This window comes from Pseudomonas sp. NFX71, assembly GCF_048079215.1.
In the GTDB taxonomy this organism is placed as follows: Bacteria; Pseudomonadota; Gammaproteobacteria; order Pseudomonadales; family Pseudomonadaceae; genus Aquipseudomonas; species Aquipseudomonas fluorescens_B.
In genome coordinates, this window is record NZ_CP182230.1 from 4,467,548 (window position 1) to 4,925,343 (window position 457,796).

The following is a 457,796-nucleotide window of genomic DNA, read 5'->3' on the forward strand; positions in this document are numbered from 1 at the left end:
CAAGACATCTGGTTGCTGGAAAAACTCGCCCACTTCGACCGCGAACTGATCCCCGAGCGACGCATGCACGCCAAGGGGGCGGGCGCCTACGGCACGTTCACCGTCACCCATGACATCAGCCGCTACACCAAGGCCAGTATTTTCAGCGCCGTGGGCAAGGAAACGCCGCTGTTCGTGCGCTTCTCCTCGGTAGCCGGCGAGCGTGGCGCGGCGGATGCCGAGCGCGACATCCGTGGTTTCGCGGTGAAGTTCTATACCGACGAAGGCAACTGGGACATTGTCGGCAACAACACGCCGGTATTTTTCTTCCGCGACCCGCTGCGTTTCTCCGACCTCAACCACGTGGTCAAGCGCGACCCGCGCACCGGCCTGCGTAACGCCACCAGCAACTGGGATTTCTGGACCCTGCTGCCCGAGGCGCTGCACCAGGTGACCATCGTGATGAGCGATCGCGGGATTCCTACCAGCTTCCGTCACATGCACGGCTTCGGCAGTCACACCTTCAGCCTGATCGACCGCGACAACAAACGCGTTTGGGTGAAGTTTCATTTTGTCTGCCAGCAGGGTATCGAAAACCTCTCGGACGCCGAGGCAGAAGCCGTGGTCGGCAAGGATCGCGAAAGCAATCTGCGGGACTTGTACGAAGTCATCGAGCAGGGCAACTTTCCGCGCTGGAAACTGTGCATTCAGGTGATGGAAGAACAGCAGGCGATCAACTACCGGCACAACCCGTTCGACCTGACCAAGGTCTGGCCGCACGGCGAGTTTCCGCTGATTGAAGTGGGCATCATGGAGCTCAATCGCAACGCCGAAAACCACTTCGCCGAGATCGAGCAAGCGGCGTTCTCGCCCGCCAACGTGGTGCCGGGCGTGAGCTTCTCGCCGGACCGCATGCTCCAGGCGCGGCTGTTTTCCTACGGCGATGCCCAGCGTTATCGTCTGGGCGTGAACTTCAACCACATTCCGGTTAACGCCCCGCGTTGCCCGGCCCACAGTTACCATCGCGACGGCGCCATGCGCACGGACGGCAACCTGGGTGGCACCGCCAGCTATTTCCCGAACAGCGTCGGCGAGTGGCAGGATTCGCCGGAACTGGCCGAGCCACCGCTGCCCCTGGAAGGTTTTGCGCAACACTATGATCATCGGCTGGAGGAGGATCATTACGAGCAGCCGGGCAATCTGTTTCGTTTGCTGGACCCGGTGCGTAAACAGTTGCTGTTCGACAACACCGCGCGGGCCATGAACGGCGTGCCGCAGGCGATTCGTCAGCGCCATATCGACAATTGCACCAAGGCTGATCCGGCGTACGGGTTTGGCGTGGCCGAGGCGTTGGAACGGTTGGTGCCGTTGGTTTAATAAAGCAGGATCGCAGGCTTTAGCAGCGGCTACAGGGTTATGCACATACCTGCAGCCGCTGGCGAAGTCTGCGATCTTTTGCTGTCGAGCCCGCGCACAGCGCGGCAACGCCACGCAAACGGATTGATACCTTCGCTGCGGGTGAAGATGTGGCAGAAGTGTGCCTGGTCACAGAAGCCGCATTCGAGGCTGATCTGGGTCAGGCTGAGGTCGGTGCTCTGAATCAGTTGCTTGGCGCGGGCAATGCGCTGCTGGCGAATCCAGTCCTGGGGCGAGAGGCCGGTGCTGCACTTGAACGCGCGGGAGAAATGGCTGCGCGAGAGCGCGCAGGCGCGGGCCAGTTCGGTCACTTCTATGGTTTCCCCCAGACGTTCAAGGATCAGTTGCTTGGCCAGGCTTTCGCGCCACGGGGTCAGGCCGCCCGTGTTCTTCCTTGGCGTTTCAGTGACGGTCGCGCGAGCGACGTTTTGCTGAGAATGAGCCATGACAAATGTCCGTGTCGGTTGAGCGTCATTCTTGGGCGCGAGCGCTCTGGCAGGCGAGTTAAACGTTGTTAATTTCGTCTGTGCGCCGTTAAGGACAACCGTGCCAACTCAGCACATTGCTGCAATTTTCAGGACTCGGGGACCGTGCATGATTGATGTCATGTGGCGGACCCGGGCAGGGCCGCTTTTGCGATTCGATCAAGGGTGAAGGCATGAAACATTCTCTGATTTGCGCGTTGGGCCTCGCGATGGCGCTGGCGTCCGGCGTTTCCTCGGCTCAGGCACCGGCGCAGGTGGGTTCGCAAGTGCCCGGCTACTTCCGATTGGCCGTAGGCGATTTTGAGGTGACCGCACTGTTTGATGGTTACAACGACCTGTCGCCCAAGCTGCTCAAGGGCTTGACCCAAAGCCAGATTCGCGCGCTGCTGGCTCGTCGCTCGATTGAAACGCCGGGCGTGCAGACCGCGTTCAACGCCTTTCTGATCAACACCGGCAAGCAATTGATCCTGGTGGATACCGGCGCCGGTCAATGCATCGGTGCGACGGCGGGCATGCTCTCGGACAACATGAAAGCCGCCGGCTATGAGCCTTCGCAGGTCGACACGATCCTGTTGACTCACCTGCACCTGGACCATGTCTGCGGACTGGTCGACGGCCAGCAGAAGCCGGTGTTTGCCAACGCCACGGTCTACGCCGCGAAGGCAGAAGCCGATTACTGGCTCGATCCCCAGGCCCTCGCCAAGGCCCCCGAGGGTGCCAAACCGTATTTCAAAATCGCCCAGGATTCCACGGCACCGTACGTCGCGGCAGGTCGCTTTAAAACGTTCGATGCCGGTCAGTCGCCTGTGCCGGGCGTCGAAGCCACGCTGGAAGCCGGACACACACCGGGCAGTACCACGTACCGTTTTACTTCCCAGGGGCAGAGCATCCTGTTTATGGGCGATCTGGTGCATAACCTTGCGGTGCAGTTCTCGCACCCGGAAGTCTCGATCGGATTTGACGTCAACAGTCAGCAGGCGATCAAAAGCCGCGCCAAAGTTTTCAGCGATGCCGCTGCGAGCAAGACCTGGGTGACGGCGGCGCACTTGCCGTTCCCGGGTATCGGTCACATCGCGGCAGAGGGCAAGCACTTCCAGTGGGTGCCGGTCGAATACGGCCCCTACAAACGAGCGGCGAAAGTCCCGCTGATCGAGTAAAGTCCGATGCCCTCCCAAGGAAACCGTGCCTATGAACCGTAACGATCTGCGTCGCGTCGACATGAACCTGTTGGTGATTTTCGAGGCGTTGATGTTCGAAAAGAACCTGACTCGCGTCGCCGAAAAACTGTTCATGGGGCAACCGGCGGTGAGTGCCGCGTTGGGACGGCTGCGGGATTTGTTCGACGATCCGTTGTTGCTGCGCAACGGTCGCGGTATGGAGCCGACCGGGCGGGCGCTGGCCATTCTCAAGGAGTTGCAGCCGGCGATGGATGTCATTTCCGGAGCGGTCAGCCGGGCGAAGGAATTCGATCCGACGACAAGTTGCGATGTGTTTCGCATTGGTCTGTCGGACGATGCCGAGTTTGGCTTGTTTCCGCCGTTGTTGCGGCAACTGCAGGAAGAGGCACCGGGGATCGTCGTTGTGGTGCGTCGCGCCAACTATCTGCTGATGCCGGCGTTGCTGGCCTCGGGGGAGATTTCTGTGGGGGTGAGTTACACCACGGATTTGCCGGCGAATGCCAAGTGCAAGAAGTTGCGGGACATTCCGTGCAAGGTGCTGCGCGGTGATAAACGGCCGGGAACGCTGTCGCTTGACGAGTACTGCGAACGGCCTCATGCGATGGTGTCGTTCTCGGGTGATTTGAGCGGCAATATCGATCTGGATCTGGCCAAGATCGGGCGGAGTCGGCGGGTGGTGTTGGGGGTGCCGCAGTTCAGTGGGTTGCGGGCGTTGCTGGCCGGGACCGAGATGGTTGCCACTGTGCCGGATTATGCGGCGTGTGCGTTGGTTGAAGGGTGTGGCTTGCGTGCCGAGGATCCGCCGTTTCCGATTGAGGCGGCGCAGTTGTCGATGGCCTGGAGCGGGGTGCATGACAATGATCCGGCGGAGCGGTGGTTGCGGTCTCGGATCAGTGAGTTCATGTCCAGGCCTTTGCCGATTGCGGGTTGAACGTGGCGGCCTTTGGGCCGACCAGGTTCTGGCTGATTGAGTACATATCCATTTCTGCGGTAACGGCGGCTGGCGGTTTCGCCCTTACGGCGACTCACTTTTTTTTCAAACGCCAAAAAAAAGTAAGCAAAAAAAGGCTCGCCCCGAGCGTCCGGCCCCTCGCTGAGGCTCGGCGTTCCTTCGCTCCGGTATTCATCCGGGGACACTGCCCTCCGGTCTGCTTCGCGACGACCTACATGCAGCGTGTTCGACTGCGTCGAACGGCGCTGCGCGCCACTCCCCGGATGAACACCTCCACTCAGCCTCCCGAAGGGGCGGGTGGATCAAGATCAAGAGCGCAAGGCGAGCTAACGCTCGGCCTCGTGGTTTGGTGGGTGGGGGGCGCTGATCCATTGCGTGGGATGGCGGCCTGACAGCCGACCCGATTTCCGCTGATGCCCCCGATCCCTGTGGGAGCTGGCCTGCCGGCGATGGCGGCCTGACAGCCGGCCTGTTCTTGTGGATGTACCGGAATCCCTTTGGGAGCTGGCCTGCCAGCGATGGCGGTATGCCAGTCAATATCACGCTCAATGACCCATCGCATTCGCGGGGGGATGAGCGACGGCATCCAAAAAGAGCACGTACATTCAATTTTCTCCGCCCCCACACCGGCACTATCAAACGAGTTCCCGGCGCATTGACGCCGTTGGTTTTTCATTTGTGCAGGTAACCCATGAACGTTTCGCAATGGGATGAACGGGTCCAGGACGTCGGGCTGTTTTTTTTGCGGGTCAGCGGTGGTCTGTTTTTGCTGTGGGTGCATGGTCTGCCGAAGCTGCTTAACTACAGCGCTCAGCTGCAAGTCATCGAAGACCCTTTTCACCTGGGCGCGAATGTCACGCTGATGATGGCGATTTTTGCCGAGGTGTTGTGTCCGCTGCTGATCATCTTCGGGGTGTTGGTGCGTCTGGCGTGCCTGCCGATTCTGTGTGTGTTGTGGGTCGCGTTGCTGGTTGTGCACCCGCAATGGAGCCTCGATGAAGGGCAGTTCGGCTGGCTGCTGTTGATTCTGTTCACCAGCATTCTTATCGCCGGGCCGGGACGGCTGGCGCTCAATGTCCGATTTGCCGGAGCTTTGCGTTATGCCTGAATCCAATCGTTTCGAAGAAGTCGTGACCCTGGTCATCAAGCATCGGGTCAAGGCCGGTTTTGAAGTGCCCTATGAAGCCTGGTTGCGCAACATCGTCAGCATTGCCGGGCAGCAGGAAGGGCACTTGGGCGTGGATGTGATTCGCGGCAAAAACGCCGGCCTCGACCTGTACACCTGCGTGCTGCGCTTTTGTTCTACCGAAGCGATGCAGCACTGGCTTGATTCGCCGCAACGGCTGCAACTGGTCAACGAAGCCACGCCGATGCTGGCGGACGGCGACCAGACCGAGGTCAACCCGGTCAATGAGTTCTGGTTCGCGCCCCAGGCTGAAACCGGTTCGCCGCCGCCGCGCTGGAAGCAGGCGGTGGTGACGTTGTTGGTGATTCTGCCGCACACCTTGCTGGTGCCGCTGATCTGGGGTCCGCTGCTGCGGCTCAACGCATTTTTGTCCAATTACGTGGTCGCCACGTTCCTGATCACGCTGACCATCGTCGTCTCGGTGGTGTACCTGTTCATGCCGATGGCGACGCGGTTGTTCGCGCCTTGGCTGTCCTCTTCCACTCAGCCCAAGGAAACGCGATGAACGCCGATCTGATTCTATTCAATGGCCAATTTCATACCGTTGACCGTCAAAACCCGCTCGCCAGTGCCGTGGCCATCAGCGACGGTCGCTTCGTCGCGGTCGGTACCGACGCCGAAGCCATGGCCCTGCGCGGCTCCGGCACCCAGGTCATCGACCTCAAGGGTCGCTGCGTTATCCCTGGCCTCAACGACTCGCACTTACACCTTATTCGTGGCGGCTTGAACTACAACCTCGAACTGCGTTGGGAAGGTGTGCCGTCAGTGGTCGATGCCTTGCGCATGCTCAAGGATCAGGCTGACCGCACGCCGACGCCACAATGGGTACGGGTGGTCGGTGGCTGGAACGAATTCCAGTTCGCCGAAAAGCGCATGCCGACCCTGGAAGAACTCAACCAGGCCGCGCCGGATACGCCGGTGTTCGTGCTGCATCTGTATGACCGTGCCTTGCTCAACCGCGCTGCCTTGCGCGTGGCCGGTTACACCCGTAACACGCCGAACCCGCCGGGTGGCGAGATCGTGCGCGACAGCAACGGCGAGCCGACCGGCATGCTGGTCGCGCGACCGAACGCGATGATTTTGTACTCGACCCTGGCCAAAGGGCCGAAGCTGCCGCTGGAATATCAGGTCAACTCGACCCGGCAATTCATGCGCGAACTCAACCGTCTCGGCCTGACCAGCGCCATCGACGCCGGCGGTGGTTTCCAGAATTATCCGGACGATTACCAGGTGATCGAGCAGTTGGCGAAGGACCAGCAACTGACCATCCGCATTGCCTACAACCTGTTCACCCAGAAACCCAAGGAAGAACTGGCCGACTTCAAGAACTGGACCAGCAGCGTCACCCTGCACCAGGGAGACGATTACCTGCGGCACAACGGCGCCGGGGAAATGCTGGTGTTCTCCGCGGCGGATTTCGAGGACTTCCTCGAGCCGCGTCCGGACTTGCCGCAAACCATGGAAGACGAGCTGGAGCCAGTGGTGCGCCACTTGGTGGAGCAGCGCTGGCCGTTCCGTTTGCACGCTACGTACAACGAATCCATCAGCCGCATGCTCGACGTGTTCGAGAAGGTCAACCGCGACATTCCGTTCAACGGCTTGCCATGGTTTTTCGATCACGCCGAAACCATCACTCCACAGAATATCGAGCGGGTGAGGGCGTTGGGCGGCGGCATTGCGATTCAGGATCGCATGGCGTTCCAGGGCGAATATTTTGTCGAGCGTTACGGCGCCAAGGCGGCCGAAGCGACGCCGCCGATCAAGCGCATGCTGGCCGAAGGTGTACCGGTCGGCGCCGGCACCGACGCGACGCGAGTGTCCAGTTACAACCCCTGGACCTCGTTGTACTGGATGGTCAGCGGTCGAACCGTCGGTGGCCTGGAGCTGCACGCCGAGGGACTGTCCCGTCAAACCGCGCTGGAACTGTTCACCCACGGCAGCGCCTGGTTCTCTTCCGAGCAGGGCAAGAAAGGCATGATCAAGGTCGGCCAACTGGCTGACGTCGCGGCCCTGAGCGCAGATTTTTTCAGTGTCGACGAAGAAGCGATCAAGTGGATCGAATCGGTGTTGACCGTGGTCGGCGGCAAGGTGGTGTACGCCGCCGGTGATTTCGAAAAACTCGGCCCGGCCAGTGTGCCGGTGCTGCCGGACTGGTCGCCGGTGGTGAAGGTGCCGGGTCATTGGCGCCCGACGTCGCCGATGCAGGCGCAGGTTCACCATTGCAGCGGGCCGTGCGGCGTGCATGCCCACAGCCATGAAAAGGCGCGTTTGTCGAATGCGCCGGTCAGCGATTTCGCGGGTTTCTGGGGCGCCTTTGGCTGCTCGTGCTTTGCGTTCTGACGATCACAAGAAAGCGCCGATGCAGCGGTGTCGGCGCCTGATGTAACACCCATCCATCGAGGAGCTTCACATGAGCAACGTTCCGTACAAACGCCTGAACAAAGACGATGCGGTTGTCCTGTTGGTCGACCATCAGACCGGTCTGATCTCGCTGGTTCAGGACTTCTCGCCGAACGAATTCAAGAACAACGTGTTGGCCCTGGGTGACGTGGCCAAGTTCTTCAAACTGCCGACCATCCTCACCACCAGCTTCGAAAACGGCCCGAACGGCCCGATGGTTCCGGAATTGAAAGAGCAGTTCCCGGACGCACCGTACATCCCGCGTCCAGGCCAGATCAACGCCTGGGACAACGAAGACTTCGTCAAGGCCGTCAAAGCCACTGGCCGCAAGCAACTGATCATCGCCGGTGTGGTGACTGACGTTTGCGTGACCTTCCCGACGCTGTCGGCGCTGGCCGAAGGGTTTGAAGTGTTCGTGGTGACCGACGCTTCGGGCACCTTCAACGAAACCGTGCAACAGGCCGCCTGGGCGCGCATGGCGGCGGCCGGTGCTCAACTGGTCAACTGGTTCTCGGTGGCGTGCGAGCTGCAGGGCGACTGGCGCAACGACATGGAAGGCCTGGCGAACCTGCTGTCGCCGCGCATTCCAAACTACCGCAATCTGATGAACAGCTATTCGGTGCTCACCTCGAAGTAAGCCGACCGGCCATGAAAAATACCCGCCAATGTGCGGGTATTTTTTTGTCTCAATGAGCCCCTTCTGTGGCGAGGGAGCTTGCTCCCGCTTGAGTGCGAAGCACTCATAAAACAGGGGGCGCTTCGCAGCCCGGCGGGAGCAAGCTCCCTCGCCACAAAAAGGCCCCTCGATACAGTCAGGCTTGTTGGCGTTTCTGCAGCCAGCTCAGGAATCCGCCTTTCTTGATTTGCACCGGTTTGGCCAGCAACGCCAACCGGCTGTTTTGCTGCCTTACCGCCTGTAACTTGTTCAACGCCCGACCCACTTCAACCCGTTGTTCCATGCAGCTACGGGTCAGGGATTTGTCGATCCGGTAAATGATGCACGAGGTCAGCGTGGTGAACGTCGCCTGTGACGGCGTATCGGTAAGGATGCTCTGTTCGCCCATCACTTCGCTCGGCCCCATGCGACCGGCTTCGGTTTGCCCTGTACCGTCGGGAACGGTGGCGCTGACCACACCCGTGGCAATGACCATCAGACTGTCCGGCACTTCACCCAACGCCAGCACCACCTGACCGGCCGCGTACTGCTGCGCAACCATCGACTGCGCCATCTGATCGCGTTCCTCTTCACTCAAGGAACGGAAAACTTTCACCTCATCCAGCAACGCCCGTGCGCGGGTTGTCGGTTCGATCACGCCGTCGAGCTGACGGGAAATGCCCGCCGCTTCGAGGTGCCGATGGGCCAGGTCGAACAGTTGATTACGCACTTCGCTTTTCTTGCCAAGCTCGGCGATGAAGCCGCTGGCCACGTATTCGGACATGGTTTCGCCAGCCTCTTTCAGCACCGCTTTCGGTGCCGGGTTGAGTAACAACTGGCTGCTGCCCTGAAGCGTACGATCCAGTGCATCCAGGACCCGACGCGGGCGAATGTGGTTGGGCACCTGAATGCTGATCGACACACCATGCATGTTGTTCGGCCGGCTCAGGTTGACGATTTTCGCCTTGGCCGCCACCGAGTTCGGCACCACCGCCGTACTGCCGGCGCTGGTCAGCATGTGGGTAGCGCGCCAGTCGATGTCGAGCACTTTGCCCTCGACGCCGTCGATCATGATCCAGTCATCCACCTGATACGGCTTGGTGGTGTTGAGCACGATCCCGGAAAACACGTCGCTCAAGGTGCTTTGCAAGGCCAGGCCGACGACGATTGCCACCACCCCGGACGTTGCCAGCAAACCTTTCACAGGCAGTTCCAACACGTAGCCGGCCGCCGCGACGATGGCGATCAGAAACACCAGTGCGCCGATGACGTCCTGCAGCAAGCGACCGCTGTGACCGATGCGGCGCATCAGCACCAGGCCGATGACTTCGGTGAGCACCCGGGCGGCGTACAACCACCAGAGAATCCCCAGTGCCGTGGCACCCAGTTGCACCACGCGGTCATCTGCAAACAGCGGCGCCTGCAAGGGGCTGACGCCGGCATTGATGATGAGCGCGCTGAACATCACGAACAGGGCAAGGCGCACACCGACCCGTGTGACGCGATGCTTGAACGGCGCGAGGTGCCAGAGCACGGCGTCGATGACCAGCAGCAGGACGCTCCAGGAGAGCAGATGACCGAGAAGTAAGGACATGGGACAACTCCGGCGGGAATGAGGGTGTTGATCGCAGGCAAACTAATTGTGGCGAGGGAGCTTGCTCCCGCTGGGCGGCGAAGCGGCCCCAAAATCTTCGCAACAATGCAAGTTTTGTGAGTGCTGCGCACTCAAGCGGGAGCAAGCTCCCTCGCCACAAAAGCAGCTTCGCCACACATTTTTGTGTGGCGAAGGCTGTGGACTCAGTTCAGATGCGTCTTGAGTTCCAATGCTGCCTGACGCACCGCCGCTTTCACTTCCGGAATCTGGCTCAGCGGATTGAGCAAACCGAAGTCGTGAATCATCCCGTTGTAGCGCACCGCCGTGACCGGTACCCCGGCTGCGTCGAGGTGGCGGGCATAGGCTTCGCCTTCGTCACGCAACACGTCGAATTCGGCGGTCTGCACCAACGCTGCCGGCAAGCCTTTGAGCTGTTCGGCATTGGCCTGCAACGGTGAGGCATGGATCTGCGCACGCTCGGCCTGGTCGGTGATGTAGTTGTCCCAGAACCAGTTCATCATGCCTTTGGTCAGGAAGTGGCCCTCGGCAAATTGCTGGTACGAGCCGGTATCGAACTGTGCGTTGGTCACCGGCCACATCAACAGCTGGAAGCGCAGTGCCGGGGCTTTCTGTTCCTTGGCCATCAACGCCACGACCGCCGCCATGTTGCCGCCGACACTGTTGCCGGCTACGGCGAGGCGCTTGCCATCGACGCCGATGTCCTTGCCATGTTCAGCCACCCAGCGGGTCGCGGCGTAGGCCTGGTTGATCGCGGTCGGGTAGTGCGCTTCCGGTGACGGCGTGTAATCGACATACACCGCAACGGCGCCGGAGCCGACCACCAGGTCGTGGATCAGACGCTGGTGAGTCGGGTAATCGCCCAACACCCAACCGCCACCGTGGAAGAACATGAACACCGGCAACTCACCTTTGACCTTGGCCGGCCGTACGATTTTCAGGTTGATGGTTTGACCATCGACCTTGATCGCACGATCGCTGACGTCCACACCCGACAGATCAACCTTCACCGAGTTTTGCGCACCGGTGAGCACCGCACGGGCGTCTTTCGGACTCAGTTGCTCGAGCGGCTTGCCACCACCGGCAGCGAGGGCTTCGAGGAAGGCTTGGGTGTTGTGTTCGACGCCGGGGCTGCCAGCGGCAAAAGCGTTGCCGACGGAGAGGGCGAGGAGGGACGCGGTCAGGGCTTTTTTGACGAGGTTCATGAGGAAATCCTTTTTAATTGATTAGAGGTTGGTCACCTAAGGTTCGGGTTGCTGCTGCGCCGGGATCCAGGCCTCAGCAACACCGTGGACACAGATTAATGGGATGCCGAAAAGGGAAAAAGCAGCTATAAAGCGTTTAACTGTCAACCAGAGTGTGACAATGAACCCGTTCGAAGATATGCGTATTTTTTGCCAGGTCATGGACTCCGGCAGCTTCACCGCTGCGGCCGATCAGTTGGGACTGTCCAAACAGTTCGTCAGCCGGCGTTTGATGCAACTGGAAGAGCGCCTCGGCGTAAGGCTGCTTAACCGTTCCACACGACGGCTGGACGTCACGCCGCTGGGCCAGAGTTACTACGAGTCCGCGTTGCGCCTGCTCGGCGAAGTCGAACAGGTCGAGCAGGGCATCGCCGGCCAGACCACTGAACCGCGCGGCACCATTCGCGTGAGTGCGCCGTTGTCGTTTGCGCTGGCGCATCTGGGCTGCCTGCTACCGTTGTTCTTGCAGCGCTATCGCGATGTCACGGTGGAAGTGGACTTGAGCGATCGCCCGGTGGATTTGCTCGGCGAGGGTTACGACCTGGCGTTGCGCATCGGCACCCTCGAAGACTCGACGCTGATCGCCCGACGCATCGCGTCCATCCAGCGGGTGTATTGCGCCAGCCCGGCTTACCTGGCCGAGCGTGGTACGCCGCTCAAACCTGAAGACTTGCACGCGCATGACTGCCTGCCGTACGGCCACGGGCGTCAGGTGCAATGGCGTTTTGAAGGGCAGGGCAAGCCGCTGGCGGTCAATGTCACCGGGCGGATGCGCGTCAATAACGGGGAGTTGCTCAAGGATGCGGCCATTGCCGGGATGGGGGTTACTTACCTGCCGACGTTTATTGTCGGGGCGGCATTGAAGGATGGACGGCTGGTGCCGGTGCTGGATGAGTTTCGCCCGGAGCCGCTGACGTTGTCGGCGGTGTATCCGCAGCATCGCCAGAGTTCGCGACCGGTGCAGGCGTTGGTCGAGTTTTTGCGTGAGCGGCTGGATCAGACCGAGGGTGGATTGTAGAGGGAGGGTTCGCACACTCCCTGTGGGAGCCGGGCATGCCCGGCTCCCACAGGGATTTGTGGTGAACCTTTTCTCAATGGCGGTCAGGACCTTTTGTCATCCCCCGGCTCGCCACCGACATGCACACCATGGTCATCGCCGATCTCGCCAGCACGATGAACTCCATGGTCATCACCAATTTCACCGGAGCGGTGAACGCCGTGGTCATCGCCAATTTCGCCGGCATGATGAACGCCACGGTTATGGCCAATTTCACCCGCGTGATGAACGCCGTGATCGTCTCCCGGCTCGGCATGGGTGCCATTGCGGCCGGATGAGGCCGTATTGCCAGAGTGTCCCGAACCATGATCACTGCCGCTGTGACCGTTGCCGCTGTTGCCGCTGTTGCCGCCGCTGCCGCTTCCACCATGGCCGCCGCTGTTGCCGCCGCCCCCGCTTCCGCCGTGGCCACCGCCAGAGCCGCCGTGGCCACCGCCACCGCTGCCGCCACCACCGCCACCACCACCACTGCCGCCGCCACCTCCACTCCCGCCGTCCTTGGCCTGTGCGCTCGATACTCCGGACAGGCTGTCCGGAATCAATACGGTCGACGCCGACAAAATTGCGCCAATCGCTACCGCCAGTAAAAGCTTGTTGATGTGCATGTCGTTCTCCGTCTTCTTATTCAGATTGGAGCGTTGATGAACAATGCAACGTGCTGCTCGATTCAGTGGGTGAACACCGCAACGTCCAGATTTATTCAGTTGCACCGTCGACGAGCGATGAGCGGTACAACCCGGTCCTGCCCCCGGGGCTAGTGAATGCTTGAGGCCAGCTCGAAAATCGGGATGTACATCAGGATCACGATGACCCCGATCAGCAGACCGATGAAGGTCATGAGCAAGGGTTCAAACAACCGCACGAACCATTCGATCCAGCGGCTGATTTCTTCGTCGTAGAAATCGGCGCTGCGCTCCATCATCTGCCCGAGGTTGCCGGACTGCTCGCCGGCGCGCAGCAAGCGCAGGGATACCGGAGTGACAAGGTGATTGAGCTCCAGCGCGGCGGACAGCGATTGGCCTTCGCGCACCCGTTCGCAGGCCTGGTCGAGGCGCACGCGGGAGGCGACGGTGAGCAGGCCGCGGACCATGCCCATGGCCGTGACAAGGGGGATGCCGCCCTGCAGCAGAATCCCCAGCGAGCGGTAGAAGCGCGCCAGTTCGTACATGAAGATGCGTTGATGGACCGCCGGGAGTTTTTCGATCACCCGGTCCACACCCCGGCGAAAGGCCGGTTGGCGCTGGAGGAAGGCGAGGGCGACGACGATTGCCGCCAATGTGCCGAAGAATTCGCCCTGATGAGCATGCAGGAACATTCCGCTGCTCATCAGCACTTGCGACAGCCACGGCAGGTTGTTGCCCAGCCCTTCGAACACCAGGCTGAAGCGCGGCACCACATAGCCCATCAGAAACAACACCACGCCACCGCCCACCACCAGCAACAGCATGGGGTAGATCGACGCGCTGACGATCTTCTGTCGAACCTCGTCCATGCGCTGGCGATAGCTGACGTAACGGCCCAGGGCATCGCCCACGGCGCCGGTCTTCTCGCTGGACTGCACCAGCGCAACATAGAGAGGAGGGAACACTGCCGACAACTGAGCCAACGCCTGGGAAAACGATTTGCCCTCGTACAGCAGGCGCACCAGTTCGCTCAAGGTCTTGCGGGCCTGTGGCGCGGTTTCTTTTTCCGCGAGACTTTCCAGCGCATCGATCAACGGCAGGCCCGCATTGAGCAACGTGGTCAGTTCCTGGCTGAACAACACCAGGTTGAAGGTCTCGCGCTTGTGCAATCGCAACGCGCGCCAATGGCGCTCGGCGTGCAGGCTGACCACTCGCAGCCCCTGGTCCTCGACCATGCGCCGGGCTTCGCTGTCGCCTTGGGCCTCGATGGTCATCGCGACCACGCCAGCCTTGCCGACCGCCTTGAGATGAAAGCGCATGGTCGCCTCCCGTCATTGCCAACTGGTGACTTCGGCGTTTTCGCCTTCACCGCCGGGCTGGCCGTCCTTGCCCATGGACAGCAAATCGTATTCGCCGTTTTCGCCGGGGTAGCGATAGGTGTAGTTACGGCCCCAAGGATCCTGCGGCAATTTTTTCTGCAGGTACGGGCCGGTCCAACGGGTCTCGTCGCTGGGCGCGGTGACCAGCGCCTGCAACCCCTGTTCGGTCGATGGGTAATGACCGACCTCCAGACGGTACAAATCCAGCGCTTTGCCCAGGCCTTCGATTTGCGCCTTGGCCACCTTCACTTCGGAGCGACCCAACTGGGCGAAATACTTCGGCGCGACGATGCCGGCCAATAACCCGAGCACCACCAGCACCACCAACAGTTCGAGCAGGGTGAACCCGCGCTGGGCTCGCGGTGAACAGTGAAGCGGGGCACAACACAGACGCTGATTCATGATGACCTCACACAGTCGGCAGAAGGGTCGCCATACCGCTCATGCAATTGCCATGCTCACCATCGGACTACCTTCTGCAACCCCTGAATTACCGGCCTTCGCGCATTCGGCACAGTGCTTGCGTACGGCTGGTTCACTACCGGCCATTGGGGCATTAGCCCCATTTTTCGGGGCCGGTCAGGGGAGACAAAAAATGAAAACACTCACCACTGGACTGCTCGGCTGTGTGCTGCTGGCAGGTACAGCTCAGGCTGATGTGTTCGTTTCCGTGGACAGCAAGGGCAGCTACGTTTTGTCCAATGTCCACCGTCCCGGTCGTACCTATGAACGGGTGATTCACGAGCCTGAATCGTCACTGGTCAGCTTCGATCAACAGCCGCAGATGATTGCCCGGCAACCCTATGCCGAGCTGGTGTCGGCAGCCGCCACGGCCAATGAATTGCCGGCGGCGCTGTTGCATGCAGTGATCCAGGCCGAGTCCGCCTACGACGCCCGTGCGCGGTCGGCCAAAGGGGCGGGAGGGCTGATGCAATTGATGCCCGAGACCGCCCGGGAGATGGGCGTGACCAACGTCTACGACCCCAAGGCCAACATCCAGGGCGGGGCCAAATACCTCAAGCGCCTGATGACCCTGTTCGACAACGACATCGCCCTCGCCGTGGCGGCCTACAACGCCGGCCCGCAAGCGGTGCTGAGCCGTGGCGGGGTGATTCCGCCGTTCGCCGAAACCCAGCGTTATGTGCCGAGCGTGCTGCGCCAATATCGCCGCTTGCAGGGCCTGGCCGTGGATGCGCCGCTGTGATTGGCGAACGTGGGGAACCTTGCCCCAACACTGGGGCATGGTGGCCCCGGCGGGAAAGTGGGGAATGGGTGGGGAATATCCCCCGAGTTATCAAGTCGTTTATGTAACCTGATGAAAAACAACAACAATATTTATGGCATGCGGATTGCTCAAGGGGATTTGTCGAGAATTATTCCCTGTGAGCACCCACAGCGAGGCCCGCGATCATGACCGGCATGCACCACGCTCCGTCCTTGTTAAAAATGCTGCTGTTGATGGCGTCTATGCTGGGCGTCGAGATGGCCGAAGCCGCCTTGCGCTGCGAGCGCAATCTGGTGGCGAATGTCGTGGCGCTGGATCAGCCGCTGATGTTCAACCGCCTCGGCGCACAGAACGCCAACGGCATGATGTTCGCCCTGCGTCGAGACGTGGTCGATGACCATGACATGTCCCTGGCCCACGGCGGTGCGGCCGTACCGGGCAAAGTCTCGCTGCGGCCCGACAAGCGTCCGCGCCCTTTGGTGCTGCGGGTGGCTGCCGGTGATTGCCTGACCATCAATCTGCAGAACCTGCTTGCCTACCAGGCCAATCCCGGCAGCCACGACAACGGGGAGGAGGGCGAGATTGAGGGAGAGGTGAACATCGGCGCTGCAGAGAACTTCAAAGTCGATGAGCAGGTCACCGACCGCCACGTCGGCTTCCAGGTCAACGGGATGCAGGCAGTCAACAGCATCGATGACATCGCGTCCTTTACCGGACGCAATGCCAACACCTTGATCCCGCCGGGTGCAACCCGCTCCTACACCTTGTACGCCGAGCGCGAAGGTGCCTTCGCCGCCAGCAGCCGCGGTGCAACGTTCGGTGGCGAGGGCGATGCGGGCAACGTCGCCAACGGCCTGTTCGGCCAAGTGGTGGTGGTGCCCAAGGGCGGCCGCACCTATCGCAATACCGTGACCGAAGAGGAAATGCGCCTGGCCAGCAGCGGTCGCACCCCGGCCGGTCAACCCATTGTCGATTACCAGGCTCGCTACCCGCAGCGCGAACCGTGGATTCGTGAAGGCAAGGCCGGCACGCCGATCATCAGCATGGTCGACGGCAATGAAATCATCTCCAGCGAAAGCGATGCGATCGTGATGGGCAGCAACGCCGACGGCAGCTTCCCGCCGTCGACCTATCCGCTGGAAGCCATTGGCAAGCGCAACCCGGCGCTGCCCAACCGGCTGGAACCGTTCCGCGATTTCGCTTCGCAGTTCCAGGATGAGACCGCTGCGACCCAGGCATTCCCCGCCTATTGGGCAGACCCGGTCATGGCTCACGTGCTGGAGCCGACCCGCGACTCGTTCATGATCAACTACGGCTCCGGCGGCATGGGCGCCGAGGTGGTCGCCAACCGACTGGGCGTCGGGCCGATGCACGACTGCCTGTCCTGTGCCTATGAAGAATTTTTCCTCAGTTCCCACACCGTCGGCGACGTAGCGATGCTGGTGGACGTACCGGCCAACGCCGGTCTGGAAGGCATTCTCCCCGGTCAAGTGCCGAGCGCCGATCAGGTCGGGGTCAAGGCGACCATGGCGCTGTATCCGTCCGAGCCGTCCAACGTCAACCACAGCTACATCGGCGACTTCGTCAAATTCCGCAACACCCACAACGGTCACGAGCAGCACATCTTCCACCTGCACGGTCATCAGTGGCTGTTCAACCCCAACGATGACAACTCCGACTATGTGGATGCCCAAGGCATCGGTCCGGGGGCCGGCTACACCTATGAAATCGCCAACGGCGGTTCGGGCAACCGCAACCGTGTTGCGGGCGATGCGATCTATCACTGCCACTTCTACCCGCACTTCGCCCAGGGCATGTGGAGCATGTGGCGAGTGCACGACGTGTTTGAAGAGGGCACCAAACTGGAAGTTTCCCAGCAAGGCGCCGACGGTTTTCACAGCGAACCTTACGCACTGCGCAGCGGCAAACCGGCCGCTGGTGCCCGGGCTTTGCCCGATGGCGAGATCGTTGCCGGGACACCGATTCCAGCGGTCGTGCCGTTGCCGGGCAAAGCCATGGCGCCGATGCCGGGCAAAGTCGCGGTGGTGCCTAAAATCGGCGAGACCCTCGTCGCCGGCAATGACGACGATGATGAAGACGACGGTGAACACCATGGCGGCAACGGTGGCCCGCAAGCCATCGGTTCCCTGGCACTGGTGGATCGCAGCGAGGCCAACCGCAATGCCGACGGCAGCCTGAAAAACCCGGGTTATCCATTCTGGATCGGTGGCATGGAAAGCTCGGTCGGCCAACGTCCGCCGACCCCACCGCTGGACATGCTCGACGCCACCAAGGCGCAGGCCTTGAAGACCAGTGGCAATGCCTTGTGGGCGAATCTCGACCCGGCTCAGTCCGGTGGTTGGGATGGCGGTCTGGGGCGTCACTCCCTCGACGGGTTCTCTGCCGGTGGCGTGGCGCACACCGTGACCACATCCCTGGATTTCTCCAAGGAGGTGACCCGCGCCAAACCGATTTACATGCCGGAAGAGGGCACCGAAGTCGAACAGGCTGCCATGGCCTTCCACGCCAAAAAAGACCACCCGAGCTTTGCCCTACTGCCCGGCAACCAAATCGTTGCGCGCAACTTCCGCACCAACGGCGCCTTGCCGATGGCGGGTGCGCCTTACTACGAACCGTGCATGGACGACCGGCAAAAACGCCTGACCAGCAGCGCCGGCACTGGCGAGTTCAATAGCGGCGAGCGAATCGACGGCATGTCCTACACCGGTGCCTCGACCTTCACCGCCGACCGCCCACGCGTCTACAAAGCGGCAAACATCCAGTTCGACGCGGTCTACAACAAGGTCGGCTACCACTTCCCGCAGGCGCGCATCCTGGCGCTGTGGGAAGACGCCTGGCCGGTGATCACCAAGCAGCGTCCGCCAGAACCGCTGGTGATGCGCATGAACACCTTCGACTGCGTCCAGTACCAGCAAACCAACCTGGTGCCGGCCATCTATGAGATGGATGACTATCAGGTGCGCACGCCGACCGACGTGATCGGCCAGCACATTCACCTGCCGAAGTGGGACCTGACGGCCGCCGACGGCTCGGCCAACGGCTGGAACTACGAAGACGGCGTGCTTTCCCCCGGTGCTGTGCAGGAGCGTATCCACGCCATTCGCGAGTTCAACCAATGCACGGGCAGCGACCCGCGTGAGGGCACACCTGCCTGTCCGAAGGCTAAAAACCACCCATACTTCGGTCAGTTCGGCCGGGCTGACTGGGTCGGTGCGCGCACGGCGATGCAGCGCTGGTTTGTCGATCCGGTGGTGAACGCCAAAGGGGTCGACCGTGGGCTGGGGACCATCTTCACCCACGACCACCTCGGCCCATCGACTCACCAACAGATTGGACTGTACGCCACCGTGCTGGCTGAACCGGCCGGTTCCACCTGGTTCCACGCCGAAACCGGCGAGCCGTTGTACAGCGGCGCGCGGCAGGATGGCGGGCCGACGTCGTGGCAAGCGGTGGTGTCCACCGGCGACCTGGACGGCGATGGCAAGAACGACAGTTTCCGCGAGTTCTTCCTCGAATACAGCGACTTCCAGCACGCCTATGAAGCCGGTGTGTACGTCGGCGCCGGCCCGAATGGCGTGCCGAACCCGCAAGCGTTCCCGGCCACCGCGGACAGTTTCCGCTACGCGATCAACCCGCCGGTGCGCAAGGAAGCCGAGACGCTGCTTGAGCAGGTGGTCGAAGCCCGTGGGGGCTTGATGCCAGGCTGTCCAAGCCGGCCTTGCCCACAAGCCATCTCGGTCGATGACCCGGGCATGTTTGTGGTCAATTACCGCAACGAACCACTGGCCCTGCGAGTGTATGACCCGAACAAGGTCGGCCCGGACGGCAAGCGCGGCATGCAGGCGGACGGCCTCGGTGGCGACCTGGCGTATGCCATGCAAAGCCGCACCGACCGTGCGATCCCGGCGATGAACCTGGCACCGGACCTGATTACCGCTGCCACCGGCCCGACCGGCGGCACCACTCAGTTCCCGCCGCACATCAACCGTGGCGGCGCCGAACCGGGCGATCCGTTTACCCCAATGCTGCGCACCTACACCGGTGACAACGTGCGGCTGCGGGTGCATGCCGGTGGCCACGAAGAAGAGCACAACGTGACCCTGCACGGCGTGAAGTGGCTGCAAAGCGGCTCGGGATTTGGCAACAGCTCCAACTCCGGCTGGCGCTCGTCGCAGATGATCGGGATCTCCGAGCAGATGGGCTTCATCGCGCCCGTCTCGATGCTCTCCAGTTCGGCGGCGACCACAGGTGATTACCTGTACTCGATGGACGCTTCTCTGGAAGGCTATTGGAGCGGGATCTGGGGCGTGATGCGCAACTACACGGCCCAGCGCAGCGATCTGTTCGCGCTGCCGAACAACCCGAAACCGGCCGGGATGCGCAACACAGTGGCGTTCGAAGGTTCCTGCCCACGGTACAGCGCCAACCCCAACGGCATCGGTACACGGCCAACTGTGCAACGCAAGTATGAAGTGGTCGCGGCACTGGCGAACGATATTCTCGGCAACCCGCTGGGCCTGACCATCGGCGATCCGGCCGGGCTCGCTCAACACGTCGGTGGGGCGTTGAACCCGGCAGGCGGCACCCTGGTGTTCAACTCACGCCCAGTGAGCATTCCTCAGGTGACAGTGAACGACCCCGAAGACGGAACGACCTTCACCATCGGCGGGCAAAACGGGCCGTTGCATGACCCGACGGCAATCCTCTATGTGCGCAAGGGCGACCTTGACCCGATCACCGGAAAGCTCAACCCCGGTGTGCCTGTCGAACCGCTGGTGCTGCGCGCGACGGCAGGGGACTGCATCAACATCACCCTGGAAAACCGTCTGCCCCTGGTCATGCCAGACCTGACCCAGACGGCGTCGGTGATGGGCATGGTCAAGCGAGACCGCAACAATGGCGAAGGCTCTACCACCTTCAGCAACAACCTGATGCGGCCGTCCAGCCATGTCGGTCTGCACGCGCAGCTGTTGGCGTACGACATCACCAAGTCCGACGGCACCAACGTCGGCACCAACCCGATCCAGACCGTGCCACCACGCGTCGGCACCGTTGGTGCGTACCCGACGCGTACCTATCAGTACTACGCCGGGCACCTGGAACGTGAAGGCAAGCCGATCACGCAGCTGGGTCGCAGTGTCGACAACATCAACGCTACGGCAGTGGAATTTGGCGGGTTGAATTTCACTCCGGCAGATGTGATCAAGCAGCCGCAAAAAGGCCTGGGAGGTGCAATGAGCGTCCTGCCGGTCGGCGCCACCTGGGTTGAGGATGCGCGCAAGGTGAACGCGACCGTCACTGCGCCCGCACAGACTACCTACCGCGACTTTGCGATGGTCTGGCAGAAGGCATTGAATATGCGCTGGGCCAATGGGCGTCCGGTGGAAGGCATTGCCTCGGAGGCCGGGGTACCGACCGATCCGCAGGACAATTCCAGCATGGCCATCAACTACAAGACCGAGCCGATGTGGTTCCGCTTCGGCCTGCCACCGGATGCGCCGTTCGGTCACGCCGACGGCCATGGTTATGGTGACGTGCCCAACGCCCACATGGCCTACAGCAATGCGCTGGTGGGGGGCGATCCGCAGACACCGGTGCTGTATGTGAAACCGGGGCAACCGTTCCGCACGCACATCCTGATGCCTACCGGTGGCAGCCGCGGCACGACCTTCCAGCTCGACGGGCACGTCTGGTCGGTCAACCCGTTCCAGTCGGAGAAGAGCGACACCGGGGGTTACCCGATGAGTTCGCCGGGCGTGGGTTCGGTGCGGTTCGGCTACAACCCGATGTCGATGTACATCGGCGCCCACGAAAGCATCCTGCCAGCGGCGCACTTCAGCTTCATGCACCCGAGCGCCGGGGGCAGCAACGCGATACCGGGCGATTACCTGTTCCGCGATTACGCCGCCTACGGCAACACCGCCGGGTTGTGGGGATTGCTGCGAGTGACCAACGAACCCGAACCGGCACCGACGCCGTAGTTGCGAGACATAGTGTGGCAAGGGAGCAAGCTCCCTCGCCACAGGACCGGTGTGACGCGTAACTGAGGGGAGATGCGTTATGAATAGAACAATCAAGGTCGCCAGCGGTGTGTTGATTGTCGCAATAGCGCTGGTCTGGCTCGGCGTCTGGCGCACGACACCGCAGACCCTGCTCACCGAAGTGGCGCTGCCGGACACCTGGAGTGGCCAGACGCTGCAGCGCGATGGTGTGTCGGTCGCGCTGGAAGTACGGCCATTGGCCGAGGACGGCGTGTTGCGCGAAGGCGAATTTGCCGACGTACGCTTCCGGGTCAGTGACAGTGCGTCGGGTCAACCGCTGTCGGGCGTCAATCCCGGTGCCTGGCTGGACCCGGAAACCGTCGCCGCCGATCAGGCCCAGGGCCGGGAGCAGAGCTGCAAATCCCGGGTCGGGGTCTTCCTCAAATCCAGCATCGGCGCGCGGCCGCTGCTCGACCTCAACAGTTATTTCCTTTTGGTGATGAACCGCGACGCCAGCGTTTCGGTGGTCGATCCTTCGGTTTCGGTGGGTGGCATCACCAGCACCATGGCGCGCATCGACCTCAAGCAACCGCCAATGGATTGGGTCACCACCCGAGACAACAAACGTGTGTTCATCTCCATGCCCACTGCCGGCGAAGTGGCGGTGATCGACAGCGAGCAATTCAAGTTGATCGACTCGGTCACCGCCGGCAGCCACCCGGTGCGCGTGGCATTGCAACCGGACGAGCGCCTGCTGTGGGTCGGCAATAACGCATCGAAGGCTGAGGAGTCCGGGGTCACGGTGATCGACCCCCAGAGCCTGAAGGCCCTGAAGCACCTGGCCACTGGTAGCGGGCACCACGAAATTGCCTTCAGCACGGACAGCCGTTTCGCCTTCGTCAGCAACCGTGACGACGGAACGCTGAGCATCATCGACATCGCCAGCCTGACAATCAGCAAAAAACTTCAAACCGGCTCCAACCCGCTGTCGGTGGTCTATTCGCCGCTGTCCCAGGCGGTGTATGTCGCTGACGGCAAGGACGGCACCGTCACCGTCGTAGATGGCGCCAGCCTTGATGTGCGCCGGGTGATCAAAACCAGGCAGGGCCTGGGCCCGATGGGTTTCAGCGCAGACGGTCGTTTTGGCATCGTGCTCAACACGCTGGAGAACCAGGCTGCCGTGATCGACGCCGGCACCGACGCGCTGATCCATGAGCTGGACGTATCCGCCGAACCCTACCAGGTGGTGTTCACCAAGGCCTACGCCTACGTGCGCGGCCTGGCCTCGGCCAAAGTCACCATGATCAACCTGTCGTCGCTGGGCGAGGGCCGCGTGCCGATCAGCCAAGGCTTCGAAGCCGGGCCGCAGGCGCCACGACTGGCCGGCGATTTGCCCCTGGCTTCGAGTCTCGCGGTGTCGCGTGATGACAACGCAGTGTTCGTGGTCAATCCGGTGGACAACACCACTTATTTCTACGCCGAAGGCATGAACGCGCCGATGTCCGGTTACCCCAATCGCGGGCAGGTGGCGCGGGCGGCCCTGGTCATCGACCGCAGCCTGCGCGAAGTCGAGCCGGGGCTGTACAGCGCGCGTATCAGGCTGCCAGACGCAGGCCGGTTCGATGTGGCGTTTCTGCTGAATCAGCCAAACATCATCCACTGCTTCACCGCACTGGTAGAGCCGGATACACGCCTTGCCAAGCTCCCCGGCGCACCGACAGTCGAATTCATGCTCGACACGTCCACCGCTGTCCTCGACCGTCCTTACACCGTGCGCTTCCGCATCGTTCAAGGCCAGCAGAAGGCACAGCGCAGTGGCCTGAAGGATGTTCAGGTGCGCTACTTCCGCGCCCCAACTTCGCGCGCCCGGGCAGTCGCCGCCCTTGAGATCGGCAACGGGGTCTATGAAGCGCCAGTGAACCTCGACCAGCAGGGCGCCTGGTACCTGCATGTGCGCGCCGCATCCCTGGGCGCGAGTTTCGACAACAAGACTTTTGCCAGCGTTCGGGTCCTGCCCGGCGATGCCCACTGAAGAGGAAATCGACATGAACCGATTCGCACACCGTGGACTGCTGACGTTCTGCCTGTTGGCCGCCGGTATCGGGCAAGCCCTGGCACACTCGGCGGATGAACACGCCGGTCACGACATGCCGGCCAAAGACGCCAGCTCGGAAAGTGCCCAGGTCAAATTCGCCGACGTGGCGCTGGTGGACCAGAACGGTCAGCCGGTGCGTCTGGAAAAAGACCTGGTGGACAACAAAATCGTGGTCATGAGTTTCATCTACACCAGCTGCACCACGGTGTGCCCGGTGGTGTCGTCGATCATGGGCAAAGTGCAGAAACAGCTGGGTGCGCGGGTGGGCGCCGAGGTGCAACTGGTGTCGATCAGCATCGACCCGCAGCGCGATGACGCCAAGCGTCTGAACGACTACGCCCGCGCCTTCCAGAACGGTCCGGGCTGGAGCTGGCTGACCGGCAGTTCGCAATCGATCAACGCCACCCTCAAGGGCCTCGGCAACTTCAGCGGTGACTTCAAAAACCATCAACCGCTGATCCTCGTCGGCGACGGCAATAGCCGCCACTGGACGCGCTATTACGGCTTCACCGACCCGGTCGTGCTGACCCGTGAAGTGGAAAAACTCAGCGGCCAGCGCAACGCGCACGCCAAGCACACCGCCATCGCCATGGAGCATCAGCCATGAGAACCCTCGACTGGGTCACCCTGATGGTGTGCTTCTGGATTTTCAGCGCGATGGCGTTCGCCCACGAAGGCCACGAAGAACCTGCGCCTGCGGTGGCTGCCGCACAACCTGCAAGCGGTACGCGGGATGCGAAAACCTGGTTCACCGACACACCGTTGCAGGACCAGAACGGCGAAACCCTGCGTTTCTACAGCGATGCCTTGCAAAACCGCGTCGTGCTGCTGAACGTGATTTTCACCCGTTGCGATGATGCCTGCCCGCTGATCACCCGCAAGCTCAAGGAAGTGCGTGAGTTGCTGGGCGACAAGGCGGACGGCATCACCTTTATCTCCCTTACCAGTGATCCGCTGCGGGACACCCCGGCGGTACTCAAGGCTTACACCTTGAAACAGGGCGTCGATGGGCCCCACTGGCTTTTTCTCACCGGTGACAAGGCGCAAATGGACCTGGTGCTCGGACGCATCGGTCAGATCGTGCCGACCCCCGAGCAACATTCCACCCAACTGATCGTGGGTGACGTGGCCAACAAGCGCTGGAGCAAAATTCGTCCCGATGCCCCGGCCGCCGCCATTGCCCAGCGCTTGCAGTTGCTGACAATGCCTGTGGCCGGCCGCTGAGCCTGCGCCATGAAAACAGCCCTTATCCTTGGCTTGCTGCTGATCGGTGGCGTGCATTTCGCTGCCGGCGCGTTGCCCTTGAACCCCAACGAAAGTGCCGGGAAGCGGCTGTATCGCGAGGGCGTGTCCAACAGCGGTGAGCCGATCATGGCGCGGGTCGGGGCGGCGGGCATGATGCTGCCGGCCACCAGCCTGCCGTGCGCCAATTGTCACGGCACCGATGGCCTGGGCCGTCCCGAAGGCGGGGTGCGACCGCCTGACCTGAGCTGGTCGCGGCTGACCAGCACCTACGGCCAGCAGCAGATCAATGGGCGCAATTATCCGGCGTACACCGAAGGCACGTTGGCGCGGGCGATCCAGGAAGGGCGCGATCCCGGCAACAATCGTCTCGACCCGGCGATGCCACGGTTCGTGCTGTCGATGAATGATCAGCGCAACCTTACGGCCTACCTCAAACGCCTGGCCGATGAGCGCGATCCTGGCCTGACGCCGGACAGCCTGCATCTGGGCACGCTGTTGCCCAGCCAGGGAGCGTTGGCCGAGGAGGGTGCGACGGTGGCGGCGGTGCTCAACGGCAGCGTGGCGCGAATCAACCAGGCCGGCGGGATTCATGGCCGGCAGTTGCGCCTGACCATCCTCGATCCGGGCCCGGACCGTGCCAGTGCCGAGCAGGCGCTGGACCGGCTGATCGAGCAGGAACAAGTGTTCGCCCTGATCGCGCCACTGGTGCCGGCACTCGACACGCAATTGGTCACACGCCTGGAACGGGCCGGCATTCCGCTGATCGGCCCGCTTTCCCTGCAAGGCACGGCCCAGAGCAGTCGGCAAATTTTCGAACCACTGCCGGGCTTGCGTGAACAACTGATCGCCCTGGCCGATTACGCCACCGGCAGCTTGCGTGTGCTTCAGGGACCGACGCTCATCACCTATCCGGATGAGCCCGGCCAGCGACTGGCGGCGCAGAACCTCAGCCGGTATCTGCAAGATCGCGCCTGGCAAAAAGTCAGTCTGCAAGCCTACGAGCCGATGCAAGACGAACTGCCGCTGGGCTCGCGCTCGGTGTTTTACCTGGGCAGCGGCGGTGGTTTCAGCCGCCTTGCCGAACGCTTGCAGACAGCAGGGCAGGTGCCTTACCTGTTTGCCACGTCGAATCAGGTGGCCGGCGACCTGTTGCAGGTGCCCAGCGGTTTTTCCCGCCGGGTGTTCCTGTCCTATCCGTTCGTGCCCAGTGACTGGACGCTGGCCGGGCGCCTGGCCCTGACCCAGGTGCGTGAGCAGCAGGGGCTCGGCGGCCAGCATGCGGTGCTGCAAGTCGGCGCGTTCAGCTCGATGCTGTTGCTCAGCGAAGGCATGAAACAGGCCGGGCGTGACGCCAGCCGCGAAAAGCTGATCAATGCGCTGGAAGGCCTGCATGACTTCGATACCGGGCTGACCCCGCTGATCAGCTTCGGCCCGGGCCGACGCCTGGGGTTGAGCGGCGCGCATATCGTCACCGTGGACCTGCCCGACCAGCGCTTCTACCTGGTTGCCCCTTACAAACCGATTGCCGCGACACCCTGACCGGAGGCCTCGATCATGAAGCTCAAGACTCTGCTGATCCTGATATCGATGTGGGTGCCCGTGGCATTCGCCAGCAACGGCCCGGCTGCCGCGCGGGTCAATGGCGAGGAAATTTCCGAGTTCCGCCTCGAGCGTTATTTCGCCGAGTATCTGGAGGATCAGGGCCGGGCGCTGGGCAGCATTCGCAATCCCAAGGCTTACAAGCAATTGCGCCAGAAGGCGCTGGACGCGTTGATCGACCGTGAAGTGCTGTGGCAGGAAGCGCTCAAGCGCGGGGTGGTGATCAGCGACGCCACGGTGCAACGCCAGGTTGAACAGACCCGGCAAGCCATCGGCGGTGCCGAAAAATTTGCTCGTCGCCTGGAAGACGCCGGTTTCGACGAAGCCGGTTTTGCCGAATACACCCGCCGTGAGCTCGCGGCGCAGCAGGTGTTTGCCGAGCTGACCCAAGTGAGCGGGCCGGACGAAAAGCAGGTCCGCGCGTTTTACGAAGAACACCGTGCCGAAATGACTCGGCCCGAAGAAGTGCAGGCGCGGCACATCCTGATCAAAGTGCCTCAGGGCGCCGATACCACCACAGTCGAAGCGGCGCGGCTACGCTTAGTGGAGATGCAAGTGAAAATCAGCCAGGGCGCCGACTTTGCCGACGTGGCACGGATCGGGTCCGAGGATGCTTCCGCAAGCCAAGGCGGAAACCTGGGCTATTTTCCTCGTGGGCGTATGCTGCCTGAGTTCGAAGCGGCAGCTTTTGCCCTGGCGTCCGGCGGGGTCAGCGAGCCTGTTCGCACACCGCTGGGCTGGCACTTGATTAGTGTGCAGAACCACTTGGAGGCGGCCGATGTCTCAGAGCAACAGGGACTTGACTGGGTTCGGGCCTACCTTGTCCGGCAGCAACAGGCCCGTGTTCGTCTTGAGGTTCTGGCACAGCTTAGATCGCGCCATCGAATCGAACGGATTGACGATGATTGAAGGTTCCCCCCCAATAATGGGGAAAAGCTTCAACGCACATTCGTACGCTTCCCCGCCTTTGGGGGACGGGGTGTCTGAGCGAAAAGGCTTTTCCATGGAAATCAACTACATGCAGCGGTAATACAACCGCCACTCAGCCTGGCATGAAGTGTGCGTTAGCCTCAGTAAGGCGCGCACTCTGCCAGGTTCGGAAATCGGACCTGCGGTTCAAGGAGTCCACCTTGTTGAACAAAGTACTGGTTGTCGAAGACGAACAGCTGCTTGCACAAAACCTCAAGGATTACCTTCAGGCGCAAGCGCTGGACGTCCGGATTGCACATGACGGTGCGACGGGAATCGGCGAAGCCGAACAGTTTGCACCCGATGTGATGGTGTTCGATTACCGCTTGCCCGATATGGAAGGCTTTGAGGTGCTCGATGCCGTCCGCCAGAACAGGAACTGTCATTTTGTGCTGATTACCGGGCACCCAACCGCTGAAGTCTGTGAGCGGGCCCGGCAACTGGGAGTCAGCCATATCCTGTTCAAACCGTTTCCATTGGCGGAACTGGCCCGTGCAGTCTGTGACCTTCTGGGAATGGAGCGCGAACCCAAAGCCGGCGTGAGCACATGCGAAGGTTTTGTCGAACGACGCCAGAGCAGGACCGAGAGTTTCCCGCTGCAGTTGTACGACGGCAGTTGGGTGCTGGCGGATCGTCGACGAAGTTCATCGACCTCCATGGCACCGGACGACGAACAATTGCTCACCGGGGAGTAGTGGCGCGACTAGCCGTTCCGGTAACCGCCGTAATTGCTCGCCGCGTCGACAGGGCTCAAAGCCCCCGGCGTTGGAGAGCAAGTCATGGACCGTCTATCCCTTGCCGTCGAACCGGCGCAGTTGGAATGTGTACCGTCTCGCTTTTCCAGTGAGCAACTCTCCCAGGCACGATCACTGGCCGCCAGTTCCGGCGAGCGGATGCTCGAAGCCCTCGGGACGCTGTGCGAACTGGCTCCCATGCCCTTCATCCAGTGTCTCGGCGCCACCTTGCATTACCCGGTGCTCGACACCGACAGCCTGTTCAAGGCCACCCCGGTGTTCGACCGGGTCACCCTGGCCCAATGCCTCAAGCGCGAATTCATCCTGCTGCGTCACGACGAGGCGGTCATTGGCGTGTTTGCCGACCCTTTCGATACTTCGCGCCTGGCCTGGATCGATGACTGCCTGCACGGCGCGCCGCTGTACCTGGTGCATGCCGACGACCTGAAGGCCTATCTGGCGCGCCACGAAGAAAGCTTCCATGCGGTGGAGTCGCTCAACGCTCAGGCTGAAGCCAACATCGAAATCGATACCCTGCAAAGCCTGTCCCTGACCAGCATCAGCGAAGACGCCAGCGTCGTCGTCAAACTGGTCAACTCGACCCTGTACGACGCGCTGAAAATGCATGCCAGCGACATTCATCTGGGCACCACCGGCAGCGGTCTGGTGATCAAGTACCGCATCGACGGCGTGCTCAACAACATCAGCAAGATCCAGGGCAGCGAGTTTGCCGAACAAGTGATTTCCCGGGTCAAGGTCATGGCCGAACTGGACATCGGCGAGAAACGCGTGCCCCAGGACGGTCGCTTCAAGATCGGCATCAGTGGTCGGCAGATCGACTTCCGGGTGTCGATCATGCCGAGCATCTTCGGTGAAGACGCGGTGCTGCGGGTGCTCGACAAACAAGACCTGGCGGACAAGGTCTGCGGCGTGCAGTTGCAAGCGCTGGGCTTTGAAGACGAGACCCTGCGCCAACTGCGTCGGCTGGCCGCCGAACCCTACGGCATGGTGCTGGTGACCGGTCCCACCGGCAGCGGCAAAACCACCACGCTCTACGCGATGATCACCGAGATCAACCACGGCGTGGACAAGATCATCACCATTGAAGACCCGGTGGAATATCAATTGCCGGGCGTGTTGCAAATTCCGGTCAACGAGAAGAAAGGCCTGACCTTCGCCCGGGGGCTGCGCTCGATCCTGCGCCACGATCCGGACAAGATCATGGTCGGTGAAATCCGCGACCCCGACACCGCCCAGATCGCCGTGCAATCGGCGCTCACCGGGCACCTGGTGTTCACCACCATCCACGCCAACAACGTGTTCGACGTGATCGGCCGGTTCACCCAGATGGAAATCGACCCTTACAGCCTCGTCTCCGCGCTCAATGCCGTGCTGGCCCAGCGTTTGATCCGCCTGGTCTGCACCACGTGCAGCGCGCCGAGTCACCCGACCGACGACGAACTGCGCGCCTCGGGGCTCGATCCGCATAACGTCGATCAGTACCGCTTCGTTCACGGCAAGGGTTGCGGCCATTGCCGGGGCACCGGCTACCGCGGGCGCACGGCGATTGCCGAGCTGCTGCACCTGGACGACGAGCTACGGCAGATGATCGTCGAGCGCCAACCGATTTCGAAAATCAAGGCCCATGCGTGCAAACGTGGCTTGCGCCTGCTGCGCGAGTCGGCGCTGGAACTGGTTGCAGATGGGCGGACCACGCTCGAGGAGATCAATCGTGTCACTTTTGTCTCGTGATCGTTTTGTCGCCGTGCTCGGCGCCAGTGGTGTCGGCCTCGGCCAGCGCCGTGGCAGGGAAACCCTGTGGCTGGGCAGCGTCGGTTTTATCGACGAAGGCTTCCATGCCTGGGCCGTGGCGCTGGATACCCTTGACCACTTGCTGGCCGACCACACACGTTCCGGTGCCGAGTTGAGCGTGGTGATTTCCGGGCACTTCAGCCGCTTCTGCCTGGTGCCCTGGAGCGAACAGATCAGCAGCCCCGACGAATTACGCGGCTTTGCCCAGCTGTGCCTTGAAGACCTTTACGGTGCACCGGCTCAGCCCTGGAGCCTGGTGCTTTCGGCAGAACCGGCGGGGTATGACCGGATCGCCAGCGCGCTGCCGCAAGACTTGCTCACGCGCCTACGCACACTGGTCAGCGCCCGTGGCCTGCGCTTGCGTTCGGTGCAGCCGTACCTGATGGCGGCGTTCAATCACTTCGATAGAAGCTTCGATGCCGGCGACTTCCTGTTCGTGGTCGCCGAACCGGTGCGCAGCGTGTTGCTGCTGGCCCGGGAAGGCCGCTGGGCCTCGGTACGTTCGGTGGGCAGCAGCGACAGCGACGCCGCACTGACCGCGCTGATCGGCCGCGAAAGCCAGTTGCAGGCTTCCACCAGTGAGCGGCCGCTGAACGTCTACCTGCATGCCCCTGCGCGCATCGACGTGCAGCCCGATGTACCCGAGGTACATTTGCGTACCCTTGAAGAAGGCCGGACACCCGTACGCGATTGTCTGTACGTCATGTCCCGGGCGGTGGCCTGAGATGCGCGCCCTGAACCTCGACTTTCAGCCGCGCCGCCGCTCGGGACCCCTGGGCTGGAGCCTGTTGGCCGTGGGCATGGTGCTGGTGCTGGGTTGCATCCTGGTTCAGCAGCACCTCAGTGACGAAACCGCGCAACAACAGGGCCATCTGCAAACCGCCCAGCGCGTCCTCACCGGCGACAACGGCACCAAGGTCAGCCTGACGCCGGCAGAAACCCGCGAGCAGGCGCAAAACCTCGCCGAGATGCGCAAGGTCTCGCAGCAACTGCGTCGGCCTTGGGAGAGTCTGTTTGCCCTGCTCGAAGCCATGCCTCGCGACAACATCGCCTTGCTGACCCTGACACCCGATGCCCGCAAGGGTCAGCTCAGGATCAGCGCCGAGGCGAAAGACCTCGACGCCATGCTCGACTTCCACCGCAACCTCGAAGCCAGCGACGAGCTGTCCGATGTGTCGCTGCTCAGCCACGAAATCGTGGCCAACGTGCCGGAGCATCCGGTGCAATTCAACTTGTCGGCTACCTGGGAGATTGGCGATGCGAATCCCTAGATTGATCGTCCACGAATACCTGCAAGGCCTGGGCATTCCCGGTCTGGCGGGGCTGGCAATGCTGGCGCTGGCGTTGGTCTATGGTCTGGCGGGTCTGGTGCCGGACTGGCAGTCGCTGCAACAGCTCAGCCAGCAGACCCGCGACGCCGGCGAGTACCTGGCCAGGGTGGAAGACGGTAGCGTCGCCGCCCCGGTGGTGCCGCAACGTCAGCTCGACGACTTCCGCAGCAAGCTGCCTTCGCAACCTCAGGCTACCGTCGCCATCGACAAGATCTACGCGCTGGCGGCCCAGGAACACATCACCCTGGCGCGCGGTGAATATGCCTTGGGCATCGACCCTAAAACCCATCTGGCCCGCTATCAGATTCTGCTGCCGGTGCGCGGCAGCTACCCGCAACTGCGGCGCTTCCTGCATGCCTTGCTCGGCCAGTTGCCGGCGGTGGTGGTGGAGGACGTGGAGTTCCAGCGCAAGAAAATCGCCGACACCGACCTGACCGGGCGGATCCGCATGACCCTTTACCTGTCGAGGTCATGATGAATATCAAGCGCGTAGTGGGCTGGATGGGGTTCTTCGGTGTTGCGGCGGCGCTGGCCTGGTTGCCGGATTACTTGATGCCGGTCGACGAGGGCGATGCGGCCGTTGCCACCTTGCCGACCGCGAGCAAAAACAAAACCCGGGGTGCGCTGCCTGCCGCGCCGGCCACTGCCAAGCCGGCAGTGGTGAAGGACTTGAGCCCGGCCGGCGACTTGTTCGCCGCCCGCAGCTGGAAGGCGGCGCCGACCCTCGCCAGCGTCATCGAACAACCCATCAACGTGACCCCGGTGGTGCAGGTCCCCAGCGTACCGCCGATGCCTTTCCAGTTTGTCGGGAGGCTGGATGACCGTTCTGACCTGCAAGTGTTTTTGCAGAACGGCGAAAAAATATACGTCGTGCGCAAAGGGGATGTAATCGACGAAACCTGGCGGATCGAGGGCATTTCCGATGTGGAACTGAGCTTCATCTACCTGCCTTTGCATGTGTCCCAGACCTTGTCTGTGGGGAGCGCGCCATGAACAGATGCCGTTTGCTGATGAGCCTTGCCTGCCTCTGCGCAGGGCTGGCCGCGTGCAGTTCCGCGCGGATCGCCAACAAGGAAGCGTCCGAGCTGATCGAGCAAGGACAATACGAAGCCGGCCTGGCGCGTATCGAAGAAGGGCTGCGGGAAAATCCTCGTGATACTGAACTGCATCTGGCCCTGAATACCGCCCACGCCAAGGCAATTACCGCGCTGTTGACCGAGGCCGATACGGATCGTGCGCATCGGGACTTTTCCGCCGCACGCGTCAACTACAGCCGGGTGTTGACCATCGAGCCGAACAACCGTCGTGCCCAGGACGCCATGCGCCAACTCGATTACATGCGCAGCCTGGATGAAAAACTCGAGCTGGCCCGTGGCGACCTGCGTCGCGGCGACATCTACGGGGCCGACCGCCAGGTCAAACAGATTCTCGAACTGGACCCTAAAAACGACGGCGCACTTGAACTGCAAAGCAACATTCGCCTGGTCCAGAGCCGCAACGTGATTCCGTATCCACAGCTGCGCACACGCCTGGAACGGCCCGTGACCCTGGAGTTTCGCGACGCCAACCTGAAGACCATTTTCGAAGTGCTGTCCCAGGTCGCCGGCCTGAATTTCATCTTCGACAAAGACCTGCGCCCGGACATGAAAGCCACGATCTTCGTGCGTGACGTGCGCATCGAAGACGCCGTGGAACTGCTGCTGCAACAGAACCAGCTGCACCAGAAAGTGGTGAACGAAAACACCTTGCTGATCTACCCGGACTCGCCGCAAAAGCTCAAGGATTACCAGGAGCTGGTGATGCGCACGTTCTACCTGACCAGCATCGATGCCAACACCGCACTGAACATGATCAAGACCATGCTCAAGACCCGCGATGTGTTTGTCGACGAGCGCCTCAACACCCTGACCATGCGCGACACCGAAGACGCCATCCGCATGGCGGAAAAGCTCCTGCAATCGCAAGACCAGTCCAACCCTGAGGTGGTGCTGGAAGTGGAGGTGATGGAAGTTGCCACCCAGCGGATTCTCGACCTCGGCCTGCAATGGCCGAACACCTTTGGCGTGGTCAACAGCGACGGTTCGCCGGTGTCGCTGCTCAACCAATTGAAAGGTATCGACTCGAGCCGGATCACCATCAATCCATCGCCCCAGCTCAAGATCAACGCCCAGGACAACGACATCAACACCCTGGCCAGCCCGGTGATTCGTGTCAGTAACCGCGAGCAGGCGCGTATCCACATCGGTCAGCGTGTGCCGATCATCAGTGCCACGTCGGTGCCGTCGACCCAAGGCCCGGTGATCACCGAAAGCGTCACTTACCTGGACGTCGGTCTGAAGCTGGAAGTGCAACCGACCGTGCACCTGAACAACGAAGTGGCGATCAAGATCGCCCTGGAAGTCAGTAACGCAACGCCGCTGGAACCGACCCGGCAGGGCACGATCCCGGTTCAGGTCGATACCCGCAACGCCCAGACCACCCTGCGTCTGCATGACGGCGAAACCCAGATCCTCGCCGGCCTGATGCGCAATGACCATGGCGCCACTGGCAACAAGATTCCGGGTCTTGGCGACATCCCGGGCCTGGGCCGGTTGTTCGGCAGTAACAAGGACAACGTCAGCAAGTCGGAACTGGTGTTGTCGATCACGCCTCGCATCGTGCGCAACCTGCCGTACCAGAGCCCGTCGGACATGGAGTTCCCGACCGGCACCGAAACCAGCATGCACATTCAGGCACCGGATCGCCGGATGGAATCATCGAACCAGCCGGAGTCCATCGATCGGCCGGTGGCTGCCACCAATGTGCAAGTCAGCGTCGGGAAGCCTTGATCATGAGCGCCTCGCAACGTGGTTTTACCTTGATCGAAGTCGTGGTGACGCTGGCCCTGATCGGCTTGCTGGCCGGTATGGCCGCACCGCTGACCGAGACCGTGGTGCGCCGGGGCAAAGAGCAGGAATTGCGCACGGCGCTGTACCAGATCCGCGATGCCATCGACGCCTACAAGCGTGCATTCGATGCCGGTTACATCGAGAAGTCGCTGAACAGCAGCGGCTATCCGCCGAACCTCAAAGTGCTGGTGGACGGCGTGCGCGACGTGCGCAGCGCCAAGGGAGCCAAGTTCTATTTCTTGCGCCGCGTACCCCATGACCCGCTGGCCCCGGTCAAGCGCGACGACGAAGGCGGCTGGGGCCTGCGCGCCTATGACAGCACGGCTCAAAACCCGCGAGAAGGCGAAGACGTCTTCGACATTTTTTCGAAAGCGCGCGGCAAGGGTCTCAACGGCATCGCGTACCGGGAGTGGTGAGCATATGCGTCGGGAAAAGGGTTTTACCCTGCTGGAACTGATGGTGGTCATGGCAATCATCGCGACCTTGATGACCATCGCCATGCCACGCTATTTCAACAGCCTCGAAGCCTCGAAAGAGACCACGCTGCGCCAGAGCCTGTCGGCGATGCGTGAAGCGCTGGATCACTACTACGGCGACACCGGGCGTTATCCCGACTCTATCGAACAACTGGTGGAACAACGTTACCTGCGCAACCCGCCGATGGACCCGATAGCCGAGCGCAAGGACCTCTGGGTCATGGTCGCGCCGCCGGAAGGCGTTCCGGGCGGGGTCGCCGATATCAAAAGCGGTGCCACAGGGAGGGCGCGTGATGGCAGCCTTTTTTCCGAGTGGTAAAAATCTGTGGCGAGGGAGCTTGCTCCCGCCGGGCTGTGCAGCAGCCCCACTTTTAGGGCCGCTGCGCAGCCCGGCGGGAGCAAGCTCCCTCGCCACAAATCCGCTGTCACGCTTAAGTGAGAAGCGGCGGACCAGCGAGGGCGGCTTCACCTACCTGGGCGTGCTGTTCCTGATCATGCTGATGGGTATGGGCCTGGCCAGTGCCGGTGAGTTGTGGTCGACCGCTTCGCGCCGTGATCGTGAGCGCCAGTTGCTCTGGGTCGGTACGCAATACGCCCAGGCATTGCGCAGCTACTACCGCAGTTCTCCAGGCCTGGCCCAATACCCAAAAGCGCTGGAAGACCTGTTGCAGGACGAGCGTTTTCCCAGCCCCAAACACCATCTCCGGCAGCTGTATCCGGACCCGATTGGCGGTGGCGAATGGGTCCTGATGCGCGGTTTCGACGGGCGCATCACCGGCCTCAACAGCGCCTCCACGGACAAGCCGCTGAAGCAGGCGGATTTTCCCACGCAGTGGTCGGACTTCACCGGCATGGCCAGTTACAAGGATTGGCAGTTCGTGGCCGAGAAGGCCTTCCTCGATGGCACATCGGGACCTGCCAAGGGCCAGTCGAAATTGCCTCAGGCGCTGCAGCCATGAACAGATTCTGCGTGGCCATGATCCTGATGCTGACGTCCGCTGCCGCCCCGGCCGGCGAGGAGGACGAAATGATGGGGTTCATCGTCGATGACACGATCTCGCACATCGGCCACGACTTCTACTACTCATTCAGTGAACGCCTGCGCGCCACCAGCCCGATGGATTTCAACCTGGTGGTGCGCGAACGACCTTCGGCGCGCTGGGGCGCCCTGGTCACCGTGGAGTATCAGCAGCGTTTGGTTTATCGGCGTTTTCTGCCGCCCAATACCGTGGAACTCAAGGACGAGGCCTATGCCGCCGCCGACTGGGTTCGCGGGCAGATCGTCCAGCGCAAGCTGGAAGCCATGTTGCAGGACACAACGGACCTTGAGAGGGACGAATTATGAAAACAACAATCTTCTCGCAGCGCCCCCTGTTTTCAAGGGCAGGTATCTGGTTGATCGGGCTCGGCAGTTGCGGCCTGGTCCAGGCCACCGAGCTGGTCTACACGCCCATCAATCCATCGTTTGGCGGCAACCCGTTGAACGGGACCTGGCTACTCAACAATGCCCAGGCCCAGAACGATTACGACGATCCTGATTTGAAAAAGCGCACCGCTGCGGCCGGGACGTCGGCGCTGGAGCGGTTCACCAGTCAGTTGCAATCACGGCTGCTCGGTCAGTTGCTGGACAACATCTCCGCGGGCAACACCGGGAGCCTGACCACCGACGCTTTTATCGTCAACGTGGTCGACGACTCCGGGCAATTGACCATCGTCGTGACCGACCGAGCGACCGGTGAAGTCTCCGAAATTCAGGTAAGCGGCCTGGCCCCTTGACGGGATTCGGGTTGATGGGGAGTGAAGGACATGAAAAAAATAATGGTGCTAGGGCTGATGTTGGCGGCGTTACAAGGGTGCAGTCTGCGCGACCCCGTCGGGGCGGAGCAGGACACCGAAACCCCGACGCTGACCCCGAGGGCTTCGACCTATTACGACTTGATCAACATGCCGCGACCCAAGGGCCGGTTGATGGCGGTGGTGTACGGTTTTCGCGACCAGACCGGTCAGTACAAACCGACGCCGGCCAGTTCGTTTTCCACCAGCGTCACCCAGGGCGCGGCAAGCATGCTGATGGATGCGTTGCAGGCCAGCGGCTGGTTTGTGGTGCTGGAGCGTGAGGGGCTGCAGAACCTGCTGACCGAGCGCAAGATCATCCGCGCCTCGCAGAAAAAACCGAACACACCGGTGAATATCCAGGGTGAACTGCCGCCGCTGCAAGCGGCGAACATGATGCTCGAGGGCGGGATCATTGCCTACGACACCAATGTGAAAAGCGGCGGGGAAGGGGCGCGTTACCTGGGGATCGATATTTCCCGGGAGTATCGGGTGGATCAGGTCACGGTGAACCTGCGGGCGGTGGATGTGCGCAGCGGGCAGGTGTTGGCCAATGTGATGACCAGCAAGACCATCTACTCCGTGGGCCGTAGTGCCGGGGTGTTCAAGTTTATCGAGTTCAAGAAGTTGCTCGAAGCTGAGGTCGGGTACACCACCAACGAACCGGCGCAGTTGTGTGTGTTGTCGGCGATCGAGGCGGCGGTGGGGCATCTGTTGGCTCAGGGGATCGAGCGGCATTTGTGGCAGGTGGCGGGGGATAATTCGCCGCAGAGCAGTGAGACGCTTGATCGATACCTGACCCAGAACAAGCTGCCTGAAGAAGAGTGAACCGAGGCGGCCTTCGGGCCGACCAGGCTCTTTCAGGTGTACCCGTTCGACTGATTTCACAGATCCACCACAATCCCTGCGGGCTAGCCTGCTAGCGATGGACGCCCGGACACCGCGTTCATTCAGACAGCACGCGTTATCGTTGACGTCCATCGCTAGCAGGCTAGCTCCCACAGGGAAATGCGTACTATCAAAGAGCAAGACCGGCCGGTTGGCCGCCTTGCGTTGCTGTGGCGGTAGCCGCCCCCGGCCATGGATGGCCGATGGCGGCGGGCCCACGGAGCAGGACCGGAAGGAGGGCATGCCGAGCCTAGGCGAGGCACCGGACGAAAGGGGCAAAAGCGCTTGGTTACTTGGCGCTTTTCCAAGTGACTCGCCGTAAGGGCGAAACCAATAGCCGCCGTTACCGCAAAAACGGATATGTACACCTGAAAAAAACGGTCGGCTGTCAGGCCGCCTTCGCTGGCAAGCCAAGCTCCTAAAGGGACCGTTCAACCTTGCAAACCCCAGACAAAAAAACCGCGACCCTCACCCAGGGCCGCGGTTTTTTATACCTCCACAATTACTGCTGCAACACCGTCGCCCGGTTATCCGTCCCCAACTGCTGAACAGTCGCCATCTGCGCCACACCGCTCTGATCAACATTGGCAATGTTCCCGGTGCCGCCCTGGGTCACATACGCCACGTTCATCGTGTCAGCCTGTTTCAGAGTGATCTGGTTATCGCTGCCCCACTGGGTGGTGTAGGCCTGGTTGCCGGTGCCGGACTGGTCGAATTCAGTGCGGTTGGCCGTGCCGGTGCTGGTGCCGGAGGCGAGGTTGGTGGTGCCGCGTTGATCGGCGATGAGGATGTTGTCGCTGCCGTTCTGGTCGAAGTACAGCTCGTTGTAACTGTCGGCCTGGCTGACCGTGGTTTTGTTCCCGGTGCCGGTCTGGTTGGTGGTCATGATGTGGCCGACGCCGTCCTGGGTGAAGTTGGCGATGTTGGCGTTGCCGGTCTGGTTGATGGTTGCGCGCTGATTGCTGCCGAACTGGCCACCTTTTTGCGGGCCTTTCCAGTTGCTGGCGTAGACCTTGTTGTCGTTGCCTACCGAGGTGGCGGTGAGTGAATGACCTTCGCCGGTCTGGTAGGTGAAGTGCGTGTTGCCCGTGCCTGTCTGGTACAGCGCGATGGTCGAGCCGGTGGATTCGAACTGATCGGCATAGATCGCGTTGAGGTCGCCGACCTGAAAGACCTGGGCGGTGTTGTTTTCGCCGAAGCTCTGGTCGACCACGGTTTCGTTGGTCAGGCCGATCTGGTCGACGGTGGTTTCGCTGCCGACTTGTCCGTCCTGCCAGACTTCAGCGCCGTTGCCTTCGCCGAGCTGGTTGATGGTCAGGTTGCCGCCGTCGCCGTTGCGCTGGTCGCCGTAGGCGTAGTTGCTGGTGCCGGTCTGGTTGAGGTTGATCTGACCGCCCATGTGGTTGATCTGTTCGGCGGTGGCGTAGTTGGTGGCGCCGTACTGCATGATCACCGCAGTGTTGGCGATGCCGAGCTGGATCTGTTCGATGTTGGCTTCGTTGCTGTCACCGAACTGGAAGGTTTGACCTGTCGTACCTTCCTGGCTGTCCTGATAGACGAACGAGAAGTTGCCGGTGCCTTGCTGTTGCTGCAGCACTTCACCGCCACCCACACCAATCGACTGGCTGGCATGGCTGGTGTTGAAGCTGCCGGTCTGTTGCTGGTTGATGGTGCTGTTGTTTTCGAACAACTGCTCGGCGTAACCGGCGTTGTACTCACCGACCTGGTTCTGGTCGATGGTACTGGTGGCCGAGTCCTGTACGGCGGCCGCGTCGTTACCCTGGCCGAGTTGCTGCTGGGTGGCGGTGCTGAAGGGGGCCAGGGTCTGTTTCACATCGGCGACGTTGGCGGTGCCGACCTGGTCCTGGGTGGAAACACTGTCGTCGGCCATCGCCTGGGCACTGACAATGACCAGGATGGCGGCGGTGAGGGGCGTCAGTTTGAACATGATGAAACCTCCAGGTGGTGCAGTGCTTTAGCGGTATTGTTTGACCGAAACGCTCATGCCGTTTCCGGACTGGCTCACGGCGCTGGAAAGCCCCGTGCCGGCCTGGTCGATGCTGGCGTCGTTGTTGTTGCCGTTCTGGGAAATCTGCGCGCGGTTCTGGCTGCCGGCCTGGGTGATCGAGGCGGAGTTGCCGGAGCCTTGCTGGGTGATCATCGCCATCAGGTCGCTGCCTTGTTGCAGGATGTACGCTTCCTGATTGCTCCCCGACTGGACGATGGTGCCGAGCAACGACTGGCCGTTCTGTTGCAGCAACGCCACGTTGGCCTGGCCGGTCTGGTCGATCAGCGCGTGCTGGCCAATCGGCGGTGGCAACTCGCCGAGGTCGGTGCCGGGGCCCAGGTCGTCGTTCTCCATCAGATCGTCGGCGCGCACGCTCGCGCTGCTGCAGAGCAGAAGCAGGCAGAGCAGGGCGGCGGTCGACGTTTTCATGAGGCTGTCCTTCAGCAAGAGGCCTGCCCCATCGGCCACATGACCGATGGGGCGAGGACTCAGTTCGAGATCACCGACACCGAACGCACGGTGCCTTGGGACGAGGTGATGGTGGCAGTCGGGTTCGCCGACGGGATCACCGTGGTGGTGTTGTTCACCGTCAACCGCCAGCGACCGGTCACCGGCACCGTGGTGGTGCCCAGGGTTTGCAGCCCGGTTGGGGTGCTGACCCGGACGGTGATGGTGTTGCCGGTGATCACCGACGAGGTGCCCGCAAAGTCCCAGGTGAAGCGGTTGTTGGAGCGTGCCGACACCGTTGCCGTGGTCACCGTGAAGGCTTCTGCCGGTGGCCGTGGCGAGACTTGCACCGTGACTGTGGCCGGTGTCACCGACAGGGCGCCGAAGTTGTCCCGGGCGATGTAGGTGAAGGTGGTGGTGAACGCCGTGGTCACGGTGGCCGGTGGTGTGTAGGTGATCACCGTGCCGTTGCTGCTGACGGTGCCGCGACCGGCCGCTGGTTGCGTGAAGCTGGCTATCGCGAGCGGCACGTTGCCTTCCGGGTCGGTGTCGTTGAGCAACACGTTGATCGGCACCGCCACTCCCAGGGTTGCGATGCTGTCGGCGACGGCCACCGGAGGCTGGTTAGGCGCCACGGTGATGGTCACGGTTGCCGGGGCGGTCGAGGCCAGGCCTTTGATGTCTTGCGCCTTGTAGGTGAAGGTCGTGGTCAACGGTGCATTGACCACCGCTGGTGGCGTGTAGACCACGGCGGTCGTGCCGCTCAATGCCACGGTGCCCTGGCCGGCGGCGGGTTGGGTCAGCGCGGTGATGCTCAACGGTGTATTGCCGTCCGGATCACTGTCGTTGGCCAGCAGGTTGAGGGTGATCGGCACACCGAAACTGGTGCTGCCGGTGTCGGCGACGGCCAGCGGCGACTGGTTTTCACCACTGTTCGGTGCCGTCCCTACCACCACGACCGGCTCGGTGTCACTGCCGCCGGCGGCGGACTTGATGGTGACACTGGCCGGAGGCTGCGTCAGATCGGCAACGGTCAGCCGTTGCAGGATGCCGGTCTTGCTTAGACGTCCGTAACCCTGGGCGACCATGTCCGGCACCAGCACTTCGTCAGACGAGGTGGCCTCGATGAGCAGGCTGTGGTTGCTCCAGTTGTAGCGAGCGGTCTGGATTTTCACCACATCGGTGACTTTGCTCGACACTGCGGTTGGTCGGCTGGTGCCACTCGGGTCGGTAGCGGTGACCACCACCACCGAAGGAACGGTGGTCCCCGTCAGGCGATGAGCGAAGAACTCACCGGTGTTGTCGCCGAGCATGTTGACCAGGCATGGTGTCTGCGGTGGTCCTGGAACCAGGGCCACGGTTTCGCGGAAGCACAGGCTCGAACTGTTGGAAGATTTGCCGAAGACTTCCACCCGGGTACTGCTCGTTCCCGGACCTGTCGACGTGCGGCGGTAAGTGGCGCGGCCGATTTCCACAGGGGTTTGTGCGCGGCTGTCGAGGACTTTGCCGGACACGGTGAAGAGGTTGGTCTGGATGGTACCGGCCGGCCCCTGGACACGCAGGAAGTTGTTGTTGAACGGACTGCCGGTGACCGCTTCGGTGAGGTTCGGATCGCCAACATAAGTTTCGACGGACCCGGTGTCCGGATTCACTTCGGTATACGGACCGTTGACGCTGCGCAGGAAAGGTCCGACCTCCCCGTTGAGCGCACCCGAGAAGTTGCCCGGTGCGCCGATGCCGATGTCGCGGGTGATGTTGATCGCCCGACGGCCCGGGGTGGTGACGTTGACCGTTTCCACTCCGTACGGGTGGGTGATGGTGTAAGTCCCCGCGACAGGTATGTTCACCCGCAGACGAATCCGCGCGAAGCTGGCCTGATCGCCATCGACCGGGTTTTCCGCAGCGAATGCCGCTTCGATCCCGGCCACGTAGGCATCCACGCCATAACCTCCGACATCGTTGATGCTGGTCTCGGCGAGGAACCAGAACGCTTCCGGTGGCCAGTTATCCGGAAACACCATGGGCTGGGTGTCGTCGAAGATCCCAGGTTCCGGGTTCAGGATGCACATGTAGGCGGGCGCGCCAGGAGCGCCGGGTGACCGCGAGCTGGTCGCCCGTGACTGGCACAGTTCCAGCGACAGCAAATTGCTGTCCTGATACCACATGGGGAATTTCCCCGTGGCAAAGGTGTAGGGGCCGGTATCGACGGCATTGAGTTGCGCGAACGCACTGCCGGACAGCGAGAGCGTCAGCCCGAGCGCGTTGAGCGCGAAGCGTGGCCACTTGTTCATGATGCCTCCTGATGCGGATCTGGGCATGAGAGCGTTCATTGCACGATGACCACTTCTTCGGTATCGCTGCCGCCATTGGATGACGTCACCCGAACCTTGGCCGGTGGAATCGGCGAGATGCCGGTCGACAGGGTTTTTTCTGCGCCATTGCCACTGAGGGCACCAATGGCGACACCCGTGCCGGAGGTGACGGTGAGTACCGGCGGCGACGTTTCATCGCTGGTCGAAGCCACTACCGTGATTTGCCCGTTGCTCAGGCTGTACTCGGCCCGTGAAATCACGACCAGGTCGGTCAGCGGCATGGTCAAGGACGTCGGCGTGCTGGTGGGAATGGCCAGGTGGTTGTCGGCCGTCACCAGCAAATTGCTCGGTAATGTCGGGTTGGTGGCTGACTGGGCATACCAGTGGCCGGTGGTGTTGGCTTCGGTCAGGTTCAGCACCGGGCTGTTGCTGTCCAGGGTCACGGTGGCCGGTGGTGGCGGGGCCAGGACGAAGACATCCTGTTGGGCCTCCGGGGCGCTGCTGCCGGCCTTGCGTGAGTAGGTGCTGCGCTCGGCTATGATCGGGGTGGGCCGAACCACCGTCGAAAGCTTGCCGGAGATAGCCATGACCGTTGTGCGCAAGTCCAGGCCGTTAGGTCCTTCAATGCGGATGTAGTTGGTGTTGAAAGGGCTGCCGGTAAACGCTTCCTCCAGGTTTGGATCACCGACGAATTGGTCGGCGGAACCAGTGACCGGGTTGGTCTCGGTGTAGGGGCCGTTGACGCTACGCAGGAAAGGGCCGATGTCACTTTTGAGCGCGCCGTCGTAGGTTTTCGGCGAGCCGATACCGATGTCCCGGGTCATGTTGATCGCGCGACGTCCGGGGGTATCGACATTGAAGACATCGACGCCGTAGGGGTGGGTGATCACATAGGTGCCAGCGGTGGGCACGTCCACCCGAATACGGATACGGCCAAAACTGACCTGGTCGCCTTCAACCGGATCTCCAGCGGCGAAGGCCGCTTCGACGGCGCTGACGTAGGTCAGGTCAATGCCCCGTGCCGCGTCGACAATGGATCCGTCACCGGTGAACCAGAACGCTTCATCGGGAAAGTTGGTCGGGAAAACGATCGGCTGAGTGTCGTCGAAAATACCGGGATTCGGATTCAAGAGGCACATGTAGGACGGCGCACCGGGCGCGCTTGGAACCCTGGAGCTGACAGCCTTGGACAGGCATAAGTCAAAGGTTCGACCGTGGGAGTCCTGATACCAGGAAGCGAAATTGCCGTTGGCGGGAACGTAGGGGCCCGGATCGACAGCAAACAGCGCTGCCTGGGCCACGCCTTGGGCCAGAGCGGACACAACCAGGGCGATCGCGGTTTTGGACAGTAAAGGGTGCATGAGTATTCCCTCTATCAGAGACCTGCCCGTGGGGATGGGTCAGTTGAGGGTGCTTCGGCAACTTCCATACCAATCGCGGGAAACCGCCGCCAGAGGCCCGGAATCAGGGCTTTTCAGGCATAGGCAGCGGCGGCTTGCCATCCGGTCATACGGGCCACTGTCCCCAGCATTGGGGGTAGATGGGGAGAGCGGGCAGGTTGGGGGCGGCGGGGACCCAAGGTCGGGCAAACAGCCATGAGTGGGCTATAACCAATGGGGGGAATCGCCAGGAAGTACGCCCATGAACATGCCGACGCAAATGCTCCAGTCCGAGGAGGGCAGTCGCCTGAGCTCGCGCAAGCAGCCGTTCAATCTGCTGCGCTGGTTTTCACTGATCAGCATGGGGGTGATCGGCACGGTGGCGGTGTCGCTGGGCGTGGTGTCCACGCGGTTCGTGATTACCGAGAGTGTGCAGCGTGATGCGCTGCTGACATCGCAGTTCATTCAGGCGATTGCCTCGGCCGAGGTGCGCCACGTCTCGATTCCCAATGTGCGAACCATGGGCGAGCTGCTGGACCCCCGCCAGGACCGCAACTTTCCCGACGTCGACCCGCTGGCCCGCGCCAATGCCCGGGGCGAATTTCTCGACCATATCGAGCATCTGCCAGACGTGATTCTGGCCAACGTCTATGCGCCTGACCGTATGGTGATCTGGTCGACAAACCCGGCCTTGATGGGCACGACCATCCATGCCGACGAGGACCTGGACAAGGCCTTCGAGTTCAGGAGGCCGGTGTCGGCCAGTTATCACGAAGTGGACAAGGCGCGCATGGAGCAGAAGTTCGTCAAGCAACCGGAATACATCTTTATCGAAAACTACATCCCGCTGTTCGATGCCGATGGAACAAATGTCACCGCGATGGTGGAGATCTACAAGGAACCGAACGATTTGATCGACCGCATGGAGCGCGGCCTGGTGCTGATCTGGCTGGCCACCGCGCTGGGCGGCGGGCTGATTTATCTGGGGCTGTACTGGATCGTGCGGCGGGCGGCAATTCTGCTGGAGGTGCAGCAAAAACAATTGATCACCAACGAAACCTTCGTCGCACTGGGCGAGATGTCGTCGGCGGTGGCCCACAGCTTGCGCAACCCGTTGGCGACCATTCGCTCCAGTGCCGAACTGGCGCTGGAGTTCGACAGCGGCCCGGCACACAAAAACATCACCGACATCATTGGCCAGGTGGATCGCATGTCGAAATGGGTCAGGGAGCTGCTGCAATCCCTGCGTCCACTGCATGACGAGCCCGAACCGGTGAATCTGGTGGCGGCGTTGCAGGACAGCCTCATGGCTTTCGAACAGCAGATTGCCAAGGCCGGGGTCCACGTGGTGTTCGAGCCGAAGGAAACGCCCATGGTCCTGAGCCAGCAGGTGCAGTTGTCGCAGATCCTCAACAGTTTGCTGGCCAATGCGCTGGAAGCCATGGACAAGGGAGGCACGCTGACCATCGCCCTTGAGTCGACTGATTTCCGAGGCGTCAGCGTAGTGGTGAGCGACACCGGTAAGGGCATGAATGAGGAACAACGCAGCATGGCCTTCCGGCCGTTTTTCACCACCAAGCAAGGCGGGCTCGGTGTCGGGCTGGTCCTGGTCAAGCGCATCATGGAGCGTTGCGGTGGTGCCGTGAGCCTGGACAGTCGTGAGGGCGAGGGGACGAGGGTGCGTCTGTCATTCAAGCGGGTTCCCTGAAACGGGGATGAGCTTTCCCCGTTAGCGGGTGTCAATCCCCAGCCCGTTTTCGGTCGTGGCGCATTGATGTTTATAAGTCGTTGTTTTATCGGGATTATATTTTTCGTATAAAACTGTTACAAATTTGGCGAGCTCCTTGCAAAACCCTCATCACCCCCTTCACGACTTCGAGGCGGCTGGTGATGGACAGTAAAGCGCGGCACCCTTTCAAGTGGTTCGGCCTCCTGACGCCCCTGAGCGTCCTGCTGACAATGACGCTGGGCACAGCGACGCTGCGTGCCAGTCCGATCGATGACGAGCGACAGCCTGAACCGTCCGACCCTTCGGCTTACTACGACGAACCGGCAGACAAACCAGCCGCCCTGAACGCCATCCTGACCATGCCCGAGGCTAACGAAGACTCCTTCGATTTGCCTGATGGCGTCAAAGGCAGCCGCGACACCCCGCGCACGGAAAACATCCTGCCGCCGGCGGTGCAGACCAGTTTCAATTACCCCACCAATGGCAAACCCAGCCCGCTGTTCGGCGCCCAGCCGTTCACCCAGCAACTGTTGCTGTTCGAAGAGTTCGGCCCGGAAAAACTCGACCCCACGACGCCGGCGGCGCTGCTGCCATTTCCACCGGCAGCCATTGGTCCGGCGCCTCAGCAAGACCCCAACAATGCAGCCCGCAGCGCACCACAGAGCGCGGCCCTTGACGCGTTTTTGCGTCAACCGGGGCTGACGCCGTTCCCGAGCCAGTTTTCCAACGTGGTCGACCGCAACCCGTGGCAGGCGCAGATCGAGTACTTCCTCAACCGCCACATCGGCTCTTCGGCGGAAGGTCGTCCACCAGGAAAGGGCTGGTCGCATCAGCGCTGGAACGAGTTCTACCCGCAACTGGCCTACAAGACCGTGCAGACCGGCGCACGAGCCAATGGCGGCTTGCGTGACGCCCGTCAGATGCACGGCTATGCCCTGGGCGAGTTCGGCCCCGGTGGTCTCTATCACAACGTCGCCGGAGTGCCGGCAACCGATGGCACCGCCAAGGGGGTGGATACGCGTTTCCACCCGAACATGCCGGTGCAAAACCACAACTCGGTGTGGACCTTCGACGGCACCTTGCCGCCCAAATTGCTGATGGTGCGTTACGGTCAACCGGTGCTGATGCGTCACTACAACGGTTTGCCGATCGACCCGTCGGCCAACATGGGGTTTGGTCTGCATACCATCAGCACCCACGAACACAATGGTCACGCGCCGGCGGAAAGCGACGGCTATGCCAACGCATTTTTCTTTCCGGGGCAGTATTACGATTATCGCTGGCCGATCCAGCTGGCCGGTTACGACAGCATCAACACGGACGCGCACGATCCGCGCGCGGCGTTCCCGTGCGCGCCGGGCGAAACCCTGTGGACCAACGACCTCAGCCCCAGCCGCAAGACCTGCGATCACGGCACGATCAAGATCCGCGGCGACTGGCGTGAAACCATGAGCACCCACTGGTTTCACGACCACATGCTCGATTTCACCGCGCAGAATGTCTACAAGGGAAACGCGGCGATGATGAACTACTACAGCGCCCTGGACCGCGGCAACGAATCGGTGAACGACGGCGTCAACCTGCGCTTCCCCAGCGGCAGCTCCTTGCCGTGGGGCAACCGCGACTACGACGTCAATCTGGTGGTGGCCGACAAAGCCTGGGATCCAGCCGGTCAGCTGTGGTTCAACCCGTTCAACACCGACGGTTTCCTCGGTGACCAGGTGCTGGTCAACTGGCAATGGAAACCCACCCTGGATGTGCGTGCCCGCAGCTATCGGTTCCGCATCCTCAATGGCTCGGTGTCGCGGTATTTCAAACTGGCGCTGGTGCGCGAGATCAAGGGCAGCAGCGGCGAATTCCAGGGCCCCAAAGGTTCCGGGGTGTCGTATGCCCGCGTGCCGTTCCACATGATTGCCAACGACGGCAACATCATGGAACACAGCGTGCCGTTCGATGGGAGCATGGACCTCGATGCCGACGGCGATAAACAGAATCACAATGCGATCCTGCCGACCCAAGGCATCGCCGAGCGCTTCGACATCATCGTCAACTTCGCGAAAAACGGCATCAAGCCCGGAGACAAGTTGTTCTTCGTCAACCTGCTGGTGCATGACGATGGCAAAGGCCCGAAAGAACCGGTGTCGCTGTCCGATGTGCTGTCGGAGAAATACCTGGCCGTGATCAAGCAAAGCAGCAAGGGGCCGCAGTGGGACAAAGGTGACCCGGCGGTGGGCAAACTGTTGCAACTCAACGTCAAGGCCTACACCGGTCAGGACCTGGCCATGGACCCGGCAGCGTACGAGCCGGCCAAACCCGGCAAGGCCGAAGGGCTGGTGATGATCCCGTTGAAGATTCATCGCGATAACGCTGCCGACAAGCAGCTGCTGGCCAACGCCCGTCACCGCACCTTCACCTTCGGCCGTTCCGACGGCACGGATGAAGCACCGTGGACCGTCAAGACGGATGGCGGCTTCGGTTTCCACATGGATCCGCGCCGATTGAACGCCTCGACCAAACTGGCCAGCGGCCCGACCGATGCCGGCATCACCGCCTTCGGTACGCTCGAAGTGTGGAACATCAAGGCCGGCGGCAAGGGCTGGAGCCACCCGGTGCACGTGCACTTCGAGGAGGGGATCATCCTCAGCCGCGGCGGCAAGGCGCCACCGGAATGGGAAAAGTGGGCGCGCAAGGATGTTTACCGCATCGGCTCGGAAAACGATGGCCTGGACAGCGTCGAGATGGCGATCAACTTCCGCGAATTTGCCGGGACCTACATGGAGCACTGTCACAACACGCAGCATGAGGACAACTCCATGCTGTTGCGCTGGGACATCGAGAAACCCGGGCAATTCCAGTTGATGCCGACCCCGTTGCCCAGCTGGGATGGTGTGCGCTATGTGAACTCGGCCGCGCTGCCAACCTTCCGCAATGGCGATGGCTTCGGCCCGCAAGTGACGGTGAAAAAATGAACCGGGCAGGCGCCGACAGACCACTGCCGACGCCGCGCTCCCGCGCTTTGGGCATGCACCTGATTTTGATGCTGGTGACCTGTCTGCTGGCGACTCGGGTGCTGGTCGCCCATGAAGGTGCTCTGGCGCCGCAGGAGTCGGCAACCCCCTGGGGCGGCGACTATTTCCCCAACACCCTGCTGACCGACCAGGACGGTCGGCAGGTGCATTTTTTCGATGACCTGATCAAGGGCAAAGTCGTAGTGATCAACTTCATCTTCACCTCGTGCAGCGACTCCTGTCCGCTGGAAACCGCGCGCCTGCGTCAGGTGCAAAAGTTGCTGGGGGACCGGGTCGGTCAGGACATCTTTTTCTACTCGATCAGCATCGATCCGTTGAGCGATACCCCCGAAGTGCTCAAGGCCTACTCGCAACGCTTCAAGGTCGGGCCGGGCTGGCAGTTTCTCACCGGGGAATTCGACGCCGTCACCGACTTGCGCAAGAAACTCGGGCTGTTCATTGACGGCGTCGATAACGGCCGCAACAAGGACCACAACCTGAGTCTGATGGTCGGCAACCAGGGCACGGGCCGCTGGATGAAAGCCTCTCCCTTCGAGAACCCATGGATCCTCGCCGATCAATTGGCCAACACCTTGCAGAACTGGAAGCAGGCCAGCGCTGAAGAGAGCTATGCCAACGCACCCGAGATCCGTGCGCCGAGCAACGGCGAAGAGTTGTTTCGCACCCGTTGTGCGTCGTGCCACAGCCTCGGGCCGCAAGACGGGCAAGGCATCGGTATGCGCAGCATCGGCCCGGACCTGATCGGCGTGACCCGTCTGCGCGATCCGGCGTGGCTCAGTCGCTGGATCCGCGAACCGGACCGCATGCTCGCCGAGCAGGACCCGATCGCGACGAAACTGTTTGAACGTTTTGACCGGATCCCGATGCCGAACCTGCGCCTGGATGAGAACGCGGCGCAGTCCATCATGGGGTTTTTGCAGGAAGAAACCGATCGTCAACAACCGTTGCAGGCAGCGCAGGTGCAATAGCGGCTACTTACTATCATTCGGGCGCCGGTCTCGATCATTGCCACCTACACTGATTCGAAACGTCACTGAAAAGGCTTCAGCATCAAGGATCCAGCCATGCAGATACTGGAAGAGCAAAAAGTACCTGCGCCGTCGAGTACGCCGGCGGCACAAGGCATGGGCTGGCGCGGCCAGTTCAACCTGCTGCGCTGGTTTTCCCTGGGCAGTTTTTTCATCATCGCCGCCGTGGCGCTGGGCTTGGGCTACATTTCCACGCGTTTTGTGGTCGAGGAGAGCATCGAGCGTGACTCGATGCTGACCGCGCAATTCATTCAGGCGATCGGCGATGCTGAAATTCGTCACGCGGGCATCACCCTGACAAGAACCATGGGTGAAATGCTTGATCCTCGCCAGGACAATAACTATCCCGACGTCGATCCTGGATCCCGTGCAGCGGCCCGCATCGAGTTTCTCGATCATGTCGAACATCTGCCGGATTCCCTGTTGGCGGTGGTGTACGCCCTGGATCGCACCGTGGTCTGGTCGACCAACCCGCAAATGATCGGCATGCGTGTCGAAGGTGACGAGGAACTGGACGAGTCCTTCGAAATGAAGGAGCCGGTATCCACCAGTTATCACCAGATCGACGACGAGCGACCCGAGCAGATGCTGCTGCGCGAGCCCAAGTATCTGTTCATCGAGAACTACATCCCGATGTTCAACGCCGACAAGAGCAAAGTGATTGCGATGGTCGAGATCTACAAGGAGCCGGCGGACCTGGTGGACCGTATCCAGCGTGGCTTCAAGGCCATCTGGCTGGCGACCGGGCTCGGCGGCGCGGCCATCTTCCTCGGGCTGTTCTGGATCGTGCGGCGCGCGGCCACGCTGCTGGAAAGCCAACAGAAACAACTGGTCGCCAACGAAACGTTTGTGGCCCTGGGGGAAATGTCTTCGGCCGTGGCCCACAGCTTGCGCAATCCGCTGGCGAACATCCGCTCCAGTGCCGAACTGGCGCAGGAAATCGCCAGCCAGAGCGCGCAGAAAAATATCGGCGACATCATCAATCAGGTCGATCGCATGTCGCGCTGGGTTCGCGAGCTGCTGGTGTCGTTGCGACCGATGAATGACGAGTACGAAAGGGTGGACCTGATGCTGGCCATCGACGACACCCTGAGTGCCTTCGAAGCGCTGATCAACCGCTCTCATGTCGAAGTTCGTTTCACTCCCAATGCCTGCCCGCCGGTCGTCAGCCAACAAGTGCTGTTGACGCAAATTCTCAACAGCTTGTTCGCCAACGCGCTGGAAGCCATGCCTAAGGGCGGACTGCTGGGCATCGAGATTGAATCGACGTCGCCCGGTCACGTGCGCATGACCCTGAGCGATACCGGCAAGGGCATGACCAAACAGCAGCAGCAAATGGTCTTCAAGCCGTTTTTCACCACAAAGCAAGGCGGGTTGGGCGTCGGCCTGGCGTTGGTGAAACGAATAATGGAACGCTACGAGGGCTCGGTCGAACTGACCAGTCAGGAGCAGGAAGGAACCCGCGTTAGTCTCAACTTTAAAGTGGCAACGGGAGGGGAATATGGAGCACAGCATTCTGCTGGTCGAGGATGACGAACTCCTCGCCGAGAACATCCAGACCTACCTGGAGCGCAAGGACTTCGAGGTGACGGTCTGCCACTCGGCTGAAGCGGCGCTGGAGCAACTGCGCACGGTCGCCCCGGACGTGGTGCTGACCGACAACTCGCTGCCGGGCATGAGCGGTCACGAGCTGATCCAGAAGCTGCGCATCAGCGCGCCGGACCTGAAAGTGATCATGATGACCGGCTACGGCAATGTCGAAGACGCCGTGGTGGCGATGAAAGAGGGCGCGTTCCATTACGTCACCAAACCGGTGGCGCTGCCGGAGCTCAGGCTGTTGCTGGACAAGGCCATGGCCACCGACCGGATGGAACGCACGCTGTCGTTCTATCAGGAACGTGAAGCGCAGAAGTCGGGGGTGCAGGCCTTGATCGGCGAATCGGCTCCCATGCTCTATCTCAAAGGCACCATTGCGCAACTGCTCGACGCCGAGCGCCGGATGGCCAACACCGATCTGCCGCCCGTGCTGGTAGAAGGCGAGACCGGCACCGGCAAGGAACTGGTGGCCCGCGCGCTGCATTTTGACGGTCCGCGTGCCAAGGGGCCGTTCATTGAATTCAACTGCGCATCGATTCCTTCCAACCTGGTGGAGTCGGAATTGTTCGGCCACGAAAAGGGCGCGTTCACCGATGCCAAGGACCGTCGCGTCGGCCTGGTGGAAGCGGCCGATGGCGGCACGCTGTTTCTTGATGAAGTGGGTGAAATGGACCTGCTGCTGCAAGCCAAACTGCTGAAGCTTCTGGAGGACCGGACCATTCGCCGGGTCGGTTCGGTGAAGGAGCGCAAGGTCGATTTGCGGGTGATCAGCGCCACCAACTGCAACCTTGAGCAAATGGTCCAGCAGGGCAAGTTCCGCCGTGACCTGTTCTTCCGCCTGCGCATCATCTCGATCAAGGTGCCGCGCCTGTTCGCCCGTGGCGAAGACATCCTGCTGCTGGCCCGGCACTTCCTGGGGATCCACGGCAAGCGCTATGGCAAACCGAACCTACATTTCAGCGATCAGGCCGAAGAGTTGCTGCTCGGCTACACCTGGCCGGGCAACGTGCGCGAGTTGCGCAACATGCTCGAACAAACCGTGCTGCTGGCCCAGACCGACACCATCGCCCCTCACCAGTTGAATGTCTGCCTGAGCCTGATGGACGAACCGCTGGCGATGCCGGAGGCACCACACCACAGCGAGCCACGACCGGCCTACAACGGCAACGAATCGATGAACCTGCCGGAAGTGGAACGCGACATGGTGCGCAAGATGCTAGACAAGACCGACTGGAACGTCACCAAGTCCGCTCGGCTGCTGGGCCTGAGCCGCGACATGCTGCGCTACCGGATCGAAAAACTCGGCCTCGCGCGCCCGGACAAGCGTCAGTGGTAAACGGGCGTCGCCTGGCCCTGGCGGCTGAGACAGGCCAGCAGGCAGGTGGGATCGATGACTTCTTCGTTCACGTAGACGCCGCGTTCGGCGTCGTAGGAGCGGATGAACACCCGTACGGTGGCGTCCGCGACCGTCGGCAACCGTGAGTCGGAGAACTCATGCTGGCTGGCGATCGGGATGAAATCCGGAGGGGGTGTCGGGATGTACGAGCGCGGTGGCACGGTGCTCAGGGTCGGCGGAACGGGGTGGGCGAACGGTTGGTTTTCCCCGTAATAGTTGAACTCGCTGCTGTACGCGGACGTGGGTGTCAGGCTGTCTTGCGCGTGAGCACCGGTGGCGGCGGTCAGGCAGAGGGCGAATATCAGCGGCAGATCGGTGTGTTTCATGGCTGCACCTGCGAAATCGGTTTTCCCGCAATTTCCCCAAGGTCATTAACTATAGCTGCCAGACGTGGGCGATGCCTGGCTTACAACATTCCAACAAACGCCACATGGGTTTTTCAAAAACACTGATCTAGACTCGGGTCGGTCTGATAACCCCCGAGTTCTGGAGTGTGCAATGGAAATGCCGACAAAAGAAAACGCCATCGCCAGCAACCGCGATGCCTGGAATGACTCCGCCCGACACCACAAAAACGCTCCTGAATGGCAGTCCCTGTTGAAGGCCGTCACTCAACGGGATTTTTCCTGCATCGACGACACCTTGCGCGGTGTGCTGGAACAGGTCGGCGTCGACGGCAAGGATGTGGTGCAACTGGGCTGCAACAACGGCCGCGAAAGTCTTTCCCTGTTTGCGTTGGGTGCCCGCAGTGTCGTGGGTGTTGACCAGTCCGAGGCCTTTCTCGATCAGGCGCGGGAGCTGGCGTCCCGCTCGCCGCACGCACCTGAATTCATCGAGGCTGACATCCATCATCTGCCAAGCGAACTGCATGACCGGTTCGATGTGGCGCTGATTACCATCGGCGTCTTGAACTGGATGCCGGACATCGGCGAATTCTTCCGCCATGTCGCCCGCACCCTCAAGCCCGGTGGCGCGCTGGTGATCTACGAAACCCATCCGTTCCTGGAGATGTTCGACCCTGAAGCCGCCGACCCGTATGGCTTGGCCAGTTCATACTTTCGCAGCGAGCCGTTTGTGCAAGACCAGCCGATCGTCTACGAAGGCAAGGTCGAGCAGCAGGCGGCGACGTCCTACTGGTTTGTCCACACGCTGGGCGCGATCTTCACCGGTGCTATCGAGGCGGGGTTGCAGATCAGCCATTTCAAGGAATATCCGCATTCCAATCGTGAGGAGCTTTATGACCGCTATCAGAAGCGCACGGCGCAATTGCCGTTGTGTTTTTCGTGGGTGGGGGTGAAGTACTGAGGTCAAATCAAAAACACCGCAGTACCTGTGGGAGCGTGGCTTGCCCGCGAATAGGCCGGCCCATTCACTGCAGCTGTAAAGGTCTCCTCCACCGCGCTCAATCCAACCTGATCGCGCTCCCTAGAGCGTGTCGTTGGCGGAAAAGGACCGAAAACCGCAACGGACAAAACCCGCCCCGGCCCGCTATCCTTTGCCCCACGCTCCTCAATCAGGTTCAACCATGCTTCAGGTCCAAGGCGTCTTCAAAAGCTACGCCACTCCGCAAGGTCCGCTGCCGGTGTTGCAAGGTGTCGACCTGACGCTCAAAGCCGGCAGCAGCCTGGCGTTGATGGGCGAGTCGGGCAGCGGCAAGAGCACCTTGCTGCACCTGATCGCCGGGCTGGACAAGGTCGATCGCGGCAGCATCCGCAGTGGCGTGCATCAGCTGGATCAGATGAATGAAGGGCAGCTGGCGAACTGGCGGCGGACCGAAATCGGTCTGGTGTTCCAGCAGTTCAACCTGATCGGCAGTTTGCGCGTGGAGGACAATCTGGCGTTTCAGGCGCGGCTGGCCGGGCGGCACGACCCGCGTTGGCAGGCGCATCTGGTGCAGCGTCTGGGGTTGGGGGATTTGCTGCGGCGTTATCCGGAGCAGTTGTCCGGCGGTCAACAGCAGCGGGTCGCACTGGGGCGGGCGCTGGCCTCGCAACCCAAACTGCTGCTGGCCGACGAGCCCACCGGCAGCCTCGATGAAGCCACCAGCGATGAAGTGTTGAAGTTGTTGCTGGAGCTGCTCGACGACAGTCCCACGACGTTGTTGATGGTCACTCACAGCCCGAGAGTGGCGGCGCGACTGGCGCAGAAAGTGGTGTTGCACCGTGGTCGCCTGGCTGGCGCGGACGAGCGCTGAAGTGCGGGTTTTTCGCGAAACGATGCGCGCGCTGCTCAGCCATTGGCGACAGCACCCGGTGCAGTTTTTCAGTGTGCTGACCGGGCTTTGGCTGGCCACTAGCCTGTTGACCGGCGTGCAGGCGCTGAACAGTCAGGCGCGGGAAAGTTATGCGCGGGCCAGTCAATTGATCGGCGGCGAACCCCAGGCCAGCCTCAGTGCCCCGAGTGGTGGGACGTTTCCACAGGCATTGTTTATCGAGCTGCGCCGTGCGGGCTGGCCGGTGTCGCCGGTGTTGCAAGGACGAGTCACGCTCAAGGGCCATGAAGATCAACGCTTGCAGTTGATGGGCATCGAGCCGGTGTCGTTGCCGGCCGGTTCGGCGGTGGCCGGGCGGGCGATGGAGATCGAGCAAATTGTCAGGTTCTTCAGCCCGCCGGGCAGTACCTGGATATCGCCGCAGACGTTGCAGGCGTTGGGGCTGCGCGAAGGTGAGCGTCCTTCCAGTTTGAACGGTGTGGCGTTGCCGCCACTGCAAATGCAAGCCGACATGGCCCCCGGTCTGTTGCTGGTGGACATTGGTTTCGCCCAGCAGATTCTGGGGCTGCCGGATCAACTGTCGCGGCTGCTGTTGCCCAAGGATTTCACCGCGACTTCGCCTGATCAATTCAAAGGCCAGCTCCAACTAAAAACCAGCGGCGAAGAGAACAACCTCTCGCGCCTGACCGAAAGCTTTCACCTGAACCTCGATGCCTTGGGTTTTCTCTCCTTTGTCGTTGGCCTGTTCATTGTTCACGCCGCGATCGGGCTGGCACTGGAGCAACGTCGGGGCCTGCTGCGAACCCTGCGCGCCTGTGGGGTCAGTGCTCGAATGCTGATCGTTTGCCTTGCCGTTGAGCTGGGTGGTCTGGCGCTGGTCGGCGGCATCGCAGGCGTCGCCAGCGGCTACCTGCTGGCCAGTGTGTTGCTGCCAGACGTCGCCGCCAGTCTGCGCGGGTTGTACGGCGCTGAAGTGGCGGGGCAGTTGAGCCTCAGCCCTGGGTGGTGGCTCAGCGGGGTTGGCCTGAGCCTGCTGGGTGCGATGCTGGCCGGTGCCAACAGCCTGTTGCGGGCGGCACGTTTGCCGTTGCTGGCCCTGGCCGATCCGCAGGCCTGGCATCAGGCCCATGCGCGCTGGTTGCGGCGTCAGGGCTGGGTGGCAGCGATTGCGGGCGTGATCGCACTGCTGGCGTTGATCGTTGGCGACAGCCTGGCCAGTGGATTCCTGCTGATGGCCGTGCTGCTGATCGGCGCGGCGCTGGCGCTGCCGGTGGTGCTCGATACGGTGCTGAACCTGGTGCTGCAGCGCAGCCGCTCGGTGCTCGGTCAATGGTTTCTCGCCGATTGCCGTCAGCAATTGCCGGCCCTGAGCCTGGCCTTGATGGCGCTGTTGTTGGCGCTGGCGGCGAACATTGGCGCCGGCAGCATGACCGCCGGTTTTCGCCAGACCTTCAGCGACTGGCTCGAACAACGGCTGACCGCCGAGCTGTACGTGAACCCGCAAAATCCGGCCCAGGCCAGAGAATTGCAGAGCTGGCTCAAACAGCAACCCTCACTCAGCGCGGTGCTGCCCAACTGGCAGGTGTCGATCCAGTTGCAGGGCTGGCCGGCGGACGTTTTTGGCGTGATCGACCACCCGACGTATCGCCAGCACTGGCCGTTGCTGGAAGCCTTGGGCGACAATCCATGGGACCGATTGGCCAAGGACGACGCGTTGATGCTCAGCGAGCAACTGGCCCGGCGCCTGAAGGTGCATCTCGGCGACCACCTCACGCTGCCCACGCCGAACGGCCCGTGGTCGCCGCGAATCGTCGGGATCTACGCCGATTACGGCAATCCCAAGGGCCACCTCCTGGTCAACGTCGACCACCTGCTGCGCGGCTGGCCGCAACTGACGCCGAACCGCTTCAACCTGCGCATCGAGCCGCCGCTGATCCCGGCCTTTCTGAAGACATTGCAAACACGTTTCGCCCTGGACGACAGCCGCATCGTCGATCAGGCCCGGCTCAAAGGCTGGTCCACCCAAGTGTTCGAGCGCACCTTCGCCGCTACCGCCGCGCTGAACAGCCTGACCCTTGGTGTCGCGGGCGTGGCGCTGTTCATCAGCCTGCTGACCCAGAGCCAGAGCCGACTCGGGCAACTTGCGCCACTGTGGGCGTTGGGCGTTACCCGCCGACAGTTGATGCTGCTCAACCTCGGACAAACCTGGTTGCTGGCGGTGCTGACGCTGGTGCTGGCGTTGCCGCTGGGCATCGCGCTGGCGTGGTGCCTGGACACGGTGATCAACGTTCAGGCGTTCGGCTGGCGCCTGCCGTTGCGGGTGTTTCCGCTGCAACTGGCGCAGTTGATGGGGTTGGCGGTGCTGGCGACCTTGCTGGCGTCGGCGTGGCCGCTGTACTCGCTGTATCGCTCGCAACCGGCGGACCTGCTGAGGACGTTTGCTCATGAGGATTAAGCTCGGCTTGCTGGTGCTGGCACTTTTTTTGAGTGGTTGCGATGACTCGACGCCGGTCGAAAAAGGCTTCGCTGGCCTCGGTGGTGAAGCGGCCGCGTTTACCCCGGTCGTGCCTGGTCGGGTGTTCAGCTTTCCGGCGGATCACGGACCTCACGATGGTTTTCGCATCGAGTGGTGGTACATCACCGCCAATCTCAAGGACGATCAAGGTCACGAGTTTGGTGTGCAATGGACGCTGTTTCGCAGTGCCTTGAAAGCCACACCCGAAGTGGCAGGTTGGGCTAACCAGACGATCTGGCTGGGCCATGCGGCCGTGACCTCGGCGACGGTGCATCATGCGGCTGAACGCTATGCCCGTGGCGGCGTCGGCCAGGCCGGGGTGAGCGTGCAGCCGTTCAATGCGTGGATCGACGATTGGCGTTTCAGCAGTCAGGGCGCCGATACGCTGGCGGATCTTCAACTCAGCGCCCGTGACAAGCTTTTCAGCTACCAACTGCGGCTCACGTCCACGCGTCCGCCGGTGCTGCAAGGGGACAAGGGCTTCAGCCAGAAGTCCGAACAGGGCCAGGCGTCTTACTATTACAGTCAGCCTTTTTTTCAGGCCAGCGGTACGCTGGAGATCGACGGCAAGACCTATCAGGTCAGCGGCCCGGCGTGGCTTGATCGCGAGTGGAGCAGCCAGCCGCTGACCGCGAACCAGAGCGGTTGGGACTGGTTCTCCCTGCATTTGGACAGCGGCGAACAAGTCATGCTGTACCGCATGCGGCAGAAGAACGGCGAGCCATATCTCACCGGCACCTGGATCGACGCCCAGGGCCAGACTCAGTTGCTGCACGCCACCGACATCCGCCTCACCCCGCAAGACACCGCCACCGTCGCCGGGCGCTCAATGCCCGTGCGCTGGTCGATCACCATCCCCGCCAGACACCTCGACATCACCATTGACGCGCTCAACCCCAATGCCTGGATGGATTTGCGCATTCCGTACTGGGAAGGCCCCGTACGCCTCAGCGGCAGTCACGGAGGGCAGGGCTATCTGGAAATGACCGGCTATTAAGTCGGAACTCTCAGCAGCGCGTCGGCCTCCTAATTCATGAATGCCCGCGTTCCCAGGAGCCCGTGATGAGCGACGACCTCAAACCACCCGACCTTGCAGCATGGCAGCGCCTGTTTGAAGACAAGGCCTACTGGCAGCAATCCCCCGACGCCCATTACGCCGAGCTGCTGCGTGTGGCCGACGATTTGCTGGGGCAGGGCGCCATCGACCTCGACCAGTGGCAAGCCCTGAAGGCCAAGGCCGATCAATCCCACAAAGACTCGCCTGCCGTGAACGTCGCCCACGAGGTCGACGACCCCGACGCCTGAGGAGAACCAACGTGAACCGCCAATCGCCTGACACCTCGGAACACCCCGACGAACCGCGTCCACCCGGAGAAGTCGAGCGCGACAACGACGCCCTGCGACCCACCGATCCCACTCGCCGCAAGGACAGCGGCAAAGGCACCGAAAGCGGCGAATCCACCGCGCAAGAAACGGCGGATAATCGCTGAACAGCGTCTATGCTCAGTGGCACGGACGGCGCTGAGCTTTGGTTCAGAGTCGTCCGCTGCCATTCATTACAGGGAACGTAAGAATCTGGGCAACCTGAAGGTCGGGGATCAGGTCAAGATCGAAGTCACCCGCTCGGTGGCGGCCTATCTCGATACCGATGTCGACAAAGGACTGCCTGGCTCCATCGAGCACACCGGCGAAATCCGCGCGACAAAAGACAATCCAAACCCGGGCGGTGAAGCGTTCCGTCAGGTCCAGGTGCAGCTGAAAATCACTGCCATCGACCTGAAGAAAAACCAGGTGACTTTCGAGAATCCGGCGGGCCAGTCGAAAACCGTCAACGTCGAGAATCCTGAAGTGCAGAAAAAACTGAAGGACTTGAAAGTAGGGCAAAGCGTTGTCGTGACTTACACCGATGTATTGAAAGTGACCACCCAACACGAAAGTTGAGTATTGACTCTATAGTATCGATTGTTCCTGTATAACTTTTTTGTACAAGAATATTCGGTTTTATGGCCTAACCAGTGAGTTTTGTGGGTGTATGTAAGTCATATTTGGAATGACATTTAATCGTTGTTCGATAAATTTCATGTTATATGCGCGGACATATTCAAAGAGTTCTACTAAAATACTTTCCGTTCGCCCAGTGGCAGGGCTCTTTACCGGTGCATGGATTGCCAAGGCCATTACACTGGGCGAACACCTTCTTCAGGTGTGCTGATCCGTTGGCAGAAAAGACTGTTCCGTCAACTGGCCTGGCGCTTCTCCCGCAAGCACTGCGCCGGCCCGAAAGACTCGTTTGAGCGTTTGCCGTTCCGCTACCTCAAACACACCTCCAGGCTGATCCGCAAACTTGGTAACTCCGACCTTGCGCCGCGTCGTCATTGGTTGTTGGAGGCGAGGGTATAAAAAACGCACGATCAATGAGATCGTCCGATTTTTTTTTGGGGTTTTATTCGGGGTTTATCCTGGTTTCGAAATACGCACTAAAGCCCTTACCTTGGGTGAAGGCTTGTTCAATCCTGGCGCTTTGTATATTCAACTCAGCACTTGGCTTCACCCATTGCTCGGGTGGCAAGGGCCTGGACCAGTCTGAAACCGAGTCAGGCAGGCTTTTCATGCTGAAGCCATGATCCCACTCGGCAACCCAGTACGGGAATCGCCACCAAGTGATTGCATGCGAAAAATACCACCAGCCAACACCTGGCACCGAGCGCTCGTTGTGCCGGTACTCCTCGTGCATATCGGCCCGTTCTTGATCGAAAGTATGGCGACCCTCGTAAGGCGCCTTGCCGGGGCAGTATTGCGGCCCCTTTTCCATATAGATGCGGATCGCTTCCCACGTACCCAACCCATGGATAGGTGTCGCCACACCTCGATTCACAAAGTGGACTTTATCGGCCTTAGGGTCGTCGAAGGCCATGCCGAAGGTGTAAGTGCTCATCGTGCCTACGCCGGTTGAGCCCGTGCTGACGGAGAGCCAGGAGACCAGTTCTTCCCATGGCTGGATGACGGGTTCGTCGGAGTTGTGGGGGAAGAAACAGACTTCGCGGCGTTGGCGGTTGAAGCGGATGGGGCGGGTGCGGGATTTGGTGAGTGTGGAGCTGATCACAACATACAGTCCTAAAACTGCTGCTCCTGCTGCTCCCCAAGCACCGATGACAACGCCAGTGGAAAAAAACTCTATGAAAATGTAGATAAATGTTCGGCCGTAGGGATCTCCAATACTCATCAAACCGGCGATGGAAGGTCCTACTATCAAACTAACAATCAGCAAGAGCATTCCACTCGCGATCATAACCCTGGCTTGAAAAGCCTTATTGAAGTTGCTACTACCCACATCGAGATAAGTATCGTTGACCTCAAGAAAGCTTCCATCCAAGTCCATTGGCGTCTGCCCGGTAGGAATGGGTAAGGGTGAAAAGAACACTGCCTCGCCAGTGGCAAACCGTCGGGACTCACCAGCGACAGGACGCTGATTGTTCTGGTCCCGCCAATCACCGGGCTGTTTGATCTCTGCGCTCATAATGCCGAACTACCTGCGGACTCTTTTGCATCGGTTTTACTTAAGTTTGCGTTGAAGTACGTCATGAAATCCTGTCCTTGAGCAAAGGCTTTTTCGATCTTCGCGCTTTGTTCTTTCAAAGCTTGGCTTGGCTTCGCCCACTGCTCAGGCGGAAGAGGTTTAGACCAGTCTGCAATGGATTCCGGTAGAGACTTCATACTGAAACGATGGTCCCATTCCGCAACCCAGTACGGAAAACGCCACCAGGTGATCAGGTGCGTCAGGTACCACCAACCAACTCCTAAAGCGGAGCGTTCGTTGTGCTGGTATTCCTCGTGCATGTCTTGTCGTTCTTTATCGAAGGTGTCGCGACTCTCGTAGGGTGCTTTGCCAGGGCAGAACTCAGGTCCTTTTTCCATGTAGACACGTATGGCTTCCCATTTGCCTAGTCCATGAACAGGCGTCATGACCTCCTGTGTAAGAAAGTGCACCGTATTGGCCTTGGGATTATCTATGGCCATACCAAAGGTGAAGCTACTGATTACGCCTACTCCGGTGAATCCGGTGCTGACTGAGATCCACGCAACCGTGTCTTCCCAAGGCTGGATCACGGGCTCGTCGGAGCCGTTCGGGAAGTAACAGACCTCTCGGCGTTGACGGTTAAATCGGATGGGGCGGGTGCGGGCTTTGCTTCTTGTGGTGCTGATAATCGCGTACAGGCCAATCAGCGCCGCTCCCCCTCCACACCAGAGCGCTAGTGATAGTCCGAACTCAAAAAAATCGTTGAAGTAAAACCAAAAGCTTCTGCCAAATGGATTTATGAATGCTGCGAAGCCCATCAAGGTTGGGAGAATAAATAGACAAACGATAACTACGACTGTCGGGAGTGACACCGCTAATCGTGCTTGGAAAGACTTGGTGAGATTACTGCTGCTCAAGTCCAGATAGGTGTCGTTGACTTCAACAAAACTACCGCCGAGATCCATTGGGATTTGCCCGGTAGGAACTGGTAGAGGAGAGAGGAACAATGCTTCGCCAGTGGGAAAACGACGAGTTTCCCCTGTGACAGGGCGCTGCTGTCGAATATCGAACTCGTCGTACTGCGGAGAAGTAGGTGTCATTCAGGATTACCATAAGGTGGGTTCGGCCTAGGGCGCGCCCACGGCAGCCTCTTTATCCGTTTCGGCAAATTTTACCTTGAAGTAATCCAACAGGTTCTGCCCTTTGGAGAAAATACCCCCCAACTATCAAAATGGTCACTCCCAACGCCTTAAAGGCTAGATGGGGGGCTTGCCTGACTCCTCGGCCAATCGCTGCAGCGTCACCAAGAATGACCGCAGCTCGTGCTACCCGAACAGCTCTGAATGTCTGAACATAAATGGCCAGATTCGCCCCCCATGCTGCGCTCAAACCTGCGCTGATTCCATGCCAAAACCCGATTGGCCAGACCGCGCCTGCAAGCCACGCTTGACGCATCTGCGTTGCGTCACCCAAGCGCAGCCAAAATTCTCGCCAGCCTGGCAAATACCGAGATATTGAAAGGGCTTTGTGCGGGACTTTGTTGTGCGGGCAGGGGATGTTAATGTTCGGCATTTGTCGCATTTTATAAGGATATTTCCAGTGCTACGTCAGCTCGTACTTGCCCTGCCAGCCATGATGTTTTTAGTCGGTTGCGAGGCGGAGTCCGGCCCTTTGCCTACCAGCAAGAGTCTTGCACCAGAGAAAGTTTCCACCATCGCGGCCACCATTGCGAAGAAGTACCCTGATCTTTCCAGCGAACTGCGCGGCAAGGTGCTCAACACCGTCGTGCAGTCCATCGACAATATGGTGTTTGTCGAGGGTGGACAGTTTGATATGGGGGACTTTGGCTGGATTTGTGAGTACGACGAAAAGGATGTGTGTACCTGGCCTTGTGGGCAAGATCCTGAGCAGATGTGTAACATTAGTCCTGATGGTGATGATGATTTCGTACACCCGGTAAAGCTGAGTGGTTACTACTTATCGAAACTTCAGACTACGCTTGAGCAGTTTGATCTGTTTTTTGTCGCGAACGGAAAGCCTTTGTTTGACACTAAATATCGAAATAGAGAAGATCTAAAAGACACACTTTATAATCCAACGCTACCTGCTCCCACTCAAAGCTGGCAGGAGGCCAAAGATTACTGCCAGTGGATTGGAAAACTAAGTGGTTACCCCGTGGACCTTCCCACTGAGGCCCAGTGGGAGTATGCAGCCCGCAGTCGAGGCGATCATGTGCTGTTTCCGACCGATACTGGGAGTCTAAGTTATGGGAAAAATTTTCCAATGGTGTCTGAAACAGCCACTTTTTCTGTAAAACGTTTCACACCCAACCCTTTGGGCCTCTACGATATGTCAGGCAATGCTACTGATTGGGTCAACGATTGGTATGGCAAAGATTATTATCAGCACTCTCCATTAGAAAACCCAAAAGGACCAGACACCGGTACTAAAAGAATAAAAAGGGGATCAAATTATTCTGAGGCGCCTTTGTTTGCCGCCCCTATAGTCCGCCGTTGGGCTGAAGAACCAATTCAAGATGGTCACTATCAAGGTAACAGTTTTCGATGCGCCATTCAGTCGGATCAGCCGCTTTAGAGCAACGAAACCATGGGGGCGCCTATTGGCGTCCTGTAGTGGTCTAATGAAACCGGACACCCATTTAGGCGAGAATGCTCGCCAGATCGAGGTGTCAGATGACTAAACAACGCCGCTCCTTTACTCCTGAATTCAAGCGCGAGGCTGCCGACCTTGTGCTCAAACAAAACTACAGCTACATCGAAGCCAGCCGTTCGCTCGGCATTGGTGAGTCGGCATTGCGCCGCTGGGTTGACCAGATTCAGAAAGAACATAAAGGCGTCACCCCGCAGAGCAAGGCACTGACTCCGGAACAGCAAAAAATTCAGGAGCTGGAAGCCCGGATTGCTCGGCTTGAGCGAGAGAAATCAATACTAAAAAACCGCCTCCCCGGCGCTCCGCGGCCCATTGGATTAGAAACACTGCGTTCTACACTGATCCTACTGGACAGTGGTCGCTGGCTTTTTGGAGGCTTAGACCCCGTCAAAAAACTTGACCCAGGGGAAGCTGCGGACCCGTTAGTGGTGGCACGTTCCGTGACCCCGTTTAGGAAGGTGATTTGATCCGAGTCCCCGTTCAGTTCAACTTGACTGGAGGTGCTCATGAAAAAGCATGATCTGAAGCAGCGTGGGTTACCGGTTATTCATGATTACGCAGCCGGCATTGATATTGGCTCACGCTTTCATGTGGTGGCCGTTCCTGCAGACCTGGCCAAAGAATCCGTTCAAACTTTCCAGGCCTTCACTGCCGATCTCGAGCGCATGGCCAACTGGCTGGTAAGTCTTGGGATAACGACGGTCGCCATGGAATCAACAGGCGTTTACTGGATTCCGGTTTACGAAATACTGGAAGCGCACGGCCTTCAGGTCGTACTCGCCAATGCGCGTGATGCCCGTGCGGTGCCAGGACGCAAAACCGATGTGAATGATGCACAGTGGATTCAACGACTTCATGCATGCGGGCTGCTTCGAGCCAGCTTTCACCCAGATCGTGAGATTTCGGCTTTGCGCAGCTATTTGCGGCTGCGGGAGCGTCATCTCGATTATGCCGCGGCGCATATTCAGCACATGCAAAAAGCTCTCACGCACATGAACCTGCAATTGCATCACGTCGTGGCCGATATCACCGGCTTGTCGGGGATGCGGATAATCCGCGCCATCGTCGCAGGCGAGCGCAGCCCCTCCTCGTTAGCGGCGCTGAGTGACAAGCGCTGCAAGGCGGGCGTTGATGTGATTGAGGCATCGCTGGTCGGCAACTACCAGCCCGAGCACATTTTCGCTTTGACGCAGGCGCTGTCCATGTATGACGCTTATCAAGCGCAGCTACTGGTTTGCGACCAGCAGATTGCACAAACGCTGATTAAGCTCTCGCAGGAAAAGACACTGCCCGCTGAGCCGCTACCAAAACCACGGCATAACACTCGGCAACCCAACGCGCTGAATTTCGATGTACGTACCTTGCTCTATCAACTGGTCGGTGTTGATCTGACCCAGATCCACGGCATCGGCCCCTACCTGGCTCTTCGGCTGGTCGCCGAGTGCGGCACGGATCTGAGTCGATGGCGGACTTGCCACCATTTCACTTCCTGGCTCACTCTTGCGCCCGGCTGTCGCATCAGTGGCGGCAAAGTACTTTCGGCCCATACCCGCAAGACCAAAAATCGAGTGACCGCCCATCTGCGCTTAGCCGCTGTGACCGTCGGCAGAACGAACACGGCATTGGGTGCGTTTTATCGGCGTCTTGCGGCTCGAATCGGCAAAGCCAAGGCCGTCACAGCTACAGCCCGAAAGATCGCGATCCTGTTCTATAACGCCATGCGTTTCGGCATGAATTATCAAGACCCAGGAGCCGATCACTATGAGCAAAAATATCGCGAGCGAGTCGTCAAAGGCCTACACCGACGCGCGGCTGAGTTTGGTTTTACACTGCAACCAGTGGAGAGTGTTTCTTAGGAATGTTCGGAGTGTTCGTCGGTAATTAACAGTTCCATAGGGAGTTGATCTGTGGACTCATCAAAACTGAGAGTTGTGGTTGGTGAAGACCCATATTTTGCCTTCGCCTGTCTTACTATATCATCCAGCGTCATTTTGAATTCCCGTTAACAGCAGGGAGCGCATGAGATGCTATCTCGATAGCATAAGCAACCAACCTGCCATTCTGTACACTTGGACATCCAAAACCCATGAAAAGACAGGGGCGGCGAAAGTTCTTGGTTTTCTTCTACTTCTCAATATCAATCAATCTAGTAGTGGGACCATCTGACTGCAAACGCTCCAGCACGACCGTGGGCCACCGATTACGAGACTTACGTTTTGCAATGTTATAGGTGAAATCCTGAATCCAATGGGTAGGATAGAACATTATGTGTCCTAGAAGCATGAGCGCGTCCATACCACTGAGATAGTTTTTCCCATTTGTTGCAGTTTTTTTGTCCGCGATGGTTTTTCGCCAATGAGCAAGAAAGCTTGATGGTTTCGTGTTTAGGTTTAGTTGGCTTTTCACAAAATTATCTGATTCGCTGTAATTGCCTCGCTCGTCAAACCATGGTCCATTGTTCATATAGGCGCGTATGTATTCCCAAAATCCTTTTTGCATATCCAGGGTTTTACCTATAGGTGATCCGAGGCTAATCATTAATGAATTACCAGGGTCGCGAAAACGATTAAGCATTATTTCTAAAGATGTGTTTCCAATGCCGCCAGTATAGGGTCCGACAATTTGAAACTCGCATGCCATCGCTTGAATTCCATCCCATGGAGAATGAAACAGTTCGCCTTCTTTTTCAAAGTAGACTTCACGAGTGCGGCGATTGAATAGAACGGGTAGAGGAAGAGGTCGACAAATTTCAAATAAGAAAGGAATTACAAACATAGGAGTCGCAATGGCGAGAGACAAAGCTGCCAGCGCCCATTCACCTTCCATCGTCATCCATATTGACAGAAGCAGGCCAAGCGGAGATGCGATGCCTGCAAGCATGCCTGTCATAGCACCCCGTTCAGCATCGCCGATCATTTTCAATGTGAGATAATTTTCGGTGTGCTCATCGGTAATGAATAGCTCTAAAGGAGCCTTGCCTGTTGGCTGATCTGCACTAAGAACTGTCCGGACAGTTGCATGGTCGAGTCCACCGGACTGTTTGATATCTACGTTCATAATACCGAACTATCTGTTGACTCTTTTGCCTCGGTTTTGCTGAGGTTGGCTTTGAAGTACGTCATGAAATCTTGCCCCTGAGCAAAGGCCTTTTCGATCTTGGCGCTTTGCTCTTTCAAAGCTTGGCTTGGCTTGGCCCACTGGTCAGTCGGTAAAGATTTTGACCACTCTGCAATGGATTCAGGTAGAGATTTCATGCTGAAACGATGGTCCCATTCCGCAACCCAGTACGGAAAACGCCACCAGGTGATCAGGTGTGTCAGGTACCACCAACCAACTCCTAAAGCGGAGCGTTCGTTGTGCTGGTATTCCTCGTGCATGTCTTGTCGTTTTTTATCGAAGGTGTGGCGACCCTCGTAGGGTGCTTTGCCAGGGCAAAACTCCGGACCTTTTTCCATGTAAACACGTATGGCTTCCCACTTACCCAAGCCATGAGCAGGAGTCATTACCCCTTGTCTAACAAAGTGCACTACGTCCGTTTTGGAGTCGTCGAACGCCATACCAAAGGTATAGGCGCTTGTCACTCCCACTCCAGTAACACCTGTACTGATTGAGAGCCAAGATACTGTCTCTTCCCATGGTTGAATGACGGGGACGTCGGAACCTTCGGGGAAGAAACAGATTTCACGCCGTTGGCGGTTGAATCGAATAGGGCGGGTGCGGGACTTCGCTCTGGTAGTGCTCAAGATAACGTAAGTACCCAGGAGCGCCGCTATTCCTCCCCCCCAAATACTAAAGGTCACACCGAAATGGAACATGCCTGCCGTTCTGTCCCAAAAGGACTCGGAAAATGGATTTCCCCAAGTAGTAGATCCTGCAAGCAAAGGCAGAACAATCAGGCATGAGAAAATGAACATCATACCGAGCCCTATCATTGCCCTAGCTTGGAAAGCCTTGCCGAAATTACTACTGCCTACGTCAAGGAATGTGTCATTCACCTCAACAAAGCTTCCGCCCAAGTCCATAGGCGCGTTGCCCGTTGGTACCGGAAGCGGAGAGAGGAATAATGCTTCACCTGTGGCAAAGCGACGAGTGTCACCCGCCATGGGTCGGTGATTTCTGAGGTCAAGTTCGACCTGCTGTTCAGGTTTTGATGGCATGCAAAACTCAATCGAAAAGTTGGATAACTACATAGCGTCGCTTAATTTTTATGTCCTTTTCTCAATATTAGTCAATTACGTAGTTGGCCCATCTGACTGCAAACGCTCAAGTACGATTTTCGGCCAGCGATTACGGGGCCTACGTTTGGCAATGTTGTAGGTAAAGTCTTGAATACGGCTTGAAGGATAAAAGAATAAGTTTGCTGAAAGCATTAAGAAATCGATACCGCTAAGGTAGTTTTTTCCTGTGGAGGCGGATTTTTTTTCTGCAATAGTCTGACGTGTGTGTTTTAGAAATTCAGATTGCTTTAAATTTGCTTCTAGCTGGCTTTTAACGAACTCGTCAGACTCGCTGTGAGCACCGGTTTTGTCAAACCAAGGCCCGTTATTCATGTAGGATCGGATGTATTCCCAAAATCCTTTTTGCATGTTCAGTGTTTTTCCTGTGGGGCTGCCAAGACTGACCATGAGCATGCTCTGAGGATTGTCAAATTGCTGGACGACCACTTCAAGAGATGCATTGTTTATTCCTGCTGTAAAAGGTCCGACCATCTGAAATTCGCAAGCAACTGCTTGGGCTACATTCCAAGGTGAGTGAAAAAGTTCGCCGTTATTGTCGAAATAAATCTCTTTAGTGCGCCGATTAAATAATACCGGTAGAGGGAGCGGGCGGAGAATTTCCCAGAAAAATGGAATCAGAAGCATTGGCAGACCAACTAAAAGGCCGTTTACTCCACCTTCAATTTTTCCTATAGAAAAAAACCAAATAGCCATGAGCAGGCAAGGAACAGCTCCTAGGGCCATCAGCCCAGTGATCAGACCACGATCAGTATCTGCGCTGGTTTTTAGTGATAAATAGTTTTCTGTATGTTCATCCGTAATAAAGAGTTCCATCGGAGCTTGCCCGGTGGACTCATTTGCCGTCAGAACCACACTGGACGCTTCGCCATATTTGGTACGCGCTTCTTGAATGATATCTTTCAAAGCCATGCTATATCCTTAATTTCGATGGAGGGTAGGGTCATCCCCTCCATCGGTGAGTAGGACAGTTTGCCGCTAATGCTATTCAATGCTCTACCTTCTCGATCCGTATGGTAGACGCGTCTGTACGTTGCGACACCGGCTTCTGTTTTTACACGTGTACCTTCGTGTCGGTCGAAGCTATTTCCGGTCCATTTGACTTTTTCACGCTTTCCTCCATAGCCGAAAATCCCTCCCCAAACCTCTTCCCCTTCGAAGATTATAGAGCTGGCCGATGCTTGTGACGGTCAGCCTGACTTAGGCGATCGGCAGACGCCAGTCATCGGAACCCGAAGTACCGGATACTTCGTGGGTCCAGGTGATTTTGCGGTAGGTGAACTGTACTTCTTCCAAGTGGGTGAAGTGCGAGTTCGACGGATCCTGGCAGTTGTGCATTTTGTTGTTGATGGCGACGATGATGGCGTCTTCCAGTTTTGTAAAAGCTCAGACTTGATCTAACGGTTATCGGGCCACCTGATTTTTGGCAATCATATAGCTCAGCTATTTGATGATTCTTCTGTCTTGCTTTCGTTTAGGTTTGCCTTGAAGTACGTCATAAAATCCTGCCCTTGAGCAAAGGCTTTTTCGATTTTCGAGCTTTGCTCTTTAAGCGCTGGGCTTGGCTTGGCCCATTGTTCAGACGGAAGAGGTTTGGACCACTCAGCAATGGAATCAGGTAGAGACTTCATACTGAAACGATGGTCCCACTCCGCCACCCAGTATGGAAAGCGCCACCAAGTGATCATGTGTGTCAGGTACCACCAACCAACTCCTAATGCGGAACGTTCGTTGTGCTGGTATTCCTCGTGCATGTCTTGTCGTTCTTTATCGAAGGTGTGGCGACCCTCGTACGGTGCTTTGCCAGGGCAAAACTCCGGTCCTTTTTCCATATAGACACGTATGGCTTCCCATTTGCCTAGTCCATGAACAGGAGTCATGACCTCCTGTGTGAGAAAGTGCACTGTATCGGCCTTGGGATTATCTAGGGCCATGCCAAAGGTGTAGCTACTGATTACGCCTACTCCAGTGAATCCGGTGCTGACTGAGATCCACGCAACCGTGTCTTCCCAAGGCTGGATCACGGCTTCGTCGGAGCCATTCGGGAAGAAACAGACCTCTCGGCGTTGACGGTTAAATCGGATGGGTCTGGCGCGGGCTTTGTTCCTTGTGGTGCTGATAATCGCGTACAGGCCAATCAGCGCTGCTCCCCCTCCACACCAGAGCGCTAGTGATATTCCGAACTCAAAAAAATCGTTGAAGTAAAACCAGAAGCTTCTGCCGAATGGGTTTATGAATGCTGCGAAGCCCATCAATGTTGGGAGAACAAATAGACAAACGATAACTACGACTGTTGGGAGTGACACAGCTAATCGTGCTTGGAAAGACTTGGTGAGATTGCTGCTACCCAAGTCCAGATAGGTGTCGTTGACTTCAACAAAACTTCCGCCGAGATCCATTGGGATTTCCCCGGTCGGAACTGGCAGCGGTGAGAAAAATAATGCTTCACCTGTGGCAAAACGACGAGTTTCACCCGCCGTGGGGCGGTGATTTTTGAGGTCAAGTTCGACTTGCTGTTCAGGTTTGGATGGCATGCAATTCAACCGAAAAAATGTAGGCGGTTTAGGCAACTACAGGGAGTCGCTAGTTACTAGCAACCAAGGGGCATTCGTGGTACGCGTCCTTAACACAGATACTGATTGAAGCAGCTTGCCATTCTGCGCGTTTAGGGTCGTGGTTTCGAATCGCTTCTCTCGGAAAGATTTATCACCGGCTACGGGGTGGTAGCGTAAAACGACGGCAAGGCCATGCTGGGCGTTAGCTTCGTGTTGGAATATTTCCAAGCCGAGCTTAAGAGGTTCGCCCGGAGCACCTAGCAGATTGAGTTGATACAGCAATGGTTCGCTCCACGCTTCCCAGTCATTGCGCTGTTGGTTAGTTAGCCAGTAAGCACTGAGGCCGAGACTGACATCTTCTAGATCATTGGCTGTCATCCCCGGCACGCTCAAGACGGCCATTGGCTTGCTGTTTACTTGTTGTAGGGCTATCTGCGGAGCGGCAGTAATATTTGCTAACATCAAACGCTCCTCCGCAAGACTTCGGTTTTCGCTCTGCTTGCCCCAAGGACCTTTAAGCAGCCATTTATCCAGTTCGGTCTTATTATTACGGTTGTATAGCCATTCACCACCTAATTGGAGGCCTGTCAGGACTAGGCCAATCAGGTTGGCACGTGCGGCGACGCTGAGCAACTTACCACCAGCCGTAACCCACGCAAGAGCGCGCGCCTGGCTTACATTCGTCATAGCTTCAAAAGTGTATTGAACTGTTCGTGCGGTTGCCCAGCCATTGACAACTAGTTGGCCGGAGTCTCCAGCCAGCGTCATGCTAGCCCCAGCTAGCTTGGCGCCATCGCCTGACCGTAAAGCTTCGGTCCACCTTGCGGCAGACCCTTTTTCACCGTACAAACCGGTGCCTGCGGCAATAGCGCCAAAAAGGTATGAAAACGGCCCCAATACGCCTGTAATTTTGCCTAACTTGGAGGCTAATCCGATTTTAGCTGCGGCACTCGCATAGTTTTCAATTGCGACAGAAAGGCCAGTAATGGCAATTCCTTGGGCCGCGGCAATTGCCCCCCCAAACATTGAAAAAAGAGCATTTGCTACAGTCAACTTATCGGAGAAATCCGCCTCTTTTTTTCTAGCAAATTCACCATAAACAGTCGCAAAGCTGATGATTTGCAGAGCCGCTGCAGCTGAAGAAAACAAATCCCCTCCAGCTGATGCGAAAACCGCCTTGCTTATTCCCTTGGAAGGACGCTTGAGCCGATAGTCATCGGCCATCCGCTCAAACTCAAGCACCTGAGCATTGTTAAGCCCTTTAATCTTGAAGGCAGCCTTGCCCGGTCCGTCACCAACAGGACTCATGGCCTGAGCTATCCGTCCTTCAAGGGGAGCGACAGTCTGTTGAATGGCTTTGCGGCGAGATACCAAGGTTTTGTAACCGCCTTTTGGTGACCTTCCTTTACGTTCATCAGCCAGGGTTTGCCGAATCTGATTTTTCAGCGAGGTCATTTGCTGGCGCAGATCTGTCAGTTTGGCTATATCAGCTTTGAACGTGGCAATTTGATTCGCAGAGGCAAACTCCAACGTAATACCTCCCTTACCGAAGGCTCGCAGAACATCTATCCAGGCCGAGCCAGGAATTCGGCGCAATACTTTTGCTGGATCTAGCGGCTGGCCACTGCGTAGCGCTTGCATTGCCTCATCCAGCGCTCCTGCCAGGCGCAATTGCTTTGCCGGCTCATACGCCGTGTCGCGCAACTGACCGAGCACAATGCCGTTTTCACTCAATTGCATTGCTGCTGCGAGATTCTGCGTGAGCAAATTGCCAAATTTTCCGCTGAGTGCCTGCGCACCCTGATAGTCGTCCTTGGCCATATAGGTATCGCGCAGGGACTTGATGAACGATGTGACCTTTGCGTGCATGTCCTTCTGATCAGTCAAGCTCAATGTGAAGAAGGTTGGTACGGTAAAACCCGGCTGTTTCTCGATCAGATCGGCAAGCTTTTCAGTCGCTTTGTCTGTCCGGCAAATGTCTCTCATACAGGCATATTCAGTAGCGAGAGTTGTGTCGAGTTGATCGCCAAATTTGGGATCGAAATACCAGGCTGAGCGTTGGAAGCGTTCTTCACTGATCAGATTTGCGCGATCGTCACTGATCAGGTCCAGCCGTTTGTTCCAACGACTGAGTTGGGCGCGTTGCTGTTTCAGAAAGGCTTCCATAGCGGGCCGATCAATCAGATCGTTGATGCCCTGTTGTCCCATTTTCGCGCCGTCGAGCGCGTCATCAGCATTGTCTTCGATAGTCTCGATCAGGTCTTCGTACTTGGAATGCAAAGGCCCAAGACTCGTACGCATCCGCGACTTTGAAGCTGCAATAGCCCCACGATGCGTACCAGCGCCTGAATACTGGGTTTGATTTTTAACGTTGACGTAGTCGACGATGGATTGCCGTTGCTCTTCGCTTGTTTCGTCCTTGAGTTTGGCAAAACGTGGGTCGCCTTGGGCGGCATTCAGAATGGTTTCGCCGGTTACGGTGTACAACGATTCGATATAACAGCCAAACACATACTTTTTTTGATTGGCTTCAGCGTCACTCCAGTCACTGATCCAGCCAGTGACCAAATCCTGATGCTCGGCAAGATCGCGCAGCACGCCCAAGTCATCCTGCACGACCAGGTACAGATGGTCATGCTCGTTTTCCGACTTAACTTGCTTTTTGAGCGCACCCAACTGGGTTTTCTTGAAGTGAGGTGTTTGTTCCCAGAGATAGTCTTTGCTTTCCTCAGGCTTGGCACCCGTTATCGCCGGCTCTTTACTCGGCTGCTCCGCAACCTCCGCAATCCACTTTTGCGCCTGACTCGGGGTCAGCAGATTAGCCGCACCTTTCTCCGGATCGGCCCTGGTCAGGTCCACTGCCTGCATGAAGTATTCACGCTCGGACTTGTGCTTGATGACCTGCGCGCATTTGGCGGCGGTCCATTGCACTTCGGAGTAGTTGACGTAGAGCTTGCTCAAACGCGGGAAGACCAGCACGGCTTCGCCCACGTTGCTTTCGCGTTTGTTGGCGGTGATTTCGCCTTTTTCCCACAGCAGTTGGGTCACGATGCCGTTCTGGATTCGGTATTCGTGCATGACGGCTTGAGGTTTCTTGTCGACGATGACGTAGAGCCAGCCGTCGCGAATCAAGCGAATGCCCAGTGGGCGTGAAGCGGTTTTGTACGGCATCGCCAGTGCGCTGGATGGGTCGAGTCGTTCGACTAGACCGTAACGCAGAGGGATGAGCTGGATCTTGGCCTTCATCAGGGGGCAGCCGCCCATGGCGCACTTGCCGTCGTCCTTGCTTTTTGCAACGTTGTTCGGGCTTTTGCCGGCCGATGTTGGCGTGGTCATCCTTGGCTCCTGTGCAGGGTTTCAGCCCGTTCCTGGGCAATATCAGCGACCCGTTCGAGTCGCTGAGCGGACGTTTGTTCCGACGGGGTCTTGAGTATTGCATCCAGGTCCGGATGCTCCTCCAGCGCTCGCTCGCCGAGGAACCCGTGAATGTTGGCGTAAAGAGTGATGTCGAGTTCGGTGTTGAAGCCGCGGTCGTACGAGGTCGATGCCAATGCGTGCAGGTGTTCCCAGCGCTGCAACGGCGTCAATTGTGCCTGATAGGACGGAAAGTATTCGTGCATGTGTTGGTCGAGGCGCACGACGATGCTGCGGAAATTCACTTCGTCCAGTTGGCTGAGTTGCTCGTCGCTCAAGCGGTAGCGTTTGCTGTAGTTGGCTTCGGAGGCTTTGCCCGGTCGCTGGTTGATGTGCCAGCAGCCCAGCGCCGCGTCGGCGGTGACGATCTGTGAGCACGGGCCGAACAGGGTAGGGTCCTTGATGCTCTCGGCGTGGCTGAGCAACGCGTGGGCTACGGCAGGGTCGGCGACGCGCAGCAGGACCTCTTCACCCTGAGGGTGCATGACGCTGGTCAGCCAGCGGAAATGCTCGACCATTTGCGCCCAGGGTTGATCGCTGAACACCAGGTAGCCCCACTCTTGGCGGGGTTCAGCCAGAAACTTCGCGAGGATGGGATTGTTCTGGGTGTTTATCCGGACAAGGCACGGTGAGAGATCGCCCAACTCGGCCCACTGAGTGCCGAGGTAGAGTGGCTCGAACACCGGATCGTCCGACCATTGATAAAGGTGCTGGGGCAGTTTTTCGACGCTGACGCCATCCAGCAGCAAACCGACGGTGCCATTCCACGGCAGGCCTTGAGGTAATCCGATCTCCAGCGGCCAGTCGGACTTAAGCATTTTGCGCCTCCAGTTTGGCCTTCTCGCAGATTGCGCAGATCGGCTTCTTCTGCATCAACGCTTGTCGCTGTGCCGGTACCAACAATTGCCCAGCCTTATCCGCATCCGCCTGCTTCAACACCCCCGGCAACAACGGCGCCGCTCCCGTTCCGCTGCCCGGCCCTCCACCGGAGTTCATGTTGATCACCGGCCCGCTCAGGGTCACGCCGCCCGCATCGATCTTGATGAAGCTGCCGCCACCAATGAGTGTCAATTCGCTCCCGGCTTCAAGCACCACTTTCATGCCGCTGCTCAGGTGGATTTCCTGGCCCGCATCGATGAATTGCCCGGTGCCGATCTTGATGTGCTGGTTCACGCCCACTGTCAGGTGGTCGTTGGCGCGGGCTTCGACTTTGCGGTCTTCATAAACGGTGTGGTGTTCTTCAGCCTTGAATTCGCTGTAGCTGTTTTTCTCGACGGTGTCGTGGCGTTCGTTGCCGACGCGGATTTTCTGGTCGTGTTCGACGTTTTCGTCCCAGTCGCGCTGGGCGTGGAGGAAGATCTGTTCCTGGCCTTTCTTGTCTTCGATGCGCAGTTCGTTGAAGCCTGCGCCGCCCGGTGAGCTGAGGGTTTTGAAGGTGGTGCGGGTCTTGTTCGCCGGCAGGGCGTACGGGACGACGTTTTCCTTGTGGTACAGGCAGCCGCTGATCAGCGGCTGGTCGGGGTCGCCTTCAAGGAAAGTGACGAGCACTTCCATGCCGATCCGTGGGATGGCGATGCCACCGTAGTGTGCGCCGGCCCAGGCAGAGGAGACGCGCAGCCAGCAGCTGGTCTTGTCGTCGGCCTGACCTTCGCGGTCCCAGTGGAATTGCACTTTGACGCGGCCGTACTGGTCGCAGTGGATCTCTTCACCTTTGGGGCCGGTGACCACCGCACTCTGGCTGCCGAGGATGCGCGGTTTTTTCTGCGTCAGCGGTGGGCGATTCGGCACGTCCCACGGCGTGGCCTGGAAGCGGTTGCGATAACCCTGGTGGAAATCGTCTTTCAGGTTGGTGGTGCTGCTGGTGACCGACTCTTCCAGCACTTGCGGCTGTTTGCCTTCGTGCAGGACTTCGGTCAGCAGCCACAGGTCGTTCCATTTGGCTTTCGGGTGTTGGGTCAGGGCCAGGAAGTGGCCGCTGACCAGCAACGGCTGATCGCTTTTGCCTTCGGCCAGCTGGAAGTCGCTGCGGTGGCGTTCGAGGGCGCGTTTGGCCAGGTGCTTGCCGCGTTCGCGGTCGATGAAACGACCGGGATAGTCGTAGTCTTCGAGATCGGGCAGGGCGTCGCCGCGGTTTTCGCTTTCGAGGGTGATGCGCGGTTTTTCGAAGTCGTAGTCGCGGCGGGTGATGCGGCTGGTGCGGGTTTCCAGGCGCAGGTCGAAGCGTTTGATCACCGGGTCGTTGGCGACCATGCCGGAGTCTTGCTGATAGGCCACCGGCGCGAGTTTCGGGAACACCGTCTGGTCATCGCCGAACACCAGTTTGTGGGCCGTGGCGCTGTGCTGGAAGTGGTAGTGGATACCTTCTTCCTCGCACAGGCGCTGGATGAACTGCAGGTCCGATTCATCGTACTGAACGCAGTAGATGCGTTCAGGATAAATCGCCCCGACCTTGAATGCGTAGGCATTGCTCTGGATGCCATGTTCTTCGAGGACCTGGCCGATGATTTTCGGCACCGTGAGGTTCTGGAAGATGCGCTGGTTGATGCGATGCGCCAGGTAGGACAGTTGCGGGCGCAGGGTCACCGCGTAGCGGGTCAGGCGCTTGCCGGAATCCCCCTGGGCGGCGCGATAGATCTGGCCATGAATGCCGCTGCCGTCGGGCGAGAGCTGCAAAAAGGCCGGTTTGTGCAGCAGGGTCTCGAGGTCCAGGGACGGCTTTTCGCTGACCAGTTCCACCTCAAACACAAACGGCTGGCTGATGGCTTCCCGACCTTGCAGGGACAGGACCTGGAAGTCGTTGGAAAGACCTTCGATGGTCAGGGCAAAGTGAGTCTGATTGGCCGGCGCGAACATCCCTTGTTCCTCGTGTGCACTGCGGCGTTCGTCGACCGCAAGGCGGATCAACGCACGCGAAATTCTGGAGGGGCGTAAACAACATCGACCAGCAGAGCTGGCCGATGTTTGCAACGATCAGCCGTAATTAAACGACTGGAGCACGCCAGTCATCGGAACCCGAAGTACCGGATACTTCGTGGGTCCAGGTGATTTTGCGATAGGTGAACTGCACTTCTTCCAGGTGGGTGAAGTGCGAGTTGCCTGGATCCTGGCAGTTGTGCATTTTGTTGTTGATGGCGACGATGATGGCGTCTTCCAGTTTGGTGGTGTAGTAGTGCTCTTGAGTACCTTGAGCCGAAGTACGGAACCACTGGATAACGATTTCGCTCATGCGCTCGCCGGAGGTCAGAGCCGCCTGCAGCAGTGGCGAGGCCTTGTCGTAGACCTTGGTGATCACGACTGGCTTGTGTACGCGCTGACCGGTCGGCTGGCCGGATTGCGGGTCGCGCGGGATGATCACGTCGTGGCTGAAAGCCTGAACCATGACCTGGTCTTCGTGACCTTCCTGGTAGGTGTTGCCAACCGAGTCGGCGGTGAATGCGCCGGCAGTGATCAGGCCTTGTTTTTCGCCAGTGACGGACATGTACGCTGGTGTTGCCATGGATGCTCTCCTTGCTGAATAAGTGAGGTGCCCGGGAGGCGATATCGCCCGGTGGGTGCATGACTGTTATCAAGGTCCGTGCCATAAACGACTAAAGTTATATAAATCAGTGTGTTATGTATGTTATTGGCCACTGAAAAAGCTTGCCGGGCAACGTTCACCCCTGAATGTGCGCAAGAACTTGCGCAGCACTGCGCAACTTCTTGCGCACTGGGCCGGAAGGCCTGAAAAGTCGGGCGCTCAGCCCTTAAGTAACGTGTCTCGCCGTATCGATTGCGCAACTTCTTGCGCATCAAGGCGGTTGGCCATCACGCAGAGAGCCTCTGTGAAAAGTGCAACGAACGACGCAGTCTGATGGTCAAACCCAGCGCCGAGGTGACTGAACATTTTCCGAATTCAAGGAGCGCGACATGAAAATCCTGATGGTTCTGACATCCCACGATCAATTGGGTGACACGGGTAAGAAAACCGGCTTCTGGCTGGAGGAGTTCGCCGCACCGTATTTCGCTTTCAAGGATGCTGGCGCTCAGCTGACGCTGGTGTCGCCCAAGGGCGGGCAGCCCCCGTTGGACCCTAAGAGCGACGAGCCGGACGCGCAAACCGCGGCGACCGATCGCTTCCGCAAAGACTCCGCGGCCCAGTCGGCATTGGCATCGACCGCGCTGCTGAGCAGTGTGAGGGCTGACGATTACGATGCGGTTTTCTATCCGGGCGGCCATGGCCCGTTGTGGGATCTGGCCGAAGACAATAACTCGATCGCGTTGATCGAGGCGCTGTACAAGGCAGGCAAACCGGTGGCGGCGGTCTGTCACGCGCCGGGCGTGTTGCGTCACGTCAAGGGTGCGGATGGTCAGCCGCTGGTCAAGGGCAAGCGGGTGACGGGTTTCACCAACTCCGAGGAGGAGGCGGTGCAACTGACGAACGTTGTGCCGTTTCTGGTGGAGGACATGCTCAAGGAGAAGGGCGGGATTTATTCCAAGGGCGATGACTGGGCGAGTTATGTGGTGACCGATGGTCTGCTGCTGACGGGTCAGAATCCGGCGTCGTCCGAGGCCACGGCGGAAGCGTTGTTGGCGAAGTTGAAATAGGATCAAAAGATCGCAGCCTGCGGCAGTTCCTACAGGAATCCACATTCCTCTGTAGGAGCTGCCGCGGGCTGCGATCTTTTTTGCATTGTTAATGACTCAATTGTTCAACGCTGCAAAACACGCTTCGATCGAACGCCGCTGCGTCTCGGCATACAACCCCAACTCATCGATGGTCGATCGCCCAAGGGCCTTCTCGAACGCTTGCCGATTCGAGTGCTCGCCATAGTGGGCCTGCGCCGCATCCCCCAGGTTTGACTGAAAAATCCCCGCTGCGCTGACGGGCAGGAAATCTTCGTAAACCAGTGGTTCAACCCGCAAATAACCGCCGCTGAGCAAATCTTCCAGCGACGAAGACTTAAGCGCTTCCGCCCCTTGGCCTTTTTCCGTAACGAAATAGCGAAAATACGCCAGTTCCTGCTGACGCATTCCCTCAATGGTGTCAGGAAATTCGCTGAAGTGCTGCGTCATCAGCGCGTTGTAGCGTGCGGCGTTGGCTTCGTTGGGGAAGTCCTTGAGTTCGTCACGGGCAGCGTTGAGCAAACGGTCATAAAGCGCCCGACCTTTGGGCGTGAGCGCGGCACCGCGCTGCTCGATCTCGCCGAACCGGGCACTGTGGCTGCCGTGACTTTCGGCTTGATCGGTGAAGGCAACGGGTTCGTCCAGCGCCTTGAAACTGGTCTGGCGCAGCAGGATCGGACACTGACGGCGGGGCGGGCCTTCGATCACCGCTTTGGGGGTGATGCCGTGGGCGGGCATTTGCGCCTGCACAATGTCGATGTCCAGGGTGCGCGGCGTCAGGTGGTTGATATGCGGGCCCTTGAACGCCACGACATCGGCGATCAGGCGATGCTGGGCGCTGAGTTTCCGGTATTGCTCGGCGGTGACCGTGGCGCTGTGGTGCCAACGGAAGGTTTCCAGCGCCTGCAGAACGAACTCCTGCGCCTCTTGTTCGGTGAGGCCTCCCTCGGACTCGGCGCGTTCGATGAGGGTCAGCGCAGCGGGCGTGAAGATCGAGCGCTTATCCAGCACCGATTGGGCAAAGGCACGCAGTTCCGGGTCTTCGATCAACTCCAGACGCAGCAGCGAGGTAAACACCCGAAACGGGCTGACCTGCAACGCGGCCTCATGCACCGCGCGGAACGCCGTGGAGTGCACCGGTACGCCGGCCGGGGTCAAGTCGTAGTAGCCAACGGGCTGCATGCCCATCACCGCGAACAGTCGGGCGAGAGTCGCCAGTTCAGCGGCCGTGCCGACGCGAATGGCGCCATGGCGCTCCAGGTCCAGGCGCTGGATTTCGCCCGTGCTGTTCAACTGCCGGGCGATCTGCGGTTCGCTGTCCAGCACATGGCGGTTGGTCTGTTCCACCAGTTCCATCAACGCGCCGTACAGCGGCACTTCTTCGCGGTACATGTCGGACATCGCTTTGGAGAAGCGTTGGCGGATCAGGTCAGGGCTGACAAAGCTTGGGTGGCTCATGAAAAAATTCCAGGCGCGGTGACGTGAAGGATGGGGGAAAAGATCGCAGCCTTCAGCGGCGCCGACAAACGAAGAATCTTACGGACTTCATTCTGCAAAGGACTGCTATAGCCAGCCTGGCAGGTGTTACACGTGGAGTTGAGTGCGCTGGGATGCCAAAAACTCACGATACAGCCGCGCCGTACCCGCCGGTGCCTCGACCATCGGCATATGGCCGACACCTTCCCAGATTTCCACCCGCAGGTCTTCGATGCCTTTGCTCCAGATCGCCACGCTGCTGACGTCGATCAAGCGGTCCTTGCGCCCCCACAGCAACAGCGCCGGGCATTTGATGTCGGGCAGCTTCGGCTCCATTGGCGGGCTGGCACGGAAGTCCCTGAAGATTTCTTCCAATTCATCCCGAGACTGTTCATAACGCTGGGCGATGGCGTCCAGCACCACGCCGGGCACCCATGGCGGCTCGGCCATGGTCATGGCGTAGAAGCGCCGGAATTCTTCCCGGGAGTTAATCAGGAACGGGTTGTGGCCCTTGGCCAGATGGCGTTCCAGGTCACTGATTTCGGGCGCGGTGACACCGGCCGGGTCGATCAGGGCAACCGAGGCGATGCGGTCCGGGTAAGTCGCCGCGAGCCACGCCGCCATGTAGCCGCCCATCGAGTTGCCGATCACATGCACCTTCTCGACGCCGCAGACATCAAGCAACTGGATCATCCGCTTTGCCTGCAAGGGAATGTCATAACCACCGCCGGCCTTGAAGCCGGTTTCGCCATGCCCGGCGATGTCGGGGATGATGACCCGGTAAGTGCCGACGAAATGCCGGGCGAAGCGCAGCCAGATGTTCTTGTCAGCGCTGTAGCCGTGCAGCATCAGCACGCTGCTTGAGGCTTCGTACGGTCCGCCTTGCCAGGTCGAAACGGTCATTTCGGCAATCGGCACGACGATCTTGTGCAGCCGATACAGCCTGGCTTCGGCCGCCATGTTCAAGTCATAGAGCCAGTGACCGATGGCCGGGTAGCTCAACCAGCTCCAGGCCACGAAAACCGCGATTGCGACAACCAACAAAAGCATCAGGCGTCTCCCTTCTCTCTGATCAGGACAAGATGTGATCGGCGGGTTTCAGCGTCCGGGTCATTCGGTGGTAGCTGAAACTGAACCCGGGGAACATGGCAATCACATGACCACTCTTGCTTTGATACCAACTGTGGCAGCCTCCGGACTTCCACACCGTGCGTTCCATTTCCCGGTGGATCATTTCAGTGTAGGTACGTTCTGCCTCGGGGCGAACTTCGATGCTGCGCAAACCCTGTTCTTTCAGTGTGCGAATGCAATCGAGAATGTAGTTCATCTGGGATTCGATGATGAAAAGCGCCGAAGTGTGGCCGATGCCGGTGTTGGGCCCGGTGACGATAAAGAGGTTGGGGAAGTCCGGCAGACTGGTACCGAGGTAGGCGCGAGGGTAGGTGGCCCAGAAATCCCTGAGTTGCTTGCCGTTTTTACCTGTTACCGGGTAGGAAATCACCCCGTCGGTGGCGTCGTAACCGGTGGACCAGACAATCAGGTCCAGATCGATGTGCTGCCCGTCCTGGGTGACGACGCCGGTTTCGTCTATGGACGCGATGCCCTGTTCGCGGCTGTGCAACGTTACGTTGGGCCGACCGAGTGCCGGGTACAAGGTGCTCGAAACAATGACGCGCTTGCAGCCGATGGTGTAGTCCGGTGTCAGTTTGCGTCTGAGTTCGGGGTCGGGGACCTGGCGTTTGATGAAGCGTAGGGCGTGTTGCTGGACCAGGCGGATCGCCGGATTCGAGTATTTGAAGGCGATCACCCGGGTTTCGAATTGCCAATAAATCATCCAGCGCAGCAGCTTGTAGGCCGGTTTGAGGCCGAGCAACCAGCGCTGGAAGGGGCCGAAGGCGCGATCGGCCCGTGGCAGCACCCAGTGCGGCGTGCGCTGGAACACATGCAAATGCTCGACGTCCGGGGCAATGGCCGGAATCACCTGCGCCGCGCTGGCGCCACTGCCTACGATGGCGACGCGTTTTTGCCGATAGTCGTAGGTGTGATCCCAGTTGTTCGTGTGAAAAGTCTTGCCTTGAAAGCGCTCCATGCCCTCGAAATGCGGAATGACCGGTTGACTCAGCGGCCCCGTGGCATTGATCAGGAACCGGGCGTAGAACGTGCCTTTGTTCGCGGTGTGCACCGCCCAGTGTCTGGCGTCGTCGTCCCATTCGATGCGTTCAACGTTGGCTTCCAGTTCCACACGGTCGCGCAGGCCGAATTCATCCACCACGTACTGCGTGTAGCGGTGCAGTTCGGCCTGTTCAGCGAACATTTGGGTCCAGCGGTAAGGGGCGAAGGACAGCGAATAAAGCGGTGAGGGCACATCGACAGCCGCACCGGGGTAGGTGTTCTGGCACCAGGTGCCGCCGAAAAAGTCCCGCCGCTCCAGCAGTCGAAAATCATCGATGCCGGCCTTGAGCAAATTGATCGCCGCACACTGTCCGCCAAATCCGCTGCCGATGATCAACACTTGAAAAGTTTGCATGGGTCTCCTTTTTTATCGTTGTGTATTGAACCCTCTCTTCATGTATAGCCAAACATTCGACACCTGCTTCACGGCAATACCGCGGTATTCAGACTGCCAGCCGGTGATGGCTATTTGACGTTGCCCTGTTAGACTTCCAGCACACCTGAAACCTCGGTGTCAGCAGGTTCCGTGCAGTGGCGCAGAGGCTCCAATGGAAAAAACGGGCGGAAAAGGACTTTCACTAACCAAGAGGCTCTACGCAACGCGATCCCTGGGGCTCGCCGCGGGGCTGGTGTGTGTGGCCGCCGCGATGTACCCGCTGGACCCGGTGCCGTGGGTCTGGGCGCTGATGCTCTTCAACGGTGTTTTCTGGCCGCACGTGGCTTACCAATGGGCGCGTCGGGCAAAAGCTCCCTATCACGCCGAACATCGTAATCTGCTGGTCGATGCCTTTCTGGGTGGCTTCTGGGTTGCCGCCATGCAATTCAATCCGCTGCCTAGCGCAACCACCATCGCCATGATGGCGATGAACAACGTGGCCATCGGCGGCCCTCGCTTCCTGCTGGTGGGAGCCGTTGCGCAGGTGTTGGGGATCGGTGTCGGATTTCTGGTGTTTGTGCCGGCCTTCGTGCCGCAAACCAGCCCCTTGCAGATGTATGCCTGCCTGCCGCTGTTGACCCTGTATCCGCTGGCGCTGGGTTGGATTTGCTTCCGACAGGCCACCACGCTGGGACGGCACAAGCGTGAATTACTGACCCTGAGCCGCACCGACAGCCTCACCGGCCTGCTCAATCACGGGGCCTGGAAAGATCAGCTGGAAATCGAATTCCAGCGCGGCAAACGCCAGCCGCAGGGCGGGGCGATTGCACTGATCGACATCGACCATTTCAAAACCATCAACGACACCTACGGCCATGTCGCCGGGGACATCGTGTTGCGTCAGCTGAGCAAGATGCTCAAACAGAATCTGCGGGCGGCCGATGTGGCGGGTCGCTACGGTGGCGACGAGTTCTGCGTCATCCTCCCGGGCCTTGCGCTCGATCACGCCGCAGCCGCCATGGATGCGCTTCGTGATCGCTTCGCCACCCTCGGTTATGAACAGAACCCGGCGCTGAAAGTCAGCCTCAGCATTGGGCTCGCCGCCTTCAACCCGGCTCACAATGACGCGATGCTGTGGCTCAACGACGCTGACCAGGCACTCTACGAAGCCAAGACCACCGGCCGTAATCGCGTGATCTGTTGTGGGGATGGCAAGCCGCGTCACGAACTGATCGACTCGATCTGAACGCTGCACCGTGCACTTGTGGAATCTTTGGTGAATCGGGATTGCCGACTCCGGCTCCGGTTATGAACCGGGCCTGACCCAGGTCCGCGACATCGCCATCGATGAACTGAAAGAACTCGGCGCCACCCATCGAGTTCGTGCCGAACACCCCCTCGACAAACGCAACCCCGTGATCGCGACGCTGAAGGGCACCGGCTAGGCGAGGCGTGGGTACGCCAGCGCTGGACGGGTTCGGGATTGTGGGCGGCAATATTCATACGCCGGAGGAATACGCGGAGGTTGAGAGCGCGGCGCCGCGGATTTATCTGTTATCGCGGATGATATGGAGTTGGCCAAGAAACAAGTCGTCAACGCTGACGCCATCGCCGGCGGGCGTTGGCGTCAGAACAGATGCACGCTTTTACTCTTTAACGCTCATGAACTCTTCCGCCCAACGAATGTATTCCTCAGGCTGCGTGTAGGTATGCGTCAGTTCCGTCGCGCTCAGATCCGACGCCTGGGTGAAGATCTGCCGCTGCTCGCGCAGGCTGTCGTAGGTCGCCTTGATCGCCGCGAAGTACGCGCCATGCCCGTCGATGGTGACGCGCACGCCCAGTTCGGCCAGGCGATTGTCGTCGCGCAGCAGCGGGTTGCCGTAGGTGACCAGCATCAGCGGCACGCTCAGGTGTTCGGCAATCTGTTCGAGGTGATCGAAGTCACGCACGCCCACCATGCAAATCCCGTCCGCCCCGGCTTTCTGGTACTGCTGGGTACGGCTGATGACTTCCTGCACCGGCAGAATCCCGGCATTGGTGCGAGCCACGATTGCCATTTCCGTATCAACCCGTGCTTCCAGCGCGGCGCGGATCTTGCCGACACCTTCAGCGACGCCGATCAGGTCGGTGGACTTGCGGCCGAATTGCGCGGGCAACAGCGTGTCTTCGATGGTCAGGGCCGCCACGCCGGCGCGTTCGAGCTCGACAATGGTGCGCATGACGTTCAATGCATTGCCGTAGCCGTGATCGGCGTCGGCGATGACCGGCAATTGGGCAACGCGACCGATACGGGTGGCTTGCTCGGCGAACTCGCTGAGCGTGATCAGGGCGAAATCGGGGGCGCCCAGTACCTGCAGCGAGGCAACCGAACCACCCAGAATTCCCACTTCAAAACCCAGGTCCGCCGCGATGCGTGCCGACATCGGGTCGAAGACCGATGCCGTGTGATAGCACTTGTTGGACGCGAACAGTTCACGGAAGTTACGGCGCAAATCCTGATGGGAAAGCCTGGACATATGAGTTCCACCAATACAAAGGAATGGAAAGGCTTGAACAAGAGTGTCAACGCCGAAGATACAAAAGGCTATCACGCAACAGGGGTGAGAATGATGACGAATTTGCAGGGAGGCCCTGATCGGGCCCCATCCTGCTGGGCGGGAGGCCGTCTTTTCAGGCTGCCACAGCCTGTTGCTGTTGATTGAGCAGTAGCACTGCGCGTACGGAGTTGCCGGGTTGCAATTGCAGGCGTTTGGCGGTGAGTCGGTCGACGATCAGGCTGTTGCCCACCCGTCGGGCCGGGGCGGCGGTGATGCGGCAGTTTTCCAGTCGGCGGTTGTGGATCAGCCAGACCGGAGCCTGCTCGTCCGGGGTGCCGATGGCCAGCACCAGCGCCTGGCTGTCGCGCACGGTACGGATTTTCGACAGCGGTGCCTCGATGACCGGGCCGGCGTCGAAGATGTCGATATAGCCTTTGTGGGTGAAACCTTCGGCCGTGAGGATTTTCATCGCCGGCTCGGTGTTGGGGTGGGCCTTGCCGATCACGGCCTGGGCCTGCTCGGTGAGCAGGCAGGTGTACAGCGGTTGGCGCGGCATCAGTTCGGCGATGAACGCTTTGCTGCCCAGTCCCGACAAGTGATCCGCGTGGCTGAAGTCCATCTTGAAAAAGTGCCGGCCCAGGCTGTCCCAGAACGGTGAACAGCCTTGCTCATCGGCGCTGCCTCGCAGTTCGGCGATGAGCTTCTCGCCGAACAGGTGGGCGAATTCGGCCGCAAACAACAAGCGTCCCAACGACAGCAATCGGCCATTGCTGCCCTGGCGTTGATCGGGTCGCAGGAACAATGAACAGATCTCCGATTGCCCGGTCATTTCATTGTTCAGAAACAGGGTTGGAATCTGTCGCTGGATGCCCAGGTCCGGTGATGAACTGACTGTCAGCCCGACCCGATAGTTGTACCACGGCTCACGCAGCCCGACGGCCCCCGTCAGGGCACTGACCCCCACCACTTGCTGGTCATCGTCTTCGAGCACGAACAGGTAGTCGGCATCGGCCCGCTCGACCTGTTCGGCGAAGGTCCGTTGTGCCCAGCGCAGCCGGTGGGCCAGGCGATCCTCGTTGGCGGGCAGGGTGGTTAACCCCGGGCCAGCCTGCCGTACCAGTGCCAGCAGTGCGGGCAGGTCGGTGACGTGAACCGGACGGACAATCATGATGCAGCTCCTTCTACGGGCCGACGCAAAGGCAGGGCATGGGGCCGGATGATGCTCACAGGGCGATCAACCGGATCGGGCTGCCTTCGCTCACGTTCAGGGCCGTGCACATCTCGGTGCTCAGGGGCACGGGATGTCCGGCGGTGTACTCCAGATCGGCGACGATGGCACGATAGTCCTTCAACGAATCGTTACTCACGAGATAGCGGCCGCGAGCATCGATGACGTCGCCCGGTGTTGCCGTGCCGGTCTGGCTTTGCGCGATGGAACGGATGCTGGCGAGACGCGCGTACAAGGTCGGGCCGCCGTCGAACAGGTCGATGTAGCTGTTGGTCTCGAACCCCTCGCGTTCAAGGATATCGAAGGCTTCCTGGCCATCGGGGTGGATGCGGCCGATGCAGTCCTGCGCCGCCTGGGGCAGCATCGGCACGTAGATCGGGTATTGCGGCATCAGTTCGGCCAGGAACGTCCGGCTCTCCAGCCCGCAAAGGCGCTCGGCCTCGGCGTAGGGCAAGTCGAAGAAATGTTTGCCCAGCGCATCCCAGAATGGCGACCCTCCTTCATCGTCGCTGTAGCCGACGATCTCGGTGATGACCGCTTCGGCAAAGCGCTGCGCATGAGCGGCAATGAACATCAGTCGCCCCCGTGACAGCAGTTCGGAGGACGGCGTACGCACCAGCGCCGCATCGATGTGAAAACCGCGCAGCAAGGTATGGCCGCTGAGGTCGTGACACAACGACAGCGCCGGCACGCCGTGCTCGATGTTCAGTTCTCGCGAGGCGCTGGTGAAATGGCGGTTGCGCAGGCTGTAGAACGGTTCGTCGAAACCGGCCGTGGCGAGGATCTCCGAGCAGCCTGCCAGGCGTCGGTTCGTCAGGTCCTCCAGCACGAAGAAGTAGTTTTCCGGGCCATGACCCTGGACGTCTTTGGCGATCGAGGCGCAGGAGTCGAGAATCCGCTCACGCAAGCGTTCGGTATCGTCCGGCAAGGACGTGACGCCGACCAGGCTTTCGCGCGCCAGTCGCTGCAGCTGGGGCAGGTCGGTTAACTCCACTGGGCGTAAGACCAGCATGGATGCACTCCTGTATCAAAGGGTTCGGCGATTGGCACGAACCTGACTATCACTGTCGGTTTCCACGCGTTTAATCGGCGGTCGCTTGATGGCTTGCCAGCGCCGCTCTTTTTCTAATCAGTCGTTATTCGGGACAGCACTGTTTCGGCGTCCCATGCAATTGAGAGGCCGGTCGGGTTCTGGCAACGGAGGCGGTGGTTCATGTCTCTGGGAGAGGGCATCCGGGCTCCTGCTGGATGGGGGGGTGTTGTTTACATTTTATAATCCGTTACAGCAGTATTTATTTATCCCGCGCCCCATGTCTAGTGAATTTTTGCGCGGTCCTGTCCAGCCCCAATATGGGGCGAAATGCCCGTAGGTCGGGGGCTACACGGATGTCGATCAGCGTTGTAGGCCCTCGCTGACAGTGATGTCGGAGATCGCTGTTTTTTAGGGAGGATCGGTGTAATGAAACGCCCCCGATCGCACTTCTTACGGCACAATTACGCCTGAATGGTGGCTTGACGCCGTTTTCTTTTCCTTAAACCGAGTGATCTTTCGTGCAGGCAACCCGTTTGACCCTGATGTGCCACGCTCGAACCGTCGCACAGAAATTGGCGCGTTTTCCTACGGATGAGCCTGTTGAGATGGATTGGCAATCGGCACAAGGCTCCCTTCGTTCCCGGTTCAAGGGGACGCCGCGGCTGTTCAGCGGACCGGAACGTCGAGCACGGCAAACCGCCGGGTTGTTCGGCAGTGATGTGGAGATTGTCGAGGCGCTGAGGGATTGCGATTTTGGACGCTGGAACGGCGCGCAGATCGATGATCTGCAGAAATCCGAACCGCAGGCACTGCAGGCCTGGCTCGATGATCCGCATTCCGCGCCTCACGGTGGCGAGTCGGTAGCAAAACTGGGTGACCGGGTGGCTGCATGGCTCAAGACACTGGAAGCTACGCCGGGCCACATCGTTGCCATCACCCATCCATTTGTCATTCGTGCGGCGTTGACCCAGGTGTTGCAAAGCCCGTCGTTTAATCGGGTCGACGTCGAACCGCTGTCAGCTATCGAGTTGCGGTTCAATGGTTGCTGGCGTTTGCGTTTGTCGAGCGCTGACGTTGAGGGAGGGTATTAATGAAAAAACTGATGGTCATCGGCATCGGTGCCGGCAATCCCGACTACATCACGATGCAGGCCGTGAAGGCGCTGAACCTGGTTGATGTGTTTTTCCTGATGGACAAAGGCCAGAGCAAGGACAAGCTGATCGACCTGCGTCGCGAGATTTGCGAACGCTACATCAGCGAACACGTTTACCGCTTCGTTGAAGCGCATAGTCCGGAGCGTGAGCGCGGTGATGTGGACTACAAGGCCAGTGTGGAAGATCTGAACCTTGCCAAGCAGCTGACCTTCGAGCGGCTGATCAATGAGGAAATGTCCGACGGCCAGTGCGGCGGTTTCCTCGTGTGGGGCGATCCGGCGTTGTATGACAGCACCATCAGAATCCTGCAGGCGATTCTGGCGTCGGGCCGATGTGACTTCGAGTTTGAAGTGATCCCCGGCATCACCAGCGTTCAGGCGTTGGCGGCGCAGCACAAGGTGCCGCTGAACCGGATCGGTCGATCCATTGAAATCACTACCGGCAGGCGGTTGGCGGCCGGGCAGGTGAGTGATGCCGACAGCCTGGTGGTGATGCTGGACGCGGAAGACTCCTACCATCAGGTGGCGGATCAGGAGACAGAGATTTACTGGGGCGCTTACCTGGGGACGCCGGATGAAATCCTCATCAGCGGCAAGCTCAAGGACGTGGCGGATGAGATCGAGCGGGTGCGCAAGGCCGCGCGGTTGGCCAACGGGTGGATTATGGATACGTATCTTTTGCGTAAGCCTTGAGGTCAGGGGGGCACGGGCCTCAAATTCCCGTTTTGACCTCCCGTCCAAACCGCTCCCGATACACCGACGGCGGCACGCCGACCACGTTGCGAAACGCCACCCGGAAACTTTCCACCGAGCGATAGCCGCAATGTTCGGCAATCCGGTCGGTGTTCTGGCTCGTGCTTTCCAGCAACTCCCGAGCCCGCGCCAGGCGTTCATGTTGCAACCACGCTTTGGGCGGCATACCGGTCGCTTCTGTGAACCGACGCAGAAAAGTGCGCTCACTCATGGCCGCTTCGCTGGCCAGGTCGCGAACCTCCAGGGGTTCATGCAAGCGCTCACGAGCCCACTGCATCACGCGTGAAAGATCGCTGCGCGGCGTAGGACTGACCGGTGTCGGAATGAACTGCGCCTGGCCGCCGGTGCGTTGCGGTGACATCACCAGTCGCCGCGCCACCGAATTGGCCACTTGCGTACCGAAATCCCGCGCCACCAGGTGCAGGCAGGCATCGATACCGGCAGCGCTGCCCGCTGAGGTAATCAGTTGCCCCGAGTCGACGTAAAGTACGTCGGGGTCCACCAGAATGTTCGGGAATCGCTCGGCCAGTTCCGCGGTGTAGCGCCAATGCGTGGTAGCGCCGTGACCGTCGAGCAAACCGGTCGCCGCCAGCACGAACACACCGGAGCAGATCGACAGCAACCGCGCCCCGCGCGCATGGGCCTGACGCAGGGCCGCGAGCAACGTTTCGGGCACCGGGGCGCTGCGATCACGCCAGCCGGGAATGATGATGGTTCGGGCGTCGCGGAGCAGTTCCATGCCGCCATCGGCCAGCACCTGAATCCCGCCCATGGCGCGCATCGGGCCCTGGTCGACGGCGGCGATCCGGTGCTCGTACCAGGGGAAATCGAACTCCGGCCGTGCCAGGCCGAAGATCTCCACGGCGATGCCGAACTCGAATGTGCAGAGGCCATCGTAGGCCAGAATCGCGACCAATCCAGGGGTGGGCTGCATTTGGCGGAAAGTTCCCGGTGAGTGTCTTGTGCGCCACTTTAGCCGCTGGCGACTGGGGAATAAAGTCTTCTCACACCCACCGAGACACTGGAGTACGACCCATGACCAGCCTGGTCCGCAATGTTCCCGCCGCACCATCGGCCATTGCCCTGATGCATTTCAGCAACCGTCTGACCTTTGAAACCGACTGTTCCGACGTCTACAACAGTCAACAGGCGGGGGACGTGGATTTTGTCCTGGTGGACGTGCGCGGTCCGCAGGCGTTCGAGCGCGGACATGTGCCGGGCGCAATCAATTTGCCGGTGCGACTGCTGACCGCCGAAGGATTGGTGGGTTACGGTAAATCCACGCTGTTCGTGGTGTATTGCGCCGGGCCACACTGCAACGGTGCCAACAAGGCCGCGGTGAAACTGGCGGCGCTGGGTTACCCGGTCAAGGAAATGATCGGCGGGGTGACCGGGTGGCTGGATGAAGGACTTGAGTTGAGCGCACAGGTGCAACAGCCTGCGGTGACCGTCATCGGTTGCGAATGCTGAACTTCAGGCAACGCTGATCAAATGTGGCGAGGGAGCTTGCTCCCACTGGGTCGCGAAGCGGCCCCAGAAACTGCGACCCGATTCGTTCAGTCACTGCGCATTCGCAAGGACTGCGACCGCTTCGCAGCCGAGCGGGAGCAAGCTCCCTCGCCACAAAAGCACCTGCCGTAAACCTTCTGCCACTAAAGCACTTGCCACATTTACCACAAAGGCATCGGCCACCGAGTCAGCGGGCGCCTGAAGCCGCCCACCATTTGTCCAGCGTCGCCTGCAACCAGTCAAAAACGGCTGCATGGGCGGCGCTGTCCGGTTCTCCCCGCGGCAACGGCGACTCATCGGCAAAGTGCGCATTGAGCGTCGCCACCGATTCTGCATTCCACTCCGGATGAAACTGCAACCCCACCCGCGCAGGGCCTACCCGATACATCTGCTGCTCGCACTGATCGCTGCTGGCCAGCAACTGCGCGCCGGGTGGCAGGTCTATCGCATCTTCGTGCCACTCCAGCACTTTCAGCTCCTGGCCATCGGCGAACGTCACTGAGGTCCAGCCCGTTTCAGTCCGATCCATCCGCCGCACATTTCCGCCCAGACCCAGCGCCAATAACTGCGCTCCCAGGCATATCGCAAACACCGCAGCGCCTCGATCCAGGCAGCCCGCAAGCCACTGCCGTTCGGCCTCCAGCCACACCGGTCCGGCGTTGGACTCATAAGGCCCGCCCAACACAATCAGCGGTTGCGCACTCACGGGTGGTAACTGGCCTAGGTCTGCACGAAAGACATTCAACGGCAGTCCCCGCAACTCGGCCCACTCGGCAATCGCGCCCGGACCTTCAGCCGGGTGGTGCTGGATCAGGTTCAGCCCGCGCATTTCATTGTTCATTCAGCTCGCCTTTTTTATAAATATTTGTCGCCTATGCACAATTTGCACGCCGACAGCCGCTCTAGACTGCCCGCCACTTCGGTCTTCTCCAATAAAAAAGCTCTGACCGAAAGCTACCAATCGAACGCTGCCAATAAAAGCCTCCGCACACAGGAGTTATAAATGAAGAAGCTAGTGATGTTCGGTGCCCTGGCACTGTCGATGTTGTCCCTGACCGCCGTGGCCGAAGACGCCAAGCCGATCCGCATCGGTATCGAAGCCGGTTACCCGCCATTCTCGATGAAGACCCCTGATGGCAAACTCACCGGTTTCGACGTCGATATCGGCGACGCGCTGTGCGAGCAGATGAAAGCGAAGTGTGTCTGGGTCGAGCAAGAGTTCGACGGCCTGATCCCGGCCCTGAAGGTCAAGAAAATCGACGCGATCCTGTCGTCCATGACCATCACCGACGACCGTAAGAAAAACGTCGATTTCACCATCAAGTACTACCACACCCCGGCGCGCTTCGTGATGAAGGAAGGCTCCGACGTCAAAGACCCGTTGACCGAACTCAAGGGCAAGAAAGTCGGTGTGCTGCGCGCCAGTACCCACGACCGCTTCGCCACTGAAGTGCTGCAACCGGCCGGCATTATCCTGGTGCGTTACGGCTCCCAGCAGGAAGCCAACCTGGACATGGTCTCCGGCCGCCTCGACGCGATGCTGGCCGACTCGGTCAACCTCGACGACGGTTTCCTGAAAACCGATGCCGGGAAAGGCTTCGCGTTTGTTGGTCCGACCTATGAAGACGCCAAGTACTTCGGCGGCGGTGCCGGCATTGCGGTGCGCAAGGGTGATAAAGAGCTGGCGGACAAATTCAACACCGCCATCACTGAAATCCGCGCTAACGGCAAGTACAAGCAAGTGCAGGACAAGTATTTTGACTTTGACGTATACGGTCATTAATACGCTGTAAAAAAGTGGCCTCCGTTGACGCGGTGGCCGCTTTTTTTATGCTGTCATTTCTATGAAATGAGAACCCTGTGGGAGCGAGCCTGCTCGCGATAGCGACCTGTCAGTCGACATTAATGTTGAATGTCAGTCCGCTATCGCGAGCAGGCTCGCTCCCACAGGGGACCTCACTGTTTTGATATTCAGGAGTTCTCCCATGCAACGCATTGACCATCCACTGCCCTGGAGCCACCTGGGCACCGAACGCTCCCTCAGCGTGTTTCGTTATGGCGCCGGCACCCGCAAGGTTTACATCCAGGCCAGCTTGCACGCGGATGAATTGCCAGGGATGCGCACGGCCTGGGAACTGAAGAAACGCCTGGCAGAACTGGAAACCCAGGGCCAGTTGCAAGGCGTGATCGAACTGGTGCCGGTGGCCAATCCCATCGGTCTGGACCAGCACCTGCAAGGCAGCCACATGGGCCGTTTCGAACTTGGCAGCGGCAAGAACTTCAACCGCTCGTTCGTCGAGTTGAGCGCGCCAGTGGGCGAATTGATCGGCGACCGGTTGGGTGCCGATGCAAGCGCCAATATCGCGTTGATTCGTCAGACCATGGGCCAGGTGCTCGAGGATTTGCCTGCACCCAAATCGCAACTGGAAGCCATGCACCGTTTGCTGTTGCGCCACGCCTGCGACGCCGACATCACCCTCGACCTGCATTGCGATTTCGAAGCGGCCATTCATATTTATGCACTGCCGCAACACTGGCCGCAGTGGCAGCCACTGGCGGCTCGCTTGAAGGCGGGCGTGGCGTTGCTGTGTGAAGATTCTGGCGGCAGTTCATTCGACGAATCCTGCTCCTCGCCGTGGTTGCGACTGGCCAGGGCGTTTCCCGAGGCGGCGATTCCGCCGGCCAACCTGGCGACAACGCTGGAGCTGGGCAGCATGGGCGATACCCGCGTCGATCAGGCCCAAGCCAATTGCGAGGCTATTCTCGGGTTCCTCGCCGAACAGGGTTTCATCAAAGGCACCTGGCCAGCGGCACCGAGTGAATGTTGTGAAGGCATGCCGTTCGAAGGCACGGAGTATCTGTTTGCGCCCCATCATGGCGTGGTCAGTTTCCTGCGCGATGCGGGTGAATGGGTGGAGCAGGGGGATGCGTTGTTTGAAGTGGTTGATCCGTTGAACGACCGGGTCACTACGGTGCGCGCCGGGACCAGCGGGGTGTTGTTTGCGATTGATCGTGGGCGCTATACGCAACCCGGGACGTGGCAGGCGAAGGTGGCGGGGCGTGAGCCGATTCGGGCCGGGAAGTTGATCAACGACTGACCGCAAGTTTTTTAGTGCTCTATCGAGCCTCTTCGCGAGCAAGCCCCCACATTTGAAACGCCTTCCCCTGTGGGAGCGGGCTTGCTCGCGAAGAGGCCATGCGGGGCAGCGAAAATCCCTCGACCGGCTTCACAATGTTAGGCTCTGCCCCGAATCCTGCGCTTTGTGAAGGAAGGTTTATGTTGAAGGTTCTCGCTCTGCTGACACTCCTGGCGTCCGCCGCCGTCCACGCTCAAACCCCGCTGCACACTGATCTGCCGCTCAAGTACCTGGCGCAAGCCAACCCCGAATCGGTCAATCAGCCTCTGGTTATTTTTCTCCACGGCTACGGCAGTAACGAACAGGACCTGTTCGGCATCAAGGATGAATTGCCTGCCCAATACAACTTCCTGTCGGTGCGGGCTCCGATGGTGATGGAAGAGGGCAGTTATCAATGGTTTCGCAAGAAAGGCGAAGGTGCCTACAACGGCGAGACGGATGATCTGAAGGCCAGCGGCCAGGTGTTGCTGGATTTCATCTCACAGGCTGCGAAGAAATATCACACAGAACCGAACAAGGTTTTCCTGGTGGGCTTCAGTCAGGGCGCGATCATGTCCTACGAGGTCGCGCTACGTCATCCCGAGGCGGTGGGCGGGATTGCCGCGTTGAGCGGGCGGATTCTGCCGGTGCTCAAGTCAGCGCTCAAACCGGATGAAAAACGCCAGAAACTGGCGATTTTCATCGGGCATGGCACGGCGGACAAACGCCTTCCCTTCAACGACGGCACTGAAGCGGACAGCCTGTTGCAGAGCCTGTCACTCAAACCCGAGTTCCATGCCTACCCGGGTGTCGGGCACAGCATCAGTGCCACCGAGATGCAGGACTTGAGCGCCTGGTTGCAGCGGCTCAACCCTTGAGCCTTACTTGCCGCTGACGATCTGTTTGACCAGCGCTTCGTGGCCGGCATTGTCGCTGAGGCGGGAAATCACCTGAACCAGCGCCATGCGCGTGCCCGAGGCAGCCATCAGCGTGGTATCGAGGGTTTTGCCGCCGCCCTGGGTGGCGATGCTGTCGATCTGTCGCAGCCCCAGGCCGGTGCCTTTCTGAGTGATGCTTTTTTCGCTGAGCTTGGTGAAATCCGGCAGTGCCTTGGCTTGCTCGGTGGCGAAGTCGGACGCCGTGGCGTCGAGGAACTCACCGTCGTTGTCCTTGGCATTGACGCCACCGGGGATGGTGTTTTCAGCAGCGATCACCACGGTTTTCGTGGTTTCGTTGGTGTACATGGTGCCACTCGCGCCGGTCGAGCTCGGTGGCAGAGGGTTGGCGATGAAGCCCTTGGGCAGGGTGAAGGTGAATTTATTGCCCAGCATCGAGACTTTCTGCGTCGACGCCGCCTCTTTGGCCACGACCTTGGCAGCCTGCGCGTTCAAAGCCCCCAGGCTGGCAACCGCCAGCAGCAGGACAACGGCTTTTTTACTCAACAGTGACATTCAAAATCTCCAGGGTGGTCTCGCGGTGGGGGGCGATCATCCCATGGAGGTCGTGAAGCATTCCAGCGTGGGCTAACGGACGGTCGGGTAAACCGCTTTTGAATGTAGCCAGTGTCCCCGTAGTGAGAGCCGAGCCCTCACCACGGGAACGAGTATCGCAAACGGCTTACTGCGCCTGATTCTGCGGAAACAGATTGCGGCGGGTTTCTTCGTCGAACTCGGCCTTCAACACCAGTTTCTCTTTAAGACCCTGGGCACGCTGCGCTGCCGGACGGGCGCTGATTTCATCGAACAGACGCTTGACGTTCGGGTACGCCGCCAGGCCATTCTCGCCGAGGATGTACGGCGCATAACCGGCCCAGCCCCAGAGCGCCATGTCGGCGATGCTGTAGGTGTCGCCTGCCAGATAGGGATGATCGGCCAGGCGCTGGTCGAGCACGCGGTAATGGCGTTCGACTTCCTTGAGATAGCGGTTTTTCGCGTAAGCCAGGTCTTCCGGTGCGTGATGCAGGAAATGCACAGCCTGGCCGGAGAACGGCGACAGGCCGGTGGCGATGAACATCAGCCACGACAGCAGTTCGGCTTGCCCGGTGATCGAGGTCGGCAGGAAGCGTTGATGTTTTTGCGCGAGGTGCAGCAGGATTGCCTGGGAGTCGAAGACGGTAGCGTCGCCATCGACCAAGGCTGGCACCTTGGCGTTCGGGTTGATCGCCAGGAACGCTGGCTGATGTTGCTCGCCCTTGAAGGTGTCGACGCCGATCAATTCGTACGGCGTTTGCAGCTCTTCGAGCAGCAGGGCAACTTTCATCGGGTTGGGCGAAGGGTGGAAAAAGAACTTCATGGTGTAGGCCTCAGTCAGTGATGGGTAAGTAACTGAGGCTGATGGTCGGCTAAACCCGTTCGATTGACGTACGAGGTTGTTGTTCTATTCGTTCGAAATAGTTGAACGAGTTGTCGGTGTATTCACGGGTTTGGCCAACAGGCGTTTGGTGACGCCGAGCATGGCCACGGAGACCGCGACACCGACGCCGAACCCGCTCAGGCCCATGACGGGCAACGTCAGTGCTAGGACGAGGCAGAACGCTGCGAATGAATACATGCCCGTCGCTGTGGCTCGCAACAAGGCCGCAGTAAAGGCTGGCCCGCGGGTTTGCTGGGAAAACACTGCCATCACGCTGCCCAATACCGGGAACACCGCGAGCAAGCCGCTCCAGCGTTCGCCGACGGTGCTCGCCAGTAAGGTCACGGCGAGGGTGAGCAGGGCGCCAGCGATCATGCGCAGCAACAATTTATCGGACTTGGGTGCGGAGCCTGAAACGATGGGCTGTACGGTCGGGAACAGATACGGCGCCGCCAGCAGCGCAGTCGCGGCGGCGATGACGGAGAACGTGAGGGACGGCGGGATCACCGATAGCACAACGGCTGCCGTCGCCCAGACCAGCAGCGAAACGGTCAGTGCCCATGGCCATCCAGTCCGTTGTGCGACCTGGGCGTAGGTGACGCAGAAGGCGATCATCGCAAACATCGCGGATAACGCGGCGCTGGCCGATTGCGCGGCAAACACTTCGCCTTGCTCGATGGCGAGGAAAAACAGAATCGGCCCGACCACCACCGGCAACCCCGACAGCCAACCGGCGACGCTCGGACCCCAGCGTTTGCCCGCGAGGGAGATCAGCAAGAGAAACCCGGGAATGACCAGCAGTTTGAGCAGCAGCACGCTTGCGCCTCCGACCTGTGTGAGGGGCAACGTTAGCATTGTGGGTGGCGGATTGCTCTATGGATATCGATGTTTTGTATACAAAGCGTCAGGTTTCAAAAGATCACCTTCCCTACGGGTTTTGCCTGTACATCAGTTCGAGTGAAACGTCTAAGCTGCCCCTCCCGTCTGTTTTCTGGAATAAGTGCGTGAAATTCAGTTTGCCCAAAGTCGCCACTGCGCCATTTTGCCCGCCGGAAGTGGCGGGCAGCGTTGCCGTTGACCCTCGCGCGTCATTCTTCAAGCGTGTCCTGCGTTTCGCCGGTCCGGGTTTGCTGGTGTCCATCGGCTACATGGACCCGGGTAACTGGGCCACCGCCATCGAGGCCGGTTCGCGGTTTGGCTACAGCCTGTTGTTCGTGGTGCTGCTGGCCAGTCTGGCGGGCATGGTGGTGCAGTGTTTGTGCTCGCGCCTGGGCATTGCCACCGGGCGGGACCTGGCGCAGTTGTCCCGCGAACGCTACAGCACGCGCACCGCGCGCACCCAATGGTTACTGGCGGAAATCTCGATCATCGCCACCGACCTTGCCGAAGTACTCGGCTGTGCGTTGGCATTCCATCTGTTGCTGGGTTGCTCGCTGACCTTCGGCATCGCCCTCACGGCGTTCGACACGCTGTTGGTGCTGGCCCTGCAGAATCGGGGCTTCCGCCGACTGGAAGCGATCATGCTGGTGCTGGTGAGCACCATCGGTGTGTGTTTCTTCGTTGAGTTGCTGTTGATCAAGCCTTACTGGCCAGACGTCGCACGGGGATTCACGCCGTCGTTGTCCGCCATCGGCGATGCTGCGCCGCTGTACCTGGCCATCGGGATTCTCGGGGCCACGGTGATGCCGCATAACCTGTACCTGCACACCTCGATCGTACAGACCCGGATGATCGGCAAGGACCTGGCCAGCAAGCAGGACGCCGTGAAGCTGGCGCGTATCGACACCATCGGCTCCCTGGCACTGGCGTTGCTGGTCAACGCCGCGATCCTGATTCTCGCGGCGGCGGCATTCCACAAGACCGGGCACACCGACGTGGTGGACATCCAGGACGCCTATCACCTGCTTGATCCACTGGTGGGCGGGGCGTTGGCCAGCGTGTTGTTTGGCGTTGCGTTGCTGGCGTCCGGTCAGAGTTCGACGTTCACCGGCACCATCGCGGGGCAGGTGATCATGGAGGGTTACCTGAACCTGCGGATCCCCTGCTGGCAACGGCGGTTGATTACACGAGGGCTGGCGCTGATCCCGGCGTTTATCGGCGTGTGGCTGATGGGGGACGATGCGATTGGCAAGCTGCTGGTGCTGAGCCAGGTGGTGTTGAGTTTGCAGCTGCCGTTTGCGCTTTATCCGCTGATCCGGATGACCAACGACCAGAAATTGATGGGGCCGTTTGTGAACCGGCTGCCGACGCGGGTGTTGGCGTGGGGATTGTTTGTGGTGATCAGTGGGGCGAATAGCTGGTTGATTCTGCAGTTTTTGGCGTGACTGTCAGGGCTTCATCGCAGTCTTCCTCAGGCAAAAGGACCCCGGTGCGTCTGATGTCTGCCAGCCCTTTGTGGCGAGGGAGCTTGCTCGCGCCGGGTTGCGAAGCAGCCCTGAAATCTCGGCAACTGTCGAAGATTTTGGGAGCGCTGCGCACTCCAGCGGGAGCAAGCCCCCTCGCCACAAAAGCTAGCCCTGCAGAAACACCGGGGGTGTTGCCGGACGGCAGCGGATCTTCGTGGGTCCCCGCGCCGTCCGTTGAACGCGTTACGCTCGTTCGAGTGCCAGCGCCACGCCCTGACCGCCACCGATGCACAGGGTGGCAAGGCCTTTCTTGGCGTCACGCTTGATCATTTCGTGCAGCAGGGTCACCAGCACGCGGCAACCTGACGCACCAATCGGGTGGCCCAGCGCAATGGCACCGCCGTTGACGTTGACCTTGTTCAAGTCCCATTCCAGGTCCTTGGCCACCGCCAGGGATTGCGCGGCGAAGGCTTCGTTGGCTTCAACCAGCTCAAGCTGGTCGATGGTCCAGCCGGCCTTGTCCAGGCAACGGCGAGTGGCCGACACCGGACCGATGCCCATGATCGCCGGGTCCACGCCCGCGTTGGCGTAAGCGGCGATTTTTGCCAGCACCGGCAAACCCAGGGCCTTGGCTTTTTCCGCGCTCATCAGGATCACGGCGGCGGCGCCATCGTTCAGGGACGAAGCGTTACCGGCGGTCACCGAACCGTCCTTCTTGAAGGCAGCTTTCAGTTTGCCCAGGGATTCGGCGGTGGTGCCGGCCCGTGGCTGCTCGTCGGTGGCGAAGGACAGTGGGTCGCCCTTGCGCTGCGGAATCAGGATCGGCGTGATCTCATCGGCAAAACGCCCGGCTTCGATAGCGGCCACGGCTTTCTGTTGCGAGGCCGCCGCGAAGGCGTCCTGTTGTTCGCGGGTCAGGTTGTACTTGTCTGCCAGGTTCTCGGCGGTGATGCCCATGTGGTAATCGTTGAACGCATCCCACAGGCCGTCGCTGATCATGGTGTCGACGATTTGCGCGTGACCCATGCGCAGGCCGGTGCGCGCCCCGGGCATGACGTAGTTGGACAGGCTCATGTTTTCCTGACCGCCCGCGATGATCACGTCGGCGTCGCCGCAGCGAATCGCCTGGGCGCCCAGGTGCAGTGCCTTGAGACCCGAGCCGCAGACCTTGTTCAGGGTCATCGCCGGTACAGCGAACGGCAGGCCGGCCTTGATCGACGCCTGGCGCGCAGGGTTTTGCCCGGCGCCGGCGGTCAGCACCTGGCCCATGATCACTTCATCGACTTCAGCAGGGTCCAGACCGGTTTGCGCCAGCAACTGACGGATCACCGCGGCGCCGAGGTCAACGGCGGACACATTGGCCAGCGAACCCTGGAAACTGCCGATGGCGGTACGGGTGGCGGCAACAATGACGACTTCTTGCATGGAATGATTCCTCACTGGTCAGCGAACTGCATTTCCGGAACGTGATCAGGCACGATCAGTTTACCGGCGGTCTTGGCGACGATTTCCTCGACGCTTACACCCGGCGCCCGTTCCTTGAGAATGAACGCGCCGTTTTCGATTTCAAGATACGCCAGGTCAGTCAGGACGCGCTTGATGCAACCGGCACCGGTCAGCGGCAGGCTGCATTGGGACAAGAGCTTGGACTCACCGTCCTTGGACGCATGGGTCATGATAACGATGATGTTGTCTGCGCCGGCCACCAGGTCCATGGCGCCGCCCATGCCCTTGACCAGCTTGCCAGGGATCATCCACGAGGCGATGTTGCCTTGCACGTCGACTTCAAAGGCGCCCAGCACGGTCAGGTCGACATGACCACCGCGGATCATCGCGAAGGACTCGGCCGAGGAAAAGATCGACGCACCGATCCGCGCGGTCACGGTTTGTTTGCCGGCGTTGATCATGTCGGCGTCGATGGTTTCTTCAGTGGGGAAGGGACCCATGCCGAGCAGGCCGTTCTCCGACTGCAGCATGACTTCCATGCCTTCAGGAATGTAGTTGGCGACCAGGGTCGGAATGCCGATGCCCAGGTTCACGTAGAAGCCGTCCTGCATTTCGCGGGCGACGCGTTGAGCCATTTGTTCGCGGGAAAGTGCCATTGTTGTTATTCCTTCATTCGGTCCGGGGGCAGGGGATCACTTACGCACGGTGCGCTGTTCGATGCGCTTCTCGAACGTGCCGCAAATGACCCGGTCGACGTAGATGCCAGGGGTGTGGATCTGCGACGGTTCCAGCTCGCCGGGTTCAACGATTTCTTCGACTTCGACCACGGTGATCTTGCCGGCGGTGGCCGCCAGCGGGTTGAAGTTCTGGGCGGTGTGGCGATAGATGACGTTGCCGAAATGGTCGGCTTTCCAGCCTTTGACGATGGCGAAGTCACCGGTGATGGATTCTTCCATCAGGTACTTGCGACCGTGGAACTCGCGCACTTCCTTGCCTTCGGCAACAGGTGTGCCGACACCGGTGGCGGTGAAGAAGGCCGGGATGCCGGCGCCGCCCGCGCGCATTTTTTCGGCGAGGGTGCCTTGGGGGGTCAGGACGACTTCGATTTCGCCTTTGAGCAGTTGGTCTTCGAACAGTTTGTTCTCACCGACGTAGGAGGCCACTACTTTGCGGATCTGCCGGTCTTCCAGCAGGACACCGAGACCGAAACCGTCGACGCCGCAGTTGTTGGAGACCACGGTGAGGTCACGGGTGCCTTTGCGCTTGATCTCGGCGATCAGGTTTTCCGGAATGCCGCAGAGGCCAAAGCCACCCGCGATCACGGTCATGCCGTCTTCAAGACCTGCCAGAGCTTCCTCGTAGGAACTCACGCGCTTGTCGAAACCTGCCATATGCACCTCTTTTATTCTTTGTGGGCGGCTGGCTAGCCGTATGGGATGAAGTGTCTCGCTCGATGATTTATTTGTTAAGTTGATTTTTAAGGTTGATTGATAGATAAAACTCACCAATCCGTAGGAGCTGCCGGAGGCTTCGATCTTTTGATCTTCAGCGATTTCAGCATCGCCCAGTAAAAATCAAAAGATCGCAGCCTTCGGCAGCTCCTACAATACCTCGGAGATACCGCAGATGACCGTTAAGCAGATCCGCGCCTTTCTGGCCGTGGCCCAGAGCCTGAGCTTTGCCGTGGCCTGCGAGCGGTTGCACCTGTCGCAATCGGCCCTGAGCCTGACCATCAAGGCGCTGGAGGAGGGCCTGGGCGGACGGCTGTTTACGCGTAACACGCGCAATGTGGCGCTGACCGCTGAAGGTGAGTCGCTGGTGCCGTTGGCCCGTCGATTGATCGCCGACTGGGACAACGCCGAAGATGAGCTGCGCCAGCGTTTTACCCTGCAACGCGGACGGGTGACGCTGGCGGCGATGCCGTCGTTTGCCGGCAACCTGTTGCCGCCCATCCTCAAGACGTTTCGTGCGCGCTATCCGAAGGTCAACGTCACGGTGAATGATGTGATCAACGAACAGGTGCTGGAGATGGTGCGTGATCGGCAGGTCGAGCTGGGTGTGGCATTTGAGCCGACGCAGAGTTCGTCGCTGGCGTTCACGCCGCTGTACATCGACCGTTTCGTTGCGGTGGTGCCGTTTGATTCCGCGTTTGCTGAACGGGACGATATCGACTGGCAGACGTTGCTTGAACAACCGTTCATTACCTTGCAGCGACCGTCCACGGTACGGGTGATGCTGGAAGAGCACTTGCAGGCGCGAGGGATGAAGTTGCCGGTGGAGTTCGAAAGCCATCAGTTGGCGACGGTCGGAAGAATGGTTGCCAGCGGGCTTGGGGTGAGTGCGGTGCCGGCGTTGTGTGCCGGACAGATGCGCGAGTTGGGCGCGCGGTGCATCACGTTACGCGACCCGGTCGTGGAAAGGGCGATTGGTGTGTTGACCAAACCGGGGATTGAATTATCGGCGGCGGCGCAGGCGTTGTTCGATATTTTGAAGGAGGAAAACCTGGGCCAACGCGGTTCCATGGACTGATCACTGTCCACCTGATGTGGGAGCCAGCCAGCCTGCTGGCGATAGCGGTATGCCAGTGACCGTGAATGCTGGATGTGCTGACCCAATCGCCAGCAGGCTGGCTCCCACAAGGGGTAGTGGCGTCAGGTGGAGAGGCGTTGAGCCAGCAGCGGCAACAGCTGTTCGCAGGAGGCTTCAATCTTCAGGTCCAGGAGATCGTCCGCCCGTGTCTTCCCCAGGTTGATTGCCAGCAACGGCTTGCCCTGATCCGCCACTGCCCGGCACAAACGAAACGCCGAATACGCCATCAACGACGACCCGACCACCAGCAGGCCCGCGGCTTTCTCGACCGCCGCCATCGCTTTGGCTGCCGTCTGTTGCGCCACGTTCTCGCCAAAAAACACCACATCCGGTTTCATCCGTTCACCGGCGCAATGCGGGCATTGCGGCACCTGGAAGCGCGCCTCGAACGCCGAATCGAGCAAGGTATCGCCATCCGGCGCCTGTACCGCGTCGACACCGGCCAGGTAAGGGTTCTGCGCTTCCATCAACTGCTGGATCGAGTCGCGTTCGCTGCGTTGCCCGCAATCCAGACACAACACCCGGTGCAGGCTGCCATGCAGTTCAATCACCTCGTGACTGCCGGCCTGATCGTGCAAGGTGTCGACATTCTGGGTAATCAATCCGCCGATCCGCCGAGTGCTTTGCAGACTGGCCAACGCCTCGTGCGCCACATTTGGTTGTGCCAGGCGCACCCGCGGCCAGCCGAGCATCGCCCGCGCCCAATAGCGGCGCCGGGATTCCGGGGCGGAGAGAAATTCCTGATACATCATCGGCTGCCGGCCACGCCGTATGCCCTGATTGTCGCGGTAGTCCGGAATGCCCGACGGGGTGCTGATGCCGGCACCGGTCAGGACCACAAACGGTTGGTCGGCCATGAGCTGCTGGAGCCGGTCGAGTTGTTCGCGGGTACGGCTGTCGAGCATGTTCAACACTCCGATGGGGCCTGCAGGCGCTGCCGAAGGCTGCGATTTTTTGACTTTCAGCGATTTCAGCATCGACCAATAAAATCCAAAGATCGCAGCCTTCGGCAGCTCCTACAGTAATCGGTTCGCAGTCCGCGGTCACCGGTGCTTATTTACGCGCTTCCAGAATCAGGTTGAACGGCGTTTCCGTGGCTCGACGGAATGTCTTGAATCCGGCCTCGGTAAACACTTTGCGCAGTCGCGCCTCACCCGCCTGGGCGCCGAGCCCGAGCCCGACCTCCTGGGACAGGGAGTTCGGCGTACAGATGAAGGTCGAAGCCGCGTAGAACAACCGGCCGACCGGGGTGACGTTGTCGTCGAGCTTGTCATTGGCGAACGGTTCCACCAGCAGCACCGTACCGTCGGGTTTCAGCGAATCATAAGCGTGCCGGGCTGCACCCACCGGATCGCCCATATCGTGCAGGCAGTCGAAATAGCAGACCAGGTCGTAGTCATCACCCGGATAGCTTTTCGCCGTGCCCTGGAAGAACCGCGCCCGGCCGGCCACGCCGCCTTCTTCAGCACGCTGGGTGGCGACGGTGACGGACGGGGCGTGGTAATCGAAGCCGACGAACCGCGAATCCGGAAACGCCTGGGCCATGATCACCGTCGAGGCACCATGGCCGCAGCCGATGTCGGCGACTTTGGCGCCCGCTTCGAGTTTGGCGACGACGCCGTCTAGGGCCGGTAGCCATTCGGTGATCAAGTGCGCTTTGTAGCCGGGGCGGAAGAATCGCTCTGTGCCGCTGAACATGCACGGATGGTGATCGCCCCAGGCCAGGGCCCCGTTGCCGCGCATGGCGTTGACCAGTTTGTCCTTGTCATGGAAAAACGACGCGACCACCCCGACACCACCGGCGATGTAGACCGGCGAATCTTCGATGGCCAGGGCCAGGGCTTGTTCTTCGGGCAGACGGAACAGGCCGTCACTGTGTTCCATATAGCCGGAAGCGGCGTGGGCGCTGAGCCATTCGCGCAGCAGACGGGGGTTGCAGCCGGTCTTGTCGGCAAGTGCTTCAGGGGTGATTGGCTGGCTGTCGGCCATGGCCCGGTACAGGCCGAGCTCTTCGCCGAGGATGACGTTGGCGAGCATGGCCGCACCGCCCATGTCGTTCACCAGTTTGCCCATGAAATCGTTGAGTCTGGCCTCGTCCATCATGTGTGCTCCTTCAGCAGGATCACGGTCCAGAGGCATTGTTTTCGAGGCGTTCAGCTCTGGGCGGTGGTCGTGGGAATGAACAGGACAATAACCGCGTCCTGGGTGCTCTAAGTTTAGTCCGGTGGTTGTGGGCCGCCGGCCGCAGCGACGAAAGCCCATCCTCCAGACACCCCCAATCCCCTGTGGGAACCCGCAGGGGATTGGGGGTGTGTATCTCACTGTATCTAAACACCACCCCGACACATTCCAGTTCATTCCCCGCCACTGCCGAACACAGCCCAGATACAAACCTGCGATGAACTGCATAGGCCGCTTGGCGCCCTATACACCGTGAAGGGGACAACAATGACCATGCTTCTGCCTGAAACCGACCTGAATTCCACCCCCGTCGATCGCCTGCGCGTCGACCAATACACCAACGGCCTCATCGGCCCGAGCCAGCCGATGCTCGGCCCATTGGCCGACGGTGGCACCCTGATCACCGGCACGCCGCCGGGCTGTTGGGGGCCGATGATTACGCCAGCCTTCGAGGGCGGCCATGAAGTCACTCAACCGGTGGCCATCGCCGGTGCCGAAATCGGCGATGCCGTGGCGATCAAGATCAAAAGCCTGCGCGTCACGTCGCTGGCCACCTCGTCCGGGGTGATGAGTTTTGTCGAAGGCCGATACAACGGCGACCCGTTCGTTTCGAAATTCTGCAGCAAATGCGGCACCGAACACCCGGCCAGTCACGTCGAAGGCATCGGCGAGGATTCGATTCGCTGCAACAACTGTGGCGCCGAGGTCAGCGCGTTCCGTTTCAGCCACGGTTACGTGATCGTGTTCGATGCGCAGAACCAGGTCAGCCTGACCGTCAATCAGGACATCGCCAATCAACTGGCCGGCAACGCCTCCGAAATGTCGGCGCTGCCGGAATTCGCCGCCCAGCATTCGATCCTGTCCCTGGCCCGCGCTGACATTCCCGGCGTCGCCGCGCACATGCGGCCGTTCCTCGGCAACATCGGCACCACGCCGTCGCGGGACTTGCCGGACTCGCACAACTGCGCCGATTTCGGCCAGTACCTGATCGGCGCGCCGCACCGTTTCGGCATGACCCGCGAAGAACTGCACGCGGCCAAGACCGACGGTCACATGGACACCAACTCGATCCGCGAAGGCTGCGTGCTGATCTGCCCGGTGAAAGTCCCGGGTGCCGGCGTGTACATGGGCGACATGCATGCCCAGCAGGGCAACGGCGAAATCGCCGGGCACGCCACCGACTGCTCCGGGGAAACCGAAGTGCAGGTCGAAGTGATCAAGAACCTGACCCTGGAAGGGCCGATCCTCCTGCAGAACCTCGACGATCTGCCGCCGATGGCCCGGCCGATGAATGCCCGGCAGCGGCAGAAAGTCCGTGAGCTGGGCGAGCGCTGGGGTCAGCATGACATCGAAGAGAGCGGCCCGATCACCTTCATCGGCAGTGGCGAAAACCTTAACGTGGCGGTGGAAAACGGCCTGAAACGCGCCGCCTCGGTTACCGGCCTGCCGTATGACGAAGTACTCAACCGCGCGACCATCACCGGTTCCATCGACATCAGCCGCTTGCCGGGCACTGTGCGCGTGACGTTCCTGTGCCCGATGCCGGTGCTGGATCGCATGGGCATTGGCCATCTGGTTCGCGAGAAATACGACCTGGCGTAACGCCACCGGCGGGTCTGTACCGAAGTGTGTACAGACCCGCCGGCGATACAACCGCTGCGATTTTCTGCCGGAACGGAACACAGGCCCGATACACCGCTTCGGTTAACTGTGATTCTGTTCTGGCAACCCCTGAGATCGACATCATGCAGACTTCCCTCACATCAACGAAGGCCACCGTCGGACTTGGCCTGCGTCGCGGTTTAATGAAGGACCTCCAGGCCGCCCCGGTGGGCGATTTCGACTTCCTGGAAGTCGCGCCGGAGAACTGGATCGGCATCGGCGGCGCCCATGGCGCGGCGTTGCGCGCCCTGGCCGAGCGGTATCCGCTGTCCTGCCACGGTCTGTCACTGTCACTGGGCGGGCCGGCGCCGCTGGACGTCGGGTTTTTGCAGGAAGTCCGGGGTTTTCTTGATCAATACAACGTGCCGCTGTACAGCGAACACCTGAGCTACTGCAGCGATGACGGCCACCTTTACGACCTGTTGCCGCTGCCCTTTACCGAAGAAGCGGTGCATCACGTCGCCGCGCGCATTCGCCAGTCCCAGGACATCCTCGGTCGGCGCCTGGCGGTGGAAAATGTCTCTTACTACGCCGCGCCACAGCAAGACATGGACGAGCTGACGTTCACCAATGCGGTGCTGCGCGAAGCCGATTGCGACCTGTTGCTGGACGTCAACAATGTGTACGTCAACTCGATCAACCACGGTTTCGATCCGCAGACCTTTCTGGCCGGCATCGATTCGGGGCGGGTGGTGGCGATGCACATAGCCGGGCATTTCGATGAGTCCGATACCTTGAAAATCGACACCCATGGCGCCTCGGTGAAGCCAGTGGTCTGGTCGTTGCTGGCCGAGGCCTATGCCCGGTTCGGCGCGCAACCGACGTTGCTGGAGCGGGATTTCAATTTCCCTGCGTTCTCTGAATTGGTCGCCGAATTGCGAACCATCCGCAGCTTGCAGGCCAAGGGGATGAACCGTGGATAAACCCACCCTGTTTCAACAGCAGAACACCCTGGGTCTTTACCTGCGCGACCCGGAACACTGCGCGCCACCGGCCGGGATGGATGTGGCGCGGGCGCAGGTTTACCGCGACTTGATTTTCAACAACCTGTCGATGCTGCTCAGCGGCACTTTTCCGGTGTTGATCAAGATTCTGGGTGATGAGCACTGGCGTTCGCTGATGCGGATCTTCCTGCGGGACTACCGCGCGCACACGCCGAAATTCGGTGAGATCGCCCAGGAATTCGTCGAGTTTCTCGCCGCACAGCCGCCGGCGTTGAACGACGGGCCGTGGCCGCCTTTCATGGTGGAGCTGGCGCATTACGAGTGGGTCGAGATGGCGTTGCAGCAGTCCGAGGCCGAGCCGTTACCGGCGAGCGACGCCGGGGCGCTGCTGGATCGACCGTTGCGGATTTCGCCGCTGGCCTGGCCGTTGGCGTATGCCTGGCCGGTGCATTTGGTCGGACCGGATTATCAACCGGACGCTGTACCGGCCGAGCCGACGTTGCTGCTGGTGCGGCGGGTTGAGGACTGGAGTGTGAAGTTTTCCGCGCTTAGCCCCTTGGCGTGGCGGTTGTTGCAGCGCATTGGAGAGTTTCCCGTACTGAACGGGCGCGCGCAGCTGGAGGGATTGGCCGTCGAGGCAGGAACCACCGGATCGCAGGACTTCATCGACAGCGGGACGGCGTTGTTGCGGCAGATGCAGGGAGAAGGGGTGGTTGGCGTAATTGCCTGACCAAACACAATCCTCCAAGCACCCGATAACCCTGTGGGAGGGGGCAGGCCCGCTCCCACAGGGAATGGGGGATGCCCGTTATTTACTGGGCCGAAAAGAAATACCGCGTCAGGTGAAAGAAGATCGGCGCCGCGAAGCAGATCGAGTCCATCCGGTCGAGCATGCCGCCGTGGCCCTTGATCATGGTGCCCCAATCCTTGGCGCTGAGGCTGCGCTTGATCGCCGACATCACCAGCCCGCCGAGGAAACCCATCACCACGATGACGAATGACATCATCAGCGACTGCCAGAAGCTGAACGGCGTCATCCAGAACATGCAGCCGCCAATCAGCGTGGCAGACAAACCGCCACCTACCAGGCCTTCCACGGTTTTCGACGGACTCACCAGCGGCGCAACCTTGTGCTTGCCGAAGAGCTTCCCGAACACGTACTGCAACACGTCACTCAACTGAACGACGAACACCAGATAGAACAGCAGCAACGCGTTCTGGCCCTGGAAACCTTCCAGGTCGAGCAACAACAGCGCAGGCGCGTGGCTGATGCAATAGATGCAAATCATCACGCCCCACTGGATCTTCGCGGTTCTTTCCAGAAAGCCTTCGGTGTCCTGGCTCAGCACCGCAATCGCCGGCAGCAGCAGGAAGGCGTACACCGGAATCAGCAGCGTGAACATCGAATACCAATGGGTTCCGATCAGCACGTATTGCAGCGGAATCAGGATGAAAAATGCCGAGAACAGTGCGTTGTGATCGCCCCGGGTGGTGGGTGTCAGGGTAATGAATTCCCGCAGCGCAAACAGCGAAATGAAGCCAAACAGGATGACCGTTGCGTTACCGCCCAACTGGTAGGAAACGAAGAAGATGATCACCATCCCCCACCAGGCATTCACGCGCTGGTTGAGGTTTTCGATGGTCGAGATCGAGCTTTCCGTTTTGGCCCGTCGGGCCAGCAGTCGGCCGATGAGCGAAGCCACGGCCAGCAGACAGGCGATCGCAAAAAAGAACCACAAGAACTTTGCTTCAAGACTCATTTCGACAGCCTCACAATGGCGTCACGCGCCCGCTCCAGGAACACCTGTTTTTCCTCGCCGGCAACCCTCTCCAGTGGATTGCCGATGCGGATCGTGCAGATAATCGGCAGCGGCACGTGTTTGCCTTTGGGCATGGAGCGATGCAGGTTTTCCAGGTAGATGGGCACCAGGTCGACATCGGGGAAGGCCTCGCTCAATCGATACAGGCCCGATTTGAACTCACCGGGCAATGCCTGGCTGGACCGGGTGCCTTCCGGAAAGATGATGATCGAATGGCCGGCGCGCACCACATCGAAAATCGGCTCCAGCACGTTCACACCGGGCGCCGGGTTACGTTCGATCAGGACCGCATTCAAGCCTTTCTGCGAGATGTACGACAGAAACCGGTTCTTTCCCCAGTAATCGGCGGCGGCCACCGGCTTCACATTCACCCGGGCTTCGGGGGGCAGGGCGGCGATGATGGCGAGGGTGTCCATGTGGCTGGTGTGATTGGCGAAATAGATGCGTTGGCGCGAAAGATCCGGCGGGCTTTCCCACCTCGCCGTGACGCCGATGAGAAAACGAAGCACCGAAATCAACGCATTACTGATCCACATGGGCGGCACCTTTGAGCTGCTTGGAAATGTCCAGCGTTCGCGTGACGCAGGTAGCAACGGAGCCGATGGCGATGATGGCCAGCGCAATCAACAGCACGTAATGACTGCCATAAACGCTCGCTTCGACAGCGTTCAGCAAAAGCCCCGCCGTCATCACCGCCATCCGGTGTTGCTTGGCCATCGGGCCGATGAAACTCTGCTTGAGACCGATCGAACCGCCAAACACCCTGACATACGCCGTCAGCGCCGCGGCCAGCGCGGCAAACCAGCCAAGGTCCGGATAGCCGATGGCATATCCCAGCCCGACAATCAGCAGGCTGTCGGCAATCCGGTCGGGGAATTCGTTGTAGAGGCTGCCGATGTCGGATTTCTTGCCGCCTTCAATCGCGACCATTCCGTCGAAGAGGTTGCACAGCAGGCGCAGCTGAATGCCGATTGCGCAGAGGATTGAGCCGGCAATGCCGTTATCGATGTTGAGCGCCACGATGCCAACGAGCGCGAAGGCGATGCTGGCCACGGAGATCTGATTGGGGGAGAGGTCTCTTTTCACCAACGTGTCGGTGATGCGTTTGGCCCATCCCGCAGAACGCGTCTTGATGGGTCTTCTGTTTTCATCCATTAGCCAATGTCCATATCAATGATGAGGTACTGCCGAGTACAGCACAGCGGCGATTCACCGACTGCGCCCGACAATATAAAGGCTTTCCTTCGCCCTTGTGTCTGTTTACTGACTGACAGGTCGAGTCGGCAACTTCAACTCTGCACACAAACCGCCGCCCTCGCGGTTGCTCAAGGTCAGGGAGCCGCCGATGGCCAGTGCCAGTTGCTGGGCAATTGCCAGGCCCAGGCCGGTCCCGCCGGTGCTGCGGTTACGCGAGTTTTCCACGCGGTAGAACGGCTCCATCACGTGGGCCAGTTCTTCTTCGGCAATCCCGGGGCCGCGATCCATCACCTTCAACGACAAACTGCCGCCGGGTTTCGACTCCACCCGCAACTCAGCCGCGCCAGCGAATTTGAGCGCGTTGTCCGTGAGGTTCACCAGCACACGTCGCAATGCATGCGGCCGGATATCAATGACCGCTTCACTTTTTCCACTGAGCTGTACGTCTTTGCCCACGTCCTGATAGTCGAACACCAGGCTGTCGAGGAACGAATCCAGATCGGTGCGGCGGTTCTCTTCGGTGGCGCCATGGACGCTGCGGGCATAGGCCACACCTTCACGCACCAGGTGCTCCATTTCGCCGAGATCGTTCCACAGTTTGTCTTTTTCGCTGCAGTCGTCCATGAGTTCGGCGCGCAGTTTCATGCGCGTGATCGGCGTTTGCAGGTCGTGGGAAATCGCTGCCAGCAGTTGCATGCGTTCTTTCAGATAGGCCGCGATGCGCGCCTGCATGGCGTTGAAGGCCATGGCGGCATGGGCGACTTCGGTCGGGCCTTTTTCATCCAGGTGCACGGCGTGGGTGTTGGGGTCCAGCGTTTCTACCGCCTGCGCGAGGCGGGTGAGGGGGCGGATGGCGATTCGCACGGCCAGCCAGGTGCAGAGGATCATCAGCAACAGTTGGCCCAGCAGAACGATGGGCAACCAGGGCGACAGCGGCACCATCGTCGGGATCACGTCGATGGTCACCGGGCTGCCATCGGCCAGTTTCAGATGGACCTGGAAGTGTTTTACCGGGCCGGGAATGTCGGTCATGGTCATTGGGTAGTCCTTGCCGATGGCGTCCTTGATCGACGTCATTGCAATCGGCGTGTCGCTCATGGCCGTACCCGGCGAGCCTTCATTCAGCAAGTAGCGGTAGTTACGGCGATTCAGCTGTTTCAACCAACTCATGCGTTCTTCGGCCGGCAAGCGGTCGAGGATGGCAATGGAGGTGGAAACGTCGGTTTCCAGATTGCCGAGCATGGTGTTCTTCGAGCTTTCGTAACGCTCGTAATACTGCGCGCCGAATGACAGCGCCTGCGCCAGAATCAGACCGATCAGAAAGATCAGCGACAGCCGCGAGGCGAGGGTGCGAGGCCAGCGCAGAGAGTATTTCATGATGGCGCACCGAGGACTTCGACCGGCAGGGAAAACACATAGCCCTCACTGCGCACGGTCTTGATGTAGGCCGGTTCCCGTGCATCGTCGAGCAAGCGCTGACGCAAGCGGCTGACCAGCAAGTCGATGGAGCGGTCGAACAGGTCAGCGTCGCGGCCCTGGGTCAGGTTCAGCAACTGGTCACGATTGAGCACGCGCTGAGGATGGTCGAGGAATACCCGCAGCAACCGATACTCCGCGCCGCTGAGGGCGACCATGGTGCCGTCGTCATCGAGCAAGTGGCGGGCGGAGGTGTCGAGGCGCCAGCGACCGAAGGCCAGCAGGCGCCCGCTTTCGGTGACCACCAGGTTCGGCGGCAGCATCCGCGTACGGCGCAACACCGCATTGATCCGCGCCAGCAATTCACGGGCGGCGAACGGCTTGACCAGATAGTCGTCGGCGCCCATTTCGAGGCCGATGATGCGGTCGGTTTCATCGTTGCGGGCGGTGAGCATCAATACCGGGGTGGCCTTGTGCTTGCCGGCGCGGATCTCGCGGCACAGCATCAGGCCATCGTCGCCCGGCATCATGATGTCGAGCACGATCAGGTCCACCGGCGTGGACTCCAGGAACGCGCGCATCTGCCGGCCGTCAGCGACAACGGTGGTGCGCAGGCCGTTCTTCTTCAGGTAGTTGCCTACCAGCTCTCGAATCTCGCGGTCATCGTCCACGATGAGAATGTGATCGACGTGTTCCATGGGACCAAGCCTCTGAAAATGGGGGATGACGCACAGTCTATCGAGCCTTTGCCCATTCGCCCGCCACCTTTTGTATTGCAGTGTATCTGGTGTATCGGCGGATACACGCAGACGCAAAAACGCTGGATTTCAGGGGGTTTGTATCGCTGTGTATCCGCAGGCCCCTTTGATACGTACCGATTTACAGGCGCCGGTTTTCGACACAGACGAGATACCTCGCAGGCTTCTAATAGGTTCCATCGAGGCAAACCCAACCGCCTCGGCTCAATTGAACGACCTACTTATTGAAGCCTTGAGGAAACCACCATGAATACCAAAGCCATCTACGCCGCTTGCCTGTTTGCCGCCCTGAACATCTGCACCCTGTCGGCCCGTGCCGAAGCAGACGTCACCGCCAAGACCTACTCCTACGGCACGCACCTGGACATCAAGAAAGTGGTGTCGCTGAAACAGGATGCCTCGAATTCCTGCGGGATTGTGGACGCCCAGCTGACTTACCTGGATTCCCAGAACAAGACCCAGGTCTTGGACTACCGCAAATTTGCTGACTGCGACTCGGACAACTGAGTCCTTCGTTGACCGATTGCCAATCCCCTTCGATACAGGAAAACCATCATGAAAAACGTAACCCGCTACTTGACCGCCGCCGCCTTTGCCCTTGCCGGCGCCGCCGCCCACGCCAACACAGCCGTTGAACAAAGCACCTGCGGCAGCAGCACCTGCTTCCAGCTGACCCCGGTGAACGAGCAGGGCGCCAACGCCTTCCTGGCACAGGATGGCTCCAGTCGTACACCGCAAGGGCAGTTGTTGGCCGAGAACGGCAGCAGCCGCACGCCACAAGGTCAGTTGCTGGATGAGCAGACGGCCTGAGGCCGGACAGTGTTTCAGTCGTCACCCCTGATCCCATGTGCGAGCGGGCAAGCCCGCTCCCACAGGTCATGGGTGGTACGTCGCCCTTCCTCATTTCAAGGTGATCCCCATGTTTCTCATCGCTTTCCTGGGCGGCATATTGACCGTCCTCAGCCCCTGCATCCTCCCGGTCGTACCGTTTCTGTTCGCCGGCGTTGACCGCACTCGCTCGTCGATCCTGCTCACCCTCGGCGGCATGGTCCTGACTTTCGCCCTGATCTCCAGCCTGGCCGTGGTCAGCAGCGAATGGGTGGTACAAGCCAACAACACCGGTCGTCATGTGGCTCTGGTCGTGATGGGTCTGTTCGCCCTGTCGCTGATATCTGCACGGGTCGGTGACTGGCTGGCTCGCCCGTTGGTCCTGCTGGGCAACCGCCTCGACCCGGAAACCCGGAAAATGTCCGGGCCTTTGGGGTCGGTGATGATCGGTGTCGCGACAGGTCTGCTCTGGGCACCGTGCGCCGGGCCGATCCTCGGGGTGATCCTCACTGGTGCGATGCTGCAAGGCGCCAATGCGCAAACCAGTCTGTTGCTGGTGGCGTACGGCCTGGGCAGCGCGTTGTCCCTGGGCACCCTGATTTTCGCCGGTCGCGGCCTGGTCAATCGCTTGAAAGCATCGATTCCGGTCACCGGTTGGTTGCGTAAGGGGGCCGGGGTTGCGGTGCTGGCCGCCGCGGTGGTGATTTCCACCGGCGCCGACAAGACTCTGCTCGCTGGCACCTCGTCCGAAGGCGTCAGTACCCTGGAGAAAGGTGTGTTGGAAAGCGTACCGAAAGTGGTGGATTACCTGGTCAGCAAGGTCAAGGCCGACACGACCATGGATAACGCCCAAGGCGCCATGCCGTCGCTGTCCGGCGCCGTCGAATGGATCAACTCGCCAGCCCTGACCAATGACTCGCTCAAAGGCAAGGTGGTGCTGGTGGACTTCTGGACCTACGACTGCATCAACTGCCAGCACACCCTGCCTTACGTGAAAGACTGGGCGAAGAAATACGAGAAGGATGGCCTGGTGGTGATCGGCGTCCATACCCCGGAGTACGGCTTCGAACGCATCATCGGCAACGTCAAGGATCAAGTGAAGAAGCTCGGTATCACCTACCCGGTGGCCATCGACAACAACTACGCGATCTGGCGCAACTTCGACAACCAGTACTGGCCCGCTCACTACCTGATCGATGCCAAGGGTCAGGTGCGTTTCACCCACTTCGGTGAAGGTCGCTACGAGACTCAGGAGAAGATGATCCAACAGTTGCTGGAAGAGGCCAAGGCAGACGCCAAGGCCGCCACCGCACCCGCGGCGTAAGCCTGAACATCAATGGCTCAAAGGTCTCGCACCATGAGCCATTGTTCTTTGTCCCACGCCCGAAAAGATTCCAGCGCCGTCCAGCCACGCTTGGCGTAGTAGTCGCGTTTATCCTGGGTGTGCAGATAAATCCTCGTTACACCGCTGGCCCTCGCTTCCTCGCAGATCCCCTCGATCAATCGCTCCGCCAGACCCTTCCCGCGCGCTTCAGGCGTGATGAAGACGCAGGCCAGCCACGGCCCCAGATCCGGGCGATGGGCCAGATCCGCTCTGGCCAACGCTGCGCCACCCTTCAATTGATTCCCCTCCAGCGCAATCAGGCATTTCCAGTGGCCGTTCAGTTGGCCTTCGGCAAACTCCTGTTGCCAGTCGGTCAGGGGTTGGTCGGCGTATTCGTAGTGGAATTGCCGATGAATCCAGGCCGCGAAGGTGTCGCTGTGCTGCGGATGGGCGGCGAGCCAGTCCAGTTGGGGTGTCATGGTTGAATCCTTTCAAAAGTCGGTGGCCCATAAGAGCCGATTCACGACGTCCCGGCAATCCCGAGGTGGCTCCGCGAAGCCGTCTGACCTCGTCGCCATGCCGCGGGCGGCGCGCCGAACTCACGACGAAATGCTCGGCTGAAGGCCGTGTCGGTCTGGTAGCCGACCTCTTCGGCGATGCGCAACAATGAGCTGTTACTGCTGCGTAACAGGTTCGCCGCCAGCAGCATCCGCCATTGCGTCAGGTACTGCATCGGCGAAATGCCCACCAATTGTTGAAAGCGTTCGGCCAACACCGATCTTGACGTGCCGGCGGTGCGCGCCAGTTCATCCAGTGTCCAGGCATGACAGGGTTTTTTGTGCAACGCGTTGAGGGCGGCGCCAACGATCCGGTCACCCACGCCCGCCAGCCATCCCGTTCGTCCTTCGCCCTGTTCGTGCATGTACAGGCGCAGCACCTCGATGAACAGCACCTCGGCGAGTTTGGCCAGAACCCCTTCGCCGCCGGGCCTCGGCGAGCGTGCTTCAGTCAGTGCGTAACGAACCGACGATTCCAGCCACATGCCGGCATTCGAATCCCGCACATTGACCCGCACCACGGCCGGCAACCCGGTCAGCAACATGCCCGCCAACCGCGTGTCGCACGCCAGATAGCCGCACACCAGCCGCGTGACTGTGCCGCCACCGCCGTAGCTCAACTGCCGCGGACGCCGTGACAGCACCACGTCCAGCCGCGCCCCTGTTGCCGGTTTGAGGCCGGGTGCCGAGCTCATGCGGTGCGCGTCTCCCTGAGGGAACACCACCACATCACCGGCCGTTAAGAGAAGGGGCGGATCATCGCCGAGTTCGACAAAACACTCGCCTTCGGTGATCAAGTGAAAGATCACCACGCGTTCGGCGCCGGGCTCCAGGAACGGCGCTGCCGTATCGGCGCTCGGCGACTGGTAGCACCAGGGCGCGGTGAACCTGGCGTTGATGAAAATTGCGCCGACCAGGCGGACGACGCGCAGGGTCTGGGACAGGGCGTCCATGGTGGTTTTCCCCTGTGGGCGGGCAGCTTTTGATTGTGAGCCTGTCGCGGCGCAACGCAAAACCTCCGGACGATCGGACAGTGTTGGCCGACGATCGGGCAGGACGCCCCCGGCCAGCAGCGCGATAGTGGTCACACAGGGTCTGCCGACCCTGTCATCAATAACAAGAATGAGAGGTTGCCATGCCGAAGTTCGTCATTGAACGCGAGATTCCGGGTGCTGGAACACTGTCAGAAAGGGATTTGAAAGCGGCTTCGCAAAAGTCCTGCAGGGCGTTGCGCGATTTGCCGGAGGTGCAGTGGCAGCAGAGCTATGTCACCGGCGACAAGCTCTACTGTGTGTACATCTCGCCCAGCGAAGAGTTGATCAGGGAACACGCCAGGCAGAGCGGTTTCCCGGCCAACAGCATTTCCCGGGTCACATCCATCATCGATCCCACCACGGCAGAATGAGCCGGGGATGTTCCACCCTGTATCGGAGCGGATTTAATGAGTACACCCATTGATCTCACTGCCCTGAAAAACCGCCAGATGGCCTCCTGGGCCAGCGGCGACTATGCCGTGATCGGCACCACCTTGCAGATTGTCGGCGAGCAGTTGGCCGAAGCCTGCGACCTGCTTTGCGATGAACGCGTGCTTGACGTCGCCGCCGGTAACGGCAATGCGACGCTGGCAGCCGCGCGCCGTGGCGCTCACGTCACCTCAACCGACTATGTCGCTGCCCTGCTTGAGCGTGGCGAAGACCGGGCCCGGGCCGAACGCCTGGAGGTCACTTTTCAAGTGGCCGACGCCGAGGCATTGCCTTTCGAGGATGGCAGTTTCGATGCCGTGCTTTCGACTTTCGGTGTGATGTTTACACCGGACCAGGCAAAGGCTGCTGCGGAACTGGCACGGGTCTGTCGCCCCGGTGGCCGGATCGGCCTGGCCAACTGGACGCCCGAAGGCTTTGTCGGCCAGATGTTCAAAACCCTCGGCCGCCATCTGCCGCCACCGCCAGGGGCTCAACCGCCCTCGAACTGGGGCACCGAGGCCTGGTTGCATGCGCACTTCGATGAGCGGGATTTCCTGCTCCAGGTGACCCGGCGGTTCTTCAACTTTCGTTACCGCTCGGCGGCGCATTTCATCGACACGTTCCGCACCTGGTACGGCCCGGTCCACAAGGCGTTCGCGGCGCTGCCACCGGAAGGTGCCACAGCCCTTGAAGGGGATCTGACCGAGCTGATAAACCACATGAACCGGGCGGGAGACAAGTCGCTGGTGGTGCCGAGTGAATACCTTGAGGTGGTGATCACAAGGCGTTGACCGGTCCACGCAAAACCCCTTGTGGGAGCGGGCGTGCTCGCGAAGGCGGAGTGTCAGGCAACATCATTGTCGACTGAAAGACCGCCTTCGCGAGCACGCCCGCTCCCACAGGGATGTGGGGTGTCTGGTCGATTGATTACTCATCCAGCCGCTCGGTGTACACCACCCAGACACTGCACGGCATTTTGTACAGCAGGTGCTCCACCGTGCTGCCTATCAGCCGCCCGAGGCCACGATGGCCGATCCGGCCCATGACCAGCACGTCGACGTCGAAGGCATCGGCATAGCGGGTCAACACCTTGGCCGGGTTGCCCATGATCATGTGCCGTTGCTCCGGCGCGATGCCGTTACGTTCGACCAGCTCGTGGAAGGCTTCCTCCTGATAGTCGAATACGGTTCTGGCCTTGGCCGAAGAGAAAAACGCAGAGCCATTGTCGAAGCCGAATTCGTCGGCGCTGATGGATGACAGGTCGTAGGCGTAGACCACGTCCAGTTCGGCATCGCAGACGCTCGCCAGTTTCAACGCTTCGTGAAGGATCCGGTCGTTGAAGCTTTTGTACTGATCATCCCGATGAAAAGGATCGACCGCCGCAACAATCCTGCGGGGCAGGGCATGCACGGCATGGCTGACGAAATGCAGCGGCACCGGGCACTCACGCAGCAGATGCACATCAAGAGGCGTGAACATCAGCCTTGAGAGCATCGAATGCGGCTCCAGCGCCTTGATCAGCACGTCCATCGGTTGTTCTTTGAGGTGAATCAGTATTTCTTCCAGCGGACGTTCGACCCACGTCACTTCGGTGGTGACCTTCACGCCGATCTTGCGCAACGGCCGGGCCTGTTCCTCAAGCCATTGCCGGTGTCGATCGACATAGCCCAGGCGCATTTGCTCCAGCGCTTTTTCGTTGACCAGGCTGGCGGTCGCCAGGCCTTCCAGATAATCGAACGCCACAATGTGCAGCGCCGCGTCTTCGGCCTTGGCCAGCGCCGCGGCCCGGTCGAAGGCGGGGCTGTGTTCCATCAGGGGCGAGGCGACCAGCATGAAACGTGATTGCTCAGACATGACAAACCTCCCGTGGGTGAACGAGCAGGTGATGGTCCCGTTGCAACAGCCTGGACATTGCCGCCCGGTGCGCGGTCATTCGACAGGCATTCAATCCTTCAAGTATTGACCATGTTCGACGTCCTGTCCGTCAGGTGGGCACAGGGGGCATTTGGCGTTCGCGCGGCCTATACCACTTTGGCGCCGCGTGCCTTTAGCAGTTCGCGCAATACGGAGCGATGGCAGTGCGCTTCAACCTCGCAATAGCACCCGATGGCCATCGAGGTTTGATGGGAGAGGGCCGCCAACAAATCGAGCAGCTGGCTGGCGGCAGGATGATTCATTTCAGCCTTGAACTTGCGCCGAAAAGCCTCCCAGGCTTTTTCGTCTTCTGCGGCTTTTGCTTCTGCAACCAGTTCCGCACTGGGCGACAACAGCGGCTGCCACACATCATAAAAATCACGGCTGGCAAACTCGGCTTTCGGCACACCCCGAGGCGGGCGGCGCACCGTGCCTAAACGCAGGCCTTCATCGGGCAAGCGAGGTGAACCGAGTCGCACGATATGAATGGGCATGGCGACTTACCGGAGCCGCGACCCGTCAAACCACTCCAGCGCCGTACGCCAGATGCAGATCCCCAGAAAGTAGGCCGACATCAGCAGCCAAAGCCCCATGACCATCGGGTTGATCACCGGGTGGTTGATGACCAGCGACAAGCTGCACAGCAACCAGATGGCGGTCACGGCAATGTTGATCGGCATGAACTTGCGCACGCGGAACGGGTGCAGGAATTTCATCCGGGTCACGGTCAGCAGTGCCAGGCCGATGACGGTGAGCAGGGTGATCCACGGCGACGGTGCGATGATGTACAGGCATAGCGCAACCACGTTCCAGGCCGCGGGGAAGCCCTGGAAGTAGTTGTCCTTGCTTTTCATATTGACGTTGCAGAAGCAAAACAGCGACGAGACCAGAATCAGCGACACGGTCAGCAGCAACGTGTAGTCCGGCAATGGAATGTAGCGATAGATGAACAGCGCCGGAATGAACACATACGTGAGGTAATCGATCACCAGATCGAGGATCGAACCGTCGAAACTCGGCAGTACCGACTGGACATTGACCTTGCGCGCCAACGCACCGTCCAGCCCGTCGACGATCAGGGCGACGCCCAGCCACAGCAGGCAGTTGGTGGGCTGGTTTTCCAGCAGGGCGAGGGTTGCGAGGAAGGCAGTGACCACGCCAGTGGCGGTAAAACCATGGGCGCCCCATGCTTTGAGCCTGGCGATGTGTAGAGTCGAAATCACGGGGGCGTTCTCCAGAAAGTGAAGCAAGCCAGTCATCACCCTCGTCGATCGAGGGCGGCGGCAAACCGGGTCGGGTTGCAGGTATCGACCGGAAATCCAGGAATAAGGTTCACCGTCTGTGAATCTTAGCTGCGCCGCCAAAAAATACTTCGGATTAATCCTGAGGCTGTTCGTTTGAGAAAATGCTTGAGTGGGACTGACATTCTTGACGATGGGGAATGTCCCCGGCGGACTGTGCTGGTACATATCCGTTTCTGCGGTAACAGCGGCTATGGGTTCCGCTCTTACAGCGGGTTACTTGGAAAAGCGCCAAGTAACCAAGCGCCAGCGCCCCTGACGTACGGCCTCCCGACGGGGCAGATCAAGATCAAAATCAAAAACAAAGCGAGGCGGCCTGATAGCCGACCTGAATTCCGTCAAGATCATCGGCGGTGAACACCCATGTCATGCCACCCGCCAATCCACTGTGGGAGCTAGCCTGCTAGCGATGGACGTCCAGACACCGCATTGATTCAGATCGCCCACGAAGTCAGCCAAACGGTGCTGGCGCAATAGCCTGCGAGGACTATTGTTGCCTGACCCAACCCATGAGGACGTCGTCATGAATACCAGCGATTTGCTCGAACAACTCCTGCGAGCCGGCCAGGGCTCGATGACACAGCAAGGTAGCGGCGTACCAGGCCAGGGCGGCATGGGTGGCGGTCTTGGCGGATTGCTCGGGGGCCTGCTGGGCGCAGGGGGCGGTGCAAACAGCGGATTGGGCGGTTTGCTGGGAGGACTGCTCGGCGGCGGCTCCGGCTTGGGCGGTTCAACCCAGCGGCGCTCCGGTGGCGGCACCCAGTACGCGGCGCTGGCCTCCCTCGGCATGATGGCTTTTCAAGCGTATCAGGCCTGGCAGCGCAGCCAGGCGGCCGCGCCGCAACAGGCACCCCGCACCGTGGACCTGTTATCCGGCCCGGAAGTCGAGGATCACAGCCACGCCGTCCTGCGAGCATTAATAGCAGCGGCAAAGGCCGATGGCCGGATCGATGACGCCGAGAAACAGATGATCAGCACTGAACTCGGCCGCCACACCGATGACCCGGAACTCCAGCAATGGCTGGACAATGAAGTTGCCCGTCCGCTCGATGCCGCCAATGTGGCGGAGGCGGCGACGGACCCGGCGATAGCCGCGGAAATGTACCTGGCCAGCGTGATGCTGGTGGACGATCAGCAGGACGCCGAACGCAGCTACCTCGATGAACTGGCGGCGGCGTTGCAGATCGATCCGGATTTGCAGGTGCATCTGGAACAGCAGGCCAAGGGCGGTGCGGCCTGACCGGTCGGCCTACACCAGAAACGTCACCCCGTGCGCTTCGGCAATCTCCAGTATCTGCGGCAAATCCTCCGGCACCCTGAGCCGGTCCACTGCCGCAAAGAACTGGCCGCCCCGTGGATCAGACACCACGCCGATCATCTTCGCCGTGGCGCTGATGTTCTTGTAGGCATGGATGGACCCACCGGGTATATGCACGTAACCGCCGGCCGAGACGGTGGTGGAGGTGCCCTCGACCGTCACTTCCACCTGCCCGTCAATCACGTAGAACGCCTCATCCCAAGGATGAAAGTGCAGTGGCGGGCCGCCTCCCTGCACGCCTTCCTGGATGTGCACCTCAAAGGGCTTGCTCAGATCACCGCCCGCGAGAATCGTGATCGCCTCACCCACGACATTGACCGGCCTGGGGGTTTTTCCAGACCCGATGACGTGAACCGTTCGCATGACTGCTCTCCCGAAGATGAGTCCACACTCGGTTGAGTATATTCACTCGAACCGCGCCGGGTGCGACCGCGCAAGGCCGTCTGTCAGGGTAATTTCAACCCCGATTGAATTTTTCTCCGGGCAAATCGCTCTGCTGAATTAGAGACGTGATGATTCAGCGTCCTGCCACTGGCCATAGACCGAGAGATGCGCCCATGACTGCCCTGACACGACTTGAAGCCCAGCCTTCCCACGAGCACGCCATCCCGACTGCCGGCAGCCTGAAGCAGTGCTATGAACAGTTACTGCTGGGCGACGATGCCGAGCAACGCCGCGCACTCGGCAATACGTTCCTGAAAGCGCAACTGCAACGGTCCGCAGACCTTCCCGAAGAAATACCGGAGGACGTGTCGGCCCTGCAATCCTTCGTCGAGCAGCACAGCACCGATGTGGCGCGCCAATATGCTGATTACCTGAGCGCCCGCAAGGAAGGCGGGCCACGGCAGTTCTTCAGCAACAAGGCCCACGCGCTGTTCTTCCTGCAAGCCGTCAGCCCGACCAAACTGGTGGACGGTGCCTGGTTGTACGGCCTGTTGCAGCACTGGCGCGACCCGCGTTTCGAAGGGCTGATCTGCACCTATCTGGAGGAGTTGGGCGATGGCAACCCGGCCCAGAATCATGTGGTGATCTACCGCAAGCTTCTCGCCGAACTCGGTTTGCAGGACAGCGGCGTCATTGCCGATGAGCATTACCTGCAAGGCGCGATTCAACTGGCGCTGGGCGAATGCGCCGACGACTTTTTGCCAGAAGTGATCGGCTACAACCTCGGCTACGAACAGCTGCCGCTGCATTTGTTGATCAGCGCCTACGAGCTCAGCGAACTGGGTATCGATCCGTATTACTTCACCTTGCACGTGACCATCGACAATGCCAGCACCGGGCACGCGCAAAAAGCAGTGCAATCGGTGCTGCAACTGCTGCCGATCGAAGGCGATCGCGAGGACTTTTTGCGCAGGGTCGCGCTGGGCTACCGGCTCAATGACCTGGGGCAGGGCAGTCGCGCGATTATCGAGTCGTTCGACCTTTACGCTGAAGTGTTGAACATGCTGGAACGCAAACGCCCGTTCGGCCAGCACATGCATTCCGACTATTGCCGGTTCGAGGGCAAGACCGTCAATCAATGGTTGACCTCGCCGGAGCAGTTGCCAGGTTTTCTCGATGCCATGGAAAACAAGGGCTGGATCAAACGTCATCAGGACCCGCAGGAGAGCCGCTTCTGGCAGTTGATTGATGGCGACGGTGCGGCCATGTTCGGTGTGTTCAGTCCTTACGAAAAGCAACTGCTGCACGACTGGATCTCGGGTGACTGGACAGCGGAGCGTTCAGCACCTGCGGCTCGCCGCCTGAGCAGTGGCGCGGTCGAGCCGGTGTTGCCCGCCAGCGACCCGGATATTCAAACCCTGCAAGCCGCGCTGGAAGGATTGTCCGCCGCCGAGCAAATGCCGGTGCTGATTCCGTGGCTGTCGGCCCATCGACATGCCCATCCTGCCGGCCTGATGGCCACGCGGCGATTCATCGAACTCAAATCCAGCCTTCGATAGGGTGCACGGCATGAATCAGGAAGAACAACTGGGGGCTGCGGATCTGGCCTTGCTGCAATTGGGGCGCCGCTTGCAAGCGGACGGTTACCGCTTTATCACCCCGACGCCGCTGACCCATCAGCGAGTCAATGACCGCGCGTTCGGCCAGAGTGCCCGGACCCTGCGCGAGGTGTTCGGTTGGTCGCGGCCATTCGAGCCGGGTCTGTTATCGGCGGACGAACAGCGGCAATTACAACAGGCGGGCGTTCTCGAAGAGAGCAATGGCCGGCTGAAAAGCCGAGTACGCTGGTCCAGCCTCGATGACCTGCTGTTCGTGCATTCCGGATTCCCCACGGACGCGGCCGACGCAGTGTTCTTTGGTCCGGATACCTACCGTTTTGCCCAGTTGATTCACGCCCATCTGCAACAGCGTTTCGCGCCGATCAGACGCGCCGTGGACATCGGCTGCGGCGCTGGCGTCGGCGCCATCGTGATTGCTCGCGCACGCCGTGAGGCCGAGGTGCTGGCGGTCGACATCAACCCGGCGGCGCTCCGCCTAACGGCTGTGAATGCAGCGCTCGCCGAAGTGGCCAACGTCAGTATTGAAACCAGTGATGTGCTGCAGGATGTCGACGGCACATTCGACCTGATCGTTGCCAATCCGCCCTACATGGCCGACCCGGCCGAGCGTGCCTATCGCCACGGCGGCGGGGCGCTTGGCGCGCAATTGTCGGTGCGCATTGTCGAGCAGGCGCTGAATCGACTGACCGCTGGCGGTTCGCTGGTGTTATACACCGGAGTGGCAATGGTCGACGGCTGCGATCCGTTTATCGCCGCGTTGGCGCCGTACCTGGATTCGGCCCGGTTCGGCTGGACCTATCGCGAGATCGATCCCGATGTGTTTGGCGAAGAACTGTTGATGCCCGACTACCAAAGGGTGGAGCGGATCGCAGTGGTCGCGCTGATCGTTACGCGTCTCGCTCCGGGCATCGGGGGCAGCGTTGAATCAGCCACAGGTGAGTGAGCCATGAACAAGAACCTGGATGACTACAACCGCATGCGCGACTTCTCGGCGACCTCTGAGCCGGCCGCTAAACATTCGGGCAAGAAAGCCGCGAAAGATCACGCCTTGCAGTTCTGCATCCAGAAACATGACGCCTCGCGCCTGCATTATGACTTTCGCCTGGAACTCGATGGTGCGTTGAAGAGTTGGGCGGTGCCGAAAGGCCCGTCTCTGGACCCCAAGGTCAAGCGCCTGGCGGTGCATGTCGAAGACCATCCGTTGGATTACGCCACGTTCGAGGGCAGCATTCCCGAAGGGCATTACGGTGCCGGTGACGTGATTGTCTGGGACCGTGGTGTCTGGATTCCGCAGGAAGACCCGGTAAAGGCCTACGCCAAGGGCAAGCTCAAATTCGAACTGCAGGGCGAGAAGCTCGGCGGCCTGTGGAACCTGGTGCGTACGCATATGCCGGGCAAGCAGGAGCAATGGTTCCTGATCAAGCATCAGGACAGCGCCGCCAAACCCGAAAGCGATTACGACGTGGTCGCCGCCGAGCCGGACAGTGTGCTCAGTGACCGGACAATCGTTGCGAGAAAACCGAAAGCAGCGGACAAACCCAAGCCCATCAAAAAACCGGCGCGCAAAGTTGCGGCTAAACAACAGGCGGCGCAACTTACCGGTGCGCACAAAGCGAAAATGCCGGACCTGATGAAACCCGAACTGGCGACGCTGGTGGAAAAAGCCCCGGACGGTGAATGGAGCTACGAGATCAAGTTCGACGGTTATCGGATCATGGCTCGCATCGACCATGGCGAGGTCAAGCTGTTCACCCGCAACGGTCACGACTGGACCCACAAACTGCCGAAACAAGCCGAGGCATTGGCTTCGCTGCAACTCGAGTCGGCCTGGCTTGACGGTGAAATGGTGGTTGCCAACGAGCAGGGCGTGCCGGACTTTCAAGCGCTGCAAAACGCCTTCGACTCCGGGCGCAGCGGCAATATTCTTTACTACCTGTTCGACATGCCTTATCTCAATGGCGTGGATCTGCGCGAGGTGCCGGTCGAAGAGCGTCGGGTCGCGCTGGCGACGGTGCTCAAGCCGAATGAAGATCCGTTGTTGCGGTTCTCCGACGCGTTCGCCGAAGAGCCCGACGCTTTGCTCAACAGCGCCTGCCAGATGCAGATGGAGGGGCTGATCGGCAAACGCCTGGGCTCACCTTACGTGTCGCGTCGCAGCAGCGACTGGATCAAGCTCAAGTGCAAGCACCGACAAGAATTTGTGGTAGTCGGCTACACCGATCCGAAAGGATCGCGCAATGCGTTTGGCGCGTTGCTGCTGGGGCTGCACGACCGGGACAGCGGTCAGCTGCGGTATGCCGGCAAGGTCGGCACCGGTTTCAACGAGACAACGCTTAAGAGTATTTACGAGCAACTGAAACCGTTGCAGACCAGGAAGCCGTCAGTGGTCAATCCACCGACCGGTTTTGACGCCAAAGGTGTGCACTGGCTCAAACCCGTTCTGCTGGCTGAGATTGCCTTTGCCGAAATGACCAAGGAAGGCTCGGTGCGCCACGCCGTGTTCCATGGCCTGCGCGACGACAAGCCGGCCGACGACATCACCGAGGAGCGCCCGAAAGTGGTGAAGAAAAGCACCGCAGAAAAACCTGCCACCCGCCAAAAGAAAAGCTCGGAAAAAGCCGCACCGGCGCCGTCACAACTCGGTCTGGGCGAGGGCAAGGTGCGGATCACTCACCCGGACCGGGTCATCGACGCCAGCAGCGGCACGACCAAAGTGCAGCTGGCGGAGTATTACGCCCGCGTCGCCGAATGGATTCTGCCCGAATTGAAAGACCGGCCCGTGGCGCTGGTTCGTGCGCCGGACGGTATTGCCGGTGAATTGTTTTTCCAGAAGAACGCCGAACGCCTGGCCATTCCCGGGATTACCACACTCGACAAGGAACTCACCGGTCAGCCGATCATGATCATCAACAGCGCCGAAGCACTGATCGGTGCCGTACAGATGAGCACCGTCGAGCTGCATACCTGGAACGCCACGTCGGACAACCTCGACAAGCCCGATCGCTTCGTTCTCGACCTCGACCCGGACCCGGCGCTGCCGTGGAAAAGCATGGTCGAGGCGACTCAGCTGACGCTGTCGGTGCTGGATGAGCTGGGGCTCAAGGCTTTTCTCAAGACCAGCGGCGGTAAAGGCATTCACCTCGTGGTGCCGCTGACCCGCAAGCTCGGCTGGGATGAAGTGAAGGATTTCAGCCACGCCATCGTCAGTCACATGGCCAAACTGTTGCCGGAACGGTTTTCCGCGGTGTCGGGGCCGAAGAACCGGGTGGGTCGGATCTTCATCGATTACCTGCGCAACGGCCTCGGCGCCACCACCATTTGTGCCTACGCCGCCCGCACCCGCGAAGGGCTGCCGGTGTCGGTGCCGATCTTTCGCGAGGAGGTGGCCGGGCTCAAGGGCGGCAATCAGTGGAACATCCACACGGTGCATGAGCGCTTGGCCGAGGTGGGCGACGGGCCTTGGGCCGACCTGAAGAAAACGAAACAGACGATTACCGCCGAGATGCGGCGGCGGGTGGGGATGAAGAAGTAGCCTTTTCAGCCGGATTAATATGCTCTGATGTGCGCGATGGACAGGGTAGTGGCCCTTTAGTAGCATCGCGCCCTCTCCATAGCCTTCGCGCGTCAGGGACGATCCAATGCCGGTTTCCTTCAATCGCTCCACACGCGTCATTGCTGTCGCGGCGCTTCTGTCCGCTCTGCTCAGCGGCTGCGCCGTCAAAGACACTTACACCGATGCCACCGAGCCCGACGCCGCCAAGGTGCGCTTCATCGCCAACACCAGCAATGCGAAGCTCTACTACTACGATCCGGAACATTGTCAGGGGCGAGTCACCGGTGAACTCAACAACCTGTACGCCCGTGATACCGAGCGTCGGGTGGGCATGAGTGTCGCGCCGCCGGCCGATGCCAGGGGCTATCTGGAGATCAAGGTCAAACCCGACCAGGATAATTACCTGCACCTCGCCACGAGTGGCAGCAACTGGGTGTGTGTCACCAGTTTGAGCCTGACACCCGAGCGCAATGCTGAATACGAGGTGACGTTAAATCTGCGCGACGGCCGTTGCGGCGTGCTGTTGAATCAGTTGAAGCGCATCGATGGCCGTGCGGTGCGGTTGCCGATGCCGGTCATGGACAAGGGCTTGCCTGCCTGTGTCGGTCGCGGCACGTCATTCCCGGCGCTTCCGCCCGCGCTCCCCGACACGCCTCAGCGGGTGATGTTGATAGAGCGGATCTTCGACGGTGCGACCATCGCCGGCATGAAGCCGGACCCGGCCAAGGACAGCAGCGAACGCTACACAGCGGAAAAACTCGACAAGCTGATTGCCGAACGCAAGGCGAAGCTGGGCTTTACCCTGCCGGACGATTACTGGACCCTGTACCGCCAGAACCTGATTGCCTTCGACGAAGAAGCGGCGGGAAACAAGGCGGAAACGTTCAAGCGTTACAGCGACAAATACCGTCTGCGCCTGCAACGACTGACCGATCAGCAACTGGAACAATGGGCACATCCTGAGGACAAGGCGTCCAGGCCTACGCACTTTGCGGCGTCTGAAGAGCGCAAGACGATGGCGAAGTTTTACGTCCAGACCAGCCAGAATCTCTTGCTCGAAACCATCAATCACCATCTCGACCGAATGGCGCAAATGGATCGGCAGTATGGCGTGTGCGCGCGTTACGCAGAGTGCTGGAAACGCTGACAGGGTGCCGGGCGGCGAGCGGCACTCGCCGCCCCGAACGTTTATTGCTGGCTGACAGCCGCCGCCAGCAGCGGCCCGGCCTGATCATCGGTGAGTGCCGCATGCACCTCCATGTTCATCAGGTCATTCCATTCCAGCACCCACTTTTGAATCTGTACGACATCATCGGTTTCTGCGATGCCAAAACCGCTCGAGCCGCCGACGGCATGCCAGCGCCCCAACATCTTGACGCCGGCGGGTGGTGCCCCTTTGGTCTCGAGGAAACGCTTGATCACGCTGTTACGGTTTTGCGGACTGATCGACCAACTGACCATGAATAACATTTGCCACCTCCTGCTACGGACTGGCACCTGTTGCTCTTCGCGCGCCTGGCTGGCGCCGGGACCACGGCCACGCCTGTTTCCCGTGTCTCCCTGACAGGGCTGAAGCAATTGCTCCCATGAGAAGGCATAGCAGCGCGGAACGGTTCGCGTATGACCGCTGATCCTCTTTTATTGCATCTGGAATTGATCGCGGCGCCTGACCGTCAGGTATCGCGCAACAGGTCGTTGGCGTTGAGCAGTTCGTAGGCGATTTCCGGACGTTTTTCCAGACCGCGGCGAATGGCGGTCGGGATCGCCTGGCGGGTTTTGCGGCACAGGCCTGGCAGTTCGGCGATGGTGATGGCGATACCGCGCATGGTGCGGACTTCGTTGAAACCCGGGGCGACTTCTACCCGGATGCCCAGTTGTTCGTACATCCGTTGCTGTAACCGTTCGAGGTCGCTCAGGCTCTGGAGGTTTTCCAGGCGTTCGATCAGGCGCCTTTCCTCGGTGCGAGTCAGAAACAGGATGCGCAGGTCCGCGCCGGGTGTTTCCAGCAGCGGTTCACGCTCGCAGATGCAGGCACCGGGCGGGCAGGGTTGGCGGATCGGCAGCGGTGTTGTCATGGCGGCAATCATAGTGCGCTGTGTACTGATTTGCCCATAGGGATCGCCGGTGTGCTCGAGGGGGCATTGTTAAAAGCGCGGCGGTTTGGGGATGTATATCCGTTACCGCAGCAACGGATATGCACCCCAACAAAAATCCGTCGTCTCAGGCCAGCATCGATAACAAACCTCCCTGACGATCAAGCTTGGCCAGTTCGTCAAAACCGCCGACATGGGTGTCACCGATAAAAATCTGCGGCACGCTGCGTCGACCGCTGCGGCTTTGCATCTCCTGGAATTTCCCCGGTTCTGATTGAACGTTGAATTCCTGGGCTGCAATGCCCCGACTGGCCAGCAGTGCTTTGGCGTTGCGGCAATAAGGGCAGGTGTCGGTGGTATAGAGCGTCACGGTCTTCATAAGCGGTGCTCCCGAATTGAAAGTCGTTCAAGCATCGATGGCCGGGAAATCAATCTCGGTCAGGGCAACGTTGTTGAGGTAATTGGTCAGGGTCTGCGACGCCACATGGCCGATCACTTCGACAATCTTGCTGTCGTCGATGCCGGCTGCCCGTGCCGCCTCGATCTGCTCGCTGTTCAAGTGACCCCGGCTTTCGGTGATCTGTCGGGCGAGGGTGGCGAACGCATTGAGCTGGCCATCACGGGCGCTGAGGATGTCTTGTGCAGACAAACCGGCCTTGCCGGCAAACAGGGTGTGGGCCGCCAGGCAGTAGTCGCAACCATTCACCTGAGAGGTGGCGAGGAAGATCGCTTCTTTCTCGGTGGCGCTCAGGGATGTTTTACCGAGGGTCGCGGACTGTTGCAGATAAGACGCAAGCACCGCAGGTGCATGGGCCAGCGTCTTGAAGACATTGGGCAGAAAACCGATTTTTTTCTGCACACCTTCCAGCAGCGGGCGGGTGGTGTCGGTGGCGTGTTCAAGACTCAGGGTATTGATGCGGCTCATGATGGATCTCCGTAGATGACTGCGCGGTGTGCGCTGGGTACGGAGTCCATGTTATTGACGGACGCTGGTCTATTGGGTGCAAATCGTCGAGGATATACGACAGATCGTCCAGATTTTCCCTCGGGAGCCTGCCAATGGATCGCTTGTCTACGTTGCTCAGCCACTTCGGCGTCAGTGCCGGAACCTTCCACAGCGGCACGTTCTGTGGCACCACGGGTTTTGACGGTGAGCAGGCGTGTGGGCACCTTCATTTGCTAAAGGACGGTGACCTGACCCTTAAGCTGGCCGATGAGCGCGATATCCAGATCAATAAGCCCACCTTGATTTTTTTTCCCCGACCCTTCCGTCATCGCTTGTTCGCTGCAGAGACGTCCGACACACAACTGGTGTGCGCCTCACTGACCTTCGATGGCGGTGCGGGCAATGCGCTGGCGGCCGCCTTGCCCGATTACCTGGTGCTGGGGCTCGACGAAATACCCAGCATGACCGGCACGCTGGACTGGCTGTTCAACGAAGCCTTCGGTGGCATTTGCGGTCGCGAAGCGATGATGGACCGCTTGTTCGAAATGCTCGTGATCCAGTTGCTGCGGCACCTGTTGACTCACCATCAGCAAAGCCCCGGCATGATGGCAGGCCTGGCCGACCCGCGACTGGCGCGTTCGTTGAGCCTGATGCATGACACCCCGGGCAAAGCCTGGACCGTGGCGCAATTGTCATCGGCAGCCAACATGTCCCGGGCCAGCTTCGCCGAGTACTTTCGCCAGGTGGTGGGGCAGACGCCGGTTGATTATCTGGTGAGCTGGCGCATCAGCCTGGCGCAGAAACGCTTGCGTGAAGGCAAGTCCATCGCCCTGATTGCCGAGGAAGTGGGCTACGAAAGCCCTTCGGCGCTGGCTCGGGCGTTTCGGCGCAAGACTGGCGTCAGTCCGCGGGAATGGATGCGCAACGGGACGCTGCGATAGTTTTTTGTCGCCGGCCTTTCGGCGGGGGGGCGGAACGGGTCTATCACACCTTGGAAAGCGCCCAAAGCCCACGCTTGAGCCGTTTCATATGAATAGAGAGAACCGTATTCAACGGCATTTGTTGGCGTTTTTTTGACGCCATTCTCCGTAGAATTTTATTTTTATTTATTGTTGTGACGGACCATTGACGTAATGGCGATGTGCTTATAGGCTCCAAGCAACTGGGTAACGAATCCTTCATTCGATATCAGGAAAACCCTGTAGGCAGGGAGGCGGTCTTCATGCGTTCATCACTGGTTCTCAAATCCGTTTTGTTCTGTGTGCTCTTTAATGGTGCGGCCATTGCCACCGCTCACGCGAGCCATTTGGCCCATGAAATTAACCGCATAGCCGATTCTTGTGCAGCGTCCGGGCCAAAAGTGGGCGCGACAGCGGAAGGGCAGGCTGGCGCCCCTTCTACTGTCGAAAGCAAACTTGGCGCGACAGTCTCGCTGGGCGATATTTCTTCCGTTGATACTGCAAAAGATCAACTCAAAAACCTTATCACTTCTGTTGTCAAGGTGGGTGCCACCGTCAATAGTACTTCCTGTGACGGATTAATGGCGCAACTAAATACTGACAAGTTCACGGCAGATTTAGATGCACAGGCTAAAGTATTGAGTGGAGGAGCCGACGCGTTCGTTAATCAACCCAATGCAGTTCCGTTGTCTGCTGCAGCCTGGTTGTTTTCGTCGGCATTGTTCGGTTTTGTCATGGTCGCCAACCGGCGGAAGGTGTAACTAGCAGTTTGATTTTGCTGGCGATTAAGTGGCGCATTGATACTAGTGGTTGATATCAGTTTGATGTGTCAGTGGTTGGCGATGTATTGGCTGAATGACGGACTCTATTGAAAAGAGTGCTATTAATTTGGCGAGTAAGCATCGGGGGTCGTATGTTTAACGACAAGTTACTGTTAAATAAAAAACTTCCTTCACTAGAGGCCTTGCTGCAGATAATTGATACGTCGGGCCGACGAAAAATGGCCGCTGCCAGCCGCGAAAAAATGCTCGTTGAGCGGTTACCGAGCGACAAAAATTGCGAGCGTGATTTGCCTTGGTTTTTGTGTGAAACTCTTGGCAAGGCTACTTAGGCGGAGGGATCCCGATGTTGCGTTTCTGGTTACCTGTGGTCTGCGCGCTGGCTGTCCTGCCCAGCATTTCCAATGCCGTCGCAAACGAAGCGAACTACCGGCTGAGTCCGGGTGATACGCTCAATGTTTCTGTTTGGGGCGAAGACAAGCTCAATAAGGATGTGATCGTTCTTCCCAACGGAAGCATCACCTTCCCGTTGGCAGGGCAGGTTGATGTGGTGGGTCTCGATGCCACCGCAGTCGAAGAGAAAATAGCGGCCAAGCTTGTAAAATTCATACCCGATCCGCAGGTGAGCGTGGTTGTCACGGGCACCGCCGGTAATCTCGTGTACGTGCAGGGCAAAGTGTTGAAGCCCGGCAGTGTCCACTTATCAGGTCAAACGTCAGTGCTGCAGGTTTTGAGCATGGCGGGTGGCCTCGACAAATTCGCCGCCAAGAATGACATCAAGGTCGTGCGACTCAATGGATCAAAACAACAGATCCTGCGTGTCGACTACAACGAGTTGATGTCCGGCGATGACATGACGACCAATTTTATTCTTGAGGCCGGCGATACGCTGGTCGTGCCTTAGCCTTGCGCGATGCACTAGGGATTACCTTGCTTTCTCTTCGAACCACCGGGGTTGCCACGGCAACCCTGATCCTTTCGTGTTCCGGTGTGGCCTCTGCGGCGACCTGGCTACCGGCAATATCGCTGCCTTCGACGGTTGAGTACGACAGCAATCCACTGTTGCTCACAAGTGGCGAGAAGGGCGTGACCCGCGCCATCATCGCCCCCGACCTCAACCTTGTCGGCACCTCCGGACGAGATGAGTTCCAGTTCGGTCTCGGGGTGTATGTCGTGCGTTCGTCCGATACAGATATCGTGTCAGATCGTGAAGACCCCAGATTGAGGTTCCGGTGGAGTCGCGAGACCGAAACCGGTGGTTATGGACTCACGGCCCGCTATGAAGAGAGCTCCACGCTTTCCACCGAGGTCCAGGAAACCGGCGTAGTGGCTTCCGACGGCACGCAAAAGCTTTATACCGTGGGGGGCAACTGGCGTACGGCGCTCAGTGAGCGGACCACTCTGCTCAACGAAACTGACTACACTCATGTCACTTACGACATTCCCACCCTGATCAACTATGACGAGTTGGCAAGCCGCTTTAGCTTGACCTATGCATGGAGCGAGCGGGTCGAGCTCTTCACCCGTATTGGCGTGAGGCGTTATGAGCCGGATGAGGGAACCGTGGCGTCTTCCTCGAATAGCTACACTCCCACGGTTGGCCTGAATTTCCAGGTCTCCGAGGCATTCAAGGGGTCGGTGTACGCGGGCGTCAATCAAGTCTCCGGCACGGGTGACGGTCCCACAGGCGAGGGCGGGGTGAACTTGCAGTACACCGGTGAGCGCTTTGAAAGCATCTTCGATGCCAGCCGTAGCACCGTCGCCAGCGGGGACGGTGGGTTCGTCGAGGCCGATAACCTGAAGGGCTCCGTGAGTTACCTCATCGATGAAACCCGACGCACCGGTCTTGATGCTTCCTGGCAAGACACCAAGGGGCAGACGCCGAATACCCTGGTCAATTACAGCGCCTGGATCAGTCAGGAACTCTCGCCTTTTTGGAATGCCCGCCTATTCTTCACTTACAAAGAACGCAAGCAGGACAGCTTGCCGGATGCCAGCGCAAATGTCGTCGGGTTGACCTTGACTTATAGTTACCCCGGTCTCTGAAATTCAGCTTTGTGATGATCTATGACTACTGAATACGAAATGTCGGTCAACGACTACATTGCAATCATCAAGCACCACGCGGTGCTGTTGATCGTCAGTTGCGCAGCGATCCTTGGCGTGAGCATCGCGGTCGCGATGTCACTCCCGCCCACCTTCGAGTCCTCCGGCACGATTCTGATCGAGTCGCAACAGATCTCGCCTGAGCTGGTCGCGGCGAACAACAGCACCTTTGCCGATGAGCGCATCGAAGTCATTCGCCAGCGCGTGATGACCCGAGAAAACCTGGCCGCGATCATCGACAAATACAACTTGTTCTCTACTCAAGGCCGGAATTTGAGCGTTACAGAGAAAATCGATGAAATGCGCAATGCGATTGGCGTCACCCTGGTCAGCGCCGCGATCAAGGGGCGCGGGGAAGTGACGATTGCGTTTCGCCTTTCCTTTGAGCACCGCCAGCCAGAGATTGCCACCCAGGTGGCCAACGAACTGGTGACGCTGTTCCTCAATGAAAACATCCGGCAGCGCACCGAGCGCGCCAATGAAAACACGGAGTTCGCCAAGCAGGAGGCAGACAAGCTCGAGGTTGCCCTGAATGCCCAGGACAGTCGCGTGGCGGAATTCAAGGAGAAGCACAGCGATGCACTGCCCGAGAATCGGGAACTGCTCACGAACATGTTGACCCGCGCCGAGAGCGACCTCAAAGAGGTCGACCGTGACTACAAGGCTGCCCGCGAGGAGTTGCGTTTCAATGAATTGGAGCTCATTGCCGCCAATTCCGGCGTAGCGACCAAGCCTGGAGTAGCGGGAGCAGCCGCCGACAAACCGCAGGACCTCGCCAGCCTCAAGGCGGAGTACGCCCGTTTGCAGACGCTGTATACCGACGCCCACCCCGATGTGCGTTCCGTGAAACGCAAGATTGCGGCACTTGAGGCGAACAAAATGGTTGCCGGTAGTGCGGCAGCGCCCGTCAATATGGATGTATCCAGGGCTCAGACGCGGATCGCCGCCACCGAGGCGCGAATCAAGTCACTGGCCGATCAGAAGCAGCAGACGGTCCAGAAAATATCCGAATACCAAGCGCGAATTATTGAAATGCCTCAAGTCGAGCGCGGCCTGATCACGCTGATGCGCGACCATGACAACGCGAAAAAGAAGTATGAGGAAATGCGCGCCAAAGAGATGAACGCGAGAATTTCCGAAAGCCTGGAACAGGAAAACAAGGCGGAGCGTTTTGTTCTTCTGGAGTCGCCGCTGATGCCTGAAAAGCCGGTTCGGCCGAACCGCAAGAAAGTGGTCGCCATGGGCTTCGTGCTTGCTCCGGTGGGCGCTGGCGCGCTGGTGATGCTGCTCGAGATGATGAGTTCGCGTGTGCGCGGTGCTGAAGCCCTGGCCAGTGTGCTCGGTAGACGTGTACTGGTTTCCATCCCCTACATTCACACCATGGCCGAACTGGAGCGCCGCAAGAAGTGGCGAACGCGCCTGATCGTGTGTGGAATCGTGCTGGTCGCAATCCTTTTGGTGCTCGTGCACTTCCTCTACATGCCTCTGGATCAGTTGGCGTATAAAACGCTGGGCCGGTTTGCATAAGGAATATAGACATGGAAATTATCAAGCCCGATACCGAAAACACCGAGCCCAAGAACTCGTCCAAAGCCATGACACCTACCGCGCATTCTTCAGGCCTGAACGCGCTCAGCTATGTGCAAACCAAAGTTGTCCCTTTGCGGCCGGACCACCTCGAGCGCAATCGCATTGTGGCGTACAACAAGAATTCGAATATGGGCGGGGCGTTCGATCTGCTCCGTACGCAAGTTCTGAAAGTCATGGAAGAAAATGGCTGGCGCACGCTCGCCATTACCTCGCCGACACCGGAGGCCGGCAAGACGGTACTGGCGATCAACCTGGCAATGAGCATCGCTCATCACACCACCAAGACAGCATTGCTGGTGGATTTCGACTTGCGCCGTCCGACCGTGGGTGCCTGCCTGGGCCTGTCGATGGAGAAATCGCTGAATGAATACCTGGCCGATGAAGCGGAACTGCAAGAGGTTCTGGTTAACCCGACCTTGCCACGCTTTGTAGTGCTGCCGACCCGCAAGCCGATTCCGCTCTCCACCGAGGTGCTGTCTTCGCCCAAGGTAAGCCACTTGATCAGTGATTTGCGCGAACGCTACAACTCACGGGTCGTGATTTTCGATTTGCCGCCCATCTTGAGTTCGGACGATGTCATTACCGTCCTGCCTAAATTCGACTGCGTCCTGCTGGTCGTCGCCAACGGCATGAACAGCAGGAAAGAGATCGAGGAAAGCCTTCACCATCTCGGGACAGCCAATCTGATTGGCACTGTGTTGAACAAAGCCGAGCCGCAAAACCGCTCTTACTACTAGCGCGTCATTCTCAAACGATCGGCGCTGGCGGCCAGCGCCGACTTCACTGCCAGGGATGCTTCTTTTCCCAACTCCAGGCGTGCGTCACGATCTGTTCCAGCGAGGCAAATTGCGGTTGCCAGCCAAGCAGGCTGTACGCCCTTTGGGGATCGGCCACCAGACGTGGAGGATCACCCGCACGGCGTGGCGCATCGCTGACGGAGATCGCCTGGCCAGTGACACGACGCGCGGTGTCTATCACTTCCTGTACCGAGAATCCCTGGCCATTGCCGAGGTTGAACGCCGTGCTTGCACCGCCGGTCACCAGGTAATCCACGGCCAGTGCGTGAGCGGCCGCCAGATCGGCGACATGGACGTAGTCGCGAATACAGGTGCCGTCAGGCGTGTCGTAATCGCGGCCATAGACGGTGATGCTCGCGCGCCGGCCGGAGGCCGCTTGCAGGATCAACGGCAGCAGGTGGGTTTCCGGTTCGTGGCGTTCACCCAGCTGTCCTTCAGGGTCTGCTCCGGCCGCGTTGAAGTAGCGCAGGCAAACCGACTTCAGCCCGTACGCGCGATCAAAATCTTCAAGCATCTGTTCCACCATCCACTTACTGCGACCATAAGGATTGATCGCCGCCTTGGGATGTTCTTCGTCGATGGGCACATACGCCGGGTCGCCATAAATGGCGGCAGTCGAGGAAAAGATGAAGCGCTTGACGTTCGCGCGAACCATGGCCTGTAGCAGCGTCAGCGTGGCGGCCAGGTTGTTCTGGTAATACTTGGCCGGTTCGGTGACGGATTCGCCAACCTGTATGAACGAGGCGAAGTGGAACACGGCATCGAAGTGGTGCGTGGCAAACAAGGTGTCCAGGGCTTGCGCGTCGGCGATGTCCAGTTCAACCAGTGTTCCGCCCGTCAAGGCGTCGCGATACCCCGTGGAAAAATTGTCCGCCACCACCAGCTCGTGACCTGTGCGCAGCAGATGCTTGACCATGTGCGAGCCGATATAACCTGCGCCGCCGACCACCAAAAAATTCATCCTGTCCTCCTGGAAACTGTTGCTGTGCAAACGCAGATTGTACCGTCAGTGTGCAGCGCTTTTTTTCATAAACAACCAATTGAAGGCCTGCACGCCGTCGAACTTGATCGTGTAGCGCCCGTCAACGTAGGTCGCGGGCACCTTCTTCAGTTGGGCCTGCGTGCCTTGGGTGTACAGCGTCAGGCCTGGCGGCCCCTGAATGCTGAGCGTGCCCTCGAGCGGCTCGACGTAAAAAGGTGTTTTGTCATCGTCTTTGGGGATAGCACGAGTGCCCAGAGAAATCAGCAGATCCTGCGACCGACCGACAGGTGCGGCGTCCAGGCTTTGCACCACCACGCTGGCATTGGCGGTCTTCACTTGAACCTGGATGTTGCCCAGGCTGATCGACTCGCCACCGATCCAGCCGGTGACGGCCTGGGTGCGCGGCGTATTGATGGTGTAGATGCCTTGTTTCCAGTTGCGCTTGAGTTCGCCCGTATCGGTCGTGGACTCGCTGGCATTGGCGTCCAGCAACGATTGGTCAGGATCATGAAACACCTGCGCATTGCTCGGGATAATGCCCGGCTGCAACCAGGGCAGTTCCGGCGTCTGTGGCATGGCGATTTGCAGCTTGCCTTTCTCCATGGCGGTACGCAGCAGAACCGAGTTGGCCGGTGAGACGGGTTTGTTGAACAGGGTGTCGGGTGTCGGTGCGAAGACGTAAGTCGTATTGGCTTCGCTGACGTCGGCACGGCGGTAGAGCAGGGCGGCGGCGGGCAGGGTCGCCAGCATCGCAGGGTCGTTGTAGGCGTGCCAGTTGTCGGCCGTTACCCAGCCGCCGTCGAGCGGCTGCTGGCTGTAGGCATATTGCATCAGCGCGTCCCAGCCCTGGTGGCTGGCGGTGCCGGCGACATAGAGGGGCAACGAGTGGCGGTCGGGTGTCGGGAACGGTTCGTTGTTCCACTCGGTGACGGTCAGCGGTTTGCCGGTGACCTGGCCAGCGCCCATCCAGTCGACGATCCCTTCGGTGGTGAGCGGGTTTTTCTCCAGCTGCCCGGAGCCGCCGTAGCTGTGAACGTCAATGACGTCGCCCGCAGTCAGGGCCGGCAAGGAACTCAGGCCATCGCCGCCCCAACTGCTGGTGGTGGCAATGGGGACCTTCACGCCCAATTCGCGAAGATGCTGGATCATCTCTACGTTGAAATTCCGTTCCAGATCGTTAAGGAACAGCTTGGCGGGGCCATGCTCCCACGAGCGCCAGGTGAGGCTTGCCGATAGATTGTGCTGACTGGCAAAGGCATCCGCCCGGTTCTTGTAGAGCTCCCAGTGCCTGGGAACGCCCTTGTCTCGCAACAGGGCGTTGCCAAAGTGTTGAGTGACGTCATTTTCGTTGGTGATCAGCACGGCGGCGATTGCCGGATCATCTTTATAGGCGAGGCCGGTAAAGGGATTTACATGGGTCATGTAGGCTTCGGCGAAGCGTTTCATCGCCTGCTGAATGGTGATGTTCACATACGCGAAGCCCTTGAGGCTGGCATTGTTCTGCTCGTCTTTTGGCAGCTCGTCGAAGCCGAAAATGTTGTCTTTCGCCATCAGGGCTCGCTCGACGTGCATGTCGAGCCATACATAAATGCCTTCGTCTTTCAGGCACTTGATCCACCAGTCGATTTTTTTCAGCGATGCTGCGCTGAGTTGCTGAGTGTCCTGCGTTTGGTCGCGGTCACCAAAGATGTTGGGGCTGACCCAGGGGGAGTCATGGTGGTGCAGGCGGACGAGGTTGAAACCGAGTGCCGACAGGCGTTTGGCTTGTTGCTTGATTGCATCGTCGGACGTTCGGAACAGCGCATAGGACGTGATGTTGGTGCCCCAAAAGCGCGCCGGGGTGTTGTCCGCGAACAGCAGTTGTTCGCCGGACGCTTTGACGAAGCCGCGCTTGCCCGCAGGTTTTTCGCCAGCGTTGAGGAAGGACAGATCGACCGGAGAGGTTTTGATGTCGACCTTGTCATCTGGCCAGGTCTTCGGGTCCGTCAGGCCAAAACGCTCTGTCGTGGTGGGGCCGAGAACAATGTCGCCAGAAATGCTCAGGGTCGCTTTGACGTGTTGCTCGCCGGATTTGATCGTGTTTTTGTAGAAGAAAGCACGTACCTCGGATGGGCTGCCGGGCTCAAAGTACACGCTCGCCAGCGCCGGCTCGAAACGCATCTCGATGCGTCGGCCTTGTGCATTGCCCCACGACCAGCCGCGGTTGCCGGGCAGCAATTGCGGCGTGCTCATTTCACCGGCGAAAAGGGCCGGGTCGAAATTGAAGACGATACCTCCACCCATCACGCCTGACTTCACGCTGTGTGCATTCAGGGCAAAGTCCCAGGTCAGTGTCTTTTCGTCTTCTTTCTGAATCTGCGCCGTAAGGTCGAAGTCCAGTGCTTTGTTCTGGCCTTCGAGGGTGTATTTGTAGGGGGCGTCGACCTTGAACCGGGTGCCGAAGAACGTCCAGTCCCAGTTACTCCCCCAGAAGGTAAATTTTGACGCCGCGACAGGGCTGCCGCCGCGCGTCAGCACGGGCAGGCCGCTGCGTTCATCGACACTGGCAACCCACTCCGAGGCCCAGGTACTGAACGGCCAAATGGCAACGCACAGGAGCGCCGGAAGCAGCATCGGAGTGCGGCGTAACAAAGTGGTCATTGGCATTACCGGAGTTGGAGGTGGGCACTCGCAGTGACTGCGATCGAAGTGTGCTTGAGCTTGCGAGCCATCTGGACATAGGCAACGCCCAGCCCGGCCACCGACCAATACACAATGGGGATGAACGTGATACTGCTGACCGTCACGATGGTCACCATGATCCCGGCCAGTGTCGCCAGGAGCGCGCGTCCGAGCCGGCGTCTTTCATCATCCTTGTCGGGGAACGAACGCATTGCCTTGCGGATACCCAGCAGAACCGTGACGAAAAAAGCCACGAACAGCGTCAACCCGACCAACCCGACCTGCAGCGCCACGTTGATGTAGGTGTTCACGATATCGATGATGCCCTGGCCCTGGATCATGGACTGCATTTCCGGCGTGCTGCGGAAGTCGAAAGCGCCGAACAAGGGGTTGCGCTGGATAACGATCATTGCGTTATCGAACAAACGTTGTCGGTACGTGATGTTCTCTACTTCGATGGTGCCGATGAACGGTAGCAGGTCCAGGAATTTTTGCCCGCCCGGCACGATGGCCAGCAAAGGAATAGCGAGCACGGCGGCGAGCGCCAGCAGCATCAAGCGTTTGGCAGCGCCGCGACCCGTGGCGATAAACGCTGTGATCATGACGACGGCGCCGATCCAGGGACCACGCGACAGCGGCGCGAACAGTCCGCCAGCCAGCAGGAGACCACCGAGCCGCCGCTGGAGCTTGCTGCGCACACCTTCCTGCAAAAACAGGTACAGGCCGAGGGCGACGCTGATGACAAACCCCAGCGCAATGGCCTGGCCAGTGGTGGCGCTCGCGCGCAATGAACCGCCACGGCTCAAGTACCCGGACATTTCCCATTGCATGCCCAGGGCGTCCGTCAGCGCGCTGTAGAGCAGCCAGCTGCGGGCAAATTCGAAGAGCCCGATAATGGACAGCACCATCGCGGCGAGGACAAACGCCAACAGGGCGTCCTTGAAGTCGCTGAGGTCTTTCAGGGCCCGGCTGGCGACGTAGTAAGGCAAAAAGACTTCGATGAACATGTAGGCCGTTTGGCGCAACGTGTCGGTGAGTGTCGTTTCGCGCAGCAACAGCAGGCTCGTCAGCACAAGGCCGGCGGTCAACAGTTTGTCAGGCCAGGTGCGCCCGAAAGGCAGCGTGTCCGATCGCCTGCGCAGCACGAAAAACGCGGGAAGCAAGACGCACAGGGACAGCAACCGGATATGGTTGAGATCAAAGAAATAGTTGATGACGCCCATGCCGGGAATCTGCGCCGACGCCGGCGGGACGAGAAACAGCAGCATGAAGAACAGTGCCATGGGATTGCGCTCGCGTTTCCGTGCGACCGTCAGCACCACAGCGGCAACCGCTGCATACACCCAGAAACTGTGCGCGAAAAAAACCAGCAGGGTCAAAACGAACCACAGATTGCGACGACGTGTGAAGTCGTTGTACGGAATCAGGTCCTTTGCCGGTCGACGGGCCAGGGTAAAAACGGTGCCGGCGAGGACCAGAATGACGATTAGCGCGCGTATGTGCTCAGGCATGAATTAATGCACTTATTGATTGGTGAGCGAAGCATAGTGGATTGCCTGATTGCGGCTATAGTAACGTTCGTGCAACTGATTCCGGGATTGATGTTATGCCTTCAATTGATTTATCGCCATCGTTGAGCCTGCGCAAGCGAGCGATATTCGCCGGGGCATGGAATATCGGAGCGCTTGTCACGTCTCAGGCCATGCGCCTGGGTGGCAACCTGATCATGGCTCGCCTGCTGATGCCGGAGATGTTCGGCATCATGGTCATCGCGACCACCGTTTCGGTGATACTCCATTTGCTTTCCGATGTGGGCTTGCGCCAGAACATCATCCAGAGCCCGCGGGGTGACGATCCAGTATTTCTCAATACCGTGTGGACCGTGCAGATCGTGCGCGGTTTTGTCCTTTTTGCCTCAACGTTACTGATCGCGGGCTTTGCCTGGTTTGCGCAAGTCATCCATTTGTGGTCGCCCGAATCCACTTATGCGGCACCCGAGTTGCCGCTGGTGTTGGCCTGCACGGGGTTGTCCGCGGTCATCTATGGTTTTCAGTCGACAAAAGTCGACGTGGCCGTTCGCGCATTCCAGCAAAAGAAAGTCGTGCTCGCCGAGTTTGCGTCCCAGATTGCCGGCCTGCTGGTGATGCTGGCTATCGGTTACTTCACCCGGTCTATCTGGTCGCTGGTGGGCGCGGGCCTGATCTCCGCGCTGGTCAGTACGCTTCTGGGACATTTCTGGTTTCAGGGTCCGCATAACCGTCTGCTCTGGGATCGTACCGCGCTCCAGGAACTGGTCGTCTTCGGCCGTTGGATATTGCTGTCGTCGGCGGTAGGCGTACTGGCCATGAATGGCGACCGCATCTGGTTCGGCGGCAGCATGTCGGCTGCCGAACTGGGCGTCTACTCCATCGCCGTGCTGATTCTTGGGGCTATCACGCTCGGCGTGCAGAGGCTGGTTGGCGCCGTGGCGTTGCCCGCCTTCGGCGAGGCGGCAAGAACCAACGACACAGCGCGGCTCCGCTCTTTGTATGATCGCTTCAGACTGATTGTCGACATCGTCTTGCTGTTTATCACCGGACTGTTGTGGATCATCAGCCCACTGATAATCCACTGGTTATACGACGAGCGTTATGCCGAGGCCGGCGGCATGATGGCCGTGCTTTCACTCTCTTTCTTCACTTTGCGCTACGGCGTCGCGCATCAAGCCTGGCTGGCCTTGGGACTCACCAAGTATCAGGCCATGGATAACATCATTCGCGCCATCTCGTTATGGGTGTTGCTGCCGGTGTTGCTGGCGGTTGGCGGCGTGAAATATGCGATTTGGGGTGTTGCGCTGCATACGCTCCCTACACTTGTGCTAATTGTTTATGTGAACTGTCGTATAGGGCTGTTCAATCTCAAGCGGGAGCTGGTTGTCCTGCCAATGTTGCTGGTCGGGGTGTTGTGCGGGGAGTTGGTGCTGGGGCTCGCTGAATGGCTTTGATTTGATCTGAGTCACTGGCTGTTTCCAGCGCTTGGGGGAACGTCACCTTTCGGGGAGTGATGGGTTTGACGGGTCGCTGAAAATACAAACGCAATCTTAATGTCGTGGGGCTTTGAATCATGAATGAACTTGATTTGAATACCTCTGTGATGGGGCGCAGAGACTTCCTCCAGGCGTTTGCGGTGTTGAGTCTGGGGGGGATGACATTTGGATTGTCCTCGTTCCTTGTTCCGCCTTCTTCTGAAAAAAACGGGTTTGTCGTCGTTAACGGCTGGGTGTTGCCTGCCCAGTATTTTCGGCAAACGCGCACATGATCAAAGATTACCAATCGCAGAAAGAACTGCGCGATCACTATGACTTCTGCATCATCGGGGCCGGGCCGGCGGGCATCACGCTGGCGTTGCGTCTGGCCGGTGATGGCCGGCGCGTGCTGCTTGTCGAGGGCGGGGGGCACGAATATTCACAGTCCTCGCAAACCCTCTACAACTGCCCCTCGACAGGTCTGAATGTCTACGCTGAAGAAACACGCCTGCGGTTCCTCGGCGGCACGTCGAACCACTGGGCGGGGCGTTGCCGGCCCTTCGAAAAATCAGATTTCGACTGGGGCCCTCCGGTCAGCCTTCCTGGCTGGCCCATCAGATTTTCCGAGTTCGAACGCTATCTGCCAGCAGCCATGGCCATTGTGGATCTCCCGTCGGATTCCGGATTCAAGACGATCAATGCGTCCATGGACGGCAACGACTTTGTAGCGGATCGTTTCCTGCTGAGTCCGCCGACGCGATTTGCACAAAAATACGCCAAGGATCTTCAAGAGACCGAGGGGCTTGATGTCTTCATCAATTGCAACTGTGTCGATCTTGAATTTGATGACAAGACCGGCCGCATCGCCGCCATCGTTGTGTCCGATTACGACAGGCACCGAGAGCGAGTGAAGGCAAGACAGTTCATTCTGGCCACGGGCGCCATCGAGAATGCCAGGCAGCTGATGAACAGTGAGTCTTTGACAGCCGCCGGAGTCGTCAGCAAGGACGGTTTGGTCGGCAAATGTTTCATGGAGCACCTGAACCTCGACCTGGGGACTTTCATCCTGGGGGAGGGGCAGAGTACAGAGCCTCGACAGTACTTCACGACCGATGCGTTTGTAGCGCAATATCAATCAGGCAAAGGAAATGTATCGGCATCGCTCCTGGCGCACGTGCAGGCCTATGGGCGAACGGCAGCCATCAAGGACTTTCTGGAGAACCTCGCCTGCGATGTAGGGTTGGCGCACAAGCTCGATTTCATTTCCCGCTTCAATTGTCCCGGGGATGGGGTGATCACCACGCTCATCGAACAATTTCCCAATCGAAACAGCGGCATCACGCTGCTCGATGAGCGGGATGCATTGGGGGTGCGCAAGGTCAGCATCAATTGGGAAGTGGCACCCGAAGACAGGCGTACCATCAAGTGCATAGGGATGGAGGTGGCGAAGTGTTTTGCAGACACGGGGCTGGGCTTCGTCAAGCTGGAAGAGTGCGTGTATGACGTCTCTGTGCCATTGAAAGTGGCGCCCCACGCTCATCATATGGGGACTACTCGGATGGCCTCGGCGCCTGAGTTCGGAGTGGTCGACGAGAACTGCAAAGTGTTCGGCATCGACAATCTTTACGTGGCGGGCAGCAGTGTCTTTGCTACAGCCGGTGCGAGCAATCCGACCATGCCTCTTTTACAACTTGCCCTGAGGCTGGCAGATCACCTGAATCGTCAAGCGGGCCCGGCGGGCAGATATTCCTGATACTACAATCAAAAAAACACAGGGTGTATCTGACTCTGACACGGATGAAAATCGCAGGATATGTGAGGCTGACAGGATGATAGGGCTGGCAAGACGTGCAGTAAGTTACTACGTCAATAAAACGGGGCGCGGACCCGGAATCTTCAAATGGTTTTGTAAACCTAACGGATACCAGTGGGCTAAGTATCTGGCGCGCTGGGGATCGCTGCATTCAGTCGGCACCGGTGTGTGGATCAATGTCGGATGCAACATCACTGACCCTTCGCTGGTCCGCCTGGGCAACAACGTCGGCTTATCGGATTGCACGCTGTTCGGGCACGACGGCGTCATCGGCATATTTGCCGAGCGTTTCAACGTAAAGCTCGATTCTGTCGGACCGGTCGACATCCGTGACAACTGTTTTGTCGGGCACGGTGCGATCATCATGCCGCGCGTGACCATAGGTCCGGATTCAATTGTCGCCGCAGGTGCCGTTGTCACGAAAGATGTTCCACCCGGGGTGGTAGTCGGGGGTAATCCGGCAAAGGTCATTTGTACGATCGAAGAGCTGATCAGAAAACTCGAGACGCGTTGCAACACCTATCCGTGGATGGACATGATCAGAGAACGCAAAGGCGCCTATGATCCAAGCGTGGAGCCGACGCTCATGGCCATGCGAGTGCAGTACTTTTTTGGCGAGCCACCAAAATGACCCGTACTCCCCTTGATGTACTGGTCGTCAACTACAACACGGCGACGCTGTTACAGCCAATGTTCGATGCATTGCGCCAGTCAAACAGTGCGGATCTGACGCGCTATCTGGTCGTGGACAATGCCTCTGCCGATAATTCCCTGGAGCGTCTGGAAAATGTTTGCCCAGAGGCATTGTTGCTGGTCAATGAAAACAATGTGGGTTTTGGCCGTGCCAACAATCAACTGGTTGAGCACCTGCAGGGCAAATACGCGTTGCTCATCAATACCGATGCCTTCGTTGCCGCCGACACCCTGAAAAAAACCCTCGACTACATGGAGGCGCATCCTGATTGCGGTGTCCTCGGCGTTCGGCTGGTTGGCCGGGAAGGCGATCTGCAACCCTCGTGTCGCTACTTTCCGACGCCGCTGAATGTCTTCCTCTCGCGCACCGGGCTTGAACGGTTTTTCCCGGTGGTGAAGAGGGTGGATGACATGGACTGGGATCACGCCTCGGTTCGAGAGTGTGACTGGGTACCTGGCTGCTATTACCTGATCCGCCGCGAAGTCATCGACCAGGTGGGGTTGTTCGATCCGCGCTACTTCCTTTATTACGAGGAGGTCGATCACTGCAAGCGCGTCAAGCAGGCCGGCTGGAAAGTGGTGTATTACCCCGACACCACGGTGGTGCATATCGGCGGTGAGAGTGCCAAGACGGTTGTCGAGCTCAATGCGGTCAGTCGACAGATACCCAAGATACAGATCGAAAGCGAACTGTTGTACTTCCGCAAGCACCACGGTCTGTTGGGGCTGGCTTGGCATATGTTCCTGGTTTGCCTGGGAGATCTGATTCTGGCGCTCAAGGCACTGCTGAAAGGCCGTGGCCGAGCCGCCATCGCAACGTGCTGGCAGCATACGCGCGCTACTTGGGCGCTGCTGCGAGAAACCCGATTCGCTACCCAACCCACACGGTAGGTCAATCAATGTTCGAGAATATACGCGCGGACTTGCGTGCCTATGGCGGTGATTGGGGTGCTCAGGGCTTCTGGGCGATGGTGGTTTATCGCTTTGGACGCTGGCGTTACGGGGTGCGCCCGGCACTGCTGCGCAAGCTGCTCTCCTTTATCTACAAAGTGCTCTACAAACTGGTGCAGATCCTCACGGGCATCGAGCTGCCCTGTGAAGTCGTGATCGGACGCAACTTTGTCATCGATCATTTCGGCGGGATCATTATCAGTGGGTATGCGCAGTTCGGCGATGATTGCCGGATCCGCAATGGCGTGGTCGTGGGCCTGAAAAATGTCAATGAACCGATCGCCCCCGTGATCGGCAACAACGTTGATATCGGCACCGGGGCCAAGGTGCTGGGCAATATCCGCATTGGCAACAATGTCGTGATTGGTGCCAATGCCGTGGTGCTGACCGATGTACCGGATGACTCGGTGGCAGTGGGCGTGCCCGCCATTATCAAGAGAAGGCAGTCGGCTGAAGCAACAGCATCCTCCCTGGACACTTCCGACTGCGACGCCAAGTGAACCCCATGGCGATCGGCATGGGGGTCGTTGTTATCGGTCGCAACGAGGGCCTGCGGCTTGAGCGCTGCCTGGTTTCGCTGGTGGGTGCGGCAGAGCAGGTGGTCTATGTCGACTCTGGATCAACGGACGATTCGGTGGAGATGGCAAAGGCGCTCGGGGTCGAGGTGGTCGAGCTGGATATGTCGATCCCGTTTACGGCGGCCCGCGCTCGCAATGAAGGATTTGCCCGCCTGCAACGTCTGCTGCCGGCGATGCGCTACGTACAATTTGTCGACGGTGATTGCGAGGTTGTCGAAGGCTGGTTGTCCCGGGCACAGGACTTTCTCGATACCCGGCCTGACGTGGCGGTGGTTTGTGGGCGGCGCCGCGAACGATTTCCACAGCGCTCGATTTACAACTTGTTGTGCGACCTCGAATGGGACACGCCGATAGGCGAGGCCAAGGCCTGTGGTGGCGATGCGTTGATGCGGGCGGATGCCTTCGCCGCAGCGTCGGGGTTTCGAGCGGACCTGATCGCCGGGGAAGAGCCCGAATTGTGTGTGCGCCTGCGGGCGAATGGATGGAAGGTCTGGCGTCTGGCCGAGGAAATGACTTTGCACGATGCGGCCATGACCCGCTTCGGCCAGTGGTGGCGGCGTACATTGCGCGGCGGACATGCCTTTGCCGAAGGTGCTTTTTTACATGGGGCTGCACCGGAGAAACATTGGCTGCGGGAGTCGCGTCGTGCCTGGTTCTGGGGCTTGGGCGTGCCACTGGCGACGGTGATCGCACTGTTGATGCTGGGCTGGTCAGGGCTGCTTCTGCTGCTGGTCTACCCGTTGCAAGTCGTGCGCCTGGCTCGTCGAGGCGGTAGATCAAAGCGCGAAAACTGGCTGCTGGCTTTATTCCTCGTGCTGGGAAAATTTCCCGAAATGCTCGGGCAAGCCAAGTTTCTTCTGAACAGATTCGGCACCGGCAAAACCGCGTTGATCGAATACAAGTGAGACGTCCATGAATAATTGGCTGCTACTGAAGAGCGTGTTTACCTTGCATGCGGGCTATTCGTTAAGAGCCTTGAAAAACAAGCTTAAATTATTGGTTTTGATTGGGAAGAACTGGTCGGGGCTCAATGTGTTTTTGGGGCGCATGTCGAATGCCCTGGGCAAGTCCGGTATTGAGAAGTTGGGGGCAGATTGTATCGGTGTCGTTCATTGGCCCTACATCAGTAAAAACTGGAGCGCTCAGGACCGATTGGATGTGCTGGCTTCGCATTACGAAGTCATCACAAAAAGCTGCCCGCAATTATTGCTTTCCGGGCGAAGCGAACGTCTGGTGTTGAGTGACTTGTCGGAATACTCCGCGGGTTGTTTCCTGGTGCTGGACCGTCCTACATGGTTCATGCGGGAAGGGGAGCTGGTACTGAATTTGTTTCAGGGGGATCTGCGCATCGCCTCCATCGCGTTCTCCTTGTGCCGAACGGACACTGAGTTGTGTATTTTTATCGGCGCCGTTCAAGGGATACACAAAGGCGTGGAGAGTGATCTGTCGTTGAGCATCTACAGGGACCTGACAAAAGATTTTGAAGGTCTGCGGCCAAGAAGCTTTCTGATCGAAGTGATCAAATACCTTGCCATCAACCTTGGCGTTGAAAAAATCTATGCGGTAGGGGATGGGTATCGCCACCATCGTCACCCGTATTTCGGTACTGAAAAGGCTCAGGATCTGGCGGCAAATTACGACGTGATCTGGCTGGAGCACGGCGCGACGCCCTCGCAGCGCGAGGACTTTTTCGAGATTCCCATGGAGCCGTCCAGAAAACCGCTCGACAGTATCGTCGCAAAAAAACGTGCCATGTACCGCCGACGCTATGAGCTTCTGGATGACACCTTCAGAAGGATAGACAGCGTGTTGTCAGCCAGTTACAGCAAGCGCCGTGACGTACCTGATCGCTGTACGACGGTGGAATCACCTGCAGCAATAACCCTCCGCAACGACAACTAAGCCTGGGTTCCTATGCGCATTGCTTATTTCATCAATCAGTACCCCAAGGTCAGCCATAGCTTCATTCGTCGCGAGATTCTGGCGGTGGAACGTCAGGGTTTTGAGGTGCAGCGTATCGCGCTGCGTGGCTGGGATGCCGAGTTGGTGGATGCCGAGGACGTGTCCGAGCGCGATGAAACCCGGTATGTCTTGCAGGACGGAATAAAAGGGCTGTTGGGTCCCGCGCTGCAGGTATTGCGCGCCCAGCCACGCCGCTTCTTTTCGGCACTGTGGCTGGCGTTACGCATGGGCCGGCGTGCTGATCGCGCCTGGCCGTATCACCTGGTTTATCTGCTCGAAGCCTGTCGCCTGCTGACCTGGTTGCAGGCGTTCGGCGCCAGGCATGTGCATGCGCATTTCGGCACTAACTCCACCGAGGTGGTAATGCTGGCCAACGCGCTCGGCGGGCCAGCGTACAGTTTTACCGTGCACGGCCCGGAAGAGTTCGACAAACCGCAGTTCATTCATCTGGGCGAGAAAGTACGGCGCGCGGCGTTTGTCGCGGCCATCAGTTCTTATGGCCGCAGCCAGTTGTTTCGCTGGGTGGATCATTCGCACTGGGCAAAAGTAAAAGTGGTGCATTGCGGCCTGGAGCGGAGCTTTCACGATGTGACGCCGGTGGCGGTGCCTGCCGTGCCGCGTCTGGTTTGCGTCGGTCGCTTGTGTGAGCAAAAGGGTCAGTTGCTGTTGCTGGAGGCCGCGCGTCTGTTGGCCGCGCAAGCCGTGGAGTTCGAAATCGTACTGGCTGGCGATGGGGAAATGCGTGGGCAAATCGAGGCCCTGATTGCACAGTATGGCTTGCAGTCGAAGGTACGCATTACCGGCTGGATCAGCAGCGACCAGGTGCGTACGGAAATTCTTGCCGCGCGCGCCCTGGTACTGCCCAGCTTTGCCGAGGGCCTGCCGGTGGTCATCATGGAAGCCATGGCCTTGCGCCGGCCGGTGTTGACGACTTATGTGGCGGGCATTCCCGAGCTCGTGCGCCAGGGCGAGAACGGCTGGCTGTTTCCCGCCGGCGAAGTGGAGGCGCTGGCCGCAGCGATGGCGGACTGCCTCGCGCAACCTGTCGAGGTGTTGCAGCGGATGGGCGAAGCGGCCTGGCAGCGGGTGGTGGAACGCCACGATATCGATACCGAAGCAGCCAGGTTGGCTGATTTATTCAAGGCACAAGCATGATCACGTTACTGGGTTGGCTGTTCAGCGCACTGCTGGTGCTCATCGTCCCGCCGGTATTGGTGTTGTCTGCCCAGGTGTTGCTGGCCTGTCTGCCTGCGCGGTCACGTCCGTTGGCGCCGGGACCGCGGCCGAGGGTGGCGGTGCTGGTGCCGGCGCACAATGAATCCTCACTCATCGTTGCGACGCTGGACAGCATTCGGCCGCAGCTGCGGGAAGGCGATCGCCTGTTGGTGGTGGCGGACAACTGTTCTGACGACACCGCAGCGCTGGCCCGCGCCGCGGGTGCCGAGGTGGTGGAACGTCGCAACGAACAGCAGCGTGGCAAGGGGTATGCGCTGGACTTTGGGGTGCGCCATCTGGCGATCGACGCGCCGGACGTCATGATCATTGTCGATGCCGACTCCCTGGTGAGTGAAGGCTCGATCGAGCGTCTCGCCGTGTGTTGCATCAACTCGGGGCGGCCAGCGCAGGCACTGTATCTAATGCATGCTCCAGCGGGTTCCGGGTTGAAAGTGCAGCTTGCCGAGTTCGCCTGGTGTGTGAAAAACCGAGTGCGGCCGCAAGGTTGGGCACGGCTTGGCTTGCCTTGTTCATTAATGGGCTCGGGCATGGCTTTCGTCTGGAAGGACCTGGCTTTGGTCGATCTCGCCAGCGGCCATATCGTCGAAGATCTGAAGATGGGCCTGGATTTTTGTCGAAGCGGCAAGCCGCCTTTGTTTTGTCCCGATGGGCTGGTCACCAGTTATTTTCCGCGCAGTGACGAAGGCTTGAGTATCCAGCGTAAGCGTTGGGAACACGGTCATCTGGGGGTCATCCTGGGTGATGCGCCAAAGTTGATGGTAGAGGCGATCACCCGGCGTAACGGGAGCCTGTTAGCGATGACGCTGGATTTGCTGGTGCCTCCGCTGGCCTTGCTGACGTTGGTTCTGGCCGCAGCCTTTATCCTCTCATGGCTGGTGTTTTTGCTGGGCGGAGCATTGGCGCCCGCAGTGATCGCTTCGCTGGGGATGGCGCTGTTGGGAGGGACTGTCCTGCTGGCGTGGAGTCGCTTCGGTCGGGGGATCATCGCTTTTTCGACACTGTTGTATGCGCCGTTCTACGCGTTGAAAAAAATCCCCCTGTACATCGGCTTTATTCTGAAGCGTCAGGTTGAGTGGGTGCGGTCGAAGAGGGACGATAATTAATGCACGCTTTGTCCTGGCAACACCGTTGGCAAACGATTACCCGAAAACTCAGGGTGGTCAGCGATGTTGATGATGAGCAACGATTGATTGAGGTGTTGTCCAGACCTGAAGGGACGACCGTGCTCGGATTCGCCAATGCCCATGCCATGAACCTGGTGGCAGCCAATACCGATTACCATAGCGCGCTGCTCTCGGCGGACGTGCTGCTGCGCGATGGCTCCGGCCTGGCCATCCTGTTTCGTCGCCTCGGACTGGAGCCGGGACTGAATATGAACGGCACCGATTTCATCCCCAAACTGCTGGCCGCGTACAAGGGCCGGCGTGTGGCTTTCTGGGGGACTGAAGAGCCTTTTCTGACCCATGCCGTGCGGCACAGCGAAGCGCAATTTGCGGTCAATGTTGTCTCTGCGCATCATGGCTTCGCGCCAGTGGATACCTACATCAACCTTGCCCGGGAGTTTCAGCCGGAACTGGTTGTGCTGGGGATGGGCATGCCCAAGCAAGAAGCCGTTGCTGCCAGGCTGGCCGACAGCGGCGTGCCCTGTCTTGTCGTGTGCGGCGGGGCGATCCTGGACTTTCTGGGCGGCAAGGTGACTCGCGCTCCGCAATGGGTGCGTCGTATCGGTTGCGAATGGGTGTTCAGACTCATCACTGAGCCAAAGCGACTCTTCCGTCGTTATGTGATGGGCAACCCGCTGTTTCTACTGCGTACTTTGATCTTCAGGCAAGCCTGACTCAACAGGTCTTTTGATACCTGGCTCAAGCTTTTCCGGCGCCATAAAAACAGCGTCTGAAATATCTTGCAAAACTTCGGCGTTACACCTTTACTCATGTTGAAGTTTCGACTTGACGGGTGTGCTTGAGGTTGTTTGCTTCATTAAGATTGGCGTCAACAAAATGTTGTCGAACAATCTTGAGTTCCAGGGAAGGAGTGGCGAGTTTTTCGCAAGAAGAAGGGTGGCAGGCTCAAAGTGGATGACGGATTGTATCGAGATTGTAATAACCGACCGGTTTGAACAATGTGCTCAGTTGTCGCGCTTTCATTTCAAGTCTTTGGTTTATTGATTTGAAACTAAAATGGCCCTTCCTTGAATTGTGCTAATAACCAAATGAAAGAATATATAGCAGAACCCATGCGTCGCTTATTAACTCCTTCAATGCGATTTGAGCTAAGGAAAGCTGTCGCCTGGCTGCGGGATATTCTCGGGCGCGCCTGTTTTTGGCGCTGGGAAATTGTCAGGTTCAAACTGCGGGAAGACAGCCTCTACGACATACTTTATGTGGGCAGGAAAACACAGCGGGAGTTTGTGAAGGTTTTACTGGGCGTTCAATCTCAAGGGGTTGATGGGCAGTTGAAGCTGGGCAAGTCAGACCGGACAGTGGTGGTCAGCGAAATGCCGACCCCGGGGGCCTTATACGTGCCTCAGTACTTGAGTGCTGTCGTGCCGCTGAGCAGGTCAATCGACGAGATCACCGCGAGATACAACACCGAGCTGCGTCGGAACCTGCGCAAGAATCGTCTGCGTTACCGCATGAAGCAAGCGTTGAACGATGACGAGATTGAAATCGCCGATCGGGAAATGCTTCAACCTTACGCCGCGGCCCGGCATGGTTCGGCCGCCTCACAAATTGCAGCACAGGAAGTTCATCGGGTGGCAAAAGTTGCAGGGCGACTCGATCTGGTGCTGCTGGAAGACGAGGTTGTTGCATGCCATCTTGGCTGCGTAGTCACCCGGGCAGGTAAGCGTTATTGGAGTACCGTGCGCTTCGGTTACCCCGATGTAGTGTTTTCGGATACAAAGAAATTACGTGAAGTTAACTCCATTACCACCTTCATGGCGCTGGAATGGGCGATTGAAAATGGTTTTGACTATTACGATATTGGAACTTGCCTGGCACGCCCGGACGACGGGCTTCTGGAATGGAAAAGAAGACGCGGTGGCGATGTCGATACGCTGGGTAACCACGGTTATTTGTTTGTTCAACTGCCCAAGGCAGGTGCAGCTCAGTTTCTCTGGGAGGCGCCGTTATTTGCGGTTGAGGGTAAAAACCTGACACTTCATCTTGGGTTGCCGGACGGGCCGAGTGATGAAGAAGTTGCCAGCCGATATCGCGAGATGGGATTTGGTGGTCTTTCGACAATATATATCCATTGTTCCAGAGTGCCGGGAGAAGCGCTTCTCGACACCTTGCGCAGTCGTTACGCTCATTTGAAGTTGCCCCCTGTCCTGGAAATTGTTGTATCCACCTGAACAAGTTGTTGCCTTTAAAAAACCGGTTTTAACCAAGAACGCTTGTTGCTGTTTATCCATATCTGGATGGGGTGGCTATGTCTCAATTTAATGCATTGACGAGTGGCGGCCAATCGAAATGGAGCTTCGCGGCGTATAAGCACCTTTTCAACACGCGTGTCACTCGGACGCCGTCGCTGCCCCTTCAGAGTCAGGCCGTGAAAACCTGGGACATTGCCCCGGGCGAAATCGCGATGGCTCCGCCCGCGTTCTACCTGCCCGATCAACTGGAGCGTGTGACGGGTTGGGCCGAGGCGCTTTTTTATCCTCATGAGCATCCTCGACGCACAATGGAAGGTGTCGGTCGTGTTGAACATAGCCCGACCCGAGGCTACTTGCTAAAGGATGTCTGGTTGATCGATGGCACGCTCTACAAAGGCAATGCCAAATCGTGGTTGACCCCGGGTGCTGGCCGGTTACCGGGCATTCGCGTAGAAAACGAAATCGATCGCGGCGCGTTGTATTGCACTGCGGGGGGAAACAAATGGTTTGGCACCTGGCTGATGGATGATTGTTTGACCTATCGATTAGCCTGCGACGAAGGTGTCCCGGTGACCACGGCACCCTTTGCCGATAATGTTTCCATTGCCAGGAACGGCATACTTCATGCCCCCGGTTACGAGAACTGGCTGGACATGAGGCCCGTTCGTTTACGTAATGCTTTTTTCCGTGAACTCGTGATCTTTGACGATCTGAGCCAAAACCGAAACAAGCACCTGCGTTTTCGGGCGATGGGTGAAAAATTGCTGTCGCACGTCAACGTCAGCGCTCATCCGGGCGTGTTCATCCTGCGAGGCGGCAAGGGTGAGCTGCGATTGCTGCGCAATGAGAGGGAACTGGCAGAGCGCCTGCGTGACCGTAGAGGCTTTCGCATTCTCGACCCGGCGACATCCGATGTTCCAACCATTGTCGCGGCCTGTGCCGGGGCAAGAACCGTGATAGGGATCGAGGGGAGTCAGCTTATCCATGGGGTCAATGTGCTTCCCCCGGGCGGCTCGCTGCTCGTTTTGCAGCCGCCTGATCGTTTTGTCTGTTTCTTCAAGTACCTGACCGATCGTGACCGGCAGAACTTTGGCTTTGTGGTCGGCACGCCCGCGGGCACCGGTTTCACCATTGACCCCGATGAAGTGGAGCGCACGCTGGATCTCTTTCCGTCATCGTACGGCGAGGCTTAATCCTCGCCTTTACGCGTGACCGGTTAGTAGGCTTGTTTGCCGGAGAAGGCCGATACCGTCCGTAAAAGAATGATGAAGTCCAGCCAGAGCGACCAGTTGTTGATGTACTCGATGTCTGAGTCAACCCGCCGAATCATTTGTTCTATATCTTTCGTTTCACCGCGAAGGCCACGCACCTGAGCCAGGCCGGTGATGCCCGGTTTAATGTTGTGGCGCGCAAAGTAGCCCGAGACATCGGGCGAGTACTGCACGTCGTGCTGGATCGCGTGCGGACGAGGGCCTACCAGCGACATTTCCCCCATCAACACGTTGAACAGCTGCGGCAGTTCATCCAGGCTGGTTTTCCGAATAAAGGCGCCGACCCTCGTCACGCGTGGATCATTCTTTTGTGCCTGCTTGACGGTGCCGTCCGACGCTTGATGGACCACCATGCTTCTGAACTTCCAGATCCGGAAAACTTCGCCACTCCACCCCATGCGTTGTTGACGAAAGAACACAGGGCCGGGGTTATCGATCTTGATCGCAAGGGCGACGATCGCCAGCACGGGCGCCGCAAAAAGCAGGATGAGAAAAGCTCCGACCTTGTCTTCGAGATTCTTCAGAAACAGCCGCATACCCATCAGCGGCGTTTCGGACAAGGTCAGCACGGGAATGCCGGCAATCTCGCGAACGCTGTGGTTGATCAACTTCAAGGCGAAAATGTCAGGCACCCAGTTAACCCTGACGTGTTTGTCGAACAGGCTTAAATAGACCTTCTGGATAACTTCGGAGCCGCCCACAGGGGTCACAAAATAGACGGTACGAATGGCGTGTTTGACAACCAACTCATCAAGATCGGAGATATTGCCCAGTATCGACAGACGAGTTGCGCCTTCCTGGCCTTCTTTTCCCCAGTCATCGTCCGCGCCAATCAACACACAGCCGACGATGCGTTCACCGAGCCAGGGGTTATTGCTGATTTTCTTGTGGAGGTAGCTCGCCAGTTCCCCCGAGCCGATGATCAGCGAATTTTCCAGTTGCGTCGGGTGAGCCAGAAACCGCTTCTGCATTTCCCGTGTGGCGAGGTGCAAAAACAACTGGGCAAAGTAGCCAAGAACAAATAACTCCCCAACCAACAGCCGCGAATACCGTTCGCTTGTTTTGGTCAGAAAAGCCATGGCCACGAGAAAACCAAAGGTCGCGGTCCACGCTTTCAGAAGCTTGAAGGCTTTGACGGTAAAACCGACATTGCTGCGGTAAATGGCGTAGTGGTCGTACACCACCGCCAATGCCCCCAGCAGGAGCAGGAGCAGGATGACGTAATCCTGGGAAATGAAGCCGATATGATAATTGATCAAAAACCACGCGACACCGGTTACCGCAACGCAATCGAGACCGGCCTGAATGACGATACTGGTGCTGCTTCTTCGCTGGAGAACGGAACGCGTACTGTTGGGCTCAAAAATCATTTTCAGACCTCATTTGCTTTCCCTTGCGCTCGATATGACAGGATTCAGGTCAAACAGCCCTCGCTTGAGAGCCTCAGCGCCACCGACAAGTTACTCATGCTTGTGACAGGTCTCCACCCTAAAATGTGTAAATCTGGTGAGACGAAGTCGGGTGCTATCACTTTAGCACCACTGTGCAAACATTCACTGAATCACTGCTGTTTCATACAACAATCAAGGCAAAAAATGAAGTTGGGCAGGAGGGGCCGAGCAAACACGGGGGGACGCCTCCGCGGTGTCTACCGCAGGCTTGTCTGATCAGCAATCTTGGGGACGGTAACTCGCGCGGGACAGACGTCTCGCAGGGCAGGGCGCAACCGGCAGGGCGGGAACCGGGGTCCCCGTTTTCATCGTGGCGGTCCGGTTACACCGTTGTCAGTTATTCATCCCGTCTTCAATGGCGATGCCTTGCGCACGCATCTGCTGGATCAGTTCGGCGCGGGTGCCTGGAAGGTTGAGCATGGTTTTTGCGCGCAGGGCCGCCACTTCTTCCGCGCTGTAAGGTTGATAATCCGCAGGTGTGCTTTTGCCGGCCATGCCGTCTGCACGCATGAGCCAGTTCAGCAAGTCGGCCAGCTGCGCGTTGTCCAGCGCGGACTGTGACATGCCGGGAACACGCACGAGAAACTCGCGCCCGCCCGGTACCTTGAGAAAGTTGCCGACAAATCCCGCCATCCGCGGTGTGTCATTGGCGGGGGAGCCCATGCCATTGCCCAGGTGGCAACCGGCGCATTGCAATTGGTAATTCACGCCAACGCTGTAGCCGGCCTGGGCAATCGGTTTCTGCGGCGCTTCATTACCCGGCGCATGACGCTGCGCCGGGTCGGGGATGGCTCTGGCGTGTACGAGCGGGGCAGCCATGACGCAGGCAAGACCGAGGAATAGCAACTTACGCATGACAGACACCTTGTGCTGATGGCCGGTAACCGCAAATAAAAAAAACGACAAACCCAAAAAAAACCGCCGATTGCGCGAACAATCGACGGCAACTGCGCGTTAAACCGCCACGCCACGAATGATCGAAACGGTGCAGTGGTAGATGTGCGATTTGGCGGCCAGGCACCAGTTCACATCGTTGTTGTTGAACGGGCGATAGGCCGGTTCTTCACTGTCGTTACGGGTGCAGGCGCACTGGGCGCAGCTCTGTTTACCGCAGCAGTCGTTGTACGAAATGATGTAGTCCTTGCCGTCGGCCGGGTTGCGGCACGTGCCGATCCAGGTGACTTGCGACGCTTCGGTGCCCGGCGGGCAGGACGTCACCGACCCCCCGCAGCAGCTGCACAGAAAACCGTCGATCGAGCAGTAGCGCCAGTAGTCGCAACTGTTCGGATCACCCGGGTCACCGGCCTTCGGGTTGTCCGCGGCCAGGGCTTTGCTGGTGCGGTCCAGCGGCAACAGCAGGGGCAGCGCGGCGCCCGCGACCATCAGGGAACCCATGCGCGCCAGCAGTTTGCGACGCGAGGTGGTGTCGGCCACTCGACGGGTCGAGCGCTCGAATAACAGATCCAGCAGTTTCATAAAAGTCTCCCTGCCTTAATCAGTGGCTATGGCCGTGGCTGTGATCGTGAGCGTGCGGCTGGCTGTTCAGGTATTCCTGCAGCGTGGCGCTTTTCAGGTGTTCGACTTCGAACAGGCTGTCCAGGTGCTCGCGGGAGTTGACCAGGCCTTTGGCGCGCAAGGTGCCGGTCTTGTCGATCAGGGCGGCGTACGGCAGCTTGCCGATCTGATAGGTCATGCCGACTTCCGGCCCGACCACATAAGTGGCGTCTTCCAGTTTGTGTTCGCGGATCAGCGCTTGCTGGGCGTCCATGTCACCATCGCTGATGAACACCACGTCGAGGCGATTCGCCTGTTCCCTGGCAATCGACTTGATCGCCGGCAGCAGGGATTTGCAGATCGGGCAGGTCGGCGAAAGGAAAAACAGCAGTTGGGATTTTTCACCGGCATAGCCGAAGTTGACCGGGCGACCGTGACGGTCGGAAGCCGTGACTTGCGGCGCGGCTTCGTTGACCGCCACGCCTTTGTCGACCATCAGCGCACCGGCCGGGGCCAGACGCCCGTGCAGCACACCAATCTGCCGGACCAGGCCCATGACGACAAACGCCACGGCCACCAGCAGTACCCAGAGCAGAACGTTGGAAACGATTAAGCCTTCCATTGATCACCTACCAATCAGTTTGAGCAGAAGAGGGGAGTTCGCCAGCAAGCCGTCGGCTGCGGCGTAAATCAGCAGCGCGACGGCGCTGGCGGCGACAGTGACGAAGCCGTCGAAAAAACCAAGGTCACGGGCGACCGGCGACACGCTGGCCAGCAGCGCCAGGACCACCAGCGCGCTGTTGCGCAACAGCAGAACCGGACGCAATGGCTGCGCCTGGTCCGGGCCGGCACAACCGCAGTCGATGTCGCCGCGACCGCGCCACAGGTTGATGCCGATGGCCGCGGCGTAGAGCGCGATCAGGCTGGCAGCACTGAGCGCCGCCCACGAACGGCAGGCCGGCACCAGCAGCGCAAAGGCAATCGCCAGTTCAATCACTGGAATGACTCGGGCGACAGGGCGCACGATCGCGCCAGGCAGCAGTTGGTAGTCGCCCAGTTGCCTGGCAAAACGTGCCGGTGCACGTAACTTGTGCGTCGCGGCACTGGCCAGCAACACCGCAATCGCGAGCGCGCTGGCAATGATGAAGATCGGATCGATATACATGGCCGAACCTCGTTTAGTAGCTCATGACCTGAGTCGCGGTTTTGGCGACTTTCGGCATGCTGCCAGTGAGCGTGTTGGTCTTGAGGTCGAAAATCTGCAAGCCGCCTTCAACGTCCGTGCCGAGCAGCAGCGGCTTGTCGTCGCCGGTGGCCTGCATGCTCCAGACCGGTACCGGTGCTTCCAGCGTCGCCACCTTCTTGTGGGTTTTCAGATCAAACGCCCAGATCAGCGGGCTCGGGTCTTCCCACTTCATCGGTTCGTGAGCGTCGTGCATCAGCACGTACAAACGGTTCAGCTTTGGCGCGACGGCCATCAGCTGCCAGCCACCGGGCGCCCATCCGGCTTTCTTTTCCTCGTCGCTGGTCAGTGACCACGCCGGCAGGATTTTCGGTGCATCGGCAGAGAAATCCACCGGGCGCACCGTGCCCGTCGTGGTGGTGAAGTAATAGGTGTCGCCGATGTTCACCGCGCGCTCATTGAGCTTTTCAGCATTGGGGTCGAAGAACGGCGTGCGGCTGCGCGCGGTTTCCTGGCCCTGATCGTTGAGCGTGATCACCTGCAGGCTGCCATCGCCGCACAGCGAGGCGAAGCGGCGGTTGCCGATCGGGTAGTTGAGTACGCAACCCGGAATCGCCAGTTCAGCGGCGACGGACTTGGCCTGGGTGTCGACCACGGTCACTGAAGTCGACGGCGTGAAGTTGTAGACGTAGACGAAGCGGTCATCGCCGCTGGTCTTCAAGCCGTAGCGCTGGGTCAGCGACTCGGCGCGCTTGGTCGGAATCAACAGCTCCCAGGCCGGCGACAGGGTCGAGCTGTCCCATGCGGTCAACACATCCGTGCGTGTGCCACGGGTGCCGCGTGAGTAAAAGATGTCGGCGCTGTAGAGGGTTTTCTGATCGTGGCTGAGCGTCGAAGGCGCCGCAAAACCGGTGGGTACCATGCCGAGGACGCGTTTTTTGTCGGGGTCGACCACGGTGACGCGGCCGGCCACGAAGCTTTCGAATTCGACGTCGACGATGAACGCGCGATGGACTTCCGGTGGAAATGCCAGAACGGTCTGGCCGATCGTGTCAGCGGGCAGATCCGCGCTGGCATTGTTCAAACCGAGTACCAGCAGGCTGAGACTCAGCGCTGACTGTACGGTGATCCTGGTGGCTCGCATTAGGGGGAACTCCCTGAATTATTGTTCACGCAAATCGCGGGTGCATTGGCAGATTTTTGCAGTTCGATTCTGCCTCGCCGGCCGAGGGGGTGAATTGCTGTGGCTGCCAAGTGTTTGTGTGTCTGTGCCAGTCTCAAGAAGCACATTTCGAAATCGCCGGAACTGCCGATCAACTGGGCGCAGGAGTCGGGTGAAAAACCTGTGGCAAGGGGGGTAAACCCCTCGCCACAGGTTTTGTGCTTGTCTCAGGTTTTGGTCGTAGCGAGTCTTCGAGTGTCAGGCGGGAGTGGCGAGGGGAAGGGAGAAGGTGAACACGGCGCCGCAGGGCTCAAGGTTTTGCGCCCAGATATCGCCACGGTGGCGGCCGATGATGTTTTTGCACAGCGCCAGGCCGATACCGTTGCCGCTGACCTTGGAGGAGAAGAAGCCGTCGAAGAGCTTCTCTTGCGCCTGGGCCTGAATGCCGCGACCGCAGTCTTCGATGCGCACCAGCGCCAGGTGGTTCTCGGCGCTGGCCTGAATCCGCAACACCCGTCGTTCGACCGGCAAGTCGTTCATCTCTTCAATCGCGTTGAACGCCAGATTGAGAATGACCTGACCGATTAGCACTTTTTCGCAGCTCACCATCAGCGGCGTCGGGCTGGCGACAATGTCGACGCGGACCTGACTCGGGTCGGCGCGCAGGCTGATGAAGTAACGGGTTTCGCGCAGCAACGCATTGAGGTCGATCAGCTCTTCGCTTTGCTCCAGCTTGACCACGTAATCGCGCACGCTCTTGATGATCAGCGACGCATGCTCGATTTGCCGCACGGCGTTTTGCAAGCCCCAGGCGACGCCCTGATCGGTGGCTTGCTCTTTGTTCAGGCGAATCATCGCGCCTTCGATGAAGTTGCGGGTGGCGGCCAGCGGCTGGCTCAGCTCATGGGCTATCGCCACGGCCATTTCGCCCATGGCGTTGTAGCGGGCCAGGTACTCGAGTTTTTGCTCGCTGACGCGCCGCGCTTCTTCGGCGCGCACTTGCTCGGTGACGTCGCGAAACAACAGCAGATGGCCAACCAGATCGTCTTCGATTTCGATAAAACGACAGGTCGCTTCATGCCAGCGCCACTCACCGTCGCGGCGCTGCACGTGGTAATGCACGCTGAACGGTGCGTGTTCCGGTGTTTCGCTGGCCAACTGTTGCAACAGGCGCTGGCGTGACTCCTCGTCGCACCAGGACAGGAAATTTTCGCCGATCAGCGCGTGCTCTTCGCTGTTGAGCAAATGGGCGCCGGAGTCGCTGATAAAACGGATATCTCCCTCAGGACCAAGCACCGCAACACCTTCGGCCAGGTCCTGCATGAACGCCTTGAGCCGACTCTCGAAACGCTTGAGGTCGCGCTTGACCTTGTCTTCCCTGGAAATGTCGCGGAACTGCACCATCAACACATCGCGCCCTTCCAGATGCACCAGTGTGGCGACCGCCTCGGACAGAATTTCAACCCCCTGCTTGGAGCGATAACACCACTCGATGGCGCGCTGGCCCGTGCGCGCGGCGCCTTCGAGCCAGCGCAAACCCACCGAGCGCCGGTACTTCGGCGCATCGCGGGTCATGTCCGGGGCTTTCAGTGGCGTCAGTTCTTCCAGGGTGAAACCGAGCGCGCTCAGGGCGGCAGCGTTGGCCCAGAGAATCTCCTTGCTCTGTGCGTCGTGAAGAATGATGCACAACGGCATGGCTTCGATGAGGGTGAAAAAGTCGTGCGGTTTTGGCAGGTACATCGCGCAGCCCAGAGGAACCGGTGAAAGGGAAGTATGGCGTTTTATACCGTCTTGCGCGTGGGGATGCGCTCAGAAGTAACCGGGGGCGGGCTAGGGGATTTCTTTAGCCAAGTGGCTACACGCACCAATAGTGGCGACCCGATGCGGTTTTTACACTGAGCCCATCAACGGTCGCCACGCCGCCAGGCAGGCTCCGACCAATAACAATTAAACGGAGAGAAGCCCATGCTGCGCTCAGCTGTCGCGGAGAAAGACCCTCTGCCAGGCGTCGACGAGAACACCGTCCACAGCCAGGCCTTTGAGCAGGTGCTGGAGGAAGTGCGCCAGCGTCGTGAGGAATTCGACACCGGCTCCCACGTGCCGAGGGACATGATCGAACGCTTCAAGCAGGTGGGCATCTACCGTGCCGCCACGCCGAAATGCTTTGGCGGTGACGCCCTGGCGCCAGCGCTGTTCCTGCGAATGATCGAACGCATTTCCGAAGCCGACGGCTCGGCCGGCTGGGTGGCCAGCTTCGGCAGTGCGGGTGTTTATCTCGCCGCATTGCCGCCAGAAACCCTCGCTGAAATTTACTCGAAAAGTCCTGACCTGGTGTTCGCTGGCGGCTTGTTTCCGCTGCAACCCGCCGAAACCGTCGAGGGCGGCTGGCAGGTCAGCGGCACCTGGAAATTCGCCAGCGGCTGCAAGGGCGCCGATCTGCTCGGCGTGGGTATTGGCGCTGCCGGCGGCAAACCACGCACCGCGGTCTTGCGTGCCGATCAGGTCGACATCGTCGAAAACTGGGACGTGGTCGGCCTCAAAGGCACTGGCAGCCACGATTTACGCGTCACCGACCAACGCGTTGATGAACGTTGGACCTTCATCCGTGGCGGCGCTTCGACCATCGACGAGCCGCTGTTCCGCTACCCCTCGATTGCCTACGCCGCGCAAGTGCTGGCCGTGGTCAACCTCGGCCTGGCCCGCGCCGCGCTCGATGAAGTCAGCCGCATGGCGGCCGGCAGCGGCATCACCGGCGCGCCGAAAATGGCCGACCGTGCCTACGTGCGCATCGAGATCGCCAAGGCCGAAGCGCGTTTGGCCGCCGCGCGCGGTTTCTTCTACGGCGCCACCGAGCAGGTGTGGCATTCGATCCTTGCCGGCAACCCGGTTACCGCCGAACAAACCAGCCTGTTGCGCCTCAGCGCGATCCACGTTTCCCAGGCCGGAGCGGCCGTGGTGCAGAGCGCTTACAGCCTCGCCGGCACCACCGCGATTTACCTGCGCCATCCGCTGCAGCGCTACCTGCGCGATTCGATGGTGGTCACCCAGCACGCGTTCCTCAGCGAAGGCCTGTACGACGGCGCCGGCTCGGTGTTCCTCGGCGTGCCGCCATTCCCTGGCTACATCTGAACCCATTATTCAAAGGATCACCCCTCATGTCCCAGACCACCCAAGAACCTCTGCGCGTCGTTTTTTGCATCGGTATCACCCAGAATTTTTTTGACCTGCCCACCGGCGAAGGCCTGAGCGTGTGGAAGGGTTTCAGCCAGATGATGGGCTCCCTCGGCGCCATGCCCGGCATTACCGTTCTCGGCGCGATGGACGATGACCGGCTGATGGTCGGCCCGTCCACCACCTCACCGTGGACCGTCTACATCATGGCCGACGTCGACTGCCACCAGTCGGTGATCGACGCCTGCAACCTGTTTCGCACCACACCGGTGAACGAATACAGCCTGTGGCGTTACGCCAAGGTAGAAGCGCGCATCGGTCGCCCGCTGACCATTCCAGATGCGGCCAGGGTGTAAGCCATGAACGAGGCCTTGCTGCAGCGTCTCGCGACGCTCGAAGGGGAGAGTCAGGTGCGTCGCTTGATGGCGCGTTATATGGACTTGTGCGATGTGCCGAGGGCGGTGACTCAAGTCAGCGAGTTGGCGGCGTTGTTCTGCATCGATGCGATCTGGGAAGGCATCGGCAGCATCACCGCGCAGACCTTCGGCCAGCACCGTGGGCGTGATGCGGTGGCGGCATTCGTCGGCAGTTACTTGCCGCCCTCGGAGCACTTTCGCCTGAACCTGCATTACCTCACCAGCGAGTCGATCACGGTCGACGGCAACACGGCCCGAGGGCAGTGGATCATGCAGCAGATATCCACTTACACCGATGGCCGCAGTGAGCTGTTCGGCACACGGTTGAATATCGATTTCCGCTGTGTCGACGGCTCCTGGCTGATCGCGCATTTGCGTACGCAACGCTTGTTCAACACGGATCTCTTCACCTCGGAGCCGGGCGCATGAGTACGTTTATCAGCGAATTTCGACTCGGTGGTGGCGGCAAACGGGTCGCGATCAAAGACTCGATCGACATTGCCGGCCATCTGACGCGTTCGGGCAGTCGTGCATTTGCCGATGCCAAACCGGCGGTGCGCAACGCCGACGTGGTGGACGCGATCCTCGATGCAGGCTGGCAAATCGTCGGCAAAACCAACCTGCACGAGTTGGCCTTCGGCGTCACCGGCATCAACGACTGGACCGGCACCCCGATCAATCCGCAGGCGCCGGACCGGGTGCCGGGCGGTTCCTCCAGCGGTTCGGCCGCAGCCGTCGCCGCCGGTCTGGCGGACATCGCCATTGGCACCGACACGGGCGGTTCGGTTCGCGTACCGGCGGCGTGTTGCGGCATTGCCGGGTTGAAGCCGACATACGGGCGGGTCAGCCGGGTCGGCGCCCATCCGGCGGTTTCCAGTCTTGATTGCGTCGGGCCGTTTGCTGCCGACATGGCGGATTTGATTGCTGCGATGCAGGTGATTTGCCCTGGCTTTCAGGTTCAGGGTTTGCCAACGAGTAGCGCGTCAGTCGGTTTCCTTGAAGTCGATTGCGACCCGCTATTGCAAGCCTGCCTCGACACCGCCGCCGACCGTGCCGGCTGGCGTCGCAGCCTCCTGCACCTGAGCGAATTCGAGGCCGCGTTTGCCGCCGGCCTGACCGTCATCAACGTTGAAAACTGGGCCGCGTTCGGTCACCTCACCGGTAAAGGCCTGATCGGCGCGGATGTCGAGCAACGTCTGTTGGCCGCCAGCCGTACCAACGCCGCCGAGCTGGCGCAGGCTGAAAAAGTTCGCGCACGTTTCACTCAGCAAGTGGACGCCGCCCTGGAGGAGTTTGCGGTGCTGTTGTTACCGACGATGCCAAGCCTGCCACCGACGCTGATTGAAGCGCGCAGCGCGAGCAAAGCCGTGGCCGGCATGACGCCACTGGTTCGGCCTTTCAACCTCAGCGGCCATCCGGCACTGACGGTGCCGGTGGAACTGGAGTGCGGCGGGCTGAAAGTCGGCCTGCAGATTGTGGGCCGTAAAGGCCAGGACGAGCTTGTCTGCGCCTTAGGTGCGCAGCTGCAACAGAGCATGGCCCTTGAGCGGCCAACCCCTGAAAAGAAGTCATAAGAAAAGCCATGAGGAGAACCGCATGAGCACTCATGAATACCGGCTGATCGCATCATCGAAAAGCCCGGACGAATTGGTCAGCCACGACCGGGTCGACGTTTCGCTGTACAACGACCCGGCACTGTTCGAAGCCGAGCTGGAAAAGATTTTCTACCGCACCTGGGTTTGGGTTGCCCACGAAAGCGAAGTGCGCAACAGCGGCGACTTCAAGACCGCGACCATCGGCCGTCGCCCGGTGATTGTGGTACGCGACAAGAAGGGCCAGATCAACGTCCTGGAAAACCGCTGCCGGCACCGTGGCGCCACGGTGTGTGAAAAGCACAAGGGCAACGCCACCGGTTTCACCTGTCCATATCACAGCTGGTCGTATGGCCTCGACGGCAAACTGCGTGCGCTGCCTTATCCGGATGGCTACGAAGGCATTCTGGAAAAATCCGAACTGCCGCTCACCCGCCTGCGCGTGGAGAGTTATGCCGGCATGGTCTTCGCCAGTTACAACGACGAGATCGAGTCGTTGGTGGATTTCCTTGGCGGTGCAACACACTGGATGGACCTGTTCATGAAGCAGGGCGCCGGTTACCCGATCAAGACTCAGGGCGAACACAGGTTCAGCTTCAAGGGCAACTGGAAGATCCAGCTGGAAAACACCACAGACGGCTATCACTTCCCGATCGTACACAAGTCGTTCATGTCGTCGGTGGACGAAGAAACCTCGGAAATGCTCTCGTTCATGACCGACGAGCAAGCCGTCACCCATTCGCTGGGCAATGGCCACAGCGTGATGGTGATGGTCCCGGAGCACGTCGATCTGGATCACGACGACGGCACCGAACAATTGCAGGAACGCTTCGCTCACGTCACCGAAGAATTGTCGAAAACCATGGAGCCTGCGCAAGTACGCCGCATCGTCCGTTCGCTGCACGGCGCCGGTTTCAACCTGAACCTGTTCCCGAACGTCGCGATGTCGATGTCGTTCTTCCGCGTGCTGCGTCCGGTCTCGGTGACTGAGACGGAGATCCGTCACGTCGCGCTGGGCATGGATGGCGGTCCGGAAATCGCCAATCGCGAACGCTTGCGTATTCACGAGCATTTCCAGGGTCCGTTCGGTTTCGGCAGTCCGGACGATGCCGAGGCCTGGGACCGAGTGCAACGCGGTTCGTACGCCGGCGTCGATGCGCCGATTCTGGTCAACCGCGGCCTCAATCGCGAAATCATTGCTGAAAACGGTGACAAGGTCAGCCACGCCACCGATGAGGGCGGCATGCGCGGTGCCTATGACATGTGGAAAAGGATGATGAGCCAATGAGCAATCACTACACCCTGAACGGTTTTTCCGGCCCGTTGGCCCAGGCCATCGAGTTCATCTGGCGCGAAGCCGAACTGCTCGATCACAAGCGCTACGCCGAATGGGCAACATTGTGGAGCGACAACGGCCGCTACATCGTGCCGATCGACCCGGACACCGAAGACTTCGAGGCCAACCTCAACTACGCCTATGACGATGCACGCATGCGTGACTTGCGCATCGAACGCTTGACTGCCGGCTACTCGCCGTCGGCGGTGGACGCGGCGAAAACCGTGCGCAGCGTTTCGCGCTTTCGTCTGGTGGAAGCGGCGGGGGACGTGGTTGACGTGAATTCCGCGCAGTTGCTGTACGCCTACAAACGCGGCGTGCACACGCCGTTCGTGGCTGACCTGAACCATCGCATTCGCTTCACCGACGGTGTCGCGAAGCTGGAGCGCAAGGTCGTGCGCCTGATCAATTCCACGGACAGCCTGAGCGCGCTCGGTTTCCTGCTGTGAGGGTCAACACCATGAACCGAGTAGCCTTGGTCACCGGCGCGTCGCGCGGTCTTGGCGAATGCATCGCCCGTCGTTTGCACGCGGCGGGGTATCGCGTGGGTCTGGCGGATGTGCGCCTCGACGGCGTGCAACGTCTGGCGGCGCAGCTGGATGGCAGCGGCGCGAGTGCCGTCGCCATCGAACTGGACGTGCGCAATAAAGCCGATTTTGTCCGTGCCCGCGACGTGCTCGCCGAGCGGTGGGGCGGCACCGACATTCTGGTGAACAACGCCGGTGTGTCGAAAGTGGCGGCACTGATGGACATCACACCGGAAGAGTTCGATGAGTCGCTGGCGATTAACCTGCGCGGCACGTTTGTCGCGTGCCAGGTGTTCGGCGCGCACTTTGCCGAGCGCGGGTTCGGCCGCATCGTCAACATCGCCTCGCTTGCCGGGCAAAACGGCGGCACCGCCACGGGCGCACATTACGCGGCGGCCAAGGGGGGTGTGGCGACGCTGACCAAAGTCTTCGCCCGTGAACTGGCGCCGCAAGGGGTGACGGTCAACAGTCTCTCGCCGGGGCCGCTGGACTTGCCGGTGGTGCGTGAAACGGTGGCGCCGGAGCGTCTGGAACAGATCCTGAAAATGATCCCGACGGGCACCCTCGGCGATCCCGGGTTCATCGCCGACACGGTCCTGCTGCTGATCGCCGATCACGCGGCCTCGGTAACCGGCGCGTGTTGGGACATCAACGGTGGGTTGTTCATGCGCTGATTTTTCGGTGCGACGCGGCCCGTTGTGGCGAGGGAGCTTGCTCCCGCTGGGCTGCGAAGCGGCCCCGAATCTCGCAGTTTTTGCGACTGCTACGCAGTCGAGCGGGAGCAAGCTCCCTCGCCACAGAGGCTCCCACACCACAGGTCCGTGTTCGACTTGAAGGCTCCTTAATAAAAACAACCGTATTTCAGGTGACGCAATGATGAAGGTGAAGATCGAAAGGATCGTCGACGAAGCGCTGGATATCCGCTCCTTTCGCCTCGTGCGCAGTGACGGTCAGCCGCTCGACGCCTATGAACCCGGTGCCCATGTCGACCTGACCGGGCCGACCGGGGTCACTCGCCAGTATTCGCTGTGCAGTCCGCCCCAGGACCGTCGTGCGTATCTGGTCGCGGTGAAGAAAGAAGCGCAGTCCCGGGGCGGCTCGGCGGCGCTGCACGAGGTGGAAGAGGGCATGGAGCTGGAAATGGGCGCGCCGCGCAACCTGTTCCGCCTCGACCCGACGGCCACCGAGCACGTGTTGTGCGCAGCCGGTATCGGCGTCACGCCGCTGCTGAGCATGGCCTATCGGCTGGCGGAAACGGGCCAGCCGTGGCGCTTGCATTATTTTGCTCGTTCGCCGCAGTACGCGGCGTTTGCCGAGCTGTTGGCGAGCACGTTCGCCGGGCATGTGCAGTTCCACTACGGACTCGAGCCGGGTGATATGGATGCCGCGTTGAGTGAATGCCTGAACCAGGCGGGCAGTGCCGCACATGTCTACACCTGCGGCCCTGCGCCGTTCATGAACACAGTGGTGGACGTCGCGGCGCGCAGTCGGTCTGACGACGCTATCCACCTCGAACATTTCCAGGCCGACCCGTTGGCCAATGCCGGTCCGAGCGGCGGATTCGAAGTGGAGCTCGCCAGTTCCGGCGTGGTGCTCCAGGTCCCGGCCAACGCCAGTCTGGTCGATGTGTTGCAGGCCCATGGTTGCGACATCGACACCGAATGCCGCGAAGGCATCTGCGGCACGTGCATCGTCGAGGTACTGGACGGCGTACCGGAACACCGTGACAACTGTCTCTCGAACAAGGAGAAGGCGTCCAACAAGCAGATTTGCGCCTGCGTTTCCCGGGCCGTTTCCGCTCGTCTGGTATTGGACATCTAACGCAAGGGAAGGCTGGCAAGCCAGGGCCGGAGCCTGTTGAATAGCGCTCTGGCGGCCGTCAACGGAGGAGACAGCCAGGTACGTAATATTTGCCGAACCGCTCGACGAAGCGGTCGAAAAATAACAATAAAACAGGCGTGAGGCTTTGCAGTGATGATGACTTCTTCGGCGGTTCGCAATGAGGCGTTCGAAAACTGGTTGAGCCAGGTCAACCAGGCCTGTGGGCGTTTCGATGCCAGGGCCCTGGATACGGATTTCTACGGTGAGCTCGCGGAATACCGCAGCGGTGCCATCAACCTCAGTGTGGTCGACATGGCGCACGTGCACCTGTATCGCACCAGCAAAGACGTCAGCGTCAGCCGCGACGGCCACTATTACGCGGTGTTCCAGATGCGCGGCAGTTCACAGCTGGAGCAGGGTGAAAATCGCGCTCGCCTGGGGGCGGGCGACATCGCCCTGATCGATGCGTGCCGCCCAAGTGACATGACCTATAACGAGGACTCCCGACAGCTGTCGCTGATCCTGCCGCGTCAGGTGGTGGAGCGCGGTTCGCATTTCAATGCGGTCAACTGCGCCACCCGAATCGCGGCCAGCACGCCACTGGCAGCGATGGCCAACAAACTGGTCATGGACACCCGGCAGCAGGAAGGCCTGGACATGCAAGAGAGCGAAGCGGTGCTCGATGCCCTGGTCAGCCTGCTGTTGCCGGGGATCAGCACCCGCGACAGCGGCGGCGATGCCCACGAGCGGCAGTTTCGCAAGATCATCGCCTACATCGACGAACACATCAGCGCCGAAGAGCTATGCCCCGAGCTGATCGCCCGGGAGGTGGGGATTTCAGTGCGGGGGTTGTACCGGATGTTCTCCAAGCGCGGCCTGGTGGTGGCGCAATACATCAAGCACCGGCGCCTGGATTTCTGCGCAGAGAACCTGCGCCGCTCCAACGTTGAACAGAAGCTTTCGGCGCTGTGTTATGCCTGGGGATTCTCTGATTCCAGTTACTTCTCGTCGGCGTTCAAGTCGCGTTTCGGCGTGTCGCCGGGGGTGTACCGCAAGCGTTATAGCCAGAACTGATTGCTTGATGGCGCTCTGACAGTCCCCGAAGCGCCTCAATGCCGCGCCGGCTCTTCCGCCGGCAAATGCAGCACTTCACGCACCAGCATGGCAATGCTGGTCACGCCCATTTTTTCCTTGATCTTGGTCCGGTGCACATCAACGGTTTTCACGCTGATGTTCAGCTCCCGGGCGATGACCTTGCTCGCCTTGCCATCGATCACCAGCATCAACACTTCCCGCTCACGACTGGTCAGCAAGGCCAGTTTGCTTTGCAGGTGCTGGCGTTGCTCCTGATCGGCCTGGGCATGCACGGCTGTCTTCAGCGCCGCCTGAATGCGGTCAATCATTTGCTGCGGGTTGTAGGGCTTCTCAACGAAATCCAGCGCACCGTTCTTCATCGCCGTCACCGACATCGGAATGTCGCCATGCGCGGAGACGAAGATGGTCGGCAGGGTGCTGCCGCGCTGGTTGAGGATTTCCTGCAGCTGAAAGCCACTGGTTTCCGGCATGCGCACATCCAGCACCAGGCACGCCGGTTGCCTGGGGTCGTACTGACTCAGGAACTCTTCAGCGCCGGCAAAACACTGCGCCTGCACGCTGACCGACTCCAGCAACCAGGCCAGCGACGTGCGCAAATCCTTGTCGTCATCAACGATATAAACAATCGGTTTGCGGGTTTCCATCAGGGACTGCCACGAGAATTTCTAATTATTGTTTTCGCACGCGTGCACGCTGCGGCGGACATCGGCGCCTGTGTTGACGCACATCAGCAGAATACCCATTGCGGCAGGCCCTGACGATAAAGAAACCACCTAGTCGACTAGCGGAAAGCCCACCTCGCCATGGGATTCGTCAGAATGGTTGCGCGCCGCGCCGGGCTTTAGTCTTGTTCCATCACCTACGGGCCGCGAACGCGCGGTCCTCATGAAGGAAGGGGCACCGACATGGCCGACCTGAGCCAGCAGCAAATCGACTTTCGCAACGCCATGGCGCAGTTGCCGGCGGCGGTGAACATCATCACCACCAACGGCCCCGGAGGGCGCTGCGGCATCACCGCCAGCGCCGTGTGCTCGGTGACGGACTCGCCGCCGACCGTGCTGGTGTGCGTCAACCGCAACAGCGCCACCCACGATGTGTTTCGCACCAACGGCCGGCTGTGCGTGAACGTGCTGTGCGGCGAACAGGAAGAGCTGGCCCGGCACTTCGCCGGGATGACCAAGGTGTCGATGGAAGAGCGTTTCGCCTGGGATCTGTGGGACGGCGGCGACACGGGCGTGCCGGTGCTGCGGGATGCGCTGGTGCAGCTGGAAGGGCGCATCAGCGAGTGCAAGGAGGTGGGGTCGCATTCGGTGATGTTTGTGGAGTTGTCGAAGGTCGGGGTGCGTGGAGAGGGGGATAGCCTGGTGTATTTCAACCGGCTGTTCCATCGGCTGGAGCATGCCGGAGCGCATTGCTGAGAGACCGCGTTATCGTTCATTGCGGGCAAGCCAGGCTCCCACAGGGCTTGCCCGCGATGGCGGAAGATCAGGCAACGCTCATTTCAGATCCGAAAACTCCCCACCAACTGATTCAACCGCCCAACCTCCCGCTCCAGTTCGGTACAGGCCTGCAACGTCGATTGCAGGTTCTCTACCCCTTGTTGGTTCAGTGTGTTGATCTCGGTGATGTCCACGTTCAACGCCTCGACCACCGACGTCTGTTCCTCAGTCGCCGCAGCGACCGACTGGTTCACATTGTCGATCTCGCCAATACGCTGGGTCACGCTGCCCAGCCGCTTGCCGGCGAGGTTGGCGATGTTGACGCTTTCCTCGCTGTGTTGCTGGCTCTCGGTCATGGTCGTCACCGATTCACGCGCACCGATTTGCAGCGCTTCGATCATCTGCTGAATCTCCGCTGCCGAGGTCTGCGTGCGCCCGGCCAGGCTGCGCACTTCATCGGCAACCACCGCAAAGCCACGGCCTGCTTCACCGGCCCGCGCCGCTTCGATCGCTGCGTTGAGCGCCAGCAGGTTGGTCTGCTGAGAGATGCCCTTGATCACTTCGAGGATCTGCCCGATGTTCACAGTTTTACTGTTCAGCACTTCGATGTTGGCGCACGACGCACTGATTTTTCCGGACAGTTCGTTCATCACCTGAATCGTGCGCTCGACCACCTGACGCCCGTCTTCGGCTTGTTGGCGCGCGGCGGAGGCTTGCTGTGAGGCGTCGGAGGCGTTGGTCGCGATTTCCTGGGCGGCGGCGCCCAGTTCGTTGATGGCCGCCGCCACGCTGTTGGTTCGGATCGATTGTTCGTCGAAGTTGCTCATCGATGAATGGGTTGCCAGCAGCACGCGTTTGGCACCTTCATTGACGCCGGTCGCCGCTGAAGACACTTCGCGGATCGAGTGCTGAATGCGCTCGACAAACCGGTTGAACGCGGTTGCCAGTTGGCCGATTTCATCCCGTGATTGCACGGCCAGCCGTCGGGTCAGATCGCCTTCGCCCAAGGAAATGTCCTCCATGACCCGCGTCAGTAATTGCAGTGGCCGGGTGATGCGATAGGCCGCGTACCAGATCAACACCAGCCCGAGCAGGGCCGAACCGCCGCCCAGCAACAACTCCAGCGCCGTGCTTTGCACGCCTTGCGCGTCCAGTGCCTTTTGCAGCGTGGTGACAGGCGCGAGCAGCACATCCTGCGGTACGCCGACCAGGACGCCCCAAGGCACTGCACCGGCAATTGGCGCCAGCGGTTCGAGGACGTTGATCTGTTGCCGGTCGACGAACACCTTCGGCTGGCCCTGACGCAAGGTGTCCATGACCTCGGCATTTTCCAGCGGCTGGCCGAGGCGACTGACGTCCTGGCTGTTGGCGGAGATCACGCCACGGGGGCTGACGATGCTGATCTGCCCGTTGCCATCGAACAGTTGGAGCGCACTGGCTTCGCTGTTCTGTTGCAGGGCGGCGAGGTTGATGTCGAGGCCGACCACGGCGATGACTTTGCCATTGTCGATCAGCGGAAACGCAATGCTGGTCACCAGTTTACGGCTGCCGGACGCCTCGTCGAAATACGGCTCCAGTACGCAGGCTTTACGGCTATCGCGGGCGCAGGTGTAGAAGGCGTTGTACGGCGCGCCGCTGGGACCGGGCGAGGTGTTGGCGAGCAGCGCTTCGTCACCGATCACCGCTTGCAGTTCGCCGGGTTTGCTTTGCACCCAGTACAGGGAAAAGCGCCCGGTCTCGTTGCTGCCCATGACGGCCTGATCGACGAAGCTGGCGTCGGCACCGTCCAGGGCATCGGGTTCGAAAATGACATAAAGCCCGAGCAGGTCGGGCTTGTCGATCAGGGCCTGATGCAACTGGGTGCTCAGCGCCTGGCGCAGTTGTGGGCGGGTCAGGTTGCCCTGGTGTTGCAGCTGCCTGAGGTAAAGCAGATAGCGCGACAACCCTTGGCCATATTCGTGAGTCTGCATGAAGGTGCGTTGCACTTGCATCGCCTGCACTTTGCCCAGTGCCTGCATGTGTTCCCTGGCGGCATTGGCGAGCATTTCGCTGCTGGCCCGGGCCACTTGCTGGCTGCTTTGATGGGTCTGGTACAGCGACAAACCCATCAGCAAACCCACCACCAACAACAGGCAGAGGCCGGCGAGGAGGGCGATCTTGCTCTGAATCGTCAGGAATTTCTTGTGCATTGGAAAGGCCTTTTTCCATCGGGGCAGCGGATGCGCCACCGCCCCGGTCTGGCTTAGAAAGTGGTGGCGAAAATCACCTGGCTGTAGAGGTTCCTGTCGTTGTTGCCCAACTGCGTGCCGCCCTGATCGGCGCTCTTGTCCGGCTGGAACAGACCGATCAGCGGCATCACGCTCAGGTGCTCGTTGACGTGCCATTCGGCGTACAGATCAACCTCGTGGCCATCGGTATTGCCGAGGTTGCGGTCGATGGTGTCGAAGTTGAAGTACAGGGCGCCAACCGTCAGGTTCTCCAGTGGCGAGACAGAGAACTTGACGTTCTGGATCCGCGAGTTGGCGTTGAACGGACCGGCGTAGTTGCCCGCCACTTCGCCCTGGAACCAAGTGCCGAAACCACGGCTGAAACCGTAGAACAGCGTGTCGTAGCCTTCCGAGAAACGGCTGTAGCGGTAGCTGACATACGGCGACCAGACCACGTCGGAAAAGGTCCAGCCGGCTTCCAGGTACCAGGCGTCTTCGGTCGAGGTGTGAGGCTTGTCCTGTTTGGCGTATTCGCCGGAAAGGAACAGGTCCTTGACCCCGGCATTGCCGGTAGCGCGCAGGCTGTAGGTTTTCATGCCGTCGCGTTCGAGTTGAATCGGCGAGGCGTACTGTTCGTCGATATCGGTGGTGTCGATGTAAGTCAAACCGACGGTGCCGACATCGGACACGTGTTCCAGGGTGCCGACATACATCTCGGTCATGGCTTGGGCACGGTTGTCCGATTTCAGCCACATCAGGTCGCCACGCCAACCTTCCTTGCCTCCAATGCGCAACACGGCCGTCTCGTCGAACGCCTTGCGCGCCGCCAGCCAGTAAGCGCCTCCGCGGTTGAATTCGCCGTCGGCCAGGCCGTTGCCCAGGTTGAGCGCGTCACCATTAATCAGGAAGCCATCACCGACCACGATGTTCTGACGGCCGAAGGACAGGTCGACGCCATCCTCACCCAACACGTCGAACAGCTTGCCCGAACGCCAACCGAGGTAGGCGTCTTCGAATTTGGTGGTGCGTTCCGAACCGTCGGTGAAACCCGCGGCATCGCCGTCGCCCCAGGTGCCGGAGCTGAGCATATTGGCCGCGCCGTACGCGGTGCCCACACCGGCCAGGCCCTTGTCGAAGCTCAGGCCATATTTGACGTAGCCTTCGCGCCACGAAGAAGAACCCTGATCGAGACGGCCGGACAGCGCATAGTTTTCCTGACTGTGAAAAATACCGAATACCGCTTCCAGCGTGGCGTTCAGGTGACTGTCGTCATCGGCGTAGAGTTCATACGCGCTGGCATGGCCAGCACTGATCATCAGAGCAAGCGTAGAGAGACGAAGCAAGGGGGACTTGAGCATGGTGTGGCATCCGTTCTTGTTCTTGAGCGCAGGTTTGCGGTCTTTTTCGATACTAAGGCGCGGGACTTTTCCGGCCTTTTGTGTGGTTGCCAATTAGTTGGTTGTGCATGCCAGATTTTAGGAAGGGGGCACCTGACAGGCTGTTTCACGTTTGTGTACACCCTCGAGTGGAGTTGCCAAAGGTATCCACACAGAGCGTGAGCCATGACCTCCGACTTAAGTGGCGAGCCCAAAATTGCGCGGCGAACCAAGCATCACAACCACCCGGCTATCAATAATAACTACTCTGGTTATCGCTACCGTTTGTCGCTTTTTTTTTGAAAAAAACTCGAGTAATCAGCAGGTGTTTTGAAAAATGCGGAAACTTCTTACGACGCTCCTACAGATACCCGAGTCGAACATTACTCCGTTTTCGCCAATATCTATGATGGGTAAATCGAGGGTTTTTAATAGCTTATAAAGTGGCGTTATAAATTCGTTTGAACTTAAACATTAGTTTAATCGAATTGGCTTCTCTATTTTTTGCGAGAACTTTCCTAGGGGCTCGTGAGAAGTGTCCTACATGCAAAAAAATCTCTCCTTGCTGCCTGGCCAAAAAATGAATAAATATAAAGCGCCGCCAGCATCTGGAGGCACTTCCTAAAATAGCGAGTGAAAAATAATGAAAATCTTGTTAAGTCAGGGAGTTGGCTGTGTTAGATATATCGGATTGCGACTATCCGGGCTCATGTTTGTTAACAGTTTACGGTCAGGCTGATCAAAGCCGGAATGTGCATTATTGTGCTGGAATGGCATACGCTGGGTCATTAGCGTCGGCATTAGAGAAATCAATATATGAGCTTTGGCAAACATATAGCTTCTTGGATTTGTTCGCTGCTACGGAAGGTGATGTTGAGGAGGTTGAAGACTCGTATTTACGATATTTTATTGGTTGTAATAAGTATGAGACGTTTCGAGAGATAACTTCGATAAATATCAGTGGTCGCGCCCCAAGGAAGCCAACATTTGATTTTAGTTTGGACGGGCTTTTGACTGTGCTGAGCGCTCAAGAAATCGACGGTTATCTTTACACTGAAACTATTAGCATGGAAAACTCCCAGTATCATTTCTGCAAATTTTTTTCTCCAGATTTTTTTCTTCATATGAACAACTCAAAGAATATAAATATCAAAAATAGATATTCCGGCAGGTTTTTCGATTCGATATTGGCTGGTCGAAAAAGAGTAATGGTTCCATTTCCTTAGGAGATTAAAGATGTCATCTTCTATAATAAAAAGATCTGTAATGTTGATGCTTTTATTTGTAAAAGAACAATTGAAGGAGCCTGTTGCGCTTTTTTGGATGATTGTTTCTCCAGCAACGACATATTATTTGCTGGCCTATTTGCGAGGAGGTGTTGTTGATTCAGGGGTGGGTTACTGGGAACGTACTTCCTGGTTTTATGCGTATATTTCTTCGAGTGTAGCTCTGTTTGGTTTTTCTTTTTACATAGTTGGGAGGAGGGAAAGTGGTTTTATCAGGTCTTTCATATATACATTTGAAGCAAAACTAGTTTTTATGCTGGCGCAATTTTTATCTTATTCCTTGATCGCTATCATTTATTGTGGTGTCTTTTATGCGTTGGTTTATTTTTCTATCGGTTCTTCTGATGTTCCTGGACTTTTGTCAATTGTTTTTCGTTTTTTCTTGTGCTACGTGCTGTTTAGCGTGCTCGGAATTCTATTGAGTTTATTGCCTATAAATTTCCAGAATGCTGGTACTGTCTTTTCGATTGCTTCGTTTGTAATGCTTGTTTTGGGTGTGGTTAGTATTCGTAGTACACACCCGATTGTTGAAGCTCTTAATGTTGTAAATCCACTATTTATCGCTAACAAAATTATGACTGAAGGGGTTGAGTGTCACTTGATGTTTGTGTGTTGTCTGTTGTTGGCATTTGTGTTGGCTTTTTTGCTCTCGCTGCATTATTTGAGGATTAATCCAGTATGGAGTCGTTATTAATGAGCGCTCTGGAAGCGAAATTACTGTGTTTTAGTTATTCTGATAAAGTGATATTCAAGGATGCTTCTATGAATGTTTTGCCGGGGGTGATTACCGGCTTGCTGGGTCCAAATGGATCTGGGAAAACCACTTTTTTTGATATTGTTTGTGGTCTGAAGAAGGTAGATAAGAGTGAGTTTGATAATGGCTTCTCCAGTCAACTTTATCTTTCGCAAACAGTAGTTACTCCACCTGTGCTGCGGATGTTTGATATTTTCAAGATGACAGCGTTACTCAGTTCTGCCAAGCCTGTATCGCAAGAGCAAGCGCTAGGAAAGCTAGCTTCTTGGAGTCCCGAAATAGTGGAGCGCTTTAAAGAGATTTGGAATAAAAAATCTGCTGTATGTAGTTACGGTGAGAAACGGTGGTTCTTTACTCTTTCACTGTTGGCCGTGGAAGCGGATCTTGTTGTATTGGATGAGCCAATCGCTGGCGTGGATCCTGAGTTCAGGCACTATATTTGGAAGTGTCTACGTGGGGCTGCAAGTGAAGGGGCGGCGATTTTAATGTCGTCGCATAATATCGAAGAGGTTGCGAGTCACTGTGACAGGTTTTACATGATCAGTCAGAAACAATTTAAACCATTCTGTTCAGGTGAGGATTTCATGAGTCGTTATAACGCAACTTCGTTGGACCAAGCCTTTATCCACGCAGCAGCTGAATCCGTCTAAAGATCAGCCGATTTATCCCTTTCCAGCATTCCAGCATTCCAGCGAGACTTTAAAGCGATTTGGCAGAACAGCCAAAACATCTGGCACGCAGGGCAATACCTGCGTGACGCCGACCATAGACAATCTTTTCAACCAACCGGGATGTTCCTGTCCCGGTTTTTAGTGTTGGCGTTCGTATTTGGCGAATGCGCAGATTTTTCAAGGTCGTTTTCCTATGTTTACCTCCCTGCGACTACCTCTTATCGGTCTGCTCTCTATCGTCCTGGCTGACACCACGTATGCCGCCGACTGCGCCCCGGATCAGGGCCGTGGCGCCCAGGTCTTCGCCAATGAGTGCGCGGTCTGCCACTCAGTGGCCAAGGGCATGACAGGCATGATGGGACCGAACCTGGCGGGTGTGGTCGGGCGCAAGTCCGGCTCGCTGGAAGGCTTCAACTATTCCCAGGCCATGCGCAACAAGGACATCGACTGGCAGGCCGAGAACATCGCGCAACTCATCACCCAACCCCAGGCATTCGTGCCGGGGACCTACATGCCTTACATGGGCCTGGCATCGGCGGACGATCGCCAGGCGGTCGTGTGCTTCCTCAAAGAACAACAGTAATCGGCCCGTTATCCGGCTGAACAATGCGTCTGAACCAAAGGTGATTTATGAGCAACGTTGAAATCCTGCCGCAGGTTGCTGCATTTCTTGACCGCCGCCATGGCTGCTTCATTGACGGCCAGTGGGTGTTTGCCGAAGGGCCGAGCATTGCCGTGGTCAACCCGGCCACCGGCAAAACCCTGTGCGAAACCCTGGACGCGCCGCTGGAAGTGGTCGAGCAAGCCGTGCAGTCGTCCCATAAAGCCTTCAAATCCGGCGTGTGGTCGGGGCTGCGTCCGGCAGACCGTGAACGCATTCTGCTGAACTTCACCGCACTGGTTGAGGCGCATGCCGAAGAGCTGGCGCAGCTGGAAACCCTGAGCCAGGGCAAATCGATCAACATGGCGCGCGCGCTGGATCTGAACGCCACCGTGGAGTTCATGCGCTACATGTCCGGCTGGGCGACCAAGATCGAAGGGCAGACCTTTGACGTGTCGATTCCGCTGCCGCCAGGGGCGAAATTCACCGCGTTCACCAAGCGTGAGCCGGTGGGTGTGGTGGTCGGGATTGTGCCGTGGAACTTCCCGTTGTTGATTGCGGCCTGGAAGTTGATGCCCGCGCTGGCTACCGGTTGCACGGTGATCATCAAACCGGCGATGGAAACCCCGCTGACCGCCATGCGCCTGGCCGAACTGGCGCTGGAGGCCGGCATTCCGGCGGGCGTGTTCAACGTTGTCACCGGCGGTGGCGCTAATGTCGGCGGCGTGCTGACGGCGCATCCGTTGGTGAGCAAAGTGTCGTTCACTGGCTCGACCGCTGTCGGCAAAAGTGTCGGCGTGGCCTGCATGGCAAACATGACGCGTTTCTCGCTGGAGCTCGGCGGTAAAAACCCGATGATCGTGCTGGCCGATGCCGATATCGACAAAGCCATTCAGGGCGCGATCCTCGGCGGTCTGCTGAACAACGGCCAGGTCTGTGCGGCAGCTTCGCGCTTTTATGTGCATCGCTCGATCCACGACAGATTCGTCGAAGGCCTCGCGGCAGCGGTCTCGGCCATGCCAATCGGTGCGGGCATGAACTGCGAAGCGGCGATCAACCCGCTGGTGTCGCGCAAGCAGCAACAAGGCGTACTCAAACACATCGAACTGGCTCGCCGGGAAGGTGCGCGCGTGGTGTCCGGTGGCGAGTTGCTGGAAGGCGAGGGCTTCTATGTGCAGCCGACGATACTGGCCGACATCGACCACAGCATGACGGTCGCCCGCGAAGAAGTGTTCGGTCCGGTGTTGGGGGTGATGCCGTTTGACGATGAAGACGCCGTGATCGCCCTGGCCAACGATAACCGCTACGGCCTGGCGGCCAGCCTGTGGACCAATGACCTCGGCAAAGCCATGAACCTGGTGCCGCGCATCGAAGCCGGCACTGTCTGGGTCAATGCCCACGTGTTGCTCGACCCGGCGATGCCGTTCGGTGGCGTCAAGCAATCCGGCATGGGCCGCGAGTTCGGGCGTGCAGTGATCGAAGCGTACACCGAGCTGAAATCAGTGTGCATTGCCCACTGATTCACACCGCGGGTGCCGGCTTCGCCAGTTCGATGCCCGCGGCACCCAGGCGCTTGAGAATCTCGAACAGCAGGTCGCTCTTGGTCACGCCGACAATGCGCGGGCTGCCGACATAGCCGGTGACGGTCAGGGTGATGCCTTCGGGCGTCAGTTTGCTGAAGCGCACCATCGGTGCCGGTTTGTCGAGAATGGTTTCGTGCTCACAGTAGGTGTTGTAGAGCAGGTCTTTCACCTGTTCGGGGTCGATGTTCAGGGGGAAGGTGAGTTCCAGTGTCGCCACCCCTTGGGCGCTACCGCCCAGGGTTACATTGCGCAGGTTTTGCGAGATCAGCTGCGAATTGGGCACGATGACAATCGAGCGGTCACTGAGCTGGATTTCGGTGGCCCGCACGTTGATCCGGCGGATGTCGCCTTCGACCCCGCTGATGCTGATCAGGTCGCCGACCTTCACCGGGCGTTCGGTCAGCAGGATCAGGCCGGACACGAAATTCTTGACGATCTCCTGCAAGCCAAAGCCTATCCCCACCGACAACGCGCTGACGATCCAGGCCAGGTTGGTCCACTGCACACCCAATGATGACAGCGCCATCAGGATCACCAACGCATAGCCGATATTGGCGAACAGTGTGGTGATCGAAGCGCGCATGCCCGGGTCCATTTCGGTCTTTGGCAGAAACTCCTTGTCCAGCCAGCGGCCCAGCGTGCGTATCAGGTAAATGCCGATCAACAAGGCCAGTGCAGCATTGAGCAAGTGCCCCGGGATGATGTTCAGCTTGCGCAACCCGGCCCCGCCAAGGATGGAAAAGACGTTGTCGAGCAATTGCCCCAGGGTCGTGCCGACCCCCCCTACAAACAGGATGACGATCGCCAGCAGCAACAGACCGGCGCGGCCGACCCCTGACAGGATGGTCGAAATCTGTTCCAGGCGCCGATCTTCAATGCCCAGCAGTTGTTTCAGCGACTTGCCGCTGGAACTTTTGACCGAGAACAGGTATTCGCAGGCATCCTTGAAGCATTGCATCAGCACATAAAAGCCGCAGAGCACGAGGAAGCCCCAGACCAGTTCATACGTGATGAACCGGGCCAGGGACACATACCCTGTCAACAGAGATAACAGTGTTATCCCCATCGAGAGGCTGGCGATTGTGTAAAGCACGCCAGCCACCGTCCTGCCTGCCTCGGGGGCTTCTCCCGCGAGCACGACGGCCCTTCGGACCTTGCCGGTGCGCAACAACATGTCCAGCAGGACAAAACAAATCACCAGCGCGATGATGCCTCGACCGGCGATCACCACTTCGCTGCTCATCCCGGTTGCGTTGATGATCTGGTTCATTGTCATCAGCACCAACAGCACCACGGCCAGCGCTCGGGGATAAGGTTCCAGTGACAGCGCCACCGGGTCGGCGAGCGCCGGAAGTCGCCAGGACGGGTGCTTTGTGGATAACAGGGCGCGACTCAGCGAGGTGATCAGGACGCAGGTGTAGGCGACTTTTTCGAACTCCTGGGAAAATGTGGTCAGCATCGGCGTCAGCGGAGTCTGGCGTGTGAAGGTATAAAACAGCAGTTGCAGGGCGACCCCGACGGTCAATACGGTGGCCAGTACAGAGGCCAGCGCGAGGGAACTTCGGCGCAGGCGTCCTTCCGGCATCCGGTGAATGCACAGCCAGGTCAGCCCGCGTTCGGCGAGCCGGCGACCCAGCGTCCAGATGAGCAGGGCCAGCAACAGCAGCGCGCTGGTTGTGAGGCGCAGGCCCGGTTGCCACGCGGCTCGGGTGACCGCTGTCGCCTGGTCGAAGAACGTTTTGGCGCGCAGTCGATCGTCCAGCGAAGGGGCCAGGACCGGCGACCAGAAGTCGGGGTTAAGGATGCTGCGGGTGCTCAGGGTCAGTTCGCTTTCCAGCATGTTGCGACGGATGCCGGCGATCTGGGTAATGAGGTCGGAGGCACTGGTTTTCAGAGTGGCCAGGGTTTTCAGGGTGGCGTCGACTTTGTTTTTTTGTTCGGTGAGTGCTGTTCGCTGCGCGGTGATATCGGATTGTTCGGCCGCACCCTCGTCGAGGGGGACAGGCCCCAACACGCCCAGTTGTGTACGCAGTTGGGTTTGTAGCGGAAGCAGTGAGGCGGTGAGGCGATCGACATCCAGCATGAACATCTGGACCAGGTCTTGCGGGCCTTCCAGCTGGTTGAAGTTATCGACCAGCGAGATCTGCTGTTTGAGGTTGTCGAGCCGAACCTGCAGGGTCTGGAGATCGCTTGGGGAAACGGTGAGGGTCGCAGCGCCCGCCCTGGGCATTGAAATCTCGGGTTGGTCCGCCGCCGACAGCATTCCGGGGCCCGCCCCGAAAAGCGTGAAAGCAACGAAAATCATGGCTTTCAGTGCATGACGCATAGGAGTGCCTGACTCTATTGTTAGTCATTCAGCCTATGAGGTTAGGTCATCAGGTAAACCTTCGAGGAATAGTTTGGTTGCCTGCCCCCCGCTGGGCGAGGGGCAGGGGACGTGTCAGACGCGTTCGAACAACACGGCGATGCCCTGGCCGCCGCCGATGCACATGGTCGCCAGGGCATAACGGCCCTGGACCCGGTGCAGTTCGTGAATGGCTTTGGGGGCGATAATCGCGCCGGTGGCGCCCACCGGGTGGCCCAGCGAGATGCCCGAACCGTTGGGGTTGACCTTCTCCGGGTCGAAACCCAGTTCCTGGGCCACGGCGCAGGCTTGCGCGGCAAAGGCTTCATTCGACTCGATGACGTCCAGGTCGGCCACGGTCAGGCCAGCTTTTTTCAGCACCAGACGGGTAGCGGGAATCGGACCGAGTCCCATCAGTTCAGGCTCGACCCCGGCATGGGCGTAACCCACCAGCCGGGCCATCGGCTTGAGGCCTTGGGCGCGCACCATTTCACCGGTGGCCATGATCAACGCACCCGCGCCGTCATTCAGGCCGGAGGCGTTGCCGGCGGTGACGCTGCCGTCTTTTTTGAAGGCGGGCTTCATCTTGGCCAATTGTTCGGCATTGACCTCGGCGCGCACGTGTTCGTCGGTCGCGAAGGTCACGGTGCCTTTGCGCGACGCCACTTCGATCGGCACGATCTGACCGTCGAAGCGGCCTTCGGCGATTGCCCGTGCGGCGCGCTGCTGGCTGAGCATGGCCAGTTCATCCTGAGCCTGTCGGGTGATGCCGTAGCGCTCGGCGATGTTCTCCGCGGTGATGCCCATGTGGAAACCGGCAAACGGGTCTTGCAGCACGCCGAGCATGTAGTCGATGGCCTGCATGTCGCCCATGCGCGCGCCCCAACGCGCTTGCGGCAACAGGTAAGCACCACGGCTCATGGACTCGACGCCACCGGCCAGCGCCGCGCCCGCATCACCGAGCATCAGGCTTTGCGCGGCACTGACAATCGCCTGCAGACCGGAACCGCACAGGCGGTTGACGTTGAAGGCCGGCGTCTCTTTCGGCAGGCCTGCATTCATCGCCACCGCCCGGGAGATGTAGGCGTCACGCGCTTCGGTCGGAATCACATGGCCCATCACCGCATGGCCAATGTGCTCAGGCGCCAGCCCCGAACGCTCGATGGCGGCGCGGCACACGTCGGTCGCCAGTTGAATCGGCGGCACATCCTTGAGCGAGCCGCCGAAGCTGCCGATGGCGGAACGGACGGCACTGATTACGAAAATGTCGGATGGGTTCATGAGGGTTTCCCTGGTTCAGTCGGGGGCGCGTTTGGCGCTTTTATTGGGGGAAAGAGCCTAGGGGCGGCAGTGTGGTTGGCCTATGTCGAAAGTGCTCAAGGGGGGTGGTGTTTTTTGCCATTTCAGAGGAAGGGTGTTTTAGATCGGCTTATAGGGGGTGGGCGATGTTTCGGATTCTTTGGGTTGTTGACCGGGGACAGATCCGTTGCTGCGGTCCTGCTCCGTGGGCCTGCCGCCTGAAGGTCATCGCGGTGAACACCAACGACATGCCCGCCATCAATCGCCTGTGGGAGCTGGCCTGCCAGCGATGAACGCCCAGACACCGCGATCCTTCAGACAGCACGCGTCATCGTTGACGACCATCGCTGGCAGGCCAGCTCCCACAGGGGAATGCGTACACATGGCCGTTAGGCCGCCTCGGTTGCATTGGCGGCAGTCGCCCCCTCAAGCCCCGAGCCTGTCCGTCAACCTGTGATGACCTCCATCGGTGCCTCTACCAACGTCTCACTCACCCACCCGCCGTTCCGGAAAAAACAACTCAAAACACGTCACCCCCTCACTGCTGCTGACGCTGTACCTACCGTGATGCAATTGCATGATCGTCGCCACAATCGACAACCCCAAGCCATTCGAATGCGCCGAACGCTCGCGGGATTCGTCGACCCGGTAAAAGCGTTCAAACAACCGGGGCAAGTGTTCGGCAGCAATGGTCGGCCCCTGGTTGCGCACGATCAACCGGATACCGTCAGCCGCAGGCGTGGCGCGAATGAACAGCTCGGAATGCGGCGCCCCATATTTGATGGCGTTCGCGCAAAGGTTGGCCAGCGCACGGCGCAGCAGCATCGGTTCTGCCCAAATCACGCCGCTGCCCTGGGCGTCGATGCTGATCCCGACGTCTGCCGCCGGCCCTTCGAAGTAGTCGGCCATGCGTTCCATTTCGTCGGAGGCGTCCAGTTCCTGGCGTTGGCTCAAGGCACTGGCCGGGTCAGTGCGCGCCAGAAACAGCATGTTGTCGAGCATCCGCGCCAGGCGCTCAAGCTCTTCGACGTTGGAGGCGAGCAGTTGTTGATAGGCTTCGACGCTGCGGTTCTGCTGCAGCGCGACCTGGGTTTCGCCGAGCAGATTGTTGATCGGCGTGCGCAGCTCATGGGCCATATCGGTCGACACCTGACCCAGTTGCACAAAGCCCTTGCCCAAACGGTCGAGCATGGCATTGAGCGCCTCGATCATCGGCAACAGCTCCCGCGGCGCGCCCTGGCCATCGAGGCGCTCGGTGAGGTTGCCGACGCCGATACCGTGGGCGTGCCGAGCCAGGCGCCGCACGGGCAGCAGGCCGCGATGCACCAGCAGGTAACCGGACAGCGCCAGCAGAATCGCTGCCACGCTGGCGAAGAGGTACACATTGAGCCGGTACCGGGCGAGCACGGCGGTGCGCTCGGTCATCAGGCGCCCGGTGACCACTTGCAAGCTGCCCATGTCGCCGGAATCGATGGTCGCCGCCAACGCCGCGAAAGGCACGCCATCCACGCCGGGGTAGTGCTGCACGTCGGCCAGGCTCAGCGGATGGTCCATCGCCACCGGCGCCAGCGACGGCATGGCCAGGTTGCCGGGATTGACCACCAGCAAGGGTTTTTGTCCCGGCGCGCCGATGCTCAACAGGGCTTCGCGATTACCCAGCATGTTCTGGAACAACGCCGGTTTGGTCCTGATGAGCTCTAGCGTATTGCTGTCGTTGAGGAAGGTGCGCAACTGATCGATGCGGTTCACCAGGGCGGCGTCGTCGCGACGGATCAGCTCGTGCTCCAGGTCGCGGTAAAGCGCCACGCCCAACAGGGTCAGCGAGACAAACGCCAGCAAGGCAAACACCAGCGCCAGGCGCAGTGTCAGGGAATGGCGAAGGCGGCTCATGGCTGTGTATCGAAGCGGTAGCCGATGCCGCGCACGCTGTGGATCAGCTTGAGCTGGAACGGGTCATCGATTTTCAGGCGCAAGCGGCGCACGGCGACGTCGACGACGTTGGTGTCGCTGTCGAAATTCATGTCCCAGACCCGTGACGCGATCATCGAGCGCGACAGGACCTGGCCCTGGTGCGTGGCGAACAGGTGCAGCAGGGCGAATTCCTTGTTGGTCAGGGTGATCTTCACACCCGCGCGAGTGATGCGGCGCTTGAGTACGTCGATTTGCAGGTCATCCACGTGCAACTGTTCTTCTTCGCGGGTGGGACCACGGCGAGTCAGGGTGCGCAGGCGCGCCACCAGTTCGGCGAAGGAAAAAGGCTTGATCAGGTAATCGTCGGCGCCCAGTTCCAGGCCCTTGATGCGGTCGGCGATGTCATCCCGGGCGGTGAGAAACAGTACCGGCGTGTCGGCTTCCTTGCGCAAGCGGCGCAGGACTTCCCAGCCATCCATTTTCGGCATCATCACGTCCAGCACAATGACGTCGAAGTCGTGCTCCAGGGCCAGGTGCAAACCGTCGGCGCCGTTCCGCGCCAGGCTGACGGAGTAACCGAGCTCCTGCAGGCCGTTGAGCAGGTAATTACCCGCTTTGGGTTCGTCTTCGACTACGAGGATGTTCATGGGCGTGTGCCTCAGACAATTGGCGCCAGTGTAGCCGGATCAATGATCATTGGTGCAGCCGCTGCCGTTGACCTGGTAATCCAGCACATGCTCGCGACCCTGGTGGTCCAGGTAGTCGAGCCGCGCCGGAATCAGGCCGCACTGCTGCGAAATGTCGGTGCTGGACAGGACTTTATCAACGTCCATGTGCACGAAGAAACCGGTCTTGTCATGGATCACTGGCGCCGAGGTTGTCTGCGTATCGGCAAACGCCGAGCCGGTGGCGAGGAGGGCGGCGAAACCGAGGATAAACATTTTCATGATAAGTCTCTCTATTCGGGGTTTTGGCTGTCGGCGGATGGCCTGGCAGTGAGTTCAGGTTAACCAGGCGATCCGGACAGCCGACCAACAGTTCAATGACAAAGTTGTAATGAAACGGCCTCGGCGTTATGGCTGGCGGCCGGAGGCTTCGAGGATCAGGTCGGCGATCTCTTTGGAGTGGGAGACCAGCGACAAGTGGCTCGACGGCAGCTCGATGGTGGTCGCGCCCATGCGCTTGGCGAGGAAGCGTTCGAGGTCCGGATTGATGGTCTGGTCGAGGCTGGAGACCGCGTACCACGACGGTTTGCTGTGCCAGGCGGCTGCGGTGGTGCGATCGGTGAACAGGGTCTTGGCAATCGGTTGCTGCACGGCGAACAGTTGCATCGCCTTGTCGTGGGGCACGTCGCTGGCAAAGTACTTGAGGAAGGCGTCCTGCTTCAGGGTGACGAAACCGTCGTGTTCTTCGGTGCCGGCGCGCACGGGCATGGTCGGGTATTTACCTGATAACGCGACGAAATCTTCCCCGGCGTCCGGCGCACGGGCGGCGACGTATACCAGCGAACTGACCTTGGGATTGACCCCGGCTTCACTGACCACGGTGCCGGCGTAGGAGTGGCCGACCAGCACCGTCGGGCCGTCTTGCTGATCGAGTACGCGCTGGGTCGCGGCGACGTCGTCGGCCACCGAGGTCAGCGGGTTTTGTACGGCGGTGACGTGCAGTCCGGCAGCCTGCAACCGCGAGATCACGTCCGCCCAGCTCGAGCCATCGGCCCAGGAGCCGTGCACCAGCACGACGTTGTTGGCCTTGACCGGCGCGATGTCGCTGGCCATGGCGGATCCGGTGCCGAGCATCAACAGGCTGGCGGCGATCAGGCAGAGTTTGCTCAATGGTTTCATGGTATCGACCCTTGTCATCTTCAGTGGGAGGCGTCACCCGGTGTGGGTGACTGACGACATCACTGTAGGACGCGAGGGTGCCGGCTACGCTGACAAGTCGATGACAAGTTTGTAATGCAAAGGCTGCCGTATGTCGGGAGCCCGGAACGGTCACCCGCTCGAACACTTCCAAACGAAGACAATTCTTGGGAGTTAGACCATGACCGATGATCTGAGACGAGATGCCCTGGCGGCCTGGTACAAACTCCTCGCACAACCCGAAATTCGCATGGATGTGGAGGAGCAGTACGACGAGTTGCTCAAGGCCGCCGATGAGATGGAGCGCCAAGGGCTGATCAGCAGCGCGGAATGGCGAACCCTGGTGCGCGAGGCCGGAGTGGCTTTTTCCAGTGCGACAGAAGGGGTGGGCAGAGGCACGTAGGGTTCAATCAACGCGCAATGGCCTGTTTTCGGCCAGTTGTGCGAACCATTGCAGAACCAGCGCGCAGGCCGGATCTTCAGGTGTAGGCCAGCAACCGACCGCACAACACGACGGTGAGCCACAACGCGATCGATAGCAGCGCCTGGCATTTAGCAATGCCGGGCGCGGCGACGGCGGTGTTCCATTGATGGACTGACCGATAGACGCCGACGTGGAATAGCGCGGCATTGAGGCCGGCCGTCGCAATCAGGCAAAGCTTGAGGATGAAAACGCCGTTGGAGGCGAAATCATGTGGGTGGGCTGAAAACATCATCAGCCCCGCAGGCACGATCAACAGCAGTGCAGCGACTGACCAGGTCAACAGGTGCCGAGCAAGGTCAGTCACGGCAATGTTTTTCGACAACCCGAGTACCCTCAGATCAAACATCACGACCGAGCCGACCAACACGGCGAACCCGATGATGTGAACCACCTCCACCATCGGATACAGCCACAGGTCGTCGCGCATGGCGGCGCCCAGTTGTGAGTCACCCACCCAGTCCAGCCAGCTGTCCGCATTCGCTTCCACGCCGGTGTTGAGGGTTTGCATCAGCGTAACTCTGTGGTTTTGCCGCCGACCGTGATGCGTTCGGCGCGCAGTTCATCCGGTTTGTTGCGATTCTGGTAGCCGACCACGCTGACCGTGCTGCCGACGCTTAGCATCTCCCGGGAAAGACCACGGTTTTCCATGCGCGAGGGCGGCGCCAATACCACGTTCCAGGTCTTGTCCGGTGTTTTGAGGCGCACGAATCCATGGGGATGGGAGTAACCCGATTCTTCGATCGTGCCGTTCAACTGCAAGGGATTGTCGGAGTCGTATTCACTCCAGCCGTGATGAGCGAACGCTGCGGTTGCCACCAGTATCAGTGACAAACCAATGCCGCCGAGCATGCTTTTCATGACCTGTCTCCTGATGCACGCCATCAATAAACTCAAGTCGCGAAGTCCAGCTGGTTTTTAGAATAGCTCGCCCGTTTTCAGTGATGGATCGTGGGCTCGGGGATTAGTGTTTCTGAAAAAGTAACTGCGCGAAAATCAACCGGTTATTCCCCTGTTTTTGATTACCCGGCGCTCAACAGCCAACCCGCCACCCCGCAGCCAAGCACCACCAGCCACGGCGGCAGCTTCCAGAACATCAACGCAACAAGGGCGACCAGCGCCAGAGCGAAGTCTTGCGCGGTGAAAATCGCACTCGTCCAGACCGGTTGATAAAGCGCGGCCAGCAACAAGCCGACCACGGCAGCATTCACCCCGATCAACGCGGCTTGCGCGCCGACGTTGCGACGCAACCGCTCCCAAAACGGCAGAGCGCCCATGATCAACAGGAACGATGGCGCGAAGATCGCCAGCAGGCAGATCAACCCGCCGAGCCAGCCCGACGGCGCAAGGTTCATGGATGCACCGAGGAAAGCGGCGAACGTGAACAGCGGACCCGGTACGGCCTGCGTGGCGCCATACCCGGCGAGAAACGCTTCATTGCTGACCCAGCCCGAAGGCACCACCTCGGCTTGCAGCAGCGGCAGCACGACGTGGCCGCCACCGAAAACCAGTGAACCGGCCCGGTAGAAGGCATCCACCAAGGCCAGGGTTTGACTTGGAAAGAGTTGATTCAAGATCGGCAGGCCGATCAGCAGTGCCACGAACAGCGACAACCAGATCGCCCCGGCGCGCCGGCTGAAGGAGATAGGCAGAGGATCGTGCCCATCACGCTGTGCGGGTTTGAACAACAGCAGGCCGGCGACACCGGCGGCGATTATCACCCCGACCTGCGCCCAGGCAGACGGTTCAAACAGGACAACGCCGGCTGAAATCATCATGAAGGTGACGCGCAGCCCATCCGTGCACAGGTTTCGCCCCATGCCCCATACGGCTTGCGCAACCACCGCGACAGCCACCACCTTGAGCCCGTGCAGCGCGCCAGGCGACAGGAGTGCACCGTACCGGGAAAGCCCTAGTGCAAACAGGATCAGGGCAACGGCTGACGGCAACGTAAAACCGGCCCACGCCGCGATCGCCCCGCGATATCCCGCCCGAGACAGGCCCAGTGCAATGCCGACCTGGCTGCTGGCCGGCCCTGGCAGGAATTGGCACAGCGCTACCAAATCGGCATAACTGTGTTCCGACAGCCAGCGACGCCGTGTGACGAACTCATCCCGGAAATAGCCCAGATGCGCAATGGGGCCGCCGAAAGAGGTCAGCCCTAGGCGCAGGAAAATGATGAACACCGACCATGGGCTACTGCGGCTATCGGCACGGGGATCGTCCATGTACGCGTCTTCCTGAAATGAAGTGATTCAGTGTTGTATGCCGCCATTCTAACCATGGCCTACGCTTATCCTGAGATGGATGTTCATTGATCGGGATATTTGCCCTGATCGACGTTCAACCGGTGCCCCATAAAAACAAAAGTCTCGGGAGAAAACGCATGTTTGCATTGTTACGTCGATCCACCCTTTTGCTCGCGGCTGTCGTCAGCACCGCTGTGCTTGCAACGCCTGCATTTGCGCTGGATACCGTCAAGTTCATGGCTCCCGGTTCGGTGGGCGGCGGTTATGACCAGACCGCACGCGTCTTGGGCAAAGCCTTGATTGAAGCCAACGCCGCCAAATCCGCCACCTTCGAAAACAAGGGGGGGGCAGGGGGGACGCTGGGGCTGGCGCAGTTTGCCAACAGCACCAAAGGCGATCCGAATGCGCTGCTGGTGGTCGGTGCGATCATGGTGACTGGCATCGAGCAGAACAAACCGCAGATTACCTTGAAAGATGTGACGCCAATTGCACGGCTGTTTACCGAATACAACGTGATTGCGGTGCGCAAGGAGTCCGAATTCAAAACCCTGGAGGACCTGCTGAAAGCCTTCAAGGACAAACCGACCAGTATTTCCTGGGGCGGGGGTTCCAAGGGGTCGATCGATCACATCGGCATTGCCGAACTGGCCGCGAAAATGGGCGTTCCGGTCAACAAGGTCAATTACGTTGCCTTCGCGGGCGGAGGGGAAGTGGTTGCCCAGGCATTGGGAGGGCAGATCAAAGTCATCACCGGCGGTTATGCCGAGCTGGGCCAGTACGTCAGGAGTGGTCAGTTCCGTGTGCTCGCCATCGGTGCACCGGAGCGCGTGGCAGGCATCGATGCTCCAACGCTTAAAGAAAGCGGGTATGACGTGATCATCGGCAACTGGCGTGGTGTTTACGGTGCTGCGAATCTCACACCCGGGCAGCGCAAGGAAGTGACCGACGCCGTGGTCGCCGCCGCCAACAGCAAAGTCTGGAAAGACAATATTGAAACCAACAAATGGTCGCCCAACATCCTCACCGGTGACGAGTTCGGTAAATTCGTCGACGCCGAGCACGTGCGGCTGCGGGCGATGCTGGTCGAGGTGGGGCTGGTCAAACCATGAGCCAATCGCGCGCAATCTTGCCAGTGCAACTGGCGATTGGCGTCGGTGTGATCGCCATCAGCGCCGTGCTGGCCTACGGCGCTTTTCTTTTCCCTGAAGAGATGGGGTTCGTCATTCTTGGCGCGTACGTCTATCCCTATGCCGTGGCGGTATTCCTCGCGGGCGTAGGCGTGGTACTGAGCTATCAGGCCCTTACCGGCGGTTTTCGCGAACTGGCGGACCACGAAGACGAATCCGCCAAAGTGTTGCCTGGCGGCAAGGCCGGTGTGGCGTGGGTGACGGGGGGGTTGTTGGGGGTGGCCGTGCTGATCAATCTGATCGGATTCGTCCTGGCGGCCGCGCTGTTGTTCGCCTGCTCGGCGAGGGGCTTTGGCAGTCGCCATCCGCTGCGTGATCTCGCCATCGGCATAGCCCTGACGCTACCGATTTACTGGCTGTTCAATGCCGGGCTGGGGGTTTCCCTTCCGCCGCTTGTCAACGCCTGGATCTGATTCGGGCCGCAGGAGATCAACAGGGTGGACATTCTTGCAAGCCTGGCAATGGGTTTTTCCTCGGCCCTGACGCCGATCAATCTGATGTGGGGGTTCATTGGCTGCCTGCTCGGCACCGCCATCGGCGTCTTGCCGGGCATAGGTCCGGCGCTGACCGTGGCGCTGCTGCTGCCGATCACCGCGAAGGTCGATCCCACCGGCGCGCTGATCATGTTCGCCGGCATTTACTATGGCGCGCAGTTCGGCGGTTCCACGACGTCCATTTTGCTTAATACACCCGGGGAATCCTCATCCATGGTCACGGCCCTGGAAGGCAACCTCATGGCCCGAAATGGTCGAGCGGGACCAGCCTTGGCCACGGCGGCCATCGGCTCTTTTGTGGCGGGTACTATCGCCACGGTTCTGCTGACTTTGTTTGCGCCCGTCGTGGCAAAACTGGCACTGAAGTTTGGGCCTGCGGAGTATTTCGCGATTCTGGTGCTGTCGTTCACAACGGTGTCTGCGGTGCTCGGGGCGTCCATGTTGCGCGGCTTTGCATCCCTGGGGATTGGCTTGACCGTCGGATTGATCGGGCTGGACTCGACCTCCGGTATCGCTCGCTACACCTTGGGCGTTCCAGAGCTGGTCGATGGCATCGAAGTCGTGCTGGTGGCGGTCGGGTTGTTTGCGGTGGGCGAAGCGCTGTACAGCCTGCTGTATCAGAAGGAAGAGGCAACCGGTCGACACCGCATGTCCTCCTTGTGGATGACGCGCGCCGACTGGAAGCGCTCGGTTCCGGCGTGGCTGCGGGGAACGTTGATCGGTTTTCCCTTCGGGTCGATCCCGGCCGGTGGCGCGGAGATCCCGACGTTCCTGTCCTATTCCACCGAGCGCAAGCTCAGCAAATACCCGAAAGAATTTGCTGCCAGCAAAGGCGAGGGCGCCATCGAGGGCGTTGCCGGCCCTGAAGCGGCGAACAACGCAAGCGCCACCGGCTCGCTGGTGCCGTTGCTGACCCTCGGTATCCCGACATCGGCCACCGCAGCCATCCTGTTGGCCGCCTTCCAGAACTACAACCTGCAACCGGGGCCGCTGCTGTTTGAAACCTCGGGTGAACTGGTCTGGACCCTGGTGGCCTCGCTGTACATCGGCAACGTCATCCTGCTGGTGCTGAACCTGCCGTTGGTGGGGCTGTGGGTCAAACTTCTGCAAATCCCGAGGCCGTACCTGAACGCCGGGATCCTGGTGTTCGCCACCATCGGCGTGTACGGTATGCGTCACTCATCTTTCGACCTGTTGCTGATGCTGGCGATCGGGTTGGGCGGGGTGTTGATGCGCCGATTCGACTTCCCCGTCGCTCCGGTGATCGTGGGCATGCTGCTGGGGCCGATGGCGGAAAAACAACTGCGTAACGCGTTATCGATCAGCGAGGGCGACTGGACGGTGTTTCTGACGCAACCGATTTCCGCTGCGTTTCTGGCGTTGACGTTGCTGGTGCTGCTGGTCCCGCATCTGCTGCACGCCAGGGGCATCAAGTTGCATGAAGATGATTGAGCACGTCAGAGAGGCTAACGAATTCATGTGCGAATCCGGCGAACACCGATCGGTCCTGGTCGATGGAGGGGAACGCCGCTGAAAGTGCGTTCCTGGTAGTTCGAAGCTTGCGAAATCAGACGCGCGATGCTGGTCGGCTTCAACTTGCTGCATTTAGCGCTGGTTATGTCCTTTTGCCGATATCTACTGGCTTGTTAGCGTTAGTCGGCAATCCGCTGGCGCGTTAGAGTCGGGGCACCGTTCCTCGCCACCGCTGGATGCCACCGATGACTCGCCCCCGTTTTTTGCCCGACAACTTCACCCTGACCCTCATCGGCGTGGTCGTTCTCGCCAGCCTGCTGCCTGCCAGCGGCCAGGTCGCGGTCGGTTTTGGCTGGCTGACCAACCTCGCCATTGCCCTGTTGTTTTTCCTGCATGGCGCCAAACTGTCGCGTGAATCGATCATTGCCGGTGCCGGCCACTGGCGCCTGCATTTGCTGGTGTTCAGCCTGACGTTCATCCTGTTTCCGCTGATCGGCCTGGCGCTCAAACCCTTGCTCTCGCCGCTGATCGGCGACGAGCTGTACATGGGCATGCTCTACCTCTGCGCGCTGCCCGCCACAGTGCAGTCGGCGATTGCTTTCACGTCCCTGGCTCGCGGGAATATCCCGGCAGCCATTTGCAGCGCGGCGGCCTCCAGCCTGTTCGGGATTCTCCTGACGCCGTTGCTGGTGACGTTGCTGCTGAATGTGCACGGCGAGGGCGGTTCGACGCTCGATGCGATTCTGAAGATCAGCGTGCAACTGTTGCTGCCGTTCATTGCCGGGCAGATCGCCCGACGCTGGATCGGCGCCTGGGTGGCGCGCAACAAGAGCTGGCTCAAGTTCGTCGATCAAGGCTCGATCCTGTTGGTGGTCTACGGTGCATTCAGTGAGGCGGTGATCGAAGGCATCTGGCACCAGATTCCGCTCTGGGAGCTGGCCGGGTTGGTGGTGGTCTGCTGCATCGTGCTGGGCCTGGTATTACTGGCGTCCACCGTGCTGAGCAAAGCCTTCGGCTTCAATCAGGAAGACCGCATCACCATCCTGTTCTGCGGTTCGAAAAAGAGCCTGGCCACCGGCGTGCCGATGGCCCAGGTGTTGTTCGCCGGCAGCACCATAGGCGTGTTGATCCTGCCGTTGATGCTGTTCCATCAGATTCAGTTGATGGTCTGCGCGGTGCTGGCGCAGCGTTATGCCAATCGCCCGGAAACGGTTCCTGAACTCATGGCCCAGGTCGATCCTTGATTTCCGGGCTGGATTGCAAGCTATTGCCCGTCGATGAGGCGAGGCAGCTTAAGCGGGTTGAAATCACGCAGTGCCTCAGGCAACAGCGCATCCGGAAAACCCTGGTAAGCCACCGGGCGCAAGAAGCGTTCGATCGACGTCATGCCCACCGAGGTGAAGCGGCTGTCCGAAGTGGCCGGGAACGGGCCGCCGTGGACGGTGGCGTACGTCACCTCCTGGGGATGGGCAAACGCGTTGACAACGATGCGCCCGGTGCGGCGTTCCAGCACCGGCAGCAGGCGCCGGGCCAGTGGCAAGTCATTTTCTTCCAGGTGCAGCGCGGCGCTGAGCTGGCCTTCGAGCGAGCGAGCAATGGCGAGCAGTTCAGCTTCATCCTCGACGGTCACCAGCAGCGCGGATGGACCGAAGACTTCCTGCGAAAGTACCGCTTCGCTCAGGAAGCGTTGGCCGTTGACCTCCAGCAGCGCCGATTGGCCGTCAAAGTCTGCGCTGGGGGCCGAACCTTCGGCGACGCGGCGCGCACCGGCGTCCTCCATTGCGGCCAGACCGTTGAGGTAGGACGCATGGATCCCCGGCGTCAGCATTGTGCGCGCCGAGGCCTCGGCCACGCGTTTCACCATGGCGTCGCGCAGTGCTTCAAGACCGGCACCTTTGATCGCGATCAGCAGGGCGGGCCTGAGGCAGGCTTGCCCGACATTGACCAGCATGCGCTCGATAAAGCCGTCACCGATCTGCGCACCGCGCTCGGCCAGTGCGGCGGGCAGGATGAACGTGGGATTGATGCTGGTCATCTCGGTGAACACCGGAATGGGGTCGGGCCGTAGTTGCGCGCGGCGATACAATGCCATGCCGCCCTGTTCCGAACCGGTAAACGTCACGGCCTTGACCAGCGGATGATCGACCAGGGCTTCGCCGATCGTGTTGCCCATGCCGCGCACCATCGAGAAAACGCCCTCGTGCAACCCGTGGTCCTGCACCGCCTTCTGGATAGCCCGCGCCTGGATTTCCGAAGCGCCCGGATGGGCGTTGTGCGCCTTCAGAATGACGGTCGCGCCAGCGGCCAATGCCGACGCGGTATCGCCACCGGCCACTGAATAGGCGATCGGAAAGTTGCTCGCCCCGAAAATCGCCACCGGGCCGATGGCGATTTTTTGCAACCGATGGTCCATGCGCGGGCGAGGTTGACGATCAGGCTGCGCCGGATCGATGGCCAGTTGCAGGAAGCGGCCTTTGCGCACGACCTCCGCGAACTGGCGAAACTGTGTGGCGGCCCTTGTGGCCTCGCCTTCCAGTTGCGCTTGCGGCAAGCCCGTTTCAAGCGCGGCACGGGCCGCTAGCTCTGCGCGGACTGCTTCGAGATTGTCGGCAATGCTTTCGAGAAACGCCGCGCGCGCAGCGAGCGAGGTGTGGCTGTAACTGTCGAATGCCTCGTCGGCGAGGGTGGCCGCCTGGTGGACTTGCGCTGCGCCGCCTAGCGCAAAATCCGGTTCGATCAACGTGTTGGTGGCGGGGTTGAGCGCTTTCATCGTCCCTTCAGTGGCAGGGACATCGTGGGCGCCGATCAGCAGGTTTCCTGTCAGTTTCATCAGCGGTTACTCCTGCTGTGCCAGCGTGGCGACGAGTTCTTCCGTGGTCACAATGGCGTGAGCAAAGGTAGGGCCATTCAGCTCGTGGGCAGCGTGCATCATCTCCGGACGGAAGGCAGCAGTCGCATCACGCACCAGCGTGACGTGGTAACCCAGTTCCGATGCATAGCGGGCAGTCGCTTCGATGCAGGTGTTGGCCAGCAGGCCGACGATGATCACGTGAGTGATGCCTTTCTGCTTCAGGCGAAAATCGAGATCGGTATTGGCAAAGCCGCTGGAGCCCCAATGCTCCTGGACGACGATGTCGCCGTCCTTTGGCGCGAAATCCGGATGCCATTCGCCGCCCCATTCCCCGCGAGCGAAGTGGTGCATGTGCATGATCTTGCACTGGGTCGGTGTCGGATGGTCCCAGCCTTCGTAGTCGCCGTGTTCCCAGCGATGGTGCGGTACGATGACCACCGGAATGTCGCGGGCGCGCACCGCGCGGTCGAGGGCGCGCAGGTTGTCGAGCAGGCCGACTTGCTCGGCGATCGGCTTGATCAAGGGGAAGACCTTACCGTTTTCCGACAGGAAATCGTTGTACGGATCGACCAGCAGGTAAGCGGTCCTGTTGAGCGGATACGGGGCGTTCGACATGACGATGTTCTCCACGAAAAGTTGAGTGACCGGTGCCGGGGACTTGCCTGGGCATCTTGTTGATATGATAATCATAGTAACTGTGAAAGAGGCAAGTCCTATGTCGATAAATACCAGTGTTCCCGACACCCTTTGCCCGATTTCCCGGGCCGAGGCGATCGTGGGCGACCGCTGGACCGTGCTGGTACTGCGTGAGTTGATTATGGGGAGTCATCGCTACGACGAGATCCAGGCGCAGACCGGCGGCACCCCGCAAATGGTCGCTGCACGCTTGAAGAGTCTGGAGGCTGACGGCCTGGTCGAGCGCCGTCTCTACAACGAACGCCCGCCACGCTACGAGTACCACCTGACCGAAAAAGGGCAGGCCTTTTACTCGGTGATACTGGCGCTGCGTGCCTGGGGGGAAACCTGGTGCAAGTCGCCGGAGGAAGGCCTGGCAGTGGTGTACACCCACAAGACCTGTGGCGAGCCCGCAGGGTTAGGACCGCTTTGCGAACATTGCGGTGAGTTGTTGCGTCGGGATGAGCTGATCAGTGAGCAGAGCGAAGCCTACGCCGCAGAACGACATACGCGGCGTGAGGCTTTCAAAGGGAGTCGTGGCCAAGCGTAAGGAGGCTGTAGCCGCCCTCCCTGCGCTTGCGAACGAGGAGGGCGTTGTGCAAATGATCAGCGGTGTCAGAACTCCGGCGTGTATTTCACACTGAACATCACGTTGCGCGGATCACCGTAGTTATTGTTGCCATTGATCTGGTTGTACGCCGCCGCAAAGTAGGTCTTGTCAAACAGGTTGTTGGCGTTCATCGCCAGCTCGATTTCCGGCGTGAGCTGGTAACCGACACGGGCGTTCCACACGGTGTAACCCGGTACGTTGACGGAGTGGTCGTAACCAAGTGTGTGGGTTTGAGCAACGAAGCCCAGGCCAGTGCTGACACGGCTCCAGTCGCCACTCAACTGGTAGTTGCCCCAGACGCGCAGCATGTGTTTCGGCGTCCACCAGCTGAAGACCTTGCCTTCGTTGTCCGGGTCCTTGAGGTACTTGGTGGTGTTGTAGGTATAACCGGCAAACAGTTGCAGGCCGTCCAGCACTTCGCCGCTGATTTCAGCGTCGAGACCCTGGCTGCGTACTTTGCCGGAAGCCTTCGAGCAGTACCAACCGTCGCAGATTTGCCCGCCATCGGTATCGAGCGTTGCACGGTTTTCCTGGTCGTAACGGAACAGGGCCAGGGACGTATTGACCCGTCCCTCCATCAACTCGCCCTTGAGACCCACTTCGTAGTTCGTACCGATAATCGGTTTAACGACCGAGCCGCCGGTATCGCGTTCGGTTTGCGGTGTGAACACGTCGGTGTAGCTGGCATAGACCGCCCATTCGCGGCTCAGGTCATAGACGATGCCAGCGAAAGGGGTCACTTCGCCGTTTTCGTTGCTGGTGCTTTCAGGATCGGCGGTGATGCTGGTCGCGTCCTGGCGCCACGATTTGTAGCTGTAGTCGTACCAGCTGACCCGCGAGCCGAGCACCAGGGTCAGCGGATCGATCGGCTTGACCCGCCAGCTGCCGTACAGGCCCTTTTGGCGGATGTCATATTTGCTCGGTGTCCCACGGCCTCCGGGGCTGTTGAGCAGACCGTCGTAACTGATTTCCGGACGATCGTGATCAATGTTGAAGATGGTATCGGTGCCGTCATTGAAGGTTCGGGCAAATTTATCGTCCGAGGTGTACTTGGAGTAGTTGCCGCCCACCATGATTTCCTGCTGCATGGACAAGGTTTCGAACTTGCCGTTGAGGTTCATGTCCAGCGCGACTTTGGTGGAGTCCAAGTCAGTTACGAAGTCAGCGTATTGCACGCCGCTGCCATCGGCATTGATGCCATTGCCACTGGATTGCACCCGTTGGTTCTTCGCCTTGTTGGTTTCAGTCATGCGCACAGCGCCAACCTTGAAAGCCCAATCGTCATTGAAACGGTGCTCCAGGTCGGTGTAGAGCGTGGTGACATCGATGTCCGAATGGTTCCACTTCGCCCCGGTGTAAGTTTTGCGCGGCAGGTCGACGGGTTTGCCGTCGGCGTAGCGCGGGAAGCCGCGGACATTCGAGCGCGATTCACCGTCGGACTGGCTGACCGCAAAACCCAGGGTCGTGTCCTCGCTCAGATCGAAGTCCAGCGCGCCGTACAGTGAGGTGGTCTCATACCATTCGGAATCGACGAACGAGTGGCTGTTGTCCTGGTCGGCCACCAGGCGGCCGCGCACGGTGCCGGCCTGGTTCAGCGGCCCGCCGGCGTCCAGTTGCAGACCGTAGTGATCCCAGGAGCCGGCCTTGCCGGTGAGGGTGACGGTCGGTGCGTTCTGGCCGCGTTTGCGCACCAGGTTGACGGCGCCACCAGGGCTGCCGGTGCCTTGCAGCAAACCGGACGCGCCACGCAGCACTTCCATGCGATCGAAGAAGATCAGGTCCTGCGTGGCCCAGTTGCCCAGCGCGTAGGTGTTGCGCGGGATCGGCACGCCGTCGTATTGCCAGTCATCAATCTGGAAACCGCGCGAACTGAGGATGAAGCCTCTGCCGACACCTTGAGCACCGACCAGGCCGGTGGTCTTGTTGGCCGCGTCCTTGAGATCGACGATATCCTGATCGTCCATTTGCTTGCGGGTCATCACGGTGACCGACTGCGGAATTTCCTTGAGGGTGTGGGTGCCCTTGCCGATGGTCACCGCTCGCGCGGCGTAAGAGCCTGAGCCTTCGGTGGTGGCGTCGGTGCTGCGTTCGACGATGTTGGTCACGCCCAGTTGCAACGCTGCGCCGCTGTCGGCGGCGGGCTCGACGCTGAAGTTACCTTGTCCGGTCACTCGCAATTGCAGGCCGCTGCCCGCCAACGCCTTTTGCATCGCTTGTTCCACGGGCATCTGGCCGATCACCGCCGGTGCCTGTTTGCCCCGCACCAGCGAAGGCTCCAATGAAACGATATGGCCGCTCTGGCTGGCGATGGCATTCAGCGTGCTGGCGAGGGGGCCGGCCGACAGGTTGAACGTCAGGTCTTGGGCCTGTGACAGGGCAGGGCTCGCCAGGGTTGCCAGGGCGACAGCGGCGGAAAGGGCATGGGGCCATGGGTTGAACACAGCGTTCTCCTGAAAATGTGAAAGTGTCAGGAGATAGGTGGGACGAGAAATGAAAACCGGACACGAATGAGAGTGATTTGCAAAAAAAAGTGGTTCAGCCAGGTTATTTCGGACGAATCAGCGTCAGCCACGGGCTGTAGCGATCCACGCGAATCGGCAGTGTTTCTGCCAGCGCCGTGAACACCCGATCGGGATCGTTCAACGGGAATACGCCCTGGACGCGCAAACCGCGAACCTCGGGCGCCACTCGGACGAAACCCCTGCTGTAAGGACGTAGCGCGTCGACCACTTGCTCCAGAGGTTCGTCGAGCACATTCAATCGGCCGCTGAGCCAATCGGCGCGATGACGCTGATCGCCAGCCACCGGGGCAATTTTCCCTTCATACAACAAGGCCGATTGGCCTTCCTGCAGGTCAAGCGTCGCACCGTCGAACAGACGGGCTTCGACCGAATGCTGCAGCACCACGACGCGAGTCGCGTCTTGTTCCTGAGCCACCAGGAATCGGGTGCCCAGTGCACGTATTTCACCCTGGGCAGTGCGCACGCGCAGTGGACGCGTGGGGTCGGCTGCGACCTGAATCACCAGTTCGCCGTGGCGCAGAATCACCAGCCTTTGCTGGTCATCGAAGCGCAGATCCACCGCACTGTCGGCATTCAGGCTCAGGCGGCTGCCGTCGGTCAGCGTGAAGTCCTGGCGCTGGCCGCGGACGGTGTGCAGGTCCGCCAGCAGCGAGTCACCCAGCGGGCTGCGAACACCCAGCCATGCGCCGCCGCCCAGCAGGCCCAGGCCGACGATCACGCGCAGCGCATCGCGGCGTGAACCGTGGGGTTGCAGCAGCAGTTGCCGCGCTTCGTCGGCCTGACCGGGCAGGCGCCGATCCAGCGCACGAATGGTGTTGAAGGAAGCCCCGAGGCGTTCTTGCAATGTCGCCCAGGCCCGGGCGTGGGCGGGATCCATCGCCAGCCATGCGTTGAACCGTTCTTGCAGTGCCGCATCGGGCTTGCCGGCACGAAGGCTCACCATCCAGTCGATGGCCTGCTCGCTGACGGGATCGAGGCGCGGCGTGCTCATGGCGCCAACTCGCTCAGGTAGCACTGACTCAATGCCTGTTTCATGTAACGGCTGACCGTGCGCTCCGACAGCTCCAGTTTTTGTGCAATCGCCACGTAGCTCAAACCGTCCAGCTGGCTATAGAGGAACGTGGCTTTGACGACTATTGGCAAGCCGTCGAGCGCCCGGTCGATGGCAACCAGGGCTTCGATCAACTGCAACTGTTCTTCAGGGGACGGGGCGAACGCTTCGGGCAGCGTGGACAGGCGTTCGAGGTAGGCCAGTTCCAGCTTGCGCCGGCGATGACGATCAAAGATCAGGCGTCGGGCAATGGTCGAGAGGTAAGCGCGAGGTTGTTCGATGCTGTCCGGGTCTACCCGGGCAGTCAGCATCTGGCAAAACGTATCGGCGGCGGTGTCCTCAGCGTCCGCGTGATTGCGCAGTCGCCGCTGGATATGCTGCAGCAGCCAGCGATGATGGTCGCTGAAAAAGAAGCCCAGCTTGCTGGTCGGAGGAGGTTGCACCGGTTGGTTTTCCAGATGTTAGTGTGAATCGTTCTCAATACTACCTTTGAGATGATGGCCACTGCAATCTCTGACTTCGCCAACGGAGCGGGCACTTCTTTGGTTCAACGATCCGCCAGTTCTTCCAGCAGGTCTGCTGAAGGAACGAAGAACAGGCCTCCGGTGACCGCCGTGCTGAAATCGAGCAAACGGTCGTAATTGCCCGCCGGTCTGCCGACAAACATGTTCTCGAGCATCAGCTCAAGCGGGGCGGGCGAGCGCGCATAGCCGATGAAATACGTGCCGAATTCACCGGCGCCGGGGCGCCCAAAGGGCATGTTGTCGCGTAGGATTTTCACTTCCTGCCCGTCCTGGGTAATCGTCGTCAGGGCGCTGTGCGAGGAGGTCGGCTTGACTGAATCATCGAGTTCGATATCGGACAACTTGGTGCGCCCGATAACCCGTTCCTGAGCCTCGACGGACAACGCGTTCCAGGCCGTCATGTTGTGCAGGTACTTTTGCACCAGCACATAACTGCCTGCGGTGAACGACGGATCTTCGTTGCCCACGAGCGTGAAGTCGACCGCCTTGCGACCGACCGGGTTTTCGGTGCCATCCACGAAACCGATGATGCTGCGCATATCGAAATAGCGGAAACCCTGGACTTCATCGACGACCGAAACCGCCTCTCCAAGCGATGACAGTAACTGCGTCGCCAGTTCGAAGCAGAGGTCCATCTGGTCGGCACGGATGTGCAGCAAAATGTCGCCCGGCGTTGCCACGGCGCGGCGTCCCTCTACGCCAAATTCGCGAAAGGCGTGCAGTGAGGCCGGGCGCGGATTGCCGAACAAAGCGTCCCACGCCGTGGACCCAAAACCGCAGACACACGACAGGTTGCCGGAGGGGACGCGTTTGCCAACCGATCGTGTCAGGGACGCGACATCGGCGCACCAGGCCCGGACTTTCCCGGCAGCGTCACTGCCAGGCGCCAGGGTTGCCACGATAAAAATCGCGCTGCTGGTAATGGGGTTGCAGATGGCTTGGGGCTCAGGCGTTTGGTTATCCATTGGCATCCACGCTGTCCGGGTGAGTTGCCACACTCTAGCGTTCTCGCGAGTGGAGTGAAATACATGCGTTCGGCCTGTCACCGGGCGCTTTTAATGTATCGTCTGCTCCAAAGGATTTAGGCCCACGTACGGAGACAGCATGACCCTGACCGCCGAAACACTGATCGAAATCGCGATGACCAACCCGGCCAACGCCGAGATTGCCAGGCGCTTGCCTGCGCTCGGGCTGAGCCAGTGCATGCTGACGGCGGGTTGCCTGTTTCAAGCGGTATGGAATCATCAGTCCGGCCGGCCTGCCGCGTGGGGCATTAAGGATTACGACGTTTTTTACTTTGATGAAGACGAATCGTGGGACGCCGAAAACGAAGTCATCCTGGCGGCGCGAGCGCTTTTTCACGACCTCGACGCGACGATCGAAATCAAGAATCAGGCACGGGTTCATCGTTGGTACACACAGCGATTTGGCGTGGAGTATCCGCAATTGCGCTCAGCGAAGGATGGCATCGATCGGTATCTGATTGCAGGGACGTGTATCGGTCTCGATGTGGTGAGCGGCGAGGTGTATGCGCCTTACGGTTTGAGCGATGTCGAGGCAGGACTGCTACGGATCAATCCGGTCATGCATGAAACTGACTTGTTTACTCACAAGGCTGAAAGTTATCGGGCTCGATGGCCTTGGCTGACGATTGTCAGCGCTGACGCTGTCCCTGATTGAAATAAAAGGGGACAGGGCTCGAATACCCCATCCCCGTCATCACATAACAATCAGAACTTGAACGCCTGGCGTCCAACCAGCAGCCAGCGGCCTTTCTGTTTCTGCCAGATCTGGAAGTTTTCGATCTCGGTTGGAATCACTTCAGTGCCTTTCAATGCCTGTGCCGAGAAATGGTTGCGAACCAGGGCGACGTCACCGGACAGGGTGATGGTCTGGTTTTGCATCTCCAGGGTTTTGAAGGCGCTTCGCCCGGTTTCGATGTCGGCGATGTATTCCTGTTTGTTCTGGATCTTCCCGCTGGAATGCCCGTAGGTCAGGTTCTCGGCGGTCAGTGCGTTCAGTTCGGGAATGTTCTTTTTCAGCATGGCTTGGGTCAGGTGGTCGACGGCCTGCGCCACGTCTTTCTCAGCGGAGGACGGAGTCGCTGCGACGTAGCCACTGAACAGGCACAGAAAACCAATCAGCAATTTCATTTTTTTCATGGGTGTTTCCTTGTTGTTGTGGGTGAACGAGTGATGGACTTTAAACGGCATTCATCAGTCGTCGTACAACCTAGCATGCACTAATGAAAAAACGAACTTGCGGACCGGGGTTTTCTCGAAGTTATGGAGATGTTCATGCGCGAAGCCGCCGGGGTGCTCTGTTGAACGAGCTGAATCAGACCTATATTGGTTGCGCCGGGTGGAGCCTGCCTCGTGACTGCTGGCCATCGTTTGCTGTCGATGGCACGCACTTGCAGCGGTATGCGTCGCAACTGACGGCCGTTGAAATCAACAGCTCGTTTTATCGCCCGCATCGGCCGCAGACCTATCTACGCTGGGCGCAGTCGGTCCCGGCCGCCTTTCGCTTTTCGGTGAAGATGCCCAAGCTCATCACCCATGTGCACCGCCTGCAGGGCTGTGAGCTGTTGCTGGACGAATTTCTGGCCCAGTGCACCGCGCTGGGTGAGTCTTTAGGTTGCATTCTGGTGCAGTTACCGCCATCGCAGGCTTACGAGGAGGGCGTTGCTTCGGCGTTTTTCGCGGCGTTGCGCCTGCGTTATGCCGGGCCGGTGGTGATTGAACCCCGGCATGAAAGCTGGCGGGACGCGGAAGAATTGTTGAACGAGCAGAAAGTCGGCCGGGTGGCTGCCGACCCATCGCCCCTTGCCGGTGGCGTGAGGCCGGGTGGCTGGCCGGGCATTCAATACTGGCGCTGGCACGGTTCGCCGCGCATCTATCACAGTAATTACGACCCGAGCCGACTGGAGGCGCTGGCGCAGCAGGTGCGGAATGCGGAGCAGGCGGGCGCCGTCAGCTGGTGCATCTTTGATAACACCGCCAGTGGTTTTGCGCTGGGCAATGCGTTGACCCTGCAAGCGCTTCTGGGCTGCAAGGCTCAAGCGGTATCCACCCTGTGAGTCACTCAAATCATGCAGGCAAACCCACATCCCCCGATACGAACTGGCGCTGCTGATCCTGCTGCTGTTGATCGTCGTGGCGTTCGGCCTCTCTCCCCGCAGTCGAGTTGTTACGGGTTACTGCTGGTTTCCCTTCGCGGCAAAACGCAAAAGGCGCCGATGACGACCGCATGTCGTAAAAGCGTGAGCGCATCGAAATAGCCTTCAATTCCCCTCTGCCGCAGTCGATAGCCTGTTCAGAAGCCATTTGCGAATGGCTGTAGCCAACTGACAGGGGACTCACAGAGTGTCGATAAAACTACGTTTGATCCTGCTGATAGGCACCGGTCTGCTCACGGCTTTGATCATGAGCCTGGTCAGTTACCTGGGAAACTCGCAAATGGCGACCGCGGTGAACGACAACGAGGTCAGCATGGCCGCGCTGCGCAATCACCTCGAAGCGGACATGATGCACGACGCGTTACGCGCCGACGTGCTGTCGGCGATGCTGCTCGGCCTGGGCAAAAGCACCAGTACCCCTGCCGAAGTGCGCAGTTCCATCGAGGAGCACGCGTCGCACTTTCGTGAAGTGCTGGGTGAAAACCTCAAACTGCCGGTCAACGACACCATCAAGGCCGGCTTGAACAAGATCAAACCCAGCCTTGATACCTACATCAGCGCCGCCGAGCGCATTGTCGGGCTGGCCCTGCAAAATCCGGATGCGGCACAAAAAGAGCTGGGCAACTTCAACACCGCCTTCAGCCAGCTGGAAGACCAGATGGCGGCCCTCAGCGAGCTGATCGAAACCAACACCCAGCAAACCAGCGCAGGCACTCAGCAGGCCATCAGTGACGCCAACCTCACGCTCGGTATTGTGCTTGTCGCCAGTCTGTTGCTGTTGCTCGTCCAGGGACGCTGGGTGATTTTGAGCATCATGGGGCCGTTGCAAACCGCCAGCCGCATTGCCGAGAGCATCGCCCACGGCAACCTGAGCGAACCGATTGCCGAGCCCACCCGCAAGGACGAAGCCAGCGCACTGATCCGCAGCCTGGCGACCATGCAGCGCGATCTGCGCGGCATGATCGAAGTGGTGCGCAGCAACGCCCATGGCGTCAGTGGTATGAGCGCGCAGTTGAGCAATGGTTGCCACGAAGTCGCCGACAGCAGCCAGCAGCAAAGCGCCGCCGCCACTACCATGGCCGCCGCCGCGAGTGAAATGACTGCGAGCATCGAGGACATCACTCGCCACGCCGAGCGTGCGCTGAACATGGCCAACCAGGCCGAGGCACTGGCCAAGAATGGCGGTCGGGTGATCCATCAGGTGGTCAACGACATGGACGGGATTGCGCGATCAGCCCAGCAGTCCGCTCAGGTCATCCGCACGCTGGACAAGGAATCCGAGGGCATTTTCAGCATCATTCAGGTGATCAAGGGCATCGCCGATCAAACCAACCTGCTGGCGTTGAATGCCGCCATCGAGGCCGCGCGGGCCGGGGAGCAGGGGCGCGGGTTTGCCGTGGTGGCCGACGAAGTCCGCAGCCTGGCGGGGCGCACCAGCGCTTCCACCCAGGAAATCGCCACGATGGTTGCGCGCATCCAGCAAAGCACCCGCGAGGCGGTCACCAGCATGGAGGCGGGCGTGGCCCAGGTCGACAAAGGCATGGCCGTGACTGCCGACGTCGAACGGGCCATCCGCGAAATCCTCGAAGCCACGCTGAACACCACGCAACTGGTGAACGACATCTCCCGCACGATTGGCGAGCAGAGCCTGGCCAGCAATGAAATCGCGCATCAGGTGGAGGTAATTGCGGGCATGTCGGAAGGCAACAGCAAGGTCATTGGCCAGACGGCTTCGACCACGGATGATTTGTCGGCGCTGGCGGGTAAGCTTTCGCAGTCGGTGGATCGGTTTCGGTTGTGAAGCCCATTCAACATTGATCTCGCCTGACCGGGCGCCATCGCGAGCAGGCTCGCTCGCACATTTTTATCGTTGTAGTACACGGTATTAATGTGCACAGGAGATCCAATGTGGGAGCGAGCCTGCTCGCGATGGCGTCAGATCAGTCAAAGCTGAACTACGGCTTAAAGATACTTATCCGTCACAGCCCCCTCCGAAGCACTCGACACCGTCTTCGCATACTTCGCCAACACCCCGCGTTTGTACTTCGATTCCGGCCGCACCCAGCGCGTCTTGCGCTCGGCCATTTCAGCATCGGAAACGTCCACCGTGATCTGCCGGCTTTCGGCATCGATGGTGATTTTGTCGCCGTCTTCGATCAACGCAATCGGCCCGCCATCAAAGGCTTCCGGCGTGATGTGCCCCACCACGAATCCGTGCGAACCACCGGAGAAACGGCCGTCGGTGATCAGCGCAACGTCCTTGCCCAGGCCTTTGCCCATGACCGCCGACGTCGGCGAGAGCATTTCGCGCATGCCGGGGCCGCCCTTGGGCCCTTCGTAACGGATCACGATCACGTCACCGGCTTTCACTTCGCCATTCAGAATGCCGGCCAGCGCACCTTCTTCACCGTGATAGACCCGCGCCGTGCCTTCAAAACGCAGGCCTTCCTTACCGGTGATCTTGGCCACCGCGCCAGTCGGCGAAAGGTTGCCGCGCAGCACGACCAGGTGGGAATCCTTTTTGACCGGCTGGTCGAAGGGCAGAATCACATCCTGACCTTCAGGGTAATCCGCCACGTTTTCGAGGTTCTCCGCGAGGGTCTTGCCGGTCACGGTCATGGCATCGCCATGCAACATGCCCGCCGCGAGCATGCGCTTCATCAGTGGTTGAATACCGCCGATGGCGACCAGTTCGCTCATCATGTATTGGCCGCTGGGGCGCAGATCGGCCACTACCGGCGAAACCTTGCCCAGCTCGACAAAATCATCCAGCGTCAGCTCGACATCCACCGCGTGCGCCATGGCCAGCAGATGCAGCACCGCATTGGTCGAGCCGGCGAGGGCGATCACCACCCGAATCGCATTTTCGAAGGCTTTGCGGGTCATGATGTCCCGGGGTTTGAGGTCCAGCTTCAGCAGCTCCATGACCTGCTGGCCAGCGCGGAAACTGTCCGAGGCCTTGTCGCTGCCGACGGCGTCCTGGGAGCTGGAACCGGGCAGGCTCATGCCCAATGCTTCAATGGCCGAAGCCATGGTGTTGGCCGTGTACATCCCGCCGCAGGAACCGGCGCCGGGTATCGCCACTTCCTCGATCTGCTTGACCTGGATTTCGTTGATGTCACCGCGCGCATTCTGGCCCACGGCTTCGAACACGGAAATGATGTCGGTGTGGCCGGCGCCCGGGCGGATCGTACCGCCATAGACGAAGATGGAAGGGCGATTCAGCCGCGCCATGCCGATCAGGCAGCCCGGCATGTTCTTGTCGCAACCGCCCACCGTCACCAGTCCGTCAAATCCTTCACAACCGGCCACCACTTCGATTGAATCGGCAATGACCTCCCGTGACACCAGCGAATACTTCATGCCCTCCGTGCCGTTGGCGATGCCGTCGGAAATGGTGATGGTGTTGAAAATCACGCCCTTGGCCCCGGCGGCATTCGCGCCTTTTTCAGCCTCGATCGCCAGTTTGTCGATGTGCATGTTGCACGGCGTCACCATCGCCCAGGTCGAGGCGATGCCGATCTGCGGCTTCTTGAAGTCCTCGTCCGTGAAACCCACGGCGCGCAACATCGAGCGGCCGGGCGCGCGCTCCACGCCGTCGACCACTTGAGAGGAATATTTGCGCAGGTTGTCTTTATCGCTCATGACTGCTCCTCACCGGCTCGCCGAGAAAATCACGATGAGTATAGTGGCCTCGGCGTCTATGCTCGGACTATCAGGTCGGGAACAGACGCGCGGGTTTGCGATGTCGTGATATTCTTCGCCCCAACTTGGTTTGACCTATTCAGTTTGCGCGTCCACAGACGCGCCAACAGAATCACTGTCGCTCAAGTAGCTGAAGCCAATAAAGATAAAAAGTCAGTTCAGAAGGGACATATAAACTGAGGTCGATGGAACACGTCGGCCTTGTGTGCCCACCCTCTCAGTCTTCATGTACGAGTCCCCACGACATCCTGCCTGAATGCCGTAAAACAAGGGCTTGTGAGTGAAGATGGAAGGGCGGATGGCGTTTATCAAAGGTGCTACAGATGTTTAAGAAAATGAACACAGCCCTGCTGGGGCTGGCTTTGTCGATGGGGATCACGTCCGTTCACGCGGAAGAGGCAAAGAAAGTCGATGTATTGCTCATCGGCGGCGGCATCATGAGCGCGACCCTCGGTGTCTGGCTCAACGAGCTGGAACCTGGCACTTCGATGGAAATGATCGAGCGCCTCGACGGCGTCGCCCTGGAAAGCTCCAACGGCTGGAACAATGCCGGTACCGGTCACTCTGCCCTGGCCGAGTTGAACTACACACCGGAAGACGACAAAGGCAACGTCTCGATCCCGAAAGCCGTTGAAATCAACGAAGCGTTCCAGATTTCCCGTCAGTTCTGGGCCTGGCAGGTTCAGCAAGGCGTGCTGAAGAACCCGCGTTCGTTCATCAACTCCACACCGCACATGAGCTTTGTGTGGGGCGATGACAACATCAAGTTCCTGAAAAAGCGCTACGAAGCCCTGCAAGCGAGCCCGCTGTTCGCCGGCATGCAGTATTCGGAAGACCCGGCGCAGATCGCCAAGTGGGTCCCGCTGATGATGGAAGGGCGCGACCCGAACCAGAAAATCGCGGCCACCTGGTCCCCGATCGGCACCGACGTGAACTTCGGCGAGATCACCCGCCAGTTCGTTGCGCACCTGCAAACGACCCCGAAATTCGACTTGAAACTGTCTAGCGAAGTGCAAGACATCACCAAGAACGAAGACGGCACCTGGCGCGTCAGCTACAAGAACCTGAAAGACGGCACTAAATCCGAAACCGACGCCAAGTTCGTGTTCATCGGCGCGGGCGGCGGTGCCCTGCACCTGCTGCAGAAGTCCGGCATTCCTGAAGCCAAGGAATACGCAGGCTTCCCGGTCGGCGGCTCGTTCCTCGTGACCGAGAACCCGACCATCGCCGAGCAACATCTGGCCAAGGCGTACGGCAAGGCCTCCGTTGGCGCTCCGCCAATGTCGGTTCCGCACCTGGACACCCGTGTCCTGGACGGCAAGCGCGTCATCCTGTTTGGCCCATTCGCGACCTTCAGCACCAAGTTCCTCAAGGAAGGCTCGTACCTGGACCTGCTGACCACGACCACCACGCACAACGTGTGGCCAATGACCAAGGTCGGCATCAAGGAATACCCGCTGGTCGAGTACCTCGCCGGCCAACTGATGCTGTCGGATGAAGACCGCCTCAACGCCCTGAAAGAATACTTCCCGAACGCCAAGGCCGAAGACTGGCGCCTGTGGCAAGCCGGCCAGCGCGTGCAAATCATCAAGCGTGATGAAGCGGCCGGTGGCGTGCTGAAACTGGGCACCGAAATCGTGGCTTCCGCTGACGGCTCCATCGCCGGTCTGCTGGGCGCTTCGCCGGGTGCCTCGACTGCTGCGCCGATCATGCTGACCGTGCTGCAGAAAGTGTTCAAGGACAAGGTGGCTTCGCCTGCCTGGCAGGAAAAGCTGCACCAGATCGTGCCGAGCTACGGCACTCAGCTGAATGGCAGCCCTGAAAAAGTGGCTGAAGAGTGGGCCTACACCGCCAAGGTGTTGCAGCTGACTCCACCGCCTGCAATCGGTCAGGTGGCGGCTCCGGCTGCTGCTCCGGCCGAGGCGCCAAAGGCACCGAAAGCCAACGCTGCGAGCGATATGGCTCTGTAACCAGAGGCGTAATCGAAAAGCCCACTGAGCCGATGACGGTCAGTGGGCTTTTTTGTGAACGGGAGTTTCAAACGGAAAGACCGGCATGTCGCTTGCAAACCCTCTACCTTGATCTTTACTAGTACTGAATCTGCGAGCGTTGCCTTACAAAATATGCCTTCAATATCAAGGTTTAAACACGCCTCTTGAAGTTCAGTCATGATCTTTTTCTGATCTGCACAGAAAACCCACAAGGATGACGAAGCAATGAAAGAGAACGTGGCGGCCGTTATCCGAAAACTCATCTCGCCTTCAATGCGGTATGAGATACGGAACGCTGCAAACTGGTGGCAAGACATCCTTGGACGGGCGTGTGTCTGGCGCTGGGAGGTTGCCAGGTTCAGGCTGCAGAAGGACAGCCCTTACGAGATTCTCTATATCGGAAGGAAACAGCAGCGGGAGATGGCCAAGCTGCTCATCGGCGGGAAAAATATCCCTGTGACTGACGGCGAGCCGGTAGCCGCTGCGTCGAATCATGTGGTGGTGGTCAGTGAAGTGCGGACCCCGGGGGCTTTGTCTGTTCCCTTGTACCTGAGTGCTGTCGTTCCGTTGGGGCGATCGATCGAAGACATCACCGCAAAGTACGACAGTGAATTGCGCCGAAACATCCGCAAGAACCGACCGCTCTATCACATGAGGCCGGCGCTGCTGGATGAAGAAATTGCACAGGCCGACAGGGACATGCTGCGGCCTTATGCCCTGGCGAGGCAAGGCATCCACGCTGCGCAATTTCCGACCGAGGAAGTGTTCAGGATAGCCAGGACTGTCGGGCGGCTTGACCTTATCGAGCGGGAGGGCGAGGTGATTGGCTGTCACCTTGGCTGCGTCGTGACGCGTGGTGGAAAACGCTACTGGAGCACGCTGCGCTTCGGATACACCGAGGCGATTTTTTCAGATGCCAAACGGCTGGGCGAAGTCAACGCGATTACCACGTTCATGGCGCTTGAATCGGCGATCAATGAAGGCTTCGATTATTACGACATCGGTCTTTGCGTGGCCCGACCAGATGATGGACTGCTGAGATGGAAAAGAAGGCGCGGCGGTGACGTTGATTCCCTGGGTAACCACGCTTACATGTTTCTGCATCTGCCCAAGACCGGTGTCGCCAGATTCCTGTGGGACACGCCGCTTTTCGCTGCCGAAGGAAAGGAATTGACCCTTCACCTTGGCTTGCCTGACGGGCCCAGCGATGAAGAAGCCGCCAGCCGCTATCATGAAATGGTATTCGGCGGGCTGCACAAGATTTATCTCTACTGCGCCCAGAATTCGGGCGAACAGTTCCTCGAAACCTTGCGCAGTCGCTACGCTAACTTGCAGACCCCACCCGTTATGGAAAGGATTCCATCCAGCTGAGTATTTTTCAGGACACTCTGTCCTGAAGGGAGGACTTTTCATGGAAAGCGATGTCTCGCCAATCACTGCTTCGCCCGCAGGCAATCGAAGGAAATGGACCCTTGCCGCCTACAGGCACATGGCGAGGAAAAGACTTGCGCGCAAGGCAGAGATCAACCTGAAAAGCCTGGCGGTCAAACGCTGGGACGTTGCGCCGGGTGGCGTATCGTATTCTCCACCCGCTTTCTTCCTGCCCGGTCAAATGGAACGGGTGACGGGATGGGAGGCAAAGCGCTTTTACCCGTTCGAGCATCCCGCGCGCACGATGGAAGGGCTGGGTGAAGTGGTCCAAGGCCCGACACGGGGTTACTTGCTCGAGAATGTCTGGCTGATCGATGGAGCGCTCTACAAGGACAACGCAAGTTTCTGGTTGTCTCTGAAACCTGGCAGGTTTCCGCGCATTGTCGTGGAGAACGAGATCGACCGCGGGGCCGTCTTCTGCACGCAAAATGGAAACACCTGGTTTGGCACGCGGTTGATGGAAGACTTCCCGACCTATCCATTGGCCTGCGACGAGGGCATCCCGGTGACCACCGCGCCCTCTGCCCGGTTTCCTCTGTCTGCCCAGACCCTCGCGTACGAAGACTGGCTGGGCATGAAGCCCGTCCGTTTGAACGGCGCGTTTTTTCATGAGCTCGTGCTGTTCGACGATTTCAGCAACAACCAAAGCAGGCACCTGCGTTACCGGGCCATGGGTGAAAAGCTGCTGTCGCACGTGAGCCACGAGGATCACCCCGGCGTGTTCATTCTTCGCGGTAGCGCCGGTGACTTGCGCCTTTTGCGCAACGAACTCGAGATCGCCGAACATCTGCGCAAGACTCGAGGGTTTCGCGTACTCGATCCTTTGAAAACCGACGTCCCGACCATCGTGGCCACCTGCGCCGGAGCGCGGACCGTGATCGGGGTCGAAGGCAGTCAGCTGGTACATGGCGTCAATGTGCTGCAGAAGGGAGGTTCGTTGCTGACGCTGCAGCCACCGAACCGCTTCGTCAGTTATTTCAAATACCTGACGGATCGTGACCAGCAGAACTTTGGTTTTGTGGTCGGAACGCCTGAGGGCGATGGCTTCAAAATCGATATTGAAGAGGTGGAGCGCACACTCGACCTGTTTCCTTCATGACGGCTGCCATGGCCTGCTGATCCGTATTTTTTTACCCGATCTGCCACTTTCGTAACGATGGGAGCAGATCTACAGTCGAGGACGCCTCTTCAGGGAACCTCTGGTCATGTACAGCCTGCTTGCTCGCCCGGGCACCGCTCGCCACTTCCACGACCGTGTCTACGCCGGCGACATCCTGCTTGCCGCGGATTTACCGGCAATGAACGCGCTGGTCGGGTTCACCCGTGCATTCGTCGAAGACGCGCTGCATCCCTGGCTGCCACAACATATCCATCGCCACTTGAACCACGAACAGCAGACAGTCCTGTTCGCCAAATGCCAGAACGAATTCGCTCGCTCGGCCGAGATCCAGCGTCTATGGCACGCCGTCATCGAACAGCTCGGGTTGACCCCGGATTCTCTGGCGTGTGATCGATTGCACCTGCGTTTCCAGCCCCATCGGGAACCCGAGCAGCTCACCCCACGCGCCCGCACCACGGCCACCATCGCCTTCCACCGCGACACATGGGGCTCGAACCTGTACGCGCAGACCAACTGGTGGGCGCCGGTTTATCCGGTCACGGCCGGGCGGACGTTCGCGTTATACCCCGGCCTGTGGCAACGGCCGCTGCTCAACTCGAGTGTCACCTTCGATATGCGTGCCATTCTGCAGCGCTCCCATCAGGATGGGCGCAATGCGGTGGACGCCGACGAGGCCATCCCGCACCTGCTGGAGGCGATTGATTCGGAGGAGGGGATTGCCGTCGAGATCGAGCCGGGCAGCCTCATCGCCTTTTCCGGGGCTCATGCCCATGCCGGCGTCGGCAACAGCACCGGCCTGACGCGGATCTCGTTCGAGACACGCTCGGTGCTGATCGCCGACGTGATGGCCGGGTTGGGCGCCCCCAACATCGACGGTTACGCGCCGTGGCAGACGCCGGGGTTGTTTCGCCGGATGAGCGATGGAAAACGCCTGAGCGAAATTCTTGGCTGCGGGGTGATCGAGCGCTATTCGCGGCCAGCTTGAAAAAGCGTTGCGAATGGGGCTAGATCCATCCCACTTGCCGCCTCGCCAGGATCTGTTTATGCCGCTGAGTTTTCACAAGATGCACGCCAATGGCGATGACTTCGTGATTGTCGACGCACGAAACTCCGCCAACCCAGTGACCAGCGCCATCGCTCGGCGAATGGGCGATCGCAACCGAGGCATCGGATTCAATCAGCTCGCGGTGCTACTCGATTGCGATGACGCCGCCGCACGCCTGGAGTTCTGGAACGCCGATGGCTCGCCGCTGGATGTGTGCGGCAGCGCAACCCGCGGTGCCGCGGACAGGCTGATGCGTGAAGCCAATTCCACCTCGATAGCGCTCCGCACCAACCGTGGATTGCTGAGCTGTGAACGAACCTCCACCGGCGCCATTTCGGTCAGCATGGGAGCGCCGCTTTTTGCCTGGTCGGATGTTCCTTTGGCTCAGGAAATGGACACGCTCGTGCTGCCTCTGGAAGGTGGCCCGACCGCATGCAGCATGGGCAATCCGCATTGCACTTTTTTTGTGGATGATCTGACGGCGATTGATATCGCGGCAATTGGCCCCGTCATCGAAACCGATCCGTTGTTTCCGCTCAAAACGAACGTGCATTTCGTTCAGATCATTGACCGCAAACACATTCGATTGCGCATCTGGGAGCGCGGGGGCGGGATTCCGCTTGGTTCGGGTTCTTGCTGTTGTGGGGCTGTTGTTAATGGGATTCGTCGGGGCTTGTTGGATGAATCCGTTGAGGTTGAATGTGATGGCGGGAGCGTGACGGTTCAGTGGGGTGGTGTGGGGGCGGCGTTGCTCGTTGGGCCGGTGGAGGCGAGTTTTTCGGGCACAATTGCGGACGGCTTATTGAAAATTTGACTACTGCTTTTTCGTGATAACCAGAGGAGCTCCCCGTTGGGCCTCGAAGCAGACCTGAATGGAATAATTCATTCAACGTCATACATTAGGTCCAAGGCTTTGATCCACTCATCCGTTGCTTCAAATCTTGCGTAATACGCGAGTCTTTCTAAGTCACTCAGTTCAGTGAAAAAGGGATGGAAATAGTTGTCGTTGTAGTAAGCCTGGGCGGAGTTAGTTCCAGGGGGGAGCAGAAAACTATTACGGGGTAATGAAGCTTTAGCGAAAACTGATTTCAGTTCTGGTACTGAATATCCGACAAACTGCTCTTCTGGCTCTTGCTTTAGGAAGGTCTTGATACGACTGAAAATGTTCATTATCGGCCTCAGTCCTGAAGAAATTCGGTGAGCCAACTAGCTCCAAAATAACCAGCGGTACCGAATTTAATCCCTCCAACCGCACCACTGACGACTGCTCCAGGACCTGTTTCAATGCCAACCGCGGCGATTTTTGGCAATTAAGTGAGGGTTGTCTGGAGAGGCATAAATTCTTCTCACCAGAAAGCCATCTTTACCGATCTCATCGACGACAACAAACATGTGAATGTTGGCAGGCATTGGGTAGCCAGAGACATTGCTCACCGTGCCGGCTTGTTGATTTGTCGGAATTTTGCAGGAGAACTCAGTCATGCGTCACCCCACTTTTCCAGTGCCGCCACGCCGGTCGTAATTTCCAGTGTTTCCTGTTTTTTTGTTGCAATACGTGGCGTATGCCCTGATTCGTCGGAAAATCCGGTGTAAACCTGACCGGCCTCATCCCTGATGTAATAGGGCACAAAAGCGAGAGGCTGACCGTCGCTTCCGATAATACGGAATTGTTCATTGAACGGTTGCAACCATAGCGGCATTGGCCACCAGCGCAATCATCCGGATTTGCAGGCTCAGGCCCGACTCGGCTGCAGTACGTGAATCGGGTGTGGCGGGTGACTTCACCGAGGTGATCCTTTTCGAGGCGCTTCAAACAAAGCGCTGCGCCATGAGTTTTACCATCCGGCGTCCCTTCACAGAAGACGATCCCTCAGAAAATAAGGTCTGGGTGACCCCGCTCAAACCACAGTCTGTGAACGCCCACCCCACGTTTTGCACCTTGAAGGCACACCCCGTCGGCCTAGGATGACCACAGCGGTTGCACCCAGGCGTCGGCCCGCAAACCCGGGCTTACTCCCAGGCGCTCCCGATAACAAGAAAGACACATCTTGACCGGACTGGAGAGAATCTGATGAAACCCCTGATTGGACTTATGCTCGGCGATGTAACCGGCATTGGCCCTGAGTTGGTCGTCAAGCTGTTGTCGACACCTGAGGCACGTGAGCGGGCGGATGTGGTGATCATTGGTGACGAGCGGGTGCTCGAACTGGGCATGCGCGATGCTGATCGGCGCATTCCCTACCGGAAAATCACCCACCTGAGCGAGGCCGACCACACCCAGGCGGCCGTGCCGCTGATCGATCTGCACAACGTTGACCCGGCCTTGTATGAACGTGGTGTGGTCAACGCAGAATCGGGTCGGCTGACCGGCGAAACCCTGAAGATCATGACCGACATGGCCCTGGCCGGTGAGCTGGACGGCATCTGCTTCGCGCCGCTGAACAAGGCCGGCCTGCATCGCGGTGGCTGGCATTATCACGACGAGCACCAGATGTTTGCGGCCTGGACCGAGCACGTCGGTTACTTCGGTGAGGTCAACATCATCCCGCAGTTCTCGACCTTCCGCGTGACCTCCCATGTGGCCCTGCGCAAGGCCGTCGACATGGTGCAGCCGGATCGCATCGAAGGCGCATTGCAACTGGCCCACGACACCTTGCGCGCACTGGGCAACGACGCCCCGCGAATCGGTGTCGCCGCGCTCAATCCCCATGGCGGCGAGAACGGTCTGTTCGGTGACGAAGAGATCACGATCATTCGCCCGACCCTTGAAGCCTTGCGTTTGAAAGGCCTGGCCTGCGAAGGGCCGTTTCCATCCGACACGGTATTCATCAAGGCGCGCAACGGCGATTTTGACGCGGTGGTGATCATGTATCACGACCAGGGCCAAATCGCGACCAAGCTGCTGGGCTTTTCGTCCGGCGTGACCCTGACCGGTGGCCTCAAGACCGTCTATGCCACCCCGGCCCATGGCGTGGCGTACGACATCGTCGGCAAAGGCATCGCCGACGTCGGTGCCATGGCTGCTGCGTTCCGCGTGGCCAGCGATAACGCTGCCGCGCGCAAGCTCAAACGCTGAGCCCTCCACGAACAACAAGAGCAGGGCGTAACGCCCAGGCCAGGCATACCCATAGAGGCTGAGACCATGTTCGAGAATTTCACCAAAACCATCACCAAAACCAGCGGCGCTGACATCGTTACTGTCGTGGGTGGCGAAGGCCCGCCCTTGCTGCTGATGCACGGCAACCCGTTCAATCACCTGTCCTGGCACAAGATCGCACCACGCCTGGCCAAGGACTTCACCGTGGTCTGCACCGACTTGCGCGGCTATGGCGACAGCTCCAAACCGGAGGGCGGCGGTGATCATTCGGCGTACTCGTTCCGTGCCATGGCCCAGGATCAGGTCGAAGTCATGCAGTCGCTGGGCTTCGAGCAGTTCTATGCCGCCGGCCATGACCGAGGTGCGCGGGTGCTGCATCGCATGTGCCTGGACCACGGCGACAAGGTGTTGAAAGCGGGTTTCGTCGACATGCTGCCGCAGCATTACTTGCTCAACAACGTCACGCGTCAGTGGGGCAAATTCTCCTGGCACTGGTTCTTCATGACCCAGGACGCGCCGACGCCGGAGCGCATGATGAACGCCGATCCGGAGTTCTTCATCCTGCGCAAACTGTCGAAGACCGACCAGGGCACCAGCTTCTTCGGACCCGAAGCACTGGCCGATTACATCCGCTGCATCAAGAACCCGGCCACCACCCACGCCATGTGCGAAGACTATCGCGCCACGTTCGGCATCGACCTGGACATGGACACCGCTGACTTCGACGCCGGCCGGCGTATCGATAACCCGGCGCTGATCCTCTGGGGCGAGAAGGGCGGTGTTGGCCGCAATCACAATGCCGCGCAAATCTGGAGCCGCTACGCCACCAACATTGTGCAGACCGCCACGGTGCCTTCGGGGCACTACTTGCAGGAAGAGTGCCCGGACGAGACCTACGAGGTGCTCAGCGGCTTCTTCAAGTAACGCCATGACAGGCGGTCCGGGATGACCGCCTGCCCACTACAACTATAAAAAAAGGTGGAAAAAAATGATTCCGACTACGCTTGCGCAAAAACGCAGGGCAACGCTGACCTTCGTGTTGCTGTGCGTCATGGCCTTCATCATGTACGTGGACCGCACCAACCTCGCGGTCGCCGCACCGACGATCAGTAAAGAGCTGGGTTTCAGCAACACTAATCTGGGCATGATGTTTTCCGCGTTTGCCATCGCCTACAGCTGCTTCATGATTCCCGGCGGCTGGTTCAGCGACCGGATCGGTTCGCGCAAGGCGATGTTGCTCTACGGCATTATCTGGTCGGTCGCGACCATTGCCACGGGCCTGGTCAGCGGTCTGGTGGTGCTGGTGATTGCCCGTTTCGTGGTCGGCATCGGCGAAGCGCCGATCTACCCGACCGCGGCGCGCATGATCGCTCGCGCCATCCCCATCACTCAGCGCGGCACGGCCCAGGGCATGATGCATGCGTCCGGACGCCTGGCCAACGCACTGGCACCGTTGATCGTGACGTTCATGATCATCCAGTTTTCCTGGCGCATGACCTTTGTCATCCTCGGCGTGGTGACACTGATCTACATGTTCGTGATGTATTTCAGCCTCAGCGAGTCGAAGAAACTGGTCGAGGCCACGGCCGCTGCACCGGTGGCGCCTGTGGTCGCCGCTCCGGTCAACTGGCCGCAGATGCTGCGCAGGGTCTGGCCGGCGGCCGCCACCTGTTTTTGCCACGGCTGGGTGTTGTGGTTCTTCCTCAACTGGATTCCGTCGTTCTTCACCCAGCGTTACGGCATGGACCTGACCCACACCGCCATGTTTTCGACCTTCGTGCTGCTCGGCGGAACGGTCGGCACCGCGGTCGGCGGCATGCTCTCGGACTGGCGTTTCAAGGTCACCGGCAACCGCCTGCGCTCACGTCGCGACCTGATCATCTTCGGCTTCCTGGCCTCGATCATTGGCCTGATTCCGCTGATGTTCACCCACGACCTGATGATCTGCGCCTGCGGCCTGAGCTTCTCGTTCTTCTGCTCGGAACTGGCCGACTCGCCGCTCTGGGTGATTGGCACCGAGGTGTCCCACGCCCACTCCGCGACTTCCAGCGCCTGCACCTTCACCGGCATGGCCTTGGCCGGTGCGGTGTCGCCGGTGGTGATCGGCTGGTTGCTGGACATCACCGGCAATAACTGGTCAGTGGCATTCGGCGCGTCGATCGCCGTGGTGCTGATGGGGCCGATATTGGCCATGTTCATCAAGCTGGACGACGAGCCGGCGCCGGAGCCCGTTTCATTGGTGCATTCGAGCGCGCCTGCGACCCAGAGCTGAAGCCCGGGCGTTTTCGGATGGTTATCTTTAATTGAGATAACCCTGATCGAATTAATTCGCTTCTTAAGATATCTGCGCCTGCGTAGGGTTTACCTGTCTTGAGAGCGACTTTCCATTCGATCAAAGCGGAACGCCATTGCACGTGAATTATTCCGATCGTAACCAGAAGTACTGGCGCCGAAACCTGGCAGTGTGTGTTTTCGGCTCGTTCACTACGCTGGTCAGCCTGAGCATGTTGTTGCCCTTCTTGCCGCTGTACGTCCAGCAACTGGGCGTTACGGCGCAGGCTGACGTGGTGCAATGGTCGGCGGTGGCCTTCGGCGCGACGTTCCTGGGGACCGCTGTGACGGCCCCGATCTGGGGGCGCCTGGCTGACCGCTATGGCCGCAAACCCATGCTGGTCAGAGCGGCCATCGGCATGGCCGTTGTGATGTCGCTGATCGGGCTGGCGCACAACGTGACCGAACTGGTCGCACTGCGCCTCTTCGCTGGCCTCATCGGTGGCTACGCGTCCGCCTCGATTGTCATGATCGGCTCCCAGGTTCCGCGGGAACGGGCCGGTTGGGCCTTGGGGGTTTTGTCCACGGGTGCCTTGTCCGGCAACCTGATCGGGCCGTTGGTGGGCGGTTTCCTGCCGGAGTTCGTGGGTATCCGCGGCACGTTTTTCGTCGGCGGCGGGATGATCGCGGTCGCTGCCCTTGCGACCATCCTGCTGGTGCGCGAGGACTTCGATCGTGTGGCGGATGCGAGACAGCGGGGCAAGAAAAACCAGCCTGAGGAGACGGGTTCGAAATGGCCGGTCATCGGCGCACTGCTCGTGACCGCAATGATGGTGCTCCTGGCCAATATGTCGATCGAGCCGATCATCACCGTCTACATTGGCGACCTCGGCGTGCCGTTGGATCGTCAGGCCCGTGTCGCGGGTTTTGTCATGGCCGCTTCAGCGCTGGGCAGTATTTTGACCGCCGCCAAGCTGGGGGCGCTGGCAGACCGGGTCGGCAGCTGGAACGTGATCATCGGCTGTCTGCTGTTGACGGGGCTGGTCATGGTGCCCCAGGCCTTCGTCACGCAATGGTGGCAACTGGCGGTTTTGCGCGGTGTCATGGGGATGACCCTTGCAGGCCTGCTGCCGGCGATTGCCAAGCTGATCCGGCATTCGGTCGAAGAGCACAACACCGGAAAAATCCTCGGTTATCTGCAATCGGCGCAGTTTTCCGGGCAGGTGATCGGGCCACTGATCGGTGGGCAGATTGGCGCTCATCTCGGCTTGCATCATGTGTTCCTGGTGACGGCCGCGCTGTTACTGCTCTGCGCCGGAATGAACGGCTGGATCAGCTATCGCTACATGGGCTCGAGCGCCGGCACCCCGTCCAGTCGCACGCTGTCCAGAAAGGTCGATAGCGCGCTGGAAAAGTAGCCATCGATGCGCCGGACAAATACCGTCTCTACGTCGGCGATATCCGGTGTCAGCTTATGCACGTTGACCAACCCGTCGCGCAACGCACTGGCGACAACGCCTCTGGGTAACAATGTGACGCCGACGCCGGCGGAAACGCAGGCAACGATGGCTTCGATCGATCCGAACTCAAGTGGCTCGGGCGCCGGGACGCCCAACCGGGTCAGCAGGGAATCCAGGCGTTGGCGATAGGAACAACCGATTCGAAAGACGACGGTCTTCAGATTGTCGACGGAGGCGACTTCGTCCAGGCGATTGATCGCGGTAGACGTTACTAAAACCAGCTCTTCGCGGAAGGCTGGTTCACTCAGTAATTCCGGGTGATTGACCGGTCCCACCACAAACGCGCCTTCGAGCTTACAGTCGATAACCCCCTGGATCAGGCTGCACGTGGTGCCGGTGCGAATCAGCGGGCGAACGTCAGGGTAGGCCTTGGCGAACCTGGCGATCAGTCGTGGCAGACGCAGCGCCAGCGTCGTCTCCAGCGTACCGATCTCGAATACGCCCCTTGGGTGTCCATCGTCGCGCGCGGCGCTGGAAGCATCGAAGAGCAGCTTCGACAGGCGCGCGGCGAAGGGCAGGATCCGCCGCCCGGCCGGCGTGATCTGGACACCTCGGGCGCTGCGTTGAAACAGCGCCACCCCCAGCTCCTCTTCCAGCGCTCGAATCCTTGCCGACACGTTCGACTGCACGGTATTCAGTTCGCTGGCCGCCTTGTTCATGCTGCCGTGCCGCGCGACCGCGTCAACCACCTTGAGGTCCGTCATATCCATCGAATTCACCTATCTCTAAAAGCAATAACTGACTCGAATAATACACGTTGAGGAGATTGGGTTTCGCAAATCGCAATGGCAAGAATAGGCAATGGCTGGTTCATCAAAACAGATCACAAGCATCATTAATGATCGTTTTACATGATTCGGTGCCAGGCATAGGTTGAGGGTGCAAATACCCCGCAGCCAGTGGCAAATCGAGTCTTCGAATTGAGGCTGTGGAACAACAATAAACGCTTCCACTGCTACACGGAGTCAACGTGAATCATGCAATCGAATCAGCCAGAATTCGCAACCATCCCCGGTATCAGGAATTGGTCTCAAGGCAGCGAAGGTTCGTCGCTTGTCTTGTCGCCGCCACCCTCGTTCCTTACTTCACGTTCATCCTCATCGCCGCGTTCGCGCCGCACCTGCTGGCGCAGAAGCTTTCTGCGACCAGCGTCATCAACATAGGCTGGCCGCTTGGCGTTGCCTTCATCGTCGGGGCCTGGTTGTTTACGGGCCTGTACATCCTTCGGGCCAATGGTGAGTTCGACGCACTCACCACAGAAATTCGCGAAGGAGCCATCGTATGAAAACCCTTCTTCGCTACCTCATTGTTCCTGCTCTCCTGAGCGCGGCAGCCACGTACGCCTCGGCGGCCGACACCTTGCAGGCGGTTGAAAAACAACCCCTCAACATCACCGCCATTGCGATGTTCCTCGTCTTCGTGCTGACGACGTTGGGCATTACTTACTGGGCGGCCAACAAGACCAAGTCGATGGACGATTTCTACAACGCCGGCGGCGGCATCACAGGCTTCCAGAACGGCCTGGCGCTGGCCGGGGACTACATGTCGGCGGCTGCGTTACTGGGTGTCACCAGCATGATTTTCTTCAACGGCTTCGATGGGGTGCTGTACTCGATCAGCTTCTTCGTTGCCTGGCCATTGCTGTTGTTCCTGTTTGCCGAGCGCATCTGCAATCTGGGGCGTATTACGCTCTCGGACATTGCGTCTTTTCGACTCGATCAAAACCGGATTCGCACCCTGACCGCGTTCGGTTCGTTGACCGTGGTGTGCTTCTATCTGGTGGTGCAGATGGTGGGCGCAGGGCAGTTGATCCAGCTGCTGTTCGGTCTGCCCTACAACTATGCGGTGATCGCGGTCGGGTTGTTGATGGCGGTCTACGTCACGTTTGGCGGGATGGTCGCCACCACGTGGGTGCAGATCATCAAGGCCGGGCTGTTGCTGGTGGGCGGAACCTTGCTGGCGGTATTGGCGCTGAGCAAGTTCGGGTTTTCCTTCGAACAGTTGTTCACGCAGGCGGTGGCCGCTCATCACGATGGTGAACTGATCCTGCTGCCCAGCAAACTGGTGGCCGATCCGTTGGCGCTGATCTCGCTGTCCCTGGGCCTGGTGTTCGGCACGGCCGGATTGCCGCATATCCTCATGCGTTTTTTCACCGTGCCGGATGCGCGGCAAGCGCGCAAATCGGTGTTCATCGCGACGGGTTTCATCGGCTTCTTCTACCTGATCGTAGCGGTGCTCGGGCTGGCGGCGATCGTGATCGTCGGGCGCGATCCGGCGTTCTACGAGTCCGGCATTCTGGGTGGCAAGCTCATCGGCGGTGGCAACATGCCGGTGATGCACCTGGCCAAAGCGGTGGGGGGCGACCTGTTACTGGGCTTCATCTCCGCGGTTGCGTTTGCCACGATCCTGGCGGTGGTCTCCGGACTGACGATGGCGGGGACCTCGGCGATTTCCCATGACCTCTACGTCATGGTCTTCAAGAAAGGCCGGGCCGAAGCGAAAGACGAGCGCCGTGTTTCGCGGATCGCTTCGGTCGGCATCGGTATCGTTGCGGTGGTGCTGGGCATCCTGTTCAAGGACCAGAACATTGCCTTCCTGGTGGCACTGACGTTCGGCGTAGCGGCCTCGGTCAACTTCCCGATTCTCGCGCTTTCGATGTACTGGAAAGGGCTGACGACGCGAGGGGCATTGATCGGTGGCATCGCCGGACTGGTGAGCTCGGTCAGCCTGGTGATTCTCTCGCCGGCGGTGTGGGTCAAGGTGCTGGGCAACCCCGAGGCTATTTTCCCCTTCGACTACCCGGCGATCATTTCGATGAACGTGGCGTTCTTCTTTACCTGGCTTGGCTCGGTCACCGATCGCAGCAGCGAGGCCGTGCTGGAGCGGGAGCGTTTCGATGACCAACTCATCCGTGCCCAGACCGGCCTCGGGGCGTCGCAGGCTGTCAATCATTAAGACACAGCCCGTCATTTTCCTATCCTGATTTGCGCACTCTGCCAAAAGGAGTCTGCCATGCAACTTCGAGACAATGGCTTAAGGTTTTCACCCATCACCGTGGCGCTGCACTGGGTGGTGGCGCTTTCGCTGCTGGCGATCGTCGGCTTGCAGCTGATGATCGACCAGGCCTCCAGCGACACCGCGCGGATGCCGCTTGCCCACATGCAAAACCTGGTGGGGCTGATTCTGTTTCTGGTGTCTGTCTATCGATTCTGGGCCAGGATCACCTCTTACCATCCGCTGCCCGTGGGCACGCCGAATCCCATCGAGGTCATCATCAGCCGTTCGGTTGCGGTAGCGCTCGCCCTGGCGATGGTGCTGCTGCCGATAGCAGTCTGGGCTTCCCGTTCGGCGGGCGGCGAGGCCGTGGTTTTGCCTGGAGGATTCTCCATTCCAACGCTCTTGCCCACTCACGCCGGACTCAAACATGTCGTTGATGTGCTGTTCGATATCGGCGCTTCGGCGTTTCTCGCGGGGCTGGCCTTGCATGTCTTCGGTGCGGTCAAGAATCACTTTCTCCTGAAGAACAACACGCTCAAGCGGATGCTTGGAAAACATGTGGAGCTGTGAGTCATGAACGAAGCCAGATCCGATTTTGCAGGAAACGCCATCACTCGACTGTGCGGCGTGAAGTACCCGATCTTTCTCGGTGGCATGGCAGCCATTTCCGGCCCGCAGCTCGTGGGGGCGGTGGCCAATGCCGGGGGGATGGGGGTGCTGGGCGGTTTGCGTCTGCCGCCGCTGACCTTGCGCCGGTGGATACAGGAAACCCGTGCACTGACCGATAAGCCTTTTGGTGTGAACCTTGTTCCACAGTTCGGCGGCCCGGACGTTTTCGAAGCGCAGTTTCAGGTGGTGCTGGAAGAAAAACCGCGACTGCTTTCACTGTTTTACGCCGAGGCCTATTCCGCCGACATGATTCCCCGAGCGAAGGACGCGGGGCTGACGGTCATGGTGCAGGTGGGGTCGGTTGAACTTGCCAGGATTGCCATTGCACAAGGCGCCGACATTCTCGTGGCGCAAGGCAGTGAAAGTGGCGGTCATTTGAACCGGGGCACCATCGGCATCATGCCGCTGTTGTCCTCAATCCTGGGTGTTTCGGAGGGGCGACCGGTCCTGGCCGCGGGCGGTATCGTGGCGGGCGATGATGTCCGGGCGCTGATGTCGCTCGGTGCGTCAGGTGTGGTGGTGGGCACGGCGTTTATCGCCACCGACGAGTCGAATGCGCACCCGCTCTACAAACAAAAGATCGTGGAAGCGACGACGGATGACACCGAGTACCGGACCGGTTATTCGTTCGGCTGGACCTACGGTACGCCTCACCGGGTGATCCCCAATCGGGACAAGTGGAACCTGCTGCGCTTCATCGGCGGCGGCGCCCGGGCGATCGACAAACCGCGGATGGCGAAAAAGCTGTCGCTGTACGCGGGGCAGGGGGTGGGTAAGATTCACAGTGTCGTCCCGGCGGCCGAGCGCGTGGTTGAGCTGGCCTCCGGGCTGCCGATGACAACAAGCCGGTTGCCAATGGAGGAGGGTGAAGCCGTCAACTTTGCCGCTCAAGCCTAATGCTGATCACTTAAGTGCGGGCTCCACACAATTGTGGCGAGGGGATTTATCCCCGTTCGGCTGCGAAGCAGTCGCCAATCCGGACAATTCAATCTAATTGGCCGGACGCTGGGGCCGCTTCGCGACCCAACGGGGCGGTGCGACGTTTCGCTAAATCCCCTCACCACAGATTTCTTGCCTGCCTGAAGATTTTCTTAAGTGAACAACATTCTGGTCATGGCCGGCTATTCACGCCACCGCCGGCCGGGCGATCTGGTTTTGTGCCAGGCCGATGAACGCGCTCATGGCCGAGGTGATCATCGTGTCGTTTCGGCGGATGAAGACGGTCGAGACGTTGGCGAATTCCGGCGGGAGCGTGTGGCAACGAATGGCATGCCGTACGCTGCAATTTTCCGCGATGGCCTTGGGCAGCAAGGTCACGCCCATGCCGGCGGCGACGCACGACAGGATACCGTCGAGGGTGCCCAGTTCCATGATCTGGTTGGGCACCAGCCCGACCTGATAAAACCAGTTTTCCAGGGTGGAGCGGTAGAAGCAGCCGGTGCGGAAGACCAGTACGGTTTGCTGCGGGATTTTCTCGATCAGCGCGGGCAGTGACGGGAACTGATTGCTGCTGACCAGCACCAGTTCTTCCTGGAAAACCTCTTCCTGGGTCAGCGCCGAATTCTGGTGGAATCCGCCGACGAATGCGCCGTCGAGTCGATGCGCTTCAATCGCCTTGATCAGTTCGGAAGTGGTCCCGGTCAACAGCGACAACTGAACCTCGGGGTATTTCTCGCGGTACTTTGTCAGCACTTGCGGCAAGCGGATGGCGGCGGTGGTTTCCATTGAGCCCAACCGCAGCAGGCCCGCCGGAATGCCGGTATCCATCAGGGCGTTGCGACTCTCTTCTGTCAGTTGCAGGATGCGCCGCGCATACCCGAGGAAGGTCTGGCCCGCCGAGGTGAGCACCACCCCGGACTTTTTGCGGATGAACAGTTCCCGGTTCAGTTCGGCTTCCAGCTCCTTCACCCGCATGGTGACATTGGACTGCACCGTATTCACATTGACGGCGGCCGCAGTGAAGCTGCCAAGCTCGGCAACCGCGCAGAAAATCTTCAGTTGGCGCATTTCCATGATCTTTGCCACCTATCATAAAAAGTGATGAATAGCATCACGAGTCATCATTTTACGATCATTGTCGACGGTTAGTAAAGTCAACAAAACAGACGAATGAGCGCTGCCGGACGATGAACCTGACTTCAAGAATTGACCATGTCTTTGCCGGCGGCATGGGCGTCCTGATGCCTGAAGGGCAACGTTCAGGCATCTTCAAACAGCGACGTGCCGGCCCCGCTCGCGTGGAGGTCCAGGGGATTGTCGGAGATGAGCACGCCGATCGCCGGGTTCACGGCGGTCCGGAAAAAGCAGTTCATCACTATGCGGCAGAAAACTATCAGCGCCTGGCGCAGGCCTTTGCACAGTGCGCCCCGGAACTGATCCCGGGCAGCCTCGGGGAAAACCTCTCAGCGCTCGGGCTCTCTGAGCGAAACGTGCACATCGGCGACGTGTTCCAGATGGGCAGTGCGGTGTTGCAAGTCTCTCAGCCACGCAGCCCGTGCTGGAAAATCAACCATCGTTTTGACGCCGAACGCATGTCGATGCATGTCGCCAAAGAGCGCATCACCGGTTGGTATTACCGGGTGCTTCAGCCGGGATTTATCGAGGCCGGGGACACGATTGAACTGCTGGAACGGCAGACGCAGCGCTTTTCCATCGATGAGTTCTGGCAGGTGCAGCTGTCGCACCGGCCGGTGATCGACGACCTGCTCGCGCTGGCCGCCATCCGTGGCCTGGCCGAGGACTGGAGGCGGCGCCTGTCGGAGCGGGCGAAATGGCTGCAAAAAGCTGTTCAAGACAAATAACTGCCCGCCCGTGGCGAGGGCGCTTGCTCCCTCGCCATCAAAACAGCTTCACCATTTGTGATCACCAGAATCATTAATCATCATTTTACATGATCCAAAGGCTGGCCTACTTTGACCCTGAGGCGCGCCGACAGGACCGCCTGGCAATCCCGAACAACAAAAAGAGATGGTCCTTATCCACCACCAGGGGACACCCGCCATGAGCACCCAGCCAGCAGACATCGCACATTACATTCACGGCCGCGTGACGCACGGTTCTTCGGGCCGCACGCAGAACGTCACCAACCCCGCCCTCGGCTCCGTCATCGGCAAAGTTGCGCTCGCCAATGCCGCTGAAGTCGACGCAGCGGTGAAGTCGGCGGCACAGGCTTTTCCGGCCTGGTCGGCGCTGCCGCCACTGCGTCGGGCACGCATCATGTTCAAGTTCCTGGCGCTGCTCAACGAGCACCGCGACACCCTGGCGCGCATGATCACCGCCGAGCATGGCAAGGTCTTCACCGATGCCCAGGGTGAAGTGACACGCGGCATCGAGGTCGTCGAGTTCGCCTGCGGCATCCCGCAATTGCTCAAGGGTGACTACACCGAGCAGGTCTCGACCAACATCGACAACTGGACCATGCGCCAGCCGCTGGGCGTGGTGGCCGGCATCACCCCGTTCAACTTCCCGGTAATGGTGCCGATGTGGATGTTCCCGGTGGCCATCGCCTGCGGCAACACCTTCGTGCTCAAGCCAAGCCCGATCGACCCGTCGCCCTCGTTGCTGATCGCCGAACTGTTCAAGGAAGCCGGGCTGCCCGACGGCGTGTTTAACGTCGTGCAGGGCGACAAGGAAGCGGTGGATGCGCTGATCGATCACCCGGACGTCAAAGCCGTGAGTTTTGTCGGCTCAACGCCGATTGCCAATTACATCTATGAAACGGGCGCCCGCCACGGCAAGCGTGTGCAGGCGCTCGGGGGCGCGAAAAACCACATGGTAGTGATGCCGGACGCCGACATCGATCAAGTGGTGGACGCGCTGATCGGCGCGGCATTCGGCTCTGCCGGCGAGCGTTGCATGGCGATCTCGGTGGCGGTTTTTGTCGGGGATGTCGCGGACAAGGTGATGCCCAAACTGGTGGAACGCACCCGCGCGCTCAAAGTCCTCGAGGGTATGAACCTGGCCGCGGAGATGGGCCCGATCGTGTCGCAAGTCGCGTTGCAGCGCATCACCGGGTACATCGAACAAGGCATTGAAGAAGGCGCAGAACTGCTGGTCGACGGCCGTGGTTTTGACGGTGCTCAGGCTGGCGCGAACTGTGCCGAAGGGTTCTGGCTCGGTGGCACGGTGTTCGACCATGTCACGCCCGAGATGAAAATCTACAAAGAGGAGATCTTCGGCCCGGTGCTCGCGTGCATGCGCGTCAAGGATTTTGCCGAGGCGGTCAATCTGGTCAACGCCCACGAGTTCGGCAATGGCACCGCCTGCTACACCCGTGACGGCCACATCGCCCGTGAATTCGCCAGCCGCATTCAGGTGGGCATGGTTGGCATCAACGTGCCGATTCCAGTGCCGATGGCGTGGCATGGCTTCGGCGGCTGGAAGCGTTCGCTGTTCGGTGACACACACGCCTATGGCGAAGAGGGCGTGCGCTTCTACACCAAGCAGAAGTCGATCATGCAGCGCTGGCCGAACAGCATCGCCAAGGGCGCTGAGTTCGCCATGCCGACGTCCAAGTAATACGGTTTCTGCTCCACAGGTTTGGGGTTGGGTGACGTGTTGGCACGGGCTGGCACGGCATCTTTTTTCCCAGGGGGGGCGAATTCCTCGCCCCCGGTTTTTTCGCACAGGTGAATCGCTATGCCGTTGCTCAAGTTCGACATCCTCCAGGGGCGCAATGACGAGCAGCTCAAGACGCTTCTGGACGCGACCCATCAGGCGATGGTCGAGGCCTTTGAAGTGCCCGCCAGTGATCGCTATCAATGCGTCACCCAACACCGTCCCGGTGAGTTGGTGCTGCACGACACGGGATTGGGCTACACGCGCTCGGCCAATGTGGTGTTGCTGACGGTGATTTCGCGACCGCGCTCACAAGCGCAGAAGGCCGCGTTCTACCGCTTGCTGGCCGAGAGGCTACGTGCCGATTGCGGCTTGTCGCCCGATGACCTGATTGTTTCGCTGGTGGAAAATGCCGATTCGGACTGGTCCTTCGGCCGGGGACGGGCGCAATTCCTGACCGGCGAACTGTAGCGCCGGGCAGCGCCGAGTGCTCAGGCGCCATCGGTTTTACTCACACTCATCACGTACAGGTGCTGTCATGTCCAGTCCACTGCTGTCCCTTTTGAACATTCAACTGCCGATCCTTCAATCCCCCATGGTGGGCGTTTCCACACCCAGGCTCGCGGCAGCGGTGTCGAGTGCCGGCGGTCTGGGTTCCATCGGCATCGGGGCGAGCAGCGTCGAGCAGGCGCGGGCCATGATTCGAGAGACGGCGGCACTGACGGATAGACCCTTCAATGTGAACCTGTTCTGCCACCAGCCTGCCGTGCATGACAGCGCCCGAGAGGCGCAATGGCTGAGTTTCCTGACACCGTTTTTTGCCGAGTTCGGCGCCGCTGCGCCGTCGTCGCTGCGCGAGATCTACACCTCGTTCGTCGAAGACCCGGACATGCTGCAGATGCTGCTGGAAGAAAAACCGGCGGTGGTCAGCTTCCATTTTGGATTGCCCCCACAATCCGCCGTCGATGCGCTCAAGGACGCCGGCATCGTGCTCTTGTGCTCCGTAACGAGCCTGGCCGAAGCGCAGTTGGCGGAGCACGCCGGCGTGCATGCGCTGGTGGCTCAAGGTTACGAAGCCGGGGGCCATCGCGGTGTATTCGACCCGCAGCAGGACACGGAAATGGGCACGTTTGCGCTGGTGCGTGTGTTGACCCGCGCTTGCAGACTGCCGGTGATCGCGGCGGGTGGCATCATGGACGGCGCAGGCATCAAGGCGGTCATGCAACTGGGCGCCAGTGCAGCGCAGCTGGGCACGGCATTTATCCTCTGCCCTGAATCCTCCGCCAACAGCGCTTACCGTGAGGCCTTGAAGGGGCCGCGCGCACACCAAACCAAAGTCACCAGTGTGATTTCCGGCCGTCCTGCCCGTGGCATGGTCAATCGCAACTTCACCCTCCTTGCGACGGCTGCCACGGCACTGCCCGACTATCCGCTGACCTATGACGCCAACAAGGCGCTCAACGCTGCCGCGACCGCGCAGGCAAACACTGATTTTGCCGTGCAGTGGGCCGGGCAGGGCGCACCGCTGGCGCGTGAATTGCCGGCCGCAGCGCTGGTGAATCTGCTGGCGGCGGAAATGAAAGCCTGACTTGAGACATTGCTGCCTGCAGCGATTCAGAGGATCCGTCCGATCACCGAGTGAGTAGCCCTAAGCAATGTGCCACAATCGCATTCGTCGCAGCATCACGATCAGGCGGATGAAATGGATGGCCTTGGATTGCGGTTCGAAACGGAAGATTTAATCGTCAGTCAGGTGCGCACGGACCGATTGCACCAGCTGTTCCGCCAGTCGGTCTCGGCGGTTTTCGGCAGCTTTCTCGCGGTGTTGATGCTGTGCTGGCTGTGCTGGGAGCGTTTTGATCACACGGTCATCGCGTGGTGGATCGCGATACTGGCAGCGTCGTCGCTGTTGCGGATCTTGATGTTCATCGCCTATTTGCGCAGCCCCCCCAGTGAGCGCACCCCTGAGCGCTGGGAGCGCACGTATTGGGTCACGCTCGTGTTGTCCGCCGGTATCTGGGGCGGGGGCGCGCTGACGGTCATGCCAGCCGATGACCTGTTGGCCCAGGCGCTGGTCATGCTGTTTTGCGTCGGGATGTCGGTCAGTGCGGTGTCCTGTTACTCGGCCTATCGCTACATGACGATCGTGTCCATTTCCCTGGTGTTGCTTCCTTGTACGATCTGGCTGTTGTTTCAAGCCTCGTCCTTGCAGGTCGGCATGGGAGTGGCGGTGCTGGTGTTCGCCTCCTTTGTATTCAGCGCGACGCGCAACCTGTCCGACGCACTGGAAACCGCCTTCCGTCTAACCCGTGAAATGGAGCAGGCACACAGTGTTTCCACGCGTGCCGCCCAGACCGATGAACTCACGGGCCTGATGAATCGCCGGGCTTTTTTCGAGCACGCGCAGCATCTATATGGCCACTGCAAGAACAACCAGTTGCCGCTGTGTGCCGTCATGCTGGACATGGATCACTTCAAGCACATCAATGACACCTACGGGCATCAGGTCGGGGATCAGGTGCTGCGGCAAATGGGGGCCGTCATCAGCCGTTCGTTTCGCGAAACCGACGTGTACGGGCGGTTGGGCGGGGAGGAGTTTGCCGTTTTGCTGCCGGACACGTCGATTGAAGTCGCACAGCACATTGCCGAGGAACTCATCCAGTCGATCGCCGGCCTGATGACCGGGCCGGTCCATCGTATCTCGGCCAGCGGCGGTGTCGCCTCTATGAATGCCGACGATAACGATCTGCACAGTTTGATGAACAACGCGGACAAGGCGCTGTATCGAGCCAAGGCGCGCGGGCGCAATCAGGTCGCAGTGTCTGAATAGGCCGGCAGGTGGTCAGGACACTTCCCTGTAGCGTCCAGGCGTCATGCCGAACCAGCGTATGCAGGCTTTATGAAAGCTGCTCTGATCGCGAAAACCCAGCAGCGCGCCGATGTACTTCACACTGCGCGCTGAATTGCGCAGGAAGTTATGCGCGAGCATCAGTCGCGCTTCATCCTGCAGTGCCGAGAAGTGCATGTCTTCATTGCTCAAGCGCCGTTGCAGGCTGCGTGCACTCACGCCGACCGCCTGGGCGATCCGGTTCAGGTCGCTGGGCACGCCTTGGGCCAGCCGCTCGGAAAGCACCTGTCGAACACGCTCGGTCATTGAGCCGTTGAGCAGCAGGTTCAAGCGTGTGCGGGCGTATTCGACATGCAGGACATCCAGTGCAGGATCGGCCGTCGGCAATGCAATCGAGCAGTCGTCGAGGCTGAACGTCAGGCTGTTGTAAGACGCGCCGAATGACAGGTTGCTCCCGAGCAAGTGTTCCAGCCGGGTGGTATCCGCTGGTTTGGGGTAAGTAAAGGTCGCCGCCACGGGTTGCGGCTTGCGCTTGGGCAACAGCCAGTGCACCAGCCCCACGGTTTGCGCGGCGCCGGCATCGATGAAGGCCCGGGGTGTCAGCGACGGCTGGGCGCTGATGTCGAAGCCGATCAGCTTCAGCGCTGTCGGTTCCTGGTCCAGGCACATATAGAAGCCATTACAGATCAGCGATTGATAATCCACCAGCCGATGCAGCGCGGAGCCCAGCGTGGCGCAAGACATCACTGCGTAGCCCAGCACCTCCAGGTTCGCCGGATGCGCGCGGGCATAAGCCAGCAAACCAATGTCCGGGTTACCGGTACGTTTTTCCGCTTCAGCCATCACCTTATAGACCAGCTCTAGCCTGACGCCGTTGGGGTTTGCCCAGACCTCCTCGTTGCTGCTGCCGAACTCTTCGAGCAAGGTTTCCACGTTGGCGCCGGCGTCGGTCAAGACGTCGGCGAGCACCCGAAAACCGGTGCTGGTCATTCTGTGCATGATTCTTCCCGGCGTAATGGCTAATTGATGTCGCGCAAGCCGGCGCATGATCGCAATAAACAAATGGTCACAGTCGATTAACACAACCGACACGTTTCCAAGGACAAGCGAAAGGTATCCGGGAACACTTCCTGACCGGTCGGCGAGCGTCGATTATGGCCGGCAGTCAACGCTGCAGTTGCAGGAGCGCCGCGTGGCGTCGCCATATTCACCCGGCGGCAGGACGCCGCTTTGTCTACGGATGTGACATGCACAGAGTGAAGAATTTTTACAATGAACTGGCACAGGGCAAGTTGGTGTTGGCGTTTCAGCCGGTCGTCTGGTTGCCCGACAGTCGCCGGGTGCTGTACCAGGAAGGGCTGTTGCGGCATATCGATGCACAGGGCGAGGGGGTTTATCCTTTCGCCATGCTGGAAAAGCATCAGTTGATGCGTGAGCTTGACCGCAGCGTGGTGAGCTGCGTGATTGAACGTCTGCTGCAAAACGAACACCTGCGGCTGGGCTGCAACATCTCCGCGCAAAGCGCCATCGTTGACCACTACTGGCAACCGATTCTCATGCAATTGCGCGACACCCCTTCGGTGGCCGCGCGACTGGTGATTGAAGTGACCGAAAGCGCCACGCCGCCAAGCACCTCGGCGGCGATCGAATTCGTGTTGTGCCTGCGGGAGATGGGTTGCCGGGTGGCCATCGATGATTTTGGCTCGGGCCTGGGTACGCTGGAATTCATCCGGCAGACCCGGCCGGATATCGTCAAGATCGATCAGGGCTACCTCCAGCGCGCACGCCTGGAGACCAACAGCGCCCAGACCCTCGGTCATCTGGTGCAGCTGTGCAAGACGCTGGCGCCGTGCGTGATCATCGAGGGGATTGAATCCGAAGCCGATCGCGCCCTTGCCACTGCCTGCGGTAGCGAGTGGGGTCAGGGTTATCTCTTCGGCCGTCCGCAGATCGATGCGCTGGGAGCTCGGTGCCAACTGCAACCCGGAGCGTGATCACGCAGCACGATGCAACGAATGCCACGTCATGGCCTCATATGAAAACGAGCAGTGCCTTTGGTGCAGAAGGGCGGATGCCATTTTTTCATGACGAGAGGTGATTGTTTCCATGACGGCAGCTGAGAAAAACCATGTGGACTGGCTGGTCGAACAATCGATGCTGCATGCCGCAAGACAACGGGCCAGGCTCTACTCGGGGCAAGGCCGGTTGTGGCAACAGCCCTATGCGCATACCCGGCCCCGTGACGCTTCGGCCCTCGCTTCGGTGTGGTTCACCGCGTACCCGGCGTCGATTGTCACCCGGGAAAACGGTACAGTGCTCGAAGCCCTGGGGGACGAAACCCTTTGGCACGCCTTGTCGAGAATCGGTATCCAGGGCATTCACAACGGCCCGCTGAAAAGGTCTGGCGGCCTCTCGGGCACCCAACACACGCCCACCATTGACGGCAACTTCGACCGCATCAGTTTCGACATCGATCCACAGTTGGGCACCGAGGCGCAGCTGCAAGCGTTGGTGCGCATGGCCGCTGCGCACAATGCGGTGATCATCGACGACGTCATCCCGTCGCACACCGGCAAAGGTGCGGACTTTCGCCTGGCCGAGATGGCGTATGAAGACTATCCGGGGCTCTACCACATGGTGGAAATCCGCGAGGAAGACTGGCCGCTGCTGCCCGATGTTCTCGAGGGCCGCGACGCGCAGAACCTCAGTCCGCAGCAGGTCGATGTGCTGCGCGACAAGCATTACATCGTCGGCCAGTTGCAGCGGGTGATTTTCTTCGAGCCCGGAGTCAAGGAAACCGACTGGAGTGCGACACCGGTCGTGATCGGGGTCGATGGCAAACCGCGACGCTGGGTTTACCTGCATTACTTCAAGGAAGGGCAACCGTCGCTGAACTGGCTGGACCCGACCTTCGCCGCGCAGCAGATGATCATCGGCGACGCGCTGCACGCCATCGACGTGATGGGGGCGAAAATCCTGCGTCTGGACGCCAACGGTTTTCTCGGCGTTGAACGCAAGCTCGATGGCACCGCCTGGTCGGAAAGTCATCCCTTGTCGATCACCGGCAACCAGTTGCTGGCCGGGGCAATTCGCAAGGCGGGCGGTTTCAGTTTTCAGGAATTGAACCTGACCGTTGACGATATCGCCGCCATGTCACACGGCGGGGCCGATCTTTCCTATGACTTCATCACCCGACCCGCTTACCAGCATGCGTTGCTGATGGGCGATACCGAATTCCTGCGCTTGATGCTGCGCCAGATGCACACCCTGGGCATCGACCCGGGCTCGCTGATCCACGCCTTGCAGAACCATGACGAACTGACCCTCGAACTGGTGCATTTCTGGACGCTGCACGCCCATGACACTTTCCTCTATCAGGGCCAGACCTTCCCCGGCAACATCTTGCGCGAGCACATTCGCGAGCAGATGTACGAACGCCTGGCCGGCGAACACGCACCGTATAACCTGAAATTCGTCACCAACGGCGTGTCCTGCACCACCGCCAGCATCATCACGGCAGCGCTGGGGATTCGTGACCTCGATGCCATTACCGCAGCGGATATCCAGCAGATCCGCCAGATTCATGTGCTGCTGGTGATGTACAACGCGATGCAGCCCGGCGTGTTCGCGTTATCGGGTTGGGACCTCGTCGGCGCACTGCCGTTGCCGGCAGAGCTGGTCGCACATTTGATGCTCGACGGCGACACACGCTGGATTCATCGCGGCGCCTACGATCTGGTTGATCTCAATCCGGAAGCGGAGCTGTCGGAAGGTCAGATGCCGCGCCCGAAAACGCTTTACGGCAGCCTGACCAGTCAACTGAAAGACCATGACTCCTTTGCCTCGCAGCTGAAGCGAATCCTGGCGGCGCGCCGTTCCTATGATATTGCCGCGAGCCGTCAGATCCTGGTCCCGGATGTCGAGCATCCGGGGTTGCTGATCATGGTCCACGAACTGCCGGCCGGCAAAGGCACCCAGATCACCGCGCTGAACTTCGGCTCGACAGCGATCACCGAAACCCTGCACCTGCCCAATATTGCGCCGGGGCCGGTGGTCGACATCATCAATGAACGGGTCGAGGGTGATCTGACGCCTGAAGGGGAGTTCACGATTACGCTGGATGCTTATGAAGGGTTGGCACTGCGCGTGGTCAGCAGTTCGCCGATGATTTAGCCCTCCCAAGGCGATGTGGCGCGGGAATGATCGACGCGCCATATCGACGGTTTTGCTCTGATCCGCTTCACCTTTCGCTTCGAAACGGTAAACCCTCTTATGGGGAGAACAGCGAAGAAGCGCTGCACAAGCTTGCTGATTTGTTCCGTGTCGGGAGAGCATTGGGTAGCGGAACCGATACCGAAAAAGTGCGAGGTCAGCAGCTTGATCGCGAGCTGATGCGTCGGTTGGGCAACCGCAATGAACAAACCCGCGCCAACACCGTCAAGGCACTTCTTGGCGTAGTCGCACCGGGTGGGCAAGACAAGAATGTCGAGCTTGTCGCCCAGCGTTTGACGGATATGGCGGGGCAGGATCCCGACAAGGCAATGCAGGTTCTTGCGGTGATGTACCGGATGAATTTGCTACAACAGACCCAGCAAAACTTCGTACCGGTGGCGGTGGCGGGTACTGTGCTGTTGGGGGCGTTGGCTACTTCGCTCGCGGCCACGCAACTGCCTCCTGAACGGCAAGCAGAGATGCAGGCGGCAGTGTCGAGCGCGATAGACTCTATTGAGACGAACGTGCGCGATGTCAATCAGCGTGCTGAGATGGTCAAGCTGATCGTAGATGTCGCGCTTACCAACCTTGGGCTTCCGATTCATGTGCTTGACCCGAGGTTGAAGAAGTACGAAGGTCTGTTGGTTGAGGCGGGCAAGCAAAACCCGAGTAGCGGCGGTTATGCGGAGGGCGGGCAGGCCTCCACAACGCCCCATACCGGTGGAAGCCAATTGGATGGTCAGCAAGGCGGTAATGTTTATGTGACGCCGGGGCATCAGCTGAATCCGGGGGCGGTCTATAACGAAAGTACCAATGCTGACGGTGCAAAAGAGGCCGCTTCGGAAGGATTAGAAGCCACAAAGACGGGCAAAATTACTATTGACGGCAAAATTGGCGGTCAACTTGAAGCTCGAGGGTGGACTCAGCAAGAGGTCCAGGACGTCATTGATGAAGGGCCAGTGGGAACTACTGCTGACAACCGATCTGCGTCGAAGACGCCAGATGGATTGGCGAGAAGTGATCCGGCATCCGTGTATGGCTCAAAGAACGGGTATGTTGTAGTTAACGACCGGACTGGCGAAGTCGTGCAGATAAGCGGCAAAAATGACCCAGGGTGGATTCCGGATAGTCGAATTAAGTGGAAGTGAAAATGATCATTGATCTTCAGCAGCGCTACGACTCATCCGATGACTTCTTCAATCTTGGTGGAAGCGTTGTGATGAAGGTCTCAGCCGATGCAGCAGTTGCTATTTGTGAACGCGCTGCACAGCGCGGGTTAGTGGTCGCTCGAATCGAAGGAGGCATTTGGCATGCCCCTGGATTTGAGGCGCGGTTGGATTGTATTTGGGACGGAGTTGATCCCCCAGTCGATCAGAGAACGGCCGAACAAAACAATCGAGTAGCGGCTGAATTCGTGCGCACGGAACAGGCCGTGCATGATGTCTACGTGATTACGGCGCCTCGTATGTTGGGATGGTAAGCACGTCGCGTTTGCTGGCAGCAAGGAACACTTGAAGGTCCGGTAGTAGTGTTGGTGCAAAAGCGACAGGTGGTGCAGCAGAGCTAACATTTGACAAAGCTACCCGGACTTGGACAACCCCAGCAGGTCTAGACTATGGACAAGGATCGGTTCAAGGAAACAGAGTTTTGCATGTTTTAGAGCATGCGGAGCCGAATCCGGCCAAGACAACGCATAGCGTCTTTAAGTTGGCCCTGAGAACTCGTTTGTGTTTCCGAAAAGCTATTTGGATGAGCTTTACAAGTCGACAGGTGGGAATATTCGCGCCGTGGAAACGAAACTTAGCTTGCCTGCTGGTTATCTGGATAAGGCTCAGGCAGAGGTAATTGCTAAGCCAAATGTTCGCATGCCGTCAGGGAATGAAGTTGGTGCATTTCCTGGTTATTGGGTTCCTGGGGGGTATACTTCTGGTGGCGTACCAGAGGCTGTCATTCCCGGGCAGTTGCGAATTGATCAAGTCGCTGTAAAGGCTGTGAGGGAGTTGTTCAATGGAAATTTATTTGCCACTTGGTTATTGGTTGAAGAACACTAGTGAAGGGCATTTTTGCATCGGCTTTCAATATGGAGGGCACATGGGGGGGGAATGTGAAATATTTCTTCCAAGGTCCAAGTTGCAAAAGTTTTGCTCTGATGACGAATGGCGTAATCAGACTATAAATCGATTTTACAAAATTGTTTTTCTAGCCATCCCAGAACTGAATGTGCCGATCCCTGAGACTGAAGCAAAAAAGGACGGCGTAGTTCCTGATGACTGGGCTTGAAATAAAAGTCGCAATAGAGTCGCAATAGAAAACAATAGGGTGTAAAAGCGACAGGTGGTGCAGTAGAGCTAACATTTGACAAAGCTACCCGGACTTGGACAACCCCAGCAGGTCTAGACTATGGACAAGGATCGGTTCAAGGAAACAGAGTTTTACATGTTTTAGAGCATGCGGAGCCGAATCCGGCCAAGACAACGCATAGCGTCTTTAGTATGGACAGAAAAGAAATTTTAGGAGCTGTCGATGAGGCATGGCTCAAGAAAGGTAGTCCCGTGGTAGGTGATCCGGGTGCATATGTTGTCCCGATGGGCCGAGCGATTGGTACTTCGGGAGAAACGAGTATTAAAATTATTGTTCGGCCTGGGACCAATCAGGTCATTATCGCCTATCCTGTTAAATAGAGAAGTTTTATATGCTGTGTCCAAGGTGTGAGCAGGGAGATGTTGTCAAGGCTAGAATTGTAGCTAACGACACTTGCTTGTTCGTATGTCAAGAGTGCGAGGCCTCATGTTTTTTATACGAAAACATTGGGGTTAAGGCCTTTGTCGACTATGGGACTTATATGGAAAGTCTAGGACTGAAACCACTATGGAGTGAGTTGCAAATCATTCCTGAGTAGGTGCAAAAGGGTCGATCAAGAATAAAATCATAGTAGGTAATAATGATCTGGCACCACTTCGAGTGGTGTGCGGGTCGAAGGGTATTTGACTCCCAATAAAATTGGCCATCCAAAGCGTTATGGGACTTAGTGAAAATATGTTTCTCATGGGAAGACTCAGGTGGTGGGCTTTCCCCATATTGCAGGTCTAGCATCCTCAATGAAGATGGAGTCAGCCCGCTCGCTTGCTTGTTAAATGATGATGGCGGAATTTATTTTCTGGATACCAACGTATTTCCGTGACGAGCGTACCTGCGGTGTGAAAGGGATTCATCTATTTCTCACGCGACAAAATGGGCGACCCAAAGAAATCGCCCTTTTTCATTCACTCCACAGCCTGCGCCCGCAATACAGGTGTCGTGGGCCGCATTACGAAAAAAACAAGAACTCCTACGCCCAAATGCAGCCATAGCCTTAAGAACGCTAATTCTTGAATCCGGCAATGGCGCAGTTCTTCACCTCTCGCCCAATCACGGATTCACGACCGCAAGGCAGACCCCGTGAGGGCATTTGATGAACCCACACCTGAACTTCGGCATTGAAGAGGAATACTTCATCACCGACCTGCGCACCCGCCGCATGTCGGAGGATCCGCCCGGCGCGGCGATTGAGGCGTGCAAGGCTGCGTTAGGCCCGTGCTTTGCCTATGAGATGTTTAAAGGGCAGGTCGAAGTCGCGTCACCAATATTTACCGATGTTGCGCAAGCAGCCGAATACCTGGCTAACGTTCGCCAAACCTTGGGAAATGCACTGGATCCTTATGGCCTGGGACTACTCAGTGTCGGCAGCCATCCGTTGGCGGACTGGCGTCTGCAACAGGCCACGGAGCAGGATCATTTTCTTCAACTGTTCGAAGACTTCCAGCGCGTCGCACGGCGCAGCCTGCTGTCCGGTCTGCACGTGCATGTTGAGGTGCCGAGGCATCTGGACCGTATCCACGTGATGAACGAAGTCTTGCCGTGGCTGCCGTTTTTGCTGGCCTTGAGCAGTTCTTCACCGTTTTGGGACGGCGCCGACAGCGGCTTTGCGAGTTACCGGCAAACGGCTTGTGATGAATGGCCGCGGATGGGCGTTCCGGAGTTTCTTGAGGATCAATCCGCCTATGACGCTTACGTTGCGCTGCTGATGCGTACCGGGACTGTTCGGCAGGCTGGCGATGTCTGGTGGGGTTTGCGGCCGGCGGCGAAGTATCCGACCCTGGAGTTGCGGATGACGGATGCCTGTCCACGTCTGGATGATGCGTTGTGCATCGCCTCGTTTTTTCGGCTGGTGGTGGCGTATGCCATTGACCAACCGCGCCCCGGATCTGCCTATTCACAAGCATCCCAGTGGGTTCTCAAGGAAAACCGCTGGCGGGCGAAACGCTTCGGAACCCGGGCGTCGTTCATTATTGAAGGCTACGACCGGCCGTTTTCCATGGAGCAGTGGCTGTTCATGGCTGAACAGATATTGGGCGATGCGGCGCGAACACTGGGTGCAGAGTCGGTTTTTGCTCACATCAGGCAAATGCTCCGCGAAGGCACCAGTGCGCAGCGACAACTGGGTGTTTACCAGCGAGCCTTGGGCAGTGGGGGCGATGTCCAGGCTGCACTTTCGCAAGTGGTGGACCAACTGCTGATGGAAACGTCGCAAGCGCCATCTTTCGATCAAAGGATCCCCGGCAGCGGCAATCCCGGCAGGGCGTTGACAGGACAGGTGATCTGATCCGTATTTTTCTGCGTGATCTGCATCTGTTACGCATCAGGCCTGCGCCTCACAATGACAGCACGGTCCGCATTCGCAGTAGCCCTTGCACCGCATTCTCATTCCGTAGGAGGCTCCATGGCCAAGATGTCCCTTTTCCTGGGTGGTTTTCTGCTGTTAACCCTTTTGATCGGTGCCCTGGCGACGATCTCTCCCACTTAGTCCGTTTTGCCAGTCGGCAAAAAGCACAACGCCTCCACTTGGGAGGCGTTGCAGTTTTCAGCCCAATCAGATTTCGGGTTTTGTTCAATGCCCGTCCGCAAGCTGGTTCGTGGGTATCCGCAAAGAGCGCCAGGCTATCAACATCGCCATGGATGCCAAACCGAAGGTCACCCACGAAACCAAACCTATACCGCCTTCGAATGCCGATGCGGCCTGCGCCATCAGCTCTCCCGCCTGGGCACTCGACAAATCTGCGGCCACATTATGTGCCCCCGATAACGTCTCACTCGCCAGCACGGTCTGCACTTCGTTCAGAAACTCCGGCAGCTGCAATGCACTGCGATAGTAGGCAGTGACAAGCCCGCCAAGCACGGTCGTTCCTAAAACCACACCCACTTCATAAGCCGTTTCGCTAATGGCCGACGCGGCGCCTGCCTTTGCCGGTGGTGCAGCTGACAAAATCACATCATTGGACACCGTCGCGATCGCACCCACGCCAATGTTCAGCAAGGCAAAAGCTACCACTAGAACGGAAAGGCTACTGCCCATGCTGGCGACCAGCAAAAAAGCTGCTCCAGCAAACGCCATCAAAATAGGTATCAACACATGCACCTGTAATCGCTGTGCAACAGGCACGACTGCCATCCCCACGATAATAGCCATGATCTGACCTGGAACCAACGCGAGGCTGGCACTCAAGGGCGACATCTGAAGAACGATCTGCAGGAACTGAGTGGTAAAGAATACGAAGCCTATGAGGAATGAGAGACTCATCAGATTAATCAGCACTGAACCGCTGAAGGTGCCGTTGCGGAATAGGCTCAGATCCATCAGCGGCACTGGCAGACGCAACTGTCGACGCACAAACATCCAGCCCGCTACTGCGCCTGCTGCAAATGTTGTCAGCGTTATCCAGTCGATGCCATTACTGGCGCTGTGTTTAATGCCATAAACAATGGCTCCAAGGGCTACCATCGATTGCAGGATGCTTATCGGTTCCAACGGTCCCGAAGCATCTCGCTCGGATTCGGGCAACAACATTGGCCCCAATACCAGCAATGGCACCAACACAGGCACCGCCAACAGGAAAATCGACCCCCAACTGAAAAATTCCAGCAACACCCCGCCCACCAAAGGGCCGAGTGCCGAGCCGACCGTCAAAGTCGTAGCCCAGATCGCGACTGCTAGTCTGCGTTCTTCTCGATCCTCGAACACCGAACGTATCAACGCCAACGTTGAAGGCATCAGCATCGCACCGAAAACACCCATACAAGCTCGCCCGACAATCAGGTGCGTAGCGGTATTGGAGTACGCGGTCAGCACCGACACAATGGCAAAACCCAAGGACCCGGCCAGCAACAATTTACGATGACCGATTCGATCTCCCAGGCTACCCATGGAGACCAGCAATCCCGCCAACACCAGCGAATAGGCATCGATCATCCACAACTGCTGGCTAGCGTTTGGACGCAGGGCTTCGGCAATCTTTGGTAACGCGAATCCAAGTACCGTATTGTCAACGGTCACCAGCAACACTGGCAGCATCAGCACGCTTAAGCCTAACCAGCGTATTGATCTCGATCCGCGGTGTGTCGCATCACTTATTAGTGCCATGGTTAAAACTCCTTACTGGACACAAAAAAATTCACGGGACATTTTTCTATGCACCCGTGAAACGTTTCCTACGCGCTTCCCTGGCGAGGACTAATCAGCTCGGAAGACTCCAGAAACCTGAAGAAAACCATGTCTCAACGTGAAAACAGTTTGTTTCTATAACTTCGTGTGACTCCAATTCAAATCACAAATCGTGTCATCTTGTATCAGCGGAATAGCTCGGAATATCACTTAGAGCGAATGTAGGAACTAGACTTCAGATATGAGAAAGAAAAACGCCCCGAACAAGTCGGGGCGTTTGTTTAGGCATTTAAAGTCCGTTGTCTTACTTCAGATCAAACCGATCCAGATTCATCACCTTCGTCCAAGCCGCCACAAAGTCCTTCACAAACTTCTCCTTCGAATCGCCGCTGGCATAGACCTCAGCCAGCGCGCGCAGCTGCGCATTCGAGCCAAAGACCAGATCGACCCGGGTGCCGGTCCATTTCACTTCGCCGGTTTTGCGATCGCGCCCTTCAAACTCCTCGCTAGCCTCAGAGGTCGGTTTCCATTCCACGCCCATGTCGAGCAGGTTCTTGAAGAAGTCGTTGGTCAGCGCCTCTTTCTGCTGGGTGAATACGCCGTGCTTCGTTTGTCCGACGTTGGTATTCAACACTCGCAGGCCGCCGATCAGCGCGGTCATTTCCGGCGCAGTGAGGGTCAGTTGTTGCGCCTTGTCGATCAACAGATGCTCGGCCGGAACGCGGTAGCGGGTTTTGAGGTAGTTGCGGAAGCCGTCGGCGATGGGTTCGAGGAAGCCGAAGGATTCCACATCGGTCTGTTCTTGCGAGGCGTCCGCACGCCCCGGTGTGAACGGCACCGTGACGCTGTGACCGGCATTTTTTGCGGCTTGTTCGACACCGGCGTTGCCGGCCAGCACGATCAGGTCCGCCAGCGAGATTTTCTTGCCGCTGTTGTTGAACTCGTTCTTGATGCTTTCGAGTTTCGCCAGCACGTTCGCCAGTTGCTCAGGCTGGTTGGCTTGCCAGGACTTCTGCGGCTCCAGGCGCAGACGACCGCCGTTGGCGCCGCCGCGTTTGTCGGAGCCACGGAAGGTCGAAGCCGCCGCCCAGGCCGTGGATGCCAGTTGTGAAACGCTCAGGCCCGAGGCGAGGATTTTGCTCTTGAGCGCGGCGACGTCGCTGTCGTTGACCAGTTCGTGGTCGACGTCCGGGATCGGGTCTTGCCACAGCAGTTCTTCGCTGGGCATTTCCGGGCCGAGGTAGCGGGAGAGAGGACCCATGTCGCGGTGGATCAGCTTGAACCAGGCGCGGGCGAAGGCGTCGCTCAATTGATCCGGGTTCTGCAGAAAGCGTCGCGCAATCGGCTCATAGATCGGGTCGAAGCGCAGGGCCAGGTCCGAGGTCAGCATGGTTGGGTTGCGCCGTTTCGACGGGTCGTGTGCATCCGGAATAGTCCCGGCGCCCGCGCCGTTTTTGGCGACCCACTGGTTTGCGCCAGCCGGGCTTTTGCTCAGTTCCCACTCGAAGCCGAACAGGTTTTCCAGGTAGTTGTTGCTCCACCGGGTGGGCGTGGTGGTCCAGGTCACTTCCAGTCCGCTGGTGATGGTGTCCGGGCCCTTGCCGGTGCCGAAGTTGTTTTTCCAACCCAGGCCTTGCTGTTCAAGACCGGCCGCTTCGGGCTCGGCGCCCACGTTGTCGGCAGGCCCGGCGCCGTGGGTTTTGCCGAAGGCATGGCCGCCGGCGATCAGCGCCACGGTTTCTTCGTCGTTCATGGCCATGCGGCCGAAGGTTTCACGGATGTCCAGGGCCGAAGCGACGGGGTCGGGATTGCCCTCCGGACCTTCCGGGTTCACGTAGATCAGGCCCATCTGCACGGCAGCCAGTGGGTTTTCCAGATTGCGTCCTTCATCCGTGCGGCTGTCTTCGTTTCTCCCGGGTTCGGCCACGAGTGGCACATCGCCAGGTGTCTGTACGGGTTTTTGCCCTTTGTCGTAGCGGGTGTCGCCACCCAGCCATTTGTTTTCCGAACCCCAGTAAACGTCCTCGTCCGGTTCCCAGACGTCGGCACGGCCACCGGAAAAACCAAAGGTCTTGAAGCCCATGGATTCCAGCGCAACGTTGCCGGTCAGCACGATCAGGTCGGCCCAGGAAATGTTGTTGCCATACTTTTGCTTGATCGGCCACAGCAGCCGGCGTGCCTTGTCGAGGCTGACGTTGTCCGGCCAGCTGTTGAGCGGGGCGAAGCGTTGTTGACCGGAGCCGGCACCGCCACGCCCGTCACCGGTGCGGTAGGTGCCCGCGGCGTGCCAGGCCATGCGAACGAACAGCGGACCATAGTGACCGAAGTCTGCCGGCCACCAGTCTTGCGAATCGGTCATCAATGCGGTCAGGTCTCGCTTGACCGCCGCAAAGTCGAGCTTTTTGAACGCTTCGGCATAGTCGAAGCCCTCGTCCATGGGGTCAGACAGGGACGAGTGCTGGTGCAGGATCTTCAGATTCAGTTGGTTCGGCCACCAGTCGCGGTTGGTCGTGCCACCGCCGGCGGCGTGATTGAACGGGCATTTCGATTCATTTGCCATGTGCGAGCTACCTTTTGGTCGTGTTCTTCCGGCTATCGGGCCCGGAGCGGGCGTTAAATAGCGACGAGCGAGATCAAGACACAGGCTGCAGGGCCAGCAGTTGGATCAACTGATTGTGGTGACCACACGGAATTCTGAACAACGGCAATCAGGTTGCCTGCGCGGTGACCCACGGGCGGCCTAGTCAAGCTTCGGGCTCATTCCTGTCTCCTTTCCAGCGCTAATCCGGCCGGCTTATGACGCCAGCGCAGACTAAGGTTAGACCCGAGTCGGGAAGTCAGCTAATAGGTGGAGTGTTGTGGCCCGATAGGCAGAATCTTTCACTGAAACCCTCTGGTGGAAACGGTCGTCAGGGACAGTTGAACCAGCCGCTGACGCAATTGCGGGATTGAGATCAACCCTCGGAGGCTACGTCGGGATCGTCCGGCATAGCCTCCGAACGCCCATCGTCAAAGCAACGGAATGCTGTAGCTGACGATCAGGCGGTTCTGGTCCTGGTTTCGGCTCGCTTCACTGTTGGACTTGCCGTTGCGCCAGCCAAACCCGACGCCTTTGAACGCGCCGGACTGAATCGCGTAATCCAGGCCGATATCCCGTTCCCATTCCTTTTGCGTGTCGCCAGTGACGGTCTTGATGTTGTCGCCGCTGAGGTAGATGACCGACGCCTTCAAACCGGGCACGCCCAACCCCGCAAAGTCATACGCATACTGGCCGAAAGCGGTGCGTTCACCTGCGCGGGTGAAGGTCTGGATCAGGCGGTCGGTGTACAGGTAAAGACTGGCGCCACCGGCCCCTTTGTCCGGCAGGTTGCCTTGGCTGAGCTGGGTGAAGTTGCTGCCGCTGGAAACGCTTTGGTAGCCGGCGGTGATGGCATGGGCGCCGGCGGTGTAAATCAGTGCGGCGCTCCAGGTCCGGTTGTCGATTTCGCCATCGGCGCCTTCGGTGTAGCCGCTGATCCGGTAGCCTGAAGTGCCCGAGCTGTTTTTGCCGGACGAATCGGTCTTGAAGTAACGCAGGTCGGTTTTCAGCGATTGATTGTCCGAGATCGTCAGCGTGTGCATCAGGCCGAAAAACTGCTGGGTGTAGTAGTCGTCGAGGTTGGCATAGTAATACTGGGCGGTCAGGTCCTTGGTGATTTTCCAGTCGCCACCGGCGAAGTCGAACGCGTTGCTTTCACGGGTGCCACCCGTTACCGCGAGCCCGGTCTGATCGCTTGAACCCCGGCCAGTCGCGTGTTCGATGCGGCCACCGGTGAGGGTCAGGTCTTTGAACTCGCCCGAGGTGATCTGCCCGCCTTCGAAGGTCTGCGGCAGCAGGCGGCCGTCGTTGGCCACCAGAATCGGCAGCTTCGGCATCAGCGTACCCAGACGCAGTTCGGTTTTCGAGACTTTGACCTTGCCGGTCAACCCGAGCCGGCTCCACTCGTCGACCGCGCTGTTGTCGCTGTCCGAAGGAATCATGCTGCTGCCGACGTGGCGTCCTTTGCCGCTGTCCAGGGTAATCCCCATAAGGCCCAGTGCGTCGACACCGAAACCGACGGCGCCGTCGGTGTAGCCCGACTTGTAGTCGAGCATGAAACCCTGCGCCCATTCTTCGGTTTTCGACGGGGCGGCCGGGCCATCGCGGTTGTCGTTGTTGAAGTAGAAATTCCTCATCCCCAACGTCGCTTTGCTGTCACTCAGGAAGTCGGCGTGCGCCTGGGTGCTGAGTGCAATGGCGCCCAGCGCCAGGGTTACAACCGTGTTCTTGTTGCTCATGTAAGACGCCCCTAATTATTTTTGTAATATGAATCGGGAGGGTGGCTCCCGCCGTGGCAGGCGGGAGCGTGAGGCTTGATTCAGATACCCAGCACGTTGGCGCCGATGCAGGGATCGATGCCGCGTTCCAGGCGACGCTGATGGACGATCACGGTGATTTCCATCGAACCGGTGGTGACCTCGAAATCGAGGATGTGGCCGCCGTAGGCCTGGAAGGTGGCATCACCAGCAACGCCGTGCATATGGATCGAAGGCTGACCGTTCTTCCACGCCACCGAGCCGGTGATGCTGGCCATCTCGACGCTGTTCAGGATCTTGGCGTCGAAGTCCTTCTTGTCCTTGTTCCAGAAACCGAACTTGACGTTGCCGAAGCCGATACCCGTGATGGACGCGCTGGGAATCTTCTCGGCGATGGCCAGTTTGGTCAGTTCCTTGAACGCGTTGTCGCCCATGCGCAGCACCATGAGGTAACCGGTGGGTGTTTTGGTGTAGCGCGGTGTGGCTTCAGTGGCACATTGCATGGGGGCTGTCGTCGCGGCGGGCGTGGTTTCGGCAATGGCCAGTTGAGTGCCTGCGGTGGTGATCATCACGGCAGCGGCCACGGCCAGCATCAATTTGCACAAGCGGTGTTTCGGGTGACGTTGAGCTTGCATGAGACTTCCTCTGTTTTTGTTGTTGTGTGGGTACAGCGGTTTTCGGGACGAGCGAATCCGACGCCTGTGTTCAACAGGCGCGGAAGGTGTGACTGTCAGTGGGTGTCAGTTGAAGCGCGTTGACCTACAGCGCATCGCGGTGGCTGATGCCGTCCACCAGTCGGGCGATGCTCAACGGGTTGCTGTTTTTCAGGGCGTCCGGCAGCAGGCTGTCGGGGCAGTTCTGGAAACACACCGGTCGCAGGAAACGATCGATCGCCAACGTCCCGACCGAGGTGCCGCGCGCATCCGAGGTGGCCGGGTACGGCCCGCCGTGCACCATGGCGTCGCAGACTTCCACGCCGGTGGGGTAACCGTTGAAAAGGACGCGTCCGACTTTCTGTTCCAGCAGGGCCAGAACGTCGCCCTGGGTGGCGACTTCCGAATCTTCGACCATCAGCGTTGCGGTCAACTGACCGCGCAAACCGTGCAATGCCTGGATCAATTCGGCGCGGTCAGCGACTTCCACCACGAGGGTGGTCGGGCCGAACACTTCTTCCTGAAGCAACTCATCGCCATTGATCAACAGGCTGGCGTCGGCCTTGAACAGTTGCGGCCGTGCCTGGTTACCCTGTTGCTCGGTGCCGGCCAGGTGTGTGATGCCGGGGTGGGCGCGCAGGTGATCCAGACCCTGGCAGTAGCTTTTCAGTGCGCCGGCGTTGAGCATGGTTTGCGCTGGTTGCTCGTTCATCAAACCGGCGAAGCGCTCCAAGAAAGCCGTGAACTCCGGCGAGCGAATGCCCAGCACCAAACCGGGATTGGTGCAGAACTGGCCCGCGCCCAACACCACGGAAGCGCTCAGCTCGGCGGCGATTTTTTCACCACGAGCCTTGAGTGCTTCGGGCATCAGCAACACCGGGTTGATGCTGCTCATCTCGGCAAACACCGGGATCGGTTGAGGGCGCGCCGCGGCCATGTCACACAAGGCGCGGCCGCCGCGCAGCGAACCGGTGAAGCCGACCGCCTGAATGGCCGGGTGTTTGACCAGCGCTTCACCGACGCTGCCGTAAAGCAGGCTGAACACACCCTCGGGCATGCCGGTTTTCCGGGCAGCGCGGGTGATCGCATCCGCAACGTAATCGGCGGTCGCCATGTGGCCGCTGTGTGCCTTGAACACCACCGGGCATCCGGCGGCGAGGGCGGACGCGGTGTCGCCGCCGGCGGTGGAGAAGGCCAGCGGAAAGTTGCTGGCGCCGAACACCGCGACCGGACCGAGCCCGGTGCGGTACTGGCGCAGGTCGGGACGGGGCAACGGTTGGCGGTCCGGCAGCGCACGGTCGATGCGTGCGCCATAGAAATCGCCCCGGCGCAGCATCGTGGCGAACAGGCGCATCTGACCGCTGGTGCGTGCCCGCTCACCTTGGATGCGCCCGGCGGGCAGGGCGGTTTCCCGGCACACGAGGGCGATGAATGATTCATCCAGCGCGTCGAGCTCGGTGGCGATGGCATCGAGAAACCCGGCGCGGCGGGCGGCCGACAGGTTGCGAAAGGTCGGGTACGCCGTGGCTGCCGCTTGTGCCGCCGCATTTACTTCCTCGGCGGTCGCCTGATGGAAGCGATACGGCAGCGCTTCGCCAGTGCTGGCGTCGTGGCTTTGCAGGGTGGTCGTCCCTTTTGCCGAACGTGCGCCGGCGATGTAGTTGTGGCCTGAAACTTCAAACATGTTGGACTCCTGATGAGCAGTTCAAATCGGGTCAAGCGAGGCGGTAGAGACGCCGGGCGTTGTCATGAAACAGGGCCAGCCGATCAGCAGGGGAACGCTCCCTGACGATGGTTTTGAAACCGTCGAACACTTCGCTGAGGCTGTTCACCACGCCATCGACCGGGTAATTGCTGGCAAACGCGCAGCGACTGATGTCGAAGATCGAAATCGCGTCGTTCACCACACCACGGTTCGCCTCGACCGGCCATGCCTCGCCCGGGATGCAGATGCCGGAAATCTTCAGCGCGACATTAGGTTCCTGTGCCAGCAGCGCGAGGTTTCTACGCCAACCGGCCAAGCCTTCTTCCGAACGATCTGCGGGCAGTGCGGTGTGATTGACCACGATGGTTACGTCGGGGAAATCACTGGCCAGTTCGGCGGCTTCCGGCAGATGCCACCACGGCGCCTGCAACTCGAAGTGCAGGCCGTTTTCGGCCAGTCGGGCATAACCGTCGCGCCAGCGCGGATCGCGCATGGAGCCGGGTTCGGCGAAATCTTCACTCCAGGCCTCGAGACTGGTCACCGTTGGCTTGTGGCGTATGCCGCGCACCAGCGGGTGATCGCCGTACAGGCGCAGCAGATCAAAAGCGTCTTCGCGATCCAGCCAGGCCTGCGCAACCATGGCGCCCAGGGTGGATTCGGTTTTCGCCAGCGACTCGACAAACCTCACTTCTTCAAATGGCGTCGTCGGGTCCCATTCACCCTCGATCACGACCGTCTGCACGACATGATGGCTGCCGGTGAGCCGGTGATAGTCTGCCGGCAGGAAGTTGCGGCAGATGGACGAATAATCGCCATATCGAAACGGTCGCAACGGGCGGTCGTTCAACCACGGGTAGTAATGGGTTTCGATGTCGAAATAGTGTTGATGCGCATCGACGATGGGCAAGTCCGCGTCATCGCCGCTGGCGAGAAAACGCGCGCGCCAATCGATGGCGGACAAGTTATCCATGCGGCTCCTCCAGACGATAAAAGCGCCGAGCGTTGCCGGCGAACACCGCTTCCTGCACGGCTCGCCCCATGGGCGCGAGCATTGCGGCCATGCCGTCGGCAATCGTGTCGTAGGAGGCGCGCAGACCGGCAACCGGAAAGTTGCTGGCGAACATGCAGCGTTCGGGGCCGAAAATCTCCAGGGCGGTCAGGACCACCAGCCGGTTATCGTCGTAGTTCCAGGGCGAATCCTTGAGGCCGAACTCCGACAGCTTGATGTGCACGTTGGGCTGCAAGGCCAGCGCTTCCAGGCCTTTGCGCCAGCGCGTCATGCCGGCCGGGCTGCGATCCCAGGCGAAACCGGTGTGATTGAGCGCGACGCGGATCTGCGGAAACATCGCCGCCACCTCGGCCGCCTCGACCAGGTGCCACGGCGGTACCCGCAGGTCCCACGACAGATCGTGAGCGGCCAGCCGGGAAAATCCTTCCAGCCATTTCGGGTCCTGCATCGTGCCCTTGGCACCGGCAATCGATACGTCCGGTGAAGCCGAGGTCACTGGTTTCGAGCGAATGCCTTTCACCAGTGGCCGGGCGGCTTGTTCCGCAAGAATCTGCGCGCTGTCTTCGCGATCGAACCAGGCGTGGGCGACGATGGCATTCGGGAAGCCGTAGCGTGCGTTCACCTGTTCCAGCCAGCGTGTCTCGGCGACTTGCTCGTCACGCGCACGTTCGGCCTCGACATGCACGGTCCCCACCAACCGTTGTTTGGCGGTCAGGGCCAGGAACTGTTCCGGCAGGAAATCACGGCACAGGCTGTGATAGTCGCCGAGGAAAAAGTCCTCGTGGTATTCGTCCTGCAGCCACGGATAGCGACCGTTGCCGAGGTCCCACAGATGATGGTGAGCATCGACAACCGGCAGCGCATCCTCGGCGGCAAGGTTCGGCCAACCGTTGCGTTCGTGCAGCGTGATCATGACTCGACCCTTTTTCAGCGCGACGCAGAGAATTGGGAAGGGCTGAGCACGCCGTCTTCGACTTCGCCAGCGGCGGCGGCCTCGGCTTTGGCCTGCACGCGGCTGCGCAGTTTGGCGACGTTCACCACCACCCGGGTATGCGCGGCCGTGGCGACCAGCTCGACGTCATCGCGCACTTCGACGTTGAAGGTGACACTGCGACCTTCGATGCGGGTCACCGTGGCGACGATGCTGACCGACATGCCCAGCAGCGTGGCGCCGACGTGGCGGATATCCACCGCCGCGCCGACCGTGTTTTCGCCGTCATCGAGGAAGGTCAGTAGGTAATCGAGGCACGTCTGTTCTATGTCGTCGACCAAGCGTGGCGTGGCATAGATGCGCAGGTCCTCGCCGAGAAACGAGATGGTGCGTGGCTGGTCGACGATCAGTCGGCGTTCGGTGGCGGTACCGGCTTCGAGCGTGGAGAAATTCATGGGAAACCTCATGTTTGAGTGCTGACAGTCAAAAAGTGATTCAGGTGTTGGGCAGGAAACCGATGGAAATCCACGGCACGGCAATCAGCACCCCGAGCGCTACGACCAGCGCGCCGAGATACGGCCAGACCCGACGCATGGCGCCGCTGGGGTCGACCTTGGCGATGGCGCACGCGGCGTAGAAACCCACGCCAAACGGAGGAGCGAACAAGCCCAGGCCCATGGCGAAGATCGCGACCATGGCGTAATGCACGTCGTTGATGCCCATGGCCTTGGCAATCGGGAACAGCAGTGGTCCGAACAGCACGATGGCCGGGATGCCTTCCAGGAAACTGCCGAGCAGGATGAACGCCACGGCGGAGATGATCAGGAAACCCATCGCACCACCCGGCACTGTCGACATCACCTGCGCCAACTGATGGGAGAAGCCCGACTGGGTCAGCGCCCAGGCCATGGCGGTGGCGCTGCCGATGATGATCAGGATCGCGCCGGACAACGAGGCGGTGCTGACCAGAATCGGATACAGGCGCCGCCAGTCAAAGCAGCGATAGCACAGCAAACCGACGATGAAGGTGTAGGCCACGCCAATGGCGGCGACTTCGGTCGCGGTGGCGACCCCTTCAACTACGGCCGTGCGGATCACGAAGGGCAGGGCCAGCGCAGGGATCGCGAGCAACAATGAGTGACCGATTTCCTTGCCCGAGGCGCGTTTGCCGGTGGAGGTCTCGCCTTTGCGGTTCTTCCACCAGATCACGGCGGCCATGGCAATCGCTCCCACCACCGCCGGCATGAAGCCGCCGGTGAACAGTGCGGAAATCGACACGCCGGTCACCGAGCCGATGGTAATCAGCACCAGGCTCGGCGGAATGGTTTCCGACATCGCCCCGGAGGCATTGAGCATTGCCACCAGTTCGTTTTCATCCTCGCCGCGTTTCTTCATTTCCGGAAACAGCGCGGGTGCGATGGCGGCCATGTCGGCTGCCTTGGAACCGGAAATGCCGGAGATCAGGTAGATCGCGCCGATCAGCACATACGACAAACCGCCGCGCACATGACCGATCAACGAGCACAGGAAGCGAATCATCGCCCGCGCCATGCCCATGGCCTCGATCAGCGCCCCCAAAAACACGAACAGCGGGATGGCCAGCAGGATCAGGCTCGCCATGCCTTCGTCCATCCGCCCGATCACCAGGGTCAGTGGAGTGCTGGTCATGGTCGACAGATACGCCACCGTCGCCAGGCCGAACGCGACCATGATTGGCACGCCGATGACGATCATCGCCATCACGCCGATCATGAAGAAGATCACCAGGTTCCAGTTGCCCATCAACAGCATCCAGCCTTCGGCCACCCACAACAATGCGCCGAGGGACGCGAGCATCGCCACCGACACCGAGAAGTCGATCAACCGTGCGCTGGTCAGCAACCGTGCGACGCAGGTCATCAGCATCAGGCTCAGGCCGACGGCGATGGCGGACACGCGAAAGGCGTTGGGAATTTCCAGGGCGGCGGTGGTGATGATCCACTCATCGCTGACGTACTCCCAGGCCGGGGTGAACAGCAGGCCGATAAAGGTGATAACGATCACCGCGCCCAGGGTGTCGACGAAGGCGCGTTTTTCCACGGGCAGCCGCCCGATGAACGAGGTGAGGCGCATGTGCTCGCCGCGCCGCATCGCCACCACCGAGCCGAGCATCGCCAGCCACAGGAACAGCAGCGAAGCCAGTTCATCGCCCCAGACGATCGGCTGGTTGAGCACGTAGCGAGAGAACACATTGCAGAACAGCAGTGTGACTTCGATCACCACCAGCAACGCCGCGCTGCCCTCGGTCAGCCAGCGCAGGCCGGTGTCCAGCGCACGACCGAGACGAAACGTGGTTTGGCGCGGGCTGACTCCTTCAGCGGGGGACACTTCCGTCATTGGTATTTCAGTTTTCATGACCTTGTCTCCGGCTTAGGACAGTTGACCTGCGTATTGCTCAAGCAAGCTCCAGGCTTCCGGGCCGTACTTTTCCTTCCATTGGGTGTAGAAGCCCTTCGACTGCAGGTCCGTCCTGAACAATGAACGGTCGACTTTATTGAAGGTGATGCCGTGTGTGGTCAGCGAGGGTTCCAGGCTGGCGTTGAGGTCGATCACCTGTTGGCGCTGGACCAGCGCGGCGGCGTTGATCTGCCGGGAAACGATTTCCTGCACATCGGCGGGCAGTTTTGGAAAGGTCTTGCCCGAGGCGACGATCCAGAAACCGCCCCAGATGTGGTCGGTCATGGAGCAGTATTTCTGCACTTCATAGAAGCGTGCGGACTCGACCACCACCAACGGGTTTTCCTGGCCGTCGACCACTTTGGTCTGCAAGGCCGAGTAGGTTTCGTTGATGCTGATGCCGGTCGGCGAGGCGCCGAGGGCGCTGAACATCGAGGTCCATAACGGGCTGACCAACACGCGCAGCTTGAAGCCGGCGAGGTCTTGCGGGGTGTTGATCGGCCGTGTCGAACTGGTGATCTGGCGGAAGCCGTTGTTCCAGACTTTCTCCATTGGGATCAGGCCGACTTTCTCGGTTTTGGCGCGCACGTGCTCGCCCAGTTTGCCGTCCAGCGCGGCCCAGACACTGTCGTAATCCTTGAACGCGAACGGCATGCTTTCAATTGACATGGCCGGTACCAGCGTCGAGAGAATCGCACCGGGCAGCGGAATGAAATCGATCGCCCCGGCACGCACCTGGGACAGCATGTCGGTGTCGCCACCCATGGCGCCGTTGGCGTACACCTGCAAGTCCACTGCGCCGTTGGTTTCGGCCTTGATCGCGAGCGAGGCTGCTTTCATCTGGATGTTCAGCGGGTGGGTGTCGGGCAGGCTGCTGGTGTAGCGCAGTACGATGGGTTTGGTCGCGGCGAAGACGCCGGAGGGCAGCAGGTTGGCGGCGAATGCACCACCCACGGTGACGCCGGCAGACACTAGAAATGATCGGCGGCTGACAGACTCGGTCAAGATACGGCTCATGATGTTCACCTTCTTGTTTTTGTTGTAGTTGTTCTAAAAAAACAGCAGATCAATGATGCGAACGCTGTTCCCTGTGGGAGCGGGCTTGCTCGCGAAGGGGCCATCAGTCTCGATATCTGTATTGACTGAACCACCGCATTCGCGAGCAAGCCCGCTCCCACAGGTTTTTGCGTTATGCCAGGGCCACCACTGCTTGGCTCCGGATCAGCTCATCGATTTCATTCTCCGCATACCCGCTTTCCTTGAGCACTTCGCGGGTGTGTTCGCCGAGCAGCGGCGCAGGGCGGCTGGTGGTTGGCGGGGCGTTGTCCATGTCGGAGAAGTGGATCGGCAGGCCCATGCCGCGTACCCGGCCTTCGGTGGGGTGTTCGGTCTCGACGACCATGCCGCGAGCCTTGGTTTGTGGATGGGCGAGGGCGGCGGCGATGTCGAGGACCGGCCCGGCAGGCAGGCCGAGGCCGTCGAACAACACCATCCATTCATCCGTGGTGCGCGCGACCAGGACTTCGTTGAGAATTTCCACCAGGGCCAGACGATGCTCCATGCGCAACGCGTTGCTGGCGAAGCGCGGATCGGCCTTGAGTTGCGGCAATGCCAGCGCTTCGACCAGCCGTTCGTAGTTGGCCTGGTTGGCGGCGCCGATGTTGATCCAGCCGTCCGCCGTGCGGAACACCTGGTACGGCGCGCTGGTGGAGTTGGCCGAGCCCATTTTCGGCAGGATGGTGCCATCGGCGAAATACGCCGCTGCCGGCCAGTACATCTGTTGCAGGCCGGCTTCGAACAGCGACGTGTCGACCATCTGCCCGAGCCCGGTTTTCTGTTTGGCGGCATAGGCGGCGCAGATGCCGAGGGCGGCAAGGATGCCGGAGTTGATGTCGGCCACCGGCGAGCCGGCCTTGACCGGCTCACGCCCGGCTTCACCGGTCATGCTCATCATGCCGCTCATGCCCTGGGCGATCAGGTCGAAACCGCCTTTCTCGCCGAACGGCCCGCTGCGCCCGTAACCGGAAATCGCGCAGTAGATCAGGCCAGGGTTGAGGGTTTTCAGGGTGTCGTACCCCAGGCCGAATTTCTCCATGGTGCCGGCACGGTAGTTTTCCGTGACCACGTCGGCGTCCATCAGCAGGCGGCGCAGTACGTCGCGTCCGCCCTCGGTTTTCAGGTTCAGGCCGATGCCGCGCTTGTTGCGGTTGACCACCATGAACGAAGCGGATTCGCCGCTGGCCATGATCGGCGAGAAGCGGCGCGAATCATCACCGTCCGGGACTTTCTCGACCTTCACCACGTCAGCGCCCATGTCGGCCAGCATCATGCCGCACACCGGGCCGGACATGATGTGAGCCAGTTCTACCACGCGCATTCCTGTCAGCGGTCCCATGTTATTTACCCTCGAATTGTGGTTTGGCCTTCGCGATGAACGCGTTCAGGCCAGTCTGAAAATCGTCGGTGTCGTAGCAGGAGTAACTGCTGTCGATCTGTTCGACGGTGGGGGCAACGCCCGCTTCCAGTTGTCGCGCTGCCTGGCGATGCCAGCGAGCAACGAGGGGCGCGCCTTGGGTGATGCGTTTGGCGGTGGCGAGGGTCTCTGACTCGACCTCGGCATCGGGCACGACGCGGGTCACGATGTTTTTCACGTAGGCGTCGTGGGCGTCGAGAATGCGGCCTTCCAGAAGAATTTCCAGGGTCGTCGAGCGTCCGGCGAGGGCTACCAGCCCGGCCATTTCGTCATAGGACATGACCAGCCCGAGCTTGCCGACTGGCGCACCGAAGCGGCTGGATGTGCCACAGATACGCAGGTCACAGAGCGCGGCGATTTCCAGGCCGCCACCGACGCACACGCCATGGATCATCGCGATCACCGGGTGCGGGCAATCGACAACCGCGCGCATCGCCTTCGAGGTGACATCGGCATAGACCCTGGCTTGCGCCTGGTTGGCGCGCACGGCCGGAAACTCGCCGACATCGGCGCCAGCGGCAAAGGCCTGTTCGCCGGCACCGCGCAACACCACGCAGCGCACGCTGAGGTCGGCGGACAATTCGGTCATGACGTCACCCAGGTCCTGCCACATGGACAGGGTCAGGGCGTTCATTTTTCCCGGATGACTGAGGGTGACGATGGCAATGGCGTCTTGCCGTTCGATAAGGACGGTGGGCTTCATGATTGTTCCGCTGGCGTTGGCTTGGCCGACGACGCGGATGCCTCCTGATTTATTGTTGTTGGATAGCGGCTGCTTACAGCGATTGTTCGAGCATCGACAGGTAGTCTGCAGACGAGGCTTCGCGCGGGTTCGTCTTGTGGCTGTGATCGTGCAACGCGCCCTCGACGATGCCGGCAAACAGGCTCGGATCGACGCCGATCTCGCTCAGGCGGGTGGGCAGGCCCAGGCGTCGGGTCATGTCTTCGATGGCCGCACCGATGTTCGCGCCGGCTTCAAGGCCCATCGCGTGGCGCAGACGTTCGAGTTTGCGCTCGTCACGGACGGTCGGAGCATTGGCATTGAAGTGCACGACCACCGGTAAAAAAATCGCGTTCAACGTGCCGTGGTGGAGTTTCGGGTTGATGCCGCCCAGGGCGTGGGAGAGGCTGTGCACGCAGCCCAGACCTTTTTGAAAGGCGAGTGCGCCCTGCATCGAAGCGCTCATCATGTTCATCCGCGCTTCACGATCGCCAGGCTCGGCGGTGGCACGTTCGATGTGTTCCCAGGCGCGCCACAGGCCGTCGAGGGCGATGCCGTCGGCGGCGGGGTTGAAGGCCGGCGCCATGAAGGTTTCGATGCAGTGGGCGATCGCGTCCATGCCGGTGGCGGCGGTGAGCATGGGCGGCAGGCCCAGGGTCAGTTCCGGATCGCAGATGGCCACGCGAGGCACCACGTAAGGCGAGATGACGCCGACTTTGCGACCATCGTCGAGGATCAGGATGGCGCCTCGTCCGACTTCACTGCCGGTGCCCGCCGTGGTCGGAATCGCGATCAGCGGCGCGGTGGCCGACGTGATGCGGTCCAGCCCGCCTTCGATCACCGCAAAGCTGTGCAGAGGACCGTCGTGGGTGGCGCAGACCGCGACGCCCTTGGCCAGATCGATCGAGGAACCGCCGCCCACCGCGATGATGCCGTTGCACTCGCCGAGGTGGTAATGCGCCACGGCTTCACGCACGGCGTGTTCGTTCGGGTTGGGCGGGGTGGCGTCGAAAATCGCCGGAGTGAGGCCGCCGAGGGCAGCGATGACTTTGTCGACGATGCCGGCATTGCGCACGCCGACGTCGGTGACGATCAGCGGCCGGGTGATGCCGGCGCGCTCGGCTTCGGCCGCCAGGTGCTGGAGGCTGTCATAGCCGAACTGGATTTTGGTGACGTAATTGATGAGTGACATGATTCACCACAAGTTATACAGGATTGTTATTGTTGCAACCGGTCTTGGGCAGGAGGGCGTTAGCGCTCTGGTCAAACCCGTTGCATTGCCTGGTTGTGGGGTGGACTATAGGGCCGTCGTGGCCAGCCTCGATACTGACAACTTTCGATACCTCTATAACTTTTAGTTAACCCTGATGACGCCCTCACTGAACTCGATCATGTCCCGCCTGCACATCAAGCAGCTTCGTTTGCTGATCGCCCTGGACGAGCACGGCTCCTTGCTGGGCGCGGCCAAGCAGGTCGCGCTGACCCAGCCCGGCGCGAGCAAGGCACTGCAGGAAATTGAAACCACCTTTGGCACGTCCTTGTTCACCCGCACTAACCGCGGGCTTGAACCGAACGATGCCGGACGCTCGGTCATCCGGTACGCGCGGTTGATCCAGACCGACCTCGCGCACCTGCGCGAAGAGATCATCGGCATCATGAGCGGCGAGGGCGGGCGCGTGTCGGTCGGCACCATCATGGGCGCCGTTCCGCTGCTGACCACGGCGATCAGCCGGGTGATAGCCGACCACCCGAAGCTGTCCATCGAGATCGTCGAGGACACCAGCGCCGCGCTGCTCAGCCAGCTCGACGCCGGACGCCTGGACCTGGCGATCTGCCGTACTACCATCAGCACCACTCCCTACTTGTACGAGAGCTCGACCTTCGTCGAGGAAACCCTCGCGGTGATCGCCAGCACCCAACATCCGTTCGCCTATGCCCGGCAGCTATCGCTGAAGGACCTGGTGGATTACCGCTGGGTCGTCTATCGCGCCAACATGCCGATGCGGTTATTGCTGGAGCGGGAATTTCACGAGGCCGACCTGCGTTTTCCAGTGCACCTGCTGGAAACCACCTCGGCCTTCGCCACCTTGTCGCTGCTTCAGGAAAACCCGACCCTTGTCGCGCTGGTGTCGACCGACGTGGCGAAGTTCTGCTCCGGCTACGGCTTCACCACCACGCTGCCGCTGCCTATCACCTCGCGCAGCGAACCCTATGAACTGGTATCGCGCAAAGGCGTGCCGGACTCGCCGGCGGCCAGGCTGTTGCGCGAGGCGTTGTTGAATCCCGCGTAGAACCGTAATGCTGTTCACACCCAGAGAGTCTTGAACCAGAGAAACCTGTGGCGAGGGAGCTTGCTCCCGCTTGAGTGCGTAGCACTCACAAAAATCGCATTGGTTGTCAGCTTTTTGGGGCCGCTACGCAGCCCGGCGCGAGCAAGCTCGCTCGCCACAAGTGACCAGCATTAGCCTGGAACCAGTGGTTGGGATAGTGCCCGGCATTGAGGGCGTGCATTCGTGCGATTCAGGCAAAATTGATTTGTGACTGGCGCGGTGTTTGTGACGGATCAACGCCGCGATACTCGACGGGATTTTGCCTTCCCCTAAATTGGCCCACGGATGGCCATTGCGAGGTTCGAACCATGACTGTTTCCCGCCGACTGGCGCTCTTGATGACCGCTGCCGCGTTGCTCACCGCGTGTGGTGAATCGTCCAAACTGCCGCCCCAGGCCAGCGTCGGCCCCTCGCCGCAGTTGCCTGAACCCACCACTTCGTTGATCCCCACGTTGAAGGTGTCCAAGGCAGTCGGCTGGTCGGGCAGTGACATGCCCAAGGCGCCTGCCGGATTCAAGGTGACCGCGCTGGCGGACGATCTCGACCATCCGCGCTGGATCTACCTGCTGCCCAACGGCGATGTGCTGGTCGCCGAAAGCAATCACCCGCCGATGCCCGAAGGCGCCACGGACGGCGGCAGCGGGCCGCTGGCCTGGGCGAAGCGCACGGCGATGGGCATTGTGATGGGACGGGTCGGCGCCGATGTGCCCAGCGCCAATCGCATCACCTTATTGCGCGATGCCGATGGCGACGGTCACGCTGAAACCCGCACGGTGTTCATGAGCGGGCTGACTTCGCCATTCGGCATGGCGTTGGTGGGGGACGAGCTGTTCATTGCCAACGCCGATGCCGTGGTCAAGGTGCCTTACATCACGGGGCAAACCGAAATCAGCGCGACGCCGGTAAAAGTCACCGACTTGCCCGCTGGCATCAACCACCACTGGACCAAAAACGTCCTCGCCAATCCCGAGGGCACCAAGCTTTACGTCACCGTCGGCTCCAACAGCAACGTCGGTGAAAACGGCCTTGAGGCCGAAGAAGGTCGTGCGGCGATTTGGGAAGTCGACGTTAAAAGCGCAGAAAAGCGCCTGTTCGCCAGCGGTCTGCGCAACCCCAACGGCCTGGCCTGGAAGCCGGGCTCGAACGAGTTGTGGACCGTGGTCAACGAGCGTGACGAAATCGGCAGCGACCTGGTGCCGGATTACCTGACCTCGGTGAAAGACGGGGCGTTCTACGGCTGGCCGTGGAGTTACTACGGCAACCACGTCGACACCCGTGTAGAGCCGCCGCGCCCGGACAAGGTGGCTCAGGCCATCTCCCCGGATTACGCGCTGGGCACCCACGTCGCACCGCTGGGCCTCGCGTTCTCCGACGCCCGCGCAATGCCGGCCGGTTTCGCCAACGGTGTGTTTATCGGCGAACACGGCTCGTGGAACCGCAATCCGCAGGCGGGCTATAAAGTGGTGTTCATCCCGTTCAGCGACGGCAAGCCGTCAGGCGTGCCGGTGGATTTTCTCACCGGTTTCCTCAATGCCGATGGCGAAGCGCAAGGGCGTCCTGTGGGGGTAGCGCTTGATCAGGGTGGTGCGTTGCTGGTGGCCGATGATGTCGGTAACAAGGTGTGGCGTGTGGTGGCGGCCAAACAGGGGCAATGAAAACCTGGGCTTGACTCAGTGTTGCAAAACTCACGCAGATGATAGAAGGCGCGCGCCGCGAGGTACGCGCCTTTTTTTTGTTCGACGAGGGCATCTTGTGGATTTTGTGCACTGGCCGGTCCGTGACGTTCTAAAAGAAGTTTGATCTATCCACGAGGGAGAAAAATCGAGGAACGAGGCATTTACGAGAAAGGTGTAGGACGTCTCCGAGACGCATAAACCGGGTTTTTCTTCGCTTAAGGCTCGCCTATAGTTCGCCCGTCGCCGACGAATCGGTGATCGACTTTAGCCGGTCGTATCAGATGATGCACAAGCGCCCGTATAATCGCGGCGTTTTTTGCTGCCTAGAATCTACATGTCTATGGTGGCTGTGCGTGGGACACCTTCGGGTGTGCCGGGTTCATCTGTCCGGTCGGCTAACCCGCGCATAGCTACCACCCAAATTCGTTTAGCCGCGAAAGGGTGGGAGCTTCACTTATCAGATGAGATTCACGCCATGCCTAAATTCCACCCGCTCCAAGGCAACTTCAGCGTCGGCCCGACGCTGTACATCGACACCGAAGCCCGCGCTTCCGATCTTCTTGAAACCGCCGTCCACCGACTAAAAGCTGCGCGTAATCTGCTCAACAGTGTTTCCTGCCTTTGCGTCAGAGAAGCCGAGGGTCATGACCTGGAACATTTCGCCAACGCCGCACACATGCTCGTCCAGGACGGCTGTGATGCCTTGGATGTGCTGGGCTGGACGCTGGAAAAAACTGCACGCTGAGAACGAGAAAGCCGCGATATTCGCGGCTTTTTTGTGCGTCAAAGTGGCCTGCTCAAACCCCGTTCCTGGTGTTTTGCGGCCCATGAGACTGCTGGGTTGCATCCGTCACTTCCGCGGTCTTGTCCTGAGTCTCGTGCACCGCCTGGATGATGACCTTGGCCACGTCGGCCGGACGCGACTGCTGCGGCACATGACTGGCCTGGACTTCGGTGACCTGCGCTTTCAATTTCTTGGCAAACGCACGCTGCAGATCCGGTTGGATCATGCGGTCGTCGCGAGCAACGACGTACCAGGTCGGTTTGCCTTTCCAGGCAGCGACGCTGGTTTTGTCGTCGAATGCCGAGGCACGAATCGGTCCCTGCGTGGCGGCCATGACGGCGGTCTGTGCGGCGGGAAGATCCTGGGCGAAGCCGGTGGCCATGCCTTGGGGGGTCATGTAGAGAAAGCCGTTTTTATCAGCGGCGATGTCTTTCACGCCGGGCGGCGCCGGGAAGTCTTTGCCCAGATCCTTACTGGCCTGGCCCGCATCCGGGGCGAACGCAGCGACGTACACCAGGCCACGGACTTTCTGGTCAGTACCGGCCTGACTGATGACTGTACCGCCCCAGGAGTGCCCGACCAGCACAACGCCGTTGTCCTGATTGTTCAACACGCGCTGCGTGGCCGCAACGTCATCGGCCAGGGAAGTCAGCGGGTTTTGCACCACGGTAACCTTGATGCCTTCGGCCTGTAGCAGCGGAACAACCTTGCCCCAGTCGGAGCCGTCGGCGAAAGCACCGTGTACGATCACCACCGACGGTTGCGGGGCGGCGGCCTGGCTGCCGACGGCGAACAATGAAGTGGTCATGGCGAGTGCGAGAGCGATAGCCTTGGGTTTGAACATGGTTGGAACTCCTGTGGTTGGTGTGACGCAGTTTCAGGAATACGGGGGCGGTCCGGTATCGGTCGTTTATCCGAGGCAGGCCAAACATCATTCGAAGAAAGGGGAGAGTCATGCGCGAGAGTGACGGCATCGAGCTGGAGAGTGCGATCCTGGCGTTGTCCATGGTCGGCGATTTGAGTATGGGCCAGCCCTTCGACCAGTCACGCCGTACGGCTCGCCTGGTGCAGTTGCTCGCGCAGTCGTGCCACGGTGCCGGTGAACACACTGAGGTCGCACGGCAAGTGGCCTTGCTGCGTTGGTCGGGGTGTACGGCCAATGCCGAGGGTTTTACCCGTTTGCTGGGCGATGACGTCGAAGGCCGCAACGCCATGCTCAGCCAGACACTGGGCGCGGCAGGCCTGCGCGCGATGCGCAAATCGGCGCCGTTGGCCGTGGTGCATTGCGAGGTGTCGGGCGATATCGCACACACGCTGGGCCTGAGCGCACCGGTCGAACATGGGCTGCGACATGTGTTCGAGCAGTTCGACGGTGAAGGCAAACCCTTTGGCTTGCGCCATCCCGAGGTGCCTGAGGTGGTCTATCAAGTGTTGCTGGCCGGTGATCTGGAAATCCTCTCCCGGGTTCACGGACTGGAGGCGGCACTGGAGTGGATCGCGACCAAGGGCGATCGTCGCTACCCGGCATCGCTGGCGGCAGAACTTGCGCTCAATGCCAAAGACTGGCTGGAATCGTTGCGCGTGCCGCAAGACGTTCGTTCGCAACCGCATCGAAGCGAGGGGCAGGTTGCGCTGAGGCTGGTCGGGGATGTGATCGACCTCAAGCTGCCTTGGTTGGCGGGCTACTCACGCCGGTCGGCCGAACTGGTCAGGGAGGCCGCGAGGTTGTGGGGCTTGTCGGACCAGTCGGCTGACCAGGCCGCGAAAGCCGCGCTGATTCATGGCGTCGGCCGGGCGGCGGTGCCCAACCGAATCTGGAACACGCCGGGCGTATTGCTGGACGGTGATCTCGAACAGGTCCGGCTGGTGCCTTACTGGACGTCGCGCACTTGCGGCCAGATTCCCGAACTGACGGCGCCGGGTCGGCTGGCGGCGAATGCCTATGAACGACTGGATGGCAGTGGCTACTTCCGTGGCCTTGAGGGCGATGCCTTGCCCGCCGAACAGCGTTTGCTGGCGGCCACGCTGGTCTGGCAGGCATTACGTGGCGACCGGCCGTGGCGTGCGGCCTTCAGCGACAGTGACGCCGAGCGTCTCTTGCTCGACGAAGCCGCGCGGGGGCGTTTCGACCCCCAGGCCTGTCAGGCGGTCATCGCGGCGGCTCGCGGCGAGAGCGTCGTCGCACCCAGGGGAAATGCCAGCCTGCTGAGCGACCGCGAGACGCAAATCCTGCAACGCATCAGCATGGGCGGCAGCAACAAGGAGGTGGCGCGCCAGCTCGGCATCAGCCCGAGCACGGTGCGCACCCATGTCGAGAGTGTGTTCCGCAAATTGCAGTGCACGACCCGTGCGGCCGCGACACTGAAGGCGCTGACGCTCGGATTGATATGACCCTCAAATGGGGATGTGTGTGGTCGACAACACCTGGCGCAACCCCATGAAAGAGCGAATCTGCCGAACCCCCGGCAGGTAAAGCAACTGCTCGGCGTGCAGCCGGTTGAAGCTGTTGCTGTCCTTGGTGCGGATCAACATGAAGTAGTCGAATTCCCCCGTCACCACATGGCACTCCATACACCCGGACACTTTCTGTGCCGCGGCTTCGAAGGCGGCGAAGGATTCCGGCGTCGAGCGGTCCAGCACCACGCCGATCAACACCACCATCCCCGCATCCAGCGCGTCGTTGTCCAGCAGCGCGACAATGCCCTTGATCAGGCCCGCCTGCTTGAGGCGTTCGACTCGCCGCAGGCAGGCCGGCGCGCTCAGTTTTACCTTCTCGGCGAGCGCCACATTGGAGATGGAGGCGTCTCGCTGCAGGGTCTTGAGAATGGCGCGGTCGGTCCGGTCCAGCGTGAGCGGCTCCGCACCTGGAGTGCCGGGTTTCTTGTGATTATTTGTTGCGCTCATGGTCATTTATGCACAATAAAAGTCTGTTTTAAGTAATAACTGCTGATTTATGTTTCTTTAATGGATTGAAACTTGCAACACATTTTTTTCGCTTTGTTCTTAATATTGAACTCATCGAAGTCGCCTGAAACAGCCTGGAAATGCCGTTTTTTTGTCTTTCGGTCTGGCGCTTGGATATCCAATAATCAAGGAGCAAAGTCATGAACCTGAATCGCTTCAAACGTTATCCGCTGACCTTCGGTCCTTCTCCCATCACGCCCTTGAAACGCCTCAGCGAACACCTGGGCGGCAAGGTCGAGCTGTATGCCAAACGTGAAGACTGCAACAGTGGCCTGGCCTTTGGCGGCAACAAGACGCGCAAGCTCGAATACCTGATTCCCGAAGCGATCGAACAGGGCTGCGACACCCTGGTGTCCATCGGTGGTATCCAGTCGAACCAGACCCGTCAGGTCGCGGCCGTCGCTGCCCACCTGGGCATGAAGTGTGTGCTGGTCCAGGAAAACTGGGTGAACTACTCCGACGCCGTGTATGACCGGGTCGGCAATATCGAAATGTCTCGCATCATGGGCGCCGACGTACGACTGGACGCCGCCGGGTTCGACATCGGCATTCGGCCCAGCTGGGAGAAGGCCATGAGCGACGTGGTGGAGCGGGGCGGCAAGCCGTTCCCGATTCCGGCGGGTTGTTCCGAGCACCCTTATGGCGGCCTCGGCTTCGTCGGTTTCGCCGAGGAAGTCCGGCAGCAGGAACAGGCACTGGGCTTCAAATTCGACTACATCGTCGTGTGCTCCGTGACCGGCAGTACCCAGGCGGGCATGGTTGTCGGTTTCGCCGCCGACGGCCGTTCGAAAAATGTCATTGGCATCGACGCCTCGGCCAAACCAGAAAAGACCAGGGCGCAGATCCTGCGTATCGCCCGGCACACCGCCGAACTGGTGGAGCTGGGTCGCGAAATCACCGAAGAGGATGTGGTGCTCGACACGCGCTTCGCCTATCCGGAATACGGTTTGCCGAACGATGGCACGCTGGAAGCCATTCGTCTGTGCGGGCGTCTTGAAGGCGTGCTGACTGACCCGGTGTATGAGGGCAAATCCATGCACGGGATGATTGAAATGGTCCGCCGTGGCGAATTTCCCGAAGGTTCGAAAGTGCTGTACGCGCACCTGGGCGGGGTACCGGCGCTGAATGCCTACAGTTTCCTGTTCCGCAACGGCTGAAAAAACTGTGGGAAGGGACCGTTCAACCGCTGGGAGTAACGCCATGCATGCGACATCGCAATCCGCAGTCTGGATCAAGGAACCGTCGGCGGAGGCCGGGGTGGTCATCGTCACCAGCGCCGCTTTGCCCAAATACATGATCGACAAGCTGCACATGGCGATCGATGACTGGGATCAGGTGGCTTATCTGGCCGTCAAGCAATCCCGGGAATTGATGCTCGACTGGTTGCGGGTCGGGTTCAACCCCGAACAGTCGCCGCGGGTCGACGCGTGTGACGCCAGTCAATTGCTGCGCTACGTTTCCAAAGGCAGCTTTTTACTGGACGTCGAAGTCGGCGCGGCCCCTGGCCTGGCCTGGCTGGGCTCTGTCTGTGGTCACCCGTTGCGCGTCGTCGAACTGGGAGAAGTAGCGTCCTCCAGCGCGGCGATGGACCGACAGGTGGAAGCGGTTCTATCGGCCACCCGGAGCCTGGCGAAAAGCGTGCTGCAGGAACGCTGCGGCATTTAGCAATCAGCCACCCCCAAACAAGAAAGGCGAAGCCTATGAGCCAAACTGCCGACTGTCGCAAAGCCATGAAATGGATGCGCGAGCCTTCAAGTTGCACGCGTATTGTCGTCATCGCGTCCGGACTTGAAAGCGATCATATTGACTTGATCCACCAGGGCTTCAGCTGTTTTGACAATGTTGCGATGATCCATGTCGAGACGGCGAATGTCGTCTCGGCGGAGCGTTCCATCCTCGAGGCGATGGAGCACGTCAAAAGCCTCGCCCGAGCCAGCCATTCGCGCCACCTTGAAGTGTTTCCCGACACCTGCAGGAGTTGCCCATGAACCCGTCCGACATTCATGCCCAATTGCCGGGCCAGACCGCTGAAGATGCCCAGGAAATCGCTGAATGGCGGGATGCCTTGCTCTCGGTCATCGCCCATGGCGGTGCCGGGCAAGCCGCGCAGATCATGGACATGCTGGTGGCGCTGGCCAGCACTGCCGAGATGAACTGGCGGCCGCGCCATGGCACGCCCTACATCAATACCATCAGCGTTGAGCAGCAGCCGGTGTTTCCGGGCGATCTGGCGATGGAAGAACGCCTGGCCTCGATCATGCGCTGGAATGCGCTGGTCATGGTGGCCCGGGCCAACCAGGCCTATGGGGAACTCGGTGGTCACATCGCCAGTTATGCCAGCGCTGCGGACTTGTTCGAGGTGGGCTTCAACCACTTCTTCAAGGCGCGTACCGAAAGCAGCGGCGGAGATCTGGTGTTTTATCAGCCGCACTCCGCGCCGGGCGTTTATGCACGGGCCTTTCTGGAAGGTCGCCTCGAGGAAAAGGACCTGCAGCATTATCGACAAGAGATCGGCGCGCGCGCCCAGGGTGCCCGAGGCCTCTCGAGTTACCCGCACCCGTGGTTGATGCCGGACTTCTGGCAGTTCCCGACCGGCTCGATGGGCATCGGCCCGATCAGCTCGATCTACCAGGCGCGCTTCATGCGATACCTGGAGCACCGCGGCTTGCAAGACACCGCCGGGCGCACCGTCTGGGGCGTGTTTGGCGACGGTGAAATGGATGAGCCGGAAAGCATGTCGGCCCTGACGCTGGCGGCGCGTGAAGGGCTGGATAATCTAGTGTGGGTGGTCAACTGCAACCTTCAGCGGCTGGACGGTCCGGTGCGGGGCAACGGTCGCATCATCGATGAATTGGAGGCGCTGTTCGGTGGGGCCGGCTGGAACGTCATCAAACTGGTCTGGGGTTCCGACTGGGACGGCCTGTTTGCCCGGGATCACGACGGCGCGCTGGTCAAGGCCTTGTCCGCCACGGTCGACGGCCAGTTCCAGACCTTTGCCGCCAAAGACGGGCGCTTCAACCGCGATCAGTTCTTTGGCCAGAATGAAGCCCTGACGCATCTCGCCCAGGGCCTGACCGATGAACAGATCGACCGCCTCAAGCGCGGTGGCCACGACGTGGTGAAGATTTTTGCCGCCTACCACAGCGCGATGCGTGAGGGCAGAAAGCCCACGGTGATTCTGGCGCAGACCAAGAAAGGCTTCGGCATGGGCGACGCCGGGCAGGGCAAGATGACCGTTCACCAGCAGAAGAAACTCGACAAGGAGGCCTTGATCGCCTTCCGTAACCGTTTCAATTTGCCGCTGACCGATGAACAGGCCACCTCGCTGAGCTTCTTCAAGCCCGCCGACGACAGCGCCGAAATGCGTTACCTGCATGAACGTCGCCGAGCCTTGGGCGGGTACATGCCGTCGCGACCGACAACGTCGGCGTCATTGGCGGTGCCCGATATCAACAACTACGCCGGGTTCGCCATTGCCGCGGAAGGCAAGGAAATGTCCACCACCATGGCGTTTGTGCGGATGCTCAGCGGATTGCTCCGGGACAAGCAACTGGGGCCGCGCATCGTGCCGATCGTGGCGGATGAGGCGCGCACGTTCGGCATGGCCAGCCTGTTCAAACAGATCGGCATCTACTCCAGCGTGGGCCAGCGTTACGAACCGGAGGACATCGGTTCGATCCTGAGTTATCGGGAAGCCCTGGATGGCCAGATTCTCGAAGAAGGCATCAGTGAAGCTGGCGCGATCAGTTCCTGGGTCGCCGCGGCGACCAGCTATTCGGTGCATGGCCTGCCCATGCTGCCGTTCTACATTTACTACTCGATGTTCGGCTTCCAGCGCGTCGGCGACCTGATCTGGGCGGCGGCTGACCAACGGGCACGCGGGTTCCTGCTTGGCGCCACGGCGGGCCGCACCACGCTGGGCGGCGAAGGCCTGCAGCACCAGGACGGTAACAGCCACCTGATGGCAGCGATGGTGCCCAACTGCCGTGCCTACGATCCGGCGTTCGCCGGTGAGTGTGCGGTGATCCTCGATCACGGCATGCGCCAGATGCTGGAGCGCCAGGTCGATGAGTTCTATTACGTCACGCTGATGAACGAAAACTACCCGCAGCCCAACCTTCCCGACGGTGTCGAACAGGCGATTATCAAAGGCATGTACCTGTTCGCCCGACACGAAGTCGAGGATGCACGCGGCAGCGTCCAGTTGCTGGGTTCCGGCGCAATCCTGCTTGAAGTGATCGCGGCGGCCGAGTTGCTGGCCAGCGACTGGAACATCGACAGTGAAGTGTGGAGCGTCACCAGCTTCACCGAACTGGCCCGCGAGGCCCGCGAAGTGGAACGCTGGAATCGCCTGCATCCCGGACAACCGGCGCGGCGCAGCCACGTTCAGGAATCGCTCAACGACGCGGCGCCGATCATTGCCTGTACCGATTACGTGCGCGCCTTGCCCCAACTGATCGCCAGTTATGTGCCGGCGCGTTACACGGTGCTTGGCACCGACGGATTTGGCCGCAGTGATACCCGTGGCAGGCTGCGCTCGTTTTTTGAAGTGGACCGCCATCAGATCGCCTTGAGCGCCCTGACGTCACTGGTTCAGGAAGGACTCCTCGATGTCGGCGTGTGCGCCGAAGCGATTGCGCGCTACGCGATTGATGTGGACGCCATCGCGCCTTGGGAAGCTTGAAGCCGGGCTTCAGGTCGAGTCGAATTATCAGGAAATGGTCATGAAGAATGTGCATGAAGTGCGAATGCCCGACATTGGCGATGCCAAAGATGTCGGTGTCATAGAAATACCGGTCAAGGTGGGCGATGCGGTGGTCGAAGGGCAGACCCTGAGCATCGTCGAGACCGACAAGGCGTCCATGGAAATTCCATCGCCGCAGACGGGTGTGTTGCAATCGTTGGTGGTCAGGCTGGATGACAAAGTCAGCGAGGGATCGCCGATTGCCTTTATCGAAAATGAAGGGCGATTGGCGACGTCTGCGCCCAGCATAGAGCCCGTTGCAACGGTCGCGGCGCCTCTGTCGGTGGCTGCGCCAGCGTTGCTCATCGAAGCGTTTGATCCGCCAACGGACTTGCCGCTGGCATCGCCGTCGGTTCGCAAGTTCTCTCGTGAGTTGGGTGTTTCGCTCAAGGCCATTCAGGGCACGGGTCTACGTCGTCGCATCACCAAAGCCGACGTGTCGGCCCATGTGAAAGGCGTACTGACAGTAACTGAAACCGGTGTTCAGCCATTAGGCGGATTGCTGCCCTGGCCGGTGGTGGATTTTGCCAAGTACGGGCCGGTGGAAACCCGGACACTGTCGAGAATCCGCAAAATCAGCGGGGCGAACCTGCATCGCAATTGGCTCATGATTCCCCACGTGACCAATCATGACGACGCCGATATCACGCAGCTCGAACAATTCCGCGTGCAGGTGAACAAGGAAAAGGCCGGCAGCGGGGTCAAGTTGACGTTGCTGGCGTTGTTGATGAAAGCCTGTGCCGGCGCGTTGAAAAAATTCCCGGAGTTCAATGCCAGTCTCAAAGGCGACGACCTGGTGTTAAAGCGCTATTGCCACATCGGTTTCGCCGCCGATACGCCTGAAGGGTTGGTCGTCCCCGTCATCAAGGACGTCGATCAGAAAGGCGTGCTGGCGATTGCCCGGGAAATGTCGGTGCTGGCTGAAAAGGCGCGGGGGGGCAAATTGAGCGTTGCCGAGATGAGTGGCGGTTGCTTTTCGATCTCGTCGTTGGGCGGTATTGGCGGGACGTATTTCACGCCAATCATCAATGCGCCGGAAGTCGCAATTCTCGGGGTGGGCAAAAGCACGGAACGACTCGCGCTGGAGGGCGGGCAGGTTGTCGCGCGCAATATTCTGCCGTTGAGCCTGAGTTGGGACCATCGAGTGATCGATGGCGCGGCGGCGGGGCGTTTCAACGCGTATCTGAGCAGTGTGCTGGCGGATTACCGCCGGTTGGTTCTGTGACCCGGTTGCCGGTTTACCGGGTTCGTTCAGTCACTTAACTGACAACTTCCCCGGTCGCGGACACAATTCAGATACATAAGTGCGGTTTCATGGGACCGTCCAACCCTCAAAGAGGCTTTTGCCATGTTCCGCAAACTGCAGCTTGCCGCCAGGTTCCTCAGCCAGAGCACGCGCCTGATGGTGGGCGTTCCGGATTATGACAACTACGTCGCGCAGATGAAGCGCAATCATCCGGACGAATCGGTCATGAGCTATTCAGCTTTTTTTCGTGAACGTCAGGAAGCACGCTACGGCAAACGCAGTTGCACGACGCGGTGCTGCTGAACGCCGGTTGATCGGTGGTCACCGAAAGGCCTCGTCCTCTCTGAGAGGGCGAGGCTTTTTGCGTTTCATGGTTAGCAAACTGTCCGCATGCAGCCACTTTAATTCGGAGCCTGCAATCAGTAATGTGTCACACCGACATTTGGATGGAGCCGAATCATGCCCCTCACTCACCGCCCTGTACGCGCGGAAGATGTTCTGGCGATCTGCAATTTCCCGCAAACCCCTGAAGAACTGTTTTTCATGTTTCCGAAGGGGCAGTACCCGCTGACGGACGCCCAATTACTTGCATCGATTGCCCAACGTTCTGACTCAACGGTGGTTGAAGAGGATGGCTCTGTGATTGGTTTTGCGAACTTTTACAGGTTTGAGCGAGAAGGCGTGTGCGCGATCGGCAATGTGATCGTGGCACCCAGGGCCCGGGGAAAGGGCGTGGCGAAATTTCTGGTGGAGACGATGGTGGGGCTGGCGATCGATCGTCACCAGGCCAGTGAAGTGCAGATTTCATGCTTCAACGAAAACACGGCGGGACTGCTGCTGTATCCGCAGCTCGGATTTATGCCGTTCGGTATTGAGGAACGGCTCTCGCCGGATGGTCGTCGGGTCGCACTGTTGAACATGCGGTTGCTGACCCACGCCTGACCCTCGGACATCCCCTTACAAGCGCAAACAATCCCGCCCCGTGCTCATCCTGTCGCGTGACTAGACTAACCAAGGTTATCGAACGACAGGAGCGACAACCGTGGCGCTACTCCTATGGACTCATTGATCACAGCTGCCGCGCGGGCACTGGCGGCGGGCGACCCGCTCGGAGCGCTGGACCGGGTGGCGTTGCGTGACGATGCGCCCGCGCTCGCGTTGCGCGGTATCGCCATGGCGCAACTCGGCGATCTGGTTCGGGCGAAAGCGCTGGTGAAAAGCGCCGCACGTGCATTCGGGCCGAAAGAGGCATTGGCGCGGGCGCGGTGCGTGGTGGCCGAGGCCGAGATTGCGCTGGCTTCGCGCGACCTGGGCTGGCCAGTGAAGGCGCTCGAAGCCGCACGGGTGACGCTGGAGGCGCACGGGGATCGAGTGAACGCCGCTCACGCGCGGTATCTGCAGATTCGGCGACTGTTGCTGATAGGGCGCCTCGACGAGGCTGACGCTCTGCTCGCTGCGCTGGACCCTGCAACGCTGCCACCGGTTTTGCGCGCCGCCCATGAATTGGTGGCGGCGGGTATTGCGATCCGTCGCCTGCAATCGCAAACGGCCCGGCATGCCCTGACGAGGGCCGAGCATGCCGCGCGCGAGGCGGGTATCCCGGCGCTCACTGCCGAGGTCGAAAACGCCTTTCTCGTCCTGAATTCCCCGACAGCGCGTCTGATCGCCCATGGCGAAGAGCGACCGTTGTTACTGGATGAAGTTGAAGCGGTGCTCGGGTCGACCGCGTTGGTGGTGGACGCCTGCCGTTATGCCGTGCGCGGCGCCGGCATGTCGGTTTCCCTGGCCAGGCGCCCGGTGCTGTTCACCCTCGCGCGGGCGTTGGCCGAAACCTGGCCGGCGGACGTATCGAGGGAGACACTGATTCGCCGGGCGTTTCGCCTGAAGCTATCGGACGAGTCCCATCGAGCGCGCTTGCGTGTTGAAGTCGGGCGCCTGCGCGCGGCGCTGAAACCCTTGGCGGGTGTCGTCGCCACCCAACACGGGTTTGCGCTGGTGGCGCTGGTTTCATCCGACGTGGTGGTGCTGGCGCACCCGATCGAAGAACGATACGCGGCGCTGTTTGCGTTGCTCGCCGACGGCGAATCCTGGTCAAGTTCAGCGTTGGCGTTGGCCCTCGGCACCAGTCAGCGCACGGTGCAGCGCGCACTCGACGCGCTGGCGGCGGCCGGAAAAGTGCAGCCATTCGGACGTGGCCGGGCCCGGCGCTGGATGACCCCGCCGATGCCGGGTTTCGCGACGACCTTGTTACTCCCGGCGCCCCTGCCGAGTGACTAGGATGGACCTCACGAACCCCTGATGAGGAAACCGAAATGAAACACTCAAGCGCAGAAATCCTCCGCGAGTACGGCCCGTTCACCGGTGTCGACAGCGTGCATGGCGTGACCTGGGACGGTGAGCGCGTCTGGTTTGCCAGTGGCGAAAAACTCATCGCCCTCGACCCGCAAAGCGGCAAAACCTTGCGTTCAATCGATGTCACCGCGGATGCGGGTACGGCGTTCGATGGCCAGCACCTGTTCCAGATCGCCGCCGACCGCATCCAGAAAATCGACCCGCAGACCGGCAAGGTGCTCAATACCATTCCCGCACCGGGCGGCGGCAATGATTCCGGGCTGACGTGGGCTGAAGGCACGCTGTGGGTGGGGCGGTATCGCGACCGGAAAATTCACCAGCTCGATCCCGAGACCGGCGCGATTTTGCGCACGATCGAGTCCAACCGCTTCGTTACCGGGGTGACCTGGGTGGAGGGGCAGCTTTGGCATGGGACGTGGGAAGGCGACGAGAGCGAACTGCGTCGCGTCGATCCGAAAACCGGGGAGGTGCTGCAGAGCGTCAAGATGCCGACCGGAGTCGGCGTATCGGGACTTGAGTCAGATGGCGGCGATCAGTTTTTCTGCGGCGGCGGTGGCAGCGGGAAGGTGAGGGCGGTACGCCGGCCTGCATGACGCTCACTGCGTTACCGGCCTCAAGGCGCTCCAAACAGCATCGTCCAGTAAACCCCTTCGTCACTGCGCGAATCCGTCGCGTAGGCGGCTCCCACTTGGGTGAACAGCGGGCTCATCAAGTTGGCGCAGTGCCCGGGGCTGGCGAGCCAGCCTGCCATTGCCTTGCTCGGTGAGCCTTGCCCCGCGGCGATGTTTTCGCCGATCTGGCGGCCACGGAATCCGGCCGCTCTTGCACGGTCGGCTGGCGTATCACCGTCGGGATCGCGGTGTGCGAAGTAATTTCCGTAGGCCATTGCCTTGCTGTGGCCCTGGGCTGCGGCCCCGAGGCTGGCGTTCCAGGCGAGTGGTCGGGCGGCGGCGAAACGCTGACGCCCGCAGAGGCGCGGTTTGGCCCGCGCGGCGTTGACCTGGGCGAGCAAGGCCCGGCTGACGGCTCGTGTGTCGTCCATTTGGCTGTCCAGTACTGGCCGCGCCAGCACCACTTGCCATTCGCTGCGGCTGCGACTGACGCCGATATCGGCGTATTGGCTATCCAGCAATGCCATGCAGTAGTCGCTTTGCAGCAGGTCGAAGGCCTCTTCGGCATCTTGCGCGCCGACCACACGCAGGGTGCGCACGGTCACTGCCTGATAACCGGAAGCTTTCAACCGGTCCCGCAAGCCGCCGCCGTAGCCGATCGGCAAGGCCAGGTTGGATTTCAGCGTCAACGGTGACAAACGTTGGGCGGGACGCCGCTCGCAGCGCTGCGGGTGTGCACGGTAATCGTTGATGGCTTCCACCAGTTGCCGTTCCGCGCCGGCGTGGGCGGGGCGGGTGGTAAAAGAAAGCAGGGTGAACAGGCACAGCGAAGTCAGGCGCAAGGCGTGGTCGGTTTGGCGCATGGAGGGACAGCTCTGAAGAGATGACAACGATTAGGGGAGGAATTGGCGCCGCTGTAAGACTGGGGAGTTCAAACAAGGTTCACGGCGCAGGAGGGCATATTTACCGGGGCCGCCACGCGTCTGACGGACGTACCGTTCGATGCTGTTTTGCCAGCCAGCAAGATCCACACCTCTCGCCCGCTATCTACGCGCCCCAACCCTCCCGCACCGCCGTGCGAATCCCCTCCAGCAACATCGCAAACGCCGGGTTGTCATTGTTCTCCCGCCAGATCAGATGCAACTCGCTCTGCACCCCTTCGCCCAGGTCGATATCGCGAAACATCACATTCTTGAACACCACACTGCTGGCGCAACGCGGCACCAGCGCCAACCCCATGCCGGCGTTGACCAGCGCCAGAATCGTCAGCGACGAGCCGAGCCATTGCACGTATTCCGGGGCGACGCGGGCCGAGCGCAGCATCCCGGTCAGCAGTTCGTTGAACGGCGGGTAAGCGGCGTGGGAGTACATGAGAAACGGTTGGGCATCGAGGTCGTTGACCGACACGATTTCAGCGCTGGCCAGCCGGTGGTTGCTGGGCACAGCGAGCACAAACGGCTCGCGCACCAGGCATTCGGTGGCGTAACCCGGCTCCAGCAATGGCGCACGGACGATGCCCAGATCGATACGGCGGGCACGCAAGGCTTCGTGCTGCTGGTAGGTGTTCATTTCCGACAGGTCGATTTTCACCTGCGGTTGTTTGAGCCGCGCTTCGGCAATCACCTTGGGCAGGAATTCGTACACCGCACTGCCGACGAAACTGATGTTCACCGTGCCGATATCGCCTTCGGCGAAGCGTCGTGCGGTGGCGGCGGCTTGTTGGGCGCGCTCCAGCAGGTTCTGCGCTTCGATAAAGAACGCGCGGCCGGCGGCGGTCAGGGCGACGCTGCGGGTGGTGCGGGTGAACAGCTCGACGCCCAGATGGTGCTCCAACAGTTGAATCTGCCGGCTGAGCGGCGGCTGGGTCATATTCAACCGTTCGGCGGCGCGGCGGAAATTGAGCTCGGTCGCCACCGTGGTGAAGCAGCGCAATTGCGTCAGTTCGAACATTGATCTAATCCAGGTATCAATCGAATGCCAAGTTAGATTAGACGGGATCAATGTCCGCGTCCATGATCGGCCCGTCCCTAAAAAAACAATGAACGGGAGTCGCCCCTTGAATACCCTCCAGAGTCCGCCGGACCCGACTGTGCTCGCCCGCGCAGCGGCCAAGGTCAAGCGCCACGTGCTGCCGCTGTTCGTGGTGATGTTCATCGTCAACTACATCGACCGGGTCAACATCGGCTTCGTGCGCAGCCACATGGAAACTGACCTGGGCATCGGCGCCGCCGCCTATGGCCTGGGCGCCGGGCTGTTCTTCATCGGTTACGCAATCTTCGAAGTCCCCTCCAACATGCTGCTGCAACGCTACGGCGCCCGCGCCTGGCTGACGCGCATCATGTTCACCTGGGGCGCGGCGGCCATGGCCATGGCGTTCGTGCGCGGCGAAACCAGCTTTTATGTGCTGCGTTTCATTCTCGGCGCAGCCGAGGCGGGTTTCTTCCCCGGCATCATTTACTACTTCACCCAATGGCTGCCGTCGACCGAACGCGGCAAGGCCATGGCGATCTTCCTCAGTGGCTCGGCCATTGCCTCGGTGATTTCCGGGCCAGTCTCCGGTGCCTTGCTGAACGTCAGTGGTTTCAGCCTGCACGGCTGGCAGTGGATGTTCCTGATCGAAGGCTTTGCCTCGATCGTGCTCTGCGGGTTTGTCTGGTTCTGGTTGCAGTCCCATCCGCGTGAGGCGAACTGGCTGAGCACGGAAGAAAAGGACGCACTGGTGAGCGCCATCGCGCTGGAGCAGCAGGCCCGCGAAGCCACGCAGACAGTGAAGCCGTCGATGTTCAGATTGCTGGCTGACAAGCAGATTGCGCTGTTCTGCTTCATCTATTTTTCCATCGCCCTGACTATCTACGGCGCCACCTTCTGGCTGCCAAGCATGATCAAGAAAATGGGCAACCTCGGCGACTTCCAGGTCGGCCTGTTCAACTCGATACCGTGGATCATTTCCATCGTCGCGATGTATGCCTTCGCCGCCATGGCCAGCAAATGGAAACACCAGCAGGCCTGGGTTGCGTTGACCTTGGTGATTGCTGCGTTCGGCATGTTCATGTCCACCACCGGCGGGCCGATTTTCGCCTTCGTCGCCATCTGTTTTGCGGCCATTGGCTTCAAGGCTGCCTCGGCGTTGTTCTGGCCGATTCCCCAAGGCTATCTGGACGCACGCATCGCGGCGGCAGTGATCGCGTTGATCAACTCTATCGGCAACCTGGGCGGTTTTGTGGCGCCGACGGCGTTCGGTTTACTCGAGCAAAAAACCGGATCCATCGAAGGTGGCCTGTACGGTCTGGCAGCCACTTCACTGGTGGCGGCAGTGGTGATCTTCTTTGCCCGCACGGCACCGCGGGGCGATGCACACAACGTGCTGAAGGGGAAACCGGTCGATACCGCAACAGCGCCATCTTCTTTAAGTCACCCCGCTTTGAAACCTGATCCAAAGGGAGCAGCCTCTTGAAAATCAAACGAGTCACCGTCACCCCCATCGCTTTCCGTGATCCGCCGCTGCTCAATGCCAGCGGGATTCACGAGCCTTTCGCGCTGCGCTCGATCATCGAAATCGAAAGCGACAATGGCTACATCGGCCTCGGTGAAAGTTACGGCGATGCGCCGGCGCTGTTGATCCAGCAACAACTGCAATCGCAACTGATCGGCCTCGACCCGTTCAACCTCAATCAACTGCGCCGCATCGTCCAGGCCACCGTGGCGGCGAACAAACCCGCGAGCATTGCCGGTGCCGAACTGGCGCCGGGCTCACATGCCAGCAAAGCGGTGAGCAACGCGTATTCGGCGTTCGAAGTGGCGTTCCTGGATTTGCAGGCACATTCGTTGAACGTGCCGTTGGTGGACCTGTTGGGCGGGGCGATCCGCGATGAGATTCCGTTCAGCGCCTACCTGTTTTTCAAGTACGCGCAACACGTCGATTCACCCTACAAGCCAGACAATTGGGGCGAGGCGCTGAACGAAGAGCAGATCGTCGCCCAGGCGCGGCGGATGATCGAGGCTTACGGCTTCAAGAGCATCAAGCTCAAGGCCGGCACGTTGCCGCCGGAGCATGAAGTGTCGTGCATCAAGGCGCTGAAAAAAGCCTTCCCCGGCTATCCGCTGCGCATCGACCCGAACGGCAACTGGTCACTGGAAACCTCGATTCGCATGGCCGAGCTGCTGGGCGATGACCTGCAATATTACGAAGACCCGACGCCGGGCCTCGACGGCATGGCCGAGCTGCACAAACGCACCGGTTTGCCGCTGGCGACCAACATGGTGGTCACCGATTTCGACGAGTTCCGCCGTAGCGTGGCGTTGAACAGCGTGCAGATCGTCCTCGCCGATCACCATTACTGGGGTGGTCTGCGTGACACTCAGGCGCTGGCGAAAATGTGCGACACCTTTGGTCTCGGCGTGTCGATGCATTCCAACTCGCACCTGGGCATCAGCCTGATGGCGATGGCGCATGTGGCGGCGGCGGTGCCCAATCTGGATTACGCCTGCGACACCCATTACCCGTGGCAGGAGCCGGATGAAGAAGTGATCAAGGGTGGCAAGCTGCCGATTGTCGATGGCTGCGTGAAAATCACCCGCGCACCCGGGCTGGGCCTGGAACTGGATCAGGATCAGCTCGGCAAGTTGCATGATCAATACTTGACCTGCGGCATTCGTCAGCGCGATGACGTGAAACAGATGCAGCGCTACAAACCGGACTGGAAAGCGCTTAAACCGCGCTTTTGAATGCGCTCAGCAAACGCTCGATCTGTGCCTGCTCCCAGCCGCTGAGCAAACTCACCGGGTCGGTGCCGTAACGTTGCCAACTGTCGAAGCTGCTCTCGCGGCCATCCGGGCTCTGGCAATGCTGGCAGTGGCGCAGGTGGGTGCCGTCGACATCGAGGGTCAGGCGCCAGCCCTCGATATCGACCTGCACCACGCCGGGCTCGGCCGGTTCGCCCGATAGTCGCAGCGGGCGAACCTCCAGAGCGGCATCACGCAACAGCTGGTAAATCTCACGGGCGGTCAAGGGCGGCACAGCGGTCTCCGGCAAGTAGGTGTGTCGGTGGTGTTTGCGTGGTTTACGGCGAAATGATCCCGTGATCGATCGCGTATTTCACCAGCGCCGCCGGTTTGTCGATGTTGAGTTTGCGGCGGATGCTCAGGCGATGGGTTTCTACGGTGCGCACGCTGATGTCCAGGTCGCGGGCCATTTCCTTGTTGTTCATCCCTTGCGCCATTTTGTACAGCACCTGACTTTCACGGGGCGTCAGCTCGTTGTCGGTACTTTTATCGGCGATGAGCCGCTGGGCGATTTCAGCGCTGTAGAACGTCCCGCCGCTGGCAATGGCTTCGATAGCCGCAATGATTTCCCGTGACGGCGCATTCTTCAGCACATAGCCGCTGGCACCTGAGCGAACGGACTCACTCACGTATTCGTAATTGTCGTACATGCTCAGCACCAGCACTTTGAGCGACGGGTACTGGCTGCGCAGCAACCGGGTCAGCTCCAGGCCGTTCATGTCTTTGAGGCTGATATCGACCAGCAACAGATCCGGCTGACAGCGCCCGACCATCTCGATGGCGTCCGCGCCATTCTCGGCTTCGCCGACCACTTCCAGCGGGGCCATGACAGACAGCAGCGCCTTGATCCCGTCGCGGACCAAAGAGTGATCGTCGACCAGGGCGACGCGGATCGGGGAGGGCAGGTTCATCACGAGTATTCACTCTTATTGTCAGGTCAGCGTTTTGCGCCGGGCATTTTCATCGGCAGCAGCACGTCCAGCTCACTTCTTCCCGGCATCGAGATCAGGTCGAATCGACCGCCAAAATGCTCGACACGTTCACGGATATTGCGCAGGCCAATCCCGGCATGACGCCGTTCGACCTGGGCGACGTTGAAGCCGACACCGTCATCGACCACCGTCAGCCGTATGGATTCTTCAGACCCGTGCAGGTTGATGGAAACGTTTTTCGCCTGTGCATGGCGTTCAATATTGGTCAGGCCTTCCTGGACGATGCGGAACAGAGAGACCGCCGCGCCATCGACCAGGTGGCAGTCGAATTCGTTATCGTTGTAGGTCACCGTCAGCCCGCTGCGCTGCTCGAATTCCTCGGCAAGTTGACCGATAGCCGCGGACAGGCCCAGGGTGTCGAGCAAGGAGGAGCGCAGGTCGTGGGAGAGGCTGCGAACCTCGCCAATCGCGTCTCCCAGCCGCTCCGTGGCCTCTCTCAAAATACTCAAGCCTTTGTCCTGTCCATTCTCCAGGACATGGCTGGCCAGTTCGAACTGGAACTTGATGGAGACCAGGACCTGACTGATGCCGTCGTGCAACTCTCGGGAAACCCGCGAGCGTTCTTCCTCTTGCAAACTGACGATGCGCTGGGTCAGGCGTTGCAGTTTTTTGTCGGCCAGACGGTGTTCGCTGACATTCAGGGTCATGCCGCTGGCAAACACGAACAGCACGGCCACGAGCGCTACGGCGGCAATCGCCAGCATGGTTTTGCGAATGCCCATCGCCACTTCGTCGCGGGCCTGCTGAGTGGCGCGTTCAACGTCTTCAAGGTAGATGCCGGTGCCGAGCATCCAGCCCCAGCGATCCAGCATCACCACGTAGGCAAGTTTGTCGGTCACCTCGCCAGAGGAGGGTTTGTTCCAGGCGTAGCGCTGAAAACCTTCGCCGGATTGCGCGCTCTTGAGCAAGACCTGGATCACCGGCAGGCCGTGCGGGTCTTTCATGTCCCACAGATACTGACCCACCAGATCCGATTGCCGCGCGTGCATCAGGCTGCGACCCTCGCGGTCGTACACGAAGAAGTAGCCATTGATGCCGAAGCTGAGCTTGCGCAGTTCTTCCAGCACTTGCTGCTGGGCGCGCGCGTCACCGTGGCCGTCGTCGTACAGCGGCGCGATCAGGCTCTGGGCCATTTCCACGTAGTTTTTCAGTTCGGCGCGCTTGCTGGCCAGAATGCTGTCTTCGATCAGCTGCGCCTGTTGATCGCCCAGTTGACGGTTCAGGGAAATCACCAGCGCACAGATGACTGCGATCGCCAGCACCAGCGGCAGAATCCCGAGCGCGACGATTTTGTGTTTGAGCTGCATCTGGGCTCCTGAGGACTTTGTAGGAGCGAGCTTGCTCGCGAAGGTCGTCAATGAAAACGCGTGTTGGCTGGATTTACGCGTTGTTCTTGAGTCCATCGCGAGCAAGCTCGCTCCTACAGGGACGGCATTAGGCGAAGGCGGGCATCATATGCCAAAGAGATGCGCGTCCAGTAGCGCTGCTGGACGGAATGACCTGTGGTTGGGAAGTCAGCGAGTTGAAAACACAAACCCCTGTGGGAGCCAGCCTGCTGGCGATGGCGGTGGCACAGTCAACATCAATGGTGAATGTGCCACCGTCATCGCCAGCAGGCTGGCTCCCACAGGGGTATTGCATTTCAGCTGCGAGATCGGCGGTCTCTACGTAGAACTACGTAGAGACCGCGTACGTAGTAACGCGGATTTATTTGTGGACGGCATGCGCGGATATTGGGCCAGCTCCGCACAGCGGACACAATTATAAAAATTACCGCCGCAGTCACTGGCTGTCGGCAGGAGACACGCTATGCCCCGTCTGGCTAAACACCTCGCCTGGTTTGCCGTGGCTGTTCTGGGAGCGTTTGCGCTGAGTGTCGTGGCCCTGCGCCGCGGCGAAGCGATCAACGCCCTCTGGATCGTAGTCGCAGCCGTCGCCATCTACCTCGTTGCTTATCGCTACTACAGCCTGTTCATCGCCAACAAGGTGATGCAACTCGACCCCAATCGAGCCACCCCCGCTGTCCTCAATAACGATGGTCTGGACTACGTGCCGACCAACAAACACGTACTGTTCGGTCACCACTTCGCGGCCATCGCCGGCGCAGGTCCGCTGGTCGGTCCGGTATTGGCGGCGCAGATGGGCTACTTGCCCGGCACGCTGTGGCTGATCGCCGGCGTGGTGCTGGCCGGTGCGGTTCAGGACTTCATGGTCCTGTTCATGTCCACTCGCCGCAACGGCCGCTCTCTGGGCGATATGGTCCGTGAGGAAATGGGCCGCATCCCCGGCACCATCGCGCTGTTTGGCTGCTTCCTGATCATGATCATCATCCTCGCGGTGCTGGCGCTGATCGTGGTCAAAGCCCTGGCCGAAAGCCCGTGGGGCATTTTCACGGTGATGGCGACCATCCCGATCGCGATGTTCATGGGCATTTACATGCGCTACATCCGTCCGGGTCGTATCGGTGAAATCTCCGTCATCGGCGTATTGCTGCTGCTCGGCTCGATCTGGCTCGGTGGGCAGATTGCTGCCGATCCGGTCTGGGCCAAGGCCTTCACTTTCACGGGCATCCAGATCACCTGGATGTTGATCGGCTACGGTTTCGTTGCTGCGGTACTGCCGGTGTGGCTGATCCTGGCACCGCGTGACTACCTCTCCACGTTCCTGAAAATCGGCACCATCATTGCGTTGGCGATCGGCATCCTGATCACCATGCCTGACCTGAAAATGCCGGCATTGACCCAATTCATCGACGGCACCGGGCCGGTATGGAAGGGCGGTCTGTTCCCGTTCCTGTTCATCACCATCGCCTGTGGCGCGGTGTCGGGTTTCCATGCGCTGATTGCTTCCGGCACCACGCCGAAGTTGCTGGCGAGTGAGGGTCATGCTCGCTACATCGGTTACGGCGGCATGCTGATGGAATCCTTCGTGGCCATCATGGCGATGGTCGCCGCTTCGGTAATCGAGCCGGGCGTGTACTTCGCCATGAACAGCCCGGCGGCCATTGTCGGCGCCGACGCTGTGTCGGTTGCGCAGACCGTCAGCAGCTGGGGTTTCCTGATTACCCCGGAAGCCCTGCAAGCGGTGGCCAAGGACATCGGTGAAACCACCATCCTGGCCCGCGCCGGCGGTGCACCGACCCTGGCGGTCGGTATCGCGCAGATCCTGCACAACATTCTGCCGGGTGAAAACACCATGGCGTTCTGGTACCACTTCGCGATCCTGTTCGAAGCGCTGTTCATCCTGACCGCGGTGGACGCCGGCACCCGTGCCGGACGCTTCATGCTGCAGGACTTGCTCGGCTCCTTCGTGCCGGCGCTGAAGCGTACTGATTCCTGGACCGCCAACCTGATCGCCACCGCCGGTTGTGTGGCGATGTGGGGTTACCTGTTGTACCAGGGCGTGATCGATCCGCTGGGCGGCATCAACACCTTGTGGCCGCTGTTCGGTATCTCCAACCAGATGCTGGCTGGTATCGCGCTGATGTTGGCGACCGTCGTACTGATCAAAATGAAACGCCAACGCTACGTCTGGGTCACCATGCTGCCGGCGGTGTGGCTGCTGATCTGCACCGTTACCGCAGGCTTCATCAAGCTGTTCGATGCCAATCCGGCCATCGGTTTCCTCGCGCTGGCCAGGAAATACAGCGATGCACTGGCCAACGGTCAGGTGCTTGCCCCGGCCAAAAGCATCGAGCAGATGCAGCACGTGATCTACAACGCGTACACCAACGCAACGCTGACTGCGCTGTTCCTGTTCGTAGTCTTCAGCATCCTGTTCTTTGCCCTCAAGGTCGGTATCGCCGCCTGGGGTACCAAGGAACGCACGGATAAAGAAGCGCCATTCCAGGCCATACCGGACGCTTGATCGAGGATTGCGAACATGTTCAATGACCTGAGTCGCCTCGGTAAATACCTCGGTCAGGCCGCGCGCCTGATGGTCGGCATGCCCGACTACGACAACTACGTCGAGCACATGCAGAGCAAACACCCGGACAAGCCGGTGATGAGTTACGAGGTGTTCTTCCGGGAGCGCCAGGAAGCTCGTTACGGCAGCAAGGCCGGGCCGAAGTGCTGTTGACCCGGTTGTCGGCTTAACAGCAATCCCTGTGGGAGCTAGCCTGCTAGCGATAGCGGACTGTCAATCAACAATGATGTTGAATGTTCAGCCGTCATCGCTAGCAGGCTAGCTCCCACAGTTGTTTTGTATGCAGCAACTTTCAGGGTTTACGTTCGATAATGGTTCGCGCGGGCTCATTGCGACAAATCAGTTGATCCCGGTAATGGTCACAAATCGCTTTCAGCACATCGGCCGCGCAGGCCCCGCTTATCCTTCTATCAATGGCAAAACTCGCCACGTCTCCTTTCAGTTGAATATCCACCCCTGACACTGTCTCCAGTCGCTGTTTGATCTCCCCAAGCGTCCAGGGCTTATCCTTGAAAATAATACTGTCGGCCGGATAGTGGTTATTCAGCCACCCATAGATGCCGCCCAATACAGCGAAGCAAGTCAGCAGGCACAGCAGGGGAGGCGGCAACTTCAAGTGGACTTTGGCATAGATGATTTCCGTGAGCGCTTGCCAGAGTTTCAGGTGAAAGGACAAACCAAGGCCCAGAAGCAGCAAGATCGCGGCACCGATCATCGCCACCATCAAACCCGTCCGGTCAAGATCCGATAATTCTTCAAGGCATGTGAAGTTCATGACCTTCACCTCTGTGCTGGCGAGAAGTAAAGAACGCGCAGTTGAATATCCTTTCTGTAATTGATCTGGACATAACCGCGACCCAGTTCAACCTTGCTCTCGGTATCCCACTGGAGGGTATGCGGCTCTTTTTTTCCGAGGAAAATCGCTTCCAGTTCGCCGCTGTATTTGTGTGCCACGTCCTGAATCACGGCATCCAGCTGCTTGATCGGCGCTTCTGCTATTTGCGGGGCTGCGCGAAACAGGCTGGCGCGGGCCATGACGGGCAAACTGCGCTCTATGAAGTTTTGCTCGCTCAGAGGCGTGACGTTGCCTGTTTTTACGAACTCGAGATAACGACTGAAAATATCCGGTGCGACGTCTAACTGGGCCTGCTGAGTATTAGTTCCCAGCCTCGGGTTGGTCAGCACATCTGGATTGGCGCCGATACCGGCGAAAGAGATCTCGCAGATACTGGCCTTTGCGTACATGAATACACCACAGGCACCACTCGTGCCGTAGGCTTGATAGTCCCGGCCGCTGAACTCGCACTCGCAGGTTTTGACATCGGCCAGAGCGTTGCTTGCAACCGATGCAGCAAGAAGGAGCCCGCCAAGCAATCCGGCGGATAATCTCGGATATAAAAGCATAGGAAGGTCGACCTCATTTCATGTAGAGGAAGATGCGTTGTGTTGAGCGTAGCGGGAGGCTGAAATCTTTGCCTGTGCAGGGAAGGGCATTCAATCGCGGGTTACGGCAATTCCTCCCATTTGACATCGGTCAAACCGGACTTTTCAGCGTGGTCGAGCAGGTTCGCATGATTGCCCTGAGCGTTGTCTGCCCCATACAAAAGGCCCACGCCTGCGTGCAGACACGCGTAATACCACGCATCTTCATCGGTCATGTGAGTGTCCGGCTGGACAAACATTCGACGCGAGTCATTCAAACAGTAGGTGATTTCAAAATGCCGAGAGCGCATCAGCCAATTCTCCAGGTGATGCGGCTCGGACATTAGTGGCTTAGTGCCAGTTCCCTTTTATTTTTCGGGCGTCTTCCTGACTCTGCAAAACGCGGAGGGTATTTTTGTCCTGAGAAAGCGCTCCATTTGTTGAAGTTCCTCATGCGCCGTAACAAGCGGCCAGAACAATGAGCGCAAGAAAACAGATCAACTGAACGCAATAGAAGGCAAACCGAACCGCCACGAACGCATCGGTTTGTACGTGGGCTACGTGAACCAGCGACTGGCAAACACGAGCGATCAGGACGAGTGTGGACAAGTAGTTCACTGCAGCGCTGTTGACCCCAAGGGCTGAAATCACGAGCACGATGGCGCCAAAGACAGGCAGGTTTTCCACACAATTGGCATGTGCTCTCATCCCGCGCCGATACCAGTCTTCGCCATCGACCTGATCGCTGCGGAAAGAGGCAATCGGAACATTCGAAAACAGGATTCTGATCCAGCGATACACCCCGACGGTTGCCATCAACAGCAGCAAAGTCCAGGTCGCAAACCCAAGCAACATCCACATCGGTATCGTCATGGCGGCGATCCTCGATCAATCATTTTCAGCACGTCATTCCCCAGCCGCGCGACCGATGTGTGGTCGGCCGCGCCCTGTCGATCAATGGCTCATGATGGGGGCCAGTGCGGCCTGAATCCTGGACATCTGTGCGGGTGTTGTCATGCGCGAAAGCAGCCGGCCAAAGTGTGGATGCTGCACGCCCGAGATAATGTATTGCCAACGGTAGGCGCTCAGCACGCAGGCTTTGATTTGCGCTGTCTCATCGGCACTGAGCAATCGTGAGACATTTCCAATGAAGTAGTCAGCGTCGGATGCCGATTGTGCCTGCAGGAGGGTGTCGACGGCTGCCACCAGCGCTATCAGATCGTTGACTGCCTGGTCGCGCTCGGCCGGCAAGAGTTTCGCGTGCTCCGCCTCCCACTCCAGCTCATCGAGTACGACGTGCCGGCTTTCATCCATCCAGTGATATTTGAAGACATCCTTGAAGAGTGGGCACAACTCCTCGCGCGGGGCGATGCTTTTTACGTAGTGCGTCTGAACAAACAGTTCGATATGACAGGTCAACGCCAGCACCGACCAGGTGCTGGACGCAAGTACCGCGCGCGCCACATCGTTGGGATCGGCAACTTGCCGATATCCCGCTGGCATTTGCGAACCGATCATCGTCTCTACGCGCCGGAACAGCTCCTGGTGCTTGATCTCGTCGTTGGAAAATCGCACCAGCGCTTCAATTGCGAGCTGATCGTCAAAGACATGGCCCCGACCTTGATCGAGCATTTTGGCACTGATAAAACGTTCGACCAGGCCAAAGATAAATGCATAGGTTCGGCCCTGAATTTGACTGAGCAGGCGCGCCTCGTCGGCGTTGAGAAAGGTCAGGCGGTCGATCTGGGAGAGTCCGTCGGGCAAGAATTTGCGCGAGAAGTCGAAACGTCGGTCCTGGAGCAAGTCGCGATCGATCTGCCATTCCGCTTTCTTTGATGATCTGACAATTTGGGCATATCGGTCGGCGTTGCCCGAGACTGAGCCGGGTCTGGTAGCGACGGTGTTCATAGTGATCTCCTGCTTTCCTGGTCGAGTTGGAACGGGGCAATTACGGGAACGTCGGAGCCAATGACCCCTGGGTGAAGCCTCTGGGGGGGAGCGTCACGATCACTGAGTCGACGTTGGTGCTAATCTAGGCCTCGCAGTTCGGGCGAAGAATGACCGGTGCGCCTGATTACATGCTCCGGACTCCGGAAAGGAGGGCTGGCAATTGTTGGATGCACTTTCTGATGTCTTGCGTGTGATTCGGCTGTCTGGAGGGGTTTTTCTCGAGGCGGAATTCACTGCGCCCTGGTGCATCAACGGAAGGCTCTCTGCGGACGACTGCAAACCGTTCCTGGCGACGCCTCGACATGTCATTGCGTCGCATTTTGTCGCCGCGGGGCACATGCAATTAAGAATCGACGGTGGCGCGACTGTCGATGTGCAGGCAGGTGAACTCATTCTGCTTCCTTGCAATGATGTTCATACTTTTGGCAGCGACCTGAGCATTGCGCCCATGCATGCGCGCGAAGTTGTCCAGCCGCCGGAAGTCGGCGGCATTTCACGAATCAAGTACGGCGGAGGCGGCGAGGCCACGCAGTTGTTGTGTGGATTCCTCGGCTCGGACACACCCTTCAGTCCTTTGCTTTCATCGCTGCCATCCTTATTGAAACTGGACGTGCGCGCGACTGCATCGGGAGCCTGGATTGAAAGCTCGTTCCGTTTCGCTGTCAGTGAGATTGCGGCGGGGCGCGTCGGCTCGACAACGATCATCTCCAAGCTATCCGAACTGCTATTCGTCGAAGCCGTCAGCCAGTATGTCGCGAACCTCCCCGCTGAGCGGCGCGGGTGGCTGGCAGGTTTGCGGGATCCGCATATCGGGCGCGCATTGGCGCTGCTCCATGCTCGTCCAACCGAGCGCTGGACTGCAGACGCCCTGGCGCTTGAAGTGGGTATGTCGCGCTCGGTTTTTGCGGAGCGATTCACGGCATTGGTCGGACAGCCACCGATGCAATACCTGACGCTGTGGCGTATGCACGTGGCGGCTCAACAGCTGCGTGAAGGTCGCGGCAATGTGGCGCAGATTGGCTTTGCAGTGGGCTACGAATCCGAAGCGGCGTTCAGTCGTGCATTCAAACGCCAGTTTGGTACATCACCCGGCACTTGGCGCAGACAATCTGCGTGATCCACGGGACAGCGATAATGTCGTGAGGGGGCATCAGGGCGCGCTAATTGATTTGCACAATGACCGGCCCTTCCGTGACGACCGGTGGGAACGTATGGATGTGCGAGGCGTTCTTCTCAATCCATTCGCGTGCGACTTTCATGCTCTCATCGGTGCCAGCCTTGTCCGTGCAAACCGTTATCGATATACCGCCATCACCGAGAGGCAGCAGTGTGTAGCTGGCGAGGCCAGGTACTTTGCGCAGGGCCGCCTCGACGTCGGCCTTTTGCTCTTCAAGAAAATCGAAAAGTTTTTTTGCGTCACGACCCGAGTAGGTTCTTATGACCGCGTACATGGTCATCTCCTTTGCGAGTTACCGTCTTGATACCCGTCCGGATTCGCGGGTGGCCGCTATCACTTGGATTTCAGTTCGTCCTGATCTATTCAGCTTAGTCAAACGCCGGTGACAAGCGAAAGGCCACGACCACCGGCAGCTCCCGGCCCAGAGCCGCGGCGGTCGATCAATCAGGCGGCGGGGAGCAGGCCTTTCTGTCTGGCGACATGAGTCGCCAGTGCGTCCATCAAGTCCGGGGACAGGCAGTCATAGGGCTCCAGGCCGATCGAGCGAAGACGCTCACGGATGGCCTTCATTTGTGCGGGCGGTGTGCCGGTTTCGATGATGGAGGACACGAACGCCGCGAAGCCCGGTGGCGCCCATCCGCTCTGGGGTGAGAGCTCGGTGTGGACGAAGTCCAGGCCATAAAAGGCGTGGTCCTTGTTTTCGATGCGCCCGAAGAGGTGAGCGTGGCACTGTTTGCAGGCGTGGCGCTGGATGGTGGCGGTTTCGTCGACAATGGCCAGTTTTTCGCCGTGGGCCGTGACGCTGACCTTATCCCGGGGTACCACGGCAATGACGGCGAATATCGCATTTTGCGGTTTCCAGCATTTGCTGCAGCCGCACGCGTGGTTATGCAGGGTTTGCGCGTCGATCTTGACCTCGACCTTGTCGTTCGCACACAGGCATTGCAGGGTGCCACCTGTGAAATTCGCGGCGGCGGGCTGGAAACCATTGTCCAGTACAGGGTGAAGTTTCAAGGTGCTCATGTTGACCTCCTTCGATGCGACCCTCAGTTCTATGTGCAGATCAAGAGTAGCGCGCTGTTCGAAGCGTTTACTCTTGGTCGGCAGGCACTACCTTCCAGCTGTCATCCGGGTCAAAACGCTTCATTGACCGCGCCAGTTTCTCACCCTCGGCGCCCAGGTCTTTCTCGAACACCTGGCCTTCATGGCTGATCATGAAACTCATGACCCCGGTGTCAGCGTATTTCGCCGGCCAGGCGATCAGTGCAAAGCCACGGCTCATCTTGTCACCCATGAGGTAGCTGTAGGCGCCGCCAGGTGCCGAAGGGCCTTGGCCATCAAGAATACGGAAGTGGTAACCGTGCCAGTCTTCGCCGGCAATGGTTTTGCCGAACGAGGACCCCAACGGGCTGATCTGATCGCTGTCGTCGTCGGCCCAATAGAGACCGTCGTGCTTGCCGGCGGCGCTGAAGATTTTCTGCGCATACTCGAGTGCGCCGTCACCGTCACGGTCCACTGACGAATAGTCCATCTGGGCGTCGTGATAAGTCCGTACGGATTGCAACGCCGCAAGTTCGTTGCGGCCAATTCGACGGGCACGGATTTCGGCCTGGCCGGCCTTGATGTCGAAGCGCCAACCTTTCTCGACCTTGACCATGGGTATCGGCAGTGTCCAGTGGTCGCTGCCGACCGACAGAAGCGCCTTGCGGTCACTGGTTTTTTCAATGGAATGTTGCTCGCGGTATTGCTTCAAAAAAGCATCCACATCACTGCGCTGAACCCCTTCACGGGGTATGTAGCTGTGCCATTCTTTACCCAGCAACTCTGTCAGGCGCGACTGATCGGCGTGCTCTGTACCCAGGGCTTCGACGAACGCTTGAGCGGCCTTTTCCGGCGTTCGAAATGTCTGCTGTGCCGCAACAACGCACGACCACGCCACGCCGGCAACCATCGCCAATACCTGGGGGAACACACCCATGAGTGACTTTATTCGAGGATTGTTTTTCAACGACGACCCCCTCGTTGACGCGCGGGTGGATTCGACGGCCGACTGATCTGGTGGCCGGCTGATCGCGAAGCACTGGCGCGCTGGGCGGACATCTCGCTGGCCCGGCCACGACTGGCTTGTGCGTTGGACTGGGCCGGTGATCGCGCGCCGGCGAATGCATTGTTGCGGGCACTGCCCGCATTGGCGGATGGCCTTTTTTGCGCCGTGCCCTGTCCGCGCGCCTGAGCAGCCTGGTTCCTCGGTTGCTGGCTCTCTCGAGCGTTTCTGGCGTTACCCTGGCTCCTGTCGGACAACTTCGCTCTGTCCGTGCCTTGCATCCGATTGTTGGTTGCGGACTGGGCTTCGCGCGCTCGATCCCGGGCTTCGCGGTTGCTGGTGGCAGGTTGTTCGAAGCCACGCTTGTCCATGGCACCACGGGCCCGTTCACGAGCCTGGGCGCGCTCGGCATTATCCCCTCGATAGGCCTCACGCTGACTGGCACCGTCCAGTTGTCGGCCGTACTGTTCGCGGCTCTTTCTGTCTCGATAGGGAACACCATCGCGATGAACGGTGTTGTGCTGCCACTTGTTCTGATTATTGGTGATCCGGTTGTTGGCATTGATGTTGTTGTATCGGTTGACGTCGATGTCGATGTCGTTGTTACCCCAGTCACAGTCACCCCACAGCGCGCCGACGATCGCCACACCGGTACCAAACGCCAGTCCGGCCATCAACGCCGAGCCGGGGTAATAGGCTGGCGGTGGCGGATAGTAAACAGGGGGTGACGCGGGATAGGACCAGGTCCCGTATGTGGTGGTCGGGTTGTAACTGGGGACGTACACCACCTGTGGATCGGAGGGCTGAATGATGATGGTGGAAGTGCTGCTGGCAGGCGCAGGAGCCGGAGCCGGAGCCGGAGCCGAAGTGGCGGGTGCAGGTGCCGGTGCCGGTGCCGCAAAGTTCTGGACCGTCACGTTCTGATATTGATTGCTCTGCAGATTGCCTGCCGCTTGCGCCTGATGACGCAGGCGTTGCACGGCCTCCATGGCATCGTCGGGCTGCGCCAGGAAGGCATCTCCCAGACGTTGCACCCAAACGGGATCCTGCCCCAGCGTTGCCAGCACCTGCGGGAAGGCGACCAGCGCCTGTACACTCGGGTCCCACGTCTGGCTCGCCACTTGTTTGACCGCATCGTCACCTTTGGCGTCCGGGTGTGATCTGGACCAGGTCACCGCCTCGGTGACTTCGCCGGGGTACGTGGTGGCCATCAGTACCTGGGCCAGCAGTGGATCCGGGTAAAGCGCAATGGGCGCCAGCATTTGATCCAGCTGCTCCTGATTGAACACGGCATCTTTGACGGCCGCCGTGACGGGCGCTGTTTCAGCACCGTTCGCGGTCGCATCCAATGGCTGCGCCAGACAGGAATATCCGTGTAACAACAGTGCCGCGGACACCGCGAAAAACAATGGAATGCGCATTGGCCCCCCACATGCTCAGGCAGGCTTGAACGGAATGGATCAATGTCAGGAAGGTTAAAGCCGATTTCGCGAGCCAGGCCTCAGCCTCGATGCTGCTCTCTAATGGTAGCAAACATATTTTTGTTGCCATGGATTCACGGCGGCGATTGGCCGAGTGGTCGGCGTGGGTGCGAACCGGGCTGGCGGTATGGGGGCGGCTACCACTCGGTAGGCCACGGGTGCCTGGCAAGTGTTTCGCCGCTACAATGCGTGCCTCGACCGTGACAAACCAGATAAAAAAACATGTCTCTACCTAAACATCACCTGGAGCTGCTCAGTCCCGCCCGTGACGTGAGCATCGCCCGCGAAGCCATCCTGCATGGTGCCGACGCCGTGTATATCGGTGGCCCAAGCTTCGGCGCCCGCCACAACGCCTGCAATGAGGTGAGTGAAATCGCCGGGCTGGTGGAATTCGCCCGTCGCTACCACGCCCGGGTGTTCACCACCCTCAACACGATCCTGCATGACAATGAACTGGAGCCGGCCCGCAAGCTGATCCACGAACTGTACGATGCCGGTGTCGATGCGTTGATCGTCCAGGACCTGGGCGTGATGGAGCTGGATATCCCGCCGATCGAGCTGCACGCCAGCACCCAGACCGACATCCGCACCCTGGCGCGAGCCAAGTTCCTTGACCAGGCGGGCTTCTCCCAACTGGTACTCGCCCGCGAGCTTAACCTGCAAGAGATTCGCGCCATCGCCGACGAGACCGACGCGGCGATCGAGTTCTTCATTCATGGCGCGCTGTGCGTGGCGTTTTCCGGCCAGTGCAATATTTCCCACGCACAGAACGGCCGTAGTGCCAACCGTGGCGACTGCTCCCAGGCCTGCCGTTTGCCGTACACCCTCAAGGACGACCAGGGCCGCGTCGTTGCCTATGAAAAACACCTGCTGTCGATGAAGGACAACAACCAGAGCGCCAACATCCGCGCGTTGGTGGAAGCCGGCGTTCGCTCGTTCAAGATCGAAGGGCGCTACAAGGACATGGGGTATGTGAAGAACATCACGGCCTACTACCGCCAGCGCCTGGACGATGTTCTCGAAGACCGTCCGGACCTGGCCCGCGCTTCCAGTGGCCGCACGGCGCACTTCTTCGTGCCCGACCCGGACAAGACCTTCCACCGTGGCAGCACCGACTACTTCGTCAGCGAGCGCAAGATCGACATCGGCGCCTTCGATTCACCGACCTTCACCGGCTTGCCGGTGGGCGTGGTGGAGAAGGTTGGCAAGCGCGACTTGCAGGTGGTGACCTTCGAACCGTTGTCCAACGGCGATGGCCTCAATGTGCAGATCAAGCGCGAGGTGGTGGGATTCCGCGCCAATATCGCGGAGCCCAGGGGAGAGTTCGACGAAGAGGGCCAGAAGCGCTATCGCTACCGCGTCGAGCCCAACGAGATGCCGGAAGGCATGTACAAGCTGCGGCCCAACCATCCACTGAGCCGCAACCTGGACCATAACTGGCAGCAAGCCTTGCAGAAGACGTCTGCCGAACGTCGTATCGGCCTGACCTGGGTCGCACGGCTGGACGAACAGCGCCTGCAACTCACCGCCACCAGCGAGGAGGGCGTCAGCGCCAGCGTTTCCCTGGACGGCCCGTTCGGTCTGGCCAACAAGCCGGAGCAGGCCCTGGAGCAACTGCGTGACTTGCTCGGTCAACTGGGCACCACCGACTACCACGCCACCGCCATTGAACTGGATGCGCCCCAGGCGTTTTTTGTCCCCAATTCGCAGCTCAAGGCCTTGCGCCGCGAAGTGATCGAAGCATTGACCGCGGCCCGCCTGCTGGCCCACCCACGGGGAGGCCGCAAGGCCGAAACCAACCCGCCGCCGGTGTACCCGGAATCGCACCTGTCATTCCTGGCCAACGTCTACAACCAGAAGGCCCGCGACTTCTATCACCGACATGGCGTGAAGCTGATCGACGCGGCCTTCGAGGCCCACGAGGAAACCGGCGAAGTGCCGGTGATGATCACCAAGCACTGCCTGCGTTTCTCCTTCAACCTTTGCCCCAAGCAAGCCAAAGGCGTCACCGGTGTGCGCACCAAGGTCGCGCCAATGCAACTGGTGCACGGTGACGAGGTGCTGACGCTGAAGTTCGACTGTAAGCCTTGCGAGATGCACGTCATCGGCAAGATCAAGGGACACATCCTCGATCTGCCGCAACCGGGCAGCGTCATGGAACCGATCGTCGGTCACATCAGCCCCGAAGACCTGCTCAAGACCATCCCTCGCGCGCCCCACTGAGCGTGACAGGCGAGCGTGCAGTTGTCCTGTTGCGCTCGCCTGATCGACCCGATTGCGTGTATGGCAGGCCAGAATCTAAATACGAAACTGGCCAACCAGACGACCCAGTCGACTCCCCAGATCCGTGAGACTTCTGGAGGTTTGTGCGCCATTCTTGGCGTCACCGGCGACTACGTCAGCCGCCTGTGAGATGTGACTCATACTGCGGTTTACTTCTTCAGCCACGGCGTTTTGCTCTTCGGACGCGCTGGCGATCTGAGCGTTCATGTCATTGATGGTGTCGATCAGTTGGCTGATGGCGTCCAGCGACATTCCCGCCCGGTTTGCCAGCTCCCCCGTTGTCCGGCCTGTGTCGCTGGAGCGGCCCATTGTGATCATGGCGCCTTGAGTACCTTTTTGCAGCAGGCTGATCATCCCATGGATTTCCTGAGTGCTTTTCTGCGTACGGCTGGCCAGGGCCCTGACTTCGTCAGCGACCACCGCAAAACCACGACCCGCATCGCCGGCCCGTGCTGCTTCAATGGCGGCGTTCAAAGCCAATAGATTGGTTTGCTCCGCGATAGAACGAATGACGTCAACGACACCGGCTATCGACTGCACATCCTTGTTCAGGCTGTCCAGGGACGCGCTGCTTTGGCCGATTTCCTCAATCAACGAATGAATGCTTTCGATGCTCCTGTTGACGACATCCCTTGCCTGCCCACCCACATCGCTGGTTTCCCGTGCTGCGAGCGAAGCACTTTGGGCACTGACGGAAACCTGATGCGCAGCCGTGGACATTTCATGTATGGCTGTCGCCACATGATCGGTCTCCTGGCGCTGACGATCCATGGCCTGCTCTGACCGTTGTGCCTGGGCCGACATCTCTTCGACCAGTGCAGTCAATTGCCCGGTCATCTCAGCGATCTGACGTACAAGGCTATGAATTTTTTCCACAAACAAGTTGAACGAGTGAGCCAAATCGCCCAGCTCATCGTTGCTCGAAACGGGCAAACGGTGTGTGAGGTCGCCATCTCCAGCGGCGATGTCGTCCAGTTTCTTCTTGATGGCCAGCACAGGTCTCACAATGCTGTTGCCTAGCCAAATGCCAATCAGCGCCACGAATAGCAGCACGCAAACGGCAAGGAAAAGGATGTACGTGGTGTGCTGGCCGATTCGCTTATAGCGCTCGCTGGCGATGGCCTGCACCTGAACCTCAAGATCGTCCAGGTTCACCTGGGTACCCACGATCAGGTCCCATTTATCCAGGTAAACGGTGTAGCCGAGCTTGGGTGTAGGTTTCGGGCTGCTGGGTGTTTGCCATTGATAGCGGAAAAAATGAGTGCCCGTCCTGGCCGCTTCAACCAGCCCCCGAATGACGTATACGCCGTCGGCATCTTTGCTATCGACAAAGCTCTTGCCGATATCGGTGTTCAGATTGGCGGAAAACACGCGAACAGACGAAGAGTCGTAGCCGTAAAAGTAGTTTTGTTTATCAAAACTCAGCGTACGCAGAATCTTGACGGCCTGATCCCGAGCGTTGGAATCCCCATATCCGGAAGCGTCGTAGATCGGCTGAATCGATGCCTGGGCAATTTCCATATAGTGCTTGAGCGAAGTTTTTCGCTCATTGATCAAGAGGTCGCGCGTCTGCTCGACTTCCTCGGATGCCAGCTTTTGCAAAACCCAAAAGGTGATACCGCTGATCACTGCGGCCAGCAAAAGGCCAGGGATGATCGTCAGAAGAATGATTTTGCTGCGAAGACTTAGCATCACGATGAGTTTCACCTCACTCAAGAGATTTTATTGTTTTCCAGCCCTTTTTATTTCGGCCAAGGCTGGCTAAACGTCGCGTAAAAGGCGGGGGTGTTTTTGGGTTGAAGCCGTTGGGTCTGGAGAGACTGAAAGGTCTCCCGTCGTCAAAAAATTATTAATGATCGATCGATCAATAGTAGTCTACGCTCATCCCGAACGGCTTGTCGATGGTCGGTAAACGGCGGTGGAAGAACCTGTCGTGTCATTGACCCAAGAGGCAACGTTGACCAGGCCCGGGGTCTTTTGCGCTTGACGCAACATGACGTTGCGTCCTGCCCATATTCTCTGGAGGGGGAGTGCCGCCTATTTTGTTGACCTGACAAACATCAATGCGAGTGATCTTTCCTTGGAGAGTCACCGCTGTCGAATCTCAGGAGTTTATGGAATGGGCGCTTCTACAAGTAGTACAGCAACGACGATACAAAAAACTTCAATGACCAGAGGGCTGGTACTTCTGTTCGCGTTTTGTTGCGGAGCCATCGTGGCCAACATCTATTACGCACAACCGATCATCAGCTTGATCGCCCCGGATATCGGCATGTCGAATGGCAGCGCGAGCTTTATTGTTTCGCTGACTCAGATTGGCTATGCACTCGGATTGTTTTTCCTGGTGCCCTTGGCGGACCTGGTAGAAAACCGCCGACTGATGGTCGCGACGATCGTGATTACGATCTTCAGCCTGGTCGCCGCCGGCCTGGCCAAGCAGCCGAGCGTGTTTCTTGTCGTCTCGGCACTCATCGGTTTCAGCTCGGTCTCCGTGCAAATGCTTATCCCGTTGGCTGCGCATCTGGCTCCGGAAGAATCTCGCGGCCGGGTGGTTGGCGGGATCATGGGGGGCTTGCTGCTAGGGATTCTGCTTGCGCGGCCGCTGTCGAGCCTGGTGGCTGATCATTTCGGCTGGCGAGCCGTGTTTATCGGGGCGGCTGCCTTGATGCTCATCATCTCCATCGTGATCGCCATGACCATGCCCAAGTGGCAGCCGGCCCATCGGGCGTCGTACGGTCAACTGCTGATGTCCCTTGGGCAACTGTTTTGCCGCGAGCCGGTATTGCGTCAGCGTGCGCTTTATCAGGGGCTGATGTTTGCGGCGTTCAGTTTGTTCTGGACTGCGGTGCCGCTGGTATTGAGCCGTGAGTTTGGCCTCACGCAAAGTCAGATCGCGATGTTCTCTCTGGTTGGCGCCATCGGTGCAGTCGCCGCGCCTATAAGCGGTCGACTCGCTGATGCCGGACACACTCGACGTGCCTCACAGTTGGCCATGGTGTTGGGCGTTGTGAGCTTCCTACCGGCCTTCATCAATCCCCTTTACGGTGTGATTGGTTTGGCGGTTACCGGTATCGCGCTGGATTTTGCGGTGCAGATGAACATGGTGCTGGGCCAACGAGCCGTCTACGCCCTGGGCACGGCGAACAGAGGTCGTCTGAATGCGTTGTACATGATCAGTATCTTCATTGGCGGCGCAATCGGTTCCTCGGTGGCCAGTTCGCTTTATGAACACGCCAGCTGGTTGGCTGTTGCAGCGGTGGGTAGCGCTTTGTCACTGATCGCTCTGGTCGCCTTTTCGATGGTTTCTCGTCGAGCCGGGCAGGCTCAATGAGACTCCGCGGCAGTCAAGGAGTGTCATGGACAAGTTGCTCGCGTTGAAGATGTTCGTCCAGGCTGTGGACTCGAAGGGCTTTTCTTCTGCCGCTCGGCAGTTGGGCCTGGCGACGTCTTCCGTGACCCGGATGATCGATGGGCTGGAGGCGGAACTGGGGGCGGTTTTGCTTAACCGCTCCACGCGTCAGATATCGTTGTCAGATGCCGGGGCCGCTTACTACTTGAAAGCGCGGGAGGTATTGAGCGCAGTAGCCGAAGCGGATGCTTCAGTCACTGACCGTGGGGAAGTGCCCGCAGGGCATCTTCGTATTTCCGTCCCGGTGGCGTTTGGACGTCGTCTGATTGCGCCTCATATCGCCTCGTTTTTGAAGCGTTACCCGCAACTCGTGCTGGACATGACGCTGTCTGACGACATTGTCGAATTGCTGGGCGAGCGCGTCGATCTGTCGATCCGATTGGGCTCGGCAGCAGCGATGGATGGTGTCGTCAGTCGTCCCGTCGGCCATTTCAGACGTCGGGTGGTTGCCAATGCTGAGTACCTGAAGACCCGTGGCTTCCCTGAACATCCCATGGACCTCTTGCAGCATGAATGCATGCGCTTCAGTTACGGCCCAAAGCAACAGGTCTGGACTTTCCTGAACGACGGTGAAGAGACTCGGGTACCCGTGGAGGGGCGCTTTAAAAGCAACAATGCGGAGGTTTTGCGGGAGGTCGCAATGGCGGGCGGCGGGGTGGCTTTGTTACCTGACTGGCTCGTCGATGATGATATTGGGGGTGGTCAATTGACGTCGTTGTTCGAGTCATTTGTTGTCAATCCGAACGATGCGAGTTCGGCCATCTCTGCGCTGTATCTCCCCAATCATCGTGGCTCCCGGCGCGTCAATGCGTTTATCGATTTCATCAGCGAATTGCTGGGGCCTGAAGGCTTGTCGCAGAGCTGATTGCGCCTGATAAATCGGGTTCATAGCCAGCGCATTCTTTTGTTTTGTATGATGCCTCGATGAAGCTCTAGTGAGGCGTTATGCAAGACTCAAAAAATGTGGACGAGAAAGAGCCTGGAAAATCAGCCGACTCCGAAGGCCTCGTCAAGTCGACGACTCGACGCCTTTCGCCAGAGGTCAGGGAAAAGCAGATTGTGCAGAAAGCCATCGAGCATTTTGCAACGTGCGGATTCTCGGGGAGTACCCGTGAGCTGGCGCGACAACTTGACGTTACCCAACCCTTGCTCTATCGATATTTTCCTAGCAAAGAGGCCTTGATAGACCGTGTCTACGAGGAGGTCTATCAGTGGGATACCGAGTGGGAGGCGATCATCAAGGATCGTTCGGAACCCCTGCAGCCTCGCCTGGTTCGTTTCTATACTTCATACGCAAGCGTGATTCTGCGGCGAGAATGGATTCGTATCTTCGTATTCGCCGGGCTGACACGTGAAGGCATCAACGATCGGTATCTGGCTAAATTGCGTGAGCGCGTCTTCATTCCTGTCATTGCAGAAATTCGCCATGCTCATGGATTGGCGCCGTCCTCAGGTGAAACGATCAATGAAAAAGAGCTTGAGCTGATCTGGAGTTTGCATGCCAGCATTTTCTATATCGGCGTGCGCAAATGGATTTACGATCTTCCAGTGACTGAGGACATTGATGCGCAGATCGAGCAGATGGTCGATGCGTTCCTTAACGGCAGTCCCCACGTCCTGCAGCAACTCGATAACGACCTCGGCGAGAATTGATCGGCTTCGATCCGAATGAATTGTTCCCCTTTTCCTGCCCCCTGATCTCCTGCTTCGACCCTCTTTTTTGTCGACCACTCATCACCTGTTTCAGCCTTCAGCTGAGCGGGTGGTGAGGGTCGTTATCGCGTCTGTTTGCCCTGCAAAAGCCCTTTCCCAACGCCTGAAGCGTGTTCTCTTTCAGCGACGCCGCGACGTCGTTCCGGTCAGTCCTGCGAAAATTTGATCCTCCAGCTATTGCCTTCAATTTCGTCAGGTCGTATTGTTTATCAAGTGATAAATAAATACAAAAACAGTTGGAGGCACCATGCACGTCCTGAAGCTCGCTCATTACTCGATCCGGTCGTTCGACCTGGAGAGGTCCAGTCGATTCTATGAAAGGGTGCTCGGTTTCAAGCCTGGCTACCGGCCGCCGTTCGATTTTCCTGGCGTCTGGTTGTACATGGGAGGGGACGAGGAGGACTTTGGCACCGTCCACATCATCGGGATTGATCCCTCCAACCCCGAAGGTCTGAAGAAGTACCTTGGTGACAAGGACATCCCGCTGACCGGCACTGGGACTGTCGACCACATTGCGTTTCTGGTAACCGGCCTGGTTGAGTTCTGGAACGTCTTCAAGACCGAGGGCATTGCCTGGCGTGATCGCACCGTTCCGAGCCTCGGCCTGCATCAGGTGTTCATCGAAGACCCGTCTGGCGTCACCATCGAGCTCAACTTCCCGGCCTCCGAAATTGAAGCAGTCGGTTCTTACACCGCCCATGCGGCAGCGACTGCGGGAGTACGCTCATGATCGATTCATTGAACAAACCCCGCGCCATTGTCGTGGGCGGCTCGCTGGGTGGTCTGTTTGCAGCCAATATGCTGTTGCGCAAAGGTTGGGATGTCGAGGTCTTCGAACGCGTTCCGGATGAGCTTGCCGGGCGTGGCGCAGGCATCGTTACACACCCTGAATTGTTCGAAGCGATGGCCGCAGCGGGAATTCCCCTCGATGCATCCGTAGGTATCGATGTGCGTTCACGGGTCACGCTGGCCCAGGACGGTGATGTCGTACTTGAGAACGTGCTCCCACAGACGTTGACCGCCTGGGGGAAAATGTATCAGGTGCTTCGCGCCGCATTTCCGGATTCGCTGTATCGCTGCGGTGGTAGCGTCGTCTCCGTTGAAAGCACTGAAACTCATGCCAGCGTCACATTGGCTGATGGTACGACTCACCAGGCAGACGTCGTTATCGCGGCGGATGGATTTCGTTCGACGATTCGCCAGCATTTTTTACCTGACGTGCACCTGCAATATGCCGGCTATATCGCCTGGCGTGGGTTAGTGGATGAAAGTGTCCTGTCTGATTCTGCCCACGCAGCCCTGTTCGATAAATTCGCGTTTTGCTTGCCTCCGCACGAACAGATCCTGGGGTATCCCGTTGCGGGGCATTCCAACAGCACCCGTGTCGGGGAGCGTCGTTACAACTTTGTGTGGTACCGCACCAGCGACGATGACGATTTGCGCGATTTGCTGAGGGATGAAAGCGGCAAGCAATTTGAAGGCGGTATCCCTCCGGCGCTGATACGCCGTGACGTGCTCGACACTATGTACGAATCCGCAGAGACCTTACTTGCCCCGCAGTTTGCGGAAGTCGTAAAGAAAGCGGCTCAGCCGTTATTCCAGCCGATTTACGATCTGGAAGTACCGAAAATGAATTTCGGACGTGTCGCTTTACTGGGCGACGCGGCATTTGTGGCGCGTCCCCATTGCGGGATGGGTGTTACCAAGGCGGCCGGTGATGCCTTGGCAATCGTCGAAGCACTTGAGCGACATGCATCCGTGGAAGAGGCATTGGCGGACTACAGCGAGCAACGCTGTCGTTTCGGGGCATCGATTGTTCAACATGCCAGGCATCTTGGTGCCTACATGCAGGCGCAACTGAAGAGTGAAGAAGAGCGCGAAATGGCTGAGTTATACCGGACTCCAGAAGCCGTGATGCGTGAGACCGCAGTGCCGGTGAAGTTTTAATTCAGCCACACGCCCTTTGCAGGAGACAACCATGGAACATGCATATCCGCGAGACGGTGGCCCAGCCATGTCCGCTAATCAGGTTGATGACACACTTCAAAACCCGATTCTCGAAAATCCGCAGTTTCGTGCGCTGGTAAAGCAGCGACGAATATTTTCGTGGATCATGACGGCGCTTATGCTGGCGGTCTATTTCGGCTTCATTCTTTCTCTGGCCTTTATACCTGCCCGTTTGGGTACACCTATCGTCGAAGGGCAACCGATGACCTGGGGTGTGCCGATTGGCTTTGGAATGCTCGCCTTCACGATTGTTCTTGTTGCTGTCTATGTATGGCGCACTAACACCTGCTACGACCCTGAAATAAAAACAATCATCAGGAGTTTCAACAAATGAAGCGTCTACTCATTGCAATCTCCGCCGTCCTTGCCTCGGTAGCGGTCTATGCGGCCGATGTCCCTGCCGCCGCACAAAAACATAATCCGATTGCCATCGGCATGTTTTTAGCGTTTGTCATTTTCACTCTGTTTGTCACGCGATGGGCTGCACGTAAAAACAATAGCGTTGCCGATCACTATGCAGCAGGTGGAAAAATTACCGGTTTCCAAAATGGTTGGGCAATCGCTGGAGACTACATGTCTGCGGCGTCTTTGCTGGGCATCTCCGCGTTGGTTTTTACCAGTGGTTTTGATGGGCTGATCTACTCGATCGGGTTCCTTGCCAGCTGGCCGATCATTCTGTTCCTGATTGCAGAGCCATTGCGAAACCTGGGGCGCTACACCCTGGCGGACGTACTTTCCTATCGGCTGAAACAACGACCCATACGTGCTTTTTCGGCGTCCAGTTCGATCGTTATCGTTCTGCTTTACCTGGTTTCTCAGCTGGTAGGCGCCGGAAAACTGGTGGAGTTACTGTTCGGCTTCGATTACACCGCGGCAGTACTTCTCGTGGGTACGCTGATGGTTATCTATGTGTTCTTTGGCGGGATGCTGGCGACCACCTGGATTCAGATCATCAAGGCAGTCTTGCTGCTGACCGGCTGTGTCTTCATGGCGTTCATGGTGTTATCCGAATTCGGATTCAGCCTGAACCAGCTGTTCACGCAAGCGACCGAGGTTCATCCCTCCCATGTAGCAATCATGAGCCCAGGCGGTCTGATTACCGACCCGGTGTCTGCCATTTCCCTGGGACTGGCATTAGTCTTCGGCACGGCAGGTCTTCCACACATTCTCATGCGGTTCTTCACCGTCGGTAACGTCAAGGCTGCGCGCCAAAGTATTCTTTATGCCACGGGTCTTGTCGGCATAGGGTACGCACTGATCGTCATTATCGGCTTCGGCACCATCGCCCTGGTTGCCAGTAATCCTGCCTATCACGATGCATCGGGCGCAATAGTGGGCGGCGTGAATATGGTTGCGATACACCTCGCACACAACGTCGGCGGAAATGTCTTCCTGGGGTTCATGTGTGCAGTATCGTTCTCGACGATATTGGCAGTCGTGGCGGGGTTGACCCTTGCCGGCTCTTCTGCGGTTTCTCATGATCTCTATGCGCATGCCTTGCGCCGTGGCACCGCCACTGACCGTGAAGAAATGCGTGTCTCTCGTGTGACAACCATCGTTTTAGGGGTGTTGTCGATTCTCCTGGCGATTGCTTTTGAAAAACAGAACATCGCCTTTATTGTGAGCCTGACGTTCTCCATCGCCGCCAGTTCCAATTTCCCAGTGCTGTTGTTGTCGATTTACTGGAAGGGCCTGACGACACGCGGCGCTGTGATTGGCGGATCGCTGGGGCTGGTATCGGCAATCACCCTGTGCATTCTCAGTCCGACGGTTTGGGTCAAGATCCTGCATCATCAGCAAGCCTGGTTCCCGTATGAATACCCGGCCCTGTTCTCAATGGCTGTCGCATTTATCGGCATTTTCTGGTTCTCCATCACCGATCGTTCCGCCAGTGCTGTCAGTGAGCGCAATCGATTTGAAAATCAGTTGGTGGATTCTGAATTGGGTACGCCGGCGACATGGAAGGCGCAGTTGAACGCTGATTAATTCGGATTATTAATATTCACATTAAATAGTTGCTGCATGAACGTGCAGGACTTGTGAATAACTACGCCTGAAAAACACTGAAAAGTTTGTAAAAAAACAATAAATCTCAACTTGGGTGCGAACCAATGAAGTGTACTTTGACTGTTGCAGCAGCCCTGTGTGTATTGGCGCAGCAAGCCCATGCGGGGGGCTTCATCGAAGATAGTAAAGCTGCGCTCAAACTGCGTAACTTCTATATCAATAGCGATTACCGAGACTCAGCAACACCCGCTCAGAAAGCAGCCAACCAGAGTTATCAAGCGGAGTGGGGCCAGGCCTTTCAGCTCGAATTCATCTCGGGTTACACCCCGGGGCCGGTAGGTTTCGGAGTGGATGCGTTGGGCATGCTGGGCGTCAAGCTGGATTCAAGCGCCGGCAAGCATGGCAATCCGACGGGCACGAACTACGGTGGCATCGTGTTTCCGAGTGACGGCGATCATGCGGTTGACGATGTCTCCAACCTGGGCCTGACCGGTAAAATGAAAATATCCAAGACCGAGCTGAAGCTTGGAACGCTGGTGCCGAAACTGCCAGTGATCTTCAGCAATGACGGACGTTTGTTGCCGCAAACCTGGCAAGGGACCCAAGTGACTTCGGCCGATATCAAAGACCTGACCTTGGTGGGCGGGCAAATTGATAAGGTGAAGGGACGCAACTCCAGTAACAACGAAAACATGTCCATCGCCGGTGCTAATAATGCTGTTACCGGTCGTTTCAGTAATAAGTTCATCTACGCCGGTGGCGATTACAAACTGACTAAAGATCTGACCTTGCAGTACTATTACGGCAATCTGGAAGATTTTTACAAGCAGAACTTTTTCGGGCTCATTCACAATTGGGCGATAGGTCCTGGCGTACTAACCAGTGATCTTCGCTACTTTAATAGTGAAAGTGATGGTGCAAACGGCCATGATCCTGCGTATTTCACGACAGGTTACTACGGCGGCAATACCTTGAAGGGTGAAGTCGACAATGATTTGTACAGTGGGTTATTTACCTACGCGGTTGCGGGTCACACCTTTGGCGCAGGTTATGAAGTAAGCAATGGTAAAAGTGACTTTCCGTATTTAAACCAGGGTGACGGCCCGACCACTTATACCATCACGGAGATGCAGATTCAGAAATTCGTACGTGCAGGCGAGAGGTCATGGCAAGCCCGTTACTCTTATGACTTTGCAACACTGGGCTTGCCAGGTGCGACGGCGGGTGTTGTGTATGTTAAAGGCGATGGTATCGATACCGTTGCCTCCAGCAATTCCAGTGAATGGGAGCGTGATATTACGCTGGCCTACGTCGTGCAATCGGGCCCCCTCAAAGGTTTGGGTGTCATGTGGAAAAATGCAATGGTGCGAAACAATATCCCGAACACCCGCCAGCAAGATGAGAACCGCGTGATTATAAATTACCAATTGGCATTGTTTTAATGTGTCAGGTTGCTCACTTCAGAGCGGTGATGTCCGGAACTTTAAAACTCGGCGGGCCCGTGCGGTTTATGGCTGGCTGCCGCAACTGACAGGCAGCACTTTAACGAGTGTTGCGTGTACATGTCGTTCTCTTCCAACGGCGTGTTTTATTGAAGAGCAACATTTCCCTTGATGGGGGTAGGGCGGTGCAAGTGATCCTTGACCGCCCTTTTTTTATTCTGAAGCGGGATAGATCATGATCCCAGTGCATCCTGCCAGCCACGTCGTGCCAGCGGCAGATCCAGCAAGCGCTTGCCGGTGGCATCACTGATTGCATTGCCCAACGCCGCAGCCATGGGGCCCTGGACGATTTCCGCAGCACCAAGAAAAGGCTGGTTCGGCTGATCAATCATGTGGACCTCGACCCGTTGCGGCAACTCGGGGAAACGCATGATCGGATAACCGCTCCAGTCGAAGCTGTGCATGCCAGTGGCGTCATAGAGGATGCGTTCATAGAGCGTCCAGCTGGCGGACTGCACGATGCCGCCCTGGATCTGATTGAGCAGCCCATCGGGGCTGACAATTTGCCCCACATCGACGGCGGTGACGACGCGATCAATCGTTATCTGCCCGGTCTGGCGCTGCACATGCAACTGCACCGCGATCGCACAGTAGCCCATGATGTTTTTATAGCGGGCGAAGGCGAAGCCGATCCCGCTGCCGGGGCCGGTTGCTTTTTGCGGCCAGCGGAACTCACTGGCCACGCGCTCCACCACCGCGCGAGCTCGCGGATCGGTCAAGTGATTCAAGCGAAACTGCACCGGATCCACGCTGGCCTGCGCCGCCAGTTCATCGACGGTGCTCTCGATGGCGAACACGTTGATATGGGCACCGAGCGAACGCATGGCCGAGGTCCTGAATGGCATGGTCAGAACGAAGTTCAGATCGACCTTCAGGTTGGGTATCTCATATAACGGCACCGCGTTACGGTCGCCGTCGCCCTCGGGTTGGGCAATCGGGATCGAAGGGGCAGGGGTGAAGGGGCTTGCCAGGAGCCAGGCCGGCAACAGGCGCCCGGCATTGACGATGCGCTCGTTGTGCGGAGTACTCCAGAGTTCGTATTTCCAGTCACGAAGGCGTCCGCTGTCATCCAGTCCTGCTTCCACGTCGGCAAGCATCGCCGAGCTGTAGGGCTCCCAGAGATTTTCCTGTTCGCGCATCCATTGCAGCCGTATCGGCTTGCCGGGTATGGCCATGGCGATCAGCGCGGCATCGGCGGCGGCGTCATCCGCGCCGTTGTGGCCATAGCAACCGGAGCCTTCGGTGTGGATGCAACGCACCTGAGTCGCTGGCAAGCCGACCATTTCGGCGATGCCCGCGCGCAAAGGATAGACACCTTGAGTGTGGGTCCAGACGGTCAGTGTTCCGTCCTTGAACCAGGCCACCGCGCAGGACGGTCCGATGGAACCGTGCATAAGGTACTGTTTGGTCACCCGTGCCTTGTAGGCACGCGGTGCAGGTTGCGCGAGGTTTCCTTTGGCGCTCACCGGGTAGCGCCGCGCTGGCAACTCGGTAAGGAGTTGATGGATGTGTGTCGAGTCGGGCAGCGGATTCCCTTCTGTCCAGCGGGCAGTGGCGTAGCCCTCGCGCATGGCTTTGACCGCCAGCCATTCATCCGTGGCGACCACGGCGAGGTAACTGCCGTTGCGGACCAGTTTCACCATGCCGGGGAGTTTTTTGAGGGCTGTCTCGTCGATGTCCAGCAACTGACTGCCGCGCCGGGGTGGACGTATCACACGGGCATGCAGCATATCCGGCAGGCGCATGTCCTGCACATACGCCGCACCGCCGCTGACCTTGGCGGGAATGTCCAGCCGAGGCAGTGACGTGCCGATCAGGATGAAGCTGTCGGCTGGCTTGAAGGGGGAGTTGGCCGATGCAAAGCGATGCAGTTGAACCCCGACAACCGCTTGTGCGTAGGTCATGCTGCGGCCTTGCGCATCGTAGATCACGGCGTCCCGCGTGCTCAGGCTATCGACTTTCTGTTGCCATTGTCGTGCCGCAGATTCGAGTAATAGCTGACGTACCTGGGCCGCGGCATTGAACAACGCAGTGCCGCTGTCGACCATCGTATGGCTGCCGGCGGTATAGCCTTCATTGGGCGTCAGCGCGGTGTCTGCAGTGAGAAAACGGATGAGCCCGGGCGACACTTCCAGGCGCTCGGCAGCGATCTGCAGCAGCGCAGTTTTGACGCCGGTGCCCAGTTCCACTTTGCCGGTGTAGACCGTGATGCCATCTTTCGCGTCAATGCGGATCCAGGCGTCCAGATAGGGTGTGGCCCGCAGGCTGCCCGGCAGGTCAGGCGCCAGGATTTGCGTGCCCAAGGTGTCCACTTCGGTGTCAGCGAAGGCGCGCGGAATACCGGGAAGCATCGCGAACCCCATCACCAATGCTCCGTTTATCACGAAGGCGCGGCGGCTCAGATTGACGTCTTGCTTTAAGGTTTTCATACCTTGGTTCCCTGCTCGATGACCGACTTGATCGCGGCGAGGATCCGCACATGGGTGCCGCAGCGGCACAAGTTGGGCGCCATGTGGCGACGGATCGTTTCGTCGTCCGGCTGAGGGTTGGTCTCTAACAAAGCCTGTGCCCGTACAATCATCCCCGCGATGCAATAACCGCACTGGGCCGCCTGGACGTCGATAAACGCTTTTTGCAACGGTCCCGGTTGGTCGGCGCTGCCCAGACTCTCCACGGTACGCACTGATTTTCCCGCCAGCGCACCGCACGGTGTCAGGCATGAAAAAACCGGTTTGTCGTTCACCAAGACCGTGCATGCGCCGCATTGACCCAAGCCGCAGCCGTATTTAGCGCCATTGAGCCCTACCTGGTTGCGCAAGGCATACAGCAGCGGCATGTCTTCCGGGATGTCCAGTTCATGAGTCTTGCCGTTGATGTCGAGTGTGATCACGGTTGCTGCTCCTGTGCCCGAATGCTCTTGATAGTGTTCTCCAAGTCCTTCCAGGGCCTGGTCGCGCAGCTCTCGTTGCGCAGATACCGGGCAATTGCAGCCACATCGGCATCGTCCAGGCTATGGGCGAAGGCCGGCATGTAGTGGCTCGCAGCGGCGGTGGACATCGGAATGCCTTGCAGGATGGTCTGGATCAAATTGCGTGGCGATTCGGCCGTCACTGCCGAAGTGCTGGCCAGAGCAGGTCTTGATTCAATGACACGCATCGGTGCGGCACTGCCGTGGCAGCTTGCACAGGCACCTTCGAACAACGAGGCGCCGGCAAGTGCGACGGCATCGGGCTTGGGCTCAGAGATGCAAGGCGGCAATGGCGCCTCCGAAGAGGTTTTTTTCAGGTCGAGAATGTACTGCGCAATGGCATGGGCATCTTCTGCTGGCATCTGCGCGATGCTCAGGCTGACCGGTAACATCGGGCCTGCCGCTGCGCCATGTCCTTCGGCGACCTCGCCCGTCAGGTAGGCGACCAACTGGTCTTCATTCCAGGGATGTTCCGCCGTGGCCATTCCGCGCAGGGCAGGGGCCGTCCAGCCATCAACGACACCACCGTTGAACAGCTCGCTGCTTTTCTCCCCGCCAATCAGATTCAGCGGCGAATGGCAGGACGAGCAGTGCCCGGCGCCTTCGACCAGATAGCGTCCACGGTTCCAGAGCGCTGAGCGGTCTGGCAGTGGTTGCAGCGGCTCACCATGCAGGAACAACAGGTTCCAGAAAGACACCAGCGGACGGAAGTTCATGGGGAAAATCATGTGGTTTTCAGGGGCGGTGTATTTCACCGGATCCACGCTCATCAGGAAGGCGTAGGCATCCGCGATATCGGCATTGCTCATCTTTCGGTAATGCACATAGGGAAAGGCCGGATAGAGAAAATGGCCGTCGCGCGCGATGCCTTCGCGCATAGCCCGCTCAAAGGCGTCCAGCGACCACTCGCCGATACCGGTTTCCCGGTCCGGGGTGATGTTGGTGGTGAAGAGTGTTCCGAAGGGCGTTATCAGCGGCAAACCACCCGCCATGTAAGCACCCCCTGGTCGCGTGTGGCAGACCGCGCAGTCTCCCGCTTCGACAACGCGTCGTCCCCTGTCCATGGATTCGCGGCCTGCACTCTGATGCTGACTGGCGACGGGAATTTCCGGCCTCCACATCATCCAGAAGGCGAACCCTGTCCCCACGATGCCGATTGCCAGAATGGCACCGATGATCGTCTTGCGCTTCATCGCCTTACCTCGCCTGAGTTAACGACAGATTTTTCAATCCGCCGCTTGCGATTGGCCTACGGCGACTTCTGAAGGGTGAGCTTAGAGAGGGCGGTTGTGATGGAGTACCCCACCAAGGCGCAACGCTACTTTGCGCCAGGCGCAACGACGGCAGAATTAACAACAGTTAACTCGCGCAGTCCCAGTCGATGTCCAAAGATAGATCCTCAAGGAGCGTACCGATGACATTGAAGGAGGTTCATGGACAAGCTGCTCGCGCTGAAAATGTTCGTCCAGTCGGTCGACTCCAAGGGCTTTTCGTCTGCCGCCAGACAACTCAATCTGGCCACCTCTTCAGTGACCCGAATGATCGACAGGCTTGAGGATGACCTCGGTGCCGTGCTGCTTAATCGTACTACCCGGCAAGTCACGTTGACTGATGTCGGTGGTGCTTACTACCTGAAAACCCGGGATATCCTGAACGCCATGGCGGACGCTGACGAGTCGGTGTCGGATCGGGGAGAAGTCCCGGCAGGCGAGTTGCGTATTTCAGTGCCCGTGGCGTTTGGACACCGCCTCATCGCCCCCCATATCTGCGCGCTTTTAGAGCGTTTCCCTATGCTCATCCTGGACATGACACTGTCCGACGACATCGTCGATTTGCTCGCCGAACGCATCGATCTATCGATCCGGTTGGGGTCGCCAGCGGCAATGGAAGCGGTGGTCAGTCGCCGCATCGGCAGCTTTCGACGCCGGGTCGTTGCCAGCGCGGAGTACCTGAATGCGCGAGGATTTCCCGACCAGCCCATGGGCCTTATGCAACACGACTGCATGTGCTTCAGCTATGGCACGTCGCAAGAGGTCTGGACGTTTGCCGATAAGGGGCAAGAGACCCGTGTCCCCGTCGATGGGCAATTCAAGAGCAACAATGCCGAGATCTTGCGTGAAGTCGTGCTGGCCGGCAGCGGGGTGGCGCTGTTGCCGGATTGGCTGGTCGACGATGACATTGACAGCGGTCGCCTGACCGCCTTGTTTGACGCATTTGTCGTCAATCCGAACAGTTCGAGTTCGGCGATCTCCGCTCTGTACCTGCCCAATCATCGCGGATCGAAACGTATCAATACGTTCATTGATTTCCTGACCGAATTACTCGGTTCAGACAGCCTTCCCGTGGGGTGATCTCCCCACCTTTGCGTTTTGCGAAACGCTGCGTTGTGCAGCCGATGGATTCTCTGACGGGGTCCGGGCACCTACCTTGGGGGTGTGAAAACATTCAACCATGGAGACCCTCATGAGTGTGCACCCATCCACTATTCACGTGACTTACGACTTCATCTGCCCTTGGTGCTGGATCGGCGAAGAGCATCTGGAACGCGCACTGGCCGCTTCGAATTTTTCAACGGATCGCCAGGTTGTTTTCCTGCCTTATCAGTTGAACCCGGACATGCCTGTTCAGGGCATGGATCGTAAAACCTATCGCTCTGGCAAATTCGGTAGCTGGGCGCGTAGCCAGGCCATGGATGCTCAGGTTACCCACGCCGGCAGGGCTGTCGGTCTTGAATTCGATTATGAGCAAATCGAAAAAACCCCCAATACCCTGGCGGGCCATCGCCTGGTATGGCGAGAACAACAGGCGGGCCGAGACGCTTCTTTGCTGGTCAAGGCCATTTTCAAGGCGTACTTCGGCGAAGGGCGGGACATCGGCGACCTCAATGTGCTCGCGGACATCGCTGCCGAAGCAGGGCTGGACCGCGAAGCAGTTGTCGACTTTCTCAACACCGATGAAGGCACTGCTGAAGTGTTGAAACTTGAAGCCATGACCAGGGCATCCGGTGTGCGCTCGGTTCCGAGTATTCAGATCGCAGGCGACACGATCAGTGGCGCTCAGCCCATCGAAGTAATGATCCAGATACTGAGACGAAACCAGGCGGCTTGAGCCGTTTTTTTCAATCCATAGCCATTCAGGAATTCATCATGACCCATCACTTGTTCAGCCCCATCAAACTCGGCCAACTCTCCCTCGATCACCGCGTCGCCATGGCGCCGCTGACGCGCTCCCGGGCGGGCCAGCCTGGCAACGTACCGACCTCGATGAACGTCGAGTACTACCGTCAGCGGGCCAGCGCGGCGTTGATCATTACCGAGGCTACCCAGATTTCGCAGCAGGGCCAGGGGTACGCCTGGACGCCCGGCATTCATAGCGCCGAGCAGATTCAGGGCTGGAAAGCGGTCAGCGAAGCCGTGCATGCAGAAGGCGGTCGCATTTTCCTGCAGCTCTGGCATGTGGGGAGGGTGTCGCACCCGGTGTTTCAACCCAACGGCGGCTTGCCTGTGGCACCGACCGCGCAGCCGGTGCCGGGCAAGACGTTCATCCTGAATGAAAAGGGCGAGGGGGTTTGGGGTGATGTACCTATTCCCCAGGAACTTGATATTCCGGGCATCGAAGCGATCGTTGCCGATTACCGCAAGGCGGCTCGCAATGCGCTTCTGGCCGGTATGGATGGTGTGGAAATCCATGCAGGTAACGGCTACTTGCTCGATCAATTCATCAACAGCGCCAGCAATCAGCGCAGTGATCGCTACGGTGGAAGCATCGAAAACCGTGCGCGGCTTTTGCTTGAAGTGGTGGAGGCCGTGACCGAAGAAGTCGGTGCCGAACGCGTCGCCGTTCGCCTGACACCGATGGGGCGCTTCATGGGGATGGACGATGACACCCCGGAACAGACCTTCGGCTACATTGCCTCCCGACTCAACCACTGGAATCTCGCCTACCTGCACTTGGTAGAACCGATGATGGTCGGCACCGTGCTCGACGAAAGTAACGATCCACGCTGGGACGCCATCATCAAACAGCTACGCACTGACTTCCACGGCGTACTGATGCTGGCGGGTGGTTACACCGGCGAAACGGCCGAACAGGCCATCGCACAGGGGCGTGCCGACCTGATCGCTTTTGGTCGCCCGTTCATTGCCAACCCCGACTTGCCGGCGCGCCTGCGTGGCCGTAACGAACTCAACCTGGCGGACGGCAGCAGTTTTTTTGGCGGCGACGCCAAGGGCTACATCGACTATCCGGTGTTGGCATAACGCAACGTGGGAATCACCAGGCTACGAGGAGAAAGGTAATGAAGAGTGCAGACGTTCCGAAGGCCCTGGTCATTGGTGGTTCCCTGGGAGGGCTGTTCGCCGCCACGGCGTTGCGTGCGATTGGCTGGCACGTCGATATTTTCGAGCGTTCCCCCGCGGCGATGGACAGCCGTGGCGGAGGCATTGTCCTGCAAGCGGATGTCTTGCAGCATTTTCGCTATTCGGACATCAAACATACCCATGCGCTCGGGGTCCGGTCCCATGATCGCCTGTATCTGGATCGGGCCGGCACCGTCGTGCACAAGGAGTCGATGCCGCAAACCCAGACGTCCTGGAACACGCTGTACAACGCATTGTTCTCTGCGTTCCCTGCCGAGCACTATCACCGGGGTAAAACGCTGGTTGATCTGGTTCAAAACGAGCAACGCGTGACCGCGATGTTTGAAGATGGCAGCAGTGCCGAGGGCGACGTGTTGATCGGCGCCGATGGGGCAGGGTCGACCGTGCGAAGTCTGGTGTTGCCGGAGGCTGGGTATTCCTATTCAGGCTATGTGGTCTGGCGTGGATTAGTCGATGAAGACGGACTTCCAGACTTCGCCAAGGCACAAATCTACGAGGACTTTGTGTTTCAGCAGGACCCCGAATCGTTGATGCTGGAATACATGGTGCCGGGCCTGAACGGCTCGGTTGATCCCGGCGAGCGACGGTTCAACTGGCTCTGGTATTTGAAGGCTGCGCAGGGCGCAGAATTAGACGCTGTGCTCACCGATAACAAGGGCCATCGGCGTAGCCACTCCATTCCTCCGGGCGCCTTGGCAACGGAGCAGGAGGCTTACATCAGGAAAATGGGTGAGCAGCAGGCGAATCCGGCGTTTCGTGAACTGATTCGCCAGACCAAGGATATTTTCGTGCAGGCGATCCTTGATCTCAACGTCCCTCGAATGGTGTTTGGCCGCGTGCTGTTGACGGGTGACGCTGCTTTTGTGCCGCGCCCTCACACGGCCGGAAGCACGGCCAAGGCGGCCCGCAATGCACTGGCCCTGGCTCAAGCGATCGACGACATAGGCGACATCGACAGAGCCCTTCTGGCCTGGCAGCAACTGCAACTGGCAGAAGGCAAACGCATGGGAGACTGGGGTGTGAGCATGGGCAACCGGATCATGGGCATCAGCTGACCCGGATTGGGCATTGAGCATTTCGCTGCAGTGAGTCCCGGGGTTGAGCACAGCCATGCAAGACACCCCGGGCCGGGTCATGCATAGTCATCACTATTACTTTTCGATCGTGGACTTCGCTTATGGACAAGTTGCTGGCGCTGAAAATGTTTGTCGAAACGGTCCGCTGTGGGGGTTACTCGGCAGCCGCGCGCAAGCTCGGCATCTCCACTTCGTCAGTGACGCGGCAGGTCGCGGGGCTGGAAAGTGAGTTGGGCGCCAGCCTGCTCAACCGCACCACGCGCAACACGAGTGTCACGGTGGCGGGGCAGAGCTATTTCGACAAGGCAGTGGCGATCCTCGAAGCCATCGATGAAGCCGACGCCGTCGTTGCCGACCGTGGCAGCGAAGCCCAAGGGCGTTTACGGGCCAGCGTTCCAGTGGAATTCGGCCGGCGTATCATCGCTCCCCATTTGAGCCGGCTGCTCGATCGCCATCCGGGCCTGGAGATCAGCCTCTCGCTGAGTGACGAGGTCAGTGACCTGCTCAGCGAGCAGATCGATGTGTCGGTGCGTCTCGGTTCATCGGTCGTCAGTGATGACATCGTCAGCAAGAAGGTGGGTGATTTCCAGCGTTGGGTGGTGGCGAGTCCCGACTACCTGATGCGCACCGGACTGCCCCATCACCCTCGTGATTTGCTGGAGCATCAATGCTTGCGGTTTGATTACCGCATGGGTCACCACAATTGGACATTCCAGGGCGATGAAGAAATCATCCGCTTGAATGTGCAGGGAAGACTGCAAAGCAACAATGCCGACATCCTGCGGGAGGCCGCCTTGGCGGGTGGCGGGGTGACGCTGTTGGCCGATTGGCTGGTGCGTGACGATGTTGGCGCCGGTCGGCTGACTCGCGTGCTGGAGCAGTATGAAGTCAACCCAGGGAGTGCGAGCACCTGCATCAACGCGCTGTATCTGCCCAACCATCGCGGCTCCAGTCGCATCAATGTGTTCATTGAATTTCTGCAGGAAATACTCGCCCCCTGAGCACGTTGTCATTGGCGTCAAATCAGCGATTTATGGGGCGGTAAACGTGACCAATGTCTTGGGCTCCAGATACGCGCTCATCCCCCACCGGCCCATTTCCCGCCCAAGGCCTGAATGCTTGAAACCACCGAAGGGGGCACGCGGTTCGTGGGCCAGGGTGTTGATGAGCACACGTCCCGAATCGATCTGAAGGGCGATATTCACACAGCGTTCGTGGCTCTTTCCCAGCACCAGGGCGCTCAGCCCATAGTCCGTATCGTTAGCAATGCTGATCGCATCGGCATCATCCTCGTAGGGGATGATCGTCAGCACGGGGCCGAAGATTTCCTCACGAGCGATGCGCATCCGGTTGTTGGCATCAGTGAAGATCGTCGGCTTCACGAACCATCCGGCGTGCAAGCCTTCCGGGCGACCTTCGCCACCCGCCAGCAACCGCGCGCCTTCTTCCTGGCCGCTACGGATGTAGCGCTGCACCCGTTCCCATTGTTTCTGGCTCACCATTGGGCCAATGTCGGTGTCGGCGTTGCGTGGATCACCCGACTGGATCTTTGAGACGCACGCCTTCGCAACCCTCTCGAACTCTGCCAACCGTCGGCGCGGCACAAGGATGCGAGTGCCCGCGATGCAAGCCTGGCCGCTGTTGAGAAATCCGGCTTGCAGCACCATTGGCATGACCGCCTGGAAATCCGCATCGTCAAGCACCACGGTGGGCGACTTGCCGCCGAGTTCGAGCGTCACGCGCTTCATGGTGTCGGCACCGGCTCTTACCAGATGTTGACCGACAGCGGACGAACCCGTGAACGAGAGCTTGGCGACGTCGGGATGCCGGGCGATTTCCTCGCCAACCACATCGCCCCGCCCGTTGACGATATTGAATACACCCGGTGGCAGCCCCGCTTCGTGTAACGCCCTGATCACGACCTGTGTCTGTAACGCACTCATCTCGCTGGGCTTGATGACGGTGGTGCAGCCTGCCGCCAGCGCGGTGGCCAGCTTGTTGCAGATGAAGCCGGCATTGCTGTTCCAGGGCGTGATCAGACCCGTAACGCCCACGGGCGTCAGAATGACCTTGGCCATGCCGACCTGTTCTTCGAAATCGAACGCCTTCAGCGCATCGATCGCTTGCGCAATCACATCCATCGGGTAAGTCGCCATCCAGCGCCCGCGAACCGCAGGTGCGCCGTATTCCACGAGGATGGCTTCCAGCAGTTCTTCCTCTCTTGTCGCCATGGCCCGGTGCATGCGTTCCAGTGCCGCAATGCGCTCCTCCCGACGGGTGCGAGACCAGGCCGGAAATGCGGCCTTGGCGGCTGCGATGGCACGTTGTGCGTCCAGTGCATCGCCCAGCCGAACCTGACCGATGACTTGCTCGGTGCTCGGGTTATGGAGGTCGAACCATTCCTGACCGTGCGGTATGACGAACTCGCCGTTGATGTAGATGTGTTCAATGCGCTGCATGGCGATTCCTCGTTCAAATGAGCCTTTGTGCAGCGAAGTCTATGAGGGACTTATTGTTCCGATAAGCTATCCTTTGGCTTATGTAGCATCCGCATTTTCAGGACAATCCATGCACAGAACAGGAATGACCGAGCTGGAAGTGGTTCTGGCCGTTGCGCGCCGCAGCAGTTTTCGAGGCGCGGCACAGGAATTGGGCATGTCCACCACCGCCGTGAGCAGCGCAGTGGCCGGCCTGGAAGCGCGCCTGAAAGTGCGCCTGTTCAATCGCTCCACGCGCAGCGTTGCCCTCACCGACATCGGGCGACGCTATGTGGAGCGCATTGCCCCTGCATTGGCGCAGATCAAAAGTGCCGGCGAAGAGGCCAGCGTCGGCCCCGACGAACCCAGCGGCACACTGCGCATCAATGCACCGTATGGCGCGGCCTACCTGCTGCTGGATCCGCTGCTCAAGCAGTACGCTCAGCGCTATCCCGAGGTGCGCATCGACATCGTCAGTGAGTCAAGCATGGTCGACATCGTCGCCGGGGGCTTCGACGCCGGGATTCGCCTGGCAGAGTCCGTACCGCAAGACATGATTGCTGTGGCGCTGTCAGGTGACATGCGGATGCTCGTGGTGGCTGCGCCCGAGTATCTTGAACACCATGGCGTGCCCGAGCATCCGCGAGATCTACTCACCCACCACAGCATCGGCATGCGCATGGCCCACGGAGGTCTCTACCATTGGGAGCTGGAGCGCGACGGCCAGAAGTTGCAGATGGAGCTGCCGGTGCGCCTTGTGTTCAATGAGTTGCTGGCCATCAAACAGGCCGTGTTGTCGGGCCTTGGCATCGGTTTCATTTCCGAGGGGTTCATCCGGGAAGAACTTGCAAGCGGGGCCCTGGTGCCGGTGCTGATGCCGTGGTGCCCGTCGTTTGGCGGGTTGAGGCTCTACTACTCGGGCCATCGCTTCGTGCCGGCGCGATTGCGCGCACTGATTGATCTGGTGCACGAGTTGCGGCCCAATCCGGTTTGATTCGGGCGACGAGTGCACACTCGAATCCTGAGGATCGCTTCGCGCCAGGTGCTCTTGGCACGAGCCGTATGCGGTAGTTGCTCACGTCTGGATCTGTGCGGTGGGGGTAGATAACGGCCATCCCTACCGCGCGCAAACTCGTGTATGGCGGTCAGTGATCGGATCGAAGACGTCAAAGAGCGCGTCCCCTTTGTTTACCCGTGCCCCCAATGGTTTCAGGAGCGAGACAACCTCTGCGTCGGGGCCTATCAATGCGAAGCCCTGGCCTGCGTCGGTTTTGATAAAGCTTTCATCGATATTGACGATGTCGGCAAGGGTGGCATCCAGGCGTCCGGACGCCAGGTCCTGGAACGCTTCACCTTGGGAGCCTTGGCGCACGACTTCAATACCCGCTGCGGCAAATTTGTCACTGGCATAGCGATCGTAGGTAAAAGCGCGCTGAACGCCTACCCGCTTGCTTTTGAGGTCAACCAGTGGATTGTTAATGACGGTGCCGGCCTTCATCGCCAGTTTGCCGGGGGTGTGATAGTACTTTTTGCTGAAATCGACTGATTTAAGCTGGTCGGGCGTGATCGACATGGAGGAGAGGATCGCGTCGATCTTTTGTTTCAACCTGGTCCTTCCCTTGTCTCAAGGAAGTGATGACTTTATCGATGCTGTTCTCTGCGTGTGAATGGGAATAAGTGTTAATTGCGAATGGTTTTGTATAGCATGCGCGGGAGTTTTTGGCGGTTTCACTCCCTGTATTGGCCTATTCGTAAAGGTTTCTCTCTCCATGCGTCGAACCCTGCTTTCCATTTGTGTGCTGCAAGCGTTGTCGTCTTCCTCATGGGCTGAACAAACGGATGTAGCTCCCTCAACGCTTGAGCTGGACGCAACCGATGTTATCGGTACCGCGAATTACGAAAGGGCGGACGGCCCGGTACAGGGTTATCGGGCGACGCGCTCGGCCAGCGCCACGCGTACCGACACGTCGATCCATGAAACCCCGCAATCGATCAGTGTGGTCTCGAAGGATGCAGTCGAGGATCTGGGCGCCACCCGTTTGCAGGACGCGCTGGACTACGCTGGGGGCGTGGGGCGGGCGAACAATTTCGGTGGGCAGGGCCTGACCACGTTTACAGTTCGTGGCTTCACCACCGGCGAGTTTTACCGCAACGGTTTTCCGATCAACCGCGGCTACCCGAACATGCCGGATGCCAACACCATCGAGCGACTCGAAGTGCTGCGCGGCCCGGCCACCATGCTCTACGGTCGGGGTGATCCTGGCGGCACCTTCAATGTGGTTTCCAAACAGCCGTTGCCCGAGCGCACCGTCACCCTGGGCAGTCAACTCAACGATCAGGGCATGAAGCGCGGCACGCTGGACGCTTCCGGCCCGCTCGACGAAGAGGGGCGCCTGGCCTATCGACTGAACGTAGTGGGCGAGGGCGGCGACACTTTCCGAGATCACGTCGAAAACGAGCGCTACGGTATCACTCCTGTGCTGACGTGGCAGGCAACCGACGCGACCAAGCTCATTTTCGAAGGTGATTTCATGCGTAACAACGCGCCTCTGGATCGAGGCGTTACCCGCTACGCCAAACAGATTGGCACCGCCTCCCGCGACAGCTTTTTCGGCGAAAAAGACGCTGGCAAACTGCACAACGACAACAACATGGCGCAACTGCGTTTCGAACACATGCTCAACGACGACTGGACGCTGGGGGGCGGTTTCCAGTGGCTCGATGGTTCACTCAAGGGCAACGCGGTCGAGGCCAACGGCATTGCCGCTGACGGCCGCACGTTAGGGCGCAACTTCAACTATCGCAAGCTGGAGTGGACCGACAAGGACACCCAACTCAATCTGACCGGCCATTTCGATACCGCTGGTTTGCAGCACACGTTGCTCACCGGTATCGAGTATGAGGATTACGACTACAAGTCGATCATTCAACGCTCCAGCGGAGCTATCGGTGCGTACCTGATCGACATCTTCGATCCGGTGTATGGCCAGCCACGTCCGGCACTCACCCGCACGCCGACTCACGACAAGGAAAACCTCAAGACGTATGCCGCGTTCGTGCAGGATCAGGTGGCATTGACCGACAAATTGAAGGTGCTGGCCGGGGCGCGTTTCGAACGCTTCGAACATGACTACGAAACCTACGTGCCCGGCGGCAAGAGTTGGCAGGCCAGTGACAACGCGGTGACCCCGCGCATCGGCGTGACCTACGACCTGACCGAGACATTGGCGGTCTATGCCGACACTGCGCGCTCTTTCAAACCCAACACTGGCGCAAGCCGCGAGGGCGGCGGGTTTGCGCCGGAGAAGGGCAAGTCTTACGAAATGGGTATCAAGTGGGAAGCGCTGGATCAGCAGTTGAGTGTCGATGCGGCGATCTATCAGATCGAGAAACGCAACGTTTTGACCACCGACCCTGTTGATTCGACCTTCAGCGTTGCGGCCGGCGAGGTGCGCAGCCGTGGTTTCGACGTCAACGTTGCCGGCAACCTCACGCCCGAATGGCGCATGATCGGCGGCTACGCCTATGTCGATGCCGAAGTGACCAAAGATAACGTGCTGCGCTCTGGCACGCGCTTGCTGAACATCCCGAAAAACAGCTTCAGTCTGCTCAATATGTATGAGTTCCAGGACGGCACCCTCAAGGGGCTGGGCTTGGGTACCGGGCTCAAGTACGTCGACGAGCGCGCCGGGCAAACCGCCAACACCGCGTTTTCGATGAGCAGCTACACCGTTGTCGATTTGCTCAGCTTCTACAAGATCAATGACAAGGTGCGGCTCAATCTTGACGTGAAAAACCTGTTTGATCGTGACTATGAAGAAGGCGCATTCGGTAACGTCTATGCCTATCCGGGGGCACCGCGAACAGTACAAGTTGGCATTTCCTACACCTTGTAGCGTGCAGTGCTGGTGCACGCCGAGCCTTCCGCGATAACGCGGGAGGTGAGGCAACGTGCGCCAGCGCTAGAGTTCGTTCCGCCCGCATAGACGACAATTGCAGGTTAAGGCGTTTTAGGCCGTGCGCAAATTTGGAGTTGGATTCAATGGCCGCTTGAGCAAGGTTGCGCAAACTGACGAAAAGATGCGAATGATCCAGAGTGGGAGGAGCAAAATTCCCAAATGCCAGAAACGACAAAGCCCTGAAAAATCAGGGCTTTGTCGTATAAAGATGGCGGAGGCGATGGGATTCGAACTCATGGACCTGTTACAGTCGACGGTTTTCAAGACCGTTGCCTTAAACCACTCGGCCACACCTCCGTTTGCGTTGCGGGCGCCATAATACCTGAATGAAACACACTGTCAAACTCTCTGCATGGCTTGTTACAGAGCGTCTGTTATGATCTTTGCGACTGAACGTTTCAAACCAACAGGAGTGTCGCCATGCGCGAACAGGATTACGCAGTTAATAACAGCGTGCAGGCTGAGCAGCTAGAGGTTAGCCGCGTCCTGCGCAACACTTACGGCTTACTCGCACTCACCCTCGCATTCAGCGGCGTGATGGCGTTTGTCGCCCAGCAGATGCGCGTCGGCTACCCGAATATCTTCGTGGTGCTGATCGGTTTCTACGGCCTTTTCTTCCTTACCAACAAACTCCGTGATTCGGCGTGGGGCCTGGTGTCGGCGTTTGCCCTGACCGGTTTCATGGGTTTCCTGCTAGGCCCGATCCTCAACCGTTACCTGGGTATGCAGGGCGGCGCGGAAGTGGTGAGCTCGGCGTTCGCGATGACGGCGCTGGTGTTCGGCGGTCTGTCGGCTTACGTGCTGATCACTCGCAAGGACATGAGCTTCCTCGGTGGTTTCATCACCGCCGGTTTCTTCGTGTTGCTGGGTGCAACGCTGGCGAGCCTGTTCTTCCAGATCAGCGGGCTGCAACTGGCGATCAGCGCAGGTTTCGTGCTGTTCTCGTCGGTCTGCATTCTGTTCCAGACCAGCGCCATCATTCATGGCGGCGAGCGTAACTACATCATGGCGACCATCAGCCTGTATGTATCGATCTACAACCTGTTCATCAGCTTGTTGCAGATCTTCGGCATCATGAGCCGCGACGATTAATCGCAAGGCGTGAAATAAAAAACCCGCGAAAGCGGGTTTTTTTTGTCTGCGATTTGAGGAGAGGCTTACGCCATCGGCGGCAACCGTCGCTTGACCGGGGTCTTCTTGACGATCGCGGTGTTGGTTTCGGCGTGGGTATTGAGGCGGTCGAGCAGGGTGTCCAGCTGCTCCATTGAGCGTACATGCAGGCGGGCGATGAAGCAGTCGTCGCCGGTCACCTTGTCGCACTCAGTGAATTCGGGGATGGCCTGGATCTGCCGCTCCACCTCCTGCAACTGGCCCGGCAGCGGGCGGATACGCACGATGGCCTGGAGTTGATAGCCAAAGCATTTGGGATCAATCTCGACGGTGTAACCCTTGAGCACGCCGCGTTCTTCGAGGCGGCGCAAACGCTCGGCGACGCTGGGCGAGGACAGGCCGCTGAGGTTCGCCAGGGCCTTGAGCGAACGCCGCGAGTCTTCCATCAACGCCGTGATCAGCACTTGGTCGATATCATCAGTCATGGCGCAACCTCTGTAAGGCAATTAATCGAAACCGCCTTGATAAAAAAGGCAGACACCGAGTTTAGCCTGCTTTTTGCGCTGGAGAAGCCCCCCAGCGGATTGGCATACTTTGGGCTCAAACACAGGAGTCTGATGATGGACAAAACAATTCGTCACGGGTCATTCGAAATGACCGCCGCCATGCTGATTTCCGGGACCATCGGCTGGTTTGTGCTGGTGTCCGGGCAGCCGGTGCTGGACGTGGTGTTCTGGCGTTGTGTGTTTGGCGCCGGCACGTTATTGCTGATCTGCGCGGCATTCGGCTTCCTGCGCCCCGGCATTCTTACCCGCACCACCTTCCTGCTGGCCGTGCTCAGCGGCGTGGCAATTGTCGGTAACTGGGTGCTTTTGTTCGCCTCTTACTCCCGCGCCTCGATTGCCATCGGCACAGCGGTCTATAACGTTCAGCCATTCATGCTGGTCGGATTGGCCGCGCTGTTCCTCAACGAAAAAATCACCCTGCAAAAACTGTTCTGGCTGGGCATTTCGTTTTTGGGGATGCTGGCGATTGTCAGTGCGCATGGTGAACAGGGCGAGGGCGGCAATGATTACCTGATGGGCATCGCGCTGGCGCTGGGCGCTGCTTTCCTTTATGCGATCGCCGCGTTGATCATCAAACGCCTGACCGGCACACCACCGCACCTGATTGCGCTGATTCAGGTCAGCACCGGCGTGTTGTTGCTCGCACCGTTCGCGCACTTTTCCGCGTTGCCCCAAGCACCGAGTGCCTGGGCCAGCCTGGTGACACTCGGCATTGTTCACACCGGCGTGATGTATGTGTTGCTGTACGGCGCAATCCAGAAGTTGCCGACGGCACTGACCGGCGCGTTGTCGTTCATCTACCCGATTGCGGCGATTTTCGTCGACTGGTTTGCCTTTGGCCATCGCCTGGAAACGCTGCAGTGGATCGGTGTCGCCGCCATTTTGCTGGCCGCTGCGGGTATGCAGCAGGGCTGGAGCCTGAAGTTGCGACGCGTGGCCGCATAGTCATCAGTGTCGAGTGAGCACATCCGCGAAAATACGGTTGATGGTATCCATGCTCTCAGCCGTTACGCGGTAACTTTCATAGTAAGCGCGGGCCCCTAGTCTTTCAAAAACTTCGGACTTTCCACTGTTGGCAATGAATATGCCACTGGCTTCCAACCACCCAGGCGTATTCTGAATACTCTCTGGAGTCATGTTCCATTGTATTGAACAATCTTTTTTGAAAATAAGAAAAGCATCAACTCTTTCGCCCTCCAGCTTTCTGAAAAGCGGCGTAGTGCTGATATGTTGACTATCCAGGAGTTCTTGGCAAAGGTGTTGTAATTTTTTGCTGGCGTCTATCCAGTCAGGCTCACTAAGATCAAATGTGCTCCACACGGATGGTAGATACCAGTTCATGATCTTCGCCTCTGAAATGTCACTGCTTAGCGGCGTATGTGCAAATATGGGAAGGATGACGTCATCGGGAATGTACTGAAAATGCGCTGTTGTTCTATCGGAACTGCTCTCCAGCGAGTTCTGTACTATGAAATCACCTGGGCTACCCCTCTGAGCTAAATAACTAACCATCTCGGTGAAATAGTGTGCATTATTTTGTAATTTGCCATCATCCCGTAAATGGGACTCATGTTGGTAAGTGGATGCGTTGTACTGTTGTAGTTGCAGGATAGGCTCTTTATTGAAGAATACTTCGCTGTCGTCCCTTGATTTGCACTGCAACAAGTTGAGTCTGTGTGCGTCCTCATTGTCACGATGAACCCTGAAATCAGGCGTGATTATTTTTTGATTAATGAAGTATGGATTGGTCGGTTCCTGTTCAATAAAAGGCGACCCATTTAACGTAATGGATGACGGCTTCGGCTCTACTGAGTGTGTATAAAAACGGGAAATCGTAATCTGGTCTGAATGCAGTTTGGTCTGGCGTTCCGTCTTTTGAGTGTCATCAATTCCCAAGCTATCCAGCAGCTGCTGTCTGGGCGCTTGAAGTACTTTCTCTGCGAAAGCCAGTGCCGTTGTTTTACCGAGCAGTTCGATCATGTAGGGTGAAAAAAGATCTGTTTCACTGACCTGAGCGGAGGGGTGGGTCATTTTTTCAATTCCGCCGCCAGTCCCGCGCACGTCTGCAATATTAATAAACGAACCTTTGTCTTTGCTGTTAGTCAATTGAGCGGTATTCGGCTCTTTGTCTGCAGTGATGGGGTTGAATGTGCAGACCGAAACTTTAGAGTTGCAGTTTATCATCGGGAATCTCTCGGTATGCAATTTCAGCTATTTAATACCACCATGGCTGATTGCTTTTGATGCTTATATTGATAGCGGTGGCGGACTGGTCTTAGCGTGGGATGCTGTCATTGAACAGACGGTGGGTAACAAAGTGCTGCAATATTTTACATTGCTCATCTTTTACCCTGTTCATTTGGTCAGCGTTCATTTTGATATTGTTTGCGAGCAGTGATTGAGCCGCTTTGTCGAGGTCGTCAATCATGTAATAAATAAAAAGAGAAAGTGTCTGGTGCGTTTCAGGGAGTGACGCTCTTGATGGCAGTTGGTTTGTGTATTCTTTTGCTAGTTCTGCTCGACTTTCAAATAATTGCAAGAGCTGTTTGTCGTGTGGGCGTTCCTTAAGTATTGCAGAGTGATCCCTGTAAAGCTCATGGATGTTTTTCGCAATGTCGATGATTTCATCCATTCGAAGCAGGTAGCTTGGGTGGATATTAAACTGCACCTGCTCCAGATCTCGACGCAAAGGCGCGCAGAAGCCTTCGTTGGTTCTCTCTCGAATCTGGGTACGGGCTGGAAAAGCTCTGTTTTCCGAACAGTCGGGTTTTAACTCGGCATTCTGGTCGAAGTTCATTAGCATCGGGACCATTTGGAAGACGGTTTTTTTCAGGTCGTCGCTGCCTCCTGTCAGGCGAGGAATTTGTTCAATGACTTCTGGGAGATTGTCGTAAGTGTCCATTTGCTTTTTGAATACAGCTTCGTTTACCACAACCGTGCCAGCAGGGCTGAATTTTGCAACTGTTATACTTTCTATGGACTTGATTCGGTTTGCTTTGATGAGTTCATGCAGTTGATTGTTAACAGCCTGCTTTTCAAGAGTCATGTATTCGATGAATTTTTCAGGGTCGCTGTTCTTAAAACCACCCAATACGAAAGTTTGCAAGGGCGTAAGCGTCGTGGCATGGTCTAATTCTTGTGAGGAAAGAAAAGGTTGGCAGCGGCCAATACCATGAAATGTCATTAATTCGGCACTTCTGTGCTCGCCTTGATCCAGCCCCTCTTTATTACTGGCTGAACGATGATGCGCGATCATTTCGGTCCGGATTCCGGTCTCGATTGGAGTGTTATTATGTGGATTCTTGATGACTACATAACGTGCGTCCGAAACATGGCTGATTTCATTTTCCAGTATTTCCATTGTTGGAAATTTTGTCGCTGCTTCAGTGCCGGTAAAACGAATGAATTGGCTGGTGTTGTAAGGGAAGGCTGCGAGGCATTGCTCTTGGTTCGCTTTTAACGTGTCTGTTATACGAGTAGTGATCAGCTTGAACTCGGCAGCATAGTTACTGTTGTCGAAGTGAAACATCCATTCTCTATATTTGCCATCGTCTTTGCTGGCGGGATTGTCCATGAAACGAAAATTTGCAACAGCAGGTATGTCGCCGAGTTGGTACGCCGCTTTAAAAATCTGTAACGGTGTCAATTTTGCATTGAGGCAACGGATGTCAGTAATTTTGGATTTTATGTTCTGGGCAGAGAAGTCAACTTTTGAGTAATCCTCTTTTATGATGGCATGTTCTTCCATTACTTCATCATAGAGTGTCTTGAAGTCTCCGTAAGTTTGTAAATCAATTTCGCATGCCGATAGCCCGAACATCTCCCATTCGTTCAGGATCGATTTGAATGCCTCTTGCAGGTCTTCGTCTATTAATGATAGGAGGTTGCAGCGGAGAATGTTGGTTTGTTCCGCATTTGATACCTGCTTGTAGTCCGTTTTTTCTGCATGGCTCAAACCCTCGATAGGGCGAAAGCGATTCGGAATTGTGCTGGTGGTACTGAACTGCCCCAGAATCGTGGTAGCGATATCAGGTTCTTTTAAAAAATGTGCAGGCTGGCAGTTAGTTATTTTGTTGATGAAGGCTGTGGTTCGATTTTTTAGCTCGGATGCGAAAGCTGGATCAAGGATTATTATCGACTCTGTTACATTGGAAGCTTGAAGTAATTGGCCGGCTATTTTTTCATGTTCGGGCTGATTGTTTTCGTGTTTGGCGTTTGCATTCGCCAACGTAAATGAAGAGGAGGGGGCGTGAGGGCGGAATATGCTATTGCTTGGCAAACTAATTCCTTTTAGTTGAATAATTTAAACCTTCCATAAGCATCAGTTATTCTAATGGTGGGGATTGTTCTGACTATCAAAAAAAGCTTATTGCGTGCAGCGAGGTGTAGTTAATGGCGTCGTCGAACCTTTCTCCGCGACAGCCTGCATTTCGTCAGGCAATCACGACGCTCTACAACACCTTCAAATATTCCAGCGCGGCGCAGTCTTGGCCAGACGCTGGCGCATCTCGCCAATGTTGCTGGCCAGTTGCCGGATCAACAACCGGTAGCCGTCCAGCGGGTTATAGACCGGTTCGTCAAGGCTTGAATCCGCCGGCAGTTCGGCGGGTCGACTGAGCCGTTGCGACGCGCCGGACTTCAACGCCCGCGCCATCCCCACCAGTTGCACCCGAATCAGCCGATGTTCCGCTTTCAGCGCCGATTGCAGATTCGCCATTGCGGCGGGGTCATTGGTATCCGGTCGAGTGTTACTGAGGATTTCCAGAGTGCTGACGCACATCCGCAAATGTCGCTGAATCGCATCGAGCTCGGTCATGGATATCTTCACTTCCTTGGAGACCGACGGCATCAGCGAACGCAGTTGCACCATCACCGCATTCAATCGATTCATCAACTTCACGTGCTCGTCATCGGTGACGGGCTGGCCATTGATGATCCGCCCGTAAACCGTCGCGCAATCGCGCAGGGCATCGGCCAGGTTGTAACGCCAGGAATAAACCGCGTACAGCGGCAGGGCGAAGGAAAATGCCAGCGCCAGGGCAATGCCGATCAGGATATCCACCCCGCGCCACAGCCCGTCGGTCACCGGGTTATCGCCATGCCCTGCGACGATAAACACGGTGATCGCCGACAGCAGCGCCGTGTAGCCCCCCTTGCCAATGGCGTGGTACGAGAAGAATCCGCAGACCACCGACATCGCAAAATAGGTCAGCCACGGCATCCCGAGCCAGACCTGTTGCGCCACCAACACAAGGCCCACGCCTGCGCCGATCAAGGTGCCGATGGCGCGCTCGGCGGCTTTTTTGCCGATGTTGCCGTGGTGCTGCAAACCGCCGATCACCACCAGCATCGTCACCGACGCCCACTCTCCGTGGGGCAGGTGGATGCCGGTGGTCAGCAGGATCGTCGCCAGCAACCCCAGCGATACGCGCACTGCGTGAATCAGCCTGGCGTGGCGATAGCGCCGGTACGGGTCCAGTAACGGACGCAGTACCCGGCGCAACAGGGGTGGCAGTCTTTGGGTTCTGAAGGTGCTCAGGCTCGTTGTCCTCAGAAGATGTAATCGGTGGTCAGGAAACTCGAACTGCGGCCGCTGATGATCTCGCTGATCAAGTCTTTGTTGGACTCCTGAAACTTGGTCGCGACCAGCGTGCGAATCGAAAACACCCGCAGCGCATCATGTACCGACAACGTCCCTTCGGCGGAATTCTTGCGGCCGTTGAATGGGTAGGTGTCCGGGCCGCGCTGGCACTGGGCGTTGAGGTTGATCCGCCCGACCTGGTTGGCGAAGGTGTCCACCAGCCGGCCGACCGCCACCGGGTTGGTGCCGAAGATACTCAGTTGCTGGCCGAAGTCCGACTCCAGGACGTAATCGATGACCGTATCCAGATGCCGGTAAGGCACGATCGGCACCACCGGGCCGAACTGTTCTTCCTGATAGACACGCATCTGCGGCGTCACCGGGAACAACACTGCCGGATAGAAGAAGGAGGCGCGGGCTTCACTGCCATTGGGGTTGACCACGCGAGCGCCTTTGCTCACGGCATCCGCAACCAGCGCGTGCAGATAGTCGACCTTGCCCGACTCCGGCAGCGGCGTCAGGGCCACGCCGCTTTCCCACGGCATGCCCGGTTTGAGGCTCGCGAGTTTGGCATTGAATTTGTCGATGAACGCTTCGACCACGTCTTCGTGGACGAAGAGGATTTTCAGCGCGGTGCAACGCTGGCCATTGAAGGACAAGGACCCGGTGACTGCTTCGTTCACCGCGTTGTCCAGATCCACCTCGGGCAAGACGATGCCGGGGTTCTTCGCATCCAGGCCCAGCGCAGCACGCAAACGATGCGGTTTCGGGTGGAGTTTTTTCAGGTCGCTGGCCGCTTTGTTGGTACCGATAAACGCAAAGATGTCGATCTTGCCGCTGGCCATCAGCGCACTGACCGTTTCGCGGCCGCTGCCGTAGATCACGTTGATCACCCCGGCGGGGAAGCTGTCGCGGAACGCCTCCAGCAGCGGGCGAATCAGCAGCACGCCAAGCTTGGCCGGCTTGAACACCACGGTGTTGCCCATGATCAGCGCCGGAATCAGCGTGGTGAAGGTTTCGTTCAGCGGATAGTTGTAAGGCCCCATGCACAGTGCCACGCCCAGCGGAACGCGGCGGATCTGGCCGAGTGTGTCCTGTTCCAGCTCGAAACGGCTGGAGCGGCGGTCGAGTTCCTTGAGGGCGTTGATGGTGTCGACGATGTAGTCGCAGGTGCGGTCGAACTCTTTTTCCGAATCCTTGAGGTTCTTGCCGATCTCCCACATCAACAACTTGACCACCGCGTCGCGCTGTTCGCGCATACGACCGAGGAAGGTTTCGACGTGCTGGATGCGTTCGGCCACGCGCATGGTCGGCCACAGGCCCTGGCCCCGGTCATAGGCGCGGACGGCGGCGTCGAGGGCGGTCAGTGCGGTGTCGGCATCGAGCAGCGGTGTGCTGCCGAGGATGACCTGTTCGTCGCCATTTTCACCGGTCAGGTACACCGGGCTGCGGACTTGGGCGAGGGGGCCTGACCAGGTTTTCAGTTCGCCGTCGACCAGGTATTCACGTTGCTCGGTCTGGCCGTCGAGGCGGTATTTTTCCGGGATGTCGCTGGAGTCGGGAAACAGGTTGCCGAGGATGTGTGCTGTGGTCATGTCGCTACTCCATGTGATGTAAGCCATGCGCTGGCGGCTTGCAGTTCAGAATTCACTTCAAGGGTTATACGCCTTATTGACCCGACTTTTTAAGTCCGGATTTCACGAACCAGCGATCTTTTGACCTGAGAACACACAACGGCGAACGCTGCGGGTAAACTTCGCGCTCTTTCTTAAGGAGTTCATATGAGTTACTACCAGCCGGGCATTCTCGCCACCCCAGTACCGCCTCAAGCCCGTCATATGTTCTTCGCGCTGGAATCCGTCGATGCACTGCCGGCCGCGCTCGACAAGCTGGCACAGCTGGTGGACGGGAAATCGGCAGTGGTCGGTTTCGGTGAATCCCTGGTCAAGGCGCTGCACGGGCAGATCGGAGGGCTGCGGCCGTTTCCGGCGCTGACCGGCGTCGGCGTCGACAATCCGTCGACCCAACACGCGTTGTGGTGCTGGTTGCATGGCGTCGACCGTGGCGAATTGCTCAATCGCAGCAATGCCATCGAAGCCGCGCTGGCGCCTGCCCTGCGTCTGGTGCAGATGAACGAAACCTTCCGCCACATGACCGGCCACGACCTGACCGGTTACGAAGACGGCACCGAAAACCCGCACGATGAAGCCGCCGTGGCTGCTGCGCTGGTCGGTGAAGGCGCTGACGGTCTGGTCGGTGGCAGCTTCGCCGCGATCCAGCAATGGCAGCATGACCTCAAAGGCTTCCACGCCATGCCGTCCGATGAGAAGGACAACATCATGGGCCGTCGCTTGAGCGACAACGAAGAAATCGATGACGCGCCGATCTCCGCCCACGTCAAACGCACCGCCCAGGAAAGCTTCGCCCCCGAAGCGTTCGTGGTGCGCCGTTCGATGCCGTGGATCGAAGGGGATCGTGCCGGCCTGATGTTCCTGGCGTTCGGTTTTTCCCTCGATGCCTTCGAAGCGCAACTGCGGCGCATGAGCGGTCTGGAAGACGGCATCACCGACGGTTTGTACCGCATCAGCCGGCCGATTACCGGCGGTTACTACTGGTGCCCGCCGCTCAAGGACGGTCATCTGGACCTGCGCGCACTGCGCATCGGGTAACGATCAAGGAGTGAATATGAACGTGGTGCGCTGGGGCATGATCGGGTGTGGCAGCGTCGCCGAACGCAAGAGTGGGCCGGCCTTCTACAAGGCACCCGGCTCGGCGTTGGTGGCGGTGATGGGGCGGCGACTGGACGCGGTGAGCGATTATGCCGCGCGCCACGGCATCGCCCGGGTCTACACCGACGCTGAAGCGCTGATCAACGATCCCGAGGTGGACGCGGTGTACATCGCCACGCCACCCGACAGTCACCACGCCTATGCCCTGATGGTGGCCGCTGCCGGCAAACATTGCTGCGTCGAAAAACCGATGTCGCTGAATGCCGGGCAGAGCCGTGAAATGCAGAAGGTGTTCGCCGAGGCCGGGCTGCATATTTTCGTGTCCTACTACCGACGTTCGCTGCCGCGCTTCCAGCAAGTGCGGCAATGGCTGGAGGAGGGGCGGATCGGTGAGGTCCGGCACTTGACCTGGACGCTCACCAAGGCGCCATCGCCTGCTGATCTCGGCGGCGCGGACAACTGGCGCACCGATCCGACGATAGCCGGTGGCGGCTACTTTGCCGACCTCGCCAGTCATGGCTTCGATCTGTTCCAGTACCTGCTCGGCGACATCGTCGAAGTCGCCGGGTTTACCGCGCGGCAGGCTGGATTGTATGCCGCTGAAGACGCCGTCAGCGCCAGTTGGCGGTTTGCGTCGGGGGCGATGGGCATGGGTTGCTGGAACTTTGTCGCGGACCGTCGTGAGGATCGGGTCGAGGTGATTGGCAGCAAGGGGCGGATCAGCTTTTCGGTCTTTGATGAGCACCCGGTGGTACTCGAAGCCGAGGAATCCCTCCGCCTGGACATCGACAATCATCAGCACATCCAGTGGCATCACGTGCTGGGCATGAATGCGCACATTCGTGGCGAAGCGCAGCATCCCGCGGTAGCCGAACAGGCTCTGAAAACCGACTGGGTGATGGACCAGATTCTCAAGCGCGGCTAAAAAACCCAAAGATCGCAGCCGCGTTTCACTCGACAGCTCCTACAGGCCCTTGCCAGGAAAAAGCCAAAAGAGTACAAATGTACTCCATGACGACTTTAACTCCCCGCCGTACCGCCATCCTGACCTTTATCCGTGATCGAATCGCGGAGCACGGCCAGTCCCCGAGCCTCGCTGAAATCAGCGAGGCCTTTGGTTTCGCCTCTCGCAGCGTGGCGCGCAAGCATGTGCTGGCCCTGACCGAAGCCGGTTTCATCGAGGTCAACCCGCATCAGGCCCGGGGCATTCGCTTGCTCGGGCAAGCGGCGCGGCCCGAGTTGCTGGACATTCCGGTTCTCGGCCGGGTGGCGGCGGGTGCGCCGATCGGTGCCGATGCCGAGGTGCACAGTCGGTTGTTGCTTGATCCATCGATTTTTTCGCGGGTGCCGGACTACATGCTGCGGGTCAAGGGCGACTCGATGATCGAGGACGGCATTCTCGACGGCGATCTGGTGGGCGTGCACCGCAATCCCGAGGCCTTTAACGGTCAGATCGTCGTGGCACGGCTCGATGGCGAAGTGACCATCAAGCGTTTCGAGCGGGTCGGCGATTCTGTTCGCCTGTTGCCCCGCAACCCGGCCTACAAGCCGATCATCGTTCATCCCGATCAGGACCTCGCCATCGAAGGGGTGTTCTGCGGGCTGGTGAGGCAAGGGTGATGGGGGCCGTCGTCGCGCTGGACACGCTGTTCAATGGCGGCCAGGTCTGGAAAGGCCGGCCTGCGGCCCCGACCGTCAGCCCGCAACCCACCGGGCATGCGGCGCTGGATGCGGCGTTGCCCACGGGTGGCTGGCCGGAAGCGGCGCTGACCGAAATCCTCCTGGCCGGGCAGGGCGTTGGCGAATTGCAACTGGTGTGGCCGGCGCTGGCACGGTTGTCGGCGGCGGGCGAGCGCATCGTGCTGGTGGCGCCGCCGTACGTGCCGTATCCGCAAGCGTGGCAGAACGCCGGGATCGATCTGCGCCAGTTGTCGATCATCCAGGCCAGCGAGCGCGATGCGCTGTGGGCGGCGGAACAATGCCTGCGTTCGGGCAGTTGCGGCGTGGTGTTGTGCTGGCCGCACAAGGCTGATGACCGGGCGTTGCGGCGCTTGCAGGTGGCGGCGGAAACCGGCTCCACCCTGGCATTCGCCTACCGCTCGCTCAATGAAGCCATCAACCCTTCACCTGCGGCCCTGCGCATCGCCATCGATGCCAGGCCTGCGCAATTGCGCGTGCTCAAGTGCCGGGGCGGGCTGGCCCGTTCGGCGCCGATTGCCTTCCCCGTGGGGCATTGAGGTTGCCATGCGCTGGGTGTGCATTCTTTTTCCGCAATTGGCGCTGGACGCGGTACTGCGTCAGCGCGCCGACCCCGATGAGCCACTGGCGCTGCTGACCGGCCCGGCGCAACGTCGGGTGTTGCAGGCGGTCAACGTTTCGGCGCGGGCGCTGGGCTTGCGACCCGGTCAGTCGATGACCGCCGCCCAGGCGTTGAGCAAAGGCTTTGTCACGGCGGAATACGACGCTGCCGAGATCGAACACTGGCAGCAGTTTCTCGCCGCGTGGGCCTACCGCTTCAGTTCCCAGGTCAGCGTGCATTACCCGCGAGCGGTGGTGTTTGAAATCGAGTCCAGCCTGGGGCTGTTCGGGGACTGGCCGCAACTCGAAGCACGATTGCGCGCCGAACTCGGCGAGCTGGGGTTTCGGCATCGGATCGTTGCGGCCCCCAACCCGGTGGCGGCGCGGATTCTGGCCAATGCCTATGACAGTCTGGTGGTGCCCGACGACCAGGCCTTGCAGCATCATCTGGGGCAATTGCCCGTCGACCGGATCGGGCTGGAGACCAGCGTCGCCACGGCGTTGTCGCGCATGGGGTTGCGCACCTTGAGCCAGGTGCAGGCGTTGCCCCGGCACAGTCTGGCCCGGCGTTTCGAGTCTCAGGTGCTCAAACACCTCGATGCCCTGTCTGGCACGCGGCGACTGGCCCTGGCGTTCTACCTGCCACCGGACCGTTTCGATGTGCGCATCGAACTCAATTTTGACGTGCAGTCCCATCAGGCGCTGCTGTTTCCGTTGCGCCGGTTGACCGGCGATCTGTCGGCGTTCCTGTGCGGTCGCGACAGCGGCGTGCAACGTTTCGACCTGCACCTGGAACACGCCGGGTTACCTGACAGCGTGATCAAGGTCGGTCTGCTCAGCGCCGAGCGCGATCCGGCAATGCTCTTCGAATTGGCCCGAGGGCGCCTGGAACAGGTTCAGGTCGAGGCGCCGGTGCGCGGTTTTCGCCTGCGCGCCGAAGACTTGCCGGCCTTCGTTCCCCAGTATCAGGAACTGTTCGACGATCGTCCGCAGCAGTCCTTGCCCTGGGAGCAACTGCGCGAACGCTTGCGCGCGCGGTTGGGGGATGACGCAGTGCAGGGCTTGCGGTTCCAGGCCGATCACCGGCCGGAGTGTGCGTGGCAGGCCAGTGCCGACAGCCAGCGTTGCGGGGGGATGTCGGGCGTGCAGCGTCCGGGCTGGTTGTTGACTGAACCGCAGGCGGTGCACGAAGGTTCGACGCGTATCCTCATGGGCCCGGAGCGTATTGAGTCCGGTTGGTGGGACGGCGGCGACGTGCGTCGCGATTACTACCTGATCGAAACCCGTTCCGGCCAGCAGGGCTGGGCCTATCGCGCAGTCGGTGAGGACGGCCCGTTGTGGTTGCAGGGCTGGTTCGCATGAGCATCGGCTATGCCGAGTTGCACTGCCTGTCGAACTTCAGTTTCCAGCGCGGTGCTTCCAGCGCCCTTGAACTCTTTCAGCGGGCAAAAAAACAGGGCTATCAGGCGCTGGCGATCACCGATGAATGCACCCTGGCGGGCATCGTCCGCGCCTGGCAAGCGGCCAGATCCATGGAACTGCCGCTGATCATCGGCAGCGAAGTGCGTATCGAGAACGGTCCGAAACTGGTGCTGCTGGTGGAGAACCTCGAGGGCTACCAGAACCTGTGCCGGCTGATAACCCGAGCGCGGCGGCGCACGCAGAAAGGTCAGTACCAGGTGCTGCGGGAGGATTTCAGCGAGCCATTGCCGGGACTGCTGGTGTTGTGGGTGCCGGATGCGGTCGATGATTTTCAAAGCGGCCATTGGCTGAAACAGACGTTCGCCGAGCGCCTGTGGCTGGCGGTCCAGCTGCATCGCGGCCAGGACGATAGCCGACGGCTGAACGAGCTGTTGATGCTGGCGCGGGAACTGCGCATCCCGGCAGTGGCCAGCGGCGATGTGCACATGCACACCCGTGGCCGACGCGCCTTGCAGGACACCATGACCGCCATCCGTCATCACGTGCCGGTGGCCGAAGCCGGGTTGCGCCTGCACCCCAATGGCGAGCGGCATCTGCGCAGCCTCGATGCCTTGCAGTCGATCTACCCGCAAGCGTTGCTCGATGAAACGGTGACCATTGCCCGGCGTTGCACCTTTGATCTTGGCCAGTTGCGTTATCAGTATCCGCGCGAACTGGTGCCGGAAGGTCACAGCGCCGCGTCCTGGCTGCGCGAGTTGACCGAATGCGGCATTCGCGAGCGCTGGCCCGAAGGCGCGAGCGAGAAGGTGCGCGGGCTGATCGACAAGGAGCTGGGGCTGATCGCCGAGCTGGGGTACGAAAGCTATTTCCTGACCGTGCAGGACATTGTCGCCTTCGCCCGACGCGAGAAAATTCTCTGTCAGGGGCGAGGTTCTGCGGCCAACTCGGCGGTGTGTTTCGCCCTGGGCATCACCGAGATCGACCCGGAGCGCATGAACATGCTGTTTGAGCGCTTTCTCTCGAAGGAGCGCAACGAGCCGCCGGATATTGATGTGGATTTCGAGCACGAACGCCGCGAAGAAGTCTTGCAGTACGTGTTCCAGCGTTATGGCCGGACCCGTGCGGCGCTGACCGCGGTGGTCAGCACCTATCACGCGGCCGGCGCGGTACGCGACGTGGCCAAGGCGTTGGGTTTGCCGCCGGACCAGATCAATGCCCTGGCCGATTGCTGCGGCCACTGGAGTGATGAAACGCCACCCGTGGAGCGCCTGCTTGAAGGGGGTTTCGACCCCGACAGCCCGGTGCTGCGCCGGGTGTTGGGCTTGACGCAACAGCTGATCGGTTTCCCCCGGCACCTGTCCCAGCACCCCGGCGGCTTCGTCATTTCCGAGCAGCCGCTGGACAGCCTCGTGCCGGTGGAAAACGCGGCGATGGCCGAGCGCACTATCATCCAGTGGGACAAGGATGATCTTGATGCGGTCGGGCTGCTCAAAGTGGATATTCTGGCCTTGGGCATGCTTAGCGCGATTCGTCGTTGTTTCGACCTGCTGCGCCGTCATCGCAACCTGGACTTGAGCCTGGCGACGGTGCCCTCCGAAGACCCGCAAACCTACGACATGATCAGCCGTGCCGACACCATCGGCGTGTTCCAGATCGAATCCCGGGCACAAATGTCGATGCTGCCCAGGCTCAAGCCCCGCAAGTTCTATGACCTGGTGATCGAGGTGGCGATCGTTCGCCCGGGACCTATTCAGGGCGGGATGGTGCATCCGTACCTGCGGCGGCGAAACAAGGAAGAGCTCGAAAGCTACCCCTCCGAAGAGTTGAGGGAAGTGTTGAAACGTACTCTCGGTGTGCCGCTGTTTCAGGAGCAGGTCATGCAGATTGCAATTGTCGCCGCCAGCTACAGTCCCGGCGAAGCGGATCAGTTGCGCCGCTCCATGGCGGCCTGGAAACGTCACGGTGGTCTCGAACCGCACAAGGATCGCCTTGCTGCAGGCATGAAGAAAAAAGGCTACACGCCAGAATTCGCCGCGCAGATTTTCGAGCAGATCAAAGGCTTTGGCAGCTATGGATTCCCCGAGTCCCACGCCGCCAGTTTTGCCTTGCTGACCTATGCCAGTTGCTGGTTGAAATGCCACGAACCGGCAGCCTTCGCCTGCGCGCTGATCAACAGCTGGCCCATGGGTTTCTATAGCCCGGACCAGATTCTGCAGGACGCTCGCCGGCATCATTTGCAGATTCGCCCGGTGGACGTGCGCGCCAGCGACTGGGATTGCAGCCTCGAACCGATTATCGGCGCGCAGCCGGCGATTCGCATGGGGCTGCGGATGATCAAGGGTTTTCGCGAAGACGAGGCGCGGCGAATCGAAATCGCGAGGTCGAAGGGGGCGTTTATCGACATCGCCGACCTCGGCGAACGGGCGCGGCTCGATGCCCGTGCGCAGGAGCAACTGGCCGATGCCGGCGCGTTGCGAGGGCTGTCCGGTGATCGGCATCGGGCGCGCTGGGAGGTGGCGGGGGTGCAGAAACAATTGGGTTTGTTCGCCGGTTTGCCGAGCCAGGAAGAGGACGCGGTGGTGTTGCCCAAACCCACGGTCGGCGAAGACCTGCTGGCGGATTACAACAGCCTCGGCACCACCCTCGGCCCGCATCCGTTGGCCCTGTTGCGCGGCGAATTGAAAGCCCGGCGTTGCCGCAGTTCGAGGGAGCTGCTGGAGGTCGAGCATGGCCGACCGGTCAGCGTCGCCGGGCTGGTGACCGGTCGCCAGCGTCCGGGCACCGCCAGTGGCGTGACCTTCGTCACCCTTGAAGACGAGTTCGGCAACGTCAACGTGGTGGTCTGGCGTGACCTGGCTGATCGGCAACGGCAGGTGTTGGTCGGATCGCAGTTGCTCAAGGTCGATGGGCGCTGGGAGAAGGAAGGCGAGGTGCGGCATTTGATTGCCGGGCGTTTGAGTGATTTGAGCCCGCTACTCGACGGCATCCATGTGCGCAGCCGGGATTTCCACTGACCTGTGGCGAGGGGGAGCTTTTGTGTGAGGGGATTTTGTGGCAAGTGAGCTTTTTTGTGGCGAGGGGATTTATCCCCGTTGGGCTGCGCAGCAGTCGTAAACCCGGTGAGCGCGGTTAATCTGAAACTATTGCGGTAGCTGGTTTTAGGGCTGCTTCGCAGCCCAACGGGGATAAATCCCCTCGCCACAAAAGCTCCGTCGCCACAGGTTTTGCGTGGCGGCTGCTTACTTGGAAACAGGCCAAAACCGCTCGCCACCCCCCGGTGCATCCGTCCACGCCTGCAACGAGCGGGTCGGCAAGTCGAAATAATCCCGGGTACGCGCATACCCATGCCCACCCATCCGCCCGATCGCATCGAGTCCCAGTTGATCGATGTACAGGGTTTTCGGGTCAATCAGTTCGTCTCGCACATGGGCCATCAGCACTTCGCCGAAGATGATCTCCCGAGACTGCCCGATGGACAGCGCCATCATTCGTCGGCACTCCAGTGCCACGGGCGCCTCGCCGATGCGAGGGCATTTCACGGTGGTTCCGGGAATGGCCGTGAGGCCGGCGGCGGTCAGTTCGTCGAAGCCGGGGGCAAAGGGCACGGCGCAGACGTTCATGGCTTCCACCAGCGCATCGCTGACAATATTGACGGTGAATTCCTGATTGAGCTGGATATTGCGGGTGGTGTCCTTGGGGCTTTGGTCGCCGTAGTTTTCCACGCCCAGTGCGAGGATCGGCGGGTCGGCCGACAGCGCATTGAAGAAGCTGAACGGTGCGGCGTTGATTCGTCCTTCGCCATCAATCGTGGTGACCAGGGCGATAGGGCGAGGCACCACGCTGCCGATCAGAATCTTGTATTTGTCCCGCGCACTCAGGGTGCTGAAGTCGAAGCTTTGCATGGGCAGAAATCTCTAGAGAAGGGGATCCATTGCGCTCAGCGGCGCGTGTGCGCTGTAGTCGTCGGCGAACGGGATGGCCGGTTTGAACAGGGTTTTCCAGTCCGGTTGGCCAAACGCCCGATCGCTGTGGCTGCGCATCAGTGTTTCGAATTGTCGTTGGGCCTGGCGTTGCAGGTCGGGGTAGTCGATGCCTTGAACCTGACCGTCCTGCATCACGCAGCGGCCATCAATGAAGCTGGCGATGCAGTCGTCACCGCGCCCGGCCAGCACCAGGTTTTTCAGCGGATCGAACAGCGGCCCCAAATGCAGGCCGCGAAGACTGAACACCGTGATGTCGGCCTTGCACCCCGGCGCCAGTCGGCCGAGATCATCACGCCCCAGCGCCTTGGCCCCGCCGAGGGTGGCTGCGTTGTACATATCCAGCGTGCTGGTCAGCGAACCACCGCCCTCCATCAAACGAGCGATGTTCAACCCCTGACGCATGTTCTCCAGCACATCCGCCGGCCAGGTGTCAGTGCCCAGCGCAAAGTTGATGCCCTTGGCCCGATAGCGCCCGAACGAGTTCAGTGCCTCGCCGTCCCGGGCAAACACCACCGGGCAATGCACCAGGCTCGCGCCGCCATGCACCACCCGTTGCAGGTCTTCATCACCATGGGTGTAGATGCCGTGGGGCAGCAGGCTGCGCGGCGTCAGCAGACCCAACTGCTCCAGCCACGCCAGCGGCGAAACACCGCGCAACTGCTCAACCATCGCCACTTCGCCAAGGCCCTGACAGCAATGCAAACGCATCGGCGCTTTCAGCTCATGGCTCAGCGCGGCGGTGCGATGCAGCAGCGCCGGGGTGCAGGTCTGGACGCGATCCGGCAGCAGCGCGCCACGAATCAGACCGTCATGTGAACTGTCAAAATCCTCGAAAAACCGCACCGCCGCGTCGAGCCCGGCCATGCCCCGTGCTTCATCCCAGTGATGCCCAAGGCTTCCATCGGCGCGCCAGTAACTCATGCCGCTCATGTAGCAGGGGCCAAGGTAAGTCCGCAGTCCAAGCTCGGCTGCCACACCGGCCACCGCAGCAAATTCGTCGTAGGTCTCGGCCCACTCGCGGTAGTACATCGAGGTGATCGGCATGGCGGTGGTGATGCCATTTCGGATCAACTGCGTGAAGGCGTAGCGGTACTTGAAGACTTCTTCATCCGCGGTGTAACTCTCCCGTGGACCGGCGGCCAGATAGTCTTCGGACCACATCCGGCCCATGTCGCGCTCATCGCCGTTGTCCAGCGTCAGCACCGTGGAATCGAGGTCGCCGAGTGCATCCAGGTCGATGAAACCGGGGCCGATCAGCGCGTTGCCGTAATCGATCCACTGATCCACCGGGCCCGGGTAATCACGCCCGACAAACACAATCCGCGAGCCTTCGAACACCACTTCGCCGTCGCGCCACAGCACATGCTGCGTGCCGTCGAAACCGACCACGCAGCTGCTTTTCAGGCCAATGCGCTTCACAAACGGCTTTCCAGCAGTCGGCCGCCGGAGGCAATCAGCTCGCCGCGCCGGTAAACCTGGCGCACGGGCCGCGAAACCACCGCTTCACCCAGCGTCTGCACCGGCATCAGCAGGAAGTCCGCCGGTTGACCGGTCTCCACGCCAAAATCTTCACAGCCCAGCGCCAGCGCGCCATTCACGGTCGCCGCTGCAAACGCCGCCGCGAGTTCCTCGTCCTTGTTCAGGTCGAAACGAAACGCCAGCAGCATCGCCCGTTCCAGCATGTCGCCGTTGCCCATGGGTGACCAGGCGTCACGAATACCGTCCGAACCCAGGCACACATTCACCCCGGCCTCGCGCAATGCCAGGAACGGTGGCACCGCGCAATCGGCGGGTGCCGAACTCATCAACGAAATCCCCAGCGCCGCCAGTCGTTCGGCCACCGGTTTGACCTGGCTCCACGGCAGCATTCCGAGGCAATACGCATGGCTGATCATTACCCGTCCATGACGCCCGTAATGCTCGGTGTAATCGGCGATCAGCGCGATTTGCCAAAGCCCCAGTTCACCTTTGTCGTGCAGGTGAATGTCGACACCACGGTCGAATTCGCTGGCCAGTTTGAACACGAAATCGAGCTGGGCGACGGGGTCGTTGTCGATGCCGCAGGGGTCGAGGCCTCCGACGTTTTCCACGCCCAGGGCCATGGCTTCGCGCATCAGTCCGGCGGTGCCGGGACGGCTGATCAGACCGGTTTGCGGGAACACCACCAGTTGCAGGTCGATCAGGTCGCTGTAGCGTTCGCGCAGTTGTTGCATGGCTTCGACATGGCGCAAACCGAAGTCCGGGTCGATGTCGACGTGGCAACGCATGATCAGGGAGCCGCGAGCGATGCAGTTTTCCAGCAGGGCGCCGGCGCGTTCGGCGATGGGACTCTTCACGTCACGCAGCACGCGGCGCTCGTTGGTGATGTAATCCTTGAGCGTCGCCCCGGCGCTGTTCGGGCGCCAGGGTTGGCCCCAGAGGGTTTTGTCGAGGTGGACGTGGCTTTCCACCAGGGCCGGGGTGAGCAGTTGGTTCTGGCCGTCGATGTCGGTGGCGGTCAGGGCCGCGGACGATGCCGGGCGGCGCTGTTTGAACAGGCCGTTTTCGATCAGCAGGTCTTCGGCAGTGGAGCCGTAGGGGCGCACGTTGCGCAGCCAGCGGGGTTGGGTCATTTCAAACCTCTGATTCTGTGTTGTGTGTCAGGGCCTCATCGCTGGCAGGCCAGCTCCCACATTGGATCTGCGGCGTTCACAAAACGCCTGTGGGAGCTGGCCTGCCAGCGATGGCCGCGACTCGGTGTTAAGTCAGCCCTTGAGCTTCGACCAGATTCGGTCCTGCAGCGCCCGCGCCTTGTTGCTGCACTCTTTCTCGGGGCGCAGGCGCGAGGCGAACTCGTCGGGCATGTTGATCGCATCCATGACCCGCCATTTGGCGTCGATCAGCTTGTCGCTCTGAATGCCGTTGTCATAGGCGATGGCGTTGGACACGGCGGCGGCGTTTTCCGGTTTCATCATCCAGTCGATGAAGATCTTCGCGTTGCCGGGGTGCGGGGCGCTTTTGGGCACGGCGAAGTTGTCCTGGAACATCGCCAGGCCTTCCTTCGGATACACATATTTGATCGTGCTCTTCTGCAAAGTGGCGCGGGCGGTGGAGCCGTTCCAGTTCTGCATCATGATCACTTCGCCGGAGGCCATGCGGTCGACGGTGTTGTCCGAGCTGTACATCTTCAGGAACGGCTTCTGCTTTTGCAGCAGCTCCAGAATGCGCTTGGCGTCCTGCGGGTTTTCGCTGCACTCGTCGACGTTCAGGTAGTGGCTGGCGGCATTGATCACGCTGCTGGACGTATCGAGGGCGGCGAGTTGCCCCTGCAGTTCCTTGCGCGGTTCGAAGAACTCTTTCCACGAGTCATCGAGTTTGCCGCCGGGCACGCGTGCGCTGTCATAGGAAAACCCGGTGGTGCCCCACAGGTACGGCGCCGAGAACTTGCGGCCAGGGTCGAAGCTCGGGTCGCGAAACGCTGGTTTGACGTGCTTGAAATTGGGCAGGGTCGATGCGTCGATTTCCAGCAGCAGGTCCTGATTGATCAGGGTGCGCATGATCGACTGCGACGGCACGATCACGTCATACGCCGCGCCGCCGGCCTGCAACTTGGCGAGCAGGGTTTCGTTGCTGTCGTAGCCGTCCATGGTGACCTTGATGCCGGTCTCCTTTTCGAACTTGGCCAGCAAGTCCACGGGGTAGTAATCGGTCCAATTGTAGAAGAACAGTTCCTTGGGCTCGGCGGCCTGAACGCTGAACGCATTGAAGCAACTGAGGGCCAGACCGGCGACGGCGTAATGCATGCTTTTTGTTTTCATAAAAGAACGCTCCAGGATTATTGGTTTTTGCCGCGCTGTCCCAGCCAGAAGGCCAGCACCACCAGCACGATGGAAATCACCAGCATCAGGGTCGAGATCGCGTTGATCTCCGGCGTCACGCCGGCCTTGATCGCCGAGAAGATGTACACCGGTAACGTCGTCGAACCGGGACCGGCCACAAAGAAAGTCATGATGAAATCGTCGAGGCTGACCACGAACGCCAGTACCGAACCGGACAACACCGCCGGCCACAACAACGGCAACGTCACCCGGCGGAACACCTGCCACGGGTTGGCGTACAAATCGTTCGCCGCTTCCAGCAGGCTTTTGTCCAGGTCATTCAACCGCGCGCGGATCGGCAGGTAAGCGAAGGGAATGCAGAAGCCGATGTGCGCGATGATCACCGTCAGCAAACCGAGCTTGATCCCCAGCGCCATGAACAGCAGCAACGTGGCCACGGCGGTGACGATCTCCGGCAGGATCAGCGGCAGGTTGATCCCGCCCTCGACCATTTTCTGCCCGTAGAACGGCCGGTAAGTCGCCAGCGCCGCGAGCAGCGCAATGGCCGTGGCGCAAACCGTGGCAATGCTGGCGACGATGATCGAGTTCAGCGCGGCGGTCTGGATCGACGGGTTGGCCAGAATCCGCCCGTACCAGGCGAATGAAAACTCGGTCCATACCGTCGCCGAGCGATTGGCGTTGAAGCTATAAGCAATCAACACCAGGATCGGCACGTACAGATACGCCAGGATCAGCAGGCTGACTTCGCGGGTCAGCGGCAGTTTTTTCAGGTGCAGGGCGATCATGCGGTGGCTCCCCGACGAAGCGTTTTGGCGGCGCTGCGGCTATAAAGGGCGTACAGCACCAGGGACAGCAGCAGAATCCCCAGCAACAGGAACGACAGCGAACTGCCCAGCGGCCAGTTGCGGGCGGTGCCGAACTGTTGCTGGATCAGGTTGCCGATCATCAGCGTCTTGCCGCCGCCGAGAATCGCCGGGGTGATGAAGGCGCCGAGGCTCGGCACGAACACCAGCAACGCACCGGCAATCACGCCGGGCATCGACAGCGGCAGGATGATCCGCTTCAGTGCGTGCCAGCGATTGGCGCCGAGGTCGTAGGCGGCTTCCACCAGACGCCAGTCGAGTTTTTCCAGGGTCGAGTAGATCGGCAGAATCATGAACGGCAGGAAGCTGTAAACCAGCCCGACGCTGACGGCGAAGTCGTTGTAGAGCAGGGTGATGCCGCCCGCCTGCGGGAACAGCGCGTTGAGGCTCTGGGCAACCCAGCCGTGTTCGCGCAGGATGATCAGCCACGCGTAGTTGCGGATCAGCAGGTTGGTCCAGAACGGAATGGTGATCAGCAGGACCATGAGGTTGCGCCGGCGCGGGGTCAGGCTCGACATCCACAACGCCACCGGAAAGCCGAACAGGAAGCACAGCAACGTCGTGCCGCCGGCCTGGAACACCGAGCGCAACAACGCCTGGGCGTAGACCCAGTTCGGTTCCAGTTCACCGTCGAAACCTTCCTGGAAAAACAGCTGCACGTAGCTATGCAATTGCCAGTCGGCCTGCCAGTCGACACCGCCATACACGTTGCGCGGCAGCAGGCTGATGTAGCCCATGATGCCCAGCGGAATGGCGATCAGCGCGAGCAAGGTCAACACCACGGGGCTGAGCAACAGCGCCCGGTTGAGAGCGGGAGAAGTGCTGCTGACGCTCATCTCAGGCCTCCATCAACAGGCAGGCGTGGGGTGGGAGGTTGACCGCGATGCGATCACCGACCACCCGGCCGCGGTTCAGGCCTTCGTTGTTTTCGCGCAGCATGACCTTGATGTCGTTGTTCAAGCGGCATTGGTAGAGGGTCGCGGTGCCGACATACAACACCGCTTCGATCACGCCGCGCAGGTGATGCGGTTGTTCCGGTTCAACCAGTTGCGAACGCTCCGGGCGGAACGCCAGTTGCACGTTGCTGCCGTCGAAGCCCTGGTCCGGGCAGGGGATTTCCACCGGCATGCCGCTGGGCACGAAAAGTTTTTCGTTCTGCAGGCCGCGCTTGAGGTGGCCGGGCAGGAAATTGATGTCGCCGATGAACTGCGCGACGAACTGATGCTGCGGCCGTTCGTAGATATCGTTGGGCGTGCCGATCTGCAGGATCTTGCCGGCGGACATCACGGCAATGCGATCGGACAAGGTCAGGGCTTCTTCCTGATCGTGGGTGACGAAAATGAAGGTGATCCCGGCTTCCTTCTGCACGCGCTTGAGCTCGACCTGCATCTCTTTACGCAGCTTGAGGTCCAGCGCCGACAGGGGTTCATCCAGCAACAGCACTTTGGGCTTCGGCGCCAACGCCCGGGCCAGGGCCACGCGTTGTTGCTGACCGCCGGACAATTCGGCGGGTTTGCGCCTGGCCAGGTGTTGCATCTGCACCAGCGCCAGCATCTCATCGACGCGCTGAGGAATAACCTTGTGATCCAGGCCCTGCATCTCGAGGCCGAAGGCGATATTCTGCGCGACAGTCATATGCGGAAACAGTGCGTAACTCTGGAAGACGGTGTTGACCCGGCGCTTGAACGGCGGCAAATCATTGACCGGCTCGCCCGCGAGACGAATGTCGCCCTCGCTGACGTGTTCGAAACCGGCGATGGTGCGCAGCAAGGTGGTTTTGCCGCAGCCGGAAGGACCGAGCAGGGTGAAGAATTCGTTGTCGGCAATGTCGACTGAAACGTTGTCGAGGGCGGGAGCCAGCCCCGGATCGTCGGAATACCGCTTGGAAACGTTACGCACTTCGATGGCGATTGGTTGACCCATAATGGTGCAATCCTCTAATTATTGTATGCAATATCTGGATGCAATCTACAAATAACCGGATTAATCTGCTCGTGCAACCCCCTTTTTCAAAGGCTGCTCATTCGCCTGGGGCCGGTTGTTTAGCGCTAAGGGAGTGTTCGAATGACCGACAAAAAACTCGAGACCACGGTTGACCGCGTCTACCAAGGGGTTTACGAGGCGATCAGCAAACGTTCGTTGCGTCCCGGCATGAAGCTCGGCGAGGCGTCGCTGGCCGAACTTTTCAATGTCAGCCGCACGTCGGTTCGTGCCGCGCTCAAGCAACTGGAAGCGGACGGCCTGGTCACCACCGAGCCCAACAAAGGTGCGTCGGTGTCGCTGCCCAGCGACGAAGAGATTCGTTCGTTGTTCGAAACGCGGCGCTTGATAGAGATCGGCATCGTCAGCGAACTCTGTCGCCGGCGTGATACCGCGGTGACCCAGGACCTGCGTGATCACCTGCTGCTGGAGGATGAAGCACACCGCAGTGGCGACCACGAACGGTTGATTCATCTACTCGGCGAATTCCACATCAAACTCGCGCGAAGCCTGAACAACCCGGTGTTGCTGGACTGGTTCCAGAAGCTGATTTCCCGCGCCTCGCTGTACGCCGCCGCGCTGGATGACGACAGCCACGAGGCCTGTCGCGACGATGAGCACCTGCGCCTGATCGAGTACATCGAGGCCGGCAACCAGAGCGCTGCGATCGAACTGACCTGCATGCATTTGAATGGCATCGAGAAGGCGATCCTCGACGTCGCCGCCACCTTGAAAACTGGCTACCATCCGCTCAAGCACCTGATCGAGGTGTAGCCACCCATCTTGAATCTGACGCTCCCACAGGGATCTGTAGCTGCCACGGATTGCCGCAAGAATCAGCTAATCTCTATGAAACCATTGGCAGCCGCGATGCTCGAAACAAACGGGCGCCAATCACAGGACTCAGAATCAGTCGATGCAGTTTCTAGACGATAGCCACGGGTGTGCCGGATGGGACGGCGAAATGGCCGGACGCATCCGCGCGTTCGACTGGAGCGTGACCGAGCTGGGGAGTATCGACACCTGGCCCGCCAGTCTGTGCAGCTCGGTGCAACTGCTACTCGCCTCGCCACTGCCGATGGTGATGCTGTGGGGCCGCCCCGGCTACATGATCTATAACGATGCGTACTCGTCGTTCGCCGGTGGCCGACATCCTTATCTGTTGGGCGCTCCGGTGGAATTGGGCTGGCCGGAAGTCGCCGAGTTCAACCGGCATGTGGTCGATACCTGCCTGGCCGGCGGGACCTTGTCCTATCACAACAAAGAGCTGGTGCTGTTGCGCGACGGCGTCCCCGAAGACGTCTGGCTGGATCTCTATTACAGCCCGGTGGCCAATGACGAGGGAACGCCGGCCGGTGTCATGGCGATGGTGGTCGACACCACTGACCATGTGATTTCCGAGCGCCGCCGCCAGGAAGCCGAAGATGCCTACCGCGCCGACAATGAGCGAGTGCGCCTGGCGTTGAATGCCGGTGCCTTGCTCGGCTCGTTCGTCTGGGACATCAAGGGCAATCTGCTCTCCGGCGATGAACGCTTTGCCCGGACCTTTTCCTATCCGGCCGGGCACAACCTCGGCGACTTGCCAACGGACTTTGCTGAAGCGCGGATTCACCCCGATGACCGCAGCTGGGTCAACGAGCAGGTCAATAAATCCGTGACCACCGGCGAGCCCTTCAACGCCGAATATCGTGTAGTGCGCCCCGACGGCAGTTATCTGTGGGTGCAAGCCAGTGGTTGCTGCGAGTTCGATGAGCAAGGCGAACCATTCCGCTTTCCCGGGGTGTTGATCGACATCCACGAACGCAAGACCGCCGAAGAATCCCTGCTCAAGTTCACCCGAAACCTGGAGCAGCGCATCGCTGATGAAGTCGGAGCGCGGATGGCGGCAGAAGAGCAGCTACGCCAGTCACAGAAACTCGAAGCTATCGGCGGACTTACGGGGGGCGTGGCCCATGACTTCAATAACCTGCTGCAGGTGATCGCCGGCAACCTGCACTTGCTGGCACGGCATGAGCCGGACAATGCCAACGTGCAGCGCCGGGTCAGCGCATCGATTGCGGCGGTGGAGCGTGGCTCGAAGCTGTCCTCGCAATTGCTCGCGTTCGCCCGCCGACAGCCGCTGTCGCCAGCGGTGTGCGACCCACGGCAAATCTTCGAAGGCCTCGGCGAGCTGTTACAACGGGCATTGGGCGAAACCATCCAGATAGATGTGCGCCTGCCCCGAGCGTCCTGGTACATCAACGTCGATCGCAATCAACTGGAAAACGCGATTCTCAATCTGGCCATCAATGCCCGCGATGCCATGCAGGGTGAAGGGACCATCGAACTGAGCGCCGAGAACGTCGCACTCGACCGCCAGTTCTGCGCAGGCAAGGGGATTTCGGCGGGCGATTATGTCCGTGTCGCCGTGGCCGATACGGGCGCCGGCATGTCGCTGCAAGTGCTCGCGCAAGCATTCGAACCGTTTTTCACCACCAAGGCCGATGGCCAGGGCACGGGGTTGGGGCTGAGCATGGTGTTCGGTTTCGTCAAACAGAGTGGCGGGCACATCGAGATGTCCAGCGTCGAGGGGCAGGGCACTCGGGTGCAGCTGTATTTCCCGCGAAGCCTGCGGCCTCTGCTCAGTGATACGGTGCACCATGACACCCCGCAACGCGGCGGCCACGAAACCATCCTGGTGGTCGAGGACAATGAAGCGGTGCGCAGCTCGGCAGTGGAGTTGTTGCGTGAAGAAGGCTATCAAGTCCTGACGGCTGCCAACGGCGATGCCGCCATGCAGATGTTGCTGGACGGCCTGGCGGTGGAGCTGATCTTCACCGATGTGGTCATGCCCGGGCTGATCAAAAGTTCGGATCTGGCGGCCTGGGCCAAAGTGCAGACGCCACCGGTGGCCGTGCTGTTCACGTCCGGTCACACCCGTGACATTATTTCGCGCAATCACCAACTCAGCCCCGACACGTATTTGCTGAGCAAACCCTATAGCCCCGAGGCATTGACCCGGATGGTCCGCACGGTCCTCAATGGCTAACCCCGGAACCTGCAGGTGCTGCCGAAGGCTGCGATCTTTCGATCTTAGACGTCGCGCCAAAGAAAAATAAAAAGATCGCAGCCTTCGGCAGCTTCTACATTCTGAATCGCGTCCATCCGCTCGCAAACAACATTCAAGGCACCCCATGACCTCCAAGCGCACCTCCAATCCTCCTTCCGGCATGGTCAGAGTGCGCGGCGCCCGTGAACACAACCTCAAGAACGTCGACGTCGATATCCCGCGTGATGCGCTGGTGGTGTTCACCGGCGTATCCGGCTCCGGGAAGTCGTCCCTGGCCTTTTCGACCCTGTACGCCGAAGCGCAGCGGCGCTATTTCGAGTCCGTGGCGCCGTATGCGCGGCGCCTGATCGATCAGGTCGGTGTGCCGGACGTCGACTCCATCGAAGGCCTGCCACCCGCGGTCGCCTTGCAACAACAGCGGGGCACGCCGAGCACGCGGTCTTCGGTGGGCAGCGTGACCACGTTGTCGAGCCTGATCCGCATGCTGTACTCCCGCGCCGGCAGTTATCCGCCGGGGCAGCCGATGCTGTACGCCGAAGACTTTTCGCCCAACACACCCCAAGGCGCTTGCCCGGAATGTCATGGTTTGGGGCGGGTGTATGAAGTCACCGAAGCCCTGATGGTCCCGGACCCGAGCCTGACCATTCGCCAGCGCGCGGTCGCTTCCTGGCCCACGGCGTGGCAGGGGCAGAACCTGCGGGATATCCTCGTGACCATGGGCTACGACGTCGACAAACCCTGGCGCGACCTGCCGAAAAAGCAGCGCGACTGGATTCTCTTCACCGAAGAAACCCCGACCGTTCCCGTGTATGCCGGGCTCACACCCGAAGAAACCCGAGTCGCCCTCAAGCGCAACATGGAGCCGAGTTACCAGGGCACCTTCACCGGTGCCCGGCGCTACATCCTGCACACCTTCAGTCATTCGCAAAGTGCGCTGATGAAGAAGCGTGTCTCGCAATTCATGCTCGGCAGCCCGTGCCCGGTGTGCGACGGCAAACGGCTCAAACGCGAGGCGTTGTCGGTGACGTTCGCCGGTTACGACATCGGCGAGTTGTCGCAAATGCCGTTGCTGCAAGTGGCTGAAGTGTTGAAGCCGGTGGCGGCGCACAGTTACCTCGAACAGGCCGATGAGGCGGGCGAGGTCTTGACCCACGACCAGACCCGCGAAGCCCGTGAGCAGCGAGTGGCCCACGGCGCCAGTGGCCACGCCAACGCGCCGGATGTGCGCCACACGCCCAACCTGTCGGTGGAAAAACGCCTGGCCGCGCAGCGTATCGCTCAGGATCTGCTGGAGCGGGTCAGCACGCTGACCGATCTGGGGCTCGGTTACCTGGCGCTGGAGCGCAGCACGCCGACGCTGTCGTCCGGTGAGTTGCAACGCTTGCGCCTGGCGACACAACTGGGCTCGCAGCTGTTCGGGGTGATTTACGTGCTGGACGAACCGTCGGCCGGTTTGCACCCGGCGGATGGCGAAGCGCTGTTCGAAGCCTTGCAGCGCCTGAAAGCCGCGGGCAATACCTTGTTTGTGGTCGAGCATGACCTGGAAACCATGCGCCGCGCCGACTGGCTGATCGATGTGGGCCCGGCGGCGGGGGAGCATGGCGGTCGTATCCTGTACAGCGGGCCGCCGCAGGGGCTGGTCGACGTGACGAACTCGCAGACGCGCGCGTACCTGTTCGCCGATCAGGTCCGTCAGCCGCAAACCAGCCGCAAGCCGACCGATTGGCTACGGCTGGAAGGCATCACCCGCAACAACCTGAGTAATCTCAGCGTCGAGTTTCCGCTGGGCTGCTTCACTTCGGTGACCGGCGTTTCGGGGTCCGGTAAATCAAGCCTGGTCAGCCAGGCACTGCTGGAACTGGTGGGCGCACATCTCGGGCGTGGCGCGAGTGACAGCGAACCCGAGGAACTGAGCCTGGAAGACGATGCACCGCAAGTCAGTGGCGGCCAGGTCAGTGCAGGGCTGGAATCGATCAAGCGTCTGGTGCAAGTCGATCAGAAACCCATCGGCCGCACGCCGCGCTCCAACCTGGCGACCTACACCGGGCTGTTCGACAATGTACGCAAGCTGTACGCCGCGACAGCCGAGGCGCAGGCCAAAGGCTATGACGCCGGCCAGTTCTCCTTCAACGTCGCCAAGGGCCGCTGCCCGACCTGCGAAGGCGAGGGTTTTGTCAGCGTTGAGTTGCTGTTCATGCCCAGCGTCTACGCGCCATGTCCGACTTGCCACGGTGCACGCTACAACCCCGAAACGCTGGCGATTACCTGGCAGGGGTTGAACATTGCCCAGGTGTTGCAGTTGACGGTGGACGAAGCGGTCGAGGTGTTTGTTGAGCAACCGGGCATCCGTCGCTCGCTGGAAGTGCTGCGGGATATCGGTCTGGGTTATCTGCGTCTAGGGCAGCCGGCGACCGAGTTGTCCGGCGGCGAGGCCCAACGGATCAAACTGGCTACCGAACTGCAACGCAACCAGCGCGGCGCAACCCTGTATGTGCTTGATGAGCCCACCACCGGGTTGCATCCGCGGGACGTCGATCGCTTGCTCGAACAACTGAATACGCTGGTGACGGCGGGGCACACGGTGATTGTCGTCGAACATGAAATGCGCGTGGTGGCTCAGAGTGACTGGGTGATCGACATCGGACCGGGGGCAGGGGATCAGGGTGGCAGGATTGTCGTGGCAGGGACGCCGCAGAAAGTCGCCAAGAGCAAAAAAAGCCGGACGGCGCCGTTTTTGGCTCGGTTGCTTGGGGGTGCTTGAGAGATGGGGTGCCTTTGCCGGCCTCATCGCGGGCAATCGGATCGCCGCCCGCCGCTCCAACTTGCCCGCGATGGCGGTCTATCAGGCGCAGTCGAGGGTGCGACGAACCTTGTCCAGCAATTCGCTGATCTGGAACGGTTTGATCAGCATGTCCATGCCATCGCCGAGGAACACCTGGCGATTGAGGGCGTTTTCCGCGTAGCCGGTCATGAACAGGATCGGCAACCCTTCGCGCCAGCCACGGGCGACATCCGCCAGTTCCCGGCCGTTCATGCGCGGCAGGCCCACGTCCGTCAGCATCAGATTGATGGAAGGGTCGTTTTGCAGGCGTTCCAGTGCACCTTCGATATCGCCGACCTGTGTGCAGCGATAACCGGCATCCACCAGCACTTCGGTCACGAACATGCGCACCGCCGGCATGTCTTCGACAATCAACACATGCTCACCCGAGCCTTGCGGGTCCACGACTGAAGGTTCTTCTTCAACGGTGCCCGGATCAGCCGAGGCAGGCAGCATGATGGTGACTTCGGTGCCGCGTCGCGCCACGCTGCGGATGTGCGCGTCGCCCCCGGATTGCCGGGCGAAACCATAAATACTCGACAGCCCCAGCCCGGTGCCTTGGCCCAGTGGCTTGGTGGTGAAAAACGGGTCGAACACCTTATCGATTACGCTGTGTTCGATGCCGGTCCCGTCGTCGCGCACCGACAGCGCGACATACGCCCCGTCCGCCAGTTTCAGGTCCCCGTGGGAGTACGCCGCGTAGGTGCTGACCCAGATATTGCCGCCTTGGGGCAGCGCATCGCGGGCGTTGATCACCAGATTCAGCACCGCACTTTCCAGTTGAATCGGATCGACCAGCGCAATCGCGGCTTTGGAGGTCAGTTCGAGTTTCAGCGCGATGTGTTCGCCGATGGTGCGCATCAGCAATTCTTCCAGCGAACGGATGTGTTCGTTGATGTCCACCGGCCGTGTATCGAGCGGTTGCTGGCGGGCAAAGGCCAGCAGGCGATGAGTCAGCGAAGCGGCACTGGTGGCCGAGTTCAGCGCCGCTTCGGTGTAAAACCGGACCTTGTCGGTGCGCCCGTCGGCGACGCGTTTCTGGATCAGCTCCAGGCTGGTGATGATGCCGGTCAGCAAGTTATTGAAGTCATGGGCGATGCCACCGGTGAGCTTGCCCAGCGCATCCATCTTCTGCACTTGCAGCAACTGTGCTTCGGTACGCACCCGTTCGGCGATTTCATGTTCCAGCTGCGACGTCGCATCATCCAGCCGGGCCAGATGCGAACGTTCGCGGTGGCGATGTTCGGTGACGTCCTCGACGAACACCAGGCTCAGCTCCGGCGTGCGATAGGGCGAGATCTGCCACTCGGTTTCCCGCAGCTCACCTTCGAAGCGCATGTTCAGCGTGCCTTTCCAGCGCTCGCCAGCGGCCAGGCGCAAGCGCAGCTCGTCGAGGATAAGCTCCTGCTGGTCGGCGAAGCACTCACGCAGGGCGTCCGGGTTGCGATTGTCCTGGATCAGCCGGGCGAACGCATGATTGCATTCGTGCACCTTGAACTGTGCGTCCAGCACGGCGATGGGCGCCGAGACGTTGACGAAAATGTCGCGAAAACGTGCTTCGCTTTCACGCAGGGCGTTTTCCGTATCACGGACCCGCAGCAGCGTGCGCAAGGTCGCGAGCAACACGTCCGGGTCTATGGGGTGGATCAGGTAGGCGTCGGCACCGGCGTCCAGACCGGTAATGATATCCCCGGTCTGGATGGACGCGGCGGACACGTGGATCACCGGGAGCAGTGCGGTGGCGGCTTCGGAGCGTAGTTTGCGCACGATGTCGAAACCGCTCATGTCCGGCAGGTTGACGTCGAGGATCAGCGCGTCGATGAACTCGCTGTCGATCAGGGCGAGCCCGTCGCCACCCGTACCCGCTTCGAGCACGACATAGCCATGTCGCTCCAGACGTCGACGCAGGGCGTAGCGCGTGGCAACGTTGTCATCGACGATCAGCAGTCGGATATCACGTTTCATCGGCGGGCTCCATGGCGATGGCCAGCGGGATGATGACAAAGAAGGTCGAACCGACCCCCGGTGTACTCTCGACCCCGACCTCACCACCCAGCAGTGCAGCGAAGCGCTTGCACAAGGACAGACCCAGGCCAGTCCCGCGCAAGCGTTTTTGCAAGGGTGAGTCGACCTGGGAGAAGTCCTCGAACAATGCGCCATGCAGCTCCGCAGCGATACCTATTCCGGTATCCGTCACCGCGAAGCGTACCTGGTCGCTGCCCTCCAGCTGCGCCGAGACGCGGATTTCGCCGCGTGTGGTGAACTTCAACGAGTTGGAAATGAAGTTGCGCAGAATCTGCGCGAGCTTCTTGTCGTCGGTATAAAGCCTTGGCAGTCCAACGGGTTCTTCGAAAATCAGGTCCACGGCGCTGGCATCGACAATCGGGCGGAACATGCCGCGCAGCGCGGCGAACAGGTCGAACATGTCGAACCAGGCCGGCGATATGGTGATGCGCCCGGCTTCGATTTTCGCCAGGTCCAGCAGGTCGTCGACCATGTCGCTAAGCTCGCGTGCGGCGTTACTGACGAACGCCACCTGCTTGTGCTGTTCCACGCTCAACGGTCCGTCGAGTTCATCGGTCAACAGGCTGGCAATGCTCAGGATCGAGCCCAGCGGCGTGCGGAACTCATGGCTCATGTACGACAGGAATCGGCTTTTCAGGTCAGAGGCCTGGCGCAACTGTTCAGCCTGGGTGTCGAGTTCGGCGTACAGCGCCAGAACCCCCTGATTGGTCTCGTCCAACTCTTCGCGCAGGGCATTGGCTTCGCCCTGCAATTGCGCGATCAGCGCGGCCTGTTCGTCGATCTGACTCAGGGGTGTCTCAGCCATGGGCTGTCTCCAGAGCAATGACCAATACCGTGACATCGTCCCGTCCACGGCAGAAATCGCGGTGCAGAATGGCCGCGATCACAGCGGGATGGCGGTGCACCAGGCCGGGGTAATCCTGCAGGTTCCAGCGGGACTGCAGACCGTCGCTGTACATGATCAGCAAATGTCCGTTCACGTGGGCATAGTCAAAGGGTTGCGCTTTGCGGTATTGCCCACCGACGATGCCGGGGTGGGAGGCCATACCGCGGGATTTGTCCGGGGCGATCAGGCAGGCGCCGATGTTGCCGATACCGACGAATCTCAGCGCGTTGGCCTCGCCATCGAACTGAGCGATGGCCAACGCGCCGCCACGGGTGCCGGTCATGGCGCTATGGATGTCTTCAAGCAGCAGCAGCGGCGAAGCGAACGGCGACTGGGCGAAGGCTTTTTCGCCGGCGCGGGCGGCACGTTCGGCTTCCTCGCCATGCCCCAGACCGTCGATCACCAGCGCACTGATGCGCGGGCCGTCGAAGGCCAGGTGCCAGACGTCACCGCAGGCCGGATCGCCGTGCAGCGAATGTTGGCTGACGCCCATGCGTCGGTCCGGCGCCTTGTCGCTGCGCGAGTAAAACCGCGTCAACAGCACGGCCCCGCGCGCATCGGCAAATGCGTCGAACACATCGGCCTGGCGCGACACCGCGCCAAGGCCGATGCCCTGGGTACCGTGGGTGGAAAATCCGTCGGCCAGGCACGCCTGCAAATCAAAGCCCTTGGCGCGGTCGATGGCGAGCATTTCGATCCCTGCACCTGACATTCGTGGCACCACCCTCAGGTGTAGCTCGCCTCGGGTGGCGTGCTTGAGAATGTTGCTGGCAAGCTCCGTGGCCACCAGCGCCACTCGTCCGGCATCCGTGGCGTCAAAGCCGTTTTTTTCCGCGAGTTGCTGAGCGCTGCGGCGTGCGTGACCGATCTGGCTGCTGTCTTCGATGATTAATACCTGCGTCATCGAACCGCCGATATTCATGTCCATCGGGTGATCGTTATGCGAGTGCCTTTGCCGGGCGCGGTGTCGAGTTCGAACTCTTCCACCAGCCGCTTGGCACCGGTCAGGCCCAGGCCCAGGCCGCTGCCGGAGGTCCAGCCATCAGTCATTGCCAGCTTGATGTCGGGGATGCCCGGCCCTTCGTCGCGAAAGACCAGGCGCAAACCGGTGCGCGCGTTTTCGTCGAGGATTTGCCAGTCCATGTCACCGCCACCACCATACACCATGGTGTTGCGCGCCAGCTCGCTGACGGCGGTCACCAGTTTGGTCAGGTCGATCAGGCGCATGCCGCATTCGGTGGCCAGCTTGCGCGCCAACTGTCGGGCCAGCACGACGTCTTGTTCAATGTTGATCGGATGAGTGCCGCTGCTGCGCACGGTCATTGCTCGCGTACCCGATCCTGAAGCAGTTTCATTCCGCGCTCGACATTCAACGCGGTGCAGACGCCAGGCAATGTAAGGCCGAGCTCCACCAGGGTGATGGCCACGGCAGGTTGCATGCCGACCAGTACGGTCTGGGCATCCATGATTTTCGATAGCCCGGAAATGGTGCCGATCATCCGGCCGATGAACGAGTCGACCATGTCCAGCGCAGAAATATCGATCAACACGCCCCGGGCGGATGTCCGGCTGATGCGTTCGGACAAATCATCCTGAAGCGTCAGGGCCAACTGGTCGTGCATGTCGACCTGGATGGTCACCAGCAGGAAGTTGCCCATCTGCAAAATCGGAATACGCTCCATCGGCTCAATCTGCCTTGCTGACGGTGATGCCCAGTCGGGTCAGGGCCAGTTTCAGCGCATCTGCCAGGTTGGCTTTGGTGACCACGCCTTGCAGGTCCAGCCCCAGGTGCACGATGGTCTGGGCGATCTGTGGGCGCACGCCGCTGATGATGCAATCGGCACCCATCAGGCGAATGGCGGTCACGGTTTTGAGCAAGTGCTGGGCGACCAGGGTGTCGACGGTCGGCACGCCAGTGATGTCGATAATGGCGATTTCCGACCCGGTGTCGACGATGCGCTGTAACAGCGATTCCATCACAACCTGGGTGCGTTGCGAGTCGAGGGTGCCGATCATCGGCAGCGCCAGTACGCCGTCCCAGAGCTTGACCACCGGGGTCGATAATTCAAGCAGTTCTTCTTGCTGGCGCTTGATCACTGCTTCGCGGGATTTCTGGAACGTGCGGATGGTGTGCATGCCCAGCGCGTCGAGCAGTTCGGAGACTTCCCAAAGCTGTTCGGCCAACAGGGCCGGATTGTCCTGGTAATGATTTTGCAACAGTGCAAACAGAGGGCCTTTCAGCGCAAAGATGAAACTGGCGGTCTGCTGCGAGTCCTGGCCGAGCAGGGCGCGGCTATGGGAGAGCTTTTCCAGAAACTGGCGAATCTCGTCCCAGCCAGGCGCTGCTACATTCTGGCTGTTGCCGTTTTCAAGGCCAGCGACGATCAACTGCAGAAATTCCGAAGTCTGCTGCTTCATATCCTGTTCTTTGATATTGCGTGTGGCACCACTGGTCTCAAGGCTGTTAGCCCAATCGGCAAGCAGTTGGGCCTGATTTGTTTTCATCGCATTGAGTGTGGTGGTTTGCAGTGCTGCCATGTGCCTTGACTCCCTGGAAGTGTGCGCCGATTCCTCAAAAAACGACCGGTGCAAGTCAGTGACATTTCTCGTATGAAATAGTTGTCTTCCCCCGCTGGATATTTTCATCCAGTGCACCGATGGAACGATGCCTGACGTAAAGCTTCGAATTTACAAGGCCGGTGTTTCAGCCGCGCATTGCCAGTGATGAACGAGGTGCATATGACCGATCAACGTGAGCTTGAGGAAAACGCTACAACCGCCGAACCGGAAAGTGCCGATAAAGCGGTTGACCAGAAGAATCGTCACACCGACAACGACAATGAGTTCAGCCCGGGCTTCAAGCCGCATCCGGATCGCCCGAAACCTGGCGAGGAGACGGACGCCGACATCGATACCGACGGCGGCTAGTACCGGCTACTGGCGCAAAAAAAGACCGCCTCCATGGATCATGGAGGCGGTCTTTTTATTTGCTGCGCGTTATTTGCTCGGATGGGCAGCTTGCAGTTTTTTCGCCGCATCCAGGTGCTTTTCCAGGCCCGGCAACATTTTCTGTGCGAAAGCTTTCAGTTCCGTGGCGCCTTTGACTTTGTCGTCGGTCACGGTGTTGGCTTCTTTCTTGAACAGTTCGATGGTGTCTTCGTGCGCCTTGACCTGATTGTTGGCGTACGCGGCGTCGAACGATTCGTCACGCATATCAAGAATCTTTTCCTTGGCCTGCTTCACCAGTGTCGTGGTGTCAGGCACCTCGATGTCGTGTTTCTTCGCGATGGTCGCCAGTTCATCGTTCGCCTTGGAATGATCGGTGATCATCATGTTGGCGAATTCCTTGACGTCGGCCGAGGCGCTTTTTTCCAGGGCGAGCCGGCTGGTTTCGATCTCGGCGATACCGCCGGCGGCGGCCTTGTCGACGAAATCGTTTGAAGTGGCCGCGAACGCCGCGCCCATGCTGGTGCTCAAGGCTACGGCCAAAGTGAGGTGGCGCAGGTTGAATCCGTCCATTGGTTTTCTCCACACAGGTTTTCATGGGCGATCAGGTGATCGTTAATCTGTGGAGGCCGACGGGCGGGAAAAGGTTTAATCGGCCTTACAAAAGGACGACGAACGGACACCGCTGGTCTGATAGGCGGTCGACAGAACGCGCCAACCGAGGCCATTCTGATAGTTGGTGAGCGCAATCGATCGCGTTTGCCACCGATCAACAAACGGAGGTGTTCCATGCCGGTGCCACACGACCTTTATGCGGATTTGAAACTGTCAAAGGAAGATGTCCAGCAAAAACGCACCAAGGATCCGTTACTGGATTCACTGATCAACAAGTATTCGCAGGCGGACGCCGAGGTGGTAAAGGCTGAAACCGCCCAATCGGATGCGCCCAGTGATGAGGCTCTGAAGAAGCTCAAGGAGAAGCGCTTGCAGTTCAAGGACAAGATCGTCCAACAACTTCAGGCACCGTCCTGACGTGTCGCTTCAGCCACCGACGACCGGTGGCTGAAAAATTGGAACGGTGATAAATCCCGGCACCTCGAATGATCAGAGTCCGACTTTACGGCTCCATGCGAGGTGCCCAATGAATGACCCAAAATTCCCGAGCGAAGAGCAGGGCGGCTACGACCCCATCCCCACCCGTCCCGAGCCCTTGAGCCCCGGGCGCACCACCGTCAACCCTGAAGATGAACCGGGTATCGACGAACTGCCGAACAACGAAGGCGCCATCCCCATGGATCAGGACGACGGCACCGACCTCGACCCGGAACGCGTGCGTGAAGAAACCGATAATGCGGTGCGCGATGGCGAGATGGATCCGCGTTGATTTGACCTGACACCTGTCCTGTGGGAGCGGGCAAACCCGCTTCCACAGGTTTACTGCAAGGCCTTGCTCAACGGCAACCGCACCATATGTCTGGCCTTCAACGACCCGAAATACAGCCACTCCCCATACTCACGCACCGTGGTGATCGGCGAGTAGTTGTCGCGGCTGCCGTCCTGCAGATTGGCAATCACCTTGCCCTCGACATCCAGCCCCAAGGCAAACCCGCGTTTCTCTACCGGTTTGGGCAGGACGGTCATCGCCCGCACGATCATCTTGCGCACGAAGGGATATGCTGCCGTGGCGTCGAGCAGTGCGTTGCGCGGGGCATACAGTGCCACCCAGAAACGGTCCCTGCCATTGAATGCGAGGTTGTCCGGCAGGCCTGGCAGGTTGTCGATAAACAGGTCGTGGGTGCCGGCCTTCGGACCGCTGAGCCAGTATCGACTGATGCGATAGGCGCCGGTTTCGTTGACCAGCACAAACGCCTCGTCCGGTCCCAGGGTCACGCCGTTGGCAAACTCCAGTTTGTCCAGCAGGACTGCCGTTTTGCCGGTCTGGAAGTCATAGCGCAGCAAGCGACCATCGCCGCCGTGCTCGATGATCGCCTCGCCGTCGTGGCCGTATCCGAAGCGGCTGGAAGCATCACTGAAATAGGCGTAGTGCCCGGACTTGTCGATGACCACGTCGTCGGTGAACCCGAAGTCCACGCCATTCGCTGCGGTGGACAGGGCGATCAACCGCCCCTGGGCATCCAGCGACAGCAAGCCCTTGATCCCGTCAGCGATTACCAGCAAACCATTGGGGTGACGGGCCAGGCCCAACGGCCGGCCGCCGGTGTCGGCCAGCACTTTGGTGACCTTGCCGTCGAGGCTGGTGCGAATCAGCCGACCGTCATGCAGGCCGGTAATGAGCACGTTGTCCTCCAGCAGCAAGGCTTCCGGCCCATCGATATCCTCGGCGCCCACACGCTCCACGCCTTTGAGACGTTGATTGTCGGCGTACGGCCCACTGGTGAGAGACGGCGCCGGTGGCGGCGTCCAGGCCACGGGTTGCACTTTGGTCGGCATCAGCAGCAGGAACGCTGCAATGACCACGATCACCAGCAACACGACACGGCGAAACGCGACGGTTCGACTCACACCGTGACTCCTGCCGGGGCCAGGTGCTTGCGGGCCATTTCGCGCAAGGCCAGCATCGAGGCGGCCGATTCATGATCGATGCGCCGCTTCAGCAATAGACGGTTGGCGATGCGCATTCCAAGGCCGCTGAACTGGTATTCCAGAGTGCGGACAAAACGGGTGCCGTCGCCCTCGGCCTCGCATTCGTAAGTCACTACCAACGACAAGCCATGATCGCCCTGGGCGCGAGCGCTCCAGCGACGACCGGGCAAATACTCGTTCACCGCCCAGCTCAAATGGCCCTCGCGCCCGCCGGCCCGGATGTCTTCTTCGAAGCGTGACCCTGCATGCAGCGGCCCGCCCTGGCCCTTGACCTTGAGCGACGACGGGTGCCACTCCGGCCAACGGGTCACGGTGCTGGCGTAGGCGAGTACGTCAATCGGGTTGCCGGCGATAGTGATCTGATGCTGCATACGGGTCATGGGCGTTCTCGTCGGGTGCAGGTGCGTGGGTTCGGGCTCCCAATACAGGGTGCCGAACAGGTAGTCCGTCAGTGGAAAAACGATGTTGAAGTTGCGTTCCTGCATCAACTCCCGACGGTGATGCAGTTCGTGCAGGCGGCGCATCTGGCGGATCCATGGCCAGCGTGTCACCGGGTTTGAGGGCGGCAGGTGCTCGCAGGCGTGGAACACTTCATAGGTCAGGTAACCGAGGACCAGGCAGCCGCCGACCAGCCCGGCAACGTTGGTATCGAACTGCTCCAGCAGCCACCAGACGGGCAGGGTGATGACGAGCGTATGCACCACGATCAGCCAGGCTGGAAACAGGATCACCCGCCAGTCGCGGGCGCTGTCATACGTCATGTGTCCGGGAGCGAAGAAGCTGTGATGATCACCGGCATGGCGGGCATAGAACATCCGTGCGAAGCTTTTCTTGTGATGCCCGAGGTGACGATGCACGGCGTACACGCCGAAGTTGAAGAACAACAACGTCAGTGGCACGGCGAGCCATTCCAGCGGCAGCACCTGATGCACGGTGTTCCAGAATGCACCGATGGCCAGCAAGCCGAACAGCAGCACAAACCCGCCGTGCAGCCAGGGGTTGTAGCGTGGATGAATGTCCGCGCGATAGCGGCTGCGAAAAGCCTCGGTGGTCTGCCTCACTGCGTTCACCTGTGGTTATTGTTGTCCCAGCAGATTAGACGATCCCGCCGTTTCCGGCGGGCCAAAGCCAGGGGACACAAATGCCATGTTCCGGTGTAAAGCGGACTCAGGTCAGCGGGTTCCAGCGTTGCGACCAGTCATCGTCGGTCTGGATGACTTCGCGCAGCAGGTCGAAGGCGTGTTGCAGGGTGGCCGAGTCACGGTCGCGGGAGTAAACCAGATAGGTCGGGTAGCTGAATTCCGGAGCTTTCGGCACTTGTTCCAGCACACCGCTTTCCAGGTAACTCTGCACCACTCGAGTACGAAAGTAGCCACTGCCGCCGTTTTCCAGAATGTATTGCAAGGCCAGGGGGCCGAGGTTGAAGCTCAGCGCTGCCTTGGCTTTCTCCGGTAACGCGGCATCATGCTGCCGACGGAAGTCCTGCCCCCAGTCGATGTACACGTAGGGATCAGACTTTCCGGCCAGACGAACCAGAATCAGTTTCTCTTCCAGTATCTGCTCGACTTGCAGGCGCGGCCAATATTCGGGCTGATAGACCAGCGCCGCGTCCAGCACCCCCAGTTCCAGTTGACGCAGCAGATTTTCGCCGTCGCGGATCTCCATGCGCAGCGCGTGGCCGGGAATCTTCTCCCGCAGTTCGGCGGCCCAACTGAGCATCAACGGGTTGCACAGACTGACTTCGCCGCCGATGTGCAGTACGTCGTGGTATCCCTCAGGTAACGGCAAGTCCCGGCGCGCGGCTTCCCAGGTTTCGACCAGCTGGTTGGCGTAGACCACAAAGGCTTCGCCGTTCGGAGTCAGACGAGCACCGGCGCGGTTACGCACGAACAGCGTGCTGCCCAGCTGGTTTTCGAGTTTCTGTACACGTGCGGTGATCGCAGTCTGGGTGACGTGGAGTTTTTCCGCTGCGGCGGCGAGGCTGCCGTGGCGGACGATTTCCAGGAAGGTACGGGCGAGATCGATGTCCATGGGGAGGCCGGTGCGGGAGATTCGGGCATTGTAAACGGATACACGCGGACTCGTTTGGTGCGCGTTTGTTGGGTTTGTTGAGGGTGTACATATCCGTTACCGCAGCAACAGATATGTACACCGCCGGTGAATTCCCACGAACCGGGAGAAACGCTCTTCAGCCGTCCAGCTCAAAACGCAAAACACGAACAGCCAAACGCTCCCCAGAATCCCTGAAAATCACTGACCGGTACCGAAGACAATCGCGCCCGTTCATGGCTGTGAGCATGCACCGCACAAGCCCCGACGCATTGATGAACCTGTGCCGTCATCGGTGCCAGCGGTCTCCAATGTCCCGGCACGTTAACCACCGGCGACCATTCCGGCACCACCGGCACGGGCGGCGGTCCGAGCTTCTCGAACTCGGCGGTGCCGTAGACAATCTTGCCGTCGACAATCGTCAGCACCGACTCGATCCATTTGACCGCTTCATCCTCAATATGGAAATAGTCCGCCGACAGCGCAATCAAATCCGCCAGTTGCCCGACCTTGATCTGGCCCTTCTTACCTTGCTCGGAAGAAAACCAGGCACTGCCGTGGGTGAACAATTCCAGTGCGGTGTCGCGACTCAAACCTTGCGGATACAGCTCCAGACCACCGACGGTGCGGCCACTGACCAGCCAATACATTGAGGTCCAGGGGTTGTAGCTCGACACCCGCGTGGCATCGGTGCCGGCGCCGACAGGAACGCCCTCGGCGAGCATCCGCGCGATCGGTGGCGTGTGCTCGGCGGCCTTGGCGCCGTAGCGGTCGACAAAGTACTCGCCCTGGAAGGCCATGCGGTCCTGGATCGCAATCCCGCCACCCAAGGCTTTGACCCGCTCGATGTTCTGTGGCGTGATGGTTTCGGCATGATCGAAAAACCATGGCAAACCGTCGAACGGAATATCGCGATTGACCTTCTCGAAGACATCGAGCATGCGGCTGATGGATTCGTTATAGGTGGCGTGCAGACGGAACGGCCAGCGTTGCTCGACGAGGTGGCGAACCACCGGTTCCAGTTCCTGTTCCATGGTTTGCGGCAGGTCCGGACGGGGTTCGAGAAAGTCTTCGAAATCCGCCGCCGAAAACACCAGCATTTCCCCGGCACCGTTGTGCCGCAGGAAATCGTCGCCCTGGCCATAGTGGGAAGTGCTGGTCCAGTTCTTGAAGTCGGTCAGTTCTTCCTTGGGTTTCTGGGTGAACAGGTTGTAGGCGATGCGCACCGTCAGCTGTTGGTCCTTGGCCAGTTGCTGAATGACCTGATAGTCGTCCGGGTAATTCTGATAACCGCCGCCGGCGTCGATGGCGCTGGTGACGCCGAGGCGATTGAGTTCGCGCATGAATTGCCGGGTCGAGTTGACCTGATACTCCAGCGGCAGTTTCGGTCCCTTGGCCAGCGTCGAGTAAAGAATCATCGCATTGGGGCGGGCGATCAGCATGCCGGTCGGATCGCCATTGGCGTCGCGCTGGATTTCACCGCCTGGCGGGTTCGGCGTATCGCGGGTGTAGCCGACCACTTTCAAGGCGGCGCGGTTGAGCAGGGCGCGATCGTAGAGATGCAGCACGAACACCGGTGTGTCTGGTGCGGCCTTGTTCAGTTCATCAATCGTGGGCAGGCGTTTTTCGGCGAACTGGAACTCGTTCCAGCCACCGACGACCCGCACCCATTGCGGCGTGGGTGTACGGTCGGCCTGATCCTTGAGCATGCGCAAGGCATCGACCAGCGACGGCACGCCTTCCCAACGCAATTCGAGGTTGTAGTTCAAACCGCCACGGATCAGGTGCAGGTGCGAGTCGTTGAGACCGGGAATCACCGTGCGACCGTGGAGGTCGATGATTTGCGTGCCCGGTCCTTGCAGCGCCATGGCCTGCGCATCGCTACCGACCACCACGAAGCGTCCGTCCTTGATGGCGACGGCACTGGCCTGGGGTTTCTTGCGATCGACGGTGTGCAGGCGTCCGTTGTACAGAATGAGGTCGGCCGGGGTATCTGGCATGGTTTTACTCCCTGCGAACAGCGGGCTGATCCAGGCACCGACGGCACCTGCCGAAAGGCCTTGCAATACACGTCGGCGGTTGAAACCTTCGTGGTCCTCAGGTGGGGGCATGGCAGTGTTCTCCGCAAAAATGATCGGATTGAACAGCCGATGTCTGACGCATGCGGCCAGAAGGAATATAGACCGCAAATCTGCAGAGGGCGTTTTTCCAAAGGTGAAAAACGACGAATCCCGCCACAAGGGGCGGGATTCGTTTGCAACCAGAGAGGCTCCCGAACGCGGGAACCGCCGTCTTAGCTTGGGAACAGCTCGGACAGTTTCATGGCCAGCATCATGTCGCCTTCAGCGCGCAGCTTGCCGCCCATGAACGCCTGCATGCCGTCGGTCGAACCGTCAACGATGCCTTCCAGGGTTTCGCCGTCCATCACCAGAGTGACCTGGGCGTCCGGGTTTTCGCCTTCTTTCAGCTCGCAGGTGCTGTCCTTGATGATCAGCGAGAAGTTCTTGGTGTCGTCGATGCGGAAACCGAAGACCAGGTCCAGACCGGCAGCAGCGGCTGGGTTGAACTTGGCTTTCATTGCTTGTACGGCATCAGCTACGGAGGTCATGGTTCGATCCTTTCTTGGGTAATTAGAGCTGGGTGATTACAGCCAGGGTCACAATAGTCCGGACTCAGCGAAACGTGATGAGTTCCGGGGCTTTCAACAGCTGCAGGTGCGCATGACTGTTGAAAGAAGCCAGTGCCACCTCGCGACCACGGAATTTCAGTTGGTTGAGCGAGGTGTTGACGATTTGCCAGTTAAGTTCAAAGGCCTGCTTCGCCGGCATTTGCGTAATGAGGTGGAGCAGGGCGGTGATGGTGCCGCCGGAGGTGAACACGGCGATTTTCTGTGTGTTGTCGGCGCTTTCGAGTATCCGGTGCAGGCCGGCCTGCACCCGCTCGACAAAACCCAGCCAGCTTTCAAGGCCCGGGGTGTCATACGTGCCGGCGAGCCAGCGCTCGATGATCAGAGCGAAAATACGCTGGAATTCGGCACGGTTTTGCGCGGCGTTGCGCAGGATTTCCAGCGCTTCGGGTTCGTCGTCGAGCATGGCCGGCAGCAGCGCACGGATCACCGCATCGGCATCGAATTCATTGAAGGCAGAATCGGTTTCCACGATCGGTGCCGGCAAGCCTGCGGCAGCGAACTGTTCCAGCGCACTGCTGGCAGTATGCTGCTGGCGGCGCAGGTCGCCCGAGAGGCAGCGATCAAAGCGGATACCCAGCCCGGCGAGATGCTGGCCGAGGACTTCTGCCTGGCGAACACCGGTCGGCGACAGGACGTCATAGTCGTCTGCACCAAAGGAGGCCTGGCCATGTCGAATCAAATAGATACTGCCCACGTCCGCGTCATCCCGGTACGTTGAAGGTTTGGCGAGGTTATGAGGATGAGGGTGAGCTGTCAATGAAAAAACATACGCTTGTTTGAAATGCCCGTTACAGCCTGTTGCCAGAGGTTTCACGGCTGGCCGGCGGGCCGGCGCATGGGTATGCTGATGCTATCCCGCGCGCGTTAATGCAGCGCTTTGTATTGAAGGAGTCCCTGTGGAGTTTCTGTCCGAATATGCCAGTTTCCTGGCTAAAACCGTGACACTGGTGATCGCCATTCTGGTGGTCCTGGCCAGTTTCGCGTCGTTGCGCAGTAAAGGTCGACGCAAGTCGGCCGGCCAGTTGCAAGTCAGCAAACTCAATGATTTCTACAAAGGGCTGCGCGAGCGCCTGGAGCAGACCTTGCTCGACAAGGACCAGCTCAAGGCCTTGCGCAAGGTCGAAGCGAAAACCGAGAAAAAACAAAAGAAGAAGCCAGAGGCAAAATCCCGGGTGTTCGTGCTGGATTTCGATGGCGACATCAAGGCCTCGGCTACCGAGAGCCTGCGCCATGAAATCACCGCGCTGTTGACCCTGGCCACGCCAAAGGATGAAGTCGTGCTGCGTCTGGAGAGCGGTGGCGGCATGGTCCACAGCTACGGCCTGGCGTCTTCGCAACTGGCGCGCATTCGTGATGCCGGCGTGCCACTGACCGTGTGCATCGACAAGGTTGCGGCCAGCGGCGGCTACATGATGGCGTGCATCGGCGAGAAGATCATCAGCGCCCCGTTCGCCATCCTCGGCTCGATCGGGGTGGTGGCGCAGTTGCCAAACGTCAATCGCCTGCTGAGAAAGCATGACATCGACTTTGAGGTCCTCACCGCCGGCGAATACAAGCGGACCCTGACCGTATTTGGCGAAAACACCGAAAAGGGCCGTGAGAAATTTCAGGAAGACCTGGACGTCACCCATCAGCTGTTCAAGAACTTCGTGTCCCGCTATCGCCCGCAACTGGCCATCGACGAAGTGGCCACCGGCGAAATCTGGCTCGGCGTTGCCGCGCTCGACAAGCAGCTGGTTGACGAACTCAAGACCAGCGATGAGTACCTTGCCGAACGGGCGAAAAAATCCGAGCTTTATCACCTGCACTATGCCGAACGCAAAAGCCTGCAGGAACGCATCGGCATGGCGGCCAGCGGTTCGGTCGATCGCGTATTGCTGAACTGGTGGAGCCGGTTGACGCAGCAACGTTTCTGGTAACACATGCTAATAATGGTCTCTTTCATTGTCTCGCAGTGAAAGGGGCCGTTTTTTTTGTGGCGGTATATATGTAGCACTTTTTAAGAAAATCGCTCGATAGGCTAGCGTTCCTAGTTAATTTCGAGTGGTCACAATGTCATCTCTGCCCGCGAACCCGAACATTCCTGTATTAACTCCAGATCAACAGGGTGTTTTTTTCGATTTGATTAAAAACAATGCCCCTGGCTGGCTGTTGACTGCTTCAAGTCAGCTGCGACGTGAACGCTATGAAAGTCTGATCACCAATCCTTCAAGGAGTGAACTCGGCGACATTCTGAAGGGGTACCAGGTCTCGAAGGCCGTCAAGGTGGAGGGGCAGGCTGAACTCTCGCGCGCGGTGGCCACGGAACGCCTGAATGCCATTTTTGACAACTTCAAAAATGAGCGTCGGGCATTGCTCAGGCAACTCACTGGCGCGGCATTGACACGCCATCCCGCAGCGCCTGTCCCGAGTTCCAGCGCCCATTCGGGGGCGTCCCGATGAACGATTTCAATCACGATCCTGTCGACGGCCAGACGCCGTCGGCAATGCCAGGATGGCGTGCCGAACTGAAAGCCGGTATCGATCTCGCCTTGCCACAATCCCCGGGCCAGTTTGGCGAACGCTTGATCAAGGAAAAGTGGGGGGCGGGCATCGATCCGCAGACGGCCTTGCTGGTCACGCTCGATTACAACTACAAGGGGCATCCTGCAGAAAACGGTATCGAGCAGGGGCGGGTGGCGAGCTCCCGGTCGCTGCTGCAAACGTTGCTGTCCAACGACCAGACTGTGGGGGACGGCCGTTTCGCCGAAACCGCGTTCGGCTTGTACACGCCACCGGATATCGGACCCGCCGTACGCATCGTGGAAAATGCCGATGAGTTTGCCGATCACGGCAGCGGCAATCACCAGACGTATGAAGGTGTTTATCGCCGAACCGCACCGCAAGTCTACGGGCCGCCGACACAGATCGATCTCAGGCCAGCCGATTTCAAGAAGTGGGTCTGGGAACTGGAATTGAAGGGCTTGTACGAAGCGTATCTCGGTCAAGCCTGGCCGGCCGATGACGTCATTCTCGCGCCCAAACCTTATGCGTTGAGAACGTCGGTCAAAGCGGCGTTCGTCATGGCGGCCTGGTTGCAACTTCACGAACAGCGCCTGTCGCCAAAAGGCCTGAAGCTTGCGATGCAAGCGGCAGGTTTGCCGCCGGATCAGCCTTGGGAAACGCTGACCATCGAGCAACTGCAAGCACCGACTCTCGCTCCTTCAGCCGTCAGGGCCGGGCGGTTGAAGCTCTACCGTTACACCGCGACAGATATCTGGGCCTTCCGTGACACCGCCAGTGCCAGAGTGCTGTTGTTCATCCCCGGCAATTCTTCCCCGCTGCACGAATTCGCCGACGCGACTCAACTGCACCGATGGATTGCCGCACAAGGCCGGGTGAATGAAACGAAACAGGCTTTGGCCGCCCACTTTGCCGAGGATGATCGCGAGGACGGTACGTTTCATGCCGGTGTCCTGACGGCGCTGGATGGCATGGCGTTGTATCCGGGGAAACACTGGCTGACGAACAATGCCGGCTTTTTCAACAACGACGGCTACTGGGATCCGGACGAGTACATCGGCTACGACGATCCTGCATCCGCCACCGATGCGTTTGCCCACTGCGTGCTGACGATGAAGCAGGCCGCCCGGGCCACTGTCCAAAGCATCCGTGACGATGCCCAGGTCAATCGTGGCAATCTAAGCGCAGTCGTTGAACCGCTTGTGCAGTGGGTCAACCGGTTCGGGCCACTGGCGTTGTTCGTTCCGGGAGGCGAGGGGATACTGGCGCTGGCCGGACTTATTGACGCGGGCTACGGCATTGATCAGGTGGCCAATGGCACAACTTCACGCGATCGCTCAGAGGGCGTGACGCGCACCGTTTTTGGCTTGCTCAATGCGTTGCCGGTAGGCGCGGAGGTGGCGCTGAAAGGTGAAACGGCCATCGTCGATTCAGCAGCGGAAGAACTCAGGCCTGAGTCGGAAGTGGCCGTTGCCCCGACGCCCGATCCGGTGAGCGTGACGCCAGCGAGCCGCGTCGAGCTCATTCGCGCCATCGGCCCCTCGGTGGCGTCTTTCAGTGATGAAGTGCTGGCACAGATCGGCAAGGTCAGCGCGATTGACGACGATATGCTGCGGTTGATGCAGGCTGGTCGCTCGCCGACGCCCTTGCTGGCGGACACCATCAGTCGCTTCAGGATCGATCACGATCTCGGCCCGGTCGGGGAGGCTGCGCAATTCAGTCAGCGTTACGAAGCACTCCAGCGTTCGGAGCACGAATGGGTCCGTCTGTTCCAGCAGCAATACCCGGACCTGCCAACAGCCGCGATCGAGCAAATGCTTGACCGCTACGGCGTGGACATCCAACAGACACCCGACGTGGCCGAGGCCAGGCAGCTTTTCGCACGCCTGGACGGCAAGGCACGGGAATACCAACAACATGTGCGGCTCAATCGCGCCTATGAAGGCTTTTATCTGCGGGCGGTTGCGAATGCCGACACGGACACGCTGGCCTTGCACTCCCTGAAAAACCTGCCCGGCTGGCCGCAAGATTTGCGAATCGAGGTCCTCGATGGTTCGTCCACCGGCCGGGTTCTTGACCGTTGCGGGCCCCTTGATGCCACCCATTACCGAAGCGTCATCAAGGCAGGCAACGGTTACCTGCGGCAGGGTCGGCCAACGGATTTCTATGACGCGATCCTCGGCGTGCTGTCGGACGAGGAACGCTCGGTGTTGCATCTCACATCACGGAATCCGGCCAGCGAGTTGCGGCTAAGCCTCAGCGATTGTGCATTGTCCCGAGCCGAAACCCTGCTCGGTTTGCAAAGGCTCGATTCAGGGCTGACCTTCGAACGCCAGGGGCTGCGCGGTGGAGGCTACCCGTCGACGCCTCAGGGTGAAGCCATGGCATTGCAAGCCACCCGATTACAGATCAAGGATATTTACCCGGACTTCACCGATGCTGAGGTGGATCAGGTCATACAGCGCGAAGGCATCTCGGTGCAGGCGTATATCGATCGGCTGAATCTGCAGTTCCAACAACTCAACACCGAGTTGAATGGCTGGGTCGAGCAAACGGTGCAAGACATTGCCGACATGGACATTCCCATGCTGGCAATGGGCGATGAAGAGGCGGCGGGTATGAACCCTGCCCAAATTGCCGTGCACAATGCCCACTTCCTGCAAATGGCCTTGCACGAGGAACAGACAGTCAGGACGGAGCTCGCCGTGGAACTTGCCGCCATTTGGCAAAAGCGCGCGCCGAACCGCCGTGTCAGGCTCGATCTCGCCTTCGAGGACTATCACCGACTGCCCACCCTGAGCGTGCGGCTTGATGATGTGGTCGAATTGTCGATGCAAGGCTTCCATCTGACCGAGGAGGACAGTCTGAACGGCTTTCTCGAGAGCTTCCCGAATCTCGAGGTGTTGAATCTGGAAAACGTCGACTTGCGTCATTTCCTGGTGGACGGCCAGGAAGGGAATGCCTTGCCGCCTGCTCTGTGCCAGTTGAGAAACCTGTCCTCACTCAATCTGCGCGCCACCCAGCTGGTATTCAGTGAACGCGCCGCTTCACAACTGACTGAGCTGAAAAGCTTGCGAAGCCTCGACCTCAGCGACAACCCGTTGGGTGTACCGCCGATGGTGCTGGGTTTGAACAATCTGCGCCAACTCAACCTGCGCAATACCCGCATCAGCCATTGCCCGGTCGGGATCATGGATGAGCCATACCTGACGTCCCTGGATTTGCGCGATAACCAGATCACGCGCATCCCCCAAGCGGTGTTGAACCAGGCGATCGCCAGGGATCGGGTGCTGCTGTGGAACAACCCGTTGAGCGATGAAGACACCTTGCAGCGGCTGGTCGCGCATCGAGAACAAACGGGGATCAACCTGTGGTTGAGTGCACAGGGTCCTGACTATGCGAATCCGTTGGCCTGGTTGAACGGGATTGAACCAGGGCTGCGCGAGGCCAGGATGCAGGTCTGGCTGCAACTGGCGCTCAAGCCGGGTGGTGGGCGGTTTCTAGGGACCATGAACACGTTGACCCTCACCCCGGATTTTCGGGTCAATTACCTGGATCTTCAGGCACGGGTATGGCGGCTGTTGAGTGAAGCGGATGCTTCGGATGAATTGTGGGGCCGATTGACCCTGAATCCACTGATGCCGGCGGGCGCGTTCGATAACCCGTTTGCGGTGTTCACCACACTGGAAAACCGTGCGCAGATTTACCGGGACTGGGTGGCTTTGGGGCGACCGATTCCGATCGAGCGATAGCAGATGGGTGGAGCTGATAAAGCCCTGATCCCATTGGACCAGGGCTTTATGTGGTCAGCGGCGACGGAACAGCGGCAGCGGTTCGTCGGTGGCGGCCTGATAGGTCACCGAGAAGTCCTTGAGACCTTCCAGGGCTTCGTACGGATCTTTGTCGGCACGAATCGCAAAGGCGTCAAAACCACAGCGATGCATGTAAAACAGCTGGTCGCGCAACACATCGCCAATCGCCCGCAGTTCACCTTTGAAACCGTAACGGTCACGCAGCAGGCGGGCGTTGGAGTAGTTGCGGCCATCAGTGAAGGCCGGGAAGTTCAAGGCGATGACCTGGAAGTTCGCGACGTCTTCACCGATCTCTTCGGCTTCTTCATCGGCATCCAGCCATACACCCAGGCCGCCATCCCGGGCCTTGAGCATGCGGCTGTGCTCGCGCCACAGTTGCAACGGGACGATCAGGTCGTCGCAGTTGCTGATCTCGTCGATGTTGAAGTCCTTTGGCAACAGGTGCCAGGTTTCGTCGACGACTTCGTTGTTCTTAATGATTCGCTGCATAGACGCGTTCCTTGAAGAGGTCGATGCCAATACGCTGGTAGGTGTCGATGAAACGCTCGTCTTCGGTACGTTGTTCGATGTACACGTCGATCAGCTTTTCGATCACGTCAGGCATGGCTTCCTGGGCAAAGGACGGGCCGAGGATCTTGCCCAGGCTCGCATCGCGGCTGGCGCTGCCGCCGAGGGATACCTGGTAGAACTCTTCGCCTTTCTTGTCCACCCCGAGGATGCCGATGTGGCCGACGTGGTGGTGACCACAGGCGTTCATGCAGCCGGAGATGTTCAGGTCGAGTTCGCCGATGTCGAACAGATAATCCAGGTCGTCGAAACGGCGCTGGATCGATTCGGCGATCGGAATCGATTTGGCGTTGGCCAGCGAGCAGAAATCGCCGCCAGGGCAGCAGATGATGTCGGTCAGCAACCCGATGTTCGGCGTGGCGAAACCTTGCTCGCGCAATTCGCCCCACATGGCGAACAGTTGGGACTGTTCAACGTCGGCCAGAATGATGTTCTGCTCGTGGGAGGTGCGCAGTTGACCGAAACTGTAACGATCGGCCAGGTCGGACACGGCGTCGAGCTGCTTGTCGGTGATGTCGCCCGGCGCAACGCCGGTCGGCTTCAGGGACAGGGTCACGGCCACATAACCCGGCTTCTTGTGCGCCAGGGTATTGCGGGTACGCCAGCGAGCGAAGCCCGGGTGTTGCTTGTCGAGTTCGGCGAGTTCGGCGGTCTGGTTGTCCAGTGCCTTGTAGTCCGGGTCGACGAAGTGTTTGGCGACGCGATGCACTTCGGCTTCGGTCAGCGTGGTCTGGCCACCGCGAAGGTGTTCCATTTCGGCATCGACTTTCTGTGCGAAGACTTCAGGCGTCAGGGCCTTGACCAGAATCTTGATCCGCGCCTTGTACTTGTTGTCGCGACGGCCATAGCGGTTGTACACACGCAGGATGGCGTCGAGGTAGCTCAACAGGTCTTGCCACGGCAGGAATTCATTGATGAACGCGCCAACCACCGGGGTGCGGCCCAGGCCACCGCCGACCAGCACACGGAAGCCCAGTTCGCCCGCGGCGTTGTGTACCGGCTCAAGGCCGATGTCATGGACTTCGATGGCGGCACGGTCGGAAGTCGAACCGTTGACCGCGATCTTGAATTTACGCGGCAGGTAAGCGAATTCCGGGTGGAATGTCGTCCATTGGCGAACGATCTCGCACCATGGGCGCGGGTCGATCAGCTCATCGGCAGCGACGCCGGCGAACTGGTCGGTGGTGACGTTGCGCAGGCAGTTGCCGCTGGTCTGGATCGCGTGCATCTGCACGGTGGCCAGCTCAGCCAGGATGTCCGGGATGTCTTCCAGCGCCGGCCAGTTGAACTGCACGTTCTGGCGGGTACTGATGTGGGCATAGCCCTTGTCGTAGTCGCGGGCAATCTTCGCCATCATTCGCGTCTGGCGCGAAGTCAGCTGGCCGTAAGGCACCGCCACCCGCAACATCGGGGCGAAACGCTGGATATAAAGCCCGTTTTGCAAGCGCAGAGGGCGGAATTCTTCTTCGCTCAGCTCGCCTGCCAGATAGCGTCGGGTCTGATCACGGAACTGCTTGACGCGGTCCTCGATGATCCGCTGATCGTACTCGTCGTATACGTACATATAAGTCCTGTTCTCAGGCTTGGGCCGGTCGGATCCAGTGGCGATTTTCGCTTGCTGACATCTCCGATACTGCCTCGGCAATTCTGCGCGCACGGCCGCGCACTCCCTACGGAGCCGGGGCAAGATACCAGTTTGGAGTTATGCGCAAAAGTGATGTTTGAGTATATGCAAAGAACCAAAACGACTAACGAGAACCGTTATTGATAAACCCGTATTTGTGGTGTGGGCAATCCTCGTCTTTACTGTGGTCGAGTCTTTATGCAATCACCGATAAAACCGACAAGAGGCGATGCAATGAGCAACCCTACCAAAGCTTCAAAGCCTGACAGTACGGTCGATGCGTGGGCCATTCTGTTTCTGATCATTCTGGTCGTAGGCACCGCGGTATTCTGGGTCAGCCATCAATAACCGACCCCGTCCGGGCCCGACGCTGACGATTGTCGGACAAAAACCGGAATAAACGCCGTTTTACGGAGGTTCGCTGGCTATAATGCGCAGCGAATTTCCGGGGGCTCGGACGATCAATGCTGAAGTTTTTCTGCACCTTCCTGCTGATGCTGGGCGCGGCTTGCGGCCCTGCTGCGCGTGCAGAATCGGTGTTGTTCCTGAATCCGGGAAAGGTGGATGAAGCCTTCTGGGTCAGTTATTCGCAATTCATGCAGGCAGCCGCCACGGATCTGGGTATAGATCTGCGCATTCTCTACTCCCGGCGCATGCCGGAGCTCGCGCTGGCGCAAGCCCGTCAGGCGTTGCAAGGCCCCGATCGTCCTGACTATCTGGTGTTCGTCAACGAACAGTACGTTGCCCCGCAAATCCTGCGCCTGGCTCAGGGCAGCGGGGTGAAGCTGTTTATGGTCAACGCGTCGCTCACGGCAAATCAACTGAGCCTGTTGGGTGAGCGCCCTGATCGGCTGGGCAGCCTGGTGCCCAACGACGAGGAGGGCGGCTACCTGATGCTCAAGGAGCTGATCCGCCAGCATCCGCCCGTGGCGCCCGGTGAGGTGATCGAGTTGCTGGCGTTCTCCGGCCTGAAGATCACGCCATCGGCGCAGCTGCGCGAGCAAGGCATGATGCGCGCGTTGGCCGAGCATCCCGAGGTGCGTTTGCGGCAACTGGTGTACAGCGGCTGGACTCGGGACCGTGCGTATGAACAGGCGAAATTGCTGTTTCGGCGCTATCCGAAGGTGTCGCTGGTGTGGTCCGCCAATGACGAAATGGCGTTTGGCGCCATGCAGGCGTATTCAGAGACCGGCGGCGTACCCGGAAAGGGCGCGTTGTTCAGCGCGGTCAACACCTCTACCGCCGCGTTGAAAGCGAAAGTGGATGGACGATTGAGCGTCCTGTTGGGCGGTCATTTCACCCTGGGTGGCTGGGCTCTGGTGGAATTGCATGACCTCGATCGGGGCGTGGACATCAGCCAGTACGGCGGTCGTGATCGCCAGATTCCATTACTGCAACTGGTCGACAGGGCAACCGCCAGGCGAATGCTGGCCATGGGCGACTCGCCGGATTACGGCGTGGACTTCCGCCGCCTGTCGGCCAAGGGACGGCCGACGTCCTATCGCTATCCGTTCAGCCTGCAAACCCTGATGCGCTAAACCCCTGCCAGCAACAGCACCAGCTGCACGATGCCGTAGAGCGCCAAGGCGAACACCGTCGTGAACAGAATCCCCAGAATCACAAAATGACTGGGCTTGCCGTGGGTGAAATCCCGGGCCCGGTTCTTCCCGCTCTGCACCCCGAACGCCGCCGCCATGACACTGTGCAGCATCTGCCAGAGTGTGGGCGGCTTGTTGTCGACTGGATCGTCCATAAACCCCTCGTCACGAATGTGTGAAGGGTAAGCATAGACAATCCGCGGCCAGCACAAAGCAAATGTGGAAGCGGTCTCTCGACCGGCCACGGAATTGTGGCCGGGAGACTGATCCTAGTTGTCGTAACCGAGGTTCGGCGCCAACCAACGTTCGGTCACGCTCAACTCCTGGCCTTTGCGCGAGGTGTAGCTCTGCACCTGATCCTTGTCGACCTTGCCCACGGCGAAGTATTGCGCCTGCGGGTGAGCGAAGTACCAGCCGCTGACCGCCGCCGCCGGGAACATTGCGTAGTGCTCGGTGAGGAACACGCCGCTGCGCCCGGCCTGCATCTCGCTGGCTTCAGGGTCGAGCAAGGCGAACAGGGTGCTTTTCTCGGTGTGATCCGGGCAGGCCGGATAGCCGGGAGCAGGGCGGATGCCGGTGTATTGCTCTTTGATCAGCGCCTCGTTGTCGAGCGTCTCGTCCTTGGCGTAACCCCAATAATCCTTGCGGACCTGTTGGTGCAACCACTCGGCGCACGCCTCGGCCAAGCGGTCGGCCAAGGCCTTGACCATGATCGAGTTGTAATCGTCACCCGCGTCCTGATAAGCCTTGGCCACTTCTTCGGCGCCGATGCCGGCGGTGGTGATGAAGCCACCCACGTAGTCGGTGATTTCACTGTCCTTCGGCGCCACGAAGTCGGCCAGGGAGAAGTTCGGCTTGCCGTCGGTCTTGATGATCTGCTGACGCAGGTGATGCAGCTTGGCCAAGGGCTTGCCGTCATCGCCGTAGACTTCGATGTCGTCGTCACGCACCTGGTTGGCTGGCCAGAAACCGAACACCGCACGGGCGCTGATCAGTTTCTCGTCGATCAGCTTGGCGAGCATTTCCTGGGCATCGGCGTACAGCGCCGTAGCGGCTTCACCGACCACTTCGTCCTGGAGGATGCGCGGGAACTTGCCGGCCAGGTCCCAGGAGATGAAGAACGGCGTCCAGTCGATGTATTCGGCCAGGACTTTCAGGTCGATGTTGTCCAGCACTTTGGAACCGGTGAACGTCGGTTTGACCGGCGCATAGGTGCTCCAGTCGAACTGCGGCTTCTTGGCGATGGCGGCCGCATAGCTCAGGCGTTCGGTACGGGCACTGCGGTTGGCGGTGCGCTCGCGAACGTCGATGTATTCCAGGCGGGTCTTCTCGACGAACGCCGGTTTCAATTCCTTGGACAGCAACTGCGTCGCCACACCGACGGCGCGGGAGGCGTCGGTGACGTAAATCACCGCGTCGTTGCTGTACTTCGGCTCGATCTTCACCGCCGTGTGTGCCTTGGAGGTGGTCGCGCCGCCGATCATCAGCGGCAGGTGGAAGTCCTGGCGCTGCATCTCGCGGGCCACGTGGACCATTTCATCCAGCGAAGGCGTGATCAGACCGGACAGGCCGATGATGTCGCATTTCTGCTCCTTGGCCACTTGCAGGATCTTCTCTGCCGGCACCATCACGCCGAGGTCGACGATGTCATAGCCGTTACAGCCCAGCACCACGCCAACGATGTTCTTGCCGATGTCGTGCACGTCGCCTTTCACCGTGGCCATGAGGATCTTGCCCTTGGCTTCCGGCTTGTCGCCTTTTTCCAGTTCGATGAACGGGATCAAGTGGGCCACGGCCTGCTTCATCACGCGGGCGGATTTCACCACCTGCGGCAGGAACATTTTGCCGGCGCCGAACAGGTCGCCGACGATGTTCATGCCGGACATCAGCGGGCCTTCGATCACCTCGATCGGGCGCGCAAACGACTGGCGTGATTCTTCGGTGTCTTCGACGATGTGCGTGGTGATGCCCTTGACCAGTGCGTGCTCCAGACGCTTGTTGACGTCCCAGCCGCGCCACTCTTCGGTCTCGGCTTCCTTGACGCTGCCGTCGCCCTTGTACTTGTCGGCGATGGCGAGGAGGGCGTCGGTGCCTTCCGGGGTGCGGTTGAGGATCACGTCTTCGACGGCGTCGCGCAGTTCCACCGGGATCTGGTCGTAGATCTCCAGCTGGCCGGCGTTGACGATGCCCATGGTCAGGCCGTTGCGGATCGCATACAGCAGGAACACCGAGTGGATCGCCTCACGCACCGGGTTGTTGCCACGGAACGAGAAGGACACGTTGGACACGCCACCCGAGGTCAGCGCATACGGCAGTTCGTCGCGGATGTAGGCACAGGCGTTGATGAAGTCTACGGCGTAGTTGTTGTGTTCTTCGATGCCGGTGGCCACGGCGAAGATGTTCGGGTCGAAGATGATGTCTTCCGGCGGGAAGCCGACTTCGTTGACCAGAATGTCGTAGGAGCGTTTGCAGATCTCTTTCTTGCGCGCTTCGGTGTCGGCCTGGCCGGCTTCGTCGAAGGCCATTACGACAACGGCGGCGCCGTAGCGCTTGCACAGTTTGGCGTGATGAATGAACTGCTCTACGCCTTCCTTCATGCTGATCGAGTTGACGATGCCCTTGCCCTGGATGCACTTCAGGCCGGCTTCGATCACTTCCCACTTCGAGGAGTCGATCATGATCGGCACGCGGGAAATGTCCGGTTCACCGGCAATCAGATTGAGGAAGGTCACCATGGCCTTCTTCGAATCGAGCATCCCCTCGTCCATGTTGATGTCGATGATCTGCGCGCCGGCTTCAACCTGCTGCAGGGCGACTTCCAGGGCTTCGGTGTAGTTGTCTTCACGGATCAGTCGGGCGAACTTGGCCGAACCGGTGATGTTGGTGCGCTCACCAACGTTGACGAACAACGAGCTGCGATCGATGGTGAACGGCTCCAGGCCCGAGAGGCGGCAGGCCTTCGGAATGTCCGGGATTTCACGCGGTGCATAACCGGCGACGGCTTTGGCGATGGCTTCGATGTGGCCCGGCGTGGTGCCGCAGCAGCCGCCGACGATGTTGAGGAAGCCGCTTTGGGCGAATTCTTCGATGACCTTGGCCGTTTGCGACGGCAGTTCGTCGTACTCGCCGAATTCGTTCGGCAGGCCGGCGTTCGGGTGCGCGGAGACGTGGGTGCCGGCCTTGTTCGACAGCTCTTCGAGGTACGGGCGCAGTTCGCTGGCGCCGAGTGCGCAGTTCAGGCCGACGGAAATCGGTTTGGCGTGGGCCACGGAGTTCCAGAAGGCTTCGGTGGTCTGGCCCGACAGGGTGCGGCCGGAAGCGTCGGTGATGGTGCCGGAGATCATGATCGGCAGTTCGACGCCCAACGCTTCGAACACCCCTTGCACGGCGAAGATCGCGGCTTTGGCGTTCAGGGTGTCGAAGATGGTTTCGATCAGGATCAGGTCGGCGCCGCCTTCGATCAGGCCTTTGGTGGCCTCGGTGTAGTTCTCCACCAGCTCATCGAAGGTCACGTTGCGGTAGCCGGGGTTGTTCACGTCTGGCGACAGCGAGCAGGTGCGGCTGGTCGGGCCGAGCACGCCAGCGACGAAGCGCGGCTTGTCCGGGTTCTCGAGGGTTTTCGCATCGGCGATCTTGCGCGCCAGGCGAGCGCCTTCTACGTTCAGTTCGTAGGCCAGTTCTTCCATGCCGTAATCGGCCATGGAAATCCGGGTGGCGTTGAAGGTGTTGGTTTCCAGAATGTCCGCGCCGGCATCCAGGTAGGCTTTCTCGATGCCACCGATCACGTCAGGGCGCGTCAGCACCAACAGGTCGTTGTTGCCTTTGACATCGCTCGGCCAGTCGGCAAAGCGTTTGCCACGGTAATCCTGCTCCTCGAGCTTGTAGCTCTGGATCATCGTGCCCATACCGCCATCGAGAATCAGGATGCGCTCTTTAAGGGCGTGCTTGAGAGCTTGAAGGCGAATACTGCGATCGGACATTTGGACTACTCGGAAAGGCCATGACGAAGGGCCGGAATCATAGCAAACCTGTGCGCTTTTAGAGCATGTTCGGTTTTTGCATGAATATCGTTCATGTTGGTGTGGGCGCTGTCTCGGTAGAATCGCGGCGTTTTTTCAAGGATCGGGAACAGAGACATGTCGTATCGCGTCGTCATCAGCAGTGTATTGCTGGTTTTAAGCTGGGGCGCCGTGGCGCAGGATCCGGCAATTTCTGCTGCCATTTCCTACAGTCGCGACATCCAACCGATCTTCACCGAAAAGTGCGTGGCCTGCCATGCCTGCAATGACGCCCCCTGTCAGCTCAATCTGGGCAGTGGCGAAGGTGCTGCGCGCGGCGCGTCGAAAGTCTCGGTCTACGACGGCGAACGCAGCCAGGCTGCCGCACCGACCCGGTTGTTTTATGACGCGTTCGGCCAACACGCCTGGCAGCAAAAAGGCTTCTACCCGGTGCTCGACGCCCAGGGCAGCCAGGCCGCATTGATGGCGCGCATGCTGGAACTGGGTCACAAGACGCCTCTGACGCCCAACGCCAAATTGCCGGAAGACATCGTCCTGGGTCTGAACCGGGAAAACATATGCGCGATGCCGGCCGAATTCGGCGGTTACGCCAGCGCTCATCCGAAGGAAGGCATGCCGCTGGCGGTCACTGGCTTGACCGATCAGCAGTACCAGACCCTGCAACGCTGGCTGGCCTCGGGCGCGCCGATCGATGAACAGGGCTTGGTGCCGTCGACGAAAGAAGCCTTGCAGGTGGTGCAATGGGAAAACCTGCTCAACTCGCCGGGCGCCCGCCAGAGCCTGGTGGGGCGCTGGTTGTTCGAACACTGGTTCCTCGCCCACCTTTACTTCAAGGACGGCGAGCCGGGGCATTTCTTTCAGTGGGTACGTTCGCGCACGCCGACCGGCCAGCCGATTGACCTGATCAACACGCGCCGCCCGAATGACGATCCGGGCACGCAGGTGTATTACCGCTTGCGGTCGGTGCAGGGCGTGATCGTGCAGAAGACCCACATCACTTATCCGCTGAGCGCGGCGAAGATGGCGCGGATCAAAAGCCTGTTCTACAGCGGCAACTGGCAGGTCTACGCCTTGCCGGGTTACGGGCCGGAGCGCCGGGCCAACCCGTTCACCACGTTCGAAGCGATACCGGCGCAGGCGCGTTATCAGTTCATGCTCGATAACGCCGAGTACTTCGTGCGCACGTTTATCCGCGGGCCTGTGTGCCGCGGCCAGATTGCCACCGATGTGATTCGCGATAACTTCTGGGCGCTGTTCCAGGCGCCGGAACACGATCTCTACATCACTGACCCGAACTACCGCGGGCAAGCCACGCCATTGCTGGCGATGCCGGGCCAGAACGACGACGTCGGCAGTGTCCTGAGCCTGTGGCATGACTACCGCGACAAGCGCAACGAGTACGAGGCGCTGCGTCGCGACAGCTACGCCGATGCGCCGGCGCCGAGCTGGTCGACCTTGTGGGCTGGCAACGACAACGCGCTGCTGACCATCTTCCGTCATTTCGACAGCGCATCGGTGAACAAGGGCCTGATCGGTGACGTGCCGCAAACCATGTGGTTGTTCGATTTTCCACTGTTGGAGCGCACGTATTATCAGTTGGCGGTCAACTTCGATGTGTTCGGTAACGTCTCCCATCAAGCACAGACCCGCCTGTATTTCGACCTGATCCGCAACGGCGCCGAGCAGAATTTCCTGCGCCTGATGCCCGCCGATTCCCGGGACGACTTTCTCGACGACTGGTACCAGAGCGGCGGAAAATTCAAGATGTGGCTGGACTATGAAGCCATCGACAACGACAAGCCGACGGCGCTGAAACTCGACGAGAAAGACCCGAAGCGCGACTTTGCGATGCAGTTGCTGGCTCGCTATGGCGAGCTCAACGCCCATCCCGATCCGATCAACCGCTGCGACGGCGCGTATTGCTCGCGACCGAACATTGACCCGGCGTTACAGAGCGCCGAGCAGGCCTTGAGTCGCCTGGTGTCGCGTCCGGCAGCAGGCCTGAAGGTCATCGATCAACTGCCGGAAGCAACGATGTTGCGTATCGAGTCCAGGAGCGGCAAGCGCGAGGTCTACAGCCTGTTGCGCAACCGCGCGCACAGCAATGTGGCGTTCCTGTTGGGGGAATCGCTGCGGTATCAACCGGGGCTCGACACGCTCACCATTTTCCCCGGCGTACTCAGCAGTTACCCGAACTTCATGTTCAATATTCCGGCCGAGCAAGTGCCAGCTTTTGTAGAGGCGATGGAAAACGCCAAAGACGCCAACCGTTTCGAGAAAATCGTCGAGCGCTGGGGAATTCGCCGCAGCCATCCGCAGTTCTGGTTTTACTTCCATGACCTGAGCCAATACGTCCACGAAACCGACCCGGTGGAAGAGGGCGTGCTGGACATGAACCGCTACGAGAATCTTTGATCGACTTTTGACAGATGCCTGATGTCCCAATCTGAAGGCGCCGTAGAAACCCTGTGGGAGCGGTGGATGGCGGGACGGAACGGGAGGGCGGTCAATGTTGATTTCAGTACAGGCACTGCGCGCGCTCGCGGCCTGGACGGTGGTTTGTCACCATTTCATGCAGATTTTCTTCGACTTCAAGGCCCGTGGTCCGATCGGTCAGATGTTCATCGACAAGGGCGCGGTGGGCGTCGATGTCTTCTTCGTTATCAGTGGCCTAGTGATATTCCTCTCCACCGAGGGCAAGTCGCTGCCGCCGGGGCGGTTCCTGCTGTATCGGCTGTTTCGCATCGTGCCGGCGTATTGGCTGTACACGGTGCTGATGGCGCTGGTCGTGGTATTCGCACGACCGGTGCTACCGGATCAGACGGTCGACTGGTCGCATTTCCTTCTGTCGTTGCTGTTCATTCCTACGGAAAATCCCGGCGGATACGGGATATATCCGACGCTCAATGTCGGCTGGACCCTTAACTACGAAATGCTCTTCTACCTGCTGTTTGCCTGGGCGTTGCTGTTCCGTTTGCAGGCACGGTTGCTGATCGTCGCGGCGCTGCTGTTTGCGGTGTGTCAGGCGTGGACTGGCTATGGCTGGATCAGCGAGTTTTACCGCTCGGACATCGTTTATGAGTTTCTGCTGGGGATTGCCATCGGCATGATCTACCGCCGTGGCTGGATCAAGCCCGCGCTATGGCTGCCATTGTTGGGGATTGGCGCTGCGCTGCTGGCGATTTATTACCTGGCGCCGCAGCCGCGGTTTTTCGCCTGGGGCCTGCCGAGCGCATTGCTGGTGATGGCGTGCATGGCGCTGGAGCGCTTTTTCGCGAACAGTCGGGTGTTCAAACTGCTCGGCGATTGTTCCTACTCGGTGTACCTGATGCACGTGTTGGTGCTGTCTGCCGGAGGATTTGTCGCACAGCGTTATGGCGTAAACCCCTACGTGATGTTCGCCGTTTGCGTCGCGACCATTGGCCTGGCGTCGTGGGCAAGTTACGAATGGGTGGAAAAAAGCAGCTATCGGTGGCTTAAAGCGAGGATTGACGGCGAAACGTCTGATCGGGGCGAACTGGCGCTTTCCCGACAAAAATACTAGGACTTTGTACGGCGCGATGATTGGCGTAAACTGCGCCCAAGCCTGCGAGGAGTTTCCATGACCGCTATTACCATCACCGACGCCGCCCACGATTACCTGGCTGATCTGCTCTCCAAGCAGAACACCCCGGGCATCGGCATCCGCGTCTTTATCACACAGCCTGGCACCCAGTACGCCGAGACCTGCATTGCCTACTGCAAGCCGGGCGAAGAAAAACCCGAAGACACTGCGCTGGGGCTGAAAAGCTTCACCGCTTACATCGACTCGTTCAGCGAAGCTTTCCTGGACGATGCGGTGGTCGACTACGCCACCGACCGCATGGGCGGCCAGCTGACCATCAAGGCGCCAAACGCCAAAGTCCCGATGGTCAATGCCGACAGCCCGGTCAACGAGCGCATCAACTACTACCTGCAAACCGAGATCAACCCGGGGCTCGCCAGCCACGGCGGTCAGGTCAGCCTGATCGATGTGGTCGACGACGGCATCGCCGTGTTGAAGTTCGGCGGCGGTTGCCAGGGCTGCGGCCAGGCAGACGTCACCCTTCGCGAAGGCATCGAGCGCACCTTGCTCGAGCGCGTTCCCGAGCTCAAGGGTGTGCGTGACGTGACCGACCATACGCAGAAAGAAAACGCCTACTACTAAGGTGTTCGCTGCAAACATAAAAAACGGCGCCCCGTGAGCGCCGTTTTTTATGGGTGATCGGTTACCTGTGGCGAGGGGATTTATCCCCGTTCGGTGGCGAAGCCGCCGCCAAACCAGCTTGCGGGGTGTGTCTGAAAGGATGATGGGGTCGCTTCGCGTCCCAACGGGGATAAATCCCCTCGCCACAGGGTTTGGTTTGGCTCAAGGTCTATAGAGATGTGCATGTCCGGCCCGGTAAAGCGATGACTCACTGAAGTGATCGCTACCCAACACCCGGCCCACCAGAATCAGCGCTGTACGCCGAAACCCCTTCGCCTCAACCTTCCCGGCAATGTCCGCAATCGTCCCCACCACCCAGTCCTGGTCCGGCCAGGTCGCCCGGTGAATTACCGCAATCGGACAGTCCGCGCCGTAATGCGGCAGCAATTCAACCAGGATTTTCTCCAGATGATTGACCCCAAGATGGATCGCCATGGTCGCCCCATGTTGCGCCAGACTGCCGAGCTCTTCACCCGCGGGCATCGCCGTCTTGTCGGCGTAGCGAGTCAGAATCACGCTCTGTGACACGTCCGGCAACGTTAGCTCCGCACCCAAAAGCGCTGCACAGGCCGCCGTGGCCGTGACACCAGGAATGATTTCAAACGGAATATCGAGCTCACGCAGGTAGCGAATCTGTTCGCCGATCGCGCCATAAAGGCTTGGGTCGCCAGAATGCACACGCGCCACATCCTGGCCATTGGCATGGGCAGTCTTGATCAGTTCGATGATCTGTTCCAGATGCAGTTCGGCGCTGTTGACCACCTGTTCGGCATTATGGCCTTCCAGTACGGCGGCAGGCACCAGGGAGCCGGCGTAGATGATCACCGGGCAACTGCGGATCAGCCTCTGGCCTTTGACGGTGATCAGTTCCGGGTCGCCGGGACCTGCGCCAATGAAGTAGACGGTCATCGTCGTTTCCTGTCAGAAAAAGGGCCTGGGCAAGGCTTCAGATGAAGATTGCTCATGATCGAAGGCGGGGATTATCGAGGATTTTACGCGGCGCACGCCAATGCCAGGGTGGCCTGGGCGTATTTCTGTCGCGAGATCAGCAGTTTTGCCGGTGCCTGAGCCAGTTGTTCAGCGAGGGCGAGGGCGGCGCTTTCGGCTACGCCATAGCAGCCAGTGCGCTCAAAAGCGATGTCCGAGCGGTGGCTGAGTTGTGGTTGATAACCGGCCAGTTGCTCACTGCTGAAATACATCAAGGGCAGCGCGAGTTGTGCGGCGAGCTCGATCAGGCCAGGTTCGTCGCGCTTCAGGTCGATGCTGGCCAGGGCCTTGATCTGGTGAAGTCCGATTTGATGCGCCTGTAACGCCTGATCGAGTAACGCCCGCAGCGTGCTGACAGGGCAGCCGCGCTGGCAGCCCAGGCCGACCACTAAAGTCGGCGCTGTGCTGGTCTGCGTCATGCGTGGTATTGGCCATCGCTTTTGCGGCGGAACAACCAGGCACTGATCAGGCCCAGGGCCAGCCAGAACGCCACGTTGGTCAGCTGCGAAGCGATTTTGAACTGGGCTTCCAGGGCTTCCGGCGCGAGCATCGAGTGCACTTCCGGTTGCGGGGCGCCAATGACGTGGGGAACGGCGAGAATCGCCACGCCCAGTACCTTCATCAGCCAGTGACGGCTGAACACGATCAGCGCGATGCCGACGGCGGTCGACGCTGCCGTGCCAATCCACCAGATTTGCCGTTGTGCCAGGTCCGCCGCGGCAGTGCCCGGCAGTTCCGGTGGCAGGCCGAGTGTCGGCGCCAGTACAAACGTCGCGTAACCGGCCAGGCCCCAGAGCAGGCCCTGGGAGGTTTTGGTCGGCGCACGCAAGGTGTAGAGGCCGGCGAGCATCAGGGCGAAACCTACGGCTACCACCAGGTTGCCGCCGGTCGTCGACAGCACGCGCTGCCAGCCGTCTTCCGGTTCCCAGGCTTCGGCATCGTGGGCGTGAGCGGCGGTGCCAGCGGCGTGCTCATGGACTTGAACAGCGGCCGGCTCGGATTGTTCGTAAGTCTCGGCCTGCAAAATCAGCGGTGCGACCCAGAAGCTTTGCAGCAGGGTCAGCAACAGGGCGGCCAGCAGCCCGGTGAAGCCTGCGGTTTGCGCGATACGCTTGATCATGTCGACAGGTCTCAATGGCACGGGAAGGCGGAGCTGTGACGGGTATCGTGCGCGGCATTGTGCACGGCTTCGATGTGCGAGAAACCGGCAAAATACACGAGGCACGCGCCAAGGATCGATGCGCATACGGCAGCGGTCAGGCGTTGGGTCAGGGTCGTGGTGGTGCTGGCGGTGCTCTTATCGGTGTTGCTGCCGGTGCTGCTGATGATCGACATGGCGCTTCCCTCTGGTCTGTCAGCGGGTGAATAGAGCGCATGGAAGACCCCTGCGAATCGGGCTCGCAGAGGTTCAAACAGCGCCCGCCCACCGCGGGTTTGTTATTCAGTGAACGTAATCGTCACTTTGTGTTGCGGGCCGGTCTCCGGGCTCGCGAGGGGCTTTGGCATCAGCCGAAACCTGCAAGCGTCACCTTCCCATGCCGAACTGCTGGCACAGTGGATCTGACGCTTCGCTCGCTTACCGTTGCGGGGGCAGCACCGGACTGACATGGCTTTGAGTAAAGCACATGATTCACCGGTTTCCCGTTTCACCCTGTGAAGGGCACCCGTAACAAGGCGTGTAGGAGAGCATGGGCGGGGGTTGGGCGTCAATTGGCAAGGGTTCTCAACTCGGGGGCAAGGGCAAGGAGTGTTACCTGTGGCGAGGGGATTGCAATCAACTGACGGACATTGACCCGCCCACGCACCATGCGTAGCCTTGCGCTTTCGAGGTTCTTCGGCGTTTGCCGAAGCTAAGAAGGGAACGCGGTCGATGCCGCGGCTGCCCCCGCAACTGTGAACGGTGATGTTCGCTGCCACGCCACTGCACGCTCCAGCCCTGGAGCCCGCGGGAAGGCGCAGCCAACGCCAGTCTAGCGACAGGCACACCGTCAGCCAGGAGACCTGCCTCGACACGAATTCTCACTACAACCGGGCGGGGTGATCCGGTGGCGAAATCTTCCGCGCGCCTGCCTGTGCAGCCGCGGTCGTCGTCCCGTATGCCCGCCACCTTGCCAAAGGGCATCCGATGAAAACACTGGCCAAACTCCCCGTCACCATCGTTACCGGCTTCCTCGGCTCGGGCAAAACCACTTTGCTGCGGCACATGCTCGACAACGCTCAGGGCCGCCGCATCGCGGTGATCGTCAACGAGTTCGGCGAACTGGGCATCGACGGCGAAATCCTCAAGCAATGCTCGATCGGTTGCACCGAAGAAGAAGCCAACGGCCGGGTCTATGAGCTGGCCAACGGCTGCCTGTGCTGCACCGTCCAGGAAGAATTCTTCCCGGTGATGCGCGAACTGGTCGCCCGTCGCGGCGACCTCGACCACATCCTGATCGAAACCTCCGGCCTGGCCCTGCCAAAGCCTTTGGTGCAAGCCTTCCAGTGGCCGGAAATCCGCAGCGCCTGCACGGTTGACGCGGTGATCACCGTCGTCGACAGCCCGGCCGTTGCCGCCGGCACGTTCGCGGCCTTCCCGGACCAGGTCGACGCCCAGCGTAAACTCGACCCGAACCTGGACCACGAATCGCCCCTGCACGAGTTGTTCGCCGACCAACTGGCCAGCGCCGACCTGGTGATTCTCAACAAGGCCGACCTGATCAGCCCCGAAGACCTGGCCCGCGTGCGCCTTGAAGTCGCCGAAGAACTGCCGCCCGCGGTGAAAGTCATCGAAGCCAGCAGCGGTCGCCTGCCACTGGACGTGCTGATCGGCCTCGGCGCCGGTTCCGAAGAGCACATCGACGGCCGTCACAGCCATCATGATCACCACCATGAAGGCGAAGATGATCACGATCACGACGCGTTCGACTCCATTTCCATCGAACTGCCACAAGCCGACGAAAGCCTGCTGATGGACGCGCTGACCCAACTGGTGGTCAAGCACGGCATCCTGCGGGTCAAGGGTTTCGCTGCCATCCCGAACAAACCGATGCGTCTGCTGATCCAGGGCGTGGGCACGCGTTTCGACAAGCACTTCGACCGTCAGTGGGGCGCCGACGAAGCGCGCACCACGCGTCTGGTGTTGATCGGTCAGGAGCTGGACGCCGGGCAACTCGAAGCGCAATTGCGCGCTGCGCTCAGCGTTTAACCCATGCACCTGCTCAGGACCCAGCCCGGCGGTTTCGTGTCGGACGACAACATTGCCGACCTTGGACAAACCCCCGCCGAGCTGGTGATCCTGTGCAGCGGCGATTCCAGCCTGGCGTTGCTCGCCGAAGCGGCGCAGCAGTTGCCGGACGATTACCCGAGTGTGCGTCTGGCCAACCCGATGCAGGTGCAGAACCACGCCTCGGTCGACTTGTATGTCGATGAAGTACTGCGCCATGCCAAGGTGATTCTGATTTCGTTGCACGGCGGCATTGCCTATTGGCGTTACGGCGTCGAGCGTCTGGTCGAGCTTTCGCAACGCGGCGTGCAGCTGATTCTGGTGCCCGGCGATGATCGCCCGGACCCGGAACTCAGCGACCTGAGCACGGTGAAACCTGAGGACCGTGATCGACTCTGGCATTACCTGCGCCAGGGCGGCATGACCAACGCTCTCGATCTGTTTCGCTGCCTGGCCAATCGCTGGCTGGACCGCGACTATGCGTGGGCCGAGCCACAAACCCTGCCGCGTACGGCGATCTACCACCCGCAAAAAAGCCCCGCCGCATTGAGTGATTGGCAGGCCGACTGGCAGGCCGGGCAACCGGTGGCAGCGGTGCTGTTTTACCGCTCGCATTTGCAGGCGGCGAACACTGCGTTCATTGATATTTTCTGCCAGCGTTTGCAAGCGGCGGGGTTAAATCCCTTGCCGATTGCCGTGGCCAGTTTGAAGGAGCCCGGCTGCCTGACGGTGGTCGAGGACTGGCTGGATGAAGTCGAAGCAGGGGTGATTCTCAACACCACCGGTTTCGCCCAGTCCAGCCCCGAAGCCCCGCACTTGCGACCGTTTCGCCGCAACATCCCGGTGATCCAGGCGATCTGCGCCCAGGACAACGAACCCGGTTGGCGGGCCAGCGAACAGGGCCTCGGCCCGCGGGATCTGGCGATGCACATCGCGCTGCCGGAACTGGACGGGCGGATCATCAGCCGCCCGATCAGCTTCAAGGACCTGGCGTGGCGCAGCGAGCGCAGTCAGTCCGATGTGGTGTGCTACCGGCCACAACCGGAGCGCATGGATTTTGTCGCCGAACTGGCGCGGCGCTGGATCGATCTGGCGCGGGTGCCGAACAGTGAAAAACGCATCGCCCTGATCCTCGCCAATTACCCGACCCGTGACGGGCGCATTGGCAATGGCGTCGGCCTCGATACACCTGCTGCCGCGTTGAATATCCTCCGTGCGTTGCACACACAAGGTTATCCGCTGCCTGTTGAATTGCCGGACAGCGGCACCGCGTTGATCCAGCAATTGCTTGGCGGTGTCAGCAACGATCTCGACACCCTCGACCAGCGTCCGTGTCATCAAAGCCTGGCGCTGGACGACTACAACTCGATGCTCGACGCCTTGCCCGAGGCCAATCGCCAGGCCGTGCTGGAACGCTGGGGCACGCCCGAAAGCGATCCGATGTTCCGCGGCGGACGGATGATGATCGCCGGGCTGCGTTTAGGCCTGACCTTCATCGGCATTCAGCCGGCGCGCGGTTATCAGGTCGATCCGAGCGCGGTCTATCACGACCCGGACCTGGTGCCGCCCCACGGCTACCTGGCGTTCTATTTCTGGTTGCGCAACACCTATGGCGCTCACGGCGTGATCCACGTCGGCAAGCACGGCAACCTCGAATGGCTGCCGGGCAAAGGCGTGGGGCTGTCGGAGAACTGCTGGCCGGACGCGTTGCTCGGGCCGCTGCCGAACATCTACCCGTTTATCGTCAACGATCCGGGCGAGGGCGCCCAGGCCAAGCGTCGCACACAAGCGGTGATCATCGATCACCTGATGCCACCGCTGACCCGTGCCGAGACCTACGGCCCGCTGCGCAACCTTGAGTTGCTGGCCGACGAATATTACGAAGCGCAATTGCTGGATCCGCGTCGCGCCCGCGAATTGCAGCGCGACATCCTGCAACTGGTGCGCGACACGCACATCGACCGCGAGCTGCAGCTGGACGAGAAGCTCGACAGCGATGCTGACGCGGCAATCTGGTTGCCGCGCCTCGACACCTACCTGTGCGATTTGAAGGAGTCGCAGATCCGTGACGGCCTGCACATCTTTGGCGAGTCGCCTTCCGGGCGTTTGCGCATTGATACGTTGTTGGCGTTGTTACGCATTCCTCGTGGCGATGGCCGTGGGGCGCAATCAAGTCTGTTGCGGGCGTTGGCCAAGGCTTTCGAGTTGGGTTTCGATCCGCTGGATTGTGCATTGGCCGAGCCGTGGGCCGGGCCTCGGCCGGATGCCTTGTCAGCGATCAGCGATGAACTTTGGCGTACGGCAGGCGATACCCGCGAACGCTTGGAACTGTTCGCCGCGCAACTGATCGAGCACACCCTGAATACCGACCCCGAACCCCGCGAGAACGAGCCTCTGTGGCGAGGGAGCTTGCTCCCGTTGGTTCGCGAAGCGGACCCAAAAAATGAGACTGCTGCGCAGTCCAGCGGGAGCAAGCTTCCTCGCCACACAAGCCTGTTCACCAAGAAGGCGGGTTGGGATGAGGTCAACGCCATCCTCGACAACCTGCACGAAGTGGTCGCACCTCGACTCGACGCCTGCGGCCCGGCTGAAATGCGCGGTCTGCTTGACGCCCTCGGCGGTCGTTTTGTTCCGGCCGGCCCTAGCGGCGCGCCGAGTCGCGGTCGCCTGGATGTGCTGCCGACCGGGCGCAATTTCTATTCAGTGGACGTGCGCAACCTGCCGACCACCACCGCGTGGCGCATCGGTTTCCAGTCGGCGAACCTGATTCTTGAGCGGCACTTGCAGGATCACGGTGATCACCTGCGTCAGCTCGGCCTGTCGGTCTGGGGCACTGCGACCATGCGCACCGGCGGCGATGACATCGCCCAAGCCATGGCGCTGATGGGCGTGCGCCCGGTCTGGGCGACGGGCAGTCAGCGCGTCGATGATTTCGAGATTCTGCCGCTGAGCTTGCTGGACCGTCCGCGGGTCGACGTGACCTTGCGTGTGTCCGGTTTCTTCCGTGATGCGTTTGCCAATCTGATCCGTCTGTTCGACGCCGCTGTGCAAGCGGTCGCCGCGCTGGATGAGCCGGAGGATCTTAATCCATTGGCTGCCAAGGTCCGCGCCGAGCGTGAAACGCTGCTGCAATCAGGGCTCGATGAGGAGGCGGCCAGGCGTCAGGCCGGTTGGCGCATCTTCGGCGCGAAACCCGGTGCCTACGGCGCGGGTGTGCAAGGCGCCATCGACGGTCGGTTGTGGCAAAGCCGCGATGACTTGGCAGAGGTGTACCTGAACTGGGGCGGTTACGCTTACGGCGGTTCCGACGAAGGCACTGCCGCCCGCGACCAGTTCGCTCAACGCCTGAGCCAGGTTCAGGCCGTGCTGCAAAACCAGGACAACCGCGAGCATGACTTGCTCGATTCCAACGACTATTACCAGTTCCAGGGCGGCATGCTCGCCGCCGTAGAAAGCCTGAGCGGCGAAGCGGCGGCCAGTTACCATGGCGATCACAGCCAGCCGGACTTGCCGAAGATTCGCACGTTGAAGGAAGAACTGAACCGGGTGATCCGCTCGCGGGCGGCCAACCCGAAGTGGATCGACGGCGTGAAGCGTCACGGCTACAAAGGCGCGTTTGAATTGGCGGCGACGGTCGATAACCTGTTTGCCTTCGACGCGACGACGCAGCTGATTGACGATCACCAGTACGCGTTGCTGGCCGATGCTTATTTGCTGGACCCGGCGACGCGGGATTTTGTTCGCGAACATAATCCGCATGCCTTGCGCGACATGACCGAACGGATGCTGGAAGCACAGCAGCGCGGGATGTGGAAGGAGCCGGGCGAATACCGCGAGGCGCTGGAGAATGTGTTGCTGGACATAGAAGAAGACACTTGATGCAAACCGTGAACCCTGTGGCGAGGGAGCTTGCTCCCGGCGGGCTGCGCAGCAGCCCCAATACCTGAAAGCACAGTCTGTCAGGCACAGCGCATTCTCAGGTTTTACGACTGCTTTGCAGCCGAGCGGGAGCAAGCGCCCTCGCCACAAAACATAGCCGACCATGACCGAGTATTGAAGATGACCGACACCCCGCATTTCCCGCTCTCCGCCGTGGTCGGCGCCGACGACTTGAAACTTGCCCTGTACCTCACCGCCATCGACCCGAAAATCGGCGGCGTGCTGATCGAAGGTCCGCGCGGCATGGCTAAATCCACCCTGGCCCGCGGTCTCGCGGACCTGCTCGCCAGCGGTCAATTCGTCACCTTGCCGCTCGGTGCCACGGAAGAACGCCTGGTCGGCACCCTCGACCTCGACGCGGCCCTGAGCGAAGGTCGCGCACAGTTTTCTCCCGGCGTGTTGGCCAAGGCTGACGGCGGAGTGCTGTACGTCGATGAAGTCAATCTGCTGCCCGATCACCTTGTGGACCTGCTGCTTGACGTCGCCGCCAGCGGCACCAACCTGATCGAGCGCGATGGCATTTCCCATCGGCATTCAGCGAAGTTCGTGCTGATTGGCACGATGAACCCGGAAGAGGGTGAGCTGCGGCCGCAATTGCTCGACCGCTTTGGCTTGAACGTGGCGCTCGGTGGCCATACCGCACCGGCCCAACGGGGCCAGATCATCCGCCGGCGTCTGGATTTCGACAGCGATCCGCAACGGTTCTGCGCCGAATGGGAGAGCCAGCAGCAGTCGCTGCGTGAGCGTTGTGAGCGCGCGCGCCGCACGCTGGCGAGCATCCCCCTCGACGATGAAGCGCTGGCACAGATTACCGAGCGTTGTTTCGCCGCCGGTGTCGATGGCCTGCGCGCCGATCTGGTCTGGCTGCGCGCCGCCCGCGCCCATGCGGCGTGGCGGGGGGCGAGCGCCATTGCCGAAGACGATATCGACGCGGTGGCCGAATTTGCCTTGCGTCACCGTCGTCGCGAACAATCGCAGCCACCAGCGCCGCAGCAGGCCCAGCAACCCTCACCACAACATTCCAGCCCGAGTGAAGGCCAGGGCCAGTGGGGCGAAATGCCTGCCCAGGCGCTGCCGATCGGTGCCCGACGCGACGTGCCGAGCTGGCCAAAAAAGCCCTAGGCATTCGCCCTCGATCTGATGCGGGGGCGAATGCCAGACCCCGCGCCGGACCGCTGGCCAACGGCAAACAGGGCAAGCGTCAGGCTGCGCACAGCGGCTCGATCAACTGGCCCGGCACCTTGCTCAATGGCCGCCCTCGACAACGCCAGGATGTGCTGTTTCATGTGCGCACCCGTTCGCCCCACGAGTTGTGGCTGGTGATCGTCGACGCCTCGGCCTCGACATGCCGCCACCAGGCATTGAGCGATGCCAAGGGTTTGCTGGCACAACTGTTCGACGACGCTTACCGCCAGCGAGCGCGACTGGCGTTGTTGACGGCCAGCGGTCATGCACCCACGTGGCAAGTGCAGGGGTTAAAAGCTTCCAGCGGTTTACACGGTTGGCTCGATGGCCTCGGCGCGGGCGGTGGCACGCCGTTGCTGGCGGCGCTCGGCGAGGCGGGGCGATGGCTCGCGGCACGGCAAAAACGCTTTCCGGCGGAACAGCAGCGGTGGTTGCTGGTGACGGATGGGCGGTTGAAGGATTGGTCGGGGTTGCCGGCGCTAGAGTGCCCAGGGCTTCTGATCGACATTGAGCGCGGGCCGATTCGGTTGGGGCGGGCGCAGCAGTTGGCGGCAGAGTTGCAGGCAGATTATCGGCATATCGACGATTTGCTTTCAGGCTGAGTATTGTGTTGCCGCCACAGGGGATCGGTGAACACCGCAGATCTCTGTGGGAGCGAGCCTGCTCGCGATAGGGTCGCCTCGGTATCGGATAATCCCGACCAATGCGCAGCGCTGTCCTATGCTCTGAACGCCGCCATTCACAGGAGTGAAGCATGCGTGTTCTCGCTACAAACAGTCAGGACGATTTTCGCGTCAAGGCCTACGCCGGCACCAACGGCGTGCTGCTGGCCATGGACCTGGCCGAATCCCGTCGCACAGGCTTGCTGGGTTTTGCCATCGAAAAACAGCAGGGCAGCAAGCCCTGGTTGTTCCTGTTCAACAGCCTGACGTTTCCCGGCAAGACTCATACGTTCCCGCAGTTTCACGCCACCCCGAGCGACCTCGCGCCGTTGCAGAAATTTCGCTGGGCCGATTACGCGGTCAATCCGGGCATGACGATCCATTACCGGATTCACCTGGCGTACGGCAGCGCTGACGCACCGCAGCTGGGCGAGTTCCTGGAAGTGACCGTCACGTCCGACAATGGCCTGCCGCAGCATCAAAGTGTCATCTTCAACCGCGCGGTGGCCGCCAGTCAGGCGTTCCAGCGCAAGTTTCCCGACCTTGACGCACTGATCAGTGCCAACAAAAACCTGCCCATCGAGGCCTGGCCCGACGCCCCTCGGCAATGGCTGGAAAATGGTCTGCTCGGGCGCTTGCTGGGATTCATCGAGCGGGCGGTGGATGATCGGTGGGCGCTGGACATCGCCATTTACGAGTACGAGTTGCAGGTGATCGTCGATGCCGTCAACGCGGCGTTCGAGCGAGGCGTGCGGGTTCGTGTTCTGTATCACGCGCAACCCGACGATGACGACACCGCCATCAACGAAGCCAGCCTGGAAAAAATCCCGGCGGCCAACAAGCGCGGGCGAATCACCCACAACATCTTCCACAACAAATTCATGGTGCTGAGCCGGGTCGATGCAGCCGGGCAGCTTCAGCCCGAAGCGGTGCTCTGTGGCAGCACCAATTTCACACCCAATGGCGTTTATCGCCAGGCGAACGTGGTGCATGTGCTGGACGATGCCAGCGTCAGCGCCAGTTATCTGCGGACCTTCGAGCAGGTCTGGGCGACACCGGCCGACGTCGGCGCCACCCGGCAATGGATCACGCAACACAACCCGATGGGCCCACAGCAGCCGTTGTTCGCCGGCTTCTCCCCGCGCTCGGTCAAGGCGATTTGCGTGAGTTCGTCGAGATCATCACCGCCGCGAAAAAGGACGTGTTGTTCGTCACTGCGTTCGCGTTGCCCGACGACATCCTCAACGCCTTGCTCGGCCAGCCTCACGACGACATTTTGCGTTACGGCCTGCAAAACACCGCCAGCCGCATTACCGGTTTCCACGCCGACCGCAGCGCCGAGTTCGCCGCTACCGCGCTGCTCAACACCGGGCTGGAAGGCTGGCTTCGCGAGAACATGAAAGGCCAGAAGGGTAACCTGCTGGTGCACACCAAAGCCGTGGTCACCGACTTCACCAGCGACGCGCCGACGATCATCAGCGGCAGCCACAACCTCAGTGCTGCGGCCAGCAATGGCAGCGACGAAAACTACCTGATCGTTCGTGGCGATACCGACCTGGCTGATCGTTACGGTTTGGAGTTGCTGCGGTTCTACGAGCATTACCGCTTTCGCTATTTCGCCAGGAAGCTTGCGCTGAAGCAGGTCCATCCGCTGACGGCGGATGACAGCTGGACCCATGACTATTACGTCGCGGGGGATTTGCGGCAGCTCTCGCGACTGCGTTTCTCCGGCCGATAGGGTCGGCGCGATCTCCCAGCGTCAGCGAGACCAGGCAGTCCCTATCAACTCGATCACTTCATCCTTTGAACCCACCTTCGATTATTTGCCCATCGCCTGCCGGTACTGCCGCGTACGGCGGCTGATGTACAAGCGGTCGAGGATCAGCGCCCAGACCGCCGACACTGCAGGTCGCGGCGTGCGTCCGCGGCTCAATCGATGGAGCTGGAATTTCACCACTGCCATGCTCGCCAGCGCCGCTAACGGCTTGCGTTTCCAGCGGATCGGCGGCAGTTGCGGATGGCTGTCCTGGCCTTCGCGCCAGTGTTTGACCAACTGCGGTTCGAGGGCCAGCGCCGTGCCGATGCCGGCCATGGCGATGCCGCTGTCGAGCACCTGTTCGACGATTGCCAGGCGTCGAATGCCGCCCGTCACCATCACTGGCATGCGCGCCACGCTGGCCAGTTCGCCGGCCATCTCCAGAAAGTACGCTTCCCGCGCCAGGGTCCGGCCATCGCGCGCCTCGCCTTGCATGGCCGGGGCTTCGTAGCTGCCGCCCGACAACTCCAACAAATCGATCTGCAAATCGTTGAGCCACTGAATCACTTGTAGGGCGTCTTCGGCATCGAATCCGCCGCGCTGGAAGTCGGCGGAGTTGAGCTTCACCGCGACACAAAACTGCGGTGACACGGATTGGCGAACGGCGCGGACAACGTCCAGCAGCAGACGCGCGCGATTTTTCAGGGAGCCGCCCCAACAGTCAGTTCGACGGTTAGTCAGCGGCGACAGGAACTGACTGAGCAGGTAACCGTGTGCCGCATGAATCTGCACGCCGGTGAACCCGGCTTTTTCAGCAAGTGCAGCGCTGGTGGCGAAGCGTGTGATCACCTCGGCGATATCTTCTTCGGCCATCGGTTTGGGTTCGGCAAACATCCTGGAAAATGAACCAAGATCCAGTGCTACCGCCGAGGGCGCCCACGCTTGCTGGCCGAGGTTGGCCATGGTCTGGCGCCCCGGATGGTTGAGCTGCATCCAGAAGTGCGCACCACCGGAACGGCCAATCGTTGCCCATTGGCGAAAGCGTTCCATGTCGCGATCATCTTCCAGCACCACGCCACCGGGGCCGGTCATCGCACGACGATCGATCATCACGTTACCGGTCAGCAACAATCCGGCTTCGCCCCCGGCCCAGGCCTGATACAACCGAAACAGCGCATCGGACGGCGCCTGTCCGGTATCGGCAAGGTTCTCTTCCATTGCCGCTTTGGCAATGCGATTGCCGATGGTCTGGCCGTTGGGCAAATTCAACGCTTGGAAGGGCGACATGCTTGACTCCTCATCAGTGAAGAGCAGAGGCTAAGCTTAAAGTTAACTTTAATGTCAAGCAGGCAAATGAGGCTGAGATGAAGATTGGTGAATTGGCGCAGTTAAGCGGGTTCAACCCGTCGCGCATTCGGTTTTACGAAGCCCAGGGCCTGATCCAGAAAGTGGAACGCCGGGCGAACGGCTACCGGCATTATCCCGAGCAGGTCTTGCAAACGCTGTATCTCATCCAGTGCGCGCAGCAGGCCGGGTTCAGTCTGGAAGAGTTGAAACAGTTGATGCCGGACACCGCGACCGGGGAATTCAAGCACGACGAACTGATGGCGGGTCTCCAGCGCAAAGTCGAGCAGATTGAAGAAATGCAGCGGCACCTGGCGCAGAGCAAGGCAAAGCTGTTGGCGGTGATCGACGATATTCAGGCGAAACCCGACGGCATGGGTTGCGATGCCAATGCCGTACGGGTGCTGGCTTCATTCAAGCATTCGCGTTAATGGCGGCGGCCGATGGCGCGGGGATCGGATTGCGCATCAGCGTGCCCACCACCAGCGCTCCCAGCAATGCCAGTAAGCCGGCGATCAACAGCAAGAGACTGAAGCCGCCGACGAACGCCTGCCGGGCCAGCGGTTCGACGAGGCTGCGCGCGGTTTCCGGCAGCAGGCCCAGCGCCGCCGTCATGTCGCCGGCCACCACCCGCGAGGCGATGCCCTGGGTCTGGTCGAGCCATTGCGTCCCCTGTGCCGACAGACTGGCGCGCAGCAATTGCTCGGTATGACTGGACAGCAACGCTCCGTACACGCCGATAGCCAGCACGATTGAGCTGAAGCGCATGGTGGTGCTCATGCCCGACGCCATGCCGGTGCGCTCCCGCGGCACGCAGGCCATGATGTTTTTCTGTGTATCGCCATTGAGCAGCCCGGCACCGGCGCCCGTCACGGCAATGGCCAGGGCGAAGGGCAGGTATCCGCCGCTGCTGACCGCCCAGGCGCTCAGCAGGTTGCCACTGCCGACCAGGGTCAGACCGGTGGCCATCAACGTCGCCGGGGCAAAACGGCTGGCCAGGCGCACGCCGATACGCGGGCAAACCAGCATGGTCAGTGCAAACGGCAACATCCCCAGCCCTGAAGCGATGGCCGAGAAACCCAGGCCGTTCTGCAGATAAAACGGCAGCAACGTCATCATCACCTGGGCGCAGCCGGCATAGGCAAACATGCCCAGCAGCGCACCGATGAAGCGTGGGTGCTTGAACAATTGCAGGTCAACCATCGGCCGCTGCTGCATCCGCTCGATCACGACAAACAATCCCAACAACAGCGCGCCGCCGATCATTCGGGTGTAGGTGGTCGGGTTGTTCCAACCGATCCGGTTGGCCTCGATCAGGCCCCAGATCAGGCACAGCAGACTGGCACTGAACGCCAGGCTACCCCAGGGATCGAGGCGTGCGGATTGGGGATCGCGAGATTCCGGCACCGCTCGCCAGACCATCAGCATCAGGAACAGGCCCACTGGCAAATTGAGGTAGAAAATCCAGCGCCAGCCGATGTATTCGGTAATCAGCCCGCCAATGGTCGGCGCAGCGGTCATTGCCACGCCCATGCACGCGCCCCAGAACGCCCAGGCTTTCGCCCGCTCAACCTCATCGTGAAAGGTGTGGCCGATGGAGGCGAGCGCCGAGGTCAGCAACAATGCCGCACCGACGCCTTTGACCGCCCGGGCGATGTCGAGGAACAACGCCGTGGGTGCCGCGCCGCAACCGATGGACGCGAGAATGAACAAGCCCAGGCCACAGAGCAGGGTTTTCTGCCGACCGAAGCGGTCGGCGATGCTGCCTGCCGGTAACAGCAGGGCTGCGAAAGCGAGCATGTAGGCGCTGACCACCCATTCGATGTCGGCAAAGTTCGCACCCAGGTCCCGGGCAATGGTGGGCAGGGTGACGGCGACGATGTTGGTGTCGAGGACGATCAGCGAGCAGACGCCGGAAGCCGTCAACAACGTCAGACGCGGACTGACGCGGCTCATGATGTGATTGCCTTTTGAGCAAGGCAATTGATCGCGGAAGCGCTAAGGGGTTTGACGTACATGGCATGGGCTCTCTACTGTGATTGCACTACGAGCTTATCGCGACCGTTTGCTGTCATTGTTAGCCGGAAAACGGGACTTCATTACCTTTGAGCTAATGCACCGATGGATATACGGCATTTCCGCTATTTTCTGGCCGTTGCCCGGCAAGGCAACTTCACGCGCGCCGCCGAGCAGCTCGGTATCGCACCGCCGACCCTGACTCGGCAGATCCAGGACATGGAGAACGAACTCGGCACGCGCCTGTTCGTGCGCCAGACACGGGAAGTCAGCCTGACCGAAGCCGGCGCTGCGCTGGTGATCGAAGCTGAAGCGACGGTGCGGCAATTCGAATACGCCCAGCAAAATGCCCAGCGCGCCGGACGCGGGGATATAGGCCATATCGAACTGGGTTACGTGGCCTCGGCGGTGTACTCGGGATTGCTGCAAAAGCAGGTGCAGGCTTTCAGTCGCGAGTGTCCGGACGTCAGCCTGAATGTGCGCGAAAGCCCCATGGTGTCGTTGCCGACGATGGTGCTCGAAGGGCGATTCGACATCGGTTATGTCCGCTCACCCATGACCTTGCCCGAGGGCCTGGACGCCATCCGTCTCGACGCGGAAGGCTTTGTGCTGGCGCTGTCGAGCGAATCCTGGTTGTGCCGTTTGACCGAGATCGGCCCGGAGCATCTGCAGGCCGAGACGTTCATCCTGCCGGAACAGATCAGCGGCACCTTGCAAGTCGCTGCCGAGGGCGGGTTTGCACCGAAACTGGGCGCGCAACCCGGCGGGCTGGTGGCAGTGCTGGCGCTGGTGTCGCTGGGGCAGGGCGTGGCGGTGGTGCCGGAGTCGGTGGTCGGGCATGTCGGTTTGCCTGGCGTGCTGTACCGGTCGATCAAAGGGTGTGAGGCGAGCTCGTGGTTGTCGTTGATTCATCGACGGTTCGAGAAATCAGCGGCGGTGGTGCGGTACATCGAGCGGGTGAAAAACCGCTGAAAGCAACAGCTTCGCGAGCAATCTGTCGGACATTGGAAATCCAGAGGTGTACAGATTTTGTAATGATTTCCGGCTGTAGGAAAAGTCGCTTTCACATGTACGCTCGAATGCCTTTTTCCTTTCAGGATTTGCATGAACACCCTTTTGGAGCCTCCCGGTTATCCTTCTTCTTCGCGCCACCGTGCGCGTTTGACACGCGTGAAACACCCGGTCTTTCGATTTCAGAACACCCTTGCCATTGCAACTCCACGGCCTCTGCGCCGCGCTTTGCCGTGTCCGGCATTCTGAATTCACTGAAGAGATCGAGACGTTTTTATGGAATGGATAGCTGATCCCACCGCGTGGCTGGGCCTGCTGACGTTGATCGTGCTGGAGCTGGTGCTCGGCATCGACAACCTGGTGTTTATCGCGATCCTCGCGGACAAACTGCCCCCCGAGCAACGCGACCGTGCGCGAATCATCGGTTTGTCACTGGCGCTGCTGATGCGCCTGGGCCTGCTGGCAAGTATTTCCTGGCTGGTGACCCTGACCCAGCCGCTGTTCGAAGTGTTCGACAAGAGCTTCTCCGGTCGTGACCTGATCATGTTGTTCGGTGGTGTGTTCCTGTTGTTCAAAGCGACCATGGAATTGCACGAGCGACTCGAAGGTCATGTTGGCGAACGCTCATCCAGTACGGCTTACGCGCAGTTCTGGCCGATCGTCGCGCAGATCGTGGTGCTCGACGCGGTGTTCTCCCTCGACGCGGTGATTACCGCGGTGGGCATGGTCGATGAACTGGCGGTAATGATGATCGCGGTGATCATCTCCATTGGCCTCATGATCGTCGCCAGCAAGCCGCTGACGCGTTTCGTCAACGCACACCCGACGGTCATCATGCTGTGTCTGGGCTTCCTGATGATGATCGGTTTCGCGCTGACCGCTGAAGGCCTGGGCTTCCACATTCCGAAGGGCTACTTGTACGCGGCCATTGGTTTCTCGATCCTGATCGAAATTTTCAACCAGATCGCCCGGGCCCGGCGCAAGAAGTCCATGCAGGGCCTGCGACCCATGCGTGAGCGTACGGCCCACGCCGTGCTGCGTTTGTTGGGCGGTCGCAAGTTGGCGGCGGAAGAGGTGGGCGAGGAGATCTCCGATCTGCTGGACAACGGCGAAGCACCGAGCGAGGAGCTGTTCGATCGCCGCGAGCGCGTGATGATCAGCGGTGTCTTGCAACTGGCCGAGCGTCCGATCCGCACGCTGATGACCGTGCGCGCCGATGTCGATCACATCGACCTGTCCGATGACGCGGAAGCCATCCGTGCGCGGCTGATGCATTCGTCCTACTCGCGCCTGCCGCTGATTCGCGATGGTGCGGTGGATGAGCCGCTGGGCTTCGTGCACAAGAAGGAATTGCTCAAGGAATACCTGTCCGGCAACGAGCCAAACCTCGAGCACCTGGCGCGCAAGACCCTCAATTTGCTTGACAGCTATTCGATCCTCAACGCTCTGGAACAGATGCGCAAAGCCTCGACTCACATTGCCTTTGTGGTCAATGAATTCGGTGACTTCGTCGGCGTGCTGACCATGACCGACATTCTCGAATCGATTGCCGGTGAGTTGCCCGATGCCAGCGAAATCGAAGGTCCGGATGTGGTCGAGGAGAAAGGCGGATTCGTGGTCAGCGGCGCGCTGAACCTGGCGCGGGTGCGTCAGCGGACCGGGTTTGCTGCCGAACCTACCGACGACTATCAGACCCTCGCCGGACTGGTGGTGAGTCTGTTGGATCGGCTGCCGATGATTGGCGACAGCCATGAGTGGGAAGGCTGGCATTTGACAGTGGTGGCGGTTGAAGAGCGGCGGGTGACACGGGTTCGGCTGTTGCGGATCGGCCAGTAGTTTTTCTTTGGGTTTAAGGGCCTCATCGTCGGAACGCCGCCCGGAACAGACTCGCTCCCACAGGTATTGTATTACCCCTGTGGGAGGGGGCTTGGTCCGGGCGGCGTTCTGACGATGACAGTCTGATACCCGACCTGAAGTTCGCGGATATACAGATTCTGACAAAGCCTGCTCAATGAGCTTTGCTTTATTTTGATTCGCTGAACGTCAACTGTGGTGCAAATACCCGTCTTCTGTAGCCAACGGTAGCGCTACGCCATCGTCTCGATTCGTAACGCATTTTCCCCGAAAAATCCCATCCCACTGATTCAAAACACTTTTCAATCTCCCCTACATTCCTGTCACAACCTGTGGCACACTTTCTGCTGTCTATTCCGTTGTTACATACCTAGTTCCGGTATAGCGGAATAAACATCATCCTGGAGTGCTTGCCATGCATCGCCGACCTTCCTTGTTTAAAGCGTGTGTTTTTCTCTTTGCGGCTTCGGCTGCTGCCGTGGGCGTTGCCCAGGCGGCGGACAGCAAGCTCGACAGTGTGCTGGCCCGCGGGAAACTGATCGTGGGTACGGGCAGTACCAACGCGCCGTGGCATTTCCAGGGAGCGGATGGCAAGTTGCAGGGTTTTGATATCGATATCGGGCGGATGGTCGCCAAAGGGTTGTTCAACGACCCGAGCAAGGTCGAGTTTGTGGTGCAGTCATCCGATGCGCGGATTCCCAACCTGTTGACCGACAAGGTCGACATGAGCTGCCAGTTCATCACCGTGACCGCCAGCCGTGCGCAACAGGTCGCCTTCACGTTGCCGTACTACCGCGAAGGTGTCGGCCTGCTGTTGCCGGCGAACAGCAAGTACAAGGAAATCGAAGACCTCAAGGCGGCCAATGACAGCGTGACCGTAGCAGTGCTGCAGAACGTGTACGCCGAAGAGCTGGTGCATCAGGCGCTGCCCAAAGCCAAGGTCGATCAGTACGACAGCGTGGACCTGATGTATCAGGCGGTGAACTCCGGCCGTGCCGACGCCGCCGCCACCGATCAGTCGTCGGTGAAATACCTGATGGTGCAGAACCCCGGCCGCTATCGCAGCCCGTCCTACGCCTGGAGCCCGCAAACCTACGCCTGTGCCGTAAAGCGTGGCGATCAGGACTGGCTGAACTTCGTCAACACCACCCTGCATGAAGCCATGACCGGCGTTGAGTTCCCGACTTACGCGGCGTCCTTCAAACAGTGGTTCGGTGTCGATCTGCCTACTCCAGCCATCGGTTTCCCTGTCGAATTCAAATGATCCCGTGAGAGCGGGGCGGTGATGAATCGCCCCGTTCAAGGTACTGCTGACCATGAACTATCAGTTGAACTTTGCCGCCGTGTGGCGCGATTTCGACACCTTGCTGGCGGGGCTCGGTCTGGGCCTTGAGCTGGCGCTGGTGTCGATCGCCATCGGCTGCGTGATCGGCCTGCTGATGGCGTTTGCCTTGCTGTCAAAGCATCGCGCGTTGCGGGTGCTGGCATCGGTGTATGTGACGGTGATCCGCAATACGCCGATTCTGGTGTTGATTCTGTTGATTTACTTCGCCTTGCCGAGTCTCGGCATTCGTCTGGACAAGATCCCGTCGTTCATCATCACCCTGTCGCTGTACGCCGGGGCTTACCTGACCGAAGTGTTCCGTGGCGGCTTGTTGAGCATTCCCAAGGGGCAGCGCGAAGCCGGGTTGGCGATCGGTCTGGGCGAGTGGCAGGTCAAGGCCTACGTCACCGTCCCGGTGATGCTGCGCAATGTGTTGCCGGCGCTGTCGAACAACTTCATTTCGCTGTTCAAGGACACCTCGCTGGCGGCGGCGATTGCCGTGCCGGAGCTGACCTATTACGCGCGCAAGATCAATGTCGAGAGCTACCGGGTGATTGAAACCTGGATGGTCACTACAGCGCTCTATGTTGCGGCCTGTTACCTCATTGCCATGATGCTGCGTTACCTCGAGCAGCGTCTGGCGATCCGCCGATAGGAGGCCCCATGTACGAATCACCCAGTTGGTTGCATGAATTGTGGGTTGCCCGCGAAGTGTTGTGGCAAGGCTTTCTCACCAGTGTGCAGGTGTCGGCCCTGGCGATTTTGCTGGGCACGATGGTCGGCATTGTCACGGGGCTGGTGCTGACCTACGGCAAGTTCTGGATGCGCGCACCGTTCCGTTTCTACGTGGACATCATTCGCGGCACGCCGGTGTTTGTGCTGGTGCTGGCCTGCTTCTACATGGCGCCGGCGCTGGGCTGGCAGATCAGCGCGTTTCAGGCCGGTGCCTTGGGGTTGACGCTGTTCTGCGGTTCCCACGTCGCCGAGATTGTGCGCGGTGCGCTGCAAGCGTTGCCGAGCGGACAGATGGAAGCGAGCAAGGCGATTGGCCTGACGTTTTTCCAATCCCTCGGCTATGTGCTGTTGCCCCAGGCGTTGCGGCAGATCCTGCCGACCTGGGTCAACTCGTCCACCGAGATCGTCAAGGCCTCGACGCTGTTGTCGGTGATCGGCGTCGCCGAGTTGCTGCTCAGCACCCAGCAGATCATCGCCCGGACGTTCATGACCCTAGAGTTTTACCTGTTCGCCGGATTTCTGTTTTTCGTCATCAACTACGCCATCGAATTACTCGGCCGGCACATTGAAAAGCGGGTGGCCTTGCCATGACTCAACCTCAAGTTTCGAACGCTCAAAACGGGCAGCCCCTGCTGGATATTCGCGGGCTGCACAAAAAGTATGGCCAGCTGGAAGTGCTCAAGGGCGTAGACCTGACCCTGCAGCGCGGCAACGTGGTCACGCTGATCGGTTCCAGCGGTTCGGGCAAGACCACGCTGCTGCGCTGCGTGAACATGCTCGAAGAGTTTCAGGGTGGGCAGATCGTGCTCGATGGCGAGTCCATCGGTTATGACGAGGTCAACGGCAAGCGCGTACGGCACCCGGAAAAAGTCATTGCCCGGCATCGCGCCATGACCGGCATGGCGTTCCAGCAATTCAATCTGTTCCCGCACCTGACAGCCTTGCAGAACGTCACCCTCGGTCTGCTCAAGGTCAAGAAACTGCACAAGGACGAGGCCGTGGCCCTGGCGGAAAAGTGGCTGGAGCGGGTCGGCCTGCTGGAGCGACGTGATCATTATCCCGGTCAGTTGTCTGGCGGTCAGCAACAGCGTGTGGCGATTGCCCGGGCGATCGCGATGAACCCGAGCCTGATGCTGTTCGACGAAGTCACCTCGGCCCTCGACCCGGAGCTGGTGGGCGAAGTGTTGAGCGTGATCAAGGGGCTCGCCGAAGACGGCATGACCATGCTGTTGGTAACCCACGAAATGCGTTTCGCCTTCGAGGTCTCGGACAAGATCGTTTTCATGAATCAGGGGCGGATCGAAGAGCAGGGGCCACCCAAGGAGCTGTTCGAACGCCCGCAATCGCCGCGTCTTGCCGAGTTTCTGAAAAACACTCGGTTCTAAACCCCTTTCAATCAGGAGAAACACACATGAGCATTACTCGTTACGGCACCGGCAGCACCGCCGCTGGCGGCCAGCCTCGCCCTTTCGCCCGTGCCGTTGAAGCCGATGGTTGGCTGCACGTGTCCGGGCAAGTGCCGGCGCTGGATGGCGAGATCATTGTGGGCGGCATCGTCGAGCAGACTCACCAGACCATGAAGAACCTGATCGCGATTCTGGAAGAGGCCGGTTATGGCCTGGAAGATGTGGTGCGTGCGGGCGTGTGGCTGGAGGATCCGCGGGATTTCACCAGTTTCAACAAGGTCTTCTCCGAGTACTTCAAACCCGAACACGCTCCGGCCCGTGCCTGTGTGCAGGCGAACATGATGGTGGATTGCAAAGTCGAGATCGACTGCATCGCGTACAAGAAAAAGGCCTGATTCTCGATGGCTCTTGTAGGAGCTGCCGAAGGCTGCGATCTTTTGCCGTTTTCTGGACATGCTGCAAGGGCAAGATCAAAAGATCGCAGCCTGCGACAGCTCCTACAGGTCGAATTTGTATGGGAACCACTGAAATGACCGAAGACACCATCAAGCGCCGGGCTCGCGGTCTGGACCGGGCGTTCGATATCCTCGATTTCCTCAAGGAAATCGGCCAGCCCCTGCGCCCGAATGAAATCGCCAGCGGCATCGGCAGCCCGAAATCCACGGTCTACGAACTGGTGGCCTCGCTGCTGGAACGGCGGATTCTCGAGCCTGTGGGCAAGGACGGTCACGTCTACCTCGGCCGTCAGCTGTATTTTCTCGGCCAGGCGCATTTGCGCCACTTCGACCTGACCCGCGAGGCCGACCACGCCTTGCAGGAGATCGTCAGCCAGACCCATGAAACCGCGCAGATGTGCCTGCTCAACGGGCGCAAGTACACGGTGGCATTGATGAAAGAGGGCGAGCGGCATTTCCGCATTTCCTCGGACATCGGCGAGAACGCCCCAATTCCATGGACCGCATCCGGACGCCTGTTGCTGGCGCACCTGAGTGACGAGGAAATCATCGACCTGATCGATCACGACGACTTCATCCTGCCAAACGGCGAGCGCCTGCCGCTGGAGCAGTTTCTAGGTGAAATCCGTCAGGCCGGTATCGACGGGTTTTTCTCGTTCGACAGCGTCGCCGACACCTTTACCCATTGCTTCGCCGCCCCGGTCAAAGACCCGAACGGCGTGGCCATTGCTACCTTGTGCATCGTCGCCCCGCGGGCCGATGCCAAGACACATTACAACGACTATCGCCGGGTGTTGATCGACAACGCCAACCGCCTGGCCCGTCGCATTAACGAATAACAGCGGCTGCCTGCGGCCGCGAATGTGAGGAGTTCGACCATGTCTACTGCCCAAAATACTGCCGCCGTGGAAAAGGGTTTCGCCCAGACCGGTGCCCACCTGGTGCGCGACGTCAGCCTGCCAGCGCTGGTGCTGCATCGCGAGGCGCTGGAACACAACATTCGCTGGATGCAGGCGTTCGTCAGCAATAGCGGCGCCGAACTCGCGCCCCACGGCAAGACCAGCATGACCCCGGCACTGTTTCGCCGCCAACTGGACGCCGGCGCCTGGGGCATCACCCTGGCCAGCGCCACGCAAACCCGTGCGGCGTATGCCCATGGCGTCCGTCGGGTGCTGATGGCGAACCAACTGGTCGGTACGCCGAACATGGCGCTGATCGCTGATTTGCTGGCGGACCCGACGTTCGATTTCCATTGCATGGTCGATCACCCGGACAACGTCGCGGACCTCGGCGCGTATTTCGCTTCGCGCGGCGTACGCCTCAACGTGATGATCGAGTACGGCGTGGTCGGCGGTCGTTGTGGCTGCCGTACGGAAGAGGAAGTGCTCGCGCTGGCCAAAGCCATCAACGCCCAACCGGCATTGGCGTTGACCGGCATTGAAGGCTATGAAGGCGTGATCCATGGTGATCATGCCGTCACCGGCATCCGTGAGTTTGCGGCGTCGTTGGTGCGTCTGGCGGTGCAGTTGCAGGACAGTGGCGCGTTCGCCATTGCCAAGCCGATCATCACCGCGTCGGGTTCAGCCTGGTACGACCTGATTGCCGAATCCTTCGAAGCGCAAAACGCCGCCGGCCGTTTCCTCAGCGTATTGCGCCCCGGCAGCTACGTGGCGCACGACCATGGCATCTATAAAGAAGCGCAATGCTGCGTGCTCGACCGCCGCAGCGATTTGCACGAAGGCCTGCGTCCGGCGCTGGAAGTCTGGGCTCACGTGCAGTCGTTGCCGGAGCCGGGTTTTGCGGTGATCGCTCTGGGCAAGCGCGATGTGGCCTACGACGCCGGTCTGCCGGTGCCGTTGCTGCGTTACAAGGCCGGTGCGGTGCCGGCGAAGGGCGACGATGTCAGCGCCTGCAAGGTGACGGCGGTAATGGACCAGCATGCGTTCATGACGGTGGCACCAGGTGTTGAGTTGCGGGTGGGCGATATCATTTCGTTCGGGACTTCGCACCCGTGCCTGACGTTCGACAAGTGGCGGACCGGGTGTCTGGTGGATGAGCAGTTGAATGTCATCGAAACCATGGAAACCTGTTTCTAAGGTTCGGAACCGAGGAGCGGCTATCGCGAGCAGGCTCGTTCCCATAATGGAATGCGTTCCCCCTGTGGAGCGAGCCTGCTCGCGATAGGGCCATCCCAGACAACATAGAAACACCAGAGATTCGAAAACATGAACACCATCAACACCCTCGGCCCCAACGCCCCGCGTATCGCCCTGATCGGCGAATGCATGATCGAGCTGCAGCAACGTGCCGACGGCAGTCTGCAACAGAGCTTCGGCGGCGATACCTTGAACACCGCGGTCTACCTGTCCCGCGAACTGGGCGATGGCGGTGCGGTGGATTACGTCACTGCCCTGGGCGATGACAGTTTCAGCGACGCCATGTGCCAGAGCTGGGCCGACGAAAACATCGGTCTGGGCAGAGTCCAGCGCTTGCCCGGCCGCTTGCCCGGGCTGTATTGCATCCAGACCGACGCCGCCGGCGAGCGCCGTTTTCTCTATTGGCGCAACGAAGCCGCGGTCCGTGACTGCTTCACCACCCCGGCGGCGGCCCCCATTCTCGCGGCGTTGCCGGACTACGACGTGCTGTATTTCAGCGGCATCACCCTGGCGGTGCTTGGCGTGCAAGGTCGGGCGAAACTGCTGGAAACCCTGATCGAAGCCCGGCAGCGCGATGCGCGCATTGTGTTCGACAACAATTACCGGCCACGTTTGTGGGCGTCGATCGAGGAGGCTCGGGCGGCTTATCGCAGCGTGTTGCCGTATGTCGACCTCGCGTTGCTGACGGTGGATGACGAGCAGGCGCTGTTCCATTTTTCCAGTTGCGAGGCGGTGTTTGCCGCTTACGCGCAAATGGGCACGCCGGAAGTGGTGCTCAAGCGCGGCGCCGAGGCGTGTCTGATTCGTTGTGACGGCGAGTCGTTCGAGGTGCCGGCGCAAAAGGTTGAACGCGTGGTCGATACCACGGCGGCGGGGGATTCGTTCAGTGCGGCGTACCTTGCCAGTCGGCTCAAGGGCGGCAGCCCGGTAGAAGCCGCCGAGGCCGGGCATCGGTTGGCGAGTCGAGTGATTCAGGTGCCGGGGGCGTTGATCCCCAAAAACTGACACGAATGATGTGTGGCGAGGGAGCTTGCTCTCGTTGGGCTGCGAAGCAGCCCCAATACCTGAAAGCACATACTGTCAGGCACACCGCATTCTCAGGTTTTACGACTGCTTCGCAGCCGCGCGGGAGCAAGCTCCCTCGCCATAGGAGGTCTCGGCCAACCGATCAATCCCGGTAAAACACCTGCACCAGGTGATACCCGAACTTGCTCTTGATCGGTCCGTGCACCACCCGCAGCGGTTTCTTGAAGATCACTGCGTCAATCACACCCACCATCTGCCCCGGCCGCACTTCACCCAGATCACCGCCGCGCTTGCCGGACGGGCAGGTGGAGTATTTCTTGGCCAGCACATCGAAGGCTTCGCCCTTGGCGATGCGTTGTTTGAGCTGCTCGGCTTCTTCCGAGGTTTTCACCAGAATATGGCGGGCTTGAGCTTTCATTGGGGCAGATACCTTGCAACGGTGGTGGCTATGCGGGTGCTAGCGTGGGGCGCGCGATTATGCCTTAACTCGCTGAAAAGATCGCAGCCAGCGGCAGCTCCTACGGTTGGCCGATCATCGTGCGAATCTTGTTGGCCAGCAGATCAATGGAAAACGGTTTGGCCACCATGTCCATGCCTTCCTCGAGGAAACCCTGGCGTTCGGCGGCTTTCTCCGCGTAGCCGGTCATGAACAGCACCTTGAGTTCCGGCCGGTGCTGGCGCGCGATTTCTGCCAGTTGCCGACCGTTCATGCCCGGCAGCCCGACATCGGTCACGAGTAGATCCACGCGCACGTCGGACTCCAGCAAGGGCAGGGCAGACTTCGCGTCTTCGGCTTCATGGGCGTGATAACCCAGCTCATTCAGCAAGTCGAGGACCAGCATGCGCACGGCCGGATCATCCTCCACCAACATCACGGTTTCACCGGCAATCGCTGCTGGCGCCTCGCCGCTGAAGGGCATTAGCGTGTTCTCCGGTTCCGGGAAATACAGCCGCGGCAGGTAAAGGCGTACGCAGGTGCCCTGGCCTGGAACGCTGTGGAGTTTGACGTGGCCGCCAGACTGCTGGGCAAAACCATAAATCATTGACAAACCAAGCCCTGTGCCCTGGCCGATGGGTTTGGTGGTGAAGAAAGGATCGAACGCCTTGGCCAGCACCGACGGGGTCATGCCGGTGCCGTTGTCGCTGACGGCAATCATCACGTAATCCCCGGGCTTGACTGTTTCCAGGGTGGTGATATCGCTGCTGTCGAGGTAAACATTGGCCGTTTCAATCAGCAACTCGCCGCCATCGGGCATGGCGTCGCGGGCGTTGATCACCAGGTTGAGCAACGCGTTTTCCAGTTGGCTGACGTCAGTGCTGACCGGCCAGGCTTCATCGGCCAGTCGCAGCTTCAGCGCGATGTGATCGCCTTTGGTGCGGCTGAGCAGGTCCTCCAGGGAATGAATCAGCGCGTTGGCATTCAGCGTCTTGCGATCCAGCGACTGGCGTCTGGAGAATGCCAGCAGGCGATGGGTAAGGGCGGCCGCGCGGTTGGCTGACGACACGGCCGCCTCGGTGAAACGGCCGATCTCGGCGGCGCGACCGTCAGCGATGTAGCGCTGCATCAGGTCGAGGCTGCCGATAATCCCGGTGAGCATGTTGTTGAAGTCATGGGCAATGCCGCCAGTGAGCTGACCGACCGCTTCCATTTTCTGAGCATGGCGCAAGGCGTCTTCAGCACGTTCGCGCTCGAACATCTCGTTTTGCAGGCGCTGGTTCGCTTCGGCCAATTGCTGGGTGCGGGCGGCAACGCGTTCTTCAAGGGTTTCGTTGAGATTGCGCAAGGCTTCTTCGGTCTGTTTGCGTTCGGTTTCATCGATCACGAAAATGTAGAAACCGTTCACCGCGCCATCCGGCCCGTGGCGGGGCAGGTAGTTCATCAAGGCCTGACGGGTGCTGCCATCACGATGCGGCGTGCTGATGCTGAAGCAACAGGTTCTGCCTGCCAGTGCTTCGGCGATGTATTCGGCGCGCAAGGCGTAGGCTTCGTCACCCAGCACCTCACGAATGGTCCGACCGTAGAGTTCCTGGGGCGTCAGGCCGTACCAATCCAGATACGCGGCGTTGTTCAGGCGAAAGCGTTCCTCGCTGTCGACGTAACTGATCAGGATCGGTATGGCGTGGATGATCAGTTGCAGCTCGGTCTGGCTCTGGCGCAATGCCTGTTCGGTGTGTTTGCGTTCGGTCAGGTCCAGGGCGGCGCCGAGGAAACGGATGGGCCGGCCATGGTGATCCTTGTAGCAGCGGCCTCGGGCAAACACCCAGCGCAGCTGACCGTCGGGTTGCAGCAGGCGATACTCCTCGGCGTATTCGGTGCCGTGGGTGATGCAATGCTTGATGCTGCGGGTGACCATCGCACGGTCTTCCGGATGCACTGCTCCCAGGTAGTCGCTGATTGGCAATTGGCTGGCGAGTAGCGGATCGATACCGTGCAACTGGGCAAAGTGGGCATCGGCAATGAAGCGGTCTTCGCTGATGTCCCAGTCCCAGGTGCCGACGGCGTCGGTGGCGGCCAGCGCCAATTGCAAGCGTTCCTCGGTTTCGCGCTGAGCCTTCAGGCTGGCGGCCGAGCGTTGTTCAAGTTCGAGGGCAATGCGTCGGCGTTCGTTGGTTTCGATGGCGGTGACCAGAATCCCGGCGACCTCGGCGCTTTCATCGCGGATCGGACTGTAGGTCAAATCCAGCCAGAAGTCGGACTCGTCATTGTCACGTTGCAGGGTGAAGCGCTGTTCGCTGTAGGTTCGCACCTGTCCCTGTAGGACGGCACTGTAAATCGGGTCGGTAAAGTCTTTGAGTTCTGGCCAGATCTGGTGTGTCGGTTGTCCGAAAGCGTGCGGATGCTTGCTGCCGGCCAACAGGGCGAAGCCGTCGTTGTAGATCTGCGTGAGTTCCGGCCCCCACAGCAACAGCATCGGCATCGGTGAGTGAATCACGATGTCCACCGCCGTACGCAGGCTCTGCGGCCAGGCACTGGCGCTGCCGAGCGGGGTGCGCGACCAGTCCAGTCTGGCAATCAGGGCCTGGGCATCGCTGCCGGTGGGTGTTGCGTTCATCAAAGTGTTCCTGCACGTCAGTCAGTTTGGCGGCGTACTATCCTAGAGCGTTAGTCGCGGTATGACCCGTTTTTGGGGTCATTTCTGTTCATTCAATGCTTCGCGGGTGTTTTTTGCCATGGAAATCGATGGGCTTTTGAAGATTCTGGCCAGCCAGGAGGGTTCCGATCTGTACCTGTCCACCGGCGCGCCACCCTGCGCACGGTTTGATGGTGTGCTTAAACCCGTGACCGACCAGCCATTCAAACCGGGGGAAATCACGGCGATTGCCATGTCCATCATGGACGCCGAGCAGCGGCTGGAGTTCGATCGGGAACTGGAGATGAACCTGGCGATCTCTTTGCCGGGTGTCGGGCGTTTTCGGGTCAACATTTTCAAGCAGCGCAACGATATGTCGATTGTGGTGCGTAATGTCAAACTCGACATTCCACGTTTCGAAGACCTCCGGTTGCCAGCGGTCCTGCTGGAAACGGTCATGCTCAAACAGGGGCTGATGCTGTTCGTCGGCGCCACCGACTCAGGCAAGTCTACCTCACTGGCGGCGTTGATCGATTATCGCAACCGCCACAGCAGCGGCCATATCATCACCATCGAAGACCCGGTCGAATACATTCATCGGCACAAGAAGTCGATCATCAATCAGCGCGAGGTCGGCGTGGATACCCGCAGTTTTCATGCGGCGTTGAAGAATACCCTGCGCCAGGCACCGGATGTGGTGCTGATCGGCGAGATCCGCGACCGCGAAACCATGGAGCATGCGTTGGCGTTTGCCGACACCGGGCACCTGGTGATTTCCACCTTGCATGCCCACAACGCCCATCAGGCGCTGGACCGTATCATCAACTTCTTCCCGGAGGAGCGGCGGACGCAACTGCTGCATGACCTGGGCAACAATCTCAAAGCGTTCGTTTCCCAACGGCTTGTGCGTACCCGTGATGGGCAACGGAGGGCGGCGGTGGAAGTGATGCTCGGTTCGCCGACCATTGGTGACTTGATCCGCCGTAACGAATTCGATGAGCTCAAGGGGATCATGGAGAAGTCCGTCGAGCAGGGCATGCAAACGTTCGATAGCGCGCTGTTCGCGTTGGTTGAAGAGGGTGCGATCGATGAGGAGGAGGCGCTGAAGCACGCGGACTCGGTGAACAATTTGCGCCTGCGACTGAAGCTGCATGCGGAAACATCACCGGGCCCCCATGCACCACCCGGCGAATGGGGACTGATGGACTGACACCGGCGGCTCCCGCCAGAGACGTTGTTCAGTCCTTGAGCTCGGGGCGGTCGCGGAACTGTTCCAGGGCCTCTGGATTGGCCAGCGCATCGGTGTTTTTCACCGGCTGGCCATGCACCACATTCCGCACCGCCAGCTCGACCACTTTGCCGCTGATGGTGCGTGGAATGTCCGTTACCGCGACGATTTTCGCCGGCACATGCCGTGGCGTGGTGTTGGCGCGAATGACCTGGCGAATCTGCTGTTGCAGGGGCTCGTCGAGTTCGACGCCATCGCGCAAACGCACGAACAGCACCACCCGCACGTCATCCTGCCACTGCTGGCCGATGGCCACGCTGTCGATCACCTGCGGGACTTTCTCTACCTGACGGTAGATTTCCGCTGTGCCGATGCGCACGCCGCCGGGGTTGAGTACGGCGTCCGAGCGGCCGTGAATCATCATTGCGCCGTGAGTCAATTGTTCGGCGTAATCGCCCTGGGCCCAGACGCCCGGAAACTGGCTGAAGTAGGACGCGCGGAGCTTTTCGCCGGTCGGGTCGTTCCACAGGCCGATGGGCATCGCCGGAAAGTGCCGGGTGCAGACCAGCTCACCTTTTTCACCCATTACGGGAGCGCCGGCGTCATTCCAGACCTCGACGGCCATGCCGAGGCTCTTGCCCTGGATTTCACCGCGACGCACCGGCAGCCACGGATTGCCGTTCACGAAGCACGAAACGATGTCGGTGCCGCCGGACATCGACGCCAGGCACAGGTCAGCCTTGAAGTCGCGGTAAACATAGTCGTAACTCTGCGGCGATAGCGCAGAGCCGGTGCACAGCAGGGTTTTCAGGCTACCAAGATCATGGCTTTGCCGAGGCTTCACCCCCGTGCTTTCCAGTGTCGCGAGGTATTTGGGGCTGGTGCCGAACACGCTGATTCGCTCGTCGTCGATCAGGTCGATCAAACGCTCGGGGCCGGGATGAAACGGTGAGCCGTCGTACAGCACCACGGCGCTGTCCACGGCCAGGGCCGAGACCAGCCAGTTCCACATCATCCAGCCGCACGTCGTGTAGTAAAACAAACGGTCGCCGGGGCCGAGATCGCAATGCAGGCCGTGTTCCTTGACGTGTTGCAGCAGTACGCCGCCGGTGCTGTGAATGATGCATTTGGGCACGCCGGTGGTGCCGCTGGAATAGAGGATGTACAGCGGGTGTGCGAATGGCACGGCGACAAAATCCGGCTCGCCACCGGGTTCGTAGAATTCATCCCAGAGTGCCACGTCGGCGTGGGTGCAGAAGTCTGCGGTACGTGCCTGTGGTCGAGCGTAAGGCACGACGATCAATTGTTGCAGCGACGGCAGGCGTTCGAGGATTTCGTTGACCTTGGTGCGCTGGTCGATGTCTTTGCCGGCATAACGGTAACCGGCGCAGGTGATCAGCACCTTCGGTTCGATCTGGCCGAAGCGGTCGATCACGCCTTGGGTGCCGAAGTCCGGTGAGGAACAGGACCAGATCGCCCCGAGGCTGGTGGTCGCGAGCATGGCCACCAGGGTTTGCCAGGTATTGGGCATGCACGCGGCGACGCGATCGCCGAGGCCGACACCGGCGGCGATCAGACTGTTTTGAAAGCCGGCGACATGCTCCGCCAGTTCGGCCCAAGTCAGCTGTTCACGCTGGCCGTTTTCGGCGATGGCGATAACGGCCACGGCATCGTCGCGACGGCGCAGCAGGTGTTCGGCGAAATTCAGGGTGGCGCCTGGGAACCATTGGGCGCTGGGCATATGATCGCCTTCGATCAACACCGCGTCGGGTTGATCGTGGAAGCGGATATCAAAGAAATCGACGATGGCTTGCCAGAAGTCGACCCGCTGCTCGATGGACCATTGATGCAGATCGGCGTAGTCGGCGATGTCGAGGTGGTGACGTTGATTGATGAAGCGCCGGAAGGCCTCCATGCGGGTTTTGGCGACGCGCTTGGCGTCGGGTTGCCAGAGAATGTCGGACATGGTTTGCCTCTTCTTCTATGTGTGCACACAGTCTTCTGTGGCGAGGGAGCTTGCTCCCGCTGGGTGGCGAAGCCGCCCCAAAAATGGTCGGATCAGCCAATTTGCGACTGCTGCGCAGCCGAGCGGGAGCAAGCTCCCTCGCCACAGGGGTTAGCGGTCCATCACTGCGCCAACCACCCACCATCAATATTCCACGCCGCGCCCCGCACCTGGCTACCGGCCTCGCTGCACAGGAACAACACCAGCTCACCCAGTTGCGGCGGCGTGACGAACTCCAGCGAAGGCTGTTTCTCGGCCAGCAAATCATGCTGCGCCTGCTGCGGATCAATCCCGGTCGCGATGCGGTCATCGATCTGCTTCTGCACCAGCGGCGTCAACACCCAGCCTGGGCAAATCGCGTTGCAGGTGACATTGGTCGTGGCGGTTTCCAGGCCGACCACCTTGGTCAAGCCGATTACCCCGTGCTTGGCCGCGACGTAAGCGGCCTTGCCCACCGACCCGACCTGGCCATGCACCGAGGCGATATTGATGACCCGGCCCCAGCCTTTCTGGCGCATGCCCGGCAGGCTCAAACGGGTGCTGTGGAACACCGACGACAGGTTGATCGCAATGATCGAATCCCAGCGCTCCACGGGAAAGTCTTCCACTGGTGCCACATGCTGGATGCCGGCATTGTTCACCAGAATGTCCACGCCGCCGAACTCGCGCTCGGCGTAGGCGATCATGTCGGCAATCTGCGCCGGGTCGCTGACATCGGCGGGGTGATGGCCGACCTTGCCACCGAACTGTCCAACCTCGGCAATCACCTTGGAGGCATCGCCGAAACCATTGAGGATCAGGTTGGCGCCGGCCTTGGCCAGGCTGAGTGCAATGCCCAGGCCGATGCCGCTGGTGGAGCCGGTGACCAGTGCAGTCTTGCCCGTAAGAGTCGTCATGAATACCTCACACAATGCCAGTGGCGTAGAAAGTACCGATCACCACAAAGACCGCCAGGGTCTTGATCAGCGTAATACAGAAAATGTCTTTGTAGGCTTCGCGGTGGGTCAGGCCCGTCACCGCCAGCAAGGTGATCACCGCGCCGTTGTGCGGCAGGGTGTCCATGCCGCCGCTCGCCATCGCGGCAACCCGGTGCATCACTTCCAGCGGAATGTTGGCCGCATGGGCGGCGGCGATGAAGTCATTGGCCATGGCTGCCAGCGCAATGCTCATGCCGCCCGACGCCGAACCGGTGATGCCGGCCAGCAGGGTTACGGTAACCGCTTCGTTGACCAGCGGGTTGGGAATGCTCTTGAGCCAGTCGGCCAGTACCAGGAAGCCTGGCAAGGAAGCGATCACCGCACCGAAGCCGTATTCCGAGGCAGTGTTCATCGCCGCCAGCAACGAACCCCCGACCGCACTTCGACTGCCTTCGGCCAACTTGCCGCGAATCGCCTGGAAGCCGAACACCAGCACCATGATGATGCCGACCAGCAACGCGGCCTGAACCGCCCAGATCGCCGTGAGCTTGGCGATTTCAGTGGTCACCGGCGCCGCCATGCCCGGCAGTGCCAGGCTGTGGGTCTTGCCGTACCACTGGGGAATCCACTGGGTGAACAACAGGTTCATGATGCCGACGGCCAGCAACGGCGACAGTGCGATCCACGGATTGGGCAGTTTGATGTCGGCAGCGGTTTCCGGCTCGTTACGCAGTTCAGTGCCATAGCCCTCACCGGCGGCCTGAGCCTTGTTGCGCTGGCGCTGCAGAAACAGCATGCCGGCGCAGACCACGAAGATCGAGCCGATCAAACCCAGCCACGGCGCGGCCCAGGCGGTGGTGTTGAAGAAGGTGCTGGGAATGATGTTCTGGATCTGCGGGGTGCCGGGCAGGGCGTCCATGGTGAACGAAAACGCGCCGAGGGCGATGGTCGCCGGAATCAGGCGTTTAGGGATATTGCTCTGGCGGAACATTTCGGCCGCGAACGGGTAGACCGCAAAGACCACCACGAACAGCGACACGCCACCGTAAGTCAGCAGGGCGCAGACCAGGACGATCACCAGCATCGCCTGGCGGGTGCCGAGCAGACGAATCGCCGCCGCGACAATGGAACGCGAGAAACCCGACAACTCAATCAGCTTGCCGAACACCGCGCCGAGCAGGAACACCGGGAAATACAGTTTGATGAAGCCGACCATTTTTTCCATGAACACCCCGGTGAAGGCAGGGGCGACAGCTGAAGGGTCGGTGAGCAGAACGGCGCCGAGGGCGGCAATCGGGGCAAAAAGGATAACGCTGTAGCCACGGTAGGCCGCGAGCATCAGCAGCGCGAGGGCTGCCAAGGCAATGATCACACTCATGGTGTGTCTCCTGGATTGTTATTTTTGTGTGGTGAAGCTGTGTGCGGGAGGGGCTATAGCGAGTTTCGTGCCATGGGCGCAAAGTATTGAAATATAAGGATATTTTATTTGTGGAAGAGTGAAATACAGTTTTTTGTCTCTGATTTGAGACTTTTTTGATGTTGCAGGCCTGATCGCGCGCAAGCCCGCTGCCACAGGTTGAGCAGGTTTTTCTCGAAGCATGCGATCCCTGGGGGCGTGGGCTTGCCCTTGATGGTCTGTCTAACAATGGAGATTTATGTCTCGTTATAGAGACTCGGCAATCCCCAGCGCCACCATCTTCTTGTACAACGTCGACCGCCCAAGCCCTAACCGAGCCGCCGCCTCAATCACCTTCCCCCCGCATTGCGCCAGGGTAGATTCAATCAATTGCCGGTCAAACCGCTCCCGAGCCTCGCTGAAGGTCTCATGGGCAACCGATTCAATCATTAAGGGCGCGGTGCGTTCGACTGGCGTAAACGTACCAATCGCTGCACGAATATCCTGCACATTCAGCAACAGGTCGTCACTGAGCAACGCCGCCCGTTCCAGTACGTTGCGCAGTTCGCGAATATTCCCCGGCCAGGCGTGTTGTCCCAGTAGCTCCAGCGCTTCGCGGTTCAGTTCATGCTGACTGCGCAGCTCCTCGAGAATCGCTTCACTCAGGGCCGGTAAATCATCGAGGCGATCTCGCAACGGTGGCACCTGGATCGGTAGCACGTTGAGGCGGTAATACAGATCGGCACGAAACTCGCCGCGTTTGATCGCCGCTTCAAGGTCGGTCGAGGTCGCCGCGATCACCCGCACATCGCTCTGAATCACTTCGTTGGAGCCCACCGGTTCGAATTCTTTTTCCTGCAACACCCGCAGCAGTTTGCTTTGCAGGGGCAGCGGCATGTCGCCGATCTCATCGAGGAACAGCGTCCCGCCCTGGGCAATCTGCAGCTTGCCGGCACGGCCCTTGCGGTCTGCACCGGTGAACGCGCCGGGGGCGGTGCCGAAGAATTCGGCTTCCAGCAACGACTCGGGAATCGCTGCGCTGTTGATGCTGACGAAGGCTTTGTGGGAACGTGGCGACGCCCCGTGAATAGCCTGCGCCAACAGCTCTTTGCCGGTGCCGGTTTCGCCGAGCAGCAGCACCGGCGAATCGGCGCTGGCACTGCGCCGGGCGCGGCGTTTGACTTCGAGGCTGGCCGCGCTGGTACCGATGAAATGGGCGAAGTTGTACTTGGTCTGCCGTGCCCGCAGCAGCGAACGGGTGGAGGCCAGTTCTTCCTGCATACTCATGTAGCGCTTGAGCATTGGCGAGAGGCTGCGCAACTCGTCGAACAGCGCAAAACCGATCGCACCGATCACCACGCCGGCATCGTCGTGAATCGGCAGGCGCATGACCACCAGCGGTTCCTTGGGGGTGTCCTGCATGTCGAGCAGAATCGGCCGACCAGTGCGCACTACCTCGCGCAGCAGGCTGCCGGGGATCACGCTTTCGCAAGCCTTGCCGATGGCCACTTCAGCCGACGCCAGACCGAAGCGCCTGGCATAGCGTTCGTTCATCCAGACGATGTTGGCGTCGCGATCGACGATCACCGTGCCTTCACTCGACTGCTCGATGATCTCGAACAACGAACGGATCGCCAACAGGCGAACGCGCTGGTAGTCCTTCAGGCTTTCGGTGGTGTTCATGTGGGCTGATCCTGATTGTGTACAAAGCCAGGCACTGGATTATGCCTACCGCGGATGCGCCGCCGCCAACAGCTCTTTGGTGTACGGATGCTGCGGTGATTCGAACACGTCGTGGCTGGCGCCGCTTTCCACCACCTTGCCGTCCTTGATCACGATCATGTCATGGGCGAGGGCGCGGACGACCGCCAGGTCATGGCTGATGAACAGATAGGTCAGCCCGTGTTTTTCCTGAAGCTGGCGAAGCAGGGCAACCACCTGTTTTTGCACCGTGCGGTCCAGCGCCGAGGTCGGTTCGTCGAGCAGGATCAGCGCCGGTTTCAGCACCAGCGCCCGGGCAATGGCGATGCGCTGGCGCTGGCCGCCGGAAAATTCGTGAGGGTAGCGATGGCGACTCTGCGGGTCGAGGCCCACTTCCTGCAGTGCACGAATCACCTCGGCCTTGCATTCGTCCGCCGTCAACTGGCTGTGAACCTCAAGGCCTTCGCTGATGATCTGCGCCACGGACATCCGTGGGCTGAGGCTGCCGAAAGGGTCCTGGAACACCACCTGCATTTTTTTGCGCCACGGCCGCAGCTGCTTTTGCGTCAGACCGTCCAGCGCTTCACCCTGAAAGCGAATGCTGCCTTCGGAGTCGAGCAGGCGCAGGATCGCCTGCCCCAGGGTGGACTTGCCGGAACCGGATTCACCGACAATGCCCAGTGTCTTGCCACGCTGTACATTCAGGCTGATGCCATCCACCGCATGCAAATACGTTTTGCGCTGGAACAGTCCGCCACTGAGGGCGAAGCGCACGGAAAGATTGTCCACTTCCAGTACGTTCTCGCGCGTGTCCCTGGCCAGCGCTTCACCTTCCGGTTCGGCATTCAGCAAGACGCAGCTGTACGGATGCTTCGGCTCGGTGAACAGCGTCTCGCACGGCGCCTGCTCGACGATTTCCCCAGCCTTCATCACGCACACGCGCTGGGCGATGCTACGCACCAGATTGAGGTCGTGGCTGATCAGCAGCAGCGACATGCCGAGTCGCTGTTGCAGGGATTTGAGCAGCAGCAGGATCTTGCGCTGCACCGTTACGTCCAGCGCCGTGGTGGGCTCGTCGGCGATCAGCAACTCCGGTTCGCAGGCCAGGGCCATGGCAATCATCACCCGTTGCCGCTGGCCGCCGGACAGTTGATGCGGGTACGCCTTGAGACGTTCCTTGGGTTTCTGGATGCCCACCAGGTGCAGCAACTCAAGAATCCGTGCCTGCGCGGGTTTGCCAGTCATGCCTTTGTGCAATAGCAACGTTTCGCCGATCTGCTTCTCAATGCTGTGCAGCGGGTTGAGCGAGGTCATCGGCTCCTGGAAAATCATCGCGATGCGGTTGCCGCGCAACTCCCGCAGCACTTTGGATGAGGCGCCGAGCAATTCCTTGCCGCGATAGCGGATGCTGCCGCTGGATTCGGTGCCGGTCTCGGGCAGCAATTGCAGGATCGAGTGCGCGGTCACCGATTTGCCGGACCCCGACTCACCGACCAGTGCCAGGCATTCGCCGGGGCGGATGTCCAGGCACAGATTGCGCACCACGGTCTGGCCGCTGAAGGCCACGCTGAGGTTGCGGATTTCGATCAGGTTACTCATATCAACATCCGCTTGTTCAAGACCGAGGATCAAAGGCGTCTCGCAACGCCTCGCCGATAAACACCAGTAACGAAAGAATCAACGCCAGGGTGAAAAACGCCGTCAACCCCAACCACGGCGCTTGCAGATTCTGTTTGCCCTGACCGATCAGTTCGCCCAGCGATGCACTGCCGGCCGGCATGCCGAAACCGAGGAAATCCAGCGCGGTGAGCGTCGAAATCGCTCCGGTCAGAATGAACGGCAGGTAACTCAGGGTTGCGTTCATCGCATTGGGCAGAATGTGCCGCACGATGACTTTGCGGTCGGTCAGGCCCAGTGCGCGGGCGGCTTTGACATATTCCAGGTTGCGTCCGCGCAGGAACTCGGCGCGCACCACGTCCACCAGCGCCAGCCAGGAAAACAGCGCCATGATCCCCAGCAGCCACCAGAAATTCGGCTCGACGAACCCTGACAGGATGATCAGCAGGTACAGCACCGGCAACCCCGACCAGACTTCCTGCAAGCGCTGACCGATCAGGTCGACCCAGCCGCCGTAATAACCCTGCAACGCGCCGGCGGCGATGCCGATCAGCGCGCTGACAAACGTCAGCATCAACGCAAACAGAATCGACACCCGCGCGCCGAAAATCACCCGGGCCAGCACGTCGCGCGCCTGGTCGTCGGTGCCCAGCCAATTGACGCTCGAGGGCGGGCTCGGCGCCGGTTTGTTCAAGTCATAGTTGGGTGTGTCGTCGCTGAACGGGATCGGCGGAAACAACAGCCAGCCGCCATCCTTTTTGATCAGCTTCTGCACATAGTCGCTGCGATAGTCCGCCTGGAACGGCAGTTGCCCGCCGAATTCCTGCTCGGTGTAGCGCTTGAAAACCGGGAAGTACAACGAACCCTGATAACTGACCACCAGTGGTTTGTCATTGGCGATCAGCTCGCCGCCCAGGCTCAAGAGGAACAGGCCGATGAACAGCCACAACGACCACCAGCCACGACGGTTTTTCTTGAAACGTTCGAAACGGCGACGCGCCAGCGGCGAAAGCTTGAACATCAGGCATTCCTCGCGGCGAAGTCGATACGCGGGTCGACCAGGGTGTAGCAGAGGTCACCGACCAGTTTTATCAGCAGGCCGAACAGTGTGAAGATGAACAGCGAACCGAATACCACCGGATAATCCCGGGACACCGCGGCTTCGTAACTCATGCGGCCCAGGCCATCGAGGGAAAAGATCACTTCGATCAGCAGCGAACCGGCGAAGAACACACTGATGAACGCCTGGGGAATGCCCGACACCACCAACAGCATCGCGTTGCGGAACACATGGCCATACAGCACGCGCCGTTCGCTCATGCCTTTGGCGCGGGCGGTAACGACGTATTGGCGGGTGATTTCATTGAGGAAGGAGTTTTTGGTCAGGATCGTCAGCGTGGCGAACCCGCCGATCACGAGCGCCGTCACCGGCAACACCAGGTGCCAGAAATAGTCGGCGATCTTGCCCACCGTGGACAGCGATTCGAAGTTGTCCGAGACCAGGCCGCGCACCGGAAACCAGTTCAGCGACGTGCCGCCGGCGAACACCACGATCAGGAACATCGCAAACAGGAACGCCGGCATCGCATAGCCGATGATGATCGCGGTGCTGCTCCAGATATCGAAGTGGCTGCCGTGATGCACGGCTTTGCGGATGCCCAGCGGAATCGACACCAGGTAAGTGATCAGCGTGGCCCACAGCCCGAGGGAAATGGTCACCGGCATTTTTTCCAGGATCAGGTCGGTGACCGTGGCGCCGCGGAAGAAGCTTTTGCCGAAATCCAGTTGCGCATAGCTTTTGAGCATCAGCCACAGGCGTTCCGGGGCCGGCTTGTCGAAGCCGTACTGTTTTTCTATTTCCTTGATCAGTTGCGGATCCAGGCCGCGGCTGGCCCGCGAACTGCCGCTCATGACTTCGCTGGAACCACCGCCGACACTGGCGCCGCCGATGCCTTGCAGGTGTGCGATCGCCTGTTCCACCGGACCGCCCGGCGCAGCCTGAACGATGACGAAGTTGACCAGCAGGATGATCACCAGCGTCGGAATGATCAGCAGCAAACGCCGCAGAATGTAAGCCCACATCAGTGCGGCCCTCCGGGTTTGCCGCGCTTGATCAGCTCGGCGGTCATCTGTTGGTTGGTCAGCGGCGTGGTGCTCACTTCCCACCAACTCTCGATGGCTTCGTCATTGGCGGCCTGCACGCTGGGAATCCCGAAGCGGTTCCACCACACGGTCGAACTGCCCGGCGGATAGTAGTTGGGAATCCAGTAGTAGTTCCATTGCAGCACCCGGTCGAGTGCATGGGCGTAGCGCAACATGTCGGCCTGGGTGGTGGCACGAACCAGGCCGTTGACCAGCGTATCGACCGCCGGGTTTTTCAACACCATGTAATTGTTGGAGCCCGGATCATTGGCCGCCGCGGAGCCAAAATAGTTGTTCAGTTCGTTGCCCGGCGAGGTGGTGACCGGATAGCCGGTGACGATCATGTCGTAGTCCCGGGACATCAGCCGATTGACGTACTGGGACGAGTCGATGCGGCGGATGTTCAGGTCGATACCGATCTGCTTCAGCGTGCGCTTGTACGGCAGCAGCAAACGGTCCAAGCCGTTCTGGCTGACCAGGAAAGTAAAGCTCAGCGGTTTGCCTTCGGCATTCACCAGTTGGTCGCCATCGGGTTTCCACCCGGCCTGCTCCAGCAAGTCCAGCGCTTGCAGTTGTTTGTCGCGGATCACGCCGCTGCCGTCGGTTTTCGGTGCTTCGAAGACTTTGGTGAACACTTCGTCGGGAATCTGTCCGCGCAAGGGTTCAAGAATCGCCAGCTCCGCGGCATCCGGCAGGCTGCGGGCGGCGAGTTCGGTATTGGAGAAAAAGCTCTGCTGGCGGATATAGAGGTCGCGCATCATCTGCCGGTTGCTCCATTCAAAATCCCAGAGCATCGCCAGTGCCTGACGTACACGGCGATCCTGAAACAGCGGATTTTGCAGGTTGAACACGAAGCCTTGCGCCGATTGCGGTGCGTTTTGCGCCAGATGCGCCTTTTGCAGGCGCCCGTCACTGAGCGCCGGGCTGTCGTAGCCGATGGAGTAACCGGTGGCGGAGAATTCACGGTTGTAGTCATAGGCGCCGCCGCGCAACACTTGGCGCGCCACGTCGGTATCGCCGAAGTACTCGATGCTGAAACGGTCGAAATTGTAGAGGCCGCGGCTGACCGGCAGGTCCTTGCCCCACCAGTCGGGATTGCGCTCGAAGGTGATACTGCGCCCGGAGTCGACCTTGCTCACCTTGTACGGACCGCTGCCCAGTGGTGGCTCGTAACCACCGCCGCTGGCGAAATCACGGGTTTTCCACCAATGCTCGGGAAACACCGGCAAGGTCGCGATGTCGAGGGGCAGAGTGCGGTTTTCGTTGCTCTTGAAGTCGAACCGAACGGTGCTCGGCGATTCCACTTCGACGCCTTTGACGTCGGCGAATTGCGTGCGATACCGCAGACTGCCCTGGGTCATCAGCAGGTCGAAGGTGTAGCGCACGTCCTCGGCGGTGATTGGCTTGCCATCGGCGAAGCGGGCCTTGGGGTTGAGGTAGAAGCGCAGGGACAACCCGTCATCCGAACGCTCCATCTTCTGCGCCACCAGGCCATAAACGGTGTAAGGCTCGTCCAGCGAGCGCTGGGCCAGGGGCGAATAGATCAAGCCGTCGATCTGCGTCACGCCGATGCCTTTGTCTATATAAGGCAGGACATGATCGAAATGCCCGATCTCGATCGCCGAGCGCCGCATCGTCCCCCCCTTGGGGGCCTGCGGGTTGGTGTAGGCAAAATGACTGAAGCCGGCAGGGTACTTCGCCGGTTCGCCGTAGACGGTCAGCGCATGTTGGGGGGCGGCGTTCACACCGGCGGCGCCCAACAGCAGGGCCACGGCAGTGAACAGCAAAGTAGGGAAAGCCAGTCGCATTGTCAGCCTTAGAGCCGGGTGGTCGATAACCGCAATTTGTACGCTAGCGGCGCGTCCCTCGCCAGCCGTATCACGCATACGAAACACGACGGCCCACCAAAAAGGCGGGCCGTTGTGCGTAGAACTTGGCGATTGGATCAGTCCTGGCGGCTGGTCACTTCCAGCAAGTGGTAACCAAACTGAGTCTTGACCGGACCTTGCACCACGTTGATCGGTGCACTGAAGACCACGGTGTCGAATTCCTTGACCATCTGGCCTGGACCGAACGAGCCCAGGTCACCGCCTTGGCGGCTGGACGGGCAGGTGGAATTGGCTTTGGCAATTTCGGCGAAATCGGCACCCGCTTCGATTTGGGCTTTGAGTTCGTTGCACTTGTCTTCGCTGGAAACCAGGATGTGACGGGCAGTGGCTTTAGCCATGGGAAATACTCCTTTCAATGTTCAATAAACTGCGGAGCCTACCGGATTCAGTGGCCCATTTCTTCTCAAAGTTCCTTCCAATGCCTAAAGGCCAGCCTTTCGCAGGCGTTCGGCGTGCTGCACATACAAATCAATGGGGTTGATGCCCTTGCGTACCCGACCGGCTGTCTGGTTGATGCTGTCCAGATGGTCGAGCGGGTAGTCGGAACGGATCACTTTGCCCAAATGAGAGCTGAAGCGTCCGACCATGCCGTCGTTCTGGTCGGCTTCGGTGGTGAAATAGCGAGAAAACGCCCTTGCGAACCCGTTCAGCGGATCGAGTGCATCGAGCCCTTCATCAAGAGCGGTCCCTTGCAACGTGCCGCTCCAGGAATAGTAGCGAACCCCGTTGACCTGTTCCCGACCCTTGCCGCCCCAGTTTTTGGGCAAACCCTGGGGGTATTTTTCATTAAATTCGTAGACACCTTCAGTGGTCAGCGCATTCAACGCGGCGATAGCGTTCTGCGGCAGCTGCGGGTTGCCACTCAGCAACGACAGGAAATCGGCGAACAAGGTGGCGACCGCTTCGGCAGCGCGTTCCGGGAGGCGTCCGGGCGTCAGTGCCTTGCGCAGGAAGTCCGCCAGTTCCGAGCCGTGGTTCGGTCCGCTGACCGACGTCACCGACGCTACGATTTGCGGCGCTATCGCTGCGGCATAACGTGCGGCCAGTGCCCCCTGGCTGTGCCCGATCAGGTTGACCTTTTCTGCACCGGTACCTTCCAGCACGCGTTCGATCTGTGCCAAAAGCTGTTCACCGCGTGCTTCGTTGGTATGGGTAGCCGACAGGTGAGGTATGAATACCCTCGCGCCGTCACTGCGCAGTGCTTGCCTGATGTCCTGGAAGAGTTCGAACCGGCCGATCCGGTCGAAACCGAACAGGCCGTGAACCAGCAGGATGGGATAGAGAGTGCTTGCATTCCGTTGCATATTCGTACCTTTTCGCGGGAGTTCGAGGATGTGCTCGGACCTCACTCTAAAGCACTCGTGCGTTCGCGCGATGTCTGAAAATGCCGCGGTGAAGGGGTGAAAAACGGAATAGGTAAGGTAGGAATACTCGAATCAGCAGGAGGCTTTTTTCGGAATGCCCGGACGTCCTTTAACCGGAGGTAGCGCAGAGTTCTGCAATGCCCTACCTCCGACATGTCATTTGCCTGTCATACCGCTCGCAACCGTTCCGCCGCCGACCGCAACAACGCTTCCGTCCCGTCCCATCCCAGACAACCATCCGTTACCGAAACGCCATACCGCAGCGTCGGGCTCAACGGCTGGCACCCCTCGAACAAGTGACTCTCGATCATCATCCCGATCAACGACCGATCACCCTGCAAACGCTGCTCAAGCACATCATTGAACACCGCCGGCTGACGCAGCGGGTCTTTGCCGCTGTTGGCATGGCTGCAGTCGACCATGATCCGCGCCGGGATCTTCAGTTTGGCCAAGTCGCTGTTCACTTGGGCGACGCTGTCGCGGTCGTAGTTCGGGCCGCGATGGCCGCCGCGCAGTACCAGGTGCGTATCAGGATTGCCCGGGGTCTGAATGATCGCCGGATGCCCCTGACTGTCGACACCGAAATGCCGATGCGGATGGGCTGCCGAGCGCATGGCGTCGCTGGCAACGCCGACGCCGCCGTCGGTGCCGTTCTTGAAGCCGACCGGCATGCTCAGGCCACTGGCCATTTCCCGGTGGATCTGCGACTCGGTGGTGCGAGCGCCAATGGCCACCCAGCTGAGCAGGTCGTCGAAGTAACCGGCGGCCATCGGCTGCAACAGTTCGGTGGCGACCGGTAAACCCAGCTGGAGTATTTCGCGCATCAGCTCGCGGGACAGGGTCAGGCCACCGGCCATGTCATCGCTGCCATCCAGGTGCGGGTCGTAGGCCAGGCCTTTCCAGCCAACCGTGGTTCGGGGTTTTTCGACGTAGGCGCGCATCACCAGCAGCATCTCGTCGCTGACTTCGGTGGCGAGGCGGGCGAGGTTGCTCGCGTATTCGAGGGCGGAGCGGGGATCGTGAATCGAGCAAGGGCCGACGATGACCAGCAAACGGGAATCTTCACCGTTGAGGATCGCGCGGACCGCGTCGCGGTGGGCGGCGACTTGGCGAGTCAGGGCGTTGCTGAGGGGCAGTTGCTGTTTGAGTTGCAATGAGCTTGGCAGACGCAGGGTCAGCGCTTCATTGGCAGGGCTCAGGGTAGACAGCGGCAGAGCAGAGACGGACGAGTTCATATTCAGGCTTCCTGGGCGGGCGGCGGGTTTGTTCCCGCACGCTCGGCCCTACTGGGGTGTTCGACAATTGGCCGGATTGGCTGCGTGTGTGTGCTTGCCACCTGTGGGTGACCGATCGGAGGCGGCAGGCTGTCCCGAGCGGAGGCTGCTAAATCGCCAGGCGGTAAAACTGTCGTAACGGTAATAAGTGGCGTAGTTCATGTCGTGAATCCTCGAGTTGTCTGGTTATTGCTGAAAAGTGTCTGGGGCTGAAAAAACAAAACCCCCGGTCGGGAGGCCGACCGGGGGTTGAGAATTCTCTGGTGGCGACCCGTTTAAAATGGGCGCCGTGTGGGTATCAGGCGCGCCAGTGGCTAAACCAATACCCAAAATAAAAGCTGACCGGAGCGCAAACGACGTTCACCCGGGCAGCCGCAACCGAGCGCGGGGCGCTGGAGGAACGAAGCTGTGAGAGGGTGTTGAACATGGTCTGTCTCCGATGGATGCGCCGAGCTTACTAGAGGCCGGTACACGGATTCAATCACAAATTGCTATCGATCAGTCGCGGCGTTTTCTATTGCTTGAGTGCGTCGGGGGTTGTGACACACTCGCCGTTTAAACAAATGCACCACGCCGTAAGGACGAACCATGACGACGCTGACCATCGCCGCCGCTCAATCGATCTCTATCGCGGGAAATCTGGCCGCCAATATCGCCTGGCATCAACGTTTCATGCAGGTGGCGGCGGAGCAGGGTGTGCAGTTGCTGGTGTTTCCGGAACTGTCGCTGACCGGGTACGAGCTCGGGCTGGCCGCTGAGCTGGCCATTGCGCCGGAGGACGCTGTGCTGCAATCGCTGCGGGATTTTGCGCTGGAAACTGGCGTAACGACCGTGGTCGGGATGCCTATTCGTCTGTCGGAGAATTCGCCAGTGTTAATCGGCGCGCTGATCTTCGGCGCCGATGGCTCGCTCGGGGTCTACAGCAAGCAGCATCTGCATCCCGGCGAGGAAGTAGCGTTTGCACCGGGCTACGGCGGTTCGACCCTGACCATCGGTGGCGATACGGTCGCTCTGGCGGTGTGCGCCGATTTTTCCCACGCCAGCCATGCGGCCGCAGCGGCGCAACAGGGCGCCAGCCTGTATGCCGCGGGCGTGCTGATTACCGAAAACGGTTACGCCCCCGATACTGCGTTGCTGCAGGGTTATGCCGCCACGCACTCGATGGTAGTGCTGATGGCCAACCATGGCGGTGCGACGGGGGGCTGGGAGTCGGCAGGACGCAGCGCCATCTGGGCGTCGGACGGTTCGCTGATTGCCGCCGCACCTGGCACCGACGATCTGCTGGTCGTTGCTCAACGCAAGGCTGACGGCTGGGCGGGGCGCGTCGTCGCCGTCGCGGAGGCCTGATGGGGTTCGATTTACGTCCGGCGACGGCGCAGGATCTCGACTTTGCTCGTGAGCTGACCTGTACAACCATGCTCCGCTACTACATTCAGCACGATCTGCTGTGGCAGGACGAGGCCTTTGATGTGGCCTGGGCGGGACGGGAAAACTGGCTGATCGTGCGCGATGATGTGCGGCTGGGGTATGTGAGCCTGAGCCGAGACGCAAGGGCCTTGTACATCCGCGAATTGCACGTGCTCGAAGGCTACCGGGGGCAGGGTGCCGGTTCCTGGGCGATCGATCAGGTATTGGCAATGGCGTGCAAGGAGCGGCGACCGGCATTGCGCTTGACGGTTTTTGAAAATAATCCGGCAAAAGTGTTGTACGAGCGAAAGGGCCTGACAGTGGTCGGTAAAGACGAGTGTTTCCTGAGAATGCAGCGCGATGTCGATGCCTCGTATCGCTGAAACACGCATAAGACAAGCCTTTCAAGATGAATTGAAACTTTTTATATGACGCTTGCCGCTAGGTCTGCCAGTCGCTTTTTGCTAAGGTGTCGGCAACTCAATAAGACCATATCGCGAGGTGTCTGCTTGATTAGGGTGCTAGTAGTCGATGACCATGATCTCGTTCGTACAGGCATTACACGAATGCTGGCTGACATCGATGGCCTGCAAGTGGTCGGCCAGGCCGAGTCAGGCGAAGAATCCCTGCTCAAGGCGCGTGAGTTGAAACCCGATGTGGTGCTGATGGACGTCAAGATGCCCGGTATCGGCGGTCTTGAGGCCACCCGCAAATTGTTGCGCAGTCATCCGGATATCAAGGTGGTTGCGGTCACCGTGTGTGAGGAAGATCCGTTTCCTACACGGTTGTTGCAGGCGGGAGCCGCAGGTTACCTGACCAAAGGTGCCGGGTTGCCGGAAATGGTCCAGGCCATCCGCCTGGTGTTTGCGGGGCAACGCTACATCAGCCCGCAAATTGCCCAGCAACTGGCGATCAAATCCTTTCAGCCGACCAACGATTCGCCGTTCGACGCCTTGTCGGAACGGGAAATCCAGATCGCACTGATGATTGTCGGCTGCCAGAAGGTGCAGATCATTTCCGACAAGTTGTGCCTGTCGCCCAAAACCGTGAACACCTACCGTTACCGAATTTTCGAAAAGCTTTCGATCAGCAGCGATGTCGAGTTGACGCTGTTGGCGGTTCGTCACGGCATGGTTGATGCCAGCCTCTGATAATGACTGACACCTTTGATCCAAGTGCTTTCCTGTCGACGGTCAGTGGACGCCCCGGCGTCTACCGCATGTTCGACAGCGACGCGCGCCTGCTCTATGTCGGCAAGGCCAAGAACCTCAAGAGTCGCCTGTCGAGTTACTTCCGCAAGTCCGGGCTCGCTCCGAAGACCGCTGCACTCGTGGCACGTATTGCCCAGGTCGAAACGACGATCACGGCCAACGAAACCGAAGCCTTGCTGCTCGAGCAGACGCTGATCAAGGAATGGCGCCCGCCCTACAACATCCTGCTGCGCGATGACAAATCCTACCCGTACGTGTTCCTCTCTGATGGCCAGTTTCCACGCCTGAGTATTCATCGCGGTGCGAAGAAGGCCAAGGGCAAGTATTTCGGTCCCTATCCCAGCGCCGGTGCGATTCGCGAAAGCCTGAGCCTGCTGCAAAAGACCTTTTTCGTGCGCCAGTGCGAAGACAGCTATTACAAGAACCGCACGCGGCCGTGCCTGCAATATCAGATCAAACGCTGCAAGGCGCCCTGTGTCGGCCTGGTGGAGCCCGAGGTGTATGCCGAAGATGTGCGGCACTCAGTGATGTTCCTCGAGGGGCGCAGCAACGCGCTGACCGACGAGTTATCCGCCGGCATGGAAGAGGCAGCGATCAACCTCGAGTTCGAGCGTGCCGCCGAATTGCGCGACCAGATCTCGTTACTGCGCCGGGTCCAGGATCAACAGAGCATGGAAGGCGGGACGGGTGACGTCGACGTGATCGCCGCATTCGTCAACCCGGGCGGTGCCTGTGTTCATCTGATCAGCGTGCGCGGTGGCCGGGTGCTGGGGAGCAAGAACTTTTTCCCGCAGGTGGGTATTGAAGAAGACGTTTCCGAAGTCATGGCCGCGTTTCTCGGTCAGTACTTCGTCAGCAGCCCTGAACGGGATTTGCCGAGCGAGCTGATCGTCAACGTGGTTCACGAAGATTTTCCGACACTGATCGCGGCCATTGAGGAGTTGCGTGGTCGCGAACTGACCATCAGCCACAGGGTTCGCGGGACACGGGCCCGCTGGCAGCAATTGGCCGTGACCAACGCCGAGCAGGCACTGGGCGCGCGCCTGGCCAACCGCCAACACGTCGCCGCGCGTTTCGATGCCCTCGCCGACGTGCTGAAACTGGATGAGCCACCGCAGCGCCTGGAGTGTTATGACATCAGTCACTCCAGCGGCGAAGCGACCGTGGCGTCCTGTGTGGTGTTCGGTCCCGAAGGCCCGATCAAGTCCGACTACCGGCGCTACAACATCGAAGGCGTCACGCCGGGCGATGACTATGCCGCGATGCACCAGGCCCTGACCCGACGTTTCAGCAAGCTGAAGGACGGGGAGGGCAAGCTGCCGGACATTCTGCTGGTGGACGGCGGCAAGGGGCAGTTGTCCATGGCGCGCGATGTGCTCAATGAGCTGGCGGTGCCCGACCTGATTTTGCTGGGCGTGGCCAAGGGCGCGACGCGCAAGGCCGGTTTCGAAACCCTGTACCTTAACGACGCCGCCCACGAATTTACCTTGCGTGGTGATTCCCCGGCGTTGCATTTGATCCAGCAGATCCGTGACGAAGCCCACCGATTCGCAATCACCGGGCACCGTGCCCGTCGTGGCAAAACGCGTCGCACGTCTACACTGGAGGGCGTTGCAGGCGTTGGACCAACACGCCGGCGCGATTTGTTGAAACATTTTGGTGGATTGCAGGAGCTGTCTCGTGCCAGCATCGACGAGATCGCCAAAGCCCCCGGGATCAGTAAAAAGCTCGCAGAGTTGATTTATGCAAATCTGCACAGCGAGTAGAATGCCACCTCACCTCGTAGCCAGTTGTGCCGATGAATATCCCTAATCTGATTACCGTTCTACGCGTCCTGCTTATCCCGATCTTCATTTTACTGTTTTACCTGCCTTACCAATGGAGCTACCTGGCGTCCGCTTCGGTCTTTGCGTTTGCCGCCGCCACGGACTGGCTGGACGGTTATCTGGCTCGACGTCTGGAGCAAAGCACGCCGTTCGGGGCTTTCCTCGATCCGGTGGCCGACAAACTGATGGTCGCCGTGGCGCTGGTGTTGCTGGTGCAGGAACACGGTAACCTGTGGCTTACGCTGCCGGCCGCCGTGATCATCGGTCGTGAAATTGTCGTCTCGGCGCTGCGGGAGTGGATGGCCGAGCTCGGTGCTCGTGCTCACGTCGCGGTGTCGAACCTGGGCAAATGGAAAACCGCTGCGCAAATGCTGGCGCTGGTGATCCTGCTGGCCAATCCGTCGGATTTCACGTTCTGGGTTCTGGTGGGTTACGCCTTGCTGCTGATCTCTGCGGGCCTGACGCTGTGGTCCATGGTTCAATATTTGCGGGCTGCCTGGCCGCATCTGAAGACCGACGTGGAAAAGAAATAAACTTTTTTGAATCAAAGGGTTGACGGGGCATCTGGATTCTATAGAATGCGCCTCACCAAGACGCGGGAATAGCTCAGTTGGTAGAGCACGACCTTGCCAAGGTCGGGGTCGCGAGTTCGAGTCTCGTTTCCCGCTCCAAGATTCACAAAAAGCGCCACTCAATGAGTGGCGTTTTTTTGTGCGTGGTATTTACGTTCAGCGTTGAAAAGAGAGGCTTCGGCCTCTTTTTTCGTTCCAGCGAGTTTTGCTGACCACTTTTTTTGTACGTTAAAACGTACATCGATTTCGTCTCAACATACACGATCAGTAGGGCGGCAGAATCAGCGCGCTGTCACAGCCGTAGCCAGACCTGAATACTCCTGCATTGCATCCTCCAACGCCTCCCGAAAATACTCCTGCGACGCCCGGTCACAGAGGATGTGCAAGCTCGCCTGCTGCACGGTGCCTGAATTGATGACGATCACGTTGATGCGTGCCGCCGACGTCTGGGCCACCGCTCCCGAGCCGAACGCCTGCGGGCTCAGATCAACCCCGCAGAGCTTGGCCAATACGTCGCTCAGATGATTCCCTATCAGCTGAAAACAGGCATGGCTGTCCTGACGAGGCAGCAGATAGTTGGCTTGATGGTCGAGTTCCCAGCGGGCCTCTTCATCCGCCATTCGTTGGCCCTGATCCTCTGGACTGCCCAGCAGTAGGTACTCGGTCTGCGACAGCCGCGCCACCTGACTGCCATCGGCTTGAATCACCGCACGGTTGGGCGCATCTGGCAGGGCGAAGCCGCGACTGCGCAGGTACTCGGCACTGTAGGCGCCGCGAAAACCGACCCGCGGCAGGTCGGTCAGGTCCGCCAGGCGGCACCCCGGCAGCGGTGCCAGGGCTTGCCGGGCGATGCTGTGTTGTTCTTTCAGACTGGTCATGACTCAAAGCTCCTGGCGTTGGTTGTCGGGATCGAAGAAGGGCAACTGCACCACCTCGGCCTGGACCACGATGCCGCCTTCGACGCGGATCGGAATTTGTTGCCCAGGCGTGCTCTGGTCGATGCCGGCGTAGGCCAGGCCGATGATCTTGCCCAGGGAGGCGGAATACTCGCAGGATGTGACGTTGCCGCTGATGTCCGGGCCGTTAAGGACCAGATGGCCTTCCAGCGGTTGCAGGCTGCCTTTGGGCAGGCTGAACCCCACCAGTTTGCGTTTCAGTGGCTGGGCTTCGAGGATGTCCACCGAACGGCGGCCGACGAAGAACGGCTTAGTGCGGCTGATCGCCCAGCCCATGTCGATTTCCGCCGGGTGAGTCATTCCGTCGGTGTCCTGGCTGATGATCACGTGGCCTTTTTCCAGGCGCAGCAGGCGCTGGGTTTCGACGCCGAAGGGGCGGATGTCATGTGCTTTGCCGGCCTCAACCAGTGCGTCCCAGAGCTTGAGCCCGTGACGCGCGGGTACGTGAATTTCATAGCCCAGCTCGCCAACAAAACCGACTCGCAACAACCGGGCCTTGATGCCGGCCACGGTGCCTTGACGGACGCCCAGGTAAGGGAAGGCTTCGGCGCTGAGATCGAGGTCGGTGCAGACCTGTTCCAGCACCTTGCGCGAGTCCGGCCCCGCGACGTTGACCGCGCAAATGGCCGCGGTGACGTTGGCGACGTCCACGTCCAGGCGCCACTGTGCATTCCACTTGAGCATCTGCTGATAGATCCGGTCGACGCCGCTGGTGGTGGCAGTGACGTAGAAGTGATTTTCGGCAAACCGCGCGCAGACCCCATCGTCGATCACCACCCCATGCTCATTGGTCATCAGCGCATAGCGAGAACGGCCGATCGGCTGTTTGAGGAAGGCAAAGGTGTACATCCGGTTGAGCAGTTCGGCGGCGTCCGGGCCGCGCACGTCCAGGCCGCCGAGGGTCGAGACGTCGATGAGGCCGACCTTGTTCCGCACGTGCAAGGCTTCGGCTTGCATGCAGCGTTCGCGATCCTTGGCGTTGCCGTAGTAGGCCGGGCGTTGCCAGATTCCGGCGGGCATCATCTTCGCCCCGGCTTGCAGGTGTCGGGCATGCATTGGCGTTTGCCGGTACGGGTCGAACGCGCGACCGGCGACATGCGCCAGTTTTTCAGCCACAAACGGTGGTCGCGCCGTGGTCACGCCAGTTTCGCTGATGTTGCGTTGGGTGGCCCAGGCCACCAACCGCGCGGTCGGCAGCGCCGAGTGACGACCTTGAGACGGGCCCATGCCGACGGTGGAGTAGCGCTTGACCAGTTGCACGTCGCGATAGCCGATCCGGGTGGCGTTGACGATGTCGGCCACTTGCAGATCCTCGTCGAAGTCGACGAAGTCCTTGCCCTTAGGGTGCGGGAAGATTGGCCAATTAAAGTTGACCCGCGCCTCGCCGCTGAATGGCGCGCGTTGCGTGTCGACTGTCAGACCCAGCGCGAGGGCGGCTTCGGCACCGGCATTCACACCATCGGCAATCACGTTATCCAGCTGGTGACGACCGTTGACCGAGCCGGCGACATTCAGATTCTTTGGCAGGCCGCTGAGCGTGAACTCGGCACGCTGATCGTCGTAGGCCAGCTTGCCGCCAGCCTGGCAAAGCAGTTGATAGACCGGCATGTAGCCGGCGGACATGCACAGTAAATCGCACTCCAGGTGTTGCCCGCTCTCGGCGACCTGGCCTTGTGCGGTGATCTTGCGCACGTCGACGCCGTTGATATGGCGCATGCCTTTCTCGTGCTGGGCCTCATATACGGTGCTGTTGCTCTGATGGTAGATCTTGCGTTGTGCCAGTGCGAGCAGCAAGGATTCGTCCGAAGGACCATGGCGCAGGTCCACCACAGCGACGACCTCCACGCCCTGGTCATGCAGATCCAGCGCGGCGAGGTAACCGTCATCGTTGCCCGTCAGCACCACGGCGCGGTTACCGGGTTTGACCGCATACAGTTTCATCAGCCGTTGCGCGGCGCTGGTCAGCATCACGCCCGGCAGGTCGTTGTTGCGAAAGATCACCGGCTGATCGAAAGCACCGCTGCACACCAGGCACTGGCGGGCGCGGACCTTGTACATGCGTTTGCCCTGAATCACCGGCAGGTAATTGTCGGTAAACCAGGCGTTGCAGGTGGCCTCGGTCAGGATCTGGATATTGGCGTGTTGCTCTACTGCAGCGAGCAGTTCGCGGCGCAGGTTTTCAGCCTTGTTGCCGTCGATGTCGAAGCGCGCGTAGTTCAGCGAACCGCCGAGAACCGGTTGTTGCTCGATGAGCAACACTTTGGCCCCCGCGTCGGCTGCCGTCAGCGCCGCATGAAGCCCGGCGGGGCCTGCGCCGATGACTGCCAGGTCGGTGAAAAGGTAGGCCTTGTCGTAGTACTCGGGCTGGAACTTCAGGTCGAGCACGCCGAGGCCGGCCTTCTTGCGAATGATCGGTTCCCATACTTTCCACATGCCCTTGGGCTTGTAGAACGAGCGGTAGTAGAAACCCACCGGCATGAATTTCGAGAACTTGCCGAGGTAGGCATCCTTGTCGTTATCCAGCGAGCCGTTGACGTTCTGCGCTGTCACCTGCAAACCGGCGGACAACGCGTGTGCGTCGGCCAGCACGTTCGGCTCTTCAGACAACTGTACCAGGCTGTTGGCGTCCTGACCGGCCATGGTCAGCGGGCCGCGGGGGCGATGGTATTTGAACGAACGGGAGATGAGGAAACGCCCGTTGGCCAACAGGGCGCTGGCGATGCTGTCGCCTTGCAAACCTTGGTAGCGCTGGCCGTCGAAGCTGAAGTCCAGTGGTTGATCACGGTCGATCAGCAAGCCCATAGGGGCGGGTAGACGATTCATCCTGCGATCTCCTTGGCGGCGCTAAAGTCGACACGGGCGGTGAACAGCTCTTTGGGGTCGAAGGTCCGCAGGATTTCGTCGGTTACGGTGTGCCGCTCCGCCAGAAACCAGTAGCTGGATGGAGTGTGCATCCACCACTCGCGCACCACGCCGGCGAGGTTGTCGGTATTGAACACGTAGTCCGCCCAATCGCCGTCGCTGCACGTGACGGGGTCGGGCATGGGTTTGAATTCACCACCATAGGTGAACTCGCTGATATTGCGCGGCCCATTGAGCGGGCACGTCATGATTTTCATCGTCTGCTCTCCGTCAGTGGCTGGCCGCCGTGGCGCCCATTTCGTTGACTTGCTGGAAGGTCGAGAAACGTTCGAGGCCGAAAGGTTTGATCAGCTCCGGCACCTTGCCGCCGCTGGCGACCAACTCGGCCATGGTCTTGCCGCAGATCGGCGTGGCCTTGAAACCCCAGGTGCCCCAACCGGCGTCGAGGTAGTAATTCTTCACCGGCGACAGGCCCATGATCGGGCTGTAATCCGGGGTCATGTCGGTGATGCCGGCCCATTGGCGCATCAGCTTGGCGTTGGCCAGGAACGGGAACATCTCGATCGCATGGGCGAGCAGGCTTTCCTTGAGGTCCAGCGTCGAGCGGGTGTTGAACAGCGGATAGGGATCGGAGCCACCGCCGAAAACCACTTCACCACGGCTGGTCTGTTGCACATAGCAGTGCAGGGCAGAGGAACTCACCAGCGGATCGAGAAACGGTTTGAACGGCTGGGTGACCATCGCTTGCAGCGGGAAGGTCTGGATCGGCGAACGGATCCCGGCCTTGGCCATCAGCAACGAACTGTGCCCGGCAATCGCCTGCACCGCACAACCGCATTTGATGGTGCCTCGGTTGGTCTTGACGGCGGTGATGGCGCCGTTCTCGATGATCAGGTCCTGGACTTCGGTGAGCTGATGGATTTCCACGCCGCGCTTGGCGGCTTGTTTGGCATAACCCCAGGCCACCGCGTCATGGCGCGCGGTGGCGCCGTCGATGTGCCAAAGCCCGGCGATTACCGGCAAGTGGCCGGGATCGAGGTTGAGGCTGGGCACCAGTTCACGGATCTGCTGCCGGTCGATCATCTCGGTACGGCCGCCAAAGTGTTTGTTGACCTCGGCGCGCTGCCGGAACGAACGCACCGTGGCATCGGTGTGGGCCAGGGTCAGTTGGCCGCGCTCGGAGTACATGATGTTGAAGTCGAACTCGTTGGACAGCGACTGGAACATCCGCACCGACTCGGCATAAAAGCGCACACCTTCGCTGGTCAGGTAGTTGGAGCGGATCACCGCGGTGTTGCGCGCGGTATTGCCGCCGCCCAGGTAAGACTTTTCCAGCACCGCGATGTTGGTGATGCCGTGGTACTTGGCCAGGTAGTAAGCGGTGGCCAGACCGTGGCCGCCGGCACCGATGATCACCACGTCATAGCTCGACTTGAGTTCCTTTGGTGGCGGCAAATCCACTTCTACCGGGTACTCCGAACTCAGCCCGTACTTCAATAGATTGAATGGCATAGGGCCTCCGATTGGTTGTGTAGAGCCTGGTGTTGCGCAAGGGCAGCGGTGACAGTGTTTTTCATCAGAAAGGCGATGGTCATCGGCCCGACACCACCAGGGACCGGAGTGATCGCTGCGACATGGGGTAGGGCGCTGTCGAAGTCGACATCGCCTACCAGGCGGCTGCGGCCATCGTCTTCGATGCGGTTGATGCCGACGTCAATCACCACGGCGCCTGGCTTGAGCCAACTGGCGTCGATCAGCCTTGGGCGCCCCACGGCGGCGATGACGATGTCTGCCTGCCGGCATAGAGCCTGCGGGTCCGGGCTGTGCGAATGCAGGAGGGTCACCGAGCAGTCGGCCTGCAGCAACAACGCTGCCATGGGTTTGCCGACGATGTTCGAGCGGCCGATCACCACTGCGTGCTTGCCGCGCAAATCGCCGCAGGTTTGTTCCAGCAAATACAAACAACCACTGGGGGTGCAGGGCGCGAGCACCGTGCGACCCTGGCTGAGACCACCGACGTTCTGACTGTGGAACCCGTCTACATCCTTGGCCGGAGCGATAGCTTCCAGTGCACGTAGTTCATCGATATGCGAAGGCAGCGGCAGTTGCAGGAGAATGCCGTGGATCGAACGATCGGCATTCAATCGGGCGATCAGAATGAGTAATTGTTCAGTGCTGGTGTCCGTGGACAGCCGATGTTCCAGCGAGCGGATACCCACCTCTTCGGCGCGCAGGATCTTGTTTCGCACGTAGACCTGGCTGGCCGGGTCGCTGCCCACCAGAATCACCGCCAGTGCCGGTTGAATGTCTTGCTCGCGCAGGCGCTCCACGTCCTTGCGGACCTGTACCAGCACGCGGGCAGCAGTGGCCTTGCCGTCGATCAGCTTGTGCGTGTTCACCGGAAGATCACCGTTCTGTCCTGGTTGAGGAAAACCCGGTGCTCCAGGTGGTACTTGACCGCCTTGGACAGGGCCACGGTTTCGGTGTCGCGGCCGGTGGCGACCAGGTCGTCGGGTAGGTAGACGTGATCGACGCGCTGTACTTCCTGCTCAATGATCGGTCCCTCGTCGAGGTCGCTGGTGACGTAATGGGCGGTGGCGCCGATCAGTTTCACGCCGCGCTGGTAGGCCTGGTGATAAGGCTTGGCGCCTTTGAAGCCGGGCAAGAAAGAATGGTGAATGTTGATCGCCCGCCCCGAGAGTTGCTTGCACAGGTCATCGGAGAGGATCTGCATGTAGCGCGCCAACACCACCAGCTCAGTGTTGGTGTCGTCGACAATCTTCATCAGCTCGGCTTCCTGTCGAGCCTTGGTGTCCTTCGTCACCGGCAAGTAGATGAAGCGAATGCCCTCGCGTTCGGCCATGGGTCGCAAGTCGAGGTGGTTGGAGACGATGGCGGTGATGGTCATGTCCATCTCGCCCTTGTGGTAGCGGTAGAGCAGGTCAGTCAGGCAGTGGTCGAACTTGCTGACCATCAGCAGCACGCGCATCGGTTCGCGGGTGTCGTGCAATTCCCAGGTCATCTCGAACGCCTTGGCGACGTCGGCGAAGCCGTCCTTGATCTGCTGAATGTCGCCCTGATGGCCGTCGTTGAAGCGGAACACCGCACGCATGAAAAACCGGCCGCTGAAGTCGTCGTCGAATTGCGCCATCTCCCCGATGTAGCAACTGTTGTCCGCCAGGTAGGTGGTGACGGCAGCGACAATGCCGGACACCGCGGGACAGGTGATCTTAATGATGAAATGGTTTTTTTCGTGTTGCATGACACGTCCTCGGGATGATGGCGGCAGCTCATCGCATAGCGAAAAAAGTGTCAGCGGACAGCAGGCTCATTCCTTGAGCACGTTTTCTTGTGAGGAATAAATTATTCCTGTTGGTGGCTTTATAGGGGAAATGGGTGTGTCACGTCCAGAGCTTTTAAGAAAGTTTTTTAACTGACAGGAAAATGCGTGAGGCCGACGTGGGTCGGCCTTAAGGCGGGGCAAAGCAGGGGAAGAGGGGGCGTTACTCTTTGTCGCTGCCGTAATTCATGATCGAGAGCAGGCGGATCGGCACTTGCACCAGTTGCTCGGGGCCGTGAGGAATTTCGCCTTCAAACGTCAAGCTGTCGCCAGCCTCCATGCGGTACAACTGATTGCCGTGGCGATAGATCAGTTCACCTTCCAGCAGGTGGAGGAATTCGGTGCCAGGGTGGGAGAAGGTCGGAAACTCCTCACTCGCGTCATCCATGCTGACCATGTAGGCCTCGAAGCTCTTCTTCGGCCCACGGGTGTGGTTGAGCAGATGGTACGTATGGCCTTTCTCGGTGCCGCGGCGCACCACTTCCATGCCCTGATCGGCCTTGACCAACAGCGCGCTGCCGTCCTGCTGGTCATATTCGCTGAACAACTTGGACAGTGGCAGGCCAAGCACGTCGCACAGACGGCTCAGGGTATCGAGGCTGGTGGACACCTGGGCGTTTTCGATCTTGCTCAACATGCCCTGACTGATATCGGCAATCTTGGCCACGTCAGACAATTTTAGATCCTGAGCCTGGCGCTGGCGCTTGATCTGCAATCCCAGATATTGCTCAAGCTTGAGGCGCGGGGCGGTTTCGGTCGACATAGTCATCAGATCCTGCACGCTTTCCGTTCGGTAATATTAGTTTCGCACTGAGAAAGTGCAAATGGCGACGCTTGTCGCCTGCCCTGCGGGCAGTATTCCCACAGGGAAAAGAATATTCCCATATATACAGCACAAAAGCGCCTGTCACGGCGTTTCGACGTTCCACTCGCGAATCTGGCAAGGGCTTTGCATTCCTATTGGGAAAATAACTTTCTTTTTAGGAATAAAAAGACGGTCAAGGCCCATCCAGAATGTTTTGCCTTTCGCGAGGAGTGACGAGCAATGTTGCCAGCAGAAACCCAGCGCATCATCGACAAGCACGGGATCAAGTACGTGCTTGCGCAATTTGTGGATATTCACGGTGCGGCCAAGACCAAGTCGGTGCCGATCTGTGGGCTCAAGACCGTCGCCGAAGAGGGGGCGGGTTTTGCCGGGTTCGCGATCAGTGGCATGGGCATGGAGCCCCACGGTCCGGACTTCATGGCTCGCGGCGACTTGTCCACCCTGGCTCCGGTGCCCTGGCAGCCGGGTTACGGGCGGGTGGTGTGCGTCGGCCACGTCGACGGTAAGCCGCATCCGTATGACAGCCGTTATGTGCTGCAGCAACAAGTGCAACGCCTGGAAGAAAAGGGCTGGACCCTCAACACCGGCCTGGAACCCGAGTTCAACCTGATGCGTCGCGACGAGCAGGGCAAGTTGCAATTGGTCGACCCCAGCGACAACCTCGACAAGCCTTGCTACGACTATAAAGGCCTGTCGCGCTCCCGGGTGTTTCTTGAACGCCTGACCGAAGCCTTGCAAGCAGTGGATTTCGAGGTCTATCAAATCGACCACGAAGACGCCAATGGCCAGTTCGAAATCAACTACACCTACAGCGACGCCATGACCTCGGCGGACCGCTTCACCTTCTTCCGCATGGCCGCCGGCGAAATCGCCAATGACCTGGGCATGATCTGCTCGTTCATGCCCAAGCCCGACCCGAAACGTGCCGGCAACGGTATGCACTTTCACCTGTCGATCAGCAGTGCCGACAACAAGAACCTGTTCCATGACGCCAGTGATCCGAGCGGCATGGGGCTGTCGAAAATGGCCTATCACTTCGCCGCGGGCCTGCTTGCCCACGGCCCGGCGCTGTGTGCCTTCGCCGCGCCGACGGTCAACTCCTACAAGCGTCTGGTGGTGGGTAATTCGTTGTCCGGTGCGACCTGGGCGCCAGCCTTTATCGCCTTCGGCGCCAACAACCGTTCGGCCATGGTGAGGGTGCCTTACGGGCGCCTCGAATTCCGTCTGCCGGACGCTGGTTGCAACCCTTATCTGGTCAGCGCCGCGATCATCGCCGCCGGCCTGGATGGCATCGATCGGCAGCTGGAAATCGACCACGTCTGCAATGAAAACCTCTACAGCCTGAGCCTCGAGCAGATTGCCGCGCGGGGCATCAAGACCCTGCCGCAATCGCTCAAGGAAGCCTGCGACGCGCTCGAAGCCGACCCCTTGTTCGCCGAGGTGCTTGGCCCCGAGATCGTTGGCGAGTTCATCAAGCTCAAGCGCATGGAGTGGGTGGAATACAGCCGCCACGTCTCCGATTGGGAGATCCAGCGCTACACCGAATTTTTCTGATTTTCCATTTTGATAACCATTCGGGCACCCGGCACGGCGCCGGGCGTTCACTGCCTCCGAAGGAGACTTGATATGTGTGGAATCGTAGGTCTTTACCTGAAAAATCCGCAGCTGGAATCCCAGCTCGGCAAGCTTTTCGAACCGATGTTGCAGGCCATGACCGATCGTGGCCCGGACAGTGCCGGCTTCGCCATTTACGGCGATGAAGTGGCGGACGGCTGGGTCAAGCTGACCTTGCAGGCGACCACCGAAGGCTTCGACTGGAAAACCCTGATGGGCGAACTGGAAGGGCGCCTGGGCTGTTCGCTGGAGTGGTTCCAGAACGCCAGTGCCGCGGTGTTGAAGATCCATGCCGAAGAGGCGCCGGTACGCCTGGCCCTCGCTGAACTGGCACCGAGCCTGCGCATCATGAGCGCCGGGCAAAGCATCGAAATCCTCAAGGGCATGGGCTTGCCCCAGGAGATTTCCCAACGCTTCGGCCTGGCCGGCATGAAGGGTAGCCACATTATTGGCCACACCCGCATGGCCACCGAAAGCGCGGTAACCATGGAGGGCAGCCATCCGTTTTCCACTGGCGCCGACCTGTGCCTGGTGCACAACGGCTCGTTGTCGAACCACTTCCGCCTGCGTCAGGAACTCAAGCGCGAAGGCATTCACTTCGAGACCGACAACGACACCGAAGTGGCCGCCGGCTACCTGACCTGGCGCCTGCAGCAGGGCGATTCATTGAAGGAAGCGCTGGATCACTCGCTGGAGGATCTCGACGGTTTCTTCACCTTCGCCATCGGCACCCGCAACGGTTTTGCGGTGATCCGCGACCCGGTCGCCTGCAAGCCGGCGATCCTTGCCGAGACGGACGACTACGTCGCCATGGCCTCCGAGTATCAGGCCTTGTCGAGCCTGCCGGGAATCGAAAACGCCAGAATCTGGGAGCCTGCACCGGCCACTCTCTACATCTGGGAACGCGAGTCAGCTTAAGGAGCGCACACATGAAAACCATCGATCTTTCCACTGCCACCGTGCGTGACCTCAATCAGGCGCTGCACGATCAGGTCAATAACGTGACCGATCACGAGTGGGTGGTGACTCACTCCGATGGCAAGCACAACCTCGCGGTCGGGGTGAATCAAGCGGTGTCCATCGATATCCAGGGTCACGCCGGCTACTACTGCGCGGGGATGAATCAAAAAGCCGCGATTACCGTCCATGGCAACGTCGGTGTCGGGTGTGCCGAAAACATGATGTCCGGCTACGTCCGGGTTAAAGGCAGCGCCTCTCAGGCGGCCGGTGCTACGGCCCATGGCGGGTTGCTGGTGATTGAAGGCGACGCTGGGGCGCGTTGCGGGATTTCCATGAAGGGCATCGACATCGTTGTCGGCGGCAGCATCGGCCACATGAGCTGCTTCATGGGGCAGGCCGGTCGCCTGGTGGTCTGCGGCGACGCCGGCGATGCGCTGGGCGATTCGTTGTATGAAACCCACATCTACGTGAAAGGGACCGTTGAGTCCCTGGGCTCGGATTGCATCGAGAAAGAGATGCGCGCCGAGCACCTGGAAGAGCTGCAAGGGCTGCTCGACCGCGCCGGTTTCGAGCACAAGGCGGCTGACTTCAAACGCTACGGTTCGGCCCGTCAGTTGTACAACTTCAAAGTCGATAACGCGTCCGCGTACTGATCCAGGAGCCATAACATGAGTGAGAAAACCCCTCCAGTGCTGCGCGAGTCAGCCACCTTCGACCGCCTGACCATCCAGGAAATCCAGCGTGCCGCGGAAACCGGCATCTACGATATTCGCGGTGGTGGCACCAAACGCAAACTGCCGCATTTCGATGACCTGCTGCTGCTCGGCGCCAGCGTTTCGCGCTACCCGCTGGAAGGTTATCGGGAGAAGTGCGGCACCGATGTCATCCTCGGCAACCGCTTCGCCAAGAAGCCGATTCACCTGAAGATTCCGGTGACCATCGCCGGCATGAGCTTCGGTGCTTTGTCGGCCAATGCCAAGGAAGCCCTGGGCCGTGGCGCGACCATCGCCGGCACCAGCACCACCACCGGTGACGGCGGCATGACCCCGGAAGAACGCGGCCAGTCGCAGCATTTGGTGTATCAGTATTTGCCGTCCCGCTATGGCATGAACCCGGACGATCTGCGCAAGGCCGACGCCATTGAAATCGTCCTGGGGCAGGGCGCCAAACCCGGTGGCGGCGGTATGTTGCTGGGCATGAAAGTCACCGAACGCGTGGCTGGTATGCGCACCTTGCCGATCGGTGTCGACCAGCGCAGCGCCTGCCGTCACCCTGACTGGACTGGCCCGGATGACCTGGCGATCAAGATTGCCGAGTTGCGGGAAATCACCGATTGGGAAAAACCGATCTACGTGAAGATCGGCGCCAGCCGGCCTTACTACGACGTCAAGTTGGCGGTAAAAGCCGGGGCTGACGTGATTGTGCTCGACGGCATGCAAGGCGGCACCGCAGCGACTCAGGAAGTGTTCATCGAACACGTCGGGATCCCGATTTTGTCGGCCATTCCGCAAGCGGTACAAGCTTTGCAGGAGATGGGCATGCATCGCAAGGTTCAGCTGATTGTTTCTGGAGGGATTCGCAACGGTGCCGACGTCGCCAAGGCGATGGCGCTGGGTGCGGATGCGGTGGCCATCGGGACGGCCGCGCTGATTGCCTTGGGCGATAACCATCCACGCCTGGACGAGGAACTGAAGAAAATCGGCTCGGCCGCCGGTTTCTACGATGACTGGCAGAACGGCCGCGACCCGGCCGGGATCACCACGCAGGACCCGGAGCTGTCCAAGCGCCTGGACCCGGTGGAAGGTGGTCGGCGTCTGGCCAACTACTTGCGCGTGTTGGTGCTGGAAGCCCAGACCATGGCCCGGGCTTGCGGCAAGTCGCACCTGCACAACCTCGATCCCGAGGATCTGGTGGCGCTGACCGTGGAGTCGGCTGCCATGGCGCGGGTGCCGCTGGCGGGAACCAACTGGATTCCGGGTTCCGGTACCGGTTACTGACAAAAACCTGTGGCGAGCGAGCTTGCTCGCGCTGGGCTGCAAAGCGGCCCCAAGAATCTTTGCGAGTGCTACGCACTCGAGCGCGAGCAAGCTCGCTCGCCACAGTTATAAGCGGGTCTGAAAGACCGCGGCATGTTCATTCAACGACCAAGAGGTCTCTCAAGAGGCCCGTGCACACTCACTTTGCTCGCTGCCAGACACTTTCCATTCTTTTGCAGGAGCTTTGAAAATGGTCAATCGTCTTCTCGGCAAATCCCTTCTTGTCTTATTGGCGGCCGGCGCGCTCGCGCCGCTCGCCCAGGCGGCCGATGCACCCACCTTGAACACCGGCAGCACCGCCTGGATGGTGACCGCAGCGGTGCTGGTGCTGTTCATGTGTCTGCCGGGCCTCGCTTTGTTCTACGGAGGTCTGGTGCGGGCGAAAAACACGCTCTCGCTGTTCACCCAGTGCTTCGGCATCGCCGGCCTGGTCGGTGTGCTGTGGGTGATCTATGGCTACAGCATGGTGGTCGACAGCACCGGCATGGTCGAGGGGCAGGTGACGTTCAACAGTTTCGTCGGTGGTTTGAGCCGGGCCTTTCTGGCTGGCATGACCCCGGAGAGCCTGGTCGGTGACATTCCGGAAGGCGTGTTTGTGACCTTCCAGATGACCTTCGCGATCATTACCCCGGCGCTGATTGCCGGTGCATTCGCCGAGCGCATGAAGTTCTCGGCGGCGCTGTGGTTCATGGCCCTGTGGTTTACCCTGGTTTATGCGCCCGTCGCCCATATGGTCTGGGGCGGTTCGGGCGCTTTGATGCATAACTGGGGCGTTCTCGATTTTGCCGGTGGCACTGCGGTGCATATCAATGCCGGCGTCGCTGCTTTGGCTGCGTGCCTGATTCTCGGCAAGCGCAAGGGTTACCAGAATACGCCAATGCCCGCCCACAACTTGAGCTTGACCATGGCCGGCGCGGCCATGCTCTGGGTTGGCTGGTTCGGCTTCAACATCGGTTCCGGCGGCGGTCTCAATGGCACTTCGGGCATTGTCATGCTCAACACCCAACTGGGCGCTTGCGCGGGGATTCTCGGCTGGATGTTCACCGAGTGGTTCAAGGTCGGCAAGCCGAGTGCCTTGGGCCTGGCCAGCGGTGCTTTTGCCGGTTTGGTCGGCATTACTCCGGCGTGTGCGTATGTGGGCGTCGGCGGCGCATTGGCCATCGGTCTGCTGTGTGGGGTGTTCTGCTACTTGAGCGTTACTGTGCTGAAACGCCGCTTTGGATATGACGACAGCCTCGACGTGTTTGGCTTGCACGGTATCGGCGGAATGATTGGTGCAGTATTGACCGGCGTGTTCTGCGTGCCGTCCCTGGGTGGACTGGTGGAAGACGTGACCATGGGCGCTCAGGTAGTGGCGCAGATCAAGGGCGTGTTGCTGACGACGGTGTACTGCTTCGTCATCAGCTGGATCATTCTCAAGGTGATCAACGCCGTCATCGGCTTGCGTGCCGATGAATCGGTGGAGGACATGGGGCTGGACCTGGCTGAACACAACGAGAGTGCCTACAACCACTGATCGTTACTATTGAACGACACGGCCCACCTTCGAGTGGGCCGTTTTCGTGGTGCTCAGCTCAACGCTGCATCACTGATCGACTTACGCTCGCGCGCTACGGCGGCACGCTGCAATTGACTGGCGATCAGGGTGTTCTTCAGCAGATACGCAATGGTCATCGGCCCGACCCCACCGGGTACCGGCGTGATCGCGCTGGCAACAGTGCGCGCACTGGCGTAATCGACATCACCGACCAGACGATTTCCCGACGCGTCGGTAATGCGATTGATGCCGACATCGATCACCACCGCTCCGGGTTTGAGCCAGCTGGCGTCGATCATCTCAGGTCGACCCACCGCCGCAACCACGATGTCCGCCAACCTGCACAACGCCGGTGCATCGACGCTGCGCGAGTGCACCACGCTGACCGAGCAGTTGGCCTGCAGCAACAAGGTTGCCATGGGTTTGCCGACAATGTTCGAACGACCGATGACCACCGCGTGCAAGCCGCTCAAGTCACCGCAGGTTTCATGCAGCAGACGCATGCAGCCGCTGGGCGTGCAGGGTGTCAGGACTTCGATGCCTTGCACCAGGCCGCCGACGTTTTCCCGATGAAATCCGTCCACGTCTTTGATCGGGTCGATGGCGTGAATCACTGCCGCCTCGTCGATATGTCCTGGCAGGGGCAACTGCACCAAAATGCCGTTCACCGTGGCATCGGCATTCAGTTGGGCAATCAGTTCCAGTACTTGCGCCTGGCTGGCGTCGTCCGGCAGACGGTATTCAAGGGAGCGAATGCCGACTTCCTTGGCCCGCAGCAGTTTGTTGCGCACATAGACCTCGCTGGCCGGGTCTTCACCGACGAGCAGCACGGCCAGGGCCGGGTAAATCTGCTGTCCGGCCAAGACCAGAACTTCTTCTCGAACTTCGTCGAGAACCTGGGCAGAGATGGCTTTGCCGTCGATAACGCGGGCAAGTGCAGGGGTGGTGCTGATCAAAAGAGTCACCGTCGTTTTGATTGATAGGGGGGCGAAGTGATCATCGAGGCGTCGTTGCGCCCCGATGATCCATCAGAGACCAGCAGGCAAGGACGCTCAGGCTACCAGTTGATGGCAACCGTACACCACCAGTACACCCGCGATCAGCGTTGCATAAGGCAGCCAACCGGCGCGTTTTTGTCCGGCATCGGTCTGAATGTACAGGTCGCTGAGCATCGCTTCCGGGAAGCTGCCCTTGTCCTGCACATAGTGGCGGTAGCAGAACACCGGAAGAATCAACAGCGCCAGCAACAGGCCGGTCACCAGGGTGCCGGCGCCCCAGATATCGGCTCCCAGCCCCATGCACGCCAGGTTGACGAAGCTCAGTACGCCACCCGCGACCAACAGCACGGTCGGGGCCTTGTACGGGCGTATCCAGTCGGGACGGTCCAGGCGATGGATCCAGCCGGCATTGAGGTTTAGAAAATTGAAGATGATGTAGCTGACGTTGGACGCGGCCAGCACGAACACATAATCGGACATCAGCAACAGCAGCAGGTTGAACGACAAGTCGGTCCACATCGCTGCGGTAGGCGCGCCATGTTCGTTGGTGCGCCCCAGGTATTTCGGCAACCAGCCATCCACCGATGCCTGATACAGGGTGCGCGAGGAGCCGGACATCGAGGTCATGATCGCCAGCAACGTGGCCAGGACCAACATGATCAGCACGATGTTGGCCACCAGCTTACCGCCGCCGATGCTGTCCGCCATGACCTGGCCCACGCCCATGCCGCTGTAGATCGCGGGTGACAACAGACCGCTATAGACCGCCGGTGTGACCACCGCGCCGCTGGCATCGAGCACCGCCGGTGTCACCAGTTGGCCGAGTCCGAGGCTGCCCTGAAACGCCAGGGGCACCAGGGTGAACACCAGAATGCACAGCAGGCCGGCGTAAAAAATGGCCTTGAACGTGTCACGCTTGGGGTCCTTGAATTCCCGGGTGTAGCACACCGCGGTTTCGAAACCGTAAGTGGACCATGCAGCCATGAACAGGCCGCCAGCCATCAATGACCACCCGGAAATATCCCAAGGCCCGTCGATCACTTGCCCGGCCGCGTCATGGGCCAGCGGGTACAACGGCAGGAAGTTGGCCTGGGCCGCGTCCCCGGTGAACAACGGCACCACGCCCACCAGCAACAAAGGAATCAGCGAGGTCACGCCAAGCACCAGGGTCAGGCGTGCCGAGCGCAAGATGCCGCCATGCTGCACGGCGAACACCGTCAGTAAAATCAGCAGGCCGATGGCGAACGTCGCGTTGATCCGTAGCGACAGGCCGCTTTTGACCCAGCCCAGGTCAAGCAGGGTCAGTTGCCAGGTATTGATCAACGCATCAGCGGGGAACAATGCGGTGAGGATGTAACCGGCTGCCAGCCCCGAGCCAATGGACAAAACCGGGGACCAGGCCAGCCAGTTGCACCACACCGAGACCGGTGCGATCAGCTTGCTGTAGCGCACCCAGGCGACTGCACCGTAGACCGACGCGCCACCGGATTTGTGCGGGAACAGCCCGGCGATTTCGGCATAGGTGAAGGCCTGGATGAAGCCGAACAGAATCGACACAATCCAGACGATCCAGGCCGGTTTGCCTACCGTGGCGGCAATCGCGCCGATAGAGAACAGGACCAGGGCGGGCACGCCACTGGCGACCCAGAAAGCCCCGCGCCAATCGATTTTGCGGTGCAGGCTGCCCACTGAGCTGGCGGCCTGCGGTACGGCCTCGAACGTAGTCGCTTCCATCTTCGTATTCCCATGTCTGAGTAGAGTGGTAGTGGGGCAGTCAAAGTCGGGTGGCGCTTAAGTTCATGTGATCGATCAACTGCGTACCCGGCTCTTGTCGGGGTCGTAGAAAATCGCTGCGGTGACCGTGGCGCTGATGCGCTTCTGCAGGCCATCGACTTTGCCGATCTCCAACGCTGTGCCGACGTCGGCGCAGGCCACGTCGACCCGGCACAGCGCGATATTGCTGGCCAGCAGCGGCGAGCGGCAGGCACTGGTGATGACCCCGACCTGGGCTCGGCCGCGGTACACCGGGTCGCCGTGGTCGGCGCCTTCGTTGCCGCTCAGTTGCAGACCCACCAGTTTGTGAGCGGGATGGGCACTGCGCCGTAGCAGGGCGTCGCGGCCGATGAAGTCATCGGTTTTGCCTTTCAACGGAACGCAAAAGCCGATACCGGCCTCGAACGGATCGGTCTGGTCGCTGAATTCGTAGCCGGCGAAAATCAGCCCGGCTTCGATACGCAGCATGTCCAGCGCTTCCAGGCCCAACGGCACCAGGCCCAACGGTTGGCCCAGCGCCCAGATTCGGTCCCAGATCCGCTCGGCATCCTCAGGCTGGCACCAGACTTCGTAGCCCAGTTCGCCGGTGTAACCGGTGCGCGAGATCATCAGCGGGCAGCCGTTGTACCCGTCCAGACGGCCCACCAGGAAACGGAACCAGCCGAGGGTTTCCAGGCTCGGTTGGGTCGGCGGGGTCCAGACCATCTGTTTGAGCAGCTCGCGGCTCATCGGGCCTTGCACCGCCAGGTTGTGGATCTGCTCGCTGGCGGATTTGACCCAGACCTTCATGCCAAGCTTTTGCGCCTGTTCGCGCAGCCAGACTCCGGCGTAATCCTCGCCGCAGATCCAGCGAAAATTGTCCGGGCCCAGGCGCAGCAGTGTGCCGTCGTCGAGCATGCCGCCGTGCTCGTGACATATCGCCGAATACACCACTTGACCCACCGCCAGGCGCCGCACATCGCGGGTCAGGCAGTACTGCAACAACGCTTCCGCGTCGGGGCCGATGATTTCGAATTTGCGCAGGGCGGTCAGGTCCATCACCGCCACTCGCTCGCGGCAACCAAGGTATTCCTCGATTGCGCCATAGCCGTCATAGCGCAGCGGCAGCCACCAGTTGCGGTAGTCGACGAAGCTGCCGGTCAAGGCGCTGGTGCGTGAGTGAAACGCGGACTCACGGGTGAGTATCGGGTCGGCATCGGCCGTGGTTCGAGTGCTCATGGCGATGGAAAAATGCTCCTTTTCGCTGTAGATGCGGACATGGATATCGGTCGGGTTCCAGCCATTGGCCGGGTCGATGTCATCCGGGCACGAGGTGCTGCCGCACAGCAGGTCGGTCATGGCCCGCAGCAGCACGTAGTCGCCGGGGCGCGACCAGGGTTCATCCAGGGTCATCTGCTGGTGCGCGTCGATTCCGGTATTGAAAAAGAAATTGATCGCCGGCCAGCCATTGCGGGCCTTGACCCCATGGGATGCGAGCACTCGGCTGAGGTTGTCGCTGCAGTTGTCGTGCCCGAAGTAGCCATGGCTCTCGTAGTAGCGCGCGGCGCAGGCCAGGGCGAAGGAATCGTGGCGGCCGACGGTGTCACGCACCACCTCCAGCATCGGTTGCATCTGCCGGTCAAAAAACTTTGAGAACAGTCCCGGTGCCGGGTAGGCGCTGCCGTTCAGGGTGCGGGTTACGGTCTGGTCCAAGTCCAGCTCCAGACCGCGATCCAGTGCCCGTCGATCGAGGGCGACGAAGTCCGAGCATTGGCGGCCGGCGACGTCCAGCACCTGCACGTACTGCCCTTTGCCGACGGTGTAACTGTGGGCGGTGCCGGCGCTAATGGTGAATTCGTCAATTAACTCGCCCAACGGTTCGGGCAACACCGGGAGCAGTAGCGGCGAAGGATTGGCTCGTGTCACCCACAACCTCAGTTCGCTGGGCCGATACTGCCGGTCGACGGCTGTTGGCCCGGCGGGCGCAGCGACAATCACCAGCAGTTCATCGCTGGCGACAAAGTGGCGACTGAAGTCGGCAGGGCTGTCCTCGTCCCAGAGTGAAGCCGCGCTGAGCAGGTGGTACGGATCAATGCCGCGTCGGCTCAAAGCCTGGTTGATACGCCGAGCCTGCAAGGTCGGTTCGGCGAGCCGTGCGCCGATAAACCCGCAGGCCGTCGAACCGCTCAGTGCCCAGGCCGCCAGGGCGCTGCGACCGAGCATATCCACGGCCAGCAATTCGCAAGGTTGCCGGCCTTCGAGGTCTATCACTTGCAGGCTGTCGCCGGGCTGCAGCGCGACAAGGGTCAGGCCGCCAGCGGTCACCCGATAGCGCTCCTGGGCCGGGGCCCGGGCAAAGAGTCCGGGCTCCCGCGGGCGGGAAACACGAGGTGCATTCATGGTGGGGCTCCCGGGTCAACCGATCGACTTGACGGACATCGGCGGTTCACCGAGGTACGCCGCCATGGAATCGTCCAGGGCATGCAGCCAAGGCGTGTGGTGGGGTGGCGACTGGGTGCCGGTCATCAGCGATCGGTAGGATTTGTCGCGGTAACCCATGATGTTGTGGGCCTTGTCGTGCTTCCAGTGCAGGAAGGTGTCGTTGACCCCGGCGATATCGAAGTTCGGGTAATCGGTGGCGTCCACCAGTTGCTGGATATAGGCGCCCTGGTATTCGAACATCTGCTGGTTGGTTTCAAGCTGCTGCTCACGGGCATGCCATTGCTGACTATCGGCGGCCCTTTGTGTCTGGTCGGGTAGAGTGATGCGTTGCAGGATCACGTCGCGGGCGTACCAGGCCTGCGCGTCGAACATGTTGAACGAGTACCACTGGTCCTGCATGCCGAGGTAGATCAGTTGCGGGTTGGGCTCCCAGAAAATGCCCTTGTACAGGTTCATCGGCCATAGCCGGTTGTCGGTCTTGAGGCACAGTTCGTCCGGCAGGAAGGGGAAGTGATGTTTGTAGCCGGTGCACAGGATCACCGCATCGATGTGCTTGTGGGTGCCGTCGATAAAGTACGCGCGGTTTTTTTCCAGGCGCTGCAGCAGCGGTTTTTCTTCCCAGTTGGCGGGCCAGTCATAGCCCATGGGCGCGGTGCGGTAGCAGCTGGTGATGCTACGGGCGCCGTATTTGTAGCACTGGGAACCGATGTCTTCGGCAGAATAGCTGCTGCCGACGATCAGCAGATCCTTGCCCTTGAACTCCAGCGCCTCGCGGAAATCATGGGCGTGCAGGATGCGTCCGCCGAACTGCTCGAATCCGGGGAAGTACGGCATCTTCGGCGTCGAAAAGTGCCCGCAGGCGTTGATCACATAGTCGAACTCTTCCGAGGTCTGGGTATCGCTGCCGTGGTCGTGGGCGACCACCGTGAAGCGGTGAGTCTCTTCGTTAAAGGTGACCTGGCGCACCACGTTGTTGAAACGGATGTAGTCGCGAACCCCGGCTTTTTCGACGCGGCCCTTGATGTAGTCCCAGAGCACTTCCCGTGGCGGGTAGGAGCCGATGGGGCGGCCAAAATGTTCTTCGAAGGTGTAGTCGGCGAACTCCAGGCATTCCTTCGGGCCGTTCGACCACAAATAGCGGTACATGCTGCCGTGCACCGGTTCGCCGTTTTCATCCAGGCCGGTGCGCCAGGTGTAATTCCACATGCCACCCCAGTCTTGCTGTTTTTCATAGCAGACCAGTTCCGGGATGGGCGTTCCCTGGTCCCTGGCCGATTGAAATGCCCGCAATTGAGCCATGCCGCAAGGGCCGGCGCCGATGATTGCTACGCGTGTGGTCATGGTCGTTTCTCGTGGCTGTGATTCGGAAAAAAGGCTCGCTCAGCGAAAAATCACCGTCTTGTCCTGGTTGATGAATACTCGGTGTTCCAGGTGGTATTTCAGGGCTTTGGAAAGCGCTACGGTTTCGGTGTCGCGGCCGATGGCAACCAGCGAGTCGGGCAGGTGGGTATGGTCGACCCGCTGGATTTCTTGCTCGATGATTGGTCCCTCGTCGAGGTCGCTGGTGACGTAGTGAGCGGTGGCGCCGATCAGCTTCACGCCACGGTCGTAGGCCTGGTGATAGGGCTTGGCGCCCTTGAAACCGGGCAGGAACGAGTGATGAATGTTGATGGCCCGGCCGGACAGCTGCTGGCACAGTCCGTCGGACAGAATCTGCATGTAGCGGGCAAGCACCACCAGATCGGTCTGAGTGTCCTCGACGATGCGCATCAACTCGGCTTCCTGGCTGGCCTTGCTGTCCTTGGTGATCGGCAGGTAGATGAAGCGAATGCCTTCGCGTTCGGCCATGGCTCGTAGGTCCAGATGGTTGGAGACCACTGCGGTGATGTGCATGTCCATCTCGCCTTTGCGATGGCGGTACAGCAGGTCGGTCAGGCAGTGGTCGAACTTGCTGACCATCAGCAGCACCCGGGTCGGCTGACTGCTACAGAACAGCTGCCACTGCATGTCGAAGCCGCCGGCCAGGTCGCCCAGATCCTCGCGCAGGGCACCGATATCGCCGGTCACTCCGGTGTTGAAGCGGAACACCGCACGCATGAAGAACTGCCCGGTGAACTCGTCGTCGAATTGCGCCAGCTCGCTGATGTAGCACTGCTGTCCGGCCAGGCAGGTGGTGATCGCGGCAACGATGCCGGACGCTGCCGGGCAATTGATCTTGAGAATGTAATGTTCGTTGGAAGTGTCCATCGAAGGTCCCTTGGATAAAGTGGTTGGAGGCTCAGCCCTTGGCTGTGCGCTTGGTTTTTTCCGGGTCGTCGAAGGGCAAGGCGTGGGTCACAGCGGCGCTTTCCTGGCTGCCGCGCACCTGCAGGGCAATGCCTGGATTCGAGCAGGCGACGCTCATCCGGGCGATGGCCATGGAGCGCTTGCTCAGGCGCGAATACATGCCGCAGGTGATCACCCCGACTTGCTGGTTGCCCTGCCACAAGGTGTCGCCGGCCTCCGCGGCGCGGACACCTTCGAGCAACACGCCGGTGATCTTGAAGCGCTCCTGACCGCGCAACCGAAAGTGCTCTTCGGCGCCACGGAATTCGCGCTTGTCCGGGGAAACGGTGAAATCCAGGCCCATTTCCCACAGGGTGTCGCCAGCCTTCTGATCGGCGAAGGGGTACATCTGGGAGTTGTCGTAGGGGAAAAACATCAGCGAGCTTTCCACCCGCAACCAGTCCAGGGCAGTAAAGGCGCAAGGGATGATGCCCAGGCCCGCGCCTTGTTCGAGGATCGTGTCCCACAGCGCTGGGGCATCGGCGGCCTTGCAGAAAATCTCGTAGCCGCGCTCGCCGGTGTAGCCGGTGCGAGAGATCATCACCGGACGGTCGAACAGGCGGGTTTGCAGGTGATGGAAATAGGGCAGCTGACGAATCCCGGGGACGTGCTCGGCGAGAAAATCCACTGCCAGCGGCCCTTGCAGTGACAGGTCGTGGAGGTCGTCGTCGAACAGCACCGCCACCTGGCGACCCTGAGATGAACGCACCAGCATTTCGTGGCCACTGCCTGCACCATGGACCACCATGAAGGCGTTGGGGCCGGTGCGATAGACGATGCAGTCATCGACGAATTTTCCGTCCTCGTCGAGCATCGAGGCATACACTGATTTGCCGGGGTAGAGCTTGGCAATGTCGCGGGTGGTTGCCCATTGCAGCAGGCTCTCGGCGTGGGGGCCAACGTAGTGGACTTTTTTCAGTCCGGACACGTCCATCAATCCGGCCCGTGTACGGATCGCCTGATGGTGATCGGCCAGGTCACTGTCGTAGGTCCAGGCAGTGCCCATGCCGTTCCAGTCTTCGAGGTTCGAGCCGAGTGCGCGGTGCCGTTCGGCCAGTGCAGAAATACGCCATGAATGCGCCATGTGAAGATCCTTGTCGGTGAAAGTGGGTCAGGGTTCAGGCTTGCGGATCGAAGCGGGTCAGCCACTCGACCAGGGTCTGTCGGTAGCGGCTCATGCCTTTGTAATCGGCGATCGGCTCGGGCAAGTCGCGCAGCACACGGTGCAGGCGGCAGCCCCAGCCGGGCTGAGTGACCAGCTCATCCATGCTGATCAGGTAGGTGCGGATGCTGAACATCACCGCGTTGCTGCGGGGTAGACGGACCATCACTTGCAACTCGACCCGCAGGTGAACCTGTTGCCCGACGTTCTCGGCGGTGATGCGGCCGCGGTCGGCGCCCCATTCATGGAAAGTCTCAGGGGAGGAGTCCAGGCGCGGGTTGATGGTCAGCGTCCAGTTCAGGCGTCGTACCGGCTGGCCCACCTGCAGGTTGAGCAGGTACTTCAGCGCGCGGTCGAAGATGCCCATCTGGTGGGCCATGGGCACCGGAGAATGCCACTGCTTGAAACTCATGCCGGCGTCGAAGGCCAGGGACCAGTCGGCCGGGCTGGTGACCAGGCCGGCGTCCATGTACAGATCGCCGTCTCGTTGATCGAGCAGGGCGAAATCCCCCTGCACCTGTCGGCCAATGAACTCCAGCGGTTCGCAAGGCAGGGTCGCGGCATCACCGAACACAAAGCGCTGATCGATATCCAGCAGGGTGTTGCGCCAATGCCAGTGCTCAGCGTCACGCTCAAGGGTGAACCACTGCGGATAGTCGGCGGCCAGGTGCTCCATGAGCATCTGCAGCGCATCCCAGGCCGCCACTTGCATGTGCGGCAGCACCAGGTAGCGGCGTGGATCCTTGTCCAGCACCAAGGCGCGTTCGGCCATTTCCGAGCGGTAGTGTTCGTCGATGTCGAACCCGTGCTGGTAGATCGAGCCGGGATCCCGGGAAGTCGCCGGTTCGATGTTCACCGAATACAGGTAGCTGTCCTCGGTGAAGGGGAAAGGGAAACGACTGATGGCAGCTGGGCTGTTGCGAAAGCTGAAATCGTCTCGATAGCTCTGTACGGGGCTTGGTTGAATGGTCATGGTCGACTCCTAAAGATCCAGCGAAACGGTAGGGCCGCAGCCGCGGGAGACACAGGGCATGAGAAAGTCGGCCTGCTCGGCGGGGCTAAGGAAACTGTCGCGGTGTTCGATATCACCGCCCACGTGGCGGGTCATGCATTGGCCGCAGGCCCCTCCACGGCACAGGTTGGGGATCTGCAGCCCGGCGGACTCCAGGGCTTCGAGCAGGCTCTGATCGGGGCCGACCCGCAGGCGCCGGCCGCTGCGCAGCAGTTCCAGCTCGAAGGGCCGGCCCGGTTGTGCGGCATTGAACGCTTCCCAGTGCACACGGCTGGACGGCCAGCCGAGTGCCTTGGCCTGTTGCCGAACCGCGTCGAGCAACGGTTGCGGGCCGCAGGTGTAAACGTGGCTGCCCAGCGGTCGATCACGCAGGATGTCGCTCAGGTCCGGGCGGCTGGCGTAGATGTGCAGGCGCGATCCCAGCCGCTGTTGCAACGCCTCGACATAGGCATCGCTCAGGCCCGGACGACAGAGGTAGTGCAATTCGAAGTGAGCCTGGCGTTGTTCCAGGGCCGCGATGTAGGCCATGAACGGCGTGATGCCGATGCCTCCGGCGATCAGGATGTGCAGGCTGGCGGTAGAGTGCAGGGCGAACAGATTGGCCGGTGGCGAGATCTCCAGCCTGTCGCCGATCCGGACCTGCCGATGCAAGTAGTGAGAGCCGCCGCGGGAGGCCTCCTGCAGGCGTACGGCGATGCGGTAATGCTGGTTGTCCGCCGGGTCGCCGGTCAGTGAATAGGCATTGCGCACCTTGCCCTCGGCCAGCGGCAGGTGAAGCTGCACATGACTGCCAGGGGAGAAAGCCGGCAGGGGCCCGGCGCACGTCTGCAGGGTGAATTCGCGCACCACTGGGGTAAGCATCCTTGCCGCACTGACCCGCACTTCGATGACGGCGCTCATGACCGGACTCCGGCGTAAGGCTGGTCGGGGTTGGTGCAGACACCGAGGTATGCCCCGAGGCGGCGGGAAAAGTGCTCCCGGACTTCCAGTCCGACTGCGCAACCGATGCAGCTCAGCAGCGGCTCCGGCCCGGCGGCCTGAGTCAGGCCGCAGTGCACGCAATACACCTGGCGCTGGCCGGCAATCGTACGGGTGATGTCGATCTCGTCATCTTCCAGTCCGGCGCTGCGGGCCTCGCCGTGGATACGCCAGATAAAGACCTCGTCGCCCATGATGTAGAGATGGCTGCCGACGGTAGCGCTAACCAGCACCTGATGCAGGCGGCGGGAAAAGTCGGCGCTCTCGCCATTCAGCACCAAGGGCTGTTCCAGTTCCCCGACAAAGGGCGTGCAGACGGCCGCCGATTGCATGACCACGATGTGCCGGGTGACGCTTTCACGAGGCAGCGGTTGTCGATAGCACGGGAGGCTGTGAAGTCGGTCTTGGGCAGCGCTGTGTCTATCCGTCATGTGGGCTTTCCTGGCGTTGAACTGGGAATTTGTTTCCTGTTGGGGAAGATACTTTCCTATGGGGAAAATCTTCTCAATCCGGAAAAAGGGCTACGCCTTTGGAGATAAGCCCTGAACAACGCCTGTTCGGGGCATGGAAGTTGCTGGTCTTTGCTCAAGGCTGAGCAACCGGACGGGGAGTTATCGATAGTGCGAACACAACCGCAGTGGTGGCCGCTCTGGTTGGGGCGTATCCGCCCCGAACAGGCACGCAGTGTGCGCAAACTACTGACCGGATTGCCCTTGTGTCAGGTGCACGCTGACGGTGCCTTGTCAGGTTTTTTGGACCGTTTCGAAGCAGTGTTGCCGACCTGCAAACTGAGTCTGATCCTGGGCGGCGAAGACCTGGGGCCGACGCGGCGCGGATTGATCGAGGGCTGCCAGGACGTGGAACGCTGCCCTTGGCGTGATTCGACACTGGATGATGCGGCTCAGGTCTGTGGCCCTTGTCGGCAACGGGGCGTTCATCGCCTGGTATGTGCCTTGCCGCAAAGTGATGATTCGAACAAAGGGGTGTTGTTGCTGGATACCCCTCAACCGGTCCACGCAAGCTGGCGCCAGTTGCTGGAAGAGGCGGCGCAGGCGATCGGCGTCACCGTGCGCTTGCGCTGCTACACCCGTGAGCAACAGCGCAAACAGGCGACCTCCCGGCACGGCGCCCTGGCTCGTGAGTTGCACGATTCGGTGGCTCAGCAGTTGGGTTATCTGTCGTTCCAGGCGCGTTTGCTGCAATCGCAGTTGGGCGAGCCTGCGCACGCCAACGCCGCGTTGCAGGAACTGTGCGGCGGCTTGAGTCAATTGCAGCGTCAGGTGCGGGAGCTGATTACCAGCGCTCGTCTGACCATGGACGGGCGCTCGCTGCGTCAGGCTCTGGCCGACTCTGTCGCTGAGTTCTCGCGGCGCTGCATCATCGTTTTTGAACTGGACAATCGCCTGGCTGATGATGCTTTGAGCCCGGAAACCGAATTGCAGATTCTGCAGATCATTCGCGAGGCACTGGCCAACGCGGTACGCCATTCCCATGCACGGCATGTGCGCATCGAGTTGCGGCAAAACCAGGACGGTGAAGCCTGCGTATCGGTGGAGGATGACGGCATCGGACTGAGCCCGGCGTCAGGGGAGGAAAACCATTTCGGCTTGGCGATTATCCGCGAACGCGCCGCGAGCATTGGCGCCCGACTGACCATTGAGGCGATCCGCCCGCACGGGGTTCGCGTACACCTTGGCCTTCGCCGCCACCAAGACCTGCCACAGGGGAGTTTCGATGGACTGCACGACCTTACTACTGATCGATGATCACCCGTTGTTTCGCAAAGGCCTGGCACAGCTGTTCAGCGCCAGCGACGACTTTGAAGTGGTGGGGCAGGCCGCCAGCGGCCGCGAAGGCATCAACCTGACGGTGAGCCTGGCGCCGCAGCAGGTCTTGCTGGATCTGCACATGCCCGGCTTGAGCGGTTTGCAGGTGCTCGATGAACTGCGTCAGTTGCGCCTCGACTGTCAGGTGGTGGTGCTCACCGCATCGATGGATCGCGCCGAGCTGTTGACGGCCCTGCGCCTGGGCGCCAGTGGTTATGTGCTCAAGGAAACCGAGCCTGATGCGTTGTTGGCTTACATGCGCAATTGCCACAAGGGCGCGATTGTTCTGGATTCAACCCTGATTGCGCTGCTGGCCGATCAGCGCGAGTCGGTGACCCGCCCTGCGCACGATGCGGATCCGCTCGACACCGGCAACCTGACCGAGCGCGAGGGGCAGACCCTGGCCCTGATCGCTGCGGGCATGAGCAATAAACAGATCGGCCGTGAACTGGGCATCAGCGATGGCACGGTCAAAATCTATGTGAGGAATCTCTTGCAGAAGCTCAGCCTGCACTCGCGCCTGGAACTGGCGGCGTGGGTGCACAACGGCGCGTCGGTGAGACACGAGGAGCGTCATTAGATGATGGAACGACCAGAGGCATTTGTGCAGACACTGCCCTTGCATTTGATGGATCGCTTTCCTGCGGCGTTGCTCGAACTGCGCGATAACGGTCAGATCGCCCACTTCAACTTGGCCTGGGTCGAGCTGATGGATCTGCCAGGTACGGAACGCAACCTCATCGACTATGTGCACCACGAAGACCGTTCGTTGTGGCGTCAGGCCCTGCATGAACTGCGTCGGCACCCCGAAACCTCCTTCAATCAGCGGCTGCGTTTTGTTCACCCTTCGGGGGAGCTGCGCTGGTTCGACGTCAGCCTGAAGCGCGGGCTTCAGGCTTTTTATCTGGTGGCCGGCGACATCACTGCGCACAAGCGGCGCGAGATTGCCTTGCAGGCCAGCCAGCGCAGCAGCATGAGCCTGCTCGACAGCATGCCGGGGCTGATCTATCGCGGCCGCAACAACCGCGACTGGACCATGGAATTCGTCAGTGCCGGTTGCCTGCAACTGACCGGGTATCCACCGGAGCGGCTGGTGGACAACCATGAGTTCACCTACAACAGCCTGATCCTGGCCCAGGATGCCGATTACGTCTGGCGCGAGGTGCAATATGCCCTGTCACGGCAGGAACCGTTCGAACTCCATTACCGGATACGCTGCGCAGATCAGTCGATCAAGCATGTTTGGGAAAAGGGAGTGGGGATTTATGCCGACACCCGGGAAGTGTTGGGTATCGAGGGCGCGATTTTCGAGCGCTGCATGGATCGGCGAGCGAGCTGAATACACCGTTGCGCGAGGGTACAACGCCGGGCATCGCACCCGGCGTTGGGGCTTTCAGGGGGTTATCAGGACAATTCGCCGACTCCCTGGGCGCGCTTGCCCAGTTTCATCAACCCGTAATAGCTGAGGGCGGGCACCAGCAACCCGACAATCCAGGCCAGGTCTACGCCATCCAGGGCGTTGGCCACCGGGCCGACATACAACGTGGTGTTCATGAAGGGGATTTCCAGGGCGATCGCCAGCACGAAACTGCCGCAGGCGATCCAGTTGATACGCCCGTAGATCCCGTCCTTGTCGAAGATGTCAGCTATCCGGTACTGCCCTTTGCGCAGGCAGTAGTAATCCACCAGGTTGATCGCGGTCCAAGGAATCAGGAAATAGCTCATGAAGAAAATGAAGTTGAGGAAGAAGTTGATGAAGTCATCCTGACTGATGGTGCACAAGGCCGTGGCCACCAGGCTGATCACCAGCATGAACAAGCCGCGTACCCGCGGTGTCACCTTGAGCCGGGCAAAGGGTTCGATCACGGTAATGGTCGACATGAAGGCGCCGTACAGGTTGAACACATTGATCGACACCTGGCCATAGACGATGAAGGCGAACAATAGCAGTGCGCCGCCACCAAACAGCCCGGCGACATGGCTGCCGACGTTGCTGGAAAAGTCGCTAATGCCGATGCTGAGGATCGCCCCGAGAATCATCATCCAGGCACCGCCGCTGACCGTGCCGGCGTAGCTGTACCAGAACACTTTTGCGGTTGGCGTACTGCTCGGCAGGTAACGCGAGTAGTCGGCCACATACGGCGCATAGGACAGTTGCCAGGTCACGGCAATGCTCACCGCCGCCAGAAACTTCGACAACGAGAAACCCGTCGGCAGCCATTGTTCCGCCGGGATCGGCAGCTGCAAGGCGAGCACCGTAGCGGCGATGAACACCAACAACGAAAGCAGTGACAGCACTTTCTGCAGGCGATGGATCAGGCGATAACCATAGAGCGCGACGACAAAGCACAAC

The 457,796-nt window shown here is 59.8% G+C and carries 401 protein-coding genes, 2 tRNA genes, 9 pseudogenes and 2 riboswitches (2 of these 414 running past the window's edge); of the genes and pseudogenes, 221 read left to right on the plus strand and 191 right to left on the minus strand.

Annotated elements, in window-relative coordinates; genetic code table 11:
- Window positions 1-1,356, plus strand: the 3' portion of a protein-coding gene (locus ACM1ZW_RS20975) for a catalase (RefSeq protein ID WP_144425245.1). The gene continues 87 nt to the left of window position 1, outside the view; the window shows 1,356 of its 1,443 coding nt (coding positions 88-1,443); its start codon lies off the left edge, out of view; its stop codon occupies window positions 1,354-1,356.
- 29 nt (window positions 1,357-1,385) lie between these two features.
- Here ACM1ZW_RS20975 and ACM1ZW_RS20980 read toward each other — a convergent pair whose 3' ends face one another.
- Complete coding sequence (locus ACM1ZW_RS20980; protein ID WP_017337929.1) at window positions 1,386-1,841, minus strand: helix-turn-helix domain-containing protein; 456 nt, start codon at window positions 1,839-1,841, stop codon at window positions 1,386-1,388.
- A gap of 212 nt (window positions 1,842-2,053) precedes the next feature.
- On the opposite strand from ACM1ZW_RS20980, the gene ACM1ZW_RS20985 reads away from it, so the two are divergent.
- The 6 genes from ACM1ZW_RS20985 (at window position 2,054) to ycaC (ending at window position 8,233) form a co-directional block, all read left to right on the plus strand.
- Window positions 2,054-3,037 (plus strand): MBL fold metallo-hydrolase, encoded by a 984-nt coding sequence (locus ACM1ZW_RS20985; RefSeq protein ID WP_017337930.1) that lies wholly within the window; start codon window positions 2,054-2,056, stop codon window positions 3,035-3,037.
- A gap of 31 nt (window positions 3,038-3,068) precedes the next feature.
- Window positions 3,069-3,989: a LysR substrate-binding domain-containing protein gene (locus tag ACM1ZW_RS20990; RefSeq protein ID WP_416739262.1), complete on the plus strand. Its 921-nt coding sequence runs from the start codon at window positions 3,069-3,071 to the stop codon at window positions 3,987-3,989.
- Between the two features lie 712 nt (window positions 3,990-4,701).
- Complete coding sequence (locus tag ACM1ZW_RS20995) at window positions 4,702-5,118, plus strand: DoxX family protein (protein ID WP_017337932.1); 417 nt, start codon at window positions 4,702-4,704, stop codon at window positions 5,116-5,118.
- On the plus strand, window positions 5,111-5,701 hold the full coding sequence (locus tag ACM1ZW_RS21000) for an antibiotic biosynthesis monooxygenase (RefSeq protein WP_416739263.1): 591 nt from the start codon (window positions 5,111-5,113) through the stop codon (window positions 5,699-5,701). Before ACM1ZW_RS20995 ends, ACM1ZW_RS21000 begins: the two co-directional genes overlap by 8 nt.
- Complete coding sequence (locus tag ACM1ZW_RS21005; protein WP_416739264.1) at window positions 5,698-7,536, plus strand: amidohydrolase; 1,839 nt, start codon at window positions 5,698-5,700, stop codon at window positions 7,534-7,536. The genes ACM1ZW_RS21000 and ACM1ZW_RS21005 overlap by 4 nt, the downstream gene beginning before the upstream one ends.
- Window positions 7,537-7,606: 70 nt before the next feature.
- Window positions 7,607-8,233 (plus strand): isochorismate family cysteine hydrolase YcaC, encoded by a 627-nt coding sequence (ycaC, locus tag ACM1ZW_RS21010; protein ID WP_008032694.1) that lies wholly within the window; start codon window positions 7,607-7,609, stop codon window positions 8,231-8,233.
- A gap of 175 nt (window positions 8,234-8,408) precedes the next feature.
- On the opposite strand, the gene ACM1ZW_RS21015 is transcribed toward ycaC, so the two are convergent.
- Window positions 8,409-9,845: a mechanosensitive ion channel family protein gene (locus tag ACM1ZW_RS21015; protein WP_017337935.1), complete on the minus strand. Its 1,437-nt coding sequence runs from the start codon at window positions 9,843-9,845 to the stop codon at window positions 8,409-8,411.
- A 203-nt stretch (window positions 9,846-10,048) separates the two neighbouring features.
- Window positions 10,049-11,068 (minus strand): alpha/beta hydrolase, encoded by a 1,020-nt coding sequence (locus tag ACM1ZW_RS21020; RefSeq protein WP_416739265.1) that lies wholly within the window; start codon window positions 11,066-11,068, stop codon window positions 10,049-10,051.
- A 160-nt stretch (window positions 11,069-11,228) separates the two neighbouring features.
- On the opposite strand from ACM1ZW_RS21020, the gene ACM1ZW_RS21025 reads away from it, so the two are divergent.
- Window positions 11,229-12,125, plus strand: coding sequence for a LysR family transcriptional regulator (locus tag ACM1ZW_RS21025; protein ID WP_017337937.1), 897 nt, complete (start codon window positions 11,229-11,231; stop codon window positions 12,123-12,125).
- 83 nt (window positions 12,126-12,208) lie between these two features.
- Here the strand turns inward: ACM1ZW_RS21025 and ACM1ZW_RS21030 are convergent, their stop codons facing one another.
- The 3 genes from ACM1ZW_RS21030 to gspG form a co-directional block, all read right to left on the minus strand.
- A complete protein-coding gene (locus ACM1ZW_RS21030) occupies window positions 12,209-12,769 on the minus strand; it encodes a hypothetical protein (RefSeq protein ID WP_416739266.1) in 561 nt (186 codons plus the stop codon).
- Between the two features lie 149 nt (window positions 12,770-12,918).
- Window positions 12,919-14,106 carry a type II secretion system F family protein gene (locus ACM1ZW_RS21035; RefSeq protein WP_017337939.1) on the minus strand — a complete coding sequence of 396 codons (1,188 nt, stop codon included), beginning with the start codon at window positions 14,104-14,106 and terminating at the stop codon, window positions 12,919-12,921.
- 12 nt (window positions 14,107-14,118) lie between these two features.
- Entirely contained in the window at window positions 14,119-14,568 is a 450-nt protein-coding gene (gspG, locus tag ACM1ZW_RS21040) for a type II secretion system major pseudopilin GspG (RefSeq protein ID WP_017337940.1), read from the minus strand.
- Window positions 14,569-14,761: 193 nt separating this feature from the next.
- On the opposite strand from gspG, the gene ACM1ZW_RS21045 reads away from it, so the two are divergent.
- The 20 genes from ACM1ZW_RS21045 to ACM1ZW_RS21140 all read left to right on the plus strand — a co-directional run bounded on the left by ACM1ZW_RS21045 (window position 14,762) and on the right by ACM1ZW_RS21140 (window position 37,203).
- Window positions 14,762-15,370, plus strand: a complete 609-nt coding sequence (locus ACM1ZW_RS21045) for a lytic transglycosylase domain-containing protein (RefSeq protein ID WP_017337941.1) — start codon at window positions 14,762-14,764, stop codon at window positions 15,368-15,370.
- A 206-nt stretch (window positions 15,371-15,576) separates the two neighbouring features.
- Window positions 15,577-21,393, plus strand: a complete 5,817-nt coding sequence (gene mnxG, locus ACM1ZW_RS21050) for a manganese-oxidizing multicopper oxidase MnxG (RefSeq protein WP_416739267.1) — start codon at window positions 15,577-15,579, stop codon at window positions 21,391-21,393.
- A 79-nt stretch (window positions 21,394-21,472) separates the two neighbouring features.
- Window positions 21,473-23,425, plus strand: coding sequence for a YncE family protein (locus tag ACM1ZW_RS21055; RefSeq protein ID WP_416739268.1), 1,953 nt, complete (start codon window positions 21,473-21,475; stop codon window positions 23,423-23,425).
- A gap of 13 nt (window positions 23,426-23,438) precedes the next feature.
- The gene (locus tag ACM1ZW_RS21060) at window positions 23,439-24,095 is read left to right on the plus strand and encodes an SCO family protein (RefSeq protein WP_017337944.1); all 657 of its coding nucleotides are present in this window, start codon (window positions 23,439-23,441) and stop codon (window positions 24,093-24,095) included.
- Window positions 24,092-24,712, plus strand: a complete 621-nt coding sequence (locus ACM1ZW_RS21065; protein WP_414878863.1) for an SCO family protein — start codon at window positions 24,092-24,094, stop codon at window positions 24,710-24,712. The genes ACM1ZW_RS21060 and ACM1ZW_RS21065 overlap by 4 nt, the downstream gene beginning before the upstream one ends.
- Window positions 24,713-24,721: 9 nt before the next feature.
- Window positions 24,722-26,272, plus strand: coding sequence for an ABC transporter substrate-binding protein (locus ACM1ZW_RS21070; RefSeq protein ID WP_416739269.1), 1,551 nt, complete (start codon window positions 24,722-24,724; stop codon window positions 26,270-26,272).
- A gap of 15 nt (window positions 26,273-26,287) precedes the next feature.
- A complete protein-coding gene (locus tag ACM1ZW_RS21075; RefSeq protein ID WP_416739270.1) occupies window positions 26,288-27,241 on the plus strand; it encodes a peptidylprolyl isomerase in 954 nt (317 codons plus the stop codon).
- Between the two features lie 221 nt (window positions 27,242-27,462).
- Window positions 27,463-27,996, plus strand: a complete 534-nt coding sequence (locus ACM1ZW_RS21080; RefSeq protein WP_017337948.1) for a response regulator — start codon at window positions 27,463-27,465, stop codon at window positions 27,994-27,996.
- 84 nt (window positions 27,997-28,080) lie between these two features.
- On the plus strand, window positions 28,081-29,787 hold the full coding sequence (locus tag ACM1ZW_RS21085; protein ID WP_414878867.1) for a GspE/PulE family protein: 1,707 nt from the start codon (window positions 28,081-28,083) through the stop codon (window positions 29,785-29,787).
- A complete protein-coding gene (locus tag ACM1ZW_RS21090; protein WP_414878868.1) occupies window positions 29,768-30,571 on the plus strand; it encodes a hypothetical protein in 804 nt (267 codons plus the stop codon). Before ACM1ZW_RS21085 ends, ACM1ZW_RS21090 begins: the two co-directional genes overlap by 20 nt.
- Window position 30,572: 1 nt before the next feature.
- Window positions 30,573-31,118 (plus strand): PilN domain-containing protein, encoded by a 546-nt coding sequence (locus tag ACM1ZW_RS21095; protein ID WP_414878869.1) that lies wholly within the window; start codon window positions 30,573-30,575, stop codon window positions 31,116-31,118.
- Window positions 31,105-31,653, plus strand: coding sequence for a GspMb/PilO family protein (locus ACM1ZW_RS21100; protein ID WP_017337952.1), 549 nt, complete (start codon window positions 31,105-31,107; stop codon window positions 31,651-31,653). The genes ACM1ZW_RS21095 and ACM1ZW_RS21100 overlap by 14 nt, the downstream gene beginning before the upstream one ends.
- Window positions 31,653-32,171: a hypothetical protein gene (locus ACM1ZW_RS21105; protein WP_017337953.1), complete on the plus strand. Its 519-nt coding sequence runs from the start codon at window positions 31,653-31,655 to the stop codon at window positions 32,169-32,171. The genes ACM1ZW_RS21100 and ACM1ZW_RS21105 overlap by 1 nt, the downstream gene beginning before the upstream one ends.
- Complete coding sequence (locus ACM1ZW_RS21110; protein WP_017337954.1) at window positions 32,168-34,006, plus strand: secretin N-terminal domain-containing protein; 1,839 nt, start codon at window positions 32,168-32,170, stop codon at window positions 34,004-34,006. The genes ACM1ZW_RS21105 and ACM1ZW_RS21110 overlap by 4 nt, the downstream gene beginning before the upstream one ends.
- 2 nt (window positions 34,007-34,008) lie before the next feature.
- On the plus strand, window positions 34,009-34,482 hold the full coding sequence (locus tag ACM1ZW_RS21115; RefSeq protein WP_416739271.1) for a type II secretion system protein: 474 nt from the start codon (window positions 34,009-34,011) through the stop codon (window positions 34,480-34,482).
- Between the two features lie 4 nt (window positions 34,483-34,486).
- The gene (locus tag ACM1ZW_RS21120) at window positions 34,487-34,861 is read left to right on the plus strand and encodes a type II secretion system protein (protein ID WP_017337956.1); all 375 of its coding nucleotides are present in this window, start codon (window positions 34,487-34,489) and stop codon (window positions 34,859-34,861) included.
- 175 nt (window positions 34,862-35,036) lie between these two features.
- Window positions 35,037-35,501: a type II secretion system protein gene (locus ACM1ZW_RS21125; RefSeq protein ID WP_238588341.1), complete on the plus strand. Its 465-nt coding sequence runs from the start codon at window positions 35,037-35,039 to the stop codon at window positions 35,499-35,501.
- A complete protein-coding gene (csgE, locus tag ACM1ZW_RS21130) occupies window positions 35,498-35,887 on the plus strand; it encodes a curli production assembly/transport protein CsgE (protein WP_017337958.1) in 390 nt (129 codons plus the stop codon). Before ACM1ZW_RS21125 ends, csgE begins: the two co-directional genes overlap by 4 nt.
- Entirely contained in the window at window positions 35,884-36,318 is a 435-nt protein-coding gene (locus tag ACM1ZW_RS21135; protein WP_017337959.1) for a curli assembly protein CsgF, read from the plus strand. Before csgE ends, ACM1ZW_RS21135 begins: the two co-directional genes overlap by 4 nt.
- Before the next feature lie 30 nt (window positions 36,319-36,348).
- Entirely contained in the window at window positions 36,349-37,203 is an 855-nt protein-coding gene (locus ACM1ZW_RS21140) for a CsgG/HfaB family protein (protein WP_031318713.1), read from the plus strand.
- A gap of 562 nt (window positions 37,204-37,765) precedes the next feature.
- Here ACM1ZW_RS21140 and ACM1ZW_RS21145 read toward each other — a convergent pair.
- The 4 genes from ACM1ZW_RS21145 to ACM1ZW_RS21160 are packed head-to-tail and all read right to left on the minus strand — an operon-like array spanning window position 37,766 to window position 43,391.
- A complete protein-coding gene (locus ACM1ZW_RS21145) occupies window positions 37,766-39,211 on the minus strand; it encodes a curlin (protein ID WP_416739272.1) in 1,446 nt (481 codons plus the stop codon).
- A 27-nt stretch (window positions 39,212-39,238) separates the two neighbouring features.
- Complete coding sequence (locus ACM1ZW_RS21150; protein WP_017337962.1) at window positions 39,239-39,700, minus strand: curlin; 462 nt, start codon at window positions 39,698-39,700, stop codon at window positions 39,239-39,241.
- 59 nt (window positions 39,701-39,759) lie between these two features.
- Window positions 39,760-42,009, minus strand: a complete 2,250-nt coding sequence (locus ACM1ZW_RS21155) for an Ig-like domain-containing protein (RefSeq protein ID WP_416739273.1) — start codon at window positions 42,007-42,009, stop codon at window positions 39,760-39,762.
- Between the two features lie 35 nt (window positions 42,010-42,044).
- Window positions 42,045-43,391 carry a hypothetical protein gene (locus tag ACM1ZW_RS21160; RefSeq protein ID WP_017337964.1) on the minus strand — a complete coding sequence of 449 codons (1,347 nt, stop codon included), beginning with the start codon at window positions 43,389-43,391 and terminating at the stop codon, window positions 42,045-42,047.
- Window positions 43,392-43,671: 280 nt separating this feature from the next.
- On the opposite strand from ACM1ZW_RS21160, the gene ACM1ZW_RS21165 reads away from it, so the two are divergent.
- The 5 genes from ACM1ZW_RS21165 to ACM1ZW_RS21185 all read left to right on the plus strand — a co-directional run bounded on the left by ACM1ZW_RS21165 (window position 43,672) and on the right by ACM1ZW_RS21185 (window position 52,127).
- Window positions 43,672-45,117 carry a sensor histidine kinase gene (locus ACM1ZW_RS21165; protein WP_017337965.1) on the plus strand — a complete coding sequence of 482 codons (1,446 nt, stop codon included), beginning with the start codon at window positions 43,672-43,674 and terminating at the stop codon, window positions 45,115-45,117.
- Between the two features lie 182 nt (window positions 45,118-45,299).
- Window positions 45,300-48,107: a multicopper oxidase domain-containing protein gene (locus ACM1ZW_RS21170; protein ID WP_017337966.1), complete on the plus strand. Its 2,808-nt coding sequence runs from the start codon at window positions 45,300-45,302 to the stop codon at window positions 48,105-48,107.
- Entirely contained in the window at window positions 48,104-49,135 is a 1,032-nt protein-coding gene (locus ACM1ZW_RS21175) for an SCO family protein (protein ID WP_416739274.1), read from the plus strand. Before ACM1ZW_RS21170 ends, ACM1ZW_RS21175 begins: the two co-directional genes overlap by 4 nt.
- Window positions 49,136-49,231: 96 nt before the next feature.
- Window positions 49,232-50,728: a sensor histidine kinase gene (locus tag ACM1ZW_RS21180; protein ID WP_017337968.1), complete on the plus strand. Its 1,497-nt coding sequence runs from the start codon at window positions 49,232-49,234 to the stop codon at window positions 50,726-50,728.
- Window positions 50,697-52,127 carry a sigma-54-dependent transcriptional regulator gene (locus tag ACM1ZW_RS21185; RefSeq protein ID WP_416739275.1) on the plus strand — a complete coding sequence of 477 codons (1,431 nt, stop codon included), beginning with the start codon at window positions 50,697-50,699 and terminating at the stop codon, window positions 52,125-52,127. The genes ACM1ZW_RS21180 and ACM1ZW_RS21185 overlap by 32 nt, the downstream gene beginning before the upstream one ends.
- Here the strand turns inward: ACM1ZW_RS21185 and ACM1ZW_RS21190 are convergent.
- A complete protein-coding gene (locus tag ACM1ZW_RS21190; RefSeq protein WP_017337970.1) occupies window positions 52,118-52,513 on the minus strand; it encodes a hypothetical protein in 396 nt (131 codons plus the stop codon). The genes ACM1ZW_RS21185 and ACM1ZW_RS21190 overlap by 10 nt on opposite strands.
- Before the next feature lie 172 nt (window positions 52,514-52,685).
- Between ACM1ZW_RS21190 and ACM1ZW_RS21195 the strand changes: the two genes are divergently transcribed.
- The 7 genes and pseudogenes from ACM1ZW_RS21195 to ACM1ZW_RS21225 all read left to right on the plus strand — a co-directional run.
- On the plus strand, window positions 52,686-53,492 hold the full coding sequence (locus tag ACM1ZW_RS21195; RefSeq protein ID WP_416739276.1) for a class I SAM-dependent methyltransferase: 807 nt from the start codon (window positions 52,686-52,688) through the stop codon (window positions 53,490-53,492).
- Between the two features lie 220 nt (window positions 53,493-53,712).
- Window positions 53,713-54,381 (plus strand): ABC transporter ATP-binding protein, encoded by a 669-nt coding sequence (locus ACM1ZW_RS21200; RefSeq protein WP_017337972.1) that lies wholly within the window; start codon window positions 53,713-53,715, stop codon window positions 54,379-54,381.
- Between the two features lies 1 nt (window position 54,382).
- On the plus strand, window positions 54,383-56,854 hold the full coding sequence (locus ACM1ZW_RS21205) for an ABC transporter permease (RefSeq protein WP_416740829.1): 2,472 nt from the start codon (window positions 54,383-54,385) through the stop codon (window positions 56,852-56,854).
- Window positions 56,844-57,911 (plus strand): lipocalin-like domain-containing protein, encoded by a 1,068-nt coding sequence (locus ACM1ZW_RS21210; RefSeq protein ID WP_414878875.1) that lies wholly within the window; start codon window positions 56,844-56,846, stop codon window positions 57,909-57,911. The genes ACM1ZW_RS21205 and ACM1ZW_RS21210 overlap by 11 nt, the downstream gene beginning before the upstream one ends.
- A 65-nt stretch (window positions 57,912-57,976) precedes the next feature.
- Entirely contained in the window at window positions 57,977-58,219 is a 243-nt protein-coding gene (locus ACM1ZW_RS21215; RefSeq protein ID WP_017337975.1) for a hypothetical protein, read from the plus strand.
- A gap of 11 nt (window positions 58,220-58,230) precedes the next feature.
- Window positions 58,231-58,404, plus strand: coding sequence for a hypothetical protein (locus ACM1ZW_RS21220; protein WP_017337976.1), 174 nt, complete (start codon window positions 58,231-58,233; stop codon window positions 58,402-58,404).
- A 79-nt stretch (window positions 58,405-58,483) separates the two neighbouring features.
- Window positions 58,484-58,855, plus strand: a pseudogene (locus tag ACM1ZW_RS21225) (hypothetical protein); the annotation flags it as partial.
- 502 nt (window positions 58,856-59,357) lie between these two features.
- On the opposite strand, the gene ACM1ZW_RS21230 reads toward ACM1ZW_RS21225, so the two are convergent.
- Window positions 59,358-60,431 carry a DUF6708 domain-containing protein gene (locus ACM1ZW_RS21230; protein WP_416739277.1) on the minus strand — a complete coding sequence of 358 codons (1,074 nt, stop codon included), beginning with the start codon at window positions 60,429-60,431 and terminating at the stop codon, window positions 59,358-59,360.
- The gene (locus ACM1ZW_RS21235; protein WP_416739278.1) at window positions 60,428-61,531 is read right to left on the minus strand and encodes a DUF6708 domain-containing protein; all 1,104 of its coding nucleotides are present in this window, start codon (window positions 61,529-61,531) and stop codon (window positions 60,428-60,430) included. The genes ACM1ZW_RS21230 and ACM1ZW_RS21235 overlap by 4 nt, the downstream gene beginning before the upstream one ends.
- 499 nt (window positions 61,532-62,030) lie before the next feature.
- On the opposite strand from ACM1ZW_RS21235, the gene ACM1ZW_RS21240 reads away from it, so the two are divergent.
- The 3 genes and pseudogenes from ACM1ZW_RS21240 (at window position 62,031) to ACM1ZW_RS21250 (ending at window position 64,957) form a co-directional block, all read left to right on the plus strand.
- On the plus strand, window positions 62,031-63,026 hold the full coding sequence (locus ACM1ZW_RS21240) for a formylglycine-generating enzyme family protein (RefSeq protein WP_416739279.1): 996 nt from the start codon (window positions 62,031-62,033) through the stop codon (window positions 63,024-63,026).
- A gap of 98 nt (window positions 63,027-63,124) precedes the next feature.
- Window positions 63,125-63,385, plus strand: a pseudogene (locus tag ACM1ZW_RS21245) (transposase); the annotation flags it as partial.
- A gap of 222 nt (window positions 63,386-63,607) precedes the next feature.
- Window positions 63,608-64,957 carry an IS110 family transposase gene (locus ACM1ZW_RS21250; protein ID WP_416739280.1) on the plus strand — a complete coding sequence of 450 codons (1,350 nt, stop codon included), beginning with the start codon at window positions 63,608-63,610 and terminating at the stop codon, window positions 64,955-64,957.
- 268 nt (window positions 64,958-65,225) lie between these two features.
- Here the strand turns inward: ACM1ZW_RS21250 and ACM1ZW_RS21255 are convergent, their stop codons facing one another.
- From ACM1ZW_RS21255 to ACM1ZW_RS21295, 9 genes and pseudogenes are all read right to left on the minus strand, one after another.
- On the minus strand, window positions 65,226-66,158 hold the full coding sequence (locus tag ACM1ZW_RS21255) for a hypothetical protein (RefSeq protein WP_416739281.1): 933 nt from the start codon (window positions 66,156-66,158) through the stop codon (window positions 65,226-65,228).
- Window positions 66,155-67,258 carry a DUF6708 domain-containing protein gene (locus tag ACM1ZW_RS21260; protein ID WP_416739282.1) on the minus strand — a complete coding sequence of 368 codons (1,104 nt, stop codon included), beginning with the start codon at window positions 67,256-67,258 and terminating at the stop codon, window positions 66,155-66,157. The genes ACM1ZW_RS21255 and ACM1ZW_RS21260 overlap by 4 nt, the downstream gene beginning before the upstream one ends.
- A gap of 75 nt (window positions 67,259-67,333) precedes the next feature.
- Entirely contained in the window at window positions 67,334-68,248 is a 915-nt protein-coding gene (locus tag ACM1ZW_RS21265) for a hypothetical protein (RefSeq protein WP_416739283.1), read from the minus strand.
- Between the two features lie 288 nt (window positions 68,249-68,536).
- Window positions 68,537-68,716: pseudogene (gene tssD, locus ACM1ZW_RS21270) on the minus strand (type VI secretion system tube protein TssD); the annotation flags it as partial.
- 59 nt (window positions 68,717-68,775) lie between these two features.
- Window positions 68,776-69,870: a hypothetical protein gene (locus ACM1ZW_RS21275; protein ID WP_416739284.1), complete on the minus strand. Its 1,095-nt coding sequence runs from the start codon at window positions 69,868-69,870 to the stop codon at window positions 68,776-68,778.
- Window positions 69,871-69,906: 36 nt separating this feature from the next.
- Window positions 69,907-73,227, minus strand: a complete 3,321-nt coding sequence (locus ACM1ZW_RS21280) for a toxin VasX (protein WP_416739285.1) — start codon at window positions 73,225-73,227, stop codon at window positions 69,907-69,909.
- Window positions 73,224-74,123, minus strand: coding sequence for a DUF4123 domain-containing protein (locus tag ACM1ZW_RS21285; RefSeq protein ID WP_416739286.1), 900 nt, complete (start codon window positions 74,121-74,123; stop codon window positions 73,224-73,226). The genes ACM1ZW_RS21280 and ACM1ZW_RS21285 overlap by 4 nt, the downstream gene beginning before the upstream one ends.
- Entirely contained in the window at window positions 74,116-76,158 is a 2,043-nt protein-coding gene (gene tssI, locus ACM1ZW_RS21290; RefSeq protein WP_052909695.1) for a type VI secretion system tip protein VgrG, read from the minus strand. Before tssI ends, ACM1ZW_RS21285 begins: the two co-directional genes overlap by 8 nt.
- 127 nt (window positions 76,159-76,285) lie before the next feature.
- On the minus strand, window positions 76,286-76,801 hold the full coding sequence (locus ACM1ZW_RS21295; RefSeq protein WP_007919523.1) for an Hcp family type VI secretion system effector: 516 nt from the start codon (window positions 76,799-76,801) through the stop codon (window positions 76,286-76,288).
- Between the two features lie 410 nt (window positions 76,802-77,211).
- Here ACM1ZW_RS21295 and ACM1ZW_RS21300 point away from each other — a divergent pair, with 410 nt between their 5' ends.
- Complete coding sequence (locus ACM1ZW_RS21300; RefSeq protein ID WP_414878885.1) at window positions 77,212-77,889, plus strand: type 1 glutamine amidotransferase domain-containing protein; 678 nt, start codon at window positions 77,212-77,214, stop codon at window positions 77,887-77,889.
- Window positions 77,890-77,985: 96 nt separating this feature from the next.
- Here the strand turns inward: ACM1ZW_RS21300 and ACM1ZW_RS21305 are convergent, their stop codons facing one another.
- The 3 genes from ACM1ZW_RS21305 to ACM1ZW_RS21315 all read right to left on the minus strand — a co-directional run bounded on the left by ACM1ZW_RS21305 (window position 77,986) and on the right by ACM1ZW_RS21315 (window position 81,910).
- Window positions 77,986-79,365: a VOC family protein gene (locus tag ACM1ZW_RS21305; protein ID WP_416739287.1), complete on the minus strand. Its 1,380-nt coding sequence runs from the start codon at window positions 79,363-79,365 to the stop codon at window positions 77,986-77,988.
- 126 nt (window positions 79,366-79,491) lie between these two features.
- Entirely contained in the window at window positions 79,492-80,433 is a 942-nt protein-coding gene (locus tag ACM1ZW_RS21310) for an alpha/beta fold hydrolase (RefSeq protein ID WP_017337997.1), read from the minus strand.
- 22 nt (window positions 80,434-80,455) lie between these two features.
- Complete coding sequence (locus ACM1ZW_RS21315; protein WP_416739288.1) at window positions 80,456-81,910, minus strand: flavin-containing monooxygenase; 1,455 nt, start codon at window positions 81,908-81,910, stop codon at window positions 80,456-80,458.
- A 193-nt stretch (window positions 81,911-82,103) separates the two neighbouring features.
- Between ACM1ZW_RS21315 and ACM1ZW_RS21320 the strand changes: the two genes are divergently transcribed.
- Entirely contained in the window at window positions 82,104-83,177 is a 1,074-nt protein-coding gene (locus ACM1ZW_RS21320) for a diguanylate cyclase (RefSeq protein ID WP_416739289.1), read from the plus strand.
- Between the two features lie 46 nt (window positions 83,178-83,223).
- Window positions 83,224-83,373 (plus strand): annotated as a pseudogene (locus ACM1ZW_RS21325) (glutamate carboxypeptidase); the annotation flags it as partial.
- 204 nt (window positions 83,374-83,577) lie between these two features.
- Here ACM1ZW_RS21325 and ACM1ZW_RS21330 read toward each other — a convergent pair.
- From ACM1ZW_RS21330 to ACM1ZW_RS21340, 3 genes are all read right to left on the minus strand, one after another.
- On the minus strand, window positions 83,578-84,447 hold the full coding sequence (locus ACM1ZW_RS21330) for an isocitrate lyase/PEP mutase family protein (protein ID WP_017338000.1): 870 nt from the start codon (window positions 84,445-84,447) through the stop codon (window positions 83,578-83,580).
- Between the two features lie 154 nt (window positions 84,448-84,601).
- Window positions 84,602-85,636 carry an arginine N-succinyltransferase gene (gene astA, locus ACM1ZW_RS21335; protein ID WP_017338001.1) on the minus strand — a complete coding sequence of 345 codons (1,035 nt, stop codon included), beginning with the start codon at window positions 85,634-85,636 and terminating at the stop codon, window positions 84,602-84,604.
- Window positions 85,637-85,691: 55 nt separating this feature from the next.
- A complete protein-coding gene (locus tag ACM1ZW_RS21340) occupies window positions 85,692-86,708 on the minus strand; it encodes an arginine N-succinyltransferase (protein WP_416739290.1) in 1,017 nt (338 codons plus the stop codon).
- Between the two features lie 539 nt (window positions 86,709-87,247).
- On the opposite strand from ACM1ZW_RS21340, the gene ACM1ZW_RS21345 reads away from it, so the two are divergent.
- Entirely contained in the window at window positions 87,248-87,820 is a 573-nt protein-coding gene (locus ACM1ZW_RS21345) for a histidine phosphatase family protein (protein WP_017338003.1), read from the plus strand.
- Window positions 87,820-88,575 (plus strand): precorrin-6A synthase (deacetylating), encoded by a 756-nt coding sequence (cobF, locus tag ACM1ZW_RS21350; RefSeq protein ID WP_414878892.1) that lies wholly within the window; start codon window positions 87,820-87,822, stop codon window positions 88,573-88,575. The genes ACM1ZW_RS21345 and cobF overlap by 1 nt, the downstream gene beginning before the upstream one ends.
- Window positions 88,576-88,594: 19 nt before the next feature.
- Here cobF and ftrA read toward each other — a convergent pair whose 3' ends face one another.
- Entirely contained in the window at window positions 88,595-89,569 is a 975-nt protein-coding gene (ftrA, locus tag ACM1ZW_RS21355; protein WP_416739291.1) for a transcriptional regulator FtrA, read from the minus strand.
- 101 nt (window positions 89,570-89,670) lie between these two features.
- On the opposite strand from ftrA, the gene ACM1ZW_RS21360 reads away from it, so the two are divergent.
- A complete protein-coding gene (locus tag ACM1ZW_RS21360; RefSeq protein WP_416739292.1) occupies window positions 89,671-90,105 on the plus strand; it encodes a rhodanese-like domain-containing protein in 435 nt (144 codons plus the stop codon).
- A gap of 226 nt (window positions 90,106-90,331) precedes the next feature.
- On the opposite strand, the gene ACM1ZW_RS21365 is transcribed toward ACM1ZW_RS21360, so the two are convergent.
- A complete protein-coding gene (locus tag ACM1ZW_RS21365; protein ID WP_414884715.1) occupies window positions 90,332-90,973 on the minus strand; it encodes a type 1 glutamine amidotransferase in 642 nt (213 codons plus the stop codon).
- Window positions 90,974-91,147: 174 nt separating this feature from the next.
- On the opposite strand from ACM1ZW_RS21365, the gene ACM1ZW_RS21370 reads away from it, so the two are divergent.
- The 3 genes from ACM1ZW_RS21370 (at window position 91,148) to ACM1ZW_RS21380 (ending at window position 94,138) form a co-directional block, all read left to right on the plus strand.
- Entirely contained in the window at window positions 91,148-91,927 is a 780-nt protein-coding gene (locus tag ACM1ZW_RS21370) for an ABC transporter substrate-binding protein (RefSeq protein ID WP_414878896.1), read from the plus strand.
- Between the two features lie 202 nt (window positions 91,928-92,129).
- On the plus strand, window positions 92,130-93,242 hold the full coding sequence (locus ACM1ZW_RS21375; RefSeq protein WP_416739293.1) for a succinylglutamate desuccinylase/aspartoacylase family protein: 1,113 nt from the start codon (window positions 92,130-92,132) through the stop codon (window positions 93,240-93,242).
- Between the two features lie 179 nt (window positions 93,243-93,421).
- Complete coding sequence (locus ACM1ZW_RS21380; protein ID WP_017338010.1) at window positions 93,422-94,138, plus strand: alpha/beta hydrolase; 717 nt, start codon at window positions 93,422-93,424, stop codon at window positions 94,136-94,138.
- Between the two features lie 3 nt (window positions 94,139-94,141).
- Here ACM1ZW_RS21380 and ACM1ZW_RS21385 read toward each other — a convergent pair whose 3' ends face one another.
- From ACM1ZW_RS21385 to ACM1ZW_RS21395, 3 genes are all read right to left on the minus strand, one after another.
- Window positions 94,142-94,711: a hypothetical protein gene (locus ACM1ZW_RS21385; protein ID WP_414878899.1), complete on the minus strand. Its 570-nt coding sequence runs from the start codon at window positions 94,709-94,711 to the stop codon at window positions 94,142-94,144.
- A 166-nt stretch (window positions 94,712-94,877) separates the two neighbouring features.
- A complete protein-coding gene (locus ACM1ZW_RS21390; RefSeq protein WP_017338012.1) occupies window positions 94,878-95,552 on the minus strand; it encodes a glutathione S-transferase family protein in 675 nt (224 codons plus the stop codon).
- An 84-nt stretch (window positions 95,553-95,636) separates the two neighbouring features.
- Window positions 95,637-96,428 (minus strand): hypothetical protein, encoded by a 792-nt coding sequence (locus ACM1ZW_RS21395; protein ID WP_414878901.1) that lies wholly within the window; start codon window positions 96,426-96,428, stop codon window positions 95,637-95,639.
- A gap of 188 nt (window positions 96,429-96,616) precedes the next feature.
- On the opposite strand from ACM1ZW_RS21395, the gene ACM1ZW_RS21400 reads away from it, so the two are divergent.
- A complete protein-coding gene (locus ACM1ZW_RS21400) occupies window positions 96,617-97,936 on the plus strand; it encodes an Nramp family divalent metal transporter (protein WP_017338014.1) in 1,320 nt (439 codons plus the stop codon).
- A gap of 264 nt (window positions 97,937-98,200) precedes the next feature.
- Here the strand turns inward: ACM1ZW_RS21400 and ACM1ZW_RS21405 are convergent, their stop codons facing one another.
- From ACM1ZW_RS21405 to ACM1ZW_RS21415, 3 genes are read right to left on the minus strand one after another with little or no spacing between them, the layout of a single operon-like run.
- Window positions 98,201-99,382, minus strand: coding sequence for an acetyl-CoA C-acetyltransferase (locus ACM1ZW_RS21405; RefSeq protein WP_414878902.1), 1,182 nt, complete (start codon window positions 99,380-99,382; stop codon window positions 98,201-98,203).
- An 11-nt stretch (window positions 99,383-99,393) separates the two neighbouring features.
- Window positions 99,394-100,059 (minus strand): CoA transferase subunit B, encoded by a 666-nt coding sequence (locus tag ACM1ZW_RS21410; RefSeq protein ID WP_017338016.1) that lies wholly within the window; start codon window positions 100,057-100,059, stop codon window positions 99,394-99,396.
- A gap of 36 nt (window positions 100,060-100,095) precedes the next feature.
- A complete protein-coding gene (locus ACM1ZW_RS21415) occupies window positions 100,096-100,794 on the minus strand; it encodes a CoA transferase subunit A (RefSeq protein ID WP_017338017.1) in 699 nt (232 codons plus the stop codon).
- 235 nt (window positions 100,795-101,029) lie between these two features.
- Here ACM1ZW_RS21415 and ACM1ZW_RS21420 point away from each other — a divergent pair, with 235 nt between their 5' ends.
- On the plus strand, window positions 101,030-101,932 hold the full coding sequence (locus tag ACM1ZW_RS21420; RefSeq protein WP_416739294.1) for a LysR substrate-binding domain-containing protein: 903 nt from the start codon (window positions 101,030-101,032) through the stop codon (window positions 101,930-101,932).
- Window positions 101,933-102,054: 122 nt separating this feature from the next.
- Here the strand turns inward: ACM1ZW_RS21420 and ACM1ZW_RS21425 are convergent, their stop codons facing one another.
- Entirely contained in the window at window positions 102,055-102,897 is an 843-nt protein-coding gene (locus tag ACM1ZW_RS21425; protein ID WP_031318725.1) for an NAD-dependent protein deacetylase, read from the minus strand.
- A 148-nt stretch (window positions 102,898-103,045) separates the two neighbouring features.
- Window positions 103,046-104,092: a class I SAM-dependent methyltransferase gene (locus ACM1ZW_RS21430; RefSeq protein WP_416739295.1), complete on the minus strand. Its 1,047-nt coding sequence runs from the start codon at window positions 104,090-104,092 to the stop codon at window positions 103,046-103,048.
- Between the two features lie 348 nt (window positions 104,093-104,440).
- On the opposite strand from ACM1ZW_RS21430, the gene ACM1ZW_RS21435 reads away from it, so the two are divergent.
- The 3 genes from ACM1ZW_RS21435 (at window position 104,441) to ACM1ZW_RS21445 (ending at window position 107,509) form a co-directional block, all read left to right on the plus strand.
- Entirely contained in the window at window positions 104,441-105,775 is a 1,335-nt protein-coding gene (locus ACM1ZW_RS21435; RefSeq protein WP_416739296.1) for an acetamidase/formamidase family protein, read from the plus strand.
- Window positions 105,776-105,918: 143 nt separating this feature from the next.
- Window positions 105,919-106,758, plus strand: coding sequence for a DUF692 domain-containing protein (locus ACM1ZW_RS21440; RefSeq protein ID WP_416739297.1), 840 nt, complete (start codon window positions 105,919-105,921; stop codon window positions 106,756-106,758).
- Window positions 106,751-107,509, plus strand: a complete 759-nt coding sequence (locus tag ACM1ZW_RS21445; protein WP_416739298.1) for a DNA-binding domain-containing protein — start codon at window positions 106,751-106,753, stop codon at window positions 107,507-107,509. The genes ACM1ZW_RS21440 and ACM1ZW_RS21445 overlap by 8 nt, the downstream gene beginning before the upstream one ends.
- An 82-nt stretch (window positions 107,510-107,591) precedes the next feature.
- On the opposite strand, the gene ACM1ZW_RS21450 is transcribed toward ACM1ZW_RS21445, so the two are convergent.
- From ACM1ZW_RS21450 to ACM1ZW_RS21470, 5 genes are all read right to left on the minus strand, one after another.
- A complete protein-coding gene (locus ACM1ZW_RS21450) occupies window positions 107,592-108,539 on the minus strand; it encodes a phosphatidate cytidylyltransferase (RefSeq protein ID WP_017338024.1) in 948 nt (315 codons plus the stop codon).
- Complete coding sequence (locus ACM1ZW_RS21455; protein WP_017338025.1) at window positions 108,536-109,135, minus strand: lysophospholipid acyltransferase family protein; 600 nt, start codon at window positions 109,133-109,135, stop codon at window positions 108,536-108,538. Before ACM1ZW_RS21455 ends, ACM1ZW_RS21450 begins: the two co-directional genes overlap by 4 nt.
- A complete protein-coding gene (locus ACM1ZW_RS21460; RefSeq protein ID WP_017338026.1) occupies window positions 109,122-109,754 on the minus strand; it encodes a CDP-alcohol phosphatidyltransferase family protein in 633 nt (210 codons plus the stop codon). The genes ACM1ZW_RS21455 and ACM1ZW_RS21460 overlap by 14 nt, the downstream gene beginning before the upstream one ends.
- Window positions 109,755-109,859: 105 nt before the next feature.
- Window positions 109,860-111,173, minus strand: a complete 1,314-nt coding sequence (locus tag ACM1ZW_RS21465; protein ID WP_017338027.1) for an ATP-binding protein — start codon at window positions 111,171-111,173, stop codon at window positions 109,860-109,862.
- Window positions 111,170-111,910, minus strand: coding sequence for a response regulator (locus ACM1ZW_RS21470; protein WP_017338028.1), 741 nt, complete (start codon window positions 111,908-111,910; stop codon window positions 111,170-111,172). The genes ACM1ZW_RS21465 and ACM1ZW_RS21470 overlap by 4 nt, the downstream gene beginning before the upstream one ends.
- Window positions 111,911-112,216: 306 nt before the next feature.
- On the opposite strand from ACM1ZW_RS21470, the gene ACM1ZW_RS21475 reads away from it, so the two are divergent.
- The 3 genes from ACM1ZW_RS21475 (at window position 112,217) to ACM1ZW_RS21485 (ending at window position 114,122) form a co-directional block, all read left to right on the plus strand.
- Window positions 112,217-112,477, plus strand: coding sequence for a DUF2790 domain-containing protein (locus ACM1ZW_RS21475; protein ID WP_017338029.1), 261 nt, complete (start codon window positions 112,217-112,219; stop codon window positions 112,475-112,477).
- A 48-nt stretch (window positions 112,478-112,525) separates the two neighbouring features.
- Window positions 112,526-112,780, plus strand: coding sequence for a hypothetical protein (locus ACM1ZW_RS21480; RefSeq protein ID WP_017338030.1), 255 nt, complete (start codon window positions 112,526-112,528; stop codon window positions 112,778-112,780).
- Between the two features lie 109 nt (window positions 112,781-112,889).
- Window positions 112,890-114,122: a cytochrome c biogenesis protein DipZ gene (locus ACM1ZW_RS21485; RefSeq protein WP_416739299.1), complete on the plus strand. Its 1,233-nt coding sequence runs from the start codon at window positions 112,890-112,892 to the stop codon at window positions 114,120-114,122.
- 17 nt (window positions 114,123-114,139) lie between these two features.
- Here the strand turns inward: ACM1ZW_RS21485 and ACM1ZW_RS21490 are convergent, their stop codons facing one another.
- Both ACM1ZW_RS21490 and ACM1ZW_RS21495 read right to left on the minus strand, forming a co-directional pair.
- Window positions 114,140-114,601: a GNAT family N-acetyltransferase gene (locus ACM1ZW_RS21490; RefSeq protein ID WP_414884493.1), complete on the minus strand. Its 462-nt coding sequence runs from the start codon at window positions 114,599-114,601 to the stop codon at window positions 114,140-114,142.
- A gap of 41 nt (window positions 114,602-114,642) precedes the next feature.
- On the minus strand, window positions 114,643-115,632 hold the full coding sequence (locus ACM1ZW_RS21495; RefSeq protein WP_017338033.1) for an AraC family transcriptional regulator: 990 nt from the start codon (window positions 115,630-115,632) through the stop codon (window positions 114,643-114,645).
- Between the two features lie 182 nt (window positions 115,633-115,814).
- Here ACM1ZW_RS21495 and ACM1ZW_RS21500 point away from each other — a divergent pair, with 182 nt between their 5' ends.
- Both ACM1ZW_RS21500 and ACM1ZW_RS21505 read left to right on the plus strand, forming a co-directional pair.
- Window positions 115,815-116,084 carry a DUF4242 domain-containing protein gene (locus tag ACM1ZW_RS21500; RefSeq protein ID WP_017338034.1) on the plus strand — a complete coding sequence of 90 codons (270 nt, stop codon included), beginning with the start codon at window positions 115,815-115,817 and terminating at the stop codon, window positions 116,082-116,084.
- Between the two features lie 36 nt (window positions 116,085-116,120).
- Complete coding sequence (locus ACM1ZW_RS21505) at window positions 116,121-116,933, plus strand: class I SAM-dependent methyltransferase (protein ID WP_017338035.1); 813 nt, start codon at window positions 116,121-116,123, stop codon at window positions 116,931-116,933.
- A gap of 136 nt (window positions 116,934-117,069) precedes the next feature.
- Here ACM1ZW_RS21505 and ACM1ZW_RS21510 read toward each other — a convergent pair whose 3' ends face one another.
- The 3 genes from ACM1ZW_RS21510 to pcsA form a co-directional block, all read right to left on the minus strand.
- On the minus strand, window positions 117,070-117,996 hold the full coding sequence (locus ACM1ZW_RS21510) for a universal stress protein (protein ID WP_414878908.1): 927 nt from the start codon (window positions 117,994-117,996) through the stop codon (window positions 117,070-117,072).
- Between the two features lie 167 nt (window positions 117,997-118,163).
- Window positions 118,164-118,550, minus strand: coding sequence for a DUF488 domain-containing protein (locus ACM1ZW_RS21515; RefSeq protein WP_017338037.1), 387 nt, complete (start codon window positions 118,548-118,550; stop codon window positions 118,164-118,166).
- Window positions 118,551-118,556: 6 nt separating this feature from the next.
- Window positions 118,557-119,279 (minus strand): phosphatidylcholine synthase, encoded by a 723-nt coding sequence (pcsA, locus tag ACM1ZW_RS21520; RefSeq protein WP_031318729.1) that lies wholly within the window; start codon window positions 119,277-119,279, stop codon window positions 118,557-118,559.
- A gap of 601 nt (window positions 119,280-119,880) precedes the next feature.
- Between pcsA and ACM1ZW_RS21525 the strand changes: the two genes are divergently transcribed.
- Window positions 119,881-120,597, plus strand: a complete 717-nt coding sequence (locus ACM1ZW_RS21525) for a tellurite resistance TerB family protein (RefSeq protein WP_017338039.1) — start codon at window positions 119,881-119,883, stop codon at window positions 120,595-120,597.
- Window positions 120,598-120,606: 9 nt separating this feature from the next.
- On the opposite strand, the gene ACM1ZW_RS21530 is transcribed toward ACM1ZW_RS21525, so the two are convergent.
- Complete coding sequence (locus tag ACM1ZW_RS21530; protein WP_017338040.1) at window positions 120,607-121,038, minus strand: cupin domain-containing protein; 432 nt, start codon at window positions 121,036-121,038, stop codon at window positions 120,607-120,609.
- 194 nt (window positions 121,039-121,232) lie between these two features.
- Between ACM1ZW_RS21530 and ACM1ZW_RS21535 the strand changes: the two genes are divergently transcribed.
- The 4 genes from ACM1ZW_RS21535 (at window position 121,233) to ACM1ZW_RS21550 (ending at window position 127,378) form a co-directional block, all read left to right on the plus strand.
- Window positions 121,233-122,618 carry an iron-containing redox enzyme family protein gene (locus tag ACM1ZW_RS21535; RefSeq protein WP_416739300.1) on the plus strand — a complete coding sequence of 462 codons (1,386 nt, stop codon included), beginning with the start codon at window positions 121,233-121,235 and terminating at the stop codon, window positions 122,616-122,618.
- Between the two features lie 10 nt (window positions 122,619-122,628).
- On the plus strand, window positions 122,629-123,621 hold the full coding sequence (locus ACM1ZW_RS21540) for a methyltransferase (RefSeq protein ID WP_416739301.1): 993 nt from the start codon (window positions 122,629-122,631) through the stop codon (window positions 123,619-123,621).
- Window positions 123,622-123,624: 3 nt separating this feature from the next.
- Window positions 123,625-126,210 carry a DNA ligase D gene (gene ligD / locus ACM1ZW_RS21545; protein ID WP_416739302.1) on the plus strand — a complete coding sequence of 862 codons (2,586 nt, stop codon included), beginning with the start codon at window positions 123,625-123,627 and terminating at the stop codon, window positions 126,208-126,210.
- Window positions 126,211-126,316: 106 nt separating this feature from the next.
- Window positions 126,317-127,378 carry a hypothetical protein gene (locus ACM1ZW_RS21550; protein ID WP_416739303.1) on the plus strand — a complete coding sequence of 354 codons (1,062 nt, stop codon included), beginning with the start codon at window positions 126,317-126,319 and terminating at the stop codon, window positions 127,376-127,378.
- Between the two features lie 41 nt (window positions 127,379-127,419).
- On the opposite strand, the gene ACM1ZW_RS21555 is transcribed toward ACM1ZW_RS21550, so the two are convergent.
- The 4 genes from ACM1ZW_RS21555 to ACM1ZW_RS21570 all read right to left on the minus strand — a co-directional run bounded on the left by ACM1ZW_RS21555 (window position 127,420) and on the right by ACM1ZW_RS21570 (window position 129,249).
- Window positions 127,420-127,701 carry a DUF3303 domain-containing protein gene (locus tag ACM1ZW_RS21555; RefSeq protein WP_017338045.1) on the minus strand — a complete coding sequence of 94 codons (282 nt, stop codon included), beginning with the start codon at window positions 127,699-127,701 and terminating at the stop codon, window positions 127,420-127,422.
- A 203-nt stretch (window positions 127,702-127,904) separates the two neighbouring features.
- On the minus strand, window positions 127,905-128,306 hold the full coding sequence (locus ACM1ZW_RS21560; protein WP_414878915.1) for a hypothetical protein: 402 nt from the start codon (window positions 128,304-128,306) through the stop codon (window positions 127,905-127,907).
- A 145-nt stretch (window positions 128,307-128,451) separates the two neighbouring features.
- Window positions 128,452-128,703: a glutaredoxin 3 gene (gene grxC / locus ACM1ZW_RS21565; protein ID WP_017338047.1), complete on the minus strand. Its 252-nt coding sequence runs from the start codon at window positions 128,701-128,703 to the stop codon at window positions 128,452-128,454.
- 27 nt (window positions 128,704-128,730) lie between these two features.
- Entirely contained in the window at window positions 128,731-129,249 is a 519-nt protein-coding gene (locus ACM1ZW_RS21570) for a carboxymuconolactone decarboxylase family protein (RefSeq protein WP_017338048.1), read from the minus strand.
- A 134-nt stretch (window positions 129,250-129,383) separates the two neighbouring features.
- Between ACM1ZW_RS21570 and ACM1ZW_RS21575 the strand changes: the two genes are divergently transcribed.
- From ACM1ZW_RS21575 to ACM1ZW_RS21600, 6 genes are all read left to right on the plus strand, one after another.
- Window positions 129,384-130,211: a cupin domain-containing protein gene (locus ACM1ZW_RS21575; protein ID WP_416739304.1), complete on the plus strand. Its 828-nt coding sequence runs from the start codon at window positions 129,384-129,386 to the stop codon at window positions 130,209-130,211.
- Window positions 130,212-130,492: 281 nt separating this feature from the next.
- On the plus strand, window positions 130,493-130,990 hold the full coding sequence (locus ACM1ZW_RS21580; RefSeq protein WP_017338050.1) for a hypothetical protein: 498 nt from the start codon (window positions 130,493-130,495) through the stop codon (window positions 130,988-130,990).
- 364 nt (window positions 130,991-131,354) lie between these two features.
- A complete protein-coding gene (locus ACM1ZW_RS21585; protein ID WP_017338051.1) occupies window positions 131,355-131,912 on the plus strand; it encodes a polysaccharide biosynthesis/export family protein in 558 nt (185 codons plus the stop codon).
- A 26-nt stretch (window positions 131,913-131,938) separates the two neighbouring features.
- The gene (locus tag ACM1ZW_RS21590) at window positions 131,939-133,054 is read left to right on the plus strand and encodes a hypothetical protein (RefSeq protein WP_031318732.1); all 1,116 of its coding nucleotides are present in this window, start codon (window positions 131,939-131,941) and stop codon (window positions 133,052-133,054) included.
- Between the two features lie 21 nt (window positions 133,055-133,075).
- Complete coding sequence (locus ACM1ZW_RS21595; RefSeq protein ID WP_031318733.1) at window positions 133,076-134,641, plus strand: GumC family protein; 1,566 nt, start codon at window positions 133,076-133,078, stop codon at window positions 134,639-134,641.
- Window positions 134,642-134,709: 68 nt separating this feature from the next.
- Window positions 134,710-135,441: a CpsD/CapB family tyrosine-protein kinase gene (locus ACM1ZW_RS21600; protein WP_238588342.1), complete on the plus strand. Its 732-nt coding sequence runs from the start codon at window positions 134,710-134,712 to the stop codon at window positions 135,439-135,441.
- Window positions 135,442-135,484: 43 nt separating this feature from the next.
- Here the strand turns inward: ACM1ZW_RS21600 and galE are convergent, their stop codons facing one another.
- From galE to ACM1ZW_RS21615, 3 genes are read right to left on the minus strand one after another with little or no spacing between them, the layout of a single operon-like run.
- Window positions 135,485-136,462, minus strand: coding sequence for a UDP-glucose 4-epimerase GalE (gene galE / locus ACM1ZW_RS21605; protein ID WP_414878918.1), 978 nt, complete (start codon window positions 136,460-136,462; stop codon window positions 135,485-135,487).
- Window positions 136,463-136,507: 45 nt separating this feature from the next.
- On the minus strand, window positions 136,508-139,123 hold the full coding sequence (locus tag ACM1ZW_RS21610; RefSeq protein WP_416739305.1) for a cellulase family glycosylhydrolase: 2,616 nt from the start codon (window positions 139,121-139,123) through the stop codon (window positions 136,508-136,510).
- A 5-nt stretch (window positions 139,124-139,128) separates the two neighbouring features.
- Window positions 139,129-140,655, minus strand: a complete 1,527-nt coding sequence (locus ACM1ZW_RS21615) for an O-antigen ligase family protein (RefSeq protein WP_017338057.1) — start codon at window positions 140,653-140,655, stop codon at window positions 139,129-139,131.
- 95 nt (window positions 140,656-140,750) lie between these two features.
- Here ACM1ZW_RS21615 and ACM1ZW_RS21620 point away from each other — a divergent pair, with 95 nt between their 5' ends.
- The 13 genes from ACM1ZW_RS21620 to ACM1ZW_RS21680 all read left to right on the plus strand — a co-directional run bounded on the left by ACM1ZW_RS21620 (window position 140,751) and on the right by ACM1ZW_RS21680 (window position 153,950).
- Window positions 140,751-142,127 carry an oligosaccharide flippase family protein gene (locus ACM1ZW_RS21620; protein ID WP_031318735.1) on the plus strand — a complete coding sequence of 459 codons (1,377 nt, stop codon included), beginning with the start codon at window positions 140,751-140,753 and terminating at the stop codon, window positions 142,125-142,127.
- A 119-nt stretch (window positions 142,128-142,246) separates the two neighbouring features.
- Window positions 142,247-142,441 (plus strand): hypothetical protein, encoded by a 195-nt coding sequence (locus ACM1ZW_RS21625; protein ID WP_080995132.1) that lies wholly within the window; start codon window positions 142,247-142,249, stop codon window positions 142,439-142,441.
- On the plus strand, window positions 142,438-143,901 hold the full coding sequence (locus ACM1ZW_RS21630; protein WP_416739306.1) for a GMC oxidoreductase: 1,464 nt from the start codon (window positions 142,438-142,440) through the stop codon (window positions 143,899-143,901). Before ACM1ZW_RS21625 ends, ACM1ZW_RS21630 begins: the two co-directional genes overlap by 4 nt.
- Before the next feature lie 76 nt (window positions 143,902-143,977).
- Window positions 143,978-144,592 (plus strand): acyltransferase, encoded by a 615-nt coding sequence (locus ACM1ZW_RS21635; RefSeq protein WP_031318737.1) that lies wholly within the window; start codon window positions 143,978-143,980, stop codon window positions 144,590-144,592.
- The gene (locus tag ACM1ZW_RS21640; RefSeq protein ID WP_416739307.1) at window positions 144,589-145,545 is read left to right on the plus strand and encodes a glycosyltransferase family 2 protein; all 957 of its coding nucleotides are present in this window, start codon (window positions 144,589-144,591) and stop codon (window positions 145,543-145,545) included. The genes ACM1ZW_RS21635 and ACM1ZW_RS21640 overlap by 4 nt, the downstream gene beginning before the upstream one ends.
- 8 nt (window positions 145,546-145,553) lie before the next feature.
- Window positions 145,554-146,105 (plus strand): serine O-acetyltransferase, encoded by a 552-nt coding sequence (locus ACM1ZW_RS21645; RefSeq protein WP_416739308.1) that lies wholly within the window; start codon window positions 145,554-145,556, stop codon window positions 146,103-146,105.
- A 5-nt stretch (window positions 146,106-146,110) separates the two neighbouring features.
- Entirely contained in the window at window positions 146,111-147,088 is a 978-nt protein-coding gene (locus ACM1ZW_RS21650; protein ID WP_416739309.1) for a glycosyltransferase family 2 protein, read from the plus strand.
- A 7-nt stretch (window positions 147,089-147,095) separates the two neighbouring features.
- A complete protein-coding gene (locus ACM1ZW_RS21655) occupies window positions 147,096-148,085 on the plus strand; it encodes a DUF535 family protein (RefSeq protein WP_017338064.1) in 990 nt (329 codons plus the stop codon).
- A gap of 12 nt (window positions 148,086-148,097) precedes the next feature.
- The gene (locus ACM1ZW_RS21660) at window positions 148,098-149,300 is read left to right on the plus strand and encodes a glycosyltransferase family 4 protein (RefSeq protein WP_416739310.1); all 1,203 of its coding nucleotides are present in this window, start codon (window positions 148,098-148,100) and stop codon (window positions 149,298-149,300) included.
- Window positions 149,297-150,484: a glycosyltransferase family 2 protein gene (locus tag ACM1ZW_RS21665; RefSeq protein WP_416739311.1), complete on the plus strand. Its 1,188-nt coding sequence runs from the start codon at window positions 149,297-149,299 to the stop codon at window positions 150,482-150,484. The genes ACM1ZW_RS21660 and ACM1ZW_RS21665 overlap by 4 nt, the downstream gene beginning before the upstream one ends.
- Window positions 150,484-151,218, plus strand: a complete 735-nt coding sequence (locus ACM1ZW_RS21670) for a WecB/TagA/CpsF family glycosyltransferase (protein ID WP_017338067.1) — start codon at window positions 150,484-150,486, stop codon at window positions 151,216-151,218. Before ACM1ZW_RS21665 ends, ACM1ZW_RS21670 begins: the two co-directional genes overlap by 1 nt.
- Before the next feature lie 375 nt (window positions 151,219-151,593).
- Window positions 151,594-152,736 (plus strand): hypothetical protein, encoded by a 1,143-nt coding sequence (locus ACM1ZW_RS21675; RefSeq protein ID WP_416739312.1) that lies wholly within the window; start codon window positions 151,594-151,596, stop codon window positions 152,734-152,736.
- 77 nt (window positions 152,737-152,813) lie between these two features.
- A complete protein-coding gene (locus ACM1ZW_RS21680; protein WP_416739313.1) occupies window positions 152,814-153,950 on the plus strand; it encodes a glycosyltransferase 61 family protein in 1,137 nt (378 codons plus the stop codon).
- A 23-nt stretch (window positions 153,951-153,973) separates the two neighbouring features.
- Here ACM1ZW_RS21680 and ACM1ZW_RS21685 read toward each other — a convergent pair whose 3' ends face one another.
- From ACM1ZW_RS21685 to ACM1ZW_RS21715, 7 genes are all read right to left on the minus strand, one after another.
- A complete protein-coding gene (locus ACM1ZW_RS21685) occupies window positions 153,974-155,398 on the minus strand; it encodes an undecaprenyl-phosphate glucose phosphotransferase (RefSeq protein WP_017338071.1) in 1,425 nt (474 codons plus the stop codon).
- A gap of 414 nt (window positions 155,399-155,812) precedes the next feature.
- On the minus strand, window positions 155,813-156,334 hold the full coding sequence (locus ACM1ZW_RS21690) for a cytochrome C (RefSeq protein WP_414883994.1): 522 nt from the start codon (window positions 156,332-156,334) through the stop codon (window positions 155,813-155,815).
- A gap of 99 nt (window positions 156,335-156,433) precedes the next feature.
- The gene (locus ACM1ZW_RS21695; protein WP_008079640.1) at window positions 156,434-156,955 is read right to left on the minus strand and encodes a methylamine dehydrogenase light chain; all 522 of its coding nucleotides are present in this window, start codon (window positions 156,953-156,955) and stop codon (window positions 156,434-156,436) included.
- A gap of 19 nt (window positions 156,956-156,974) precedes the next feature.
- Window positions 156,975-157,595 carry a methylamine dehydrogenase accessory protein MauD gene (gene mauD / locus ACM1ZW_RS21700; RefSeq protein ID WP_017338073.1) on the minus strand — a complete coding sequence of 207 codons (621 nt, stop codon included), beginning with the start codon at window positions 157,593-157,595 and terminating at the stop codon, window positions 156,975-156,977.
- A gap of 3 nt (window positions 157,596-157,598) precedes the next feature.
- Complete coding sequence (locus tag ACM1ZW_RS21705) at window positions 157,599-158,138, minus strand: MauE/DoxX family redox-associated membrane protein (RefSeq protein WP_017338074.1); 540 nt, start codon at window positions 158,136-158,138, stop codon at window positions 157,599-157,601.
- Window positions 158,139-158,151: 13 nt separating this feature from the next.
- Window positions 158,152-159,300 carry an amine dehydrogenase large subunit gene (locus tag ACM1ZW_RS21710; protein WP_017338075.1) on the minus strand — a complete coding sequence of 383 codons (1,149 nt, stop codon included), beginning with the start codon at window positions 159,298-159,300 and terminating at the stop codon, window positions 158,152-158,154.
- Window positions 159,301-159,576: 276 nt separating this feature from the next.
- On the minus strand, window positions 159,577-161,058 hold the full coding sequence (locus ACM1ZW_RS21715) for a PAS domain S-box protein (RefSeq protein ID WP_414883992.1): 1,482 nt from the start codon (window positions 161,056-161,058) through the stop codon (window positions 159,577-159,579).
- A gap of 225 nt (window positions 161,059-161,283) precedes the next feature.
- Between ACM1ZW_RS21715 and ACM1ZW_RS21720 the strand changes: the two genes are divergently transcribed.
- The 9 genes from ACM1ZW_RS21720 to feaR all read left to right on the plus strand — a co-directional run bounded on the left by ACM1ZW_RS21720 (window position 161,284) and on the right by feaR (window position 169,255).
- On the plus strand, window positions 161,284-162,447 hold the full coding sequence (locus ACM1ZW_RS21720) for an acyl-CoA dehydrogenase family protein (protein WP_017338077.1): 1,164 nt from the start codon (window positions 161,284-161,286) through the stop codon (window positions 162,445-162,447).
- A gap of 26 nt (window positions 162,448-162,473) precedes the next feature.
- Complete coding sequence (locus tag ACM1ZW_RS21725; protein WP_008033901.1) at window positions 162,474-162,845, plus strand: hypothetical protein; 372 nt, start codon at window positions 162,474-162,476, stop codon at window positions 162,843-162,845.
- 3 nt (window positions 162,846-162,848) lie between these two features.
- Window positions 162,849-163,334: a nuclear transport factor 2 family protein gene (locus ACM1ZW_RS21730; RefSeq protein ID WP_416739314.1), complete on the plus strand. Its 486-nt coding sequence runs from the start codon at window positions 162,849-162,851 to the stop codon at window positions 163,332-163,334.
- Window positions 163,331-164,479 (plus strand): amidase, encoded by a 1,149-nt coding sequence (locus tag ACM1ZW_RS21735; RefSeq protein WP_416739315.1) that lies wholly within the window; start codon window positions 163,331-163,333, stop codon window positions 164,477-164,479. The genes ACM1ZW_RS21730 and ACM1ZW_RS21735 overlap by 4 nt, the downstream gene beginning before the upstream one ends.
- A 22-nt stretch (window positions 164,480-164,501) precedes the next feature.
- Window positions 164,502-165,785, plus strand: coding sequence for an aromatic ring-hydroxylating oxygenase subunit alpha (locus ACM1ZW_RS21740; protein ID WP_416739316.1), 1,284 nt, complete (start codon window positions 164,502-164,504; stop codon window positions 165,783-165,785).
- Window positions 165,782-166,282 (plus strand): aromatic-ring-hydroxylating dioxygenase subunit beta, encoded by a 501-nt coding sequence (locus tag ACM1ZW_RS21745; protein WP_416739317.1) that lies wholly within the window; start codon window positions 165,782-165,784, stop codon window positions 166,280-166,282. Before ACM1ZW_RS21740 ends, ACM1ZW_RS21745 begins: the two co-directional genes overlap by 4 nt.
- An 11-nt stretch (window positions 166,283-166,293) precedes the next feature.
- Entirely contained in the window at window positions 166,294-167,034 is a 741-nt protein-coding gene (locus tag ACM1ZW_RS21750) for an SDR family NAD(P)-dependent oxidoreductase (RefSeq protein WP_017338082.1), read from the plus strand.
- A 199-nt stretch (window positions 167,035-167,233) separates the two neighbouring features.
- Complete coding sequence (locus ACM1ZW_RS21755) at window positions 167,234-168,181, plus strand: PDR/VanB family oxidoreductase (protein ID WP_416739318.1); 948 nt, start codon at window positions 167,234-167,236, stop codon at window positions 168,179-168,181.
- A gap of 153 nt (window positions 168,182-168,334) precedes the next feature.
- Window positions 168,335-169,255, plus strand: coding sequence for a transcriptional regulator FeaR (feaR, locus tag ACM1ZW_RS21760; protein ID WP_017338084.1), 921 nt, complete (start codon window positions 168,335-168,337; stop codon window positions 169,253-169,255).
- A gap of 35 nt (window positions 169,256-169,290) precedes the next feature.
- On the opposite strand, the gene ACM1ZW_RS21765 is transcribed toward feaR, so the two are convergent.
- Complete coding sequence (locus tag ACM1ZW_RS21765; RefSeq protein ID WP_017338085.1) at window positions 169,291-169,920, minus strand: response regulator transcription factor; 630 nt, start codon at window positions 169,918-169,920, stop codon at window positions 169,291-169,293.
- A gap of 261 nt (window positions 169,921-170,181) precedes the next feature.
- On the opposite strand from ACM1ZW_RS21765, the gene hpaC reads away from it, so the two are divergent.
- Window positions 170,182-170,694, plus strand: a complete 513-nt coding sequence (gene hpaC / locus ACM1ZW_RS21770) for a 4-hydroxyphenylacetate 3-monooxygenase, reductase component (RefSeq protein WP_414878938.1) — start codon at window positions 170,182-170,184, stop codon at window positions 170,692-170,694.
- An 83-nt stretch (window positions 170,695-170,777) separates the two neighbouring features.
- Here hpaC and ACM1ZW_RS21775 read toward each other — a convergent pair whose 3' ends face one another.
- The 3 genes and pseudogenes from ACM1ZW_RS21775 to ACM1ZW_RS21785 form a co-directional block, all read right to left on the minus strand.
- Window positions 170,778-171,542, minus strand: coding sequence for a methyl-accepting chemotaxis protein (locus ACM1ZW_RS21775; protein WP_416740830.1), 765 nt, complete (start codon window positions 171,540-171,542; stop codon window positions 170,778-170,780).
- A gap of 93 nt (window positions 171,543-171,635) precedes the next feature.
- A pseudogene (locus tag ACM1ZW_RS21780) lies at window positions 171,636-172,904 on the minus strand (HAMP domain-containing protein); the annotation flags it as partial.
- A 53-nt stretch (window positions 172,905-172,957) separates the two neighbouring features.
- A complete protein-coding gene (locus ACM1ZW_RS21785) occupies window positions 172,958-174,280 on the minus strand; it encodes a hypothetical protein (protein WP_414883987.1) in 1,323 nt (440 codons plus the stop codon).
- Between the two features lie 692 nt (window positions 174,281-174,972).
- Here ACM1ZW_RS21785 and ACM1ZW_RS21790 point away from each other — a divergent pair.
- The 5 genes from ACM1ZW_RS21790 to ACM1ZW_RS21810 all read left to right on the plus strand — a co-directional run bounded on the left by ACM1ZW_RS21790 (window position 174,973) and on the right by ACM1ZW_RS21810 (window position 179,130).
- Complete coding sequence (locus ACM1ZW_RS21790) at window positions 174,973-175,524, plus strand: hypothetical protein (RefSeq protein ID WP_416739319.1); 552 nt, start codon at window positions 174,973-174,975, stop codon at window positions 175,522-175,524.
- 10 nt (window positions 175,525-175,534) lie between these two features.
- The gene (locus ACM1ZW_RS21795) at window positions 175,535-176,278 is read left to right on the plus strand and encodes an ABC transporter permease (protein WP_416739320.1); all 744 of its coding nucleotides are present in this window, start codon (window positions 175,535-175,537) and stop codon (window positions 176,276-176,278) included.
- Window positions 176,278-176,988: an AAA family ATPase gene (locus tag ACM1ZW_RS21800; RefSeq protein WP_416739321.1), complete on the plus strand. Its 711-nt coding sequence runs from the start codon at window positions 176,278-176,280 to the stop codon at window positions 176,986-176,988. The genes ACM1ZW_RS21795 and ACM1ZW_RS21800 overlap by 1 nt, the downstream gene beginning before the upstream one ends.
- Window positions 176,989-177,202: 214 nt before the next feature.
- The gene (locus ACM1ZW_RS21805; protein ID WP_414878942.1) at window positions 177,203-177,592 is read left to right on the plus strand and encodes a c-type cytochrome; all 390 of its coding nucleotides are present in this window, start codon (window positions 177,203-177,205) and stop codon (window positions 177,590-177,592) included.
- Between the two features lie 47 nt (window positions 177,593-177,639).
- Window positions 177,640-179,130: an aldehyde dehydrogenase family protein gene (locus ACM1ZW_RS21810; RefSeq protein WP_017338092.1), complete on the plus strand. Its 1,491-nt coding sequence runs from the start codon at window positions 177,640-177,642 to the stop codon at window positions 179,128-179,130.
- 1 nt (window position 179,131) lies between these two features.
- Here the strand turns inward: ACM1ZW_RS21810 and ACM1ZW_RS21815 are convergent, their stop codons facing one another.
- The 6 genes from ACM1ZW_RS21815 to ACM1ZW_RS21840 form a co-directional block, all read right to left on the minus strand.
- Entirely contained in the window at window positions 179,132-181,519 is a 2,388-nt protein-coding gene (locus ACM1ZW_RS21815) for a DUF3772 domain-containing protein (RefSeq protein WP_416739322.1), read from the minus strand.
- Between the two features lie 114 nt (window positions 181,520-181,633).
- Entirely contained in the window at window positions 181,634-182,818 is a 1,185-nt protein-coding gene (locus ACM1ZW_RS21820) for an acetyl-CoA C-acyltransferase family protein (RefSeq protein WP_416739323.1), read from the minus strand.
- A 504-nt stretch (window positions 182,819-183,322) separates the two neighbouring features.
- Complete coding sequence (locus ACM1ZW_RS21825) at window positions 183,323-184,726, minus strand: heavy metal sensor histidine kinase (RefSeq protein WP_416739324.1); 1,404 nt, start codon at window positions 184,724-184,726, stop codon at window positions 183,323-183,325.
- Complete coding sequence (locus tag ACM1ZW_RS21830; RefSeq protein WP_414883984.1) at window positions 184,723-185,394, minus strand: heavy metal response regulator transcription factor; 672 nt, start codon at window positions 185,392-185,394, stop codon at window positions 184,723-184,725. Before ACM1ZW_RS21830 ends, ACM1ZW_RS21825 begins: the two co-directional genes overlap by 4 nt.
- Window positions 185,395-185,433: 39 nt before the next feature.
- Window positions 185,434-185,694 (minus strand): DUF2790 domain-containing protein, encoded by a 261-nt coding sequence (locus ACM1ZW_RS21835; protein WP_414878947.1) that lies wholly within the window; start codon window positions 185,692-185,694, stop codon window positions 185,434-185,436.
- 126 nt (window positions 185,695-185,820) lie between these two features.
- The gene (locus ACM1ZW_RS21840) at window positions 185,821-186,591 is read right to left on the minus strand and encodes an alpha/beta hydrolase (RefSeq protein WP_416739325.1); all 771 of its coding nucleotides are present in this window, start codon (window positions 186,589-186,591) and stop codon (window positions 185,821-185,823) included.
- A 199-nt stretch (window positions 186,592-186,790) separates the two neighbouring features.
- Between ACM1ZW_RS21840 and ACM1ZW_RS21845 the strand changes: the two genes are divergently transcribed.
- On the plus strand, window positions 186,791-187,012 hold the full coding sequence (locus tag ACM1ZW_RS21845) for a hypothetical protein (RefSeq protein WP_017338100.1): 222 nt from the start codon (window positions 186,791-186,793) through the stop codon (window positions 187,010-187,012).
- A 76-nt stretch (window positions 187,013-187,088) separates the two neighbouring features.
- Here ACM1ZW_RS21845 and ACM1ZW_RS21850 read toward each other — a convergent pair whose 3' ends face one another.
- From ACM1ZW_RS21850 to chrA, 3 genes are all read right to left on the minus strand, one after another.
- Complete coding sequence (locus ACM1ZW_RS21850) at window positions 187,089-187,601, minus strand: DUF6644 family protein (RefSeq protein WP_416739326.1); 513 nt, start codon at window positions 187,599-187,601, stop codon at window positions 187,089-187,091.
- Window positions 187,601-187,951 (minus strand): DUF6152 family protein, encoded by a 351-nt coding sequence (locus ACM1ZW_RS21855; RefSeq protein ID WP_017338102.1) that lies wholly within the window; start codon window positions 187,949-187,951, stop codon window positions 187,601-187,603. Before ACM1ZW_RS21855 ends, ACM1ZW_RS21850 begins: the two co-directional genes overlap by 1 nt.
- A 161-nt stretch (window positions 187,952-188,112) precedes the next feature.
- Window positions 188,113-189,318 (minus strand): chromate efflux transporter, encoded by a 1,206-nt coding sequence (gene chrA / locus ACM1ZW_RS21860; protein WP_416739327.1) that lies wholly within the window; start codon window positions 189,316-189,318, stop codon window positions 188,113-188,115.
- 158 nt (window positions 189,319-189,476) lie between these two features.
- Here chrA and ACM1ZW_RS21865 point away from each other — a divergent pair, with 158 nt between their 5' ends.
- The 4 genes from ACM1ZW_RS21865 to ACM1ZW_RS21880 all read left to right on the plus strand — a co-directional run bounded on the left by ACM1ZW_RS21865 (window position 189,477) and on the right by ACM1ZW_RS21880 (window position 193,737).
- On the plus strand, window positions 189,477-190,448 hold the full coding sequence (locus ACM1ZW_RS21865) for a Bug family tripartite tricarboxylate transporter substrate binding protein (protein WP_017338104.1): 972 nt from the start codon (window positions 189,477-189,479) through the stop codon (window positions 190,446-190,448).
- A complete protein-coding gene (locus ACM1ZW_RS21870; protein WP_416739328.1) occupies window positions 190,445-190,939 on the plus strand; it encodes a tripartite tricarboxylate transporter TctB family protein in 495 nt (164 codons plus the stop codon). Before ACM1ZW_RS21865 ends, ACM1ZW_RS21870 begins: the two co-directional genes overlap by 4 nt.
- Window positions 190,940-190,963: 24 nt before the next feature.
- Window positions 190,964-192,472 carry a tripartite tricarboxylate transporter permease gene (locus ACM1ZW_RS21875; RefSeq protein WP_416739329.1) on the plus strand — a complete coding sequence of 503 codons (1,509 nt, stop codon included), beginning with the start codon at window positions 190,964-190,966 and terminating at the stop codon, window positions 192,470-192,472.
- 266 nt (window positions 192,473-192,738) lie between these two features.
- Window positions 192,739-193,737, plus strand: a complete 999-nt coding sequence (locus ACM1ZW_RS21880) for a bile acid:sodium symporter family protein (protein ID WP_017338107.1) — start codon at window positions 192,739-192,741, stop codon at window positions 193,735-193,737.
- 20 nt (window positions 193,738-193,757) lie between these two features.
- Here the strand turns inward: ACM1ZW_RS21880 and ACM1ZW_RS21885 are convergent, their stop codons facing one another.
- Together ACM1ZW_RS21885 and ACM1ZW_RS21890 are read right to left on the minus strand one after the other, a co-directional pair.
- A complete protein-coding gene (locus ACM1ZW_RS21885) occupies window positions 193,758-195,323 on the minus strand; it encodes an aldehyde dehydrogenase (NADP(+)) (protein WP_416739330.1) in 1,566 nt (521 codons plus the stop codon).
- Window positions 195,324-195,329: 6 nt separating this feature from the next.
- Window positions 195,330-195,959 (minus strand): isochorismatase family cysteine hydrolase, encoded by a 630-nt coding sequence (locus ACM1ZW_RS21890; RefSeq protein WP_017338109.1) that lies wholly within the window; start codon window positions 195,957-195,959, stop codon window positions 195,330-195,332.
- Between the two features lie 100 nt (window positions 195,960-196,059).
- Between ACM1ZW_RS21890 and ACM1ZW_RS21895 the strand changes: the two genes are divergently transcribed.
- On the plus strand, window positions 196,060-196,569 hold the full coding sequence (locus ACM1ZW_RS21895; RefSeq protein WP_017338110.1) for a winged helix-turn-helix transcriptional regulator: 510 nt from the start codon (window positions 196,060-196,062) through the stop codon (window positions 196,567-196,569).
- A 65-nt stretch (window positions 196,570-196,634) separates the two neighbouring features.
- On the opposite strand, the gene ACM1ZW_RS21900 is transcribed toward ACM1ZW_RS21895, so the two are convergent.
- The 4 genes from ACM1ZW_RS21900 to ACM1ZW_RS21915 all read right to left on the minus strand — a co-directional run bounded on the left by ACM1ZW_RS21900 (window position 196,635) and on the right by ACM1ZW_RS21915 (window position 201,691).
- A complete protein-coding gene (locus tag ACM1ZW_RS21900; protein WP_416739331.1) occupies window positions 196,635-199,070 on the minus strand; it encodes a TonB-dependent siderophore receptor in 2,436 nt (811 codons plus the stop codon).
- Window positions 199,071-199,173: 103 nt separating this feature from the next.
- A complete protein-coding gene (locus ACM1ZW_RS21905) occupies window positions 199,174-200,142 on the minus strand; it encodes a FecR domain-containing protein (protein ID WP_017338112.1) in 969 nt (322 codons plus the stop codon).
- Complete coding sequence (locus ACM1ZW_RS21910; protein WP_017338113.1) at window positions 200,139-200,645, minus strand: sigma-70 family RNA polymerase sigma factor; 507 nt, start codon at window positions 200,643-200,645, stop codon at window positions 200,139-200,141. The genes ACM1ZW_RS21905 and ACM1ZW_RS21910 overlap by 4 nt, the downstream gene beginning before the upstream one ends.
- A 104-nt stretch (window positions 200,646-200,749) precedes the next feature.
- Window positions 200,750-201,691, minus strand: a complete 942-nt coding sequence (locus ACM1ZW_RS21915) for a Dyp-type peroxidase (RefSeq protein WP_017338114.1) — start codon at window positions 201,689-201,691, stop codon at window positions 200,750-200,752.
- Between the two features lie 139 nt (window positions 201,692-201,830).
- Here ACM1ZW_RS21915 and ACM1ZW_RS21920 point away from each other — a divergent pair, with 139 nt between their 5' ends.
- Window positions 201,831-202,406 (plus strand): nucleotidyltransferase family protein, encoded by a 576-nt coding sequence (locus ACM1ZW_RS21920; protein ID WP_416739332.1) that lies wholly within the window; start codon window positions 201,831-201,833, stop codon window positions 202,404-202,406.
- Between the two features lie 50 nt (window positions 202,407-202,456).
- On the opposite strand, the gene ACM1ZW_RS21925 is transcribed toward ACM1ZW_RS21920, so the two are convergent.
- Window positions 202,457-202,888 (minus strand): nuclear transport factor 2 family protein, encoded by a 432-nt coding sequence (locus ACM1ZW_RS21925; protein WP_017338116.1) that lies wholly within the window; start codon window positions 202,886-202,888, stop codon window positions 202,457-202,459.
- 161 nt (window positions 202,889-203,049) lie between these two features.
- Here ACM1ZW_RS21925 and ACM1ZW_RS21930 point away from each other — a divergent pair, with 161 nt between their 5' ends.
- The 3 genes and pseudogenes from ACM1ZW_RS21930 to ACM1ZW_RS21940 all read left to right on the plus strand — a co-directional run.
- A complete protein-coding gene (locus ACM1ZW_RS21930) occupies window positions 203,050-203,805 on the plus strand; it encodes a DUF72 domain-containing protein (protein WP_416739333.1) in 756 nt (251 codons plus the stop codon).
- 346 nt (window positions 203,806-204,151) lie between these two features.
- Window positions 204,152-204,799, plus strand: a pseudogene (locus ACM1ZW_RS21935) (methyl-accepting chemotaxis protein); the annotation flags it as partial.
- Between the two features lie 309 nt (window positions 204,800-205,108).
- A pseudogene (locus tag ACM1ZW_RS21940) lies at window positions 205,109-205,705 on the plus strand (methyl-accepting chemotaxis protein); the annotation flags it as partial.
- Between the two features lie 161 nt (window positions 205,706-205,866).
- Here ACM1ZW_RS21940 and ilvD read toward each other — a convergent pair.
- Window positions 205,867-207,549 (minus strand): dihydroxy-acid dehydratase, encoded by a 1,683-nt coding sequence (gene ilvD, locus ACM1ZW_RS21945; RefSeq protein ID WP_416739334.1) that lies wholly within the window; start codon window positions 207,547-207,549, stop codon window positions 205,867-205,869.
- Window positions 207,550-207,932: 383 nt separating this feature from the next.
- On the opposite strand from ilvD, the gene mqo reads away from it, so the two are divergent.
- The 5 genes from mqo (at window position 207,933) to dapF (ending at window position 214,010) form a co-directional block, all read left to right on the plus strand.
- Window positions 207,933-209,579 carry a malate dehydrogenase (quinone) gene (mqo, locus tag ACM1ZW_RS21950; protein ID WP_017338120.1) on the plus strand — a complete coding sequence of 549 codons (1,647 nt, stop codon included), beginning with the start codon at window positions 207,933-207,935 and terminating at the stop codon, window positions 209,577-209,579.
- 246 nt (window positions 209,580-209,825) lie between these two features.
- Window positions 209,826-210,971 carry a hypothetical protein gene (locus ACM1ZW_RS21955; protein ID WP_017338121.1) on the plus strand — a complete coding sequence of 382 codons (1,146 nt, stop codon included), beginning with the start codon at window positions 209,826-209,828 and terminating at the stop codon, window positions 210,969-210,971.
- Window positions 210,972-211,011: 40 nt separating this feature from the next.
- On the plus strand, window positions 211,012-212,130 hold the full coding sequence (locus ACM1ZW_RS21960) for a glycosyltransferase 61 family protein (RefSeq protein WP_414879856.1): 1,119 nt from the start codon (window positions 211,012-211,014) through the stop codon (window positions 212,128-212,130).
- A gap of 106 nt (window positions 212,131-212,236) precedes the next feature.
- Entirely contained in the window at window positions 212,237-213,136 is a 900-nt protein-coding gene (locus tag ACM1ZW_RS21965) for a hypothetical protein (RefSeq protein ID WP_414879855.1), read from the plus strand.
- A 58-nt stretch (window positions 213,137-213,194) separates the two neighbouring features.
- A complete protein-coding gene (gene dapF, locus ACM1ZW_RS21970) occupies window positions 213,195-214,010 on the plus strand; it encodes a diaminopimelate epimerase (protein WP_416739335.1) in 816 nt (271 codons plus the stop codon).
- Between the two features lie 68 nt (window positions 214,011-214,078).
- On the opposite strand, the gene ACM1ZW_RS21975 is transcribed toward dapF, so the two are convergent.
- The 3 genes from ACM1ZW_RS21975 to ACM1ZW_RS21985 form a co-directional block, all read right to left on the minus strand.
- Window positions 214,079-214,366, minus strand: a complete 288-nt coding sequence (locus tag ACM1ZW_RS21975) for a hypothetical protein (protein ID WP_017338125.1) — start codon at window positions 214,364-214,366, stop codon at window positions 214,079-214,081.
- A 111-nt stretch (window positions 214,367-214,477) separates the two neighbouring features.
- Complete coding sequence (locus ACM1ZW_RS21980) at window positions 214,478-214,678, minus strand: hypothetical protein (protein ID WP_416739336.1); 201 nt, start codon at window positions 214,676-214,678, stop codon at window positions 214,478-214,480.
- Window positions 214,675-214,896, minus strand: a complete 222-nt coding sequence (locus ACM1ZW_RS21985; protein WP_414879851.1) for a hypothetical protein — start codon at window positions 214,894-214,896, stop codon at window positions 214,675-214,677. The genes ACM1ZW_RS21980 and ACM1ZW_RS21985 overlap by 4 nt, the downstream gene beginning before the upstream one ends.
- A 371-nt stretch (window positions 214,897-215,267) precedes the next feature.
- Here ACM1ZW_RS21985 and ACM1ZW_RS21990 point away from each other — a divergent pair, with 371 nt between their 5' ends.
- From ACM1ZW_RS21990 to ACM1ZW_RS22005, 4 genes are all read left to right on the plus strand, one after another.
- On the plus strand, window positions 215,268-216,272 hold the full coding sequence (locus ACM1ZW_RS21990) for a PdxA family dehydrogenase (RefSeq protein WP_414879850.1): 1,005 nt from the start codon (window positions 215,268-215,270) through the stop codon (window positions 216,270-216,272).
- A gap of 66 nt (window positions 216,273-216,338) precedes the next feature.
- Window positions 216,339-217,217, plus strand: coding sequence for an alpha/beta fold hydrolase (locus ACM1ZW_RS21995; protein WP_253428808.1), 879 nt, complete (start codon window positions 216,339-216,341; stop codon window positions 217,215-217,217).
- Between the two features lie 64 nt (window positions 217,218-217,281).
- Entirely contained in the window at window positions 217,282-218,565 is a 1,284-nt protein-coding gene (locus ACM1ZW_RS22000) for an MFS transporter (protein ID WP_414879849.1), read from the plus strand.
- Window positions 218,566-218,707: 142 nt separating this feature from the next.
- The gene (locus ACM1ZW_RS22005) at window positions 218,708-219,982 is read left to right on the plus strand and encodes an MFS transporter (RefSeq protein WP_416739337.1); all 1,275 of its coding nucleotides are present in this window, start codon (window positions 218,708-218,710) and stop codon (window positions 219,980-219,982) included.
- On the opposite strand, the gene ACM1ZW_RS22010 is transcribed toward ACM1ZW_RS22005, so the two are convergent.
- Window positions 219,907-220,794: a LysR family transcriptional regulator gene (locus ACM1ZW_RS22010; RefSeq protein WP_414879847.1), complete on the minus strand. Its 888-nt coding sequence runs from the start codon at window positions 220,792-220,794 to the stop codon at window positions 219,907-219,909. The genes ACM1ZW_RS22005 and ACM1ZW_RS22010 overlap by 76 nt on opposite strands.
- A gap of 260 nt (window positions 220,795-221,054) precedes the next feature.
- Here ACM1ZW_RS22010 and ACM1ZW_RS22015 point away from each other — a divergent pair, with 260 nt between their 5' ends.
- Genes ACM1ZW_RS22015 through ACM1ZW_RS22030 form a run of 4 tightly spaced genes read left to right on the plus strand, consistent with a single transcriptional unit; the run spans window position 221,055 to window position 224,647 of the window.
- On the plus strand, window positions 221,055-221,369 hold the full coding sequence (locus tag ACM1ZW_RS22015) for a DUF485 domain-containing protein (protein WP_017338133.1): 315 nt from the start codon (window positions 221,055-221,057) through the stop codon (window positions 221,367-221,369).
- Window positions 221,366-223,039: a cation/acetate symporter ActP gene (gene actP / locus ACM1ZW_RS22020; protein WP_416739338.1), complete on the plus strand. Its 1,674-nt coding sequence runs from the start codon at window positions 221,366-221,368 to the stop codon at window positions 223,037-223,039. Before ACM1ZW_RS22015 ends, actP begins: the two co-directional genes overlap by 4 nt.
- A gap of 57 nt (window positions 223,040-223,096) precedes the next feature.
- Window positions 223,097-223,651, plus strand: coding sequence for a cytochrome b (locus ACM1ZW_RS22025; protein WP_414879845.1), 555 nt, complete (start codon window positions 223,097-223,099; stop codon window positions 223,649-223,651).
- Window positions 223,652-223,654: 3 nt separating this feature from the next.
- Window positions 223,655-224,647, plus strand: coding sequence for an NAD(P)H-dependent flavin oxidoreductase (locus ACM1ZW_RS22030; protein ID WP_416739339.1), 993 nt, complete (start codon window positions 223,655-223,657; stop codon window positions 224,645-224,647).
- A 228-nt stretch (window positions 224,648-224,875) separates the two neighbouring features.
- Here the strand turns inward: ACM1ZW_RS22030 and ACM1ZW_RS22035 are convergent, their stop codons facing one another.
- Window positions 224,876-225,763, minus strand: a complete 888-nt coding sequence (locus ACM1ZW_RS22035; protein ID WP_031318761.1) for a LysR family transcriptional regulator — start codon at window positions 225,761-225,763, stop codon at window positions 224,876-224,878.
- Window positions 225,764-225,876: 113 nt separating this feature from the next.
- Between ACM1ZW_RS22035 and ACM1ZW_RS22040 the strand changes: the two genes are divergently transcribed.
- From ACM1ZW_RS22040 to ACM1ZW_RS22060, 5 genes are all read left to right on the plus strand, one after another.
- The gene (locus tag ACM1ZW_RS22040; protein ID WP_416739340.1) at window positions 225,877-226,551 is read left to right on the plus strand and encodes an MOSC domain-containing protein; all 675 of its coding nucleotides are present in this window, start codon (window positions 225,877-225,879) and stop codon (window positions 226,549-226,551) included.
- 199 nt (window positions 226,552-226,750) lie between these two features.
- On the plus strand, window positions 226,751-228,268 hold the full coding sequence (locus ACM1ZW_RS22045; RefSeq protein WP_017338139.1) for a CoA-acylating methylmalonate-semialdehyde dehydrogenase: 1,518 nt from the start codon (window positions 226,751-226,753) through the stop codon (window positions 228,266-228,268).
- Between the two features lie 120 nt (window positions 228,269-228,388).
- Window positions 228,389-228,778 carry a tautomerase family protein gene (locus ACM1ZW_RS22050; protein ID WP_017338140.1) on the plus strand — a complete coding sequence of 130 codons (390 nt, stop codon included), beginning with the start codon at window positions 228,389-228,391 and terminating at the stop codon, window positions 228,776-228,778.
- Between the two features lie 67 nt (window positions 228,779-228,845).
- Window positions 228,846-229,895, plus strand: a complete 1,050-nt coding sequence (locus tag ACM1ZW_RS22055; protein ID WP_416739341.1) for an NAD(P)H-dependent flavin oxidoreductase — start codon at window positions 228,846-228,848, stop codon at window positions 229,893-229,895.
- A 114-nt stretch (window positions 229,896-230,009) separates the two neighbouring features.
- Window positions 230,010-231,137, plus strand: coding sequence for a diguanylate cyclase (locus tag ACM1ZW_RS22060; RefSeq protein ID WP_414879841.1), 1,128 nt, complete (start codon window positions 230,010-230,012; stop codon window positions 231,135-231,137).
- Window positions 231,138-231,149: 12 nt separating this feature from the next.
- Here the strand turns inward: ACM1ZW_RS22060 and ACM1ZW_RS22065 are convergent, their stop codons facing one another.
- A complete protein-coding gene (locus ACM1ZW_RS22065; protein WP_017338143.1) occupies window positions 231,150-232,154 on the minus strand; it encodes an AraC family transcriptional regulator in 1,005 nt (334 codons plus the stop codon).
- 248 nt (window positions 232,155-232,402) lie between these two features.
- Here ACM1ZW_RS22065 and ACM1ZW_RS22070 point away from each other — a divergent pair, with 248 nt between their 5' ends.
- The 6 genes from ACM1ZW_RS22070 (at window position 232,403) to ACM1ZW_RS22095 (ending at window position 240,009) form a co-directional block, all read left to right on the plus strand.
- On the plus strand, window positions 232,403-233,149 hold the full coding sequence (locus ACM1ZW_RS22070; RefSeq protein WP_414879840.1) for an EAL domain-containing protein: 747 nt from the start codon (window positions 232,403-232,405) through the stop codon (window positions 233,147-233,149).
- Between the two features lie 112 nt (window positions 233,150-233,261).
- A complete protein-coding gene (gene treS, locus ACM1ZW_RS22075; protein WP_416739342.1) occupies window positions 233,262-235,328 on the plus strand; it encodes a maltose alpha-D-glucosyltransferase in 2,067 nt (688 codons plus the stop codon).
- Window positions 235,329-235,354: 26 nt separating this feature from the next.
- Window positions 235,355-236,515: a colicin E5-related ribonuclease gene (locus tag ACM1ZW_RS22080; RefSeq protein WP_416739343.1), complete on the plus strand. Its 1,161-nt coding sequence runs from the start codon at window positions 235,355-235,357 to the stop codon at window positions 236,513-236,515.
- Window positions 236,516-236,517: 2 nt separating this feature from the next.
- Window positions 236,518-236,847 carry a colicin immunity protein gene (locus tag ACM1ZW_RS22085; protein WP_017338147.1) on the plus strand — a complete coding sequence of 110 codons (330 nt, stop codon included), beginning with the start codon at window positions 236,518-236,520 and terminating at the stop codon, window positions 236,845-236,847.
- 527 nt (window positions 236,848-237,374) lie between these two features.
- On the plus strand, window positions 237,375-237,647 hold the full coding sequence (locus tag ACM1ZW_RS22090; RefSeq protein WP_416739344.1) for a hypothetical protein: 273 nt from the start codon (window positions 237,375-237,377) through the stop codon (window positions 237,645-237,647).
- 1,171 nt (window positions 237,648-238,818) lie between these two features.
- Window positions 238,819-240,009 carry a carboxylate-amine ligase gene (locus ACM1ZW_RS22095; protein WP_416739345.1) on the plus strand — a complete coding sequence of 397 codons (1,191 nt, stop codon included), beginning with the start codon at window positions 238,819-238,821 and terminating at the stop codon, window positions 240,007-240,009.
- Between the two features lie 285 nt (window positions 240,010-240,294).
- On the opposite strand, the gene ACM1ZW_RS22100 is transcribed toward ACM1ZW_RS22095, so the two are convergent.
- From ACM1ZW_RS22100 to ACM1ZW_RS22160, 13 genes are all read right to left on the minus strand, one after another.
- Window positions 240,295-241,824 (minus strand): MFS transporter, encoded by a 1,530-nt coding sequence (locus ACM1ZW_RS22100; protein ID WP_416739346.1) that lies wholly within the window; start codon window positions 241,822-241,824, stop codon window positions 240,295-240,297.
- Between the two features lie 325 nt (window positions 241,825-242,149).
- Entirely contained in the window at window positions 242,150-244,405 is a 2,256-nt protein-coding gene (gene katG / locus ACM1ZW_RS22105) for a catalase/peroxidase HPI (RefSeq protein ID WP_416739347.1), read from the minus strand.
- 449 nt (window positions 244,406-244,854) lie between these two features.
- On the minus strand, window positions 244,855-246,162 hold the full coding sequence (locus tag ACM1ZW_RS22110; protein ID WP_017339298.1) for an OprD family porin: 1,308 nt from the start codon (window positions 246,160-246,162) through the stop codon (window positions 244,855-244,857).
- A gap of 80 nt (window positions 246,163-246,242) precedes the next feature.
- Window positions 246,243-246,815, minus strand: coding sequence for a PPC domain-containing DNA-binding protein (locus ACM1ZW_RS22115; protein ID WP_017339297.1), 573 nt, complete (start codon window positions 246,813-246,815; stop codon window positions 246,243-246,245).
- Window positions 246,816-246,939: 124 nt separating this feature from the next.
- Window positions 246,940-248,517 carry an aldehyde dehydrogenase (NADP(+)) gene (locus tag ACM1ZW_RS22120; protein ID WP_416739348.1) on the minus strand — a complete coding sequence of 526 codons (1,578 nt, stop codon included), beginning with the start codon at window positions 248,515-248,517 and terminating at the stop codon, window positions 246,940-246,942.
- A gap of 31 nt (window positions 248,518-248,548) precedes the next feature.
- Complete coding sequence (locus ACM1ZW_RS22125; RefSeq protein WP_416739349.1) at window positions 248,549-249,508, minus strand: amidohydrolase family protein; 960 nt, start codon at window positions 249,506-249,508, stop codon at window positions 248,549-248,551.
- Window positions 249,501-250,460 carry an amidohydrolase family protein gene (locus tag ACM1ZW_RS22130; protein WP_416739350.1) on the minus strand — a complete coding sequence of 320 codons (960 nt, stop codon included), beginning with the start codon at window positions 250,458-250,460 and terminating at the stop codon, window positions 249,501-249,503. The genes ACM1ZW_RS22125 and ACM1ZW_RS22130 overlap by 8 nt, the downstream gene beginning before the upstream one ends.
- Before the next feature lie 14 nt (window positions 250,461-250,474).
- On the minus strand, window positions 250,475-250,933 hold the full coding sequence (locus tag ACM1ZW_RS22135; RefSeq protein WP_017339293.1) for a thioesterase family protein: 459 nt from the start codon (window positions 250,931-250,933) through the stop codon (window positions 250,475-250,477).
- A gap of 40 nt (window positions 250,934-250,973) precedes the next feature.
- Window positions 250,974-252,872 (minus strand): TRAP transporter large permease subunit, encoded by a 1,899-nt coding sequence (locus tag ACM1ZW_RS22140; RefSeq protein WP_416739351.1) that lies wholly within the window; start codon window positions 252,870-252,872, stop codon window positions 250,974-250,976.
- A gap of 15 nt (window positions 252,873-252,887) precedes the next feature.
- Entirely contained in the window at window positions 252,888-253,931 is a 1,044-nt protein-coding gene (locus ACM1ZW_RS22145; protein ID WP_416739352.1) for a TRAP transporter substrate-binding protein, read from the minus strand.
- Between the two features lie 172 nt (window positions 253,932-254,103).
- Window positions 254,104-255,309: a CaiB/BaiF CoA transferase family protein gene (locus ACM1ZW_RS22150; protein ID WP_416739353.1), complete on the minus strand. Its 1,206-nt coding sequence runs from the start codon at window positions 255,307-255,309 to the stop codon at window positions 254,104-254,106.
- Window position 255,310: 1 nt separating this feature from the next.
- Window positions 255,311-256,090, minus strand: a complete 780-nt coding sequence (locus ACM1ZW_RS22155; RefSeq protein ID WP_416739354.1) for an enoyl-CoA hydratase-related protein — start codon at window positions 256,088-256,090, stop codon at window positions 255,311-255,313.
- Window positions 256,091-256,163: 73 nt separating this feature from the next.
- Window positions 256,164-257,300 carry an iron-containing alcohol dehydrogenase gene (locus tag ACM1ZW_RS22160; RefSeq protein ID WP_414884103.1) on the minus strand — a complete coding sequence of 379 codons (1,137 nt, stop codon included), beginning with the start codon at window positions 257,298-257,300 and terminating at the stop codon, window positions 256,164-256,166.
- Between the two features lie 175 nt (window positions 257,301-257,475).
- On the opposite strand from ACM1ZW_RS22160, the gene ACM1ZW_RS22165 reads away from it, so the two are divergent.
- The 3 genes from ACM1ZW_RS22165 (at window position 257,476) to ACM1ZW_RS22175 (ending at window position 260,859) form a co-directional block, all read left to right on the plus strand.
- Window positions 257,476-258,399 (plus strand): LysR family transcriptional regulator, encoded by a 924-nt coding sequence (locus ACM1ZW_RS22165; RefSeq protein ID WP_031318987.1) that lies wholly within the window; start codon window positions 257,476-257,478, stop codon window positions 258,397-258,399.
- 347 nt (window positions 258,400-258,746) lie between these two features.
- Window positions 258,747-260,093: a PQQ-dependent sugar dehydrogenase gene (locus ACM1ZW_RS22170; RefSeq protein ID WP_416739355.1), complete on the plus strand. Its 1,347-nt coding sequence runs from the start codon at window positions 258,747-258,749 to the stop codon at window positions 260,091-260,093.
- A 496-nt stretch (window positions 260,094-260,589) separates the two neighbouring features.
- Window positions 260,590-260,859, plus strand: coding sequence for a hypothetical protein (locus ACM1ZW_RS22175; RefSeq protein WP_253428777.1), 270 nt, complete (start codon window positions 260,590-260,592; stop codon window positions 260,857-260,859).
- Between the two features lie 52 nt (window positions 260,860-260,911).
- On the opposite strand, the gene ACM1ZW_RS22180 is transcribed toward ACM1ZW_RS22175, so the two are convergent.
- Window positions 260,912-261,742: an alpha/beta hydrolase gene (locus ACM1ZW_RS22180; RefSeq protein ID WP_017339283.1), complete on the minus strand. Its 831-nt coding sequence runs from the start codon at window positions 261,740-261,742 to the stop codon at window positions 260,912-260,914.
- 110 nt (window positions 261,743-261,852) lie between these two features.
- Here ACM1ZW_RS22180 and ACM1ZW_RS22185 point away from each other — a divergent pair, with 110 nt between their 5' ends.
- Window positions 261,853-263,289, plus strand: coding sequence for an HD domain-containing phosphohydrolase (locus ACM1ZW_RS22185; RefSeq protein ID WP_416739356.1), 1,437 nt, complete (start codon window positions 261,853-261,855; stop codon window positions 263,287-263,289).
- A gap of 3 nt (window positions 263,290-263,292) precedes the next feature.
- Here the strand turns inward: ACM1ZW_RS22185 and ACM1ZW_RS22190 are convergent, their stop codons facing one another.
- The gene (locus tag ACM1ZW_RS22190; protein WP_017339281.1) at window positions 263,293-263,802 is read right to left on the minus strand and encodes an Lrp/AsnC family transcriptional regulator; all 510 of its coding nucleotides are present in this window, start codon (window positions 263,800-263,802) and stop codon (window positions 263,293-263,295) included.
- Between the two features lie 200 nt (window positions 263,803-264,002).
- On the opposite strand from ACM1ZW_RS22190, the gene ACM1ZW_RS22195 reads away from it, so the two are divergent.
- From ACM1ZW_RS22195 to ACM1ZW_RS22235, 9 genes are all read left to right on the plus strand, one after another.
- Window positions 264,003-265,019: a 1-aminocyclopropane-1-carboxylate deaminase gene (locus tag ACM1ZW_RS22195; protein WP_416739357.1), complete on the plus strand. Its 1,017-nt coding sequence runs from the start codon at window positions 264,003-264,005 to the stop codon at window positions 265,017-265,019.
- A gap of 43 nt (window positions 265,020-265,062) precedes the next feature.
- A complete protein-coding gene (locus ACM1ZW_RS22200; RefSeq protein ID WP_414879827.1) occupies window positions 265,063-265,527 on the plus strand; it encodes a transketolase in 465 nt (154 codons plus the stop codon).
- Between the two features lie 35 nt (window positions 265,528-265,562).
- A complete protein-coding gene (locus ACM1ZW_RS22205) occupies window positions 265,563-265,850 on the plus strand; it encodes a hypothetical protein (RefSeq protein ID WP_080995133.1) in 288 nt (95 codons plus the stop codon).
- A complete protein-coding gene (gene mdeB, locus ACM1ZW_RS22210) occupies window positions 265,847-268,546 on the plus strand; it encodes an alpha-ketoglutarate dehydrogenase (RefSeq protein WP_416739358.1) in 2,700 nt (899 codons plus the stop codon). Before ACM1ZW_RS22205 ends, mdeB begins: the two co-directional genes overlap by 4 nt.
- Window positions 268,547-268,586: 40 nt before the next feature.
- Entirely contained in the window at window positions 268,587-269,831 is a 1,245-nt protein-coding gene (locus tag ACM1ZW_RS22215; RefSeq protein WP_416739359.1) for a dihydrolipoyllysine-residue acetyltransferase, read from the plus strand.
- Window positions 269,832-269,954: 123 nt separating this feature from the next.
- Window positions 269,955-270,155: a YbdD/YjiX family protein gene (locus ACM1ZW_RS22220; RefSeq protein ID WP_017339275.1), complete on the plus strand. Its 201-nt coding sequence runs from the start codon at window positions 269,955-269,957 to the stop codon at window positions 270,153-270,155.
- A gap of 156 nt (window positions 270,156-270,311) precedes the next feature.
- On the plus strand, window positions 270,312-270,794 hold the full coding sequence (locus ACM1ZW_RS22225) for a GNAT family N-acetyltransferase (RefSeq protein ID WP_017339274.1): 483 nt from the start codon (window positions 270,312-270,314) through the stop codon (window positions 270,792-270,794).
- A gap of 114 nt (window positions 270,795-270,908) precedes the next feature.
- Window positions 270,909-272,129, plus strand: a complete 1,221-nt coding sequence (locus ACM1ZW_RS22230; RefSeq protein WP_416739360.1) for a helix-turn-helix domain-containing protein — start codon at window positions 270,909-270,911, stop codon at window positions 272,127-272,129.
- Between the two features lie 35 nt (window positions 272,130-272,164).
- Window positions 272,165-272,797 carry a glutaminyl-peptide cyclotransferase gene (locus ACM1ZW_RS22235; protein ID WP_416739361.1) on the plus strand — a complete coding sequence of 211 codons (633 nt, stop codon included), beginning with the start codon at window positions 272,165-272,167 and terminating at the stop codon, window positions 272,795-272,797.
- A gap of 20 nt (window positions 272,798-272,817) precedes the next feature.
- On the opposite strand, the gene ACM1ZW_RS22240 is transcribed toward ACM1ZW_RS22235, so the two are convergent.
- Both ACM1ZW_RS22240 and ACM1ZW_RS22245 read right to left on the minus strand, forming a co-directional pair.
- Window positions 272,818-273,678 carry a CAP domain-containing protein gene (locus ACM1ZW_RS22240; RefSeq protein WP_017339271.1) on the minus strand — a complete coding sequence of 287 codons (861 nt, stop codon included), beginning with the start codon at window positions 273,676-273,678 and terminating at the stop codon, window positions 272,818-272,820.
- Between the two features lie 184 nt (window positions 273,679-273,862).
- Window positions 273,863-274,765 carry a LysR substrate-binding domain-containing protein gene (locus ACM1ZW_RS22245; RefSeq protein WP_416739362.1) on the minus strand — a complete coding sequence of 301 codons (903 nt, stop codon included), beginning with the start codon at window positions 274,763-274,765 and terminating at the stop codon, window positions 273,863-273,865.
- Window positions 274,766-274,871: 106 nt separating this feature from the next.
- Here ACM1ZW_RS22245 and ACM1ZW_RS22250 point away from each other — a divergent pair, with 106 nt between their 5' ends.
- The gene (locus ACM1ZW_RS22250; RefSeq protein WP_416739363.1) at window positions 274,872-276,269 is read left to right on the plus strand and encodes an MFS transporter; all 1,398 of its coding nucleotides are present in this window, start codon (window positions 274,872-274,874) and stop codon (window positions 276,267-276,269) included.
- Window positions 276,266-277,540, plus strand: coding sequence for a glucarate dehydratase family protein (locus tag ACM1ZW_RS22255; protein WP_017339268.1), 1,275 nt, complete (start codon window positions 276,266-276,268; stop codon window positions 277,538-277,540). The genes ACM1ZW_RS22250 and ACM1ZW_RS22255 overlap by 4 nt, the downstream gene beginning before the upstream one ends.
- On the opposite strand, the gene ACM1ZW_RS22260 is transcribed toward ACM1ZW_RS22255, so the two are convergent.
- The 3 genes from ACM1ZW_RS22260 to ACM1ZW_RS22270 are packed head-to-tail and all read right to left on the minus strand — an operon-like array spanning window position 277,524 to window position 279,896.
- Window positions 277,524-277,832 (minus strand): DUF7693 family protein, encoded by a 309-nt coding sequence (locus tag ACM1ZW_RS22260; RefSeq protein ID WP_414884141.1) that lies wholly within the window; start codon window positions 277,830-277,832, stop codon window positions 277,524-277,526. The two genes, ACM1ZW_RS22255 and ACM1ZW_RS22260, sit on opposite strands and share 17 nt — an antisense overlap.
- Before the next feature lie 43 nt (window positions 277,833-277,875).
- Window positions 277,876-278,508 carry a response regulator gene (locus ACM1ZW_RS22265; RefSeq protein ID WP_017339266.1) on the minus strand — a complete coding sequence of 211 codons (633 nt, stop codon included), beginning with the start codon at window positions 278,506-278,508 and terminating at the stop codon, window positions 277,876-277,878.
- Window positions 278,509-278,534: 26 nt separating this feature from the next.
- Window positions 278,535-279,896 carry a cache domain-containing protein gene (locus ACM1ZW_RS22270; protein ID WP_416739364.1) on the minus strand — a complete coding sequence of 454 codons (1,362 nt, stop codon included), beginning with the start codon at window positions 279,894-279,896 and terminating at the stop codon, window positions 278,535-278,537.
- 502 nt (window positions 279,897-280,398) lie between these two features.
- Between ACM1ZW_RS22270 and ACM1ZW_RS22275 the strand changes: the two genes are divergently transcribed.
- Window positions 280,399-282,456, plus strand: a complete 2,058-nt coding sequence (locus ACM1ZW_RS22275; protein ID WP_017339264.1) for a carbon starvation CstA family protein — start codon at window positions 280,399-280,401, stop codon at window positions 282,454-282,456.
- Window positions 282,457-282,471: 15 nt separating this feature from the next.
- Window positions 282,472-282,669 (plus strand): YbdD/YjiX family protein, encoded by a 198-nt coding sequence (locus tag ACM1ZW_RS22280; RefSeq protein ID WP_017339263.1) that lies wholly within the window; start codon window positions 282,472-282,474, stop codon window positions 282,667-282,669.
- Window positions 282,670-282,808: 139 nt separating this feature from the next.
- Here the strand turns inward: ACM1ZW_RS22280 and ACM1ZW_RS22285 are convergent, their stop codons facing one another.
- From ACM1ZW_RS22285 to ACM1ZW_RS22305, 5 genes are all read right to left on the minus strand, one after another.
- Complete coding sequence (locus ACM1ZW_RS22285) at window positions 282,809-283,291, minus strand: hypothetical protein (RefSeq protein ID WP_416739365.1); 483 nt, start codon at window positions 283,289-283,291, stop codon at window positions 282,809-282,811.
- 5 nt (window positions 283,292-283,296) lie between these two features.
- On the minus strand, window positions 283,297-283,920 hold the full coding sequence (locus tag ACM1ZW_RS22290; protein WP_416739366.1) for a hypothetical protein: 624 nt from the start codon (window positions 283,918-283,920) through the stop codon (window positions 283,297-283,299).
- Window positions 283,921-284,021: 101 nt separating this feature from the next.
- Entirely contained in the window at window positions 284,022-284,282 is a 261-nt protein-coding gene (locus ACM1ZW_RS22295) for a DUF6555 family protein (protein ID WP_416739367.1), read from the minus strand.
- A 106-nt stretch (window positions 284,283-284,388) separates the two neighbouring features.
- On the minus strand, window positions 284,389-284,811 hold the full coding sequence (locus ACM1ZW_RS22300) for an MAPEG family protein (RefSeq protein WP_414879818.1): 423 nt from the start codon (window positions 284,809-284,811) through the stop codon (window positions 284,389-284,391).
- 81 nt (window positions 284,812-284,892) lie between these two features.
- Entirely contained in the window at window positions 284,893-285,846 is a 954-nt protein-coding gene (locus tag ACM1ZW_RS22305) for a hypothetical protein (RefSeq protein WP_416739368.1), read from the minus strand.
- A gap of 202 nt (window positions 285,847-286,048) precedes the next feature.
- Between ACM1ZW_RS22305 and ACM1ZW_RS22310 the strand changes: the two genes are divergently transcribed.
- Entirely contained in the window at window positions 286,049-287,005 is a 957-nt protein-coding gene (locus ACM1ZW_RS22310) for an AraC family transcriptional regulator (RefSeq protein ID WP_416739369.1), read from the plus strand.
- Between the two features lie 43 nt (window positions 287,006-287,048).
- On the opposite strand, the gene ACM1ZW_RS22315 is transcribed toward ACM1ZW_RS22310, so the two are convergent.
- The 4 genes from ACM1ZW_RS22315 to ACM1ZW_RS22330 form a co-directional block, all read right to left on the minus strand.
- Complete coding sequence (locus ACM1ZW_RS22315; RefSeq protein WP_414879815.1) at window positions 287,049-287,339, minus strand: hypothetical protein; 291 nt, start codon at window positions 287,337-287,339, stop codon at window positions 287,049-287,051.
- A 170-nt stretch (window positions 287,340-287,509) separates the two neighbouring features.
- Window positions 287,510-288,088, minus strand: coding sequence for an S-(hydroxymethyl)glutathione synthase (gene gfa, locus ACM1ZW_RS22320; protein ID WP_416739370.1), 579 nt, complete (start codon window positions 288,086-288,088; stop codon window positions 287,510-287,512).
- Window positions 288,089-288,155: 67 nt separating this feature from the next.
- Window positions 288,156-289,043 (minus strand): DUF2950 domain-containing protein, encoded by an 888-nt coding sequence (locus tag ACM1ZW_RS22325; protein ID WP_416739371.1) that lies wholly within the window; start codon window positions 289,041-289,043, stop codon window positions 288,156-288,158.
- Window positions 289,044-289,069: 26 nt separating this feature from the next.
- The gene (locus tag ACM1ZW_RS22330) at window positions 289,070-290,530 is read right to left on the minus strand and encodes a DUF3300 domain-containing protein (protein ID WP_416739372.1); all 1,461 of its coding nucleotides are present in this window, start codon (window positions 290,528-290,530) and stop codon (window positions 289,070-289,072) included.
- 282 nt (window positions 290,531-290,812) lie between these two features.
- On the opposite strand from ACM1ZW_RS22330, the gene ACM1ZW_RS22335 reads away from it, so the two are divergent.
- Complete coding sequence (locus tag ACM1ZW_RS22335) at window positions 290,813-292,813, plus strand: peptidase U32 family protein (RefSeq protein WP_414879811.1); 2,001 nt, start codon at window positions 290,813-290,815, stop codon at window positions 292,811-292,813.
- Window positions 292,814-292,888: 75 nt separating this feature from the next.
- On the opposite strand, the gene ACM1ZW_RS22340 is transcribed toward ACM1ZW_RS22335, so the two are convergent.
- Window positions 292,889-294,568, minus strand: coding sequence for a methyl-accepting chemotaxis protein (locus ACM1ZW_RS22340; RefSeq protein ID WP_031318983.1), 1,680 nt, complete (start codon window positions 294,566-294,568; stop codon window positions 292,889-292,891).
- A 424-nt stretch (window positions 294,569-294,992) separates the two neighbouring features.
- Here ACM1ZW_RS22340 and ACM1ZW_RS22345 point away from each other — a divergent pair, with 424 nt between their 5' ends.
- The 8 genes from ACM1ZW_RS22345 (at window position 294,993) to ACM1ZW_RS22380 (ending at window position 303,451) form a co-directional block, all read left to right on the plus strand.
- On the plus strand, window positions 294,993-296,204 hold the full coding sequence (locus ACM1ZW_RS22345; RefSeq protein ID WP_414879869.1) for an MFS transporter: 1,212 nt from the start codon (window positions 294,993-294,995) through the stop codon (window positions 296,202-296,204).
- A gap of 25 nt (window positions 296,205-296,229) precedes the next feature.
- The gene (locus tag ACM1ZW_RS22350; protein ID WP_416739373.1) at window positions 296,230-297,147 is read left to right on the plus strand and encodes a LysR substrate-binding domain-containing protein; all 918 of its coding nucleotides are present in this window, start codon (window positions 296,230-296,232) and stop codon (window positions 297,145-297,147) included.
- Window positions 297,148-297,227: 80 nt separating this feature from the next.
- Window positions 297,228-297,935 (plus strand): TetR/AcrR family transcriptional regulator, encoded by a 708-nt coding sequence (locus tag ACM1ZW_RS22355; protein WP_017339255.1) that lies wholly within the window; start codon window positions 297,228-297,230, stop codon window positions 297,933-297,935.
- A gap of 307 nt (window positions 297,936-298,242) precedes the next feature.
- Entirely contained in the window at window positions 298,243-298,725 is a 483-nt protein-coding gene (locus ACM1ZW_RS22360; RefSeq protein ID WP_414879809.1) for a VOC family protein, read from the plus strand.
- Window positions 298,722-299,942, plus strand: coding sequence for an FAD binding domain-containing protein (locus ACM1ZW_RS22365; RefSeq protein WP_017339253.1), 1,221 nt, complete (start codon window positions 298,722-298,724; stop codon window positions 299,940-299,942). Before ACM1ZW_RS22360 ends, ACM1ZW_RS22365 begins: the two co-directional genes overlap by 4 nt.
- A 31-nt stretch (window positions 299,943-299,973) precedes the next feature.
- Window positions 299,974-300,336 carry a DUF485 domain-containing protein gene (locus ACM1ZW_RS22370; protein ID WP_416739374.1) on the plus strand — a complete coding sequence of 121 codons (363 nt, stop codon included), beginning with the start codon at window positions 299,974-299,976 and terminating at the stop codon, window positions 300,334-300,336.
- The gene (locus tag ACM1ZW_RS22375) at window positions 300,333-301,988 is read left to right on the plus strand and encodes a cation acetate symporter (RefSeq protein ID WP_017339251.1); all 1,656 of its coding nucleotides are present in this window, start codon (window positions 300,333-300,335) and stop codon (window positions 301,986-301,988) included. Before ACM1ZW_RS22370 ends, ACM1ZW_RS22375 begins: the two co-directional genes overlap by 4 nt.
- A 125-nt stretch (window positions 301,989-302,113) precedes the next feature.
- Complete coding sequence (locus tag ACM1ZW_RS22380; protein ID WP_416739375.1) at window positions 302,114-303,451, plus strand: OprD family porin; 1,338 nt, start codon at window positions 302,114-302,116, stop codon at window positions 303,449-303,451.
- A gap of 233 nt (window positions 303,452-303,684) precedes the next feature.
- Here the strand turns inward: ACM1ZW_RS22380 and ACM1ZW_RS22385 are convergent, their stop codons facing one another.
- The 3 genes from ACM1ZW_RS22385 to ACM1ZW_RS22395 are packed head-to-tail and all read right to left on the minus strand — an operon-like array spanning window position 303,685 to window position 307,672.
- Entirely contained in the window at window positions 303,685-305,940 is a 2,256-nt protein-coding gene (locus ACM1ZW_RS22385; RefSeq protein ID WP_416739376.1) for a molybdopterin cofactor-binding domain-containing protein, read from the minus strand.
- Window positions 305,937-306,401, minus strand: a complete 465-nt coding sequence (locus ACM1ZW_RS22390; RefSeq protein WP_017339248.1) for a (2Fe-2S)-binding protein — start codon at window positions 306,399-306,401, stop codon at window positions 305,937-305,939. Before ACM1ZW_RS22390 ends, ACM1ZW_RS22385 begins: the two co-directional genes overlap by 4 nt.
- Complete coding sequence (locus tag ACM1ZW_RS22395; protein ID WP_414883590.1) at window positions 306,398-307,672, minus strand: c-type cytochrome; 1,275 nt, start codon at window positions 307,670-307,672, stop codon at window positions 306,398-306,400. The genes ACM1ZW_RS22390 and ACM1ZW_RS22395 overlap by 4 nt, the downstream gene beginning before the upstream one ends.
- 240 nt (window positions 307,673-307,912) lie before the next feature.
- Here ACM1ZW_RS22395 and ACM1ZW_RS22400 point away from each other — a divergent pair, with 240 nt between their 5' ends.
- The 5 genes from ACM1ZW_RS22400 to ACM1ZW_RS22420 all read left to right on the plus strand — a co-directional run bounded on the left by ACM1ZW_RS22400 (window position 307,913) and on the right by ACM1ZW_RS22420 (window position 312,935).
- Window positions 307,913-308,830 carry a LysR family transcriptional regulator gene (locus tag ACM1ZW_RS22400; RefSeq protein WP_416739377.1) on the plus strand — a complete coding sequence of 306 codons (918 nt, stop codon included), beginning with the start codon at window positions 307,913-307,915 and terminating at the stop codon, window positions 308,828-308,830.
- A 112-nt stretch (window positions 308,831-308,942) separates the two neighbouring features.
- Window positions 308,943-309,587, plus strand: coding sequence for a DsbA family oxidoreductase (locus ACM1ZW_RS22405; RefSeq protein WP_416739378.1), 645 nt, complete (start codon window positions 308,943-308,945; stop codon window positions 309,585-309,587).
- 38 nt (window positions 309,588-309,625) lie between these two features.
- Window positions 309,626-310,738 (plus strand): alkene reductase, encoded by a 1,113-nt coding sequence (locus tag ACM1ZW_RS22410; RefSeq protein WP_414879801.1) that lies wholly within the window; start codon window positions 309,626-309,628, stop codon window positions 310,736-310,738.
- A gap of 38 nt (window positions 310,739-310,776) precedes the next feature.
- A complete protein-coding gene (locus ACM1ZW_RS22415) occupies window positions 310,777-311,913 on the plus strand; it encodes an FAD binding domain-containing protein (RefSeq protein ID WP_416739379.1) in 1,137 nt (378 codons plus the stop codon).
- A gap of 122 nt (window positions 311,914-312,035) precedes the next feature.
- A complete protein-coding gene (locus tag ACM1ZW_RS22420; protein ID WP_017339242.1) occupies window positions 312,036-312,935 on the plus strand; it encodes a LysR family transcriptional regulator in 900 nt (299 codons plus the stop codon).
- Between the two features lie 30 nt (window positions 312,936-312,965).
- Here the strand turns inward: ACM1ZW_RS22420 and ACM1ZW_RS22425 are convergent, their stop codons facing one another.
- On the minus strand, window positions 312,966-314,393 hold the full coding sequence (locus ACM1ZW_RS22425) for an aldehyde dehydrogenase family protein (RefSeq protein ID WP_416739380.1): 1,428 nt from the start codon (window positions 314,391-314,393) through the stop codon (window positions 312,966-312,968).
- 109 nt (window positions 314,394-314,502) lie between these two features.
- On the opposite strand from ACM1ZW_RS22425, the gene ACM1ZW_RS22430 reads away from it, so the two are divergent.
- A complete protein-coding gene (locus ACM1ZW_RS22430) occupies window positions 314,503-315,405 on the plus strand; it encodes a LysR family transcriptional regulator (RefSeq protein WP_416739381.1) in 903 nt (300 codons plus the stop codon).
- Between the two features lie 180 nt (window positions 315,406-315,585).
- Here ACM1ZW_RS22430 and ACM1ZW_RS22435 read toward each other — a convergent pair.
- Window positions 315,586-316,011 (minus strand): annotated as a pseudogene (locus ACM1ZW_RS22435) (ABC transporter substrate-binding protein); the annotation flags it as partial.
- 169 nt (window positions 316,012-316,180) lie between these two features.
- Between ACM1ZW_RS22435 and ACM1ZW_RS22440 the strand changes: the two are divergent.
- Entirely contained in the window at window positions 316,181-318,307 is a 2,127-nt protein-coding gene (locus ACM1ZW_RS22440; protein WP_416739382.1) for a TonB-dependent siderophore receptor, read from the plus strand.
- Between the two features lie 272 nt (window positions 318,308-318,579).
- On the opposite strand, the gene ACM1ZW_RS22445 is transcribed toward ACM1ZW_RS22440, so the two are convergent.
- Window positions 318,580-318,667: transfer RNA gene (locus tag ACM1ZW_RS22445), tRNA-Ser, on the minus strand.
- A gap of 123 nt (window positions 318,668-318,790) precedes the next feature.
- Here ACM1ZW_RS22445 and ACM1ZW_RS22450 point away from each other — a divergent pair.
- Complete coding sequence (locus ACM1ZW_RS22450; RefSeq protein ID WP_017339210.1) at window positions 318,791-319,462, plus strand: Bax inhibitor-1/YccA family protein; 672 nt, start codon at window positions 318,791-318,793, stop codon at window positions 319,460-319,462.
- A gap of 65 nt (window positions 319,463-319,527) precedes the next feature.
- Here ACM1ZW_RS22450 and ACM1ZW_RS22455 read toward each other — a convergent pair whose 3' ends face one another.
- Window positions 319,528-319,965: an Lrp/AsnC family transcriptional regulator gene (locus ACM1ZW_RS22455; RefSeq protein WP_008028095.1), complete on the minus strand. Its 438-nt coding sequence runs from the start codon at window positions 319,963-319,965 to the stop codon at window positions 319,528-319,530.
- A 135-nt stretch (window positions 319,966-320,100) separates the two neighbouring features.
- Here ACM1ZW_RS22455 and ACM1ZW_RS22460 point away from each other — a divergent pair, with 135 nt between their 5' ends.
- Window positions 320,101-320,991: a DMT family transporter gene (locus tag ACM1ZW_RS22460; RefSeq protein ID WP_414879795.1), complete on the plus strand. Its 891-nt coding sequence runs from the start codon at window positions 320,101-320,103 to the stop codon at window positions 320,989-320,991.
- Window positions 320,992-320,994: 3 nt separating this feature from the next.
- On the opposite strand, the gene ACM1ZW_RS22465 is transcribed toward ACM1ZW_RS22460, so the two are convergent.
- The 4 genes from ACM1ZW_RS22465 to ACM1ZW_RS22480 all read right to left on the minus strand — a co-directional run bounded on the left by ACM1ZW_RS22465 (window position 320,995) and on the right by ACM1ZW_RS22480 (window position 327,222).
- Window positions 320,995-322,230 (minus strand): hypothetical protein, encoded by a 1,236-nt coding sequence (locus ACM1ZW_RS22465; RefSeq protein WP_416739383.1) that lies wholly within the window; start codon window positions 322,228-322,230, stop codon window positions 320,995-320,997.
- Between the two features lie 91 nt (window positions 322,231-322,321).
- A complete protein-coding gene (locus ACM1ZW_RS22470) occupies window positions 322,322-324,325 on the minus strand; it encodes a hypothetical protein (protein ID WP_416739384.1) in 2,004 nt (667 codons plus the stop codon).
- Window positions 324,326-324,508: 183 nt separating this feature from the next.
- Window positions 324,509-325,552, minus strand: coding sequence for an FUSC family protein (locus tag ACM1ZW_RS22475; protein WP_031318975.1), 1,044 nt, complete (start codon window positions 325,550-325,552; stop codon window positions 324,509-324,511).
- Window positions 325,553-325,596: 44 nt separating this feature from the next.
- Window positions 325,597-327,222 (minus strand): NADP-dependent glyceraldehyde-3-phosphate dehydrogenase, encoded by a 1,626-nt coding sequence (locus tag ACM1ZW_RS22480; RefSeq protein WP_017339205.1) that lies wholly within the window; start codon window positions 327,220-327,222, stop codon window positions 325,597-325,599.
- A 186-nt stretch (window positions 327,223-327,408) separates the two neighbouring features.
- On the opposite strand from ACM1ZW_RS22480, the gene ACM1ZW_RS22485 reads away from it, so the two are divergent.
- The 6 genes from ACM1ZW_RS22485 (at window position 327,409) to ACM1ZW_RS22510 (ending at window position 335,090) form a co-directional block, all read left to right on the plus strand.
- A complete protein-coding gene (locus ACM1ZW_RS22485; protein ID WP_017339204.1) occupies window positions 327,409-328,296 on the plus strand; it encodes a Dyp-type peroxidase in 888 nt (295 codons plus the stop codon).
- A gap of 16 nt (window positions 328,297-328,312) precedes the next feature.
- Entirely contained in the window at window positions 328,313-329,281 is a 969-nt protein-coding gene (locus ACM1ZW_RS22490; protein WP_416739385.1) for a Gfo/Idh/MocA family protein, read from the plus strand.
- Window positions 329,282-329,358: 77 nt separating this feature from the next.
- Window positions 329,359-329,976: a transcriptional repressor LexA gene (lexA, locus tag ACM1ZW_RS22495; RefSeq protein ID WP_017339202.1), complete on the plus strand. Its 618-nt coding sequence runs from the start codon at window positions 329,359-329,361 to the stop codon at window positions 329,974-329,976.
- Window positions 329,976-330,593 carry a translesion DNA synthesis-associated protein ImuA gene (gene imuA, locus ACM1ZW_RS22500; RefSeq protein ID WP_416739386.1) on the plus strand — a complete coding sequence of 206 codons (618 nt, stop codon included), beginning with the start codon at window positions 329,976-329,978 and terminating at the stop codon, window positions 330,591-330,593. The genes lexA and imuA overlap by 1 nt, the downstream gene beginning before the upstream one ends.
- Window positions 330,594-330,600: 7 nt before the next feature.
- Window positions 330,601-332,016, plus strand: a complete 1,416-nt coding sequence (locus ACM1ZW_RS22505; RefSeq protein WP_017339200.1) for a Y-family DNA polymerase — start codon at window positions 330,601-330,603, stop codon at window positions 332,014-332,016.
- Window positions 331,992-335,090 carry an error-prone DNA polymerase gene (locus ACM1ZW_RS22510; protein ID WP_416739387.1) on the plus strand — a complete coding sequence of 1,033 codons (3,099 nt, stop codon included), beginning with the start codon at window positions 331,992-331,994 and terminating at the stop codon, window positions 335,088-335,090. Before ACM1ZW_RS22505 ends, ACM1ZW_RS22510 begins: the two co-directional genes overlap by 25 nt.
- Window positions 335,091-335,315: 225 nt before the next feature.
- Here the strand turns inward: ACM1ZW_RS22510 and ACM1ZW_RS22515 are convergent, their stop codons facing one another.
- From ACM1ZW_RS22515 to ACM1ZW_RS22545, 7 genes are all read right to left on the minus strand, one after another.
- The gene (locus tag ACM1ZW_RS22515; protein WP_414879786.1) at window positions 335,316-335,978 is read right to left on the minus strand and encodes a flavin reductase family protein; all 663 of its coding nucleotides are present in this window, start codon (window positions 335,976-335,978) and stop codon (window positions 335,316-335,318) included.
- 12 nt (window positions 335,979-335,990) lie between these two features.
- Entirely contained in the window at window positions 335,991-337,478 is a 1,488-nt protein-coding gene (locus tag ACM1ZW_RS22520; RefSeq protein WP_414883606.1) for an amidohydrolase family protein, read from the minus strand.
- On the minus strand, window positions 337,475-338,671 hold the full coding sequence (locus ACM1ZW_RS22525) for an amidohydrolase family protein (RefSeq protein ID WP_416739388.1): 1,197 nt from the start codon (window positions 338,669-338,671) through the stop codon (window positions 337,475-337,477). The genes ACM1ZW_RS22520 and ACM1ZW_RS22525 overlap by 4 nt, the downstream gene beginning before the upstream one ends.
- Before the next feature lie 132 nt (window positions 338,672-338,803).
- Window positions 338,804-339,856: an extracellular solute-binding protein gene (locus tag ACM1ZW_RS22530; RefSeq protein WP_416739389.1), complete on the minus strand. Its 1,053-nt coding sequence runs from the start codon at window positions 339,854-339,856 to the stop codon at window positions 338,804-338,806.
- A 17-nt stretch (window positions 339,857-339,873) separates the two neighbouring features.
- On the minus strand, window positions 339,874-340,662 hold the full coding sequence (locus ACM1ZW_RS22535) for an ABC transporter permease (protein ID WP_017339194.1): 789 nt from the start codon (window positions 340,660-340,662) through the stop codon (window positions 339,874-339,876).
- Window positions 340,659-341,576: an ABC transporter permease gene (locus tag ACM1ZW_RS22540; protein ID WP_416739390.1), complete on the minus strand. Its 918-nt coding sequence runs from the start codon at window positions 341,574-341,576 to the stop codon at window positions 340,659-340,661. The genes ACM1ZW_RS22535 and ACM1ZW_RS22540 overlap by 4 nt, the downstream gene beginning before the upstream one ends.
- A gap of 1 nt (window position 341,577) precedes the next feature.
- Window positions 341,578-342,663 (minus strand): ABC transporter ATP-binding protein, encoded by a 1,086-nt coding sequence (locus ACM1ZW_RS22545; RefSeq protein WP_414879782.1) that lies wholly within the window; start codon window positions 342,661-342,663, stop codon window positions 341,578-341,580.
- A gap of 141 nt (window positions 342,664-342,804) precedes the next feature.
- Here ACM1ZW_RS22545 and ACM1ZW_RS22550 point away from each other — a divergent pair, with 141 nt between their 5' ends.
- The 3 genes from ACM1ZW_RS22550 (at window position 342,805) to uvrA (ending at window position 348,530) form a co-directional block, all read left to right on the plus strand.
- Window positions 342,805-343,494 carry a GntR family transcriptional regulator gene (locus ACM1ZW_RS22550; RefSeq protein WP_010460977.1) on the plus strand — a complete coding sequence of 230 codons (690 nt, stop codon included), beginning with the start codon at window positions 342,805-342,807 and terminating at the stop codon, window positions 343,492-343,494.
- 142 nt (window positions 343,495-343,636) lie between these two features.
- Complete coding sequence (locus tag ACM1ZW_RS22555) at window positions 343,637-345,748, plus strand: ATP-binding protein (RefSeq protein ID WP_416739391.1); 2,112 nt, start codon at window positions 343,637-343,639, stop codon at window positions 345,746-345,748.
- A 145-nt stretch (window positions 345,749-345,893) separates the two neighbouring features.
- Entirely contained in the window at window positions 345,894-348,530 is a 2,637-nt protein-coding gene (gene uvrA / locus ACM1ZW_RS22560) for an excinuclease ABC subunit UvrA (protein WP_414883611.1), read from the plus strand.
- An 81-nt stretch (window positions 348,531-348,611) separates the two neighbouring features.
- Here the strand turns inward: uvrA and ACM1ZW_RS22565 are convergent, their stop codons facing one another.
- The 6 genes from ACM1ZW_RS22565 to ACM1ZW_RS22590 are packed head-to-tail and all read right to left on the minus strand — an operon-like array spanning window position 348,612 to window position 354,039.
- Entirely contained in the window at window positions 348,612-350,555 is a 1,944-nt protein-coding gene (locus ACM1ZW_RS22565) for a response regulator (RefSeq protein ID WP_414879779.1), read from the minus strand.
- The gene (locus tag ACM1ZW_RS22570; protein WP_414879778.1) at window positions 350,545-351,420 is read right to left on the minus strand and encodes a sensor histidine kinase; all 876 of its coding nucleotides are present in this window, start codon (window positions 351,418-351,420) and stop codon (window positions 350,545-350,547) included. The genes ACM1ZW_RS22565 and ACM1ZW_RS22570 overlap by 11 nt, the downstream gene beginning before the upstream one ends.
- Complete coding sequence (locus ACM1ZW_RS22575; protein WP_414879868.1) at window positions 351,413-352,423, minus strand: ATP-binding protein; 1,011 nt, start codon at window positions 352,421-352,423, stop codon at window positions 351,413-351,415. The genes ACM1ZW_RS22570 and ACM1ZW_RS22575 overlap by 8 nt, the downstream gene beginning before the upstream one ends.
- Entirely contained in the window at window positions 352,420-352,824 is a 405-nt protein-coding gene (locus ACM1ZW_RS22580; protein ID WP_253428672.1) for an anti-sigma regulatory factor, read from the minus strand. The genes ACM1ZW_RS22575 and ACM1ZW_RS22580 overlap by 4 nt, the downstream gene beginning before the upstream one ends.
- The gene (locus tag ACM1ZW_RS22585; RefSeq protein ID WP_253428671.1) at window positions 352,821-353,183 is read right to left on the minus strand and encodes an STAS domain-containing protein; all 363 of its coding nucleotides are present in this window, start codon (window positions 353,181-353,183) and stop codon (window positions 352,821-352,823) included. Before ACM1ZW_RS22585 ends, ACM1ZW_RS22580 begins: the two co-directional genes overlap by 4 nt.
- 4 nt (window positions 353,184-353,187) lie before the next feature.
- A complete protein-coding gene (locus tag ACM1ZW_RS22590) occupies window positions 353,188-354,039 on the minus strand; it encodes an STAS domain-containing protein (RefSeq protein ID WP_416739392.1) in 852 nt (283 codons plus the stop codon).
- A 201-nt stretch (window positions 354,040-354,240) separates the two neighbouring features.
- Here ACM1ZW_RS22590 and ACM1ZW_RS22595 point away from each other — a divergent pair, with 201 nt between their 5' ends.
- Window positions 354,241-354,429, plus strand: coding sequence for a hypothetical protein (locus ACM1ZW_RS22595; protein ID WP_017339189.1), 189 nt, complete (start codon window positions 354,241-354,243; stop codon window positions 354,427-354,429).
- 69 nt (window positions 354,430-354,498) lie between these two features.
- Here ACM1ZW_RS22595 and ACM1ZW_RS22600 read toward each other — a convergent pair whose 3' ends face one another.
- On the minus strand, window positions 354,499-355,020 hold the full coding sequence (locus ACM1ZW_RS22600) for a DUF4142 domain-containing protein (protein ID WP_017339188.1): 522 nt from the start codon (window positions 355,018-355,020) through the stop codon (window positions 354,499-354,501).
- A gap of 216 nt (window positions 355,021-355,236) precedes the next feature.
- On the opposite strand from ACM1ZW_RS22600, the gene ACM1ZW_RS22605 reads away from it, so the two are divergent.
- Together ACM1ZW_RS22605 and ACM1ZW_RS22610 are read left to right on the plus strand one after the other, a co-directional pair.
- Entirely contained in the window at window positions 355,237-355,479 is a 243-nt protein-coding gene (locus ACM1ZW_RS22605; RefSeq protein ID WP_017339187.1) for a DUF465 domain-containing protein, read from the plus strand.
- 109 nt (window positions 355,480-355,588) lie between these two features.
- A complete protein-coding gene (locus tag ACM1ZW_RS22610; RefSeq protein WP_414879775.1) occupies window positions 355,589-355,831 on the plus strand; it encodes a hypothetical protein in 243 nt (80 codons plus the stop codon).
- A gap of 50 nt (window positions 355,832-355,881) precedes the next feature.
- Here ACM1ZW_RS22610 and ACM1ZW_RS22615 read toward each other — a convergent pair whose 3' ends face one another.
- The 6 genes from ACM1ZW_RS22615 to ACM1ZW_RS22640 all read right to left on the minus strand — a co-directional run bounded on the left by ACM1ZW_RS22615 (window position 355,882) and on the right by ACM1ZW_RS22640 (window position 362,483).
- The gene (locus ACM1ZW_RS22615) at window positions 355,882-356,970 is read right to left on the minus strand and encodes an SMP-30/gluconolactonase/LRE family protein (RefSeq protein WP_017339185.1); all 1,089 of its coding nucleotides are present in this window, start codon (window positions 356,968-356,970) and stop codon (window positions 355,882-355,884) included.
- On the minus strand, window positions 356,967-358,112 hold the full coding sequence (locus ACM1ZW_RS22620) for a sterol desaturase/SRPBCC family protein (protein ID WP_416739393.1): 1,146 nt from the start codon (window positions 358,110-358,112) through the stop codon (window positions 356,967-356,969). The genes ACM1ZW_RS22615 and ACM1ZW_RS22620 overlap by 4 nt, the downstream gene beginning before the upstream one ends.
- A gap of 106 nt (window positions 358,113-358,218) precedes the next feature.
- On the minus strand, window positions 358,219-359,082 hold the full coding sequence (locus tag ACM1ZW_RS22625; RefSeq protein WP_017339183.1) for a LysR family transcriptional regulator: 864 nt from the start codon (window positions 359,080-359,082) through the stop codon (window positions 358,219-358,221).
- Window positions 359,083-359,252: 170 nt separating this feature from the next.
- The gene (locus tag ACM1ZW_RS22630) at window positions 359,253-361,100 is read right to left on the minus strand and encodes an amidohydrolase (RefSeq protein WP_416740831.1); all 1,848 of its coding nucleotides are present in this window, start codon (window positions 361,098-361,100) and stop codon (window positions 359,253-359,255) included.
- Between the two features lie 293 nt (window positions 361,101-361,393).
- Window positions 361,394-361,708: an SCP2 sterol-binding domain-containing protein gene (locus ACM1ZW_RS22635; protein WP_017339181.1), complete on the minus strand. Its 315-nt coding sequence runs from the start codon at window positions 361,706-361,708 to the stop codon at window positions 361,394-361,396.
- A gap of 64 nt (window positions 361,709-361,772) precedes the next feature.
- Entirely contained in the window at window positions 361,773-362,483 is a 711-nt protein-coding gene (locus ACM1ZW_RS22640) for a histidine phosphatase family protein (RefSeq protein WP_017339180.1), read from the minus strand.
- Between the two features lie 202 nt (window positions 362,484-362,685).
- Here ACM1ZW_RS22640 and sohB point away from each other — a divergent pair, with 202 nt between their 5' ends.
- The 3 genes from sohB to ACM1ZW_RS22655 all read left to right on the plus strand — a co-directional run bounded on the left by sohB (window position 362,686) and on the right by ACM1ZW_RS22655 (window position 368,043).
- Window positions 362,686-363,708, plus strand: coding sequence for a protease SohB (sohB, locus tag ACM1ZW_RS22645; protein WP_414883614.1), 1,023 nt, complete (start codon window positions 362,686-362,688; stop codon window positions 363,706-363,708).
- Between the two features lie 133 nt (window positions 363,709-363,841).
- On the plus strand, window positions 363,842-364,231 hold the full coding sequence (locus ACM1ZW_RS22650) for a hypothetical protein (RefSeq protein WP_414883615.1): 390 nt from the start codon (window positions 363,842-363,844) through the stop codon (window positions 364,229-364,231).
- Window positions 364,228-368,043: a dermonecrotic toxin domain-containing protein gene (locus ACM1ZW_RS22655; RefSeq protein ID WP_416739394.1), complete on the plus strand. Its 3,816-nt coding sequence runs from the start codon at window positions 364,228-364,230 to the stop codon at window positions 368,041-368,043. The genes ACM1ZW_RS22650 and ACM1ZW_RS22655 overlap by 4 nt, the downstream gene beginning before the upstream one ends.
- 54 nt (window positions 368,044-368,097) lie before the next feature.
- On the opposite strand, the gene ACM1ZW_RS22660 is transcribed toward ACM1ZW_RS22655, so the two are convergent.
- Both ACM1ZW_RS22660 and ACM1ZW_RS22665 read right to left on the minus strand, forming a co-directional pair.
- Complete coding sequence (locus ACM1ZW_RS22660) at window positions 368,098-368,592, minus strand: DUF934 domain-containing protein (RefSeq protein WP_017339176.1); 495 nt, start codon at window positions 368,590-368,592, stop codon at window positions 368,098-368,100.
- Entirely contained in the window at window positions 368,576-370,234 is a 1,659-nt protein-coding gene (locus ACM1ZW_RS22665; protein WP_416739395.1) for a nitrite/sulfite reductase, read from the minus strand. The genes ACM1ZW_RS22660 and ACM1ZW_RS22665 overlap by 17 nt, the downstream gene beginning before the upstream one ends.
- Before the next feature lie 524 nt (window positions 370,235-370,758).
- On the opposite strand from ACM1ZW_RS22665, the gene ACM1ZW_RS22670 reads away from it, so the two are divergent.
- Window positions 370,759-371,832 (plus strand): ABC transporter substrate-binding protein, encoded by a 1,074-nt coding sequence (locus ACM1ZW_RS22670; RefSeq protein ID WP_414879770.1) that lies wholly within the window; start codon window positions 370,759-370,761, stop codon window positions 371,830-371,832.
- Here ACM1ZW_RS22670 and ACM1ZW_RS22675 read toward each other — a convergent pair.
- Both ACM1ZW_RS22675 and metH read right to left on the minus strand, forming a co-directional pair.
- On the minus strand, window positions 371,829-372,047 hold the full coding sequence (locus ACM1ZW_RS22675; RefSeq protein ID WP_017339173.1) for a DUF2970 domain-containing protein: 219 nt from the start codon (window positions 372,045-372,047) through the stop codon (window positions 371,829-371,831). The genes ACM1ZW_RS22670 and ACM1ZW_RS22675 overlap by 4 nt on opposite strands.
- Before the next feature lie 114 nt (window positions 372,048-372,161).
- Entirely contained in the window at window positions 372,162-375,872 is a 3,711-nt protein-coding gene (metH, locus tag ACM1ZW_RS22680) for a methionine synthase (protein WP_414883618.1), read from the minus strand.
- 156 nt (window positions 375,873-376,028) lie between these two features.
- Here metH and ACM1ZW_RS22685 point away from each other — a divergent pair, with 156 nt between their 5' ends.
- The 3 genes from ACM1ZW_RS22685 to nfuA all read left to right on the plus strand — a co-directional run bounded on the left by ACM1ZW_RS22685 (window position 376,029) and on the right by nfuA (window position 380,097).
- Window positions 376,029-378,326, plus strand: a complete 2,298-nt coding sequence (locus tag ACM1ZW_RS22685) for a fatty acid cis/trans isomerase (protein WP_416739396.1) — start codon at window positions 376,029-376,031, stop codon at window positions 378,324-378,326.
- 94 nt (window positions 378,327-378,420) lie between these two features.
- Complete coding sequence (locus tag ACM1ZW_RS22690) at window positions 378,421-379,455, plus strand: acyltransferase family protein (protein WP_414879767.1); 1,035 nt, start codon at window positions 378,421-378,423, stop codon at window positions 379,453-379,455.
- 57 nt (window positions 379,456-379,512) lie between these two features.
- A complete protein-coding gene (gene nfuA, locus ACM1ZW_RS22695) occupies window positions 379,513-380,097 on the plus strand; it encodes a Fe-S biogenesis protein NfuA (RefSeq protein ID WP_017339169.1) in 585 nt (194 codons plus the stop codon).
- Window positions 380,098-380,298: 201 nt separating this feature from the next.
- On the opposite strand, the gene cobM is transcribed toward nfuA, so the two are convergent.
- From cobM to ACM1ZW_RS22715, 4 genes are all read right to left on the minus strand, one after another.
- A complete protein-coding gene (gene cobM / locus ACM1ZW_RS22700) occupies window positions 380,299-381,045 on the minus strand; it encodes a precorrin-4 C(11)-methyltransferase (RefSeq protein WP_017339168.1) in 747 nt (248 codons plus the stop codon).
- An 83-nt stretch (window positions 381,046-381,128) separates the two neighbouring features.
- Window positions 381,129-381,542: a cobalamin biosynthesis protein gene (locus ACM1ZW_RS22705; RefSeq protein WP_017339167.1), complete on the minus strand. Its 414-nt coding sequence runs from the start codon at window positions 381,540-381,542 to the stop codon at window positions 381,129-381,131.
- On the minus strand, window positions 381,539-382,243 hold the full coding sequence (locus ACM1ZW_RS22710; protein ID WP_416739397.1) for a CbtA family protein: 705 nt from the start codon (window positions 382,241-382,243) through the stop codon (window positions 381,539-381,541). Before ACM1ZW_RS22710 ends, ACM1ZW_RS22705 begins: the two co-directional genes overlap by 4 nt.
- An 11-nt stretch (window positions 382,244-382,254) precedes the next feature.
- On the minus strand, window positions 382,255-382,458 hold the full coding sequence (locus ACM1ZW_RS22715) for a CbtB domain-containing protein (RefSeq protein ID WP_017339165.1): 204 nt from the start codon (window positions 382,456-382,458) through the stop codon (window positions 382,255-382,257).
- Between the two features lie 119 nt (window positions 382,459-382,577).
- Window positions 382,578-382,806, minus strand: a riboswitch (cobalamin riboswitch).
- 127 nt (window positions 382,807-382,933) lie between these two features.
- A riboswitch (cobalamin riboswitch) is annotated at window positions 382,934-383,147 on the plus strand.
- Between the two features lie 101 nt (window positions 383,148-383,248).
- On the opposite strand from ACM1ZW_RS22715, the gene cobW reads away from it, so the two are divergent.
- The 5 genes and pseudogenes from cobW to ACM1ZW_RS22740 all read left to right on the plus strand — a co-directional run bounded on the left by cobW (window position 383,249) and on the right by ACM1ZW_RS22740 (window position 391,852).
- On the plus strand, window positions 383,249-384,310 hold the full coding sequence (cobW, locus tag ACM1ZW_RS22720; RefSeq protein ID WP_414879765.1) for a cobalamin biosynthesis protein CobW: 1,062 nt from the start codon (window positions 383,249-383,251) through the stop codon (window positions 384,308-384,310).
- Between the two features lie 3 nt (window positions 384,311-384,313).
- A complete protein-coding gene (cobN, locus tag ACM1ZW_RS22725; RefSeq protein WP_416739398.1) occupies window positions 384,314-388,207 on the plus strand; it encodes a cobaltochelatase subunit CobN in 3,894 nt (1,297 codons plus the stop codon).
- Window positions 388,208-388,387: 180 nt separating this feature from the next.
- The gene (locus ACM1ZW_RS22730) at window positions 388,388-389,389 is read left to right on the plus strand and encodes an ATP-binding protein (RefSeq protein ID WP_414883623.1); all 1,002 of its coding nucleotides are present in this window, start codon (window positions 388,388-388,390) and stop codon (window positions 389,387-389,389) included.
- Complete coding sequence (locus ACM1ZW_RS22735; RefSeq protein WP_416739399.1) at window positions 389,314-390,054, plus strand: vWA domain-containing protein; 741 nt, start codon at window positions 389,314-389,316, stop codon at window positions 390,052-390,054. Before ACM1ZW_RS22730 ends, ACM1ZW_RS22735 begins: the two co-directional genes overlap by 76 nt.
- A 152-nt stretch (window positions 390,055-390,206) precedes the next feature.
- Window positions 390,207-391,852: pseudogene (locus ACM1ZW_RS22740) on the plus strand (phospholipase D-like domain-containing protein).
- 81 nt (window positions 391,853-391,933) lie between these two features.
- Here the strand turns inward: ACM1ZW_RS22740 and ACM1ZW_RS22745 are convergent.
- On the minus strand, window positions 391,934-393,157 hold the full coding sequence (locus tag ACM1ZW_RS22745; protein WP_416739400.1) for an NADH:flavin oxidoreductase/NADH oxidase family protein: 1,224 nt from the start codon (window positions 393,155-393,157) through the stop codon (window positions 391,934-391,936).
- A gap of 77 nt (window positions 393,158-393,234) precedes the next feature.
- Here ACM1ZW_RS22745 and ACM1ZW_RS22750 point away from each other — a divergent pair, with 77 nt between their 5' ends.
- Window positions 393,235-393,645, plus strand: a complete 411-nt coding sequence (locus ACM1ZW_RS22750) for a MerR family transcriptional regulator (RefSeq protein ID WP_414883626.1) — start codon at window positions 393,235-393,237, stop codon at window positions 393,643-393,645.
- On the opposite strand, the gene ACM1ZW_RS22755 is transcribed toward ACM1ZW_RS22750, so the two are convergent.
- Window positions 393,629-395,170 carry an MFS transporter gene (locus tag ACM1ZW_RS22755; protein WP_416739401.1) on the minus strand — a complete coding sequence of 514 codons (1,542 nt, stop codon included), beginning with the start codon at window positions 395,168-395,170 and terminating at the stop codon, window positions 393,629-393,631. The genes ACM1ZW_RS22750 and ACM1ZW_RS22755 overlap by 17 nt on opposite strands.
- Window positions 395,171-395,335: 165 nt before the next feature.
- On the opposite strand from ACM1ZW_RS22755, the gene ACM1ZW_RS22760 reads away from it, so the two are divergent.
- From ACM1ZW_RS22760 to ACM1ZW_RS22805, 10 genes are all read left to right on the plus strand, one after another.
- Window positions 395,336-396,202 carry a LysR family transcriptional regulator gene (locus tag ACM1ZW_RS22760; protein ID WP_017339156.1) on the plus strand — a complete coding sequence of 289 codons (867 nt, stop codon included), beginning with the start codon at window positions 395,336-395,338 and terminating at the stop codon, window positions 396,200-396,202.
- 315 nt (window positions 396,203-396,517) lie between these two features.
- Window positions 396,518-398,077 (plus strand): TerC family protein, encoded by a 1,560-nt coding sequence (locus ACM1ZW_RS22765; protein ID WP_017339155.1) that lies wholly within the window; start codon window positions 396,518-396,520, stop codon window positions 398,075-398,077.
- A 433-nt stretch (window positions 398,078-398,510) separates the two neighbouring features.
- Window positions 398,511-399,359: a transporter substrate-binding domain-containing protein gene (locus ACM1ZW_RS22770; RefSeq protein WP_017339154.1), complete on the plus strand. Its 849-nt coding sequence runs from the start codon at window positions 398,511-398,513 to the stop codon at window positions 399,357-399,359.
- 52 nt (window positions 399,360-399,411) lie between these two features.
- On the plus strand, window positions 399,412-400,074 hold the full coding sequence (locus tag ACM1ZW_RS22775) for an amino acid ABC transporter permease (RefSeq protein WP_017339153.1): 663 nt from the start codon (window positions 399,412-399,414) through the stop codon (window positions 400,072-400,074).
- Between the two features lie 8 nt (window positions 400,075-400,082).
- Window positions 400,083-400,745: an amino acid ABC transporter permease gene (locus ACM1ZW_RS22780; RefSeq protein WP_017339152.1), complete on the plus strand. Its 663-nt coding sequence runs from the start codon at window positions 400,083-400,085 to the stop codon at window positions 400,743-400,745.
- Window positions 400,742-401,539, plus strand: a complete 798-nt coding sequence (locus tag ACM1ZW_RS22785; protein WP_017339151.1) for an amino acid ABC transporter ATP-binding protein — start codon at window positions 400,742-400,744, stop codon at window positions 401,537-401,539. The genes ACM1ZW_RS22780 and ACM1ZW_RS22785 overlap by 4 nt, the downstream gene beginning before the upstream one ends.
- Window positions 401,540-401,565: 26 nt before the next feature.
- Window positions 401,566-401,955 (plus strand): RidA family protein, encoded by a 390-nt coding sequence (locus ACM1ZW_RS22790; protein WP_414879754.1) that lies wholly within the window; start codon window positions 401,566-401,568, stop codon window positions 401,953-401,955.
- Between the two features lie 134 nt (window positions 401,956-402,089).
- Window positions 402,090-402,854, plus strand: coding sequence for an IclR family transcriptional regulator (locus ACM1ZW_RS22795; RefSeq protein WP_017339149.1), 765 nt, complete (start codon window positions 402,090-402,092; stop codon window positions 402,852-402,854).
- Between the two features lie 39 nt (window positions 402,855-402,893).
- On the plus strand, window positions 402,894-404,111 hold the full coding sequence (locus tag ACM1ZW_RS22800) for an amino acid deaminase (RefSeq protein ID WP_017339148.1): 1,218 nt from the start codon (window positions 402,894-402,896) through the stop codon (window positions 404,109-404,111).
- A 129-nt stretch (window positions 404,112-404,240) separates the two neighbouring features.
- Entirely contained in the window at window positions 404,241-405,176 is a 936-nt protein-coding gene (locus ACM1ZW_RS22805) for a sugar kinase (protein WP_416739402.1), read from the plus strand.
- Window positions 405,177-405,339: 163 nt separating this feature from the next.
- Here the strand turns inward: ACM1ZW_RS22805 and ACM1ZW_RS22810 are convergent, their stop codons facing one another.
- Window positions 405,340-405,615 (minus strand): peptidylprolyl isomerase, encoded by a 276-nt coding sequence (locus tag ACM1ZW_RS22810; protein WP_007898282.1) that lies wholly within the window; start codon window positions 405,613-405,615, stop codon window positions 405,340-405,342.
- A gap of 100 nt (window positions 405,616-405,715) precedes the next feature.
- Window positions 405,716-408,250: a PAS domain-containing protein gene (locus tag ACM1ZW_RS22815; protein ID WP_416739403.1), complete on the minus strand. Its 2,535-nt coding sequence runs from the start codon at window positions 408,248-408,250 to the stop codon at window positions 405,716-405,718.
- Between the two features lie 118 nt (window positions 408,251-408,368).
- Here ACM1ZW_RS22815 and ACM1ZW_RS22820 point away from each other — a divergent pair, with 118 nt between their 5' ends.
- The gene (locus ACM1ZW_RS22820) at window positions 408,369-409,478 is read left to right on the plus strand and encodes a PilT/PilU family type 4a pilus ATPase (RefSeq protein WP_031318970.1); all 1,110 of its coding nucleotides are present in this window, start codon (window positions 408,369-408,371) and stop codon (window positions 409,476-409,478) included.
- Window positions 409,479-409,506: 28 nt separating this feature from the next.
- Here ACM1ZW_RS22820 and ACM1ZW_RS22825 read toward each other — a convergent pair whose 3' ends face one another.
- The 11 genes from ACM1ZW_RS22825 to ACM1ZW_RS22875 form a co-directional block, all read right to left on the minus strand.
- Window positions 409,507-411,462 (minus strand): acetoacetate--CoA ligase, encoded by a 1,956-nt coding sequence (locus ACM1ZW_RS22825; protein ID WP_017339144.1) that lies wholly within the window; start codon window positions 411,460-411,462, stop codon window positions 409,507-409,509.
- A gap of 161 nt (window positions 411,463-411,623) precedes the next feature.
- The gene (hbdH, locus tag ACM1ZW_RS22830; protein WP_017339143.1) at window positions 411,624-412,397 is read right to left on the minus strand and encodes a 3-hydroxybutyrate dehydrogenase; all 774 of its coding nucleotides are present in this window, start codon (window positions 412,395-412,397) and stop codon (window positions 411,624-411,626) included.
- Window positions 412,398-412,404: 7 nt separating this feature from the next.
- On the minus strand, window positions 412,405-413,796 hold the full coding sequence (locus ACM1ZW_RS22835) for a GntP family permease (RefSeq protein ID WP_414879748.1): 1,392 nt from the start codon (window positions 413,794-413,796) through the stop codon (window positions 412,405-412,407).
- 285 nt (window positions 413,797-414,081) lie between these two features.
- Window positions 414,082-415,497 (minus strand): sigma-54 interaction domain-containing protein, encoded by a 1,416-nt coding sequence (locus ACM1ZW_RS22840; RefSeq protein WP_414879747.1) that lies wholly within the window; start codon window positions 415,495-415,497, stop codon window positions 414,082-414,084.
- Window positions 415,498-415,542: 45 nt separating this feature from the next.
- Window positions 415,543-417,114, minus strand: coding sequence for an ABC transporter ATP-binding protein (locus ACM1ZW_RS22845; RefSeq protein ID WP_017339140.1), 1,572 nt, complete (start codon window positions 417,112-417,114; stop codon window positions 415,543-415,545).
- Window positions 417,115-417,130: 16 nt separating this feature from the next.
- Window positions 417,131-418,153 carry an ABC transporter permease gene (locus tag ACM1ZW_RS22850; protein ID WP_414879746.1) on the minus strand — a complete coding sequence of 341 codons (1,023 nt, stop codon included), beginning with the start codon at window positions 418,151-418,153 and terminating at the stop codon, window positions 417,131-417,133.
- A complete protein-coding gene (locus tag ACM1ZW_RS22855; protein ID WP_017339138.1) occupies window positions 418,153-419,214 on the minus strand; it encodes a microcin C ABC transporter permease YejB in 1,062 nt (353 codons plus the stop codon). Before ACM1ZW_RS22855 ends, ACM1ZW_RS22850 begins: the two co-directional genes overlap by 1 nt.
- Window positions 419,214-421,082, minus strand: coding sequence for an extracellular solute-binding protein (locus ACM1ZW_RS22860; RefSeq protein ID WP_414883636.1), 1,869 nt, complete (start codon window positions 421,080-421,082; stop codon window positions 419,214-419,216). Before ACM1ZW_RS22860 ends, ACM1ZW_RS22855 begins: the two co-directional genes overlap by 1 nt.
- Window positions 421,083-421,219: 137 nt before the next feature.
- Window positions 421,220-421,501, minus strand: coding sequence for a peptidylprolyl isomerase (locus tag ACM1ZW_RS22865; RefSeq protein ID WP_017339136.1), 282 nt, complete (start codon window positions 421,499-421,501; stop codon window positions 421,220-421,222).
- Between the two features lie 84 nt (window positions 421,502-421,585).
- Window positions 421,586-422,467, minus strand: a complete 882-nt coding sequence (locus tag ACM1ZW_RS22870) for an esterase/lipase family protein (protein WP_416739404.1) — start codon at window positions 422,465-422,467, stop codon at window positions 421,586-421,588.
- Window positions 422,468-422,694: 227 nt separating this feature from the next.
- A complete protein-coding gene (locus ACM1ZW_RS22875; protein ID WP_017339134.1) occupies window positions 422,695-423,762 on the minus strand; it encodes a 3-deoxy-7-phosphoheptulonate synthase in 1,068 nt (355 codons plus the stop codon).
- Between the two features lie 627 nt (window positions 423,763-424,389).
- Here ACM1ZW_RS22875 and ACM1ZW_RS22880 point away from each other — a divergent pair.
- From ACM1ZW_RS22880 to ACM1ZW_RS22905, 6 genes are all read left to right on the plus strand, one after another.
- Entirely contained in the window at window positions 424,390-425,148 is a 759-nt protein-coding gene (locus tag ACM1ZW_RS22880) for a carbon-nitrogen hydrolase family protein (RefSeq protein WP_416739405.1), read from the plus strand.
- Window positions 425,148-425,591, plus strand: a complete 444-nt coding sequence (locus tag ACM1ZW_RS22885; RefSeq protein WP_017339132.1) for a GNAT family N-acetyltransferase — start codon at window positions 425,148-425,150, stop codon at window positions 425,589-425,591. Before ACM1ZW_RS22880 ends, ACM1ZW_RS22885 begins: the two co-directional genes overlap by 1 nt.
- Before the next feature lie 126 nt (window positions 425,592-425,717).
- The gene (gene uvrY, locus ACM1ZW_RS22890; protein WP_008015884.1) at window positions 425,718-426,359 is read left to right on the plus strand and encodes a UvrY/SirA/GacA family response regulator transcription factor; all 642 of its coding nucleotides are present in this window, start codon (window positions 425,718-425,720) and stop codon (window positions 426,357-426,359) included.
- Between the two features lie 2 nt (window positions 426,360-426,361).
- Window positions 426,362-428,185 (plus strand): excinuclease ABC subunit UvrC, encoded by a 1,824-nt coding sequence (gene uvrC / locus ACM1ZW_RS22895; RefSeq protein WP_017339131.1) that lies wholly within the window; start codon window positions 426,362-426,364, stop codon window positions 428,183-428,185.
- A 32-nt stretch (window positions 428,186-428,217) separates the two neighbouring features.
- Window positions 428,218-428,778, plus strand: coding sequence for a CDP-diacylglycerol--glycerol-3-phosphate 3-phosphatidyltransferase (gene pgsA / locus ACM1ZW_RS22900; RefSeq protein WP_017339130.1), 561 nt, complete (start codon window positions 428,218-428,220; stop codon window positions 428,776-428,778).
- Between the two features lie 62 nt (window positions 428,779-428,840).
- A tRNA-Gly gene (locus tag ACM1ZW_RS22905) sits at window positions 428,841-428,916 on the plus strand.
- 182 nt (window positions 428,917-429,098) lie between these two features.
- Here the strand turns inward: ACM1ZW_RS22905 and ACM1ZW_RS22910 are convergent.
- From ACM1ZW_RS22910 to ACM1ZW_RS22940, 7 genes are all read right to left on the minus strand, one after another.
- Window positions 429,099-429,695 (minus strand): sarcosine oxidase subunit gamma, encoded by a 597-nt coding sequence (locus tag ACM1ZW_RS22910; RefSeq protein ID WP_416739406.1) that lies wholly within the window; start codon window positions 429,693-429,695, stop codon window positions 429,099-429,101.
- 3 nt (window positions 429,696-429,698) lie between these two features.
- Window positions 429,699-432,596, minus strand: a complete 2,898-nt coding sequence (locus ACM1ZW_RS22915) for a 2Fe-2S iron-sulfur cluster-binding protein (protein WP_416739407.1) — start codon at window positions 432,594-432,596, stop codon at window positions 429,699-429,701.
- Window positions 432,593-432,892, minus strand: coding sequence for a sarcosine oxidase subunit delta (locus tag ACM1ZW_RS22920; RefSeq protein WP_123722572.1), 300 nt, complete (start codon window positions 432,890-432,892; stop codon window positions 432,593-432,595). The genes ACM1ZW_RS22915 and ACM1ZW_RS22920 overlap by 4 nt, the downstream gene beginning before the upstream one ends.
- A gap of 13 nt (window positions 432,893-432,905) precedes the next feature.
- Window positions 432,906-434,147, minus strand: coding sequence for an FAD-dependent oxidoreductase (locus ACM1ZW_RS22925; protein ID WP_046052994.1), 1,242 nt, complete (start codon window positions 434,145-434,147; stop codon window positions 432,906-432,908).
- Window positions 434,129-435,034 carry a bifunctional methylenetetrahydrofolate dehydrogenase/methenyltetrahydrofolate cyclohydrolase FolD gene (folD, locus tag ACM1ZW_RS22930; protein WP_416739408.1) on the minus strand — a complete coding sequence of 302 codons (906 nt, stop codon included), beginning with the start codon at window positions 435,032-435,034 and terminating at the stop codon, window positions 434,129-434,131. Before folD (ACM1ZW_RS22930) ends, ACM1ZW_RS22925 begins: the two co-directional genes overlap by 19 nt.
- Window positions 435,031-435,897 (minus strand): formyltetrahydrofolate deformylase, encoded by an 867-nt coding sequence (purU, locus tag ACM1ZW_RS22935; protein WP_414883645.1) that lies wholly within the window; start codon window positions 435,895-435,897, stop codon window positions 435,031-435,033. The genes folD (ACM1ZW_RS22930) and purU (ACM1ZW_RS22935) overlap by 4 nt, the downstream gene beginning before the upstream one ends.
- A 241-nt stretch (window positions 435,898-436,138) precedes the next feature.
- Window positions 436,139-436,738, minus strand: coding sequence for a helix-turn-helix domain-containing protein (locus tag ACM1ZW_RS22940; RefSeq protein ID WP_123366042.1), 600 nt, complete (start codon window positions 436,736-436,738; stop codon window positions 436,139-436,141).
- A 282-nt stretch (window positions 436,739-437,020) separates the two neighbouring features.
- Between ACM1ZW_RS22940 and glnT the strand changes: the two genes are divergently transcribed.
- The 5 genes from glnT (at window position 437,021) to ACM1ZW_RS22965 (ending at window position 442,927) form a co-directional block, all read left to right on the plus strand.
- A complete protein-coding gene (gene glnT / locus ACM1ZW_RS22945; RefSeq protein WP_414883646.1) occupies window positions 437,021-438,355 on the plus strand; it encodes a type III glutamate--ammonia ligase in 1,335 nt (444 codons plus the stop codon).
- A 72-nt stretch (window positions 438,356-438,427) separates the two neighbouring features.
- Window positions 438,428-439,333, plus strand: a complete 906-nt coding sequence (locus ACM1ZW_RS22950; RefSeq protein WP_416739409.1) for a class II glutamine amidotransferase — start codon at window positions 438,428-438,430, stop codon at window positions 439,331-439,333.
- Window positions 439,334-439,344: 11 nt separating this feature from the next.
- Entirely contained in the window at window positions 439,345-440,028 is a 684-nt protein-coding gene (locus ACM1ZW_RS22955; RefSeq protein ID WP_416739410.1) for a protein glxC, read from the plus strand.
- Window positions 440,029-440,043: 15 nt separating this feature from the next.
- Entirely contained in the window at window positions 440,044-441,372 is a 1,329-nt protein-coding gene (locus ACM1ZW_RS22960; protein ID WP_339491984.1) for an FMN-binding glutamate synthase family protein, read from the plus strand.
- A 229-nt stretch (window positions 441,373-441,601) separates the two neighbouring features.
- The gene (locus tag ACM1ZW_RS22965; RefSeq protein WP_416739411.1) at window positions 441,602-442,927 is read left to right on the plus strand and encodes an ammonium transporter; all 1,326 of its coding nucleotides are present in this window, start codon (window positions 441,602-441,604) and stop codon (window positions 442,925-442,927) included.
- Window positions 442,928-442,980: 53 nt separating this feature from the next.
- Here the strand turns inward: ACM1ZW_RS22965 and folD (ACM1ZW_RS22970) are convergent, their stop codons facing one another.
- From folD (ACM1ZW_RS22970) to ACM1ZW_RS23010, 9 genes are all read right to left on the minus strand, one after another.
- Window positions 442,981-443,904, minus strand: a complete 924-nt coding sequence (gene folD, locus ACM1ZW_RS22970) for a bifunctional methylenetetrahydrofolate dehydrogenase/methenyltetrahydrofolate cyclohydrolase FolD (RefSeq protein ID WP_414883650.1) — start codon at window positions 443,902-443,904, stop codon at window positions 442,981-442,983.
- A gap of 96 nt (window positions 443,905-444,000) precedes the next feature.
- Entirely contained in the window at window positions 444,001-445,680 is a 1,680-nt protein-coding gene (locus ACM1ZW_RS22975; RefSeq protein ID WP_416739412.1) for an APC family permease, read from the minus strand.
- A gap of 75 nt (window positions 445,681-445,755) precedes the next feature.
- On the minus strand, window positions 445,756-448,098 hold the full coding sequence (locus tag ACM1ZW_RS22980; RefSeq protein ID WP_416739413.1) for a DUF1989 domain-containing protein: 2,343 nt from the start codon (window positions 448,096-448,098) through the stop codon (window positions 445,756-445,758).
- Between the two features lie 15 nt (window positions 448,099-448,113).
- The gene (locus ACM1ZW_RS22985) at window positions 448,114-449,481 is read right to left on the minus strand and encodes an NAD(P)-binding domain-containing protein (RefSeq protein ID WP_416739414.1); all 1,368 of its coding nucleotides are present in this window, start codon (window positions 449,479-449,481) and stop codon (window positions 448,114-448,116) included.
- 39 nt (window positions 449,482-449,520) lie between these two features.
- Window positions 449,521-450,387 carry a formyltetrahydrofolate deformylase gene (gene purU, locus ACM1ZW_RS22990; RefSeq protein WP_414883654.1) on the minus strand — a complete coding sequence of 289 codons (867 nt, stop codon included), beginning with the start codon at window positions 450,385-450,387 and terminating at the stop codon, window positions 449,521-449,523.
- 31 nt (window positions 450,388-450,418) lie between these two features.
- Window positions 450,419-451,549 carry an aminomethyltransferase family protein gene (locus ACM1ZW_RS22995; RefSeq protein WP_414883655.1) on the minus strand — a complete coding sequence of 377 codons (1,131 nt, stop codon included), beginning with the start codon at window positions 451,547-451,549 and terminating at the stop codon, window positions 450,419-450,421.
- A gap of 34 nt (window positions 451,550-451,583) precedes the next feature.
- Window positions 451,584-452,600 carry a heme-dependent oxidative N-demethylase family protein gene (locus tag ACM1ZW_RS23000; RefSeq protein WP_416739415.1) on the minus strand — a complete coding sequence of 339 codons (1,017 nt, stop codon included), beginning with the start codon at window positions 452,598-452,600 and terminating at the stop codon, window positions 451,584-451,586.
- A gap of 9 nt (window positions 452,601-452,609) precedes the next feature.
- Complete coding sequence (locus ACM1ZW_RS23005; RefSeq protein WP_416739416.1) at window positions 452,610-453,539, minus strand: PDR/VanB family oxidoreductase; 930 nt, start codon at window positions 453,537-453,539, stop codon at window positions 452,610-452,612.
- Window positions 453,536-454,048 carry a dimethylamine monooxygenase subunit DmmA family protein gene (locus ACM1ZW_RS23010; protein ID WP_416739417.1) on the minus strand — a complete coding sequence of 171 codons (513 nt, stop codon included), beginning with the start codon at window positions 454,046-454,048 and terminating at the stop codon, window positions 453,536-453,538. The genes ACM1ZW_RS23005 and ACM1ZW_RS23010 overlap by 4 nt, the downstream gene beginning before the upstream one ends.
- A 189-nt stretch (window positions 454,049-454,237) precedes the next feature.
- Between ACM1ZW_RS23010 and ACM1ZW_RS23015 the strand changes: the two genes are divergently transcribed.
- Genes ACM1ZW_RS23015 through ACM1ZW_RS23025 form a run of 3 tightly spaced genes read left to right on the plus strand, consistent with a single transcriptional unit; the run spans window position 454,238 to window position 456,782 of the window.
- Window positions 454,238-455,383, plus strand: coding sequence for an ATP-binding protein (locus ACM1ZW_RS23015; protein ID WP_416739418.1), 1,146 nt, complete (start codon window positions 454,238-454,240; stop codon window positions 455,381-455,383).
- Window positions 455,352-456,023 carry a response regulator gene (locus ACM1ZW_RS23020; RefSeq protein ID WP_414883660.1) on the plus strand — a complete coding sequence of 224 codons (672 nt, stop codon included), beginning with the start codon at window positions 455,352-455,354 and terminating at the stop codon, window positions 456,021-456,023. Before ACM1ZW_RS23015 ends, ACM1ZW_RS23020 begins: the two co-directional genes overlap by 32 nt.
- Window positions 456,024-456,782 (plus strand): PAS domain-containing protein, encoded by a 759-nt coding sequence (locus ACM1ZW_RS23025; RefSeq protein ID WP_414883661.1) that lies wholly within the window; start codon window positions 456,024-456,026, stop codon window positions 456,780-456,782.
- A gap of 65 nt (window positions 456,783-456,847) precedes the next feature.
- On the opposite strand, the gene ACM1ZW_RS23030 is transcribed toward ACM1ZW_RS23025, so the two are convergent.
- On the minus strand, window positions 456,848-457,796 hold the 3' portion of the coding sequence (locus tag ACM1ZW_RS23030; RefSeq protein WP_416739419.1) for a purine-cytosine permease family protein. 413 nt of this gene lie beyond the right edge of the window; only the last 949 of its 1,362 coding nucleotides appear in the window; its start codon lies beyond the right edge, outside the window — the gene reads right to left on this strand; the stop codon is at window positions 456,848-456,850.

Bases quoted from the DNA above. Each gene is read 5' to 3' on its own strand.
- ACM1ZW_RS20980 (WP_017337929.1), bottom strand. From the start codon at position 1,841: ATGGCTCATTCTCAGCAAAACGTCGCTCGCGCGACCGTCACTGAAACG.
- ACM1ZW_RS20985 (WP_017337930.1), top strand. From the start codon at position 2,054: ATGAAACATTCTCTGATTTGCGCGTTGGGCCTCGCGATGGCGCTGGCG.
- ACM1ZW_RS20990 (WP_416739262.1), top strand. From the start codon at position 3,069: ATGAACCGTAACGATCTGCGTCGCGTCGACATGAACCTGTTGGTGATT.
- ACM1ZW_RS20995 (WP_017337932.1), top strand. From the start codon at position 4,702: ATGAACGTTTCGCAATGGGATGAACGGGTCCAGGACGTCGGGCTGTTT.
- ACM1ZW_RS21000 (WP_416739263.1), top strand. From the start codon at position 5,111: ATGCCTGAATCCAATCGTTTCGAAGAAGTCGTGACCCTGGTCATCAAG.
- ACM1ZW_RS21005 (WP_416739264.1), top strand. From the start codon at position 5,698: ATGAACGCCGATCTGATTCTATTCAATGGCCAATTTCATACCGTTGAC.
- ycaC (WP_008032694.1), top strand. From the start codon at position 7,607: ATGAGCAACGTTCCGTACAAACGCCTGAACAAAGACGATGCGGTTGTC.
- ACM1ZW_RS21015 (WP_017337935.1), bottom strand. From the start codon at position 9,845: ATGTCCTTACTTCTCGGTCATCTGCTCTCCTGGAGCGTCCTGCTGCTG.
- ACM1ZW_RS21020 (WP_416739265.1), bottom strand. From the start codon at position 11,068: ATGAACCTCGTCAAAAAAGCCCTGACCGCGTCCCTCCTCGCCCTCTCC.
- ACM1ZW_RS21025 (WP_017337937.1), top strand. From the start codon at position 11,229: ATGAACCCGTTCGAAGATATGCGTATTTTTTGCCAGGTCATGGACTCC.
- ACM1ZW_RS21030 (WP_416739266.1), bottom strand. From the start codon at position 12,769: ATGCACATCAACAAGCTTTTACTGGCGGTAGCGATTGGCGCAATTTTG.
- ACM1ZW_RS21035 (WP_017337939.1), bottom strand. From the start codon at position 14,106: ATGCGCTTTCATCTCAAGGCGGTCGGCAAGGCTGGCGTGGTCGCGATG.
- gspG (WP_017337940.1), bottom strand. From the start codon at position 14,568: ATGAATCAGCGTCTGTGTTGTGCCCCGCTTCACTGTTCACCGCGAGCC.
- ACM1ZW_RS21045 (WP_017337941.1), top strand. From the start codon at position 14,762: ATGAAAACACTCACCACTGGACTGCTCGGCTGTGTGCTGCTGGCAGGT.
- mnxG (WP_416739267.1), top strand. From the start codon at position 15,577: ATGACCGGCATGCACCACGCTCCGTCCTTGTTAAAAATGCTGCTGTTG.
- ACM1ZW_RS21055 (WP_416739268.1), top strand. From the start codon at position 21,473: ATGAATAGAACAATCAAGGTCGCCAGCGGTGTGTTGATTGTCGCAATA.
- ACM1ZW_RS21060 (WP_017337944.1), top strand. From the start codon at position 23,439: ATGAACCGATTCGCACACCGTGGACTGCTGACGTTCTGCCTGTTGGCC.
- ACM1ZW_RS21065 (WP_414878863.1), top strand. From the start codon at position 24,092: ATGAGAACCCTCGACTGGGTCACCCTGATGGTGTGCTTCTGGATTTTC.
- ACM1ZW_RS21070 (WP_416739269.1), top strand. From the start codon at position 24,722: ATGAAAACAGCCCTTATCCTTGGCTTGCTGCTGATCGGTGGCGTGCAT.
- ACM1ZW_RS21075 (WP_416739270.1), top strand. From the start codon at position 26,288: ATGAAGCTCAAGACTCTGCTGATCCTGATATCGATGTGGGTGCCCGTG.
- ACM1ZW_RS21085 (WP_414878867.1), top strand. From the start codon at position 28,081: ATGGACCGTCTATCCCTTGCCGTCGAACCGGCGCAGTTGGAATGTGTA.
- ACM1ZW_RS21095 (WP_414878869.1), top strand. From the start codon at position 30,573: ATGCGCGCCCTGAACCTCGACTTTCAGCCGCGCCGCCGCTCGGGACCC.
- ACM1ZW_RS21100 (WP_017337952.1), top strand. From the start codon at position 31,105: ATGCGAATCCCTAGATTGATCGTCCACGAATACCTGCAAGGCCTGGGC.
- ACM1ZW_RS21105 (WP_017337953.1), top strand. From the start codon at position 31,653: ATGAATATCAAGCGCGTAGTGGGCTGGATGGGGTTCTTCGGTGTTGCG.
- ACM1ZW_RS21110 (WP_017337954.1), top strand. From the start codon at position 32,168: ATGAACAGATGCCGTTTGCTGATGAGCCTTGCCTGCCTCTGCGCAGGG.
- ACM1ZW_RS21115 (WP_416739271.1), top strand. From the start codon at position 34,009: ATGAGCGCCTCGCAACGTGGTTTTACCTTGATCGAAGTCGTGGTGACG.
- ACM1ZW_RS21120 (WP_017337956.1), top strand. From the start codon at position 34,487: ATGCGTCGGGAAAAGGGTTTTACCCTGCTGGAACTGATGGTGGTCATG.
- ACM1ZW_RS21125 (WP_238588341.1), top strand. From the start codon at position 35,037: ATGCTGATGGGTATGGGCCTGGCCAGTGCCGGTGAGTTGTGGTCGACC.
- csgE (WP_017337958.1), top strand. From the start codon at position 35,498: ATGAACAGATTCTGCGTGGCCATGATCCTGATGCTGACGTCCGCTGCC.
- ACM1ZW_RS21135 (WP_017337959.1), top strand. From the start codon at position 35,884: ATGAAAACAACAATCTTCTCGCAGCGCCCCCTGTTTTCAAGGGCAGGT.
- ACM1ZW_RS21140 (WP_031318713.1), top strand. From the start codon at position 36,349: ATGAAAAAAATAATGGTGCTAGGGCTGATGTTGGCGGCGTTACAAGGG.
- ACM1ZW_RS21145 (WP_416739272.1), bottom strand. From the start codon at position 39,211: ATGTTCAAACTGACGCCCCTCACCGCCGCCATCCTGGTCATTGTCAGT.
- ACM1ZW_RS21150 (WP_017337962.1), bottom strand. From the start codon at position 39,700: ATGAAAACGTCGACCGCCGCCCTGCTCTGCCTGCTTCTGCTCTGCAGC.
- ACM1ZW_RS21155 (WP_416739273.1), bottom strand. From the start codon at position 42,009: ATGAACAAGTGGCCACGCTTCGCGCTCAACGCGCTCGGGCTGACGCTC.
- ACM1ZW_RS21160 (WP_017337964.1), bottom strand. From the start codon at position 43,391: ATGCACCCTTTACTGTCCAAAACCGCGATCGCCCTGGTTGTGTCCGCT.
- ACM1ZW_RS21165 (WP_017337965.1), top strand. From the start codon at position 43,672: ATGAACATGCCGACGCAAATGCTCCAGTCCGAGGAGGGCAGTCGCCTG.
- ACM1ZW_RS21170 (WP_017337966.1), top strand. From the start codon at position 45,300: ATGGACAGTAAAGCGCGGCACCCTTTCAAGTGGTTCGGCCTCCTGACG.
- ACM1ZW_RS21175 (WP_416739274.1), top strand. From the start codon at position 48,104: ATGAACCGGGCAGGCGCCGACAGACCACTGCCGACGCCGCGCTCCCGC.
- ACM1ZW_RS21180 (WP_017337968.1), top strand. From the start codon at position 49,232: ATGCAGATACTGGAAGAGCAAAAAGTACCTGCGCCGTCGAGTACGCCG.
- ACM1ZW_RS21185 (WP_416739275.1), top strand. From the start codon at position 50,697: ATGGAGCACAGCATTCTGCTGGTCGAGGATGACGAACTCCTCGCCGAG.
- ACM1ZW_RS21190 (WP_017337970.1), bottom strand. From the start codon at position 52,513: ATGAAACACACCGATCTGCCGCTGATATTCGCCCTCTGCCTGACCGCC.
- ACM1ZW_RS21195 (WP_416739276.1), top strand. From the start codon at position 52,686: ATGGAAATGCCGACAAAAGAAAACGCCATCGCCAGCAACCGCGATGCC.
- ACM1ZW_RS21200 (WP_017337972.1), top strand. From the start codon at position 53,713: ATGCTTCAGGTCCAAGGCGTCTTCAAAAGCTACGCCACTCCGCAAGGT.
- ACM1ZW_RS21210 (WP_414878875.1), top strand. From the start codon at position 56,844: ATGAGGATTAAGCTCGGCTTGCTGGTGCTGGCACTTTTTTTGAGTGGT.
- ACM1ZW_RS21215 (WP_017337975.1), top strand. From the start codon at position 57,977: ATGAGCGACGACCTCAAACCACCCGACCTTGCAGCATGGCAGCGCCTG.
- ACM1ZW_RS21230 (WP_416739277.1), bottom strand. From the start codon at position 60,431: ATGAGCGCAGAGATCAAACAGCCCGGTGATTGGCGGGACCAGAACAAT.
- ACM1ZW_RS21235 (WP_416739278.1), bottom strand. From the start codon at position 61,531: ATGACACCTACTTCTCCGCAGTACGACGAGTTCGATATTCGACAGCAG.
- ACM1ZW_RS21250 (WP_416739280.1), top strand. From the start codon at position 63,608: ATGAAAAAGCATGATCTGAAGCAGCGTGGGTTACCGGTTATTCATGAT.
- ACM1ZW_RS21255 (WP_416739281.1), bottom strand. From the start codon at position 66,158: ATGAACGTAGATATCAAACAGTCCGGTGGACTCGACCATGCAACTGTC.
- ACM1ZW_RS21260 (WP_416739282.1), bottom strand. From the start codon at position 67,258: ATGCCATCAAAACCTGAACAGCAGGTCGAACTTGACCTCAGAAATCAC.
- ACM1ZW_RS21265 (WP_416739283.1), bottom strand. From the start codon at position 68,248: ATGGCTTTGAAAGATATCATTCAAGAAGCGCGTACCAAATATGGCGAA.
- ACM1ZW_RS21275 (WP_416739284.1), bottom strand. From the start codon at position 69,870: ATGCCATCCAAACCTGAACAGCAAGTCGAACTTGACCTCAAAAATCAC.
- ACM1ZW_RS21280 (WP_416739285.1), bottom strand. From the start codon at position 73,227: ATGACCACGCCAACATCGGCCGGCAAAAGCCCGAACAACGTTGCAAAA.
- ACM1ZW_RS21285 (WP_416739286.1), bottom strand. From the start codon at position 74,123: ATGCTTAAGTCCGACTGGCCGCTGGAGATCGGATTACCTCAAGGCCTG.
- tssI (WP_052909695.1), bottom strand. From the start codon at position 76,158: ATGTTCGCGCCGGCCAATCAGACTCACTTTGCCCTGACCATCGAAGGT.
- ACM1ZW_RS21295 (WP_007919523.1), bottom strand. From the start codon at position 76,801: ATGGCAACACCAGCGTACATGTCCGTCACTGGCGAAAAACAAGGCCTG.
- ACM1ZW_RS21300 (WP_414878885.1), top strand. From the start codon at position 77,212: ATGAAAATCCTGATGGTTCTGACATCCCACGATCAATTGGGTGACACG.
- ACM1ZW_RS21305 (WP_416739287.1), bottom strand. From the start codon at position 79,365: ATGAGCCACCCAAGCTTTGTCAGCCCTGACCTGATCCGCCAACGCTTC.
- ACM1ZW_RS21310 (WP_017337997.1), bottom strand. From the start codon at position 80,433: ATGCTTTTGTTGGTTGTCGCAATCGCGGTTTTCGTGGCCTGGAGCTGG.
- ACM1ZW_RS21315 (WP_416739288.1), bottom strand. From the start codon at position 81,910: ATGCAAACTTTTCAAGTGTTGATCATCGGCAGCGGATTTGGCGGACAG.
- ACM1ZW_RS21320 (WP_416739289.1), top strand. From the start codon at position 82,104: ATGGAAAAAACGGGCGGAAAAGGACTTTCACTAACCAAGAGGCTCTAC.
- ACM1ZW_RS21330 (WP_017338000.1), bottom strand. From the start codon at position 84,447: ATGTCCAGGCTTTCCCATCAGGATTTGCGCCGTAACTTCCGTGAACTG.
- astA (WP_017338001.1), bottom strand. From the start codon at position 85,636: ATGATTGTCCGTCCGGTTCACGTCACCGACCTGCCCGCACTGCTGGCA.
- ACM1ZW_RS21340 (WP_416739290.1), bottom strand. From the start codon at position 86,708: ATGCTGGTCTTACGCCCAGTGGAGTTAACCGACCTGCCCCAGCTGCAG.
- cobF (WP_414878892.1), top strand. From the start codon at position 87,820: ATGAAAAAACTGATGGTCATCGGCATCGGTGCCGGCAATCCCGACTAC.
- ftrA (WP_416739291.1), bottom strand. From the start codon at position 89,569: ATGCAGCCCACCCCTGGATTGGTCGCGATTCTGGCCTACGATGGCCTC.
- ACM1ZW_RS21360 (WP_416739292.1), top strand. From the start codon at position 89,671: ATGACCAGCCTGGTCCGCAATGTTCCCGCCGCACCATCGGCCATTGCC.
- ACM1ZW_RS21365 (WP_414884715.1), bottom strand. From the start codon at position 90,973: ATGCGCGGGCTGAACCTGATCCAGCACCACCCGGCTGAAGGTCCGGGC.
- ACM1ZW_RS21370 (WP_414878896.1), top strand. From the start codon at position 91,148: ATGAAGAAGCTAGTGATGTTCGGTGCCCTGGCACTGTCGATGTTGTCC.
- ACM1ZW_RS21375 (WP_416739293.1), top strand. From the start codon at position 92,130: ATGCAACGCATTGACCATCCACTGCCCTGGAGCCACCTGGGCACCGAA.
- ACM1ZW_RS21380 (WP_017338010.1), top strand. From the start codon at position 93,422: ATGTTGAAGGTTCTCGCTCTGCTGACACTCCTGGCGTCCGCCGCCGTC.
- ACM1ZW_RS21385 (WP_414878899.1), bottom strand. From the start codon at position 94,711: ATGTCACTGTTGAGTAAAAAAGCCGTTGTCCTGCTGCTGGCGGTTGCC.
- ACM1ZW_RS21390 (WP_017338012.1), bottom strand. From the start codon at position 95,552: ATGAAGTTCTTTTTCCACCCTTCGCCCAACCCGATGAAAGTTGCCCTG.
- ACM1ZW_RS21405 (WP_414878902.1), bottom strand. From the start codon at position 99,382: ATGCAAGAAGTCGTCATTGTTGCCGCCACCCGTACCGCCATCGGCAGT.
- ACM1ZW_RS21410 (WP_017338016.1), bottom strand. From the start codon at position 100,059: ATGGCACTTTCCCGCGAACAAATGGCTCAACGCGTCGCCCGCGAAATG.
- ACM1ZW_RS21415 (WP_017338017.1), bottom strand. From the start codon at position 100,794: ATGGCAGGTTTCGACAAGCGCGTGAGTTCCTACGAGGAAGCTCTGGCA.
- ACM1ZW_RS21420 (WP_416739294.1), top strand. From the start codon at position 101,030: ATGACCGTTAAGCAGATCCGCGCCTTTCTGGCCGTGGCCCAGAGCCTG.
- ACM1ZW_RS21425 (WP_031318725.1), bottom strand. From the start codon at position 102,897: ATGCTCGACAGCCGTACCCGCGAACAACTCGACCGGCTCCAGCAGCTC.
- ACM1ZW_RS21430 (WP_416739295.1), bottom strand. From the start codon at position 104,092: ATGGACGAGGCCAGACTCAACGATTTCATGGGCAAACTGGTGAACGAC.
- ACM1ZW_RS21435 (WP_416739296.1), top strand. From the start codon at position 104,441: ATGACCATGCTTCTGCCTGAAACCGACCTGAATTCCACCCCCGTCGAT.
- ACM1ZW_RS21440 (WP_416739297.1), top strand. From the start codon at position 105,919: ATGCAGACTTCCCTCACATCAACGAAGGCCACCGTCGGACTTGGCCTG.
- ACM1ZW_RS21450 (WP_017338024.1), bottom strand. From the start codon at position 108,539: ATGAGTCTTGAAGCAAAGTTCTTGTGGTTCTTTTTTGCGATCGCCTGT.
- ACM1ZW_RS21455 (WP_017338025.1), bottom strand. From the start codon at position 109,135: ATGTGGATCAGTAATGCGTTGATTTCGGTGCTTCGTTTTCTCATCGGC.
- ACM1ZW_RS21460 (WP_017338026.1), bottom strand. From the start codon at position 109,754: ATGGATGAAAACAGAAGACCCATCAAGACGCGTTCTGCGGGATGGGCC.
- ACM1ZW_RS21465 (WP_017338027.1), bottom strand. From the start codon at position 111,173: ATGAAATACTCTCTGCGCTGGCCTCGCACCCTCGCCTCGCGGCTGTCG.
- ACM1ZW_RS21470 (WP_017338028.1), bottom strand. From the start codon at position 111,910: ATGGAACACGTCGATCACATTCTCATCGTGGACGATGACCGCGAGATT.
- ACM1ZW_RS21475 (WP_017338029.1), top strand. From the start codon at position 112,217: ATGAATACCAAAGCCATCTACGCCGCTTGCCTGTTTGCCGCCCTGAAC.
- ACM1ZW_RS21480 (WP_017338030.1), top strand. From the start codon at position 112,526: ATGAAAAACGTAACCCGCTACTTGACCGCCGCCGCCTTTGCCCTTGCC.
- ACM1ZW_RS21485 (WP_416739299.1), top strand. From the start codon at position 112,890: ATGTTTCTCATCGCTTTCCTGGGCGGCATATTGACCGTCCTCAGCCCC.
- ACM1ZW_RS21490 (WP_414884493.1), bottom strand. From the start codon at position 114,601: ATGACACCCCAACTGGACTGGCTCGCCGCCCATCCGCAGCACAGCGAC.
- ACM1ZW_RS21495 (WP_017338033.1), bottom strand. From the start codon at position 115,632: ATGGACGCCCTGTCCCAGACCCTGCGCGTCGTCCGCCTGGTCGGCGCA.
- ACM1ZW_RS21500 (WP_017338034.1), top strand. From the start codon at position 115,815: ATGCCGAAGTTCGTCATTGAACGCGAGATTCCGGGTGCTGGAACACTG.
- ACM1ZW_RS21505 (WP_017338035.1), top strand. From the start codon at position 116,121: ATGAGTACACCCATTGATCTCACTGCCCTGAAAAACCGCCAGATGGCC.
- ACM1ZW_RS21510 (WP_414878908.1), bottom strand. From the start codon at position 117,996: ATGTCTGAGCAATCACGTTTCATGCTGGTCGCCTCGCCCCTGATGGAA.
- ACM1ZW_RS21515 (WP_017338037.1), bottom strand. From the start codon at position 118,550: ATGCCCATTCATATCGTGCGACTCGGTTCACCTCGCTTGCCCGATGAA.
- ACM1ZW_RS21525 (WP_017338039.1), top strand. From the start codon at position 119,881: ATGAATACCAGCGATTTGCTCGAACAACTCCTGCGAGCCGGCCAGGGC.
- ACM1ZW_RS21530 (WP_017338040.1), bottom strand. From the start codon at position 121,038: ATGCGAACGGTTCACGTCATCGGGTCTGGAAAAACCCCCAGGCCGGTC.
- ACM1ZW_RS21535 (WP_416739300.1), top strand. From the start codon at position 121,233: ATGACTGCCCTGACACGACTTGAAGCCCAGCCTTCCCACGAGCACGCC.
- ACM1ZW_RS21540 (WP_416739301.1), top strand. From the start codon at position 122,629: ATGAATCAGGAAGAACAACTGGGGGCTGCGGATCTGGCCTTGCTGCAA.
- ligD (WP_416739302.1), top strand. From the start codon at position 123,625: ATGAACAAGAACCTGGATGACTACAACCGCATGCGCGACTTCTCGGCG.
- ACM1ZW_RS21550 (WP_416739303.1), top strand. From the start codon at position 126,317: ATGCCGGTTTCCTTCAATCGCTCCACACGCGTCATTGCTGTCGCGGCG.
- ACM1ZW_RS21555 (WP_017338045.1), bottom strand. From the start codon at position 127,701: ATGTTATTCATGGTCAGTTGGTCGATCAGTCCGCAAAACCGTAACAGC.
- ACM1ZW_RS21560 (WP_414878915.1), bottom strand. From the start codon at position 128,306: ATGACAACACCGCTGCCGATCCGCCAACCCTGCCCGCCCGGTGCCTGC.
- grxC (WP_017338047.1), bottom strand. From the start codon at position 128,703: ATGAAGACCGTGACGCTCTATACCACCGACACCTGCCCTTATTGCCGC.
- ACM1ZW_RS21570 (WP_017338048.1), bottom strand. From the start codon at position 129,249: ATGAGCCGCATCAATACCCTGAGTCTTGAACACGCCACCGACACCACC.
- ACM1ZW_RS21575 (WP_416739304.1), top strand. From the start codon at position 129,384: ATGGATCGCTTGTCTACGTTGCTCAGCCACTTCGGCGTCAGTGCCGGA.
- ACM1ZW_RS21580 (WP_017338050.1), top strand. From the start codon at position 130,493: ATGCGTTCATCACTGGTTCTCAAATCCGTTTTGTTCTGTGTGCTCTTT.
- ACM1ZW_RS21585 (WP_017338051.1), top strand. From the start codon at position 131,355: ATGTTGCGTTTCTGGTTACCTGTGGTCTGCGCGCTGGCTGTCCTGCCC.
- ACM1ZW_RS21595 (WP_031318733.1), top strand. From the start codon at position 133,076: ATGACTACTGAATACGAAATGTCGGTCAACGACTACATTGCAATCATC.
- ACM1ZW_RS21600 (WP_238588342.1), top strand. From the start codon at position 134,710: ATGACACCTACCGCGCATTCTTCAGGCCTGAACGCGCTCAGCTATGTG.
- galE (WP_414878918.1), bottom strand. From the start codon at position 136,462: ATGAATTTTTTGGTGGTCGGCGGCGCAGGTTATATCGGCTCGCACATG.
- ACM1ZW_RS21610 (WP_416739305.1), bottom strand. From the start codon at position 139,123: ATGACCACTTTGTTACGCCGCACTCCGATGCTGCTTCCGGCGCTCCTG.
- ACM1ZW_RS21615 (WP_017338057.1), bottom strand. From the start codon at position 140,655: ATGCCTGAGCACATACGCGCGCTAATCGTCATTCTGGTCCTCGCCGGC.
- ACM1ZW_RS21620 (WP_031318735.1), top strand. From the start codon at position 140,751: ATGCCTTCAATTGATTTATCGCCATCGTTGAGCCTGCGCAAGCGAGCG.
- ACM1ZW_RS21625 (WP_080995132.1), top strand. From the start codon at position 142,247: ATGAATGAACTTGATTTGAATACCTCTGTGATGGGGCGCAGAGACTTC.
- ACM1ZW_RS21630 (WP_416739306.1), top strand. From the start codon at position 142,438: ATGATCAAAGATTACCAATCGCAGAAAGAACTGCGCGATCACTATGAC.
- ACM1ZW_RS21635 (WP_031318737.1), top strand. From the start codon at position 143,978: ATGATAGGGCTGGCAAGACGTGCAGTAAGTTACTACGTCAATAAAACG.
- ACM1ZW_RS21640 (WP_416739307.1), top strand. From the start codon at position 144,589: ATGACCCGTACTCCCCTTGATGTACTGGTCGTCAACTACAACACGGCG.
- ACM1ZW_RS21645 (WP_416739308.1), top strand. From the start codon at position 145,554: ATGTTCGAGAATATACGCGCGGACTTGCGTGCCTATGGCGGTGATTGG.
- ACM1ZW_RS21650 (WP_416739309.1), top strand. From the start codon at position 146,111: ATGGCGATCGGCATGGGGGTCGTTGTTATCGGTCGCAACGAGGGCCTG.
- ACM1ZW_RS21655 (WP_017338064.1), top strand. From the start codon at position 147,096: ATGAATAATTGGCTGCTACTGAAGAGCGTGTTTACCTTGCATGCGGGC.
- ACM1ZW_RS21660 (WP_416739310.1), top strand. From the start codon at position 148,098: ATGCGCATTGCTTATTTCATCAATCAGTACCCCAAGGTCAGCCATAGC.
- ACM1ZW_RS21665 (WP_416739311.1), top strand. From the start codon at position 149,297: ATGATCACGTTACTGGGTTGGCTGTTCAGCGCACTGCTGGTGCTCATC.
- ACM1ZW_RS21670 (WP_017338067.1), top strand. From the start codon at position 150,484: ATGCACGCTTTGTCCTGGCAACACCGTTGGCAAACGATTACCCGAAAA.
- ACM1ZW_RS21675 (WP_416739312.1), top strand. From the start codon at position 151,594: ATGAAAGAATATATAGCAGAACCCATGCGTCGCTTATTAACTCCTTCA.
- ACM1ZW_RS21680 (WP_416739313.1), top strand. From the start codon at position 152,814: ATGTCTCAATTTAATGCATTGACGAGTGGCGGCCAATCGAAATGGAGC.
- ACM1ZW_RS21685 (WP_017338071.1), bottom strand. From the start codon at position 155,398: ATGATTTTTGAGCCCAACAGTACGCGTTCCGTTCTCCAGCGAAGAAGC.
- ACM1ZW_RS21690 (WP_414883994.1), bottom strand. From the start codon at position 156,334: ATGCGTAAGTTGCTATTCCTCGGTCTTGCCTGCGTCATGGCTGCCCCG.
- ACM1ZW_RS21695 (WP_008079640.1), bottom strand. From the start codon at position 156,955: ATGAAACTGCTGGATCTGTTATTCGAGCGCTCGACCCGTCGAGTGGCC.
- mauD (WP_017338073.1), bottom strand. From the start codon at position 157,595: ATGGAAGGCTTAATCGTTTCCAACGTTCTGCTCTGGGTACTGCTGGTG.
- ACM1ZW_RS21705 (WP_017338074.1), bottom strand. From the start codon at position 158,138: ATGTATATCGATCCGATCTTCATCATTGCCAGCGCGCTCGCGATTGCG.
- ACM1ZW_RS21710 (WP_017338075.1), bottom strand. From the start codon at position 159,300: ATGCGAGCCACCAGGATCACCGTACAGTCAGCGCTGAGTCTCAGCCTG.
- ACM1ZW_RS21715 (WP_414883992.1), bottom strand. From the start codon at position 161,058: ATGTACCTGCCAAAACCGCACGACTTTTTCACCCTCATCGAAGCCATG.
- ACM1ZW_RS21720 (WP_017338077.1), top strand. From the start codon at position 161,284: ATGCTGCGCTCAGCTGTCGCGGAGAAAGACCCTCTGCCAGGCGTCGAC.
- ACM1ZW_RS21725 (WP_008033901.1), top strand. From the start codon at position 162,474: ATGTCCCAGACCACCCAAGAACCTCTGCGCGTCGTTTTTTGCATCGGT.
- ACM1ZW_RS21730 (WP_416739314.1), top strand. From the start codon at position 162,849: ATGAACGAGGCCTTGCTGCAGCGTCTCGCGACGCTCGAAGGGGAGAGT.
- ACM1ZW_RS21735 (WP_416739315.1), top strand. From the start codon at position 163,331: ATGAGTACGTTTATCAGCGAATTTCGACTCGGTGGTGGCGGCAAACGG.
- ACM1ZW_RS21740 (WP_416739316.1), top strand. From the start codon at position 164,502: ATGAGCACTCATGAATACCGGCTGATCGCATCATCGAAAAGCCCGGAC.
- ACM1ZW_RS21745 (WP_416739317.1), top strand. From the start codon at position 165,782: ATGAGCAATCACTACACCCTGAACGGTTTTTCCGGCCCGTTGGCCCAG.
- ACM1ZW_RS21750 (WP_017338082.1), top strand. From the start codon at position 166,294: ATGAACCGAGTAGCCTTGGTCACCGGCGCGTCGCGCGGTCTTGGCGAA.
- ACM1ZW_RS21755 (WP_416739318.1), top strand. From the start codon at position 167,234: ATGATGAAGGTGAAGATCGAAAGGATCGTCGACGAAGCGCTGGATATC.
- feaR (WP_017338084.1), top strand. From the start codon at position 168,335: ATGATGACTTCTTCGGCGGTTCGCAATGAGGCGTTCGAAAACTGGTTG.
- ACM1ZW_RS21765 (WP_017338085.1), bottom strand. From the start codon at position 169,920: ATGGAAACCCGCAAACCGATTGTTTATATCGTTGATGACGACAAGGAT.
- hpaC (WP_414878938.1), top strand. From the start codon at position 170,182: ATGGCCGACCTGAGCCAGCAGCAAATCGACTTTCGCAACGCCATGGCG.
- ACM1ZW_RS21775 (WP_416740830.1), bottom strand. From the start codon at position 171,542: ATGAGCAACTTCGACGAACAATCGATCCGAACCAACAGCGTGGCGGCG.
- ACM1ZW_RS21785 (WP_414883987.1), bottom strand. From the start codon at position 174,280: ATGCTCAAGTCCCCCTTGCTTCGTCTCTCTACGCTTGCTCTGATGATC.
- ACM1ZW_RS21795 (WP_416739320.1), top strand. From the start codon at position 175,535: ATGTCATCTTCTATAATAAAAAGATCTGTAATGTTGATGCTTTTATTT.
- ACM1ZW_RS21800 (WP_416739321.1), top strand. From the start codon at position 176,278: ATGAGCGCTCTGGAAGCGAAATTACTGTGTTTTAGTTATTCTGATAAA.
- ACM1ZW_RS21805 (WP_414878942.1), top strand. From the start codon at position 177,203: ATGTTTACCTCCCTGCGACTACCTCTTATCGGTCTGCTCTCTATCGTC.
- ACM1ZW_RS21810 (WP_017338092.1), top strand. From the start codon at position 177,640: ATGAGCAACGTTGAAATCCTGCCGCAGGTTGCTGCATTTCTTGACCGC.
- ACM1ZW_RS21815 (WP_416739322.1), bottom strand. From the start codon at position 181,519: ATGCGTCATGCACTGAAAGCCATGATTTTCGTTGCTTTCACGCTTTTC.
- ACM1ZW_RS21820 (WP_416739323.1), bottom strand. From the start codon at position 182,818: ATGAACCCATCCGACATTTTCGTAATCAGTGCCGTCCGTTCCGCCATC.
- ACM1ZW_RS21825 (WP_416739324.1), bottom strand. From the start codon at position 184,726: ATGAGCCGCCTTCGCCATTCCCTGACACTGCGCCTGGCGCTGGTGTTT.
- ACM1ZW_RS21830 (WP_414883984.1), bottom strand. From the start codon at position 185,394: ATGAACATCCTCGTAGTCGAAGACGAACCCAAAGCGGGTAATTACCTG.
- ACM1ZW_RS21835 (WP_414878947.1), bottom strand. From the start codon at position 185,694: ATGAAAATGTTTATCCTCGGTTTCGCCGCCCTCCTCGCCACCGGCTCG.
- ACM1ZW_RS21840 (WP_416739325.1), bottom strand. From the start codon at position 186,591: ATGAAACCATTGAGCAAACTCTGCCTGATCGCCGCCAGCCTGTTGATG.
- ACM1ZW_RS21845 (WP_017338100.1), top strand. From the start codon at position 186,791: ATGACCGATGATCTGAGACGAGATGCCCTGGCGGCCTGGTACAAACTC.
- ACM1ZW_RS21850 (WP_416739326.1), bottom strand. From the start codon at position 187,601: ATGCAAACCCTCAACACCGGCGTGGAAGCGAATGCGGACAGCTGGCTG.
- ACM1ZW_RS21855 (WP_017338102.1), bottom strand. From the start codon at position 187,951: ATGAAAAGCATGCTCGGCGGCATTGGTTTGTCACTGATACTGGTGGCA.
- chrA (WP_416739327.1), bottom strand. From the start codon at position 189,318: ATGGACGATCCCCGTGCCGATAGCCGCAGTAGCCCATGGTCGGTGTTC.
- ACM1ZW_RS21865 (WP_017338104.1), top strand. From the start codon at position 189,477: ATGTTTGCATTGTTACGTCGATCCACCCTTTTGCTCGCGGCTGTCGTC.
- ACM1ZW_RS21870 (WP_416739328.1), top strand. From the start codon at position 190,445: ATGAGCCAATCGCGCGCAATCTTGCCAGTGCAACTGGCGATTGGCGTC.
- ACM1ZW_RS21880 (WP_017338107.1), top strand. From the start codon at position 192,739: ATGACTCGCCCCCGTTTTTTGCCCGACAACTTCACCCTGACCCTCATC.
- ACM1ZW_RS21885 (WP_416739330.1), bottom strand. From the start codon at position 195,323: ATGAAACTGACAGGAAACCTGCTGATCGGCGCCCACGATGTCCCTGCC.
- ACM1ZW_RS21890 (WP_017338109.1), bottom strand. From the start codon at position 195,959: ATGTCGAACGCCCCGTATCCGCTCAACAGGACCGCTTACCTGCTGGTC.
- ACM1ZW_RS21895 (WP_017338110.1), top strand. From the start codon at position 196,060: ATGTCGATAAATACCAGTGTTCCCGACACCCTTTGCCCGATTTCCCGG.
- ACM1ZW_RS21905 (WP_017338112.1), bottom strand. From the start codon at position 200,142: ATGAGCACGCCGCGCCTCGATCCCGTCAGCGAGCAGGCCATCGACTGG.
- ACM1ZW_RS21915 (WP_017338114.1), bottom strand. From the start codon at position 201,691: ATGGATAACCAAACGCCTGAGCCCCAAGCCATCTGCAACCCCATTACC.
- ACM1ZW_RS21920 (WP_416739332.1), top strand. From the start codon at position 201,831: ATGACCCTGACCGCCGAAACACTGATCGAAATCGCGATGACCAACCCG.
- ACM1ZW_RS21925 (WP_017338116.1), bottom strand. From the start codon at position 202,888: ATGAAAAAAATGAAATTGCTGATTGGTTTTCTGTGCCTGTTCAGTGGC.
- ilvD (WP_416739334.1), bottom strand. From the start codon at position 207,549: ATGAGCGATAAAGACAACCTGCGCAAATATTCCTCTCAAGTGGTCGAC.
- mqo (WP_017338120.1), top strand. From the start codon at position 207,933: ATGTTTAAGAAAATGAACACAGCCCTGCTGGGGCTGGCTTTGTCGATG.
- ACM1ZW_RS21955 (WP_017338121.1), top strand. From the start codon at position 209,826: ATGAAAGAGAACGTGGCGGCCGTTATCCGAAAACTCATCTCGCCTTCA.
- ACM1ZW_RS21960 (WP_414879856.1), top strand. From the start codon at position 211,012: ATGGAAAGCGATGTCTCGCCAATCACTGCTTCGCCCGCAGGCAATCGA.
- ACM1ZW_RS21965 (WP_414879855.1), top strand. From the start codon at position 212,237: ATGTACAGCCTGCTTGCTCGCCCGGGCACCGCTCGCCACTTCCACGAC.
- dapF (WP_416739335.1), top strand. From the start codon at position 213,195: ATGCCGCTGAGTTTTCACAAGATGCACGCCAATGGCGATGACTTCGTG.
- ACM1ZW_RS21975 (WP_017338125.1), bottom strand. From the start codon at position 214,366: ATGAACATTTTCAGTCGTATCAAGACCTTCCTAAAGCAAGAGCCAGAA.
- ACM1ZW_RS21980 (WP_416739336.1), bottom strand. From the start codon at position 214,678: ATGACTGAGTTCTCCTGCAAAATTCCGACAAATCAACAAGCCGGCACG.
- ACM1ZW_RS21985 (WP_414879851.1), bottom strand. From the start codon at position 214,896: ATGCCGCTATGGTTGCAACCGTTCAATGAACAATTCCGTATTATCGGA.
- ACM1ZW_RS21990 (WP_414879850.1), top strand. From the start codon at position 215,268: ATGAAACCCCTGATTGGACTTATGCTCGGCGATGTAACCGGCATTGGC.
- ACM1ZW_RS21995 (WP_253428808.1), top strand. From the start codon at position 216,339: ATGTTCGAGAATTTCACCAAAACCATCACCAAAACCAGCGGCGCTGAC.
- ACM1ZW_RS22000 (WP_414879849.1), top strand. From the start codon at position 217,282: ATGATTCCGACTACGCTTGCGCAAAAACGCAGGGCAACGCTGACCTTC.
- ACM1ZW_RS22010 (WP_414879847.1), bottom strand. From the start codon at position 220,794: ATGGATATGACGGACCTCAAGGTGGTTGACGCGGTCGCGCGGCACGGC.
- actP (WP_416739338.1), top strand. From the start codon at position 221,366: ATGAAAACCCTTCTTCGCTACCTCATTGTTCCTGCTCTCCTGAGCGCG.
- ACM1ZW_RS22025 (WP_414879845.1), top strand. From the start codon at position 223,097: ATGCAACTTCGAGACAATGGCTTAAGGTTTTCACCCATCACCGTGGCG.
- ACM1ZW_RS22030 (WP_416739339.1), top strand. From the start codon at position 223,655: ATGAACGAAGCCAGATCCGATTTTGCAGGAAACGCCATCACTCGACTG.
- ACM1ZW_RS22035 (WP_031318761.1), bottom strand. From the start codon at position 225,763: ATGGAAATGCGCCAACTGAAGATTTTCTGCGCGGTTGCCGAGCTTGGC.
- ACM1ZW_RS22040 (WP_416739340.1), top strand. From the start codon at position 225,877: ATGAACCTGACTTCAAGAATTGACCATGTCTTTGCCGGCGGCATGGGC.
- ACM1ZW_RS22045 (WP_017338139.1), top strand. From the start codon at position 226,751: ATGAGCACCCAGCCAGCAGACATCGCACATTACATTCACGGCCGCGTG.
- ACM1ZW_RS22050 (WP_017338140.1), top strand. From the start codon at position 228,389: ATGCCGTTGCTCAAGTTCGACATCCTCCAGGGGCGCAATGACGAGCAG.
- ACM1ZW_RS22055 (WP_416739341.1), top strand. From the start codon at position 228,846: ATGTCCAGTCCACTGCTGTCCCTTTTGAACATTCAACTGCCGATCCTT.
- ACM1ZW_RS22060 (WP_414879841.1), top strand. From the start codon at position 230,010: ATGGATGGCCTTGGATTGCGGTTCGAAACGGAAGATTTAATCGTCAGT.
- ACM1ZW_RS22065 (WP_017338143.1), bottom strand. From the start codon at position 232,154: ATGCACAGAATGACCAGCACCGGTTTTCGGGTGCTCGCCGACGTCTTG.
- ACM1ZW_RS22070 (WP_414879840.1), top strand. From the start codon at position 232,403: ATGCACAGAGTGAAGAATTTTTACAATGAACTGGCACAGGGCAAGTTG.
- treS (WP_416739342.1), top strand. From the start codon at position 233,262: ATGACGGCAGCTGAGAAAAACCATGTGGACTGGCTGGTCGAACAATCG.
- ACM1ZW_RS22080 (WP_416739343.1), top strand. From the start codon at position 235,355: ATGATCGACGCGCCATATCGACGGTTTTGCTCTGATCCGCTTCACCTT.
- ACM1ZW_RS22085 (WP_017338147.1), top strand. From the start codon at position 236,518: ATGATCATTGATCTTCAGCAGCGCTACGACTCATCCGATGACTTCTTC.
- ACM1ZW_RS22090 (WP_416739344.1), top strand. From the start codon at position 237,375: ATGGAAATTTATTTGCCACTTGGTTATTGGTTGAAGAACACTAGTGAA.
- ACM1ZW_RS22095 (WP_416739345.1), top strand. From the start codon at position 238,819: ATGAACCCACACCTGAACTTCGGCATTGAAGAGGAATACTTCATCACC.
- ACM1ZW_RS22100 (WP_416739346.1), bottom strand. From the start codon at position 241,824: ATGGCACTAATAAGTGATGCGACACACCGCGGATCGAGATCAATACGC.
- katG (WP_416739347.1), bottom strand. From the start codon at position 244,405: ATGGCAAATGAATCGAAATGCCCGTTCAATCACGCCGCCGGCGGTGGC.
- ACM1ZW_RS22110 (WP_017339298.1), bottom strand. From the start codon at position 246,162: ATGAGCAACAAGAACACGGTTGTAACCCTGGCGCTGGGCGCCATTGCA.
- ACM1ZW_RS22115 (WP_017339297.1), bottom strand. From the start codon at position 246,815: ATGCAAGCTCAACGTCACCCGAAACACCGCTTGTGCAAATTGATGCTG.
- ACM1ZW_RS22120 (WP_416739348.1), bottom strand. From the start codon at position 248,517: ATGTTTGAAGTTTCAGGCCACAACTACATCGCCGGCGCACGTTCGGCA.
- ACM1ZW_RS22125 (WP_416739349.1), bottom strand. From the start codon at position 249,508: ATGGATAACTTGTCCGCCATCGATTGGCGCGCGCGTTTTCTCGCCAGC.
- ACM1ZW_RS22130 (WP_416739350.1), bottom strand. From the start codon at position 250,460: ATGATCACGCTGCACGAACGCAACGGTTGGCCGAACCTTGCCGCCGAG.
- ACM1ZW_RS22135 (WP_017339293.1), bottom strand. From the start codon at position 250,933: ATGAATTTCTCCACGCTCGAAGCCGGTACCGCCACCGAACGCCGACTG.
- ACM1ZW_RS22140 (WP_416739351.1), bottom strand. From the start codon at position 252,872: ATGAAAACTGAAATACCAATGACGGAAGTGTCCCCCGCTGAAGGAGTC.
- ACM1ZW_RS22145 (WP_416739352.1), bottom strand. From the start codon at position 253,931: ATGAGCCGTATCTTGACCGAGTCTGTCAGCCGCCGATCATTTCTAGTG.
- ACM1ZW_RS22150 (WP_416739353.1), bottom strand. From the start codon at position 255,309: ATGGGACCGCTGACAGGAATGCGCGTGGTAGAACTGGCTCACATCATG.
- ACM1ZW_RS22155 (WP_416739354.1), bottom strand. From the start codon at position 256,090: ATGAAGCCCACCGTCCTTATCGAACGGCAAGACGCCATTGCCATCGTC.
- ACM1ZW_RS22160 (WP_414884103.1), bottom strand. From the start codon at position 257,300: ATGTCACTCATCAATTACGTCACCAAAATCCAGTTCGGCTATGACAGC.
- ACM1ZW_RS22165 (WP_031318987.1), top strand. From the start codon at position 257,476: ATGACGCCCTCACTGAACTCGATCATGTCCCGCCTGCACATCAAGCAG.
- ACM1ZW_RS22170 (WP_416739355.1), top strand. From the start codon at position 258,747: ATGACTGTTTCCCGCCGACTGGCGCTCTTGATGACCGCTGCCGCGTTG.
- ACM1ZW_RS22175 (WP_253428777.1), top strand. From the start codon at position 260,590: ATGCCTAAATTCCACCCGCTCCAAGGCAACTTCAGCGTCGGCCCGACG.
- ACM1ZW_RS22180 (WP_017339283.1), bottom strand. From the start codon at position 261,742: ATGTTCAAACCCAAGGCTATCGCTCTCGCACTCGCCATGACCACTTCA.
- ACM1ZW_RS22185 (WP_416739356.1), top strand. From the start codon at position 261,853: ATGCGCGAGAGTGACGGCATCGAGCTGGAGAGTGCGATCCTGGCGTTG.
- ACM1ZW_RS22190 (WP_017339281.1), bottom strand. From the start codon at position 263,802: ATGAGCGCAACAAATAATCACAAGAAACCCGGCACTCCAGGTGCGGAG.
- ACM1ZW_RS22195 (WP_416739357.1), top strand. From the start codon at position 264,003: ATGAACCTGAATCGCTTCAAACGTTATCCGCTGACCTTCGGTCCTTCT.
- ACM1ZW_RS22200 (WP_414879827.1), top strand. From the start codon at position 265,063: ATGCATGCGACATCGCAATCCGCAGTCTGGATCAAGGAACCGTCGGCG.
- ACM1ZW_RS22205 (WP_080995133.1), top strand. From the start codon at position 265,563: ATGAGCCAAACTGCCGACTGTCGCAAAGCCATGAAATGGATGCGCGAG.
- mdeB (WP_416739358.1), top strand. From the start codon at position 265,847: ATGAACCCGTCCGACATTCATGCCCAATTGCCGGGCCAGACCGCTGAA.
- ACM1ZW_RS22215 (WP_416739359.1), top strand. From the start codon at position 268,587: ATGAAGAATGTGCATGAAGTGCGAATGCCCGACATTGGCGATGCCAAA.
- ACM1ZW_RS22220 (WP_017339275.1), top strand. From the start codon at position 269,955: ATGTTCCGCAAACTGCAGCTTGCCGCCAGGTTCCTCAGCCAGAGCACG.
- ACM1ZW_RS22225 (WP_017339274.1), top strand. From the start codon at position 270,312: ATGCCCCTCACTCACCGCCCTGTACGCGCGGAAGATGTTCTGGCGATC.
- ACM1ZW_RS22230 (WP_416739360.1), top strand. From the start codon at position 270,909: ATGGACTCATTGATCACAGCTGCCGCGCGGGCACTGGCGGCGGGCGAC.
- ACM1ZW_RS22235 (WP_416739361.1), top strand. From the start codon at position 272,165: ATGAAACACTCAAGCGCAGAAATCCTCCGCGAGTACGGCCCGTTCACC.
- ACM1ZW_RS22240 (WP_017339271.1), bottom strand. From the start codon at position 273,678: ATGCGCCAAACCGACCACGCCTTGCGCCTGACTTCGCTGTGCCTGTTC.
- ACM1ZW_RS22245 (WP_416739362.1), bottom strand. From the start codon at position 274,765: ATGTTCGAACTGACGCAATTGCGCTGCTTCACCACGGTGGCGACCGAG.
- ACM1ZW_RS22265 (WP_017339266.1), bottom strand. From the start codon at position 278,508: ATGAACCTGCCCTCCCCGATCCGCGTCGCCCTGGTCGACGATCACTCT.
- ACM1ZW_RS22270 (WP_416739364.1), bottom strand. From the start codon at position 279,896: ATGCAGCTCAAACACAAAATCGTCGCGCTCGGGATTCTGCCGCTGGTG.
- ACM1ZW_RS22275 (WP_017339264.1), top strand. From the start codon at position 280,399: ATGCCCCGTCTGGCTAAACACCTCGCCTGGTTTGCCGTGGCTGTTCTG.
- ACM1ZW_RS22280 (WP_017339263.1), top strand. From the start codon at position 282,472: ATGTTCAATGACCTGAGTCGCCTCGGTAAATACCTCGGTCAGGCCGCG.
- ACM1ZW_RS22285 (WP_416739365.1), bottom strand. From the start codon at position 283,291: ATGAACTTCACATGCCTTGAAGAATTATCGGATCTTGACCGGACGGGT.
- ACM1ZW_RS22290 (WP_416739366.1), bottom strand. From the start codon at position 283,920: ATGCTTTTATATCCGAGATTATCCGCCGGATTGCTTGGCGGGCTCCTT.
- ACM1ZW_RS22295 (WP_416739367.1), bottom strand. From the start codon at position 284,282: ATGTCCGAGCCGCATCACCTGGAGAATTGGCTGATGCGCTCTCGGCAT.
- ACM1ZW_RS22300 (WP_414879818.1), bottom strand. From the start codon at position 284,811: ATGACGATACCGATGTGGATGTTGCTTGGGTTTGCGACCTGGACTTTG.
- ACM1ZW_RS22305 (WP_416739368.1), bottom strand. From the start codon at position 285,846: ATGAACACCGTCGCTACCAGACCCGGCTCAGTCTCGGGCAACGCCGAC.
- ACM1ZW_RS22315 (WP_414879815.1), bottom strand. From the start codon at position 287,339: ATGTACGCGGTCATAAGAACCTACTCGGGTCGTGACGCAAAAAAACTT.
- gfa (WP_416739370.1), bottom strand. From the start codon at position 288,088: ATGAGCACCTTGAAACTTCACCCTGTACTGGACAATGGTTTCCAGCCC.
- ACM1ZW_RS22325 (WP_416739371.1), bottom strand. From the start codon at position 289,043: ATGGGTGTGTTCCCCCAGGTATTGGCGATGGTTGCCGGCGTGGCGTGG.
- ACM1ZW_RS22330 (WP_416739372.1), bottom strand. From the start codon at position 290,530: ATGCGCATTCCATTGTTTTTCGCGGTGTCCGCGGCACTGTTGTTACAC.
- ACM1ZW_RS22335 (WP_414879811.1), top strand. From the start codon at position 290,813: ATGTCTCTACCTAAACATCACCTGGAGCTGCTCAGTCCCGCCCGTGAC.
- ACM1ZW_RS22345 (WP_414879869.1), top strand. From the start codon at position 294,993: ATGGGCGCTTCTACAAGTAGTACAGCAACGACGATACAAAAAACTTCA.
- ACM1ZW_RS22350 (WP_416739373.1), top strand. From the start codon at position 296,230: ATGGACAAGTTGCTCGCGTTGAAGATGTTCGTCCAGGCTGTGGACTCG.
- ACM1ZW_RS22355 (WP_017339255.1), top strand. From the start codon at position 297,228: ATGCAAGACTCAAAAAATGTGGACGAGAAAGAGCCTGGAAAATCAGCC.
- ACM1ZW_RS22360 (WP_414879809.1), top strand. From the start codon at position 298,243: ATGCACGTCCTGAAGCTCGCTCATTACTCGATCCGGTCGTTCGACCTG.
- ACM1ZW_RS22365 (WP_017339253.1), top strand. From the start codon at position 298,722: ATGATCGATTCATTGAACAAACCCCGCGCCATTGTCGTGGGCGGCTCG.
- ACM1ZW_RS22370 (WP_416739374.1), top strand. From the start codon at position 299,974: ATGGAACATGCATATCCGCGAGACGGTGGCCCAGCCATGTCCGCTAAT.
- ACM1ZW_RS22375 (WP_017339251.1), top strand. From the start codon at position 300,333: ATGAAGCGTCTACTCATTGCAATCTCCGCCGTCCTTGCCTCGGTAGCG.
- ACM1ZW_RS22380 (WP_416739375.1), top strand. From the start codon at position 302,114: ATGAAGTGTACTTTGACTGTTGCAGCAGCCCTGTGTGTATTGGCGCAG.
- ACM1ZW_RS22385 (WP_416739376.1), bottom strand. From the start codon at position 305,940: ATGAAAACCTTAAAGCAAGACGTCAATCTGAGCCGCCGCGCCTTCGTG.
- ACM1ZW_RS22395 (WP_414883590.1), bottom strand. From the start codon at position 307,672: ATGAAGCGCAAGACGATCATCGGTGCCATTCTGGCAATCGGCATCGTG.
- ACM1ZW_RS22400 (WP_416739377.1), top strand. From the start codon at position 307,913: ATGGACAAGCTGCTCGCGCTGAAAATGTTCGTCCAGTCGGTCGACTCC.
- ACM1ZW_RS22405 (WP_416739378.1), top strand. From the start codon at position 308,943: ATGAGTGTGCACCCATCCACTATTCACGTGACTTACGACTTCATCTGC.
- ACM1ZW_RS22410 (WP_414879801.1), top strand. From the start codon at position 309,626: ATGACCCATCACTTGTTCAGCCCCATCAAACTCGGCCAACTCTCCCTC.
- ACM1ZW_RS22415 (WP_416739379.1), top strand. From the start codon at position 310,777: ATGAAGAGTGCAGACGTTCCGAAGGCCCTGGTCATTGGTGGTTCCCTG.
- ACM1ZW_RS22420 (WP_017339242.1), top strand. From the start codon at position 312,036: ATGGACAAGTTGCTGGCGCTGAAAATGTTTGTCGAAACGGTCCGCTGT.
- ACM1ZW_RS22425 (WP_416739380.1), bottom strand. From the start codon at position 314,393: ATGCAGCGCATTGAACACATCTACATCAACGGCGAGTTCGTCATACCG.
- ACM1ZW_RS22430 (WP_416739381.1), top strand. From the start codon at position 314,503: ATGCACAGAACAGGAATGACCGAGCTGGAAGTGGTTCTGGCCGTTGCG.
- ACM1ZW_RS22440 (WP_416739382.1), top strand. From the start codon at position 316,181: ATGCGTCGAACCCTGCTTTCCATTTGTGTGCTGCAAGCGTTGTCGTCT.
- ACM1ZW_RS22450 (WP_017339210.1), top strand. From the start codon at position 318,791: ATGCGCGAACAGGATTACGCAGTTAATAACAGCGTGCAGGCTGAGCAG.
- ACM1ZW_RS22455 (WP_008028095.1), bottom strand. From the start codon at position 319,965: ATGACTGATGATATCGACCAAGTGCTGATCACGGCGTTGATGGAAGAC.
- ACM1ZW_RS22460 (WP_414879795.1), top strand. From the start codon at position 320,101: ATGGACAAAACAATTCGTCACGGGTCATTCGAAATGACCGCCGCCATG.
- ACM1ZW_RS22465 (WP_416739383.1), bottom strand. From the start codon at position 322,230: ATGATAAACTGCAACTCTAAAGTTTCGGTCTGCACATTCAACCCCATC.
- ACM1ZW_RS22480 (WP_017339205.1), bottom strand. From the start codon at position 327,222: ATGACCACAGCACACATCCTCGGCAACCTGTTTCCCGACTCCAGCGAC.
- ACM1ZW_RS22485 (WP_017339204.1), top strand. From the start codon at position 327,409: ATGAGTTACTACCAGCCGGGCATTCTCGCCACCCCAGTACCGCCTCAA.
- ACM1ZW_RS22490 (WP_416739385.1), top strand. From the start codon at position 328,313: ATGAACGTGGTGCGCTGGGGCATGATCGGGTGTGGCAGCGTCGCCGAA.
- lexA (WP_017339202.1), top strand. From the start codon at position 329,359: ATGTACTCCATGACGACTTTAACTCCCCGCCGTACCGCCATCCTGACC.
- imuA (WP_416739386.1), top strand. From the start codon at position 329,976: ATGGGGGCCGTCGTCGCGCTGGACACGCTGTTCAATGGCGGCCAGGTC.
- ACM1ZW_RS22505 (WP_017339200.1), top strand. From the start codon at position 330,601: ATGCGCTGGGTGTGCATTCTTTTTCCGCAATTGGCGCTGGACGCGGTA.
- ACM1ZW_RS22515 (WP_414879786.1), bottom strand. From the start codon at position 335,978: ATGCAAAGCTTCGACTTCAGCACCCTGAGTGCGCGGGACAAATACAAG.
- ACM1ZW_RS22525 (WP_416739388.1), bottom strand. From the start codon at position 338,671: ATGACCCAACCCCGCTGGCTGCGCAACGTGCGCCCCTACGGCTCCACT.
- ACM1ZW_RS22530 (WP_416739389.1), bottom strand. From the start codon at position 339,856: ATGAAAACAAAAAGCATGCATTACGCCGTCGCCGGTCTGGCCCTCAGT.
- ACM1ZW_RS22535 (WP_017339194.1), bottom strand. From the start codon at position 340,662: ATGATCGCCCTGCACCTGAAAAAACTGCCGCTGACCCGCGAAGTCAGC.
- ACM1ZW_RS22540 (WP_416739390.1), bottom strand. From the start codon at position 341,576: ATGAGCGTCAGCAGCACTTCTCCCGCTCTCAACCGGGCGCTGTTGCTC.
- ACM1ZW_RS22545 (WP_414879782.1), bottom strand. From the start codon at position 342,663: ATGGGTCAACCAATCGCCATCGAAGTGCGTAACGTTTCCAAGCGGTAT.
- ACM1ZW_RS22550 (WP_010460977.1), top strand. From the start codon at position 342,805: ATGACCGACAAAAAACTCGAGACCACGGTTGACCGCGTCTACCAAGGG.
- ACM1ZW_RS22555 (WP_416739391.1), top strand. From the start codon at position 343,637: ATGCAGTTTCTAGACGATAGCCACGGGTGTGCCGGATGGGACGGCGAA.
- uvrA (WP_414883611.1), top strand. From the start codon at position 345,894: ATGACCTCCAAGCGCACCTCCAATCCTCCTTCCGGCATGGTCAGAGTG.
- ACM1ZW_RS22565 (WP_414879779.1), bottom strand. From the start codon at position 350,555: ATGAAACGTGATATCCGACTGCTGATCGTCGATGACAACGTTGCCACG.
- ACM1ZW_RS22570 (WP_414879778.1), bottom strand. From the start codon at position 351,420: ATGGCTGAGACACCCCTGAGTCAGATCGACGAACAGGCCGCGCTGATC.
- ACM1ZW_RS22575 (WP_414879868.1), bottom strand. From the start codon at position 352,423: ATGAATATCGGCGGTTCGATGACGCAGGTATTAATCATCGAAGACAGC.
- ACM1ZW_RS22580 (WP_253428672.1), bottom strand. From the start codon at position 352,824: ATGACCGTGCGCAGCAGCGGCACTCATCCGATCAACATTGAACAAGAC.
- ACM1ZW_RS22585 (WP_253428671.1), bottom strand. From the start codon at position 353,183: ATGGAGCGTATTCCGATTTTGCAGATGGGCAACTTCCTGCTGGTGACC.
- ACM1ZW_RS22590 (WP_416739392.1), bottom strand. From the start codon at position 354,039: ATGGCAGCACTGCAAACCACCACACTCAATGCGATGAAAACAAATCAG.
- ACM1ZW_RS22595 (WP_017339189.1), top strand. From the start codon at position 354,241: ATGACCGATCAACGTGAGCTTGAGGAAAACGCTACAACCGCCGAACCG.
- ACM1ZW_RS22600 (WP_017339188.1), bottom strand. From the start codon at position 355,020: ATGGACGGATTCAACCTGCGCCACCTCACTTTGGCCGTAGCCTTGAGC.
- ACM1ZW_RS22605 (WP_017339187.1), top strand. From the start codon at position 355,237: ATGCCGGTGCCACACGACCTTTATGCGGATTTGAAACTGTCAAAGGAA.
- ACM1ZW_RS22610 (WP_414879775.1), top strand. From the start codon at position 355,589: ATGAATGACCCAAAATTCCCGAGCGAAGAGCAGGGCGGCTACGACCCC.
- ACM1ZW_RS22625 (WP_017339183.1), bottom strand. From the start codon at position 359,082: ATGGACATCGATCTCGCCCGTACCTTCCTGGAAATCGTCCGCCACGGC.
- ACM1ZW_RS22630 (WP_416740831.1), bottom strand. From the start codon at position 361,100: ATGCCAGATACCCCGGCCGACCTCATTCTGTACAACGGACGCCTGCAC.
- ACM1ZW_RS22635 (WP_017339181.1), bottom strand. From the start codon at position 361,708: ATGACCTCCGTAGCTGATGCCGTACAAGCAATGAAAGCCAAGTTCAAC.
- ACM1ZW_RS22650 (WP_414883615.1), top strand. From the start codon at position 363,842: ATGTCATCTCTGCCCGCGAACCCGAACATTCCTGTATTAACTCCAGAT.
- ACM1ZW_RS22655 (WP_416739394.1), top strand. From the start codon at position 364,228: ATGAACGATTTCAATCACGATCCTGTCGACGGCCAGACGCCGTCGGCA.
- ACM1ZW_RS22660 (WP_017339176.1), bottom strand. From the start codon at position 368,592: ATGCAGCGAATCATTAAGAACAACGAAGTCGTCGACGAAACCTGGCAC.
- ACM1ZW_RS22665 (WP_416739395.1), bottom strand. From the start codon at position 370,234: ATGTACGTATACGACGAGTACGATCAGCGGATCATCGAGGACCGCGTC.
- ACM1ZW_RS22670 (WP_414879770.1), top strand. From the start codon at position 370,759: ATGCTGAAGTTTTTCTGCACCTTCCTGCTGATGCTGGGCGCGGCTTGC.
- ACM1ZW_RS22675 (WP_017339173.1), bottom strand. From the start codon at position 372,047: ATGGACGATCCAGTCGACAACAAGCCGCCCACACTCTGGCAGATGCTG.
- metH (WP_414883618.1), bottom strand. From the start codon at position 375,872: ATGTCCGATCGCAGTATTCGCCTTCAAGCTCTCAAGCACGCCCTTAAA.
- ACM1ZW_RS22685 (WP_416739396.1), top strand. From the start codon at position 376,029: ATGTCGTATCGCGTCGTCATCAGCAGTGTATTGCTGGTTTTAAGCTGG.
- ACM1ZW_RS22690 (WP_414879767.1), top strand. From the start codon at position 378,421: ATGTTGATTTCAGTACAGGCACTGCGCGCGCTCGCGGCCTGGACGGTG.
- nfuA (WP_017339169.1), top strand. From the start codon at position 379,513: ATGACCGCTATTACCATCACCGACGCCGCCCACGATTACCTGGCTGAT.
- cobM (WP_017339168.1), bottom strand. From the start codon at position 381,045: ATGACCGTCTACTTCATTGGCGCAGGTCCCGGCGACCCGGAACTGATC.
- ACM1ZW_RS22705 (WP_017339167.1), bottom strand. From the start codon at position 381,542: ATGACGCAGACCAGCACAGCGCCGACTTTAGTGGTCGGCCTGGGCTGC.
- ACM1ZW_RS22710 (WP_416739397.1), bottom strand. From the start codon at position 382,243: ATGATCAAGCGTATCGCGCAAACCGCAGGCTTCACCGGGCTGCTGGCC.
- ACM1ZW_RS22715 (WP_017339165.1), bottom strand. From the start codon at position 382,458: ATGTCGATCATCAGCAGCACCGGCAGCAACACCGATAAGAGCACCGCC.
- cobW (WP_414879765.1), top strand. From the start codon at position 383,249: ATGAAAACACTGGCCAAACTCCCCGTCACCATCGTTACCGGCTTCCTC.
- cobN (WP_416739398.1), top strand. From the start codon at position 384,314: ATGCACCTGCTCAGGACCCAGCCCGGCGGTTTCGTGTCGGACGACAAC.
- ACM1ZW_RS22730 (WP_414883623.1), top strand. From the start codon at position 388,388: ATGACCGACACCCCGCATTTCCCGCTCTCCGCCGTGGTCGGCGCCGAC.
- ACM1ZW_RS22745 (WP_416739400.1), bottom strand. From the start codon at position 393,157: ATGTCGCCCTTCCAAGCGTTGAATTTGCCCAACGGCCAGACCATCGGC.
- ACM1ZW_RS22750 (WP_414883626.1), top strand. From the start codon at position 393,235: ATGAAGATTGGTGAATTGGCGCAGTTAAGCGGGTTCAACCCGTCGCGC.
- ACM1ZW_RS22755 (WP_416739401.1), bottom strand. From the start codon at position 395,170: ATGAGCCGCGTCAGTCCGCGTCTGACGTTGTTGACGGCTTCCGGCGTC.
- ACM1ZW_RS22760 (WP_017339156.1), top strand. From the start codon at position 395,336: ATGGATATACGGCATTTCCGCTATTTTCTGGCCGTTGCCCGGCAAGGC.
- ACM1ZW_RS22765 (WP_017339155.1), top strand. From the start codon at position 396,518: ATGGAATGGATAGCTGATCCCACCGCGTGGCTGGGCCTGCTGACGTTG.
- ACM1ZW_RS22770 (WP_017339154.1), top strand. From the start codon at position 398,511: ATGCATCGCCGACCTTCCTTGTTTAAAGCGTGTGTTTTTCTCTTTGCG.
- ACM1ZW_RS22775 (WP_017339153.1), top strand. From the start codon at position 399,412: ATGAACTATCAGTTGAACTTTGCCGCCGTGTGGCGCGATTTCGACACC.
- ACM1ZW_RS22780 (WP_017339152.1), top strand. From the start codon at position 400,083: ATGTACGAATCACCCAGTTGGTTGCATGAATTGTGGGTTGCCCGCGAA.
- ACM1ZW_RS22785 (WP_017339151.1), top strand. From the start codon at position 400,742: ATGACTCAACCTCAAGTTTCGAACGCTCAAAACGGGCAGCCCCTGCTG.
- ACM1ZW_RS22790 (WP_414879754.1), top strand. From the start codon at position 401,566: ATGAGCATTACTCGTTACGGCACCGGCAGCACCGCCGCTGGCGGCCAG.
- ACM1ZW_RS22795 (WP_017339149.1), top strand. From the start codon at position 402,090: ATGACCGAAGACACCATCAAGCGCCGGGCTCGCGGTCTGGACCGGGCG.
- ACM1ZW_RS22800 (WP_017339148.1), top strand. From the start codon at position 402,894: ATGTCTACTGCCCAAAATACTGCCGCCGTGGAAAAGGGTTTCGCCCAG.
- ACM1ZW_RS22805 (WP_416739402.1), top strand. From the start codon at position 404,241: ATGAACACCATCAACACCCTCGGCCCCAACGCCCCGCGTATCGCCCTG.
- ACM1ZW_RS22810 (WP_007898282.1), bottom strand. From the start codon at position 405,615: ATGAAAGCTCAAGCCCGCCATATTCTGGTGAAAACCTCGGAAGAAGCC.
- ACM1ZW_RS22815 (WP_416739403.1), bottom strand. From the start codon at position 408,250: ATGAACGCAACACCCACCGGCAGCGATGCCCAGGCCCTGATTGCCAGA.
- ACM1ZW_RS22820 (WP_031318970.1), top strand. From the start codon at position 408,369: ATGGAAATCGATGGGCTTTTGAAGATTCTGGCCAGCCAGGAGGGTTCC.
- ACM1ZW_RS22825 (WP_017339144.1), bottom strand. From the start codon at position 411,462: ATGTCCGACATTCTCTGGCAACCCGACGCCAAGCGCGTCGCCAAAACC.
- hbdH (WP_017339143.1), bottom strand. From the start codon at position 412,397: ATGACGACTCTTACGGGCAAGACTGCACTGGTCACCGGCTCCACCAGC.
- ACM1ZW_RS22835 (WP_414879748.1), bottom strand. From the start codon at position 413,796: ATGAGTGTGATCATTGCCTTGGCAGCCCTCGCGCTGCTGATGCTCGCG.
- ACM1ZW_RS22840 (WP_414879747.1), bottom strand. From the start codon at position 415,497: ATGAACACCACCGAAAGCCTGAAGGACTACCAGCGCGTTCGCCTGTTG.
- ACM1ZW_RS22845 (WP_017339140.1), bottom strand. From the start codon at position 417,114: ATGAGTAACCTGATCGAAATCCGCAACCTCAGCGTGGCCTTCAGCGGC.
- ACM1ZW_RS22850 (WP_414879746.1), bottom strand. From the start codon at position 418,153: ATGTTCAAGCTTTCGCCGCTGGCGCGTCGCCGTTTCGAACGTTTCAAG.
- ACM1ZW_RS22855 (WP_017339138.1), bottom strand. From the start codon at position 419,214: ATGTGGGCTTACATTCTGCGGCGTTTGCTGCTGATCATTCCGACGCTG.
- ACM1ZW_RS22860 (WP_414883636.1), bottom strand. From the start codon at position 421,082: ATGCGACTGGCTTTCCCTACTTTGCTGTTCACTGCCGTGGCCCTGCTG.
- ACM1ZW_RS22865 (WP_017339136.1), bottom strand. From the start codon at position 421,501: ATGGCTAAAGCCACTGCCCGTCACATCCTGGTTTCCAGCGAAGACAAG.
- ACM1ZW_RS22870 (WP_416739404.1), bottom strand. From the start codon at position 422,467: ATGCAACGGAATGCAAGCACTCTCTATCCCATCCTGCTGGTTCACGGC.
- ACM1ZW_RS22875 (WP_017339134.1), bottom strand. From the start codon at position 423,762: ATGAACTCGTCCGTCTCTGCTCTGCCGCTGTCTACCCTGAGCCCTGCC.
- ACM1ZW_RS22880 (WP_416739405.1), top strand. From the start codon at position 424,390: ATGACGACGCTGACCATCGCCGCCGCTCAATCGATCTCTATCGCGGGA.
- ACM1ZW_RS22885 (WP_017339132.1), top strand. From the start codon at position 425,148: ATGGGGTTCGATTTACGTCCGGCGACGGCGCAGGATCTCGACTTTGCT.
- uvrC (WP_017339131.1), top strand. From the start codon at position 426,362: ATGACTGACACCTTTGATCCAAGTGCTTTCCTGTCGACGGTCAGTGGA.
- pgsA (WP_017339130.1), top strand. From the start codon at position 428,218: ATGAATATCCCTAATCTGATTACCGTTCTACGCGTCCTGCTTATCCCG.
- ACM1ZW_RS22910 (WP_416739406.1), bottom strand. From the start codon at position 429,695: ATGACCAGTCTGAAAGAACAACACAGCATCGCCCGGCAAGCCCTGGCA.
- ACM1ZW_RS22915 (WP_416739407.1), bottom strand. From the start codon at position 432,596: ATGAATCGTCTACCCGCCCCTATGGGCTTGCTGATCGACCGTGATCAA.
- ACM1ZW_RS22920 (WP_123722572.1), bottom strand. From the start codon at position 432,892: ATGAAAATCATGACGTGCCCGCTCAATGGGCCGCGCAATATCAGCGAG.
- ACM1ZW_RS22925 (WP_046052994.1), bottom strand. From the start codon at position 434,147: ATGCCATTCAATCTATTGAAGTACGGGCTGAGTTCGGAGTACCCGGTA.
- purU (WP_414883645.1), bottom strand. From the start codon at position 435,897: ATGCAACACGAAAAAAACCATTTCATCATTAAGATCACCTGTCCCGCG.
- ACM1ZW_RS22940 (WP_123366042.1), bottom strand. From the start codon at position 436,738: ATGTCGACCGAAACCGCCCCGCGCCTCAAGCTTGAGCAATATCTGGGA.
- glnT (WP_414883646.1), top strand. From the start codon at position 437,021: ATGTTGCCAGCAGAAACCCAGCGCATCATCGACAAGCACGGGATCAAG.
- ACM1ZW_RS22950 (WP_416739409.1), top strand. From the start codon at position 438,428: ATGTGTGGAATCGTAGGTCTTTACCTGAAAAATCCGCAGCTGGAATCC.
- ACM1ZW_RS22955 (WP_416739410.1), top strand. From the start codon at position 439,345: ATGAAAACCATCGATCTTTCCACTGCCACCGTGCGTGACCTCAATCAG.
- ACM1ZW_RS22960 (WP_339491984.1), top strand. From the start codon at position 440,044: ATGAGTGAGAAAACCCCTCCAGTGCTGCGCGAGTCAGCCACCTTCGAC.
- ACM1ZW_RS22965 (WP_416739411.1), top strand. From the start codon at position 441,602: ATGGTCAATCGTCTTCTCGGCAAATCCCTTCTTGTCTTATTGGCGGCC.
- ACM1ZW_RS22975 (WP_416739412.1), bottom strand. From the start codon at position 445,680: ATGGAAGCGACTACGTTCGAGGCCGTACCGCAGGCCGCCAGCTCAGTG.
- ACM1ZW_RS22980 (WP_416739413.1), bottom strand. From the start codon at position 448,098: ATGAATGCACCTCGTGTTTCCCGCCCGCGGGAGCCCGGACTCTTTGCC.
- ACM1ZW_RS22985 (WP_416739414.1), bottom strand. From the start codon at position 449,481: ATGACCACACGCGTAGCAATCATCGGCGCCGGCCCTTGCGGCATGGCT.
- purU (WP_414883654.1), bottom strand. From the start codon at position 450,387: ATGGACACTTCCAACGAACATTACATTCTCAAGATCAATTGCCCGGCA.
- ACM1ZW_RS22995 (WP_414883655.1), bottom strand. From the start codon at position 451,549: ATGGCGCATTCATGGCGTATTTCTGCACTGGCCGAACGGCACCGCGCA.
- ACM1ZW_RS23000 (WP_416739415.1), bottom strand. From the start codon at position 452,600: ATGACCATTCAACCAAGCCCCGTACAGAGCTATCGAGACGATTTCAGC.
- ACM1ZW_RS23005 (WP_416739416.1), bottom strand. From the start codon at position 453,539: ATGAGCGCCGTCATCGAAGTGCGGGTCAGTGCGGCAAGGATGCTTACC.
- ACM1ZW_RS23010 (WP_416739417.1), bottom strand. From the start codon at position 454,048: ATGACGGATAGACACAGCGCTGCCCAAGACCGACTTCACAGCCTCCCG.
- ACM1ZW_RS23020 (WP_414883660.1), top strand. From the start codon at position 455,352: ATGGACTGCACGACCTTACTACTGATCGATGATCACCCGTTGTTTCGC.
- ACM1ZW_RS23025 (WP_414883661.1), top strand. From the start codon at position 456,024: ATGATGGAACGACCAGAGGCATTTGTGCAGACACTGCCCTTGCATTTG.